Raw genomic sequence first — 461,373 nt, 5'->3', positions numbered from 1 at the left:
CAATCATATTATTTGCGCCTGTACGGGTAGTTTGGCCGAAATCACTTGCTGTTAATCCTGTTACCAACGCATTAAGCTGAATGGTTACCTTGGCCAAATATGTTCCTGAAGTAACCTCTACTCTGGTCGCTTCTAATTTGATCAATTGGGGCTGGTTCATTTCGAACCTCACCGGAATTTTGGTTCCAGAAGCTTCAATATAGGTTCCTGTTAACAATAATGGAGGGTTGGTGGTTGATGAATTCATGGTTAGGTTAAACTGATTATGCTCATAAACACCAGAAACTAATGAAACCGTACCAGATAAAGAATCGGGTTTTAATGCATTAACCATATATAGGTTCTTAGATTCTAAAGAGACGGGTGTGCCTGCTTTTGTAGCACTGAATTCTACTTTGGCAATATTAACACTAGCAGTAGTCCAGTTTATACTTCCATTGGTGCCGGGCGCTACAACGGTTCCACTTGCGGTTGCATTGCTGCTAAGCGATGCATTTAAATTGCTTGCACTAAAACTGTAACTCAATTTGGTATCTGCTGCCACCTCTTTTTTTGTGCAATTGGTCAATAGCAACATCAATAATGCAGCAGAAGCAATGGTGTAAAATTTTTTCATTGTATTTGGTTTAGGGATAAAAAGAAGTTAGTTAAGCCTCTGTACTCAAGATACATTCGAATTCTGTAGCAATTCTGAAGTTGTAGTATCCAAGCCCTTTTTATCCCATTAAACCCATACTTAAAACTTATAACTGTAACCTAATCTAAAAACCTGAGTTTCATAATAATCAGTACTGTTAAGCCTGAAACCGTTTCCATTGATTTCCTTTTTGATCTTCAACGTATTCAGGATATCATTCCCATTTAAGAAAATTTCACCCTTACCTTTCTGAATCTGTTTTTTAATGCCCAGATCCGTAGAAAACCTGGCGCCAATTTTCCCTTGTGGGATAATATCAGGAGCCAGGTAAACCATTGCCAGTTGGATATCTGTTTTGCCCGGTAATTTGAACTGTCCGTTAAATTTGCCATTGCCTGATACGATAGACTGCTCAGGTGTACTATATACCGTTGGAACAGGATATTGGTTGGCTACTGTAAAGGCATTGATCTTGTTTCGATATAGTGTAGTGCTTAGGTTAAATGAAAACCATGAGGCAAGTTCCTGTTGCAAAAGTAATTCACCACCCGAATTAAAGCTTTTTCCCGCATTTTGGAAGATATTATAGATAATGGCATTACCAGGAACAATAGTGGCAATGCGTGTGATGGTGCCATTTACGATCTTATGAAAAGCTGATGCATAAAAATAGCCTTTATTCCAATTGTTTTTGTAACCCAATTCTATGGCATGTGTAAACTGTGGGCGTAGGGCAGGATTGCCCACTTTTAACAGTTCAGGTTCATCGTATTTTGGGAATATCCTGATATCTACTTCATTCGGTCGGTCTACACGTTGGTTGTAGAAAGCACTTATTTTATTTTTCTCATTTATTTTGTAGGCAAACCGTAGGTTAGGGAAAGGTCTGGAATATTCGTAACCATCGCTCTTATAGGTATTATGGTTCGGGTTTACCTTATATTCTACTTTTACGTATTCCATTCTTAATCCGGCTTCCAGTTCGGTTTTGTTGTTCTCATAAACATAGTTGCCATATACTGCCGGGATATTTTCGCTATAATCGGCCCAACCGCCTGCATTTACATCAATAGGAGAGTTTAGCCCTGGATAAAATTGCATATCCGTTGGGATAAACCGATAACGGTATTTTATGCCACCTTCTATCCTTCCATGTTTCAGCGGACGCACGTAATCTAAATTAAAATCTGAAACATGTTCATCAGATAGCAGCTTAAACGAATCCATCCCTGTAAACGCAGGCGTAATGTTAGTGAAAAAATATTTTTCATCTTCCCGGTGCCAGGTGTAATTAAAACCTGCACTTAAGGTATGGCCCGGTTGTGCAAATTTATGCTGATACAGTGCTGAGCCCGTAGCGGTATATTTTACTTCATCTTCTACAAACTGCCACAAGCGGTTCCTAACTGTAAAATCGCTGTTGAAGTAGGGGATGTCGCCAAGATCTCCAATTTTTTCCCGGTTAAAAAAGCCAGATAAGGTAAAGCTGTTATGCTCATCCGGGTTAAAATCGAAGCCGCTTTTTATGGTAGAAAATGTAGTAGTCCTATTGCGTTTAACCTGTTGGTTGATTACCGTGCCATTATCATAAATCCTTTGCGAAAATTCGTTTTTATTTAAGGTTTGCGTATACAGATAATCGGCCTGTAAAAAGGTATTTAATTTGTTTTTACGGTAGTTTAAAGATAGGGAAGGATTAAATTTTGGTGTGGCCTGGTATTGCGCACTTATTCCCGGTAAGTTTTCTTTTCGGAGCCATATTGCCCCAAAACCGGTGCTCATACCCAATTTGCCATTAAAGCCTTCCTGTTTGCTTTTCTTGTAAATAATGTTGATGATACCAGCATTACCATTCGCATCGTATTTTGAGGAAGGATTATTGATAATCTCTATACGCTCAATAGCCGAAGCAGGTATATTATCGAGTCCGGTCTGGCTTCCAAAACCTGTAATCGCGTTTTGTTTGCCGTCAATCAATACCGCAATTTTATCGTTCCCTCTTAATTGTACTTTTCCGTCCTGTATGGTGATGCCGGGAAGGTTTTGCATGGCCTGCAGTACCGAACCACCGAGCTGACTGGTATTTTTGGCAAGATCGTAAGTCTTTTTGTCCATTTTATTGCCTAAACCTTCATGCTGTGTGCCTTGAATATTAACACTTTGTAGGGTTTGTGCATCTTCCATCAGCTCAAAAATGCCCAGGTCGAGAAATGGACTGAGTATACCAATACTGATCTCTTTTTTTAAAGTTTGATAACCCACTATGCTAATTACCAGATTATAGTTTCCCGATGGGAGATCTTTAATCGAAAATCGCCCCTGGTCGTCACTAATGGTGCCCAAAATAAATTTTTCATCATTTGGTTTTTTTAAAACAATGTTGGTATAAGGAAGCGTGTTTTTATTTTTAGCCTCTTTAATCTGTCCTGAAACAGTGATGGGTTTTTCCTGTGCACAAATATCATCTGCCAGCAGGAATATAGAAAAGCAAAATAGCTTTAATAGTCTCTTGTAGTTCTTCATAATCGATAAGTTTTCCGTTGGCAAATTAGAAAGCAATTCTGAAGAGAATCTGAACTATCTGAGGCAATACCAAAAGCTTAACGCTTCAACAAATCAATAATAGTAGATCGGTATTTACGCTACAGTTTTTCTTCAGAATTGATAAATATTATTGTACTATTTATTGAAGAGTGATAAATGGAAAAAGAGCAGGAGATATTGCTACAAAAAGTCGAAGCTTTCGTTAAAGAACTTTTAAAAAAAGAATTGCCGAAAAACATGTACTTCCATGATTTTGAACATACTTTGCTGGTGGTAGAAGGTGTAAGAACTATTGGCAAGCAAAGTAATGTGGGGGAGAAAGATTTGCTGTTACTTACTTTGGCTGCCTTTTTACATGATGTTGGCTATACTAAACAATACATGGGCCATGAGCTTGCCAGTGTCCAGATTGCCCGCGATTTTTTATTTGAAAATGGTCTGAATGATGCTGATATAGGAGTTGTGTCCGATTGTATTTTGGCTACGAAATATCCTCAACTGCCAAATAACAATCTAGAGAAAATTATATGTGATGCCGATTTTTATCATTTTTCCCTTCAGAATTATATTGGTTTTGCCGCCAGGCTGAAAAGAGAATGGGAAGAAAACCTTCATTTAATGTACGCTGATAGAGAATGGGATGCCATCAATATCAAAATGCTGGCGGGACACGAGTACTTTACCACCTTTGGCAAACAGACATTACAGAAGAAAAAAAATCTGAACATTGAAAAACTAATACAGCGATTTTACCTAACAGGTTTGCGATGGTTTTTTTAATTTTCCGGTTTTAATGATTACTTTATGTCCAACTAAATAACAAATGATTAAGCAATGAAAATTTTAGTCATTGAAGATGAACAGGCTTTATTAGAGAGTATCCTGGCCTATTTTACCGGAGAAGGTAATATTTGTGAGCATGCTTCAGATTTTGCTGCTGCCAACGAAAAAATATCGCTCTATAGTTACGATTGTATTCTTTTAGACTTGGGCTTGCCGGGTGGGGAAGGGCTAGAGCTGTTAACCAAACTGAAGCAACTGAAAAAAAGAGATGGTGTACTCATTATTTCGGCCCGCCATTCGTTAGATGATAAACTTGCCGGACTCGATCTTGGTGCTGACGATTATTTGGTTAAACCCTTTCACTTATCAGAGCTTAAAGCAAGGGTAAGTGCCATTGTGCGCAGAAAGAATTTTGATGGCAATAATGTTATTGTTTTCAATGAGATAACAGTTGATGTATCGGCAATGAAAATTACGGTTAAAGGCAATCAGGTAATATTAACCAAAAAAGAGTTCGATCTGATGGTTTATTTCCTCTCTAACCGCAATAAAGTGGTGACTAAGAATGCCATGGCCGAACATCTGTGGGGAGATGAAATGGATCTGTCTGACGATTTCGACTTTATTTATACCCACGTTAAAAATCTCCGCAAAAAACTACTCGAAGCCGGATCAGCTGATTATCTTCGTTCTGTTTATGGGATTGGCTATAAATTTGGCGATATATGAAACTCTCCAACCGTTACAACCGGGCGAATATTTTAACCTCCATTGTGGTGCTCATCATCACTGGAGTGATCTACTATGTTGTAATCCATTTTATTTTAACCCAAAAATTGGATAGGGATTTAGCTGTCGAAGAGAATGAAATTAACCAATATGTAAAAACTTATCATAAACTGCCCTTACCCGCAAGCTATCTCGATCAACAGATTTCTTATAAAACGCTTAATGGACCTGTTCCTGAACGCGAATTTCTATATACCATCTATTATAATCCAAAAGAGCAGGAAAACGAACCCGGAAGGAGTTTAATTACGGTTGTTCGTTTGGATGATAAAGCCATTGAAGTAACAATAACCAAATCGAGGGTAGAATCAGAAGATCTGGTGAGAATTATTTTATTAATTACCGTAGGTATTACCGTGGTTTTGCTCTTGTCCTTATTACTAATCAACAGATTTGTACTGAACAGGCTTTGGCGCCCTTTTTATTCTATTTTAAACCGGATGAAATCTTTCGAGGTAACTCGGATGGATACAATTGAACACGAACCAACAAAAATTGATGAGTTTAATGAGTTAAATAAATCGGTAAATGCGATGGCCGAAAGGGTGCGGCAAGATTATAAAGAGCTTAAAAGTTTTACCGATAATGCTTCGCACGAAATGATGACTCCTTTGGCCGTTATTAATTCTAAATTAGATTCTTTACTGCAAACGGAATCATTTACAGCACAACAAGGGGCGTTGCTGGAAGATATTTACCATGCCACAGGCAAATTATCGAGATTGCATCAATCTTTATTGCTGCTGGCCAAAATTGAAAATAACCTGATCCCCGATTTTCAGGATATCGAACTCAAAGAAATGGTGGAGGCAAAGAGCCGTCAGTTTCAAGAGTTATTGGAAAAGGATGGGTTAATGCTTACTGAAAATCTTGTGCCTGTAACGGTTAAAATGAGCCGGTATCTGTGCGATATTCTGCTAAATAATCTTTTTAGTAACGCTGTACGACATAATGTAACTGGTGGACACATAGATGTTGAACTTAATCAGGAAGCCTTAACCATTTCCAACTCAGGAAACCCCAGTCATTTACAAACCAAAATATTCGATCGTTTTTCCAAATCTGTCGATTCTGAAGGGATGGGGCTGGGTTTGGCCATAACCAAACAGATCTGTAATCTTTATGGCTTTCGCATTGATTATCATGAAGAAAGTGGTGAACATGTTTTTGTAGTCTATTTTAGTGATTAATTATTTTATGTGGTGATAGGTGTTACCACCTGTCACTATAAATAATAAACACTTTCTGCGTAGATCAGCGATATCTGCGAGAGACCTAAGCCTAAGCATTTGTCACATTATTTATTGCCCGCAGATTTAAGAAGATTTCCGCAGATTTTTTAATGGTGCCGGGTGTTACCAGTCATGACCATCAATTACTCATTTCCAAACATCACTTTGAATAATAATAACAATACCAACAGATAACTTCAGAATTTCTCCATAATTCGATTATAGTTTTGATTAAAATTTAAAGCTATGAAAAGAACTTTTGGAATTTTATTACTTGCTGGTGGTATGGTTATTACGGCTCAAGCACAAAAAATGAACACCGCTAAAGTGCCTGCTCAGGTTAAAGCTGCGTTTACAAAACTTCATGCCGGAACCAAAGTTTCATGGGAAATGGAGAAACAAGACTATGAAGCCGGATTTATCTTAAATGGTAAAGAAACTTCTGAAGTTTATTCGGCAAAGGGAGTGCTTTTAGAAACCGAAGTAGCAATTAAACCGACTGAATTGCCAACTGCTGTTCTTGCTAAATTAAAAGGCCAAAAAATTGCCGAAACTGCAAAAATTACCAAAGCAGATGGAACCATACACTACGAAGCCGAAGTAAAAGGTAAAGATCTTTTATTCGATTCAAACGGAAATCAAATAAAACCATAGCCATGCCTAACTTCGTTTCATGCACCTTGCTTTTCGTCGCTGTTACTTTATCGTGTAGGGCCCAAAGTATAGATTCAGTTAAAAACATCCCTGCAGATTCTTCAGGAAGATGGTATACTGGCCATCCGATCACCAAAAAAAGGTTTCAGGCAACGGCATTTATTGCACCCGTTTTACTTGCTGGTTATGGTTTTGCCGCCGTTTACGATCATGGCGCATTAAAACAACTGGATGTAAGTACCAAAGCAGAATTACAGGAAGATCATCCTTTATTTGCGGCTCATGTTGATGATTATCTTCAATTTGCACCTGCTGCTGCGGTGTATGCATTGAATTTATCAGGTATAAAAGGTAAACATAATCTGTTTGATGCTTCCATGTTATATGTTACATCAGCTGCAATTATGGGTGTTTCTACCCATTTTGTGAAACAGGGTGTTGGTAGAGAACGGCCCAATGAAAATGGCCAAAATTCTTTTCCTTCGGGGCATACGGCATCTGCATTTATGGCTGCTGAATTTCTCCACCAGGAGTATAAAGATGTTAATCCATGGATTGGTTATGCCGGCTATTTTGTTGCCACTGCCACCGGAACACTGCGAATGTATAACAACAAACACTGGTTTAGTGATGTTGTGGCCGGTGCTGGATTCGGGATTGCATCTACAAAGATATCTTATCTGGTATATCCATATATCAAAAGCCTTTTTACTACCAAAAAAGATGGGAATTTTACATTTATGCCCTTCCACCAACAAGGTAGCACGGGTTTAATGCTTTCGGGCAGATTTTAATTATTCAATATTTTTTGAGTTGTAATCATCCAAAAATGAATATAAAGTTGAAATACCTGATTTTATGCCTGGTTACTTTTTGGGTGGCAAGAGCAACAGCTCAAGTCCCGTCAAAAAGTCTCGATTATTATTTAAAGCAAGCTGAATCTACCAGTCCGGTACTTAAAGATTTTCAGAATCAACAACGTTCTGCAGGAATAGATAGTTTGATTGTCCGGGCTACCGGAGGGCCACAGGTTACAGCCAGTTCGGCAGGGATGTATGCGCCGATTGTGCGTGGTTATGGTTACGATGAAGTGCTTACCAACGGGCAGGCGTTAGAAGCACTACTTAATGTGAATTATGATCTGCTGAACAAGAAACGTATCAATAACCAGCTCGAAGGCATTAAAATCCAAAGCGATTCCATTAAATATGCCGGGCAACTCTCGCTGTATGATTTGCAAAGATCTATTGCCGATCAATATATTTTAGCCTATGCCAGTCAGGAACAGGTGGATTTTAATCGGGAAGTGGTTATGCTGCTCGAACAAGAAGAAACATTGCTTAAAAAATTAACCAGAAGCAATATTTACAAACAATCGGAGTATTTAACTTTTTTGGTTACGCTACAACAACAGCAATTGGTGGTGAAACAGGCCGAACTGCAGTTTAAAAATGATTATGCCACATTAAACTATCTGGCTGGCATTGCCGATACCACACAGGTTAAGTTAGCCGATCCCCAATTGCAGACCGCTAGCACCTCAATCGATCAGGGCTTTTTTAACAAACGTTTCGATATCGACAGCTTAAAAAACAGCAATCAAAAAAACGCAATCGACTTTAACTATAAGCCCAAACTTGGGGTGTATGCAAATGGGGGTTATAATTCTTCATTTATTTTGCAGCCCTATAAAAATTTTGGTGCAAGTATTGGTTTTACTTTTTCGGTACCGATTTACGATGGTCATCAGAAAAAAATGCAGTACAATAAACTCAGCCTTTCTGCTAAAACCATATCCGGTTACCGTGATTTTTTTATCCGCCAGCAGCAGCAACAGCTAAACCTGATCCGCCAGCAGATTAACCAGACTGATGCACTTTTTCCGAAAATTAAAGAGCAGATCCGCTTTAGTAAGGGCTTGATCGAGGTTGACAGCAAATTGATGCATACCGGCGATTTAAAAGTAGCCGATTTTGTTATTGCGATCAACAACTATATGGCAGCTCAAAATTTATTGCGCCAAACCAATATTAACCGTTTAAAACTGATCAACCAATTTAATTACTGGAACCGATAACCATGAATAGCTATCTGAAATTAATGTGTAGTGGTATTGCCACCCTGTTTGTTTTTTCGGGATGTAATCATTCTGCCCCGGCAGAAACTGTAGATGAGCCCTCGCCAATTACACCGGTTCAGGTGACTACCGTTCGGGATAGTGCGCTTTCTGAATATGTAGAACTTTCGGCAGTTTCGGCCTATCTGGAAAAAAGTTTTGTAAAGGCAAATATCAACGGTTATGTAGAAAGTGCCCAGGCCGTATTGGGCAAGCAGGTGGGGAGCCATCAATTGTTGTTTAGTTTAATTACCAAAGAAGCGAAATCGATTGGCAATAGTGTAAATAAGCTTGATGCCGGGTTTAAATTTTCTGGCATTTCCAATATCAGAGCCGATCAGGCCGGAACAATTATTCAGGTAAATCATCAAAAAGGAGATTATGTGCAGGATGGAGAAGCTTTGGCCACCATCAGCAACCGCAATAGTTTGGTTTTTCTGCTCGATCTGCCTTACGAATACAATCGGCTGATCAATCAGAATAGAAGCCTGGCTATCCTGTTGCCCGATGGAACCAAAATGACCGGAACGGTTTCAGGAACGATGCCTTCTGTTGACTCATCAGCGCAGACCCAACGCTATATCCTTAAAGTAGGGGCAGGCAAAGATATTCCCGAAGGTTTGATTGCAAAAGTGAGGTTAATAAAAGTAAACCATACGCAGGCTCAGGTATTGCCAAAATCGGCGGTGTTGGCCAACGAAACCGAAGATGAGTTTTGGGTAATGAAACTGATTAACGATTCAACGGCGGTAAAGATAAACGTGAAAAAAGGCATCGAAAGCCAAAATACAATTGAAGTGCTCGACCCTAAATTTTCGAAAACAGACCGGATCATTACCACTGGGAATTATGGAATAGCCGATACCGCCAAAGTTAAAATCCAGAAGTAGCCATGAACAAGTTTTTCATTTCTCATAAAAATCCAATTCTGGCAGTATTACTCATTATACTAATGGGCGGAGTATATGCTTTCAGCCAGCTAAAAACAGGGCTTTTTCCAGAAATTACTTTTCCAAAGATCAAAATTATTGCCGATGCAGAACTCCAGCCGGTTGATAAGATGGTGGTTACCGTAACCCGGCCCTTAGAAAATGCAGTAAAACAAGTACCCGATCTTCAGTTGGTTCGGAGTACCACCAGTAGGGGCAGTTGCGAGCTTTCTGCGTTTATGAACCCAGGTGCCGATATCGATCTTAGTCAGCAGCGCATAGAATCGCAGATTGCCAAAATTAGTGCTTCATTGCCCGCTGGGGTTAATATTTCGGTAGAGAAGATGAATCCGTCTATCCTTCCGGTAAGTGGATACAGCTTAGAAAGTCACAATTATTCGTCTGCTGAACTGAAAAAAATTGCCACCTATACCGTAAAACCCTTTCTTTCACAGGTTGATGGCGTTTCTGAGATCCGCGTAATTGGTGGTAAAAGCAAAGAATACTGGCTGGAGCTTGATGCACAGAAAATGCAGGCGCTGGGCATTGGCCCCGATCAGATTAGTAATGCACTCAGCCAAACCAATTTTATAAAATCTAACGGCTACCTCGCCGATCACAATTATTTGTACCTATCCGTAACCGATGCCACGGTAAAAAACAAAAGCGATCTGGAAAATCTGGTGTTGAGCAGAAAGGGCAACCGGATTATTAAGGTAATGGATGTTGCCAAGGTAAATATTCAGCAAAGTGTAGAATATACCCGCATTAATGCCAATGGTAAGGATGGAATCCTGATTGCAGTAATCAAACAACCCAATGCCAATCTGGTTGATCTTTCTAACCAGATGTTTACCAAAGTAGAACAACTCAAACATATTCTGCCGGCAGGCGTAAGCATTAAACCTTATTATGTGCAAGCCGATTTTGTAAACGAATCGGTAAAAAGTGTACGCGATAGTTTATTAATTGGTTTGGCATTGGCCATTTTGGTGGCCATTATTTTTCTCAGATCGATAAAGTCAAGCGCCACCATTTTAATTACCATTCCGGTTACACTTTGTTTAACGGTAATCGTGCTTTATTTTATTGGCTATTCGCTCAATATCATGACACTTGGTGCCATTGCAGCTGCCATAGGTTTAATTATAGATGATGCTATAGTGGTCGTAGAGCAGATTCATCGCACACATGAAGAACATCCCGAAGAGCTTACCATGAGGTTAGTAAGTAAGGCGGTGAGTTATCTTTTCCCAGCCATGCTAGGTTCTTCTATCAGTACCATTGTGATATTTATTCCCTTTGTACTGATGACGGGTGTTGCAGGCTCTTATTTTCAGGTGATGACCAATACCATGATCATTACCCTGATCTGTTCCTTCTTTGTTACCTGGATTGGTTTACCTGTGATTTATCTTTTGCTTACCCGAAAAGGGGGCAGTCATGCATCATCGGGCAAAAAAGTAGTGGTACACGAAGTTAAATCGCAAAACTGGGTGCGTTATTTTATACAAAGACCTTATATCTCGATCATATTTATGCTGGGGCTCATCCTATCGATTGTGCTTGTTTTCCCACGTTTAGAAACCGGGTTTCTCCCCGAAATGGACGAAGGAAGTATTGTACTGGATTATGCTTCGCCTCCAGGCACTTCGCTCGAAGAAACCGACAGGATGCTTAAACAAGTAGAAAAGGAAATTGTTAAAATTCCAGATGTTCAGGCGTATTCGCGAAGAACCGGAACGCAGATGGGCTTTTTTATTACCGAACCCAATACTGGCGATTACCTCATCCAGCTGAAACACAACAGGACAAAAAGCACAGATGAGGTGATCTCGGAGATCCGCACGTATATCGAAAATACACAACCTGCTTTAGTAATTGATTTCGGACAGGTAATCGGCGACATGTTAGGCGATTTAATGAGTTCTACACAACCCATCGAGGTGAAAATTTTTGGTAACGACCAGGAAAAATTGCAGGGTTTATCTAAAAAGGTAGCCGATCTGGTTTCGCATGTAAATGGTACAGCCGATGTGTTTGACGGCATTGTAATCTCCGGTCCAACGGTAAATATCCAACCCAATTTTAATATGCTGGCGCAATATGGTGTTAGTCCGGTATCTTTTCAATCGCAGCTTCAAACCGCAATGCAGGGAACTTTAATTGGCGATTTATACGATAAACAACAGCTTTCTCCTATTCGGATGGTTTATCCCGGAAGCAGAACTTTTAGCGTGGCCGACATCAACAAGCTTAAAATTTTCTTACCCAATGGAACAACTGTACCCATTCAGCAAATGGCCAGGGTTGATCTTAAAGCCGGAATTGCCGAAGTAGCAAGAGAAAACCTGCAAACCATTGGGGTAGTTACCGCAAGGCTCGATAACCGCGATCTTGGTAGTGTAATGAAAGATCTTCAGAAAGCCATAAATACCAATGTAAACCTGCCTCCGGGTTATCATATCGAATATGGCGGTGCATATAAAGAGCAGCAACAATCGTTCTCCGAACTGCTCACTATCCTTATCGCATCGAGTTTGTTGGTGTTTAGTGTAATCTTATTTCTATTTAAAGATTTTAAAATTGCTTTTCTCATTTTATTGATCTCGGTGTTGGGTATTTCCGGAAGTTATTTAGCCTTGTTTTTAACCCATACACTACTCAATGTAGGTAGTTATACCGGGTTAATTATGATTGTGGGCATTATCGGCGAGAATGCAATATTTACCTTTTTACAGTTTAAAGAATCTCTTGCTAAACAAAGTGTTGATGATGCCATAACCTTTGCCATTTCTACCCGGTTGCGGCCAAAATTAATGACTGCACTTGGGGCAATTATCGCCTTAATGCCTCTGGCTTTAGGGATCGGTGCCGGTGCACAGCTGCATCAACCATTGGCCATCGCTGTAATTGGTGGTTTTATAGCCGCCCTACCACTATTGCTCATTGCTTTACCAAGCCTGATCAGGCGATTCTACCAATCAGCCAAACCTGCAGGAGATCCAGTTCAAGCGTAACAGATTTTAAATCCATACCCTAAGAATATTAAAACTAAAAAAATGAAAAGGAAATTATTAAGCATTGTGGTTCTTTTTGCAATGTCAATTGCTGCGAATGCCCAACAGAAAAGTGGCCTGCATGTATTGGCTATCCATAAAATACAAAGCGATGGGGGTTGGGATTATGTAAGTATCGATCAGCTGCACAACAATCTTTTTGTTTCTCATGGCAATCAGGTAAATATATTAAATAAGAACAGTGGCGATTCGGTAGGCGTGATTCACAATACACTTGGTGTACATGGAATTGCAATTGCAGGTCTGTTTGGGAAAGGTTACACCACCAATGGCAAAGCAGGTACTTGTGCCGTTTTCGACTTGAACAACTTCATTGTGTCGGCACAAATTAAGGTTGGACAAAATCCTGATGCTACTTTCTTTGATGATTATAGCAAAAAAGTAATCGTATTCAACGGCAAAAGTAGCGATGCCAGTATTATCGATCCACAAACTGATCAGGTTATCGCAACGATTGCATTAGGAGGCAAACCCGAAGCAGGCGTGCCAGACGGGAAAGGGAAGGTATATGTAAATATCGAAGATACCGGAGAAATTGTTTGTTTTGATATGAGTACCTATAAAGTTTTATCAAGGTATAAGTTAAAAGGCGGAGAAGAGCCGTCTGGCTTAGCTATCGATCGTGTAACATCAAGACTGTTTACGGTTTGTGCAAACAAAGTGATGCTTATTCTGGATGCCAAAACAGGCAAACAGATTACCTCGTTACCGATTGGCGATAATTGTGACGGTGTAGTTTTCGATCCTGCAACTAAATTAGCTTACAGCGCCAATGGAGAAGGCAGCATTACAGTAGTGAAAGAAGTTTCGGCCAATAAATTTGTTGTACAGGAAACCGTAAAAACAGAAACTGGAGCAAGAACCATTGCTATTGATTTAGCTAGTCATCATCTTTTTCTGCCAACGGCAGCTTTCGAAAAAAGTAAAGATGCCAGCCAACGCCCACATCGTATTCCCGGAAGCTTTAAAATTCTGGAAGTAGGTAAATAGATAAGCATAGCTATTTTAGTTTCTATTGGATTGTCGGGATGCATATCGTGCCTTCGACATTTTTTTTTAGAAATATTTTTAATGAAATTTTATGCGTTAAATCCTTATCAGAACAGAGTAGGATAAATAAAACCTATTAATCTATAAATTCTATAGGATTTATAGAATTAAATATTATATTTGCCTGCCACCTGCAAATAACGATATGAATAAATTTTACTTTCTTTCATTTTCTACCTACGCTATCCACTGTCCGAAACATCACCAAACAATGCGAATGTGTTGTTGTTGCGCATAAACTTATCATATAACCGTGGCTTTCTAAATGCCCAGGCGCTCAACAATAATGCTTTGACCTAACTAGTCAGATATCAAAATACATCCTTATTATGAACCTTGCCTTATTTTACAGGAGATCCCTTGTAATCATTGCTTTGTCAGGCTTTTTAGTGCCAGATCCAACTTCGACTGCAAAAGATACCCACCCAAAAAAAACAATTTACCCAAGTGTTGCAGTTTGTTGTGCAGCTAAATTACCTAACCGTTTTGGTATCATCGGTACTTTGCCCAAATTGGTAGATGCTACAGGCAAAACTTCATCAATTAAAGAGCGTAAAGGTATGGTATGGATAAATGGAGGAACTTACCGCATGGGTGGCGACAATGCACAGGCATCGGCCGACGAATTTCCGAAACATAAAGTAAGTGTTAAAGGCTTTTATATTGATGTTACAGAAGTAACCAATACACAATTTAAGCAGTTTGTTAAGGCTACAGGTTATGTTACCACAGCAGAGCAAAAGCCAGATTGGAACATACTTAAAAAGCAATTACCTCCCGGAACACCTAAGCCAGCTGCCAATGTACTGGTTGCCGCTTCATTGGTTTTTGTACCTGCAAAAGGTCCTGTAGATATTAATAATTATGCACAATGGTGGGCCTGGAGCAAGGGCGCCGATTGGAAACATCCTCGCGGACCAAAAAGTAACATTCTAGGAAAAGACAATTTTCCGGTAGTACATGTTTCTTATTTCGATGCCCTTGCTTATTGCAAATGGGCTGGAAAAAGATTGCCAACTGAAGCCGAATGGGAGTGGGCAGCCCGAGGTGGATTGAAAGATAATATTTACCCGTGGGGAAACGAATCTGTAAATATTAGCAAGGCAAAAGCGAATATTTGGGAAGGCGATTTTCCTTATAAAAACGTACTGAAAGATAAATTCTATTACTCAGCACCTGTTAAATCTTTCGCTCCGAATGCCTATGGTCTTTATGATATGGCCGGAAATGTTTGGGAGTGGTGCTCAGATTTTTATGATAACCGATATTATGCAAGCGTAAATAAACCACAGGGAATCACCAATCCGCAGGGACCGGCTAAATCTCACGATCCTGATGAACCTTATGCCATTAAACATACCGTTAGAGGAGGATCTTTTCTCTGCAACGATAGTTATTGTTCTGGTTATCGCGTAGCAAGAAGAATGAAAACATCAGAAGACAGTGGCATGGAACACCTGGGTTTTAGGTGCGTAAGCGACAAATAACAAAGCAATTAAACAAGAGGAGGGCAGCAAATAAAAATTTTACAAACTATATAAGAATCGGGGAAACACAAATGTATCTCCCCTAGATTAAATTATCGAAACAGGTCTTCAATTGGCGTTGGCACCTGAATCAATTTACCACTTAACCCTAAACAAAAGTATGCAAAAATTTGAAGAAGTCAGGTGGCCCTATGGGTCGGCTTCGCAAGTCTCGTTACCAGTTTTCGGGCAGGAAAAGCCTGTTCGATTCAGATTATCAGTCCGTTCCTTGCGCACCTCGTGCTATTTAGGAATGTTGATTATCGTTCAATTTATTTTTTCAATTGCGGTTAAAGCGCAAACAGTACCGATCATTAACTCTACCCTTACTGGTTTAGTTACCGATTCGAAAACCAAAGAGCCCATCCCAGGTGTGGTGGTCCGCATTAATGGAACAACCCACTCTGCAGCAACAGATAACGAGGGTAAATTTAGGTTTGTAACCGGGCAGAAGTTTCCTTACACCTTGACCGTAAGTTACATCGGTTATAAAACCGTCGAAATCATTGCAACTGGAAGTCCGATTGAAATTAAACTGGAAGAAGCGGCCAACCAGCTCGATAATGTGGTGGTAGTGGGGTATGGAACGCAGAAGAGAAGCGACATTACAGGTTCCGTGTCTTCCATTTCTAAATCGGCATTAAAACAACCCTTAAGTTCGGTCGATCAATTGTTAAAAGGTGCCGCTGCCGGTGTGCAGGTTACCCAAACATCTGGTCAGCCGGGTGGTGGCGTCAGCATCCGTGTAAGGGGAGGAAGTTCGGTACAAGGTGGAAATGAGCCTTTGTATGTGGTAGATGGATTTCCTTTGTACAACAGTTCGGCTTCTGCAGGTACGCTGAGCGGTACGCCGCTCAACCCATTGGCCAGTATTAATCCTTCAGATATTGAAACCATTGATATCCTGAAAGATGCTTCTGCAACCGCGATTTATGGTTCGAGAGGAGCCAACGGTGTGGTCATCATCACCACCAAAAAAGGAAAAGCAGATCGTAGTGCAGTTACCTACGAAGGAAGTTACGGCACGCAATCGTTAAGAAAGAAGTTAGACCTCTTAAATGCACACGATTTTGCTTTGCTCAGGAACGATGCTTTGTATGATACCGATCCGACCAAAGGCCGCTTTCAGTATGTAAGTCAGGCACAGATCGATCAGTTAGGCGTTGGGACCGATTGGCAAAGCGAGGCAGTCGAACGTGCACCAACACAGAACCATCAACTCACCATCAGCGGCGGTAATCCAAAAACGAGGTATCTTATCTCGGGGAATTACTTTGATCAGGATGGTATTTTAAAGAACACCGATTATTCAAGGATCAGTATCAGGGCCAATGTAGATGCCCAGCCTTTTGAAAAGTTTAAAGTAAGTGCAAGTATTACCGGAAGCAAGGCCGATGCCAATGTATCTCCTTCAGGGATCATCAATGGTTTGTTAATCATGCCTGCTACTGCTTCCATTTACGATGCTTCGGGCGCTTACACCCTTCGTAATCCTTTCGAAAATATATTTGCCAATCCAATTGCTTCATTAAAAGAACAGATCAACAAATCAACCACCAATAAATTTTTGGGAACAGCCTTTGGAGAATACACCATTATTGAAGGACTGAACTTAAAAGTGTTGCTTGGCGCTGATGTAAACAGTGTAAATGAAAAGAATTATATCCCATCAACCATTTATGAAGGAAGTGCCATTGGTGGTTCGGCCGGAAAAGGCACTTACAATTCTTACTCATGGTTAAATGAAAACACCCTTTCGTACAATAAAGCTTTCGGTAAACATGCTTTAGATGCCGTAATCGGTTTTACGCAACAGGAATTTTCGAGTGAAACCACAAGGGCAAGTGCACAGAAGTTTGTAACGGACGATTTAACCTTTAACAACCTGCAAAGCGGCGCAACTTTGGTAGCGCCTTATTCTGATGCCACGAGATGGGTATTACATTCTTACCTGGCGAGGGTAAATTACAGTTTTGATAACCGTTATTTCCTAACCTCCAGTATCCGTGCCGATGGTTCATCACGGTTTGGAAAAGGAAACAAATGGGGCTATTTCCCTTCAGCAGCGGCTTCATGGAAAATCAGTAATGAGAAATTTTTCGAATCGTTACAAAAAACAATCAGCGAACTTAAAGTGCGTGCGAGTTTCGGTACTACAGGAAACCTGGAGATTGGCCAATACCAGTCTTTGGCAACCTTATACAGTCTCAATTATGTTTTTGGTGGCACTACCGCCACAGGTTTTGCACCTAACCGCATTGCGAATGATAGACTGGGATGGGAAACCACCCATCAGTACGATGCAGGCTTAGATATAGGATTTTTTAACAACAGGATTCAGTTAACCTTAGACGGATACTACAAGAAAACCAAAGATTTATTGTTAAATGTAGAGATTCCGTGGACAACAGGTTACGGTACATCGCTCCAGAATTATGGATCTGTATTAAATAAAGGTTTCGAAATTGGCCTGAATACCCGCAACCTTACCGGAGCATTGATCTGGAATACCAATTTAAACTTTTCTGTTAACCGGAATGAAGTGTTGAGTATTGGTAATGGCGCACAATCTTACATCAGCGGAAACTATATAGTAAAAGTTGGTGAACCATTGGGTAGCTTTTATGGCAATGTAACCGATGGAATCCTGCAAACTGGAGAAGAAGCAACTAAAGGTAAATATACCGGTAGCGCTGTGCCAAAACCTGGCGATAGATTATATAAAGACATTAATGGCGATGGCCAGTTTACCACAGCTGCAGATAAGGCCATTATTGGCAATGCACAGCCCGATTTTATTTTTGGTCTAACCAATAATTTCGAGTATAAAGGTTTCGATCTGTTAATATTTGTACAAGGTTCTTATGGTAACAGCATTTTGAACTCGAATATGCAAACCCTGGAGCTGTTTACCGGGCAACAAAACGCCTCGGCTACCGCTTTAAACCGATGGACACCAAACAATCCAAGTCAGACCATTCCAAGAGCCAAGTTAGATCCAGCACCTGTATTTTCCGATCGCTTTATCGAAAGTGGTTCCTTCTTAAGGTTAAAAGATGTTTCGCTGGGCTATACCTTGCCGAAAAAGATTTCTGCTAAGGCAAAGTTATCCAATGTATATTTTTATGTAGCCGGGCAAAACCTCCTTACCTGGACAAATTACTCAGGCTTCGATCCTGAAATTACCTCAGGAAGTAATGTGTCGCCAGGAACTGATGTCGGGATTTATCCCATCGCCAGATCGGTTAGGGCTGGTTTAAGGTTAACATTTTAATCAATCGATATTTCAATGAAAAAGATAAACTTATTATACCTGTCTATTTTAGCTATAGCATTTTCGGCCTGCTCTAAGTTAGAAGAAGATCCAGATGCTGTGCTCGTTACTGCACAGTTCTATCAAAATGAAGGTCAGGCGGTTTCTGCCGTTACGGCCAATTACCGCAAACTTTACGAAAGTGGTCAGTCGCTTTACAACAGTTTGATGCAGATCGGCGTAGAAATGGCTACCGACGATTATGAGGCAGGGCCAAGAGCCAGAAATGCACATGTTAGGGCCATATCGGGCCTAACCCACGATTCATCAAACGATAGGATGGAGCAGTTATGGAAACAAAGTTATGATGCCATTAATGCCTCGAACATTGCCATCGATAAAATCGCTTTAATAGATGATGCCAATATCGGTTCGGCCATTAGAAAACGGTTAATTAACGAATCGAAGTTTTTAAGGGCACTACATTATTTCAATCTGGTACGCTGGTTTGGCGATGTACCCATTGTATTGCACGAAAATACTTCATTAGCGCCCGAAGATTTATATGTATCCAACGCGCCCGAGGCGGCAGTTTATGCACAGATTATTCAGGATTTAAAAGATGCAGAATCCTTACCAGCACCGGCTGAATATAGCAGTAAAGATTTAGGAAGAGCAACCTCAGGCGCAGCCAAAAGCCTGCTGGCAAAAGTTTACCTTACCCATAAAGAGTGGGCAAATGCTGCACAAAAAAGTAAAGAAGTAATCGATAGTAAATACTATTCGCTGTTTGCAAATTTTGCCGATGTGTTTAACGTAGCCACTAAAAACGGCAAAGAACATATCTTCTCTGCACAGTTTGTGGGCAATGCTGGTTATCAGGGCAACAGTTTAGCTAGTCGTTCGGCACCTGCAGATGTACCTGGTATTAATGGCGATTATGCGGATGCTTTGCATACTGCGGGCGGTTTGTATGCCAGTTTTGCCGATAACGATACTAGAAAGGCAATCACTTTTGTTACCCAGATGGTAAGCCCTACCAATGGTCAATTGTATACCTTTTCGCCGCAGTTTAATAAATATTACGATCCGGCTGTAGTGGGCAATCAATCTCAGTCTTCTAAAAATTTGCCCATTATCCGCTATGCAGAAGTGCTTTTAATTTATGCTGAAGCGCTAAATGAAGTAAACAATGGTCCAAATGCAGCAGCCTATGCCGCTATAGACGAAGTTCGCCAGCGTGCAGGCATTGTCAAACTAGCTGATGTTTCCCCGGCATTAAATGTAGATCAGTTTAGGGATGCTGTTTTTCAGGAGCGTAGAAAGGAACTTGTTTTCGAATATCAACGTTGGTTCGATCTGGCAAGGAGAGGAGCCGATTATTATGTGGCCACGCTTAAAGCCGCCGGAAAAACTTTAGCGGCCAAGCGCCACATCCATTTTCCGATTCCACAACGCGAGCTTAACCTCAACCCTAAATTAAAACAAAACCCGGATTGGGTAAACTATTAACCGTTTATACTAAAATTTAATCATATGAATTTTAAACAAAAATATTCCCGTTTGCCGATCTTAAAAGCATGCCTGTTGGCTGCCTGTTTATTGGCTGTGCAGGTCGCATCGGCACAGAAAAAGCAGAAACCAAATATCGTACTGGTATTGGTTGATGATCTTGGCTTTTCAGACATTGGCCCTTTTGGGGCGACAGAAATAGAAACGCCCAATTTGGATAAGCTGGCCGCTGGCGGTTTAAAGTTGAAAGAATTTTACAACAATTCGATCTGTGCACCCACCAGGGCATCATTGCTTACCGGACAGTATCAGCACAAGGCTGGTGTTGGTTTTTTTAACAATAATCTTGGCCTGGCTGCTTATCAGGGTTTTCTAAACCGTGAATCGCTTACGCTGGCCGAAGTACTTAAATCTGGTGGTTACACCACACTCATGGCGGGTAAATGGCATGTGGGCGACGATCGGAACCAATGGCCAAACCAACGCGGTTTCGATCATTTCTTTGGCTTTATTGGTGGTGCCAGTAACTATTATGAAATCGGAGAAAAAGGTACTGAAACAGTCCCTCTGGTTAAAGATAATGAACCCTATTTTCTGGAGCCTGGTAAATATTTAACCGAAGAGATCACCAATAATGCATTGGGTTTCTTAGATGGTCAGCAAAAAGCTAAAAAGCCTTTCTTTTTATACCTGGCCTACAATGCGCCACATTGGCCACTTCAGGCGCTTCCTGCTGATATTGCCAAATATAAAGGCAAATATAAATTGGGTTGGGATTCGCTGCGCGTACAACGCTACCGCAATGCGATTAAAAAAGGCCTTATCGGTGCCGATCAGAAAATTGCTGCGCACGATGATCAGGTAAAACCCTGGAACAAGTTAACTTACGATGAGCAGGAATATTGGCAAACCCGCCAGGAAGTTTATGCCGCTATGATCGATCATGTAGACCAGGGTGTTGGCCGTTTGCTTGCTAAACTAAAAGAACTGAAACAGGACGAAAATACCCTCATCATTTTTATTTCAGATAATGGTGCTCAGGGTGGCAATGGTACCAGGCCTTACACACAACGTACCACTGGCCCTGTTGGTACCGCCGGATCTTACGAAACGCAGAACAGCAATTGGTCGCAAACCGGCAATTCGCCGCTCCGCAATTATAAAGGCGCTCCATACGAAGGCGGCATTAGTGCACCCTTTATCGCCTGGTTTCCGAATAAAATTAAAGCCGGAACAATTGCCAAAGGCACCGGTCATTTAATCGATCTTGCGCCAACTTTTTACGAACTGGCGGGTATTATCTATCCAAAACAGTTAAACGGCATAACCAGCAATACCCTGCCTGGTAAAAGTTTGTTGCCATTGCTTAGCGGATCAACTGATACCGTTCAGCGTTCGGTGCCTTTATTTTGGGAACGTGGTGGTAACAAAGCCGTCCGGTTGGGCAAATGGAAACTCGTTTCTCCGGCAGGTTTGACTGAAAAATATGAGCTTTTCGATATCGAAAAGGATAGGGCCGAAAATGCAGATGTGTCGGCACAACATCCTGAAGTTGTAGCACAGTTAAAAGCCGCTTACGTAAAGTGGGCTGCAGAAAATGGGGTGGTAGATTACGAAACGCTTAAAACCGCACCTGCCCAACCTGCTCAAAGAAACAATAGAGGCAACCAGAATTTTTAGCAATTAAATAAAGAAAAAGATGAACAAAATAATATTAACATGCCTGGGTGCATTAATGGCTTTCCAGGGTTTTGCACAAAATGCCAAACCGGCAAAGCCTAATATTATCCTGATCCTGGCCGATGATCTGGGTTATTCAGATCTTGGTGCCTATGGTTCAGAGATTAAAACGCCCAATTTAGATCGCCTGGCCAACGAGGGGCTTCGGCTAAAAGAATTTTATAACAATTCCATTTGTGCGCCTACACGTGCTTCCTTATTAACCGGCCAATACCAGCATAAAGCTGGGGTGGGCTATTTCGCTAACGATCTGGGCCTTCCTGCTTACCAGGGTTACCTCAATAAAGAATCGCTTACCCTAGCTGAGGTTTTAAAAACCCAGGGATATAATACTTTAATGTCGGGCAAATGGCACGTGGCAGGTAAAGAGGTGAGTTTCCCGTGGCAACGAGGTTTCGATCATGTTATGATGTCGGAAAATGGAAGTTATTTCGATCAGGGTGATTATGAAGGGGGTAAAAAACGTGCCTATACCATTGACGGGAAACCTTATCCTTTAGAAGCTGGTAAATTTTATCAAACCGATGTAATTACCGAAAATGCCGTTAAGTTTTTGGATCAAAGCCCTAAAGACAAACCTTTCTTTCTGTATTTAGCCTACACCGCACCACACTGGCCCCTGCATGCATTGCCTGAGGATATCGCCAAATACAAAGGCCGCTACGATAAAGGTTGGGATGCGCTTCGTGCCGAAAGAATTAAAAAGCAAAAAGAACTGGGTATTATCGATGGCAAATCGAGCATTTCGGAAAAAGATGCCGATATCTACAACTGGAATAAACTATCATTCGATCAGCGCAGCCAGTGGGCTAAAAAGATGGAGATTTTCGCCGCCATGGTCGATCGCTTAGATCAGGGCATTGGCCAGGTGCTAAATAAGTTAAAAGCATCTGGAGCCGATAAAAATACCATCATCCTGTTTATTTCTGATAATGGCGCCCCTGCAGAAGACCTGGTAAAGTGGTACAAAGGTGCGGTGCGCAATTCGGGCCCCGTGGGTACCATTGGTTCGTACGAGTCGCAGAGCAAAAACTGGTCTTATGCGTCGAATTCGCCATTAAAAGCTTTTAAAGATTACATGTATGAAGGTGGCATCAGCTCGCCGTTTATTGCCTGGTATCCGGCTAAAATTAAACCCGGTAGTATTAAAAAAGGCACGGGACATATCATCGATATTGCCCCAACTTTTTACGAGCTGGCCGGAGCTACTTACCCGAAAAGCCATCAGGGCATTACACCGAATGCATTGGCCGGTAAAAGTTTGCTGCCCGTGTTGTTTGGTAATGATAACGAACTGAAACGTGACGAACCGCTATTTTGGGAACGTGCAGGCAATCGCGCAGTACGTGCTGGTAAATGGAAACTGGTATCTACCTGGCCAGGTTACAATTGGGAGCTGTACGATGTAGAAACCGACCGCGGTGAAACCACCAATGTAGCCAGGCAAAACCATGATGTGGTGAGCAGGTTATCGGTAGCTTATTTCGACTGGGCAAAAAGAACAGGTGTAGTCGATTTTGCAACCCTAGAGGCCAAAGAGCCACAATCGATGAAAGAATTCCGGAAAAGTAAGGTACAGGAAACCGTATCTGAAGGCTTCGGTTTTTAATATTTTATCGTATCATCCAACTCCCCTCCTAATCTAGGAGGGGCTGGGGGTGGTCTACAATTGGTTTGTGTCTTTTTATTTGAAAACGAACATTCATACCTTCGTAGGTACTGCAGTCCCGTTATGCACTTCAATCTTTTATTGCAAACTTTACGCGAACAGGGGCAATTACGTTTAAGCAATAAAAGGGATTTTCGTTCCTACCGGGTTTAGGCTTGAGGGGCTTGTGGTTCTTAGGTACATAGCTCAACCTCTACATCTTAGATAAGGAAGAGAGCTATTATAGCCTTTTCGTCATTCCCATGTATACCTATCGTAGACACATCTTTTATAAGTCCCGTTATGCACTTCAATCTTTTTATTGAAAACTTTACGCGAACAGGGGCAATTACGTTTAAGCAATAAAAAGGATTTTCGTTACTACCGGGTTTAGGCTTGAGGGGCTTGTGGTTCTTAGGTACATAGCTCAACCTCTACATCTTAGATAAGGAAGAGAGCTATTATAGCCTTTTCGTCATTCCCATGTATACCTATCGTGTGGACACATCTTTTTGAGGTTAATTTTTAGGCGTTTTGCTAGCTTCCTTAAATAACACATTGTTTTAACCGAAGAACGCCGTCAATCCCCAGGGCCCGAGGAATCAAAAAAACAGTTGCAGGAAAGAACAGATAGTACTACCAAACCTAAAACGCAGTGGTTTTGTGTTCATAAACGCTAATTTAAAGCTTTAAGAAATATTGAACACAAAACGAAGTGCCGCTGTTTTTTTGATGCGTGTAGGATTGTGTAAAAGGCCCATTGCTGGATTGACAAAGCGCTTTGGGTACTTTGGCGCTCCAAAGTACCATGCCACCGCGGCATAGAGCGGAAAAAAAAACAATATTTATCACCAAACTATAGTTTTTAAGATATCAAGCTTGTTATTAGCAGGAAAGATGCTGATCCCGAAGATTCGGGACAGCATGACGATCGACCTAGGCAACGACGCTAAAAACAAATGTAAATTGACAGTGATGTGTCCACACGATAGGTGCATACGGGAATCTTAATGCACAAGCAATAAATTAAAAGCACAATAGGTAAAATAAAAAAAATCTTTGATGCAACTAAGAGAATGTTGGTAAAATGAATTTTTAATTACTAATATTTTTAGTAATATTGTTGTGGATTGAATTGTGAAATTAAAATACTCATGAACGCATAACAACAACTTAATTTTATGAAAGAGTTAATCGAACTTATAAAACGTTATTTATTGAAAGAGGCTGCAACTTTAAATCAAATTACCGACAAACCGAATAAACCTAAGAAGAAGTAAAAAACTATATTTTACAACTAGCAAAATGAAGTCTAAAGATTTTCTAAGAAAAAGCGAATATTCGTTATATACCTGCGGAAAAAAGGCTGTATCATAAATATAGAATTGTCATCCTGAGTTTGTCGAAGGACCTGTTTATTGCCCTCTAAAGCGTTTCGACTACTTGTCCCGATTCTTTGGGAAGCTCAACGTGACAACTTCGAATGGAACCACAACTTATGATAAAGATTCAATCATTTTGGTCGGAGGCTAGTTCTATGCATTTTACAGCCCCAAATAGTACCACAAAACTATTTTTCTAAACCAGATTGCAGAGGAGATCCTTTTTTGCGGCCTGAGCTTTGGTATTGGCAAAAAAGATCGCATCGGAAAGCCGGAAGAAACTATAACAAAGCTACCGGGATCATGCTTTCCAAATAAAACAGATTTCGAATAAGCGCCTATACCATTATTTATGTCCGGTATGGGAAAGGACTGGATTAACCAACGTTAACATGCTGTTTTTTTGCATTAATAAGATTCGATTATTTTGGTCGGAGGCTAGTTCTATGCATTTTACAGCCCCAAATAGTACCACAACACTATTTTTCTAAACCGGATTGCAGAGGAGATCCTTTTTTGCGGCCTGAGTTTCGGTGTTGAGCAAAAAAGATCGCATCGGAAAGCCGGAAGAAACCAAAACAGCCTGCCGGAACCTGCTTTCCAAATCCAAATAAAACGATTTCAGAATAAGCACTTATACCATTATTTATGTTCGGTATGGGAAAGGACTGAAATAACCACGTTAACACGCTGTTTTAGTAAGATTCAATCGTTTTGGTCGGAGGCTAGTTCTATGCATTTTACAGCCCCAAATAGAACCACAACACTATTTTTCTAAACCGAATTGCAGAGGAGATCCTTTTTTGCGGCCTGAGTTTCGGTGTTGAGCAAAAAAGATCGCATCGGAAAGCCGGAAGAAACCATAACAAACCTGCCGGATCCTGCTTTCCAAATCCAATAAAACGATTTCGAATAAGCGCTTATACCATTATTTATGTTCGGTACGGGATAAGAGCTGAGTTACCAACGCTAACACTCCATTTTTTCTGCATTAACCGGCTCTTCCGCTATTCTTCTATCGGCCCAATCCCTGATGTTTTTGATAAACGGGATCAGTTCTTCAGTGGCAGGAGTAAGGGTATATTCCACCTTTGGCGGCACTTCGAGATATACCTTACGGTTAACCATTTTATCCTGCTCTAACTCCCTTAAAGTTTGGGTAAGCATTTTGGTGGTAATCCCTTTTAATAACCTTTTAAGTTCCCCGTAGCGGAGTACATTGTTCTCATGCAAATACCATAAAATCCGACCTCTATATTTCCCGCCAATGCGTTGGAAAGCAAAGTCGACTGCACAATAGGCCTTTGTTTCTTTGGGTTTCATTCTTTTTTAATTTTTATCTGCCTGATAATCAGTAATAGATTACAAAAGGTATGTAGGATACTTAAAAGTACATACTTGATGTAAAGATAACAATGATTTAGCTTTGAAGAAAAAAGATATGGATAGAAGAACCGCTATAAGAACCGCCTCGGTGCTCACCCTGCTCGGCCTCACAGGTATCGATAAAGTATTTTCAGCCACCAGGAACAATTTACCCACGGCCAATAGTTTCCACAGCTTTAAATTGGGTACGCTCGATTTAATGGTCGTAACCGACGGACACATCCTCATGAAACCTGTACAGCCCAACTTCGCGCCTGGCATACCTGCTGCTGAAGTAGAAACCCTATTAAAGGATAATTTTGCCTCTACAAAAGAAGTAGATCTGGGTATTAATATCCTCATCGTAAAAAAGGATGATAAAACGATCTTAATCGATACTGGCTGCGGGGCTAATTTCGGTAAAGATTCGGGTTGGTTAACCGATAACCTAAAGAGGGCAGGGATAACTACAGCCGCAATAACCGATGTAGTGATTTCGCACGCACACCCCGATCATATTGGTGGCTTAACCAATGCTGCAGGCAACTGGTATTTCCTAATGCAAAGATTTATCTGTCTAAAATAGAGCACGATTTCTGGATGAATGGTGAACCCGATTTTTCTAAAAGCAAAATAAAAGATGAAGCCCTTAAAAAACTGGTGGTAAATGTGGCCCGGAAAAATATAATGGCTGTTAAAAAAACACTCCATCTGTTTAATGATGGTGAAATACTATTAGGTTGCATTAAATTAAAACTCGCACCTGGCCATACCCCAGGCCATACCGTTACCGAAATCTTTTCGGCAGGCGAATCGCTTTTCCATGTGGCCGATCTGGTCCATTCGCCCATATTGGTTTTTGAACACCCTGAGTGGGGCTTTGAAGGCGATACCAATTTCGAACTGGCCGTACAGAGTCGCGAAAAGGTGCTGCAACAATTGACCGATACACGGGCCATGGTATTCTCGTATCATCTCCCCTGGCCGGGTGTGGGCCACGTAAGGCAAAAAGGGAAAGGTTTTGAATGGGTACAGGTGCCATCAGCACTGCCAGGTTAGTTCTTTTGAGGCTGTATCATAAATATAGATTGTCATCCTGAGCCTGTCGAAGGGCCTGTTTAAATGCCTCGCAAAGTGTTTCGACTACTTGTCCCGATTCTTCGGGAAGCTCAACGTGGCAAGTTTGAATGGAATCACAACTTATGATACAGCCTCTTTTTATTATAATCTATTTTTTGGTGATGGTGCTTGTTGCAGGAGCATTAAAGCGTAGGCTAAATAAGCTGTGGAAATAGATGATTTGATTTGGGATTAAAATAATTGATCATCTTAAAATTAGTCAATCGTTTGCGCTGATATTTATGTTGTAATGCTCATTTGCTTGTTCTACTTTTAAAAAATACAAATCAATAAAACCGAAAAAGACCAGCACAAATGCGTACCCGTTTGCTTAAAAAAACACTTGTTCTAGGACTATTAATAACCCTATCCTTTAATAGCTGGCCCCAAAGAGAAAGCACCTTTGCAATAGGTACCGGGTCTTTTGAGCTTAATGACAAGCCGTATGTTATACACTGTGGCGAAATGCATTTTGCCAGTATACCAAAAGCCGGGTGGAAACAACGTTCGCAAATGGCCAAAACAAGGGGTTTAAATACGGTTTATGCTTACTTATTCAGAAATATACACGAAAAACAACCTGATCAGTTTGCCTGGACCAAAACCTTTAGCCCCATTAATGAGCTGTAACTGAATGGCTTTTGGTACGAAAAAGTGCGAAATAATAGCAAGTAAAACGTTTGTTCAGTATTAACCGGACCAATTAAAAAACTAAACAATAAATATTAAAAAACACAAATGGAACGTAGAGATTTTATCAAAAATGGTGCATTTACGGCTGCGGGTTTAACCATCCTGCCAACCGGAAGTTTATTTGCATCATCAGACAGTGGAAAAGTAAGAGTAGGTTATATCGGTGTGGGTGCACGAGGTATGAGCCATATCTCTGAAGGTGCCTTAAGAGACGATGTAGAAATTGTTGCAATTTGCGATACCCAGGAAAGCTCACTTAAAATCTGCCGTAATTTTATAGCGAAAAAAGGCAGACCAGCAGCAACAGAATATACTGGTGGTTTAGATGCTTATAAAAAACTGTTAGATCGTAAAGATATCGATGCCGTAATTATCGCCACACCATGGCAGTTTCACAGAGATCAGGCAGTTGATGCGATGAAAGCTGGTAAATATGTAGGCTGCGAGGTAATTGCAGGTTTAAGTGTTCAGGATCATTGGGATATTGTAAATACTTCTGAAAAAACAGGAATGCCTTACATGACCTTAGAAAACGTTTGTTACCGTAGAGATGTAATGGCGGCTTTAAATATGGTTAGACAGGGCCTTTTCGGCGAATTGGTGCACCTTGAAGGTGGTTACCAGCACAACTTAAGAAACGTACTTTTTAACAATGGTAAAGATTATTACGGAGGTGGGGTAGAGTTTGGGCCAAAAGCACTAAGCGAGGCGCAATGGCGTACGCAATTTAACATCGATCAGGATGGCGATTTATATCCAACCCACGGTGTTGGCCCATTAATGCAATATGCTAACATTAACAGGGGAAATAGCTTTACCAGTTTGGTATCGTTCAGTTCTAAAGCAAGGGGTTTGGCCGCTTACGTAGAAGAAGTTTCTCCAGGTCATCCTAACGCTAAGATTAACTATAAAAATGGTGATGTTACCACTACAATGATCAACTGTGCAAACGGCGAAACCGTATTGTTGAGTCACGATACCCACTTACCCAGGCCATATTCTATCGGTTTTAGGGTACAGGGAACAAAAGGTCTTTGGATGGATGTAAACAAATCAGTTTACATCGATCATAAATCGAAGAAAGATGATGTATGGGATCCAGCTCAGGAATGGTTTGCTAAATACGATCACCCACTTTGGAAAAAATATGAAGCAGAAGCAGTAGGCGCCGGTCACGGTGGTATGGACTGGTTTGTATTTAATGGATTTATCCAGGCGGTAAAGCAGAAAAAACAAACACCAATTGACGTATATGATTCAGTTACCATGAGTGTAATTATGCCACTTTCTACCAAATCTTTAAAAGAAGGAAATATGCCACAAAAATTCCCTGATTTTACAAAAGGAAAATGGAAAGATCGTAAAAATACTTTCGCTTTAGACGATAGCGGTTTTTAGTCTCGTTTGCGGGTAATGTCATATGGCTTACCCGCTTAATTTACAAGCAGTTTTATTCAGGGCTATCATTTTATTTATTGATTTTTCTGAAACAATTTTCATTCAAATATATTACCATCTTATGTTTCAAGCAGTATTAGGTGCTTATGGACTTAACGCAGAAAAATTTAAAATTGAACCTTTCGGCTCGGGCTTAATTAACCATACCTGGAAGGTTTACGGTGAAGGACTAGCCTATATCTTGCAAGAGGTAAATACAGAGGTTTTTCGCCAGCCTCAAAATATTGCTCAAAATATTGAGACAATAAAAAAATATCTCGATCAAACAGCCCCTAAATATCTATTTGTTGCCCCAATTACGGCTTCGAATGGAGATGATTTTGTGGTTATTGACAATCACTTTTACCGGATTTTTCCATTTGTAGAAAATTCTTGCTCTATTGATTTTGTACATGAGCCTGAGCAAGCTTATCACGCTGCCAAACAGTTTGGTAAATTTACCAGGATGCTTTGTGCCTTCAACGTACAAAAATTAAAGCCCACTATCGAAGATTTTCATAACCTGCCCTTGCGTGTAGAGCAGTTTAAAAAAGCTTTAGAACAAGCTGGCGACGAAAGGATTAATGAAGCAAAGTTTGCTATAGAAGAGATTATCAGACATTATAATATAGAAGAGCAGTATGTGCACATGGTTGATAGTGGTGCGCTTAATTTACGTGTTGTACACCACGATACCAAAATTAGCAATGTATTGCTACAGGCCGAAACTGGCCTGGGTTTATGCGTAATCGATTTAGATACTGTAATGCCCGGATACTTTATTAGCGATGTAGGGGATATGATGCGTACTTATCTCTCAGAAGCCAATGAAGAAGAAAAAGATTTTAGCAAAATAGCCATTAGAGAAGATGTTTTTGCTGCCATACACAAAGGCTACATGGAAGAAATGGACCAGGTTTTGGCCTTTACCGAAAAACAATTCTTTATTTATTCGGGTAAATTTATGATTTACATGCAGGCGGTAAGGTTTATAGCCGATTTTTTAAACGGCGATATTTACTATAAAACAAATTATCCTGAGCATAATTTAGTAAGGGGCTTAAATCAGATCGATTTACTGAATAAGTATATTGCTAAAGAAGCAGAATTTGAAGGAATTATTAAGAAAATTAATGAAAATAGAGTGAACGACGCTAAAACAATATTAAACTAATAAGGTAAAGGCAGGGTGTTCAGTTTTTATGCTTCATCGTTTGGGCTGGACATTCTTTTTACCTTTAACAATGACAGATCACTATAGAAGGGTCGTCATTGCGAGAAGGCACGACGAAGCAATCTTTCATAATTAATATTCTTGCTATAAAGATTGCTTCATCCAATGAAGGATTGGCTTCGCAATGACGACATTTCGAAAGCCATCATCTCCTTAAAATTTCCTGGGATTTATATTGATTTTAGAAAATAAACTATCCCTCGGATTAGCCTTGCATTAACAAATAACGCGCAAACGTTTGATAGGGTAAATTCATCTGTTGCAAATGGGTATAAGCAGGCATTTAAGCCCGTTGTTTTTCGCCAAGCCTTTCAAAGTAATCTTCATCATCTGCTTCAGAAGCACTTAGTTTATTGATTTTGAACACCCAATATTTCATTAGGGGATAGTTAAATCCGTAGGAAACCACACTGTCGATTAAAAGCCTGCCAATTTTATAATCTACATTTAAGCTTTGGTGTAGGAGATAGGTACCACCAGATTTTAAAGAGATACTCCCCAAAACTACGGTGAAAAAACGAATGAGTTGTCCACTGGTAGAGCTGCAATAGCCATCATCAGTTTTAAATGCCCAGTAACGGTTGATGCAAAAATTAACAATCCCGCCAAGCGTTCCAGAAATTAAGATCGAAAAGGCAAAATAGATATGCAACCATTCTGTTAGCAATATCATTAAGCCGTAATCGGTAACGCCTCCCGAAAAAGCAGATACCTGTGCTTTGAGGAAAAGTTTAACAGATGCCCAGGTCATTATATTTTCTCCTCCTTGTCTTTAGCATCGCCTGCTTTTAAAAGTTTAAACGTATCAATAATGTTGAAGATCAATAACAGCGTAACCATTGCAATTGCGAAATAAGTAATACTGCCTGTTAATAAAGTTTCGGCTATCAGGACAAGTGAAATAATTACCCGTAACTCGGTTGGACCTAAAGAACCCGAATCGATTTGATAAAAGCCTGTAATTTTATAACGGAGCTGAGAAATAATCATAGACCAGCCATATAATACCACGAATAGAAAAGCGAAAATTTGTGTGTTTTCACCAGCATAATAGTAGTAGCCCAAACCAATCAGGATAATACTGAGCCAATCCATTGTAATGTCGAGTGCAAAACCATACCATTTTCTTGGTATTTTACGGAAATAGGCCAATCTGCCATCAAGCGAATCGCCAAGCCAGTTGATCATAAATCCCAAAATTCCGATTAGCAAATAACTCTTGGCATAAAAACTACCCAAAATAAAGCCTGAAAAAACAATCAGTGATCCAAACATGCCAATACCCGTCATGATATTGGGCGTAATCCATTTTGGAACCCTTTTAAGTAAAAAAAGGATCAGGCTTTGTTCGCCCTTACGTAAAATATTAGTCCGTTCCCGATCTGAAAATACCCTTTTGCCATCTGAATGGTCTTCTTCCTTTTTAATATTACCCTCCAATTTAAGCCCCTACCAGTATAAAGCCAAAAAGTATGGCTGTTTCCGGTCGATAAAATTTTAAACTGATTTTCTTCGGAATTCCCTTAGAAAACTCAGTTATTCGCTTTAACTTCCCTGATCTGACCAGGTAAGTAAATAATAGGGCAAATAACATAATTTATTTTACAATTCCGGCAAAACGCTGGTAAAATACGGTTGGACTATTCTCATTTTTTGGGGTATATTTTCCTGCGATAATTGGAATATAGATTACACGTCGTCTACTTTCCTCGCCCCGAATGGCCGATTCTGCCACCCTGTGCCACAGTCTTCCATCGTGGATGGTTAAATCTCCTGCTTCTGGTAATATTGATACTTCTTCAGCATCAGGTTTGTTATCCAGGAAGTATTTTTTGCGGAAAAGCATTTGGTAAATACTTTGTTTGTGCGTACCCGGGATAATTTTCAACCCGCCATTTTCTGGTTTTAAAGTGCTCAAGTGGATGCCTACATTGAGCATCGGGTTCAGTTTAATACCATAGAAAATATCCCTTAAACCATCCGTATGCCAGCCCATTTTACTGAACTTACTTTCCGGTCCATTAATATAGTGGTTAAATACCATGCCGTCTTTTTCTTCAGTACCCAGGCGTGCACCATCTCCTGCCAACTGAAGAAGGGCGTTAAAGCGTGGATCTAATAGCAGACCGCTTAAAGTTTGATGTTGCTGGTTAATAAAGGCAAAACGTTGTACAATTGCGGAGCCGTCAAGATCTTTTCCGTATTTAATTGGCACCCCATTTATTTTTTTAACATCTTCTTGTATCCATTTTTGTTCTACTTGTTTAGAAGCATCGATAATGGAAGAAACCGTTTCGGGTTTGATGAAATTCTTGAAATGGATAAACCCATGTGTGTTAAAAAAATCAAGCTGTTCTTGTGTTAATTGTTCAGATAAGGTAAAGGTTGGATACGATGTGGCCATGTTTAATAATTTAAAAGATTTAAGGAAAAGGGTAAATTAGAGATAGAGTTATGCGCAGCAACAGCACATTCGCATTGGCGAGTGGTTCGGTACTGAAGGAAAATAAAACGTATTTGTTTTATTCGACATATCCTATAGAATTAGTAGTATTTAATACAAATGTAACATTCGTTTAATATACGAAAGAATTTTATTTAAAATATTTTTTTTGGAGAAGTATTCTGTAGTGTTAGCTATTACCATCTGACACTACATTCCGTTTCTAAATTATCCGTGGTGTTGGATGTTACCATCCGACACTCATACATCGACAAAGATAATTCATGGAAATGAGGTATATGATCAGTCAGATGGTAACATCTAACTGCACAACCTCGTGGTGCTAGCTATTACCATCCGACACTAAGGGTTTTATTAAAAACGATTTTATTTGGAGCGCAATATCTGTGCAAATCAATGAGTTTCTTCCCGTTTTCCACTTTTACGCTTCGCTTCCTCGTACCTCGTTGCTGCAGGGTAACGCTTCAACCGGGGCTAAATGGCTAAAATAGCATTTCATTTTCGTGTTGCAGGTTACAGAAACTTTGTTCCTAAACCCGAATGTAATGAAAAGCCCATAAACGAGGAATCCCGATTCATCGGGACGGACTTGTAATGGAGCGGGACTACAGCTGCCAAGCACGCAGAACTGCTCATTTCCAAACCATTTTACAAACTACTTCTATTTATCCGTGGTGTTGGATGTTACCATCCTACACTCATGCATCAACCATGATAATTCATGGAAACATCTGACTGCACATAGACTAAAATCATAGAAGGTGAGTATGCGATAGTAATCGTCCGACCTCTAACTTTCAGACTTTATCAAGTCTTATAAATCCCTGCGGCCATTTTTTCGATGAACCCTTTCGACAGGATCCTATTGGCATACACACTGATAATATTGGTAAAACCTGGAATAATTTCAGATTTTCCGGCGAACATTCCTTTAATGGCAATTTCGGCCACTTCATCGGGTTTCATATTAAATTTCTCCGCCATTTTGCTAAAAGCATCCAGTCCGGCGCGGTGTGCAAAACCAGTATCAACAGGGCCAGGGCTTAGGCAACTTACTGAAACCGGGCCATCTTTAAGTTCGAACCTTAATGCCCTCGTAAAAGATAAAACAAAGGCTTTAGTTGCCGAATAAATGGCCAGGGTTGGTACCGCCTGGTAGGCTGCAGTACTGCATACGTTAAGTATATATGCTTTTTTTTCTGCTGAAAGGACTGGAAGCAATAAATGGCACAATGAAGTTACTGTAGTCATGTTTAATTGACACATTTCTAACTGGGCACCTAAATCCAGTTCTCCAAATTTCCCCCACAATCCGTAACCTGCATTGTTAATCAGTATATGAATGGCGTAATTCTTTTCTGTTATCCAGTTATATACTGCTTTTGGGGCTTGCGCCTGGCTAAGATCGATTGCCAGGATATGCACTTCAACCCCATATTGGTTTTTAATAGCGGTTTGTAAAACACCTAATTCATCAGTGGAGCGGGAAATAAGCAACAGATTGATTTTTCTCCTGGCCAGCGCAATGGCCATCGATTTGCCAATACCTTTACTGGCTCCGGTTATCATGGCGTACGTAATCTTTGTTTCCAACATCTTTTTACTCAAAACGATTTAACGCAAATATCAAATAAATTAAATCTTATGCCTTATTTATTTTAAAATGTTGCATGATTAAATGCCGGTTAGCTATCTTTTTTCATTTATTATTTTTAACGAGTCTAAATAATGTTAGCTTTGCCGAAATTTAAAATTGCATGAAACACCCATACATAAAATTTTTTGCCACGACTCTTATTATGCTATCCACAATCACCCTCTTTGCACAAACAGGGAAGGGAACAATTAGCGGAAAAGTTGTCGATTCGTTGGGGAATAGCATACCTTTCGCCAACATACAGGTTAAAAAACAGAATCTTAAAACCACTTCTGATAAAACAGGTGCATTTAAATTAACAGCTGTCCCTGTAGGAAACCAACAGATTAAGATTTCGATTACAGGTTACGATCAGTTTGAACAGGGTGTATCAGTTACTGCAAATGATACCACTCAGGTAACATTTGTTTTAAAAGAGCAGCACTCAGAACTTAACGACGTCATTGTTTCGGCAAGCAGAAGGCCAGAATCATTATCGCAAACGCCATCATCGGTGACGGTGCTTACCGCTAAGGAATTGAATACACAATCAACCATCAGCCCGAATTTGGCTAACATACTTTCCTACAGTGTCCCTGGATTAGGTTTTTCTACCAATCAAACAGGGAACTCTGGTCAGACTTTGCGAGGTAGAAATGTTTTGGTATTAATTGATGGTATTCCACAATCTACGCCACTAAGAGCAGGAGGAAGAGACATTCGCAGTATAGATCCTTCAGTTATTGAGCGTGTTGAAGTGATTAAAGGTGCCACCGCTATTTATGGTAATGGTGCAGAAGGCGGCTTGATTAATTATATTACTAAAAAGGCCGACAAAGGAAAATCATTCGGAGGTTACTCTCAAGCCGGAATTACAGGAAACTTAAAAGGCGATAGCACCATTGGCTACCGTTTTTCGCAACAGCTTTATGGTAAAACAGGTAAATTTGATTACCTGGTAAGCGGCATGTTTGAAAAAACGGGTGTTTTCCGCGATGCTGAAGGCCTGGTCATCTCGCCGGAATATGGCCTTGGTGAAACTAAATCTTACAATGGTTTTGTAAAAGTAGGTTATAACTTTACCCCAAAGCAACGTTTACAGGTAATGTATAATTATTTCAGCTCCAGACAGCATTCTAAATACCTAACCAAAGATGGCGTTTACGGTCAATCGCCGGCTATTGGTATTTATGGAACAAGATTGGGTGAAGATGAAGGAACAAGATTTAACCATAATGTTAATTTACAATACACCAATCAGCAGATTTTCGGTAAAACGGATTTAACAGCCAATGTATATTATCAGGACTTTTATACCATTTATTCTAACTCAGCATCATTTTTCGGAAGCGGCCAATCGGCCATTACCTCTACTAAAAAGGGCGCAAGGGTAAACTTGAACACCCCTTTTAACGTTACAGATGAGGTGCCCATGCAATTGAACTATGGTTTAGATTTAATGAATGATAAAACTGCTCAAAGTTTAACTGATGGCCGTTTATGGGTGCCTAATATGAATATGGTGAACTTTGCACCCTACTTACAGGCTTCTGCAACTTTAATTAATGATTTAACAATAAAAGGCGGTTTAAGAGTCGAAAATATTAACATTGATGTAGACGATTTTAATACCCTGGCTACGGGTGCAAATGGTGCAGGGAGTATAGCGGTGCAGGGCGGTAAATTAAATTACAATGCTTTGGTGTTTAATGCTGGTGCACGTTATTCAAAATTCAAGTTTTTTAACCCCTTTATCAGTTATGCACAGTCATTCTCGGTATTTGAGCTAGGCAGGGTGTTAAGGGCAGCAAAAAGCAATACTTTATCGCAGTTGGATACTAAACCAATCATTGTAAACAATTATGAAGCTGGTTTTAGCAGCAGCCTAGGCAAACTGAATTTCAGCGCAGCTTATTACTACAGCACTTCCAAACTGGGCGCCAATCTTTTAGAAGTAAATGGCACTTATATCTCTCAACGTATTCCTGAGCGTGTTTATGGATTCGAAATCCAGGCTGATTATCAGGTTTTACAAGAGCTGAGCATTGGTGGTAATTATGCCCAAGTAGAAGGAAAAGGCGATGTAGATGATGATGGTAATTTTAACGGAGAGAAAGATGTGTATTTAAACACAACGCGTATCCCTCCATCAAAAACTACTGTTTATCTAAAATATTCAGGCATTAAAAATTTAAGTCTGGATGTAAACTGGATGCGTGTTGGAAATCGCGACCGTTTTAAAACCAATGCTGCAGGTAAATATTTAATCGGCGAGGGTCCGGTAAAAGCCTTTAACTTATTTAATGTTGCAGCAGTATATCAGGTTACACAACCTTTAAAACTATCGGTAGGTGTAGAAAATTTATTGAATAAAGTTTATTATCCTGCTATTTCTCAGTTTTATGGCAGCAATGTAAATTATGTGAGGGGGAATGGACGCAGATTTAACCTTTCGCTAGGTTACGCTTTTTAGGCAATGAAGAAAAAGAATTTTAAAAATACCATCAGGAACATTCATCTCTGGCTCGGCCTGGCAACTGGCCTGGTGGTATTTATTATTAGTGTAACAGGTGCGCTGTATATCTTTGAAGAAGAGATCAGGGATTTTACACAAAAAGATTTTCGCTACGTACGGCTTCAACAAAAGCCTTTTATAGGTTTAGATAAAGTGATTTCGGGATTCGAAAAACTTTCGCCTAAAGATGAACTAAGGCTGATCAGAATTGAAGATGCGCTGCCCAATGCAACGGTCGAAATTATCAGTAAAAAGGGAATGGTTTACTACTTTAACCCTTACGATGCCACTTTAGTTAAAAAGGGTGGTGAAGATTGGCTCCAGGTTGTAGAACATATCCATACCTCGCTATTGTTAGGTAAACCCGGGAAGTTTATTATGCAGTGGTCGGTGGTTATTTTTGTACTGATGCTGATCACGGGGCTGGTACTCTGGTTTCCTGGCCAAATGCGGTTATTAAAACAATCGTTAACTATTAAAAGGAAAGCTTCATTTAAACGACTAAATTACGATTTACACAACGTATTGGGCTTTTATGCATCAGTTGTGCTATTGCTTACTGCTTTAAGCGGTTTGTACTTTGCATTTAAAGAGGTGAAAAATGCAGCCAGCTTTTTTACCGGAAGTAAATTAGGGCAGGGCAAAGCTATCGTTTTAGCCAAACCTACGCATATTGACTCCGTACCCATACGTTACAATAAAATTTACACTGAAGCCAAAATTAAATACCCTGGTGTTATTTCTACTAGTTTTTCGCTGCGTGGCAAAGGCGAACTGCGGTTAAGGATGATCTATCCGTACCGTTGGGCACGCAACCAGAATACCTTTTTTTATGAGGAAGCTACTGGCACAATGACCAGAGCTAAACTGTATAAAGATTTTAATGGAGCCGATTTAATAGAAGCCACCAATTACGATCTGCACACAGGCAGGCTTTTGGGGCTTCCAAATAAAATTCTTTCTTTTTTAGCGGCTTTGGTTGCAGCGAGTTTGCCGATTACCGGTTTTATCATCTGGTGGAAGAAAAGGAAAAAGCCCAGAAAGAAAGCATAAAATCTATTCTATAATGCTGATTCCGCGTATGTTTTAAGCTGGTTCAGTCCCGATTGACAGAATTTCTGTTGCATGGTCAAATCAAGGCCTTCAACAGGTTCAAAGATTTCGGTAAGGGTAACAGGGTTACTTCCAGTAAAAGTGATCAGGCTTTTCCGCTCATCGTCTAATGTATAAACAATTCGTTCATGCTCAATTATTTCTGTGTAAGTTCCGCTAAAATCAAAACTTTCAGTTCCGTCTTTTTTGGCCATAACGTATAAAAAACCACCCCCTTCTATCAGGTTATTTTCAATTTTCTTGTTGATCCATTCGTCTGACGGAGCATTCCACCTGGCAATATGTTCTGGTTCATTCCAGATTTTCCAAACCAGGTTAATCGGCTGGTTTATCTCAACACTGGCTATTAAGGCATTCTTTTTCATATAGACTAAATTAATAGTTCCAGCTCTGCTTTTAGGTGGCCATTAAAGACAAATTATAGGGTGATTTGAGCGAAATTAAAAATATGGTTTAAAGAAACAGCAGTTTTACTATCTTTTTTTCAGACTTAAGGTGTATGATTATATAGATAAAGCAAACAAAAATTGCTTCACCAGTGTAATTATAGTTCCTCTAACACGGGAGTAATTGGAAAGGGGTAAACATGGATGTGGTTACCCTTTTCTTTTTTGATAACATTTTAAAGGGCAAACTTGTTTAGTTCATTTTATTCAGTTTTGATTAGTATTCGAAATTAAAAGGAAGTGTTTTTGCAACAAAGAACAAAAGAGCAGGTACATCCCCAGGTGCTTAATTAGTTCCATTACTATTTAACATCTTCTATTTTTCATCACTCTATATTTTTTGTACCCTTGTAAAAAAATAAAATGGAGAAAGCACTTGTTAATATAACCTATTGTCCCAAATGTGGCTGGATGTTGCGTTCGGCTTACATGGCGCAAGAAATTTTAACCACTTTTGTAGACGATGTGAAGGGCGTAACTTTAATTCCAAGTAAAACATCGGGCGTTTTTACTGTTCATGTTGGCGAGAAACTAATTTTCGACAGAAAGCAGATGCAACGTTTTCCTGAAATTAAGGAACTAAAACAGCTTATTCGTGATGAAGTGAATCCGAACATGAACCTTGGGCACTCTGATGTTAAATAATCTTTTATTAAAAATATGATGATGAGTTAATGAGCAGGTTTAATGCTGCTTACAAAAATGTCCGCCAAGGCTTCCCATTAACTGCCTGTCCAGCTGCAGAATTAATTAAGCGTACAGATTGAGCAGCATTTGTGGTGTTGTTCCCTTTGATGAGGTGGTTAAATGCGAGCGAAAAAGAAAAATTGGCCAAATATTACCTCAATAGTACTGTGTCTCAGTACAGAAAAAAATCTTATTGGTTACCCGTACAGGAGCGCTAACTTATTTTTTAGGAAAATATGTATATTCGTTTCATACCAAGTAATACCACCGTACTGTTTTCTCTATGTTCCTTATTCAAAAAAAAACTGCCTGCTTCATACTTTTTTTATGGATGGGCGCAGGTATTTGTTTTGCCCAATCTTCAACTATTCCCCCCCTTAAATATTTGGGGGTAGAAAGTGGGCTGTCTAACAATGTGGTAAATTCTTTGTATCTGGATCATTTCGGGTTTATGTGGATGGGTACCTATGACGGATTAAACCGTTACGATGGCTATCACTTTAAGGTCTTCAGAAACGGATGGGGAGATCAACATTCATTGGTAAATAACCATATTACTGTACTGAATGGAGATGCCAATAACAGGGTTTGGGTAGGTACGCAAAAGGGAGTTTCATATTACGATTATGCCGATTCCAGGTTTCATCAATTGATTTATCTGGATAAAGGCAAAAAAAATGAGGTAAATTTTGCTATTAATTCCATTGCAATAAGTCAGGCTTTAACGGTGTATGTGGCTACTGAAGAAAAAGGCCTGTTCAGGCTCAAAAAAAATAGCAGTGCAGCAGAACGGATACCATTTGGTAAAAATTTCGATTATACTGTAAAAGCTTTATATATCGATGAAGATCAAACCCTCTGGCTTTTTATAAAAGATGTAGGGCTTTGCAGGTATGATAATGATAAAAATACGCTCCGTTTAGTAACCACTGCCGTACGCTCAGTAACTTGCATTACAAAAGGTACTAACCAAACGCTTTGGGTTGGAACAGAACGCGGACTTTTTCAGTTTGATAAAGCCAAAGGCAGCCTCGCAAGGTTTAACCAGCATTTAAGTAATGAGAATATTATGAGTTTGTTGTTTGATCGGAAACAAAAACTCTGGATTTCGACTGATGGAGGAGGAATTGCCGTTTACGATGCAAAAAATCAAAAAACAAATTACCTGTCTGCAGGAAAAGAAAAAGGCTTACTGAGCAGTAATTCTGTCGCCCAGGTTTACGAAGACCGCGAATCTAGAAAGTGGATTGCAACCTTACGTGGTGGGGTTAATATCATTGATCCGGAAAACGAGCAGTTTACTACTATTAAACATGATCCATTAAAAAGCAATTCCTTAATTAATAATTTTGTGCTCTCCTTTAGTGAAGATGAAAACAAAAACATTTGGATCGGGACTGATGGAGGCGGTTTAAGTGTTTGGAACCGAAAGCAAAATACTTTTACCAATTATGCTAAAACCAGCGATCAAAACTCCTTAACCAGTAATTTTGTTACCAGTATTTTAAACGATGCAGACCATAACGTTTGGGTGGCCAGTTTTAGCGGAGGGATAGATCGTTTTAATAAAACAACCGGAAAATTTATCCACTATAACTGTTATAATACCTTTAAAGGCGTTGATGATATTAATATCTGGAAGCTTTATCAAGACAAACAACAAAATATTTGGGTAGGTACCACAAAAGGTGGTGCATTATACCGTTACAATAAAAGCGCTGATAAATTTGAACTTTTCGATTATAAACTAAAGGATATTCATAGCCTGTTCCAGGATTCGAAAGGCAGGCTTTGGGCAGGGAATTATACCGAACTGATCGAAATAGATCCAATAAACAAGAAACATCGTTATACGAAGATCAACTTTGCCATTAGGGCCATACAGGAAGATTTTAATCATCAATTATGGATCGGCACGGAAGGTGGTGGTTTGTTGCTTTTTGATCCGGAAACTAAAAAAATAAAGCGGTATATCCAGAGTGATGGATTGCCAAGTAATTCGGTGCTCAATATCCTTCAGGATACACAAGGTAATTTATGGTGCAGTACATACAATGGCTTATCGAAATTTGATGTTAAGCACCATAGCTTTAAAAACTATTATGCTACCGATGGTTTACAAAGCAATCAGTTTAATTATAATGCAGCATTAAAGCTTGCAAACGGTAACTTTTTATTTGGTGGGATTGGCGGTTTCAACTTGTTTTCGCCCGATAGCATTAAAAAAAATAAACGGATACCTAAAATGGTACTGACCGATTTTAGGATCAATAATATTCCGCTTGATCAGGATTCGAGTTATAACGATATCTCTGTTGTTAATTTAGAGCGTATAGAAATTCCATTTAGTGCTGCAGTGATTTCTATCGATTATGCGGCTATAGAATTCTCTTTTCAGGGACAGATTTCTTACGCCTATTACCTCGAGGGGTGGGACAGAGACTGGAATTATGTAAACAAATTAAGTACAGCCTATTATTCCAGGTTAAATGAAGGTGAATATAAGCTGCACATTAAAAGTACCGATACTGAAGGCGCCTGGAGCAACAATGAAAAGATCGTAATAATTAAGATTTTACCACCCTGGTACCGTACCTGGTGGGCTTATACAATTTACCTTATTATAGGGTCTTCTCTGTTTTATCTTTTTCAAACCTATCGCAACCGCCAGAGAAGATTGAAACACGAAGTAGAGATTACCAACCTTAAAATGGAGCGCGAAAAGGATCTGAATGAGAAAAAACTGAATTTCTTTACCAATATTTCGCACGAGCTGAGAACGCCGTTAACCTTAATTGTTAATCCGATTAAAGATATTATCCATAAGAAAGACCCGGGACAAGAGAAGAACGATTTAAATGTAGTTTACCGCAATTCGAGGCGTTTATTAAGCCTGGTAGATCAGTTATTGCTCTTTAGAAAAACGGAAAGCGAGAATGATGCCTTAAAAATTGTAAGGATTAACCTGTACAAGTTTACCAACGAGATTTTCCTCTGCTTTAATTATTTAGCAAAACAGAACCATATCGAATATACTTTTGAGTGCGAGGAAGAAGAGCTGGATATTTATGCAGATAAAGATAAACTCGAAATTGTTTTTTTTAACCTGCTCTCTAATGCACTTAAGTTTACCCCAAAAGGCGGTTTTGTGAAATTTAGTGTGAAAACACTTGGTATGCGTGTGCAGGTTGAGGTAAGTGATAGTGGTCCGGGCATACCGTCGCATGTGGGTGAAAAATTGTTCGATAAATTTTATAAGGTAATGTCGAACGAATCGCTAAAGATGGGTTTCGGTATTGGGCTTTACCTGGCTAAAAACTTTGTAGAATTGCATAAAGGAAAAATTTCTTTTCGCTCCAATCAGGGGATGGGTACCATATTTTTGATCGATATTCCGGTTGGAGAGCCAAACTTGCAACACAGCGGTGTTTTTCAAAACGAATTAACCTATGTAAATGAGCTCATTGCGCAAGAGGAAGAAGCAGAAAATAATGATGCCGAGAATCTGGGAAACCTCGAATTGCTCATCTCAGATTTACACTCGATTTTAGTTATTGATGATAACCCCGAAATTATCGATTACATCAGGCACATTTTTCAGGATAACTTCAAAATTTACAAGGCCGATAACGGTACCGATGGACTAAAACTCTGTAAAGAATATTTGCCTGATATCGTCATATCTGATGTAAACATGGATGGCCTTAACGGTATCGAACTCTGTAAAGCGATTAAAGACGATTCTGCCCTGAGTCATATTCCGGTAATTCTGCTAACCGGCGACCCTAGTCCGGAAATCAAACTTAAAGGAATCGAAGTGGGTGCCTACGATTTTATCAGTAAACCCTTCGATAAAGAGCTTTTTACGGCCAAAATTAATAGCATTATTAAAAACAGGACCAATCTTCAGTCTTATTTCTACAATGAAATCACCTTGAAGAGTGATGCCCACAAGGTATCACAAGAGGATAAGGGCTTTCTTCAAAAATGTATCATGATTATCGAAGAAAATTTGATGGAAGACAGCTTTAATGTAAAAACACTGGCATCTGATCTTGGAATGAGCCATTCTAATCTCTATAAAAGAATCAAAGCTACTTCTGGCCAATCGATAAATGGTTTTATTCGTTTTATCAGGTTAAGAAAGGCTGCCGAATTGTTAATCAATACCAATTTAAATATTAACGAAGCCGCCTTCAGGGTAGGAATAAATGATAGTAAATATTTTAGAGAGCAGTTTCAAAAGTTGTTTAAGTTGACGCCATCTGAGTTTATTAAGAAACATCGGAAAAGCTTTCATAAATATTATAATATTAATGGTACTACATAAAAGTTACGCTATTTTAGATGTTTAAAGGCATTTATCTTAAAACGCCCCCTGCAAAGTATGATTTAGCCCCCTGTGTAAAACTTAAAAAATTCGGTACTTCGGCTTCACCAAATGTAAGAAACCGAGCAGCTAACCTTATCATGTATCAATCCCTAAATAAAAGTATATTTCTCATCTGCGCATTCGTCGGCATCAGCCTGATGAGCGTTGCGCAAGAAATACAACTGAGTACCATTGCCAGTAATGGCTGGGCCAATAACTCGGTAAATACTGTTATTTTTCGTAAAAATTCTTTAATCAGTTTTAAGGATAGCCAGTATGCCGCTTATTATGATCATGAACAAAATGTGGTATTGGCCAAACGCAAAATGGGGTCAAGCCGCTGGATATTAGTTACCACGCCCTATAAAGGTGATGCTACCGACGCCCATAAATCAATAAGTATTATGATAGATGGCGATGGTTTCCTTCATATTGCCTGGGGCCAGCATAACAACAATTTAAATTATGCCAAATCGGTTTCAGCAGGTTCGTTAATCTTAGGAAATAAGGCCGTTATGCTTGCTGCAAAGGAAAATAAGGTCAGTTATCCCGAATTTTATAAGCTGGCCAATGGCGATCTATTGTTTTTTTACCGTGATGGAGGCTCTGGAAATGGAAACCTGATGATCAACCGTTATAGCCTGAAGACCAAAAAGTGGACACGTGTGCAGGATGGGATGATTGATGGCGAAGGTGAACGAAATGCATATTGGCAGGTTGCTGTAGATCAGGCTGGAACCATTCATTTATCGTGGGTATGGCGCGAAAGCCCTGATGTAGCCAGTAACCATGATTTATGTTATGCCAAATCTACTGATGGGGGGCTAACCTGGTTAAAATCTAGCAATGAAAAATATAATCTTCCTATAACGGCGGCCAATGCTGAATATGCAATTAGAATTCCGCAGAAAAGTGAGCTGATCAACCAAACATCGATGTTTGCTGATGCCAAAGGCAATGTATTTATTGCTGGTTATTGGCGCGATATAAACGAGACTATACCCCAATATCATTTGGTTTTTAAAACAGATAACCATTGGAAAGTAAGCAACCTTAATTTTAGAAAAACAGCTTTTAGTTTAAGTGGAGGCGGCACCAAACAGATTCCGATTTCGCGGCCACAGATTATCGTTTGGCCAAATGGAAAACATTATGCTGCGGGATTGTTGTTTAGAGATGCTGAACGAGGTAACAAAGTTTCAATTGCTTTGAACGATCAGCTTGGACAAGGAAAGTGGAAGATTAAAGATCTTACTCAAAAAAGCGTTGGCGATTGGGAACCCAGTTACGATACCGAGCTTTGGAAAAGCAAAGGGATTTTGAGCCTGTTTCTGCAGCATGTTACCCAGATAGATGGAGAAGGAAAGGCCAGCCAGGCACCAACAATAGTGCAGGCCTTAGATTGGAAACCGAAAAATAATTAACGAATTAACCTTAAAATGAAATATCCCATTATAAAATATAACTTTTCACTGCTTGCTGTTTTGTTCCTGGTATCCGTAAATCTGGTGCAGGCACAAAGCAAAAAAACGGCTCAAGTATTCAAAGCAAACACCGCTTATTTATTTACCTATTTTACTGGAAACACTAAAGCAGAGGAAGCCATTCGCTTTGCGGTGAGTACGGATGGTTACCACTACAAAGCTTTAAACAATAATAACCCGGTCATTTCTTCCGAAAAGATCAGCAGTACTGGAGGCGTACGCGATCCGCATATTTTACGCGGCGAAGATGGCAAAACCTTTTATATGGTGGCTACTGATATGGTTTCGGCAAATGGGTGGAATTCAAACAGGGCCATGGTATTACTTAAATCGAAAGATCTGATCCATTGGACATCGGCCGTTGTTAATATTCAAAAACGTTTTCCAAATAACGAAAACTTACTACGCGTTTGGGCGCCACAGACCATTTACGATAAAACTGCTAAAAAATACATGATTTATTGGTCGATGAAGCATGGTGATGATCCTGATAAAATTTATTATGCTTACGCCAACGCTGATTTTACTGACCTGGAAATCGTTCCGAAGCAACTTTTTTTTAGTCCAACCAATGGCTCTTGTATTGATGGTGACATTATTTACGATAATGGAAAATACAATTTGTTCTTTAAAACAGAAGGTAATGGCAATGGCATTAAAAAAGCAGTTTCTAATCAACTAACCAAAGGTTATGTGCAACAGGATAAATATCTACAACAGACCAAAGAGGCTGTAGAAGGAGCTGGTGTTTTTAAACTGAACCATAGCGACGAATATATCCTGATGTACGATGTATATATGAAAGGCCGCTATCAGTTTACCAAAAGCAAAGATCTGGCAAATTTTAGTGTAGTGGATCAGGATATCACAATGGATTTTCACCCCAGGCACGGAACTATTTTACCTATTAATCAACAAGAGCTAAGCCGGTTGCTCAATCAATGGTATACTGTTGAATCTGTTTTGCTAAGCGGACAAAATAAGGCAATTAACCAAAATAATGTTGTTTTAGACAGTGTGAACAAAAAACTTTATTTGCCTGTAAACGATGGAACAGATTTAAAGGCTTTTGACCCGCAGTTTAATACCTTTAATCAAATCAGTATCGCGCCAAAAGGAAAACTGGATTTTACTAAAGGTTCCATGAAAATTAAGGTGTGCATTGCCAATCAACAACCTGAAACTTATGAAGTAAGCGTTGCAGTAGCCAATAACCCTGTATTAAAAGGTTATTATGCCGATCCCGAGATTTTATACTCCAATAAAACAGGTAAATATTACATCTATCCAACTAGCGATGGTTTTAACAACTGGAGTGGTACCTATTTTAAAAGTTTTTCATCAACAGATCTTGTTAACTGGACAGATGAAGGTAAAATATTAGACCTCGAAAAAGACGTTTCATGGGCGAAAAAGAATGCCTGGGCACCTACCATTATCGAAAAGAAAGTGAATGGCGGGTATAAGTATTACTACTATTTCACAGCTGCGCAGAAAATTGGGGTAGCTGTTGCTGATCATCCCGCCGGTCCGTTTAAAGATAGCGGTAAGGCTTTAATTTCGGGCAAGCCAAAAGGAGTTAAAGGGGGGCAGGAAATTGATCCTGATGTATTTAACGACCCTAAAACCGGTAAAAGTTATCTGTATTGGGGCAATGGGTATATGGCTGTTGCACCATTAAATGACGATATGGTTTCGATTGATACCAATGCGATTAAAATCATTACGCCAAACAATGGTTTTAGAGAAGGTACCGAAGTTTTCTATCGTAACGGAAAGTATTACTTCTTATGGTCGGAAGATGATACACGGAGCGAAAATTATAGGGTACGTTATGGCTTTTCTGATTCGCCTACAGAAAAAATAACCATTCCGGAAAATAATCTGATTCTGGCAAAAGACGTAACACAAGGCATTTACGGAACAGGGCACAATAGTGTAATCAAAGTTAACGGAAAAGATGAATGGTACATGGTTTACCATCGCTTTACCAGACCAAAAGGCATTTCGATGGGAAGAGCTGCCGGTTATAACCGCGAGGTTTGCATTGATAAGATGGAATTTAACGCTGATGGAACGATTAAACCTGTCGTACCAACAGTAAATGGCATTAAACCAATACAGTAATGAATTTAAGATTATATCAACCCCTTTTCTTATTGTTGTTTTTGAGCAACATTGTCGTAAATGCCCAAACTTCAACTTCAAAAGAGGAAGTGCTCGAAATGATCAATCGCGCAAATACCTATTGGCAAAACAACAATAAACCTGAAGTGCGTGCTTTTTGGGATCATGCTGCCTACCATACGGGCAATATGGAAGTTTATAGAATTACCAAAAACGAAGCTTACCGTAAATATTCAGAAGATTGGGCCGTTCACAACCAATGGATGGGTGCAAAATCAACTGATAAATCCAACTGGAAATATAAATATGGCGAAACCGATGAATATGTGCTGTTTGGCGATTGGCAAATCTGCTTTCAAACCTATATCGATCTATATCAGTTAAAACCCGAAGAAAATAAAATCGCAAGGGCAAAAGAGGTAATGCAATACGAAATGAGCACACCTAATAACGATTATTGGTGGTGGGCCGATGGTTTATACATGGTAATGCCGGTGATGACTAAACTTTATAAAGTAACGGGCGATCAAAAATACCTGGATAAACTTTACGAATATTTTATGTATGCCAACAGCATTATGTACGATAAAAAAGAAAAGCTTTATTACCGTGATGCCAAATACGTTTATCCAAAACATAAAAGTGTAAACGGAAAGAAAGATTTTTGGGCAAGAGGCGATGGTTGGGTATTTGCAGGTTTGGCAAAGGTTTTAAAAGATTTGCCCCTTAACGATCCACATCGCAACGAATATGTAACCAGGTATAAAAATATGGCCAAAGCAATCGTTAAAAGCCAGCAAACAGAAGGCTATTGGACCAGAAGCATTCTTGATCCGCAACATGCTCCGGGACCAGAAACCAGTGGAACAGCCTTTTTTACTTATGGTTTGTTATGGGGAATAAACAATGGCTACTTAAAAGAAAAAACCTATCTGCCTGCGGCACAAAAAGCATGGGCATATCTATCCAAAACAGCATTACAGCCTAACGGTAAACTGGGTTATGTACAACCGATAGGAGAGAAAGCCATTCCAGGTCAGGTGGTTGATGTAAATTCTACCGCGAATTTCGGCGTAGGTGCCTTTTTATTGGCGGGCTGCGAAATGTATCGCCACTTATCAAACCAGAATTAAATTTAAACACAAAATGAAATTAAGAAATATCTACGTTATAGTTTTACTCATCACATTGATTGGCGGAACTGCTTTTGCCCAAAAGAAAAGTAAAAACACCAAGAATTTGATGTTAAGCGATCGGCAGTTTTGGTTGCAGCAGATGGACAGAATGGTAAAACCAGTTTTGTATAACCTGGCTAAAGACAGCCTGCGTATTGCAATGCCAAAAGTCACCTCCATCCATATTGATAATAAAGAACACCGTATTAAAGTACAGTATGTTGAGGTTATGGGCAGGGTTTTAAGTGGTATTGCGCCATGGTTACAGTTAGAAGGAGGTTCGGCAGAAGAAGTGGCTTTAAGGAAACAATACCGCGGGTGGGCCATTCAAGGACTAAAAAATGCTTTAGATTCTAATGCTAAAGATTTTATGAATTTCGATATCGGTGGGCAACAACTGGTAGATGCTTCTTATGTTGCATTGGCTTTGGTCCGTGCACCTTGGTTATGGGAAAATCTGGACAAGAAGAACCAGGAACTGATGATGAAATCTATTGTAACTACCAGGAGATTCAAACCTGTGTTTTCTAATTGGTTACTGTTCTCAGCAATGAACGAAGCATTTTTAGCCAGATTCGGTTACAGCTGGGATCCTATGCGGGTTGATTATGCGCTGCAACAAATGGAGCAATGGTACACAGGTGATGGAATGTACACCGATGGAACATCTTTCGCCTTCGATTATTACAATAGTTATGTTATCCACCCTTATCTGGCTACTTTGGCCAATATCATTGGTGCTAAAACGAATAGTTATAAAGAGATGTTCGAGAAGATTAAAAAGCGTAATGAACGGTATGCCATCATTCAGGAAAGATTAATCAATGCCGATGGTACTTATCCTGCAACTGGTCGCTCTATCATTTATCGTGGCGCTGCATTTCATCATTTGGCCGATATGGCCTGGAGAAAAGCATTGCCAAAACAGTTAAGTCCAGCTCAGGTACGTTGCGCATTAACCGCGGTAATCAAAAAAACTTTAGAGAGTCCAACTACTTATAAAAATGGCTGGTTAACAATAGGCTTATATGGCGATCAGCCCAATCTTGGCGATTTCTATAACAACCAGGGCAGCCCGTACATTGCTTCAAACATCTTTTTGCCGTTGGGTTTGCCAGAATCAGATCCTTTTTGGGCCAACCCGGCTGAGAAATGGAGCGCACAAAAGATCTGGAGTGGTGAAAATTTTGAGAACGACCACAGTGCCAGTTTAAAATAAATAGCAGTTCACTATACAATTGAAAATGAAGTAAGTAAATACAGTCTTTGTAACGTTAAAAATTATTTAATTAAAAATGATGAATAAGAGAATCAGTTTTGTTTTAGGATTTATCGCCTTTAGTTTGAGCCTAAGCAGTTATGTTGCTGCGCAGCAAACCTATACTTCTTTTACCCCAGGTAAAATTTGGAAGGATGATAAAGGCGTTCACATTAATGCCCATGGTGGGGGTATTGTAGAATATAAAGGAACCTACTATTGGTTTGGAGAACATAAAATTGAAGGAGAAAAAGGTAATAGTGCACAGGTAGGCGTGCATTGCTATTCATCAAAAGATTTATACAATTGGAAAGATGAAGGTATTGCACTTCCGGTTTCTGAAGACCTGAAAAGTGATATCGCTAAAGGTTCTATTCTGGAACGACCAAAAGTGGTATATAACAAGAAAACGAAAAAGTTTGTAATGTGGTTTCACCTGGAGCTTTTAGGTAAAGGTTATGCGGCAGCAAGATCGGGTGTTGCAGTAGCCGATCGTCCAACCGGACCATATACGTTTATTAAGAGTTATCGTCCAAATCCAGAGAAAATGCCTTTCTATCCGGCAGGTACAGCAGAAAAAGATATGATAAACTGCCAGCAACCAGCCAATAAAAGTGACGGCTTTTTCTGTAGGGATTTACCAGGTGGGCAAATGGCGAGGGATATGACAGTTTTTGTAGACGATGATGGAAAAGCCTATCATGTATTTTCTTCAGAAGAGAATTTTACGCTGCATTTAGCTGAGTTAACCCCCGATTATTTAGGGCATACCGGAAAATTTATTAGAATTTATGTGGGGCAGCAAACTGAAGCACCAGCTTTGTTTAAGAAAAACGGAATTTACTACATGATTGGTTCGGGCTGTACAGGTTGGGCACCAAATCCGGCAAGATGGTTCAAAGCAAACTCCATTTGGGGTCCCTGGACTTATATGGGAAATCCATGTCAGGGCGAGGGGGCTAAGTTAACCTATGGTGGGCAGAGCACGCATGTATTACCTGCACCTGGCAAAAAAGGAGAATTTATTTTTATGGCCGATAAATGGGAACCGAAAAATGCCATTGATGGGCGTTATTTATGGTTGCCGATTAAATTTGAGAACGATAAAATTTCGATAACCTGGGCAGACGAATGGGATCTGAGCGTGTTTAAAAAGTAGAGAAAAAACAAAATTTTTATATAAACCTAGATGATGAATTGCGTAAAAATGCGCAAATGGGAGTCTTTTTGTCCAAATTCAGGTCGTCTTAAAAACAACAGTTAAAAATGAAAGCAAAATTATTATGGTTGGTGGCGATATGTTTCTCCTTATCAGCTTTTGGCCAGCAAGCTAAACACACGTTTAAGCTAGGAGAAACAGACTTTTTATTAGACGAAAAGCCCTTTCAGATTATCTCTGGCGAGTTACATTATCCACGTGTACCAAAAGAGGCCTGGCGAGCCCGTATGAAAATGGCCAAAGCAATGGGGCTAAATACCATTGGTACCTATGTGTTCTGGAATTTGCATGAACCGCATAAAGGGAAATTCGATTTTTCCGGCAATAATAACATTGCTGAATTCGTTAAAATCGCTCAGCAAGAGGGCCTTTGGGTTATCTTAAGACCAAGTCCATATGTTTGTGCCGAATGGGAGTTTGGTGGTTATCCATATTGGCTTCAGAATGAAAAAGGGCTTGTGGTACGAAGTACCGAAAAACAATATTTAGAAGAGTATAAGAAATATATTATTGAAGTAGGGAAACAGTTGGCACCATTGCAGATTAACCATGGTGGCAATATCATTATGGTGCAGGTAGAGAACGAATATGGTTCTTACGCTGCCGATAAAAATTATTTAGATATCAACAGAAAAATGTTTATCGAAGCAGGCTTTGATGGATTGCTTTATACCTGTGATCCTGCTGCTGATGTAAAAGACGGTCACTTAGCAGGGTTGTTACCAGCAGTAAACGGGATCGATAATCCGGCAAAAATTAGACAATTGGTAAATGAGAATCATAATGGAAAAGGCCCGTATTTTATAGCAGAATGGTACCCTGCATGGTTCGATTGGTGGGGAACACCTCATCACACCGTTCCGGCGGCACAATATACCAAAAAGTTAGATTCTGTTTTAGCGGCAGGTATTTCAATTAACATGTACATGTTCCATGGCGGCACAACCCGCGATTTTATGAATGGAGCCAACTACAAGGATATTTCGCCTTACGAGCCACAAACCAGTAGTTACGACTATGATGCGCCTTTAAATGAGGCTGGAAACGTAACGGATAAATTCAAAGCGTTTAGAACTGTGATCGAAAAACATCTTCCGGCAGGACAAAGTTTGCCACCTATTCCTGCTTCGAAACCAAGTATCGCAATTGCTCCTTTTAAACTGGGCAATAAAGTAGCCTTGTTTAATGCATTACCAAAAGCCGTAAAAAATATTACACCCTTAACTTTCGAAGATCTTAAACAAGATTATGGTTACGTATTGTACCGCACTACCATTAAGGGAGGGAAAAAAGGCGAACTTCAGATTAAACAATTGCGCGATTATGCCCTCATTTTTATCAATCAGAAAAGAGTAGGCATTTTAGACCGCAGGCTTAACCAAAATACTTTGGCATTAGATCTCCCGGCAGGAGAGGTACAGCTCGATATTTTTGTCGAGAATATGGGTCGGGTAAACTTTGGAAAGTATTTGTTAGAAAACAAAAAAGGAATTACTGAACAGGTAACTTTTGCAGGTACCGAAGTAAAAAACTGGTCGATGTATGGTTTTCCTTTTAGCAACGATCGCATTACGATTACGAGTCCATCAAAAGCAAATGGAAATGGGCCAACGTTGCAAAAAGGATCTTTTCAGATACCAACCGTTGCAGATACTTATTTGGATATGACCGATTGGGGAAAAGGAGTAGTGTGGGTTAACGGACACAACTTAGGAAAGTATTGGGCAATTGGTCCGCAACAAACACTTTATATCCCTCAAGAATGGTTAAAAAACGGCAGGAATGATATCGCCGTTTTAGAACTGATTAAACCTGATCAAAATATTTTAAAAGCAATTGATCAGCCAATTTTAAATACGCTCAAAAAATTAAACGTAGATTAAACGTTTAAAAAACTTAAAAATAGGGGTTAAAGGCCAAATTTTAACAAAAAGTAACGATTTAACCCCTACTTATTACCGTATTACCCCTCACTCCATCAAGGTTATAAGTGGTTACTTTGTTAGAACCAAATCCTTATCCCTATTCATGCACAATTTCTACATCAGGTCAGAATAATGTTTAACATTTTTTTTGCTAAGCTACCCTTGAATCACGTTAATGGTTCAATTATATAACTAACCAAATAATCATCAAAAATGAAAAGAAAACTACTAGACACATCTAAGTGTGCGGTAATATTTTTGTTTGCTTTGATCCTATCTTTAGGTAAATCAAACAATTCCATTGCACAAACCACTGCTCAAATCTCAATTTCAGGAAAAGTAAAAGATAGCCAGGGTAACCCCATTCCAGGTGCCTCCATCAGCGTTAAAGGAACTACGCAGGTAGTGGCCAGCGATGCCAATGGAAATTTTAAAATATCAGCCCAAAAGGGAGAAAGTTTAGTGATCACTTTTGTTGGGTATGTAAGCAGTACAATACTGGTTGCTAATGAAACGCAACTGAGCATCACCCTTGCGGAAGATAAAAACAAAAATCTGGAAGATGTAGTGGTGGTAGGTTATGGTACACAAAAACGTTCTGATGTTACAGGTGCTGTGGCATCTGTTCCAAAAGAACGTTTATCACAACTTCCGGTTACCAATGTTTTGCAAGCCATCCAGGGCGCTGTTGCCGGTGTAAATATTACCAGTGGTTCATCTGTACCAGGCAGCCAGCCAGCAGCATCTATCCGTGGTCAAAATTCCATTACAGCAGGCACAGGCCCATTTGTGGTTGTAGATGGGGTGCCATTGAGTAAAACAGGAGGCTCCTTAAACGATATCAACCCTAATGATATAGCCTCAGTGGAAATATTAAAAGATGCCTCATCTACAGCAATTTATGGTACCAATGGTTCTAATGGGGTTATCCTCGTTACCACCAAGAGAGGAAATACTGGCAAACCCACTATTAGGTACAATGCTTACGCAGGTGTAGAAAATATTGCCCATATATTAGAGCCTAGAACTGGTGCAGAATATCTTCAAAAATACGCTGATTACTTAAAGCAAATAAACCAGCCACAAACCAGCCCAGTTCCGAATTTTGGAGAGCTTGCCTATTATAATTCAGGTACAACTACCGATTGGGTAAAAGAAGTGACACAAACCGGAGTAATGCAAGATCATAATCTAAGTATTTCTGGTGGTAGCCAGGATGTGAAGTATTTTATTTCTGGCGGTTATCTGGATCAAAAAGGTCCGATAAAAGGTTATCAATATAACAGAACCAGTTTAAGATCTAATTTAGATGTTAATGTCACCGATTATTTAACTGTTGGTACATCCCTGTTTTTCACCGGAAATAATTATGATGGGGGGAGAGCAAATTTACTCTTTGCTACAGCAATGAGCCCGTACTCACCAGTTTACAATGATAAAGGAGAATATAAAATCTTTCCGATGGAGCCTGAACAGCTTTATACCAATCCTATGCTTGGTTTAGTAACTGATCGGATCAGCAGGAGCACTAACTTAAATGGAAATGGTTATGCTGAGGTTAAATTCTCTGGTATCTTAAAAGGCTTAAAATACCGTTTAAATGGTGGTTATACTTTCTTTCCAGAAAATACAGCTAGTTATACTGGTAGAAAAGCAAATGATATGCTCGGTACTGCCAGAACTTTTTATGCCCAAACCAACAGCTACACATTAGAAAATATACTTACCTATACAAAAGATATTCAAAAGCATCATTTAGATTTTACAGGTCTATATAGTGCCCAGCAAAGAAAATATACCAATACAACAGCTGGGGCAGTAGGATTTGTAAATGATGAGCTTTCATATAATAGATTAAGTGCAGGAGCAACGCAAACCAGCGATTCTTATGCCGATCGGTATCGTTTAAATTCTCAGATGGTTAGGGTTAATTATTCGTATGATAGTCGTTACTTATTTACAGCAACAGCACGGAGAGATGGCTCATCAGTATTTGGGGCCAATACAACCAAATATGGGGTATTTCCTTCAGTAGCTGCAGGATGGAACGTTAGCAAAGAAAACTTCATGAAAAATGTTTCATTCGTGAATAACCTTAAGTTAAGAGGTTCTTATGGTAAAACGGGTAATGAGGCTGTTGGTGTTTATCAAACCATTACCACAGAAGGTGCATTGCGTTCGCCGTTTAACGGTTTAAGTACTATTGGTGTTGCCCCTAATAATTTAGGGAATGCCAACCTGCATTGGGAAAGCACAACAACGGCTAATTTGGGGGTAGATTTTTCGTTATTTAAAGATCGTGTGAGTGGAACATTGGATGTTTATAGGGGTAAAACGAAAGATTTATTGCTAAACAGAAGTCTGCCGATTATAACGGGTTATTCGAGAATTCTGGATAACCTGGGTAAAGTAGAAAATAAAGGTATTGAGCTTACCATAAACACTAAAAATATTACAAACGGAGACTTTAAATGGGAAACTTCTGCAAATTTTACTGCTAACAAAAATAAAATCATTGATCTCTATGGAGATGGGAAAGATGATTTAGGTAATAGATGGTTTATCGGCAAACCAATTAGTGTTGTTTATGATTATAGAATGACTGGTGTTTGGCAAACTGGCGAAGATGCATCAAAACAAGATCCAGGCGCAAAAGCTGGTGATTTAAAATTTGCAGATCTTAATGGCGATGGTGTAATTACTGCAGATAAAGACCGCGAAATTATTGGCCAACGCGCTCCAAAATGGACAGGTGGTTTAACCAATACTTTCCACTATAAAAACTGGAACTTAAGTGTCTTTATCCAAACGGCACAAGGCATTACCAGAAATAATACCGATTTAAATTATGGTGATGAAACAGGCAGAAGAAATACACCTGCCGAAATTGGTTATTGGACAGCAAGTAATCCAAGTACAACACGTCCGGCCCTATCTTATAACAATACCAGAGGCTACGGCTATGCATCAGATGCAAGTTATACCCGTATAAAAGATGTAACGGTGAGTTATGTTTTCTCGCCAAAAATTATGGAAAAACTCCATCTTGGCAGCTTAACACTTTATGCAAGCGGTAGAAACCTTTACACCTTTACCGATTGGATAGGATGGGATCCAGAAAACGATTATGCCCCACGCGGATCGGGAGATTGGACCAATAATTATCCTTTAACACGCTCTTTTGTGTTTGGAGCAAATATTTCTTTAAAATAATTTATCTCTAAAAAAAAGATCATGAAAAAATTAAAATATACACTATTTTCTTTTCTTGCCGTTGCATTAATGTTTTGTTCTTCCTGCAAAAAGGCATTCTTAGATGAAAAGCCATATTCAAATTATACACCGATTACGTTAAATGATTCGTTGGGTTTTGAAGCCTCTTTAATTGGTTTGTACAACCATGTAAGTACAATTTATTCGTACTCAGATCAGCAGGGTTGGCCAAGCGTTTGGCAGGTTGGTACCGATGTGGCAAATGCAACCACAAATCAGCAAGGTGTTGAAGTGCCTTATTACGATTATACACAGCTAACACCTACTGATGGGGCCGCCGCGTACATGTGGAACAGGAATTACATCCTTATTAATCTTTCTAATGTAATTATAGATGGTATAGAAAACCCATCAGTAAGTGCCATTAGTGCAAAGGGTAAAGCCGCAATAAATGCCGAAGCTAAATTTTTTAGAGCTTATGCTTACAATACACTGGCTACACTTTATGGCAGAGTCCCTTTAATTAAAAATGCCCTTACCGCACCCAAAACCGATTTTGTTAGGGCTCCTTTAAATGAGGTTAACGATTTTATTATAAACGATCTGCAGTTTGCAGTTGCAAATTTACCAGATATTGAAGCCGTTAAATCGAATACGAAAGGCAAAATGTATGGCCGGGCAAATAAATTTATGGCAATGCAGTTACTTGCTGAAGTATACCTTAGGGCTGGTAAAAATGATTTGGCTGAGCAGCAGGCATTAGGTATTATAAACAGTGGTAAATTTAGCCTAAACAAAGCCAGGTTCGGTGTTAAAGCAAGTCTGCCGGGAGATTATTACTCAGATTTATTCGTTTATGGTAATCAGCGCCGTTCTCAGAGTAATAGGGAGGTTATCTGGACATTGGAACAAGAAAACCCATCAAGTGTTGTAGGAGGGATTACCAATAGCCCTCAGCAAAGAAGAGTATGGGGAACCGGATATTATGCCATTCAGGGAATGATACTTGCTGATTCTTTAGGCGGCAGGGGTTTATCGAGGTTAAGATTAAGCAATTGGTTTTTATATAGCTTATACAAGCCTGGCGACATCCGCAACTCACAATACAATGTAAAGAGAAGATTTTATTATAATGATCCTGCAAATGCAAAATTTGGCCAGATTATTCCTTACACCGGACCTGATACTTTATTTAAAATTAACCCTTCTATTACGAAATGGAATCAATTCGATCCTAATGATACCTTTGGCTTTGCAATGATTAAGGATTTTATCCTGATGCGCCTTGGAGAGACCTATTTACTGCTTGCAGAAGCGCAATTCAAACAAGGAAAACTGAGTGATGCAGCAGCTTCGATAAATGAGTTAAGGAAGCGGGCATTTGCCGACTATCCTACCAGAGGACAGGTACAATCTTCTGATATTAACTTAAACTTTATACTGGATGAACGTGCCCGAGAACTTATTGGTGAAGAAAACAGAAGAATGACCTTAATGCGTACAGGTACTTTGGTTGATCGGGCTATTAATTTAAACAGTAATGATGCTGCGAAACCTTTAAAAGGTTTAACTGCAAAAAACTTATTATTACCTATTCCATTAACAGAAATTCAATTAAATAAAGATGCGCTCTTAGAGCAAAACCCAGGCTATTAACGTATTGCGGTTAGTTTGATTAATTGCGCTCTTCGGATCTTTCTGCAAAGAAAGGTTCGGAGAGTTTTTTGTTTAAGGCCTTTTTAATCAAAGCCAAATAGCCTAAGCTTTATATTCATTTCAGTTTCAAAAACGGATTATTCTATATCAAAGCCTCCCCTAAAATAGTATTAATACAACGTTCATTCAACCTGTTTTTTAACCTTCCTTTTTCTAATTAAACGTTATGTTGACGTTTAATTATTGTCTAAAAAACCATAAAACCTTCAAAAAGGCAAAAAAATAAGAATTTAACCCCTACAAATTACCGTATTACCCCTCACTGCGAGCACATTTTTTATGGTTAATTTGTTTCAACCAAGTATAAGAATATTAGACCGATCCAGATTATTCGAGATTAACTACCTAGGATAATCAATGGTTGTAGCAAATTAAAAAAGTTACATCCAATTTTTTCGAAGTAATGCCAAACATTTAAAAGATCATGAAATGACAAAAAGCAGAATCAAATGTACCATTCTTATAAAGCTAGTTAGTAGTTGCTCGCAAAAGTAAAATGGCATGATCATCATTAACAAACCATTCATCCTTAAACCAAATTTTATGAAGAAAACTAAACCTAATCCATTCTCCGCTTTTAACCGTAAGGCAAAAATAAATTGGCCTTCGTTTTTGTAAAAGCAAAGTAAACACCACACCATACTAAAGGGTAATTACCTCGTGTAGAATTCCCGCACGTTGCCGACGAAATATTTCGATTGGACGAATGCCTAGTGTCTCAACCTGTTTTGAGCAATTGGTAATCTATGATCTGACTTATTGATAATGCTAACCAATTTAAACTATTCTTATGAAGAAAAAATTACCGAAGAAAATCCCGCTCCATCAGCAGGGTATTGCTTTTAGATCAATCTTGCAGCTTTTGATCTATTTCGTGATTACAGGTTCCTGCTTAACCGCATCTGCACAAACAGATGTAACGGTAAGAGGGCTAGTAAAAGATACTGTTGGCGGTTTGCCAGGTGTAAATGTTAAAGTTTCGGGTACCAATAGAGGGATATCAACCGATGAGTTTGGACGATATACCATTAAATTACCAAGAACAGGTAAATTATTATTCTCGTTAGTGGGCTACAAACCCAAAAATGTTGCCATTGCCAATTATGATAAAAATGCCGAAGGCGTTTACGTAATTAATATAACACTTCAGTCTGATGCCAACTCCTTAGATGAAGTAGCAGTTGTAGGCTTTGGTACACAGAAAAAAACCAGTGTAATCAGTTCAATTACGGCCATTAATCCGAAAGAGCTTAAAGGGCCAACCAGTAACTTAACCACCATGATGGCAGGTAGGGTGGCCGGTATGATTGCTTACCAAAGGAGTGGTGAGCCAGGCGCAGATAACGCACAGTTTTTTATTCGTGGTTTAGGCACTTTCGGCGCTGGTAAACAAGATCCATTAATCCTGATCGATGGTATAGAATCAAGCCAGAATGATATGGCACGCTTGCAGCCAGATGATATTTCTTCATTTAACGTACTTAAAGATGCTACAGCATCGGCAGTATATGGTGCCAGAGGTGCCAATGGAGTAGTGCTTATTTTAACAAAATCGGGTGTTGCAGGTCAAACTAAATTTGGGTTCAGGGCCGAGTCTTCCTTATCCTCTAATACCCAAAATTTTAAATTTGCCGATAACGTAACTTATATGAAACTGGCCAATGAAGCTGCTCTTACGCGGAATCGTTTAGCCATATTGCCATATCTGCAAACCAAAATTGATGCTACTGCAGCAGGCGAAAACGAGTTGCTTTATCCAAACAACAATTGGATTGAACAATTGATAAAAGATTATACAGTGAACCAGCGTTATAACCTTAACATTTCCGGTGGAGGTACCAAAGCAAGCTATTACATCGCTGGTACCTATAACATTGATAACGGGGTATTGAAAGTTGCCGATTTAAACAACTTTAACAGTAACATCAAGTTAAAGAATTATTCCGTTCGTTCTAACGTGAACATTAACCTGACCAATACTACCGAAGCCATTATCCGTGTTTATGGCCAGTTTGATGATTATACTGGGCCGGTAGGTGGTGGTGGCGCTACCTTTAACCGGGCAATTTGGTCTAACCCGGTAATGTTTCCTGCGGTTTATCCGGCAAGTTTGTCGCCTTTTAGCAGCCACCCTTTATTTGGCAATGCCATTTCACCAAGGGGCGGACTGTATATGAATCCTTATGCCGAAATGGTAAAAGGTTATCAGGATAAAAATGCCTCAACATTACAAACCCAGATAGAAATTAAGCAGGATTTAAAATTTATTACACCAGGTTTAACTGCAAGGATGATGAGTTATGCCCGCAGATATTCCTATTTTGATATTTCACGTGCTTACAATCCTTTCTATTATTCTGCTACCGAGCAGCCAGACAAATCAATTGGACTCAGCCTCATTAACGGTGGCGGTGCTTTATCTATTGGTCCGGTGGGTACAGAGTATTTAGGTTATTCGGAAGGCAAAAAAGAATTAAATTCGACTTTTTATGCCGAGTTTTCTGCAAACTACAACCGTACTTTTAAAGAGAAACATGCGGTGGGCGCGATGTTAATCACTACCATGAGAAATTATCTCGCTGCAAATCCCGGTAGTCTTCAGTTATCTTTACCATCGCGTAATCAGGGAGTATCAGGAAGAGCTACATATGGATACGATAACCGCTATTTAGCCGAATTCAACTTTGGGTATAATGGATCTGAACGTTTTGCGGAAAATACCCGTTTTGGTTTCTTTCCTTCATTTGGTTTAGGATATATTATTTCCAATGAAAACTATTTTAAGCCGCTAACTAACGTAATTAACAGCTTAAAGTTGAGGGCAACTTATGGTCTGGTGGGTAACGATCAGATTGGAAATGCAGATGATCGTTTCTTTTACCTATCGGAGGTAGATATGAACAATGGAACATTTGGTTCGAGCTTTGGTGAGGATGGTTTATACTACAGAAATGGTATTTCTATATCCCGCTATTCCAATCCGTTAATTACCTGGGAAAGATCTAAGCAGACTAACATTGGTTTGGATATGACCTTGTTTAATAGTTTGAATTTAACATTCGATGTGTATAAAAATGAACGTTCGAATATTTTAACCGACAGAACTTTTATCCCAAGTACAATGGGCTTACAGGCTTCTGTTAGGGCTAATACCAATAAAGCAGAAAGCAAAGGTGTCGATTTTTCTGCAAGCTATAATAAATCATTTAGCAATAGTATGTTTTTACAGTTACGCGGTAACTTCACTTATGCTACTAATAAAATATTAATTTACGATGAGCCTTCATTTAATACCAATGAGGCGTACCGTTACCATATAGGTTTACCCACAACACAATCATTCGGTTACATTGCCGAGCGTTTATTTATTGATGATGCTGAAGCCAAAAACTCACCAGTACAGTTTGCAGGCGTACCTGGTTTAGATTATGGCGGCGGTGATATTAAATACAGAGATGTAAATGGCGATGGTATTATCAGTGATGTAGATCAGGTGCCAATTGGTTTGCCTACGAGCCCCGAAATTATTTATGGTTTCGGTGGAACATTTGGTTTCAAAGGATTTGATATCTCTGCATTTTTACAAGGTTCGGCCAGATCTTCCTTTTTCATCAATCCTGGCAATATTTCTCCTTTCGTACTCAATAACGAAATTGGTAATCCTAACGTTACACAAAATGGATTATTAGAAGTAATAGCCAACAGCCACTGGTCGGAGCAGAACAGAGACAGTTATGCATTCTGGCCGCGCTTAAGCTCCAATTTTGTAAACAACAATACCCGTACCTCAACATGGTGGATGCGTAATGGCGCTTTCTTAAGATTAAAGAGCGTAGAACTTGGTTATAATCTGCAAACCAAACTGCAAAAAAGGCTTGGCTTAAGCAGTGCCCGGATTTATGCCAATGCCACTAACCTTTGGGCCTTAAGTGCTTTTAAACTTTGGGATCCTGAAATGGGCGGGAATGGTCTTGGATACCCTGTTCAAACGGTATATAATTTAGGTTTAAATGTTTCATTCTAACGATTGAGCTTAAAAAGAAAAATATGAAAATCAACAATATTTTATTTCGAAAAGATACGGCGAAGCCAGGTTTAGCTAAACTGATGCTGGCCTTACTCGTTATCGTAATATCCATTAGTTCTTGCAAAAAATACCTGGATATTGTGCCTGATAACGTAGCTACAATAGATAATGCCTTTACACTTAGAAATGAGGCCGAAAAATACCTGTTTACCTGTTATTCCTTTCTCCCAAAAGATGGGGAACCCTTGTTGAATGCCGGTTTTATGGCCGGTGATGAAATCTGGACTTCATTAGATGAAAGAGAGTTTATTTCTTATGGCTGGAGAATGGCCAGAGGTAGCCAGGGTGCTGAAAATCCTTATTTAGATGCCTGGAATGGTCGCTATCAGGGTGGTGGTAATAGCGATAACTTTGGGATGTTCAAAGCTATCAGAAACTGTAATATTTTTCTGGAAAACGTGCAAGACCTAAGCAAAATACCAGATTTAAGCTTAAATGAAAGACAACGCTGGATTGCAGAGGTAAAGTTTTTAAAAGCCTATTATAATTTTTATCTCTTAAGGATGTATGGGCCAATTCCAATTATCGATGCCAATTTAGGGATTAGTGCTACTGAAGAAGAAGTAAGGGTTAAAAGAATGCCTTTTGATGAATGCGTAACCTATGTAGTTGGCTTATTGGATCAGGCCATTCCTGACCTACCTCAAATTATCACAGATAAAAGCACCGAATTGGGACGCATCACAAAACCTATTGCCCTTGCCATAAAAGCGAAACTTCTATTAACCGCTGCAAGTCCGCTATTTAATGGAAATACCGACTATAGTAATTTTAGGGATAAGGACGGTGTAGTGTTATTTAATACCACTTACGATGCTGGTAAATGGAAAAAGGCTGCTGACGCCGCAAAAGCAGCGATTGATGGGGCGGAAGCTGCCGGATTTAAACTGTATCAGTTTCCGGGTACCACTTTTAAACTATCGGATACAACCTTGAGGCAATTAACCATTAAAGGTGCAGTAACAGAACGCTTCAACGTAAATTTAGAACATGTTTGGGCAAATCCGAATAGTAGAACATTTAATATGCAAAGAGCAGCCATGCCGCGATTGACAGCAACTGTAGTGGTTGGTAGCGCGAGACAACAGTTGGCTCCGCCTTTAAAAATTGCCGAAATGTTTTACAGCCGAAACGGTGTGCCGATTAACGAAGATAAAACCCTCGATTTTACCAATAAATATACCCTTAGAACAGCTGTTAAAAGTGAAAGGTTTTATGTTAAAGAAGGGTATACTACAGCAAGAATAAATTTTGACAGAGAACCTAGATTTTATGCCGATTTAGGCTTTGATGGGGGTATTTGGTACAAATACGATAGCCCTACCAATTCTGATGAAGGAACTTTTGTATTAGAAGGTAAATCTAACCAGGTGGCAGGTGCAAACAACTTTGGCTGGTATAACGAAACAGGTTATTTTATTAAGAAACTGGTAGATTGGAACATGATTAACGGTACAAACGGTGCCAGTTACAGAGACTATCCATGGCCGCAGGTAAGAATGGCAGATCTTTATTTAATGTATGCCGAAGCTTTAAACGAAACTCTTGCCAGTCCTTCTGCCGATGTTTACGAATACATCAACCGCATTAGAGCAAGAGCTGGTCTTCAAACGGTACAAACCTCTTGGGCCACCTACTCCAATAATCCTGGCAAGTACACCACAAAAGATGGTATGCGTGAAATTATCCAGCAAGAGAGACTGATCGAGATGGCATTTGAAGGTAGCCGTTACTGGGATATTAAACGTTGGAAACGTGCTGCAGAAATGTTTAATCAATCTATCACCGGATGGAGTGTTTATCAACCAACAGCATCTGAGTACTACCGCGTTAGAACCATATTTAACCAGAATTTTGTGGCACCACGCGATTATTTATGGCCACTCCGGGCATACGATTTAACAGTTAATCCTAAACTGGTTCAAAACCCAGGTTGGTAATATTAATTTTTATAAAATATTCAATATGAAAAGAATGAATAGAAACCTGCTTGTATTGCTGGTTGGCTTAACAGCAGCCTTTTCAAGCTGTAAGGAAGATGTAATTGAGCCATTAGAAAATAATACCAATCCGCCCGGAAAAGTATCTAATATATCCATCACCAATGGTCCGGGCAATGCTACCATCACCTTTAGTTTGCCCAGTGATAAAGATTTGTTATACGTAAAAGCAGTATATAATCTAGCTAACGGACAGGAAATGGAAGTGAAAACTTCCTATTATGGCAATAGTTTACTGGTAGAAGGCTTCGGCGACACCAATGAACATGAGGTAAAAGTATATGCAGTAAACAGAAGTGAAACAGCATCAGAACCGGTTGTTGTTAAAGTTAAGCCGCTCGAAAACCCAATTTGGGGCGTTTACAGGAGTCTTAAAGCCGTTGCCGATTTTGGTGGATTAAACTTTAAAGGTACTAATCCATCAAAGGCAGATTTGGCGATAGAGGTATTGGTTTTATCGAAAGGTAAATATATACCAACTTCGAAAAATATTTACACCGCTGCTATTGATATCGATCAGTCAGTCAGGGGTTTGGATACCTTAACTCAGAAATTTGCCATTACCATTAGAGATAGATGGTTAAACTATAGCGATACGCTTTTCACTACCTTAAAGCCACTTTATGAAACGGTATTATCTAAGTCGACCTATAAAGAAGTGATCTTACCTACAGATACTCCACAAGAATATTCTAACACCGGTGTATCTAAAATGTGGGATGGAAATATTATCGATTGGCCTAGTGTATGCCTAACCAAAACCACAGTATTAACACCACAATGGGTAACGTTCGATCTGGGTAAATTGGCTACGCTTAGCCGTATTGTGGTTTGGAATTATCCTGAATACCTGAATGCTGGCCGTACCTATTACTATGGCGGTAATTTAAAAGATTTTGAAATTTGGGGAACTGATAATCCACCAGCAGATGGAAGTTATAACAATTGGGTAATGTTAGGCAAATACAGCTCTCAAAAGCCTTCTAAAAGTGCTTATGGCGTTCAAACAAGCGAAGATTATGCTTTTGCAAATGCAGGTATCAGTTACAACTTTGCTGTAGGCCTTAAAAAAGTAAGGTACATCCGTATAAAATCTATTACCAATTGGCAAGGTAACTCATTTATGAGTGTATCAGAAGTTCAACTTTATGGAGATCCAAGGTAGAGGCAATAACTAAATAGAATTTTAGAGATGAATAATCAAAAAATAAATATACGAACCGTAAAACTCGCTTTTATGATTCTATTGTCGGGCACTTATTTAGCCTGCACAAAAGCTGATGATTACAAAAAGTTTACCGAGAAAGGGGAGATTTCTTACACAGGAAAATTAGATTCGGTGAAAGTAATGTCGGGAAATAACAGGGTGTATATCCGAGGGCTGTTTTCTCGCTGATCCAAAAGTAACACAGTGTAAAATCTTTTGGAATAATAAGGCTGATTCTGTCGTTATTCCCGTAAAGAAAAAATACGCCGTTGATACCCTAAAATACTTTGTAGAAAATGTGAAAGAAGGTGTGCAGAATTTCGAAATCTATACCTATGACGCCGTTGGAAATAAATCTATCCCGGTATATAAAACAGGAAGATCTTATGGCACAAGGTACCAATCATCCTTATTTAACAGGCCAATCGAATCTGCTTTTACAGATGCTAGTGGTGCAACTAAAATTACCTGGCAGGGAATGGATAGGTTAACAGGGGTATTTGCTACCGAGATAGAATACACCAACCTGAGTAATGTCATAAAAAAGATCAGAACTAAAATAGACGAAACCACAACTTCTATTTCTGATATTAAACCAGGTACAAATTTAAGATACCGTACCTTGTTTTTACCTGATACAATTTCGATTGATACTTTTTCTACCGCCTTTCAAACGCAACGGGTAGGGGCGGATATTACCGCAACCTATTTTAAGAATAAAGGAAACCCTTTCCTAGCTGCAGCAAGTGGTGGCCGTTGGCGTAATATTGCCGACTGGACGGTTACCGATAACATCCGTAACCATGGTGGTTTAGGTGGCTGGTGTTCCGATCAGGGAGGATGCCTCGCCATGGAAATGGGTTGGGATGGTACTGCGCAAATTACCAATGGTAAAATCTACCAAACTTTTACGCTTCCGGCAGGCAGTTATAGTTTCGAAATTACCATGGCTAAAAATGAAGCAAAAGATCCGGTTTACATCGTAGCAGCAGCTGGCAATACCCTGCCTGATGTTGCCAATGTGGCCACATCTTTAGGATATACCAATTTTGCCAACAACAAGTTTCAATTTACCTTAACACAATCGACAACAGTATCAATGGGCTTTCTCGCGACTATGACGACGGCATCAGGCAATCAGTTTTGGATTGTAAAAGAAGTAATGCTTAAATCACTTTAAGGTTAATTCCCGCTAATTGCTTATTCTCTGGGTTTCTTTATAGATTTATAGAAAACCCAGAGAATTTTCTATTTAAGAATAGTGTTAAATTTATTGATCAAAAAGCCCCTATGCGCAATAGAATCAAATTTTTCTTTACTGTTTTGCTAGCCATTTTAATCCAATCCTGCGCAATAAAAAAAGAACAAAATTTTTCAGATGCTTATGTTAAAGAAGGTTATAAACTGGTTTGGTGCGATGAATTTAATCAAAATGGCACTCCTGATCCAGCCAATTGGGATTATGAAAAAGGTTTTGTACGTAACGAAGAGCTGCAATGGTATCAGCCTGAAAATGCTTTTTGTGAAAATGGCAAACTAATTATCGAAGCAAGGAAAGAAGTAAAACCTAATCCGCTATATGTAGAAGGAAGCAAAGAATGGCGTAAAAAACCAAAAAAATATTGAATATACTTCAGCCTGTATCATTACTAAAGGTTTACAAAACTGGCAGTATGGTCGATTCGAAATGAGAGGAAAGATCGACATTTCAGATGGACTCTGGCCGGCATTTTGGACATTGGGTGTAAAAGGGCGCTGGCCCGCAAATGGTGAAATCGATATTATGGAATACTACCGGGGAAAATTATTGGCCAATATCGCAAGTTTAGGGCCCGATAAAAAGGCGAAATGGTTTAGTAACACAAAACCCGTAGCCGAATTGGGCGGTAAAAAATGGGCAGCTGAATTTCATATATGGCGCATGGATTGGGATAGCGAAGCCATCAGTTTATCTGTAGATGGAATGCTCCTGAATAAAACCAATTTAAGCGATCTTAAAAATGATGATGGCTCAGATTTTCATCCTTTTAAACAACAACATTATATCTTGTTCGATTTGGCAATAGGTGGTATGAACGGTGGGTCCTTAAATGATACTAAATTTCCAAACAGGATGGAAGTCGATTACGTTAGAGTATATCAGAAATTAATACCTTAACGGATGTCACCCTGAGCGTAGTCGAATGGTTTTACCGGTTGTTATTGTAAACCTATCAGGTTTTAAAAACCTGATAGGTTTTTCGTTATTTTTTATCGGTTAATTCTGAACTTTTATTTCAGTTCTTCTGTTCACCATTCTACCTTCTTCACTATCATTCGAACTGATTGGCTCTTTCTCACCGTGGCCAACAACAGTGAAATTATTTCCGTTTAAACCTGCGTTTATAAAGTACGATTTTACGGCATTTGCACGATCTACAGAAAGTTGCATATTGTGCTCTGGTGTACCCTCGGCAGATGAATGTCCGTTAAGTACAAATTTGGTGGTAGGCGATTTTTTCATTTCCGCCACTGCTTTATCCAGGATAGCGAATGATGATGTTTTAAGTACAAATGAATTAAACTCAAACTGGATATTGTCTAAGTTAAAGTTGGGTTTTTCAGCGGGAGCAGCAGCCTCTTCTTTCTCTGGTGCAGGCGCTGGTTTTTTTTCTTCTACAGGTGGTGCTGGCTTTTCAACAGGTGCTGGAGCTGGTTTTGCTGCCAGTTTTTTTGTTTTACAAGAGTACATTGTAAGGGTAAACAAAGCGAGGAGCGTAGTAAATAAAAGGTTTTTGGTAATGTTCATGTTTTAAGATTAATTTAAGTCTATTGTGTGTTTGTTGCCCAAACATACTAATAAATGATTACAGCTATAACGGTGTTTTTTTGAAGAAGTTATATTTAATGTGTTAATCCATCTAATTTAACTTCGGTTTTATTCAAACATATTTACATTAATTTCCTTTATGTATTATAACATTTTGATATGAACCGTTTTGAAAACAAAGTTGCTTTAATTACCGGAAGCAGTCAGGGAATTGGCGCTGCATGTGCCTTAAGGTTGGCCAAAGATGGCTGTGATATTATTTTAAATGGCCATAAATTTGATGAAAGGGGCGAAAAACTTATCGCTGAAATACAGAACATGGGTAGAAAAGCAACTTTTTTAGTAGCCGATTTAAGTAAAGCCAAAGAAGCCACTAAATTGATAACCGATGCCGTAGCAGTATTTGGTCATTTAGATATTTTGGTAAATAATGCGGGTGTAGAAAAAAAAGCCAGCTTTTGGGAAGTTACCGAAGAAGATTACGACCTGATCATGAATACAAATTTAAAAGGTGCTTTTTTTAGCATCCAGTCGTTTGTAAATTACTGTAGAAAAAGCAAGGTAGCTGGCACAGTAATCAACATGAGTTCTGTACACGAAGAGATTGCATTTCCGCATTTCACAGCCTACTGTGCAAGTAAAGGAGGCTTAAAGATGTTAACCAGAAATCTAGCTTCAGAATTAGCCCAGTTTAATATCAGGATTAACAACGTAGCGCCCGGAGCTGTTTCAACGCCGATTAATCAAGATTTATTGAACAATAAAGAACAGTTAGAAAAAGTACTTCAAAATATTCCATTAAAAAGAATGGGTAAGGTAGAAGATGTGGCTGCAGTGGTGGCTTTCCTCGCTTCTGATGATGCCGCTTATGTAACCGGATCAACTTATTTTGTAGATGGAGGATTAACCTATCATTATGAAGAACAATAGGTTAATCGTGCAATAAAATTTAATTTAAACCTTTAAATTTGGCATTAAGTTTAAGAATGCCTGAGAATTAGCATGGTATTTCTTCTTATCCAATTTAAAATAGAATGCTCCCTTTTTAGAACCTGTCCTGTCTTTTTCGGCCAGCTTAATCAATAACCCTGTCGAGGTAATTTTGCGACTGAAATTTCTGGTATCAATTTTCGTATCGTTTACTTCCTCAAAAAGAATATGCAACTGTGGGATCGTAAATTTTTTTGGCAGCATTTCGAACAAGATAGGATGGAGGGCCGCCTTGTACCTTAGTTTTTTTCGGGCATCAGCAACCATTTGGTTATGATCGAAAATAAGTTTTGGCCGATCGTTGATCAAAAACCATTCAGCTTCATAATCAGCATTTAACTGCGCCTCATATTTGTGGATATCAATGAGCGCAAAATATCCAACAGAAAGTGTTCTTTCGATTGGGTCGCGGCCAGGCTCTCCATAAATCTGCATCTGCTCCAGATAAACGCCCTCTAAACCCGTCATTTTTTTGAGCACCCTATTTGCTGCATCATCCGGACTTTCATCAGCGCCCACAAAACCGCCCATTAAACTCCATTTGTTTATTTCGGGTTCTAAACCACGCTTAACTAATAGAATTTTAAGGTGTTCTCCATCAAATCCAAATACTATGCAATCAACAGCAACAAGATAATGCGGCTGTCTGGAATATTCAATCATTTTTTATTCGAGGTTTTAAAGGCTTAATATGTTCAAAATTTTACGAATATAAAAATTATTATTAATTGTCGTTTTGACAATTAATAATAATTTTATAATTTGGCGGCTTAGATAGGTTAAGCTCTATGCTTTCTTTCCTCTAACCAATTGAAAATATAAAATGAACCAAACATTCGAACTCGATAGTAATCCACACACCAGGTTAAATATATTAACTGGCGAATGGGTTTTAGTTTCTCCACACCGTACTAAAAGGCCCTGGCAGGGTAAGGTTGAAGATGTAACGCCTGATAACCGCCCGGAATACGACCCTAAATGTTATTTATGTCCTGGTAATGGCAGGGCAGATGGCGATAGCAACCCACAATACACCGAAAGCTTTGTTTTTAACAATGATTTTGCAGCATTGCTTGAAGACACACCTGCCGGGAATATGAACGAAGATGACTTATTGGTAGCTAATAATCAGAGAGGACTTTGCAGAGTGATCAGTTTTAGCCCTAAACATAATCTTACACTTCCTGAAATGAGTGTGGAAGCGATAACTGCCGTAGTAAATGTTTGGCAGAAAGAATTTAATAGTCTGGCAGAAAACGATTGGATTAAATACATTCAGATTTTCGAAAACAAGGGCGAAATAATGGGCTGTAGCAACCCACACCCTCATGGACAGATCTGGTCGCAGGGGGATATCCCTCTAGAAATTGCCAAAGAAACCGAACGCCAGAAAACCTACTATGCTATTCATAGAAGGAGTTTATTGGCCGATTACCTTAAACTGGAACAGAAGAAAAATGAGCGTATTATATTTGAAAATGATCATTTTGTAGTGCTTGTCCCTTTCTGGGCAGTTTGGCCTTACGAAACCATGATTATTAGCAAACGCTATGTAAATAGCATTAAATTGTTTACAGAAGCGGAGAAGAAATCGTTAGCTGAAGCCATTAAGGTACTAACAACCAAATATGATAATTTGTTCGAAACCTCCTTCCCATATTCTGCAGGTATGCATCAGGCGCCAGTAAATAACGGCTATTACCCTGAATGGCATTGGCATATGCATTTTTATCCACCATTATTGCGCTCGGCATCTGTAAAGAAATTTATGGTTGGTTATGAGATGTTGGCTAATCCCCAACGCGATATTACTCCAGAGTTTGCCGCCAGCCGTTTAAAAGAAATGTCTACAACACACTATAAAATCAGCAAGACTGAAGATTAAAAATATTAAAATGAATGCACAACATTTAAAAAATACATTTAAAAAACTTTTCAACGCTGAGCCTATTTTAGTGCGTTCGCCAGGAAGGATCAATATTATTGGTGAGCATACCGATTACAATGGTGGTTTTGTAATGCCAGCAGCTATTGATAAGGCCATTTATGTTGCCATATCAAAAAGAGAAGACGATGAAATACATTTATTTTCAGAGAGCTATCAGCAGTTTGATATTTCATCGATTAAAAGCTTAAAGAAATCAGACAATAGCTGGGCAAACTACATTTTAGGTGTTGCCGATCAATTAAAAGAAAGAGGCTACCAGTTGGGTGGCTTTAACTTCTATATTGATGGCGACGTGCCTTTAGGTGCAGGTTTATCATCATCGGCCGCTGTGGAGTGTGCAACTGGGTTTGCACTCACTCAGCTTTTTTCACTTTCTGTTCCGAAAATGGATATTGCATTAATTGCACAAAAGGCCGAACAAACTTTTGCCGGAGTTAACTGTGGCATTATGGATCAGTTTGCCTCGGTATTTGGCAAGAAAGATCATGCTATTATGCTCGATTGCCGATCGATGAAACATATTTATATTCCTTTAAAGTTGGATGGATATAAACTTTTGCTTTTAAATACAAATGTAAAACATGCACTTGCCGATTCGGCTTACAACAAAAGAAGATCACAGTGCGAACAAGGCGTTGCGTGGGTAAAAGAACATTATCCTAATGTAAGCACCCTTCGTGATGTAGACTTAACCATGTTAGAAGCCTATGTTAAACCTATGGACTTAGAAGTGTATAATAAGTGCCGTTTTGTAGTGGAAGAAATAGGTCGTTTATTAACTGCAGCTGAACAGTTGGAGAATGGTAATTTACAAGCTTTAGGTAAACTGATGTTCGAAACGCACGACGGTTTAAGCAAAGATTATGAAGTAAGCTGTAAAGAGTTGGATTTCCTGGTTGAAGCGGTTAAACCATTAGATTATGTATTGGGTGCCAGAATGATGGGCGGTGGTTTTGGTGGCTGTACCATCAATATTGTTAAAGAAGAAAAAATTGCGGATTTAGTCGAAGAGCTGTCTTCCAAGTATTTATTGCAATTCGGCCTCAAGCTTGATTCCTATACTGTTCAAACCGATAATGGAACCAGTTTATTCAATTAAAATTTAAGCAACCTAAGGTATACTAACCAAAATAAATCAATGAAAAACAACTTATTAGACACGAAGGATTACATTGTATTTGCAATTTACTTCGTTATTGTGGCCGCTTATGGCCTCTACATTTACAACAAGAAAAAGTCGGAATCTACGGGTTCTAAAGATTATTTTCTTGCTGAAGGCTCTTTAACCTGGTGGGCAATTGGCGCATCGTTAATTGCATCGAATATTTCTGCAGAACAGTTTATCGGTATGAGCGGATCAGGTTTTAAAATGGGATTGGCCATTGCAACCTACGAATGGATGGGCGCATTAACCTTAGTGGTTGTTGCGGTATTTTTCATCCCGGTTTACCTGAAAAACAAAATTGCCACTATGCCGCAGTTTTTGCATCAGCGTTATAACGGAACGGTAGCCATGATTATGGCTGTTTTCTGGTTATTACTTTATGTTGTGGTTAACTTAACCTCAATCCTTTACTTAGGTGCTTTAGCGGTAAGCAGTATTTCTGGTTTCGATTTAAGTTTCTGTATGTACGCCATAGCAGGTTTTGCCATTATTATTACGCTTGGCGGAATGAAAGTTATTGGATATACCGACGTTATCCAGGTATTTTTCTTAATTCTGGGCGGTTTGGCTACTACTTATCTAGCTTTAAACTTAGTTTCTACCCACTATGGAACCTCAGGTATTTTTGAAGGATATAGCTTAATGACTTCAAAAGCTTCTGAACATTTCCATATGATTTTAAAGCCAGATAACGAAAATTATATCGACTTACCTGGCTTGAGTGTGCTTGTAGGTGGTATGTGGATTGTGAACTTAAACTATTGGGGATGTAATCAATACATTACGCAACGTGCTTTAGGCGCTAACCTGGAAACTGCCCGCGGAGGTATACTTTTCGCGGCATTCTTAAAATTATTAATGCCAATTATTGTCGTGTTACCAGGTATTGCAGCTTATGTTTTGTATAAAGATGGCGCCTTCCAGGCAGAAATGCTACAGAATGGATCTGTAAATCCAGATCGTGCATATCCGGTATTGCTAAACTTACTTCCTGCCGGATTAAAAGGGCTTTCGTTTGCAGCATTAACTGCCGCAGTTGTAGCTTCTCTGGCTGGTAAAGCAAATAGTATTGCAACTATTTTTACTTTAGATATTTACAAGAAAGTATTAAAAACCGATGCTACGGAGAAAAATTTAGTAACAACTGGTAAGATTTCTATTATTGTAGCCATGATTCTTGGCGTATTGATAGCGCCTCATTTAGGAATCGATAAAAAAGGTGGTTTCCAGTATATCCAGGAGTATACCGGTTTTGTTTCTCCAGGTATTTTCGCCATGTTTATTCTAGGCTTCTTTTGGAAAAGAACCACTTCAAGTGCGGCACTATTTGCTACCATTGCTGGTTTCGGTTTATCGATTTTACTTAAATTTTTACCCAACCTTACCGATCTTTCATGGTTATCGGGAATGGGCTTCTCGGTTAAAAACGCAGCTGGAGTTTATGAAATTCCATTTTTAGATCGTATGGGCTTTGTATTTATATTCTGTATCCTTGGTATGGTGATCATCAGTTTAGCGAGTAACAAAGCTAAAGCAGAAGCTAAAGGATTGGCAATCGATGCTAAAATGTTCAAAACCTCTACCGGCTTTGCAGTAGGCGCTTTAATCATCATCGGATTATTGGTTGCACTTTACAGTGTATATTGGTAAACGATAATTTATAAAAATAAAAGGGGATAAAGTTGTTAGATTTTATCCCTTTTTTCATTTAAAACATCCAATCACTTTTAAATTTAAACCTTAATGTCCTTAATTCCTTAATGATAAACTAACCATCCTAAAAGATCCTGAAACAAGTTCAGAAAGACGCTCTCATTTAAATTTAAATCTTAATGTTCTTAATTCCTTAATGATAAAACTAACCATTCTAAAAGATCCTGAAACAAGTTCAGGAAGACGCTCGCATTTAAATTTAAATCTTAATGTTCTTAATTCCTTAATGATAAAACTGACCATTCTAAAAGATCCTGAAACAAGTTCAGGAAGACGATCTCTTTCAAAATCTACTTTGCGGTTAAACTTAACTACCTTAATTTCTTAATGGTAAATGTAATTAGTCCAAAGGTGGAAGTCCGAAGCGCAAAATAGCCCTCCAACGCTATACCCTCTGTGAACTCGGTGGTTAAATGATGGAGAATTACTCTTCATTTTCAGTAGCCAATTTCTTCACCAACCACGGCAAGGTAAGTCCTTGCCCGATTAAGGTAAACAGTACCACCACAACAGAAATAAATATAATGGCATTTCGTTGCGGGAACGCACTTCCATCCGATAAGGTTGCTGGTAACCCAATGGCGATGGCCAGCGAAACAATGCCTCTCATGCCCGACCAACTGATAATCAAACTGTTCTTGAAATCAAGCAATGCGTCGGCTGTAATGCGGTGTTTCCCTTTTTGAAAAGCTTTTTGAAGATTAAATTTTTGCAGGAAAACACGTGCCATTCGCAATAACAAAGCTACAATGGTAATCGTCAGTGAATAACCAATGTAGGGTAGAATGTCGCCACTGTTAATATTTTTGTATACATAAGGGAGCTGTAAGCCAATTAATATGAAAATTAGCCCATTCAATAAAAAGATAATAATGTCCCAAATGTTTTTCGATTGATTTTTAAGCTGCTCAGGAAATATCTTGCTGCTAAACCTGGATATCCCCAATCCTAAAATAACAACTGCAATAACACCCGAAACATGTACTTCTTCAGCAATTAAATAGGTAACAAAAGGCATTAATAACATAAAACTAATGGTTGCCAGGCGATTGTTATGGATCCTCTTAATAATAAACGCTAAAATTTTCGACATTACCATGCCGATTAAGAATCCACCAGCCATTAAAAAGACAAATTCAAGAGATGCTTTCCAAAATACAAAGGCTGTTCCGGTTACTGCGGCAACTGCAAAACGATAGGCTACCAGTGCAGAAGCATCGTTAACTAAACTTTCGCCCTCCAAAATGGTATTGGTTTTGTGAGATAAACCCAGCCCCTTGGTAATACTCATGGCAGCAACCGCATCAGTAGCGGAAAGAATTGCCCCCAATACAAAAGATACCGGCCAACTCATCCCGGGAATCATATAGTGGGCAACTACAGCAATGCCAATAGCGGTAATAAAAACCAGCGTAATGGCAAGGGTAAATATGGTGTTGATATTGGTTTTAAATTCCTTAAATGAGATATTAAAAGCGGCATCATAAAGCAATGGCGGTAAGAATATCAAAAATATAATTTCAGGATTAATATCAATTGATGGCAAAGAAGGTACAAAACCCACTGCAATTCCAGCAATAATCAATAAAATAGGATAGGGAATTTTAATTCGATCGGCGATAGCAGAAAGGCCAATCATCACCGCTAAAATAAATATTACAATGGCATAATTTTCCATATCTGCGAAACGCGTTTTTAATAAAGGTAGAAACACTTATTTGCAAAATATAGGTTTAGAACTGAATTAAAAAGTTTCTGATCAAAATAAATTAATCTATGAACGAGGGGGATGTCTAGAATTCTACAGCAACAAATACATTTAAATTTAATGGAGAAATCCTCAATCTTCTTCAATTCTTAATGGTCGACAAAAGGGAAACGCTAATTAATTGCTGAAACAAGACAATACCTTTTAATATACTGGGAAATTATAGCAGCACAAGCGAGGGAAAGCCTTAATAAGAAACTAACGCTGTAACCTGGGTCTTTTGCTTTTAAAAGCTTGGTTGGCTTTTGGCTTCGCTGCCTGAACGCCACTTTCCTCTTCAGATATTTTAACAGTAATTACATTACCTTTAAATGTTTCGCCATTTAAGGTTGATACGATGTTTTTGGCATCGGGAAGACTATAAATTTCCAGAAAAGCATAGCCTTTACATTTGCCCGTAGCCCTGTCGCGAACAATTTTAATTGTTTCTACCCTACCATGAAGGCTAACCAATATTGCCAAATCCATCTCTTGGATATTGTCAGGAAGGCCACCTATGAAAATCTTAACCATTAATTCTTTAATTTGAGAGAACATTTGGGTCAATAAATCTTAAATCCAGAGCTGTTCTTTTAGACCTGCAAAATAAGTAAAATGATGTTCTTACCCAAACTAATTGTATGAATTTTGCCTTATTTTTATCATAAATTTGTGTAGAGCGGGCATATGTATTGATGTTGACCAGTAGAAAATGTACATTCGCTTTCTAATCATTAAAAAATAGGTTAAAATATGAGCATCCCCAGGTTAAAATCTATACTTCTCATCGTATTATTACTTTTCACATCTCAGTTTATACAGGCTAAAATTTTATTGCCCTCGGTTTTTGGCAATAACATGGTTTTACAGCAAAAAACTAATGCAGCAATCTGGGGTAAATCTGATGCCGGTAAAGCGGTTAAAATAACGGTTTCATGGAATAAAATTAATTATGGAGCGATTGCCGATGCCCATGGTAATTGGAAAATTAAAGTGGCAACGCCAGGTTATGGAGGGCCATATACCATCACTATATCAGATGGAGAATTGTTGGTGCTCAATAATGTATTAATTGGTGATATATGGATCTGCTCAGGACAATCGAACATGGAAATGCCACTGGCAGGCTGGGGTAAAATCCTCAATAATGAAAAAGAAATTGCAGAAGCTAAATATCCAAATATCCGTTTATTACAGGCAGAACATGTTACCAGTAACTTTCCGCTTAACGATGCTAAGGTGGCTAATGGTGGCTGGCAGGAATGTAGCCCCAAATATATAGCTGAGTTTTCCTCAACGGCCTATTTTTATTGCACGTGAAGTGTATGAAAAAACGAAAATTCCAATTGGTCTGATCCATACCTCCTGGGGAGGAACAATTGCCGAAGCCTGGACGAGTGCCGAGTCGTTAAAAAAGATGGCAGATTTCTCTGCTGCAGTTGATCAGATTCAGAAATCAGCTAAAAATCCATCGGCAATTTCTTACGAAGAAAGAGTAAACAAATGGGTTAAAATTACTACTGATAAAGATTCAGGTAATCAAGACGGGCAGATGAAATGGGCATTAACAGAAAGTTCGAATTGGAAAAACATGACTTTACCAACCTTGTGGGAAGATGCAGCACTTCAAAACTTCGATGGGGTAGTTTGGTTTACAAAAAAGGTTACAATCCCAGAAAACTGGAAAACAAATGGAGCAAAGCTTAATTTGGGTACTATTGATGATAACGACATTACTTTTATAAATGGTGTAAAAGTTGGCGAAACGGCAGGCTATAATATTGGAAGAACATATACAATACCTGCTAACTTGCTTAAGGTGGGTGAAAATATCATCACTGTGAGGGTTTTTGATAGTGGGGGCGGTGGCGGATTATATGGTGACGCTAAAGATTTAAATTTGACAAACGGCTCTGCCGAGAAAATTTCGTTAGCTGGCGTGTGGAAATATAAAATAGGGTTAGATTTTAAAAATATAGAACCAAAGCCTTTTGAAGAAAATGGCCCTAATCGCCCAACAGTTTTATACAATGCCATGATCCACCCTTACCAACAATTTTCCATTAAAGGAGCTATTTGGTACCAGGGGGAAAGTAATGCCGATAGAGCTTACCAATACCGCGAGTTATTTCCAACAATGATCAAAGATTGGCGCCAGAAATGGGCGCAAGGCGATTTTCCATTTTATTTTGTTCAATTGGCCAATTTTATGCAGGTTGATCATGCGCCGGTAGAATCTGCCTGGGCAGAGCTTAGAGAGGCACAGCAAAAAACACTTGCTTTGCCAAATACGGGCATGGCAACAATTATTGATATTGGCGATGCAAAAGATATCCACCCCAAAAATAAACAAGAGGTAGGCAGAAGATTGGCATTAATTGCCCTGGCTAAAACATATGGTCAAAAAATAAACTATTCTGGTCCTGTTTATCAATCAAATAAAATTGAGGGAAAACAGATCCGTTTAACCTTCGGTAATAGCGAAAATGGATTAAAAGCCGCAGATGGTGCAGCACTAACAGGTTTTGCCATTGCCGGTGCAGATAAGAAATTTTATTGGGCCAAGGCAAGTATCCAGGGGAATCAGATTATAGTCAGTAGCGATCAGGTGGTAAACCCTGTTGCCGTTCGTTATGCATGGGGAAATAATCCTGTGTGTAACCTTGTTAGTAACGATGGCTTGCCAGCATCGCCATTTAGAACAGATAACTGGCAAGGCCTTACCTTTAGAAAGAAATAATTGATAAAAATTTGTGCAATGTGTGTGGTTAAATCCGTGCAATGCAGGCAATATTTAAAGTAACATTATTCTTTGTGGCTTACTTTATATTTTTACTGGCTAACCGGAAATTATGCCAAATACTTTATCAGACCAGGAAACCATTCTCCTGATTGCCGACCCTTGAAGAAAAACTATTAGATGGGTTTAAAAAAACAGACTTGAGCACGCTCGATTTGTTGTTTGCCGATGGGATGCTTTTTCATGATCAGTATGGGAATGTGTTAGATAAAGAAATGGACCTGGATGCCTACGGACCGGCAAGATAAAAATCACAAAAATCAACGTATCCAAACGGGAAATACGTGTTTTTGAATCTATTGTTATTGTTTCTGCAAGTCTTTTTATTAAAGGAAATTATGCCAATATATTAATAAATGGCAAATATCAATGGTTAAGGGTTTGGGGAAAAGTGAGAGAAGATTGGAAAGTAATTTCTGCCAGTTGTACAAGTATTTCTGTTTAAAATATTTGCTTAAAATAAGAACGGGGAATAACCAATGGCTATCCCCCGATTCTAAATTAACGCTCTCTAGGTCTAATATAGCGCTAATCTTAGTTTCCACCAAAAGCTTGATGGGCGAACAAAACCGATGCTTAGCGTGGCGCATTAAAAACAAGCATATATCATAATCTTGGTGTAAACCTCCGGCTTTGTAAACTGTATAATTTTTTATCTTTCAATTTGTTATACTTACCGTTTAGGCTTGCTTTAGCCAAACTTAACAGTGTTTTTTAATTATTTAAATCAAGGTTACTAAATCGTTTTAATATTCGTACATATTCATTAGATTTATAAAATATTATCTAACCAATAATCCCTTTATGAAAAGAATATTTACCTCCATCTATTTTCTGTTTTCCTGTCTGTCTATCCATACTTTATATGCGCAGAATTTAACTGAATTTAATAAAGCGCCGTTAAAACAGCACGTTTATGTGCAATTACCAATAGGCAGTATTAAAGCTAAAGGATGGCTGCTAAAGCAGCTAGAACAGCAAAGAGATGGTGCAACAGGAATGGCTGAAGAGCTGTACCCGGAAAAAGATAATCTGGGCAAAAATTCCGATTGGCTGGGAGGCGATGGAAATGGATGGGAGCGGGTACCATATTATGTTAAAGGTTTAGTCGCATTAGCTTATACCTTAGATGATCCTATACTTAAAGCGAAAGCGCAAAAGTATATCGATTGGACTTTAAACAGTCAACAAGCTAACGGATTATTTGGCCCACCGAAAATGAAAGACTGGTGGCCACGTATGCCAATGATGTATGCTTTGCAAAGCTATTTCGAGGCCACAAATGATAAGAGGGTTATTCCATTTCTCTCCAAATATTTCAAGTACGAACTCGATCACCTCGATGCTGACCCATTAAAAGAATGGGCTAAATCAAGAGCAGGCGATAATATGGAAATCGCCATTTGGCTTTACAATAAAACCGGTGAACAGGATTTGTTAAAACTGGTAGAAAAATTAAAACAACAGGCATACCCCTGGATCGATATTTATAGCAACAACGGGTTTTACTTTTTTGGCGATGATTTTCAGCCAAAGCACATGGTTAATGTGGCTCAGGCCTTAAAATTTCCAGCGGTTTATGCACAACTTGAAGATCTTCCATCTAATTTGGAAGCACTTTCTAAAGGCATAGCGCATATTATGCACGACCACGGTCAGCCCGAAGGTTTAGGTTCTGGAACTGAATTCCTGGCAGGAACTAGCAGCATAGAAGGCGTAGAAACCTGTACTGTAGTAGAATGGATGCAAAGTTTAGAAACTGCGGCAAAGGTTATTCATGACGCAAAAATTGGCGACCAGTTGGAAAAAGTGGCTTTTAATGCTTTGCCTGCACAGTTTAGCCGGGATTTTAAAAACCATTCCTATTATACATTACCGAACCAGGTTCAAAGTATTCATGGCGAGCATGGCTTTAACCAGGATTATAGCTCAGGTATCGTTTCTAGTCCCTATTCAGGTTATGGCTGCTGCCGGTATAATATGCACATGGGCTGGCCTTATTTTGTGAAAAGTAGTGTAGTGGCTACTCCAGAGAAAGGCCTGGCGGTAATTACCTACGGCCCGATGGAAATAGAAACTATAGTAGCCGGGAACAAAAAAATAAAAATTACCGAGGAAACCAATTACCCCTTCGAAGAAAAGATCAGATTAAAAGTGGGGCTTACCACGGCTGCATCCTTTCCGTTGATTTTAAGAATACCAGCATGGAGTGTAAAACCGGCCATAAAATTAAATGGAGCGATATTAAAAGGCGTAAAAGCAGGAGAAATGTTTACGATTACGCGCGAATGGAAAGATCAGGACCAATTAGAGCTGGATTTTCCGATGCAGATTACTACCCATGCACAAGTAAACAATTCGGTAAGTGTAGAACGTGGGCCTATTGTTTATGCACTCGAAATTAAAGCAGCCGATAAAGTAACCAAAACGCATCCGGTTGCTGGCTTTACAGATTACGAAATCCGCCCGGAATCGGCATGGAATTATGGTTTAGTGATAGATAAAGGTAATTTAAGCAACGTTAGCGTGCTGAGATCGAAAATGCCGGAAAATCCTTTTATTACAGCAAATGCACCGGTTAAAGTAAAGGTTCAGGCAAAAAAGATTCCGTCATGGGGATTAAGTTACAATAAAGTGGCTGCTTTTGATGTGCCCTTTAGTCCGGTTGCGTCAGCTGAAAAGCAGGAAGAAGTGATCTTGGTACCATATGGATCTGAAAATATCCGCCTAAGTTGTTTCCCTGTTATCGGTCAGCCAAAAAAAATAAATAAAACTTTGGTCGAAAACTTTGATCAGGGAATGGCCAGCAATTGGGTTTTTTATGGGGGTGGCTGGTTTTGGAAAGATGGACAGGTTAACGCGGCATCGAACGCAGGATCTGGCGGTTATGGCATAAACGGATCTAAATATGTAGCTAATGGGACAGATTTTAAAGATTTTATTTATCAGGCAGATGTTAAAATCAATACCGCAGGCGATGCTGGTTTAATGTTCAGGGTTTCTAATCCTGCTATTGGCCCTGATGCTTACCAGGGCTATTACGTGGGATTGGATCAACTAAATGGTACCGTATTATTAGGAAAAGCTAGCGGGCAAAAATGGACCGTCATAAGTTCAGGAAAATATCCTGTTGAAATGAACAAAATGTATACCTTAAAAATAGTGGCGAAGGGGGATAAATTTGATGTTTTTATTAACGGATCGGCTCAGCCTGTTCTTTCGGCAACAGATAATCAATATTCCTCTGGTAGTATAGGATTAAGAACATATAAAGCATTAGCAAGCTTCGATTCAGTAAAAATTAACGCCTTTTAACATCAGTTCCACGCGATATTAAACTTTGCGGCAAGGAATTTGTTACTGTACTAGCAATAAATAAAGTAAAATTATGAAATTATACAAATCAATCCCTATAATGCTCTTTACCCTTGCACTTGCTGCGGGTTGTGTAAGTAATAAGAAGTATACCGAACTTCAGGATACTTACGCTAAGTTAAGAGAAAGAAATCAGGAGCTTAGTAATAAATACCAGGATAGTCAACGTGAGCTTAGTGGAAGCACCAGTAGGGTTAAAAGTTTAGAAGAGCAAATCGCATCAGAAAAAAACAATGTAACGGCATTGCAAGATGCTTTAAACAAATGTTTAAATTCTAGTAGCCAGGGAAATGTTAATATTTCAAAACTGGTTGATGAGATTAATAGTTCAAATAAATACATCAAACAACTGGTTAATGCCAAAAATAAAAGCGATTCACTTAATATGGTGTTAACCAATAATTTAACGAGATCATTAAGTAAAGAAGAACTTGGTGATGTTGATGTGCAGGTGCTTAAAGGCGTAGTATACATCTCTTTGGCTGATAACATGTTATATAAATCAGGTAGTTACGAAGTTTCTGATAAAGCTGGAGAAACATTAAACAAAATTGCCAAAATCATTAAAGATTACGACACCTATGATGTATTGATAGAAGGTAACACCGATAATGTGCCGATTGCTCAAACCAACATCCGCAACAACTGGGATTTAAGTGCTTTACGTGCTTCGTCAGTAGTTCAGGTATTGCAGACTAAGTATGCTGTTGATCCTAAACGTTTAACTGCTGGTGGACGTGGAGAGTTTAATCCAATTGCTGATAATAGTACCCCAGGCGGAAAAGCGAAAAACAGACGTACACAAATTATTATTACGCCTAAATTAGATCAGTTTATGGATCTGATCGGAAAAGCGCCTGAGCAATCTCAAAAGTAAAAGCATAAAATAATTAAGCATATAAAGGGTTGGAATTAATTTTCCGACCCTTTTTTGTATGGAAAGCATTCACGTTTATGCCTAATATTGCTAATTTTGCGCGCGCTCCACTATTAGGTTATGAGAAAACGGATAAGAAGACACCTTCGAACAGCAAAATATATTGTTTACAAAGAAACTTTAGTCGATTTTAAAGAACACGTTTGGACATTTCTTGGAGCATTTTTAGGTATTGGTATTATTGGTTTACTCCATTCCAAATACTTCACCGCCAACGATAATCTATTTCTTATCGGTTCTTTTGGAGCCTCATCAGTACTTATTTATGGAATTATAAATAGCCCACTGGCACAGCCCAGGAATTTAATCGGCGGGCATGTGGTTTGTGCATTGGTAGGCGTTACCGTTCACAAACTTATTCCTGGCGAAGTGTGGTTATCTTCTGCCTTGTCGGTTTCTTTATCTATCGTACTCATGCAGATTACGAAAACACTACATCCTCCAGGTGGAGCTACCGCACTTATAGCCAATATCGGGTCGGTTAAAATCCAATCGTTAGGCTACCTGTATGTACTTTGCCCGGTCTTATCCGGTGCCTGTATTTTACTTCTGGTAGCGATTATGATCAACAACAGAACATCACATCGCAGTTATCCTAATAATAAAAAATGGTATAGGGTTTGGCACCGTTACCGCAGATAAAACAGCCGGTTATATTCAATTTCAGCCCTTAATGGTTAAGAAATATTTTTCTTTTGTTGGTTTAAATAAGCTGTGATTTAACTTAATACTTTTGTTGCTCTCACAGCAGACTTCATAACTTATACCTAAACGTTTAGCCAATAATTTCGGTCTGTTTCTTCAGATCATAAGATGACTCTTCTTTGATGTCCGGGATTTAGGTGATTTATTCGTAATAACCATTTGTAAAACAGTTATTTAAAAAAAAAAATATTTATTTAAAACGAAATAAATAAATCATTCTATTTGTGCTATTAATTCGTTTTAGTAGTAATAAAAACTGCATGATAAAGCTTATAGTTGTTCGATAAAATAATTCATGTATTTTTAATGATACATAAATTAACTATAATTGTTCATCATTTATAAAATATATTCTGTAATGAGCGATATGAGAAAGGGAAATGTTACTCACATTGATTTTGAACACATACATGGAATCATTATTGACAAAAATGGCCAGGATATTCACTTTCAGTTAGATAACGTATCTGATCAAATTAATATAAATTCGAAGGTAATTTTTGAAATAGAATTAGGCGAGCGTGGCTTGATAGCGGTTAACGTTAAATTAGAAATGGAGGAAATAAAGGTTTAATTTCATACACCTTAAGTAAGTGGTGTTATTTGATCATTTGAAGTGGGTAAGCTGAAATAAAATGTAGAACCTTTCCCCAATTTGCTTTCTGCCCAAATTTTTCCCTGATGCCTTTCCATTATTTCGGCACAAATGTACAGGCCAACTCCAAATCCTGCAATTGTTTTAGTGTCAGGACTCTCTACACGGTAAAAACGGTCAAAAAGTCTGGGGATATCATTTTCTCTAATGCCTATGCCCTCATCTTCCACACTTACAACTGCATAACCTTTTTGCATTTCGCACTTTATTGCAATTAATGATTCTTTTTTTGAGTATTTCGCTGCATTGCCAATCAGGTTATTGATCACATTACCAATTTTCTCGATATCTGCATTTACAATCATTTCTTCCAAACCGATCACCTGGATAAAATGGCTAGGTAAAACCATTCTATTTTCCTCAGCTATAGTTTTGATCAAATCAACAAGATTAAAATTTGTTTTGTTCAATAAAATTTTGCCAGATTCTAATAAGGATACATTTAAAAAGCCATCAATCATTAACGACATTCTTTTTAACTGAACATTTACCTTATCGAGTATCTGAATGGTAAAATCGTTATCAGTTTCTTTAAATTTATACTGTAAAAGTTGTACATAAGCACTTAAGGACGTTAATGGAGTTTTAAGCTCGTGACTTACCATACCGATAAAATCATTTTTTCTAATTTCATCCTGTTTATGTTCTGTAATATCCAAAACAGCTCCGGCAATATAAACAGCTTTCCCTTGTTTGTTATAGTAGGCTTTTCCTGCGGTTCTTAACCATTTGCTTTTACCGCCTATGCCATTTAAATTAATTTGGTATTCGATGTTAAATGCATTTCGGTGGTGTAATGCGCTTCTGATACTGCTGGTAAGATGCCCGATGTCCTCCGGGCTAATCAATGATTTGGCTTCTTCTATGCCCAGCCTGTTATTTTCCAGTTCGTAAATTTGTTGCGCCCTTTCTGATAAAAGCACCTGTTTGCTTTCCAGATCAATATTCCATGAACCCATTTCTGATGCATCCATAGCTATTTTTAAAATGTCTTTAGCTTTAAGTAGCTCTTTTTTGAAGTTTACCTGCTCCGTAATATCTTTAATAATCACTAAAATCCTGGTTACTTCATTTTTATCATTTTTTAAGGGCTCGTAAAAGGCGATGAAATAACCGTCTGAAACCGGTGTCGAAAGTTTTAATTCATTGATTGTTAAAGACTGGCCGTATTTAAAAATATCTTTTACACGTTTTACAAGTGCTTGCTGTTTTTCGAGTTCTGGCCGCGCCTCTTCCTGAGAAATTCCAATAACTTCTTTCCTGCTTTTGCCCCAAAGTTTTAATATGTTATCGTTTGCATACTCCGTAATAAGTTCCGGACCTTTTAATACACACATGCCTAAAGGCGCCTGCTCAAAAAATCCCCTAAAACGTGCTTCACTTTCTGAAAGTTCAAATAAAATATGCTCAAGGTCATTTTCATCTAACGGAATTTCCCTTAATGAGCAAATAATATATTCAACCGGACGATCGTTTTGTAATACCGGCGAAAATTCCAATTCCCATTTCACGTTTGGCGAGTTAGAATAGATGGGATGAATAACCAGCATACCCTTTGCTTTAAGTTGGCTTACTTGCTGAACTGTTTTTATCAAATCTGTTTTTTCAGCATCAGATAGAAGGTTCGGGATAATATTAATATCATAGAATTTTAATCCACCTACCCGTTCTATTAAAGCCTGGTAAGCATCGTTATGTTCTACTACTGCCAATACCGGTTTTACTTTAAAAATGATTATAGGGCTCTTAGAATGTTTTAACAGTGCTTTTAAGAATGGAGAAGCTAAATCTATCATAAATTTAAGTTGACACTTCCTCAAATATAATCGTTAAGCAGTTAATTGGCAACCGATTTGTAAGGATGGTATAATATTTATCATACAAAATAGTATTAATTATAAGGGTATTGATTTTCTGTTGTTTGTAAATTGCTGTATTTCAGTATTAATGATTGATTTGAAGCCCTTACTTAACGGCTAATGTTAAAACATTGTTTTGCAGTTACACAATAGATAAGATCATGAATCCTGAATATAACTATAACATTCGAGATAAGTGGTTGCCATTTAATGGCTTTTCGCCAGTAATTACTGATTGGTCAAAAAGTAACACAACTTCACTATTACAAGCATGCGAAAGGGCATTCATTTCGAAATTAAAATCAGCAGAAAAAAGATATTATTAATAGATCAAGTATATCCCAGCATTCTTACATGCTGTGGAAACATTAAGCCGGGTAAAATTGATATTAGCTTTGGTGAAAAGAAAATTAAGGATTATGTTGTAAAATCTCCTCAATATTTTTATGCAATTGATTTTTATTATATTAAATCAATATCAAAAAATTGTAAACTTTAAAGTGTAAAACAAAGAGCAAAATTGTAAAGTAAAGCCTTACTGGGCGATTATGACTAATTTGTAAGACAATTTTAATCGTTATTTTGTTAAAAAAGGCGTCTTTTTAAGCAGGAAAAAAGTTTTTATGAATATTTGTTGAAAATTATTTTATTGATAATCAGTGTGTTGTGATCTGTTTTTAAATTAAACATTCGATTTAAGCGATTTAACATTTCTCACTTACATTTTTTTAAAAATTTATATATATTTGTTCTTACCCTTTCGAGGGTATGTTTTTCATAGGTAGATGTAGGGTCAGAACATTGTTCTGGCCCTTTTTTGTTTTAATGGATTTAGAAAAACTATTTTTGTGTTATGATGAAAAAGAAAGTGATTGTTGCGATTACCGGCGCCAGTGGTTCTATTTATGCAAAGGTTTTATTTGACCAGTTATTAAAATTAAAAGATCAGATTGAGGCTGTTGGTGTAGTGATGAGCGATAATGCAAAAGTGGTGTGGCAATTCGAGCTGGGTAACCAGGATTATAACCAATTTAAAGATTTTACCTTTTATAATAAAAATGATTTTAACGCTCCCTTTGCCTCTGGATCTGCAAAATACGATACCATGATCATTGTGCCATGCTCTATGGGAACTTTGGGACGTATAGCACACGGAATATCTAACGATTTAATTTCGAGAGCTGCAGATGTTGTACTAAAAGAACGCAGAAAATTTATTGCAGTTGTAAGAGACACACCATTTAGTTTAATCCACATCAACAACATGAAAACCGTTACCGAAGCAGGCGGAATCATCTGTCCGGCAAATCCATCTTTTTACAGTCTGCCTAAAACCATTGAAGAAGTTGCCGGAACAGTAATCAGCAGAGTATTGGATTTAGCAGGTTTCGAGCAGGAAAGCTACCGGTGGCAGGAGAAATAGTTTTCAGTTAACAGTTTTAAGTTAGCAGTTTGTAATCAATTGAAAACTGAAAATTGCAAACTGCTTTGTTAATAAACTGTAATTTGTACGCTATAACGGCTCCAAGTTCCCAACTCTAAACAAATTTCCTATCTTTGCAGGCTCAATGAAAAAGGTCGCATTTTATACATTAGGTTGTAAACTCAATTTCTCCGAAACATCAACCATTGGTCGTTTATTTACCGATGCAGGTTATGCCGTAGTAGAATTTCAGGATCAGGCAGATGTTTATGTGATCAATACCTGCTCTGTTACCGAGCATGCCGATAAAAAATGCCGTAAAGTTGTTAAAGAAGCTTTAAAGTATTCACCAAATGCCTTTGTAACCATTGTGGGATGCTATGCGCAGTTAAAACCACAGGAAATTGCCGAAATAGAAGGGGTTGATATGGTTTTGGGCGCTGCAGAAAAATTCAGGATTGTAGAGTACATTACCGATTTAACTAAACAGCCAAAAACCCTTATCCATCAGCAAAATATAGAGAAAGTAAATCATAATTTTATTGCCTCTTATTCCATTGGCGATAGAACACGTACTTTTTTGAAAGTACAGGATGGTTGCGATTATCCTTGTACTTACTGTACCATTCCTTTAGCACGCGGTGCAAGCCGTAGCGATACGATCGAAAATGTGGTGAATCGTGCAAAGATGATTGCAGATAGCGGTGTTAAAGAAATTGTTTTAACCGGTGTAAATCTTGGCGATTTCGGAATTAGAAATGGCCAGCGTGAAGATAAATTTTTTGACCTGGTTAAAGCTTTGGATGAAGTAGAAGGAATTGAAAGAATCCGCATTTCATCTATTGAGCCAAATCTTTTGAGTAATGAGATCATCGAATTTGTATCCACTTCGAAAAGATTTGTTCCTCATTTTCATATCCCCTTACAATCAGGTTCTGATAAAATTTTAGGTTTAATGCGCCGTCGTTACCGTAGCGATTTGTATGTAGAGCGTGTTGCCAAAATTAAAGAGGTAATGCCGCATTGTTGTATCGGTGTAGATGTAATTGTTGGTTTTCCTGGCGAAACAAAAGAAGATTTCTTGAATACCTATCAGTTTTTAAATCAGCTTGATATTTCTTATCTACACGTATTTACTTACTCTGAGCGGGAATTAACTGCTGCAGCCGAAATGAAAGGTGTTGTGGCAGGAAGCGAGCGCAATGAGCGTAGCAAAATGCTTCATATTTTATCTGATAAAAAACGCAGGGCTTTCTACGAATCTCAAATCGGTACTGAAGGCGAAGTGCTTTTCGAAGCCGATCAAAAATCAGGATACATGCATGGTTTTACCAAAAATTATGTAAAAGTACGTGCCAAATACGATCCGGTTATGGTAAATGAATTGAAAGCAGTTAAGCTTTTAGAAATTACTGCCGATGGTGAGGTAGAGGTAGCAGAACTGGAAACTGTTCACGCCCATCATTAGTAGTCTTTAGTCGGAAGTCCTCAGTCCGAAGTCTTGAGTCAAAGTTTCATTCTTTCATCCCTTAGATTTGTCATCCTGAGCGTATTCGAAGGATCTTTTAAGATGGAATTAACATTTCTCTGATTGATGATTTTTTTACTTCCCGAAGAACTGCTACAATATGTTAACTAAACCTGATCGCAGCGGGCACGAACCCGATTTAAGCACTGTTTTTTGCTTTTTATGGTGTGCTTGCTTGTTTCACAGGTTTTCAATCGGGTGAGTAAAGCGGAGTGCAGGACTATCGCAGCCAATGAATACAGAACCGCTCTTTTCCAAAATAAAAAATATAGATTTTTACCTGTTTCTCTCAGCTTTAAACACCGGTCTTTAATCTTTCCGCTGTAGTCTTCAAGCTTTGGTCTTTAGCCTTTCAGCTTTGGTCTTTCTTTCCTATCTTCGCAACAAATTATTTGTATGTTTCCTACCGTTTCACATTTTTTAGAATACTTATTCGGCATTAATTTACCGCTTCCATTTAATACTTTCGGTGTTTTTGTAGCACTGGCTTTTGTTGCCGGTTACTGGGCTTTTACCAAAGAACTTAAGCGTAAGGAAGCATTAGGTATACTCTATCCAATTAAAAAGACAATTGTGATTGGGAAACCTGCTACTCCATCAGAGTTGATTATGAATGGCCTTTTTGGCTTTGTTATTGGTTATAAATTGGTTTATGCGTTGTTAAACTATAAACTTTTTGTAAATGATGCACAGTCGATTTTAATGTCGACAAAAGGAAATATAATTGGAGGTTTGTTTTTCGCAGGTTTGTTTGCCTACTGGGATTATACCGAAAAGAATAAACACAAGCTGGATAAACCAAAAGAAACACAGGTAACCATCCACCCATACCAAACGATGAGCAATCTAATTGTTTGGGCGGCTATCTGGGGATTTTTAGGAGCAAAGTTCTTCGATAACTTAGAGTACTGGGATGATTTTGTTCAACATCCCATCGAGCGGTTATTATCTTTTAGTGGTTTAACTTTTTATGGTGGTTTAATTTGCGGTGGTGCAGCGGTATTGATCATAGCAAAAAGATACGGTATTAAACCGCTCCATATGCTTGATGTAGGTGGGCCTGGCATGATGCTGGCTTATGCTGTTGGCCGTATTGGTTGCCACTTAGCTGGCGATGGCGACTGGGGTATTGTAAACAATAATCCAAAGCCATTTTCCTGGTTGCCAGATTGGCTATGGTCTTACAAATACCCGAACAACGTAGTAGGAGAAGGCATTCCAATTCCTGGTTGTACCGGAAAGTTTTGTAATGAACTGGCACAAGGGGTATACCCAACACCGATTTACGAAGTCATTATCTGTTTAATCCTTTTTGCCTTTTTATGGCGCATCAGAGATAAAATAAAAGCACCTGGTTTAATGTTTGGTATTTACATGATCCTAAATGGTATTGAGCGTTTCTGCATCGAATTGATTCGTGTAAACTCAAAATACCATGTTTTTGGGTTGTCCTTTACCCAGGCAGAAATGATTTCTACTTTTCTTGTTGTAGGCGGTATTGTGCTAAGCGCCTATGCTTTAAGAAACAAAAATAAATTGGCCTAAAATCCACTAATAAGTTTATTTAAAAATCCAACAACAATAACATTCTGTTGTTAAATAACTATGAATTACGAATTATTATGCAATAAGGTAATCTCTATTGTAAAGCTCACCGGAAACTTTATCCGCAAAGAGGCGATGCAATTCGATGCCCAAAAAATCGAATATAAAGGCTTGAACGATATGGTTTCGTATGTTGATAAAACAGCAGAGCAGAAACTGGTTCAAAACCTCGAAAAATTAATTCCAGATGCCGGTTTTATTACCGAAGAGAAAACCATCAATAGAACAGGTAAAACTTATACCTGGATTATCGATCCTTTAGATGGTACAACTAATTTTATCCATGGCATTCCTACTTACGGTATAAGTGTAGCCCTGTATGAAGATGGTTTACCTGTAATAGGTGTAGTTTACGAATTAAATAGGGGAGAGATGTTTTATTCGTATAAAGGCGGACTTGCTTTTATGAATAAGAAAGAAATTAAAGTTTCTATTAACCCTGATCTGGGTTCAAGTTTGTTGGCAACAGGTTTTCCGTATTACCAGTTTGATAAACAACCTCAGTATATTCAATTACTGACCGAGATGATGCAGAAAAGTCATGGTGTACGTAGAATTGGTGCCGCGGCAATAGACCTGGTATATACAGCCTGTGGACGTTTCGATGCTTTTTTTGAATACAACCTGCAACAATGGGATTTTGCAGCCGGATGTTTTATTGTTCAGCAGGCAGGCGGAGAGGTGTATGATTTTTCGGGCGGAAATGATTACTTTGAAAAAAGGGAGATCTTGGCTACTAATGGCAAACTTACTGCAGAAATGTTGGCAGCGATTAAGCAGTATTTTTAATAATCGTGACGTCACCCTGAATTTATTTCAGGGTCTAAATATACAAGACCCTGAAATAAATTCAGGGTGACGATTTGGTTGAAATTAAAAAAGGTCCCGATTCTCATCCGGACCTTTTACTATATACTATGAAAAATGCACAATTTTAAAGCGCTTCAGAAACTACTTCTGTAACTTCTGGTACCATTCTCTGCAATAAGTTTTGGATACCTGATTTAAGCGTAATGGTAGAAGACGGACAACCGCTGCAAGAGCCACGTAGCTCTACGGTAACCACACCTTCATCAAAAGATTTGTATGTAATTGCACCACCATCCTGTTCAACCGCCGGGCGTACATAATCGTGCAAAATCTGTTGAATTTTAATTTCAGTTTCTGTACCTTCAAAAGCAGGTGCTTCTTCGGTAGTTTCTTCTTTAATTTTTAATTCAGATTCTACAGCGCCCTTAACAAATTCTTTTAGAATAGCTTCAATATCTGCCCATTCTGCATCATCTGTTTTGGTAATGGTAACAAAGTTGCTGGCGAAAAAAACGCCAGAAACAAAGTTGAACTTAAATAACTCTTTAGCAAAAGGCGAATGCTCTGCACTTTCTTTAGTTGCAAAATCTTCACTGCCATTTATTAACAGCTTGTTTACCATAAATTTCATGGTAGCTGGATTTGGAGTCTGTTCTGTATATACGTTAATCGTCATGTCTTAATCAATTTGAATAAACAAAATTAACAATTACTCACTAATAAAACCCTTGTTAGCTGTCTGCTTAACGTCAATTTAATTTGACTAGAAAACACCAGTATAATTAAAAGGTGTAATGGTTCTCAATTGCACCTTAACCGCTTCCGAAACGGCTAAACCTTCAATAAATTCGGCAATGCTTGCTGCATTGATCTTTGAATTTGTTCTGGTTAACTCTTTTAAGGCTTCGTAAGGGTTAGGAAAGTTCTCTCTTCTTAAAACTGTTTGAATAGCCTCGGCAACAACTGCCCAGTTTTCATCCAAATCGGCATGTAAAGCAGCTTCATTAAGTAAAATTTTATTTAATCCGCGTAAAGTAGAATTAATCGCAATTAAAGTATGTCCAAAAGGAACACCAACGTTTCTTAATACAGTAGAGTCGGTTAAGTCTCTCTGTAAACGGGAAATTGGTAATTTAGCAGCGAAAAACTCAAATAAAGCGTTCGCAATTCCAGCATTCCCTTCAGCGTTTTCGAAATCGATTGGGTTAACCTTGTGTGGCATAGCCGATGAACCAATTTCTCCAGCTTTTATTTTCTGTTTGAAATAGTTTTTAGAAATATACGTCCATATATCTCTGTCTAAATCTATAATAATGTTATTTATACGTTTTAAAGCATCGCATTGCGCTGCAAATTGATCGTAATGTTCAATTTGTGTAGTGTGTTGTGCACGTGTTAAGCCTAAAGTCTCATTAACAAACTGATTAGAAAAATTAACCCAGTTTACTTCCGGATAGGCAATATGGTGTGCATTGAAGTTTCCGGTGGCACCACCAAATTTTGCACTGTTAGGGATGTTTTTTAAACTTTCCAGCTGGATAGCCAAACGCTCAGCAAAAACCAAAAATTCTTTGCCCAATTTGGTAGGAGAGGCTGGCTGCCCATGTGTATGTGCCAACATTGGAATATCCTTCCACTCGATTGCCAAGGTATTTATTTTTTCGATTAAAGTGTTAATTGCCGGATAATAGCTGTCATTCAGGGCCAGTTTTATTGAATATGGAATAGCCGTGTTATTAATATCCTGAGAGGTTAAGCCAAAGTGGATAAACTCTTTATAGTTTTGAAGCGATAAGGCATCGAATTTACTTTTGATAAAATATTCAACCGCTTTAACATCATGATTGGTTACTTTTTCAGTTTCTTTAATCTCTAGAGCATCAGTTTCTGAAAAATTCTCGTGGATTTTGCGTAATTCAGCATAAAGATTCCGGTCAAAATTTTCTAAGCCAGGCAAGTTGATTTCGCAAAGTGCGATAAAATATTCGATTTCTACAAAAACACGGTATTTGATTAAGGCTTCTTCAGAAAAGTAAGCAGCTAAACTTTCGGTTGTTTTTCTGTAACGACCATCAACAGGTGAAATAGCTTGTAGTGATGTTAAATTCATTATGCGGATTATATTTTTGCCGCAAATTTACTACAATTGATGGATTTTAAGGTCTTGATTCCTAGAAATTAATATAAAATAAAAAAGGCCTTAGAATTTCCAAGGCCTTTATCCAGTAATAGCTAAAACTATTTTTTAGTTGTGTCTTTTACTGTAGTGTCTTTAACGGTGGTATCTTTAACTGTAGTATCTTTTATAGTTGTATCTACAACTGTAGAATCAACTTTAGATGAATCAGTTGCGCCATCTTTTTTTTCTGATTTACAAGCAACAACAGATAGGGATAAAGCCAGAGCTAAAAAGCCCATTTTGAATGCGTTTTTCATTGTTTTATAATTTGTTTGGTTTTAAAAATTAATTAATTACCAATTTATACAAAAAAGACAAGAATTAACCCGATTTTCTTAAATAAAAAAGGTCGCGATGTAAAAACGCGACCTTTTTGGTGTTATTTAGCAAAAATAACTAGTGTTTTACTTCTTCTTTTGTAGTAGTAGCTTTAACTGTAGTGTCTTTTACAGTAGAATCTTTTACTGTAGTATCAACAGCAGTTGTATCAGTAACGATAGTTGAAGAATCTGTAACTGTTGTGTCAGCGCCATCAGCTTTTTTTTCTGAGTTACAAGCAACAACTGATAAAGATAAAGCTAGGGCTAAAAAGCCTAATTTGAATGCATTTTTCATTTTGATATATGTTTTAGGGTTAATATATATCCTTAATACCCAAAATGTGAAAAGGTAACCTCTTGTTTTTTTAGAAAATAAAAATGCCTTTGAAAAATGAATTCCAAAGGCATTTCTTATAAGTAAGTTAGACTAGTGTTTAACTTCAGTTTTTTCAGTAGTAGTTTTTACAGTAGTATCTTTTACTGTAGAATCTTTAACTGTAGTGTCTTTTGCAGTAGTATCAGTAACGATAGTTGAAGAATCTGTAGCTGTTGTATCAGTACCTTCAGCTTTTTTTTCTGAGTTACAAGCAACAACTGATAAAGATAAAGCTAAAGCTAAAAAGCCTAATTTGAATGCATTTTTCATTTTTGAGTATTTTTTAAGTAATTAATTAATTAATTTACCCTTAATACCGGTAACCCGAAAAGGTAACCCAAATAAATTAAAAAAAATAAAAAAGGCTCCTAATGCTAAATCAGGAGCCTTTTATATGAGTAAAATTAAACTAGTGTTTAACTTCTTCTTTAGTTGTAGTAGTTTTTACAGTTGTATCTTTTACTGTAGAATCTTTAACTGAAGTATCTTTTGCAGTAGTATCAGTAACGATAGTAGAAGAATCAGTTAAAGTTGTATCAGCACCTTCAGCTTTTTTTTCTGAGTTACAAGCAACAACTGATAAAGATAAAGCTAAAGCTAAAAAGCCTAATTTGAATGCATTTTTCATTTTTGAATTTTTTAAGTAATTAATTTCTTGTTAATGCCGCAAAGGTAAAAAGGTAACCCAACAATTTACAAAAAAGGTAAAATATTTTTTTTTGAGCTTTGGGTTACCGTTTACTTTAAGTTTGTATTAAGCAATTATAGCAGCTATAAATATTTTTTTGTCTAATATTGGGTTACTATTTATAGAAAAATGTATTAACTAGTGAATAACAGTTTAAAGAGTTCAGTTCCAACAGATAGAGAGGTTATTTTAGGTATTCTAAATAACTCAGAAGATACACTTAACAAGTTATACAAGGCTTATTATGCAATGGTTTTGCAGTTTATCCTAAATAATAATGGTGATGAAGATGATGCAAAAGATGTTTACCAGGAAGGCATAATAATTTTATATAACAAAATTAAGGCAGGTAATTTTGAGCTCAGCAGCAAACTGAAAACCTATATTTATTCGGTTTGCAGGCGTATTTGGCTAAAGAAACTTAGCCTAAACAGTAAAAAGACCGGTAGTATTACCGATTATGAAGATGTATTTGCTGTTGAGGAAGATGTAGAACACCACGAAGAGAAAGATGCTGCTTTTGTGAAAATGCAATCGGCACTCGATCATCTGGGTGAACCTTGTAAAACCATTATTCAGGATTTTTATATCCACAATTTATCCATGCAGGATATCTGCGAAAAGTTCGGCTATACCAATACCGACAATGCAAAAACGCAGAAATATAAATGCCTGCAAAGGTTAAAGAAAATATTTTTTCAACCATAATTTGAAATGAGAAACGATTTGGAGTTAGATGCAATTATTGAAGATTATCTTTTAGGTAAACTTAATGCACAGGAAACTGAAGCTTTTGAACAGCTACGTCTTAATGATGCCACAGTAGATCATAAAGTAGTTTCGCATAAGTTCTTTTTAGCATCTATGGAGACATTTGCTGAACAGTTGCGCTTAAAAGAACAGTTGAATCATATTCATTCAGAAATTGATGTGGAAAGTTTGGCTTCTACACTTAGGCCTCATCCTTCACGTGTGGTTCAATTGTGGCGTAAACATAAATCTGCAATTGCAGTTGCAGCATCTTTCGTTGTACTCTCTCTGGTTTCTATTTACTCTATTCAGCATAATACTCAACAGGCAGAGCGTTACAGACAGTTAAGTAATCAGGTGAATAATGCTATTAAAACACAAAATAGCTTAATCAGAAATATTAAACATAATAATACAATTGCTGGTAAGCCAAATACTCAGAATAGTTTTGGTGGTACTGGTTTTGCCATTTCTACAAATGGCTACATTTTAACTAACCTGCATATTATTAATGGCGCTGATTCTTTATATGTACAAAACAGTAAAGGAGAATCGTTTAAGGTAAAATCGGTTTATACCGATCCTCAAAATGATATTGCAATTCTTAAAATAAACGATAAACACTTCAGTAACTTATCTTCTATTCCTTATACCATTAAAAGAAATACAAGTAACATTGGTGAAATTGTATACACTTTGGGTTATCCAAAAGATGATGCTGTACTTGGAGAGGGGTACGTGAGTTCTAAAAATGGTTTTATTGGAGATACCACTCAGTATCAGGTGGCTATTTCAGTTAATCCAGGTAATAGCGGTGGCCCGGTTTTAGATAATAACGGAAATTTGGTAGGTATTATTAGTGGCAAGCCAGATCAGACAGAAGGCGCAGCCTTTGCCATTAAATCAAAATATATTTTAGAGGCAATGAGGGCTATTCCCCAGGATTCACTAGGCGTAAATAAACTTTCTGCCAACAAAAAGAGCTTACTGTCTGGTTTAAAACGCACCAAACAGATCGAAAAAATACAAGATTATGTATTTATGATAAAAGCATACTAAATGTAACACCCCCAAACAAATTAATATTCTTAAACCCTGAAGATTGTTTCTTCAGGGTTTTTTATTGGAATTGTAATTTTGAGGTCTTAAATTAATATTAAATCTATGTATTTACTATACTATTGTTTAGATTTGTTTTAGTCAAATTAAATTAATAATATCATGAGTATAAGATTAGGCGATACCGCACCGAATTTCAAGGCCAACACATCCATTGGCGAAATAGATTTTTACGATTATTTAGGCGATAGCTGGGGCGTATTATTTTCTCACCCTGCTGATTATACACCTGTTTGTACAACAGAACTGGGTAGAACTGCAGCTCTAAAAGATGAATTTGAAAAACGAAACGTTAAAGTTCTGGCGCTAAGTGTTGATTCTGCCGAGTCGCATAAAGGTTGGATTAATGATATTAACGAAACTCAAAATACTTCTGTTGAATTTCCAATTATTGCAGATCCGGACAAAACAGTGGCAAATCTTTATGATATGATCCACCCAAATGCTTCAGAAACTTTAACCGTTCGCTCGTTGTTCGTAATCAGTCCTGACAAGAAGGTGAAATTAACCATTACTTATCCGGCATCAACCGGAAGAAATTTTAATGAAGTATTGCGTGTGATCGATTCTTTACAGCTTACCGCAAATTATAGCGTAGCTACACCAGCCGATTGGAAAGATGGAGAAGATGTAATTGTGGTAAATAGTATTAAAACGGAAGATATTCCAGCTAAATTTCCTAAAGGACACCAGGTAATTAAACCATATTTACGTACTACACCTCAGCCGAATAAATAATTCGAAGATAATAACGCAACATTCTTGTTGAATGGCCATAAACGGCTTGCTTTATATTCGTAAATTATTATATTTGGTAGTTTTGTTTCAATATTAACGCTTAAACTGGTTGTTTTAATCATATTAATATGCAATTGGTTAAATGAAATACTGATCAAGACGTAAAAGGTCTATTTATTTTATACAATTTTTTATTTTTTTATGGCAACCGGAAAAGTTAAATGGTTTAACACTCAAAAAGGCTTTGGATTTATTGTACAAGAAGACAATAAAGACTTATTTGTGCATTTTAAAGATGTTTTAGGTGGAATCGAAAGCTTGAAAGAAAACGACACAGTAGAATTTGAAGTAGCTGAAGGCAGAAAAGGTTTACAAGCAGTAAACGTTAGAAGGTTTAGGTGATAATATATTAGATAATTTTTTCATCCCGTGCAAAAAGCCTTTCAAATTGAGAGGCTTTTTGTGTTATATAGCTTTGTCATCCTGAACGAAATCGTCATCTCGACTGAAGCATAGTGAAACGGAGAGATATATAAAGTCGTTACTCTATTGTAGATTTCTCCACTGCGGTCGAAATGATGATCTCACGATGATGGGTATATCGTGTAAGTGAAGTAGTAATTCATAGGTTGTGGATTCTTCACTGCGTTCAGAATGACAATGCGAGAATGTTAAATTAGTTTATGATTTTTGGAAAGCAACTGTTGTGGTAATCGATTCCGATAGCCCCGCCCTTTGCTTAACCCCGATGAAGAATCGGGATAACGCTGTCGGTCGGGTTTATTTTACCCCAAATAGCTGTACGATTTAAGCCAGCTAAACCCGATCTTAGCGAGATGCCGATTGTTTTAAGCAGTTATCTTTGTTTTTTATGGTGTGCTGCTTATTTCACAGGTTTCATCGGCAGAAGCGGGACTACAATATCCTAAGAACTTCTGAACCTGCTTTCAAAAAAAAATAGATTATGCTACAGCACATAACCCCGTAGCTCCATTAATCAGATCGATGTTAATAGTATTGAATGATTGATGCTTTAACAACGATGTTTTCATCATTGCCCACTTTGGTGAAAATTAAAAACTGATCTCGATCTGGTTTAATTTTATATTTCTTAACCAGATCTTCAGGCTTCGCCGGATAGTTCCGAACAATTACATTTCCTTTTAAATTTTCTTGTTTCTTTAGCTCCCCAGTGGTTAATATGGCTTCAATTTTAAATATCCTGCCTGGAAAATCTTTATTTATAGTAGTCGCACTGAATAACTGTGTTTGCGGATGTAATTTTAAGAGACTGTAAGTTGTACCAATTAAATTAAAAGCACCCGATTTTAATAAAGCAGCATCTGGTTCGTACAAATAATCACCAATGTTTAAATTATCTGTAAACTGCACTGAAGCATTTGATGAGGATCTGTAAAAGGAAAAATCTTTTTCAATCCAGTTATTTAAAGTTACAGCTATAATTTTCGTGTCACCGTTGTAACCTTTATCTATTATCCACAAAAGTTCTTTGCACTCATTTTTTATACTTACAATATGGATCTCGCTTACCTGTTTCAATTCTGATAATCCCGCTGAAATGTCGAGTAAAGGAGCCGTTTTGACGATTATTCTTGACGATTTTTCTAATAAGTTCTCCAGATTGCTTGAAATGTCGGGTGTACAGTCTTTCAGCATAAAAACTTTGCCTTTTTCGGCTCTTCGGGCAGGATCTACATAAATGGTATCAAAAGTTTTATCACTAGTCTGGATATAGGCAACGCCATCTTCGGCTTTAAATTCGATATTTGTTGCGTGTAAAGCCTGCGCATTATGTTGGGCTATTGCGGAGAGTTCTGGATTGATTTCGCAATGCGTAACTGCTTTTACCTTTTGCGAAAAGTAATAACTGTCAATTCCGAAGCCTCCGGTAATATCAATTAATGTATCACCTTTAGCCAGCTTAGATTTGTATTTTGCAGTAATTTCAGAAGAAGTTTGTTCGATGGATAATACAGCGGGATAATAAATATCATCAGTATTAAACCAGGTAGGTAATTTCTTTTCTGATTTCTTTTTGGAAATAATTTGTGTGGCTAGCTCGGCTGCAGTGATACCCTCAAACGGACTTTTTGCTAAAGCAATCTGATTTACATCTGCATTTAAATTTGCACTGATATAATCCTGTATGGCTTTGGCTAAAAGTTTATTGTTCATTTTTTTAGTTATGTCATTTCAAAAGAGTCCGTCATTTCGACTGGAGTGCAACGAAATGGAGAAATCTGTTTAGATAGGTTTCTCCACTGCGGTCGAAATGACGAACGCAGTTAATCTTCGCAAAGACCAAATTTATGCAGTTCGATTTTTCATTACCATTTGGCAGGTATGGCGGCTCTTCACTTCCAATAAAATATCTTTATCAACTGTTACACGGTCTATTGTTTGTTGATTATAATAACGGATGGTTACCAGTTCCAGGCCTTTATTATATTTTACAGTAAATTCTTGCGACAGATCTTTGATCAGTTTTTCAATCTGAGTAGGATGATCATCAACACTTACCGAAAAGCTGATAGCAGAGTTGAGCATGGTATTGATTTTGATCTTGTGCGTATGGAAAAGCTCAAAAATATTGCTCAGATTTTCTTCGATAATAAAAGAATAATCTTTAGGGAAAATAGAAATCAATGCCTGGTTAACCTTAAAAATAAAAGAGGGGATAGGCAATGGATTACTTTCTTTGGTAATTGCCGTTCCTGAGCCTTCTGGCTGGATAAATGACCTTACAAAAAGCGGAATACCCTTGTTTTGAAGCGGTTTTATTGTTTTTGGGTGTATTACAGTTGCGCCATAATAAGTAAGCTCTATTGCATCATGATAAGAAAGCTGGGCAATTTTCTCGGTTTCATCAAACCATTTCGGATCTGCATTTAATACACCAGGAACATCCTTCCATATCGTTAGTGCGGCAGCATTTAAACAGGAAGCAAATATAGCTGCCGAATAATCAGAACCTTCACGACCCAAAGTTGTTGTGTAGTTTTCGCTTGTACCGCCAATAAAACCCTGTGTTACTATAATATTATCGGTTAAAAGCGGCAATAAATCTTTTTGTATCATCTGATTGGTTTTGGCCCAATCTACTTTTCCTTCACGATATGTATTATCTGTTTGGATATAATTTCTAGCATCTACCCAAAGGGTTTTATTTCCGGTTTCGTTTAACCAGGCCGCAACAATTTTTGTAGAAACCACTTCTCCTATGGATACAATCTGGTCGTAAATATAATCAGGGTTGTTATCGGGTTCGTCTTCAATTAACCAGTCAATTTCAACAAAAGTGTTAGCCACATCATCATAAACCGAATTGGATTTTCCTTGAAACAGCTCGTCTATAATGTTGAAATGGAAGTGTTTAATCTCATCAAAAATTGCATGTGCTTCATCACTTTGTGATAAGAATGCCTGCGTTAACTTTTCCAGTTGATCAGTAATCTTACCCATTGCAGAAATTACAATCAGTAAGTTGCCTTTTTTGTAATCGCGAACAATATTAGCCAGATTTTTTACTCCATTTGCATCTTTTACCGAGGCACCACCAAACTTAAAAATATCCATATTAAAATGCCTTGATTTGTTCTTTAGAGAAAGCGGCGTTTAACCAGCCACTTTCTAAAGTTGCTTTATATTTATTGTAGAAATTGATTGCAGGCTCGTTCCAGTCCAATACTTGCCAAACCATGCCGCTATAATTACCATTTTTAGCCTCCTCTATTACTTTTTCGAATAATACTTTGCCCAGGCCTTTTCCTCTAAATTCTTCTGTTACAATAAAATCTTCGAGGTATAACCTGCAGCCTTTCCATGTAGAGTAGCGTGTATAGTATAATGCAAAACCTACAACAGTATCGTTTACTTCAGCTACGTAAGCTTTCCATACCGGATTTTTGCCAAAACCAGCATCAATAAAGTGATCTAAAGTAACCGTTACTTCTTCTGGAGCATGCTCATAAATGGCGAGCTCATTAATTAACTCCAATATTCTTGGGCAATCTTCTGCCGTTGCAAACCTGATATTAAAATCCATATTAATTGGCTGTAAGGTCGTTTTTAAAATGTTTAATTACCCTTTTGCCAAAAATACTGCTACCGATACGTACCATTGTACTTCCTTCTTCAATCGCGATTTTATAGTCTGCGCTCATTCCGGTCGATATTTCCTTAAAGGCATCATCTTTACGAAAAAAGCTCACTTTAATGCCATCGAAGAATACTTTTAGTTCGTGAAACTCGGTTGTAATCTGCTTTTCGTTCTTGGTATTGGTGGCAATGCCCATTAAACCTACAATACGGATATTTTTCAATTCGGCTAACGCTTCGGCACGAAGCAATTCGATCACTTCATCAAAACCAAGCCCAAATTTAGTGTCTTCGTCAGCAATATAAACCTGTAATAAACAATCAATTACGCGTTTGTTTTTAGCGGCCTGTTTGTTGATTTCCTGGAGCAATTTCAGGCTGTCTACCCCGTGAATAAGTTTAACAAAAGGTGCAATGTACTTTACCTTATTGCTTTGTAAATGGCCTATAAGATGCCATTCGATATCATTTGGAAGTTGCGCCTGTTTATCTACCATTTCTTGTACATGGTTTTCTCCAAAAATGCGCTGTCCGGCGTTGTAGGCTTCTAAAATTGATTCTACTTGTTGAGTTTTTGAAACTGCAATTAGTTTAACCCCGCCTGATTCAACTTCGCTTTTATATTGTTTAAGATTATCAGCTATGCTCATTTATAACTATTTTTGGTAAAATTAATAACCTTGCCGCAATTTGGGCAAAAAATAATATTTAAATTAAGCATGAAGAGATTGATATGGGTTTTAATGACAGCTATATTATGGTTTGGCTGTAAGCCTGGCATACCTGATGGAATTATTAAACCCGATAAAATGGAGAAGATTTTATACGATATGCACATTGTTGATGGTTACATTTCAAGCATCTACATGGTCGATTCGGCTAAGAAGGTTGCAGCAGCTTACTACAAGGGGATTTATAAAAAGTTTGATACTGATTCTGCGGAATATAACAGGAGCTTAATTTGGTATAATACCAACCCTAAGGAGTTAGAAGCGATGTATAAAAACATACAAAAATCTTTAGCAAGGCAAAAAAAAGGAACGGAGTTGGCCGATTTAATGATCAAGAAAAAGAAATTTAAAGCCGACTCGTTGGTGATTGCAAAGAAATTTAAGGCCGATTCTCTAGCGATCAGAAAAAAAATGAAACCAGATTCTTTATCGAAAGTTAAAGCAGTTGCTGAAATTGCAAAGAAGAAAAAACAGGCCGATTCATTAAGTAATATAAAAAAAGCTGGCGTATCGGAAGTAGTTCCGAGTCCAGCTATGGTACACTAATATGTTATATCCCGAAAACTGTTTAGAACGTTTAGGTTTTGTTGAAATCAGGCAGCTGATTAGCAAACATTGTTTAAGTCCGATGGGGCAAGCAATGGTAGAAAAGATGCAGGTGATGAACCGTTTTGATCAGATTGATAAGTTTTTACGCCAAACAAACGAATTTAAAAGCATCCTGCAAAATCAGGAACCGCTACAGATTAATACCTTTTTTGACATTAAATCGCTGGTTGAGAAAATCAGGGTTGAAGGCACTTATTTGTTAGAGGATGAGTGGTTTCAGGTATATACTTCATTGCAGACTGTTTTCTCGGTACTTCGCTTTTTCGAAGAACGTGCAGAAGTATATCCCACCTTAGAAGCTTTATTTGAGCATCTGCCGATTGAAAAAACGATCCTTCGTAAGATAGAAACCGTTATAGATGCCAAAGGAAAGATCAAACCCAATGCATCAAAAGAATTGCAGGAGATTACCTCTGCTATTTCGAAGGCGGAGCAAGATGTGCGTAAGCGCATGGATTCGATTTACAAGCAGGCTATTGCCAATAATTGGGTTGCCGATGGTAGTTTAACCATTCGTGATGGCAGGATGTGTATCCCGGTTTTGGCAGAGAATAAACGTAAACTAAAAGGCTTTGTGCACGATGAATCGGCAACAGGGCAAACGGTTTATATTGAGCCTGAAGAAGTTTTTACTTTAAATAATAAACTACGCGATTTAGAATTTGACAAACGCCGTGAAATTATTAAGATTTTAATTGCCTTAACGGATGATCTGCGGCCGTACTCGCCATTATTGCTTTCTTACCATGGTTTCTTGACCAAACTGGATTTCGTTCGTGCTAAGGCATTATTTGCGATGGACATTGAAGCTGAAATGCCAGGTTTGTTAAAAGAACCTAAAACCAAATTGATTAATGCAAGGCATCCGTTGTTATCGATCTCATTTGCCTCCGAAAAGAAAACAGTTACACCTTTAAATATTCATATAGATGCCGAAACCCGGGTGGTGCTGGTATCCGGACCAAATGCGGGCGGTAAATCGGTTTGTATGAAAACGGTAGGCCTTTTGCAGATTATGTTGCAAACAGGTCTGTTAATTCCGGTTGACGCGAATAGTGAAGTGGGTATTTTTGAAAACATTTTTGCCGATATCGGCGATGATCAATCAATAGAAAGTGATTTGAGTACCTATAGTGCACACCTGAAAAAGATGCGCTATTTTGTAGAGCATGCCTCGCCAAAAACGATGGTGCTGATTGATGAATTTGGTACCGGTACCGATCCGCAATTTGGCGGACCAATGGCTGAAGCTGTTCTGGAGGTGTTGAACAATAAAAAGGTGAGGGGAGTAATTACCACCCACTATTCTAATTTAAAGCTTTTTGCAGGTAATACACCAGGTTTGGAAAATGCATCAATGCTTTTTGATAATGCCAAAATGAAACCGCTTTATATTTTAGAAATGGGTAAGCCAGGTAGTTCTTATGCATTTGAAATTGCGCAGAATATTGGTTTGCCTAAAGAAGTGATCCAATTGGCCAGAGAAAAAACAGGTTCGAACCAGAACAGGGTAGATACCATGCTTGTTGATCTGGAGCGTGAAAAGAAAAATGTTTACGATGCCAAAGTAAGCTTGGCCAATCAACAGAACAAAGCAAAAAACCTGGTTGCCGAAAATGAAAAGTTAAAAAGCTTTTTAGAAGAGAATAGAAAGGTGCTGATTAAAGAGGCGAAACTAGAGGCGCAGAACATTATTAAAAATGCCAATAAACTAGTTGAGAATACCATTGCCGAGATTAAGGAAAAGCAGGCCGATAAAGAGATAACTAAAGAACTCCGCCAGAATTTACAAAAAGAACTAATTAAAAATACGATCCCGAAAGAGCGCCCCAAACCGGTACAAGTAGTTGTTGGCGGTGAAATTGAAATTGGTGATTTAGTGAAATTTACCGATAGTGAAACCATTGGTCAGGTTTTAGAAATTAACCGCAACGAATTGATTTTGGCTATAGGCGATTTACGATCGACTGTTAAAAAGAACCGTGTTCAAAAGGTGAGTAACCGGGAAGCTAAAAAAGTAGTTCAAAGCAGTGCAAATTCTTTTGCTGGGCGAATGAATGATGCCGTATCGGGCTTTAGGGCGGAACTTGATCTTCGTGGAAAACGTACGGAAGATGCCCTGTTTGAGGTAGAGAAATATTTAGATAAGGCCATTATGCTTGGTTTTCCATCTATTAAACTGATTCATGGCAAAGGCGATGGGATTTTGAGAAAAATGATCAGGGAATACCTACGCAAGTATAGCCAGGTAAACCGGATGGAAGATGAACATGCTGATAGAGGCGGAGATGGGATTACTTATGTATATTTGAATTAATCGTGGTGCCAGATGTTAGTTGTGGTGCAGGATGTTACCATCCGGCACTAAATAACATTTTTTTTGAAATCCGTCAGATGGTAACATCTGACTGCACTCTAAACTTGATTGGGAATCTAATGCCTTATTAATACTTGAGTCTAAGATCCTCCGCATGCGCGAGTATGACGATAAAGAGTAAAATACTCGTGTAATCGTCATTTCGACCGCAGTGGAGAAATCTTTAAATATGATGTTAAGCACCTTTAAAAGATTTCTCGGCTGCGCTATGCTTCGCTCGAAATGACGTCCGCCCAGTAAAACAATAAAACTTTATCAGTCGTAACGTTGTTATTTTTAAAACGTTACGACTATGAAAACAATATTACTCTGCTTGTTTGTAATGCTATTCGTTACAAATTGCAAAAAGAACGGTAGTGATGATAATGACGATCCAGGTACCTTACCAGATGTAGAATTAAAATCAAAAGTAGTTGTATCAGGACTGAGCTTTCCCTGGGAAATGGTGTATGGTCCAGATAATTTCATCTGGTTTACTGAAAAAGCGGGTAAAATTAGCCGTTTAAACCCTTCCAACGGACAAGTAATACCCTTACTTACCATAACTGATGTACGCACAAACGGAGAAGGCGGTTTGCTTGGAATGACATTACATCCCGATTTCACCAGTAATCCTTACGTTTATGTAATTTATGGCTATGGCAGTACCTATAAAGCTAAAGTGGTACGTTATACTTACGGCGGTGGAAATTTAACGAGTCCGCAGGTTTTATTGGATCAGATTCCTGCTGCTTCTATACATAATGGTTCACGTTTATTGATCAGTGGTGGTAAACTTTTTATCAGTACGGGTGATGCTTCCGATACTGCTACTCCACAAAATGTTAATTCTTTAGCTGGTAAGATTTTAAGAATAAATTTAGATGGTTCTATTCCGGCAGACAATCCTTATCCAAATAACCCGGTTTGGTCTTTGGGGCATCGTAATGCACAAGGATTGGTTCAGGTAGGGAATAAAGTTTTCTCTTCAGAGCATGGACCTGATTCTGATGATGAGATTAATATCATCGAAAAGGGAAGAAACTACGGATGGCCAAATATTAAAGGTTTTTGTAATGAAAGTGGAGAGCAGTCGTTTTGCAGTTCGAGCAATGTGGCAGAGCCATTAATTACTTGGACACCAACCATTGCACCTAGCGGTTTGGCTTATTACAATTCAGATTATATCCCACAATTTAAAAATTCTTTGTTATTGGCCGTATTAAAAGGGACTAAATTAATGCAGCTTAAATTAGATGATGCACAAACCAAAATTACCGGAACGAAAGATTTTTATGTAAATACTTATGGCAGGATAAGGGCCGTTTGCCAATCGCCCGAAGGGAAAATTTATATCTGTACCAGTAATGGGAGCGATGATAAAATTGTGGAAATTGCTAAATAAGCTTATTTCTTTTTATTGCCAGGGCACTTTTTACAACGTTTACCCTTCTTAAATTTTTCACAACATTTTTTATGCTCAGCCGTGCAGCTGAAAATAAAACCCATGCCCTTTTGAAATTCAGGATCGGTGGGTAATATGAATAGACTTTCTTCTCTCTCGTAAATCATTGCAACACAAAGGTAATAGTTATTTAGATTAATTCCAATTACTTAATATTCCTGGTAGATTTAAAAATTTTAAATGCTGCGATTTTGAAGGCAATTTGTAATTTAGCGAACTAACCAAAAAATTCATAAAATGATAAATAAAGTGGTATCTGGAGCTGAAGAAGCGATCAAAGATATATCAGATGGTGCTACCCTCATGCTCGGTGGTTTCGGGCTTTGTGGTATTCCGGAAAATTGCATAAATGCTTTGGTGAATAAACAGGTGAAAAATTTAACCTGTATTTCTAACAATGCAGGTGTTGATGATTTTGGTATTGGTTTAATGCTGAAACAACGTCAGGTTAAAAAAATGATTTCTTCGTATGTAGGTGAAAATGCTGAGTTTGAAAGGCAATTGCTGAGTGGTGAACTCGAGGTAGACCTTATCCCACAGGGCACCTTAGCCACCCGTTGTCTTGCCGCCGGATACGGTATGCCTGCAATTTTTACGCCTGCAGGTGTAGGTACTGAAGTGGCAGAAGGTAAAGAAGTCCGCAATTTTGATGGCAAGGATTATTTAATGGAATATGCATTTGATGCCGATTTTGCTATTGTTAAAGCCTGGAAAGGAGATACCGCAGGGAATTTAATCTTTAGATCTACCAGCCGGAATTTTAATCCGGTGATGGCCATGGCGGGTAAAGTAACTATTGCCGAGGTAGAAGAGTTAGTGGAAGCTGGCGAATTAGATCCGGATTATATTCATACTCCTGGTATTTATGTTCATCGGATATTTCAGGGTAAAGATTATGAGAAAAGAATTGAACAGAGAACAGTAAGAACAAAATCGTAATGAAGAAAATAATTTCAATCGAAGAAATGGCCATGTTTTTATTGGCAATATTTGCCTTTTCTAAATTGTCATTTCATTGGTGGGTATTCCCGGCACTGTTGCTTGTGCCAGATTTAAGCATGCTGGGCTATCTGGCAGGCCCAAAAGTTGGTGCATGGTTTTATAACATCGTTCACCATAAAGCGATAGCCATATTAATTTTCTTGATCGGGTTTTATTATCAGTTACCCGTATTGCAGTTATCTGGCATCATCTTGTTTGCCCATTCTTGTATGGATAGGGCATTAGGTTATGGTTTGAAATATGGCGATGCATTTAATCACACACATTTAGGCTTAATAGGAAAAAATAAATAAATGGCATTTTCAAAAGAAGAGATAGCACAGCGGATTGCTAAAGAAATAAAAGACGGATACTATGTTAACCTTGGTATAGGCATACCCACTTTGGTTGCCAACTACATTCCAAAGGGGATTAACGTAGTGTTACAGTCAGAAAACGGTTTATTGGGCATGGGACCATTTCCTTTTGAAGGAGAGGAAGATGCCGATTTAATTAATGCAGGGAAACAAACCATTACCACTTTGCCAGGATCGTCTATTTTTGATTCGGCCATGAGTTTTGGGATGATCCGTGCACAAAAAGTAGATTTAACCATTCTGGGGGCTATGGAGGTATCAGAAAATGGAGATATTGCCAACTGGAAAATTCCAGGTAAAATGGTAAAGGGAATGGGCGGAGCGATGGATTTAGTGGCATCAGCCAAAAATATTATTGTTGCCATGCAGCACATTAATAAAGCTGGAGAAAGCAAATTGTTGACAAAATGTACTTTGCCTTTAACCGGCGTAAAATGCATCAAAAAGATTGTAACTGAACTGGCAGTTTTGGATATTCTACTTGAAGGTGGTTTTAAACTTTTAGAACGTGCGCCAGGTGTAAGTGTTGAATTTATACAGCAATCTACAGCGGGGAGATTGGTAATAGAAGGAGAGATTCCTGAAATGAGATTGGATTAGATTAGTGGTTTGTGGGGACACAAACCACGGCGGTTGAGCGAGCCGTCATTCCCGCGCAGGCGGGAATCTTAATGCACACTGTAAACGCTATCAAGGCATTACGATTATTCATAAGTTTTCATGTTTTCAACGGCATTCATGAGCACTTTCGTGGTTCCCAATCATTTACCAATAACAGATTCTAAAATTGGCGTCATATCGACCGAAGCAAATGCGGAGTGGAGAGACGATTTATCTTACCTGTCACCTAGCTCCTTTGTTTTTCGCTAAAACTGACCTTTGAGAACAACGATTCCTCGCAAAAAAAGAAGTCAAGTTTTTTAAAAACTTGACTTCTTTGATGTTACTGTATATCTACCAGAATACTATTTCTTAAATCGTTCGAAATATCCTCCGTAATGGCAATAATTTCATCGGGCTCATTGGTGTTATTCATTACCACCTTATTACATTGTTCGCGGTAAGGTAATAAATATTCTTTATAAGCCGGAACCACATGGTTATGCCATTTATATAACACATCGTCTTCAGGGTAACCCCGTTCTAAACCATCACGTTTTATACGGCGATCTAAAGCTACCTGTTCATCTGCATCAACAAAAATGGTATGATCTAACAACGCGGCAATTTCTTTGAAGTGGAGGATAAAAAGGCCCTCTACAATAATGATTGGTGCCGATTTAATTTCTAAAATTTTAACTACGGCTAATGGGTTATTGAAGTTATATTCTTTTTTGTAAACTACTTCTCCGCTGGTTAATTGTTTAATGTCTCTCAAAAACTGTTCACTATCAATGGTAGATGGAAGGTCGAAATTGTATAACTTGTTCTCTTCCTGTGTCATCTCGCCCGCAGGGATATAATAATCATCCTGCGAAACAAGTGTTACTTCATCTTGTTTAAAATGATGAAGAAAGCAGTTTAAGAAAAATGTTTTACCCGATCCGCTACCACCGGCAATACCAATTATAAATGGCTTTTTGTTCAAACTCATTGAGCACTATATGTTAAATTGCAGAAAAAACGTTTGTCTAAAGCGCCCAGTGAATCGGCTACAGCTTTAGTCATTACAATTATAACATCTTTTGTGGATTCGTTCTCTGTAAATTTACCAACAACTTTGGCAAAGGTAGTACGGTTGGTCATCGGGTTGGTAATCTTAATTACCCTGCCCACAGGTGCCGTACGGTGTAAAACCAGCATTTTTGTGCCATCCAGGTCCTGGTCTGCAATCCAAACGGCAGTTCCTTTTTCTTCGATCTGACTTAAACCATATACACTCGGATCGCGGCGAAGTTTAGGGTCTTTAACCATCGTACTGTCTGGTTCATTTTCCTGTTCTTCTTTCGATAAATCATTTACTGATTTAGGTTGTGGCGGTCTGGGAATAATCAGTTTCTGATCAACTTTAATCGCATTATCCTCCAGTTTGTTTGCTGTTCTGATCTGATAAGCGGTTAAATTATATTTTTTAGCAATGGTAAAAATGTTTTCTCCCGTAGCTACGGTATGGATAAAACTCTCTTCTTTCGCTGCTGGTGCTTCTTTAACTTTGGCCTCTACCTCTTTTTCTTTGGCTTCGGCCTGCTTTTCTTTCGGAACCTGAACATCTGTAACTATACCTCCAGGCACTTTTAAAACCTGACCTATGGTAATGGCATTATCAGGTAAGTCGTTCAGTTTTCTAATCTGGTAAGCGGTAATGCCATATTGTTTGGCGATGGTGAAGATGGTTTCGTTTCTTAAAACGGTATGGGTGCCTGCAGCATCCGGAGATTTGTTTTCCTGTACAGGTTTTTCTTCGGCAGCAGCTACAACTTTGTTCTCATCGATATTTTTGGTTGCCGGGATTTTAAGTTTCTGACCGATACGCAGATTGTTTCCAGAAAGGTTGTTGGCTTTTTTTACTTCTTCAACAGTAGTGCCGTACTTCTCTGCAATTTTTCCTAAAAACTCTTTAGGCTGCACCGTATGTTCGATCATGGTCTGATCTGACGGTTGGGTGTTCGCTACTACAGTCTCGGTATTGTTTTTTGCCGGTGGTGTTACCGGTGCTGCCGCACTGGTTTGTTCTGAGTTTTTTGCAGGGATTTTTAAAACCTGGCCAATACTTAAATTATTTCCGCTTAGGTTGTTTAAAGCTTTAATCTCATTTATAGTAGTACCATATTTTTCGGCCAACATGTTTAAATTTTCTTTTGGCTTTATGGTGTGTTCTATCACATTTGAGGCTGATGCACTTTGTGCGGTATTTGACGAACCATTAGCCGTAAAAGGGATATTTGTAGGTACCTTGATAATTATCCCAACCTGAAGGTATTTGTTATCATTAAAGGTCATAATATCTTTAGGCGAAACATTATACCTTCTTCCTATAGAATAATAAGTGTCTTTTGCTACAGTTTGGTGAACGATCAGTTTTTTGCCTTTATTGTTTTCTACACCGATAGAGTCTCTTGCTGTGTTGGCTTTGGCATTTGCAATGTTTAAGGCAAATAACATTACAGCAGATAAATATATTTTATGCATTTATTTATATGTAAATTTCTAAGTCAAAGGGAGCAATTATACGAATAATATTGTTAACCATCTTAAGTTCTGTTGTTCGTTTTTAAGTAAAAATAAGATGAATTAACTTCGTAATATCATTATGCTATTCATTAACAAATGTTTATAAAATGGTTATTTCGTACAACATTGAATATTAAACGATCTAATAAATAAGGTATTGTTTAAAAGACAAAATTGATCAAAACTTTTATAAATTTGGGTTGTTACGTAGACATTAAAATACATCATAAATAATAAAAAAAATGGACGCTAAAGAAATAAGCTTAAACGAAAAAGAAGTTAAACCAGTTGTAGATCTTTTAAACGATTATTTGGCTAATTATCATATTCATTATCAAAAATTAAGAGGTTGCCACTGGAATATTAAAGGGCAGAACTTTTTTACATTACATGTTAAGTTTGAAGAATTATATACTAATGCACAATTAACCATTGATGAAATAGCCGAGCGTGTATTAACCTTGGGTAAAGCACCGCATAGCCGTTTTGCTGATTATATTAAAGAATCTAAAATTAAAGAGATTGATACCATTGGGCTTAAAGACCTTGATATGGTTGATGCCATTTTAGATGATATGGCTGCATTGATCGAATTAGAAAGAGAACTTTTAGAAGCCACTGATGCTGCCGGAGACGATGGTTCTAACGACATGGTTAACCGTTTTATGCAATTTAAAGAGAAAAACACCTGGATGTTACGTTCTTTCGCAGGGAAAAAATAATACCAAAAATTAGGTAAAAGCCTCGTGTAAGTAGCTTTATTGTAAAATCTGCTTATATGAGGCTTTTTTGTTTCTAAGAAAATCTAATTATTTATCTTTGGGCATGGCATACAAAAGTTTAGCAGAATGTGTATCCGATCTTGAAAAGCACGGTCATTTAATCAGAATAAAAGAAGAAGTAGATCCCTATTTAGAAATGGCAGCCATCCATTTAAGGGTTTACGAAAATAAAGGACCCGCTATTCTATTTGAAAAAGTTAAGGGAAGTCCTTTTCCTGCTGTTTCAAACTTGTTTGGAACTTTAGAACGATCAAAGTTCATTTTCAGAGATACTTTACCAAAAGTACAGCAGTTGGTAGCCTTACGGAACGACCCCATAAAAGCGTTGAAAAACCCTTTCAAATATGCGGGGTCTGCCATGTCTGCCTTATCGGCCTTGCCACTTAAAACACCTTCGGCAAAAAGCAAATTTTTAAAAACAAGTATCAGCCAGTTACCTCAAATCGTAAACTGGCCTATGGATGGTGGCCCTTTTGTTACCATGCCGCAGGTTTACACCGAAGATATAGATAAACCTGGTGTTTTAAATGCAAATCTGGGTATGTATCGCATCCAATTAGGTGGAAATGATTATATCCAAGATAAAGAGATTGGGTTGCACTATCAGATCCATAGGGGGATTGGCGTGCATCAATCTAAAGCCAATGCACTGGGCCAACCCTTAAAAGTGAGCATTTTTGTTGGCGGACCGCCATCGCATCCTTTAGCAGCGGTGATGCCTTTACCAGAAGGATTATCGGAAATGACTTTTGCTGGTGCATTGGGCGACAGGCGTTTTCGTTATTTTTACGATGACGAAGGTTTTTGTATTTCAGCTGATGCCGATTTTATTATTACAGGTACGGTTTATCCAAACGAAAATAAACCGGAAGGACCTTTTGGCGACCACTTAGGTTATTATAGCCTAACACACCCATTTCCTTTAATGAAGGTACACCATGTATATCATAAAAAGGATGCGATATGGTCGTTTACCGTGGTTGGTCGCCCACCACAGGAAGATACTAGTTTTGGTGCCTTAATTCATGAGATTACAGGTTCGGCCATTCCGCAGGAAATACATGGTTTAAAAGAAGTTCATGCAGTTGATGCTGCTGGTGTTCACCCCTTACTTTTTGCCATTGGTAGCGAACGTTATACCCCATATTTAAAAGCTCGCAGGCCTCAGGAAATTTTAACCATAGCCAATCACATTTTAGGGAAAAACCAATTGAGTTTGGCTAAATATCTGTTTATTGCTGCCAAAGAAGATGACCAGCATTTAAGTACGCATCATATTGAAGCATTTCTTACCCATATTTTAGAACGGATCGATTTAACAAGGGATGTTCATTTTTATACCAATACCACAATTGATACGCTTGATTATAGTGGCGATGGATTAAACAGCGGATCAAAAGTTGTAATTGCAGCGGCAGGGGATAAGCGACGTGAACTGTGGGATAGGATTCCGGAGGGGGTGACATTTAGCGATAGTTTTTACCAACCAAAAATTGCCATGCCTGGCGTGTTAGTTTTAGAGAGTAACAAATATTTGAATCCAGAGAAAACGGCTGCTGAAATTGCATTGTTAAATATGGCTTTAATCGATCAGGATATATCTGGTCTGCCATTGATTATTTTGGCTGATGATGCTGAGTTTACCGCTGCAAATATTGATAATCTGGTATGGGTGGCTTTTACCAGAAGCAACCCTGCAGCAGATATTTATGGCATTAACGACTTTACCATCAATAAACATTGGGGCTGTAAAGGCTCGCTGATTATTGATGCCAGGAAAAAGCCCCATCACGCACCTGAATTGATTAAAGATGAAGTGGTGGAAAAAAGATTGGATATTTTGGCTCAAAAGGGTGGAAGCCTGCATGGAATAATTTAGTTGAATAATTAAAATAACAAAAGATTTTTAAGCATACATACGCTATGCTTTCAACATCGCGGTCAAATAATTTTATTGGTGCTACTTTGTGTATTTGCAAAGGCACAAGACCATAAACTCGATAGTGTGGCTACAAACCTGAACAATTATGGTTTAAGTAAGCTCATTCGAACCTCTTTGTACATTTTAATAAGAACATATACCCCCAATAACCATCAGGTTTAGTTGGTGAAAGCACCAGCCAGTAAGTGGATACCTAAACATCCAACAAATTACTTCTGCATGGGCTCCGCCATTCAAAATTCTGTCTGATCGGTTAAACAAATCAAAGTTTATTAACGTATTTACGATGATTGTAACATTTGTGTTAATTTCTGGTTAATACGTGTTAAAATCATCGTTCTATCTGGCTTTTTATAAGCCTAATTTTGGTCATACTACTAACTAAACAGAATACAATGACCAAATTAAAGATTACTTTGTTCACTTTGACCATGCTCTGTTTCATGCAGATTTATGGTCAAACGTCGCTGGTTAGCGGCAAAATTGCCGATGCATCGGGGCAGCCAATTCCAGGTATATCGGTAAAAGTTAAAGGAACCGCTGTTGGCGCCTCTTCCGATGCGAAGGGGATTTTTTCAATTAAAAGTGCAAATCCGGCTACACTGGTTTTTAGTGGCATTGGTTATACAACCAAAGAATTTGCTTATAATGGGCAAAGCAACATCACCATCACATTAAATGAAGACCAGCAAAGCCTGAATGAGATTGTAGTGACTGCACTAGGTGTAAAGCGGGAAAAACGTAACCTTACTTATAGTTCTCAAGAGGTAAAAGGCGATCAGATTACCCAGTCGAAAGAACCCAACCTGGTAAATGCATTGGCAGGTAAAGTTTCTGGTGTGCAAATTACCAGTTCGTCGGGTACGCCAGGTAGTTCATCGCGTATCGTAATCAGGGGTGCTAATTCTTTTTATGGCAACAACGAAGCTTTGATGGTAATTGATGGTATTCCGGTTAACAATGATGAGACCGGCAACCTCAACTCCGGTCCCGGTACCAACCGTATTGCCGATCTTGACCCTAATATTATTGAAAGTATTAATGTGTTAAAAGGTGGTGCAGCAACAGCGTTATATGGATCTGATGGTGCAAAAGGGGTGATTATTATCACCACTAAAGCCGGTAGCCTGAATAAAAAGCCTGGTATTAGCTTTTCTTCCTCTTTTTCAATGGAGAAACCGCTGTTACCAGAAATCCAGAATAAATATTCTCTTGGCTCAAATGGTGTATATTTTGATGGTGTGAACCAAAAAACTAGTACTTCTTGGGGGGCAAGGATGGATACCTTAAAAATTAACGGCCAGCCTGCGCAGGTATATGATCAGTCTGATTTATTCTTTAAAACCGGAAAAACATATACCAACACAGTAGCCGTAAATGGGGGTGGGGCTTACAACTCTTATTTTATATCGTATACCAATTTTGCGCAGGATGGAACGGTACCTACCACTTCTTTCGACCGGAATACCGTTTTTGGGAAATTCACCACGCAAATTATTAAAGATCTGAATGTTACTTTCTCTTTAAATTATGCCAATACCAAAAACCGCCGGCTACCTGAAGGTTATGCTTTAGAAAGTCCGGTGTGGACCATTTTTTCTGCGCCTGTTTCTTATAACCTGCAACCTTCGGTAAACCCTGATGGAAGTCAGCGTTTATACCGTTTCTCGCGCAATAATCCTTACTGGGTGTTAGATAATATTAGCAATACATCAGTTGTTAACCGTTTTCTGCCCACATTTACAGCCGATTATAAACCCTTAAGCTGGTTAACCATTACTGAACGTTTTGGTGCCGATGTTTATGTTGAACAGGGCAAATATCATGAATCGTTACTCTCGGTTTCGAACCCTAATGGCCGGATTGTAAACAGAAATAGCAATTTCAGGCAATATAATAATGACCTGATCATCGGTGCCAACAAAAGTTTTGGCGATTTTACCATCGATGCACTATTGGGTAACAACATATTATCAACCTATAGTGAAACTGCCAATGCCAACGGCCTGGGAATAACCGTTCCGGGATTTGATAATATCGGATCTACATCAAATATACAATTTACGGAAACAAGTTATCTGACCAGAAAAATAGGATTCTATTTACAGTCCAATATCGATTATAAAAAATTCTTAATCCTCTCCCTTACCGGAAGGTACGACGGCACTTCGGTACTGGCCAAAAACAACAGTTTTTATCCTTATGGTTCTGCTGCTACAAGTTTTATCTTTTCCAATTTCTTTTCGAAAGGACTTTCTGATATCATGAGCTTTGGGAAATTAAGATTATCCTACAGTACAGTGGGGAATGCCAGCATTGGGCCATATAGCCTGCTTACGCCGTACGAATCACAGACGGTAAGAAACATTGCCTTTCCCTATCAGGGGCAGTCGGGCTTTTTGATCAGTCAAAACCTAGGCAATCCGAACCTAAAAAATGAACGGATCAACGAATTTGAGATCGGTTTAGAAACAGGTTTCTTTAAAAACCGTTTAAGCCTGGAGGTTACCTATTTCGATAAGAAGACAAAAAACGGGATCATTCCCACTGTAGCGCTGGCACCGTCAACTGGGTTTAACTCCACGAGTGCAAATACAGCCTTAATGCGCAACAGCGGTATCGAGCTGCTTTTAAATGCAAAACCCATAAAAACGGAGAATTTTAGCTGGGATTTGACCTTGAATTATAGCAGGATCAGAAATAAGGTTCTTTCGATCAACAATAATCAGGAATACATTAGCAATGGGTTTACCGTTATTTTTATAAACCAGCCATATGGGGTCATCTATGGTACCCGTTACGCCAGAAACAGTGAAGGAAAACTGTTAATCGGTAATGATGGACTGCCATTTGCTGCAGATGAACAAGGCATAATCGGTGATATTAATCCAGATTGGATGGGCGGTATTGTTAATAATTTCAAGTATAAACAGTTTACCCTTAGTTTCTCTTTTGATATGAAAAAGGGAGGCGACATCCAGAACAATGTTGATGGCTATGGCTATTTCTACGGCACACCAAAGGTTACCGAAGACCGTGGTCCACGTGTTGTTGAGGGGGTAAATGCGACTACAGGTTTGCCGAATACAGTGTCTGTTTCAGGACAGGCCTATTATCAGCGGGCCAATGGCGTACTGGAATCAGTTATCCAGGATGGTACTTATGTAAAATTGAGAAATGTTAGCATAGGCTATAACCTAAAACCAACATGGCTGCAAAAAACACCTTTCAAAACTATTGGCTTGCAGGTTACGGGTAGAAATTTGTGGATATATGCACCACACTTTACAGGTGGGGATCCAGAAGTAAGTTCTTTTGGTTCTTCAAACGGATCTCAGGGGATCTATTCATTCTCAACCCCAACATCCCGTTCGGTAGATTTCAGTTTAAGATTAACATTATAGGCCCCAATACATAAAAAGAATCAACATGAAAAAGACATATTTCATTTTAAGTTTTGCATTTATGATGGCTTTTGCCGGGTGCAAAAAATACATAGATGTTAACTATGACCCCAACAGACCGATAGATGTTAAAGAATCGCTCATGTTACCCCCTATACAAATGCTGATTTCGCAAAATATCAATGCATCCGGTGATGGGAATTTAAGTGTAGTGTTGCAGCAATACCTGCAGGTAATGGCACTCAACCAGGTAGCCCCAAATTTTGGTACTTATCAGATGTACAATATTGATATGGACGGTGACTGGAACAACGTATACGTGCGCACGCTGAACAACTTAAGTCTCCTAAATTTAAAAGCAGCTGCAAACGGCAATTTTAATTATACTGCGATTTCTAAAATACTCACTGCGTATACTTTGGGCTTCGCAACCGATGCATGGGGAGATATTCCCTACAGTCAGGCTTTCAAGGGAATTGATGTAGCCAATCCTACATACGATACCCAGCAACAAATATATACCCAGCTACAGCGCTTGTTAGATGATGGGATTGCAGATATCGGTCGTAATGCTGGTTTAGCGCCTGGCAGTGACGATCTGATGTACGCGGGCGATATGGCAAAATGGAAAAAACTTGCCTACACCTTAAAGGCACGTTATTACATGCACCTGAGTAAAGCACCTGGAAATACAGCTGCTGCGCAGGCTCAGCTGGCTTTGACTGCACTAACTAATGGTATGCAAAGCAACGATGATGATGCTAAAACTGCTTTCAGTGGTGCAGCAGGGGCGGAAAATCCGTGGCAACAGAATTTTCTACCGGGTACTACATTTGTGCTTGCCAACACCTTTGTTGATGCTTTTACCACCAGAAACGATCCAAGATTAAGCAAAATGGTTAAACCCGCCAAACAAACCGGTTTATATACGGGCCGGCAGATTGGTTTAGACGAAATTGGAAGTCTGGAAGCTTACTCCATTCCTGCCGATTTTTACGCAGGTGCCAATGCCAACAATTATCTGGTAAATTATACCGAGGCATTATTCATAAAAGCCGAAGCTACGCTGGTGGTATCGGGTTTTGCAGCTGCAGAACCTATTTATCAGGATGGAATCAAACAGCACATGACTAAGGTAGGGGTGAGCACAACTGATATGAATACTTACATTGCTTCTCGTGGGACACTTAATAATACAAATGCGCTCCGTTTAATTATGGAAGAAAAGTCGATTGCAAACTTTCTTAATGCTGAAAATTACACAGATTGGCGACGTACCGGATTCCCTGCTTTAACCAAAGTTAAAAATGCACTCTCAGAAATTCCGAGAAGGGTACTTTACCCAAATACCGAAATTACAGCAAACCCACAACCGCAACAAAAGGCTAAACTTACCGACAGGTTATGGTGGGATGTTAATTAAATAGACGCCAGTTAGTTAATAATACTGGAGGTTGTATCATAAGTTGTGATTCCATTCGAACTTGTCACATTGAGCTTGTCGAAATGCTTTGCGAGGCGTTTAAAACAGGTCCTTCGACAGGCTCAGGATGACAATTCTATATTTATGATACAGCCTCTTTTTTGTTGTAAAAAAAAGCGCCGGTTTTCTGGGAGAAAACTGACGCTTCTTAATGATGTAAAAGTAAGTTATGATTAGAATCTTACACCAAAAGTTAAGAATACATTATTTCTATTACTTTTAACATCTGCAACAGGTTCTGTATAATCATCTAATAAATAAGGACTCGAGCTGAAATTTGTTTTATAGTTCTGATACGCTAAATCGAAATAATAGTTGTCTATACGGTATCCAAGGCCACCAGTGTAATATTGACCCTGGTAAAATTTATTGTCGCCGCCTTTAACACCGTTTCCATTTACACCATAACCAGCTCTTAAGCTAAACTCGTTAGTCACTTTTACTTCTGCACCAACTCTGTAGTTAATCGCTTCTTTATAAGACTCTTTGATGAAAGCATTATTATCGTTTATCGTATTGCGGTCATATCCATCAACATCTGAAAAACGCATAGAAGCATAATCTACATAATCAACATCTGCTGATATTAATGCTGTACCAGCGATTACGTAACTAATACCCGCAGAAGCTTTTAATGGTGTACGTAAGTTATAACTGAACGTGTAATATTTAGTTGGGTTATTTGAGTTAGAAGGTGCATTTGTTGCATTTCCAGCTAAATTTGCTTGTAAAGTCTCACTTGTATTATCTTCAATATTCATCCAGGTTGGGGTCTGGAAATTTATACCAATTCTTAATTCATTCACCGGTCTGAAAATCATACCCAGTTTCAAGTTAAATCCACCACCTTTGGTTTCCTGGTTTCTGAAATGGTTTAAGTTATAGTTTTCGTTTCCGGTATACGCAGGGATTGGTAGACCATCATCAAAAGTGTTCACAATACCTGATTCGGTAAAAGTTGCATCACTGATGTATTTTACATTAACAAAACTAGCTGTTGCACCAATATAAACCTTGTTGCCAAAGTTCAGGGCACCTGCTACGTTAAATTCTGATGTGGAACCTAATCTGGATTCGTCCCAGTTTTGTTTGAAACTCGCATTGTTATAAGGCTCTGCAGAATATCTGTTTGGGTAATTAGGCGCATTTTTATTAATTAAATAACTATTGTACGCATCGCCAGCTATCGAATTTTCAATCCCGCTACTATTGGCCTGGTCTACATAAGAATCTCTTATAGAGCTATTGTTATTCGTGCCATTATAACTGATGTTATTTAAGAAATCGTTGTTACGTGTATAACTTAAACCAAATACCGTACTTACCAATCCTTTATTTACATCAGCGCCTTTCATTTTAGCTGCAGGACTATAAAATACTACGCCAATATTATTCAGGTTAATCTGACTTTTACTTGCTTTCGTATTATTGCCTAAATAAGCACTGTTATTAGAAACTGAATTAAATTCTGGTGTAAGACTAAATTCTGATTTCGTGAACAGGCCTAATCCGGCAGGGTTTGCATTAATTGAGCCAATATCACCACCAACACCAATCTGCGCGCCACCCATTCCTTTAAATCGGGCTGTGCTACCATAATTGGTTTGAGAGAATCGGAACGCATCTGGTGCATAACTTTGGGCGTATGACGTTCCCATAGCAGCTACTGTAGCCACTAGTGAAGCTAAAATATATTTTTTCATGTTGTGTGTAAATTTAATTAACCTCTTCCTGCTCTAGATGGTCTTGATCCACCACCGCCTCCGCCGCCAGTAGAACCACCGCCGCCGCCATTTGATGGTGGAGGTGAATAAGTAGGTCTGCTTTCAGTTCTTGCAGGTTGTTGTGGTGTATAGTTCTCGTTTCTGGTAGGTCTGCTGCTTTGTGTACCTTGAGGTGCATAGCCGTCGTTTCTGGTAGGTCTGCCGCTTTGGTTGTTTTGACCCTGCGCATAGCCCCCGGCTTGGGTTCTCTGAGGTCGGCCAGCATTATTGTTTGGCGCATAACCCACACCATTTGGATTGGTTACGCCAGATCTGCTCGGTCTGCCAGAGTTTCCGGCACTTGTATTGCCACCATATCTTGGTACGCCTCTATCATTACTTCCTGGTCTTGGTCTGTAAGAACCCCCTCTGTTGGTGTAAACACCACCACCATAATATCCGCCGCCGATACCCCAGCCACCGCCATAGTATCCACCGCCCCAACCATAACGGTCATAGTAGGAGTTAGGTCCCCATGAATTCCAACCGTAAGGATTATTCCATCCATAACCAAAGTTTCCATAATAGAATGGATTGCTCCAGATACTGCCATAACCAAAGCTACCACCCCAGCCACCTAAGCCGTATCCGCTGTTCCAACCTAGTCCGTAACCCAGGTAGTTCGAAGGACCATAACTGTTTCCATAATAATAATTGTCAAAATAAGGGTCGTAATAGCCCTGAAAGCTGTAACCATTATAAAAACGGTTTATTCTAGACGAGTAATCCATATCGTAATAAGGATTACTGGTTCCGTAATATTCATCATATTCTTCTTGTCCCTGAGTTTGGTCTTGTGTTTGCTGACGTTGTGAAGGAAGAACGACTTCGACCTCTCTAGCTTTTGCTACAGAGTTATAAACATCATCAGCTGGCTTAGTTTGAGCCAATTTTGATGTAGAGCATGATGCCACCAACCCTGCAGCGGCAATCATAACAATGGGTAAAAATTTAATTGGTTTCATTGTGTTTATATTTAGTTGTGTGTGTTCACGAATTTAATAAAACAGTTCCAAAAGTAAAAATTATTAACTATTTGTTTAGTCAAAAACGGATATAAAATAATTGACATTAATTGTTAATCTTTTGTAGGCATAAATTTATAAATTTGCCGTCGGATTTTACACTTTTTAACATACAAATTACGTTCCAAATACATAACATGAGCAAAGAAATTACAAGTAGAGAAGCAGATTATTCCCAGTGGTATAATGATATTGTATTAAAAGCAGATTTAGCAGAGCACTCTGCTGTGCGTGGTTGTATGGTTATAAAGCCAAATGGCTATGCCATATGGGAAAAAATGCAGGCTGTTTTAGATAAGATGTTTAAGGATACAGGACACCAGAACGCCTATTTTCCATTATTCATCCCAAAGTCATTTTTCTCTAAGGAAGCTTCTCACGTTGAGGGTTTTGCGACAGAATGTGCCGTTGTTACACATTACCGGTTAAAAAATGACGGCAACGGAAATATTGTGGTTGATGAAACGGCGAAATTAGAGGAGGAATTAATTGTTCGCCCAACTTCCGAAACCATTATCTGGAACACCTATAAAGGATGGATCCAATCGTACCGTGATTTACCATTACTGATCAATCAATGGGCGAATGTGGTAAGATGGGAAATGCGTACCAGGTTGTTTCTACGTACAGCCGAATTTTTGTGGCAAGAAGGGCATACCGCTCATGCTACAGCAGAAGAGGCGATCGAGGAAACGGAACGTATGTTGCATATCTACGCCGATTTTGCAGAAAATTGGTTAGCTGTTCCGGTCATTAGAGGTCGTAAATCGCCAAATGAAAGATTTGCGGGTGCTTTAGATACTTATTGTATTGAGGCCTTAATGCAGGATGGCAAAGCTTTACAGGCAGGTACATCTCACTTTTTAGGTCAGAATTTTGCCAAAGCTTTTGATGTTAAGTTTACGGGTAAAGATGGGAAATTAGATTATGTTTGGGCTACTTCATGGGGCGTTTCTACACGTTTAATGGGTGCATTAATTATGGCGCACAGTGATGATTCAGGATTGATTATTCCTCCAAAATTAGCACCAATTCAAGTGGTTATCGTTCCGATTTATAAAGGAGATGAAGATTTAGCCAAGATATCAACTTATGTAAATGAATTAACCATGCGTTTAAAAGGCATGGGGGTTTCTGTTAAATATGATGATAGAGATACACAGCGCCCTGGATTTAAGTTCGCTGATTATGAGTTGAAAGGTGTGCCAATCCGTATTGCCATTGGTGGTCGAGATTTGGAAAATAAAACAGTCGAAATTGCCCGTAGAGATACCAAGGTGAAACAAACTGTACCTCAGGAAGGATTGGATATTTACATCATTAAACTACTGGAAGATATTCAGCAAAGTATGTTTAACAAGGCATTAGCTTATCGTGATGAGCATATTACTGAAGCTAACAGTTATGAAGAGTTTCAGGAATTGTTAGATACCAAAGCCGGTTTTATTTCAGCACATTGGGATGGAACATCAGAAACGGAGCAAAAAATAAAAGACGAAACAAAAGCGACTATACGTTGTATTCCATTAGACAACAAATTGGAAGATGGTGTTTGTATTTATTCAGGAAAACCATCTATACAAAGGGTATTATTTGCAAGAGCGTATTAGTAAGTCCTGAGTCGTGAGTTCGGAGCCGTAAGTCTCCTTGCAGACGTTTTAAAGATAAGTTTAGAGTCGCTAGTTAAACGTTTTGAAACTTCTGACTAACGATTTTAATGTATTAATTAGATATGAGATTTGAGACATTAGATTTGAGATTTAGATTTCATCTCATGACTCAAATCTCACATCTCAAATCTAAAAAAAAATGAAATTCGCAACTAAAGCTATACATGCGGGTCAAGAGCCTGATCCAACAACGGGTGCTGTAATGACGCCGATTTATCAAACCTCTACCTATTGGCAAAAATCTCCTGGAGATAACAAAGGGTACGAATATTCGAGAGGAACAAACCCAACACGTAAAGCTTTGGAAGATTGTTTAGCTGCTTTAGAAAATGCTAAATATGGTTTGGCTTTTTCAAGCGGAATGGGTGCAACAGATGCCGTATTAAAATTATTGCAACCAGGCGACGAAGTGATTACCGGGAACGATTTGTACGGAGGTTCGTACCGGATCTTTACCAAAATCTTTACTAAATACGGAATCAAATTCCACTTTCTGGATCTTTCTAAGCCGGAAAATATATTACCGTACATCAATGATAAAACGAAATTGGTTTGGATAGAAACACCTACCAATCCTACCATGCAGATTATCGATATTGAAGGGGTAGCAAAAATTACAAAGGAGAAAAAATTAATCCTCACGGTTGATAATACATTTGCATCGCCTTATTTACAAAACCCGATCGATTTGGGTGCTGATATTGTGATGCACTCGGTAACCAAGTATATTGGTGGACACTCTGATGTAGTTATGGGTGCTTTGGTAACAAACGATGAGCAATTGTATAAAGATCTTTGGTTTATTTACAATGCCTGTGGTGCAACACCAGGTCCGCAAGATGCTTTTTTAGTTTTGAGAGGAATTAAAACACTTCATCTTCGAATGAAAGCGCATTGCGAAAATGGAGAGCGTATTGCACATTATTTAAAAACACATCCAAAGGTTGACAAAATCTATTGGCCGGGTTTTGAAGATCACCCCAATCATGATGTAGCTAAAAAGCAAATGCGTGGTTTTGGTGGTATGATTTCGATTACACTAAAAGGTGCTGACTTGCAGAAAACATTTAGGATTTCGTCTAATTTCAAGGTGTTTACGCTGGCAGAATCTTTAGGTGGCGTAGAATCTTTAATTAATCACCCTGCTACCATGACTCATGGCTCTATCCCGAAAGAAGAAAGAGAGAAAGTAGGGGTTACCGACAACTTGCTGCGTTTAAGCGTAGGGGTGGAGGATATCGATGATCTTTTAGAAGATCTGGCAAATGCATTAGCATAATATTTAGAGCGGGCAGATAAAATATTTGCCCGCTTTTTTGTAAAGCAAGCCCTATTCTAAATTAATAGTAGTCCGGCTTTACACTAAATCTTTTTTGTGAAGTTGCTGCTTTATTAAAGTATTGAAAACAAAAAAGGATACCGTTTCAATCCGGTTTAAATGGCAACAATTGTGCTGCTATTTACGTCTTAAAAGAAGCTAACGATGCAATTTCTGGAGTTAAAGAATTTTCTTGATAGTAAAGTTGAACAATATAATCAGCCTAATTTTATAGCAAACGATCCGGTTTGTATTCCTCATCTTTTCGAAAAAAAACAGGATATAGAAATTGCAGGTTTTTTTGCTGCGGTTTTAGCGTGGGGGCAGCGGAAAACAATTATTAATAAATGTAAGGAACTGCTTGGCCGGATGAATAATGCACCTTATGATTTTGTTTTAAACCATACGGATAGTGATTTGAAGCGTCTGCTGAATTTTAAACACCGTACCTTTAACGATACCGATTTACTTTATTTTATTTCATTTTTTAAGCAACATTATCAAAATTTCGACAGTTTGGAGCAGGCATTTGTACCAAAGCAAGATGTTTTTAGGTCTGAATATTTAGCAGTTTCATCAATAAAACCTGAAATAACATATGCCTCGGAAGTATGTTACGCTGATGAGCTTAACTTTTCCATAGAGCAGGCATTGAACCATTTCAGGCAGTATTTTTTCTCTTTAGAAGATTTTCCTCACCGGACGAAGAAACACATTTCCTCGCCAAAGCAAAAATCTACCTGTAAACGTTTAAATATGTTTTTGCGGTGGATGGTTAGAGTAGATCAAAAAGGTGTCGATTTTGGTATCTGGAATACACTTCAGCCAAAAGATTTAATTTGCCCCTGCGATGTGCATGTAGATCGGGTGGGGCGGTTACTTGGACTAATTAACAGAAAGCAGACCGATTGGTTAACTGCAATTGAATTAACCGAAAATCTGAAACAGTTCGATCCTTCCGATCCGGTGAAGTATGATTTTGCTTTATTTGGCTTAGGTGTAGAAAAGTTACTTTAATTTTTCAAAATTAAGAAAAGTCAAAAAAAAATTCTTTTTTTGATTCAATCTTCTTATACTTACATATAGTCCTGCTTCATTAGTAGGATTGCGTCTATCCAAATGTCTTGCTATGATCGCAGTTAACTTATCTGATGAAGATAGATGGAAGAAATACAATAATTTTTCTCCACTGGTATCAATTTTTAAAAAATTTCACCCGCTTAATGATGAAATAGAAAAGCGGATCAATCAGCACACATTCCCAATCAGCTATAAAAAGAATAAATATCTTGTTTCGCCGGTAGATCGTAACAAGTTCCTTTTTTTAATTGTTAAAGGTGTAGTTAGGGGTTTTATTAAAGATGGGGATAACGAGATTACCACATGGATTGCCAAAGAGAATGAAGTGGTAGGTACCATACGCAATTTATGGATAGATAGCGATTCGGAAGAGTATTTACAGGCATTAGAAGATGTTGATTTAGTTGCGATCCCGCAAGTGTTATCAGAATACCTTTACGAAAATTTTCCTGAGGCCAATATTGTTGGAAGAAAGATGATGGAGTTATATTACCGTTCGGCAGAGGAGCGTGCTTACCTGTGCCGGATTTCATCAGCCGAGAAAAGATACAAACGTTTTTTAATCTCATTCCCTGATTTAATTAACCGTGTTTCTTTAAAACATATTGCTTCTTTCTTAGCCATCAGGCTCGAAACATTGAGTAGGATTAGGGCTAAGATTTAATTCTTTTAAATTCGATTTTATTTTCTTGTTTTTTTAAGTAAAGGGTTTAGGATTTTAACAGATCCTAAGCCCTTTTTGTTTATGTTTGAAAACAACATTTACGTGTATAATCAGTAGTATAAATACTACATATTATTATATAGTTGTTGATTAATATCAAAAAAACATTTCGTCAATTGGCAATTGTCTGCCAGCATAGTAAAAGTTAATTTCTTTTTTTATTCGCTTTGTAGTATTGTTGATACAGTTTTTGACAATTTAAGTACAAAATATGTTGGCAATATCATGGTTTTTTGGCTCTTGCAGACTTGTGAAAAATAACATACTTTTGCGGCCCTTAAAAACGGCATTTTAAAATAGTCTCTATCTCTTCAAAAGTGTTTTATAATCAGCGTATAAACGCTGTTTTTTACTGCATCCTGTAAAGAGAATTTTTTATTGGAAAAAACCTTTTTAGGAAGATTTTGTGCTCATCGGATGAGGTTATTTATATGCAGTGATTACCCTATTATTTCCAAGTGGAAAATGAATAAAATTATACAACGCTTTCTCTTCTGTTTTCAAAAAGAAACATGTTTTAAACTAATGACATTGTCGTTATTTTTACTGGTTTTTAATTCTTCGGCTACTGCACAAACCTACAAGAAACACTATATAGCCCCTGCACCGTGGCAATACTTTACTGTTGCTAATGAACTTGTTGTTTCTACACTGAGTACAACACCGATTTCTGTTACCGTAAAAAAAAGTGATGGAACTTTAATAACCACTTTAACGAATGTTGTTGCCGGATCTCCTGGCCGTTACCGTTTTACGGGCAGTGTTACCAGTTTTCCTTATTTTTCGTTAAATACAAACGTTAATGCAGCGGGGTTGATTGTAGAATCGACGGCTGCGATAAATGTAAATATCCGAAATGTGGCTTCTGATGCTACAGACGATGGTTATATAAAAGGCAATGCATCTTTATTCAGTTTCGGTGATGCGGCCATAGGAAATAAATTTAGGGCAGGTTATTACCGAAACGGAGAGATTTATACCAGCAACAACCCAAATTACAGTACAAGGCAGCATAAGCCTGTTTACAGTGTAATGGCAATTGAAAATAATACAGTTGTAAATATAAACGGTGTAGCTACTACTACATTGAATGCTGGTCAGAGTTACTTGTTTAGCGCCAATATGGGGTCGTTAGTAGAAACTTCTGGTCCTTCGGTAATGAATACAAGCGCACAGTTTGATGCACCTACAGTAAGCACAGCTTGTTATGATGGAGCATCAAATCCAGTGCCTCCTATTACTGCTTTAGGTAATGAATATATCGTTGTAAGGGGTGGCGGAAATAACATTTCTGAGCAGACTACAATCATTGCCTCTGAGCCAAATACGTCTGTAACCGTTTATAATTTTAATACTGCAGGTGTTTTACAGAGTACCAACACTTACAACCTCATTGCCGCCGGAAGCTTTGTGAGTTTTCCAAATGGAGTTGCAGGTACTACAGCGGGTAATGGACAAGAGGGATTGCAATATTCTTCTACCAAAATAGTAGCGAACAAAAATGTTGTGGCTTATTCGGGTACAGCTTCTGGCTGCGAAGTTGATATTGCCACTTTGGCACCAATTTCTGCCTGTGGTGGATCCAAAAAAGTTGAAACGATGAAGTTTAGGGCACTTAATGAAGCTACTGATCTGCCTTATTTCGCTTATATCATTACACAGGATCCGATTGCTAAAGTATTGCTTTCAACTGATAACCTTTATGCCAACAAAGATATTGAAACTATTACTGGGGTGGGGATAAGAAGGCAAATGGGGTCAACAGGGCAATATTTGATCGATTTTACTAACGATAATATTGGTAAACCGAATGTGATTAGCTTGAGCAGTACAGCGAGGTTAACTGTTAATATGGTTCAACAAGGGGCTGGCTTTTCAATGTCAAACTTTCTTTCTCCTTTTCCGGAAAAAGCGCTAAAACCTACTTATACACAGGCAGATTGTGCTTCGGCATTGCTTAGTGCAGACCCAAGCAGTGTTGCCCCGTTCCAATGGTATCTTAATGGCACAGCGATTACAGGCGCTACAAGTAATACTTATCAGGCACCTGTTTCTGGTACATATACGGTCACGTCGCAATTAGACTGCGGCATTAGTGCCCAATCGTTACCAATAACCATTGCCTTATGTAATGTTGATTTGATTTTAACCAAAGCAGTTGACAATACATCACCGTCAAAGGGAGGGACAGTTAATTTTACCATTACAGTAAAAAATTCGAACCTTGCCTCAGGTACGGTTACTGGTACTGGTAATGCGATAGGCGTTTCGGCAACCGATTTACTTCCTTCCGGATATACTTACGTTTCAAATGTAGCTGCTACCGGAACATCTTATGATCCGGCTACAGGTTTGTGGTCGATAGGTAGTATGAATGCGGGGCAAAGTCTTACGCTAACTATAACGGCTAAGGTTAATAATTCTGGAAATTATAACAATATAGCAACCGTAACCGGATCTCAGGCAGAACCTGTATTGTCGAATAATACCGCTTCTGCTAGTGTTACACCGGTTGACATTTCATTAACATCGGCTTCGGGAACAGATGCGCAATCCATTTGTTCGGGAGCTTCTACTACGGCTATTCAATATCAGATTACAGGAACCCCTACCATTTTAGTAAAAGGTCTGGGTGCTTCGGGTTTAAGTTATGGAACTACTACCGCTGGAGGAAATACCATTTTAACCATTGATGCAGGGACGGTATCCAATGCTGGTGATTATAATTATACAGTAAGAGCAACTTATGGGTCTCCATCTGCTACGGTTATTACTACAACAGGGTCTATCATGGTTAGTCCTCAGGTAACTACCCCTGTTTTTGCTTTGGGTGCTACTTCATCCCGCTGTCAAGGCTTCGGCACACAGACCTATTCGGCAACAGCCAGCAATGCCACTGGAATTACTTATAGCATTAGTCCTGCAAATTCTGGTGTAATTAATGCCAATAGCGGTGCGGTAACCTGGTCGTCTGTTTATAGTGGTACTGTTACGATTACAGCGACTGCTGTAGGTATATGCGGAACTAAAACGGCAAATCATACTGTAACTATTAATTCGACCGGAACGATCAGTGGGGCAGGTACCGTATGCTCTGGTTCAAATGGTACATTGACATTATCTGGTGCACCCTCAACTGTTGTACGTTGGGAATCATCAACTGATAATGGTATAAACTGGACAACAATTGCAAATACGACAACAACTTTAAATTATACCAATATTACTGTTACTACGCTTTATAGAGCCATTGTTTCTGGCGGAGGTTGTACCAATGCCGCTTCGGGAACTGCAAATGTAACAGTAACACCTCGTCCGGTAATTGCCAATCAAACTTATTACATCTGTAAAACAGGTAGTTTTGCTTTTGCCCCAATTGATGTGCCTAATGGAACAACCTACACATGGTCCAGTCCAACGCTTTCTTCTGCAAATATTACCGGTGGAACCGCTGGTGCTGATCAGCTTTCGATAGATCAAACCTTAACCAATTCAGGTACAACGCTACAAACGGCAACCTACACGGTTACGCCTACTTATTCATCGTGTGCGGGTAATGCTTTCACGATAACGGTATATGTGGTGCCTACACCTAATGCTTCAGCAACCGGAACGGCCATTTGTTCAGCATCCGCATTTAGTATTATGCCAAATAGCAATGTAAATGGAACAACTTATACCTGGACGGCTGCTTTATCAAACGGAACAGCCTCTGGGTTTTCGAATCAATCTACTGCGGTTACGGCGCCAATTTCGCAAACCTTAACAAACACCTCTGGAGCTGATGCTACTGTAAGATATACTGTAACGCCAATTTACAATGGTTGTAGTGGAGCAAGTTTTACTTTCGATGTTATTGTAAGGACGGCTACGCCAGCACCGACTGCAAGCAATCAGACTTTCTGCGAAATCTCAAATGCTACTATTGCCAGTTTAGCTGCAACAGGAACATCTGTTAAATGGTATACGCAGGCAACAGGTGGAACGGCTTTGGCTTCGACTACAGCTTTAGCCAATGGAACTTATTATGCGAGTCAGACTTTAAATAGTTGTGAGAGTGTAACCCGTGCACAGATCACGGTAACCATTACGGCTACACCAGCGCCGACTGCAAGCAATCAGACTTTCTGTGAAATCTCAAACGCTACTGTTGCCAATTTAGCCGCAACAGGAACATCTGTTAAATGGTATACGCAGGCAACAGGTGGAACGGCTTTGGCTTCGACTACAGCTTTAGCCAATGGAACTTATTATGCGAGTCAGACTTTAAACAGTTGTGAGAGTGCAACTCGTGCACAGATTACTGTAACGATCTATCCAACACCAAAAGGATTTAATGATGCCTGGACTTTAGATTGTGCAGGAATTTTTAGTTATAATATTCAAACATTAAATATCAATAATACTGCTAAGGGTGGGAATTCAGTTCCAGCATCATTCACCTGGACGGTAAATGCAAATGCTAATGTAACGGGGGCAGCTAATGGATCGGGCAATACAATCACTCAAACTTTATTCAATACGAGTAACAGTATCCAAACAATCGTGTATACTGTAACGCCAAAAGCGACTGTAACAGGTGCGTGCATTGGTAATGCATTTACTATAACCGTATCTGTTCCAGTGTGCTCGTCGATATCGATTACCAAGTCTGCAGATGTTTCCTTGGTTAATAAAGCTGGAAATATTATCAATTACACCGTTACGGTAGCCAATACCGGGAATGCAAATCAAAATAACATAATAGTTAGCGATCCCTTGCTTGGAGGTAATTTAAACAATCCTACGAAAATCGGAAATACAGATAATATTTTAGAAAAAGGCGAAACTTGGACCTATAATGGATCTTATACTGTACTTCAATCAGATTTAAATAACAATGGTAATCCAACCAATAACACTGGAAAGATTACCAATACCGCAAGTGTTAATACCACCGAGCTACCGACTGTTAAGACAGCAACAGCTGATGTTAACATTGTTTTAAGTCCGGCGGTTACTTTGGTGAAAACAGGAACATTAAACGTTAATGGAAATTCGATTAGTTACCTGTTTACCGTAAAAAATACGGGTAATGTAACTTTGAATAACTTGGTGGTAACAGATAGTAAAGTTACAAGTGCAATAATATTGGCTGCCACAACACTGGCGCCTGGAATGAGCACAACGGCTACAGCTTCGTACACGATTTCCACTGCGGAAAGGGCCACTGGATCAGTTAGTAATACGGCTACGGTTAATGGAAAAGATCCGTTAAATGGCAATGTTTCTGATGTTTCGGGTACAACTGAGGGCAGCGATACGCCTACTGTAACCAATACTGGCGTTTACGCTGTTGATGATGAAGGAACTTTGAGTGCAGTAACCGGTGGTGTTGCGGTTAACAATGTTTTGGTTAACGACAAAGTGAATGGTAACCAGGCTACTTTAGTTAATGTGACCATCTCTCAGGTTTCGAGTTCAAATCCTAACATATCTATTGATCCTGCTACGGGAAAAGTGAATGTGCTTCCGGGTACACCTGTTGGAAATTATACATTGGTTTATCAGATAGAAGATAAAGCAAATCCTGGAAATGTAAAAGAAGCAACTGTTACGATCCATTTGGTTACAGGCGTGATATTAGCTGTTAATGATAGTGGAAGCGCCAATAGCTTTACCGGTGGAACGGCGATAACGAATGTTCTGGGTAATGATACTTACAATGGTGGTGCACAAGCAAACTTATCTAATGTGACCATTACCAACGGTACAAACGACAGCAATGGTAAAGTAACCCTTGATCCAGCAACAGGAGCGGTAAATGTCGCAGCAAATACTCCTGCTGGCATTTATACTTTAACTTATACGATCACCGATAAACTGGATGCTTCGAAAACTTCTACTGCAACGGTAAAAGTAACGGTGGTTTCTGGTGCTTTATTGGCTAAAGATGACGCGGGTACTTCAAATTCGGTAAGTGGTGGAACGGCGGTTGCGAATGTTTTGGCAAACGATACTTACAACGGAACTTCAACCGCTCCGACCTTAAGTGATGTCACCATCACCAACGGTACGAACGACAGCAACGGCAAGGTAACACTTGACCCTGCAACGGGAGCGGTAAGTGTTGCCGCAAATACACCTGCAGGCGTTTACACTTTAACTTATACGATCACCGATAAACTTGATGCTTCGAAAACTTCTACCGCAACGGTAAAAGTGACGGTAGCTTCCGGAACTTTATTGGCAAAAGACGATGCAGGTACTTCAAACTCGGTAACAGGAGGGACAGCAATAACAAACGTGCTTTCGAACGATACTTACAATGGAATGGCAACAGCTCCAACTCTTTCTGATGTGACCATCACCAACGGTACTGATGACAGCAATAGCAAAGTAAGCCTTGACCCAACAACGGGAGCGGTAAGTGTTGCTGCCAATACACCTGCTGGTGTTTATACTTTAACTTATACGATCACTGACAAACTGGATGCTTCAAAAACGTCTACTGCAACGGTAAAAGTAACGGTGGCTTCGGGTGCATTATTGGCTAAGGATGATGCAGGTACTTCAAACTCGGTAACAGGAGGGACAGCAATAACAAACGTGCTTTCGAACGATACTTACAATGGAATGGCAACAGCTCCAACTTTGGCTGATGTCACCATCACCAACGGTACTAATGACAGCAATGGCAAAGTAAGCCTTGACCCAACCACGGGAGCGGTAAGTGTTGCAACAAATACACCTGCTGGCGTTTATACTTTAACTTATACGATCACCGATAAACTGGATGCTTCGAAAACTTCTATTGCAACGGTAAAAGTAACGGTTGCTTCAGGTGCATTGCTTGCAAAAGACGATGCCGGTACTTCAAATTCTGTAAGTGGTGGAACGGCGGTTGCGAATGTTTTGGCAAACGATAATTATAACGGAACTTCAACCGCTCCGACCTTAAATGATGTGACCATCACCAACGGTACAAACGACAGCAATGGTAAAGTAACCCTTGATCCAACAACAGGAGCAGTAAGTGTTGCTGCTAATACACCTGCCGGCGTTTACACTTTAACTTACACGATCACCGATAAACTGGATGCTTCGAAAACATCGACCGCAACGGTAAAAGTTACGGTTGCTTCAGGAGTTTTATTGGCGAAAGATGATGCAGGAACAGCTAACTCGGTAACAGGTGGAAACGCAGTTGCGAATGTTTTAGCCAACGATACTTATAACGGAACTACAACAGCTCCAACCTTAAATGATGTGATCATCACCAACGGTACAAATGATAGCAATGGCAAAGTAACACTTGATCCAACAACAGGAGCGGTGAGTGTGGCTGCCAATACCCCAGCCGGTGTTTACACGCTAACTTACATCATTACCGATAAACTTGATGCTTCGAAAACTTCGACTGCAACGGTTAAGGTTACGGTTTCTTCAGGAGCTTTATTGGCTAAAGACGATGCCGGTACTTCAAACTCGGTAACAGGTGGAACCGCAGTTGCGAATGTTTTAACAAATGATACTTACAACGGAACTTCAACCGCCCCAACTCTTTCTGATGTTACCATTACTAAAGGAACAAATGACAGCAATGGTAAAGTAACACTTGATCCTTTAACAAGGGCGGTAAGTGTCGCAGCAAATACACCTGCTGGCGTTTACACTTTAACTTATACCATCACCGATAAACTGGATGCTTCAAAAACTTCGACTGCAATGGTAAAAGTTACGGTTGCTTCAGGAGTTTTATTGGCTAAGGATGATGCTGGAACAGCCAACTCGATAACAGGTGGTACCACAGTTGAGAATGTTTTAGCAAATGATACTTACAACGGAACTTCAACCGCTCCGACCTTAAATGATGTAACCATCACCAATGGTACTAATGATAGTAACGGTAAAGTAGCACTTGATCCTACAACAGGGGTGGTAAGTGTTGCGGCGAATACCCCATCTGGTGTTTATACTTTAACTTACACGATCACCGATAAACTGGATGCTTCGAAAACTTCTACCGCAACGGTTAAGGTAACGGTTTCTTCAGGAACTTTATTGGCGAAAGATGATGCAGGAGCAACCAACTCGTTAACAGGTGGTACCGCAGTTGCGAATGTATTGGCAAATGATACTTACAACGGAACTTCAACCGCTCCGACCTTAAATGATGTAACCATCACCAATGGTACTAATGATAGTAACGGCAAGGTAATCCTTGATCCTACAACAGGAGCGGTAAGTGTTGCAGCCAATACCTTGGCTGGTGTTTATACGCTAACCTACACCATCACCGATAAACTGGATGCTTCAAAAACCTCTACTGCTACAATCAAAGTAACTGTGGCTTCTGGAGTTTTATTGGCGAAAGATGATGCAGGAACAGCTAACTCGGTCACAGGTGGAACCGCAGTTGCGAATGTTTTGGCAAATGATACTTACAACGGAACTTCAACTGCTCCGACCTTAAATGATGTGACCATTATCAATGGAACAAACAACAGTAATGGCAAGGTAATCCTTGATCCTTCAACGGGAGTGGTAAGTGTTGCGGCGAATACCCCATCTGGTGTTTATACTTTAACTTATACTATTACCGATAAACTGGATGCTTCGAAAACATCGACCGCAATGGTAAAAGTTACGGTTGCTTCAGGAGTTTTATTGGCTAAGGATGATGCCGGTACTTCAAACTCGGTAACAGGCGGAACAGCAGTTGCGAGTGTTTTAGTAAACGATACCTACAATGGAACTAATGTTGCCCCAACTTTGGCTGATGTCACCATCACCAACGGTACTAATGACAGCAATGGCAAAGTAAGCCTTGACCCAACAACGGGAGCGGTAAGTGTTGCAACAAATACACCTGCTGGTGTTTATACTTTAACTTATACGATCACCGATAAACTGGATGCTACTAAAACTTCTACTGCAACGGTTAAGGTTACGGTGACTTCAGGAGCTTTATTGGCAAAAGATGATGCAGGAACAGCTAACTCGGTAACAGGTGGAACCGCAGTTGCTAATGTATTGGCAAATGACACTTACAATGGAACTTCAACGTCTCCAACTTTAAATGATGTAAGCCTTTCACAAGTTTCCACAACAAATTCTAATGTAACGCTTAATGTTGCAACCGGACAGGTAGATGTAAAACCAAATACAGCAGCAGGCGTTTACACATTAGTTTACCAAATCGTAGATAAATTAGATGCAAGTCAATCCAAACAAGCTACTGTAACCATCACGGTCGCTGCACCTATATTCGCTGCCACAAACGATTCAGGAAATGCAAACGGCTTTGCCGGAGGAACAGCAGTTGAAAATGTATTGGCTAACGATACCTACAATGGCAATCCAGCAACATTAAATGATGTGAAATTAAGTCAGGTTTCAACTACCAATCCGAATGTTGCTTTAGATGTAACCACTGGGAAAGTGAATGTTGCACCGAACACTCCGGCAGGAACCTATACTTTGGTTTACCAGATTGAAGATAAACTGAATCCAGGTCAGACTAAAACGGCTACTGTAACCATAACGGTTGGTGCACCAGTATTGGCTGCCACAAACGATTCAGGAAATGCCAACGGCTTCACCGGCGGAACAGCAGTTGAAAATGTATTGGCTAACGATACCTACAACGGTAATCCAGTCACATTAAATGATGTGAAATTAAGCCAGGTTTCAACTGCCAATCCGAATGTTACTTTAGATGTAACCACTGGAAAAGTGAATGTTGCACCGAACACTCCGGCAGGAAACTACATTTTGGTTTACCAGATTGAAGATAAACTGAATCCAGGTCAGACTAAAACAGCTACGGTAACCATCACGGTTGGTGCACCTGCATTGACTGCCACAAATGATTCAGGAAATGCTAATGGCTTCACCGGCGGAACAGCTGTTGAAAATGTATTGGCTAACGATACTTATAACGGCAATCCAACAACATTAAATGATGTAAAATTAAGTCAGGTTTCAACCAGCAATCCAAATGTTACTTTAGATGTAACGACAGGAAAGGTTAACGTTGCACCGAACACTCCCGCAGGTACTTATACTTTGGTTTACCAGATCGAAGATAAACTGAACACAGGTCAGGCAAAAACAGCTACTATAACCATTACGGTTGCTGCACCTGCATTGGCTGCGGTAAACGATTCAGGAAATGCAAACGGCTTCACGGGTGGAACGGCTGTTGAAAATGTATTGGCTAACGATACCTACAACGGCAATCCAGCAACATTAAATGATGTAAAATTAAGTCAGGTTTCAACCAGCAATCCAAATGTTACTTTAGATGTAACCACTGGAAAAGTGAATGTTGCACCGAACACTCCGGCAGGAAACTACATTTTGGTTTACCAGATTGAAGATAAACTGAATCCAGGTCAGACTAAAACAGCTACGGTAACCATCACGGTTGGTGCACCTGCATTGACTGCCACAAATGATTCAGGAAATGCTAATGGCTTCACCGGCGGAACAGCTGTTGAAAATGTATTGGCTAACGATACTTATAACGGCAATCCAACAACATTAAATGATGTAAAATTAAGTCAGGTTTCAACCAGCAATCCAAATGTTACTTTAGATGTAACGACAGGAAAGGTTAACGTTGCACCGAACACTCCCGCAGGTACTTATACTTTGGTTTACCAGATCGAAGATAAACTGAACACAGGTCAGGCAAAAACAGCTACTATAACCATTACGGTTGCTGCACCTGCATTGGCTGCGGTAAACGATTCAGGAAATGCAAACGGCTTCACGGGTGGAACGGCTGTTGAAAATGTATTGGCTAACGATACCTACAACGGCAATCCAGCAACATTAAATGATGTAAAATTAAGTCAGGTTTCAACTACCAATCCGAATGTTGCTTTAGATGTAACCACTGGAAAAGTGAATGTTGCACCGAACACTCCGGCAGGAAACTACATTTTGGTTTACCAGATTGAAGATAAACTGAACCCAGGTCAGACGAAAACAGCTACTGTAACCATTACGGTTGGTGCACCAACATTGGCTGCGACAAATGATTCAGGTGATGCAAACGGCTACACAGGTGGAACGGCAGTTGAAAATGTATTGACTAACGATACCTACAATGGTAATCCAGTAACATTAAATGTTGTAAAATTAAGTCAGGTTTCAACTGCCAATCCGAATGTTACTTTAGATGTAACCACTGGAAAAGTTAACGTTGCACCGAACACTACCGCAGGAACCTATACTTTGGTTTACCAGATCGAAGATAAACTGAACACAGGTCAGACAAAAACAGCTACTATAACCATTACGGTTGGTGCACCAACATTGGCTGCGACAAATGATTCAGGTGATGCAAACGGCTACACAGGTGGAACGGCAGTTGAAAATGTATTGGCTAACGATACCTACAACGGCAATCCAGCCACATTAAATGATGTAAAATTAAGTCAGGTTTCAACTACCAATCCGAATGTTGCTTTAGATGTAACCACTGGAAAAGTGAATGTTGCACCGAACACTCCGGCAGGAAACTACATTTTGGTTTACCAGATTGAAGATAAACTGAACCCAGGTCAGACGAAAACAGCTACTGTAACCTTTACGGTTGGTGCACCAACATTGGCTGCGACAAATGATTCAGGTGATGCAAACGGCTACACAGGTGGAACGGCAGTTGAAAATGTATTGGCTAACGATACCTACAACGGCAATCCAGCAACATTAAATGATGTAAAATTAAGTCAGGTTTCAACTACCAATCCGAATGTTACTTTAGATGTAACCACTGGGAAAGTGAATGTTGCACCGAACACTCCGGCAGGAACCTATACTTTGGTTTACCAGATTGAAGATAAACTGAATCCAGGTCAGACGAAAACAGCTACGGTAACCATCACGGTTGGTGCACCAGTATTGACTGCCACAAATGATTCAGGTGATGCAAACGGCTACGCAGGTGGAACGGCAGTTGAAAATGTATTGGCTAACGATACCTACAACGGCAATCCAGCAACATTAAATGATGTAAAATTAAGCCAGGTTTCAACCACTAATCCAAATGTTAGTTTAGATGTAACAACTGGAAAAGTTAACGTTGCGCCAAACACTCCGGCCGGAACCTATACTTTGGTTTACCAGATTGAAGATAAACTGAATCCAGGTCAGGCAAAAACGGCTACTGTAACCATAACGGTTGGTACAAGTACAATTTTGGCCAAAGACGATGCTGGATCAGCAAATGGTTTTACGGGTGGTATAGCTGTTGAAAATATCCTGGTTAACGATAAATATAATGATGTTTCAGCTGCGACTACAGCTACCGTTGTAATCAATCAAATTTCAACTTCGAATCCAAAAATTAACATTGATCCGGCAACCGGAAAAGTAAATGTTACGGCAGGAACGCTTCCTGGAGTTTATACGCTTATTTATCAGATTAGCGATAAACTGGATGCCGGAAAAACTTCGACAGCTGTTATAACCGTAAGTATCCCGAACTGGATTACCGATCTTCAGATCAACAAGACAGCTAATGTAACTGCTGTTGAAACAAATGGTGATATCAGCTATACCATCACGATTAAAAACAACGGACCTGCTACGGTATTAAGCGGCGAATCCATCGGATTGATAGAAAATCTTCCGGCAGGATTGGAAAATGTAAGCTACAATGCAATCGGCGGAACTTATAGCTCAACCGGAAAAACCTTTACTCTTACAGCAGACCTGTTGGCTGGCCAACAGGTAAGTTTAACCGTTAATGGCCGTGTTGCAGCAGCATTTTCCGGAACAGATTTAGTAAACAGTGTGTCGTTGAGTTCAACCGCCAAATCAACAGATCCTGAAAATATAAATAATCAATCAACCGTTACCACGCCTATCATGAAAGGCAAGGTAGCATTGGTTAAAACAGGTACACTAAGTGCAGATGGCAACAGCATTACTTATACTTTTAATATTACCAATATTGGCGATGTAATCTTAAATAATGTAGTGCTGATTGATCAGAAATTAGCATTGAATAAAACATTCTCTACGGCATTGGCGGTAGGAGCAAGCTTTACCTACAATCAGGTTTATACGCTTTCACAAAGTGATAAAGATGCCGGATCAGTAAGTAATACTGCTTCGGTAAGTGCTAAAACACCTGCCGGAAATACCATTACCGATATTTCTGGAACGGCAAGCGGAAACGATAATCCTACGGAAACACCAATTTCAAATACTTCTTCACTTACTTTTACAAAAGTAGCCAGTGCTGTAGGAATGAAAATTGGCGAATCGATCGATTATAACTTCACCATTACCAATACAGGAAGTGTTACGCTAAGCAATTTAATCCTGAGTGATGCTGCAGTTGATGTCGGGTCAATCAAACCGGCAAGCATTGCAACTTTGGCTCCGGGTGCAAGCGTTAATGTTACGGCAAAACATACTTTAACACAAATTGATATCAACCAGGGATCGTTTACCAACCAGGCATCAATAAAATTAACTGATAATAAAGGCAATGTGATTAACCAATTGTCTGATGACCCGTCTACACCAGCACCAAATGATGCTACGGTAACCAAATTAACGCCATCGCCAGGTTTCACCTTAACCAAATCGGCAACAAACAGTGCAACCAAGGCCGGCGATGTGATCAATTATAACATTATATTCAAAAACACGGGGAATGTAACTTTGACCGATATTACATTAGTTGACGCAAATGCAGATGCCGGCAGTTTAACACCTTCGAATATTACTTCAGTATTGCCTGGTGCTACCATAAATATCACGGCTAAACATACCGTAAAACAAAGTGATGTAAATGCTGGTGGTTTCAGTAATCAGGTAAGTGCAAACGTAAAAGATCCGAAAGGAAATGCGATCGTGAAAGTATCCGACGATCCATCAACTCCTGCAGCAGATGACGCAACCTTTACTACAATTGTAGCCAATCCATCAGTTAGGTTTACCAAAACATTTGCCAACAGTGCAGGTGTGGTTAAAGTAATTGAGTACAGTATCCAGGTAACCAATACGGGTAATGTTACGCTAACTGATATTGTGGTAACCGATGAGGGAGCCGATCTGGGTAGTATTACACCTGCTGCCATCAGTAAATTAGAACCTGCTGAAACCGCTTTGATTTTAGCCAGACACACCTTAACGCAGCCAGAAATTGATAATGGAAAGTTTATAAACCAGGCAAGTTTGGTTGCCAAATATTCGGGTGCTAATAAACTGAGTAAACTTTCAGATGATCCGAGAACCTTGGCGCCTGATGATCCTACGGTATTTCCTATTAAAGAAACGCCAGGCCTTACCTTGGTTAAAACTGGTGTTTTAAGTGCTGATGGAAATTCGGTTACCTATACTTTTACCGCGAAAAATACCGGGAATGTTACTTTAAGCAATTTCAGTTTGCTTGATCCAAAACTTTCATCAACAATTACTTTTACGCCTGCAAGTATCGCACCTGATCAAACCGCGGTGGCTACGGCCGTTTATACCATTACGCAGGCCGAGAAAAATGCAAGTTCGGTAAGAAACTCGGCTACACTTGCGGCTACCACGCCAGCTGGAACTTCAGTTTCTGATGTTTCGGGAACGGAGGAAGACAACGATTATCCTACTATTTTGGAATTGCCTAAAATTGTAAGTTCAAAAACTGTTACCGATGCCAATAACAACGGAAAGGCCGAAGCAAATGAGGTTTTAACTTATCATATTATTGTTAAAAACAACGGAAATGCTGCCAGAATGGGTGTCAAGATTACCGACGCAATTCCGGTTAATACTACTTATATAAGTGCGAGTGCAGATAATGGCGGATCATTAGTCGGCAATGTATTAAACTGGAACAATTTGACCATTCCTGCCAACGGACAGGTGCAGGTAAGCTTTAAAGTAACGGTTAATGCCATTATTCCTTCAGGTGTTTTAAGTGTGAATAACACCGCTACGGTAACCGATCCCGGAAATACCTCAACACCATTGAGCCCGGCTGTATCGATCCCTACAGATGGGATGCTGGAAGGCAGTAAATCTGTTGTTGATAGCAAAGGCAATAAAGATGGCAAAGCACAGGCCAATGAAATTTTGACCTATTCGCTTCAAATTAAAAATACAGGAGGCTCTGCATTAAATGGAGTGACTATAACTGATGAACTTCCTGCTGGCTTAACTTATATTCCTAATTCTGTTTCAGGCTACGGTACTGTTATGGGTAATACTTTGAAATGGACGATTAATATGCAGGCCAATTCGAGTACGGTATTAACTTTTGATGCGAAAGTTGCTCCAGATGTAAATAGCTACAATACGATAAAAAATGTGGCTATAATGACTGCTCCGACAGGAATAACCATTAAGCCAGAAGCGCTTATGGCCGTAGATAAATCAGCTGATTTAATGGTTACAAAAGAATTGGTAACCAAAGGCGATATTAAAACAGGTTCTGATGTAACCTATAAAATTACCGTAACCAATAAAGGCCCAAACAGGGCGACAGGAGTTACCGTTACGGATAAGCTTTCGACTATTATCGACGCGCCTAAAGAAATTACGGTTACCATCGGTGCAACAACTTATACCACCACAAGCAGAGATTTAGTATGGTTAGTTGGAAGTTTAGATTTAAATCAGAGCGCAACACTAACCTTTAAAGCAAGAACCTTAGCTGCTGGTGTATTAAACAACTCAGCAACAGTAAAAGCAGATCAGCCAGATCCAATATTAAATAATAACATGGTTCAGGCAGATGCAGCAACCATAACAGGCGATGATTTATTGATTCCGAACTTGTTTACGCCAAATGGCGACGGTATAAATGACACTTTCGAGATTAATGGCCTGGCCGAATTTGCGGAGAACGAAATCACCATTGTTAATCGCTGGGGTAACGAAGTGTTTCGTGCCAAAGGCTACCAGAATAACTGGACAGGTGAAGGTTTGAATGAAGGAACTTATTATTATTTGCTGCGCGCCAGAAAAGGTGGAAATAATGAATGGAAAGTGTTTAAAGGTTATATCACCCTGATTAGGGCATTTAAAAACTAATAGGGAAGAAAGTAATGAAGAAATTAATAATATTAATAGCAGGTTCGTTTTTGTTGCTTTCGCGACCAGTATCTGCACAGCAGGATGCCCAGTATAGCCAATATATGTTCAACGGGATTTATATCAATCCTGCTTATGCGGGGTATAAAGAAGTACTGAATGTGCATAGCTTTTACCGGAGCCAGTGGACAGGTATTACCGGAGCCCCAAAAAGCATGTCGCTGGCGGTAGATGCCATCGCTAACAGTGGTAATGTAGGTTTAGCTCTCCAGGTGGCGAGCGATAAACTAGGCGCACAGACCAACCTGAGCATTTACGGTAACTATTCTTACCGGATCAGGATGAATGATGATGGTAGCTCGCGATTAGCACTGGGCCTTGGCGTTGGAATGGTGCAGTTGGGTATAGATGGTGCACAGCTGAACCCGAACAACCCGGAGCCTAACCAGCCAGTTGGCATGCAGAGTACCATTGTGCCCGATGCAAGGGCAGGGGTTTACTTTGCTAACGATAAGTTTTATGCGGGTTTCTCGGCCGATAACCTGATTGCCACTTACATCGATATCGACCGTTATGCCTTTATCCCACAGCCAAAACCGCATTATTACCTCACCGCTGGAGCATTGTTTCCACTTTCGGAAGATTTTCAGGTTAAACCTTCTTTCCTTTTGAAAGACGACCGCGGAGGTCCAACGAGTTTGGATTTGAATGCATTTCTGATGATCAAAGATTTTATCTGGGTTGGCGGTTCGTACCGGACGGGAGTAAAGCTGTATGATAAAAGCTATTTACAGCGCGATCTTACGCCTAGGAATTCTGCCGTAGCAGCGATACAGATTTTTCCGTCAGAGAAACTCAGGATCGGTTATGGTTACGATTTCTCAATTGGTCCATTACAAGGCTATAGCGGCGGAACACATGAGATTTCATTGTCCTATTCGTTCATTAAGCAAAATGTGAGATTGGCAACCCCAAGGGTGTTTTAAACAAAACTGTAAACTTGTGTATTATAATATTTACACATTTAAAAGAAAAATTAAATACAATTGCGTACAAAAAAATAACTTTTTAGTAACTTGCAGAATATTCTTAAAATAATGAAAACAAAAAATGCCGTAAATACCTTTACTGTGCTCATTGCTGATGATCATGAGATCATTCGTCGTGGATTAAAAGGTTTAATATCAGACTTTTGGCCTGGTGTTGAAATCATTCATGCATCTACCTTAGCGCAGGCGCTTGTTGAAACAGAAAAATCGCCGAGTTTAATCATTATTGATGTAAACTTACCCGGAGGTAACAACCTTAAGGTAATCGATCAAATTAAATTGGTTCAGCCAAACGCAAAAATTTTGGTGTTTTCATCTTTGAATGAGAATATTTATGCTGTTCCTTATTTAAAGTCTGGCGCATCTGGTTACTTAACCAAAAATGCAGAAGAATCAGAAATTGTAACCGCTATTACTACGATTTTAGCTGGCAGTCGCTATTCGAGCAGAAATGTTAAGGAAAACATGTTCAACAGCATATTAGGTAACGATGCCGATAATCCTTTTACCAAACTTTCGGGTAGAGAACTAGAAGTAGCAGAACTACTGACAAAGGGGATTGGAGTGTTAGAAATTTCTAATCAGCTAAATCTTCAAATGGGTACAGTAAGTACTTATAAATTGAGACTTTTTCAAAAGCTGAAAATAAAAAGCATTATAGAACTAGCTGAAAAGATGAGTATCTATGAAAGATAAAAAGAGTATTTTACTCTTTTTATCTTTTTTAAGCCTTTTTATTTCTATCTATAGTACCAGGCCCACCTTCTCCTGACTCGTTAGGTGTGGAACCAGCTTGACCAAATTTATCAGAAGCACCCTTTCCGTTTTGATCGAAAGTGGCCTTTTCCTTTGAACTTCCTTTACTTTTACGCTCTTTCTCAGCTGTGTTTTTACTGTCTTTAGTCTTCATAAGATAAATATTTATTACTAACTCAACATTTAAAAACAGTCAAAGTTTTAATTAATTCTTTAGCTAGAGCTGAAATTTTAGATGAAATGATTACGTTTTTTAAGATGAATAAGTCATATAAAACCTAAAATTAGCAAACCAAGGGTATTTTAAACTAACTATATTCAGTATTTTGACCAACTATCCCAACAACATAATGAAGAAAATTTTATTAGGTACTTGCCTTTCTGCATATTGTTTATTTGCATTCAGTTTTTCGGCAAGTGCCCAGTATGCATTAAAAGATGCCGATAAGCAATACGAACTGTTCAATTACAGGAAAGCAATAGATTTATATGAACAAGCCTATAAAAAGAAAGAAACTTTACATGCTGCAGAACGTTTAGCAAGTACTTATACGCTGGTTTATAACTATAAGCAGGCCGAAAGTTGGTATGCTATTGCCGCTAAAATGCCAGGCAGTAACCCTGATAATATTTTAGGTTATGCCAAAGCCTTACAGGGCAATTCGAAATACAGCGAAGCGAAAGTCCAATACGTCAATTACATTGATAAAAAGAAAAATGTATCAGAAAAGCAGCAGACCGTTTGGATTACTTCTTGCGATTCGGCTTTGAAGTGGATCAGAAATCCAAAGAAAATTGAACTGATCAATCAAAAGGCCTTAAACAGTACGCAATCTGATTGGGGTGCGGTTAACTATCAAGGAGGAGTTGTATTCACTTCCGACAGATCAAATAGTAGATTAAATGTTCAGGAAAGCAAACCGTTTTTAAGATTCGACGGATCAAAAGAACCCGATAAAAAAGTATACGGTTGGACAGGTAACGGATACCTGAAACTATACATCAAACCGTCGCCAAACGATAGCCTTCAGTTGTTTCCTGTAAAAGCAGGTACCAGGTATCACGTAGGTTCGGCAAGTTTTACAGCCGACGGAAAAACCATGTATTTTACGCTAACCCGTATCACCGATGAACTGGAGCGCTTAAAAAAACAACCAACAACTGTTAATGTAGAAATTTTTAGCAGTACAAAAGGTGTTAACGGTATTTGGGGCGAACCGGTTTCATTTGCTTATAATAATGTAAACGGTTACTCTGTAGGCGATCCTTTTATTACTACCGATGGAAATAGCCTTTATTTCGCTTCGAATATGCCGGGTGGCCTGGGCGGAACTGATATTTATGTTTGTCTGAAAACAGATGCTGGTGAATGGGGCAAGCCCATTAACCTGAAAGAAGTAAATACCGATGGCAGCGAACGCAGTCCGGTTTTTGATGAAAAAGATAACTTTTACTTTTCTAGCGATGGTAGAGTTGGAATGGGAGGATTGGATGTTTATCAGGCTTTAAGAGAAAAAGGTAAGATTGGTCAGATCGAAAATATGGGTTACCCTTTCAATTCTCCACAGGATGATTTTGGTTTTAGCTTAAACGAAAAAGGTGGTATTGTTTATCTTTCTTCCAATCGTGAGGGTGGTTTAGGTAGCGATGATATTTATACCATTGATCAGAAAATGATCCTGGCTTTCAGATTAGAAGGCAGGGTATTTGATAAAGATAGCAATCAACCCATTGCAGGTGCATTGGTAACCTTAGCAAAAGTAAACGGTGCTGTTCTAAAAACCGAAACCGATGAGAACGGCGCTTATAGATTTAATTTAGCCAAAGAATCTGAATACAATGTTTCGGCAGAGAAAACAAATTACAGGTCTGATGTAGAAAATCTGGCAACCATTGGTTTAACAACTTCGAGCGTACTTACGCAAAACCTGCATTTAGAAGCGGTTGTAATGAATAAAGCAATTAAGCTGGAAAATATCTATTACGATTTCGATAAATGGAACATCCGACCAGATGCTGCAGTAGAGCTGGATAAATTGGTTAAGATCATGACCGATAATCCGACCATCTGGATTGAATTAGGCTCGCATACCGATAGCAGAGGCAAGGATAGTTATAACCTAAACCTATCGCAAAAAAGGGCCGAATCTGCTGTAGCGTATATCATTTCCAGGGGTATCGATAAAAACCGCATTACCGCACAAGGATACGGCGAAACACAGTTGTTAAACCAATGCAGCAACGGGGTAGCATGTAGCGAAGAAGCACACCAGTTAAACAGAAGAACAGCATTCAAAATTGTAAAGCAATAAGCACAATTAAGATTACAATATTTTAATTGTTTAGTACATGCTCCTGATGAAAATTGGGAGCATTTTTTGTTAATGGCTGGATACATACCGATTTGTCAGTCTGAGTTTTCTTAACCATATAAGAAATATTAGGGCATATGAGCTTATATTTTCTTAGATATCTTATCTGGTTCAAATTGGCCTAAAACCTTATCCATCAAGTGATACATATCGATTTGTCAGTCTGAGCGTAGTCGAAGACCCTTTAAAACATATCTTATATGGTAAACATCACTGGGTTCCGCAGAGCAACTTAATTGGAATTTAACTCCGTGCTTTCTGTGTCTCCGTGGCAAACTCTTCAACCATAACTGGCGATGATAAAGTGATAGTTAAAGCTAAAATTGTTAGTGTTTTGTTTAAAAATAAACTCCTTTAATTTTTATTAAAACTAAAAATATTAGTATTTTTGATCTCAATCATCCTTATAATACGAGAATGGATAAAGAAAGGCAGATTATTCATATGGATCAGGATGCATTTTTTGTATCTGTAGAAATCAGAAAAAATCCCAGGTTATTGGGTAAACCTGTAATTATCGGTGGTGGCGGCGATAGGGGTGTGGTAGCCTCTTGCAGTTACGAGGCACGCCAGTACGGCATACATTCTGCAATGCCCGGGAGGACGGCAAAATTGCTGTGTCCCCAGGCTATATTTTTAAAAGGCGATATGGAAGAATATTCCAAAGCTTCGCATGAGATTACCGAGATTATTGCCGATAAAGTTCCTCTTTTCGAAAAAGCTAGCATTGATGAACATTATATCGATATGACAGGCATGGACCGCTTTTTTGGCTGTATGAAATTTGCATCTGAACTCAGACAAACCATTATCAAAGAGATGAAACTGCCAATTTCCTTTGGTTTGTCGATCAATAAAACCGTAGCCAAAATAGCTACGAACGAATCTAAGCCTGATGGAGAGCGGCAGGTTACTTTTTCTGAATTGCGACCCTTTCTCGATCCTTTGGCTATTCATAAAATTCCAGGTATTGGTCATGCTACCTATAAAAAATTAAGCGAAATGGGTGTTCGCGAAATCCTTACGCTTACGCAGATCCCGCAACAGCTCATGTTTAAAATTTTGGGGCAGCATGGTTTAAGTTTATGGCAAAAAGCAAACGGCATCGATCTTTCGCCCGTGGTACCTTACCGCGAAAGAAAATCAATCGGCACACAAGCCACTTTCGAAAGCGATACCATGGATATGGCCAAACTAAAAGCCATTATTACAGGAATGGTTAGCGGACTAACCTTCCAGCTGCGTAATCAGAAAAAACTAACCGCCTGTATTACCATAACTGTACGTTATACCAATTTCGAAACGGTTACCCAGCAAGAGCGTATTCCTTATACCTCGCTCGATTCATTTCTGATTAGCAAGGCACATAGCCTGTTCGAGAAGGTATATTCAAAACGGATGCTGCTTCGGCTGGTAGGCGTAAAACTTTCACATTTGGTGAGCGGTTATGAGCAAATTGGTTTATATAATATCGCCGAAGAAGAATACAGTCTTTACCAGGCCATGGATAAAGTACGCAACCATTATGGTGCCGAAGCGGTGGTAAAAGCCTGTATTGTTACACAACCGCCCCGCGATGAAACAGGGAAAATAATCAAATACAATCCCCGCAAAAAGAAAATTTTAATCGAAAACCAAACAGAAGAAGAGCAGCAGGAAGCAAGGAAACGCTCAAAAATCAGAAGCTTTATGAGTGAAAAAGGAACAATAGGTACTAAATCTTATGATTAGCGATGTTTTTAAATGTTCATTCTTCTTATAGTCTAAAGTATGGTACGCAGAGCATTGGCCAGTTAATTGCTACTGCCCGGAGTTTGGGTATTCATCAAATGGTACTTACTGATATCAATAACTCAACTGGTGCAATAGAGTTTATTCGCGAGTGTTATAAACAAGGCATTGCTAAAGAAGCTGATGAAATACATAAAGGCAATATTCCATATCAGATTAAACCTGTAGCAGGGATCGAGTTTCAGATCGATAATAAGTTGTTGTATGTGGGCATTGCTAAAAACAGGGAAGGAATGCGTGAATTGAATGAATTTTTAAGTCATCATAACATCTACAACATTTCGCTGCCAAAGGTTCCGCCCAAAATGGAAAATGTATATATCATTTACCCCTTTCAAAAATCCTTTAATCAGGCCCTCAAAGAAAATGAATTTATCGGTGTCCGTGCCAAACAGCTCAATCTGTTATATAAACATCCGCTTTTAAAACAAAAGGAAAAATTGTTAGTTTGGCATCCTGTTACCGTTAGTAATAAGATCACCTACCGTCTGCACGAATATTTTAGGGCCATCGAACTTAATACCCTTTTAAGTAAAGTGCCCGATAAGCAGAAATGTGATCCGGATGAGTTCCTGATTCCAGAAGTAGAACTAACCCAGCAATTTGAACAGTATCCTTTCATTGTTCAGAATACCCAGCGCTTATTAAACAGTTGCGATTTAAGTGTTTATTTTGAGGATGGTCCTACACCTACTTCTAAAAACAAGTTTTTTTATACCGGAGATTTTGAAGGAGATAAAAAAATGCTTAAAGAGCTGGCCGAAGAAGGGCTTAAATACCGTTATGGTAAAAATAATACAGAAGCCATTGAACGTTTAGAGAAAGAACTGCGCATTATCGAACTTAAAAATTTCTGTGCTTATTTCCTCATTACCTATGATATTGTAAGCTATGCTATGAATAAATGCGGTTTCTATCACGTTGGGCGTGGCTCGGGTGCAAATAGCATCGTGGCTTATTGTTTGCGCATTACCGATGTAGATCCGATCGATCTCGATCTATACTTTGAACGCTTTTTACACGAAAAGAGGACTAGCCCGCCAGATTTTGATATCGATTTCTCCTGGGACGAAAGGGAGGTGATCCAACGTTATATCTTTGAACGCTATCCAAAATGGCATGTTGCTTTTCTGGGCACCATGAGCACTTTTAAAGATCGTGCAATTATCAGAGAAATTGGTAAGGTGTTGGGTTTACCTAAAGGCGAAATAGATAGTTTTACCGACCCGACCAAAGAACGTGAAAATTTACTGAATGCCACTTACCAGAAGTTATTGGCTGTACACCGTTACATGAAAAGTATGCCCAACCAGCGTTCGATCCATGCCGGGGGGATTCTGATTTCTGAAGAGCCGATTACCTACTATACGGCCTTGGATATGCCGCCAAAGGGTTTCCCGACCGTGCAATGGGATATGTATGAAGCCGAAGCCATTGGTTATGAGAAATTCGATATTTTAAGCCAGCGGGGTATCGGGCACATCCGCGAAGCCGTACAGCTCATTAAAAAGAACAAGGGAAAGGATATCGACATTCACGATTTTAAAACCTTTAAGGAAGATCAAAAGTTAAATAATATCCTCAAAGAAGGACAGCCCATCGGGTGTTTTTATATCGAATCGCCGGCCATGAGGCAATTGCTCAAAAAATTGAAATGTGATAATTACCTTACCCTGGTGGCAGCCAGCTCCATTATCCGTCCGGGGGTAGCCAGCTCAGGCATGATGAAATCCTATATCGAACGCTACCATGCACCCGAAAAAGTGGTATACCTGTGCGACGTAATGAAACAGCGACTTAGTGAAACCTATGGGGTAATGGTTTACCAGGAAGATGTGATCAAAGTATGTCATTATTTCGCAGGCTTAGATCTGGCCGATGCCGATATCCTCCGTAAAGCCATGAGCGGAAAATACCGTTCTAAACTGGCTTTCGATGAACTGGTGAATAAATTTTTCGTCTCAGCCAGAAATGAAGGTCATTCAGAAGAACTCATTACCGAAGTTTGGCGACAGATATCCTCTTTTGCAGGTTACAGTTTTTCGAAAGCCCATTCAGCCTCTTTTGCGGTAGAAAGCTATCAGAGTCTGTATCTCAAAACCTATTATCCCATGGAATTCATGGTAGCCGTACTGAATAACTATGGTGGTTTTTACAGTCGATGGGTTTATGTGTATGAGCTACAAAAAACAGGAGCGCGGGTGCATCTGCCTTGTGTTAACCATAGCGATGATGTAGTAAATATAAAAGGTGCAGATGCTTATCTGGGCTTTATTGCTGTTCAGGGTTTAGAAGAAAAAATCATTAAAATTATTCCGGCAGAACGTAATGCAAATGGTTTATATATCGATCTAGAAGATTTTGTAAAACGAACCTGTATCTCATTAGAACAGGCCATTATTTTAATCCGGTTAGGTGCATTACGTTTTACGGGCAAAGATCGGAAAACCCTGCTTTGGGATGTGCACAATTATCTTGGTTTTAAACAGAAAAAAGTAAACCATGCGGAGCTTTTTAAGCTGAGTTATAAAACCTATCAGCTCCCTGCATTGGCCGATTCCGAACTCGAAAATGCTTATACAGAGTTGGAATTATTGGGTTATCCGCTCAATTATAAAATGTTCGATTTTTTAAAAACGCCTTATCGTGGCGATACCATGGCAGCCGATATGCATAAACATTTGGGTGAAACGGTAAGGATGGTAGGGAACTATGTTTGCGAAAAAACGGTACACACCATTAAAAATACCAAAATGTGGTTCGGTACTTTTTTAGATGCCAACGGCGATTTCTTCGATACCACCCATTTTCCCAATACCACACCCCTGTATCCTTTTAAAGGAAAGGGCTGTTACCTTATTTTGGGTAAGGTGGTTGAAGATTTTGGCTTTCAGAGCATCGAGGTTTTAAAGTTCGCCAAATTGGATATCCAGATGAATCCGGTGGCAATTGATTAAATAAATTGATATGGATTTAAAATTAAAAAAAGACAGGTATTCAATAGTTGTTTACCCTCAAAGAAAAAGTATTAATGAAGTAAGTGTTTTAAAAAATACACTCGCGGAAAAAATTGGCTGGTATAGCAGTAGAAACTCAGAGGCACATGTTACCATTGTTGAATTTTTAGCAGATCAATACGAGTTGGGTTTTTACAAAAAATGTATTGAGAAAATTTGTGGTTCACAAAGGCCACAAGAAGTAACTTTTGATTATTTAAGTTTATCCAAATTCGGTCAGGCTATTGTTTTACTTCCTGATGCTCTATCCAAATTATACCTGAATGCTCTTTTAAAAGCATTTCGGAAAAGGCTTAAATCTAAAAATACCATAAACGGTAGTAATGCCCATATTTCAATAGGGCGTGAACTGAGTCCAGCTCAAATTGATCAGGCAGAAAATTTGTATGGTAATATCAATATTGCATTCAATTGTGATACGATTGCCATTCGCAAACTTGATGAAATTAAAAAACAATTCGTGGTAGTCAATGAGTTTAAATTGACAGGGCGTCCTTTAAATCATCGTCAATATTCTTTGTTATACTAGTTTGCTTTAGGTTATGAGCCGATTAATCTGGCTAATCGGCTCATGATTTGGCTTGTTTTTGAGCCGATTAATCTTTTAGGGAATTATTTTATGATTTTATTGTTCTGAAGAATTGCTTTTTAGATATACTGCTAGGGCAATGGAACTAGGTCGTGAATCACCATTTCGAGTGTAGTCGTTATGACGACCTTTTTATTTAAATCTGTCATTCTGAGCACAGCGAAGAGTCTTTTCAACATCAATATTTAAACTCATTTACCATCTGAGGAATAGACGTTTATTTAAGTTTATATGTTCCTTAAATGCCTTATATGGTAAAAAAACTAAGACTCATTTCTAGCGTGTTCACAAATAGCCTAACGATTTAATCATTTACTTGTTAAAACATAATTTTTATATTTAAACCATGATCCACTTCAAAGCAGAAATAGAGCGTTTCGAAACCATGGGCGAAAAAACCGGCTGGAGTTATGTGTTTATTCCGGCAACTTTGGCTAATGAAATTAAGCCTGATTGTAAAAAGAGTTTTAGGGTAAAGGGGAAAATAGATCAGTTGGAGATTAGCGGTATGGCAACTATCCCAATGGGAGAGGGCGATTTTATTATTGCCTTAAAAGGAGAAGTTCGTAAAAAACTAAGAAAAGAAGCCGGAGCAAGTGTCGAACTTTATTTGGAAGAAGATAAAGACTTTAAGATTGAAATGCCCGAGGATTTAGAAATCTGCCTGTCAGAAGAAGCGCATTTAATGCATAACTTTTTAAAACAGCCTAAATCGCATCAAAACTATTACATCAATTGGATTAATCAGGCTAAAACCGAACCCACACGCACCAAAAGAATCGTAATGACGGTTAAAGCGATGGATAAAGGTCAGGATTTTGGCGCAATGATCAGGGAATCGCAAGGTAAGTCTTAAGTCTGTAGTCTTTAGTCGTGAGTCAATTAAGACTTCGGACTTCGGACTCCGGACTGTCCGACTCCCGACTATAATTCCTAAACCAACTCGAAACTTTCATCTGGATTACACCTAAAAAAGCTTCCCTGAAAATACGGGTGCTCATTTTTGATGTTCCTTCGGTACGATCGGTGAAGATGATTGGAACTTCGACTACTTTAAACCCAAATTTAATGGCGGTGAACTTCATTTCGATCTGAAACGCATAACCAACAAATTTGATTTTATTTAGTGGAATGGTTTCCAATACAATTTTGCGGTAACATTTAAAGCCAGCGGTAGCATCCTGAATGTTGATCCGGGTAATCATACGCACGTACATTGAAGCAAAATACGACATTAAAACCCTACCCATTGGCCAGTTTACAACATTTACGCCCTTAACATACCTGGAACCAATGGCTACATCTGCGCCATTTACACAGGCTTCGCGTAAGCGCGCCAGATCATCCGGGTTATGAGAGAAATCTGCATCCATTTCAAAAATGTAGGCATAATCGTGTTGTAATGCCCAGTTAAAACCGTAAATGTATGCTGTACCCAGGCCTTGTTTACCAGCACGCTCTTCAATAAATAAATGCCCTTCGTATTCTTCTTGAAGCGACTTTACAATTTCAGCAGTTCCATCAGGAGAGCCATCATCTATAATTAAAACATGAAAAGGCTGGGTTAAAGAAAAAACCTTTCTAATGATTTTTTCGATGTTTTCCTTCTCGTTGTAGGTGGGTATGATGACTAAACTATCTGACACGTTTGTTGTGGTTTTTTAAATAATATAAGCTTTTGGCCTTTGTATTTGATATGCTGTGTTTATTTGTGTTAAACACTTTGCTTTTAATGTGCGAAAGTAAATATTTAATGTGAAACCTTTATGAATTTTCATTAATATGCAATTCCTATCCCTGAACTTGTTTTATTAGTAGTTTTTATTGTTTTTAAAGCATTGTCAGTCTGAGCGTAGTCGAAGACCTTAGCCAAATATTTCCCGCTGATTTCACAGGTCACCGCAGAATCAATTTTAAGGTACAAACCATTGTGTCTAAACCCGACAGCAGCGGCAGCTCCCGATTGAAAAGAGGGACTATAGCGAATGGCGGGACTGAAGATGCCAAGAACTACTTCCTTTCATTTCCAACTCTTATTGAATATGCTCTTCTTAAAACAATGTCGGCGTACTCGAAGCCTATCCGCTTTACGCTGGGAAAAAAAGATTCTTCACTGCGTTCAGAATGACAGTGAAATCATTACTGTTGGTCCGGATTTGTAATCCGGATCGCCGTTCTCCAGATTTGTAATCTGGTTTAGCAATGTTGCAAATCCCGACTAGCTTTTGTATCTATTTTTACCTTTTACGGCACAAACCGTTGTGTCTAAACCCGATCGGCGTGTAAAGCCCGCAGACCGAAGCATGAGGGCAAGGACTTGGAACAAAGAGCGGGACAGCAAGCCTCCAAGAACTACTGTCCTTTCATTTTCAAATCTTACAGTACATCAATAAATACTCGTTTTATAGATTTTTCCACTACGGTCGAAATGACGATGCCTTTCCTACCTCACCTCCTGCATTAACTTTTTAACGAGTTGCGAAAAGATAATCAGTGCCAAACCTGCAATTAAAGAATATAAAGCCAAGGCCTTGTAACCTTCGGTGTATGCCATCAATTTAGTCGGTAGTGATGCATTATCGATACTCGACATTTCTGCTCCCAATTTTCCGGCAGCCAATTGCCCGAAAGCACTTGATAAAAACCAAAGCCCCATCATCATCCCGAACATTTTCTTTGGCGATAGTTTAGTAATGATCGACATACCTATCGGACCCAAACAAAGTTCGCCTAGCGTTAATAATAAATAGGCTAACGTAAATACATTTAACGAGCTAATGCCCTGTACATTGGCGAAGAACCTGGTGGCGTAAAAAACATAAAAACTTAAAGCCAACAGAAGGAAGCCAATTCCAAATTTTACCACGGTATTCGGTTCAATTTTGCGCTTGTACAGACCTAGCCATAAAATACCCACAATCGGACTAAAAACAATCACAAAAAACGAGTTAACGCTATTGTTTACCACATTGGGATCGATATTGAAAAAGAGAATTTTATGATCAAGATTGTCCTTTGCAAATAACGATAACGAACCGCCGCTTTGCTCAGATATGGCCATGAAAATGAAATAACAGAAGATAAAAACGAAAGCTGCCAGTAATTTATACTGTGCTTTTTTATCTTTTATTTTAAACGTTTCGTACAAGAAATAAACCAAAGCAACAATGCCTATGGTGTACATAAAATAATCGGTAAAGGCTGTGTTCTTCACCATGATATAAATCAGTGGGATACACAAAATAGAACCTACATAAACGGCTATTTCGAATAGCTGCTGTTTTGATTTTTTAAGGTGCAGTAAAGGTGAATTTCCGATTGGACCTAAATGTTTTTTAGTGAAAATGAATGTGCCCAAACCGAACATCATTACCAATGCGGCTGATAAGAAACATAAATGCCAGTTGTAATATTTACCAAGATAAATACACATGGCACCGCCCAATAAACCGCCAACATTAATACCAGCATAAAAAAGCCCATAACCAGCATCTCTCCGGTTGTCTTTCTCGTGGTATAATTCGCCAACCATTGATGAAACATTGGGTTTGAAGAAACCTGTTCCAATAATAGATAAGGTAATTCCTACATAAAATAAATCATGCGGTGAGAAGGCCAAGATTAAGTTTCCAATAATCATTAAAGCTCCGCCCCAAAAAAGAGATTTTCTGAACCCCAAGATCTTATCGGCAAAAATACCACCTATAAAAGTAAAAGCATAAACAAAGGCTTGTATGGCACCGTATTGTAGGTTCGATTTTTGGTCGCTTAAACCGAGTTGTTCAACCATAAAGAAAGCCAATACCCCGCGCATTCCGTAAAAACAGAAACGCTCCCACATTTCTACCAACGATAAATGCCAGAGCTGTTTTGGGTATTTTCCCTCAAAATTTTGAATATCTTCTATTGAAACTGTTTTTTCCATTAAATATGATTAAAAAATTAAAAGCCCGATGGAGATCGGGCTTTTGGATAGATTTATTTTTTTAATTAATGCACACCGTGCATCCATTTGCGTAAGATTGGGCTTATGGCAAACATAATTAAGCCCGCAACAATAGGTATTATGGTGAATATTAAAAAGAACGTAGAAATTGAATAAGCAGTACTGATTTTGTCGATTAGTGATCCTGTAGCACCGGCAAGATAATTTCCGATGGCGGTACAGGTGAAAAATACACCGAACATTAAACCTACTAAATTTGATGGAGCAAGTTTACTTACATACGATAAACCAACCGGAGAGATGCATAACTCACCAACGGTGTGGAAGAAATAGGCGAAAATTAACCAGAACAAACTCACTTGAGCCGAGGTTGCACCCTGTGGAATAGAAGAGCCTCCGTAAGCTAAACCGGCAAAACCGATGCCTACGAAAATTAATCCAAAGCCAAATTTTACCGGACCACTTGGATTAAATTTGGTTTCCCATATCTTCGATACAATAGGCGCCAATGATACAATGAAGAAAGAGTTTAACACACTGAACCAGGATGCAGGAACTTCCGTACTTACCGATCCCATTTCGCGACTTACCTTCCAAATGGCTAATACCCAAATAATAACAAAACTTAATAATGTAAATAAGATAGTTGCCGGGTATTTTTTAAAAATTTTGCGAGCCAATGTTAGCAATACAAAAGTTACGGCTACTAAAGGGAATATGGTCAGGATCGCATCTACCCATTTAAAAGTTGTAGCCGCTCCACCGGTCAAATTTCTTAAGGTATAATCTTTTGCGAAAATAGTCATCGAACCACCTGCCTGTTCGAATACCATCCAGAAGAAAATGGTAAAGATAGATAGGATAGCTATTACCCATAAACGCTGACTTCTAACCTTTTTAGGGATTTCTTCTATAGTTGGATCTGCCTTTTCTACAGCTTTGGTTTTATCAACTGCTGCACCAATTACACCAAATATTTTCTGTCCGAAATAGAACTGTAACATGCCAAAAAGCATAAAAATACCAGCCAAACCGAAACCATAATGCCAGCCTACTTTTTCGCCGATATAACCACACATTAACATGCCGATAAAAGCCCCTGAGTTAATACCCATGTAGAATATGGCGTAGGCACTGTCTTTTTTATCGCTGATAGGAGGGTAAAGTTTTCCTACAATTGAAGAGATATTTGGTTTAAAAAAGCCGTTGCCAACAATAAGGAGTAATAAACCAACATAGAAAAAGTTGGTGCTGAAACCTTCCATGGCCATTGCAGCATGACCAAGGGTCATAATAAAAGCGCCGATGATAACAGCTTTTCTATATCCTGTAAATCTATCGGCAATTAAACCACCAAGTATTGGTGTAAAGTATACTAAACCTGTATAAATAGCGTAAAGCTGTAATGCTTCTGGCCGTGGCCAGCCCCAACCATTTTTACTTAAATCACTAATCAGGAATAAAACCAGGATGGCCCGCATTCCATAGTAGCTAAATCTTTCCCACATTTCGGTAAAAAAGAGTACAAAAAGGCCAACCGGATGGCTAAATAATTTTTCAGGGGAAACGCCTTGACTATTTAAATGGAGGTCTAGTTCCTTATCATGGTCAATACTAATGGTTTCATTAGATGTTTGCATAAAACATTTGTTGGTTTTAGTTTATGAATTCAGAATTTGTGTGTTGTTTAAGCTAGTTAAGCAGGGCGCAATATAGTCAGCGAATGCCAAACTCACAAATTTTTCACTGATGTGTTAGGTAAATGATTTGTTAAGCTTTGTTAAAGGTTAAAACTTTCTGATGGGTTTAACATTTTTCTTTGGGTCGGCATAAAGCTCATCGCTTGAGTTTGGATCGTTGTTAAGCGTGATATCTTCTTGCAGTTTCAGCCTTCCGCCAATGATTTTAAAGCCATCAAAAGTACCGTCTGATCCGTAATACTCGAATTTATCTTTTATCTCAGAATCAAATGAAGCCAGATGGTCAAATACAATCATTCCTGCTTTCAGATTGGTTTTTAAAGTCATTGCATTTGATTTGGCATATTCGAATATGATCCTGTTTTTTCCCTTTAACGCTTTTCCCTCAAAAACAGGAGCGCCAAAAGTGAGATTATCTTTGTCGAATGAAAGGATGTCGATTACCTTTTTAGTGGTGGCCTGTGTATTTCCTTTCCAGCCTAAAAGTATATAATAAGGCAAGCGATTCCCACTCGTTACCGGAACAATTTCGTAATACCTGGCTCCAAACCATTTTTGGTTATTGGTAATGCTATTAGGGTCGGCTAAACTTTCAGTCTGATCGATTAAGGGGTAAAGTTTCAATGGACCGCTTTTGGTGTTCATCTGAATGGCTCCATAATAACGGTATGTACCGTTTTCGAGCAGTACATACCAGCTCAAAATCCTAAATGCCAAATCGGATGATTTAATTACCGATACGTTTTTAAGCGAATCGAATGGATAAGAAAAAGAATTGGGGGTTTTTAAAGCCTCAACCAATGTTTTTACAAAACTGCCGTTTACTTCTAATTTTTGCGCATCGCTTTGCGCCGCAACAACCCTTGCCGATATTTTGATCAGGCTATCCTGAAAAACGTTTAATTGGTTTGGAACTTGTTGCGCTTTTATACTAAAGCTCAGCGTTCCAAAGATTAACAGGATGTAAAATCTGATAAGTTTCATACGATCGAATGCGCAAATATTCTGCAAAATTAAAAACTATAATTTCTCAATAACAAGTGCGCTTGCACCACCTCCTCCGTTACAAATTCCGGCAACACCAATTTTTCCGTTGTTTTGCGATAATACAGAAAGTAAGGTAACCACAATCCGGGCGCCTGATGCACCAAGCGGGTGACCTAATGAAACTGCACCACCATTAATGTTAACCTGGCTGTCGTTTAGTTCTAAAAGTTGATTATTCGCAATAGAAACGACAGAAAAAGCTTCGTTGATCTCGAAAAAATCTACATCTTTTATATTTATATTGGCTTTGTGCAGTGCAAGGGGAATTGCTTTCGAAGGCGCAGTGGTAAACCATTCTGGTGCTTGTTGCGCATCAGCATAACCTAATATTTTGGCCAAAGGGGCTAAACCCAGTTCTTTTGCCTTATCGGCGCTCATTAAAACCAATGCCGCTGCGCCATCATTTAAGGTAGAGGCATTTGCAGCAGTTACCGTTCCATCTTTTTTGAAAACTGGTTTTAAGGAAGGTATTTTATCAAATTTAACGGCAGTTGGTTCGTCATCTGTATCAATCAAAGTAATATCACCTTTGCGGTCTTTCACTTCTACAGCTACAATTTCGCTAGCAAATTTGCCCGAAGTTTGTGCAGCTTGTGCTCTTTTATATGATTCTATGGCAAAATTATCTTGTGCTTCTCTGCTGATATTACATTCTGCAGCACAAAGTTCGGCGGCAGAGCCCATATGGTAATCGTTATAAACATCCCATAAGCCATCTTTTACCAAACCATCTGTTAGCTGTCCATGGCCCAGGCGGTAACCGTTTCTTGCTTTATCTAAATAGTAAGGAACATTGCTCATGCTTTCCATTCCACCGGCAACAATAATATCGTTATCGCCATTGGCAATACTTTGTGCAGCAAGCATAATTGCTTTTGTGCCCGAAGCGCATACTTTATTTATTGTAGTAGCAGGTAAATCTGGTAAACCAGCCAATTTTGCAGCTTGTGTGGCTGGCGCTTGCCCCAGGTTTGCAGATAAAACATTACCCATGTAAACTTCCTGGATCTGTTCTGGTTTTAATCCAGCTTTTTCAATGGCGGCTTTAATGGCAAAACCACCAAGCTGAGTAGCAGAAAATTGAGCTAGTGAACCTCCAAAACTGCCGATAGGCGTTCGCACAGCTGATACAATTACAACTTCTTTCATGTATACTAATTTTATGAATTTTTGGTTAGGCCGCTAAGTTAGTCAAACCTCACAGGTTTCCAAAACCGCTGAGGTTTAAAAATAACGTATAAAAAATGATTTTAGCGCATTCGAAAATAATAAGCTTTTCACTGATTTTTGGAAAGGTGCTGCAGTGATACTTAGGGCGAGTTCAGTCCTGCTGTTCGCTGTAGCCCTCATACTTCGGGTCTGCCGCTGCCATCAGGTTTAAATTACTTGGGCCGGTGCTGCTTAGGGAGCATTAGAAGAGGTTGTATCATAAATATAGATTTGTCATCCTGAGCCTCCCGAAGAATCCTATCGTGTGGACACATTTCTGAATAATTTGTTTCTTTGTTGGATGCAAACAAGAGGTTTTACGAGTTTATCTGATTCAAGGTTAGTTAGTAGGGGTAATAAGAATCTGGATATACTTTTCAGGAACAGTGTCCAGAGCATACGTCAGTTAAGCAAAGATGAGGCTGAGGCGAAGGGCTTCTATCGGTTTCTTGCCAATGATCGGGTAAGTGAGGGGGCTATTATCGCTAATTTATCGTCCAATTGCCGGGCGGCCAGCGATGGGAAGTATGTTGTCTGTATCCAGGATACTACCGAAATAAACCTTGGTAGCCATCGTAACAGGATAAAGAAGGATACTTTTATCGGTACTACAAATGCAAAGGGTGACCATGGACTTGGCTTTATGCTCCATCCAAGCCTTGTACTTGATGCCCATGACGGTACCCCATATGGCTATGCCGATATCAAGGTATGGAACAGGCCGCTGGAGTTCCGTTCAAAATTTGAGCGTGAATACAGCAAATTGCCCATTACTGAGAAAGAATCCTATAAATGGATTGAGGTATCCAATAACACCAAAAAAGTACTGTCTCCCACCGTTGAGGGGATGGTTATCATACAGGACCGTGAAGGGGATATATACGAGCAGTTTGCAGTTGTACCTGATGCAAAGACAGACCTTTTGATAAGGGCCAGGACCAATAGAACCCTAAAAGATAAGAGTAAACTGTTTAACTGCCTCTCAGATCAGCAGTCACAGGGTGATTATGAAATATTGGTGGATGCCAAAGGGAAAAGGCCAAAAAGAAAGGCGAAGATAGAGATCCGGTACAAGGAAGTAGAAATATGCAAAACTGATGCTACCAGCAAAGGAGTATATTCCAGTACCAAGCTTTATTTAATAGAAGCAAAAGAAGTAGGCTATAGCGGTACAGATAAGATATGTTGGAGACTCTTGACTACCATAGTAGTAACCGAGCCGTCCATTGCCAAAATGTGCATAGAGTGGTACAGCTGGAGGTGGACAGTAGAGGAAGTGTTCAAGATACTCAAAAAAGAAGGGTACAATATTGAGGCCAGTGAACTGGAATATGCCTCATCAGTTAGAAAACAAAGCCTTATGATCATGGAGGTAGTGATAAAGCTGTTTCTGATGCGTCTGGCATATGCCCAGCCAGAACTGGCAATTGGTGCTGACACCTGTTTTAACAGTGAGGAACAGGAATTCATGGAACAACAGATTGTCAGGCTTGAAGGTAAAACCGAAAAGCAGAAGAACCCATACAAGCCAAGAGATTTGAAAAGATACGTATGGGTACTGGCAAGATTGGGAGGCTGGAAAGGTTATGAAAGTAAGCGAACACCAGGAATAACAACACTGTGGATAGGACTAAGGTATTTTAGAGCAGCAAAAGAAGGATGGGACACATATAAAGATGTGTCCACACGATAGGAAGAATCGGGACAAGTAGTGGAAGGACCTATTTAAATATTCTTTAAGGTGTTTCGACAAGCTTAACATGACAGCATCTGGGCCGAAATTGCTTTTATGATACAACCTCTTAATTTAAAACGGGTGATTAGCGTTAGGGATTGTAAGGGTTCAGTACCGATACTTCATCGGTACCGGAGCGCAGCGCAGCCCTGAAAAGCCCGACCCTTTCCCGGATTCCCGGGATTGGGGAACGCCCGTATTATTTTTAGTTTGCAATTCGCAATTTGCAGTTGGCTGGTGCTCCGGGCTTTTGCAACCTCGGAAGTCTTGCTGCTACTCCTCTTTTGCTTTTCCCTTTTTTCTCGATTTTATGGCCTGGGTGAGCAGAAACTCAATCTGCCCGTTCGTACTTCTAAACTCATCAGCAGCCCAGGTTTCTACTTCTTTTAATACAGCAGGACTAATTCTTAATACAAAAGCTTTTTTATCTTTCTCCGCCATTCTTATTGTATTGCTTGTATATTATACTTCGTTTTTAAATTAATCAGGAACATTTCCAGCTCATCTATTTTATTGCTGCTAAACAATAATTTTTTACCATCTTTAAATTCAATCTGTAAACCTTTATCCTTATCATTTAATAAATAGGCCTTATCGTTAAACTTAAACCAAAGCCTGCTGCGAACACCAAATCCGCCATAATCACCTAAAGCATTATACTTGTTGATGTAAACTTTCTCTATATTGGTCCAGCTCAATAGCTTCAGCTTGCTTTGAAATGGAAAGTATTTGTAGGAGATTCCTTCAGCGCCGATATGCAAAGTCATCATGTTTTTTTGAAGCAAATAAATGATGGCAAAGGGAAGGAGAACAGCCCAAAATGGCGCAAAATAATTAGCCTTTAAGGTTTCAAAACTCATTCCGCCTTTATCAAAAAGTACAATGCAAAGTACCATAACCGCATCAATAGCCAATAAAATATAAAGCCACCAAAGTTTTAAGCTTTGTTTTTCCTTAAATTCCATTTTACCTAGTTATATAAGGTGCCGGTGTTTACCACGGGTTGAACATGACGGTCGCCACAAAGTACAACCAGTAAATTACTTACCATAGCTGCTTTACGCTCTTCATCCAGTTCAACAATTCCTTTTTGCGATAATTTCTCTAATGCCATTTCTACCATACCTACGGCGCCTTCAACAATTAATTTACGGGCTGCAATAACCGCTGTAGCTTGTTGACGCTGTAACATGGCACTGGCAATTTCTGGTGCATAAGCCAAATGCGAAATTCTGGCTTCTAAAACTTCGATGCCTGCGCGTGATAAACGTTCGTTCAGCTCGTTTTCTAAAAGTTCACTTACTTTATCGGCACCATCTTTTAAAGTGATGCTGGTTTCTTCTCCTTCAGCATGGTCGTATGGAAAAATGTTGGCCAAATGCCTTACAGCGGCTTCACTCTGGATGTTTACGTATTGCATGTAATTTTCTACGGAGAAAACAGCTTTGGCAGTTTCTTTTACTTTCCAAACCACCACAGCGGCAATTTCGATCGGGTTACCCAGTTTGTCGTTAACCTTTAACTGTTGTCCGTTTAAATTGTTCGCTTTTAATGATAGGCGCCTTTTAGCGGTTAAGGGGTTTACCCAGAAAAACCCATCGGCTTTAACCGTACCGATATATTTCCCGAACAGGGTGAGTACCATAGATTGGTTGGGGTTGATGATTAAAAAGCCCGGAAATATTAAAAATATATCTATTGCCAGTAAAATTCCTCCCCAGATAAAAATTTCTGAAACAAAACAGAAAATGGAAGCGCCTAGCAATGCGATGCATAGTGCGAATGTTAGATAACCCGATGGCGGATTGATAATTTTTTCTTGATACATAATTGATATTAATTTGATATCATAAAGTAAAATATAAAATCTGGTAATTACAAACAAAACCCGTAAAATATATATTAGATAAAAATGTTATTTTTGACAATACAATAATTAGATCGTTTTGGCCAAAATCAAGAGAAATTCCCACAAGATCCTTTACCGGAAATATTCATCAAACCTGAAATATGTGATGATGATATTTACCGTTTTCATTATTACGCTATTCCTGCCCAAACAACCCCGGTTTAGATATGAGTTTGAAAAAAATGCAGTATGGAAAAACAAGGATCTGATTTCGCCTTTTAGTTTTGCTATTTTAAAAACCAACCCGCAGGTTAGTGCTGATAAAAAGAATGCACTAAAAGATATTTTGCCCGTTTATCAATTGGACAGGGGTATTACGGCAAATGCACTGGAAGAGTTTGCCAACGAATTTGATGTGAAATGGAAATCGAAGCAACTTAACGAGAAAGACAGGGATGTATATAAAAGTGCTTCCTATAAATTACTGCAGAACATTTACGAGAAAGGGATTATTGGCTTAAATGTGAAACATCAGGCAGGAGGGAAGAACTACGACTTTTCTTTGCTTGAAAACAATGTGGCTCAGATAAAAAATACACAGGATGTTTTTACTGCGGAATCGGCACTGAAGTTTTTTAAAGATAATTTTAAATCGCCCAATCAGGTGATGGGCGATTTGGTTGCAAACCTTGCAATTGATCATATTACCCCCAACATTATATTTGATGAGCGACTTACCCAAACCATACAGGATAATGCGGTTAACAATATCTCTACTACCAAGGGTATGGTACAAAAGGGAGAACTTATTGTAGCGAAGAATGATGTTATTGATGAAGAAATTTATCAGAAGTTAGAGTCTTATAAAGCTACCTACGATGCACAAACCAAAACAATTGGCAGCAGGGCATTGGTTTATCTGGGACAGGTGATATTGGTTGGGTTTATACTCGCTATTTTAATGTCGTTCCTTTTTCTTTTCCGGAAGGATATTTTTGCTGATAACCGTCAGCTTTCCTTAATTCTCATTGTAACCACAGGGATGCTGCTGGCTTTGACCTGGGCCATTAAGATGGAAATCCCAAGTTTGTATTACATTCCTTTTTGTGTGGTACCCATTATTATCAGGATTCTGTTTGATACGCGGTTGGCACTTTACCTCCATATGCTGGTGATTTTAATTGCCGGTTTCTTTGTGGCCAATAGCTTCGAATTTGTGTTTTATCAGGTTACTGCGGGCATGGTTGCCATATTCAGTATTAAAAACTTTGTTAAGCGCGAAAGATTCCTGGTTTCGGCCCTATTTATTCTTTTGGCTTATTTTGTTTCTTTTGTAGGCATTGCCCTGCTCCGCGAAGGATCTTTCCGCGAAATAGAATGGATGAATTTTATTCCTTTTATTTTTAGTGTACTCTTATCTCTTTTAGCTTACCCGTTAATTTACCTGTTCGAACGTATTTTTGGTATCACTTCAGATGTGGCCTTGATTGAGTTAACCAATACCAATAATAAACTGTTAAGAGAACTTGCTTTTAAAGCGCCTGGAACATTTCAGCACTCTTTACAGGTGGCAAATCTTGCCGAAGCTGCGATATTTAAAATAGGCGGTAATTCTGTGCTGGTAAGGGCAGGTGCTTTATATCATGATATTGGTAAGGTTGATAATCCGCAATATTTTATCGAGAACCAAAATACCGCTGTTAGCCCACATGATAAATTGCCTTATGAGCAAAGCGCGCAGATTATTATTCAGCATGTGCACAAAGGAATTGAAATTTTGAGAAAGAACCAGATTCCGGAAGCGATTATCGATTTTATCAGAACACACCATGGAAATACCCGGGTCGACTATTTTTATCAATCGTTTTTGAAAAACACCCCTGAAAAATTCGTTGATGAAAACATTTTTCGCTACCCCGGACCAATACCTTTTAGCAAAGAAACTGGTGTGTTAATGCTCGCCGATTCGGTCGAAGCTGCCTCAAGAAGTCTGAAAAATCCCGATGCGCAGAACATAAATGATATCGTTGAACGCATAATTAACTACAAATTGGAGCAAAATCAATTAGATGACTGCGATTTAACGTTAAAAGATATTGAGACTATCAAATTGATATTCAAGACGATGCTGATGAGCATCTATCATGTGCGTATAGATTATCAACAAATTTTGTAATTTTTTTTTGTTGGATAACTTGTTTTACTATATTTGCAGACCTCAAAACAACGCCGGTAGGGCAGAAAAGAGAGGATGAGGAGAGGTGCCTGAGTGGCCGAAAGGAACAGTTTGCTAAACTGTCGTACTGGTAACGGTACCGCGGGTTCGAATCCCGCCCTCTCCGCAAAAGAATAAAAATTTGCAAATAAAAATGGAATTATCAATTTAAAACCGTTTCTTTGCAATCCCTTTGAAAAAGGGAAATAAAAAAGAAGATACCAAGTTCGGGATGTAGCGTAGCCCGGTATCGCGCCTGCTTTGGGAGCAGGAGGTCGTAGGTTCGAATCCTGCCATCCCGACAAAAAGTTTATCCACTTTTAAAACAGGATTAAAAAAAGATCGATACCAAGTTCGGGATGTAGCGTAGCCCGGTATCGCGCCTGCTTTGGGAGCAGGAGGTCGTAGGTTCGAATCCTGCCATCCCGACAAAGACAGATACTAATTGTATCAAAAACCCTCTAAATGATTCATTTAGGGGGTTTTGTTTTTTTATCGGGTATAAAAGGAGTAATTTTGGATCAAAATTCGTTTAATTTATGAAACGATAAGGCCTGGTGACAGAAATGGATGCCTTCTGCCGCGAACCAAAATATAAACCCAAGGATTAATATGAAATATTCGAAGTTATTATTTGCTTTATTCATACTGATATTTAATTATTCGGGCTTTTCCCAAAGCAAGAAGCCAAACATCATTATTATTCTGGTTGATGATATGGGTTTTAGTGATGTTAGCACATTTGGCGGAAATTTCGTTCCTACACCTAACATAGATCGTTTGGCTAAAAGTGGCTTAGTACTTAACCAATATTATAGTGGTGCACCAATTTGTTCTCCCTCTAGGGTAAGTTTGCTTACAGGAATGTATCCGGGCCGGTGGAACTTTAGTACGTATCTTGACAATAAAAAGCACAACAAAAATGCTGAACAGGCAGATTATCTTGACCCTAAGGCACCATCAATAGCTCGGGTTTTCCAATCTGCAGGCTACACTACCGGACATTTTGGAAAGTGGCACATGGGAGGTGGAAGAGATGTAAATGATGCACCGGGTTTTGAAGAATATGGCTACGATGCTTATGCCAGTACTTACGAAAGCCCTCAACCAGATCCTCTGCTTACCGCCTCCAATTGGATCTGGTCCGATAAAGACAGTATTAAACGTTGGGATAGAACCCAATATTTCGTAGATAAAACCCTCAGTTTTTTCAAAGAAAATAAAAATAAACCACGCTTTGTCAACCTTTGGCCAGATGACGTACACACACCTTGGGTACCATTTGTTGGTGAAGAATATACAGGCAAGTTTCCTATGGGACAAGAGTCTGAGCACGCTTTTAAGCTGGTGCTAAAGGAACTTGATAAACAAGTTGGAAGGTTGATTGACGGATTGAAAGAAATGGGTGAAGACAAGAATACTATCATCATTTTTACCAGTGATAATGGCCCTTTGCCAAGCTTCAAAGGCAGCAGGACTGGCGGTTTGAGGGGTTCTAAATTATCTTTGTATGAAGGTGGAACAAGAATGCCGTTCTTAATCAGTTGGCCTGGGCACATCCCACTGGGGAAAACAGATGCTGTATCTGAAGTAAATGCTATAGATTTATTGCCATCTTTAGCTAAAATGGCAGCCATAAAGTTACCTGCAGATTATAGCGGGGATGGTATTGATCGAAGCAAGGTTTTCGCAGGTTCACCATCGTTGAGAAAGAAGAATATGTTTTGGGAGTATGGTAGAAATGAGATTGCCTTTAAGTATCCGGCGCAGCCCAATAGAAGTCCAAGTCTCGCTGTTCGCTCTGGCGAATGGAAATTGCTTATGAATAGTGATGGCTCTGATGTGCAGTTGTATAATATCGTAAAAGATAGAAGTGAAACTACCGAGCTAAGTGGGAGACACGTTAAAATAACCAATCAATTAAGATCTGAACTGAGTGCCTGGTGGAAATCTCTGCCTAAGCTCAAAAACTAACCTAAGCAAAGAGAAATTCGCTTCTGATCCGGCCCCCAGAACAAAAGAGCACAGGTCCGGCAAGAAGTGTCAAAGGATGCTTTCTACAGCGGTAGGAATTTTAAGTAAGCACTAATGGGTAGAGGATAGTTACGCGTCTCAATAATATTGATAATCCTTAATTCTTTATTTGTCCATCAGTTCAACCCAGGTATTCACCATTTTCTCAATGAGCTCTTTGTTTTCAATTACCTGATCCATTGAATAAAACTTTGCGTAAACCTTTCCTTTTGTGGCAACTTCAAGAAAATCGGATTGAATATTTAGCAGGTCTCCTTTGTGAAAGATAAGTGCAACGTAGTTTTTGATCCTTGGGTTGAAAGTTGCCAGGTCCTCCTTATAGAAAAAGCTAGGGCCTCCCCATTTTACATCCTCTTCTATTTTGGGATTAGCATTAACGATAATGGTCCTTACTGCTTCCAGTTCGGCTTTAAGGGGGTGTTCAAGGTTGGATAAAAATTCTTCTACTTTTTTTGTATTGCTCATAACGATTAAGTGTTAATGGTTGTAACGAAGATCTAAATCTTTTTTACAACCAGGGAGGTGTCAAAGCGACAAATTAACAGGTAGATTGTGCCCTGTGTTAGAAACTATGGCGTGGGAAGACGCTGTACCAAACCTGCTAAGTTATAGCAACCTATTCTGATAGATACAGTCCGCCTTCCATTACGATCACCGATGATCCGCTGACCCAGATTCCCTCATCTACCACTCTAACCTGGATAGTAGATGGTTGATTGACAAATTTTCCTTGTAATATGCTGTAGTCTTTGTGCCTTTCAATGAAGCCAAGCGTTTCAAGGTAACCTGTTAATGGACCAGCTGCCGTTCCGGTAGCCGGATCTTCATCAATACCTATACTTGGATTAAAGAAACGTGCTTCGGCCAGATAACGCTGATCAGGGTGATCGGTCGTAAAAAGATAACAACCCTCAAACCCAAATCTAGTTGAGGCTTGTTTCAAAAGTTTTTTATTTAATACTGCCTTTTCCAGCGCTTCCAGATTTTTGACAGGCACCATCAGGTGACCTACTTCCGTTTTTACGGTCTGAATTGCCCAGCCATTCAAGCTAAGGTCTGCAATATCCAGGCCCACCGCTTCTGCGATCACTTCAGTTGGCGTTGTTCCACCAATTTGAGCAGGTCGCTGCCTCATGCCAACATAAGGAAATCCATCCTTTTCTGCAATTTGCACGGGTATTTGTTCTCCAGCCATCAATACCCAAGTGTTTCCTTTTTGTTCACTAAAGATGTCCCATTTTTTCAGTAGCGCCAGGCATACTGCACCTAACAGGTTATGGCCAGCCCCGGTTATTTCAAATCTTGCCGGCGTGAATGAACGTACATTTAGGGCTTTAGTTCCGGCTGAAAAGTTTATAAATGACGTCTCTGAATAACCAAATTCACGGGCGATATCATAATATTGCTCCAATTTCAGTTCTCCATCCGTACAAACCACCGACAATTGGTTGCCTTTAAATTTTTGGTCTGTAAATACGTCGAGTACATAATAATCTATTTTTTTCATCCCGGATTTTTTAAATAATAAACAAAATTAAAATGCAATTTATTATTTTTATCATCGGTTACAATTGATTAACAGTTACTTTTTGTTAACTATCTCACATCAGCATGGAAAACTCAAGTAAGCAACAGGCCACCTGCGAACAGGAATTGGCCGCTATCAGCGGATAACCTGGAGGTCTTCCCTAAATTTGGGCTTAAATCTTCTCTCGATAATAATCGCAAATGAGTTAAAAGTTTGATGGGATATTATTTCATATCCCGTTTATTCGATTACAACTTTCCGGTCGCTGTTAAACAAATTTAGCTATCAAAGGTGATTTAATCAATTTAATCTTCCTCAAATTACCTGTTCAGATCGCGGTGGGTAACCTTTCATTTTCTGCTGGTTTAATAGGCGACATCAACTGTACTTTTAAATGTCCCCCTGTCTATGATATGTGTAAATATAAAAGCTGCTAAATCAGCGCGCGAGATCTTCGGAATACCACCTAGCGGCAGACCAGTTATATTTCTATATTGTCCTGTTGCTTTGCCGTTTGTTAGTTTTGGTGCGCGAACGATTGTCCAATCTAACCCAGACATCTTTATTATTCCTTCCATCATACGCATATCACTATATATTGGCTTATAGAGCTTTTGTAAAACATTCCGCAATAGAAAAGTCATGATAAACGAGCTGTTAGGCGGGATGTCTAATGCGCCTGAGGAAATACAGATTAGGCGTTTAGAGTTCGACTTCTCCATCATGTTCACAATATTGCGGATACCTGACGAGTACAAGGTGGTTTGCTGGATTTTAGGAATTCCCAGGCAAGAAACTACTGCTTCATGCTCATCAAACTCTTTCTCATAGGTTTTTGGTATTAAAACATCTCCTTTAATAACCTTTAAATTTTGATGTACCATTGTAAAATCATAGGGATTTCTAATGATAGCTGTTACCGTACATCCAGCGTTTAGCGCCTGTTCAATAAAATGTTTTCCAGTTCCACCAGACCCACCAAATACAAGAATTTTTTTCATTTTGTGATATTTTAGTTGAAACAAAGGTATATTTGAACAAACATTTCTGCAAGTACGCACCTAAAAGTAAGTGTAAAATGAACGAAGTTAAAGAGACATCCACCATACAATTAAATAAGCAAACGGTCTTTAAATTATGCCCCGTAACCTATGTTATGGAAAAAATTGGTAGTTATTGGAAGCCCATCATCATCTTCCACCTTATGTCCGGATCGAAACGGTATGGAGAGTTGAAAAAGGCAATGCCCCATATTACGGAGAAGATGCTTGCACAACATTTGAGGCAACTTGAAGCAGACAGACTCATCTCAAGAGTAGCGTTGCCTGTAGTACCGCCACATGTTACTTATAGCCTGACGGATGCAGGGCAGGCTTTGCGGCCAGTGTTATACGCGATGGCAAACTGGGCAATTGAAGACGGGCAAAAAAGGGATGAACCACTTTTTAAAACGATGGAACAATTTCCGGCATAAATTTATGTGGCCTGCCTCCCTGGATATCATAAATCGGACGCTGTTGAACAACTCCACAGCTTGACCATTACCTGGCGGATGGTTACTTGAAATCGTAGGCACACCACCCTTAAATTTATTGACAAATGAATCGATGTTGTGATGATCTTACAGATTCCATACCTTTGTTAAACCCTAATGCTTAAGTATTATATGTCTCCACAGGATATCTTAAAACAACACCTCGCTAAAACCATTACCCTTACAGATGCGGAGTTCGATTATTTTTACTCGCATTTTAAACCGCTTTCATTTAAAAAAGGCCAGGCCATAATCAGTGTAGGCGATCGCGTAGAATGTGAGTATTTTGTGCTGGAAGGATGCCTGAAGACTTTTTATATCAACGACGATCAGAAAATGTTCATCCTTCAGTTTGCAATGCCCACCTGGTGGGCATCAGATTTTAATTCGTTATATAATGGAGATGTGGCAACCATCAATCTTGATTGTGTTACCGATGCAGAAGTGCTGTGCCTGTCAAGTGAGGATAGGGAAAGGCTGTGCAGGGAAATTTATCCATTGGAATACTTTTTCCGCTGGCGTTCTAATAGGGGATATGTAGCTTCTCAGAAAAGGTTACTATCATTTATGAACAACGATGCTAAAACCCGCTATGAAGAATTGCTGGCCATGTATCCTCATCTATATAATATAGTCCCCAAACAGCTCATTGCGGCCTATCTGGGCGTTTCTCGCGAAACATTGAGCCGTTTGTACTAAGGTTTAGCTGTGATGTGTGTCATCCTTATTCCCTAATATCTTAATTTCAGCATTTGTAATCTTCTGGCAGAGAAATGCAATTTTATTTGCCATAAATAAAACGAAACGGTGGCAAACAACAGGGACAAAGCACTGCTTTGTCCCTGAAATTTGGATAATTTATTTCGCGTTTGCTGCTTCTTCAATTACTTTTAATACTTCTTTGGCATTCGAAATCATGATCACGTGGCCTGATGCAATCTCAATGGTTTTGGCTTTCATTCTTTTTGCCATAAAACGTTCCAGATCTGGCGATATCGTTTTATCGTTTGTGGCTACCACATACCAGCTTGGTTTATTTTTCCATGCAGGTGCAGCGCTTTTATCTTCAAATACGGTATGGAAGGCTGGGGTTTGTGTAGCATAAACCAATGCCTGTTGTTTCTGGTTCAGGTCGTTAGCGAATACCGATTTCACGCCCTCCTCAGAGATATAAACAAAACCGTTTGTTGGCGTTAGGTATTTGGTAAGTTCAGTTTTTGGGCCATTTGCAGATACGGCTAAAAGCGATTCGCCTAAATCTGGTCCATAAGCAGCCAGGTAAACCATGCCTACAACTTTAGGATCGTTACCGGCCTGGGTAATCACAAAACCTCCCCAGGAGTGGCCAACCAATATCACTTTACCTTTAACCTGGTTAATTGCTCTTTGGGTAGCGGCAACGTCGTCAGCTAAAGAGGTTATTGGGTTTTGTACAGAAATTACCTGATATCCTTTTGCCTGTAAGGCACTAATTTGATAAGAGAAGCTGGAACCATCGGCCCATATACCGTGTACAAAAATTATGGTTGGTTTTTCGGTATCCGGATTTTGTGCATAGATGCCTGTGTTAAGCACTAAGGCTAATAGTGACAGCGCATAAAATTTTATTGTTTTCATGATTTGTGATTTGGTTTTAAATGGTGATTGTATTAATTAAAAATTAAAAATCCTGAACGGTTTGATCGGATGACAATTTTATAAGGCTGCAGCACCTGCTGCTGCAACTTCCTCATCTTGTTTAAGGGAGCCGCCAGATACACCAATTGCCCCAACAGTTTCGCCCTGGTGGTTTTTTAAAAGTATGCCTCCTACGAAAGTGATCAAACCATCGTTTGAATGTTCAATGCTGTACAGGTCACCTCCGGGTTGCGACTGTTTTCCAATTTCGCCAGAGTTGATGTTAAAAAGGCGTGAGGTTTTTGCCTTCTTTATGGCAATATCAGTAGAACCCAGCATGGCATCATCCATCCGGTAAAAGGCCTTTAGGTTAGCGCCTTCATCTACAATGGCAATGCTCATTGGAATTGCAATTTCTATTGCTTTTGCCTTTGCTGCTGCAATAATGCGGTCTGACTGCGCTGATGTAATGTTCATGATGGAAGATTTTTTGGGAATTAAAGGCTGTATCAGTTCAACTTGTGATACAGCCTTTTTTTTGATATTTATGGATATTATGCTTCCAATAATGCGATTACTTTTTGGGCGGTACCACGTGCAGATGCAGGATTTTGACCGGTTACCAGGTTTCCATCAGCAATGCTATGGTCTGACCATGGCGCTGCTGCATGAAATTTGCCTCCTTGCTCAGTAAGTGCGCTTTCAAGCAAGAACGGAACATCATCCTTTGCATAGTTATTTTCTTCTTCGTTGGTAAAAGAGGTGATATTTTTGTCCTTTAGCAAGAAAGTTCCATCGCTAAGTTTTACATTCAGTAGCGATACCGGGCCATGGCATACGGCACCAACCACTGCTTTTCTTTCGTAGGTCTCGGCAATTACCTTTTTTAACAGTTCATTTTCAGGCATATCAACCATAGGCGCTAAACCTCCTGGAACAAAAATGGCATCATAAATCGTTGCATCTACCTCCGAAAGCTTGCTGTTATGCTGCATTTTTTCCCATCCGCCTTCCTCAAGGAACCGGGCATTGGATGTTTCGTTTTTTGCCTCCATATTATCAAGGTTTGGCACCTCTCCGGTAATACTTGCAAAGTCGATCAGATAACCTGCATCATCAAATGCTACATAAGGGTGGGCTACTTCATCAAGAAATACACCTGTTTTTCTGTTTTTTGGTCCAATTACTTTAGCATTGGAAACGATAATTAATATTTTTTTTGACATGATATGCTGATTAAAAAAGTTTTTTTAAGATGTTAACTTCGCGGATTTCTAAATGTGGAATGATCTGTTCAAGTACCGTTTGTTGATAATGATCAGAAGCTTTGTGTATCTCCACGGCATCAGCATCTACATAGCGCTCATGTAAAATAAGCTCGTTGGCATTCTCTACCGATTGATAGATGTGATAGGAGATATTGCCTGTTTCATTTCTGGTCTTTTCAACCAGTTCTGCCAGCAGCGTCAAAATTCTTGGCGTTTCGCTCTCCTTAATTTTCCATTTTACAATAAGTTCTTTTTCCATGATCATTTCTTTTATGGTTCTAATATTGAATGCTTATGTCATTTTGATTTACCTAACACTCGATCTACAATAATTTCGATGGTGTATCGGTTAGTTGACAGTTCAAAGGTGGGCCTAATAAAAAAGAAATGCGGGTGATGTAAATCACAATCAAAACCGGAGCTGATTATTGTGATTTACATCACTTTAAATGGAGATCAGCATTGTGGATTACTGATAAGGTGGGGCGAGGCTGTTTGAAGGATGTTAATCGGGCCAATAGCTGGCTCTGGTAATTCATTGTGATACCATAGTGAACGAACTTCTGATTTTGTGGACATGATAACCAAGCAAGTTCAATATTAATAATCGATATTTCCGTTCTCCAGATGGGCAATGCGGAATATTTCCCTGGAAATAATGGCGATATTTTCTTTTAGCTCATCCAGACAGCAGTTTATTGTGCCGATAGGAATAGGCAGTCCCATAATTTCTTCTATAAATTCTATTTTTAATGAACGTCCGGAAGTATTTTCAGCACTACCTTTTAAATGTGAAAAAATTTCGCTTGCTTCCTTTTTGTCCCGACCAAGAGAAAATTTGCCATAGGTAATTTTTCCACCTGGACCCTGAAGGCTGATATTAATGGTAAAACGGGTTTCCATAGCTAAACTGTTGTATTTTTACTAAAGGGAATTCAATGCACTATTAATAAAAAGTGCCGCATTTAGCGGCACTTGGGAGATTACTGTATTTCGATCTGTCTGGAGATCGCTTTTGCTTCTTCCTTTTTTGGAATGTTGAGTTTGAGTATACCATCTGTATAAGCGGCCTGGATGCGCTCAGGGTCGGCACTCTCTGGAAGGGTGAATGATCTGGTAAATGCAGCGTAGCTATACTCTCTTCTGTTATAGATTTTGCCTTCACTATTGTTTTCTATACGCTGCTCGGTAGAAATTGTCAGCATATCCCTTTCTACGGATACCTTGAAATCTTCTTTCTTTAATCCAGGTGCCGCAAGTTCGATGTGGTACTCTTCATTTGACTCAGAAATGTTGACAGCAGGTACGCTGCTTAAACGACGGTCGGTAAAAAAGGTATCACCTAATACTGATTCGAAGATGTCATTAAAGCCTGGCAATAATGAACTGTTCTTTTTTTCTGGATTGAATTTAACCAATGTCATAGTTTTTTCTCCTTTTAATGTTTTAATAATAATTGGACTATAAAATCAATTAATTTAACGCTTTAACCTTCTTTTAAAGGTTACATTTCAAGAATATCAAGCGCTGTGCCAAGGCATTTATAGCGCGCTGAAGAACGGTTCTCACTGAAAAAATTTCATAAAAAATGAAATTTTTTCAGTGCCAGCGCTGAAATTTTTTCAGTTTCATGATTGTATTGTAGTTATTTGAGCGTAGATAAGATGCGTCAGAAGCGCCCCTAAACCGTTACAATGCATTAATGGCCCAAGGAGATACCCTTTCAAAGATTTAAGGAGAATGTTTTTATTATATCAATCCGATCGTTTAGTTTGTAGGTCGTTACGATGTGAAAAACAAAAATAATGGCTGGAGCAACAGCTTGAGTTTTTTAAAGACCAGAGCTTAAGTGAAGGTGTATGGATGATTTTAAAAGAAAATCTTGGTCAATAGATCAGTGTCATGGCACTAAAAGGTTATTTTTGATGTTTTTTTTAAAGAAAGCCGGCCTGTAAATTGGTTCAGGCCAGCTCTGTTCTGTTATTCAGAAACCGCTTGTGCGTTTACTGCCCCGACTGCAATTTCGGTCAGCGCGACATCCGTTGCTTTTTCATTTTCCAGTGTCTGGGTTAAAAGTTCAACAACATCATCACGGCCAATATTTTGGGCAAATACCCGTAAGGTTCCATAAGTGGCAATTTCATAGTGTTCCACCTTCTGTGCGGCCAAAATGAGCCCGGCATCGCGGATCATAGTTCCCTTATCTGTGTCCGAAATAATCCCGTTCGCTTCTTCCAGAAGCCCCGCCATCGCATCACATTTTTTTGCTACAGGTTTTTCTTCCAATAATTCAAATACTTCCTCCAGAGTAGCAATGTGTCCCTCTGTCTCTACAGCATGTTTTTCAAAGGCTGCTGCCAGTTCAGGGCTTGTTGATGCCTTTTGAAGTTTCGGTAATGCCTTAGCCAGGTGTTTTTCTGCCCAATAGATATCCTTTAACTCATCGACAAAGAATTCATGAAATTCAGTGTCCTCAATTTTTCCGGTTTTTGCTGCGCCTTTGGCAGCTGCTTTTGTATTTGCCATAATTAATGTTTTTTAAAGGTTGATATCCAATAAACAAGGTGAGCAAGCCAATAGTTTTGATCAATTAAAATTTTAAATGGTAAACTTTTAAAATGGCCGAGGTCGGAGGTTGAGCCAATCGGGGGCATGATGACCATGGATGTTGCCTGTTTCCTCTCCCAATCTGTATTAGGTAAAGGAACAACCGCAATTGTATGACAAAAATGTTCTTAACGGATAGTATAATTCTGAAAATACTTCTAACTTAAGTTTGATTAATACTTGAGCGAAACAGTTGTTTTTTAGCACCTTAGACTAACTCGATCGTCATGCTGAATTTATTTCAGCATCTTTCTGCACATTAAGACCCTGAAATAAATTCAGGGTGACGATAAAGTGCAAATGTCTAAAGATTATTCCTTAAAGGGCAGATTATAATCGAACTGAGGTTTCTAGTAAAAAACATAAATTGTTTGCATGTATTAAACTGCTGAAAAAGATAGTTTTGGAAGAGTCAAAAGGGAGTTATATTTGTTGGAAAAAATCAAATAATATAATTAAATGGGTGATTTATTTCCTTAATTATGCAGTTAGAAAGTCTAAATTTAGCACATGAGCGTACCGATTACGGTTAAAAACAAGATTCAGGAAAATAAGATGCTTAAGGTGTCGCCTTTTAGAAAAGGGGTACGCACCACCGCACCGCATAAGCACAATAGCTATTTCGAAATTATCTATCTATCCAGTGGAACCGGTTATCATTATATAGATTCACAGGCTTTTGAAATCTTTCCCAATAGCGTTTTTTTCGTAAGGAAGGAACAAATGCATTACTGGGAGCTTACATCCGAACCGGAGGGCTTTGTTGCCATCATTAAAAAGGGTTTTATTGATCAGAGTATCGACAGGGAGATTAGCAGGCTATTGCTGCAATTAAGCCGGAATGCCGTATTACAATTGAAAAATGCAGCATCCGTTAATAAGATCTTTCAATTGCTTGTAGATGAGATTGATGTAGCAGGTGATTTATCTAATACAGTGGTAGAAGGATTATTAAAGGCTTTGTTAGCCAAGATCCAGTCGGGAGGGGAACTATTGCCGGCAGGCAGAAAACAAGGTGGCAATGGCCTGTGTTATCAGTTTCGGGAAATTTTGAGTCAGGAAAAACAGTTAAAAAACAGTGTTGCCCATTATGCTGGTAAATTGAATACCTCTCCACAGAACCTCAATCTGGCATGTAAGAAAGAAATGAATATCTCTGCTTCGGTGGTACTTTCAGAATTCATCATCAATGAAGCTAAACGCTTGCTCATCTATACGGATAATACGGTAGCAGAAATAAGCTTCGACCTCAGTTTCAATGACACATCGCATTTCGTGAAGTATTTTAAGCGTTTTACCGGTTTCACGCCCCAAAATTATCGTGCAAGTCTTATTTAATACCATAGTATTTTCAAATGTACCGTGAGAAAAGGAATTTTACCTGCTTCTTTGCGAAACTTAATATCCATTTTATAATAGCAGATCATTAATCATTTTTAGTATACCTTCATGCAACTCTCCAGATTCATCATACTTCTTTTGCTTGTTTTTTTAAGCCTGGGCGTTAAGGCTCAAAATGTTACCCTTAAAGGTGTTCTTGTCGATGAACAGACCAAACAGCCGCTCGAATATGCCAGTATGGCGCTCTTAAAAAAAGCGGATTCGACAGTGGTTGGAGGTGTATTAACCCGGCCAAACGGATCATTCGAGATCAGCAAGCTTCAAGTTGGCCAATATGTATTGAAAATAGCCTACATCGGCTACAAGAACAGGTTTATTCCCGTAAATATTAATGATACAAGAATGGTTAACCTGGGTTCGGTTACGCTCATGCCAACCAGCGAGTTGTTAAACCAGGTGAACATTAATAGTGGGAAGGTTAATGCTTCCAATAAGATCGATAAACAATCTTACCGCGCAGACCAGTTTGAAAGTGCAAAAGGTGGAACCGCAGTTGATGTATTGAAGAACCTGCCTTCTGTTTCTGTTAACGGAGAAGGGCAGATCAGCGTTAGGGGATCAACCGGATTTCTGGTACTTGTGAATGGCAAGCCGGTGCTTACCGATGCACAGACAGTTTTAAGTCAGTTGCCTGCCAACAGCCTGGAAAATATAGAACTGATTACCTCGCCCTCTGCAAAATATGATCCTGATGGAAAGGCAGGTATTATCAATATCGTTACCAAAAAAGGTGCTAACGACGGATTTACATTGACGGCCAATGCACAGGCCGGACTTCCAAGTACAACCGATTATAATAATAAGGAAAAGCCTAAGCGCTTTGGGGGCGATGTTACGCTGAACTTCAGAAAGGACAAATGGGATATCTCTGTAGGTGGGAATTACCTTAGAAATGATAATGCAGGCTATCGTGAAGGGGATGTGTACACCAAGAATTTTACCAATAACACCATTACACGTTTTCCTTCGAACGGAGAACGTAGTTTTGATAAATATAATTACGCAGGCAGATTATCTGCAGTTTATGCCCCAGATAAAAACAACTCCTTTTCTGTTGGTTTTTTTAGTGGAAAGCGTTATCAGGCACGATTGGCAGATCTGGTTTACACCAATAGCACATCAGATCTTTCAACAGGATTGCCAATCAGGTCAACCACTTATTACAATTCTAATCTGCAAACAAAGGAAGGTACATTTACGCTGGGTAATCTGGATTATGTGCACACTTTTGCAGATAAATCTTCACTGAGTGCATCAGTGCTGTATGAAAATGCCAATCTTTATGGCAATACCAGAAACCGGAATCTTGGATATCCCAATACAACTGACACCATTCAGTATGTTTTTAATCCTTATAAGAATCCAATTAATGGCTATAGGTTTAAGTTAGATTACGCCATTAATATTGGCAAGGGGAAACTGGAAAGTGGTTATCAGTTTAGGTATGATACCCAGGACGGGCAGTTTGATTATTTTGTCACCCCTGCAACTTCGCAATTAGACGCCAACCGGTTTAGGGGCAGTGCGAAGGCAAAGAACCAGATCCATTCACTTTACTCACAGTATTCGGGCAAGCAGGATAAACTGGAATACACTGGTGGACTGCGTTATGAATATGCCACCAGAACGTTAAATCTTTCTTATGATCCTGCACCCCATGAGCTAGACCTTTCCAATCTTTTCCCTTCGCTGAACCTGCTTTATAATGTTAACGATGGGCTAAAGTTAAAGGCTGGCTATTCCAGAAGGATTCAGCGTACCAATAATTATGAGCTTAACCCTATACCCGAAAGAGAACACTCAGAAACATTAGAACAGGGCGACCCGGACTTAAAACCATCATTTATCGATTTGGTAGAACTCGGACTGACCAGAAGCTTTAAAAAAGGCTCTTTTTTTACAACCCTCTATTATCAGAACATCAAAAATCCTATACAGCGCGTAAACAGTGTGTATGCTGATACAATCCTGAACAGGGTATTTACGAATGCAGAAAAAGCACAGTCTTTTGGTCTGGAGCTAGGGACCAATCTTCAGCCGATTAAATGGTGGAGCCTATACCTGGGTGGTAACGTTTATAATTATAAGGTGTCTGGAAATTTAAATGTGCTGGGTAGCAGTTCCGTAGTAAATAACGCGAACTGGGTATACTCTATAAATGCTAATACCAGTTTCAAACTGAACAAAACCTGGACTGTGCAGGGAAATGTAAATTATTTATCAAAGCGGCCCACTGCACAGGGCGAAGATTCAAAATTTCTGGTTCCCAATACCGCTGTTAAGAAAACATTTATGGATGGACGTTTTTCTGCAACCCTGCAATGGCAGAACATGGATCTTGGCATGAACCAATCAAACAGGCAACGGATAACAACATTTGGAAAAGACTTTTATACCACTACCAATTATATTTATGAAACCGATGTTTTCTTGCTGAATTTTAGCTTTAACCTGAACAAGCTTACCGGTAAATCTAAACTTCCTACCAGCGAATTCGGCGATAAGGAATTTTAAACCCTCAATAGGAGGGCTCGTTATCAATAATTTAATACAATCTATTTTAAAAACCAGGTTAAATTAGCTGAAAGGTGTGCTTTGTTTTTAGCCGCTATCAGCAAAAGGGATGAAAAGGAGACTATTAATTTAATTATAAATACCTGCTTTTTGGTGACTACTTACCCCTAAAGAAATTATATAATGAGAAAAAGTAGTAAATTGCTACAAGCAAACAGAGGGACATACCTGGCATAATATTGGTGTTTTATTAAACTAAATCAAAAAATATGAATAGAATACATCCATTTTTAACAGTTTTAATTCTTATCGTTTTGGCAATTTTTAATGTAAAAACCGCAAATGCGCAGGACAATAGAAAATATCGCATTGCAAAAATAGAGGTCTTTCCAGCCTATCTTGATGAATATAAATCAGCACTTGCTGAACATGCGGCGGCAGCTGTGAAAGTAGAGCCGGGAGTGCTATGCCTGCAGGCTGTGTATGATAAGACTAACCCGACGAATGTTACCGTTTTCGAAGTTTATTCCAGTGAAGAGGATTATCAATCGCATTTAAAAACTGCACATTTTCTTAAATATAAAAACGGAACGCTGAAAATGGTGAAATCGCTTGAACTGGTTGAAGTGGCACCAATTGGAATCGAAATTAAACCCGAACTCTTAACTAAGGAGAAGATCAAGGATCAATAAGATGGTGATGTGGTTTTCCGGCACCAGGCCTAAATGTCTGAGCTTTTAAGAAAAGCAAATTGAGCCGTAGAATAAAGTCTGGCCACCATGTTTTGATTAGATTTGCCTATCTTGATATATTTTTAGACCTTATCTATGGAACATCCTGAAAAACTAAGAACCATCCATTATTCGGGCATATTCCTTTCCTGCTTTTCTGATTACAGTGAAAAATGTGTTCATGCTACCCCGGAGCATGTGCTTTTGTATTTGTATTCAGGTGAACAGGTTATAGAAGATAGAAATAAGAAAATTACGATACGAGCGGGTGAATGTGCATTCATCAGACGGAACCACAGACTATTAATGTATAAGAACAGTAAGGGCGATGAACTGTATAAGGGTATTTCCTTAACATTCAATCGCAGTATGCTGCGAGAATTCTACGGCAGGGTAAACAAAGCGGATATACCTAAAAAAGCATTCATTCCCGAAGAAAATGTTTTTAAGATCGAACCACGGGCCGATATCACCAGTCTGTTCCAATCATTAACACCTTATTTTAATGACGGCGTAAAGCCGACCGAAGGTGTAGCCAAGTTAAAATTACAGGAAGGAATTTATGCCCTGCTGGACAGCTCTGATATTTACTTTGCAATACTGTTCGACTTTACTGAACCCTGGAAAATGGATATCCTGGAATTCCTTAATGAAAGTTACATGGACGAACTTTCAATGGAGCAGATTGCTGCTTACACCGGACGGAGCCTGGCCACATTCAAAAGAGACTTCAAGAAAATCAGTCCGCTTAGTCCACAAAAATGGCTCATAAAAAAGCGCCTGGAAGCGGCTTACGTTAAACTAAAGGAAGAAGGCAGAAAGGTGCAGGAGGTATATGTTGAGGTTGGTTTTAAAAACCCGTCACACTTCTCCACTGCATTTAAAAAGCAGTATGGATTTCCACCAACGGAGATCTAGATTATCAATCAAAGTTGAGCTTCTCAGAAAAGTAAATTGAGCCCCACAGTAACGTTGCTGCGGGGTTTTCTGGTTAATTTTGCTTCATGAAAGACACAAAGAGAGAAGTTTTATCAGAACATAGTGCAGGCGATATCTTTGAACGGTTAAGAACCGGCGCACCCATCCGGTTGAACGATTCGGAGTATTTCAGAATTAATGAGGTTGTAGGCAAAACCATGAAGATCTCGCAGCAATTGAACAACGCATCCGATATTGATCAGGTACGACATTACTTAGGTGAAATCATCGGCACTGCCATAGAGGAGAGCACCACTGTTTTCACCCCGTTTTACACAAACTTTGGCAGGTTTATCAAGATTGGAAAAAACGTTTTTATCAATCACGCCTGCTCATTCCTTGATATGGGCGGTATCACGATTGAGGATGAAGTACTGATCGGTCCAAGGGTGAACCTGGTCACAGAGAATCATCCATTAGATAAAAATGATAGAAGGGCATTGATGACAAAACCAATCATCATCAAACAACGGGCCTGGATTGGCGCAGGAGCTACCATATTGCCTGGGGTTACCATCGGCGAAAATGCGGTGGTAGCAGCGGGTGCGGTGGTTTCGAAAGATGTGCCCGGAAATACAGTTGTAGGTGGAGTGCCTGCCAGAATGATTAAATCAATTTAATCCGATAATTTATGAAAAAGCAAATCATATTATTGGCAGCGACCGTTTTTACATTTGGTGCCTGTCAGCAATCACCAGAAAAAAAGAAGCAAGAATCCACTAATAAAGTATCAGAAATGGAACTAATATCATCAAAAGATTTCACCACATTTAAAGTGAGTGGCGATATAGACATGTATCGCGTGACTTTTAAAAATCAGTATAAAATGGAAGTCGTTGGGCACTTGTTTGTCCCAAAACATTTTGACAGGCACCAAAAACATCCTGCTTTAGTCGTTGGCCATCCCATGGGGGCGGTAAAAGAGCAGAGCGCCGATCTATATGCTTCAACTATGGCAGACCGGGGTTTTATAACGCTGTCCATCGATCTATCATTCTGGGGAGAGAGTGCAGGCGATACACGAAATGCCGTTTTACCGGATGTATATGCCGAGGATTTTAGTGCCGCTGTAGATTTTCTTGGAACACGTCCGTTTATCGATAAGGAAAGAATAGGTGTGCTTGGGGTTTGTGGAAGCGGAAGTTTTGTCATCAGCGCTGCAAAAATCGACCCTAGAATGAAAGCGGTTGCAACGGTAAGCATGTACGATATGGGGGCCGCCAACCGCGATGCTTTAAACCATTCGCAAACACTGGAACAAAGAAAGCAGATCATAGCCGATGCGGCGCAGCAGCGTTATGTAGAATTTTCAGGAGGCGAAACCAGGTATACAGGGGGAACTGTACACCAGCTGGACGAAAATACACCTCCCATCCAGCGTGAATTTTTCGATTTCTATCGTACTTCAAGAGGGGCGTATACACCAAAAGGAGGATCGCCTGAAACCACCACGCATCCCACGTTAAGCAGCAATACAAAGTTCATGAACTTTTATCCTTTCAACGACATCGAAACCATTTCGCCCCGTCCAATGTTGTTCATTACCGGAGACCAGGCCCATTCCAAAGAGTTCAGTGAAGATGCTTACAAACGTGCAGCACAGCCTAAAGAGTTGTATTATGTAAAGGATGCCGGTCACGTTGACCTATATGATAAAACAGACTTAATTCCTTTTGATAAACTGGAAACCTTCTTTAAACAGTACCTGAAATAACACTTGCCGGTACTTCGATATAAATATAACAAAATGAAAAAAAGGGATCTATCTGTAGCAATAATAGCCATTAGCATCAGTATTTTGGGATTTACTGCCTGCAGCAATCATAAAAAAGAAAATAGTATGAATACAGAAAACAACACAGCTCTTTTTCCAAAAGGAGAAAAGCTATCAAACGACTGGTTTAGCGGTGATGCTTTTTTATCACCATTGGTTGCAAAAGACAGCAACAACAATTTTTCTGCCGGGGCAGTAACCTTTGAGCCGGGCGCTAGAACCAATTGGCATACGCATCCAAAAGGCCAGGTATTGATTGTAGTGGAGGGCAATGGTTTTTACCAGGAAAAAGATAAGCCTGCGCGTGCCATCAAAAAAGGTGACGTGGTAAATATTCCAGCTGACACCGAACATTGGCATGGTGCTTCGGCAAAGGTAAAAATGGTGCATATTGCCATAACCAATTATAAAGATGATGTGCAGGTTACCTGGTTGCAGCCCGTTTCGGATGAGCAGTATAATGAAGTAAATGATTAATTCATGTTCTAATTCTAATCATGAAATACTTAACGACCCTATTTTTTGTCCTGTTATCAGTTTCGCTTTGCCTTGCAAGCTGCGGTAGCGATCCGGCAACCACACGGTCCGGCGGAAATACTAACAGAGGCCAAAACATCAAATCAGGAAATAAAATGAAAATAACCATAGGCACTAAAGTATTTACAGCTACACTGAACGACAATGCGACAGCAAAAGCATTTAAGGCTATGCTTCCCCTTACCCTCGATATGAAGGAGTTAAATGGCAATGAGAAATGTTTTAATCTTTCAAAAAGCCTGACTGTAAATTCTTCAAATCCAGGAACGATACAGAATGGCGACCTGATGATTTATGGTTCAAGTACATTAGTACTCTTTTATAAATCTTTCCCTACTTCATATAGCTATACAAAGATTGGACGTGTAGATAACATTTCGGGCCTGGCAGAGGCTTTAGGTTCTAAGCATGTGACGGTGAAGTATGAGTTGGAATGATCCTATAAGCTTTTTATACGTTAGAATGGAATCCGTCGGATCTCACAGAAATCTCTAATTAAGTTGCTCTGATTCTTAGCAGATGAGTGGAGGCACTTAAACGGCCTGATTCCGATAGTCACACAAGGGTAAATTAAGTAAAAATAAATGGATTTGAATAAATATCCTCTTTGATAAAATAAACCTTTTAGTATATTTGTTGACGAAGATTATCGCCATGTTATCAAAAGCAGAGAAAACAAAACAATTTATTTTAGAAACAGCCATGCCTTTATATAATGAAAAGGGTGTTGCCGGAGTGACTATTGATGATATTCTGGCTGCAACCAAATTAACAAAAGGTGCGCTTTATGGACATTTTGATGGAAAAGACGATCTCTCCTTACAAGTCATAGATTATTCTTTGGATAAAGTCTCTCAACGTATCAGATCAGCGGTTTCAACAAAAAAAACTGTCAAAGCCAAGATTTGGGCATTTATTGATTTTTACAAGGATCCAATCGATACCCTGATTCCGGGCGGTTGTCCCATTTTTAATACTGCTGTTGAAACTGATGATAATTATCCCTGGCTGAAGAAAAAAGTGGCAAAGGTTCTTAGACAAGGTCAGGAGGAGCTTACTGCCCTTCTTCAAAGTGGTATCAACAATGGAGAGTTTACTCCAGAACTTGATCCCGCGAATTTTGCTTTTAAGCTTGTTGCGTCTATTGAAGGTGCGACAGTGATGTGCAGGGCCATGGAAGTCACCAAGCCGATGCTTGCACTGGTAAAAAGCCTGAAAGCAGAATTGGCTCGTTATGAGAAATGAAGCCTTTTTATTTGTTTTAAAATATACTAAAAAGTATAAAATATAAGGTTATTGCAAATTATTTAATCCGTTTTCCAACGGATAAACCCAACTTAAAATCAAAAGAATATGAACTTAAAAGGAAAAACAATACTGATAACCGGTGGTGCATCGGGTATAGGACTTGAAGCTGTAAAACAGTTTTTAGCAATCGGTGCGGAGGTGATTATTACCGGTAGAAACCAGGCAAAACTAGATGCAGCCAAAAAAACTTATCCGGCCATCACTGCCATTAAAAGTGATGCCGGAAACGAAGGTGATGCAAAAGACCTTTTTAATAAAGTAAAAGAACTGGGTGGTATCGATATTTTGTACAATAATGCAGCGGTGCTCGTTCCGCCATCTAATTTAGGTATGGCAAATACTAAACACATGGAAGGTGCTGCATACGAAATGGAGGTTAATTACCTGGGTGTGATCAGGCTAAACAATCTTTTTATGGATATGCTTAAATCCGGGGGAGAGGCTGCGATAATTAATACTACCTCCATACTCAGTCAGGCTCCATCTCTGATTGAGGCTACTTATTCCTCCTCTAAAACTGCACTGGCATTCTATACCATCTCGCTTCGTGAGCATTTAAAAATCATTGGCAGTAAACTAAAGATATTTGAACTTATTCCCCCGCTTGTTGCTACAGAAATGACCGCTGAAAGAAATGATAAAAAAATATCAACTCAAGAGATGGTAAAAGGACTAATTAATGGTTTATCCAAAAACCATTACACGATCCGTGTGGGCGATGCGAAAATATTTAGTCTGATTAACAGGCTTTTTCCGGGAACTGCATTTAATATAATCAATCCAAAGAAAAACCATCAACTTTTACAAAACTAACATGAAAGCATACATCATAAACAAGTATACCAAAGATAGCCTTCAGCTAGTGGATGTTCCAACGCCTAAAGCCGGTGATCATGAAGTTTTGGTCGAGGTTCATGCAGCAGGCGTAAATCTGCTTGACTCAAAAATTAAAACGGGAGAGTTTAAATTATTGCTGCCTTATAAGTTTCCCTTGATTTTGGGGCATGATGTTGCAGGCATTATTACGCAGGTTGGAAAGAATGTAAAGAAATTTAAAGTAGGTGACGAGATTTATTCACGCCCGGCAGATTTTCATATCGGAACATTTGCAGAATATATTGCCATCAACGAAAACGATGTAGCCTTTAAACCCAAAAATTTGACCATGGAGGAAGCTGCCTCCATTCCACTGGTTGCACTTACGGCGTGGCAAGCCTTGGTTGAGCGGGCCAGGTTGAAAGAAGGGCAAAAAGTATTTATCCAGGCAGGTTCTGGTGGCGTTGGAACTATCGCCATTCAGCTGGCAAAACATTTAGGTGCAACAGTTGCCACCACTGCCAGTACCAAAGGTTTTGCTATGGTGAAAGCGCTGGGCGCAGATGTTTTGATTGATTACAAAACACAGGATTTTGAAAAACTCCTTAAAGATTATGATGTGGTACTTAATAGCCAGGACAATAAAACCCTCGAAAAATCACTTAATATTTTAAAGCCAGGGGGCCAGGTAATTTCGATTTCAGGTCCGCCAACCCCTGATTTTGCTAAAGAAATAGGTCTCCCATGGTACTTAAAGGTAATATTATCACTGCTTAGTTTTAGCATGAGGAGCAAAGCAAAAAAATATCATGTCAATTTTAATTTTCTCTTTATGAAAGCCAACGGAAACCAGCTTGCTAAAATTACGGGGTTGATTGAAGCTGAGATCATAAAACCTGTGGTAGATAAGGTATATGCTTTCGGGCAGACAAATGATGCGTTAGCATATATTGTGAGTGGACGTACAAAAGGTAAAGTAGTTATTAAGTTAAAATAGTTTAGGATTGTTCACACTATTTTTAGAATACCGCATATATGATCATGAGGCATCATCTATAACCTGAATTGTTAAAAAGTGTTAAAATATTTTGAAAAAAATGCAACTTTTTTTTGTTTTGAGGCCTAATCAGATAATAAGATCAGAAAACATTTTTTAGAGCAATCATTAATACTTTTGGTTTAGATTATGTCAATACAATTACTACCCGAACCCTTGCGAAAAGGCTTATTTCGCGCACTTTTATTATTAACTTTTTTTGTTGCGACCAAACCGCTTCATGCGCAAAATCAGGATACCCCAAAAGGGACATCGGGATTTTCTGCCAAGCTGATCAACATCGAATCGGCTGTTAACGAACCGTTCCGCTTTTCAGCCTCGCTGCACAATGCATCCGCAAGCCAGCAAGTTTATGAACTCAAGTCGGAATTACCCATAGGATGGCAGATCAGCTACCGTGTGGAGGGCAGTCTGGTTACTTCTGTAAATTTAGCTGGTGGCCAAACCCGGGAGATAGCCATCGAAATTACTGCACCCTACAACGCTGCTGCCAGGAAATACATTATTCCTGTCAAAGCCGTATCATCTTCATCAACGTTGCCGCTACAACTGGAAGCTGTGGTTAAGGGATCTTATGGTGCCAGCCTGGGTACGCCGAGTGGAAGGCTGAGCGAAGAGCTTACAGCCGGTTCTCATCAAGATATTGAGCTTGAGGTGCATAATACAGGCACTTTGCCGCTATCCTCACTAAGTTTTTCTTCACAACTGCCTACTGGATGGGAAGCAAGTTTTTCGCCAAACCAGATTGAAAGGCTGGATGGCGGTAAGAAGGCAACCATTAAAGTAACCCTAAAAGTGCCGGATAAAACAATTGCCGGAGACTATAGTGCCACCTTTACCCTGGGAGGTAACAATGCCAATGCTCAGGCCGCCTTTAGAATCTTTGTTAAAACCTCTGTACTTTCTGGCTGGATTGGTATACTCATTATTGCCCTGGCAGTTTTAGCAGTATACGTGCTTATCCGTAAGTACGGCCGTCGGTAGCCATTTTTTTAAGGAATCTTAAATCTTCAACCAGAAAGATGGAACCTATCATAGATTTAAAGAACCTATGCAAAAGCTATGGTTCGCATGTAGCTGTTTATAAGCTCAACTTAAAGATCCCCCATGGCGAAATATTCGGGTTGCTGGGTCCAAACGGCGCGGGTAAGACCACCAGTATACTCATGATGCTCGGCCTGACTGAACCCGATAGCGGTTCGGCCATTGTTTGTGGTCATGATGCCACACGAGATCCGATTGAAGTAAAAAGAAAGGTAGGCTATATGCCCGATAATCTGGGCTTTTACCCACAGTTGACTGGTCTTGAAAACCTGGTATATATAGCAAGGCTCAACGGGTTGGCTGAAAAGGGTATAACCGAAAATGCCCGTCGAGTTATGGAATTGGTAGGGCTGAAGGCAGCTTCAGATAAGCGTGCTTCAACTTATTCCCGGGGTATGAAACAAAGGCTGGGACTGGCTGAGGTGCTCATTAAAAAACCGAAACTGATTATCCTGGACGAGCCTACTTTAGGGCTAGACCCGAGCGGGGTAAAGGAGTTTCTCGAACTGATTAAATCTCTGCAGCAGGAACAAGGCTTAACTGTATTGCTTTCGTCACACCACCTTCACCACGTTCAGCAGGTGTGTGACAGGGTAGGTATATTCGTGGATGGAAAGTTGCTTGCTACCGGAGATTTGCCTACACTCTCCCGCGAGCTCTTCGGAAACACAGGTGTAGAAACCAGCATTCATCTGACTAAAGTACCAACAGATCCTGATGCACTGAAGGATAAATTCAGTAGTTGGCCGGAATTTAATAATCTGACTATAAGAGGTGCGAACCTGCAATTTAATACCACTCAGGATATCACCCCAAAACTCATTCGCCGGCTTATCGAACTGGGTGCTGACATCCAGGCTGTGAGCCAAAAACAATATGGACTAGATGAGATCTATGAGAAATATTTCGAAAAAAACACAAATTTAACCCCAGAGCATGAAAGCGCTTAGCGAAAGCCATTATTGGGCAACAAATAAAAATAATTCAAAGGAAACTTACCAGCTCAGTCCTTTTAAGGTGATGGTGAGAAAAGAGGTATCGGATCACGTGCGTAGCTGGCGTTTTATCCTGCTGCTTGCTCTGGTGGTGCTCACCTTTTTTGCCTCATTGTACATTTCCATGTCCAACATCCGGGCATCTTTTACCAATACCAACGATCCTGATCATGCGTTTTTTTACCTTAAACTGCTCAGTGCCACAGATGGCTCTATGCCGCCTTTTCATATCCTGATGAGTTTTTTAGCGCCATTGCTGGGTATTACTATGGGCTTCGATGCCATTAATTCGGAACAGAACAGTGGTTCGTTGACAAGATTGTTAGCACAGCCTATATACCGCGACAACATCCTGCTAGCTAAATTCTACAGTGCAATGCTAATTATCGCGACGTTATTTATTTCCCTCACCTTGCTGATGATCGGTGGGGGACTGCTCCTTACCGGGGTAAGGATTGAGCCGCAGGAGCTCTTGAGAATTTTTGGCTTTGCCGCACTCACCATGGTCTATGTCGGTTTTTATTTAAGCTTGTCTATCATGCTTTCGGTTGCTTTTCGCCATGCGGCTACCTCAGCTTTAACTGCGCTGGGCATCTGGTTGTTTTTTACGGTATTTTATCCGATTTTGGTTAATCTGGCGATCAGGGCCTTTTTACCAGATGCAGCTTATCTGACTCAAAGTGAAACTATGGCTTATAATGAGCTGATTATGAATATTATGCGTATTGCCCCCGGGCAGTTATACAGCGATGGTGCAACTACCATGCTGATGCCATCTATCAGAAGTCTCGGGCCATTGAGTATGGAGCAGCTTTCCGGCGCCATTCCTTCACCGCTTCCGTTACGGGAGAGCCTGATGATTGTGTGGCCACAACTTAGCGGACTTCTGGCAGGCACCATTGCTTGTTTTGCGCTCTCTTATTATCTTTTTATGCGCAGAGAAATCAGAAGCTAAGGAGGATTAAATCAAATATCTGTTTAATTCCCTGTCACAAGTCATATATAGTTGCCAATATAAATTTTAAAGCTGTAATTACCTTTGCAGGTTTGGTTTTTAGCCTATAATAACCAAAAGGCAATTTCCGGTAAAAAGATTGGAAGATCAATCCATGCAAGGTTACTTAATTTTACAGACAAGGACCAGATCTGTAATGATTAAACCATCCTTATCAGGAGAACTATAGCGTTTTAAAATGAGGGTTTCAAAGTTGTTTTCCTCCAGGGCTGTAAACAAGTAATCTTCCTTATGGTAATTTACATACACCTGGTCGCCTGTGCTGGATATTTGATACCTCGATTTGTTATTTTCGTCCTCCTCCATAGTACTCAAATAAAAGACACCACCTGGTTTTAACAATTTCGAAACATTTGCAATTAGTTTAATAGCTTCTTGCTGTGTTAAATAGGGCAGGCAAAAGCCGCAGGTTATCCCGTTAAATTTCTCGCTGATGGTGTCAATCTCACGGCAGTCCATAAGTTGAAACTGAGCCTTAGGATTGTTGACCCTGGCAAGCCTGAGCATTTTTGATGACAGATCGATTCCCAAAATTTGGTAATCAGGTTTCTTATCCAACAGGTATTTAGTGATGTTTCCAGGACCGCAGGCAATATCCAAAACAGTGGCATTTTTTGCCGTTATATTATCGAAAAACACCTTAAATGGTTCAGCATATAAACTAACATCCATAAATTTTTCCTGGTATATTTTTGCCGATTTGTCAAATGCTTCAGCAGCCTTTAATATTTTCATGCCTTCATCAGATTGTAAACAATAAAATTAAATAACTTGCACCCTGATCTCAAATTCTTTTGTTTTCGCTTGATCGGATTCTGCTCATGGTTTCCAGCCGTAGTCCAAGGAATGAAGCAATATATCGGAGTGGCACCCGGTTAATCATCCAGGGAAAGGCCTGGAGCAGATGTTTATAACGGCCAGTAGCAGAAGGAATCTGGCAGATAAAGCTCCTGTCATATGCCGCTCTGTAATGAAGCTCCATGATCTTTCTCCCAATGATGTTTGCCTCTGCAAAATTTTCATAAAGCATAGTCGTGAGTTCATGAGGTATGGCGATAAGGTCTACGTCCTCTATCGCCTGAAGGTATTCGTCTGATTCTTCTGCAGTCCATAGATTGCGGATGGTTCCTACAATTTCATATTCCTGGCAGATCCATGAAGTGATCTCGGTTCCCGAGTCCTTGTAAAATCCCCTTACTATTCCTTTTAAAATCAGATAAAGATATCTATTGCGGTCTATTGGGGAGATAATGTACCTGTTCTTGCGGAAACTCACCGGAAAGGTAAGGGCATCGATCAGTACTTCCATTTCTGCAGTCAGGGGGTAAAAGCTATTGTATAAGGCAATAAGTGGAGAAGCGCCGTTATAAGAGTCCCATTTGCTGTTTTCCTGTGCACCGGCCATGTTTGGTTGTTTAGCTTTTCAGATAGATGATAAATTTTCAGATAGATGATAAATGTAGTTAAAAGACTAAACTTATCAAATTTTCGTTTTTTTGGATTAACTACCTCCTTCTTATACTAATAATCTGGTGCTTTAATTTATTTAGTTTTTTTTATGATCACCCAATACCACATCCTGAAGAAATGAGGTATCAAATACCTTAATTCTTTTCCCAATGGCTCCAATCTTTCCGGCATTAATGAATTCTGTGAAAATTTTGAAAAGTGTTTCATAGGTGGTTCCTGAGTAGGAGGCAATATCCTGACGGGATATATCAAGGTTTATTGCGCCATTGCTATCAATGCCAAATTGTGATTGTAAGGAAAGAATCGCATTAGAAATTCTGCCTTTTACCGACATATGGGCCAGATTGCGCATTCGCTCGTGTGACTCCTGAAGCTCGGAAGCAAAAAAGTCCATTAGTTGATAGGTAAGATTGGGATTTACCCTTAAGCTTGATCTAAAGAACTCCAGGTCGATAAAGCATACGGTTGCCTGCTCAAGTGCGGTGGCTGAAACCGGATAAATAGGGTTTTTTCCCAGTCCAAGATGGCCGATAACATCTCCTGGTGTCGCAAACCTGATAATGAGCTCCTTTTCATTGTCCCACTTTTTATGAACTTTGATCGTTCCCGAAAAGACGAAAAAAATGCCGCCTACAGGTTCCGTTTCTATGAATAATTGCTCACCTTTTTTTAATTGAAAATTCTTTTTCTTTTGGGAAACCGCAGGTAGCCAATCTGCTATTACACGGCTGCACAGATAGCAGCTTTTTATATCACACACATTATTGCACTCTTTCATCGGATAGGTCTTACTTCACGCAAAAATACAACTAATATTTAATTACAATCTTTAGTTGTTTAATATTGTTAATAATATATTTTTAAGTATCAATTTTATAATTATTTATAATATAGTATTGTTTAAAATATATTTATAATTTTATTTATTCTTTTTTATTTCTACTTTTGTCGCATTCTAAAAGGAAAAATGAATAATACAAAAAATATAATACCAATATCTCCTGCACTAGGCATTTTCGGTAAGTTTAAAATCGGGAAGAACAAAGAGAAAAGTTCAAAGAAGCGTCTTTTATTTATTTCTGTTTTGTCTGTAGGAGTTGCTATGGGAATTTCCCTGATCGCAAAGTTTCTTGTGTCGCTGATCAATTTGGTCACCAACATATCTTTCTACCAGCGGTTTGAATTTGGTTTTCATAGCCCTGCCGATAATCATTTAGGTTTAATGGTAATCATTATTCCTGTTATCGGTGGTGTTATCGTTGGGTTGATGGCACTTTATGGCTCTAAGGCGATCAGGGGGCATGGGATTCCGGAGGCAATGGAACAGGTGCTGACTAATCAGAGCAAGATAAAGCCCTCAATAGCCATATTAAAGCCTGTTTCTTCTGCTATTGCAATCGGTACCGGAGGGCCTTTTGGTGCTGAAGGGCCAATCATTGCTACAGGAGGCGCATTGGGGTCTACCCTTGGGCAGCTGTTTACAGTGAGTTCTAACGAGCGTAAGATCATCCTTGCAGCAGGGGCAACAGCTGGTATGTCTGCTATATTTGGTACGCCATTAGCAGCAGTTTTTCTGGCAATTGAGCTATTATTGTTTGAGTTTTCGCCCAGATCCATCATTCCTGTGGCGCTGGCTTGTATTACTGGTGCTGCCGGACATCATCTTCTTTTTGAAGCGGGACCGGTTTTTCCTATGCCAACACTTTTAGCCCCTTCGAATGCCGCGCTGGGTATGTATAGCCTCATTGGGATTGTTGTAGGTTTTGCATCACTCGCCTTAACCAAGATTGTATACTTTATTGAAGATGCTTTTGAGAAAATTCCAATCCACTGGATGTGGTGGCCGGCTATTGGAGGATTGGCAGTTGGTATAGTTGGATATTTTGCACCCCACACCCTTGGCGTAGGATATGATAATATCATTTCGCTTTTAAGCGGACAACTTTCTATTTCGGTTATCCTTTCGCTGTGCATATTTAAGTTTATTTCATGGGCTATCGCGCTGGGGAGTGGTACCTCTGGAGGAACGCTGGCACCACTGATGACCATTGGTGGAGCAAGTGGTGCAATCATCGGATATTTATTGCATTCCCTTTTTCCGGGGCTGGATATCAGTATCTCCATGTCGGCATTGGTAGGTATGTCTGCAATGTTTGCCGGTGCCTCCAGGGCTTATCTTACCAGTATACTTTTTGCGCTCGAATCAACGCATCAGTTTAATGGATTGCTTCCGCTTCTTGGTGCTTGTTCCGGAGCCTACCTGATTTCGGTGTTTTTTATGAAAAACACCATCATGACTGAAAAAATTGCCCGCAGGGGCGTTCATACCCCCGACAGTTATGAGCCTGATTTATTGCTGAAGTTGCGCGTTTCAGAAGTGATGGATCGAAATCCAGTTTTTATTAGTCCTTCCAACACTATAGCCCAAGTAAGAAGGTATTTTGAAAAAAATCCTCCTCAAGAAAATCAATATGCAGTAAAAGGGCCTAATGGAGACTGTTTGGGGACAGTTTCAATGCTGGATCTTTTGCAGCCCTCGGCAAATACAGAAAAGGAAATAATGGCAATAACGAAACCTGCTCATACTCATATTAAAAATAACGACTACTTAAAAAAAGCACTGGAGATAATGGCACAGGGTGAGAAAGACTTTTTGATGGTGTTTAGCAGTAGAGATGAAAATGCTTTTGAAGGATTGTTAAGTTATAAAGACGTTGTTAAGGCTTATCATATAAATCACGAAAAGGAAAGTAAAATCGGAAGAAATCTCTCACTTGATAGACAGGCCAAGAAAATTATTGTCAGGGGTAAAAAGATGATGGCCGATAAGAGAATTTAACAGCTTTTATGTTTTACAATCAATCTCACATCCAGTTAATAAAGGAATAAATCTCGCATTTTAATGGAAGATAACGATATAGAGGAGGTGATAACGGGTTTAAAAGCTAAAGGATATACGCTTACGTTTAACCCGGAAGATTCAAATGCAGCTTCATGGGGTGTATCTGATCCCTGGCCCTCGGATATTGAGTTTAATGTAGATGAGGTAGTTAACTGTAGAGATGCAGATGGTATGCTGGTTAAGGTATTTGCCGTAACGACCAGGCCCTTCGGTTTAAAAGGGATATGGATATTGTCTGGTGAAGAACAAAAATACTGGACGGTGGAGGAAATCATTAAAGGATTTGGTAAAGTGCTAAAGTCTATCAAATTATTTTTGATCAGAAAACCCTGGTGATTAAAGCAGGAGAGGAGCATTGTCCAATTCATCATTTATCACCATATTTTTTATGAATGTTAAGGATTCATCTAGCCATTCATATAATAATTTAGTATCCAGTAGCACTGAAATATAATAAATGCTGATACGGTAATCAGATGTACCCATTTATTGTTCGTTTCTTGCAGCGTTTAAGCAAGCAATAATATGAATGAGTTCTCTAATGGGATATACCTTTAACATTTCGGTATGATAACCAGGGCCTTTTAAATAAGTGTCTACAGCATCAAACATAAAAAGCACGGCCAAAATAGAATAAAACCATTTTTTCCGCGACAAAAAATAGGTTTTGTAATCTTTGTAGTCCCTCATATCTTCTGGAAATAGCAAGGCAGCTAAGGTATAGTAAGTGATCACATAAATCACCAGAAACAGGTACTTTAAAAAGTCCCAATGTCTTATTTCGGTGAGGTGAACCTCAAACCACCAAAAGTACACCGTACTTAAAAACATATAAAAAGCCCATAACAAATGCGTGATGTATGGTTTTAGCCGATCGGGGTGCTCAATGATTTTAACTACGCCTTTTAATGAATGAGTTATGCTCAGCCCCAGGATAATACCTAAAACAGTTTTGATATGGGTGAAGGTTTCCATGGATACAGATTAATAAATTAATTATATGATCAGTTTTGAATTCCCAAAGCTATTATACCAACAGCCTCTGTGGCTTAGTAGCATGGTTAATTTATTAAGCGGCTAAAGAAGTATGGATTTAAAGCATTAAATAAATCAGATTGATGCTTCAACACAACAGCATTCTTTAGTCTTCTTCATTAAAGATAATAATTTTTGTCATCTTCCATCTTCAAATGCAGTTCCGCAAGCAACCGCCTGATGGTAGACAATCTAGACAGTGGAGGAATCCTAATTATATCTACCGTTTATAACCCAAGGTACTAATGGGCGTAGCTTCTTCCCTAAGTTCTAAAATACGTTTGGTGATATGGTATTTCAAAAATTTTTATTTTCCAGATAAAATAAAGCTCATTTCCATTTTTTATACCCCAGGTTACCTTCCTTTTTTCTGGATGGTCTGATAACCTGAGTTCGATTAATAATGTGGGCTTGGTTCATGATATTGGCATTTTGTATTCGGCGGCCGTCACCCTGAATTTTTCATTGTCTGTTTATGTTTTCAATTGTATTCAAGAGTGCTGCGCAGTTTATTTCAGGGTCTTACTTGCCTAAAAAGGAGGCTGTATCATAAATATAGATTGTCATCCTGAGCCTGTCGAAGGACCTGTTTAAATGCCTCGCAAAGCGTTTCGACAAGCTCAACGTGACAAGTTTGAATGGAATCACAACTTATGTGATACAGCCTCAACGTAACGCCTAGCCTTGCGTAAGAAAATAATCGAACTCAGGTTGATAGTATAGCCAGGTTCTTTTTAAAACTGATCTGGAGAAAGAGCAGTGGTGCTTCCCATTTGCCATGGAAGTGTGAAGTGCTTATAACAGCAATGGTATCGCAGGCAATGTTATTATTTTCATTTACCCAAATCATTTTTTCATGAGAAAGCTGCTGCTGAGCCTTTAAATGGATCAGGCTGAGCAGGGAAACGCTGCTGAGAAGGTATTTTGATATAGATGTTCTGAGCGATATAACCAATGAATAAAGATAAAATTTTCCGCTTTTAATCTTTTTGGCTTAAGCAGAGTCAAATCCTATTTATACAGTGCTAACAATGGAACTTGAAAAGAAAACTTTAGAGACAACCGATAAAACCGGGAATGAGGTGGATGAAAGCATCTTCCCCAAAAGCATGATACTTTTTATCCTTGTCCTAAGTGCTTTACTCATGATCTTAATTCTATTTAGAGATTAACCTGAGTTGAAATGTTTTTCTGGTATTAGATGCCTGGCTTGTTCTGAGCAAGGCTATTAATTAAGCTTGCTTATGTTTAGCTTACTATTTCATGATTCGAAGCCTGGCTGGTTGATCTTGCAGATAAAAAATCAATTTCCCTCCCTGAACCAGCGATTGATGTGTAATTTGGTTTTTGGTAAAAGGTTTTCCATTTAAAATGATTTTTGAACTATAAATAGATTTTGTACTTTTTTTGATGGCTATTATGGTTAATTTTTTGCCATTGTTAAAAGATAGTACAGCCTGTTTAAATAAAGGGCTGCTTAGTTGGTAGTTTCCTGAAACAGGATCTACCGGATAAAAACCCATTGCTGCAAATACATACCATGCCGACATCTGCCCGGCATCATCATTACCACTTAAGCCACCAGCCCCATCACCGTACTCTTCTGCCAAAATGCGCGATACTTGCAACTGCGTCTTCCAGGGAGAGGAGGTGTAATTATACAAAAAGGGGATTTGGTGGCCAGGTTCGTTCCCATGCCAATATTCCTTTTTATCGAAAAGAGAATCCAGTTCGTTTTCGAGGTTTTTGCTTCCGCCCATTAATTTAATCAATCCAGGCATATCGTGAGGCACATAAAAAGTATACTGCCTTGGGGTTCCTTCCGTAATATATGGCTCACGGTGATCGGGGTAAAAAGGCTTGTACCAGCTTCCATTGGCAAAGCGACCCCTAACCATCCCAACACCTGGATCAAAGATGTTCTGGTAATTGAGCGATCGTTTTCGGAGTTGCTGGTAATCGGCTTCTTTGCCAAGATCTTTAGCTATGCTTGCAAGAGCATAATCATCATAAGCATATTCCAAGGTCCGGCTCACCTGCTCCCTTTTATGAAAAGCATTAGGAATACTGTCGTCCATTGGGATATAACCATATTTAAGGTAACTGTTAATGCCACGTCTGCCTTTTCCATTCAAATAATCGGCAGAATCTGGCATTTGAAAGGCATTCTGTCGCATCAGCCGATAGGCTTCATTAACATCATAATTACGGATGCCTTTATTATAGGCCGAAGCGATGAAGGCGGTAGTATGATCGCCAATCATGGCGGCAGTATAACTGTTCCAGCAAGGAAAAATGGGCATCCAGCCGCCTTGCTGACCTTTAAGTATCATCGAATTGACTAAACTATTGGCTAAATTGGGTTTCAATAATTCAATTAAAGGTAGCTGGGCACGATAGATATCCCACATAGAGAAATCATCGTAATAATTACCCTTATTTATTATTTTGTTTTGATATTTCCCATCAAACTGCGGATATTTTCCATCTACATCATTGTATAACCTCGGATGTTGCATGGCATGATAAAGGGCCGTGTAAAAGATTTTTTTCCCTTTTTCATTTGTATCTGTAATGCTTACCTGCGATAACGACTTTTCCCAAATTTGATTCGTTTTTGCCACAACAGCATCAAAGTCCTCATTTTTAATTTCACTTTCCAGATTGGCCTTGGCTGCATCGATGCTGGTAAAAGAAGTGCCTGAATACACGATGAGCTGTTCTCCTTTTTGTAGTTTAAAGCCTGCAAAAGCGCCAATATCTTTTTTATTGCTGATATTTTGCTTGTTGGAAATAAGATCTTCGCTATAAACACCCGCTGATGTAAAGGCTTTTTTAAAGCGGATGAAAAAATAACCTCTAAAGCCTGCAGGTTCTCCCCATCCCTGATAAATCCGGTGAACAGGATTATAACCAGAAATTTCACCTTTTTCTGCGTTAACTTGAATAAATCCCTTGTTTTGATCGCTGTTTGGTGTCACTAAAATATAAACGCTATCTGTTTTTAGTGCAGTTATGCGCATTACACCGCTTCTAAGACTGGCTGTAATTTCAGTTAGCAGTTGATGCTGAGGTAATTTTAACTTATAATAGGATGGCGTAGAAATTTCGTTTTGGTGTAGGTAATCCTCTGCATATTGAGTTGCTTTAGTTTTAAGTTGGCCTGAAATGGGCATAATGGTAAAGCTTCCGTAATCTTGTGTGCACGAACCGCTAATCCAGTGTGTTGCCCTAAAGCCATAAAACTTTTTATTGTTATAATAGTAGGGTGCAAGGCATTTTTTTTCGGTCAGTTGTGTTTGTGGTGTCCACTGCGTCATACTAAATGGTGGTGCTACCGCCGGAATGGTATTGGCCAAACGCTCGGTTTTATCTTCAATATGTTGGCTTGCCAATGTGGTGCTCGCCGAAGTACCCGAAAAAGGTTGAACATAAGGGATTAAATGCTGTTGCTGTGCATAAGTAACATCTGTATAAATGGCAGCTGTAGCCAGTAAGAACAGAAATTGTAGTCCTTTTTTATATTTTGAGGTGATATTTTTCAAATCAGTTAACAACATATTAAGGGATGGGATTTAATATTAAGGAAGTTCTTTTATGGCTTCTTTAATGTTTAATGGTAATTTGGTGTTTTTAATGGAAACTTTAGATGTTTTTTTTAAAACGACCTGATGGACATTTTCTCCTTTTTCGATAACTAAGCCATCAATATCTATCGAAGTTACGTCATCAAAGATAACCGCAGGCCTGAAATCAGTCTCTTTATAATTTAATTTGATATTTTTAAAGGATATGCCTGTTGCATGGCGGACATAAAATCCCCAGGCAGGCAGTTCGCCAAACATACTAAATTCAGGATATCCGGCTTCATTCTCTGTTACAGTATCCAGTTGATCTATAGGGATATGTGCAGTTTTTTCTGATGCGCCACCTCCATAGTTAATCTCGATATCTTCGAGCAGCACATTTTCGACCAAATGACCAGGAATACCGGTAATGGATGCCGGAAGTAAATTGTGTGGCGCTACTTTAGGTAATGGCCCCTCTAAGGGGTAGCCGGCATCGGGTTTAGCATTGGGTATATCGGCTTTTAGCTTTGCAATACGGATGTTTTTTGCTGTACTGTACAAATCCGTTTTGTTTCTATGGCCTAAACGGATGAAAATGGCATTGCCGGTGTATTTAGCGGTAACTCCTTCGATATCTACACCATCTATAAATCCACCATCAACGGCTTCGAGGGCAATGGCTGAGCGGTAAGTATTGTAAACTGTGATATTGCGCACTTTGATGTTTTTAAAGCCGCCGTAAGAACCAGTACCGAGTTTAAAACCGCTGGCGCTCGAGCGGATAATACAGTTGGCCACATATACATTTTCGCAGATGCCAGGACTCCCTTCTGATTTTAGGCAGATGCCATCATCGGCAGCATCGATATTACAATTGGTGATGCGTACATTTTTACTGTTTACAATATCGATACCATCGTTATTCCAATAAGCGGTACTTTCTACCGTAATGCTATCGATATTAAGTCTGTTGCAGTTTACAAAATCCTGAACCCAACCTGCACTGTTTTTAATGGTTACGTTCTTTAATATAATATCCTCGCAATTGGAAAAAGCAATTAAACGTGGCCTGTTGCTTTCTGATGGCCTTTTTACCTTCCAGGTTTCATCTTTCAATATTCCCTGGTGCAGGAACAATAACAGATTTTTAACCACTTCGGCGCCGCGGCCGTTAATGGTTCCTTTGCCCGAAATGGTGATGTTTTGCTGTTTTTTAGCGGAAATTAGCGGCTGAGCATCTTCTGTTCCGTAGTCTAAGCGGTTAATACTGCCCAGTAGTTCTGCACCCTCTGCAAGGTAAAGTTCTACATTCGATTTCATCTCAATTGGAGCGGTAACGAACTGTCCGGATGGAACAGTTACACGTCCACCTACTTTCGCAGCAGCATTAATGGCCTGCTGAATGTATTTGCTGTTTGTATGTTGTAAACCAGGTTTTGCCCCAAAATCGACGATGTTGAATGATTGCTGCCGGGCACTGGCATTTAAAACGAACAACGATAATATGAACAGGTAAGGAATAATTTTCATGAATTTCAGTTGTTTTTAGGCTTAATGATGCATTTTATCCATTAAACTGCGGTATTTTTTATGCATTTCTACCGCTGTACTTACGGGATTGCCCATTGTATTTACCGGATAGTCTTTTCGTTTGTTTACCCAGCTCCATTCCCACTCACTTACCTGTTGGTTAAATTGCTTCATATCCAGTTCTTTTCCCTGTTGGATGGCCTGTGATGCCTGTTCGAAAAAAAGCACCCATCTCGGTTTATAAAAATCACTTAACAACCCGCTCCATTGCCGGCAGGCATATTCGTTTAAAGGACTTTTCTCATCACCCCAAAGCGTAATCAGGTCTTTTGCATTCATTTCGTAAAGCGCTTTTTCTGCCGGGGGTATTGCCCCATGCCCTGGCTTGATTAACCCATGGACCAAGCATAAAGTCTTTTCGGGTAGCCAGTAATCTGTCCATATCATCAATCAACTCAAGAAATTTTTGACTTTCTGCTTTAAACGTAGCCATATCTTTTCTTTGGTATGCCGCTACAAAACTCCGTTGTAAGGGTAAAGCATAATTCGCCATGGCTTGTCGGGTAACATCTACTACATCATACTGAAAGCCATCGCTATTTTGACAAGCCGGTGCAGCTTTTATCAGTTCATCCCAGGCAGGGAGCAAATCGCGTTCATGATAATTTAAAGTTGTTTTAGCCCATCGGGTTAGTGAATCAAAGGTTGGCCGTGCCTGAATAATTGATTCGGCACCATCTCTGATATACTTGTCTGCGGGAACATGATAAACCGTTTTCCTTAAAATTTGCCAGGCCTTTTGAGCATTTGGATTGTTTTTTCCATACCGGTTTAAAACAAAATTAGGAAGCCATGTTTTTAAGTCTATTGGTTTCGATTGCCAAACATTGGCCATCATTAATTCGTATAATACCGGGTTTTGCTCTATACCTTCCATGGTGAGGCCAATACCTTTCATTTTGCCTCCTTGTGGATGGTTTAAGGCCTGGGCAGGTGCTTCTGCAATTACATCCATCCGCCCGAACAGATTAGTATTGCCTCCAAAATTGTGAAGCATGTTCCAGATCCATGGTTTACCATAAAATCCAGCGGTGCGTTTCCATACCGGTTCTATTTCAGTAGCCAGATCCAAAAGGATCATTTTATCGTTGGGTACAGCCTTTAATAAGGCCTCTGTTTGCGGCTCTTTCCAAAATTTTCTATCACTGTAAAACAGCCATCCCTGCATCACCCAAATGGCCTGCGGATCTGCCTGTGCCATGCCATCGTAAACCCTTGCGCTCAGTTTACTTAGAAATTCGGGCTCGGCCGATGGTGGCTCATTTTCGTTAAAGGTATCTGCAGAATAAAGATGATCGGTACCCAACAAGGCGGTTTGTTTCTGAAGGAATTTTTTCCCGATAGAGGCAAACATCGGATCTTCAGAATCGAGAATATACGTGTCGGCAAAACCGTTTGTCCAGTTGGTGGCTTTTAATTTAGCATTCGGAAATTTCTTTTTAAATGCGGCCGGAACGTGCCCCGTAAATGCAGGCAAAATAGGTTTCATTCCAAGTGACCGCTGTCTGGCCAGAATTTTCTTTTGCAACTCGAAATGACTTTTCATCCAATCTATTGGTAACGGTCCGCCCCAACCATCTATATTCCCCATCCAAAACCATGAAAAATAAGCCGGACCAGTAAAGAAATCCTTAAGATCGGTATCGCTAAAGCCCATTTCTTTATACACAAGGTACCAGGTATATTCTTCTCCGGTAATGGCCAATGGCATGTTAATACCATGAAGCGCCATCCAGTCTATCTCTTTCTCCCATCTGGCCCAGCCCCACCAGCTCATGCTATAGTTAAAAGTACAGTAGTTAAGGTAATAGCGGTATTCGTAAGGTGTAGATTTCCTTACTTTGTTTTTAACCATCGGTAGGTTTTGAGGCAATTTAAGGTTAACGCCATTCCAGGTAATCTGGCAGTGGGCATATTCTGTTAAATAGTAGTAAAAAGCCGAAGTAATAGCCACGCCACTGCTCCCCCTTAAAATGATGGTGTTTTTTTTGCTTTCGATTTCAAATACATCCAGGCCATTTTCAGCAGCAATACTTTCGGTTAAAAAAGCCTGATGTTGTTTGGGTAGGACCCTTTTAATCAGCGCATTTGAAGCAGACAGATCAGTTTGTGCCCTTGTTTTAGCAAATGCGAATACTAAAAATGCAGCCAGAAAGTATATTTTTAATTTCATCTATTCGTTTTGTTTGTTTCGATGTTTAGCGCAAACGATATCACTCGTTTCGTCATCCTGAACTTATTTCAGGATCTTTTTACCATAGGGAACCTATATTAGCTTCCTCTTAAACCTTTAAAAACCATTTTCTATCATAAAGGAATTTTAATATCCCAAGCTGTATCAGCAGTACGCCCAGCCATAAAGCAGCCTGTTGCCAGGCTAAGGGTATATTGGCGATAAGCCCACCAAAGAGGAAGGTTGAAGTAGATTCGAAATTGAAAAGCCCGTGTGCACAAACGTAAATTAAAATAGAGTTAGTACCGATCCAGATAAAAGGCATGCTCCATTTTACCAAGCCTTTAACATCTATAATGTAATAGAATAACAGGAGTAAAATGACGCTGAAGCCTCCGGTAACCAGCACAAAAGAACTGGTCCACATGTTTTTGTTGATGGGAAAAAACATATTCCAGATCAAGCCGATGGAAATCAGTAAGATGCCGGCAATCAGCAAACTAAAAGCTTTTTTTGTAGCCGTAAAACGACCGCTTTTAGAATTCAGAAATGACCCTGTAAATACGCCTAAAAGTGCGGTTGCGATAGCCGGAATGGTACTTAACAATCCTTCAGGATCGTAGACTGTTCGGTGTAATTTTCCTGGCAGCAAGAGGCGATCTACATAAGCAGCCAAATTGCCTTCTGGTGTTAAAATGCCATTTCCAAAACCAGGTACAGGCACCACTATCATTAAAATATAGTAACCTGCCAAGATGCCTACAAACCAGATTAATTGATTTTTTAATGAAAAATTAAGATAGATTAAAGCAGCGAAAAAAGTTGATAAGGCTATGCGGCCCAATACGCTGGCAAACCGTGTGCTTTCGTAGCCTTGCCATTTTAATATTCCGTTAACCACCATTCCAAGTATTATTAGAATCAATGTTCTTCTAATCAGGGCATAGTAAATACTTTTTGCCGATTTTTTTTTATCGTCGCCCGAGTTTAAATGTTTTTCGTAGGAAAAAGGCATAGAAACACCGGATATAAAGATAAAGAGCGGAAAAATAAGGTCATAAAAAGTAAAACCGTTCCATGGTGAGTGGTGTAGCTGATTGCTGATGCCAACCAGTAATCTTTCGAGAAACGATAAACTACCATTGGTAGCAATGGTCCAATCGCCGGGGTTTCTAATGAGGGCATGTTCTGCCATTACACCATTGGCCAGGCCATGAAAAATGCCTTCCCCGCTAATGATCCAGAACATATCAAAGCCACGCAGTGCATCTAAAGAAAGCAACCTTTTCTTTTTCGGTAAAAGCATATCCTTTTGCGTAGATTGGCTAACGGTCATATTGTATTTGTAAACTATTGATTGGCTATTCTTGATTTATTAGCTAAAATAGGCCTTAATTAAGGAAAAATTTACTTTTTAATCAACGTTGTATAAATAATTTGTCCGTCGTCATCAATGGTTTGTACCCTGATCAGATCTTTGCTGATTGAAAAGAGCATGAAACCATAAACGGAGGCCACCATCTGTGCATCGTCGATCAGTTTTACAGGCGTTTTTTCTGAAGCGGCTCCAGAAATGAAATGATGTGTTTTACCTGCCGGTTTAATGTATTGTAAGCTGTGTTCGTGCCCCGTAAGGTATACATCAACACCATAACGATCAAAAACCGGTTTAAGTGAACTGCGGATCGCTTTCGTGTCATATCCATCTGTTCTACTCCCCCCAGTATACATGGGATGATGGCCTACAACGATTTTCCATCTGATACTTGGATCTTCATCGCTTAACACTTTGACAAGCCAGCGTTTCTGTTGAGTAGTGTCCTGGCCTTTTACATTGGGGCCATACTCTGCGTTTTTATAAAACTCCGGAATTAATGGGTTGGTATCAATAAAAGCAATCAATACCTGATTATTGGCATCTCCATTGATAGGAAATTTCTTTGCATAATAACGGGAAGGCATTTTCCATCTTCTGCTGATTTTAGAGTAGGCAACCTGCGCATCCGGGTTAGATTTGTAATCGTGGTTGCCCAGTACCGGATACCAGTCCCATTGTAAAGAAAATGCCGTATAAATATCTTCAAAAGAATATTTAAAAAGCGGATCGTGCTCGCTGATTACACCACTAGGGTAGAAGTTATCGCCGGTAGAAATGATAAATTGTGCTTTCACATCAGCTGCGGTTATTCCCATTTGCTGCGAAACCTGTTTTTGATGGTCGGCACCGTTACGCCCCCAATCGCCCATAGCAATAAAATTAAGGGCTGAGGCCTCTTTGGTTAAGGTTTTGGTTGGGGGAGTGGCTTCAGATGGTGTTTTTAACAAAACCTGAGCTTGTAATGAACAATAGGTAAATAAGAAAATCAGTAAAAGTAAGTGTTTCCTCATGGAGAGATAGATTTATTGTTTTGGTAGGTCCATCGACTTTAAAAAGGATGGAGAAAGGAAATTTCTCTGGCTGTTATACCAGAGAAATTTTAGTTTGTTTACCGACGATTAATTATAACCGGGGTTTTGAACCAATGTATTGTTTGTTGCAATTGCTGTACTTGGAATTGGGAATATACGACGATAAGTGTCGGTATTGGTTTTAGATAAACCGTAAGTGTTCTCAAATTTTCCAAATCTGATCATATCATTACGGTGCCAGCATTCCCATGCAAATTCTTTTGAACGCTCATTGTAAAGGACATCCAAAGTTAAGGCTCCCAATGCTGCAGAAGTTGTCCGGTTGCTTCTTACACTATTTACCAAGCCTAATGCAGTTGCACCAAGCGTTGGAGTCCCACCTCTGAATATGGCCTCTGCCTTCATTAAAATAATATCCGAATAGCGGAATAGTGGCATATCGTTGTTTTGGTTCCGGCTAATCGGATTGGTGTAATCTGGTAAAAATTTAATGTTACGGTAGCCGGTATTCCAGGCAATTTCATCCTTGCCCAAATCGTAAGCATTTGCACCTAAACGCGAACTGCTTAACGGGGTTAAATTTAGTGCATAAGTATAGGTTGCCGTCGGCGTACCACCATTATAAAACTGATCGTAACCCGAATTAGTGGTGCTTACCATAATAGGACTTCCATCTTGCCAGTACTGCGGACCGGTAAGCCATTGTTTATTTCTGATATCGTTTGCATCGTTAAAATTTGCATAAAACTCAGTAGTGGTCATTCTTGGTCCGCTCGGTTTATTGTTTGCCAAGCCTCCGCCACTGCTTTGGTTCATAACCGGGTTGGTAAACGTACCAGGCGTAGAGCCAGAGTACTGATAACGTATACCGAGATTACGGTTCAGGTCGTAACGGGCCATAAACATATTTCCATTTGATGTAGAGGCGTCGAAGGGTATGGCAAAGATAAATTCTTTTTGCAAAGGGCCATTTGTTGGGTAAAACATCTGAAGATAGCTCGACATGGGTTCTATACTATATAAACCTGAACTAATCATCTGGTCGCAGGCGGCTATACAATCATCATAACGTGGAGTTCCAGTATATACGGCGGCATTTAAGTACATTTTCGCTAATATAGAATAAGCCAGGTATTTGGTTGGTAAACCATAAGTTACAATACCGGAAGTCGATTTTAAATAGGGGATAGCAGCCTTAAGCTCGCTTTCTACATAGTTGAATACCTCTACACGTTTCGAATTTGTTTTTAATGCTGTAGCGCCATAGAGCGTATCTAACGGAACGTTGCCATATAAATCCATCATCATAAAGTAGGAAAGGGCCCGCATGGTTTTTAATTCTGCAAGGTTGGTGTTTTTTGCAGCACCCTCCGGGGCTGATTGCCTGATAATTGAAATGGTTTGATTGGCTGTACCTATAATGTTAGTGAGGTAACTCCAACCTGCTGCAACCCATGCATTGTCTTTTGTCCAGGTGTGGCGATGTAATTCAAGGTACTTATTCCCGTCAATCCAGTCAGAAGCAAAAATTGGCAGTACCGATTCGTCTGTTGAGCTGCTTTGTAAAAAGAAATAAGTGGTAGCATAATCACTTCTTAAATTAATATATACCGCCCCAGATGCAGATGTTAATTGTGCTGCTGTTTGAGGATAGGTTTCTGGTGTAAGTTCTGATGTAACGGGTACCTCGAGTTTTTGGCAGGAGGTGAATATTAATGCTCCGGTCAGCGCAAATAATATTCCAAATAATATCTTTTTCATGTCTTTAAAATTTGTGTTTAAAATGATGCGTTAAGACCTAATAAAAAAGTACGGGTTTTAGGGTAGAAGTTATTATAATCTATACCCGGGGCAGCGCCTCCTTGATTAATCTCGGGATCAATTCCCTTATATCCGGTAATGGTAAATAAATTATTGGTTGATAAATAAACCCTAACATTACTCACATACTTTATCAGGTTTTTAAAATTGTAGCCCAAAGTTGCATTATCCAAACGCACGTAAGAACCATTTTCAATATACCGGTCTGAGTAGAATGAGTTTCTTGTATCCGTTACTTTATCGTCGGCAGCGCTGTTTAGTATGTTATTAACTGCTGCGCCAGCAGTATAAGATAAATCTGCTTTTGTAGCGTTAAATATTTTATTGCCAAAGGTTCCTCTTAAAAAGATGTTCAGTTCAAATTCTTTATATTTAAAGGTATTGCTCCAGCCCATTATTATTTTTGGCTGTGCATTGCCCAGGTAGAAATAGTCGGTTCCAATGCTCGGTGTAGTGGTTGTAGAACCGTCGCGTTTGTAAAACAGCGAGTTGCCACTAGCATCTTTACCTGCATATTTTAGCGTAAAAAACTGGCCAAGCGGATACCCAACTTTTAGAATTTGTAAAGTTGCATTGGTTTGTCCTGGTCCTTCAGGATCTGAGTAACGAACAGAATCTGCATTAGAGATAGGGCCTTGTAAGCTCGTAATTTTGTTTTTATTGTAAGCCATGTTAATGGTGCTCAACCATGAAAAGCTTTTGGTCGTAACCGGCGATACATTTAAACTTACTTCGATACCTTTATTGTTGATGCTACCACCGTTTGCCCATAATCTACCACCTGGAACAAGTGAAGAAGGCACATTATATTGGAAAAGCATGCCATTGGTATTTTTATCATATACATCTACTGTACCTGTAATTTTGTTGTTTAAAATCCCAAAATCAACACCTAGATTTTTGGTTGAGGTTCTTTCCCACTTTAAATCAGGGTTTGCGCCTTGTATTGGTGCATATGCTGCTGCCTGAACGCCATTATTGTAGTAAGTACCCGTAATGCCATAAACTAGTTGTCCATTATAGGCGCCTATACCTGCGGAGTTTCCGGTAACACCATAACTGGCACGGATTTTTAAATCGCTAACAAATGATTGCCCCTTCATAAAATCCTCTTCGATTACCCTCCATGCTAAACCAACAGATGGGAAATAACCCCATTGGTTATTCTTTCCAAATGCAGAGCTTCCATCTCGTCTGATTGAACCTTGTAAAAAGTATTTACCCTTGTAATTATAATTTAACCTGAAAAAGTCAGAGATCAGCAGAATTCTTTGATAGGTAAGGTCGTTTCCTAAATTAATGCGGTAAGAAGAAATGGCATATGGATTGCCTAACGTAAGGTTTTGAAAGCCAACGAAATCTGTTGGAAAATTTGTACTTGAAGTTTGAAAACCATCACCTGCAATATTATCCTGGTAACTGTAACCCAATACCGCATTTAAGGTATGATCGCCAATTTTCTTATCCCAGGTTAAGAATGTTTCTAATATTTTATTGGTGTTTTCAAAGTTGCTTCTTAAAGCCGAGCCATTGGTGCCAAACACATTTCCAATTAGGGTATGTGCGATGCCAATACCGGGATCGGGGTTATTGTAAAAGTTCGATGTTGGGTATTTTCCAAAATAACTGCTGTAAAATTCACCATGCGCAGCAGTAGTTTTCTGGTAAGATAAATTAATATTATACGTAAAGCCAAACGGCAATTTTACTTCCGTATTAAAACCGCCAATTAAAACGTTATATTTTGTTTCGTCCTGTGCATTATTGGCAATGGCTAACGGATTAAAATAACCTGTATTATTCAGGTTTTCGAAATAAGTTCCATCTGTATTGTAAATAGGAGAAACCGGTAGGCGTTTTGCAGCCTGTAACAATACAATATTCTGCAATGGCTCGTTAATAGATTTGCTACTCGAATTGGACAGGTTTAAGCTGAATTTTACTTTATCATCGAATGCGTACTGATCTATGTTTAACCGACCAATGATACGATTTAATGAACTTTGACTTAAAATACCTTCCTTGTTAAAGTAGTTTAAACTGGCGCTATAGTTGCTGTGATCGGTGCCTCCGCTAAATGAAAGGTTATGGTTTTGCGAATATGCAGTAGAACGCTCAATGGCTTTCATCCAATTTACATTTTCGCCTTTATCATCATTTGGCGAAAAACTCACCTTGTTAGCAGTAAGGTAAGCTCTTAATTGATCGGCATCCATTAAATCAAGCTGATTACTTACTTTTTCGGCAGCTACATAACCACTGTAGCTTAACTGTGGCTTGCCCGATTTACCACGTTTAGTTGTTACTATAATTACACCACTTGCTGCACGGTTACCATAAATAGCAGTTGCTGCGGCATCTTTTAATACATCAATTGATGCAATATCGGCTGGTGCTATCGCTGCAATATCGGCTCCAGGAATACCATCTATCACATAAAAAGGTGCTCCCGGACTATTAATGGTAGATGCACCACGTAAAATTACTGCCGCAGGTTTGTTTGGATCGCCACTGGCGCTAATATTCAGCCCCGGAACTTTACCCTGTAGCAACTGACCAACATCGGCAATAGCGCCTTTATTTAATTCTTCAGGTTTTACTGAAGTAATGGCACTTGATAAGCCCTTGCGCGAACCTTTACCATAGCCTACCACAACTACATCTGTAAGTGAGGTATTGGCTTCTTTTATGGTTACTTTATAACTCGAAGCCGTACCAATGGTAATTTCTTTCGCCTCATAGCCCATAAAAGTAAATACGAGTTTGTCGCCGTTTTTGGCAGAGATGCTAAAAGCACCCTTATCTCCGGTAACCGTTACTTTGTTGGTGCCCTTTACCAAAACTGAAGCGCCTATAACGGGCATGTTTTCGGTATCTGTTAAATTTCCGGTAATTTTTCGTTCATCCTGCGCAAAGGCGGTGTTGAACGACTGGCTGATGAGTAAAAGCAGCAAAAAGATGCTGCCATACTTTAAGCTTGTACATTTAAATCTCATGATTTTTGTAGATTTAGGTTCATAAATTGGTTGTTTTATTTGGTTATTGTTTGGAGATAGAATGTTAAAATTTAATGGTAGCTGGTAAATATTTGGCCACAAGCGCTTTGTAATAAGGCTCTAGTTCGGCCCAGCTTTTCTGATTGGGGTTTTTAGAATACAAGTCATAAGGATTAAACAGGTTTACCCATTTAAACATTTCATGGTCCTTTTCACTCATCAGGTGGTCGTATGCATTTTCCCTGTGCTGCGAATAAAAAGAATGGTAGCGGAGCATGTATAAGCCCGGCTCCGGAATATAGGGTTTCATCATGTGGTACACATATTCATCATGTCCCCACGACATGTCTACATGATCCAAACCGCAATTTTGGGTGTAAACGCCTAGTTTAGTTTGATAGATTTCGTTATTAAAATCGGGGTTTTGGCTGAAAAATTCCGGATAAACAATTTTATCTGAATAAGCACAACCCACAGGGAAGGTATCGCCCACTACGGCCCACTGTGGCTCTCCGAATAAACAAAGTACCTTACCCATATCGTGAATTAAACCTACCAACACCATCCAATCGGGGTGACCATCGTTACGGATGGCTTCTGATGTTTGCAATAAATGCTGCATTTGGTCTAAATCGGTATCAGGATCAGAATCATCCACGAGCTTATTCAAAAAATCAAACGCACTCCAGATCGGCATCTCTTGTTTGTCGAACTTTAAATAATCTGCTTTTTTCTGTTTTACGAAATCGTATGTTTGGTAAGTATGGTTTAATCGGTAAAATTCTTTTACGCTGTCCTTTTCGGTTTCATCGTAATTTCTGAACTGCTCTTCTTTTTTTTCAGCATTGATGTTTTTGGGATCAGGATAGCGGATTAAGATATCCTCTTCCCATTGATCAAGATTTTGCAACGGATTTTGATCGTCCTTCGAAGCTGCGCTTTGGTTTCTCATAAGGCTAGAAATTGACTTGGTTGAAAAATTTTCTTTGGTTTTATAGGTTAAAGTTGAGTTTTTGAAAACTTAAACTTTTATGTTTCGCCAATTTTATTTACTTAAACGATTACGTAAACCCTTGTTTCGGATTGCGAAATATGGATTAAAATGTTTAAATTTAAATGGTTTCAACTGGTTTTTGATCTAATAGATGCCCTTCTGCCTGAGTGTTTGTTAGAGAAATTAGCAAAAGAAAAAAAATAAACGTCGATATTACGATTATTTCATATTTTCGTTTGCGTCCGGATACTTTTTTATAGTCGAAAAAAAGATATCAGGTTGCTTAACCAAATAAATGTTTTGAACATCAACTTCACCTGGCCTTATCCATATAGCCAAAAAGCTGCTGTTTTTGATATAGATGCTGGTGAAGAAGAGGAAAAGTCTGGCCTGTCGCAATTCCCGGCGGTAAGCCAGGTAAACCTCAAAAAAACTAACAAACAAATTTTTAAAGACATGGCGGAAGCAGTTAATATTAAGCGGTTGGCTCAAGAGTTGAATATTTCAATAGCAACCGTTTCTAAGGCGCTCAACGACAGCTATGAAATCAGTTTAAAAACAAAGAACAGGGTATGGGCCTTAGCTAAGGAACTGAATTATACACCAAATCCGGCTGCCAGTAACCTCCGGAGCCACAAAACCAAAACTATTGCCGTAGTTATACCCTGTGTAGCCAATAATTTTTTCTCATTATCTATAAAGGGAATTGAAGAAATTGCCCGGCAGTATGGTTACCATGTGCTCATTTATCAAACACACGAAAATATAGAAACAGAAGTAGCTTTTACCAACAGTTTATTAAACGGGCGGGTAGATGGTATTCTTACTTCTGTATCGAGCAGCGAATATAATAGTGAATATTATGCCAATCTGGTTAAGAAAATCCCATTGGTGTTTTTCGATCGTGTGTATGAAAACCTGGATGCGGTTAAGGTAACTACTGATGATTATGAAATTGCTTTTCAGGCAACCGAACATTTAATTGAATGTGGCTGTACCAAAATTGCTTATTTATACGGACTCGAAAATCTTCCGGCAGGTAAAGCCAGGTTTGCGGGTTATCTCGATGCACTGAAAGCGCATGGGATAGCTGCTAAGGAGCAGCTTGGTGTAAAATATCAGGATGATGAAGAACTCAACTTGCAAAACATAAAGGCATTGCTTGGAAAGTATAAACCGGATGCACTTTTTTCTTCTATCGAAGAATTTATTATTCCTGCTTATTGTGCCTGCAAGGAATTGAATTTAAAAATTCCGGATGATGTTAAAATACTCAGTTTTTCTAACCTGAGTACAGCAAAACTTTTGAACCCTTCACTTACTACAATCTCACAGCCGGCCTTCGAAATTGGGCGTGAAGCAGCGAAATGCCTCTTCAAAATCCTTAACAACAAACAACTTGATGATGAGCAGAATATTGTACTGAAATCAGTATTGATTAAGCGAGAATCAACAAGTTGCTAGCGGATGCAAATTTTGGAATGCTGTTGCAACCCGAAAACGTTTACGTAATTAAATAATCGAATTAAACCTTCAACATTGGGATTTTTTCTGACTTTTAAAAAAACCAAATATTAAAAATCTCTATGAACCATCTGTCAGCATTCGATTATGCCGTTTTTTTGATGTATTTTATTATTGTTTCGGCATATGGCTATTGGGTTTATCGGAGCAAGAAAAAGAAACGTACCGATACCAAGGATTATTTTCTGGCAGAAGGCTCGCTCACCTGGTGGGCAATTGGTGCATCTATCATTGCTTCTAATATTTCTGCCGAACATTTTATTGGTATGTCGGGTTCGGGTTTTGCCATGGGTCTTGCCATTGCCAGTTACGAATGGATGGCTGCCGCAACGCTAATTATTGTGGCCATATTCTTTCTGCCCATTTACATTAAGAACAAAATTTACACCATGCCACAGTTTCTATCTAACCGTTATAATAATACGGTAAGTACACTAATGGCTGTTTTTTGGTTACTTGTTTATGTATTTGTAAACTTAACTTCTATTTTCTTTCTTGGTGCCATTGCTATTGAAACGATTACGGGCATTCCTTTTAATATATGTATCATTTTTCTGGCCATTTTTTCTGCCATTATCACCCTGGGCGGAATGAAGGTAATAGGTTATACCGATGTAATACAGGTTTTTGTTTTAGTGGCAGGGGGCCTGATTACCTGTTATATGGCACTTAAACTTGTGTCCGAAAAATTAGATGCACCCAGTGTTTTGGCCTCGCTTCCTTTACTGCGCAGCGAAGCATCTGATCATTTTCATATGATATTTTCGAAAGGAGATAAATTTTATCATGAACTGCCCGGTATTGCAGTACTGGTAGGTGGTTTGTGGATCAATAATTTAAATTATTGGGGCTGTAATCAGTATATTGTTCAAAGGGCTTTGGGGGCCGATTTAAAAACCGGGCGTAACGGATTAATATTTGCCGCGTTTTTGAAATTACTCATTCCGGTAATTGTTGTTATTCCGGGTATTGCGGCCTATGTACTTTATCAACGCGGTTATTTCCATTCCGAAATGCTCGATGCAGCCGGAACAGTTAAACCCGATCATGCTTATCCGGTACTAATGAATTTATTGCCCGCAGGAATAAAAGGACTGGCTTTTGCTGCGCTCACTGCTGCTATTGTAGCCTCCCTCGCCGGGAAATGTAATAGCATAGCCACCATTTTTACGCTTGATATTTACAAAAAGTTTATCAAACCCGAAGCTTCAGAAACAAGACTGGTTTCGGTTGGTCGCTGGTCTGTAGTTATTGCATCTTTAATTGCTATCGTTATTGCTCCTGCATTGCGGAGTTTCGATCAGGTTTATCAGTTTATTCAGGAATATGTTGGCTTTATTTCGCCGGGTGTTTTTGCTATCTTTTTACTGGGCTTTTTCTGGAAGAAAACCACTTCGCGTGCAGCACTTACCGCTTCTTTATTAACCATTCCGTTATCTACTTTTTTTAAATTCCTGCCTGCTATAACCAGCGGAGCTATCGAACCGATTCCTTTCTTAAACAGAATGTCGTGGGTATTTCTGATTATAATTGGTTTAATGGTTCTGGTAACGTTAACCGATCCGAAAAGTAAAGATAACCCGCAGGGACTTGAAATTGACAGCAGCATGTTTAAGGTTACTCCGGCATTTACCATTGCCTCGGTTATTATCTGTGGTATTCTTGCAGCACTTTATATCGTTTTTTGGTAAACGAATCTTTGCCTAAAATGACCTGATGTATTTATTCCTAACGAATTGAAAATGAAGACCAAAATCTTACTCTTTTTTGCACTGCTGATTTCTTTCGGCGCGCTGGCTCAAAATAAGTTATATAATATTAAAAACTATGGTGCGGTTGGCGATGGCAAAACCAATGATGCCATTCCGATCCAAAAAGCAATTGATGCCTGCTCAAAGGCTGGTGGCGGACAGGTCATTATACCCGCCGGACACATATTTTTAGCCGGTCCTTTTAACTTAAAATCGTTCGTTAATTTAAGGGTGGAAGGTGGCGCTAAACTCCTGGCCAGTCCTGATGAAAAACTGTATACTCAAAGTGCCTTTAGAGAAAATAAAGGCGAAGGTACCATCTGGATTGGCGGAGAAAAGCTTGAACAGGTAAGCATTAGCGGAACAGGTGTGATTGATGGGAATGGGATTTCATTTATGGGGGAGGAGCTTAGCGATTCATATGTATTAAAACCTTTTAATATTGTAGATCCGCGACCGCATTTGCTTACTTTGATTGGTTGTAATAAACTGAATATAGATGGGGTAACTTTTCAGAACTCAGCTTACTGGACGGTTCATTTAGTGGGCTGTAATGATGTATCGATATCGAATATAACCTTACTGAACAGTATAAAGATCCGTAATAGTGATGGCATTGATCTGGACCATAGTAAAAATGTGAGAATTACCAATTGTTTTATCGAATCGGGTGATGACTGTATTTGCTTAAAAAACAGGCGGGAGTTTGAAGAATATGGTGCCTGCGAAAACATTGTGATCAGTAACTGTACCATGACTTCCAGCTCTTGCGCCATCAAAATAGGCTCTGAAAATATGGACCGGATTAGTAATGTACTCATCAATAATTGTAATATCAGGAAAAGCAACCGAGGCATTGGTATTCAAAACCGTGATGAGGGTACGGTAAACAATGTAATTTTCTCCAACCTGTTTATTGAATCGAAACTTTTTTCAGATGTATGGTGGGGCAAGGCAGAGCCGATTTATATTACTGCTTACCCAAGAGCAACCAGCAACAATAAAGACGCAGGCTGGCGTTTACCGAAAGGACAAACCAAGGGCAAGGTTGGGGCAGTTAAAAATATTTATTTCAGTAATATCCGATGTACCGGAGAAAGTGGCGTGTACATCAGCGGCGAGAGTCCCGATAAAATTTCAGAGATCTATTTTGATCAGGTTAGTGTTTATCTCGATAAAACAACAAAAGAAGAAGGTGGCGTATACGACCGTAGACCAAGCAATGTAGAAGGGCTTGTTAAAAGTGCAATTGCAGGGTTCTATTTTGAAAATACGGGATACATCAGCCTGCTTAACAGCAATGTGGTGTGGGGTGCAAATAAACCTGGGTATGCAGGAAAAGCACTGGAGCAAAAGAATGTTGGTAACCTTAAATCGGTTAACTTTAGCGAAACTACAATAGAGAAGTAAAGAATTTAAACGGTCAGGCTGTACGTTCATGAGCCAGGCCTTGCTACGCGCTAACGTGTTGTTAATTGACTTTCCTACTTAAACGTTTACGCAAATAAATACACCTGAATCCAGTTAAAGGCCTGCTTTTTTTAACAACTTCGCTATACCATAACTGATATAAAGGGCAATAACCCAGATCATAATAGCAGTGGTGAGAGGAAAGAAATATATGTTAAAAACGATAAACGTATTGGTTGATCTACCCGATTTTGGTATTATAGAATTACCCTTGGTTTATAAAATGGAAGAGGAAAAGCCAGGCGTTTATTTGGTAAGCTGTAAGATAACGTTGAGTGCTGAAAAACTTCCTGAATGGCTCTTAACAACCGCTTTTAATATTGTTTATACCCAGGTCAGGGATGAAAACGCAAACATTGTTTCGGTAAGCACCGATAATGGAACTACAAATCGTTATCACGAAATAATGCTGAGCATTGTGTCATCATATATTAAACTCAAAGAAGATGGTATTGGTTTAAACCTGCCTCAAATGAAGACGACAAATGTAATTACTTAATTTATTGAAATTCAGCTTGCTGTCTGGTGTTCTTGGCCGCAATTTCAGTCAATGCAACAACGATTTCGTTAATGGTTTTAATACTGAAAACATGCCTGCCTGTTAACCATCTTTTGATTTCATCAGGATTAATATCCAATATAGAAGCAAGATCGTTTTCTGTCGAACCCTTTTCTGCAAGTACTGCTGTAGTTTTATTGGCAACTTCGAGGTTTAACTGCGCTAGTCTCTCAATTGCAGGATTCCCGGTTTCTTCCAGCCAAATAGAAACAAAATCGTTTTCTTCCATTTTATTCTTTTTTACCTTTTAGAACAACATGTGCTTTAACCATTCATTGTTCGTTGGGCGGCAAATTTAGTGATTATGCCCATTATTGCAAACCAGAATTAAAAGAAAGATAATAACCCTATTATTAAGGGTGGCTGTATACTTAATATAATTGGATGATTGTACTTATCTTAGCTTGATGCGGGCGAAATTTAATCTTAAAATAGCCAAAGACCTTCTTTTCAATTATTCATTTAACCTTATTCATATTCTAAAGTTCATATTAAATCAATTTATAAATGGCATCAGACCAGAAATTCGTAGACTTTATCATCGATCAGATTGATTATTCAGGGCAGGTTACCTATAAAAAGATGTTTGGTGAATACGGCTTGTATTTTGAGGATAAGTTGTTTGCCCTTGTGTGCGATAATAAACTTTTTATTAAGCCTACTTTATCTGGAAGAGCGTACATAAAAGATGTTGTGGAGGCATCTCCTTATCCAGGCGCAAAAAATCAGTTTCTAATTGAAGAACAATTGGAAGATCGCGAGTGGCTAAAAAAACTCGTAAGCATAACTGTAGCCGAACTGCCTGAACCCAAACCCAAGAAAAAGAAATAAGGACAGGGTTTAGCTTATTCTTGATAGATGAATGACCAAATTTTGCTAAGAAATATTTATATGCTATGGTTAGCTGTTCTGGTGGTGCTTAATTTTGTAACAAGCTTGTTTTATTACCCTGAATTAAGGGATGCTGTGTTAGTGTAACATGGCTATGGTACATATTTTAGCTATATTGGAGCTATGAAAAAATTAGCCTTGTTTCTAATATTATCACTTTTACTTCGGCCTTTATTTGCGCAGCAAACGCAAAAGCCGATGCTCTATGGCAACAGTTGGATGGCCATTACCGGAAAGCCGATGGCAGCAACAGCTGGGTCGATGATCTTTCAGCAGGGTGGAAATGCGGTTGATGCGGCATGTGCCATGTTGGCTGCCACCTGCACCATGTGGGATACCCTGAGCTGGGGAGGCGAAACGCAGGCGCTGATCTATAACCCGAATACAAAAAAGGTGATTGCCATTAATGCGATGGGTGTTGCCCCAACAGGAGCAACCGTAGCTTTTTTTAAAGCTAAAGGTTATAACTTTCCACCAGAATATGGCCCTTTGGCCGCAACTACACCAGGTACACCCGGCGGACTGATCTACATGCTAAGTAAATACGGCAGCATGAGCCTGGGGCAGGTTCTGGCACCTGCCATGCATATGGCTGCAGGTTATGCCATAGAAGCACAGGCGGCGAACAGTATGGAGCGCGATAAAGAATTGATTAAAACCTGGCCTTACAGTAAAAAAGTGCTGTTGCCACATTTGGGCGAAAAACGTGAAGCACCGGAAGCAGGCGAGGTTTTTATTCAAAAAGATTTGTTGGCCACCCTAACCAAAATGGTTGAAGCAGAACAAGCGGCACTGAAGAAAGGCAGTTCCAGACAAGAGGCCTTAATGGCCGCTTATGATCGTTTTTATAAAGGAGATATCGGGCAAGAATTTGTTCGCGGAAGTAAAGAACAAGGAGGTTTAATTACCATGGATGACCTTGCTAAATGGAAACCAGTTGAAGAAGAAGCACTAAGCACCGATTATAAAGGCATTAAAGTGTATAAATTAAAACAGTGGACACAGGGACCGGTTTTACTGCAAGCTTTGAATATATTAGAGAATTTTGATCTCAAAGCAATGGGCTACAATAGCTCAAAATATATTCATACGGTTTACCAGGCAATGAACCTGTCTTTTGCTGACCGTGATTTTTATTATGGTGATCCAAACCAGAACCCTGCTGAACCGATGACCGGCCTTTTAAGTAAAGATTATGCAAAACAACGGGCCTCACTTATCCAGGCTGATAAAAATGATGCAAACATAGGCCCTGGCGATCCTTACCCATATGAGGGTAAGAAAAATCCTTATTTAAATCTGTTAAAAAGCAGAGGCCTTAATCCCGATACAGCCAAAAGGAACTTTGCGCCGAAACACGACTTGGGTAACCATACGCCAAAAGAAGTTTATGAAGACCGTTTATGGCGCGGAACAACGTCCATAGAAGCTGCAGACAAAGCAGGTTGGGTGGTATCAGTTACCCCAAGCGGAGGCTGGCTTCCGGCCTGTATTGCTGGTAATACCGGTATTGGAATGAGTCAGCGCATGCAAAGCTTTGTGCTCGATTCTGCCTTAAACCCCTTCAATGTTGTTGCACCTGGTAAACGACCAAGAGTAACCTTGTCGCCCTCAATGTTTATCAAAGATGGTAAACCTTTTGTATCGGCTGCAGTTCAGGGCGGAGATACCCAGGATCAGAACTTGCTGCAGTTCTTTTTAAACATGGCAGAGTTTGGTATGAATGTTCAAAAAGCTACCGAAGCAGCTAACTTTAACACTAACCAACTTTGGCTTTCTCTCGGAGGTGCTAAGACGAGCGACAGGGCACCAAAGCCAGGTCAGATCTTGTTAAATACCAATACCAAAGAGGAGGTGCGTACTGAACTGAAAAAAATGGGTTATACACTCAGTTTTTCAGAACGGACCAGTGGGCCTATCAATGCCATTTATTTTGATTGGAAGCACAATAGTTTGCAAGGCGGATCGAGTAACCATGGTGAAGATTATGGTATTGCATGGTAAGGTATTGATCTGATAAACGACCTGTGCCGCATCTTGTTATTAATATCTAAAAATAACACTTTGGTCTTCGGCTCTTTTTGGTTTCTATGTAATAGCCGACTGAAATTTCATGCGAGCCATAGTCATAATTGCTCAGTTTATTGAGGCTGTAATCATAGCCATAACCAATGCGCAGATTAGATCTTATAAATAATTCGCTGATGAAACCAACTGCAGCTCTGCTGGTTAATCCACGTTGCAGGTTCTCTTTAGGGTAGATTTTTACCGAAGTGCGATAAACAGCGCCAAGCCAGAAACGTTCTTTTACGAGTAAAAAGGCATTTAAATCTAATGAAGTTGGTCCATGTAAATCATCTTTAATTAAAAAGGTTGGTTTAAAAACAAAATCATCATTTACGGGTAAGGCTACTCCTGCGCTTAAGTAAAAATGCGGCTGAATCTTTACGTTAAGTGAATTGTAATCGCCAAATACCGATAAAGTTTTTGATAAGAGGTTATTTGCCGAAAAACCTATAAAAAACTTCTCATTTGAATAATGAATACCAGCTCTTATATCAGGCACGATCTGGCTTATTGATCCCGTTGGGATCCGGTTATCGCCCTGTTCAATGGGATCTAACATACTGCCGTTTAAGGAGGCTTGTATTACACCTACCCCTAAACCGAAAGCTAGGATATTGGTTTCTGTACGATCGAGTTTTATTCTGTAAGCAAAGTTTGCAGATGCATTTAAAGTGTTTTGTGCGCCTATTTTATCCTTGGTTACAATCATCCCAATGCCAAGACTTTCATCATTTACAGCTTCATCTGCAGATATAGAAAGCGTTTGTGGTGCGCCCCGAATACCAGTCCATTGTGCTCTGGCAAAAGCCTGAAGGTAAAGCTCTTCCTTATAACCCGCATATGCAGGATTAATGTACATACCATTAAAAACATATTGCCCAAACTGAGCATCTTGTTGCGCAAAAACCTTAACTGATGATATAATGATGATCAAAACAAAAAATATTCTTTTCAAAATTTTCATGTCTGTGTATTTTGTTTTATTTAGCGGATTACGGTTACATAACCTTTATAATCTTGCCCGGCCGAAGTTCCGTTTTTAACTTTAACTACATAAAAGTAGGTTCCATCAGCCAGTCCCGGGGCCGTCCAGTCGTTCTGATAGTGATCGGATTGATAAACCGTACTTCCCCAGCGATTTATGATCGTTACCTCGTTCGATTCAAAAGATTCCAGGTGTTCAATATAAAAAGTGTCGTTCTTGCCGTCCCCATTGGGCGTGAACACATTTGGTATCCTTAAACCTGAAATCTCTTTTTTATCTGTTGATGTATTGTTGGCCAGATTGGGATCAAACTCTGTGGCTGATACAGTTGCAGTATTGCTCACCATGCCAGGTTGTTTAGATTTTACTTTGATAACCAATTCTGCAAATTTACTATTGGCCAGTAAAGGAATGTTCCAGTTAATGGTTCGGTTTATCTGATCATAGGTAGCTACTCCATCTGTTGGTTCAGTCAGGCTTTCTAAAGACAGGTTATCTGGAAGTGCATCTTTAATCACAAGTTGAGTGGCATCATCTGTGCCATTATTTCTAACGTTTAGATAATACTCAAAAACCTGATCGCCGACCACAATCTTTGATTCTGAACGCTTGGTTATGGCTACATCTGCAATAAGCTGTGGCAGTACAATAACCTCTATTTCATCTGAGATATCGGATATACAACCAAATTCATTTGCAGTAGCCACTTTATAAATGCCGGCCGTTGCAGTGATAAGTGTTGACTTATTTTGCCCCATTACCAACGCATCATCCTTATACCATATATACGATGCTGCCCCGATCGAATTTGCACGCAAAACCACCGACGATCCTTCTCTGATCGTAATGGTTTGCCGTCCGACGGGCACAATATGACCTATTGCTGTTTGAATAAAAAACAACACCAAAGCCAATGGCAGGAAGGAGTATATCCTTAGCCTCATTTATACAACAATCTTCAGAAAAACGAAACTTTAGCCTAGAAAGTAACTGCTGTTGCCGTACCGGTGATGGTTCCTGGAGTAATGGTTGGTTTAACAGGTTTAGCCGTTACCGTAACATCATGATCTGCCCACTGCGGACAATATTTATTGCCATTAATTACATAACCTACTTTTAACCTATGCGTTTTTGTTCCAACAGTAGCTGGTGCCGATGGCGTATAATCTTTTGTTGTAGCTCCCGATATTGCCGTTTCTACTGCTCCAGTTACAGTATACCATTGATATGCCAATGATGTAATCGTTGGATCTTCGGGATTGGTAACTGAGCCAACCTGGGCCAAAGGACTTTCAAGACAGAAGTTAGCCGGTGTAAACTCAACCACCAAAGGTTTAAGCACATATACCGGAATTTCCTGTAATTCAGATTCGCAGGATCCTGGTGTTGTTGATTTAGAACTTAAATAATAATAGCCAGTGTTTAAATCGGCAGCCGGGATTTTTCCCGAAACCAGGGTAATGCCTGTACTTGGCGTAGCGGTTTGCGTTGCACTATACTTAACAATCCAATCTTCTCCGGATGGCGCCGGAGGTAAGGTAAGATCTGATCCTTTACAGAATAAACTTACTCCACTTGTGGTTGGGAGTACCTGGGCCGATACGTTTGAAAATGTACAGATTAATAGAACTGTAATTGTTAAAATTGCTTTTGTAATTGAATTGTTCATGGGGACGGATTTTTTAGTTTGTTTGTTTAATATTGAGATGTAGTTGGTATCAGCACATGCGGTGCTGATGGTTTTGGATTTATTTTAATGTTAAAATTAATTTGAGTAGTACAGCCAGCTGCATTTTTAATGGTTAATACGCCTGAATGTATACCCAATGCAGCATCGACAGGTACATTAAAAGGAATGTTTCCTGCAGGCAAAAGTTGGTTGGTAATCGGGTTAAAACCTGGTGTATTCAAGATAATGCTATAGGTTGCCGGGTTGTTTAAAGCGTTGGTGTAAGTGAGAGATGAAGTGGTAAAACCCTGGCATATTTCTGGATCATCCCCCAGGGTTAAATCGGGGAGGGCGCTTACCGTTACAGGGAAATCTGTTTTTTTCTCATCACAACCCTTTGCGGTAGCTGTTATGGTTGCGGTGCCTGTAAATGTATTATTCCAGGTTACTTTACCACTGGTTGCATCAATAATACCTGCCGCTAAGGGTAATATGGAATAGACTATGCTCGTGGCATTTGTTGCTGCTGCAACGTAGGTATCAGTTCCGGTACCAGTACAGCGTTTATCGGTTAATCCGCTATTAAAAACAGGCTTGCTTACATTTCCGTTTACGGTTATCGTACCTGTTATGGTTAATGCGTTACCTGCAGTTCCCGTTACAGTATATATTTTTGCTGGCCCTGGTGTAGTTGGTGTACCGCTAATCGTTAACTTCTTTGTTCCACTATCATATACGCCAATTATTCCATCAGGTAATCCTGTAACCGTAACATTAGTTGTACCTGGTGGAATATTGAAAATAATGCTGTTCATGGCGGTGCCTACGCACACATCTCTATCGCCAGAGCCAGTAGTGGTTGTAGCCGAACTCTGATCGTTATTGCTTACCTGATCGGGCTGCGAACCAGTAATGGTAGCGGTGTTTATGTTTACTCCTGTTTTTACCACTTTTGCGGTAATTTTTAAGCTAATACTGGCATTACTGGCTAAATCGCCAATAGTCCATATACCTGAAATAGGATCGTAACTTGTACCTGACGGCGCTACGCTCGATACGTACGTAAAGCCAGCAGGAAGCAGATCGGTAACCGATACCCCAACAGCATTGCCATTGCCTAAATTTTCGGCTTTAAGGGTAAATACCACATTGCTGTTTAACTCGGGGTAAGCTACATCAACCGTTTTAGTGATAGAACGGTCGATATTACAAAGCGAGACGTTTATGGGTAAAGAAGGAGCACTTAGACCGCAATCTAAACTATAACTAACCGAATAATTACCAGAAGCACTAGCTACATAAGTATTGGTGTTTGCACCGCTGATTGGATTTCCGTTAAGGTACCACTGGTAGTTGGAAGCATTTGGGTTTGCAGTAAGCGTTGCCGAAGCACAATTGTTTTGCGATACGAGTGGCTGATCTCCCTTTTCAGGGAAACGTGAAATAAAGTTCGACATCGAGAATCCACCACCTTGTTGCACCATTGAAACCGTAAGCCGATCGGTACTGGTAATGGTGATGGCTTTGGGTGAACCAATGTCGGCTTTTGTAAAACTGATTAAATATAGTCCAGAGGTTCCCATTGGTTTGCGGATACCAATACCTGCTATTGCTTCAATATCATTATTTGTATAAGGGGGGGAGCCAAATTGAGTTGTTAATAAAATTTTAGCACTACTTTTTGTAATGATATAACCAAAATAAGATAAATCAGTATTGTTATAAGCTGTGAATTTGCTGGTTTCCACTTTTCTGGATCCCGAACAACTGGATATGGGTACTAAAGTCGCAACATCAGCCTCGCAACCGCCCCCGCCTGAAATACCAGCTGTACCTGAAAACACCTCTACATTTTTACTCGCTTCAATTCTTGATGAAGAATACCTTCCGGTATTAATGCCAGGTGGATTTGCCGCGCTATAAGTTCCGGAAACAAAACCATGTTCGAAAGTTTTAAAATCGCCGGCTTGAGCCAGTGTAAAGGTAGTTGTGGTTTTTTGGGCACCGTTCAGGTCAAAGCTGGTAACGGTAACCACAGTGTTTGCTTCAGTTGCAATTACCGTTGTTTGCTCTGCAATCTTATTACCTTCACCTCTAACCACCACATACTCTTGGCCTAATGACGCTATTGGTGGAATCGGATTATAAGCACCGTCTCCACAGCCTCCTGGAGCATCCAGGTCTGCTGCGGTATTCATTACAGCCGATCCTGACGATTCTACTAGTGTTCCCATCGGTGCATTGAAAAGATAACTCTGTCCGGCATTTAATGTAGCCGTAGCCACCCCCGCAATTTTAATAATGGTGTTGTTCTCGGTGGCCATAATGCTATAGATCGGTGGATGTGCATTACTTGCAAGATTACCATCCCGATAGTAACCTACACGAAAAGATGTTCCAATTGCAGCATCACCAAAGCTAAAAAGAGAAGCATTACCCTTAATATTTGCATCAGTACCATCAGTTCCTAGATCATCAGAAGCAACATTTCTTAAATTCACTGAAATAGATCCGGTGGCTTCTATAATTAATCCGGCTCCAGTTAGTACTGTATTTAGAGGATGCGCAGGTACGTCCTTAGGTAATCCAGTAAAGCGTTGTACGTAAGGCGTACCTTGCACGCAGGTAAAATTAAATAATAGTGTACCATCACTTTTCTTTATCGTTCCGGTAACGGTTCCAATATCTGATGTAATAACAATTTCGTTGGCTTTACTCCAATATTGCCATGGGGCAGGGGCAATATAATGTTTAGAGTAACTTATTGCGTATAAGCGCTTTGCGGTATGTGTATTCGGTTTTAAAGAAAAAGGATAAGATAAATTGTTAAAGTTAGCGTTTGTTGTAGTTTTAATTTCATGGCGTGCAAATGCAATATTTGCTGAACAGAGCAATATTAATCCCAGTAACCCGTTAAATAAAAACAGCAGAGAAGCCTTAATCATAAATAACCTGTTGGAACCCGTATGTGGCTTAACATGGATCTAAACTTCATTAAAGGCGGGAGGCGTTTTAATAAATTTTAGCACAATAAATCACTTACCTATATAGATTAGGTTTAATTTATTCTGTAGTTCGAATGTGTCAGTTTATAGGGCTCTTTTGGTCGAAAGTAATTAAAAAAATGCACTAAAAAATACCCTTAATATTAATTTTTAATGCACTTTAAAGCTATTTAAAGGTGGTTTTTGCACAAATTAAATCACCTGTATTTCTACTGATACGTCTTTAATTAAAAATCGATTTTCTTTTTTTTTGGCTATTTGAGTTTTGTTAATGTGCAACTTGTTTTTAATCAATTAATTATGGTGTTGTTGCGGATTTAAAACTACAATGAAAAGCGTTTGAACGAGAAAAAATGTTTTTTTTATAAAAATAAGCAATTGATATGAAAATATTACCTTATCTGTAACTTAAAAGGTATTAGCGTATCGATCCTCATTCAAAAATGACCATAAGAGCACCTATGTTTACGCTGCAAAATCATATCAGAACTGTATATGCCTCTGCATTGGCCTTCCATGGTCAGATGAGCTTAAATTTAAGCTGAAACACTTGGGCAATCTGGAAAAATAATCTAATATCTTCACCCTAACTTTATTGAAGGTTTATTTTAGTTGGAATTTTCTGGCTCAGGAGTATTCGGCGTTTCGTTTAAGGGTTGTATTCCACAAGCCGCCCAGATAAATTTAAAAATGTTTAGGAACTCACATTGGATATCCCTGTCAGATTGTATTTCGTTTTCCATGTTGTGCCGCTTTAATCTGCTATAAAAACAAAGAAAGGCTGGTTTTGTGTTAGCGAAGATAATCCTTTAATGTAAGTATACTATTGCGTAAATGTTAAGAATTATGTTTTAACCATTAACCTAAAGCGGGACATAATAGAAATACGCTTTCCAAGGTATTTATTTGAGATACAGTTGTAAGTATACCCAATAATCAATATTGGAATCTCTATGACGTTATGTTATATTTACATATTTGATAATAGTTATCCTGTTAACTTCCAATAGAATGCATTACTTTCTGATTGATTTACTATTATACGAGTATATCTAATTGCTAAACATATTTTTAATAAAACAGAAATGATATGAACAACGATCTTGAAACCATGGATCCTGCAATAAAGAAAGATCTTATCGATAAACTGCTTAATAACAGAATTACGGTTAGCGAACTTATTGAACTCCGGCCTGAGATTAATGAGTTTGATCTCTCAGAAATTATTCAACACATCTACGATCTTAATCTGGAGCAAGTACGTAAAATAGCGGCATTAGCGCCTGTTATGGCTAAGGTAGATGCATTGAAAAACAGCCAGCGTAATACGCGTTTTATAAAAAAAGTAAAAAATAATTTCCGTAAGCATACGGCTAAGCACAATGGTCTTAAAAATAGGGTAGTCGTGGTAGAGGGCGATTCGTGGTTCAATTATCCTATTCTTTTAAGCGATGTAATCGACTGGGTTGCCATGGAAGAGAATATGGCTGTTTATAGCCTGGCCTCTGGCGGCGATTGGCTGATGAATATGCTTAGTGCCAAAAAATATGTCGAACAGCTTTCCACACTTCAACCCGATGTATTTATCATTAGTGGGGGAGGAAACGATCTGGTTGGAAACCGGAGAATAGCAGCCATGGTTACCCATAAGGGAGATTCTAATGAATTTGAAAATAGTGCATTTGCGAAATACCTCTATCAAAACGCGGCTAATGCACCCGATAAACCTGAAGATTTTAAGCGGGGTACCCAGTTCATATCCAAAGATTTTTATGCTTTGCTGGCCTTTTTTCAGCTCCAATATTACTTTATTATCAATGGGATTCTTACCGGAGGTAAAGGCCAGGGTGAAAACGGTAAATTTCCGGGGATACAGATTATTACCCAAGGTTACGATTACGCCATTCCCAGCGATAAAAAGATAGCAGGATATAATCCACTCAAATGGTATCGACTGTTTGCACGAACCTTTCTCGGACATGGAGGATGGCTAAAAACACCGTTACAGCTCAGGGGGATTTACGATCCCGAAGACCAGCGCAAAATTGTTTATGCCATGATTTACCTCTTTAACGAAATGATGATTGATATTGGGCGTATTTTTAGTGAAATGTTAGGTGAGAATCGGGTATTTCACATCGATTCTAGAGGATCGGTTGGTAAAAACGGTTGGACAGATGAATTGCATCCATTACCCAAACATTTCAAAAAAACAGCAGCAGCCTTTATCCACTGTATTAACAACCCAAATAAAAATGGAAGCGCAGTTGTAGAAGTTCTAAAACAACAGGAAGGAGGCCAGAAATGAAAAAGGTATTAATTTTAGTATTTATCATCGTTTGTGGTGTAATGTCTTTTCAAGGAAATATCCTTCAGCAATTCAGTGGAAAAGGAATTGTTAACCTGGAGCTTGCCAATAAAGATACAGGAGTGGAAATTATTTCGCTTTGGAGTGATACGCTTTATGGCGACCAAACACTTTTAAACCTGGCCCAAAAGAATACACACCTCGATTTTCTTTTTATTTTAGTGTACGTAGTGCTCATCATGACGTTATCCAATGCGCAAATGCAAAGAGAAAAAACGAGTTGGCTAAATGAATTGCTGCGACTCAATTTATTTTTGGCATTCTTAATTGGCGCACTCGATGTAATGGAAAATATCAGGCTATTACACAGTTTCCATCACCCAGGAAATCTGGCTGAATTTTGGCGAACTGATTTTATTGCCTGGCCTAAATTTATGATAGCAGGCTGGGTAATTTTGATTTATGTTTTCTCGGTAATTAAGGGCTATTTTAATAAGTGATTTTCGTTAGCATCTTGCAGATCATTAAGAAATTAAGGTCATTAAGATATCAAGGCATAGACTATTATTAAATAGCCTAGGAGTTTACAGGTGCCGTGTTCCAAAAAATCCATCGACTCTGATACAATTGATAGATTCCAATAGAATAATCGTCATTCTCGTGCAGGCGGGAATCTTAATTGTGGTGTCAGTTGTTCCCAACTGACACTAAAAACATATATTCTAGATATATTCCTTTTTTAATAGCCGATAGTCAGATGGTAACATCTGACTGCACATGGACTGGCCGAAAAAAGCAAAAAGATTACAAGATTCAGATCCATACAAGCCCCAGTAGTTAACTATATGTTACTTTACCGTCAACAAATCCAATTTATCCATCGTTCTGAAAATGGCAGACAAATGGCATAAAACAGCGCTTGATGTTAAAAATCGTCATTTCTTTATCTAAATTTAGCTTTTAACTGAGAATCAGTCCAAAAAGCAAGGTTAAATGTCCTATTTTCTGGGATAAATCACCTCTTACTCACTAAAACATAATTCTTCTTATCTGAATCTGAAGTTTAACTTCATTATAACTTCATAAATCTGTATTTATTTCGCTTCCGAATTAAATCATTGCGTAACCATAATTTATTGAAATCAATTAAGTATCTGCAAACCGGTTGTAGACTACTTTTTATCATAAATTGGTTGCCAAGGGAAACTAATTATAAAAAAAATAAATCAGATTAAAACCATTCAACAAAAAAAAATGAAAAGAGTTGTCATGTGCTTAGGCCTATGTACTTTGCTTTACGTAACGGGTTGTACTGCGAAAAAAGAAGAAAAAGAAGAAGTTGCTACTTATGCGGTAACCACGCCGTTAAGAATGGATACTTCGTTTACCAAGGAATATGTTTCACAGATTAAATCTGTGCGGAATATTGAAGTCAGGGCTCAGGAAAAAGGCTATCTTCAAAATATTTATGTAGATGAAGGTCAGCATGTAAAAGCAGGCCAGCTGTTATTTAAGATTATGCCTAAAGCAGCACAATCGGAGTTGTTAAAAGCACAGGCCGAAACTAAATCGGCAGAAATTGAACTGGAAAACACCAGATTACTGTCTGATAAAAATATCGTTTCTAAGAATGAGCTGGCTATGGCTAAAGCTAAACTACAATCGGCAAATGCCGAAACCTCATTGGCCAAATTCCATTTATCGAATACCGAAATCAGGGCTCCTTTTGATGGCACCATCGATCGTATTCCTTTAAAATTGGGTAGCTTGGTTGATGAAGGTGCTTTATTGACCAGTCTTTCAGATAATAGTCAGGTTTTTGCTTATTTCAATGTATCTGAGCCAGAATACCTGAACTACCAGAGTGCTGCAAAAGCAAAGGGTCAGCAAGAGGTTAGCCTGTTATTGGCAAATAACGAGTTGCTGAAATCGAAAGGTAAGGTTGAAGTAATCGAAAGCGAATTTGATAACGAAACAGGAAACATTGCTTTCAGGGCCAGGTTTAACAATTCAGATAACCTATTAAGAAACGGAGAAACGGGCAAGATCCAGATGGTGGTGCCCTTAAAAAATGCCTTAGTCATTCCACAAAAGGCTACTTACGATATTCAGGATAAAACCTATGTTTTTGTGATTGATAAAAAGAATAAAGTACATTCTAAAGCGATCACCATTGCAGGCGATCTTCCTGATTTATATATCGTAGGCGATGGCATCACAGCTGATGATAAGATATTGCTTGAAGGTGTGCAGAAGGTAAAAGATGATGATAAAATTGCCTTCAAATTCCAGCAACCTCAGGAAGTAATGAAACAATTAAGATTGAAAACTGAATAACCTACCCTCCATACTTATTTTATGTTTAGTAAATTCATACAAAGGCCTGTCCTTTCTATAGTAATATCACTTATCATTGTGTTTCTTGGGGTGTTGGCCATCAGCTACCTCCCCGTTACGCAATTCCCTTCCATTTCGCCACCTAAAGTTAACATTACGGCAGAGTACCCGGGGGCAAATAACGAGTTATTGATTAAATCGGTAGTTATTCCGCTCGAACGCGCACTTAACGGTGTACCGGGCATGAAATATATTGCCTCTGATGCCGGTAATGATGGCGAAGCATCCATCCAGGTGGTATTTAACCTGGGTACCGATCCCAATCAGGCCTCACTTAACGTACAGAACCGTGTAGCGGCAGTTACCAATAAACTTCCCCCATTAGTGGTTCGGGAGGGCGTAAAAATCACCCGCGAGGAGTCTAACATGTTAATGTACATTAATTTGTACAGTAAAGACCCTAAAATGAACCAGAACTTTCTGTACAATTATGCCGATATCAACTTGCTTTCTGAGTTGAAAAGGGTTGATGGAGTAGGTTTTGCCGATATTTTGGGCGATAGGGATTATGCCATGCGGATTTGGCTTAAGCCCGATCGGATGCAGGCTTATAAAATCTCTGTAGATGAAGTGATGAAAGCGCTTGATGAGCAAAGTTTAGAAGCCTCTCCAGGTAAAACCGGTGAGAGTTCTGGTAAACGCTCTCAGGCTTTTGAGTATGTGTTAAAATATTCCGGACGCTTTAATACGAAAGAAGGATACGAAAATGTGGTGCTAAGGGCTACTGCTAAAGGAGAATTACTACGTTTAAAAGATGTGGCCGATGTAGATTTTAGTGCTTCTGCTTACAATTTATACTCTACATTAAACGGAAAGGCTTCAGCAGCTATTGTGTTGAAACAATCGTACGGTAGTAATGCCAGTCAGGTAATTAAAGATGTGAAGGCGAAAATGGCCGAGATCAAATCGAGCTCTTTTCCTAAAGGGTTGGATTATGAAGTAAGTTACGATGTTTCTAAATTTCTGGATGCCTCAATTGAAAAAGTGATCCATACCCTTGTCGAAGCCTTTATCCTGGTAGGTTTAGTGGTATTCCTGTTTCTCGGCGACTGGCGTTCAACCCTCATTCCAGCTATCGCTGTTCCGGTATCCTTAATCGGAACCTTTGTATTTATGCAGTTCTTCGGCATTACGCTCAACTTAATTACCTTGTTCGCCCTGGTACTGGCGATAGGTGTAGTGGTAGATGATGCCATTGTGGTAATTGAAGCCGTGCATGCCAAGATGGAACACGATCGGAAACTTTCGGTACTGAAAGCTACACAAGAGGCCATGAAAGAAATTGGTGGCGCAATTATCGCCATTACCTTTTTAATGGCATCGGTATTTATCCCGGTGGCTTTTATGTCGGGGCCGGTAGGTATTTTCTATCGTCAGTTCTCGATCACTATGGCAACAGCAATTATTCTTTCAGGTATTGTAGCGTTAACACTTACGCCTGCATTGTGTGCCATTATGTTGAAGAATAACCATGGATCGAAGAAAAAGAAGACCATTATTGATCGCTTTTTAGACGGTTTTAACAATGGCTTTGCTAAACTTTCGGGTAAATATGAACTGGTGCTAACCAAGGTGGTAAGCCGCAGGATCTTAACCTTTGGTATATTGTTAGTCTTTTGTTTGGGTATTTGGGGATTAAGTGGCAGCGTGCCATCAGGTTTCATTCCGAACGAAGATCAGGGCATGGTTTATGCCATTATCCAAACGCCTCCGGGGTCTACATTGGAGCGTACCGACCAGATTGCAGAGAAACTGCAGAAAATGTGCGAAGATATTGATGGCGTAAAGTCGGTTTCATCTTTGGCAGGGTACGAAATTCTTACCGAAGGTACCGGATCCAACTCGGGTACCTGTTTAATCAACCTGAAAGATTGGAGCGAACGTAAACACTCTGCAGTAGAAATTATTGAAGAACTTGAAGAGAAATCGAAATCTATTCCTGGTGCAACTATCGAATTTTTCCAGCCACCAGCCGTTCCAGGTTATGGTGCTGCAGGAGGTTTCGAACTTCGTTTATTGGATAAAGCAGGTAGCGGCGATTACAAAAAAATGGAAACCGTTGCTAACGATTTTGTAAAAGAGCTGAACAGACGTAAAGAGCTATCATCAGTATTTACTTTTTACAGTGCGAGTTTTCCTCAATACATGTTAGATGTTGATAATGATATTGCGCAACAAAAAGGAGTGAGTATTGATAATGCGATGAATACATTATCCACTTTTGTGGGGAGTAATTATGAAACCAGTTTTATTAAATACGACCACCAGTATAAAGTAATTGTACAGGCATTGCCGCAATACAGGGCTTTACCAGGAGATATTTTGAAACTGTCAGTTAAAAACGATCGCGATGAAATGGTGCCTTTCTCTGCGTTTATTAAAATGAGGAAAGTGTATGGTTTATCTGAGATTACCCGACACAACATGTATAATGCTTCGGAGATCAGCGGACAATCGGCTCCAGGTTATAGTTCTGGTGAAGCCATTAAAGCCATTACTGAAGTAGCCAAGAAATCACTTCCAAGAGGATTCGGCATCGATTGGGCCGGTATTTCTAAAGATGAGGTATCAAGAGGTAATGAAGCCATTTATATCTTCCTGATCTGTCTGGGATTCGTTTATCTGGTGCTGGCAGCACAATACGAAAGCTTTATTTTGCCGCTTTCGGTTATCCTTTCTTTACCAGCTGGTATTTTTGGGGCTTTTTTGTTCTTGAAATTATTAGGATTGGAAAATAACATTTATGCACAGGTTGCAATGGTGATGCTCATTGGTTTACTGGGTAAAAACGCCGTGTTGATTGTGGAATTTGCTGCACAACGGCATGCCCAGGGTGCAACAATACTAAAAGCGGCAATGGAAGGTGCAAGTGTGCGTTTCCGCCCAATTTTAATGACCTCTTTTGCCTTTATTGCAGGTTTAATTCCTTTAATGATTGCTAGTGGACCTGGTAAAATTGGTAACAGAACCATTGGCTCGGCAGCTGCCGGAGGTATGCTTTTCGGTACCATTTTCGGGGTGGTCATTATACCAGGATTGTATTATGTATTTGGAACAATAGCAGCCAGACACAAGCTGATTAAAATTGAAGAAGAACATCCGTTAACTGAAGAAGTAGAAGATAATGTTTAAGAATAATATTTATAAAGGTCTTGGTTTAGTGTTGATTTGCGCTGCATATACAGCATGTAAATTGCCAGAAGTGGCCCAACGCACCGAAAATAAAAATGTTCCTGCGGCCTTTAGTAGCGCACAGGATACCGTAAGTACAGCCAGTATACAATGGCGGAAGTTTTTTACCGATCCAAATCTGGTAAACCTGATCGATACCGCATTAAAAAATAATCAGGAGCTGAATATCACCCTGCAGGATATTGAAATTGCGAAAAACGAGATCAGGGCTAAAAAAGGGGAGCTTTTACCAAGTGTAACCTATGGCGTTGGTGCCGGACTAGATAAAGTTGGCCGTTACACCAGTTCGGGGGCTGGAGATGCTTCTACAGAAATTACACCGGGTAAAGAAGTGCCTGAGGTATTGCCCGATTATCGTTTTGGTTTACAGGCCAATTGGGAAGCCGATATCTGGCACAAATTGCGCAACGCGAAAAAAGGCGCTATAAGTCATTATTTAGCCACAGTAGAAGGCAAAAATTTTGTGGTAACTAATTTAATTGCCGAGGTTGCAAATTCATATTACGAATTGCTAGCTGCCGATAACCAGTTAGAAACCGTAAAAAAGAACATTGAGCTGCAGAAAAATGCCTTAGAACTGATGAAAATTCAGAAACAAGCCAGTAGGGTTAACGAACTTGCTGTGCGTAAATTTGAGGCTGAGGTTTTAAGCTCTAAGAGTCTGGAATTTGATATTCAGCAGAATATTACCGAAACCGAGAATAAGATCAATTTCCTGTTGGGCCGTTTTCCTCAGCCAATTATGAGGGATAAATCGAATTTTACCGATTTGGTGCCGCCAACCGTACAGACAGGTTTACCTTCGCAATTATTGGCCAACCGACCCGATATTAAACAGGCTGAGTTAGAACTAGCTGCAGCTAAGTTGGATGTTAAAGTGGCTAAGGCACAGTTTTATCCGTCACTAGGTATTTCTGCAACTATTGGCTATCAGGCTTTTAATCCGTCGTATTTATTGAGAACACCAGAATCTTTAATCTACTCCTTAGCAGGAGATCTGGCCGGTCCGCTCATTAATCGCAATGCCATTAAAGCGGAGTATTTAACCGCAAATGCAAAACAATTGCAGGCGGTATACGAATACGAAAAAAGCATTCTGAACGGTTATATAGAAGTGGCCAATCAGATGTCGAAGATTAGTAATCTGCAAAAAAGCTACGATTTGAAATCGAAACAAGTACTTGCTTTAACGCAATCAATTGATATTTCTAACGATTTATTTAAATCTGCAAGAGCAGACTATTTTGAGGTATTAATGACCCAACGTGATGCTTTACAATCAAAATTAGAATTGATTGAAACCAAAAAACAGCAGTTAAATGCTGTGGTAGATATCTATCACGCTTTAGGTGGGGGATGGAACTAGGTCAAGTATAATTGCATATTCATATTATCCTTATAGATCTACTAAGAGGTTGTATCATAAATATAGATTTGTCATCCTGAGCCTGTCGAAGGACCTATTTAAATATTCTTTATGGTGTTTCGACAAGCTCAACATGACAGCATCTGGGCCGAAATTGCTTTTATGATACAACCTCTTTTTGATGATTATTCATTTATTTATCATAAAAACCATTTTAAAACAATGCCGCCTATTTAGGGTTTATCTTTATCATATAGAATTTTTTCATCATATCTAAAACATGGGAAATACAACATTTAAAATAGGCGAATTAGAAATTAACCGTTTAGGTTATGGCGCGATGCAATTAACAGGCAAGGGTGTTTTTGGCGAAGTGGACGATCGGGAGAATGCCATTAAGGTTTTGCAAGAAGCTGTAGCAAATGGCGTTAATTTTATTGATACAGCCGAAGCATATGGACCAAAATTTAACGAGTCTTTAATCGCTAATGCATTATATCCTTATAAAAAGGATCTCCTTATTGCCACCAAAGGCGGTTTTGATAGACCAGGTCCTAATAACTGGGTACCCAACGGCTCTCCGGAAAATATCAAAGAAAATATTGAAGGTAGTTTACAGCGTTTAAAGGTAGATACCATAGATTTATGGCAGTTACACCGGATCGATCCTAATGTTGATGTTGCCAAAACTCTTGCTCCTGTGGTAGAAGCGGTAAAAGAAGGTAAAATAAAATATGTGGGTCTATCTGAAGTAACCATCGATCAGATTAAGCAGGTTCAGGATATTCTGCCGATTGTTTCAGTTCAAAATTTATACAATCTGGCCAATAGGCAATGGGAGCGTGTATTAGATTTTACCGCTGAACAAGGTTTGGCTTTTATTCCCTGGTTTCCATTGGCTTCTGGTCCTGATAAATTGGAAGATAAGATTAAAGCAATTGCAGAAAAACATCAGGCCACTACAGCACAGATTGCACTGGCCTGGTTATTAAAAAGATCTTCAAACATCCTGTTAATACCTGGAACAAAATCTATTGTGCATTTAGAAGAAAATTTAAAAGCTACAGAGATCGAATTAACTGATGCAGAATTTGAAAGTTTAGCGAAATAAGAACGGAAAATTCCCCGCGATCGTCATTTCGAGCGGAGTGCAACGCAGCCGAGAACCCGAAGGCTCTGCGAAGCAAAATCTGTCTAGATAGATCTCTCTCCCGAAAGTTCGGGACTGCGCTCCAGTCGAAATGACGATTTTTTTGTTGAAGTCTTTCAATGGTAGCGCAACAAAGAACCCAAAGGCACTGCAAAGCAAGTTTTTTAGCATAAATAAATTACATCGTTTCGTCATCCTGAACTTGTTTCAGGATCTTTACTGGATAGATGATCAAAACTCAAAGATTTCTCCGTTTCGCTGCGCTTCAGTCGAAATGACGATCGCGCTTTTGGGCTTTTACGCGCTTTGTCATGCTGAGCGGAGTCGAAGCATCTATAAGTAAAAAATGTTAACTAAGTTATATTATCTGTGTTTATCCTTTTTATCTGTGGTTAATAAATCTGCTCAATAAATAACCCGCTGTGTTTTGCTACCCTAAGCGGAGTCGAAGACTGTATTAAAAAATTTATTAAAATTATTCCTTTATAAGTTTGATATTTAAACATGAAAAAAATCTTCCTATTTATTATTATCTTGTTTTCTATCATTTTTCAGAAAGCCATGGCGCAAAATAAACCCGAAAACTTACCTGCTGTTTTAAATCATATTGCTGTTTATGTAACTGATCTGAGCAAAGCAACTACTTTTTACGAAAGTGTGTTCAACCTTAAAATCATTCCCGAACCTTTTAAAGATAACCGCCATACCTGGTTTACTTTAGGGCCAGCCGGACAGTTGCATTTAATCCAGGGCGCGAAAGGAAATGAGGTTTTCGATAAAAATGCACATTTATGTTTCAGCGTTCCTTCTGTTGATGATTTTGTAAAGAAGCTGAATGCCAAAAATATCAGCTTTGAGGATTGGGCCGGGAAAGAAAAAGGAATTACCCTGCGGGTAGATGGCGTAAAGCAGATTTATTTTAAGGATCCGGATGGACATTGGCTGGAAGTAAACGACGCCAGGTAAATTTTTTGGTACGTCAGAACTTTGTTTTACCACATCGTTTATATTTATTCCTTATTCTACAAGCCCATGAAACTTAAATATTTTTATGCATTTTTTTTGATCGTTGGTTTAATCACTCAATCAAAAGCACAAAACGAAAAAGCTGAAACAGATTTTAAGCAAATAATGGAGAAGTTTAGTGCGGTGGGTGCTGCTGTGGCTGTAGTTAAGGATGGCAAGATCATTTATACCCATGCTTTTGGCTTAAAGGATTTAGAAAATAAAACGCCTTTAACCAATCAGGATATTTTCAGGATTGCTTCGATCTCTAAATCTTTCTCGGCAACATCCATTATGCAACTGGTAGAAGCAGGTAAGATTTCTTTAAATGATGATTTTGGGGATCTGGTGGGATTTAAAATCAGGAATCCAAAATTCCCCGATCAGAAAATTACTTTAAAAATGGCTTTGTCGCATACCTCCGGTTTAAACGATTCGCAAGGTTATTTAAATCTCGATGTGATCAATCCCGATAAAAATCCAGACTGGGCCAAGTGTTATAACGATTATGCCCCGGGAAGCAAGTTTGATTATTGCAATCTTAATTTTAACCTGATCGGTACAATCATCGAGAAAAAATCGGGCGAACGTTTCGATAATTATGTGAAAAACCATGTATTAAAACCCTTAGGTCTTTATGCAGGTTATTGCGTCGATTCGTTAGATAGCACCCGTTTTGTTAATCTATATGAATATCATGCTGATACGAAAACCTATACCTCCTCGCCAACCGCATATGCGCCACGAAGAGCAGAAATTGCAAATTATATAATGGGTTATAGTACACCTGTTTTTTCGCCTACAGGTGGAATGAAGATTTCTGCTATTGATTTAGCTAAATACATGATCATGCACATGAATTATGGCACATCAAATGGTATTAAAATAATGACTAAAAAGAGTGCGAAAACGATGCAAACTGCCTTAACTGATGATGAGGGATATGGCCTGGCCATCAGGACTGCAGACCATCTCATCCCTGGTGTAAAACTGAAAGGGCATACAGGTTCAGCTTACGGCTTGTTCAGCACCATGTTTTTTAATCCGAAAGAAAAATTTGGTTTCGTTATTATTACAAACGGTATAAATGCTACCTATACCGATGGCTTTCCTGATTTTAGCAGGACAGCTATCAACAGTTTATATCAGGCATTTATTAATTAAACCTAAATTAACCTATACTAGTTACGACGGATTAAGGAAACGTGAGTAGGTATTTCCTGATTTAATTTTTTCCATTGTCAAATATTCTTTTACAATAGAAAATTCCATACTCTGAATAGCTTTAACCACTGATTTTAATTTTTCAGCTGTAACGCCTAGTCTGGCTGCCCAGTAATTGCGATCCTGCTCATCTGCAATCTCAATAAACTCCTTCCGGGCATTCATCGAATTAATTTGATATTCCATCTTTTACCGATTTTTGGTTAGTTAATATGTAATATAAACACCGCTAATTCTGATTTGGTTTTGGATTTTTGCTGATAGATAAATCAAATGTAACTATGCGAAAGCTTTAGTTGTTAATGATTGACAAGCAACAATATATAATTGAACTAAACCAATGGTAAAACTGGTCTTAAAAATCGATTTAGGGCTGTCTTTTTGAGCAATATTTTGAACTCAAAAAAAGAGTAACATTTTCTTTACAAAACATTAGGAATTGTCAACTAGCATTTTTATTATTGTATTGTAATGTAATTTTTACAAATGCTAAATCATTTTCTAACCAGCGCTCCTGATACATCTCAACGTACCAAATTTTATCAGGACAATCGTTTTGTATTATTTCTTTGGGTATTGATTACACTCATTTTTGTAATCGATTCCTGGGCAACGCATAGGTATAATAACTACCTCATTTTCGAGAATACGTTCAGAAATCTTCTTCAAGAAAAATCTCTTTATGCATGGTACCCGGCTTATCACGAAGATGCCAATCATTATGGTCCTATTTTTAGTGTTTTAATTGCTCCGTTTGCCTTATTGCCTAACTGGATTGGCTTACTCTTTTGGAACCTGTTTAACTGTTTCCTGCTTTTTAAAGCTGTTCAAACTTTGCCTTTAAGTGAGGATAAAAAGGTAATGATCGGTTATATCGCCATTCCCTGTTTAATAGAATCGATGCTTAACCAGCAGTTTAATGCTGGTGCAGCAGCATTAATGATATTAAGTTATACGCAAATAAATAAAGATAAAGGAATATGGTCTGCATTTTGCATTGTACTGGGCACATTTATTAAGCTTTATGGTATTGTGGGTTTAGCATTCTTCTTTTTTGCCCGGAGAAAGCCAGTTTTTGTATTATGGTTAATCATGTGGTCGATAGTGATATTCTTACTGCCAATGTTGTTTGCCTCTCCAGATTTTGTTGCACAAAGTTATATCGATTGGAAAAACTCACTGATTGGGAAAAATATGCTTAATGTTTCAGGTGGTGGAGATATTTCGATTATGGGTTTCTTTAGGCAACTTTTAAATCAGCCAGGGATTTCCAATTTTCTCTTTCTAACAATCGGTTCTTTGGTATTTATGTTACCTTTTAGTCGTACGGTAAGTTTTTCGAAAGCTAGGTTTCAATTAATGATCCTTTCTTCGGTGATGCTGTTTCCTGTATTATTTAGTACCGGGGCCGAAGATTGTACTTTTATTATTTCGATAATGGGGGTAGGCATTTGGTATGTTAAAGAAAATAATAAGGTCATGAAAAAAATATTGCTACCAGTTTTACTGATCATTACCTGCAATTTCCCATTACTGTTATTTCCTTCATTTGCAAAAGCCCATCCTTTATGGCTAGCTATTATTAGCTTTCCATATTTTTTAGTGTGGTTGAGGGTTATCAATATTGCTACCAGGGATAGGTTAGCGCATGAAGAAGAAACAGAGAAACTTACTGCGCTTGTAGATTAATATGTAAATTTTACTTTTTTAAGGTTTTAATATCCGTATGTAAAAACGGCTGTTAAAACCTTTTTTGTTATTGGGCTGTTTTATAACTGTCTAATCAAAAATAATTATGGATGATAAACAAAAAAGCGGTAATGCTGATCGGACTAGGATCAACATTAACGAAGGTTATGAGGTGGATTATTGGTCTAACAAATTAGGGGTGAGCAAAGATAAGCTGAAAGCTGTAGTGCAAACAGTTGGTACCTCTGCCCGCGCAGTTGAAAATTATTTGAAAAAGTAAAACATTGATTATGAGTCTGAAAAAGTATGTTGCCAAACGCGATTTCTCAAAAACTACTGAACCAAAATCGGGCAAAAGCAGCGATCAGGATAAATTACATTTTGTGGTCCAAAAACACGATGCTTCGCGGTTGCACTACGATTTCAGACTCGAAATGGAAGGCGTTCTAAAAAGCTGGGCCATACCTAAAGGACCATCAACCGATCCGAAAACCAAACGCCTGGCCATGATGGTAGAAGATCATCCATACGATTACAAAGATTTTGAAGGCATTATCCCACAGGGTGAATATGGTGGAGGGACAGTTATTGTATGGGATGAAGGAACTTATGAGCCGATAGAAGCAATTAAAGGCAAAAAAGCACAGGAAAAACATTTATTAGGCCAGTTAAAAGATGGTTCTTTAAAAATCAAGCTAAACGGAGAAAAGCTTCATGGCGAGTTTGCGCTTGTTAAAACACATGGTATGGGGGAAAATGGCTGGCTGTTAATTAAACATAAAGACGATTACGCCTCTACAAAAGACATTACCAAAGAAGATAAATCTGTACTTTCTGGAAAAACAATCGAAAAGATGGAAGAAACATCCGAGAAGGTTTGGAAAGCAGGAAAAGAGCAGGATATAAAAATTGAAAAAAAAAGCCCGAAGCAAAAAGCAAAGAAAGAAATTAAGCCAGTGGGCGATGAGATAACCGTCGACGTAAAAAATATACTAAAAAAAGCACCCAAAACAGCTATTCCAAAGGGGATAAAACCCATGCTGGCCACCTTGGTTGACGAACCTTTCGATGATCCAAATTGGCAGTATGAGGTAAAATGGGATGGTTATCGGGCCCTGGCATTTATCAATAAAGGAAAGGTTGATTTGTTATCAAGAAATAATAAATCCTTTAACGAAAAATTTTATCCCATTTACGATTTGCTTTCGGGTTGGGAGATAAATGCGGTATTTGATGGTGAGATTTTAGTGTTAAATAACAAAGGTATATCTAATTTTGGCTCCCTGCAGAATTGGAGAAGCGAAGCAGATGGAGAACTTGTTTTTTATGTGTTCGATCTCCTCTGGTACGAAGGTAAGAACCTGATGGAGTTACCGCTTTATCAACGCCAGGCCATATTAAATGAAGTTCTGCCTACGAGCGATGATCGGGTACGTTTAGGGAAAGTTTTCAAAGCCAGTGGTGTCGATTTTTTTAATGCAGCCGAAAGGATGGGCTTGGAGGGAATTATTGCAAAAAAAATAGATAGCACTTATACTACAAGCTATAGATCGAAAGAGTGGCTTAAAATTAAGGTGCAGAAGCGGCAAGAAGTGATAATTGCCGGTTTTACTAAAAATGCCGATACTACGAAACCTTTCAGCTCTTTACTATTAGGCGTGTACGAAAAGGGAAAATTACAATATGTGGGCAAAGTAGGTACAGGATTTTCAGATAAACTTCAAAAAACAATGATGGAGCAGTTTAAACCGATTATTATCGATAAAAGCCCCTTCGAAAGTATACCCGATGTAAATAAACCCTCGCGCTTCAGGCCAAATCCACCACATGCAAAAGCGACCTGGCTAAAGCCCGAATTGGTATGCGAAGTTGCTTTTGCTGAAGTCACTAGCGATGGCGTTTTTCGTCACCCATCTTTTCAGGGTATGCGCGAAGATAAAAACGCCAAAGAAGTGGTGAGAGAAGTGGAAATGCTGACAGAAAAAATTGTTGACGACGCTAAGGAGCAAAACCCACATGCGCAGGCAATAAAAGCACCAGAAGGTAAAGAACCCAAAACTTTGTTGAACCCTAAAGATGAAACACAGGTAAGGAAAATTAAAGGCCATCAACTTAAATTTACCAACCTGAGTAAAGTATACTGGCCCGAAGATAAAGTAACCAAAAGAGATATGTTTAACTACTATTACCAGGTTGCTGAATATATTTTACCTTACCTGAAAGACCGTCCGCAATCGCTTAACCGCTTTCCGGGCGGAATACATGGGCCTAGTTTTTACCAGAAAGATGTAAAAGGAAAAGCACCAGATTGGGCCGAAACTTTTCCTTACGAAAATGGCGAAGGCGAAAAAAAAGAATACCTGGTTGGAACAGATGAAGCTTCCTTACTCTGGATGGCCAGTTTAGGCTGTATAGAAATGAATCCTTGGTTTAGCCGGGTGCAAAGTCCCGATAATCCCGATTACTGTGTAATTGATTTAGACCCCGATAAACATACTTTTGATCAGGTGGTTGAGGCTGCGTTAGAAACTAAAAAAGTATTAGATGCCATAAATGTTCCCAGTTATTGTAAAACATCAGGTTCAACCGGAATGCATATTTACATTCCGTTAAATGCCAAATATACTTATGATCAAAGTCAGATGTTTGCTAAAATAATAGTTAACCTCGTGCACAATCAAATACCCGAATATACTTCACTAGAGCGTATGATAGCCGCCAGAAAAGGAAAAATGTACCTCGATTTTTTACAGAATAGGCCAGGGGCAACTATTGCCGGGCCTTATTCATTACGGCCGAAAATTGGTGCAACCGTATCAATGCCCTTGCATTGGGATGAAGTAAAGCCCGGCTTAAAAATGAAAGATTTTAATATTTTTAATGCCATCGATCGCTTAAAAGTAGAAGGAGATCTGTTTAAAGGTGTACTAGGCAAGGGAATCGATTTAACAAAGGCTATTGATAAAGCCAAAAGTGTTTTTGGATAAAGCTTATGATCTTTTCTGGCTTTCATTATATTTGGAAAAAATTAAAAAATGATCGCACACCACGTTTTATTCTGGCTAAAAGCCGATACCACCGATGAGCAGAAAATTGCTTTTCGCAATAGCTTACAAACATTAGAAAACATTGAAGTTGTTAAAACTTTTCACATTGGCATACCAGCACCAATTGAGCGTGCTGTTGTAGATACTACTTATACATTTAGCCTCCTCCTGTTATTTGAAGATTTAGCTGCACATGATGTTTATCAGGTTCACCCATTGCATAAAGCTTTCCTGGACGAATTCAGGGTTTACTTCGAAAAGGTTGTAATTTACGACGCAGAATAATAGAAAATACCTCCAATGAAAATCGGAGGTATTTTTTTTGCCTGTTAATAAATCGAATTTATTATTTGGATTCTAATAATATGATATTTGTTAAATCAATCATTAAATGTAAAGGCATGTATAGATAACTTTCCTTTGATCAGTTTTAATGCCTTTTAGATGGCTACCAAAAAACCTCGATTTCGATAATTATTTCGAGAATAGGCCAAATGGGAGGCAGGTTGCTATTTATCAACCCCTTTTCCTTATATTAGTTTAGTTTTTACGAGCGAAGAATGGTGTAAATTCTCACCAAAATAAATGAGGCCTTATCATTGAGTAGATTTATAAGATTGTATATTGCTAATTAAGACTACGATTTTGTATGTTTGCTATTAATTAATAAGTAATTTAAGATACTACAAAATCAAAGCGTTTTCAATTACGTAAATACTTCAAACTGCAATTATATGGAAAAAACAGCTACATTAATTAAAAGAGCATCGCTTAATGTAAATCAGTTAGATAGCATTAAAATTGGTGATTTATTATCTGATGAATATGGTAAATCGGGTAAAGTGTGTGAAATCGAAAAAGTAAATCGTCACGGTGAGTTTCACTATTACTTTAAATTATTTAAATCGGGCACTATCCTAATTATTGTTTAATTTCTTTATTGGCTTAACCAATTGGTTGTGTTGTGATGAGAATTTATCTTGTACCATTGGCTTTGCCTTGCTAATCACTCACTTAGTTTTAGCTTAAATTCTGCTATCACGCTGATCAAAAAGAATAAAAAACAATGCCAGCAATGGACCATACTTAAGCAATTGCCTAAATGAAAATAAAAAGCTCCGGATCTGTTGATCCGGAGCTTTTTACCTAACTAATTCTTTGAATTAGAATTTATAAGATAATGTAGTTACAAACTGGCGTGGAGCAATAGGGTTTACGCTATAGTTTTCGTGAACGAAATAATTCAACTCATTGGTAAGGTTCGAAACTTTAGCTAATAATGAAAGTTTTTTCCAATTATAACCAGCAGAGAGGTCGAATGTGGTGAATGCGCTTAATGGAATTAATCTACTATAGGTTTGAACTTTAGTGTCGTTATAACCACCGTTACGGGCTCCAGTATAGTAAGCAGAGGCACCAAGCTTTAAGCCTTTAACGCTTCCATCCTGGAAGGTATAAAATAAGGTGCCATTGGCTGTATTTTTTGTAGAACCAACCAATCGTTGCCCTTCTATTATACCACCTACGATAACATCTCTAGTTGCATTAGGATTGGCTTGAGTTGGTGCAGCCACTTTTAAAACTGTTCTGTCACGGGTTTCTGTATAACGGATAAAGTTGTAGCTATAACCAGCAATAAAGTTTAAGCCCTTTACAATTGTACCAGTAATATCAAGTTCTAAACCATCACTTAATGATTTTCCATTAAGCTCTTTAATATTCGTATCACCGTTTGGTGCTCCTTGTGCATTGATAAGAGCTTGTTGTGCAAATTTATCATTCGCAATCCTGTACCAGGTTAAGTTAACCGATAATCTGCCTTTAAATAAATCGTTTTTAACGCCAGCTTCATACTGTTGCAATGTTGATGGATCTAATGGCGCTAAATTTATATCGGTTCCGGTATTCTGAACAAAATTGCTCGAATAACTAGCATAAACCGATGTTGTTTTTAACGGTTGGTAGATCAATCCAAATTTCGGTGTAAATGCACTTTCTACTTTTGATTTATCTAAGCTATTAACACTTAAGGTTTGTACACCTGTGGCTAAGTTTGTAGTAACTGTTCTAGGTGTTTTCTGGAAAGTATAACGAATCCCGGCAAGTACTTTAAATTTATCAGTAATCGAAACTAAATCCTGAACAAAAGTGCCCATGCGGTACAATGGTGCAAAAACTTCAGAAACTACGTTCACATTCGGTTCAATACCCGATCCAAAATAAGTTGATGGATCAAGGAGGTTTACGGTGCCATAGTTAAAAGTAGCAGCGTTATTATTGCCATAAGTAAATCCACCACTAGTGGTACGCGATTGATCAGCATCAGCACCAACCAATAAAGTGTGGCTTATGCTTCCGGTTTTAAAATAACCGTTTAAGTTAATCTGTTCGTTATATGTAAATTCTCTTGTTTTGGAGCGGGTAATGTTACGTAAAGCAAAACCATAAGGAAGCGGATTTGCTATTTTGGTATCTGCAAACGGACGCTCTGCACTGAAATAATTACGGTTGTAAGATTGCAGATTAGCTAATACGTTCAATTTCCAGTTATCATTAAATTTATGGTTAACACTTAATTGCGAAGTAGCGGTATTTGTTTTGTTGTATGCCCAAGGTGCATTTACAAAAGCTTTACGGCCGATGTCGGCAATTTGGTTTTCCACGGTACCTATACCAAAATCTGGTGTCATGTTGCTTTTCAAATAATCTCCTTGTAATAAGATATCCGTTTTCTGGCCAATTTTATAAAGCAAAGATGGATTTACATAAATTCTATTTGAAGTTACACTGTTTCTAAAACTTGCAGCATCTTCGTAGGTTCCGATTAAACGGAAAGCGAGGTTATTTGTAATCGGACCATAAATGTCGGCCGTTGGTTTGTACATACTATAACTGCCTGTACGCATTGATACTTCGCCACCATTTTCGAATTTAGGTTTCTTTGTAACCAAATTTACTACAGCTCCACCGCTTACACCGCCATAAAGTAATGCAGCACTTCCTTTTAAAACCTCTACCGATTCTAAAGTACTAGTTTCGGGCATACCACCACTGGTAGCACGTGATCCATTTTTGAAAACATTATTAGCACCTAAATTATAACCGCGAGCAAAAAAAGTTTCGCCACTTACTGAGCCACGATTTTCTGCGAAAGCTACACCGTTTACATTTTTAAGCACATCACTTAAGCGGTTGGCTTGTTGATCTGTAATAACTTGATTGCCGATAATCTGCACAGCCTGTGGAAGATCCATAGGAGCAATGGCAATTTTACCCAGACTAGCCGGTTTTCTGTTTGGCGTTTTGTAACCATTAATGGCTACTTCATCTAATTGTGAAGAAGATTCAGCAATGGAGAAATCTGTGTTTACAGTCTGACCTGCAATAACAGTAACCGATTTTTCCTGAGCAGAAACACCAATAGCAGATGTTTTAATGGAATAGGTGCCAGGCGTTATATTTTTGATGGTAAAGTTACCTTTCTCATCTGTTTGTGTAGTTTTACCTGTGTTTTTTAAACCAACATTTACATAAGCAGCCGGATTGCCATCGCTGGTTTTAATAGAACCAGAAACAGATCCATTTTTGCTTTGTGCCATTGTGTTTCCTGCTAAAAACAGGAAAAAAGCTATAAAATTTAAAAGAAGGGTAATTTTTTTATTCATCTTATTTAGATTAATTCTTAGTTGGCGCAAAGGAAGCGTTTTTGTACGGAATAACAAAATTATTTTTAATTATTCTAAATAAGATTAGGTTTCGGTGAGCTTTTTGAAATACAGGCGTTTTCGAATGCGTATATTAGAGTTTACTAATTCGAATTATGCAACATAGCGAAGACCATTTCTATTCCAATTTGCCCATTCATAAAATGCCACTGCATAAATTATTGATTCAAAATCGGTTATTTGAAAAAGTGCTTGCCAGCTGGTGTGTAATCATTACCGATATCAAGCGTTCAACAGCTGCCGTAAATTCAGGTTTACACGAAAATGTTAACCTTATTGCTACGGGAAGTATTGTTGCCGTGCTCAACATTGCATTTAAAGCAAATATTTCAGTACCATTCTTCTTTGGTGGCGATGGAGCCACATTTATTGTTCCGCCCAGTATTGTAGATGATGTAATGAAATCGCTGTTAAAATACAAGGATAACACCTTACGGAATTTTAACCTCGATTTAAGGACTGGGATTATGCCAGTTAAAGAAATTTACAAACAAGGCCATAGCCTTAAGATTTGTAGATTTAACAGCGCAGAAACATTTTCTATACCCATTGTTTTGGGAGATGGCCTGGCTTATGCCGAACAAATTATAAAAGGAGAGCATTACCGGTTAACTGGTCATAATACTGCAGGCGATGAAATCGATTTAAGTGGGATGCAATGTCGTTGGGACAAGATTGAACCACCTGAAAACGGTGATGAGATAGTTACACTGATTGTTATCGCTTCAGAAATAGAACAACAGGCAACAGTGTTCAGCAAAGTGATCCATCACCTCGATCAAGTTTATGGAAGTCCAGAAAAACGTCAGCCAATTTCAGTTTCTAAATTGATTTTTAAAACCAGCTTCAACAGTTTAGGGAAGGAGATGAAACACCGAATTGGCAAGATTAAACTTTTTGAACTGATTAAATCTTGGCTCATCAATATTTATGGATATATCTATTTCCGAACGGAGCGTGGTAAAAAATACCTTAAACAGCTTGTAGAAATGTCGGATACGTTAGTGATAGACGGAAGGATAAATACTGTTATTACCGGGACTGCACAGCAACGATTAACCTTACAGAACGAGCTCGATCAGCTCGAAAAGGATGATGAAATTTTATATGCCCTATATGTAAGTGGCGAATCTATCATGTCTTGTTACGTTAGGGATCTGGAAGATGATCACATTCATTTTGTTGATGGAGCCGATGGAGGATATACCCAGGCCGCAGGAATACTTAAACAAAAAATCCGTAATAAATTAACTAAAGCAGTATAGCGCATTTATTAGGGGCTGCGATTTTTAACCGATTGAAATATTTTTGAGAAAGCCTCATTATTCTAAATGGATATCTTTACTAAAATCACTTTCGGTAACATCTACAGATTGTGGCTGGATAATCACAAATTTAATCACATTATATTCTGATTTTATTTTATCCCTCAGCCGGTCAATGGCATTGGTGAGGTCTGTCGTGTTTAATTCCGCATTAAAGGTGAGTATAAGTACCAATAATACCTCTTTTGGCGATTGATATTGAGAAAGGATACTCGTTACTGTAATCACATCCCGGTCACTTTCGGCCAATTCTTTAATCTTTTGTTGTGTTTCGGGCGTTAAACCTTCGCCCATCAATAAACTACGGCTTTCTCTGGCCAGTATAAATGAAACAAAAATAAGCAAAGTACCTACCAGAACGGAGGCCAATCCGTCAAGAAATGGCATATTTAAGTTATGGCTCAGCACCATAAAAATAAAAACGATTAACAACCCTAAAACGGCTGCACCATCTTCAAACAGCACTAAAAAACCAGATGGATCTTTACTTTTAATAATGGCTTTCCACCAGGGTAAACCTTTCCTTGTTTTGTTAAACTCTTTCATGGCGATGAGGAGCGAGGCACCTTCGAACAAGAAGGATAAGATCAATACCACATAATTCCATGTAGGGTTGCCCAAAACCTCAGGGTGACGGATATGTGCAATACCCTGCGAAATAGAAACCACGCCACCTAAACCAAAAATCATGATGGATACGATAAACGACCAGAAATACAACTCCTTACCATAACCAAAAGGACGGGATTTATCAGGTGGTTTAACACTTCTTTTTAATCCGTAAAGCAAGAGTAATTGGTTGCTTGTATCAACGGTAGAGTGAATACCTTCGGCAATCATGGATGAACTGTTGGTAAAAGCTCCGGCAATAAATTTGGTTACTGCAATTAATAGGTTTGCCGCTAAAGCGCTATAAATGGAATTGTTGGCTCTTGCCATAGGTTAAGAAATGTAAAGGATTTATTTCTTAAACGGTTTTTATCCGATTTGGTTTTAAAAGTTGAAACGAAAAAGAACCGTCATTTTGAGAAATAATTATTGCAAAAATTAATAGGAATAGCAGATAATTCTTAGCGTAGTGATAAGCCTCGAGGAGTCGTCATTGCGATGAGGCTCTTTCAGCCGAGGAAACCTGCCTGCTGCAGGCAGGCAATCTTTATAGCCGGGATCACTAGCAGGAAAGATTGCTTCCCCGAAAATATCGGGGCAGGCTGTCGTTCCTCCTCGCAATGACGACCTTTCTATAGGAATCTGTCAATGGTAGAGGTTAGAATTTTTCAAATACAATGGAGGGTTGATGACAGATTCGTAACTTTATTAAGCCTTATGCAGTTTGGCTGTTTGTCGGTATAGTGCTTTTTGCCTGCATGGTAGTATGGTTCCTTCGGAGATGGTATTGGAGTTTGGAGCACCATTATTGGTTGCCCGCATGATAGCCTGCCTTGTATTTTCATCCCGTTGGGCATAAGGTTTTATATACTTATCGTCATTGATATGGAAATTATCCACAACAACTCCGCGGGGATCGATATCGGTTCAAGGAACATCTACATCAGCCCCGGCTATTCTGAGGTAAAGGTTTTTGGCACCTTTACCGGTGATTTTAGAGCAGCAGCGTCCTACCTGATAGAAAAGGGTACCCAGACCATTGCCATGGAAGCCACCGGTTCCTATTGGGTCATCTTATATGATATCCTTGTAGAACATGGATTTGATGTATGGCTGGTTGATGGGCGCCAGACCCGCCAAGTTCCCGGCCGCAAGACCGATGTTAAGGACTGCCAGTGGATCCAGCAGCTGCATAGCTATGGTCTGCTGAACCGATGCTTTGTTGCCCAGGGCGAGCTGAAGGAAGTAAGAGGTTATCAGCGTCTACGCGAGGACCATCTGCGCAGTGCGTCCATGCATATCAACCATATGCAGAAAGCAATGATCGAAATGAACATCCGTTTGCCTGAAGTGCTCGATCAGATACAGGGTGCTAGCGGCATTTCCATTATCCATGCTATATTAGAAGGTGAACGTGATCCACACAGACTGCTTTCACTGTGCCATGGGAGTATCTTGAAAAAGAAGTCAGCCGAGATTCTGGCCGCTCTTGAAGGCTTCTATACTGAGCGCGGACTTTTTGCCCTTAGGCAGGCCTACCAGGCTTATCAGTTTTACCAGATGCAGATTAGAGAATGTGACGCTGCCCTTAACGATATACTGTGTAAGATCAATCAGGATAAAGACCATCGTGAAGCTGGGCCACGCAAACCGGTACGGCACCATAAGCCACAGATTGATGAACTCGGCAGACACATGCTGGATCTGTTCGGAGGCAGGGATGCAACGGTACTGCCAGGTATTACCGATTATTCATGGCTGCAGATCTACAGCGAAACAGGAACAGACCTTGAGCGTTGGCCTTCTGAAAAACATTTCACGAGCTGGCTCGGGCTTTCTCCTGGCCAGAACCATTCGGGAAAAGCCAATAAAAGGCCTAAGAAAAAAGGACGTCCCAACGCAGGCCAGATATTCAGGCTATTGGCCCAGAGCCTACTAAAGAGCAAGAAGATTTCATTTGGGGCCTTTGGACGAAGACTTAAGGGACGCAAGGGCCCAATGATTGCGATAAAGGCCGTAGCCCGAAAAATCGCTGTACAGTACTGGAGGTTGATGGTTAAAGGGCAGGAGTTTGTTGATCAGGGCGTAGCTAATTACGAAGCGGTAATGATCAAACAAAAAGAAAAATACCTAAAAAAGCTAGCGCTGGAACTGAATTTACAAGTAATAGATCCTAAATGATAAACACATAAAACACTTATTATCAGATATATATAATATCTGTCATTGATAGAGATCAGTTTTTAGCCAAAACAAAGGAGTTGGGTGACAGGTAAGATAAATCGTCATCTCGACCGCAGTGGAGAGATCTTTTAAACATAGTCCAAAGATCTCTCCACTCCGCATTTGCTTCAGTCGAGATGACGCAATTTTAGAATCTGTCATTGGTAACTCGATTGGGAACCACGAAGTGCTCATCGCAGATAATCTTAATGCAAGCGCTTTAAGATTCCCGCCTGCGCGAGAATGACGACCACACTAACGCATTCTGCCAATCGTAGCCAGCCTTCACTGAGTGAAGCCGAAGTGAAGGACATATTTTATATGTTTTTCGATGATTAAAAGTCTTCGACAAGCTCAGACTGTCAAACAAGCTATAATTAACGACATTACGTGAGAATAACGATGATCTTTAACTTAAAATTTCGTCAATCAGTTTTACTTCTGTATCACTAAAATCAATATTATCCAAAGCTTTAATTGAATCTGTAATCTGTTCTGGTTTACTGGCACCAATTAAAACGGTGGTAATTCTTTTATCTTTTAAGATCCACGATAAAGCCATGTGTACTAATTTTTGTCCGCGAGATTTGGCAACATCATTTAATTTGGCAATTACAGCTAATTTCTCGGGTGTAATATTACTTTCTTTCAGAAAAATACCACTTGTAGCTACTCTCGAATCGGAAGGAATTCCGTGTAAATATTTATCGGTAAGTAAACCTTGTGCCAACGGCGAAAATGGAATACAGCCTACACCATTTTTTGCCAAAACATCAAGTAAACCATCTTCCACCCAACGTTCAAACATCGAGTATTTAGGCTGGTGAATTAAACACGGTGTGCCATTATCTTTTAAAATTTTGATTGCTTTTGCGGCTTCTTCTGCCTTATAATTCGAAATACCAACATATAAAGCTTTTCCCTGTTGAACCAGGAGACTTAAAGCTCCCATGGTTTCTTCAAGTGGAGTTTCAGGATCTGGACGGTGGTGGTAAAAAATATCAACATAATCGAGCTTCATACGTTTTAAGCTCTGTTCTAAACTAGAAACCAGGTATTTTTTCGAACCCCAGTCGCCGTAGGGACCATCCCACATGGTATATCCGGCTTTACTGGAAATAATCATTTCATCACGATAGCCCTTAAAATCTTCGTGCAGGATTTTTCCGAAAACCTCTTCAGCCGAACCGGGAGGCGGGCCATAATTGTTTGCTAAATCGAAATGGGTAATTCCATTGTTAAAAGCAGTATAGATTAGGTTTTTGCTGTTTTCAAAAATGTTTACATGTCCGAAATTATGCCATAAACCCAACGATATTGCGGGCAATTTTAAGCCACTGTTTCCACAACGGCGATATAGCATTTTGTCGTAACGATCTGTTGAAATGGTTTGATTCATATTTGGGATTTGATTACCGCAATAATAATCAGTTTTAGCGGATTTTAATTGATATAGCTTAAAATATTCTCATCAGCTCAGTGGGGGGTTACGGAATCAGTATGCTCATTGCCGCAAATAGCTGGAGGAAAATCCATTAAAGGTTCTGTTATCGTTAGGCGTGGAGAAGTAATTATCAATACTAACTTCCTTTTTATGAAAATTACTATTTGTAATTTTTAATACTTCCACATTTTGTTATTACAAATTCTACAAAGCGTATCATTGCTGTTGTTAAAGTAAATTATTCTTTAATATTTGCGTTTCAATTCTTCTAAATCGTTTTATTTGTAAAATTAAGTGATATGCTTATATTTAAAAAACTTAATTAAAAATCTAAACCAAGTATTCCATTTTATGAAACTAAAATCATTAACGAGCCTGGGTGTGCTGGCTGTAATTGGCTTTGCATCCTGTCAATCCGGAACCAAAAAATCTTCATCAGCAGATAGTTTAAAAGGCGATTCAGTAGCAGTTATAAAACTTGTTGCCGATTCTTTTAAAAAGGAAATTGATGGTAAACAAACGGCATTGTACACCTTAAAGAATAAGAATAATGCAGAAGCCATTTTTACCAACTACGGTGGGCGCCTGGTTAGTTTATTGGTACCCAATAAAGATGGTAAGCTGGTTGATGTGGTAGTGGGTTTTAAGAGTGTTAGTGATTATGAAAAATCAACCGAACCCTATTTTGGCGCAACCATTGGCCGATATGGTAACCGCATAGCAAAAGGTAAGTTTACACTTGAAGGCAAAACCTATTCGCTATTTACCAATAACGGTCAGAATACACTGCATGGCGGTAAAAAAGGCTATCAATATGTAGTTTGGGATGCCAGTCAGCCCAACGCCAATACCTTAGTACTTCATTATTTATCAAAAGATGGCGACGAAAATTTTCCTGGTAATTTAGATGTTAAGGTGACTTATACGTTAACAGATGATAATGAACTGAAAATGGATTATGAGGCTAAAACAGATAAAACTACAGTTGTAAATTTAACAAATCATGCATTTTTTAATTTAAATGGCGATGGAAGCGGTGAGATTTTGAACCACGAGGTGCAGATTTATGCAGATGAATACACACCTGTTGATTCTACTTTGATCCCGACGGGAAAAATTGAAAAGGTTAAGGGAACTCCGTTCGATTTCACTACTGCAACTCCTATTGGTGCACGTATAAACGATAAAAACGAACAGTTAACTTTCGGGAAAGGTTATGACCATAATTACGTGCTGAATAAAACCAAAGCGATGGGCATGTTCCATGCGGCTACCGTTAAAGGAGATAAGTCGGGTATAGTTATGGATATTTATACGCAAGAGCCAGGCTTACAATTTTACAGCGGAAACTTTATGCAAAGTAAAAATACCTTTAAAACTGGTGCTAAAGATGATTTCAGAACAGCAATTGCATTGGAAACACAGCATTTTCCAGATTCACCAAATCAGCCTGCTTTTCCATCTACGGTTTTAAAACCTGGGGAGGTATATAAAACCAGTTCAGTTTATAAATTTACCAAATAAGTGTTTTGGTGATTCCTACGTCTTAGCGATGATAAATACATAAGGCCTTTAGAAATACGGGCCTTATGTATTTTAGAAAAGATCCTGTATCAGGGGATCTGTATAATCTTCTATAAAAGCAATAATGTTATGGTAAGCTGAAAATTCTTCCCTGGTGTGCATAGTTGTAAGTACAGCACATTTCATTCCGGCATTTTGCGCAGCTTCAACACCCTTTGGCGCATCTTCAAAAACAATACATTCGCTAGCTGCAACACCTAAAATTTCAGCCCCTTTGGTAAAGGTTTCCGGATCTGGTTTACTATTCACCACATCTTCGGCACTTACTATGGCTTTAAAATAAGAACGGATATTTAAGTTATCGAGTACAAAATTAATGTTGAAAGGAATGGCTGCCGAACCAATTGCCATTTGAATGCCTGATTGTTTTGCTTTTTCTAAAAAATCGCCTAACCCAGCTATTAATGTTAAATGTTTTTTATAAGCGGCTTGATACCGATGTTCTTTTTCGATAGAAATCTGATCAATTTGTTCCTGTGAGAAATGACCAACACCAAAAACACGTTCCAACAGATCCTGGTTTTTACCATACATCTGTTTTTTAACGGCATCGAAGCTTATGCTTGCACCTAAATCTTGCGTAAGTATATTATGCCAGGCATGATTGTGGAAAGCCATATCATTAATCATGGTTCCATTAAGATCGAAAAGAAAAGCTTTGGGTTTATTATTCGTCATGGCGGCAAAATTATCAGATTTTTTTATGATTAAGTTAAAATACAGTCATCAATACGAAAATTTGACGAAAAATTTATTCCTTAGGGTGGTGCCAGAAACAATAAGGAAAAAATAAATTTTCAACAACCATAGTTTTTGGCTGTTTTGCTCTTTATAATAATTTTTAGTCAGCTATTTGGGGATGCGGATCTAAACTTTAAGCAGGATCAAAGAGAGGAAAGAAAAACTGGAAGAAAAGAGTTAATCTGTTTTCTTTTTAAAATAGAAGTAACAAAGTGGGAAAAGGCAAATTAAGCCCAACAAAAAACCACCAACGGTATCAGTAAACCAATGTGCACCCAGGTAAATTCGGGATGGGGCAATGGTAATCATCAAAAATGCTGATAAATAAGTCACTAGATTTTTAGTCAGCTTTGGCACATCTTTTAACGTATTCATCAAAATAATTAAGAACCCAAAAAAGAGCGTATAAGAAAGTACATGCCCGCTGGGATAGCTTTGAAACCGGTTTACTTCCACCATCCGTACGTAAAATGCAGTAGGGCGTGGGCGGTTAATCACATTTTTTATACCCAGGATGATTAATCCAGACAATAGAACCGTTGAAATGAATAGGCCTTCGCGTTTATACTTTTGCTGATAAAATATAGCAGCAACCACCACTACCGAAAGTAATGAAAAAGGAAGTTCTCCAAAAAAACTGATTGCCAATATCAATTTATCTAACCAATCTGCCTGGTATTGCTGAATAAATAAAGAAGCTTTAATGTCTAAATCAAGTATGGGATGTTGTGCAATAAAAAAACTTAAATAAGTAAAAGCAGCTATCAGTACAATGAGTATAAAAATTAGTGTATTTCGTTTTAAAAGTATAGCCATAGGTCGATCAAAAAATCAAAACTATGTATTTTATGCGAATAGATACAAAAAGTTTTAGTTTTTTAAAAATAGATGCGCTAAAAGTATAAGGAAAACTACAAGACCAAAAATATTCATCAAGGAAATAAAACGATTCATCAAGGAAATACGCCTATCTGTATAATCCATTATGATATGTTGAAATGATTTTTAATCTTCGAATCAGATAATAAGGATATCTATGCTTACGAGGTTGGCAGGATTAATTTCCTGCCGACTGAAGAGGCACACCATTCGAAATTTACACATAAATCATATTGTTGTATTAACGCTCCAGCCGAAGCCTACCTCCTTTAAATTAGGAGGAGCTTAGGTTGATAGATATCGATCGTTTCTACCATTTAGTTTGATAATTTCACCTGTAATAAGGGTTTCTTAAGCCAATAAATAGGAGAATTTAAAGTCCATCGTTTTGAAGAAAGTGCTGATTTACGATGGCGGCTAAGGCCGCAACAATGCCACAGTTTGATGATTAATTGATTATTTTACAATAATCTGCTTCGGATCAGTAACTAAAATCTGTTTTTTACCTTTAAAATCTGATACGACTCCAGTAACACAAATTTTATTTCCTATAAACATGCTCGAAGGTTCAGAAGGGAATTTACGCTCATCTTCTTTATTGATGATTACGGTAATCAGCTCTTTTGGATAGGCGCCGCCTAAATTAATTAGCGTTAATTTATCTAAAGCCTTTGCACTATATACCGAGTCGCAAATGGTTACATTTTTACCGACATATTGAGCGGCATCTTTGGCTAATACCAACGTTTGGCTCTTTGCATAAAATGCTGTGGCAATCAGCAAAAGAAGGAGAGATAACTTTTTCATAGGTGGGATGATTTAAATGAAAATTTAATACCGCCAAAACCATTAGTTTAGCTTTTCAAAGTTAAGGTGAATTTGATAGAAATTAATAACTAAAACCAAACAAGCATAAATATTACATGAATTAGATTTTAGGTTGACCTGAAAATTTTCTAAATTGTAAGGTAAATATTGCTAGCCAAATATTTTTTGTGTTGATATGAAAGTAGACTACATTGCTTTATCTGTACCTGTTTTTTTTATTCTCATCGGAATAGAATTGGCCTATAATTTTTATAAGAAACTAAATTTTTATCGGCTTAACGACAGTATTGCCAATTTAAGTCAGGGAATAGGGCAGCAGCTCACCGGTATTTTTGTGAAAACCGCATTGTTTTTTGGTTACAAATATATTTTTGAGCACTGGCGTTTATTTGAATTGCCTAAAACAATATGGGTTTGGATATTGCTATTTATTGGTGTCGATTTTTTCTATTATTGGTTTCATCGGATGAGTCATGAAGTAAATGCTTTATGGGCATCACATATTGTACATCATCAATCAGAAGAATACAATTTAACCGTGGCCTTAAGGCAAAGCTGGTTTCAGGGCTGGTTTAGCTGGGTGTTTTACCTCCCATTGGCATTTGTTGGTTTTGATCCTATTATGTTCTTAACATTAAGTTCTTTCAATACTTTATACCAGTTTTGGATTCATACCAGAGCCATTAAAAGCATGGGCTTTTTAGAGTATATTTTAAATACACCATCACATCATCGGGTACATCATGGTTCTAACCCAAAATATATCGATAAAAACCACGCCGGTACATTAATTATCTGGGATCGCCTTTTTGGAACTTTTCAGAAAGAAGAAGAAGAGGTTTATTATGGTATCACCAAACCTTTAGCCAGTTGGAATCCCGTTTGGGCAAATCTTCATTATTGGGATGATCTGGTTAAAACAGCAAAGCAATCACCTAAATTCAGCGATAAAATTAAAGTTTTTCTTAAACCTCCTGGCTGGTTTCCATCACACCTGGGTGGATTTCAAGCTGCGCCAGAAATAAATGTAGAAACTTATAAAAAATATAATCCGGTATATCAATCAAAATTAACAGGTTATGTTTTAATCCAGTTTTTGGTTGCTTTAACGGCGGGCTCTGCGATATTGTTTTCTTATCACAAAATGGAAACCATTCCCTTAGTTTGTGGGGCTATTTTTACTATATTCACGTTAATTACCTGCGGTGCATTGTTAGAACAGAAAGTATGGCAAATTAAGTTTGAATATTTTAGGTTGTTATTTGGTATTTTACTGGTTTTGTTTTTGAAATTTCCGGTCGGATATCAGGTAATTTTTGTGGCTCTCCAGTTAATATCCGTAATTTGGTTTTTTAATTTGCAAAAGGCAAATCCTGATCTTGATGAAGACTAAGCTATTTTCATTTATATTTTTCCTTGTATTTGTAGTTCAGCTATATGCAGAATATGCCAATATGATCGAATTGCGTAATTTCTCTAAGCCACTAATTGTAATGGTACTTTTAGTATGGCTTTATCTCAGTACCAATTTGAAAGGGCGTTTCCACAAAAGAATTTTTGCTGGATTAATTTTTGCATGGCTTGGTGATATTTTGCTGATGCTTCAAAGCGGTAAACCGAGTTTTTTTATTTACGGGTTAATCGCCTTTTTAGCCTGTCATATTTTTTACATCAGGGCATTTACACTCGATCATAAATCAAATCCAAATCATAAAACACCTTACTTTTTGTGGGCGGTAGGGGCATTTGCTATTTTTTGCTCAGGTCTGTTTTTTTACCTCCAGCCAAATTTGGGTGCACTGCAGTTTCCTGTGCTGATATATGCGATTATTATTTGTGTAATGGCGCTAATGGCCGTTAACCGGTATGGGAAAGTGAATATTTTCAGTTTTAAACTCATCCTGTACGGCGCACTGTTTTTCTTATTGTCTGACAGTGTGTTGGCCGTGAATAAATTTGCTCAACCCATTCCACAGGGCGGTGCTTTAATTATGGCGACTTATATGATTGCACAGTACTTGATTGTTTATGGTACGGTAACACGGGAGTTAGTGGTAAAACGTACCGCGATTTAATCAAAATAGATTCTATGTTTGTTTTGTTTTCGATTGTTTACAGCAGCGTGTACTTGAGTGCAACTGAAATAATATTATTTTCTGTAATAAGCCTGGTGATATTTTCTCGATTAATCCGATTAAAAAACTTAAAATCACAAATACGTATCAGTAGGAATACGCATTTAATGGTGCTTTGTGAGCTTTTTTGACATTTTTAGTTAGTCTCAGCGTTTATTTTTATAAAAATAAAAACTTTTTCACTCAAAAAAAAGATTTATTCCTATGAGTTGTTTTTAACAACTTGATTTTTAGTCTGTTAATAACTAACTCTTTCGGGGATTAATTTTTGCTAAAAGTCCTATCCTTACATTTTAATGACAGTTTTTTGACCCCTGTGGAGTGTTAATAACTTTTTTTATAATTGTTAATAACTTCGGTGCATTCTTATCTAAGTTTATGCTAATCGTTTGAATATCAAACGGATTCCTGCTCCAAATATTTATCTATGATTAACACTGCGCTTGATTTTATTTCGAAAGAAATTAATGGATATCTAAACAATATTGCCAATACAAGTAACGATGATTTTATCGTAGTAAGCAGTGTTGTTTCTGAAGGCAAATTGGCTATACCCGAAAAAACGATGGGCATTACGCTGATGAACATTGAAGAGGATAGGGCAATAAAAGATCAAAGGGTTACCGTAAGGAATATGCTTGGCGAAATAGAGACACGCAACCCTGATATTTACCTTAATTTGTACGTACTTATTTCTGCAAATTTTAATCATGCCGGTACGGAATCGCCAACATTGGATTATTTGGAAGGCCTAAAAAAACTATCACAGGTAATCTCATTTTTTCAGGGCAAAAACGTATTTACACAAGCCAATTCTCCTTTGCTAAGCGCTATTGATAGTCATATTGAACGTTTAAGTGCGGAGCTTTTTAGCTTCAATTTTGAACAGATGAACCATTTCTGGAGTATTATTGGTCACAGCTATCTGCCATCGGTTTTATATAAAATCAGGATGATTACCGTACAGGAAAATGTTCAATTGGTGCCAGATGGATTGGTGGAAAATATTGTATTAAACACAGGAACTAAGTTATGACAGCCTACCGTAAATTATTTTCAGTTAATGTGCATCATAATTACTACGAAGATAATTTGAGTAATGATTTGAGTTTTGTAGCTACAACTGCCTCCACAAAAACAATCATTAACCAACGCTGGCTATTCAAAATATTTGATACCGGGTTTAATATTATAACTGAAATAGGAGCAGATTTAAAACCCAAAATAGAGTTTTTAGATACCACATTGCAATTTGGTATTAACCTCAATAATGCAGCAAAATTTTTGGCCATCACACAGCTAAATGAAACGGCTCCGGACAAGGATTTTTTAAGCAATAAAAAGATTTATTTCTCAAACAACGGTTTAAGCAGCAATCTCGAATACCAGATTATGGATGGCATTGTGGGCGATTTGATGAATTTAGATTTTATCCTTCCTCCTGCAAATACCGAAGTTACCTTAAGGGTAAATTCTTCAACAGAAAATAACCTGGTTATTGCTTTTGATACCGATGGCTTGCCCATTAATGGTCCTTATAAAATTAAAATCAATAGCAGTAAAGTTTTTGAAAAACTGCTCGATATGAGCAGATTACCCGATGGGTTATATAACATATCGATCAAAAATGCAGCCGATACAGGAAATGACTTACTAAGTTATAAGATTTTTAAAAGCAACGGATTAAGTTCCCGGTCAATTTTTGGTGTACTGGAGTTAAAGCTGCCAGCAAGCAATGCAGTAGTTACAGAAACAAAGTTTTTGATCAATTTTTTGAGGAAATCTACCATCTGGAAATATTATGTAATTAACCAGAGTGGGATTGATTTAGATGATTTTGATTTATTGGTGAAAGATAAAAGTTTGGATGGTACGCCCAGCGGCATTCCGGCTTATGCTAAATATACTTTTGCCGGGAACCCTGTGCCTCCCAATGATCCTGATCCGATTAATAAAATAGCCGATGCGGATATACTGCTTTTTAAAAGCAATGTTAAGATTCCTTTTTATCAAAAGGTAAAAGTGGGCTTAGAACTAAGTAAAAAAGATGGAGGGACGGAAGTGGTTTTAACCAGGAATTTGCCAAACCCAATGCCCGAGAAACAAGCGGGAGAGGAGAGTAAAATATATGTATATGTTTAAAAATAATTCATGATGATATGGCGCTAACCTATAAACATCCGGGAGTATATATTGAAGAGATTTCGACAATACCCCCATCAATTGCACAGGTAGAAACCGCAATACCAGGCTTTATCGGATATACCGCAAAGCGGGAAAAAAACGGTGTTGCTTTTGCTATTAATAACCCGGTGCGTATTACCTCTCTGCTGGAATTTGAGGTTTTTTTCGGCGGTGCCTTTCCAGAAGTACTGGAAGTAACCATTAATGAACCCGAACCAGGTAAATTAACGCCAAAGATTGATGTTACTCCTGCAACTACCGTTTCTGGCTATATCTTATACTACCATGTAAAAATGTTTTACGAAAATGGAGGTGGTCCTTGCTGGGTTGTTTCTGTTGGTACTTTTGAAGATACGCCAGATATAACAAAGTCTGAATTAAAACTTGGTTTACAGGCTTGCGAACGGGAAGATGAAATCACCCTCCTGCTTATTCCTGAAATTACAGCTTTAAATTCTGGTGCGGATATAAAAGAATTAAACGATGCCATGCTGGCACAATGTGCCAAATTGCAGGATCGCTTTACCATAATGGATACCCCACAAGCAGGCTTAACAACGGCTTATTTAGTGGCCGATAAATTTAGAAATGATTTTGTAAGCGCAGATAACCTTAAATATGGTGCCACTTACTATCCACAGATACAAAGTGGAGCCAGTTACAACCGTGTAACTGATGAAAATATCAAAATTGCCGACGACAACCGTACAGGTACCAATTCCGGCATTTATAAAAAAGCAGGAAATACCAAAAAATCAATTACTAAAATTACTGAAAAAAATGCGGTCACTGGTGTGAAAGCCAAAGCTACAATAACCATAGATGGTATTACCTTAACCGGGCATTCTATTGCCATAGCAGGGTTTAGCTTTACTTTTGGCGGTACAGATGGTATTGTAATCGGTGCCGACGAAACCGCTACAGCAGCAGCTTTAAGAGCCGCAATTGCAGGTAATACAGATTTAATGGCTTTGGTAGATGCTACAGCAAACGTGGCGGTGGTAACCATTACCGCTAAAACAGCAGGTAATGCCGGAAATGCTATTCCCCTTGTTTATGATCCAAAGGGAAATATTCCACGCATAACCTTAAGTGCTCCGTTTTTAAAGGGTGGATTTGATAGCAATGATTTTGCCTTGTTTAATCAGATAAAAGCAGCACTTGATGCGTATACGGTTCCACTTTATCCTTCGGGTATAGTTGCAGGTATTATGGCCCGGGTAGATAACGAACGCGGTGTGTGGAAAGCACCAGCCAATGTAAGTGTGCTTACCGTTGATAAACCATTGATCACAATAAGCGATGAAGAACAAGATTACCTCAATGTAGATGCAACATCAGGTAAAAGTATCAATGTAATCAGAAAATTTGCAGGGAGGGGAACCTTAGTTTGGGGAGCCCGAACATTGGCGGGAAATGATAACGAGTGGCGTTACGTTCCCGTTAGGCGACTTTTTATTATGGTTGAAGAATCGATAAAGAAAGCTACGGAGTTTGTGGTGTTTGAACCTAATGATGCCAAAACCTGGATGCGTGTAAAAACCATGTGCCAGAATTTCTTAAATCAACTGTGGCGACAAGGGGCTTTGGCTGGTGCAAAACCTGAGGATGCATTTTTTGTAAATGTAGGACTGGGGATAACGATGACAGCCCTTGATATTTTAGAAGGACGGTTGATTATCGAGGTTGGCATGGCAGCTGTTAGACCAGCAGAATTTATAGTTCTTAAATTTTCTCACTTATTAGCAAAATCTTAAAATTATGGCAACCAATTATAAAACCCCTGGCGTTTATATAGAGGAAATAAGTAAACTGCCTGCGTCAATAGCACCTGTAGAAACGGCTATTCCGGCTTTTATGGGCAGAACCGAATTTGCTAAAGATGAAAATGGAAACGATATTTTAGCAACTGGAAGTAAATTGCCAACACCCATCCGGATTACCTCATTTCTCGATTATCAAAAATATTTTGGTGGTGCCAATTCGGAAACAGCGGTTTTCGAAACCAGTGGAATCCCAACCATAACCGATACCGAAGTTGCTGGAAAGGTAGTAAAACGCGTAATCACCTGTAATGCTAAAAAGAGCGCTGCAAGCGGTAAATATATGTGCTATGCCATACAAATGTTTTATGCAAATGGCGGTGGTCCTTGTTATATCGTTTCGTGCGGCAATTACGATGTAGCTTCAACCATTACAACCGTAAAAGCTAAGGCCTGTTTAGATGCAATTGCAAAAGTGGATGAACCAACCATGCTCATTTTTACAGATAAACACACTTCATTTGGTGCTACCTCGGGCTATAAAGATGCCTATGATTACGCTTTGGCGCAATGTGCTAAACTACAGGATCGCATTGCAATTTTTGATGCCTGGGTGCTATCTGATTCGCCCTTTACCGATGCCGGAGTGATTAGAGATGATATCAGTGCCGATTATTTAAAATATGGTGCAGTCTATTATCCCTGGTTACAAAGTACTTTAAGCTACGGCTACAACGATTCTATTGTAATAAAACATCTGGTAAATGGCGTTAATGGCCCATACAACGATTCAACTTTATCGGCTATAAAAGCAATGGATTTAAATACTTATCGTGCTTTAACAAACGAGATGGATAAAAATGTAATTGATTTACCACCATCGAGTGCTGTTGCAGGTATAATGGCCAGGGTTGATAACAATCGCGGCGTATGGAAGGCACCAGCTAATGAAAGTGTAAAAATGGTTACCGGACCATCATTAAAAGTGACCGCACAGCAACAGGAGACACTAAATATAGATCCAACTACCGGTAAATCAATCAATGTAATCCGCTTTTTTACAGGCAAAGGCACATTAGTTTGGGGTGCCCGAACCCTGGCCGGAAACGATAACGAATGGAGATACATTTCGGTAAGGCGTTTTTACAATTTTGTAGAAGAAAGCGTTAAAAAAGCCACCGAATTTGTGGTTTTTGAACCAAATGATGCCAATACCTGGTTGCGTGTAAAAGCCATGTGCGAGAATTTTTTAAATCAGTTATGGCGCCAGGGTGCATTGCATGGTGCAAAACCCGATGATGCCTATTTCGTTAGAATTGGCTTAGGAATCACCATGACTTCCCTCGATATTTTAGAGGGCAGAATGAATGTGGAGATCGGTATGGCAGCGGTGAGGCCTGCAGAATTTATCATCCTGAAATTCTCACACAAACTACAAGAATAATTCATCATAAATTATAAAATTATGGCTAATACTTATCCATTACCGGTATTTCACTTTCAGGTGGAATGGGGCGGCTCGCGAATTGGTTTTACAGAAGTTAGTGGTTTAACGGTAGAAACCCAATCGATAGATTATCGCGAAGGAAACTCACCAGAATACCACGTTACCAAAATGCCCGGAATGCAGCAATACACTGCAATTTCGATGAAAAGAGGTATAACAAAAGGTGATAATGAACTTTTTCAATGGTTTAATACCGTGAGTTTAAATAAAATAGAACGGAGAGATCTTACCATCAGTTTACTGAACGAAAGTCACGAACCGGTGGTGGTTTGGAAAGTTAGACAAGCCTGGCCATCAAAAGTAGATGGACCAACACTAAATTCTACCGGTAACGAGGTGGCTATAGAAACTGTTGAGTTGGCGCATGAAGGTTTAAGCATCGAATTTACCTAGACTATATGTTCTCTATATCCAATTCACCATCGCCAAATCCTCCTGTCGGATTTCATTTTCTATTGCAGATAGAGGGTTTGTCTTATGATGGGGTAGATGATATAGGTTTTACCGATGCCACTGGTTTAGAATCGAGCATTGCTACCGAAGAATATAAGGAAGGTGGAGAAAACCGCTTTGCGCATAAACTCCCAACGGCAATCACCTATAGTAACCTTACGCTAAAACGTGGTTTGCTATTTAATTCTAAGGCCATGCAATGGTTTAAAGAATGTGTAGAAAGTTTTACGTTCAGTCCGAAAGATATTACATTGATTTTGCTTAACGATGAACATCAACCCTTACAGGCCTGGAATTTTGTAAATGCATATCCAATACGATGGTCGATAGAGGGTTTTAACGCCCAACAAAATGGATTGGTGATCGAAAGTATCGAGTTTGCTCATCAATACTTCAGGCGGGTAGAAATTTAAAGGGATTTATATGCCAGTAGAAATTAGAGAATTAAACATTACCGCAACGGTAACCAATAACGTAGCCGGATCTACACTGCCAGGCAGAACCGGCCAAACAGCTACAGATAAGAAAATGAAAAAGGCATTGGAGGAGTTGAGATTACAGATCAAAAATAAGAATGAGAGGTAACTATGGCTTTAAGTCAGCTTCATGATGAATTGGGTAATTTAGAAAAACTCGTAATAGATGTTTATTCTGACAATAACTTTTCGGGTTCACCAATCGAAACCTTTAAGGTATTGTACAATCCCAATACTTATTATATCGATTACAAAAATGAACTCGATCAGGATGCGCCTGTAAATGCGGCAGATGGAGTTGGCGAATTTAAATCAACAAGGGGTAAAGAGTTAAATCTCGATCTTTTGTGGGATGCTACATCGGCTTCCTATTCGGGCAATTCTACTTTTCAAACCGATGTACAGAATGATAAAACAGTACATAAAGTAATCGAAAAATTTATCGATACCTGTTTTAAAATTAAAGAAGATACCCATCAACCAAATTTTTTAAAAATACACTGGGGCGAGCTCACTTTTCAGGGAATGTTAACCGCTGTTAAAGTTACCTACACCTTGTTCGATAATACCGGAAAACCATTAAGGGCTAAAACAGACTGCACTTTTACCAGTTATACCTCCCTTACCGAACAATCTAACGAACAACGGAGAAGTTCGCCTGATTTAACGCACTACAGGAATGTTGAAGGCGATAATTCGCTTCCTTTAATGACTTACAATATTTATAAAACCGATAGATATTATTTAGAAGTAGCCAAAGCCAATAAACTGAACAATTTTAGGAAATTAAAACAAGGACAAAACATTTCGTTTCCACCGATTGAAAAATAATATACCATGCCAGCCAACTCAGGAGTACAAAGCTTTAGCATTACCGTAAACGGACAAGTTTTACCCGATGCTGTTGGTATTTTAGAAATTGTGGTAACCAATCTGGTTAACGCCATACCTAAAGCTAAAGTGGTAGTGATGGATGGTAGCGCGGCTGCACAAAATTTCGATTTAAGCAATGGAACGAATTTTATTCCCGGCGCCGAAATAAGCATTGCTGCTGGTTACAATGGAGAAAATGAAGTGATATTCTCGGGTTTGATTATCAGCCAAACCATTAGGGCTAACGAAGATGGGAGCCAAATGGAAATAGAATGCAGAGATAAAGCCATTAAACTTACCGCAGGGCGGAAAAATAAGATATGGGAAGACGTAAGTGATAACGATGCAATAACCGATTTGGTAGGCCAGAATGGAATTACTGCCGATATTGACGGATTGAATTTACAGCATAAACAACTGGTACAATTTAATTGCAGCAACTGGGATTTTATTGTTACCCGGGCCGAACTGAACAGTGCCTTGGTTATCACTGAGGCTGGAAAATTAACGATTGGAATGCCAAATGCCAGTCAGGAAAGTACAGCAACTTATACCTACGGATCGGAAATTTATGATTTTGAGGCCCAGATGGATGCCCGCACACAGTATCCGCAGGTGCTTACCAAAAATTGGAATTATACCAATCAGGAAGTAAAAGAAGGTACATCGACAGCAAAAACGTTGCCTCAGCAAGGTAATATTTCTGGCGATGATTTGGCAGAAGTGTTGGGCTGGGAAGATAACAGCTTATATCATTCGGGCAATGTGGCTGAACAAGAATCGACAGAATGGGCAACAGCACAATTGTTTAGAAGCAGGTTAAATAGGGTTATCGGGAATTTTAGGGTACAGGGCGATAACAAATTAAAACCCGGAATTATAGTCGAATTATTGGGCATAGGCGAAAGGTTTAGTGGAAAATGCTGGGTTACGGGTGTAATCCACAGTTACTCTGGCGAAGCCGCCTGGTACAGCCATGTGCAGTTTGGCCTTGATAAAAAATTGCATAGTTACAATTTCGATGATATTGTAGAAAAGCCTGCAACAGGAATCATTCCTCCGGTAAATGGTTTGCAAATCGGCATTGTTACCCAACTGGAAAGCGATCCTGAAGGTGAAAATAGAATAAGGGTACGTTTGCCCACTGTCGAAAATGAAGGCGATGGCATTTGGGCAAGATTGGCCAGTGTAGATGCCGGGAAAGACCATGGATGGGTTTGGAATCCTGAAATAAACGATGAGGTGATTATTGGTTTTATAAATGATGATCCTCGTGATGCCGTGATTCTGGGTAGATTGTATAGCAGTTCATTTCCGCCTCATTTAGAAGCAAAAGATGGTAATTATTTGAAGGGATTATCTACCAAATCAAAACTTCAGGTATTGTTTGATGATGAAAAGAAGATCATTAAAATAGAAACACCCGGAGGCAATTTTATTACGCTGGATGAAGATCAGAAGCAGATTGCCATTCAGGATATTAACGGGAATAAAATAGAGATGAGTGAGGATGGGATTAAGATAGAAAGTATTAAAGATATCATACTAAAAGCATCAGGCGACTTTAAAATAGATGGAACCAACATTACCACCAATGCAAACGCACAGTTAAAATTAAGCGGAAGTGCAGGTACCGAAATAAGTTCATCCGCCATTACAAAAGTTAAAGGAAGTATGGTGCAGATAAATTAAAAATATGGCAAACGCGGCAAGAGTTACCGATACCACAAATCACGGTGGAACCATTATAGGCCCTGGAGTACCCACGGTGTTAATTGGCGGTATGCCTGCCTCTGTAGTTGGCGATAATCATGTTTGTGTATTGCCGCCCAACACTCATCAGCCTACTGTAAGCCCTTTTCCGGCAGGAAGCGCAACAGTATTAATAGGAGGTTTGCCGGCAGTTAGAACAGGCGATACCTGTATTTGCGGTGCAAGCGCTGTAGTTGGATGCCCCACAGTTTCAATAGGTTAAAAAATGGATACAAAAAGCAATTTTTTAGGCAAGGGATGGGCCTTTCCGCCAGAGATAGTTAAATACGAAGGTATGAAACGCTTTGCCACCAATATGGTAAGCGATGTGACTGATATTAATCAAAGTCTGGAAATCCTGTTCGGAACAGCGGTTGGCGAAAGGGTAATGCAGGCAGAATATGGTTGCAATGTAGAAGATATGATTTTTGAACCCATTAATGTTACACTGGTAACGCGGATAACAGAAAGGATTAGAAGAGCAATAATTTATTACGAGCCGCGCATTAAGCTCGATAAACTCGATGTTTTTAAAAATGTAGAGTTTGGGATAATCAACCTGGTGGTAGAATATACCATTAGGAGCACCAATACCCGGAACAATATTGTATACCCTTATTATTTAACCGAAGGAACAAATATTTGAAAAAATGAGCACCAATTGCAATAAAAATACTGCACCAAGAAACGGAACAAACCGTTTAAACCGCTTGCCAAAAGCCTTGGATGCATCTTTTGTTGCCATTGATGAAAGAAGTAAAGCAAGCCTTTATCAATTTTGCGATAGTTTGGCTGCTTACATTAACCATTACTATTTTGATGGAATAGAGAAAAAGACAGATTGGCAAAGTGTTTTTAATATCAATGAAATTAAAGAAGATGGAACATCGGAACCGCATTTAGCACTTTTCGATTCTTTTTTGGATTTATATGCCATTGCCCAAAAAGACCTCAACCAGTTTACAGGCAAACATTTAGATTATTTTTTTGAAACCGTTTTAGGTTTCGAAAAGAAGGCAGCCGAGCCCGATAAAGTATACTTGATTGTAGAATTGGCGAAACACATATCGCAATACATATTAAACGATAAAACGGAGTTTAAAGCAGGTAAAAACAGTAAAAAACAAGAACAGTTTTACAAGTTGTTGTCTTCTTTTAGCTTTAGTCATGCGCAGGTAGCCAGCATAAAATCTATATTAGTTGATCAAGACGAAAAAACTAAAATTTACGCCTCACCAATCGCTAATTCTGGTGATGGCAACGGAGGAGAGTTAGTCAACCAGGATGGCAGTTGGGATACTTTTGGTAATGAAAACCGATCTCCTGCCAATATCGGTTTTGCCATCAGCTCGCCTTTGTTTAGGATGGCTGAAGGAAAGCGAAAAATAACGCTTACATGTTCCTATCATGCGCCTTACCTGGCAGCGCCGGTAATTAAGCCCGAAAATTTTAAGGCCAGTATTACCGCAGAAAAAGGATGGACAGCAGTAGAAATTACGACTGTATCCTTCACGAGTACCAGTGTACTCAAAATTGTGCTCCTGGCCGATGAAAGCAAACCTAAATTCGTCGATTATAATCAAAAACTTCATGTAGAAGATTTCAGAACGGCTTTTCCGGTATTGAAGATAGAAATACTTTCTAGCCCAGATATTTATACCAGCCTAAACTTTGCCGCAATAGATAGCGTGGCCATTAAAACGGATGTACAGGGTGTAAAAAATCTTTTTGTACAGAATAGTTTAGGTAAACTCGATGCTGCTAAACCCATGGAAATTTTTGGACCGATTCCCAGTATTGGCGCTAATTTTTATATAGGCAGCAATGAGATTTTTCAGCATCAGTTGCAAACACTTACCTTAAACTTCGAGTTTTTAAATTTACCTGCGCTTTCTTTCGCTACGTATTACGATGCCTATACCATTTTGGCTAATGCCAGTAATGGCAGAGATCCGGATATTTATGTGAACAATTCGAGTTTTAAAGCCGAAGTGGCTTACCTTGCCCACCGCAACTGGATTAGTGCTTCTGTTAAGGAAGTAAATCTTTTTGGCGATTCGACTTCTGATGCAAATCCGCCTGAAGCACAATTTTCTGAAACCTTAAATATTCCTGGCAATTTCGACGCAGATTATAATACCAATGCCAGTGATGCTTACACATTAGATACTGAAAGAGGTTACCTGAAGCTCACATTTACTGAAGGAACTTTCGGTCAGTCAGATTATCAGCTGGCCTTTGGTAAAGCCGTTTTGGATAATGTGGCCACGCCTGCAAGCACTGTATTACCTAATCCGCCTTGTTTACCTGTAATCCAGAATTTAACGATCGATTATAGCTGCGCAGCCATCATAAATCTTTCGGTAGCTGGTGATGTTAAGTCAACTTACGATAACCGCATACACAGGTTCTATTTTATTGAGCCTTTCGGCCTTGCCGAAGCCCATCCGTTTACCCATGGTTCCGTAACATTGCTTCCTGTTAAACCAAATGAGGGTGAATTATACATCGGTTTAAGCGATGCAGTTGTACCGCAAAATTTAAGTTTATTGTTACAGGTTAGCGAGGGCAGTGCCGATCCTGATTTTGATAAAGCTACCGTAACATGGGCTTATCTTCAACATAATATTTGGAAAGAGTTTAAAAACATAGAGATTTTAAGGGAACAGACCAATGGATTGTTAACCACAGGCATCGTTACCTTAAACATTCCTAAAACTGTAAATGCCGATAATACATTATTGCCAACAGGCCTGCTCTGGCTAAGGGCTTCAGTAATAAGCAATGCAGCTGCGGTATGCGATATTATCTCCATTACAGCACAAGCCAGTGAGGCTCAGTTTGCTGTTTATGATGATGTTGTGCCCGAAAAAATAGCCATCGAAGCAGGAGTGATTGCCAAACTAAAAGATCCTGATAGTGCTGTTAAAAAGGTAGTTCAACCTTATGGTTCATTTGATGGAAAGGCAATAGAGAGCGGTAACGAATACTATTTAAGGGTTAGTGAAATTTTACGGCACAAAAGAAGATCCATCACTTTGTGGGATTACGAACGCCTTATTTTAGCCCAGTTTCCTAATGTTTATACTGCAAAATGCATTAATCATACTTTTTACAATGGAAATGTAAGCAGCTATAATTCTTTATCACCGGGCCAGGTAACCATTATTGCCATACCCGATATTTCGATCAGCAATGCACCAAATCCATTACAGCCAAAAGTCTCTAAAAATACATTAGAACAGATTAAAGCTTATGTGGCCAAAACCAATTCGGTATTTGCAAAGCTTAATGTTCAAAATCCAATATTTGAAGAAATCAAACTCCATTTTCACATCAAACTCCGTGATGGATACGAAGAAAATATTTATCTGCCCAAACTAAAAACCCAGATTAAATCGCTTTTAGCGCCTTGGACAAGCAATACGGCTACGCAGATGGAATTTGGGGGTAAAATAGAAAAATCGACCATTATCTATCAGCTCGAAAAGTTAGCATATGTAGATTATATCACCTGCTTTAAAATGTATCTGTTTAGGCCAGCGGGTTTAGAAGATATATCGACAAAAGATTTAGAAACAGCAGAAACGGCTACAGCGGCAAGTATTTTAACGGCCTATCCCGATCATAGCATCATCAATATTAATGATATACCAGGAATTAATAATCCGGATTGCGAATGTGCCGATTGCAATGACAATGCGATAACAGACAATAAATTTATTCCAATTAACGAATGCGGTTGTAATTAAATGAGCGATTTAAAAACCATATCGAAAAATAATCCGCAACAGGATAGCATGCAGTTTGATAAACTACGTGAAATTGGCATAAACCGCATTCAGGCCTTAAGTAAAAGCAATTGGAGCGATTATAACCTTCACGATCCGGGGGTAACAACGCTCGAAACGCTTTGTTATGCCATAACAGATTTAGGTTACCGTTTAACCTTTGATATGCAGGATTTACTGGCTAGTGATCCAAATTCTGCCGATGCCGATATCGATTTCCATAATTTTTTCACCGCAAGGCAGATATTGCATAACGCTCCCGTTACCATTAAAGATTTTAGAAAGCTCTTAATGGATGTAGCAGTACAAGTTGGAGCGGAAACTTTGGGTATAAAAAACGCCTGGGTAATTCCAGCTGATGATGCTGAAATGAAACTTTATGTAAATCAGTTACAACAGAAATTAGACTATTTCCCAACCGTTACTGATGGGACAGGTTTTTTTGTAAAAGGGCTTTATAACTTTCTAATTGAATTTGACCAGTCGATAACTTTCGGAGATTTAAATTCGAATTCTATTTCTGCAATATACATCATCAATAATTTTGCCCTTGATCCGTTGTTGGAAGGGGTAGAAATAAAGGTAGAAATTCATTTCCCTCGCTGGGACGATTTAAGTGTCGATTTTAACGATGATGATGCGATAATTGCTAAAATTAAAAGCCTGAAAATAGAAGTCGATGAACTGCCCGATGGTTATAAATTAATTGATAGCAACGACATAGACCATACCGTTACCCTTGCAGGTACCAAGACAATTGCCGAAGTACCTGTTGCCCTTGCAGGCCTCAATACCATTGATGTAGACTTAAATTATTTTATTTTTAATGCTCCCAATGGCTTATTACAAACCTATAAACGCAAAATAGCTGTAATAAAAAGTATTATAAAAAAAGCTGATGACAGGTTAAATGACAACCGGCCGCTTTGCGAAGACTACCTGAATACCAAAGCACTCAAAGTAGAAGAAATTGCCATTTGTGGCGATATCGAAATAGATCCGTTTGCCGATGCTGCAACCGTTGCCGCCGAAATTTATTTTCAAATTGCACAGTTTCTCTCGCCTGATGTATATTTCTACAGCTTGCCCGATATGAAAAACAAGGGAAAAGCAACAGAAGATATTTTTGATGGCCCGGCGCTGGAACATGGTTTTATAGACGACGATGAACTTAATGCATCTGAGCAAAAATGTACCATCCATGTTAGCGATCTGATCAGGATTATCATGGATGTTAAAATTGATGGCAAACAGGTTGTGCAATCGGTTAGCGGGTTGCAATTGGCAAATTTTCCAGAGGATAATGTGCTGAATATATCAAAGAAAAGCGTTAAATGGTGTCTTTCACTAGCAATTGATCAATTTTATGTACCCCGGTTATCCACTAATCTCTCTAATTTATCGTTTTACAAACACAACCTTCCGTTTTCATTTGATAAGGATGAAATGGAAGCAAAATATAAAGTACTTTTTGCCCAATCGAGGAAACGTTACCCTGAAAATCCAATTTTAGATAAGGCGTTACCCGTGGGCGATTGGAGAGAAATTACAGATTATACCTCGATACAGCAAGATTTTCCACTGGTTTATGGTGTAGGCTTCGAAGGGATCCCGAATTTACCAACTACAGATGACGAAAGAAATCTTCGGATAACCCAGGCCAAACAGTTTAAGGGTTTTCTATCCTTTTTCGATCAGCTGTTGTACGGTTATTTGCAACAGGTAAATGGCTTAAAAGCACTGTTTAGCTTAAATCAGGAACTGGATGAATTTGGTCAGCCTTTGTTGAACAAAACCTACTTCAGTGAACCCTTAAAAGCAACGGCAGGTAATGTAGACATTGTGCCCAATGCCACTGAACAAAAAATATTTATTGATGGTTATACAGAACATTTGCAGGGAATTACCGAAAGTAAAACCGATTTTGAAAAACGTAAAAACCGCTTTCTAGATCACTTATTGGCCCGCTTTTGCGAGCAGTTTAGCGATTATGCCTTAATTGCCTACACCATTGATGGGCAAAGGGCCGGGGCTGAGCTGATAAAAGATAAACTATCGTTTTTAAATGCTTACCCAGAAATTAGCAGTAACAGGGGCAAGGCATTTAATTACCGAAATGAACTTAGCTGGTTTTATAAAAATGTTTCGGGCTACGAAAAACGGGTAAGTTTACTGTTAGGGATAGATGCCAAAAGGGTTGAAGATTTACATTTCTCTAAAGCGTTTCGCATCTTACCCGTATCCACAAGCTGGAATATCGAAACCAAGGTACTAACAAAAGTTCTTTTTGAGGGGGCTGGCAGTTCTATAAATGTATTAGCTGCTAAATCTGCGATGGAAGAATTGATCAGTGCTGCGGTACATATCAATAACTACAAAGTTGTGGCAGGTAGTGTGGCTGGTAAATTTCAGGTTTTGCTTTTGGCCGATTTAATCAACGAAAGGGTCATTGCTAAAAGCAAAAATACGACCCTAACCTTATCTACCGCCAATACATTAATTAATAGTCATATTGATTTATGTATCAAAGAGTTATGTGATCAGGTTTTGTCGAGTCGTAAAAATTTAACACCACCAATTTTAAATTACTTCGAAGTGCTTTCTCATACCGTTAACAACACAACAACACCGTATCTCCATAAAATAACATACCAATTATTTGATAAACCTGTTGAAGATACAAATAGAAAAGTAATACTAACAGGCGAAATTGAAGGACCAGAAGTTAAGGGAATTGATGCGGCTGAAACGCTGACGGATACCGAGATCAGCTTGATCTGGAAATTAATCAGATTTGCTGCCGATGAAGATTATTACCGTTGCGAACCGCAAAATGTAACCGTTTACAGTCCCCATTACCATTTCGAAATATTCGATATTTATGATAATATAATTGGAAAGGACAAAGGGAAAAATTATAATTATTCACTGGCTGAAATCATTGAAGACAGTTCGGCTTCGCCAGCAATCAAGATAGTTGATTCGCTATCTAACAATGGCACCTATACCGTAAACAATACCGTAGCATTGGGGCCAAATATCAAGATAGAAATTAATGAAACACTCCCTAATAACTATCCCGATGGGAAATTAAGTTTTACAGAAACGTTTAATGCTTACCTATACGAAAATGGCCGTAAACTTACCATAACAGGAATCGATTTAACCGATAGATTGCGTATTGGCGATACCATGAGCTTAATTAAGCTTTCAGCAGTTTTGATCGATTTCCAGATACTGAACATCAGTTTTGCGGATAATAAAACAACCATTATTTCGGATACCCTACTCGATTTTATGGTTGCGCCCAAAGTTACCTATACCAAGTTATTTGCAATTAAAAACGTTACACCAAAAACAATCGTAATCAGGGCTGGGATGGAAAAATTGGCCATTTCGGATATGGTTGCTTTTTTTAACAAGACATTTATTGATAGAGAAGGCATCCACCTGATTGAACATATCCTGTTAAGGCCAAAAAAACGCGATTTTGATAAACTATTAAACATTCATACCGATGTAGATTGTGTACAGTGCAAAATTGCCGATACCTACAGTTTTGTAATGACAGCTGTTTTGCCTTATTGGCCAGACCGTTTCAGGGATCGAAATTTCAGAACTTTTATAGAGAAAACATTGCGGGAAGAATGTCCTGCGCATGTTGTACTCAATGTGTGTTGGATAAATCCTTTGCAAATGGGTCAGTTCGAAAAAGCGTATAAAAATTGGCTCATTCAAATCAATACCGCAAGTGCTGGCGATGCCGAAAGAGTTAAGGCACTTAAAAATTTTATAGAAATAATACAGGATTTAAGGAGTGTTTATCCATCAGGAAAGCTGCATAGCTGCAACGAGAACGAGGTGCAGAAAAATCCACTCATTCTAAATCAAACTAACATTGGCATTTTTTAATTAATCTAGCTATGGAACTCATTAATAAAACAACGGTTTTTGAAGAAAACCAGGTACTTACGGCAGCTCAGCTTAATACCATGCAACAGTTCTTGTTTCAGGAAAGCAGATTAACCAGAACTAGATTAATTGGAAGAGGGATTGTTTGTGGCCTGCATGCAACTTTTGGTGTGAATACCGTTCATGTCTCAAAAGGGGTAGGCGTTACCTCCTGGGGCTTTTTAATTTCGCTTGGCGAATGCGATTTAACACATTTTAAATCATATACCCCGCCAGATGGATTAGATTATAAATATTTTAATAATGCTCCGCTTTTAGAATTGGTTACTACCGAAAATGCCGCTGCGGTGGCGGCCACACCAATTAATGCCTCGTTAATTTTAAGCGAATATATAGTTGTACTGTTTCTGGAATCGGCAGCAAGGGATCTTAAAAGTTGTCTGGGAAAAAGCTGCGATGATTTGGGTAAAGAAAATACCTTTACCGTTCGTAAATTATTAATTAAGCTAACAGACCTCATTAACATTAATGCCTTTAATAAAAATAAAGGTGGGGCGATGTACCCGGCACTCTATAATTTAGAAACAATCGAATATCCAAGGGCATTAATCACGTCTATTGCAGCAGCCAATTACCCTGCTTTAATCAATACCTATTTAAGCCCTGTTGCGGCCATATTAGAAAAATTGACCAAACAGTTAGGCATAATTTATAATGAATTGCCTGCATTGGTACGTCATTTTCCAGGCGTAGATTTCGATAATATCCGGTCGATGTGGGAGGGGAAATTAATAGATCTCTCCGCTCAGTATTTAAGCGGGAAAGCTTACGGATTTCAATATGTTTACGATGCCTTTGAGGATATTATAAAGTCGTATGAAGAATTACGTTGCATAGCCATGCATTTGCACAGCGTTTGTTTACCCGATGAAGATGCCTTTCCGATGCATTTGATGTTGGGTACTCAGGCTTGTCCTCCGTCCGTTTACCGTCAGGAATTTGAATATTCACCATTATTTAATGAGTATAAAGACTGGAGCAAAAAACTGATTTCAGTTTTTGGAAGAACCTTAACCATGTTAAATGGTTATTACGATACTTTAACTGAAAAGGGCGAAAGAGGACTTTTGGCTACGCCAAGTAAAGAAAAATGGCAAAACATTGGTAAGCGGGCATTTCCAATCTATTTCGATCCCAATATCGATGAATTTGAAAAGTACTGGAATGAATCTTTATGTCGTGGCTGCGATAATGGCAAACCCTTAAGTTATCACTATCAAATGCCGGCAAACCTGCAGCAGTACGGAATGAGCAAATTAGAAGCACCATTGCTGTATAATTTAAGTGATACCAGCTTTTTTAGAATGGAGGGCCATTTGGCTATGCCAGAAAATGCAGCCGTTTCGCAGTATAAAAAATTGCAGCGCCGGTTTAATCTGCCATTTAAGGTCCGGTCTATTTTTATGGGCGAGGGTGGAACCGTGAAAACGGTATGTCGTTATCCCGATCTCGATTCTCAATATCTGGTATGGCGGAACGTAATGTTGTATTATCTCAATAACCTGATCAAATACAGCACCCTGGCCGAAAAAATGATCGCCCGCTTTGATGATGTAAAAAATGCAGCAAAAGATGCCGTAAGCGGTGTAAATGTTAAAAAGGAAGCTACAGCCCGTCCAAATGCAGCAGGAAAGGAAACTTTTGATGATTCAGGAGTTAACACGGAGAAAAAATCTACGTTCAGTAATATCAATACTGCATTTATTAGGGCTGGGATGGTTAACGAACGCATCAACCAGACCAATTATGCCAAAATAAACAATAGTAAAGGCAGACTGGAAGAAACACCCGACGACCTGCAGCGTGACGCATTGCACCTGGTAGCCCGCTTTAATGATAACATTGAGGAGTTAATTGCTACGCTTACTTTAGAATTTTCTGATTTTGATGAAAACCGCTTTAAGTCGGTATATACAGATTTAATTGTAACCTATGTAAGTGGGATGAAGCTGATGGTCAAAATCATCAATAAAGATGGCAATATAGAGCTAATGGCTTACCTCATGGCAGCCACTTTGTTACACAGGGCTTTAAATGTATTAATGATCAGGCCTTATATCAATATTGGTACACTAACCGATATTAGGTCGCAAAGGAATAAAAGTTTGGCTACCAATATTTCGTTTTATGATTATATCCGAAGAGCTGGCGCTGCAGAGCATTTAGCTGGCGTAAATAAAGGTAATACCCTTTTGCTATTATACCATACAGGTAAAGAGATTGAATACCAAACCATTGGAAAAGCACCTGAAGCAGTACCAGTTACTCATAAAGAAACAGAATTGGCAGAGCTTGTAACAGCTGAAAAGGCAATTAAAGCCAATTACGAAACAAAGTCTTCTGAAATAAGGACACGTATAAATGAGCATGAAGATGAACTGGCTCAAACTGAACTCCAGTTAAAAAAGACTTTAGAAAGTAGAACCGCAGAAATAAATAAACGTAAGGCATTAACAGCCGACGAAATCAAGAAAGAAGAATCTGTAATTAAAACTGAGCTTGAAACAAAAAGAAGAGCGCTCAAATCAACAGAAGGAGATGCGGTTAAAACAGAGGAGCTTGAGAAAGAATATAAGGAAAGAATAGTTTTCTTGAGAAAAAATACAGAGCCTCATAAAACAAAAGAAATAAACGAACTGAGCAAGAAAATAAAATCAGAATTGGCAGAAAAACAGAAAGCCGGCGCTGAAGAAATAGAAAAAGCCAGAAAAGAAGAAACTGAGGCGCAAAAAGAGTACGAAATGCATTTGGCTGCGCTTAACGAAAGGCGTAAAGCGATAGAAAAAGGAACAAAAAAGAAGGAGTTAGAAGAAATCGTAGTAATAGGTACAAAGAAAAACAGAGGGAAATACCTAAGCGGATTTGAAGCAAAGTTTAATGAACATTATAATAAACTGGTTGAAGAAATTGGTAATCAAGGTTTAGAGAATATCGCTTCGAACGTAATTGCCGATTTTACCCTTTACGAAGACGACAGCTGCTGCGAATGCGATGCGAAGGATTACCGCAATAAAGAACTTACCCCATTAGCGGAGCCTATTTCGCGTTTTGTGGTGTATAATCAAAGTAGGATAAACACTGCCAAAATACAAGTGCTCAATAATTTATATCACCCGGGTGATTACAAGGTTATTGTTAAAAGTGATCCGGGTTTAGGCACGGTAACTTTCGAAGAAGAAATTTATGAGCCTAAACCAAATCTGAAAAAACAGATTTTGGTGTATAGCCTTGATCCGAAAAAGGTAGCCGAAAATAGCAGGGCAAGGAGATCGATTATTGCCGTTGATGAACTTGAATATGCAATCGTTGAAAGTGAAACCGGCCAGGAAGTTGGTGCAGCAAAAATAACTTTCTTTATTGGTGTGGGCCGGATTGGTCAGGATACATTCGAACTAAGCGGAAATGTAGCTTATGCCAAGCAATTTAAGATTATAATAACAGATGCTGCTGGTGCATCGATACAGGAAGATGAGTTTACTGGGAACAAATACAGCTTTACCCTAAATCCAGGCAAATACCATGTTGTAATGGAAGGAATTGTCCCTCACGGAAGACAAGAAAGAGATACCGAAATTGTTAACGAAGATGTTGTTGAAAATTTTGATTTAGGAAAAAAATAGCGTCATGAACAAACACCTCATCCAATCGCAAAAAATGTTGCTCACTGTTGATTGTCAACAGGACTGGGAAAAGGTGCAGGCAGAAATCAGCCATTTTTGTAAAACCAGGTTGCCAGAAATCTTCAATACCATTTTCGATGAATTTGCCTTAAATAATACCATTCGCATCGATAAATTGGATATCGACTTGGGTAGTTTATCTTTAGATAAGTTGATTCAAAATATTGAAGAACAAATTGTTGTTCAGATATATGGCTATTTTAGAAATCATAATTTCAATAAACTACATGCTGGTACTGTTTTGGATAAAGCGCTGGATGTGTTTCTCGAAAATCTGAAATTTCATCAAGAAACACTTTTAAAACACAAATCAGGTTTATCAGGCAATAGTAGAGCTGTTGTTAATGATTATGAATCGCTGGCCTTTTATTGCCAAACTGGTTTAAAGCCTTGGTGGATGCCTGCTGAAATTGTTTTTAAACCTGCTAAAATTTTATTAAAGCTTTTTAACACCGAGCGAAATCTTTTTTACCAATTTATTGTAGCATTAAAGCACAATTTCAGTAGTTATAACAGATTAATGCAGCTCATTAGCAAGCAGTTGTTTTTTTATCATTACCTTCAATTTAAAACTGATATTATTCTTTTAAAATATTTTGAACCAAATATTAAGCCTGATTTATTTAATGTTATACTTGAACATTGGCTTGAAGGTTTAAAACAGGATGAGCACATACAAAATACAGATGATTTTGGACTTTGGCTTTTCTCGCTCGTGCAGCATAATCCATCGTTAAAAGTGGCTTTAGTTGATTGCATTGAGTTAAGTATTGTTACCGTTCAGCTCAAAAAAGAAAAATTGGTGCTTCAACGTTTTAACAAATTACTAGCAGCAATTATAAGTAGTAAAGCAGTGCCCCGGCCCAAATTAATTGCAGCGTACGAGACAAAGAAAATGGTCCAGTTAAAACAAAGTAAAGTGCAGGATGATACATCTATTCTGATTGAAAATGCAGGCCTGATTATTTTGTATCCATATTTTAAAAACTTATTTAATGTTTTGCATTTACTAAACGGTAATCAGTTTATTGATGAAATGTGCAGGCATAAGGCAATAGTGTATTTGCATTATTTAGTTTATAACGAAATGCCTGAAGATGAAAGCAGGTTAATTTTTAATAAGATATTATGCGGCGCAGACCCTGAAGCTGTAATCGAGCTCAATGAGATCACCTTTACCGAAGAAGAATTAAAGCAGAGTGCAGAATTAAAAGCAACAGTGATCCAGCATTGGACAAAATTAGGCTCCACTTCGATAGAAGGTTTGACACAAACATTTTTAATACGGAATGGAAGTTTAATTTTTCGCGATAACAATTATAATTTACATGTAGAAAGAAAAGGATTTGACGTTTTGTTAGACACTTTACCCTGGTCATTATCCATAATACGCTTGCCATGGAACAATTATTTGATAAATCTGAACTGGTAAACACCACGCTATTGCAGGGAAATGCTGATGCACTTTTGGCCGAGTTAAACTGGTTCGAAAAAGTGTTGCAATTGCGCAGTGCAATAAATGCGGGTAGTGTAGCTGCAGGTAGCAGTATTTTTAATGTACAGGCACCAGATTTAAGTGGCTTTGATTCTACTTATGCCAGGTTTTTAACCCAGCACCAACTTAAGTTTGCTGATCGGTTTTTACTCTTTTTGGCAATGGTGAGTCAGATAAAACCCCAATGTTTAGATATATTTTTGGTTACTAACCCGCAAACAGGACAGATATTTACCGAATTTGGAGGTAAAAAAGGAAATGTATTCAGTGGCTTTTTACCTACGGCAGAAACATTCTTATTTTTGCTGGCATCTGATAATTTAATGTTGCGCTTTGATTTACTAAAGCTTTTTGATGCCAAAAATCCATTATTCGCCTTAAATGTTTTAGAGTACGAACCACTTCCGCCAGGCGAACCCATTTCGAGTATCCCTTTACATATTAATAAAAATTGGTTCGAAGAGTTTACCACTGGCGAAAGGAGTAAACCCCGCTTTTCAGCCGATTTTCCAGCTCATTTGATCGAAACCAATATGGAATATAGTGATTTGGTTTTGCCTGAGCATACAATTGAACATTTAGAATTATTAAACTCCTGGTTAACGCATAACGGTACCATGATGAATGATCTGGGTTTGAAACATAAATTAAAGCCAGGTTTTAGAACACTTTTTTACGGACAGGCTGGAACAGGAAAATCCTTAGCCGCCGCCGTTTTGGGTAAAAAACATCATTTACCCGTATACCGTATCGATTTAAGTAGAGTAGTTAGTAAATACATTGGTGAAACGGGCAAAAATTTGGCAAAGGTTTTTGATGCTGCCGAAAATCAGGGATGGATACTGTTTTTTGATGAAGCAGATGCCCTTTTTGGAAAACGTACAAATGTAAGTGATGCCAGAGATAAGTATGCCAATCAGGAAACAAGCTATTTGTTGCAACGGATTGAAGATCATAATGGTTTGGTAATATTGGCCAGTAATTTCAAGCAGAATATTGATCAGGCATTTTTACGCCGCTTTCAATCTGTTATCGAATTTCCCATGCCTCAGCTGAGTCAGCGTGTTATGCTTTGGGAGCAGGGTTTTTCTCCATTTACCAAGCTGGAGGAAAAGGTAAATTTAAATGAGATTGCCCAAAAATTCGAGCTTACAGGCGGCGTAATCATTAATGTGGTGCAATATGCAACCATGCAGATGCTTAAAGATGGAGGCAAAGAAATCAGGCAAAAAGATATTATTGAAGGTATTAAACGTGAATTAAAAAAATCAGGACGAACATTGTAGCAATGAGCACCGCATTGGCATATGGTAATTCAAAAGCTAAGTCTGTTACGCATAGCAGGCCTGGAACGGGTTGTGTTCAGGCTAAACTAAAAGTAGGCGCCGTAAACGATCCGCAAGAGAAAGAGGCCGACCAAGTAGCCGAACGGGTGATGCGAATGCCATCTAATACAGGTTTTGCGATGTCGGGTGTTGGTAAGGCCACCTCTGGAATGAGTGTGCAGCGTAAATGTTCAAGCTGCGAACAGGAGAAAAAAGTATCGCGTAAAGAAAGAGCAGTAATGAGAACTCTTGCCAGGCCTTCAATACAACGCAAGTGTGCCAGTTGCGAAAATGAAAAGAAAATATCGAGAAAGGAAAAGCCTAAAGCAATAGCGCCACCTAAGTTGCAACGTAAATGTGCCAGTTGTGAACATGAAGAGAAAGCATTGCGTAAAGAACAAGAGATTGATGAACCTAAATTGCAGCGTAAATGCGCCAGTTGTGAAAATGAAGAAAAACTATCCCGAAAAGCTGAAGAACTAAAAGAAATAGATCAGCCGACGGTATTGCAGGCCAAATCAGAATCAGCATCCGCTGCTGGAGGTAATGCGCCATCGAGTGTACAATCTGGTGTTGCTGCTACAAGGGGCGGTGGAACTACTTTACCTGGGCATGTCAGTCGCGATTTGGGCGGTAAGATGGGCGGCGATTTTTCGGGAGTAAGGATTCATGATACTTCGCACGCAGCTAAAATGAACGATAGCATTAATGCCAGGGCATTTACGGTTGGCAATAATATTTATTTCAATAAAGGAGAGTATAACCCAAACTCGCAGAACGGAAAGTTTTTGCTGGCACATGAGTTAACCCACACCATGCAGCAAGGAGCATCACCAGAAATACAGAGATATAGCTGGGATGAATTTACAGGAGATGTGGCGGGTGGTGTTGATGCCGTTGGTGAAGGATTGAGCGATGCAGCTGGTGCCGTTGGAGATGCTGCAAGTGCTGTGGGTGGAGCTGTATCTGATGCGGCTGGTGCAGTTTACGATGCGGGTGTAGATGCAGTAGATTGGCTCGCAACCCAAGCGGGACAAGCCGCTCAGGCATTAGCCGATGCTTTTGGTGTAGATGTAAGAATAACCACCAGCGGTTTGGAAATTGATATTCCTGGTGGTTGTCCATTGGATGCCCATAGTCAGCAGTTTACGCTGGATGCTATGGAAAAGGAGTTAATGATCCCGATTTTTGCTGTGCCAATAGCCCCCGATGTATTAATTTCAGGCGAAATCGGTATTACGGGGAGTATTACACCGGAAGTTCAGGTACAGATAGGGCCAATTTGTTTTGATCCGACACATATTTTAATCAATCCTTTAACCAGTAACTACAGCATCAGCGGTGGTATTAGCATTACCAGTGCTTTATCATTAGGTGCAGAGTTACGTGGAGGAATAAAAGGTGAACTTAGTTTAAGTGGCATTATACCTGTTGGACCAGTACCTGTGCCGGTAAGTATTCCGCTCTTAAGTGCCGAAGGTGGCCCAGCTGTATTTGCCAGGGCTATTGGCATGCAAACCACACATATTGGTGGCTCATTATCGTATGGCGGTGGTACCATTACTGCCAGTCCTGACGTTGACTTGGACATGGGAATTGCTGCCGATCTATTTGCTGGAGCTTATGCTCAGCTAAGCGTGCTTGGTTTTAATCTCTGCCGGATTTATTGGCAACCGTACGAATGGCATGGTGATGCAGCAGCGTCACTTGGTTTATCGGGCAGCATTAGTGGTGTACCTGGTGTTGGTGTTACGGGTGTAAGTGTAGCAACACCTACTGTAACAGGTATTCCTTTCGATAATATAGGATTGGCTATTGATCGAAGTCAAGGTTTTACAGATGACTGTCCATTAATTTCTGGACTATGCGGTATTTTAAGAGCCCTCAATTACCTGCCATCACAAAATGGAGGTAGCTGGGATTGGAGCGCGACAGGTGCTCCTGGAAGTGGCTCATATGGTCCAGGTCCTCCGTTAGACGGACCTTTAGAAGCTTATGAAAGAGAACCACTTCTGGCCAGCGGATCAGAATGTAGAGGCGCTTGCGGACCTAATTGCAATACATGCCAACATGAGGCCATACATTATGAAATTGATCCTGCTACTGGTATATTGTGGGAATATACTAAGTTCGAAAATTGCCACACCCATGATGGCTGTAGAGAACATGATGCAGGATTTGATTGGGCAGCTGATGTTAAGGGCGAAACTGGTGCCTGGGCGATGATTTTACCTTGGCATATGGCAGCAAATATAGAATGTGCGTGCAATAACCTGGCGGGAAATTGCCCAGCTTGGGCTTTTGGCTTACCGCCTTACGATCCTCGCTCAATGTATTTTGCAAAAACAGCCGTAGCTATTGGTTCTGCAACACCAATAACACCGCATGTTCCACCAGGTGGTGGCGGGCCAAATAATGAAGTTGGACCAGATTTTTATCATTATAGCATTGCGCCACCATCGGGAGATTTTGCTGCAGGTGGAGAAAGATGGACAGACTATAAGACAGATTGTAGGGCAGAAGCCCAAGCTGCAACAGGTGTTCCTGATGATTTACAATATATTTCTACCCTACCAGATGCCGTGGCAAACACCTATATCGATAAAAGCAATTCTGCATTAAGACCAAGAATGTCGGTAGTTCATGGCATCATATATCCTTATTATCACTATCGAAACCATACAGTAATTCCGGCAGGCATGTACACAACGGTCGCTTTAACCGTATTTTCTCCAAACTGCGAATCACCATTAGGATTTAACGATGATACCTGGTACGATAGAACTGAGCCTTTTGATGATGTAAATAACCAGCACCATTTAATTTTTATAAGAGGTACCGAAGGGAATCGGATAGAAATGATGGCCAGTGAGCCAATTACTATCGAGAAATTTTTACAGGATATTATTAATACAACTTCTGATACAGATCCAAAACATGTTCAGGCTGTTGCCGCGCAAAATTTATATCGCACAGGCGTAGCACCAAATCTGCAAAAATTAAATACCATTAAAGTTGATGACAATACCGGTAGAGCAATAGATCCAAGTAAACAAGCAGATTTAGAAAAATATGCCAGTGATTTTTGGACAAATTCTATCGCTTTAACTACTATTTTAAGGTCGTTAATAGGAAGAGAAAATTTATCAGATGCCAGAGATCGTTATGCCTTAGAAGGTTTGGCTGGTACCTATGGAAGTGTACCAATACCAAAAGGAGATCAAATGACGGGCGATCACCAACCTCAGGCGGCCGCACTCATTTATTCGGCGGCTCAACCTTATTTCCCGCCAAGCAATCCGATAAAAGATATTTTGGATGGCAGCCATGCGCCTTCGGCTTATGTAATTAATCTGCACAAATACAGGCACGAAGCAGGTAGAACTTTTGGACATAAAAGTAATCCGATTTTAAAGGCCTTCACGGCTGCGGTTGATGCCATCAGGCATGATAAAACTAAAACGCCTAAAGAAAAAAGGTCGGATAATGTAGATCTATTGAAAAAAGAATTGGGTGCAGATGTTCAGGCGATGAGGGGAGTTATTAGTCAGGCAGAAACACACGACAACTGGAAAGATTTAGGAGAAGTGGGCTTTACGGGTACCGATAAAACCGATTTATACAATGAATTAAAAACGCGTATTTCACAAGGAGAACAAGCCATGTTAGCGCAAAATTTAGATCGATATAAAAAATAAATATGGAAAGTCTCGTAAGTAAATTTCAAGCTTTTTTGGATAATCAACCTGGCTTTGTTGTTGATTTAGAGCGTGCTGATAATAGTGTATTAACTAAATTAATTGCTAATTATAATGCGAGTGATTTGGAGGTTTTCGCAGAATCAAATAATGGTTCTGTCTGGGCAATCTGGAAGCATGAAAATGCCTTTCCCGTTGTACTAATAAGTTCTGAAGGTATTCCTTTTGATATTGCAGCCGAAAATTTTGAAACTTTTTTAGCTTTGTTATACTATGGTACAGGTTTAATGTACCAATGCTTAACTTTTCTGGATTTTGCAAAACGAATGGGCCAAACAGAAAAGCAGGCATTAAAACGTTTTGATAAAAATTATCTCGAAAAGGAGTTACAAAGATTTCATGCAGACTATCCGGATTATAGTGCGTTGTATAATTTTATTGATGAACAAGGTGTTGATAAAATGGAAAATCCGATACAAAGTTTTTTAGCTACTTCTAAATTAAGAAAAGCTTTTAGCGAGTGGAAAGAAACCTTTCAGTAGCTAAATAATTAATTTAAAAATTCCTTCTTTACCCATTTATTATCACTACTTATTTTACACCAGCCATTACTTTCTTCAACAATAAAAACCTCCTGATTTTTTGTAAGTGCCGAAACTTTTGGAAAGTTTGTACCAGGTCCGCTTCTTACATTTAGGGTAGTGGCATTTACAGTTGCCCTGGTTACATCTTTGGTGAAACTTCCATTTACCCAGTTTTGTTGCGATGCTGATATTTTATACCAGCCGTTTTTCTCTTCATATACCCGGAGAATAGCTCCTAAGGTTGCTGGCTCAGCTCCGGTAACTTTTTTACTTTGGGCATTTGCATCTTCTCTAATGTTTAAGCTATCTGCCGTAACAGCTGCATATTTTATAATATTCTGTGCGGGTTGTGGAGCGGCTCCATTTAAAGCCGCACTTACCAGTGGCAAGAAATTTTGATTGCAGTTTTCAACTTTGTTACCGCCAAAAAAATTAGTACCCGGACAGCTTTTATTATTGCCCGTTCCATTGTTTCTTACCCCGGTGGTTAAATTAAACCAATGGTGATATACCACCTTATTGCTGTTAACAGCGATACCGAATTTTTTACACAAAGCTGCCGTTATCCTTACGATCGTATTTTTGTGTTCAGCAGTCATTGAATCTTTTCCTGTATCGAAATCACCAAGATTTTCAATACAAATGGCATTCGTATTAAAGCCCAAAATACAGGCGGGCGTACTTTCAAGGCTTCTACCCGTTAAAATTGTACCATCAGGAAAAGTAGTAAAATGTTGACCGATATCCATCCAGCCATTATGACTAACATGGTAACTTTTCATTCCTTGTTGTAAATCAAAATGGTTATTACCCTTAAAATTGATGTAACTGGGACTCCAGGTATGATGTTCCTGAATGTGTAAGATGGTTCGGGCCACTCTTAAATTTGAAATCCACGTTTCAAATTCACTAATATCCATTTTGGTAAAACCGAATTTACTAGTCATAACAAGATTGGTTTAAGGTAAAACTTAACTGTTATAAGGATGAAATTTTTTGAAATTAAATGTTCTACTAAATATACTTAAAGTTGTTTAGCTTTTATAAGTTTTTTATTATCAGTTCTTTATATTTTTGTTTACTCTTTGGTTTACCTTTATTTATTGTTTTTTTCTTTGTCCAAAATTGTAAAAACCTGTACCAACCTTTCTCCATTTTCATCAACTAAGGTTAAGGTATGTTTACCCGGCGGCGGACTAATGGCCAATTGATGAAAGTTCGTTGTTGTTGCTAAATATTCGTTATCAATATGCCAGTATATTTTTGAACTCGGATTTCTATGTGCTGCGTTAATTACAATTTTACCTCTTGATCCATCCAGTTCTAAGGGAATGTAAACTATCGCATTATTTTTCGGATAAATTACCTCCATTACGCTATTTCCACCCGAGAGGTCACAGCCATCTTTAAAAGGAGGGAGGGATTTATAGTCGCTATTTTTTATCTTGTAATAATATTCCATTGCTGGTGGTAAAATAAACCAGTTTTTGTGCTGCATATGGGTTATACTTTCACATTGGTCGGTGACCCTAAAAGTACCTGTTCCGTCTAAATGAACCAATTTGTGGAAAGGGCAAACGGCCGTTTTCTCTCCTGATACAGGTACTAATTCTTCTGCAACATTAGTACAGTACTCTCCAACTTTATAACCACTTTGTTTACATATCCTGATTTTTTTTAGCTTGGTTGTGGGTGTTTCGAACCATTTTCCATTGGGCAATAGCCTAAAAATATCAAATAGCACTGGAGCAGCAGCTTCAATCCCTACTAATCCAGGTCTTCCTTCGCCATCGGCATTGCCTACCCAAACACAAACCACATAATTTGGTGTTAGGCCAACGGCCCAGGCATCGCGAAAACCAAAACTTGTCCCCGTTTTCCATGCTACTCTTTGCGATGAAGAAAATTGTTCCCATAAACCTTCATCACCCGGCCGCATTACCTCTTCCATTGCATTAAATGTAGCCCAAATTGAGCCGTGGTCTAAAAAGGAGGTGCGCTGATAATTTTTTTCATCTTTAATGTCGTTATTGAAATAGCTTGCAGGTTTATAATCTTCAGGGTTATACAAACCTTTATAAGTATTGAAATGGTTCAATGTGCGCACCATGCCCATGTAAGTGTTAGCCAGGTCCCACATAGTAACTTCACTACCGCCTAAAATTAACGATAAACCATAATGATCTGCTGGTTGGTTCAATGTTCCTATTCCAAGTTTTTTTAGTTTATCATAAAAACGTTCGTATTTATATTGCTGCAACATTTTCACCGCAGGGATGTTTAACGACCGGCTAAGCGCTTTATCAGCAGCAATGGCACCGTCATAGCCCAGATCGTAATTTTGTGGCGAATAGCCTGCTATTTGGGTCGGGATATCGGGAATTAAGGTGTGAGGCAATATGAAACCATCATTCATCATACTCGCATAAAGCAACGGTTTTAAGGTGCTGCCAGGACTGCGGGGTGCTTTAATCATATCGACATGGCTTTGCAGTTCGGCATTTTCGGGTTGATAAATATTGCCTACGTAACTTACCACCCGGCCTGTTTTGGCATCGAGTACCAATGCTGATATATTGTTGATGTCGTTTGACCGGTAGCGGTTATTGTAGCGCTTTAATATAGCATTTACTTTTAGCTGGATGTTTTCATCCAAAGTAGAAGTAATTCTGGTTGAGCTGATCTCAAGGCTAGCTCTTTCTGCCTTAAAGCGGTTCAATAGATGTGGCGCATTTTGAGGCAAGGGCATAGGCTTGCCTGGAACAGGTTCTAGCTTGGATAAATTAGCAGTTGTCTGATCGATGTATTTTAATTTAGCAAGTTTATCTAATAAATCATTTCTCTTTTTGATCAGTCGGGTGGAGTTTTTGCCGGGATGAACCAAAGAAGGACTATTAGGCAATACAGCCAGTGTGGCCATTTCACCCCATGAAAGAGTTTTGGCGTTGCGACCATAATAGCGCCAGCTCGCTGCTTCTAAACCCACAACATTACTTCCGAATGGTGCATTAGCAGCATATAGACCAATAATTTCCTCTTTTGAATATTTTATTTCTAAGCGTAAAGCTAAAATCACTTCCAATAATTTTTGCCAAACCGTTCGGTCTTGTTTTCGCGATAAACGGATTACCTGCATGGTTAATGTGCTCCCACCGCTTACCACACTTTTGGTTTTCCAATTCTGGCGCATGGCCCTGCTCATGGCCAAAAAATCGATACCGAAATGAGTATAGAACCGCTTATCCTCGAAAGCAATAATGCAATACTTAAATTTTACGGGTACACTATCTGCAACAGGGAACCGCCATTGTCCATCGCTGGCAATTGCTGCGCTTAATAAATTACCATTGCTGGCTTCAATTACAAAGGAAGTAGGCGTTTTAAACAATTTTGAGGGCAGCGAAAAGAGAAAAGCCAAAAGCAGGGCAAAACACACGAGATCGGAAATGAGGAAAGCTTTTGGGATTTTGTTCATTTGGTTTTTGAGATAAGAACCTTTGGATTTTTAATATTATTTAAATTTCGGTTCGTGTAGACACGAACCGAGGCGATGCTTGTTAAACATTGGTACTATGGTTCATACTTCAGCATTAAAAATCCATCTTACTTTGTCGCCTTGTCTCGTGTCTCCACGAATCAATTCACTGGCACAAATTATGTTATTCAAAATTCCAATCTTAAATCCTTTAAAAAGGAATAATTAGTTTCGTTCTTTTCATAAAAGGAAGCTGATGAATATAAATAATCTTCAGGTTCTGTTGCTAATTGCCAATGTTCTGTACAGAGGTTGTTGTGCAAATAATGATATACAACTTGTAAATTCCAGTTAATGGAGACACGAACCGAGGCGATGCTTGTTAAACATTGGTACTATGGTTCATACTTCAGCATTAAAAATCCATCTTACTTTGTCGCCTTGTCTCGTGTCTCCACGAATCAATTCACTGGCACAAATTATGTTATTCAAAATTCCAATCTTAAATCCTTTAAAAAGGAATAATTAGTTTCGTTCTTTTCATAAAAGGAAGCTGATGAATATAAATAATCTTCAGGTTCTGTTGCTAATTGCCAATGTTCTGAACAGGGGTTGTTGTGCAAATAATCTAGTTTTTGATAAGCAACTTCTGGAGAGTATAAATATATTGCTAATGGATCTCTCTGCCAAAATTCATGATTTTTATTAACCACATTTGTATGATAATTCATTAGTTCATTTCGACTTAATAATTTTTTGAACTCATGTGCTGTATATTTTAAAAATGAGCCTTGTGCTGTTTCTTTTCCATTTAATTCATTGGTTCTCCATATGGTATGAATATGATTTGGCATGACAACAAAGGCAAAAATATCAAGTTTTTTTAATTCACTCAAATGCTGGAATGAACTTAAAATGATATGTTTAAATTCATCTTTTTCCAGTAATTTTTGCCATTTGTTAATGGTAGCTGTCCAAAAATAAATTTTTCCGATTTCAATGTAATTCTTTCTCCTGGCTTCAAATAATTATCCATCGTTATTAAATTTCGGTTTATGGAGATAAGCAGGGACTAGCTGTAGTTTTTCAAGTTTCGGTTCGTGGAGACACGAACCGAGGCCTTAGTAATGAAAATTTACACTCATGATTTGAACAAGATTAAAATTTACACTCGTAATTCAAACGAGGGTAAAATATATTTAATTTTACCCTCGTTTTTTTTAGTACTCTAATGATCTGGCTGATACTATAACATTAGATGTAATCCTACTTCACCACTTGTACCCACTTACCAGCTTCAGTTGCCGAAATATCATTGTTGTACATCGCTTCACATTGAACGGCTGATAAATAGTATTTACCGAGGTAAGATGCATTTAGCAATACTTTATAAACCAGAGTTTCGCCTTCCCTTACATTAAAATAGGTGAAAACACGATCATCTCTGATATCCTGATAGGTAAACGGAGAAGACGCTAAAATACTTTGGTTATCGTTCACGCGGGTATTAATGATTTCCCATCCTGAAGGGAAAATCTGCGTTAATGCCATTTGTTCGTAGTAACCCATTCTGCCAGGATTTTTTACTGTTACCTCAGCATAAAAATCTGTTCCCTGTTTTAAAGTTGTCGGATCTAGAACTTTACCGTTTAAACGTTTGTAGCTCACGCTCATATCCAAAACCTCAGGTCGGTTGGGTAAGAAATTGTTCTGACCAGCAATTGGCTGCCCTTCTAAAACCAACCGAACAAACAATACATTATTGCCATTATTGGTAACCGAAGCCGCATTTCCTTTAAAGTTTACAGGCGTACTGTTGATGTATTGGCTTGAGCTTACAGGTGCTGATTTTCCATCCAGTACATACTGATATTGCAGTTTGTTTGCCGATTGATTTGAACCACAGAATTTAGCGATAGCCAGCAAACTGTAAGCGGTTGTTTGGGTGCTGTACCAGGTGTTTTCGCCTAGCTTGGCAGCTAAAGGCTGTAATAAACTTGCGGCTTTCGCTTTCTGACCGAGTAGGGTCAGGGTTTCTAAAATCATGGCTTCATCACGAACATCAGAACCATAAGTTCCACCTAATTGTTTGTAAGCCTGAATGGATGTATCTAAACCTCTGATCATATTTTGTGCAACATCATTTTGCCCTGCCAGTTTATAGGCAGCTGCCAAGCGCCATTTTGCAGCGATTGATAAGTATTCAAAAGCTTTTAAACGGTTCATGGCTGCCATTTCTGGTTTTTTAGCCAGTGCCAGCATATATAAGCGGTATGCTTGAGATAAATCGCCACCGTAAAAATTGTTGCTGTTTGGCGCCCAGTTTGCCGCTTTTGATTTTTGATAGCGCAACAACTCATCCAAAAGCCCAACGGGAAGGGTATAACCAGCATTTTGAGCTTCAACCAGGAAATGACCGGCATAGTTGCTTCCCCATTCGTCAGAAGTACCTTCTCCAGGCCAGTAAGATAAACCACCATCTGTAGTCTGGAAGCCTTTAATTCGGTTTATTCCAGCTTTAATGTTTTTCTCTGTTTTTGCTTTTTGTTGTTCATTCAACGGACTTAATCTATCTAAAAATAGTTGAGGGAATATACCTGAAGTAGTCTGCTCGATACAGCCATGTGGATATTGAATGAGGTACCCTAATCTTTTACCAAGATTGATTGCAGGGATAGAAGAGACCTCTAATGAACCAGAATTTGTTCCCGTCATACCGATGGGCAAATAGTTTACCGCCCATTTGGTATGCGGCTGAACAGTTGCTGATACCACATTGGTGATATATGGGTTTGGATTTCTGATATCCATTTCCACATCGTAAACAGTTTTTTCAGCTCCACTTTGTGCAATCACTTTTACTTTGGCAATACCCACTGTGTTTGGCGCTTTAACTTCAAAATAGGTCATTTGTTCGCCTGTTTGTTTGTAGTAAAGTTGTTGTTTGTTACTGCCCTGAACAATTAAATTACTTGCCTGGAGTTGTACAGATACATTTTTAAGGTTATTTTCTGTTGCAAAAACAGTTACTGGTAAGGTAAAACTTTCTCCCGGACCGATAACCCTTGGTAAAGTAGCCAAAACCATTAATGGTTTTTTAACCTGAACTGATTTTTCTGCAAATCCGTAGGCCGCATCTTGTCCGGCAACTACCATAGCTCTTACTGCACCAATGTACTGTGGTAATTTAAATTTATGTGTTTTACTTTCGCCTTTGCCAATAGTAAATGGTCCCATAAATTTAACCACCGCTTTAAAACGGTTTGCTTTTGCAGGATTTAAATTCTTGTTGATGCTACCATCACCACCAATGCTTAAAATACGTTCTAAATTTCCTCCCCACGCACCTAACACATAATCAAACAAATCCCATGTTTTTACGCCTAAACCTTCGCGGGCATAAAATGCGCCATGTGGATCTGGTGTTTTAAATCGGGTTAAGTCCAGCAAACCTTCATCTACAAGGGCAATGGTATAGGTCATTGCTTTGCCATTCTGTTCGCCCACAGTGATGGTGTTTTCGGTTTCTGGTTTAATTTTATCGGCCATTTTAATGGTCGGTTTTAAAATGGTTTGCGGATCTTCTACCGAGAGTGGAATAGCACCATACATCCTGATCGGTAAATCATTAACCGTTTGTGCATGAGGTTGTAATAAAGTAATGTTGGCAAAAACATTAGGTGCCATTTCTTTCTCCGCCTTAAACTTAAATTGCGTTTGTCCGGCTTTGGTATCTACCCAGAAGGTTTTTAATACGCGACTTCCATTTTCAATAGAAATTAATGCTCTTCCGTTTTTTCCTGTTGGGATGGTTAACGTGATGTCTTCTCCAACGGTGAATTTCTCTTTGTTGGCTGTGAAAGATAACATAGAGGCCTCTGTTGGATTGCTGCCTTGTTCGCGCTGTGCCCAGCCTGGCCAATCTACGTAAACCGATTTTCCTGTAACATGCCCACCATTTACATCGCGCACCAAAATTAAATAACGGCCCCACTCTGGTTCATCAACACGTAAATTCCAGCTTCCTTTTCCGTTGAATAAGTTTACCTGATGACTTTCAACTAGTTTGTTGTATTGGTTTTGGGTAAAGTTGGCATAGGTATACTGGTCATCCTGTTCCCACCACCAGCGCCATTGTGTTTTATATAATTCTACCTGCACGGTTTTGGTACCGCTTAAAAGTTTTCCGTCGGTATTTACATTTACAATTTCGATTTTATGCTCTTTCCCAGTAACTAGCATACCGCTTAAACGATCACCCTTTTCCGGACGGATACCTAAATAACTGCTGTATACGTGGTAAGGAATGCTGAAATTATCGATACTGAAATTACCTCCCGGTTCGAAAACTTTAGTCGTAAAATTTGCTCTTAATACGCCTGGAGCGGTATTGTTCTCATTTAAATTGGTATTGATCTGAGCCGTACCATTCTGGTTTAATGTACCTTCGAAAATGGTTTTAACCTGCGATTCGAAGTTAACCGTAGGATTATCGAAACTAAAACCTTCAAAGCCCTTAAATTTAGTTTCGGTGGTGTTTAAGTTTACATCAACCTTTGCTTTTAAATTCTGTGCAACTGCACCGAATAGCCATTTAGCCGATAGGGTAGCGGCAGATGTTCCTGCGCTTAAATATGTTTTATTGCCCACGTTGAAATCAATTTTCAAACGGTTTGGCATAACGGTTTCGATTTTTAAGGTTTTGGTGAATGTGGCACCACCCGCTTTAACTTTCGCCATCCAGTTACCCGTAGGAGCAGTACTTTCAGTAGCGGTTTTAAAGGTATAGAATCCATTTAAAGGCTTGCCATTAATCAATCTTTTGTAAAGCTGACCTTTTGGATTATAGAATTCCATCGTTACCGGATAATTGGCCGGAAGTTTTTTGAGTTTGTCTTCCAGAACGAAAGAAACAAATAAACTGTCGCCTGGTCGCCAAACGCCACGTTCTCCATAAATAAAGCCTTTTAAACCACTTTGAACAACATCGCCGCCCACATCAAACCTGCTTAATGGAAGTGAGCTTCCATCGTCCAATTTAAGGTATCCACGTTCTGAACCATTTTTGGCAATCAATAGAAAAGGTTGTCTTTTCAGATCAAACCTTGCAAAACCATCACCATCGGTTTTAGTGGTGAAAATGATCTGTTTCTGGTAATCCATTAATTCCAGGTTTACCCCACTTAATGGTTTTGCGGTTAATAAATCAGTAGCAACAATGAGCATGCTGTTGTCGTTGCCGCGTTTGGCCACCAAACCAATGTTCGAAGCAATTAGGTTTCTACTGGCCCAGCGTTGGTTGGTGTAAAATGAAGGCGTGCATGGATTGTCTTTATCACTCCATTTATAATTTTGTGGGTAATAATTGTTGTACCGCTGCCAAAAGTCATCATCTTCATCTATTTTTTCGCCATAACCTTCATATTCTCCATATTCATTTTCTTCTTCACCATCACCAACTTTTTCTTCTCCGGTTTTGCAATTGTAAGCATTGTATTCTTGTCTGAAAGCAATGGTAACCCTGTACATTGCACCTGGTTCGGTATGGATCATCTTATCAAGATCGAGCGTAAAGCGGTTCTTTTTATGGAGATTGAGCGCTTTATCCTCATCTAAACGCACTGTTTTTTGCAAAATGGGCTTTGCCACCCTGCGCAGTTCGTTTCCATCTTTGTAGCTGTTGGTTTGAAAAAACTGAGGAATGTTGTTTTCGTAAATTTTGATTACGGTTACATCAACTGCTTTTAAATTAATAGCTTCGAAAGGTAAAACAAGTTTTCCCGAATTGGGTAAAATGGTACCATTACCTGCAATGGTAACTGCTGGTAATTTATCTTCAAAAACAAGATTGGCCATTTTGCCGTTAGCCAGTTTTTTTGCATTAATATTCTCGACCCCAGCATTTACATTTAGCGCATAATTACCCTTAAGCTCTTCTGCGGCATAAACTTTAACCTGACTGGCATCAATGGTGTATCTCAAATCGCTCAGGTTACCAAGCGTGATCATGCCTGTTAAGTCCTGACCCACGCCAATTGGTTCAGAAAATTGTACCAACGCATAATCCTCTTCGCCTTGAATGGCTTTCATGTCCAGAATTTCAAATTTATTTATGGATGGAACACGGATTTCTACTTCACCTTTTTGTTCTGCATCAATAGCATCGCCATCCCAATCTATTTTTAAATTTTGGTCGTTTCCGGTCTTTTTTATACTGTCGATCGTGAATTTTGAGGTGTTTTTTGCCGGATCGTGCTCCCATTTGATTTTTAGCTTTTGATCAAAATCCAATGAAACTGTTTTCTCTATTTTGCTCGTTTCTTCTACATCAGCAGTAGCCACTTCACCAGTTAATTTCATGTAATCTAAAGCGGTATTATTTTGCGAAACCAATCCGTTTTGAGAAAGTATGATCCCTGGCGTAATCACTTTAAATTCAAAATCGAAATCTTCCAGACCTTTTTCTGTGGCAGAAACTTCTGCAAGTTTGAATGTAGCTTCGTAGTTTTTGCCGGGTTTAAGGTTCTCATCAGGTCTAAATTCTACAGTTTGTGGATCAATCCAATAGGTTTTGCCCGAGATAGAAGGAGAGAAGTCGAAAAGTTCGCGCGAATCTGCTTTGCCTAGATCCTGCATACCTGTTGCCGCATTGGCCAGGTGAACTCTAATAAAACTCTTTTTAGAAATGGTTCCAGAGGTATAAGCTTCGATATATTTTGCATAAGCCTGATTTTCTTCATGATTTTTTTTCTTTCTATTAAAATAGATAAATACAATTGCTGCTATGGAAACAGCAAGTAATCCGATGAAGAAAAATTTCTTTTTGGAGGATGACTGGTAGGTAGATGGTTGTTCCATGTTTGAAATTCGTTAAGATAAATGGGAATATAATGTTGCGGTAAAAATCAATAGATGTGCTGCAATTATCCTTTGTCACTACCAATGGTATATTCCATCCGAAAATAAACTAAAATTCACGTTAAAATAAATTATGTTGAAAATTAACGTTTATGGTTTGTTCCTTTGCATGGTTTTGGATAAGTTTACAGCATCAACCTCAATACAACCAGATATGATAAAGAAACTCTTGATTTTTTCGAGCCTGTTAATTACAGCCAATTTTTGTTTTGCACAAAAGACAAATGCAGAAAAAGAAGTTAATGATGCTGTAAACAAACTTATTAGCCTAATGATTAATCCTGATAGCTTAGGCTTAGACAAGTTGTTACTTAACAATTTGAGTTATGGGCATTCGAGTGGAAAAGTACAAACCAAACAAGAGTTTATGCACTCATTACTTTCGGGCGAATCGGATTTTGTAGATATTAATTTAACTGATCAGACTGTTGTTATTCAGAACAAAACAGCTTTGGTGCGTCATACGCTAAATGCCAAAACCAATGATAAAAATGTTCCTGGAAATGTGAAGTTGTATATTCTTTTAATCTGGAGCAAAGAAAAGTCAGGCTGGAAATTGCTTGGCAGACAAGCGGTTAAGGTGCCTTAGGTTAGTCCTTAGTCTGGAGTCCTAAGTCGTTAGTTAAGACTCCTGACTCCAGACTAACGACTCCGGACTATTTTATCATCACCCCCCAGGTCTGTTTACTAATGGAATTTTAATCAGATTAGAATCGATGATGCTTTCAGGCAGAAAAATAAATTTCTTATCATAAATGGTACTACCAATGTAATAGCTTAGCCAGTATTCGTTAGTTAAGCCAAAAACTTCAGGATCGATAGCTTCTACTCCTGCAAAAGAATTGGCCTCCATGTCGCCAACCATGTGTCGCAAAATTGAAGTTTTGACTTGTTTACCATCCTTTTCACCATAACCTTTAGAGCTGATTAAAACATTGGTTATTGGCTCATTTTTTAAGTTGACAAGATAAACCGTCCAGCTTGTTACTTCTGGTGTTTCGCCCATCAATACCACGGCCATTGCAATATCTTCGACTATATTTTCTGGTAAATCTGCTTTCAATTTTTTAAAATTATTGAATGAGTGAATGATAGAATTATTGAATATCCGTCTAATCCTAAACTATTTTATCTCTAATCAATGTTATCACCTGATCTCGTCGAAATAAAATAATAAATCTCCTTCGACAGGCTCAGGATGACAATACTTACAATTTAATTTTATCCAATTTATCTTGGCAATCCAAAAATCCTTTAATCCTGGCTAATCCTGGCCTATTTTTTCTTCGCTACAGCCTTTTTAGCTGGTGCTTTTTTCTTTGCCGGAGCTTTTTTCTTCGTTTCGAAAGCGTTAGGCACCTGCTCAACAATCATTTTTTTAACCACTTCTAAATCAATATCAACCAATTCTTCTGGTGTATATTTTTGCTTGGTAGCCTCGTTATTCCTTAGTTTGAGCATCAGTTTACCAAAACGGATAAATGGTCCCCAGCGGCCATTTTCGATAGATATTTTTTCAGCATCCCAGGTTTTAATAAAACGGTTGGCTTCTTTTTCTACTTTTTTGCCAATTAAGGTATTAATATCTTCTTGTGATAAGTTATCGAAATCGTATCCTTTAGCAGGAATATTGATAAATAGATCGTTCCATTTAATAAACGGACCAAAACGGCCTTTGCCTTTTGTTACGCCTAAACCTTCGTAGTGTGCAATTGGTGCATCATCATCCATTTTCTGTTTGATGATTTCAACTGCTCTATCATAAGTAACCGATAAAGGGTCTTCGTTTTTAGGAAGCGAAATAAAACTATCGCCCCATTTTACGTAAGGTCCAAAACGGCCAACCCCAATCATTACTTCTTTGCCTTCAAAATCAGGAAGTTGGAAAGGTAATTTAAACAGCTCTAACGCATCATCTAAAGTAATGGTTGCAACAGATTGTGTGCGCATTAAGCTAGCATAGCGAGGTTTTTCTTCTTCATCAAGTTCTCCGATTTGAACCAATGGTCCAAATTTACCAACCTTGGTGTATACATTTTTACCAGTTGCCGGATCTAAACCCAATAAACGCTCGCCTGTAGCACGTTCAGCGGTTTCTAAAGTAGTTTCTACTTCACTATGAAAAGGACTATAGAACGAGTGCAGCATTTTAGTCCACTCTTGTAAACCCTGGGCAATTTCATCAAATTCTTTTTCTACTTTAGCGGTGAAGTTAAAATCGACGATACCTTTGAAATGTTCTACCAGGAAATCGTTTACTACTTCACCTATATCAGTAGGAAAGAGTTTCTGTTTCTCCGCACCTGTAATTTCTGATTTTATTTCTTTTTTTACTTGTCCATCAGCTAAAATGATAGAAGTAAACTTACGTTGTTTACCATCTCTATCTTCTTTAACCACATAACCACGGTTTTGTACGGTAGAAATGGTTGGTGCATAAGTAGACGGGCGGCCAATGCCCAGTTCTTCTAATTTCTTAACTAAACTGGCCTCAGTATATCTTGCCGGCGGACGTGAATAACGTTCTGTCGCCTGCATTTCTTTCAAAAATAATTCTTGTCCTTTGGCTAAAGGAGGTAAAATGGCACCCCCTTCTTTTTCTTCGTTTTCTTCATCATCAGTAGATTCCAGATAAACTTTTAAGAAACCATCGAATTTTAATACTTCACCTTCGGCAACTAAATGCTCTTTGCGGGTAGAAGCAGTAATCTGTGCAGTAGTTTTTTCGAACAAAGCTTCACTCATTTGTGATGCAATAGAACGTTTCCAGATTAAATCATATAAACGTTTTTCTGAAATATCTCCATCTACAGTATGCCTGTCGAAATATGTCGGGCGGATGGCTTCGTGAGCTTCTTGCGCACCAGCCGATTTTGTTTTATAAACGCGATGTTGGTGATATTTATCGCCGTAAGCAGATTTAATTTCAGCAGCAGCTGCATTTAATGCAGTTTCTGATAAGTTTACAGAGTCTGTTCTCATGTAGGTAATCTTACCTGCTTCGTACAGTCTTTGTGCAACCTGCATAGTCCTGGCTACCGAAAAACCTAATTTTCTGGAAGCTTCTTGTTGTAAGGTTGAGGTGGTGAACGGGGCAGCAGGATTACGTTTTGCCGGCCTTGTTTCTAAACTGGTAATGTCGAACCTGGCATTTACACAGTCTTGTAGAAATTTTTCAGCATCAGCCTCATTTTCGAAACGTTGTGGTAATTCTGCTTTTACGATTTCTTTTCCTTTGCCGGTAGAAAACTGAGCTGTGATTTTATAGGCAGCAGCTGAATTAAAATTTAAAACTTCCCTTTCTCTATCAACAATTAAACGTACGGCTACTGATTGTACGCGGCCAGCAGACAATGATGGTTTTACCTTTTTCCATAATACCGGAGAAAGTTCGAAACCTACCAAACGATCTAATACACGGCGTGCCTGTTGGGCATTTACCAGATTATAATCAATTCCACGCGGACTCTCAATTGCTTTTAAAATGGCTGGCTTGGTAATTTCATGAAAAACAATTCGTTTTGTTTTCTCCACTTTTAGGCCTAAAGTTTCGAATAAGTGCCACGAAATAGCTTCCCCCTCACGGTCCTCATCGGATGCTAGCCATACCATTTCGGCTTCCTTAGCTAGTTTTTTCAATTCGGCGACAATGTTTTTCTTGTCGGCAGGCACTTCGTAAGTTTGGGCAAAATTATTCTTGATATCAATCGCCATATCGCCCTTAACTAAATCCCTGATATGGCCATAGCTAGATTTCACCAGGAAATCTTTGCCTAAATAGCCTTCTATAGTTTTAGCTTTTGCGGGTGACTCGACGATTAATAAATTTTTGGCCATGAAATACGTTTTTGTGCAAATAAAGCTATAATTAAAGTATAAATCCAAACCCGAGGAGAATTTAATACATTTTTTTTATTAAATGCAGAGGAAATATATTGGTTTTAATGTGGTTTTAATCTTTTTTTGGAAAGCAATATTAGTAATTTATAGGTAAGGTTTTGTCCCGCTCTTTGCTACAAATCCTCAACCTCGTTCCTCGGTCTGCGGGTTTTCCGCTTCGGTCGGGTTTAGGTGGCTTGCTTAGTGCTGCTATGCGTGTTTTAATAGCGTTGTGCCAAGCTGAATGTACAAAAGAGCAACAGACTTTGTTAATTAAACCCGATAGAGCTGAATAGCCCGGAGCGCAGCGAGGACTATAAGTGATAGCGGGGCCGTAAACCGCCAAGAACCACTGCCTTCAATTTCTTAATCAAAAAAAGACTCTTCATTTGAGCGATGAAATACATATTTTCATTTCCAAATCATGATAAGTTAGTTTGTATGCCTAATTTGATACATTTAATTTACAACAACATTACGGCATCGAAAACTATTTGTGCCTATATTCGTATATAAAAATAAAAAAAAAGATGATCAGCACAATTTTAATCCTATTAAACTTATTGGTGTCGCCACCAAAAAATGTTTACGATTTCAGCTTTAAAACCATTGATGGTAAAGAAATTAAGCTATCGAAATTTAAAGGCAAAAAAATCTTAATTGTTAACACAGCTTCTAAATGTGGTTTTACCCCACAGTACGAGGATTTAGAAAAACTGCAGAAACAATATGGTAAAAAAGTGGTATTAATTGGTTTTCCGGCGGGTAACTTTGGTGGACAGGAGTTTTCTACCAATGCAGAGATTAAAGAATTTTGTACCGGGAAGTATAATGTTTCGTTTTTGCTTGCCGAGAAAAGTAGTGTTAAAGGTGATGATATCAGTCCTTTGTTTAAGTATTTAACTTCTCAGACCAATACTGAAGAGCAAGGCGATATTAAATGGAATTTTGAGAAATTCTTAATCAACGAAAAAGGAGAATTGGTACACCGTTTCCGCTCTAAAACAAAACCTACAGACGAAGCGATTGTTAAAAACTTATAGAAGTTTAGCGTTTAGGGGTTAGCGTTTAAATACTAACCTCTAAACCCTAAACTATTACTCTTTTCATAAGTCTAGTTTTTCTCCAGAACAGTTTTCCAAACTAAGGCACTTAGTGCTGCACCAATAATCGGTGCTACAATAAAGAGCCAAACCTGGCTTAATGCTTCTCCGCCAACCAATAGGGCAGGGCCAATACTTCTGGCGGGATTTACTGATACGCCAGTTACCGGGATGCCTACAATATGAATGAGTGTTAAACTTAAACCAATTGCTAGTCCGGCAAAGCCCCCATTGATGTTTTTCGTAGAGGTTGAGCCGAAAATAACCAATAAGAAAATAAAGGTGAGTACAATTTCTGCAATAAAACCAGCCTGTAAGCTGTAATGCTGTGGAGATAATGCTGCAAAACCATTTTGCCCTAACCCGTTTGCCGTTAAAGAATATTCTGCCTTTCCTGAGGCAATTTGTAATAAAATAAATGCACCTGCTAGGCCACCTAATACCTGCGCAACAATATAATAGGCAGCTTCGCCAATTTTCATGCGACCTGCTATTACCATTCCGATAGAAATGGCCGGATTAATGTGACAGCCTGAAATGTGCCCTATTGCATAAGCCATTGCGGTAACTGATAAACCAAAGGCAAATGATATACCTAATAAGCCTACTCCGGTTGTGCCATTTGCGCCAGCTATAACCGCGCTACCACAGCCCATTAAAACCAACACGAGCGTGCCTAGAAACTCGGCACTGAATTTAGAAAGTTTACTTGTCTCCATATAATTATTATTTTAAAAGGTTTAAATATTATATCCGGATGATTGCCTATCGAATATAACTAAAAATTTAGAATATAAAATGGAATAGATGCTGGCGATTTTAGCCTGAATGAATTGAAAAGTTTTAGACAAGAGAAAGGGGCTTAAATCCATAAGCCCCCAATAAACCAAACAAACTATTTATGAAGTCTATATAAAACGCCTGTCGGAATAAAAAGTTTCGTAAAAATTAAATTATTTGCTGTTATTATAGCTTTGCCAGGCCAATTGCAGTTTATGGCTTAAAATAAGCCATACTGTAACCCAATTGATAGAACAGGGTTGGTTGTTTTTGACTTTAGTATGTTAAAACAGGTTAAGTTGCGCTGGCTGGTGTAGACTAGGATCGAAATGATAAACTTCAGGTGTGTTTTGCGTATTGCTAACGTAATAGAGCGCGGTCTCCTCGTATCTTGAAGCTACTTTAACAAAGGTATCACCAGCAACATTTTTAAATAGTTTTTCAACCAGTTCAGGATCGTTATTATCTTTTGATAGATGACTCAATAAAAGATGACTCATGTACGAGGGTTTGTGATTGGTGAAAAGCTCCAGTGCCTGTGCATTGCTCAAGTGGCCATGTCCGCTCGTGATCCTTCTTTTTAGAAAATAAGGGTATCTTCCATTTTCTAACATTTCAGTGTCGTAGTTGGCTTCTAAGAACGCTGCATGGCAGTTTTTAAAATGACTGATTAAACGATCGCAAACGGCACCGATATCCGTAAAAACGCCAACTCTTACATCATTGCATTCTACAGTAAAACTATACGGATCTGCAGCATCATGGAATTTAGAGAAAGCAGAGATTTTTAAATCGCCAATTTGGATGTTTTGTAGATGGTTTAATGAAAAGGTATTGTTTTCATCTAAAAAAAGACGACTGCTTTTTAGGGTGGCCGTACTGATGTACACAGGAAGTTTGTGTTTTTTTGCAAAAACCGCTAAACCTTTAATGTGATCGCTATGTTCGTGCGAGATAAAAATTGCCTTTACCTTACTTATAGGTAAACCCAAACGGTTCATTCGTGTTTCAACCTCTTTACAGGTTAGACCAATATCAACCAAAACAGCTTCATTGTCATTACCTACATAGTAACAATTGCCATTACTGCCCGAATTGATTGATGTAAAATATAGTGCCATTTTCAGCCTGCAAGATAAGGCTTATTTGGCTAAGGAAAAAGGAAAACTATACTCTTACACCGTTGTGTTCTACTAAACGCGAAAGCAGGGGCAGGAAAGCCTGAATCAGGTTGATTTCTTCTGAAGAAAAGATTTTTTCCATGGTTTGTACTAACCATTCTTCTTTTATTTTTCTACTGGCAATAATGTGTTTTTCGCCAAGTTTAGTTAAGCCGATAAAAACCTTTCGTTTATCTTCTTCACTTGGAAAGCGCTCCACGCATTTAGCATCGAACAGGCGGTTAATGATCTGCGAAATAGCTTGTTTAGATACTCTTTCCAGGTCTGCCAGCTCTGTAGATAGCATTTTGCCGTGTTGTTCGAGTAGCGACATTGTTAATAGTTCAGCGTTACTAAAGTCTGAACTTACATTCTGCTTGCGTAACTGTCTGGTTAAGCGGGTAACGGTGCTTCTTAACTTTGCGGCAATCTCTTGTGTTTGAGTAGACATCTTTATGGTAAATAAACTTTACAAATATAAGCTTTTAATTTTATAGATAAACTAGATTATTTTTCCATTTTGTTTAAATTATGATTGTAATGTGATAAAAATGGATGGTTTTTGTTTTATTGTTTGAGTGAAAATTTTTACTTTTGTAAAGTTACTTTACTATTTTAAATATGAGTATTTTTCGTTCGTTAAGGCATTACAATTACAGGTTATTTTTTACAGGTCAGGCTATTTCATTAATTGGTACATGGATGCAGCGTGTAGCCATTAGCTGGTTGGTTTACCGTTTAACGGGATCAGCTTTTCTATTGGGATTGATTACTTTTTTAAGTTTAATTCCTTCGCTGGTGCTGGCACCATATGCAGGGAGTTATGTAGACAGGCATAATAAATATAAAATATTGGTCATTACCCAGGTGATCCTGATGCTGCAGGCTGGTGCCCTGGCTTTGATGATCTGGTTTAAAGTATACGATATGTTCTGGATTGCAGCGCTTTCGCTGGTTCAGGGTTTGGTAAATGCTTTTGATGTTACCGCCCGCCAATCGTTAATGGTAAATTTAATTGATGATAAAGAAGATTTACCAAATGCCATTGCGCTCAACTCTTCCATGTTTAACGCAGCCAGACTCATCGGGCCGGCGTTGGCAGGTGTAATTTTAAGTACCTTAGGTGAAGATATTTGTTTTCTGATCAATTTTGTAAGCTTTATTGCGGTATTAGGTTGTATGGTAATGATGAAACTTAAACTCGCTGCACATCAAAAATCGAAAGAAAATATCTGGATTGACCTGAAAAAAGGGTTACGATTATCTTAAATCATCGCCAGATCTGGCCTCTATGGTATTGATGATGGCTGCATCGAGTTTATTGGTCATCCCTTTTACTACTTTGCTACCTGTTTTTGCCAAAGATATTTTTAATGGAAATGCCACTACATTTGGCTGGTTTGAAAGCGCCGCAGGATTTGGAGCCTTCTTTGGGGCCATTTATATGGCTACCTTAAAGGTGGCTCAGAATCTGCAGAAAATTGTAATGATGTCGGGTATTTTGTTGGCTATTTCGGTTGTTGCGCTGGCTATATCGCCATCACTTATTCTGGCGTTAATTTGTACGGGTTTAGCCGCTTTAGGTTTAATGGCGCAAACCTCATCTATCAATACTTATCTGCAAACCCATGCCGATGATGTAATGAGGGGCAGGACTTTAAGTTACTATATCATGGCTTACCAGGGGGTGTTGCCAATCGGCAGTTTGTTAATGGGTTACCTGGCGCATCTTTTTGGTACGCAATTGGTGGTTGCCTTTGAAGGTGTTGCAGGATTGTTAATTGTTGCCGCATTCGTTTATAATGAAAACCGACGCAATCAACTGAAAAATAAATTTTCACTATTCGGAAATTAGAAACAATATATTAAGGTTTTAGGGTTAATTTTCTTAATGCTCTTAATTCCTTAATGGTTAAAAACCGTTCGCAATATCTTATCATTAAGAAGTTAAGGGCATTAAGGCTTGGTGTAAATATTTTTCCAGTAAATTTTTAACCGATTATGCTGCGCTAACGCTAAACGCCATGCGCGGAATGCCTATCGCTCACCTATGTACAATCAACTTACAATCGACCATTACTTTTTGGTAATTCTGAATGTCAATTTCTTTATTGATCAATTGTATCAATAACTTAATCGCATTTTCACCTACCGATTCGGGGTTTTCTTCAATAGAGGCAATAGGGGGTGAGTCGAGATAACTGATGAAAGAAGTGTTCCCAAACCCTATACACTCAATTTCGTGAAAGTTGGGGTGGTTTATCGATCTTAGGTATTTAATCGCATCAAACAGGATAGGTTCTTTAAAAGCCACAAGCGCTGTAGGCATATTTTCTGGATTAGCAAATAAATTCTTAATTGCCGAAATTGTATTTTCTTTATCAAAATCGGTATAAGCAACCAATTCTGATGAAAATGGTACTTGATTATCTTTTAACGCATTGATATAGCCATTAAAGCGATCGTGTGTAAAATTAATCATTTTCGGACCACCCAAATAAGCAATCTTTTTATGTCCTCTGTCTATTAAAAATTTTGTGGCCTGGTAACAGCCCTGAAAAGTGTTGCCCAGTACTTTATGGCAGCTTAAGTTAAAACTTGGGTTCCGGGTATAATATACCACTGGTATACCCATGTTTTCGAACTGGTCTAAATGTGCAAAATCTTGTGTGTGTTTAGAAATAGCTACAATTAAGCCATCCACCCGGCTCCGCAACAACATATTTGCAGATTGGATCTCTTTTTCCAGATCATCGTGAGATTGACTGATGATCACATTGTATCCATTTTGTGTAGCAAACTGTTCCACACCATAAATACTCCTGGTAAAAAAGTGATCTAAAAGATTGGGTAAAATAATACCAATAATTCGTGATCTTTTTTCCTTTAAATTAATAGCTGATTTATTGGGCGTAAAATGCAAATCGCGAGCCATTTCCTGAACACGTTGTTTCGTGTATTCGTTTATGGTTGGGTAGTTGTTAAGGGCTTTTGATACTGTTGATACTGACATCTTTAACTTCTCAGCCAAGAATTTTAGTGTAACAGGGGTATTGTTCATCATCTTTTCCAATCTCAATGCATAGTTAAGAAAAAAAACGCAATTATTTCAAACGTTTGAAATGTAGTTTCAGTGGATTTTATTGCGTTTTGACCTATTTTAAAACGTTTTATTCTTTTAAGCTTTTCTAAATTCGTTATCACAAACACAAACTAACCAAATAAACATGATGAAATCATTACTTACTAACTTCAGTTTAAAAAGGGCATTTACTGAAGTACCAGGTTTAGTAGCAAAAACTAACCTTGTTTTGTCGCAAAAATATTACGCTTCAAAAACAAAATCATACCATTCTCAAGACGCTTAACTGCAAAGCTCAAACATTTTCCGAATCGCTTATCATGCATTTGGCAGGCAATATTTTCCACTAAATTAACTGGATTTGTACGGTTACAAATCTATTTAATAGGGGCTAACTACGCATTAAATTTTAACAAAATAGATTTAATATTTATTACAATTATGGATAGACTTTACAATTTGAGAAGTACTTCACCATCTGTTGGATTTGAGAAAATTCAATGGCTAAAAGTGCTTTATACCTTCACTTTTCTTTTTCTGATCAGTTCCTCTTTTACAGCCTTCGCGCAAACAACGGTAACTGGCACCGTAAAAGATAACAAAGGGGTTACCTTACCGGGCGTAAGTGTACGGGTGAAAGGAACCACAGTGGGCGCAGTAACAGATAATGATGGTAAATTTTCGGTTAAAGCAGCAGAAAATGCAACCTTAACTTTTACGTACGTTGGTTATGTAAACAAGGAAGTTGGCGTAAATAGCAAAAGCAGTTTAACTATCGTTCTTGAAGATGATTCTCAGGGACTGGATGAGGTGGTAGTGGTTGGTTATGGTGCACAGAAAAAATCTACGCTAACAGGTGCTATTGCGCAGATCAATTCTGAAGAGATCATGAAGTCTCCAACGCCAAACCCCACCAATAGTTTAATTGGCCGTTTACCAGGTTTACTGGCCGTACAAACGAGTGGGCAGCCGGGTGCTGATGGTGCCCAGTTAAAAGTTAGGGGGGTGGCTACTTATGGCGCGAACAATGCGGCTATTGTAGTGGTAGATGGGATAGAACGTCCAAGCTTTTCAGATGTGGATGCAAATGAAATAGAATCTATTAACGTATTGAAAGATGCAGCCGCAACAGCTATTTACGGTATTCGCGGTGCAAACGGTATTATAGTGGTTACTACCAAACAAGGTAAAATAGGTGCTCCGAAAGTTACTTATACAGGTAATTATGCCTTACAAACTTATACAGGATTAGCTGTTGGGCTTCCGGCTTTGGAAAGTGCAATGTTATTAAACCAATCGTACATAAACGATAGTAAATCGGTGTTTTTTACCGATGCCGAAATACAGAAGTTCAGGGATAAATCTGATCCGATCGGTTACCCCGATGTGCAATGGTTTGATTACCTGACCAAAAAATATTATTCTCAAACACAACACAACATCAATATTAGCGGTGGTACCAAAATTGCAAAATATTTTGTATCGGCAGGCTATGCTTTTCAGGATGGTATTTTCAAAAAATTCGATTCTCCTTACGGAATTAATACCGTACCAAATTATAACCGTTACAATTTCCGTTCGAACGTAGATTTAACCCTGAACAAAGATTTTACTGTTGGAATTAAGTTAGGAGGACGTTTTGCAGACCGTTATCAGCCTGCTGGTTTAAGATCATCTTCGGCATTCTCATACGATACGATAGAAGGCATGATCTCGCGTATTTTACAGGTTCCGGCTTACGCCTATCCGGTTACGTTACCCGATGGAAGAATAACCGCCAACCCAAATGTAGGTACAAATATCTGGAATCCTTATGCCGTTTTAACACGTTTTGGAACACGTAATGATGACAACAATACCATCGAAAGTACCTTCAATCTGAACTATAAATTTGACTTTATCACCAAAGGATTAAATTTTAAAACAATTTTTGGTTACGATTCATACTACAACAATACCGAAAGAAGAAATGCCAACTGGGCGGCCTACGTGTATAATCCAGCTACAGGCGAAGCTACTTTATCGACCGATACCCGTAACCGCGACGAACCTTTGGGTGCTGTACAGGATGGCGGTGTTACCGAAGGTAGTACAAATATGAATTTACAGGCGGGTTTCGATTATAACCGCAATTTTGGAAAACATAATATTGGTGGTTTATTGCTGGGAACCAGGCAGTTGATCAAATCAACAGGTAGTACGGCATTTACAGCACCACCTAAAGCATCGCAAGGTATTGCCAGTCGTGTTACCTATAATTACGATGAGCGTTATTTTGCTGAGTTTAATGCCTCGTATAACGGATCGGAAAATTTCGCACAAGGCTTACGTTACGGTTTCTTCCCGGCGGTATCGGCAGGGTGGACATTAACCAACGAGGATTTCTGGAAAAAGAACGATATCTTATCTTATTTAAAAATAAGGGGTAGTTATGGTTTAGTTGGTAATGATAGGATTTCGGATAGCCGTTTCTTATTCTTAACAAGTTATTCTACTTACACCACTACCACAGCCGGCGGCCAGGTAGCTCCATTTGGTAATCCAAATTCTATTACCAATTATCCAACTATCCTGATCAGGGATCCCCAGTTTTTTGGTGCTACCGGAAATGATCTTGGAAACCCGATCGTAACCTGGGAAACTGGTACCAAACGTAATATTGGTTTTGAAGCCCGCTTGTTTAGAGACAACCTAAAAGTAACAGTTGATTTATTCGACGAAACCAGAAGAGATATCTTAACGCCATCATTAAGTGGTTCTGCTCTTTATGGCCATACCTATCCAAATTTCAATAAAGGTATTGTTTACAATAAAGGTTATGAGGTTGAGCTCGATTACCAAAAACAGGTTGGAAGTATAACACTTGGTTTGAATGCCCAGTTGAGTTATGCGAAAAATAGAATCGTAGAAAATGATGAACCAGATGGTCTGCCTCCTTCGTTGGTGAGAAAAGGAACCAGCGTTGGCCAGTTTTTCGGTTACAGAACCGATGGTTTTTTCCAATCGGCAGCTGATATTGCAGCCTCTCCAAAATTACAGGGTTATGCGCCAATTCCGGGAGATTTAAAATTTAAAGATTTAGATGGCGATGGCATTATTACCAGTTTAGATCAGGAAGCTATAGGGCATACCAATACACCTGAGTATGTTTATAGTTTTAGCCCCCGTATTTTGTACAAAGGATTCTCGCTTTCTGTATTATTTCAGGGCGTTGGAAAGGTAAGTTCAAATGTTATTCTTAACGAACAGAACAATGGCCAACAGATGTATCCTTTTATGCTCGATTCGTGGACACCTGCAACTGCAGCAACAGCAACCTGGCCGGCAATACATGCCAGGGGAACGGCATCGTTAAATTATGCATTAAACGATTTTACTTTACAGAATTCTTCTTATCTGAAAATAAGAAACGTAGAGTTTGCCTGGAATTTACCTAAAGAGTGGGCTACAGCATTGAAGTTAAGTAATGTGAGGGTTTTTGTACAGGGACAGAACCTTTATACCTGGACGAAGTATAAATTTTATACCGATCCGGAAAATGTGAACACCATCAATACGGCTTTCCCATTACAATCCATTTATCCTACTTCAAAGGTTTACAATTTTGGTTTAAACGTTCAATTCTAAGAAAAATGAAACATTATAAAATATTTACAGCAATTCTTTTATTAACGCTCTTCTCTGTTTCTTGTAAAAAGGATTATTTAGAACGTACTCCTGGGGTTGCCATCAGTGAGGATGAAATTTTTGCCGACCCGGCATTGGCTGCAAGATTTGCCGATAATGCCTATAATTATGTAATTACCAAATACGTACGTTTTAACGATCACCGTGGTTGTACGGCTCAGGCTTCTGATGAGGCTGTTTCAGGCAACTCAGAAGGATCTGTAACTTCTTTAAACAGGGGTTTATATCATGATCATTCTAACGGTCCATCGTTAAACGATATTTATGGTGTTTGGAAATTGATGTACGCCGGTATTGCCGTACAAAATAAAATGTTGGCCAGGATAGGAGAGGTACCTCCATCTCCGAATGCTTCCGTTCCGATTTTTGATGCAAAACGTGTTGAAGGTGAAATGCGTTTCTTACGTGCACTTTCTTATTTCGAACTAAGCAAAAGATTTGGCGGTGTGCCCATTATAGATAAGGTTTATGCGGTTACCGATGATATGAACAGTATCCCAAGAAGTTCTTTTGCCCAGGTAACAGAATTTATCCTGAAAGATATCGAGGTTGCCCTTACTAAATTAGGTACTGATGCTGATTATGGCGCTTCTAATTATGGCCGTCCAACGCTTGGTGCTGCGCTGGCTTTAAAAGCACGCGTGTTATTGTATGCTGCAAGCCCGTTAAATAATCCGAATAACGATAAAACCAAATGGCAGGCTGCTGCCACTGCTGCTGCTGAAGTAATGAAAGGTACTGATGGTTTAGCTAAACAAACTTATTCGCTGCAGGCTACTTACGCCGATTTATTAAATCTTCCCAACTCAACAGAATATATCATGATGAGGATTAAAGGGCCAACCCCTTTAGCTGGCGAGATGATGCAGGATTTTTCGATGTCGCCTGGTTCTGGTGGTGCACAAGGACAAATGAACCCTACGCAAAATCACGTAGATATGTACGAAATGGCCAATGGTAAAGCCATTACCGATCCTACCTCTGGTTACGATCCGCAAAAACCTTATCTAAACCGCGAACCACGTTTTTATAATAACATTATCTATAACGATTTAGCCTGGCAGGGTAGGAAAATTGAAATGTGGACCACCACAGATGCTACCGGTAAAACAGTATATAGTAAAGATTACAGTACAACCATTACTTACACTGCAACACGCTATTATTGCAAAAAATACTGGCCAGAAGTATACAGGACCGTTGGTGGAAGTACAACTTTATTGAACTACCTCTATTTCCGTTATGGCGAAATATTGCTAAACTATGCCGAAGCACAGAATGAAGCTGTTGGTCCTGATGCAAGTGTTTATGCACAGCTTGTGGCCCTTCGTAAACGCGCAGGGATTGCCCAGGGTGCCGGTACTAATGGTTACGGACTTAAAGATAACATGACTCAGGACGAAATGAGAGCCGTTATCAGACACGAACGCGCTATAGAACTGGCTTTCGAAGATCATCGCTGGTATGATATTATGCGTTGGAAAATTGGTGCACAAACCATTGCCGTTCCGATGAAAGGGATGGATGTAGTAAAAAACACCAATGGAAGTTTTACCTATACCCCGATTGTACTCAGCTCAACTTTCCAAAAAAGCTGGACAGAGGCACAAAATCTTTATCCAATCCCCAGAGCTGAAATTTACAAAAGTAAAGGGGCTTTAACTCAAAATCCGGGTTGGGAATAGTTGATTTAATCACATAACGCTAAAAGATTTTCAAAATGAAATTTATAAAATCAAAATATATTATATGTCTCTTATTCATGATGGCTGGAATGCTGAGTGTTTATGGGCAAAAACCTGATGAAAAGTTAACCGTAACAGGGAAAGTGGTAGATCAGGATAAAAAACCGCTTCCTGGCGTAGCCATTTCCCTTCAGGAAGATAAAACCAACAAAGCGGTTTCTACCGGAACAGATGGTACCTTTTCAATAGAGGCAACAAGCAGCGATGTATTGGTATTTAAGTTTGTTGGTTATGGAACAATATTAAAGCCAGCAGCAGAAATAAGTAAAGCTGATGTGATTTTAACCAAATCTTTGGTTGATGCCGGCGATGATGATTTGGTATATATCCCTTTTGGGGTAAGAAAAAGAAGAGAAGTTACCGCAACCATCAGTACCATCAGGGCAGAAAATCTGCCTCAGATTCCATCATCTTCATTAACCAATGTTTTTACCGGCAGGTTAGCTGGCCTGGCCGTATATCCCAGTGGTTCACAGCAACCAGGATATGATGCATCCAGCTTTTTGGTTAGGGGACGCTCATCTTACAACAGCAATCAGGAACCTTTAGTATTGGTTGATGGTATCGAAAGAGACTTTACCTCCATGGATTTAAATGAAATTGAAAGCGTAAGTGTTTTAAAAGATGCCGCAACATTGGCCTGGTATGGAATGTATGGCGGCAACGGTGTAATTTATGTAAAAACACGCCGTGGCAGTGCAACTTCTACCAAAGTAAGTTTCGATGCACAGGCCGGTTTACAGGCTCCATTACAGATTACAGCTCCCCTGGATGCTTACTCTTACGCAACACTTTATAATGAAGCTTCTATCAACAGTGGTGGTACAACAGTTTACAGCCAGGAGGCTTTACAGGCTTATCAAACTGGTTCCGACCCGATAAAATATCCGAACAACAACTTTGTAAGAGATTTTACCAAAAGGGTAGCACCTACACAACGTTATGTTGCTTCGGTAACCGGTGGTAATGCATTTATTAAGTATTACACCGTATTAAGTGCTTACCAACAAGGTGGTTTTTACAAAGGTGGAAATAGTGAAACTTATGATGCCAATACCGATTTTAGCCGTTATAACCTGCGTACCAATTTAGATCTTCACGTAAACAAAAATTTAGATGTAGCCCTGGATATTGGTGGCAGGATCACTAACCTTACCTTCCCTAATGCAGGTACAGGTACCTTTTTAACCGCAGTATACGCTACACCTGCAAATGCTTTCCCTATTTTAAATCCCAATGGATCGTATGGCGGAACGTCAGTTTATCAGCAAAGTAACCCATTGGCCATGATGCAATCGAGAGGTGCAAGTACCGATTTAATGCGGAACATGATTGCAACCATCAGTGCCCGCCAAAAAATGGATGGCATTTTAAAAGGCTTATCAGGCGAGGTTTTTTATGCTTACGATATTGCAGGTTTATACCGTTCAGGTTTTGCTGAAACTTATGCAACCGCAGTGCTCAATGCTGATGGAACTTATTCGCCATTTGGTACAGCAAGTAAGGTAAATTATCAAGGCAATGTATTTTCTGGTAACGTTAAAAAAAGTGAATTTTGGGCTGGTTTAGATTACAACCGTACTTTTGGTAAACACGATATTAAATTCTCAACAAGGGTTTCGAGGGCAAATTTATCTTCTTTCGGAAGTTTGGATGTTCGCAGAGAAGGTTGGTCTAACCGTTTGTCATATAATTTTATCCAACGTTATTTTGTTGATGTAACGGCTAATTATTCAGGTTCAGAGAATTTTGCGCCTGGCAAAAGATATGGTTTTTTTCCTGCTGCATCAGCCGGGTGGATCATTTCTGATGAAAGTTTTATGAAAGGATCAGGCAGTTTCTTAGACCTGTTAAAAATCAGGGGTTCTTATGGCTTAGTGGGTAACGATGCCATTGGTTCGGCCAGAAGATTTGCCTTTAACGATTTCTACAGTAGAAGTACAACCGGTTATAATTTCGGTACTGCTTTTACCGGAGCGACTGGTACCGGCCAACTGGCTTTGGCTAATCCCGATTTAACCTGGGAGAAAGCCTATAAAACCAGTGTCGGTTTCGATGCCAGGTTATTTAAACAATCATTATCCATCAGTGCCGATTATTTTTACGAAGACAGGAAAGATTTAACCACAGCTTCATTATTACCAAGTTTGCTTGGCCAGAGTTTAATTTATGTTAATGAAGGAGAAGCGGAGTATAAGGGCTTTGAAACGGGTATAAACTACAATAAAAAAATAGGCGAAGTAAACCTGAATGTTTTTGGAAACTTTACCTATAACGTAAGTAAAATCATTGCCATAAACGAAGGAGCCGGTTTACCGGCTTACCAAAAACAATTAGGACACCCAATTTCGAGTGTAATTTCGCCTGCGGCAACCGCAACTACTGCAGCGGGTTATATTTCTACCATGTTAATATCCAATGGCATTTTCCAATCACAGGCCGAGATTGATGCTTCACCTAAACAGATGTTGTCAGGAGCAGTAAAACCTGGTGATATCAAATATGTTGATCAGAATGGTGATGGCTTGATTAACGATCTTGACAGGGTAAGAACCGATTTCAACTTTGTACCAAAAGCATTCTTTGGTTTCGGTGCTTCAGTATCCGTTAAAAATTTCGATCTGAATTTCTTGTTCCAGGGTACCAGCGGCCGTTCTATAACCATTCAAAATTTGGTTAACTCTGGTAACGCCAATAATGGTTACTTAAGCCAGTTCAGTGTAGACAGGTGGACACCAGGCAATACAAATGCCCCTTATCCAAGGTTATTATTAACTGATCGGGGTAACAACACAGCCAATTCTGACTTCTGGATCCGCTCTGGCGATTACATCAGGTTAAAAAATGTTGAATTGGGTTATTCATTATCGCCGGCGTTTATCAAAAGGTTAAAAATCTCACAGCTTCGTTTTTATGTGGGTGGATTAAACCTGTTAACCTTTGATAAGCTTGGCGATCTGCCAATCGATCCTGAATTGCCCGAATCGGGATACAATGCTTCATATCCTTATATGAAAATTTATTCGCTGGGGTTGAACCTGAAATTTTAAAAGATAAGACAATGAAACCATCATGATTTTACAACTTTATAATAAGATATGCTTAAAATCATGATAGCTTCATCACCGTTGAAATAAATAAAAAAGATGAAAAAAAATATATTTTATCCAATCCTGGTCTTTGTGATTTTACAGGCAGCAGGATGTAAAAAATCAGACTTTCTTCAAGATGGATCTTTTAGTGGGACTAATGATATTACCGAAGCACAATTATGGGCAAATCCCGACTATGCCAGGAATTTTTTAAACAATGTATATGCTGTTGTTTCTGACCGATATAACCTCGGCGATGGCGCATTGCTGGCATCAGGAACTGATGAAGCCGTAAATTCCAACCTAAATGCATCAATTTCGACTATAAATAATGGTACCTGGAGTCCGGTTAGAACCTTTGATGATGTTTACGTAGATATGTATGTAGGCATTAGAAAAGCCAATATGTTCCTCGAAAAGGTAGATGGTAGCGCAATTGTTCCAATTGACGAGGTATTGCCTGCTAACGTGGCTGAAAACCAGACTTACGCTTCGCAGATCGAACGTTTAAAAGGTCAGGCTTATTTTTTAAGGGCACTTTTCGAATTCGAACTGCTTAAACGTTACGGCAGCTTCGCGATTGTAACTAAAACCCTAACCATTAACGATAAACTGGATTTACCAAGAAATACTTTCGATCAATGTGTCGCACAGATTTCGGCAGATTGTGAAGCCGCGATATCCAGATTACCGCTTTCACCATTGGAGTGGAATACAACCAACCGCGGTAGAGCTACACAGACTTCGGCCATGGCACTTAAATCAAGGATGTTATTATATGCAGCTAGTCAGCAATATAACCCAACAAACGATGTCACCAAATGGCAGGCAGCCGTTGATGCGGCCAAAAGGCTGATGGATACCGGCAAACACGGTATTTACACCTCTTATCCAAACCTTTGGTTGTGGAATGTATCTGGAGCAGCATATAACACTGAAGTTATTTTTGCCACACAAACACTCAATACCAATTCTATCGAAAGCACCAATGCACCTGTAAGTTATGATGGTGCAACCGGCCGTACCAATCCAACGCAGGAAATGGTTGATGCCTTTGAAATGAAAACAACAGGAAGGGCTATTACCGATGCCAGTTCGGGCTATGTGGCAACAAACCCTTATGCTAACCGCGATCCAAGGTTAGGTTTTACCGTGATATTCAATACCGCTTCAGTACAGCCTGTTGTAGCGGCCAACAATTTTAAAGGTAAACCTGTAGAAACTTTTGTGGGTGGTAAAGATGGTTTAGGACTTAATGTTAATGCCACTAAAACGGGTTATTACATGCGTAAATATTTAAGTGAAAGTGCTGTTTGGACAGGTACAGCGACAAATATTCGTCGTCCCTGGATCCTGTTCAGGTATGCAGAAATACTCTTAAATTATGCTGAAGCATTAAATGAGGCACAAGGAGCAGCTGCACAAACTGAAATATTAAGGGTATTAAATTTAATCAGAGATAGAACTGGTGTTAAAATGCCTCTTTTGCAAACTACAAATGCGGCCGGTAACGGTTATGTAGCACCAACAAAAGATGAGCTTCGTAAAAGAATCCATAGCGAACGTAGGGTAGAACTGTGTTTCGAAGAGCACCGTTTTTACGATGTGCGTAGGTGGAAAGAAGGGGAGACTACATTTAACAAACCGGTTACAGGTATGCGAATTGTTCAGTTAACGCCAACCACTTTTAGCTATACACCATTTACGGTAGAAAACAGGGTGTTTGCTGCGAGAAATTATCTTTATCCGATTTCACAATCAGAATTAAACAAAGCTCCGGGCCTGGGACAAAATCCCGGATATCAATAAAAACCAGATTTTGCTCAAATTTAGGCGGGCGGTAGAAACACCGTCCGTTAATTAATTGTTAGTTTTGAAACGATCAATTAATAAATATTAAAACTTAAGTTATGCTGAAAACAACCTATAGCGTATTTTTAATCTGCTTTTCGCTCCTTTCATCAATCAGTTACGGTCAGGTTACCGCTATACAGAACATTCAGGGCCGGAAAATCCAGAGCCTTAATGGAAAATGGAATTATATTGTCGATCCTTATGAAAACGGTTATTATGATTATCGTCACGATCCATTCGATCAGTCGAAAACCGGAACCGGAGGTTACTATGATGATAAAGTTCAGAAAGATAAGTCAGAACTGATTGAGTACGATTTCGATCATTCGCCGCAAATGAATGTTCCGGGCGATTGGAACTCGCAATCAGAAAAATTAGAACTTTACGAAGGCAATGTTTGGCTGCGCAAAAAGTTTGATGCAAAACCTGAAAAAGGAAAAAAATATTTCGTGTACTTCGGGGCAGTAAATTACGAAGCCCATGTTTACCTTAACGGTAAAAAACTGGGTGTACACAAAGGCGGTTTTACGCCCTTCCAGTTCGATGTAACCAATAATTTAAAAGTTGGCGAAAACTCCATTGTGCTTAAAGTTGATAATATCCGTAAGCAGGATGAAATTCCAACCGTAAATACCGATTGGTGGAATTACGGCGGTATTACGCGTGATGTTTTTTTAGCCGAATTTCCTGAGCATTTTATCAGTGATTATAAACTTCAGCTCGTTAAGGGAAACAATAACCTGTTGAATTTTTCGGTAAAACTTGCTGATGCAACCGCTGGACAGGAGATTACTTTATCTATCCCAGAGTTAAAGCTGGAAAAGAAATACAAAACAGACTCGGAAGGCAAAATTGCGGATGAATTTACCTGGAATAATTTAAGCCTGTGGTCGCCAGAAACGCCAAAATTATATGCGGTAAATATTAAAACCGATAAAGAAAATATTGATGATAAAATTGGTTTCAGAACCATTCAGGTTGATGGCGATAGCATCCTGTTAAATGGTAAATCTGTTTTTTTAAGGGGAATATCACTACATGACGAAAACCCTCTTTTGGCTGGTCGTTTACGCTCAGAAGGCGATATGCGCATGATGTTGCAATGGGCAAAAGATATGAACTGCAACTACGTTCGCCTGGCACATTACCCGCATAACGAAGAAATGATCCGCCTGGCTGACGAAATGGGCCTGTTGGTTTGGGCTGAAGTGCCTGTTTACTGGACCATTAGCTGGACCAACCCGGCAACCTATGCCAATGCAAAAAAACAATTGACTGATTTAATCGTACGCGATAAAAACAGGGCAAGTGTGATCGTTTGGTCGATCGGGAATGAAACCCCGCTTAGCGATGCCCGTTTGAGCTTTATGAGTAATTTGGCAGAGACTGCCCGTTCTTTGGATGATACCCGTTTGGTAGCTGCCGCTTTAGAGGTGCACCGCGAAGGAAACAATATCATTTTAAATGATCCTTTAGGAGAAAAAATCGACCTGGTTAGTTTTAACGAATATGCTGGCTGGTACTGGGGTGGCAATCCATCTGAAATTACGAAATACAATTTCGATATCAAATATAAAAAACCTGTTGTAATTACTGAATTTGGCGGCGATGCTTTGGGCGGTTTCCACGCCGATGAAAATACACGCTGGAGCGAAGAATACCAGGAGGCATTGTACAAAAATCAGATTGCCATGTTAAGTAAAATTGGTGCTTTACGCGGAATGACGCCATGGATTTTAACCGATTTCAGATCACCAAGGAGACAACATCCAATTTATCAGAATTTCTGGAACCGTAAAGGATTGATCAGCGAAACAGGCAAGAAAAAGAAAGCCTTCTTTGTGCTGAAAGACTTTTACGACCAGATGCAGGCCAAATACAAATAAAATATGAACAGATTACAGAAAATTAGTTTCGCTTCGAAAATAATGCTTTCGATGTCGCTGTTAACCCTCTCTTGTGCCAAATACAAGAGCACCAGTATTGATCCCGGGATCTTAATACAGCCCCAAAAGACAGAAGAAATCACCTTACAAAAGAATATGCCATTCCCCATGGGGGCCGCTGTTAATGTAACTCTTTTAAAAAGCAACGCTAACTACCGTAATCTGGTTATTAAAGAATTTAATAGTGTTACGGCAGAAAATGCCATGAAGTTTACCGCCCTACATCCCTCAAAAGATACGTACACCTGGAGCGATGCAGATTATCTGGTCGATTTTGCCGTAGCTAATGGAAAAAGAGTGCACGGACATACCTTAAACTGGTATAAATCACTTCCCGATTGGGTAAATAACTTTCAGGGAACTACAGCCGAGTGGGAAAACCTCTTAAAAACACATATCCAAACGGTTGTGGGTCACTTTAAAGGTAAAGTCGTTTCCTGGGACGTGGTAAACGAAGCGGTTAACGAAGACGGTACCATGCGAAACAGCATCTGGGTACAGAAATTAGGGGTAGATTATATAGGTAGGGCATTTCAGTATGCACACGAAGCAGATCCTAATGCTTTACTTTTTTACAATGATTATGGTCATGAATTTGGTCCTACAAAACGTACAGCTATTCTAAATCTGGTTACTGGTTTAAAAAATAAAGGGATTCCAATTGATGGGATTGGCATACAGATGCATACCCGCGTAACCCAAACTGATGCCAATTTAACAGCTGCTATTTCTACTGCAGCAGCAACAGGACTAAAAATCCATATTTCTGAAATAGATATTGCGCTTAATCCCGATAATGTACAGTCGATGACTTACACCACTACTTTAGGTGAGCAACAGGCTGCAAAATATAAAACTATTGTTCAGGCTTATAATGCCATTCCGAAAAGTCAGCAATTTGGGATTACACAGTGGAATGTAACCGATGCCGACAGTTGGATACCATCTAATTATAACCGCCCCGACTGGCCTTTGCCTTTCGATGCACAATATCAAAGAAAAGCAGCTTATCAAGGAATTTTAGATGGAGTTAAATAGCCATACATTAATGAAAAGATATTTACCATTAGCCCTGATTTTAGGAATATCCCTTTCGGCTACAGCGCAGGATAAAAAGATCGAAAAGAAGATCGATTCGGTTTTAAAACTGATGACTTTAGATGAAAAAATCGGCCAGTTGAACCAATATACCGGCGACCGCGATGCAACAGGACCCATTACGAATAATCCAGACAAACTAAAAGATATTCGCGATGGTAAGTTAGGCTCGATGCTGAATGTTCGTGGCGCAAAAGAAACCCGCGAAGTACAGGAAGTAGCCATGCAATCGAGAATGAAAATCCCCTTGTTGTTTGGTTTAGATGTTATTCATGGTTATCGTGTCACCTTTCCTATTCCATTGGCTGAGGCCGCTAGCTGGGATTTGGCAGAAATGGAGAATGCTGCGAGGGTTGCTGCCAGAGAAACCGCTGCCTCTGGTGTCCACTGGACATTTGCACCCATGGTTGATATTGCCCGCGATCCGCGTTGGGGAAGGGTAATGGAAGGGGCAGGAGAAGATACTTATCTGGGTTCTAAAATCGCTTTTGCACGGGTAAAAGGTTTCCAGGGTAAAGGTTTAGGTAACCTCGATGCGGTTATGGCCTGTGCAAAACACTTTGCCGCTTATGGTGCGGCTATTGCCGGGAGAGATTATAATGCGGTTGATATGAGCGAACATACCCTATGGGAAACTTATTTGCCGCCATTTAAAGCTGCGGTTGATGCCGGTGCAGCTACTTTTATGAATTCTTTTAATACCTTGAACGGCATTCCAGCCACTGGAAATACTTATTTGCAACGCGATATCTTAAAAGGACAATGGAAATACCAGGGTTTTGTAGTAAGCGATTGGGGATCGATAGGGGAAATGATTGCCCACGGTTATGCAAAAGATAAAACTGAGGCCGCAGAGCTGGCTATAAAAGCAGGTAGCGATATGGATATGGAAAGCAGAAGTTATTTGCCTAGCCTGGCCAAACTGGTTGCTGATAAAAAAGTATCTGTTGCTTTAATTGATGATGCAGTAAGAAGGGTTTTGCGCAAGAAATTCGAATTGGGTTTGTTTGATGATCCATACCGTTTCAGCAACGAAAGCCGCCAGGAAAAGGAATTGAATTCTCCTGAGAACAGAAAAGCTTCGTTAAAAATGGCCGAAAAAAGTATCGTGTTGTTGAAAAATGATAACCAGGTTTTACCCTTATCTAAAAATTTAAAAAAGATTGCAGTGATTGGTCCATTGGGCAAATCGGAAAAAGATATGCAGGGTTTTTGGTCGATTGCCTGGGAGAAAGATAACCTCGTTTCTTTATACCAGGGATTAAAAAATAAAGTCGGCAACCAAACCGAGCTACTTTATGCAAAAGGTTGTGAAGTGGCTGATTCTTCAAAAACAGGCTTTGCCGAAGCTGTAGAGGTGGCTAAACAAGCCGATGTGGTGATAATGGCCGTTGGCGAAACTTTAGATATGAGCGGTGAGGCAAAAAGTAAAGCCAATATCCATATGCCTGGTGTGCAGGAAGATTTAATCAAAGCAATACAAGCTACTGGTAAACCTGTTGTGGTATTGGTAATGGCTGGTCGTCCGCTAATTTTCAACTGGACAGCAGATCATGTTCCTGCCATTATGTATACGTGGTGGTTAGGTAGCGAGGCTGGTAACGCTATGGCCAATGTACTTTATGGCGATTACAATCCTGCAGGTAAATTACCGATGACATTCCCAAGGGATGAAGGACAGATTCCTTTGTATTATAACTATTTAAGCACTGGCCGTCCGGCTAAAAACGATAAAGATACCCGTTACCGTTCTGCTTATTTAGACATGCCGAACAGTCCGAAATTTGCATTTGGTTACGGTTTAAGCTATAGCACTTTCGATTATACAGATTTAATGGTAAGCAAAACGCAGATGGGTATCAATGATAAAATAACAGTAAGTTTTACTTTAAATAATACTGGTAAATATGCGGGAGAAGAGGTAGTTCAGTTGTATCTGCAAGATAAGTTTGCTTCGGTTGTACGTCCCGTTAAAGAGCTGAAAGATTTTCAAAAAGTAATGTTGAAAGCAGGAGAAAGCAAAACCATCACTTTTTATATCGATAAAGAAAAACTCTCCTTTTATAGTCAACAACTTAAATGGGGTGCCGAACCTGGCGACTTTAAATTAATGATCGGAACTGCTTCGAACAACATAAAATTGGAAAAGGATTTTACGCTAGTTAACTAAGGAATTTTTCCAGGTCGTCATGCTGTCCCGAATATTCGGGATCAGCATCTATCGATGAAGACCCTGAAATAAATTCAGGGTGACGACGCGATTGATAGAATTTTAATGAATTAAATTATTTAGCGAAGAAAAAACTAAACGAATGTTAAAAGCGAAATCACTTTTATTACTATTTATTACCGCAGTTACCGGTCTAAACACCTATGCCCAGGATGCCGGACGGAAAACCATCAGTTTAAACGATCAATGGGAATTTAACAAAGAAAACGGACCTGTTGAAAAAGTGAATATTCCGCATACCTGGAACGATAAGGATGTTTTGGATGATGTAGCTGGTTATTACCGTGGATTGGGGATTTATAAACGTAAGCTCAAACTCGATGAAAGTGCAAAAGGAAAAGCTATCTTTCTGGTGTTTAACGGCGTAGCACAAGAAGCTGAAGTATTAGTTAATGGCAAATCAGCAGCCAAACATATCGGCAGTTACACCCGTTTTATTGTGCCGATTTCTTCATATTTAAACTATAAAGATGATATAATCGAAGTAAGGGCAAATAACCGTTTTAATGAAGATATTCCACCACTCACCGCCGATTTTACATTTTTTGGTGGTTTATATCGAAACGTAACCTTATTGATTACCGAACCGGTTCATTTTTCACAAAAGGAAAATGGAAGTGGAGGTGTCTTCATTACGACTCCGCAAGTTTCAGCTTCAACAGCGAGTGTACAGATTAAAAGTTTTATCGATAATTCTTCAAATACTGCAAAAAAAGTACAGGTTTTAACTACGGTATTCGATGCCAAAGGGAATTCGGTGGCAAATCAAACAGTGGCTGTCAATTTAGGGAAGGGCAATATGCTTGTTATTCAGGATATTAAATCGATTCAAAAGCCTGAATTATGGTCGCCTGAAAATCCATATTTGTATCGCATAGTGACTAAAATTATCGATGCTAAAACTAAAGCAGTAATCGATCAGGTTTCCAATCCATTAGGTTTCCGCTGGTTTAAGTTTGATGCCGAGAAAGGATTTTTCTTAAATGATAAACCTGTAAAAATTATCGGTGCCAGCCGTCATCAGGATTATGAGAATAGGGGAAATGCCACACCCGATGCCCTGCAGATTAAAGATATCGAACTGCTTAAGGCTATGGGCGGAAACTTTTTAAGAGTAGCTCATTATCCTCAGGATCCACAGATTTTAGAAGCTTGCGACCGTTTGGGCATTTTAGCTTCGGTTGAAATTCCAGTGGTAAACACCATTACTGAAACGGAAGCTTTTACAACGAACTGTTTGAACATGCAGACCGAAATGATCAAACAGAATTTCAATCACCCAAGTATTATCATTTGGGCCTACATGAACGAGATTTTACTACGCTTAAAGTTTTCTAACGATAAACCCCGTCAACAGATCTATTTTGATCATGTGCGCGAACTTGCCCAAAAATTGGATAGTTTAACCCGTAAACAAGATCCTTCCCGTTATACCCTTTTGGTTAATCATGGTGCATGGGATATTTATAACAAAGTGGGTTTGACAAAAATCCCAATGATTGTGGGTTGGAATTTATATTCTGGCTGGTATTCAGGCGTTCCTGAAGATTTTGCTAAATTTTTAGACCGTCACCATAAAGAATTACCCAATACTCCTTTCATGGTGACCGAATATGGGGCTGATGCCGATCCAAGGATCCATTCTTTTTCGCCTATCCGTTTTGATAAAAGTGTAGAATACGGCATTAAATTTAATCTGGTTTACCTCAATGCCATGCTCAGCAGACCTTTTGTCGCCGGTGGCCAGGCCTGGAATTTAGCCGATTTCAATTCCGAAACCCGCGAAGAAACCATGCCGCACATTAACAATAAGGGTTTATTAACGATTGGCCGCGAGCCAAAAGATACCTATTTCCTTTATCAGGCTTATTTGTTGGGCAAACCCTTTATCAAAATTACCTCTGCACAATGGAAAGATAGAACTGGAACTGCCGATTCTGTGGCGCTAAGCAGTACACAGCCCATTCAGGTGGCAACCAACCTAAAATCGGCAGAACTTTTTTTGAATGGTAAAAGTTTAGGCGTTAAAGAAGCAGTCGACCATATTATCGATTGGCAGGTACCTTTCGTTAATGGTAAAAACCAGTTGCGTGTAGTTTCCAGAGATCAAAATGATCAGGCCGACATTAACTTCCAGTTGCAACCTTTCAAATTTAACGACAGCAATATCCCTTTTAAAAATATCAATGTCCTTTTAGGTTCGAAACGTTTTTATATCGACGAAAAAGAACATCAGCTTTGGATGCCAGATCAACCGTATAAAGCTGGTGCCTGGGGCTGGATAGGTGGCGACCCCTACAAGGGAACTAATAACCGCATTACCTATGGCAGCGATAAGAATATTTTAGGTACCGATAACGATCCGGTTTACCAGACCCAACAGGTAGGTATTAAACAGTTTAAATTCGATGTGCCCGATGGAGAATATGAATTGGCGCTTCATTTTGCCGAACTCGTTGGCGGCGAAACCAAAGAAGCTTTAGCCTATAACTTAGATAATAACCATAAAAAAGAAGTAGAGGAGCAGCGCATTTTTGATGTTTCTATAAACGGAACATCATTTATGTCTAAAGTTAATCTAGCTGCCAATTTCGGTTATACTACCGCAGTAAAGAAAACAACCAGAATTACGGTGCAAAATGGAAAGGGCATTTTAATCGATTTTGATGCCATCCAGGGGAAACCGGTTTTAAATGCTATTCAACTTAGAAAAATCTATTAATCATAACGAGAGAAATGAACCAACTACCGCTGCGTATTTTATCAATCGACGTTTTAAGGGCCATCACCATGTTGCTGATGATCTTTGTAAACGATGTTGCCGGCGTTTCGAATATTCCACAATGGATTGAGCATACGCCAGCCAATGTAGATGGAATGGGTTTTTCAGACCTCATTTTTCCGGCATTTTTGTTTATTGTAGGCCTTTCATTGCCATTTGCCATTCAGAGTAGAAAAGATAAAGGTGCGGGGCTGTTTTCTATTTCAGCTTACATCATCTTAAGGGCATTAGCCTTGATTGTGATGGGCTTTTTTCATGTTAACTTAGAAAATTACGATCACCACTCGGCTTTATTGCCGTATCCGGTTTATACCATTCTCATCACCATTGCTTTCTTTTTAGTGTGGCTAGATTATCCTCAAAACCTCTCGAAGGTTAAAAAGAACGGATTTATTGGCTTAGGTATTTCGCTCATTGTTGTGTTGGTATTGCTGTATAAAGGTGGTTCAGTAGCGCATCCTGAAGGCTTAAAGCCACATTGGTGGGGGATTTTGGGAATCATTGGTTGGGCTTATCTGGTTTCGGCGTTAGTATACCTTTTTGCTAAAGGAAACCTGTTTATACTCATGCTCGCTTTTGTTGTATTTGCAGCCATTAACATTACTACACATACTGGCGTTTTTACCCATCGCTTATGGATTATCGGCGATGCTTCTTCTATTGTCCTCCTGTTAGGCGGCGCATTGATCACTTCGATGTACAAAAAACTGATCGGGACTAAAAAATACCTCGATTTTTGGATATTGATCAGTTTCTATGGTTTATTATCTTTTGCTTTTGGCATGTTTATCAGGCCCTATGCCGGTGGAATTTCTAAAATTTATGCCACCCCAGCCTGGGTATTTGTATGCATGGGCATTACCATCCTGGTTTTCGAATTATTGATCTACCTGATAGATATCAAACAGAAAAAAGATTGGTTTAAACTCATTAAACCTGCCGGTACCAGTACCTTGACGTGCTACCTCATTCCTTATTTGTTGTATGCGCTTTTTAGTTTAGTTCATTTTCATTTTCCGCATTTCCTGAGTTCAGGCATTGGAGGAATCCTCAGGTCTTTTTTGATGGCATTTTTGGTGATCGGGATTGTCTACTTTTTAGAGAAGAAAAAATTGCGTTTAAAAGTTTAATTTTCAAAAATTTATGTTGAAGTTATTTAGATATATAGTCTTATTTATTACGTTGTTTAACAGTCAGTTATTGTTTGCTCAGCAATCAATCCGCTTAAATAATAACTGGGAATTTTTAAAGCAAGGTTTAGGGGGAATATGGGAGGCCGTTCGCCCGGTTGGTGTTGGTAATCCGGAAGCTGTACCACTATGGCAGAAAGTGAGTCTGCCTCATTGTGTTAATGCCGAAGATGCGGTAGATCCTGACGTAAATTATTATCAGGGACCTGCCTGGTACCGTACACAGCTTAAAATTGAAAATCCTTACCAAAACGGCAGAACGATCTTGCATTTCGAAGGTGCCGGACAAAAAACAGAAGTTTATGTCTATACCACCAAGGTAGCAGCTCATGTAGGGGGCTATGACGAGTGGACAGTTGATATTACCGATGCTGTTGCCGCTTTCCAGAAAACGGATGTTTATCAAAAACAGTTTAAGGGTAAAGTTCCGGTTTCAGTACGAACGGATAATTCAAGAGATCTTGAAATGATCCCTTCTGATTTATCAGATTTTAACGTTTACGGAGGTATTTACCGTTACCTCAATCTCGTTTATGTGCCACCACTTTCGGTTGATAAGCTATTTGCCAAAGCTGAAGTTGATGCGCAGGGTAAATTGGGTAAATTGTCTGTTAAAGCCCGCTTGTACAATCCCATTGGGCTTAAAGAGGCTACCATTCAGTTGAAATTGATTGATGCCGTTGGAAAAATTGTAAGTAAAACAGAGAAAAAACTCAACGATTTATCTGCTGATATTGATTTATGGTCGCTCGAAATTAAAAAACCTCAGTTATGGTCTACCGAAAAACCTGTGCAGTATCGTTTGCAATATGAAGTAATTTCTTCAGCAGGCAATTATAAAGGAGAAGAAAAAATTGGTTTCAGGCACATTGATTTTGTAGAAAAAGGGCCCTTTAACCTGAACGGAAAACGTTTATTGTTGCGCGGAACACACCGTCATGAAGACCACGCAGGCGTAGCAGCGGCAATGACTGAAGGGATGATCCGCGAGGAAATGCAGATGATGAAAGATATGGGGGTTAACTTTATCCGCCTGGGGCATTATCAGCAATCGCGCATTGTTTTAAACCTTTGCGATAGTTTAGGGATTCTGGTTTGGGAAGAAATTCCATGGTGCCGCGGTGGCCTTGGTGGCGAGGTATACAAACAACAGGCCCGCAGAATGCTTACCAATATGGTTGAGCAGCATTATAACCATCCAGCCATTATCATTTGGGGTATGGGCAATGAAAACGATTGGCCGGGCGATTTCCCTGAATTTGATAAGGAAAAGATCAGGACTTTCATGAAAGAACTGAACGATCTCTCGCATAAACTGGATAAATCACGGTATACTGCCATTCGCCGCTGCGATTTTTGCAGCGATATTGTAGATGTGTATTCTCCTTCCATTTGGGCAGGTTGGTACCGTGGCGCTTATACCGATTACAAAAAAGTATCAGAAGATGAATTTGCGAAGGTAAAACGCTTTTTACATGTAGAATGGGGCGGAGATAGCCATGCGCTACGCCACTCAGAAAATCCGGATAAAGCCTTGAGTAGGATTAAAACCGGAGGCAGTGCCGATGAAAGGGCAGGTGATGCCTCATTATATGGCGGTGCAGCAAGGATTTCCAAAGATGGCGACTGGAGCGAATCATACATCACCAATTTAATCGATTGGCATTTAAAAGAGCAGGAAACCATGCCCTGGTTAAGTGGTACGGCTTACTGGCCATTCAAAGATTTTTCAACTCCTGTTCGTCCCGATAATCCGGTTCCTTACATGAACCAGAAAGGCGTGGTAGAAAGGGATTTTACCAAAAAAGAAGCTTATTATGTTTTCCAGTCGTATTGGACGGATAAACCAATGGTTCACATTTACGGCCATACCTGGCCAATCCGTTGGGGCGATGAAGGTGAAGAGAAAATGGTAAAAATTTATTCTAACTGTGCGGAAGCCGAAATTTTCTTAAATGGTAAAAGCTTTGGTAGTAAAAAACGCAATAGTCAGGATTACCCGGCAGCGGGTTTGCGCTGGAATCTTCCATTCGTGAAAGGCGAAAACACGGTTAAGGTTATTGCAAAAAAGGGAAAAGAGACGGTAACTGATGAAATAAAATTTACCTATCAAACCGAAAAGTGGACAAAGCCTGCTAAAATGGAATTGAAAAAGATCGGTCAGCAAGGCGATGTGGCAACCATAGAAGTAAAGCTTTTAGATGCCAATGGAGTTCAATGTCTGGACGCAATTAACCTGGTCACTTTTGGTTTAACTGGCGATGGTAAATTAATTGATAATCAGGGTACTTCTTCAGGTTCTCGTAAAGTACAAGCTTATAATGGGAGGGCAACAATTAAAGTAAATTTAAATAAAGGACAAAGTACAGTATCCGTTATTTCTGAAGGTTTAAAAACAGTTTTTACGACTTTATAATAGCTAACCAAATATATAACCAATGAAAAAAATCATCTCTTATGTCTTATTAGTGTTGTTCTGTTTTAGCGGAACGGCCTTTGCATCACCCGTACCCAAGGATAAGCTCAGGGTGTCGGATTTAAAAAAGGATGCTACAGCTTTGTTAAAAAAGCAGATTTTAGCCGAAGCTGCCTGGGCCATGCAACAAAAACCCATCACGGTTACCGCTTCATCTTCGCCAAGAAGTGCAGGTGGTAAGCACGATTTCTTTTCCGAAGCCGATTATTTCTGGCCCGATCCTCAAAACCCTGATGGCCCGTACATCAATAGGGATGGATTAACCAATCCTGATAACTTTTTAGCACACCGTAAGGCAATGGTCCGTTTTAGTAAAATTATAGGTGCGCTAGCCTCTGCCTACAAAATTACAGGTAATGAGAAATATGTTAAAGAAGCTGTTAAACATTTTCAAGCCTGGTTTATCAATTCAGAGACATTGATGAATCCTAATCTATTGTTTGCACAAGCGGTAAAAGGTAAATTTACAGGTCGTAATTATGGTATTATCGATACTATTCATTTAATGGAGGTGGCTCAAGGTGCATTAATAATGGAAAAAGCAAAAGCATTTGATAAAAATACCGCGAAAGGCGTAAAAAAATGGTTTGCCGATTATACTTTATGGCTAAACACCAGCAAACCAGGTATTCAGGAGAAAACAGTAAAGAATAACCACGCCACTTGTTGGGCCATGCAGGTGGCTTCATTCGCCCGGCTTTGCGGAGATGAAAACATGCTTGATTCGTTACGAACCAGTTTTAAAACCATCCTTTTGCCAAACCAAATGGGTATTGATGGTAGTTTTCCATTAGAAATGGCCAGAACGAAACCTTATGGTTATTCGATTTTTAATCTTGATGCCATGACCATGCTTTGCCAGATCTTATCGACACCAAAAGATAACCTCTGGAATTTTGAAACAGCTGATGGTAAATCCATAAAAAAAGGATTAATCTATTTATATCCGTTTGTTGCCGATAAAAGCAAGTGGACCTTAAAACCTGATGTGATGTATTGGGAGAACTGGCCGGTAGCACAGCCCTTTTTATTGTTTGGTGCAGTACAATACAATCAAAGCAATTGGTATCAAACCTGGGTAAAATTAGACCATCATCCTCAGGTAGAAGAAGTAATTAGAAATTTACCTATCCGTAACCCACTAATCTGGTTATAATATGAACTTAAAAATAACAATAACGGCGCTAAGTGTATTGTCTTTCAGTATAGTAAAGGCACAAAAAACAGATGTTAAAAAAGCATTTGCATCAGCAGCGAAACAAACAGAAGTATTGATCAGGAATGTAGATTCGGCCAGAAAAGTAAAGCCTAATCTGGTTTCACCACGAACTGTAGAAAACGGACAGTTTAAAATGGTGGGATCAAAAGACTGGACCAGCGGCTTCTTTCCTGCAGAATTATGGTATTTCTATCAGTACACCAAAGATAAAAAATGGCTCAATCTGGCCAAAAAATATACCGAAGACATTAAAAAAGAACAATTTAATCGCGGAACGCACGATTTAGGCTTCATGATCTATTGTCCGTTTGGTAATGGATACCGTTTAACCCGTGATCCTGCTTATAAATCGGTCATTATTCAAGCGGCCAAATCATTATCAACCAGGTTTAATGCTACTGCAGGCGTAATCAAATCATGGGATCATAATGGCGATAAGTGGAAATATCCGGTAATTATCGATAACATGATGAACCTGGAGCTGTTATTCGAAACGACCAAACTAACAGGCGATTCATCTTTCTATAAAATTGCGGTAACCCATGCCAATACCACAATGAAGAATCATTTCAGGCCTGATTTCAGTTCCTATCACGTAATCGATTACGATACTTTAACAGGCAATGTGCGCCAGAAATTAACCGCACAAGGTTACGCTAATGAATCGGCCTGGGCACGTGGACAAGCCTGGGCGTTATATGGTTATACCATGTGTTATCGTGAAACTAAAAACAAGGCATATCTAGCTCAGGCTGATGGTGTTGCTGGTTTTATCTTAAACAATAAAATTACGCCAGCCGACGGGATTCCGTATTGGGATTATAACGATCCGAAGATCCCCGAAGCATCCAGAGATGCCTCTGCTGCATCAATTACAGCTTCTGCACTTTACGAATTGGCAAAGTACAGCACCAATGGGAAAAAATATAAAGCCGCTGCCAATAAAATCTTAAATTCACTTAGCACAAAGTACACCAGTAAAATTGGCGCAAACTATGGCTTTATTTTAGAGCACAGCACAGGGCATCGTCCGGCGAAATCTGAAATTGATGTGCCGATTAATTATGCAGATTATTATTATTTAGAGGCTTTGCTAAGAAGTAAAAATTAATGAATCGTATATTAAAGCTATTTATAGGTGCAACTCTTGTTGCCGGCATACTATTGGGCATGCGGCCAGATCGTTTACCGAAAAGGAAAGTGGTTATTGGTTATGTTGGCGGTTATAAGGGTTTGATTGATGTGCGTAAAATTTCTGCAGAGAAACTCACTCATATTAATTATGCTTTTGTAGACGTAAAAAACAACCGTGCTTTTTTACATCGCGAAGCGACTGATACCGTTAATTTTCAGCAACTCAATCAACTTAAACTTAAAAACCCTGAACTGAAAATTCTGATTTCTATTGGTGGATGGGCCTGGAGTGAAAATTTTTCAGATGCTGCACTGAGCGATACCTCGCGTAAAGCTTTTGCCGAAAGCGCTGTTAAAATTATAGAAAAATTTAAGCTGGATGGGGTAGATATTGATTGGGAATATCCTGGCATTGCAGGTGAAGAAGGTAACGTTTTCAGACCGGAGGACAAACAGAACTTTACCTTGATACTGAAAGAACTCCGTTTGGAGCTGGATAGTTTGGAAAAGAAATCTCAAACTAAAAAGCTGTTAACTATAGCGGTTGGTGGTTTTACCAATTTTATCCGACATACTGAAATGGATAAAGTACAGCAATACCTGGATTTTGTAAACCTGATGACCTACGATTTCTATAATGGCGATTTTGCAGGGCATCATACCAATCTTTATAACTCAAAAAGCCACCCGGCAGAGAATTTTGCAGATAAAACCTTTCGCTGAGTTTGCAGCTGCAGGCGTTCCTGCTGATAAATTGGTAATGGGAATTGCTTTTTACAGTCGCGCTTTCACCCTTAAAGAAAGTGCTAAAAATGGCTTAGGCGATTCTGTTTTAAACAGCAGGTACGGAAAAGGGTATACTTTTTTGAAAGATAGCCTGATCAATCAGAAAGGCTTTAAGAAATATTACGATAAAGACGCTAAAGCTTCTTATCTCTATAATGAAGCAAGTCGTGAATATATGACTTACGATGATGAAAGATCGGTAAAGGCAAAATGCGAATATGTATTGAAAAACAACATGGCTGGAGTGATGTTTTGGGAATACGATTCTGATTTAAATGGCTATTTACTCCATCAGATCAATAAAAGTTTAAAATGATAACAATGAAACAAAATCTAAGCATCCTATTGGTTTTGGCAACGGCATTTCATGTGGCTGCCCAGAACAAAAAAGCAGTTAAGCCGGTGCAAACTTATACTGTTGCCAACAAAAAAGTAACAGTTTATACCACAGCAGAGAAATCTGAATACCGCATCAGTAAAACCGAAACCTTAAGTTTTGCTGAGCATAAGCAACCTTTTGAAACAGAGCCTTGTATTTTTGTAGATCCAACTGTAAAATATCAAACCCTGGTGGGCATTGGGGGCGCTTTAACTGATGCTTCGGCAGAAACATTTGCAAAGCTATCCAGGAAAAGTCAACAGGAACTTTTAACGGCTTATTACAGTCAGGATAAAGGTATTGGCTATACTTTGGCACGTACCAATATTGCCAGTTGCGATTTTTCGAGTGGTAGTTACACTTATGTGCAGGACAATGATAAAGCACTTAAAACTTTTAGCGTAGCGCACGACCAGGAATTTAAAATTCCTTTGATTAAACAAGCAATCTCTGCATCGGGCGGTAAGCTGCCTTTGTTTGTAAGCCCGTGGTCGCCACCCGCATGGATGAAAGATAACAACAGTTTAATTCAGGGCGGACATTTATTGCCTGCTTACCGCCAAAGCTGGGCCAATCATTATGTGAAATTCATCAAAACTTACGAGGCTATGGGTATTCCCGTTTGGGGTTTAAGTGTTCAGAACGAACCGATGGCTAAACAGAAATGGGAATCCTGTGTATTCACTGCCGAAGAAGAACGCGATTTTATTAAAAATTTCTTAGGTCCAACCTTACAGAAATCAGGTCTTGCATCAAAAAAACTCATAGCGTGGGACCATAACCGCGATCAGATTTTCCAGAGGGCCAGCACCATTTTAAATGATAAAGATGCCGCTAAATATGTTTGGGGCATTGGCTTTCACTGGTACGAAACATGGACGGGCAGCGGAATGCAGTTTGGTAATGTGAAACAAACACACGAAGCTTATCCGGATAAAGCTCTGATCTTTACCGAAGGATGTAAAGAAAAATACGATGTAAATAAACTGGATGACTGGACTTTGGGCGAGCGTTACGGTTACTCCATGATTAACGATTTTAATGCCGGAACTGCTGCCTGGACGGATTGGAATATTCTTTTAGATGAGAAGGGTGGACCGAACCATGTAGGTAATTTCTGTTTTGCTCCCGTACATGCCGATACAAAGAATGGTAAATTAATTTATACGAATGCTTATTATTATATGGGGCATTTTTCTAAATTTATCCGCCCGGGAGCTAAAAGAATAGGATCAGCTTCCAGTCGTGATAAACTGCAGTCAACAGCTTTTTTAAATACCGATGGCAAGTTGGTTGTAGTGGTAATGAATCAATCGGATGATAAATTAAAATACAGTTTATGGATTAAAGGTGAGGCCGCAACAACAACCAGTTTGCCACACTCCATCACAACATTAGTAGTAGAATAAACTTAAAAAGAACTAAACAAATGGTAAAAGAAGTAGAAAGCCTGTTTTCGCTAAAAAACAAGGTTGTAGTAGTTACAGGAGCTACAGGTGTTTTAGGCGAGGCTTTTGTTAACGGTTTGTGCACTGCAGGTGCTACAATCGTGGTAATAGGAAGAAACGAAGAAATAGCCAAACAAAGAGCAACAGAGGTAATTGAGGCCGGTGGTAAAGCAATTTACATTATTGCTGATGTACTGAATGAACAGCACCTGATTGATGCAAATGCAATCATTATTAAAACTTTTGGCCGGATTGATGCATTGGTAAATGCGGCAGGTGGCAATGTGGCCGAGGCGGTAGTTCAACCCGGTGGTGATATTTTCGACCTTAATGTTCCGGCTTTAAAACAGGCTTTCGATTTAAACCTGTTCGGAACGATTATGCCAACGCAGATTTTTGGTAAAGAAATAGCCAAAAATGGCGGTAGCATCGTGAATATATCATCTGTTTCAGCAACCCAGGCGCTCACCCGTGTATTGGGCTATTCGCTGGCTAAAGCAGCTATTGATAGTTATACCAAATGGATGGCTGTTGAACTAGCCAACCGTTATCAGGATAAAATCAGGATGAATGCCATTGTGCCCGGCTTTTTTATTACCAACCAGAACAGGGCATTACTAACCAATGAAGATGGTTCTTTAACTGCAAGAGGGCAGGCCATTATTTCTAAAACACCATTTAAAAGGTTTGGAGCCCCAGAGGAATTAATCGGCGCTTTAGTATATTTGCTAAGTGATGCCTCTAAATTTGTAAATGGAGAGAATGTTAAAGTGGATGGAGGATTTACAGCATTTTCTGGCGTTTAGTTATCAATGTAATCACATAATCAGTGTAATCAGGCATATATGAAAAAATTAGAACAAACCTGGCGTTGGTATGGTCCGAACGATCCGGTTAGCTTACAAGACGTTAAACAGGCAGGTGCCACAGGCATTGTAACCGCACTGCATCATATTCCGCATGGCGAAGTTTGGCCATTGCACGATATTCAGGAAAGAAAAGCCATTATCGAGGCTTCAGGTTTAACCTGGTCGGTAGTAGAAAGTGTTCCCGTGCACGAAGCGATTAAAACGCGCAGGGCAGATGCCGGGCAATATATCGAAAATTATAAAACCTCATTGCGTAACCTCTCGGCCTGTGGAATTAAGATTGTGTGCTACAATTTTATGCCGGTATTAGACTGGACGCGTACGCAACTGGATTTGGAAATGACCGATGGATCGAAAGCACTTTATTTTAACTGGATCGATCTGGCCATTTTTGATCTTTATATTTTGAAGAGAGAAGACGCAGCAGCAGATTATTCGCAATCTATTTTAGATCGGGCAGCAGCTAAATATGCAACTTTAACAGAACAGGATTTAGTTGACCTTCGCATCAATGTATTAATGGGGATCCCGAACGAAAAAGAAATCGAGCTGGAGACTTTGCGCAATAGTATTAACGAATATAAAGCCATTGGAACACAAGGCTTAAAAGAAAACTTGAAATTTTTCTTATCATCTATTGCTGAAGTTTGTACAGAAGAAGGTATTAAAATGACCATCCATCCTGACGATCCACCTTATGCTATTTTAGGCTTGCCAAGGATTGCGAGTACACTCGATGATTTTAATTATATCATTAAAGAAGTAGATCAGGCTTTTAACGGTGTTTGTTTCTGTACAGGCTCGCTAGGAGCTGGAATGGGGAATAATGCCTTAGAGATCTTTAATGCCGTTAAAGAGCGCGTTTATTTTGCGCATTTGCGTAACGTCAAAAAAGATGAAGATGGCAGTTTTTACGAAGCAGACCATTTAGGTGGTGATGTGAACATGTACGAAATCATGAAAGCATTATCAGAAGAAAATGCACTGCGCGATAAATCAATTCCTTTCCGCCCGGATCATGGTCACCAAATGTTGGATGATTTAGCCAAGGTAACTAATCCGGGTTATTCTGCAATTGGCAGATTAAGAGGTTTAGCGGAGCTTAGAGGATTAGAAATAGGTGTAACAGGGAATTACTAAACAAATTTCCAGGAGAAACACATTTGCGTTCCGTCACCACTCGTTTTGTCATCCTGAGCGTAGTCGAATGATCTTTTTAGCGTTTAATTTACCACAAATGCGCACCGATAAACACTGATTTATTTGTGCGCATTTTTTGTGATGGCTGTGTTTGTGTTTGTATCCTTCTGGCGCCAATCTCCAACCGCTAGACCATTAATCCTGAACTCCCGCAGTTAAATAAGCGGCCGTCACCACTCGTTTTGTCATCCTGAGCGTAGTCGAAGGATCTTTTTAGCGTTTAATTTACCACAAATGCGGACAGATAAACACTGATTTATTTGTACGCATTTTTTGTGATGGCTGTGTTTGTGTCCACCTTTCTCCAACCGCTAAACCATTAATCCTGAACTCCCGCAATTAAATAAGCGGCCGTCACCACTCGTTTTGTCATCCTGAGCGTAGTCGAAGGATCTTTTTAGCGTTTAATTTACCACAAATGCGCACAGATGAACATTGATTTACTTGTGCGCATTTTTTGTGATGGTTGTGTTTGTATCCACCTTTCGCCAACCGCTAAACCATTAATCCTGAACTCCCGCAATTAAATAAGCGGCCGTCACCACTCGTTTTGTCATCCTGAGCGTAGTCGAAGGATCTTTTTAGCGTTTAATTTACCACAAATGCGCACAGATGAACATTGATTTACTTGTGCGCATTTTTTGTGATGGCTGTGTTTGTATCCATCTTTCGCCAACCGCTAAACCATTAATCCTGAACTTCCGCAAGTAAATAAGCGGCGTCACCACTCGTTTTGTCATCCTGAGCGTAGTCGAAGGATCTTTTTAGCATTAATTTACCACAGCATGCGCATAGATAAACACTGATTTATTTGTGCGCATTTTTTTGTTATCCACCTTTCAACAACCGCCAACCGCTTATCGCCAACCGTTATTCTTCACAAATACACACCAATTGCCAAAATTTTAACTCACCTTTGCTTGTGGCTTGAAATTTGAGTCTCTTAAAATTATGGAAAACAGCAATAATCCCATGAAGAAGATCTTAACGCCTTCTGTGGTACACGATGATTTACCTGAGGTTAAAAAGCCTGAACATTTGAGGAAAGTGGCCCCTGATCAGGACAGTACCCTGCCCGAAAACCCTGAAAGAAATTACCACCACGAAGAATTAAAGAGTGTAACTTCCAGTCATGTTAAAATTCGGCATGCCGATGACGACATCTGGAACGGAGAAGACGCTTAATTTAGCATTCGATTAGGCTTTTAGTCTGTTAGTTCTGTGCTTTTGATACGGAGTGGGGGAAAAAATACCGTTTTTTGTCGCCTAAATTAAATTTATTTAGCGCAAATTAAATTTTAATCGCTTCGTTCTTAAATACTTATTTGAAATAGAAAAAGTAGGTTCTAAATAGTTTAAAATATATTTTTACATATTAAATAGAACTTCTATATTTGCAGCTCATTAAAAAATGAGCCTCGGTAGCTCAGCTGGATAGAGCGTCGGTTTTCTAAACCGAGGGTCAGGGGTTCGAGTCCCTTCCGGGGTACATTTAAAGGCTTCTAGTTAATAACTGGAAGCTTTTTTTGTTTCCCATCTATACTGTTCTGTTTCGCATTGGGCGCGCTTGTTTAAAATTATTAATTGATTGATTAGATATCTTGTCGATAATTGATGTTGTAATCTGGTTTGTAGCTTACCTTAACCCCGCCTACTTTGTAAATCTCTGTTTCTTGTACCATTTTGTATCTATTTAAATATGGCACATGTACCAAGCTTTCAACTCAACTAAATCAAGACAGCAACGGAGTAAATGGCCTGTGTGATGACTACGTGAGCGTTTATGCCGGAATTTATCGAGATGTGTTGAGGGGAGAAGCTTAAATTGGTGCGGTAGTTAGATAGAAAGGAATTAATATTTAATTCCTTTCTTCGTTAACATTCAATCTAAGCGCAATTGTAACGTACTCCGAGATAGAATAAATCATATTAACTGACAAACAGTACTTTACCCATTTTTATACTGGATTACAATAAAGTTGTTTATTTTTGTTTATCTAAAAAAACTTTATGCCAAATGAACGCTATCACCAGAGATGGTACTTTCAAGCATTAATATTTCCTTTGTTTGTAACTGTTTTGGGCTCTACGATCTATGATGCTGTAAAAGAGAAACCTTTACTCTTTACACTATCATCTTGTTTGAACTGGATATGGAAAGGTTTGGTATTTATCTTGACAGTAAAAATCGCTCTATATTGGTTTTTAGCTCTGATACTTTTGCTGATTGTTATAATTGCAATTGTTAGCAAATCTAAGCAAGTGTTAGACCCAAAACAGCAATATACTACAGATATTTTTATCAGTTGGCAATGGGAATGGTCTTATAACGGTAGATTCATTAGTAACCTCACTCCACTTTGTCCCTCATGCCACACTATAATGAACTACAGGAACCAAGACTATGATAAGTTTGCTGAGTGTCCCCGATGCAATAAAGCATATGTTCTGCAGAAAAGATATCACACCGATATTGTTCAGTTTGAAGATGACAAGCGAATTGAGATGTTGATTATAGATAATATACGTAAGGGTAACTACAAACATTTCTAACTTTCCGTTGTTAGCTACGATCCCTTTAATCTAATCGATGCAATTATCAAACATTTAATTTGAAGTCTGATAGCTCAAATACTGTTGATTTATCGTAATTGGACTTCCCTAAGTTTAAGTTTAGCACGTTAAGTATAAAGTCCGCTAGTTGATCTTTGGGTTTATTGTCTCCTGGCTGATTTAGCTTTCTATTTACAGATGCGACGAAAAGGTCAACAGCTTGAATAAAAAGATTTTTGCCAGATGCTGCAGCATGGAAATCACCGATGAATAGTCCATCTCGCCCCAACCCTCTAAACCTCTCTTTTATATTTGCCAACTTAACAGCATCACTACCTAAGTCTTCATCATCTATCGTAACATCAAGCTTTCTAGGAAGAGGAGCTCGTCCAGACGTATGCTCATGCTCAACGCCATCGCTTAGTAAATGAAAAGTTAAATCAGTAATAGCGGTTGCTACGTCAGTAAAACCTTTATTCTTAACAACTATCAACTTAAATCCAACCTCAGGGTAAAGTGATAAAAATTTAAGAAAGAAAGATTTATACTGCTCCAAGCTAGACGGACGCATATCCGTGAAATGAAACTCATAGGTGATGCCTGAATGTTTCTTCCAGTCCTTAAGCTCCAAGTCTTTTCTTATATAATCGGGTCCATATCGGAGTAGCCACAGTGAGCCAACCATTAGATACTTATCATTCTTACCACTCTCATCAATGAATACAGAATACAAACCTAAATTATGTGGCTTGTCTTCAATTGCACCTTCTTTCATCTTGTCTTCAAGTGTTCCACGGCGCTTTTTTACTGACGCATCAGCTTGAAACAACTTATACTCATTCTGTATTTTTGCCCTGACTCTACACAACGAGCTTATCTTTGATAGTTTCAGCATTGATTTTTCTGTTAAACCTCCATCCCCGATGATCTCAGATTCAAAGGTTGTCCAGTAACGCCAAGCAAGTTTGATATCAGAGTTTCTAGCATCAGCACTGCTACTTAATATATAAGCAACACGATCCCGTATATCGTAAATTTCGGTGCCTAGGACACGTTTTAATAGTTCTTGTGCCTCTAACGCAGATTTCATTTGTTTGTCGGTTAAAACCTCAGCAGATTCCTCTTGTTGCGTTTCATTTAATTGTTGTTCGTCGAGCATTGCTAATTTAGTTGATTGATTATAACTAAGATAGCATTTTTACAATAGCAACTTACTTAATTTTACTAAATGTCATCATCTGTATTCAAAGGTCGCAACAGATCTGAATCGTTGTTTGGTTTCTTTAAGGTATTACACGTTTGCAGACCTTAACTCGTTTCATCAGCTCTTCAGTTTAAGGCATCAATAATAGTTAGCTTGGAAACACAACGACAGAATTTCAATTAGCTGTTGCACAATTTGTTTATAACTTGGGCTTAAATATGGAGGATAAGAAATAGATTGTGCGTATGAACGTAAGGGCTTTACCAAGAGTAGAAATCATCGTATTAGTCCAGCTATGGTGCTATCTTCTATTGTAGCCATTGGGTTGAAAGTGGCAATTAGCGCCTCTATAATTTCCCTGTCTCCTGGTGATAACTTCGGGCTAAGGCGAATTCTCATGGTTTCGAAAGCTTCTCTTCTTATCTTTAGGAGATATCCATCAAAAGGTGGTGGTGTTTGCATCGATATTAGTCGACCATAACTGCTTGAGACTTCCGTTGGTTTTATATTTCTTTCAATCGGCAATATGATTAGTTGGTATCTATATTCTTGCTCAACTCTCCAAATTGAGCGCTTATATTGAGATAACGCCCTTAGATATAAACCTTGTGACTGTTTAATTGGAGGAGTTAGTAAGGTTTCATCATCAGTATATTTGATCTCCAAAGGGATATTTTCTGCGCTTGAAATGAAATAACCAAGATCGTAATTAATGAACTCTTCAGAATTGACAAGTGAGTTGGTAATATCATGCCTTATAGAATGGGTTGGAAAAAGTGGTAACTCAAGTTCAATTCTTACTCCTCTCATCAACGGAGTATACATATTCCATAAGGCTAGGTTTTCTATTTCATTTGATGTCCAGCTAGAGATAAAAAAATACTGTGCCATTGAATAGAAGTCACTTGATGTCCCCTCTGTAGGATCATTCACTCTATCGAGTCGTCCAAATCTAATTGACATGGATTTTAATATTAAGGCGAGACTATTAATACTGGTGTAGTGATAAAGTTTTTGACCTGAGTTCATTTTAATGTAGTTTAATATTTCTGCACCTAGCAATCACTTTCTTGTCATATCCACGACAGGCATCATTAAACCGTTAGTTGGTTCTGTCTTTACATTATTCACTAGAGTGTATTGCATACTATTCTTTCAATCTAAGTGCTTACTTTCCGAATTTCGCTTTAGCTGTTCAAGCATATCATTATTAACTGGAGATCGTACTGTCACAGCTTCAGCAACTGGCACGGTGGCTACCTGTCATTTCGCTTTCCCGAGAGAGAGCAACTTTGTTTTAATATTCTCAATATTAGTCCAGCCGGCATCCTCATTCATCTTTAAGTACTTAGCCACTTCTCTCGCAATTATGTGCTTAGACGCTGTGCCCAATAAATCTTTCTGTAATAACTCTACATCGGTATAGTCATCGAATACTTTTTTCATTGTAGTCTCAAAGTCAACTCCAAAGACACAATAACTATCACTTATAGCCCAATCCTTGGTGCCTATAATAGTTGCCAACTCTTCATCTGCTATCCCTATTGCTTTCAAAGAGTCAGCTCTCTGGATGCCTTGTTTGTCGTGTTTATCATCATTATCAAAACAAACAAATGTTGGTATATCATAAAGCGTGAAGAGTCTCCACCATTTGGCTAAGTTGCCTTTTCCTTGAACTCCTATTATTTCAATTCCCTCTCGTGTGACATCTAATCCTCTTCGTTCTAAATATATAGGTAAAGCCAGTTCTTCAGTTAAACCCTCGACTAACACAACTTTCTTTGCGAAGAAGCCATTAAGTATATGAGTCGTTGAATGATTGGCGTAGAATGGTACAACAGTTTCTATTTTAGTTTTATCAGCGTTAGCACCCGTTGCAATGCAATGCCTGTGAAGTGATTCGGCTGAGTGATTTATGACTGTGGTCGACTGTCCGTCTTTTCTTAACAAGAACAGGCCATCAATATTTAAAAGATCAATGAAGTTTGCGCTATGAGTTGTTATTACTATTTGTAAACCATCGGCAGCCATTTTTGTAATCATTTTAGAAAGCCATTTCTGAGCCAGTGGATGAAGATGTGATTCAGGTTCATCAAGTATTAAAACGATATCTCCATTTATAAATGATTTGCAATAAGCATGGGCGAATGCTAATGCTAATAATTGTTGCTGGCCAGTTCCCAGCTCTTCAAAACTCCTTGCATCTGTTCCCTCTACGGGGTTAACACGCAGTGATTTGAAATAGTTACTTGGGTCATATGCTGAAAAATCCATCTGTAAGATATACGACATATTTGCGAGAATTTCGCCTGAGATCGTTGACATACTGCTTTTGAACTGTTTGAACTCAGGAACTTCATCAAATGTGTTTTGTATCTCGACATAAAGTTTTTTCAGTGCGGCAACACGCTGTTCATCGCTTATTAAGCTTTTATGCAATACTTTCATTACTTTAGATAGCAATGTGTACTTTGATGTATAACTCAGCTGGTATGAAAGGTTATGTTCAGAATTAACTATGATAGAGGTTAACTCTCCACGTACTTCATTGGAGACGTATCCGTTTGGTGTTCCATCTTCCAAAAGGGCTACGTACTCTATTTCTGAACCTTTGACAGCCTTAAATTTAAATGTATTTATCCTTTGAGCAGGACGACCCAATACTCCAACAAAATCTGACACCGCTCCGCTGATAACAATTGGTATCTTTGGATTTCGATCATGATGGTCAAAGTGCTCAATATCTTTATACTTTGGATGATATTCTCCAAATAGAATATCTAGGGCTCGAATCACATTGCTCTTGCCACAATTGTTTTCCCCGATCAATACAACTGGTTTCTTACTAGGAAACCCAATTGTCACCTCATCTCGTATAGATCTAAAACCTTCTATTGAAATAGAATTTAATTTTGCCATATATGCTAGATTGCAGGTTGGCATGTGAGAGCTAACCTTGATTTAATCAAATATAGTATTATATCATATCTGTTGCTACAAATAATTACAAGCTAACATAACTATGCAAACCGCCTGCGAACTGAGAAAATGTGTGAGGATCAGTAGTTGCAAAGCAACGGGATTCGATCTATGTTTTAACACAAGCGTAGCGCAGCATTTTCGAAAAACGCAGGTTCGCCAAATAGTGGAGCCTGACTAGATTTATCCAGGATGAAGCGAAGCAAAATCCTAGATAAAGATAGAGAGAAGGCTTACGAAGCCATCCACATTGCCAAAATTAAAACTATGACAGAACGAATGTGATGGCGTGTGTTTAAGGGGCATTAGACATGGTGAAATACCGATCTACCTACCTTTACTCACTGTCCGTTGATATGTGTTACAAGCTAAAATTGCACGCCCTAAGCTTATAAGAATGCAGTACAGAAGTCAAACCACAGAATAAATGACTAGACCGAGCCTTTCCTCGCTTAAGCTGTGTATTCAGTGGAAGTAGCCCCTCCGTTTCGGGCCAAACTGGCCACCAATTTGATTACCGGATGATGCGTATTAATCCCTTTTAGTCAAACTGGTCACGAACTGGCTAGCGAAAGTTGAAAATTACCTTTTCATAGTTATAAGAGGCTGTATCATAAATATAGGATTGTCATCCTGAGCCTGTCGAAGGACCTGTTTAAATGCCGCGCAAAGCGTTTTGGTAAACTCAATGTGACAAGTTCGAATGGAATCACAACTTACGATACAGCCTCTTTTCTCTTTAATAGTTGAACCTTACCGCTTAATTTATTTTAATGCGTAACCAATAAAGCCGCCATCAACAAGTAATTGTGCGCCTGTAATAAAACTCGCATCTTCAGAAGCTAGAAATAGTACAGCTTTTGCAATTTCCGACGGCTTACCCATTCTTTGCATAGCCGTTGTTAAGGCCAACTGCTTTTTTAAGGTATCGTCTGTGACGGCCTTGTCAAAACCTTCTGTTTGAGTGGGGCCAGGGCTAATCATGTTTACCCTGATATTTCTCCCTGCAAGCTCGTTGGCTGCAATCTGGGCAATTTTATTGAGTGCGCCTTTTGTTGCTGAATAAACGCTACCATACATTTGGGCAGCGGTTGCCACTGTTGATGAATTAAAAACTATAGACGCACCATCCTTTAAATAAGGCAACAGCTTTTGTAGCGTAAAGTATGGTCCTTTTACATTTGTGTTAAATTGTGCGTCAAAGTCTGCTTCTGTAGCTTCTGCAATGGGTGCAAAAGTTGCTATCCCCGCATTTAAAAAAAGTACATCCAATTTTTGACCGCTGTCTGCAATTGCTTTTGTCAAAGCTTCAATACCATTAAGATTTGAGGTGTCTGAAATGACCGTTTTAATTCGCTCATTTCCTAATGATGTGGCAGCCTTTTCAAGATTTTCTATATTTCTGCCCGTAATCCATACATTGGCTCCGGCCTCAATAAAAGCGTTGGCAGTTGCGAAACCGATTCCTGTTGTTCCGCCTGTAATAACGATATTTTTTCCTGTGAAATTCATTTGTTATCTTTTTATTTATGGATACAAATGTATTATAGTCTTATATATTATTGTAACTTTGTAACTAAAAGTAACAGTAGCATTTGGGTAACCAGGTAACTAATTATGGAAAATCATTGTTGTGCAACAGATGCTGAAAGTAATAAAAAACAAATCATGGCGGTTCATGATGCAATGGACGTATTAAATGGTAAATGGAAGATATCTATAATATCCTCTGTCTGCTATTTTAACAAGCGCAGGTTTTCAGACATTCTAAATGATGTAAAGGGCATCTCGAATAAGATGCTTAGCAAAGAACTCAAAGACCTTGAAATAAATAAACTAATTAAACGTACTGTTTTAGACACCCAGCCGGTCACAGTTCTCTATCAGCTTACTGATTATGGAATGACTTTAAAAACCATTATAGATAACCTGGCAGAGTGGGGAAGGCAGCATAGAAAAGAAATTACTGGTAAATAAATATCTTGATCCGAAGGCAGTCGACAAAAACTTGGATGACGGCTAAATAGTTTATTAAAAGATGCATAATAAATTTTCTGACAGTAAACAGATTGTGGTGGTTTCTAATTTTTCTCAGCTTTTAGCTACAGATTTTAAGGGAGATATAAATGCAGTCTGCTTGCAGAGGGATTTGATAGGGGATTTTAAGGAAATTATGTCCAAACTTGAATTGAAAGAGGACTTAACAGAAGTTTCTATGAATGACCTCCGTGCGCTCAAGTTATCGGATGGCGGTAGTCTGGCAAGAGAAGTAATCTTAAGTGATTTTCAGTTATTGGCAGATTCAGGGGCATCGCCTTCGCTGAATTTAATCAAAAGTTACGAGCGGGATGAGGAGCTCGGGTTCATTTCAACAGATGTATATTCTTTTCATGTAGATCGCTCGCCCATTGGTACCGATACTTTTTTATGTACCTATTATGGTGCTGCCAGTGAAATTTTAGCTAATGATCAGGCTGAACAAAAAATCCTGGTTCCGGAGATCCGGAAAAAGCTTAAAGAACTGCATGATGGTCCGGAAGCTGAATTTGAAAACTTTTTGATAGAGCATTATTTTGACCTGCATTACCAGGCCAAGCCAGGTGCGCGGCCCGTGAATCTGGGATTGGGCCATCTGTGGAGACTGGCAGTAGATCATCCTGATCAACAATGTGTACCTTGCATCCATCGGGCACCTGTTGAAAGAGACGGTGAGTATAGACTGCTTCTGATATGCTAAAAAGGCCAGTTACAATTCTCGCGGAAAATGTAATGTTATAACTTGTCTGTTTTCTCAAACGGTTTCTACTAGCTAACACTTCATAAATTTTCCATGTGCTTTTTCGTATACCTAATTCAAATATATTTGTGATATGTTCAATAGCGACATCTTTTTACCTATCATCATCATTTCTGGTATTGCTTATAGTATCCTGGCAAAAAAACTAACCGTTCTGGCTGCTTTTACAGGTGGAATACTGGCCTGCATTATTTTCATCGCCGCTGGTTACACAGGCGTTGCAATGATGAGCACATTTTTTATCCTGGCTTCTGCGTCCACTTCCTGGCAGCGGCGTAAAAAGCAAGATTTTGCCGGTAAAGAGGAAACCCAAAAAGGTCGAAATGCCTTGCAAGTTCTGGCCAATGCAGGGGTTCCGGCTATCGCTGGTATAATAATGGTATGTTATCCACAACTGGCTCATTTAATGCTGACGGCAATGGCAGCCGCTTTTGCCTCGGCTACTGCCGATACCCTGTCGTCTGAGCTGGGAATGGTTTACGGAAGGCGGTTTGTCAATATGATAACCTTCAAACCCGACCGTTGTGGAATGGATGGAGTGATCAGTCTGGAAGGCACCTTGATCGGTATCGCCGGAAGTTGCCTGATTGCGATTGTTTATGCGCTAGGATTTGGCTGGAACATCAACTTTTTCTTTATCGTTTTTGCAGGTACGCTGGGGAATCTTGCTGATTCTGTATTGGGGGCTTTGTTTGAGCGGAAGGGGATGATCGGGAATAACATGGTTAACTTTTTAAATACATTGACAGCAGTGCTGGTGATATTGCTCTTGGATGCACTTTTTTAAACGAAGTGGATAACTGAGAAATAAGATAAGTCATTGGTATTGCCACCTAGGGTTTTTAGCCCATTTCATTAAAACTCACGTACTGAACGAACCTGGGTAAATCAGCATAATTGGGGCTTGCAGCATGTGGAAGCGATTGCAACCAAACAATTAAATCGCCTTTTTTGCCTTCAATAGGAATTTCTAAACCTTTATTGCGTAAAGCGGCAATGGCTGTTTCAGGATCATCAAAATTAGCGAGGTATTCATCAATCTGGTGATGGAAGCCTGGAATCACAGTAAAGGCACCGAGGTGAGCAGGAACATCGTTTAAATACAATAAGCCCTGAATGTAATACCTGGGACCAATTTGAAAGTCTATATCCCAATGTAACGGACTGCCTTTAAAAGAAAAATGCTGATTCACAGGTGGATTATAACTCAATTTCTCCGCATTGGCGAAAATGTTATCATGGTTATACAAGCTGCTGAAAACTTGCTTAATCTGTACATTGTTGCGAATGTTGGCAATAGCATCATCCTGATATTTTTGCAGCATTAATCCCTGTAATAGCTCGTGTTGCGGGTACCAGGTTTGAGAATCAGTTAAATCAATATTTAAGGTTTTGCAGATGAGCCCGCATACCGCATCGCAATCCAACTCATTAACTAACTTCTCTATTTTAAGGTAACCATGAGCATTCCAAAAAGTGTGTTGCCCGGTAGTTAGAATGTCCGGGAAATCGATTTTATGAGGATTATTATTGATGTGCTGTTCATTAAACTGGATCGATGCAGTATTAAAAAAGTCTTGTCCTTTTAGGTCGATAATCCAATGTTTAAAATGATCAGTGTCAACGCATTTGGTATATAAGAAATCGTATATTTCAAATAAACCGAGTTGAAATATATTTAAAAATAGCTGCTCTGCTTTATTAAACGATTCATCTTTTTGTTTTTCTGGATGTTTAGGATGGTGATGCAGCCTGTAAATTTCAAGAAAAGAAGAAATAGAAATTAAAGAGTCGCGCATAGCAGATTGAAGTAAATTAAATCAGGTAATACTAAGATTAAAATTACAATTTCGGAAATGGCTTCATCATTAATCAAATGGAAGATCATGAGTACTGGCTAATAAAAAGCAGGTTAAATATTTGCGCAATAAAAAACACTTAACTAATATTACAGAAAACATTTCAGCTTTGCTAAAATACATTCAGTTTAACCAGGAGTATAACATTCCGCTGCTCAAAACCGAGCTCGCCATTGCCTTACAACAAGAGTGGGTTGATCATTTTAACAGGAAAGATTACGAAGGGAACTGGCAAAGTATTGCATTGCGCTCTGCGAGCGGGAAAGAAAATGATATTTTAGCCAACTACGGGGTAAATCAGTATCAGGATACGCCGCTGTTCAATCAACTTCCTTATATTAAATCAATCATCGAGGAGTGGAAGTGCCCGAAAGAAACCATTCGTTTACTCGCATTACACCCTGGCGCAGAAATTAAACCTCACAGAGACCGTGGTTGTAATTACGAAGCAGGCGTTTTAAGGATCCATATCCCCATTCAAACCAACAACCAGTTAAAGTTTATAGTAGGCGGAGAGCAGTTGAAATTGGCAGAAGGTTCCTGTTGGTACATTGATTTTAATCAAAGCCACAGCATTATTAATGAAGGCGAAAACGTTCGGGTGCATTTGGTAATAGATGCCTTAAGAAATGAATGGACGGATCGTTTGTTTGAAGCCAATGGTTATAAATTAGCAGAAGAAAATCAAACTCAGCGCTTAGATGCGGCTACTGCCTTAAAAATGATTGCAGAACTGGAGCAAATGGATACACAAGTGGCCAGGGATCTGATCGTACAATTGAAAAAAGATCTGGAATGAGTGCACTAATTAACTGGATTCCTTACCAACTAATCTATAGCGGAAGTGATTGGCAACTTTTGTGGCTTGATTTGCAGGAAAAGCATATTGAAGAACCATTTTTTGATGAAACTATTCAGCTTTGCCGGTTTCGGATGAAAGAACGATCGGCTTATTTGCCAACCAGCAACTTAGCGTTTTTAGCAGAAGCAGCGAAGCAGATTGATTCGATAGCACCAGATGCATTTATTTTTCATGTTTCGCGATGTGGCTCTACTTTATTATCTCAGGCTTTGGCTACAGCCGAAACCAATATCGTTTTCGCGGAAGCCCCCCTTGTAGATGAGATCTTAAGAATGAAAGAACAAGATCCCTCAATAAAAGAAGAACAGCAGGAACTTTGGTTTAAATCGGCAATAGCCCTTATGGGACAAAAGCGGAAAGCACAGTACGACAAATTATTTATAAAATTAGACAGCTGGCATATTCATTTTTACCCCATTTTAAGAAAATGGTATCCAGATACACCATTCTTCTTTCTTTCTAGAGAGCCTAATGCCGTTATTGCCTCGCACCACCAAAGAAGGGGCATACACGCTGTTCCGGACATGGTTAGCGCCAGCATTTTAAAGATCGAAGTACAAGAAAGGCACTACCAGGACTTTAATTTATTTACGGCAGAAGTACTTACGAATTATTATAAAGCCCTCCAGGATCTCATTTCAATCCGTCACCCCAAGAATACTTTTTATGATTATGGCTGGGGAGTAAACTTGTTGTTGTCGCACTTTTTAAAGGAAATGCAACTGGATGATTCTGCCCATGAAAAAATGATTACCAGATTAAATTACCATAGTAAAAGCCCTGGAGAAAAGTTTAATGGAGATCGTAAGCTAAAGTTTGCCAGTTATGCAGATGCCAATATTGCTTATGAAAATTTTTCTAAGCAATTAATAAAGCCTTAAGGGTAAAATATTGACGAATCTGATCTGAATAAAGTTTGTAAGCAAACTTGTCTACTTTATTTATAAGAATGTGCTACTAATATTTTGTAGTATTTTTTATACTCATTAATGTGGGGAAAACGATTGATTTTCTGATTTCTAGAATTATTGACAGATATCAATAATTAAATAACGATCTTTTTAATCTACTAAAATAAGGTATTGGTATACTATTTTTGGTATTTTGTCTACTTAAAGGGGAAGTCGGGTATGAATCTAAGCTTGTAGTATTTGTACTATAAGTAAATTTGTTCCATCTTTATACTAACAAACATCCCAAATTTAAACTTTTTATGAGTACTAATAGACGCTCTTTTCTAAAGAGGAACGTCTTGTTAAGCAGTAGTCTCTTATTGGCTGGTCCAATTGATGCACTAGCTAAAGCAAGTCGTACTATCTATACCAAATCTATAAACCAAAAACAGGTCGATATCATGTATAGCAATGATATTTGTGGAGCTGTTAATTCAACGGCTCAGGGATTTGGCGGCTTAAAGTGTTTACAAACTACAGTTAATAACGAACTTATTTCTACTTTATTATTAGATGCAGGAGGATTTTTAAATTTTAATCGAAATAACCATACCGAAACAATTCAATGGATGAACAAGGTAGGTTACCATGCGGTGAATCTTAGTGCTGCGGATTTAAAACAAGGGGTTGATGTTTTTGCCAATTTACTTCCGTATATGGCTTTCGATCTGTTAAGCTGCAACTATCGTTTTGAGCATCCAAAATTGCAAAAAGCGGTAAAAAGCTATCAGGTAATTACCTATGGTAAATACAGGGTAGGGGTTACAGGTGTTGGAGAATCAGCTAAAATAGCCGGTTTAAAAGTGTCTGACCCGACGGCTGCTTTAAATAAGATGGCCAGGTTTTTAAAAGAAGAAGAAGCCTGCGATTTGATAGTTTGCTTAGCTCATTTGGGTTTTGATGTAAAGGCAGAACAGGGTAACAAACAACTTGCCGCTGATACCAGTTGGGTAGATCTCATTATTGGAGGAAATACTTCATTAGGTAAAAATCAACTCTATGTACTTCGAAATAAAGAAAAGAATGAAGTGCTGTTGGGTACAAGTCATAAAGGATTAGGTTCAGTAGCTCAAATATCCTTTGATTTTGCAAGGGAAGGAACAAGTAGTTGTTTCGCATTTAAAAGACATATCCCAGGTATCTCAAACAGAGAAGAAATGCACGTGGTTTTTTCTGATCTGAAAAAAATAGAGAAATCTGTATAAAATTATTAAATCTTAATTAATTAAATCTTCACCAAAAAACAAATACTATGGATTCGCCATTTTTAGGATTGATTGCACTATTCGGTTTTAATTTTGCCCCAAGAGGATGGGCATTTTGTGCCGGGCAGATTATGGCTATTGCTCAAAACCAAGCGATTTTTTCGTTACTCGGTACTACCTATGGTGGGAACGGACAGACCACTTTTGCATTACCTGATTTAAGAGGAAGAGTACCTATTGGTAACGGACAAGGACCTGGTCTTACTCCCCGTACGCTAGGTGAAATGGCAGGAACAGAAACTGTAACGCTAATCAGCACTCAAATTCCGCAGCATTTTCATGCAGTTGCAGAACCAGCAGTTACTTCTTTAGGAACAATAGATGTACCTTCAACAAGCGTTATTCTTTCTGCTTCTCCTAAAACCGGATCAGGTCCGAACGCTGTTGCCCTTAAAACTTATTCAGATGTAGCGGCTAATACTACACTTAAACCATTTAATACTGGGCCAGCAGGGGGAAATCAGCCACATGAAAATATACAACCTTATCTGGTCTTAAATTATTCAATAGCACTTCAAGGTATTTTTCCATCCAGAAACTAAATGAACAAACCACTTAAAATTGGTTTTTTGATGCCCTATTCAGGAGTCTATCCGTTTTATGCACAGCATATTACGGCTGGATTTCTGTGTGCGGCAACTAAAATGTCTTATGGTCCTGCTGATTTTGCTTTTATGCCAACCTATGTTGGACAGGGGGGAAACAAAGCCATTTTAGAAGCAGCACAAAAACTTATCTTTTTTGATGGGGTAGACGTGCTGATGGGGATGATCAGTCCTAAAATATATCCAGAGTTGAAACCGATATTAGAAAATCATAATAAGCTTGGCTTATTCTTTGATTTTGGAGAATCTGTACCGCCAGCTGAAGGATATGGAAGCAATATCTCAAGCCTTTCTATGGGGCTCTGGCAGAGTGAATATGTACTGGGGCAATGGGCAACTAAAGAATTTGGACTAAGAGGATTGATGATCTCACCACTTTACGAAAGTGGTTTTAATTTAGGACCATCTTTTTTAAGCGGAGTGGGTTCTGCCGGCGCAAATCAACTCAGAAGCACCGTACTTCCCGAAAATCAAGCCAATAAAAATAACCTCGATTTGAGCCATTTCTTTAATGAAATGGATATCAATACGCCAGATTATGTACATGCCATTTTTGTTGGACATATCGGGAACGAGTTCCTTAAACAATGGAAATCCAGTAAGTTTAATAATGTAATTCCTTTAGTTACTGTTGAGAATATGGCTTATCCTGATATGCTGGAAGATATAGGTCACCTCGGATTAAACTTTTACAGTACTTCTTCCTGGAGTAAAGAACATACAACAGGTACTAACCCTGCTTTTGTACGAGACTTCGAAAACTTTGGCAAACAACAAGCTAACTTATTTGGGATGCTGGGCTACGAAGCAGGATTAATCCTTAGCCGGATGAAAGCACAGCTTAGCATCGGCAATGCTTCAACAGCTGTAATCGAGTTTAATAAAAGCGGAATAATAGGGCCAAGGGGGCAACTTCATTTTGGCAACCAGGAGCAACAAATTTTTCCATTGATTGACATTGTGAAAATTAACACCAGCAATAAAAAGAATAACGCAACTATAATTGCTCAGGGCACTGCTTTGGGATACGATATATCGACTGTTTACAGTGAAACTGAAAGCGGTTGGGAAAATCCATATTTATCAGTCTAATTAACGCTTATGAAGAGATTTTTTACTAAAGTAGCTTTTACTGTTACAGTAATCGTACTTTTTCTGGCTCTTGCTCCCGCATCTGCCCAGTACACTAAAACTCAGTTGCATACCGGAGGGTTGTATACGGCGCTGGCTAAAGATGCCAGCGGTAATGTTTATGTTACCAAGGCCTCCGGGCCTGGAGTTTACCATGTAGCCAAGTATACTGGCGGTACGGGTAGCCCCACTATTATTTATAGCGGTTTAACCTCTCAACCACAGGAGCTGCCCTGGGGCCTTGCTGTTGCGCCAAATGGCGACGTGTATATCAGTACCGATTTTACGTCGAATAGTGGTGCAATTATCAGGTTAAATGCAGCATCGGCTTATGCAGCCACTACTGTACAAACCGGAAGATATTTTACCGGATTAACTTTTGATGCGGTAGGTAATTTATATGCTTTAGAGTACAATGTTACCAATACGGATTATGCGGTATGTAAGTATGCTGCGCCGGCAACCTTAAATTCTCCAAAAACGATGCTTTACCATGGGTTAGTTTCTGCAGCAGGTGTTAGCTATCCAACGGGAATTACCATAGCGACCAATGGAGATATTTATGTAACCAAGCCTTTTAGTAATAATGGTTCCAATACTTATACCGGGGGGATAGCCAAACTTACGGCACCAGGCTATACTGCCACAGATGTTGTTACAGGTACTTATACTACTGCATTGGTATTAGATGAATTTGGTAATCTTTACGCATCAGAAAATGCTGGTACAGGCGTTAAACTGTACAAATATACTGGTGCTACAGGTGCAGGAACTGTTTTTTATTCGCCCTTAAATGCATCCGATCCTTTTTATCCATATGGCGTTACTTTTATAGGAACAACTGGCTACATTGCAGATGGGGACAATGGCTCGGGAGGTGAGTTAATTAAATTAACACCAACAGATGTTACACTCCCAACTGCGCCAACGGGCCTTGCAGCAAGCGCAGGAAGCTCGCAAAATATACTAACCTGGAATACGAATGCTGATGTCGATTTATTAGGTTACAAAGTTTATGGCGGCACTACAGCAGCACCAACCACTTTATTGGCTGCGATTCCAAAAGGAACCACAACTTATACACATACTGGCATTATCAACGGGACGCCATATTTCTATCGCATTTCAGCAACAGATAATTACTTTAACGAAAGTGCAAAAACGGCTGATGTAACGGCTACGCCAACACCACCAGCCATTACTTCGGCTACTTACAATGCTTCAACTGGTGCTTTAGTGGTTACCGGAACTGCTTTTCCTGCGCTGGCTGGTGCAACCAATGATATTGTAACCAATAAATTTGCCATCACTGGTGAGAGTGGAGCAATATATACACTTACTTCAGCTAATGTAGAAATTACCTCATCAACAGCTTTTACTATAAACCTAAATGCTACAGATAAGAATGCTGTTGGGATGATGCTAAATAAAAATGGAGCTTCTTCTACCAGTGGAACTACTTATAACCTGGCAGCAGCAGAAGATTGGGCCGCGGGGGAAAATGTAGCATCAGTTATTGTAGATGCAACTAACCCTGTGACCGTATCTAACGTGGTGGCACCTGCCATTACCAGTGCTACCTACAATGCATCAACCGGAGCTTTGGTTGTAACCGGAACAAACTTCCTTTCGCTATCAGGTGCTACAAACGATATTGTTGCCAACAAATTCACCCTTACAGGTGAAGGAGGCGCTACCTACACTTTAACCAATACAGGGAATGTAGAAATCACTTCCGGAACAGCATTTACCTTAACCCTAAGTGTAGCGGATCAAATAGCCGTTAACCAGATTATCAATAAAAACGGTACCTCTTCAACAAGTGCTACCACCTATAACCTTGCAGCAGCTGAAGATTGGGCAGCCGGAGCAGATGCAGTGGTGGTTGTAGCAGATTTAACAGGTAATGGAATCACCGCAAGTAATGTTGCAGTTCCTGCTATTACTTCAGCTACCTATGATGCTGCTACAGGGCTTGTTACTGTAACGGGTTCAGGCTTTTTGTCTAAAACAGGAGCAGCCAATGATATTGTAGCCAATAAATTTACCATTACTGGCGAAGGAGGAGTAACCTATACCTTAACCGATACGCCAAATCCAGAGATCAGTTCTGCAACGGCATTTACACTAACCTTAAGTGTTACAGATCAGGCCGCAATTAACCAGATTATCAATAAAAACGGTACATCGTCTACCGGAGGCACGACTTATAACCTTGCAGCAGCCGAAGATTGGGCTGCCGGAGCAGATGCAGCGGTTGTTGTGGCAGATTTAACAGGCAATGGAATTACGACAAGTAATGTTGCAATACCAACTCTTGCATCGGCAACCTATAACGTTACTACGGGTGTTCTCACGGTAACCGGAACGGGGTTTTTGAGGTTAAACGGCGCAACCAACGATATTGTAGCCAATAAATTTACCCTTACAGGCGATGGTGGTGCAACTTATACTTTAACCACTACACCTAATATAGAAATAACTTCTGCAACAACATTTAGTTTAATTTTAAGTACAGCAGATAAAGCAGCAGTAAATCTTATTGCCAATAAAAACGGCACGTCATCAACCGGGGGAACCACCTACAATTTGGCAGGAGCTGAAGATTGGGCCGCTGGTGCTGATGCAGCAGTTGTAGTTGCAGATTTAACCGGAAATGGGATTACAGTTTCTAATGTGGCTGTTCCTACCATTGCCAGTGCTACCTACAATGCATCAACCGGAGCTTTGGTCGTAACAGGAACAAATTTCCTATCGCTATCAGGCGCTACAAACGATATTGTTGCCAACAAATTTACCCTGACAGGTGAAGGAGGCGCTACCTACACTTTAACCAATACAGGCAATGTAGAAATCACATCTGCAACAGCATTTACTTTAACCTTAAGTGCAGCTGATCAGGCAGCCGTTAACCAGATTATCAATAAAAACGGTACCTCTTCAACAGGTGCTACCACCTATAACCTTGCAGCAGCCGAAGATTGGGCTGCCGGAGCAGATGCAGCAGTTGTAGTAGCAGATTTAACGGGTAATGGAATCACGGCTAGCAATGTTGCAATTCCTGCCATCGCTTCAGCTACATACGATGCTTCTACAGGAACCTTAGTGGTAACAGGAACGAATTTCTTATCATTATCAGGAGCAGCAAACGATATTGTCGCTAATAAATTAACTTTTAAAGGACAAGGTGCAGGAACATATACACTTACTGACTCGCCTAATGCAGAGATCACCAGTGGAACATCATTCAGTATTACTGTTAGTGCAACAGATAAAGCTGGCTTGGCCACATTAATGAATAAAGATGGCCTGGCAGCACTCGACGCAACAGTATATAACCTTGCAGCAGCAGAAGACTGGAATGCCGGAGCAGCAGCAGCGGTTACAATTGCAGATGCAACTAACCCTGTAACCGTTTCCGGAGTGAAATCCACAAATGCTGATCTGGCTTCTCTAACCACCAGCGCAGGAACGTTTATACCAAGTTTTGCTGCAGGTACAACAAGTTATAGTATCAATGTACCATATACCACCACCACAGCAACAGTTACGGCTACAAGAGCTGAAAGCCATGCTACATTAACATCAAGTTTAGGTGCGGGAGCATTTACTGCACTTACAGATGGAATTGCTTCTTCAGCTTATACACTTAATGACGGAGCAAATTTAATCAATGTAAGGGTTACAGCAGAAGAAACGACTGTAAACAAAACTTATATCCTAACCGTAAACAAACAGGAAGCGGCTTCGATTGGTGATTTTGTTTGGTTAGATTATAACCAAAATGGTTTACAAGATGCCGGTGAGCCGGGCGTAGCCGGAGCAACGGTGACATTAACAGGAACCGATATCTTTGCTAACACGATAAATTTAACAACCACAACAAATGCATCGGGCAATTATACATTCAGTAACCTAAATCCTTCAAGTGCATATAAAGTAGTGGTGTCAGGTTACCCGGCACGTTATACCACCACATATGACCTGGATGGAACAGGAACAATTGGGGCAACTTTCGCACTTGCTTCAGGGCAAAATAGAACTGATGTTGATTTTGGTTTGTATGATCCGTATTATGCCAATGCCGATTTAACTGCATTAAGTACAACAGCAGGCTTAACACCTGTTTTTGCGGCAGCAACTACTACATATACTGCCAGTGCTTTAACCGCAACCAATTCAGTAAAGTTAACAGCTACTGCACTTGCAGCAGGATCAACGCTTCAAATCAATGCAAATGGAGCGGGTTATGTAACCTTAACCAGTGGTGTAGAAACAGCAGATTTAGCCTTGAACTTTGGTAACAATACCTTTGATATTAAAGTTACAGCTCAAAATGGAACCACTACTAAAACTTATACCATAACGGTTAACAGGTCAAATGCAAGTCAATCAATTACTTTCGCAAGTACTGCATCAACTACTTATGGCAGTGCCGATTTTGATCCTGGCGCAACCAGTGCAACTTCTGCAATTAACGCCATCACTTATAGCAGCGATAACTTAGCGGTGGCTACAATCGTAGCGGGTAAAATTCATGTAGTTGCAGCAGGATCGGCAGTAATTACCGCAAAACAAGCTGCAAGTACCGGATATAATGCCGCGACAGATGTAACACAAACTTTAACTGTAAATGCAAAAAGCCTTACGGGGAACTTCACTGCCGGTAATAAAGTTTATAATGGGAACAATACAGCAAATGTATTAACCAGAACACTTAACGGCGTGGTTACAGGTGATGAACTAGCTGTAACCCTAACTGGAGGTACTGCAACTTTCGATGATGCCAATGTAGCCAATGGTAAAACCGTAACTTCAACAGGTATGACGCTTGGAGGAGCAAAGGCAGCTAACTATACCTTATCATCGGTAAATACCACAACAGCTAACATTACCGCTAAAGATATCAGTGGTAACTTTACAGCCGGTAACAAGGTTTATGATGGTAATAATACGGCCAATATTTTAACCAGAACCTTATCTGGTGTGGTAACTGGAGAAGAAACAGATGTAACCTTAACAGGCGGTACTGCCACTTTTAATAACGAAAATGCTGGTACAGGTAAAACTGTTACCGCAACAGGTTTAAGCTTAACCGGAACCAAAGCTGCTAACTATAACTTAACAGGAGTAGGTACTGCCACAGCCGATATTACAGGTTTAGCTTTAACCGGCGCATTTACTGCCAGTAATAAAGTTTACGATGGTAATACCACCGCAAGCGTATTAACCAGAACCCTGACGGGCGTATTAGCTGCCGATGCTGCTGACGTAATTTTAACAGGTGGAACAGCTGCATTCGCTAATGCCAGTGTAGGTACTGGCAAAACGGTTACTGCAGCAGGCATGACATTAGGTGGGGCTAAAGCAAGTAACTATAGCTTAAGTAGTGTGGCTACTACCACAGCCAATATTACTGGTTTAGCCTTAACAGGTAACTTTACAGTCGATAATAAAGTGTACGATGGCAACAATAGTGCAACCATATTAACCAGAACATTAACAGGTGTACTGGCTGCCGATATTGCTGATGTAACCTTAACAGGCGGAACCGCTACTTTTGGTGGAATTAACACCGGACCGGGTAAAACCATTACTTCAACGGGTATGGTATTAAGTGGCACCAAAGCAGGTAACTATACATTATTTGCTGTAAATACCACCACAGCCGATATTACGCCAAAAGATATCAGCGGAAACTTTACCGCTAGTAACAAAGCTTACGATGGTAATGCTGCAGCAACGGTATTAACCAGAACCTTAACTGGTGTAGTAGCTGCCGATTTAGCTGATGTAAGTTTAACTGGTGGGACCGCAACTTTCGCCAATGCCAATATTGGTACAGGTAAAACGGTTACTGCAACAGGTATGACCATTAGTGGAACCAAAGCAGACAACTATACCTTAACCGGAGTAGCCACCACCACAGCCAATATTACAGGCTTGGCTTTAACAGGAAATTTTACGGCAGGTAATAAAGTGTACGATGGTAATGCAACTGCAACTGTATTAACCAGGACTTTAACAGGCGTATTAGCAGCCGATGCAGCTGACGTTACTTTAACAGGTGGTTTGGCCAGCTTTGCTGATGCCAATAAAGGTACAGGCAAAACCGTTACGGCAACAGGCATGACCATAACTGGTACAAAAGCCGCTAACTATACGCTGGCTTCTGTAACGACCACAACAGCTGATATTACTGCCAAAGACCTTACTGCAGGCTTTACCGCCGATAATAAGATTTACGATGGTAATGCTACTGCAAATATCCTCACCAGAACTTTAACAGGTGTACTGGCAGGAGATGTTGCCGATGTAACGGTTAGCGGAGGCACAGCAACATTCAACAATGAAAATGTAGGCATAGGTAAGTCTGTAAATGCTTCTGGTTTAGTTTTAGCAGGAGCCAAAGCGGCTAACTATAATATTATATCTGTTAATGCAACCACGGCTAATATTACAGGTAAAAACATTAGTGGAAACTTTACTGCCGATAATAAAGTGTACGATGGTAATACTACAGCTGGCATTTTAAGCAGGACTCTAACAGGTGTATTAGCTGCAGATGCAGCCGATGTAAACCTAACAGGTGGTACTGCAAGTTTTGCAACAGAAAGTGCAGGTACAGGTAAAACGGTTACCGCTACAGGTATGACCATCACAGGAACAAAAGCCGCCAACTACAGCTTAACCGGAGTAGCCACTACCACTGCAAATATTACCGGTTTGGCAATTACCGGCAGCATCACGGCTAGCAATAAGGTATACAATGGTAATAACATTGCAACCATTTCGGGCAGAACCTTAACTGGGGTATTAACTGCAGACGTTGCCGATGTAACTTTAACAGGCGGCACAGCAACATTTGCCAATGCCAATAAAGGCACAGGTAAAACCGTTACTGCCACAGGTTTAACCCTGGCTGGCGCTAAGGCAGCTAACTATACGCTGGCTTCTGTAACAACTACAACGGCTGATATTACTGCAAAAGATATCTCAGGTAGCTTTACTGCCGATAACAAGGTATACGATGGCAATGCCAATGCAAGCATCTTAACCAGAACCTTAGCAGGTGTGCTGGTCGGAGATGTAGCCGATGTGAATTTGACAGGCGGAACGGCAAGTTTCGATAATGCCAATATGGGTACCGGTAAAACCGTTACTGCAAATGGCATGAGCCTCGCGGGTACAAAAGCAGGCAACTACAACTTAACAGGCGTAGCTACTACTACAGCTAACATTACGGGCTTAACACTTACTGGTAACTTTACTGCCGGTAATAAAGTTTATGATGGTAATGCAACGGCAACCGTATTAACCAGAACCTTAACCGGAGTATTAGCAGCCGATGCCGCTGACGTTACTTTAACAGGTGGAACAGCAAGCTTTGCCAACGCTAACGTAGGTACAGGCAAAACCGTTACAGCAACAGGCATGACTATAACTGGTACAAAAGCAGCCAATTATACTTTAGCTTCAGTAGCCACCACAACGGCTGATATTAGCACTAAAGATATTAACGGAAACTTTACCGCTGATAATAAGATTTACGATGGTAGTGTTACTGCAAATATCCTCACCAGAACTTTAACCGGAGTACTGGCAGGCGATGTTGCCGATGTGAATTTAACAGGCGGTACAGCAAGCTTTGCCAATGCCAACGTAGGTACAGCAAAAACGGTATCGGCGGCTGGCTTAAGCTTAACAGGAAGCAAATCGGCCAATTACAATTTAACGGGTGTAGCTACAACAACAGCCAATATTACCACAAAAAATATCACCGGTACATTCACCGCTGATAATAAAGCTTATGATGGCAATACCACAGCAACGATTTTAACCAGAACGCTCACGGGTGTAATTACTGCAGATGTTGCCGATGTAACCTTAACGGGTGGTACAGCAAATTTCGCCGATGCCAATATCGGTACAGGTAAAACGGTAACTTCAGCAGGTATGACTTTGGCCGGTTCAAAATCTGCGAATTATAACTTAACAGGAGTGGCTACCACCACGGCTAATATTGGTGTTAGAAATATCACCGGATCATTTACTGCCAGCAACAAGGTTTATGATGGCAATACTACTGCTACGGTATTAACGAGGACCTTAACAGGCGTTTTAACTGCAGATGCAGATGTAAACTTAAGCGGTGGAACTGCAAGTTTTGCTGATGCCAGCGCAGCAACCGGTAAAACCGTAACCGCTGCAGGTATGGTACTTGCCGGTACAAATGCAGCTAACTATAATTTAACCAGTGTAACTACCACCACAGCTGCTATTACAGCAAAAGCTGTTAACGGAAACATTACCGCAAGTAATAAGGTTTACGACGGAAACACTACAGCTACCATTTCAGGAAGAAGCCTAACAGGTGTATTAGCGGCTGATGTTGCCGATGTAACCTTAACAGGTGGCACAGCAACCTTTGCTGATAAAAATGTGGGTACTGCGAAAGTGGTAACAGGCGCAGGCTTGTTGTTATCAGGTACTAAGGCAGCCAACTATACCTTGACGAGCGTAGCAACTACAACTGCAAACATCAGCGTAAAACCAATCGTAGTTACTGCCGACGCTAAAACAAAGGTGTACGGCAGTGCCGATGCTGCATTAACTTATACACTTTCTACAGGTGCTTTAGTTACAGGCGATGTGATAACAGGTAGTTTAAGCCGCGCAGCTGGAGAGAATATTGGTAACTATGCCATTGGGCAGAACACCATATCAGCTGGCACAAACTATATAATTACTTACACGCCGGCCGATCTGGTCATTACCAGAAAGGCATTGGTAATTATTGCCGATAATAAAAACAAAAACTTTGGTGATGCCAATCCGGCACTTACTGCAAGTTATAATGGTTTTGCGGGTACAGAAACAGCAGCTGTATTAACAAGTGCGGTAGCGTTAAGTACTACGGCCACTACAACATCGCCAGCTGGCAATTATCCAATTACAGCAAGTGGTGCTGCGGCAGCAAACTACAGTATTACTTATATCGCGGGTAATCTTACCGTTAACCCCTCCACACAAACCATTACATTTGCAGCTTTAGCTAATAAATTAGATACCGATGGTATCTTTACCTTAACAGCAACTGCAAGCTCTGGTTTAACTGTAACGTACACCAGCAGCAATCCGGCGGTAGCAAGGATTATTAACGGTAATCAGGTAGAAATCCTCAAAGCCGGCGTAATTAACATTACCGCCAGTCAGGCCGGAAATTCCGATTACCAGGCAGCAGTTAATGTCGTACAGTCGTTTACAGTAATCGAAAACCCACCACCGGTAATTACCATTACCAGCAACAAAGGCAATAGCATTAGTAAGGGCGAAACCGCAACGCTTACTGCAAGTGGTGGATTAACTTACCAATGGACAAACGCAAACGGTATTATTAGCGGACAAAACACTGCAATATTAACCGTTAGACCATCCCAAAATACTACTTACACCGTTACCGGGTTTAACCAATATGGAAGAAGCAGTACCAAAACCTTTAATCTTGAGGTAAGGGCCGATTACCAGGTACTGAATATTATGAACGTACTTACGCCAAATGGTGATGGTAAAAATGATACATGGTTTGTTGAAAATATCGATATGTATCCAAACAATACAGTACGCGTTTTCGATCGCGCCGGTAAGTCGATATTTGAAATGAAAGGTTATGACAACAGTTGGGGCGGTACCTTAAAAGGATCGTTAGTTCCTGAAGGCGCTTACTACTACATCATCGACTTTGGTCCAGGTATAGGGGTAAGAAAAGGGTACATCACAGTTGTAGGTAATAATTAAGATTTAACCTGCCATAACCAGTGTTTTAACTGGTTATGGCATAAAAAAGTATAAAGATGAAAACAAGGAAAATGCTTATCACATTGGTGATGTTTAGTATCTGCATCCCGGCCTTTGCTCAGCTCAACCCAATGGGCAGTATGTATTACCAAAACCTTTATCTCAGCAATCCGGCCATGGCAGGTATTGAAAAGGGCTGGGAGGCTGCAGCAGCTTATAAGGCACAGTGGACAGCGATAGAAGGGGCTCCGGCCATGCAGTCGGTAACTGCAGCTTACGGCGCCAGTAATAATAAAGTTGGCATAGGCGCCTCTTTTTACAACGAAAATATAGGTGTAATTCAGCGGACCAGTTTTAAAGGTACCTATGCTTACCACCTGCCACTTAACAATGGTTCCGATTATCTTGATTTTGGTCTTTCAGCAGGGATTATGAACGAATGGATCGATCTGACAAAGATTAAAGGAAGCCAGAACGATATTTCTTTAACCAACTTTAACCAGCGTAAACTGTATTTTGATGGCGATTTCGGTATGGCTTACCGCAGTCAGCATTTTAACATTCAGGGATCAGTATTAAACCTCAAGCGTTTCTTGAAACGCGATGACGAAAGGACGGTTGTAGACCGGGCTTCTTATTTTGCATCAGTAAGCTACAAATTTATTAATCCTGATAAAGTGCTGAACATTATTGAACCAAAAGTAAGCTATAGAGGTATTGATAACTATCGCGATATTATTGATCTTGGATTAAATGCACAGTTTTGGGGCAATAAACTTTTGTTTACTGGTATTTATCACACCAGCAACAGTTTTACTGCCGGCGTGGGTACAACTTACCAGAACCGCTTGTCGATACTGGCCATGTACACCACAAACACTTCTGATATACAGAATTATGCAAACGGAGAATTTGAAGTAGGGTTGAAATACAATTTTAGATAATAACAGGGGTCTCAGTCTTCCTGTTACTGAGATTAAGGACATAATAGCCTCATTAACTTAGCAGCTAAAATATTTCGATATGAAACCAATTTTAGCACGAACTACACCGATTCTTTCTTTTTTAGATGGGATCGGTTTTTAGTTTATAAGCTTTCCGAAACAATAATGCGACCATTCTTCCGGTAGGAGAAAACAGGGCTGTTAACTGAAAACTGCAAACAGAGAACAACTTTTCAAAAGACAGGTGATAAAATTTGTTCATAGCCAAATTGTGGTCGCCTAAGAATTTATTAACCGGGGGATGGCTGGAGTAATTCCTTCGCTGGTCATAATCACCCGCTTAATGGTGCCATCTGGATTGTAGTGTAAATAATCTACGCAGACCGAACGCCTATGACTGCCTCCATCTTTTAATGAACCATTATGATAAAAGAAATAGTCCTTTCCTTTAAATCCGATAATGGCAGGGCGGTTGGTTTCGCAGTTTCCGGCCAATTCGTTTAATATACCTTTAAATACCCATGGCCCATGTATGCTGCCACTCATGGCATAGGCGACCTTTTCCGGACTGCCATAACCGTAGGTTAGATAATACCACTCATTATGTTTGAAAACATGTGCCCCTTCTGAAAAACCAGGTAATTCAATGGTACTTATTTTGCCTTGCAGGCTGAGCATATCATTGCTTAGTTTAGCGAAATAACACTGTTGGTTGCCCCAGAAAATATAAGCCTGACCATCTGTATCAATAATTACCGAAGGGTCGAGGTTTGCCATCGGGTTTTTGTTGAAAGGGATATCATTTCCTGTAACCAATGCAGATCCGATTGCATCACGGAACGGACCTGTCGGTGTTTCTGATATTCCAAGTGCAATCGCTTTCCCTGGTATATGGCGATGGGAGACTGCTGCAAACCAATAAAAATGCTGTTTATTGAAAATTACACATGAGGCAAATGCATCACCGCTTGCCCAGCTAAAATCACTTGCCTGTAAGGGCATTGGGTGTTCTTCCCAGGTAATAAGGTCTGCAGAAGAAAAACAGAGCCAGCTCCGCATGATGTAGTCTTGCGTACCGGGAGGTGCTTCATCGCGGCCGGTGTATAAATATATTTTCTGATCGTATAACAAAACAGTTGGATCAGCGGTGAATTTGTGACTGAATAGGGGATTGCCTGTATTGATCATGTCATGATATTTAATTAATAAATAACATTCCAGTGCTCATTATTGTTCTATTTGACTATAATTGAGTCGATTTCATTTAAAGTGATCTGGAGAACATAACTTTACGATCAGCAGAACACAATTATGCTATTAATCGGAGATGATAAAACATTAATTGGCGAAGGTTTTACCAGAGGAACTTTTACGAAAGATAGAAGTTTATCATTTTAGAATCTCTTTTTAAAAGGATGTAAGATTGTCCTTCGACAGGCTCAGGATGACAATATTTTTTATTTTAACTTGAGGTTGTATCATAAGTTGTGATTTCATTCGAACTTGTCACGTTGAGCTTGTCGAAACGCTTTATGGGGTATTTAAACAGGTCCTTCGACAAGCTCAGGATGACAATCTATATTTATGATACAGCCTCAAGTATTTGTGCACAGACTCTTATTTTTAAACCTGATTGAGCGGATAGCCCGGAGCGTAGTGAGGACTATAAGCGATAGCAGGACTGCTGTTTCAGGAGCATTACTGAACGCTCATCTTCAAACTATTAGACATATTAATCAGAGATGATAAAACGTTAATTGGCGAAGGTTTTACCAGGCTTCCAGAGTCAATGCTTGCACTTGTTGCAAAAGGGCTTTAATAGATGCTCTAATACTTAAATTAGAATCGGATTGCCTGAAAGATTGTTTATGTCGGACGCCAATTTCAGAAAACAGATGATAAATATTTAACACTGAATTAATAATCGGTGTTTAGTTTTGCAGTATAAATATTTGGTTAGTATTTATAAGTTTAGGTTAGTTGATTATAAAAGCCCAGATGGATATCGGGGCTTTTTATATTTTAACCCATGCGATAGAAAAATTCGTCGGCTACGATTTTTCCGTCTTTAACCTCATAAACACAGATTTCACTCATGGCCATTCTTCCATGGGCTTTATAAGTGGCATCAATGTTCATTACAATAGCAAAATGATTGTCTGCAACAATTGGTTCTGAGCATGAAGAGCTATGTATCTCTTCAACACTTTCTTCCCATCGTATGGTTTTCTTTTTAACGGCATCTTTGCCTTCCGTTAATTCCATTGGCGAGCCTTTTGGCTCTTTGCTTACAACATTGTCGGCGTAAAGTTCATCAATGGCCTGTTCGTGTTTGCCTTCACGGCAAAGTTGCACCAATTTGTTAGCTACTTCCTGAGTATTCATATACTTATATTTAGTTATGATCTAAGTTATTAAAAATAAACGGTTTACCTATTTAAAGGTTTTAAGTTTAGGTTAACTTGCTGCGACAGACTCAATAGAGTGGACCTGATTTTATGTTTAATTGCAATCGTTTGTCCCCATCGATTTGTGTTGCCGTTAGAGAACCCGGAAGCTATGCGATTAGTAGTTATTTAGTTCTGTTTGGTTATCATGGCTAGGATATCCATTAATTATGATATTAGATAAAATGATACAAGAATACCACATCGCCAACATATGCTGGTTTGGGTTGGTCTTTAATCACAAGTGTGGCTTGAATGGTAACTTTAGTTATTCCCCTTAAATTGCTAATGCTATTTAATTTTGCTTTTAACTGCACTTCGCTATCTACTAAAACGGCCTGACCAAATTTAAAACGTTCAATACCGTAATTGATTTCCATTTTAATATTACGTACATCTGCAATCTGCTTCCATAAATAAGGAATTAACGACAAGGTTAAATATCCATGTGCAATTGTTGCCTTAAATGGTCCTTCATTTTTAGCTTTTTCCGGATCGGTGTGTATCCATTGATGATCCAGGGTTGCATCGGCAAATTTATTGATCTGTTCCTGGTCTATAGTATGCCATTGCGAAACGCCTAGTTCCTTACCCAGGTGCGATTCATACTCTTCGAAATTATTGATCACTAACATTATATTCTGTTTATAGGATTAGTACTGTTTTAATAACTCCTTTAGGTGTAACAATCCTTCAGGCATCATAGTTTTATTCACGCTTTTGTGTCCAATAATAATCATAATAATTGTGTGTTTAAAGGTATGCAGATAAATATTTTGAAAAAAAACTTCATTCAATATCGCTTTAATTTTTAGGTTATTTATAATCAGCTAGATAAGCATCTTCATTGCTCATTAAATTTTTCAAAAAAGAACTTTTCGGCTAAAAATAAATAGTTAGGAGCTAAATATTAAAACGCTGTAAAGAATGCCTGATATACTCGGCTTTCGCTCACTGCTAAGCGCTTTTTTGTCTGTTTAAATCGATTGATTTTAAGCGTGTTAAATATTATCTAAATATTTAATTTGATATATTTAAATTAAAATTTAGATTTGTCTAAAATTATATTTAGATAAATCATTTTACGTTCATGAAATCCCTATTACTATATTGCTTTTGTTTTTTTATATCACTAAATGCCATCGCTCAAAAGGTTATCATTAAGGGCTTAGTAACTTCTCAAAATGAACCTGTAGAAAATATTACCATTAAAATTTTAGGAACTAACGGATCAACAAAATCGGGTAGTTCAGGTGCTTATCAATTAAGTGGAATCCCTTCCGGGAATTTCGATCTCGTTTTTTCAGGTATTGGTTATCAATCAAAAAGAATTAAAGTAACCTTAAAAGAAGATACGGTTCTGGTTAATACCGACTTATTAAGTTTAGCTTCAGATTTAAATGATGTGGTAATTACAGGTGTGAACCGGGCCACTCAACTGCGTAAAAGCCCTGTACCTATTGCCGTACTTTCCAAAAAATCAATGGATCAAAATGTAAATACGAACCTGATCGAAGCTATTGTTAAAGGAGTACCAGGCATTACTGCAGTTACCACCGGCCCAAATGTTTCTAAACCTTTTATAAGAGGCTTAGGTTATAACCGTGTGTTAACCTTGTATGATGGTTTAAGGCAGGAGGGGCAGCAGTGGGGCGATGAACATGGAATTGAAGTAGATGAATATGGCATAACAAGAGCTGAAGTAGTAAAAGGTCCGGCCAGCTTAACTTATGGCTCTGATGCATTGGCTGGGGTAATTAATATGATTCCTTACACGCCGAATTTTGAAGATGGCAAGTTTAAAGGCGATTTTACAGCAAATTACCAAAGTAATAATGGAATGATCGGTTCGTCGCTCGGACTGGCCTACATTAAAAACGATTGGAAATACACATTTAGGGCAACCGGAAAAACGGCGCATAATTACCAAAATAAAATTGACGGACTGGTTTACGGAACAGCTTTTAGAGAATACAATTTATCGGCCAGCGCCAGGGTAGATAAAGCCTGGGGTTTTTCTAAAACGGCCATTACCTATTACGATAATTTAATGGAAATTCCTGACGGTAGCAGAGATTCTCTATCTAGAAGATTTACCCGGCAGGTTTTGGATGATGGAGATGACATTAAAAACAGACCTATTGTACCTGAAAGTGATCTGAATAGTTACTCCATTAATCCCCTGCATCAGCACATTCAACATTATCGGTTTTATAACATCAGCCAGTTTAAATTTGGAACGAGTGATTTAAATTTATTAATCGGTGGACAGCAGAGCGTAAGGAGAGAATATAATCACCCCACTTTGCCAGGTCAGGCCGGACTTTATGTGGTGCTGAATACTTTTAATTACGATCTTAAATACAACCTGCCCGATTTTGCAGGTATCGAAAGTACCGTCGGGGTTAATGGTATGTATCAGGGAAACAGGAGCAAAGCTGCCACCGATTTTCCAATTCCCGATTATGATCTCTTCGATGTTGGTGCCTTTTACTTTGCAAAGAAATCGATGGGTAAAGTAGATGTTTCAGGAGGAATCAGGATCGATAGAAGGAATATACACTGGAATGATTTTTATGTAGGTACCGATGCACAAACAGGTTTTGGTAAACAGGTGAGCCCAACCGATGCCACTGGTAAATTGCAATTCCCTTCTTTTGATAAAAACTATTATGGCTTATCAGGAAGTTTGGGCTTAACTTATAACATTTCAGAAAAGCTATTAATTAAAGCCAACATTGCGAGAGGTTATAGAGCTCCGAACATTACCGAAATTGGTTCTAACGGACTAGATCCCGGCGCGCACATTGTGTACCTGGGTAACCGAACCTTTAAGCCTGAGTTTAACCTTCAGGAAGATATTGGCATTATTGCCTATTTGAAAGATGCCGATATAAGCTTGGAGCTGTTTAACAACAATATTCAGAACTATATATATCAATCGCGCTTAACTGATGCCAACGGAAATCCGGTTGTTATTGTCCCTGGTAATTTAACCTATCAGTATCAGCAATCAAAAGCCAGATTGTATGGCGCAGAAATTTCGATAAATCTACATCCTGCAGATTTAAAATGGCTAAGTTTCAACAATAGCCTGGCTTATGTCGTGGGCTTGAACCAGAACCAGGAACTCTTAGATAAACACGGTAGGGAAGCCAAATATTTGCCTTTTATTCCACCATTGCACGTGAGAACGGAGGTTAAGGCAACCGCGCAAAAACCTATAGGTATTTTTGATAAGCCTTATATTAAAATTGATGCTGCTTTTTTCGCTGATCAGAATAGGTTTTATGCTTTAGATGATACCGAAACCTTTACCGCTGGTTATACATTAATTAACGTAGGTATAGGATCTGCATTAAAAACTAAAAAAGGAAAAACGTTATGTGATATTTTTCTCCAGGCCGATAATATTTTCAATATCGCCTATCAATCAAACTTAAACAGGTTGAAATATTTCGAATATTATAACCGTTCGCCAAATGGCCCCTCAGGGATTTACAATATGGGCAGGAATTTAAGTTTTAAGATCATTGTGCCGATTTAGTTGGGATGTAAGATGGTTGATAGTTAATAGCCTAAGGTTAATAAAATATCTGTTGATGGAATGGAGATGATGGCTATGAACTATTGACCAAAAGACCATCGACTACAAGATTTTCCAATTTAGGAATTGAAGAACTATAATAAGGTTTGTGATAATCATGTTTTAGGGTTTAATGTTTCGTTTAGAAAATGGGAGGTATTTATATCTTCCATTTTCTTTTTAATCCCTGTTAAACCTTTTTTCAGCCAGCCGTTCCATCCTATGGACTATGGACTATGGACTATGGACTATGGACTATGGACTAATAAACTATTTTACCTATTTTTACCCTATATGGAACCCTCTTTAAGCGAACAACGTTTAACTTTTTTAAGGCAATCAATTGGCAAGGTAATTACCGATTCGCCCTCAAACTTTATGAATTGGCTGGCCCCGGTTTTAATCAAAGCAGAACATGGCATATTGGTTTGTCAGTATACCATCCGTAAAGAAATGACCAATCCTTATCAAATTTTACATGGTGGGGTAACAGCAGGTATTATTGATGATTTAATTGGTGCGACGGTTTTTACAATGGGATTAAACGAACGTTATACCACTGTAAATAACTATATTGATTATTTTGCCACTGCAAGCGAAGGAGACAAAGTGATCGCAGAAACATCAATAGTGAAAAAAGGACGCACGATATTAAATCTGCAATGCGAGATATTTTTACCTTCGAAAAAGCGTTTAATAGCTAAAGGCTATTCGAACATGTTAAACATAGGTTAAGTCTTTTCCGATAGTTTAAGAATTAATTATTAATTCCTTTAAATTAACGAAACATTCTCGGTTATAATTTGTTGTAAATTAACCAAAAATATAATGAGCCATGTTAGAAAATTATTCCACCCTGCAATTCATTGTGAGAGGCAAAATTTTTAAGGGATTTTGCATGCGTATCCAAGATGATTTTCACGAAACTTATGCCGTTGTTTTAGACGGATACCATTCTTTTTGTATCTGGTTAGATGACAAGACAGAAAAGTGGTGCGCTTCTAAAAACGTAGCGATTGATCCTGATGCTATTGATGAAATCATTCATAGAATCTCTGTTCCACAACCATCTTGCTAAGATCACGTAATAAAAATATTGTAACATAAATTCTGTCATTAACTGCAGGATTGGTCTTGTTACCTAAAAATCCCTGCCAGATATTTTCTGGCAGGGATTTTAATATTGTATTTCAACTTTTCTTCCAGTTCCGCGAACTTTGTGTTCTTCTTTGTGACTGCTGTAGTTAAAAGCTATTCAAAAAACATATAACTCAGTGCTATGGCAGTACAAACGCCAACTAAATCAGCCAATAACATCGAACCAATAGCATAACGGGTATTCTTTATTCCAACAGAGCCAAAGTAAACCGCTACGACATAAAAAGTGGTATCAGAAGCACCCTGAAAAACACCCGATAATTTACTGGCAAATGAATCCGGTCCGCTAGAAATCATGGTGCTTACCATCATTCCGCGGGCAGCACCACCACTTAAAGGCCTGATTAAAGCTGTTGGCAAAGCATCAACAAATTTGGTGTCGGCTCCAAAAAAGACAAAAACGTTTCTAATGCCATTCATCACTACATCAAAAGTTCCACTGGTTCGGAGCATGCTTACCGCGACTAAAATTCCAACCAAATAAGGAATAATTTTCAGTGCAGTTTCAAATCCACCTTTGGCTCCATCAATGAACGAATCAAAAACATCTATTTTTTTATATAATGCGCCGAGTACGATCAATAAAAAGATCAGCAAAATTATTCCACCGCTTAATAAGCCTGAAAATGATTTTATACTCTCTGCATTTAACTTGCTTACATACCAAACCAGTAAACCCACTACAGCCGAAATACTTAATACCCAGGTAATGATAACGGGTTGAAGTAAGTTTATCTTTTGTTTAAAGGATACAATAAGCATGGCGGCCATGGTACCCACAAAAGTTACAATTAAACAAGGAATGAAAATATCGGTGGGGTCTTGTGCATTTTGGGTTGACCTAATAGCGATTACACTAACGGGAATTAAACATAAACCTGCAGCGTGTAAGCATAAAAACATAATCTGCGAATTGCTGGCAACATCCTTATTTGGATTGAGCTCCTGAAGGCTTTCCATCGCTTTTATGCCAAATGGTGTGGCTGCATTATCTAAACCTAATAAATTGGCTGAAAAATTCATAATCATGTGTCCCATAGATGGGTGCCCTTTCGGAATTTCAGGAAAGAGTTTTGAAAAGAAAGGACCAATAATTCTGGATAATAAACGGATGCCACCTGCTCTTTCGGCAATGCTCATTAGCCCCATAAACAAAGCCAGTGTCCCGATTAATTTAATGCAAAGGTCAACTGCAATCCAGCAGGTTTCAATAATGCCATCTAATTTTAAAGGGTTTAATGGATCGGATGATTTCCCAATTACCATCCAGTTAAAAATATCGCTATGTCCGAAAAAGAAACATTTAATACTTGCTACAACAATAGCCACAATAATAAATGCTGACCAGATTCTGCTTAATGCCATTAGGGTTATTTAGTTTTTATTTTATACGTGAAAATACTTTTTTAAACCCAAATTTCATAGGAATCATCGTTCGATTAGTATTTATCAACTTTTTAACCTCTTTTTTTCTAATGCGATCGTCATGCTGAACTTGTTTCAGCATCTTTCCTGCTAAATAGACCCTGAAATAAATTCAGGGTGACGATTACAGGTCATCAGATAATAAAGGAAATCTTTAATATTATAATACTGGAATATTACCCATCAAAAAAAGGTCCATGGCTGCTAGTGTATATGCTGTTAACCATGGACTTCCGACTTCGGACTAACTACGGTTTATCATCTGTTAATTCAAAACCCCAGGTTTTTCCTTTTTCAGTAGCAGGAATCCCACTTGTCATCCAGGCTGGAGCCTTTGCACCTTTTAAATAATAATCGAAAAATTGTTGTTCGCGGATTTGAATATCCTTACGGTTCTGGCGTTGAACTAAGTTGTGTGCTTCGCCATTATAGTTAAGCATCCAAACTGGTTTACCTAAGCGACGCAAACCGGTAAACATTTCAATTCCCTGGTACCAGGGCACAGCACCGTCTGCATCGTTGGCCATTACCACCACTGGTGTATTTACTTTAGGGAACATAAATAATGGTGAATTCTCGATATATAATTCTGGTTTTTCCCAAAGTGTTGCACCGATGCGGCTTTGTGTTTTCTCATATTGGAACTGACGGTTCATACCCGTTTCCCAGCGGATTCCGCCATAAGCAGAAGTCATATTGGCTACCGGTGCACCAGCCCAGGCTGCTGCATACATGTTATTTTGTGTAATGAGATATGCCACTTGATAACCACCCCAGCTTTGACCCTGGATGCCGATTTTACTACCATCTACCCAGCTGTTTTTCTTCAGACTTTCTACACCAGAATTGACAAATTCAACTGCAGATTTACCTGGGTGACCAGTTTCGTAGCTAATATCAGGAGCAAAAACCATGTACCCGTTACTCACGAAATAAGAAATATTTAAGCGTGATGGAGTAGGTGCCGGCGCTTGATAAGTGTACAAACCATCCGTTAGTTTTTCGTAGAAATAAGCAATCATTGGATATTTCTTATTTGGATCGAAATTTTCCGGTTTGTACAGAATACCTTCAGCCTTGTAGCCTTTCGGCGTGGTCCATTTAACCAGCTCAGCCGTACCCCAATTGTAGTTTTTCTGTTGAGGATTGGTATTGCTTAATTTGGTTTCAGTTTTGAAATCTGTGGTGATATAAACATTTGGCGATTCTACATAATTGGCTTTATCGTAAATGTAAACATCTGCATCTTTAGCTTTTACCAGGTTAGAATATTTAAATTTAGCCATTACGACCAATTCTGGCGCTTTAGCTGCGCCTACATTGGTGCGGTAAAAACCATTTTCTTTAGTTATGTTGTTAAAACCATCTAACCAAACCGTTTCGTTCGGTTTTACAAATTTGCTATCTGCATTGCGCTCAAATCTGTTGTCTTGTTGCACTCTTTCATAACGGAAAGTAATGTTATTTGCTCTACCAAAACCGGCGGTAATATTTTTTGGTGCCGATTTTCCATCAGGTGAGAACGACCAGATATCATATTTATCGTTAATGAGAACAGCTTTATCACCTTCGGTCCAGGTAGCTAGACCATAAGCAGAAGGTAAGTCTGGTACATCATTCTCTTCATCAACAAATTTTTCGCTTAAACTTGCTGTTAACACAGTAACTTTTGCAGTAGCTATATTATACGTATTCCAACTGCCTGATTTTCGATCGAAATATAAAACATAATTCCCTGCCGGAGAAGCCATTGCATAACCATTAAGGTTCTCTATAATTTTCTTTTTCTGGCCATTCTTAGTATCAACCAAATAGTAATCTTTTGAAGTTGAACCACTCCACTGCGATTCTATCCTACGGCCATAATCAGTAGAAGCCAAAACCTGCTCGGCATCACCTTCAGCGATGATATTTGCATCAGGCAATTTTAAATCTGTTAATGGAATTACTTTTGGATCACTGCTATAAACGTCAATCACCGATAAATAACTTTTCTTACTGTCCCTATCTGCATTTTTAAGCTGCATAGGCTGCAAATAATCGTCTTTGTAATTCCAAACATCAACTTTAGCCACTTCGAAATCTACAATAGTGGTGTCTTTTGGCTTTTTAATAGGAGAGATGCCAAAAAATAATTTCTTACCATTTTTACTAAAAGTTATTTTACCATCGCCATTAACCGACCATTTTGCAGGTAGTCCAGGCATATCAAAATCAACCAAAATCTGCGCCGTATCAAGCGTTAATGAGTTGTAATAAATATTGTAATCTTTTATTTCCTGTTTCTCCGGGCTTTGCTCGCCTACAAAAGCCACATGTTCACTTTCCTCATCAAAAGTAAAGTTTTTGAAACTTCCTTTGCCCTTAATCAGGGTTTTTAATGTGCCTTTTTCTGTATTTAACAAGAACACCCCTTGTGGAGCCGTTTTATCCTTTTTAGATCCGCTACAGGCAAAAACCAACTGTTTACCATCTTTACTAAAGTAATAATCGGTAACAAATTTATAGGTTTTATCTGTGCCTGTTAAAAGGTTTTTTACCACTAAATCAGTTCCCTCTTCGGTTTTGGCTTTTGCCGCAGGGTCATCATCAGCCAAATCTGTTTCGCCATCTTTTTTCTCAGCTGGTTTTACCGTTTTCTTTGCTGTATCTGGCTTTTCAGTTAAATAGGCCATTACACCTGCACCTTCTTCAGGGAATTTGAAAGATTTCACCCTTGCCACTTTTGTAATGGCATTGGTAGTGAGGTTAGCAATGCCCAATGAATCTTTTGGCAATTCATCAGGTTTTCTCTTTTTAATTTTAGCCTGACGCAAATCTTTATTTAAGGGACGAATGTTAAATGCCGCAAATTTAGAATCGTTACTAAACTGTGAATTCATTCCTCTTGGAATATTAATCTTCGCATTTGTTTTAATGTTAGTGAGATACAATTGTGCGTCTCCTTCTTGCTGTAAGATGCTGTACATCGCCCATTGACCATTATTTGATAATTGCTTTGATCCTACTGATTCCCAGGTATCATATACCGAATGATCTAAAGGTTTCTTTTGAGCGTAGGCAAAGCTGACAACGAAAAGCAGAATAATAGTTAGTCTCTTTTGCATTTTTAAATTTATTAATTTGTTGGTTGAGATTTAATCTTCTAAAATTGGAATTTTTTAGCTTATTAAGAAACTTGTATGTCAAATATTACAATTAAAAGCATTTAGTTGGAAAGTCAGAGGTCGGAGAACCGAAGTTTAAGCAGTATAGTTTAACACCTAACGCCATGCGCTGATCGCCCTGCTTAAAACAAAAATCCCCGGTAACTTTAAGCAACCGGGGATTTCGAATAATTTAAAAGTAAGATTACTTTTTAGCTTGTTGTTGCTGACGCATATAATCATCTAAACGTTGTTGGAATTTAGATTTTTTCTTTTTCTCATCAGCCGGTCTAGCTTTATTCTGTTGAATTAAAGCATGAATTTTATCATCATCAACCATTTTACGAATTAAGAACTGCTGTCCGAAAGTCATTAAGTTGGCTAAGAAATAGTAATAGTTTAGTCCAGCTGGGTAGCTGTTTAATACACCCAAGAAAATAACTGGCATAATGTAACCAATGTATTTCATTTGGCCTGTAGCGCCCGAAACCTGGTTGTTGAAATAAGTCATAATCAATGTAGAGATCGTCATCAATACACACATTAAACTCAAGTGATCGCCAATGAAAGGAATTTTTACGCCGAATTTGATAAACTCATCGTAAGTTGATAAATCTTTCATCCATAAGAAACTCTCTCCACGTAATTCAAATAAGTTAGGGAAGAAGAAGAAGAAGGCCATTACCAAAGGCAACTGTAATACCATCGGCAAACATCCTCCCAGAGGATTTACACCGGCTTTCTTATATAATTTTAAATATTCCTGTTGAACCAATGTCGGGTTATCTTCACCTACTTTAGCTTTAATTTCGTCCATTTCTGGCTTCAATACCCTCATCTTAGCCATTGAAAGATAAGACTTATAAGTAAGTGGCGATAAAGCAACTTTCAATAAGATGGTTAAAACCAGGATAATTAGACCGAAGTTCCAATTGAAGTTATTTAAGAAATTAAATACCGGTAATACGATAAAGCGGTTAATGTATTTCAACGGCCAGTAGCCCATATCAACCTGTTGCTCTAAATCATAACCCTGTGCTTTTAAAGTAGAGAATTTGTTGGTTCCGAAATAGAATTCCATTTCATAAACCTGGTTAGCGGTATGCGCATATGGCAATTGCATATTAGCATCATAAAACTTCACCAAGCCAGGTGCTGTTGGGATTTTAACCTCTAAACTTCCTTTATCGAAAGCCTGTTTTGAGATTAAAGAAGCTGAGAAAAAGTGTTGCTTGAAAGAGAACCATTGGATTTTACCTTTCGATAAATCTTCTTTTTCATCTTTAGAAACACTTAAGTGGTTTACATCGCCATCTAAATACTTGTAGTAAGGAGCAGAGTAACGGTGCTCACTTTCGAGCGATTTTTCTTGCTGTTTTAAAGTAGTTTGCCAGTTTAATCCAATAGCGTTGCCAGCAATCATCTGCTGTAAACCAACTAAGTTAATGTTGAAACCAACTTTGTTGCTCAACGCCTTTAAATCATATACATATTCTACGTATGCATTTGCACCATAATTGGCGCGCATGGTAACCGTATTTCCTGCTTTTGTTGAGGTAAAGTATAAATCGTTGGTATTGATTACTTTGCCAGCAGCATTAAGGCTTAAGCCAAACTTATTCTGATCTCCATCAAATAAAATAAGCGGTTTTCCGGTAAAGGTTTTCTGACCTTTAACTTCAACTGATGTAATTTTACCACCTTTATTGCTTAAAGTGATTAATAAATTCTCGTTTTCCAGAACGGTATTGGTTTCAGTTCCGGTTATTGTGGTACCAAAAGGGCCTTTTAAGGCTAAAGAATCTACAACCGGGTTTGCAATCGCAGTTGTTTTAGTCGTGTCTTTTTGTACTGGAGTAACACCAGCTTTTTTCAAAGAATCCTGATGCTCCGTTTCTTGGGCTTTTTTTAGTTCAGCCGCGTTCGGCTTCAAAAAGTAGAATGATCCTGCCAAAATGATCATAATCAGGAACAGTCCTGTAAAGGTATTTCTATCCATTATTTATGTATGTACTGCTTTTAATTCGTTTTCTTTTTCGCAAACTCCATCGCAGCGGCGACAAATTTAACAAAAAGTGGGTGAGGATTAGCAACTGTTGATTTTAATTCCGGGTGAAACTGTCCGCCAACAAAAAACGGATGATTTTTAAGCTCTACAATTTCAACTAAATTGCTTTGCGGATTCATACCCGATGCTATCATACCTGCATCTTCGTATTGCTTTAAATAATCATTGTTAAATTCGTAACGGTGACGGTGGCGCTCATTGATGTGCGATTTGCCGTAAATAGAAAAAGCTTTTGTTCCTTTTTTAATATCACAAGGATAAGAGCCTAAACGCATCGTTCCACCTTTGTTTGTTATTTTTTTCTGCTCTTCCATCATGTTAATTACCGGATTTGCAGCATTTTCTTCAATTTCTGTAGTATGTGCATCTTTTAAACCTAAAACGTTACGTCCAAATTCGATAACTGCACATTGCATACCCAAACAAATCCCGAAGAAAGGAATATTGTTTTCGCGAACATATTTTATGGCATCAATTTTACCCTCAATACCGCGGCTACCAAAACCTGGTGCGACTAAAACACCTTGTAAGTGGCTCAATTTCTCTTTTACGTTATCTGGGAAAATACCTTCAGAGTGGATATATTCTACCTTAACTTTACATTCGTTTTTCGAACCTGCGTGTACAAAAGATTCGATAATTGATTTATAAGCATCAGGTAATTCTACATATTTACCAATTAAGCCAATTTTTACTTCAGCAGTTGGATTTTTTAAACGGCCCAGGAAATCTTTCCAGCTTTCCATATCCGGATCGTTCTTGGTAGGCAGTTTTAATTTCGATAAAACAGTTTTATCCAATTGTTCTTTTAACATCAACAATGGCACATCATAAATAGTAGATGCATCCATAGATTCGACTACGGCATTGATGTTAACGTTACAAAATAATGCAATTTTTTTTCTGATCTCAGGACTAATGTGGTGCTCGGTTCTGCAAACCAATATATCTGGCTGTATGCCGTATTCCAATAAAGCTTTAACTGAGTGTTGTGTTGGCTTGGTTTTTAACTCACCGGCTGCAGCTAAATAAGGAACCAGGGTTAAGTGGATAACAATAGCATTGGTACTGCCTTCTTCCCATTTAAACTGACGAACAGCCTCAATAAATGGTAACGATTCGATATCACCAACTGTTCCACCAAGTTCGGTAATGATGATATCATAATCACCACTATCTCCCAAAATGCGCATGTTGCGTTTAATCTCGTCGGTAATGTGTGGTACAACCTGAACGGTTTTGCCCAAATACTCACCTTTACGCTCTTTATTAATTACGTTCTGGTAAATACGGCCGGTGGTAATGTTGTTTGCCTGTGATGTTGGAACGTTAAGGAAGCGCTCATAATGACCAAGATCCAGGTCAGTTTCAGCACCATCTTCTGTAACAAAGCATTCGCCATGTTCGTATGGATTTAAAGTTCCCGGATCGATATTAATGTACGGATCGAATTTTTGAATGGTTACACGGTAGCCACGTGCCTGTAAAAGTTTAGCTAAAGATGCGGAAATGATGCCCTTACCCAAAGAGGAAGTTACACCGCCCGTAACAAAAATATACTTTGTCATGATTGATAATTTGTGGAATTAACCAGGTGTTTTGAGCCTGTTTAATTGTTTTTGTACGGGATACAAAGGTACAAAAAATTATCGCTCGATTTGATACTTGCCAGAATATTTTTTCGTCATATTATACTGCTGATATTGACTGTTTTAAGTAGGAGGGTCGCTTAAAGTATCAGCGTGTAAAGTTCTTTTTTAATATCTTCTATCTTTCTGGGATTCTTTTTATCCTCATAACGGGTATAGAGGTCGATCATTTTTTTGAAATCTTTTTCGGTCTCTGTTCTTTTTCCTTTCGCAGGGGGAGCAATGTTTAAAATAGGAACATTTTTAGCCTCAACCTTGATGGCAAACCATGTCGTATTATACCGTGGTATGGCCATGCCCAATATCATCCCAGGTAAACCCGTAAATCCTTCTGGGCCGCCTTTTAATAAAATTTCTTCGCTATAGAAAGCTACTACAGTGACAGAATCGTTTATTACTGCTATCGCTTTACGGCATTCATAACCTGCAATCTGGCGTACATCGTGCATAATTTTCCAGTTGAGATGGGGGATAGTATCTTTTAAAATAAAATCTTCTCCCGCTATAGGTTTTCTTATTATCCTTGCTTTTTTACTAAAGTCGGTATACAGTTCATTCGTATTCTCACCAGCAATAAAGAAGAAATTATTGTCGTTTAAGGTTTCTTTTGGTTTAATCTTATAAATGGAGCTACTGTCGTTAAAGCTATAATCCCAATTGGAAATCCTGTATTTGTTCATTTTATCCCTGGCATCGTCTGATATCCAGGTGTTAGATGCCAGTTGCTGCTTTTGATTGATCTTTTTCTCGAAAGTTATTTTAGCACTTTTGATGAAAACAGTTTGTGCTTTAATTATTGTAACTGCAAAAAGTAGCATTATAGTTAATCCTAAATGTTTCATCTTCGTTATTTTTTGTCTTGTTTAATGAAGTTTCCGGTTAAATTATAGGTGATGCCAATCAGAACATACCTCGGAATAAAACTGTTGGTGTATTCACTGATGCTATTGCCGCCAACGTAACGGTTATAGCCAATTTTTTGAGCTAAAATATCAGAAATAGATACTTTTAATTCCAGTTCTTGTGATTTAAGCATTTTCTTTGATAAATAGGCGTTCCATAGTGCGATATTTACCGGTGTGCTAAATGAAGAGTTTGCAGGTTGGTATGATAACGATATAGATGTGTTAAATTCTGTATTATATGGAAGTTCTATGTTTCCAGAAATATCATGGTTGTGGCTAAAATTTTTACCATTGTTTATAGAACCGATTGATGATTTGCTGTTTGAAAATGTAACCGATGGATTATATTGAATTTGAACTTTATCGCCATAATAGCTAAAACGAGGGCGTATATTAATACTATTATTCACATTCTCATTCAGCTTATTGTTTAAAATCGAGACCGAGTTTGAATGGTTGAAACTGGCATTTAACCCTGTGTTAAAACCGATTTTACTAAAACTTTTATTAAAACTTGCGCCTGCGTAAAAACTGTTATTGCCATTTAGATTGATATAACTACTAATGGTTTTGTTCACCTCATCTACCGTTCTTACACTTACTACAGCATTTTTGGTAAAGCTATAGCCTCCGTAAACATAGGCGTACATCTGCGATTTTTGCTGATAAGTATTAAAATTAAAGCCAAAATTATTGTTGAACGATGGTTTTAAATTTGGATTACCTTTTATTTCATAAAGTGGATTGTTTACCTGCCTGATCGGTTGTAACTGATCCAAACTAGGCTGACGGGTATTTCCACTATAATTTAAAGATACACTGGTGTTTTTGCCCAATTTATAGTTTAAGTTACTTTGTGGCGCCCAGTTTAAATAGTTGCGGTTAAATTTATTGTCGCGATCTAAGTCATTGAGTTCGAAAGTGGTTTGAGTGGCTTCTGCACCACCAGATAACGTGAATTTCTTTGCTCTGTATTGCAATACAACCTTGCCAATATTCGAAAAGTTGTTGAAATCGAAATTATTACTCAGCGAATCGATCCGTTTGTTATTTAATGATTGATCGAATACTAATTTATGGCTATTTGAGCTTACCGTTTTAAAGCTATAGGCTGTTTGTAGTGAAAATTGTTTGCCTAAAGGTTCAGTATACGATATTCTGGTACCGAGAGAACTTTCACTGCCCGAATTGTCGTTCAGGAAATTCTGGTTAACCGTCCGGTTAACCGCACCACTAGCATCGTAATAGTGGGTAACACTTAAGCTATTACCTAAATTAGTACTGTTTTTGGTTTCAGGCTGTAAATCAATTGAGAGTGTTCTCCCTTTTTTTACAAACTTTTTGGAGTAATTTATATTGCCGTTAAAAAGGTCGTTGTTGCCATTGCTATCATTAAACTGATCACTATTGTTTACAAATATTCCCGCATCATTTTTAGTTTCGTTCTTGCTGATATATTGGCTGCTGTTTTTGCGTTTGCTACCTGCAAAGGATATTTTTAAGGTAGAAAGCGAATCTAATTTAATATCAACGCTCCCTTTTAAACTTTGTCCGGTGTTTCTGGTTTCGCTGTTGGAGCTACCTTCGCTAAAGAAGTTTGTTCCGTTGGGCAGTAACGATTGGTTTTTCGATGTCGTATTGTCTAATACATTTCTGTCGCTGCCCTTATAATTCAGTTTAAGACCAATTTTGTTCTCATTCCATTTGTTAGAGAAGTGTGCGCCATAGCCTGTAATGTCTGGCAGGCCGTTGGAAGGCGAAAAATCATCTTCATCGCGGCCGCTGCCATAGCTGATCATCACCGTACTACCGTCATCGCCAACCTCAATAACATCATAATCATTGCCTTTTAACTTGCTCATGGCAGCACTTGCCTTCGAATCCTGATTGGTATTGGAGTTGGAACCAAAAACCGCGGCTTTTAATTTGTTTTTATAAATGCCTGCCATGCCACCTATGTTTTTATAATGCTTAAGGTCGCTATTCGCATCCAGGGTGCTGAGATACCCATTTTTGGCGTTTTCCTTGAGTTTGATGTTCATGACTTTCTCCTTGGCGTCGCCTTCTTTTATGCCAGATAATTCTTCCTCTTTGGTTTTTTTATCGTAAACCTGCACTTCACTAACCGCATTGGCTTTCAGGTATTTCTGAGCCAGAAGCGGATCATCGCCAAAAAATTCTTCTCCATCAACCAAGAGCGTATTTACATCTTTTCCACCTGCTTTTATTGCCCCATCTTTATCAACTTCAATTCCTGGTAAGCGCCTTAACAAATCCTGCAAGTTAGCATGGGGCTTTACGGCAAAGCTATCTGCCTGGTAGGTTATGGTATCGCCTTTCATGCTAATGGCCTGCTTTTGAGCCTTTATCACAACTTCATTTAAAAGTGTAGCTTTGCTATCCATAGCGATATTACCCAGGTTGAATTTGGATGAATCAGACAGTTGGATGTCTCTTATATAATCAGCCATTTTAGGGAAGGTAACCACCAGGGTATAATTTCCTTTTTTTAAATTCGAAAACTCGAATGCGCCGTTGGCCCTGGTGCGCGCATCTTTAACCAAAATAGAATCTTTGCTATTTATTAGCAGGATAGAGCTGTTCTGTAATTTTGTTTTTTCAACTGTATCAACCACAACGCCTTTTATACTAGCGTTTTGTGCAAAAGCAGGGAGAAATAACAGCGAAAAAATGAGAACGCAGAGAAATTGTTTGAGCATGAATTTAGTGAAAGAAGCGTTTTTAAATGGTTCGTTTGGTTATGGTCCTGAAAAATACAACTATTTATTTAGTTTAATCAAGAAAATAAAATAAATATTTTCTATAAGGAATAGACGGGAGGTCAATGTCATTAAGTTAAGTACAGTAGTCGTCAGTCCGAGCGTAGTCGAAGACTTCTTGAAGATTGATAAAACGCAAATAAATGCCCTTGGACTACGCTATCAATGACAGACTTCGATAGGAGATCTTTGAACTATGTTACCGAAAAGTTTAAAGATTTCTCCTCCAAAGGAGTTCCTTTGGAACATTACGCTGCCGATGAAACCTGTGAAACAAGCAAGCATACCATAAGTTGATAAAAACTAATGCTTAAATCGGTAAGCTTCATCCGATAGCTATCGGATCGAAATGACGATATATTTCTCTTAAATCAACTGTCATTAATCGGTTTGCAATAAATTCAGATCTTTCATTTCTGAATTTTTTAGCCTCTATTTACCGCTAACAACAGTTGTAGTAAATCTTCACTTTCTGTTCTTTTTCGCTCCAGGCAATATAAATGTTGTTCTCTTTCCCCAAACGATACTTAAAGCCATTTAAACCCGATTTCTTTAATTCTTCGTAAAGGGCTTTATCAGGAGTGTAATTATCAGCTTTATCTTCAGGCATTACTGCAGGCTCTAGAAAATTATCATCACTGAAAAAATCATCAGCAATGGTTTTCAGGAAAATAATCTGGTCTTTTTCTTTTGAAAGATCAACATTTGGATCGGTGCTGCCCAGTAATTCGGTTCCTTTAATTTTGGTATTATAAATTTCTTTTCCGTCGGCATTTTTAATCGTGAAGTTTAAAACCATTTCTTCGGGTTTCCTGCCAGTAAGTTCAATCTTAAAAGTATCCAAACGTTTTAAATCGGAGAATGACTTGGCTAGGCTTTGATTAACATTTTTAAACTCAATGGCATTGGTTTCTTTTTTGCTGTTAGAATTACAGGCAACAAGCATTAATAAACAGATAGCAGCGAAGAGCGATACATTTCTCATATTCAAAACTACAAATTTTATGCTTTAGTTCATGTTCATATTTTATGATATCCCTTAAATTTAAAAGGAATATCCGATAGATAACCACAATTGAAAGTCGAAATAACCACCTGGGAGCCTATTCTTTAAATTATTTTGAACATGGTAATAATCTCCATAGCCTAAGCCTGTTAAGCCCTCTAAAAGAAAATGTTTCCCTGGAATAAAGGATACGCCAAATGTTCCGCCGTAACGTAAAGAACCCGCTCTAAAATCCCTGTCGTGGCCCCAGCTAAAAATGCCGGTTTCATCAACTGAGCGATGCGAGACAACAGTTTTGTCGAAGTTTCCGAAATAAACTCCATAAAAAGCATTGGCTTCTCTTTTCTTAATCGGATGGATGTATTTCTTTGCACGAAGCAAGAAGCCTTCGTAATGGAGATAATCGCGATAGCCCAGATTTTTAATTTCGCCGGAGGTGTACGCGAGCTCTAAACCATAAAGGTTTGAAAAAGTCTTTTCTATTGCTATTGTAGGTCTTTTGGCCACCAAATTCAAAATGTTTGTCTTTATCATTAAACCGGGCTCATCTTGTGCGAAGCTGGCATGTGCAGATAAAATGAATATAAATAGCAGCGTTTTCTTTTTCATATAATAGCTAAAATACTAAAATATTAACTCCAGGCAATTAAAACTATTGCAAACTAGAATTTAGTTCTTATATTTGCGTAACTGATTACGTAATTAATTTTGTATGGATTTTTTTGAACAGGTAGGCAAGGTAGCTATTGGAAGTAGGTTAAGGATGTTAACCGATAAAGTGACAGAAGACGGTGCACAGATATATAAGTTGTATAATATCGATATGCAGCCCAAATGGTTTCCAGTGTTTTATGCTTTAACGAAAGATAAGGAAAAAACCATAACTGAACTCGCCAAAGAAATTGGTCATTCGCACCCATCAGTAAGTAAGATTATTAGCGAAATGTTGAAAAAGGGCTATGTTAAAGAAAGTAAAGACAAAACCGACGGGCGTAGAAACGTGGTTAGTCTTTCCAAATTAGGGATGGAGATTTCTGCAAAAATAGAAAATCAATTGATTGATGTAAATGCAGCTGTAGAAGAAATTTCCGCTCAATCGCAAAATAATCTTTGGGAGGCGATAGGTGAGTGGGAGTTTTTATTGGAGCAAAAAACACTGTTGAGAAGGGTGATGGAAAAGAAAAAGGAGAGAGATAGTTTAAAAGTAGAAATTGTGGATTACCTGCCCAAATACCAGGAAACATTCAGGTCGCTCAACGTTGAATGGATTTCAAAGTATTTTACCATGGAAGATTCTGATTACAAGGCACTAGACAATCCACAGGGTTATATTTTAGATAAAGGAGGTTTTATTCTCGTTGCGCTTTACGAAGGTGAACCATTAGGCGTTTGCGCATTAATTAAAATGAATGATGGCGAATATGATTTTGAGCTGGCCAAGATGGCAGTATCGCCAAAAGCACAAGGAAAAAATGTAGGGTTTTTATTGGCAAACGCTATAGTTGAAAAGACCAGGTCATTAGGGGCATCTAAAATTTATTTAGAAAGCAATACCATTTTAAAACCAGCAATAAATCTTTATCACAAGTTAGGCTTCCAAAAAGTGGCAGGTAAACCAACACCTTATACGCGTTGTAATATTCAGATGGAACTGGTGATTAGGTAATTACTATTAGATACGTCATGCTGAATTTATTTTATTAGTAGTTTTTATTGTCTTAAAGGTCTAATAGCTACTTCGTGGTCAGCATCTTAATTGTAAGACCCTGAAATAAATTCAGGGTGACGTAATTTTTTAATTTCTATAATAGTTAAGGTAGCTTCAACGCTTTAAGCAATTTGTTAAGCTTCAATAAGTCTTCTGGTGTATCTATTGCAACTGTTTCTAAATCGGTTACTTTTGTCTGGATGTAGAATCCGTTTTCAATCCAGCGCAGTTGCTCTAAACTTTCTGCAATTTCTAAAGAGGATGGAGGTAATTTGGTAATTGCTTTTAAGGATTCTGTCCTGTAACCATAAATTCCGATGTGTTTGTAAAACTGGTGCTTCTCAGCCCATACTCCTGGTTCTCCATTTCTGATAAAGGGAATCGGGCTACGGCTAAAATACATGGCGCGGCCGTTTACATCAATTACCACTTTAGGGCTATTGGGATTGTACACACTTTCCTGACTTTGGATCGATTTGATCAGCGTGGCTAACTGTACTTTTTCTTCAGTAAAGCAGCTTGCCAATAAATCAATCTGTGCAGGTTCGATAAATGGTTCATCGCCCTGGATATTGATCACAATATCGTATCCAGGTAAAGCTTCAATTACTTCAGCGCATCTGTCTGTTCCACTTTGGTGATGAGATGAGGTAAAGATAAATTCTCCACCAAACCTTTTCACTTCGTCAGCAATCCGTTCATCATCAGTAGCAATTACTACTTTCGATAAGCTTTCGGCTTTCGACGCCTGTTCGTAAACCCTTTGGATCATGCTTTTTCCAGCAATATCTACCAAAGGCTTTCCCGGAAAGCGGGTAGAGGCATATCGTGCAGGAATAATTCCGATAATTTTGGACATACTATTTATTTAAGGTTCTACCATTGACGTTATTTTGTAATCATTTAATATGAGCGGTTTATATTGAATTCGTATTTCCGCCCAACTAGGCCGTAGCACGTATCCCCGTTCTACTTAAATCCGGCCTAACAAATTTTTCGGGCTGCACTAACTAAGCTAACCTGCTAGCTTTGAAAGAAAAATTTTCAGCCGGTGTTTTTTGTTTCTTTTTGACACCAAAAAGAAAGAGCCCATCGGCGGCGGTGAGCCGAGGAAAGCATGAGCTGTAGGGTAAAAAATATTCAATTATATACGTCATTTATATTGATTTTATACAATAAATTACCCCCTTAATAAGACAACCACACCAACAAGAAGTGCCATAAGAAATTGGGTGAGCAAAGTAAAAGTACAGCCCCAAATTTTATTCCGTTTCGGAACCGCAACACTGGAATCTGTTATTGAAATAAATAAATCCCCATTTCCAGTTTAAAGGGTTTTCGTGCTGAAAATCTTCGCTACCTTATTCGTTCAGATTAAAATAAACCGTTAATCTCAGCCTCTATAGATTGAATTACCGTACCTAGATCTTCTGGGTTGTTGGTGAAATCTAATTTATCTTTATCTAAAATCAATAATTTACCCAGGTTATAACCTTTAATCCAGGCTTCGTATTTTTCGTTCAGTTTAGATAAGTAATCGATACGGATTCCTGCTTCGTATTCACGGCCACGACGCTGGATATTATTAACCAACGTAGGCACTGAAGCACGCAGGTAAACCAATAAATCGGGTGGTTTAATAAAAGAAGTAATGTTATCAAAAATAGCGCGGTAATTATCATGATCGCGGGTGGTCATTAAGGCCATATCATGGAGGTTTTCAGCAAAAATATGTGCATCCTCGTAAATGGTTCTGTCCTGGATGACGTTGCGTTTATTTACCTCAATATCAGTAATTTGCTGAAAACGGCTGTTCAGGAAATAAATCTGAAGATTAAAACTCCATCGTTTCATGTCGCTGTAAAAATCTTCCAGATAAGGGTTATTGTCCACAGCCTCGTATAAAGCTTCCCATCCATAATTCTTGGCCAATAAGCCTGTTAAGGTAGTTTTACCGGCACCTATATTTCCTACAATTGCTATGTGCATATTTTCTTGCGTTTTGCGGTGAGCGTTTTGCGTAAGGCGATTATAGCGCCAACCGCCATCCGCTTACCACAATATTAATTAAAAACTTTTAAACCCGATTAAACTGCGAACCTCTCTGATGGTTTTTTGTGCACTTTCGCGAGCTTTTAATGCGCCATGTTTAGCCACTTGCCTTAAGTAGGAATCATCTTTTGCTATATCCTGAATACGCTCACGCATAGGTGCAGTAGTAATAATCATATCTTCTGCCAGTTGTTTTTTGAAATCGCCATAACGGATTTGCATTTTGCCATACAAATCTTCAAAATGTGCAAGTGTATCGGCACTCGAAACCACTTTCATTAAGTCGAAAAGATTCTGAATAGGCTCAGGTTTTGGTTGGTTTTCTTCTGTTGGGCCACCGTCACTAACCGCTCTCATTACTTTTTTGCGAATGGTTTCAGGATCATCAGATAGATAAACGGCATTGGCTTCGCCTTCTGATTTACCCATTTTGCCTTTACCATCTAAACCAGGTACTTTAACCAATTTGTCAGAGTAACTAAAAGCATAAGGTTCAGGGAAATATTCTGTATTGTATAACCTGTTGAAACGGTTTCCGAAAGTACGGGCCATTTCCAGATGTTGTTCCTGATCTTTTCCAACAGGTACTTTTGTAGCCTTATGGATTAAAATATCGGCAGCCATTAATACCGGGTAGGTTAATAAACCTGCATTTACGTTATCAGGATTGGCACGTACTTTATCTTTAAAAGAAGTACTACGTTCCAATTCACCCATATAAGCGTTCATATTTAGGTATAAATATAGCTCCGCAATTTCGGGAACATCGCTTTGTATATAAATGGTGCTGTTTTCCGGATCAATTCCACTTGCCAGATATTCAACCAAAACATGTTTAATATTTCCGTGTAAATCAGCTGGAGTAGGATGTGTAGTTAAAGAGTGTAGATCGGCGATAAAAAAGTAGCAGTTATAGTCGTTCTGCATTTGAACGAAGTTTTTAACTGCGCCATAATAATTACCCAAATGTAATTTTCCTGTTGAGCGAATGCCGCTCACCACTGTTTCTTTCATAATGGCACGAAATTAAAAATAAAATACAAGCAAATCATAAATCGCTTCAATTTTAATGGTAAGAATTTTTGAATGCTGGTAGAACCTACGGTTTATACGCATGGTCGTCATCTCGACCGTAGCGGAGAAACCTATCCACGATTTTTTTTCTAGTGATCGATGCCACACCAACCACATAGGAATACTTTTTTATGATTTGAAAATGAAAGCCAGTATTTCATCGGAGAATTAGTCCTTCTTTCCGTTACAAGTCCGCGCTACGCTGTGGGCTTTACACTTCAATAAGGTTTATAAATTACGGCTTTCGCAAGGATGGAACATCAAAAATCCCTATCGTGCGATCGTCATTTCGACCGTAGCGGAGAGATCTAGTGGTCGGTGTCTCACCAATCACAAACTTTGCTCAAAACAATCAGTAGTTTAAAATACCAAACTATTTTATATTTTTGATCATCTATGATTCACTTTCTAAGGCAAGTACACCGGGTATGGTTTTTATTCTGGATATTGTTTTTCTTCGCTCTCTTTTATCCTTTATATTACACTACTTCACGTAATGAGAAATATTACAGCATTCTTAATTTTTTCAGAAAAGCCAATAGTTTTTTATGTAGTCTGTTTTCAGGTGTGTTTTTTCGTTATCAATATGAAGAAAAGCTTAATCCAACACAAACCTACATTTATTGCGCCAATCACACCTCTAACCTGGATATCATGATTTTCTGCATCATGGGACATGGTAAATTCCACTTTATGGGAAAAGATGAATTGTTGAATAATCCGGTATTAGGCATTTTTTTTAAAACCATCGATATTTCGGTAAACCGCAATAGTAAGATTTCGGCTTTTAAAGCATTTAAAAAGGCTGGCGAGAACCTTGAAAAAGGGATGAGCCTGATTATTTTTCCGGAGGGTAAAATTGATGACCATTACCCACCGAAGTTAGGCGAATTTAAAAACGGTCCGTTCCGTTTGGCCATTGATAAAAATATTCCGCTGGTGCCCGTTAGTATTACCGATGTTTGGAAAATTAACTGGGATGACGGCGCAAAGTATGGAAGTAAGCCAGGAATTTGCGATATTTACGTCCACAAACCCATAAATACCTCAACTTTAGCTGATGTTGATGCTGATGTATTGAAAGAAAAGGTTTACAGATTGATTGATAGTAAGTTAGTATAGATATGAATTTAGACGCAAAAACCATCCATAAAATAGCCGATTTGGCCCGAATTCATATTGATGAAAAGCAGGTGGATACACTGATTCCTGAAATGAACAAAATTTTGTCATTCATGGAAAAGTTAAATGAACTGGATACTTCAAATGTAAAACCGTTGGTTTATATGAACGAATCGGTAAATGTTTGGAGGGAGGATGTAGTTAAACAGGAAATCTCTACTGCAGATGGTTTAAAAAATGCAGCAAAGCACACCGACCAATTTTTCATGGTGCCAAAAATTATTGAAAAATAGTATATCTATCGTTATGCAGAATTGAATCAGTGTGGCGAGTTTCAGTAATTTTCAATCCACTTGTAACATCTTACCCGCTACGCTTGTCTAAAAAAGAAAAAACATGGAGAAACCACTCATCACTATAAAAGAAATTGGCCGTAAATATGTTATTGGATCTGAAGTGATTCACGCTTTAAAATCAGTTTCTTTAGATATTAATAAAGGCGAATTCGTAGCATTGATGGGCCCATCTGGTTCTGGTAAATCAACCCTGATGAATATTTTAGGTTGTTTAGATACACCTTCAAGCGGAACCTATGTTTTAAACGGAACCAATGTGAGTCACATGAGTGATGATGCTTTGGCAGAAGTGCGCAACCAGGAAATCGGTTTCGTTTTTCAAACCTTTAACTTATTGCCACGTTCAACATCTTTAGATAATGTTGCCTTACCTTTAATTTATGCCGGAACAAGCAAAAAAGATAGGGATGCAAGAGCAGCCAAAGCATTAGAAAATGTAGGCCTAGGTAATCGTATGGATCATAAGCCAAATGAACTGTCAGGTGGTCAACGTCAACGCGTGGCTGTAGCCAGGGCTTTGATCAATAATCCCTCTATTATTTTAGCCGATGAGCCAACCGGTAACTTAGATACCAAAACATCAATTGAAATAATGGGTTTACTGGAAGAAATTCACAGTAAAGGGAATACCATTATTCTGGTTACGCATGAGGAAGATATTGCGCAGCACGCCCACCGTATTGTACGGATGCGTGATGGTTTGATCGAAAACGATTATTTAAATACGGATATAAAAAATGTATCTCCACGCTTGCAGGCTTTGAACGATAAAGACAGCGATTGGGAGAAAATACACTAAGGCTTATGGTATAAGGTTTAAGGCGTAAGGTTTTACCCTAAACCTTCTACCTTCCACCTTCAACCTTTCTATATGAAAATCTACACTAAAACAGGCGATAAGGGCCAGACATCACTCATTGGTGGTACCCGTGTGCCTAAATATCATTTACGGATCGAAACTTATGGGACTGTTGACGAGTTAAATTCGTACATCGGATTAATTATGTGTCAGGATATTGATGCACACGACCAGAAACTACTAAAAGAAATTCAGGATAGGTTATTTACAGTTGGTTCATCGCTTGCAGCCGATCCTGAGACATCTAAAATGAAGATCCCTGATTTGCACTATACTGATATTACCTTGTTGGAAAATGAGATGGATCTGATGAACGAAAAGCTACCTGCTTTAAAACATTTTGTTTTACCTGGCGGAAATACTGTAGTTTCCTACTGCCATATTGCACGATGTGTTTGCAGAAGAGCAGAACGCCTGACAGTAGCACTTGCAGAAAATAGCTTTGTAGATGAGCGTGTAACAGTTTATTTGAATCGTTTAAGCGATTATTTATTTGTTTTGGCACGAAAACTGACCGTATATTTTAAGGCGGAAGAAAACATTTGGATTCCGAGGGTTTAATAGTGGAAAAATAAGTTTGTTTTGCTCAAAAATTTTAATATACTTTGCGCAATAATAAGAACAAGAATTTAATTGAATTGACGATATGTATTGGACATTAGAATTAGCATCGCACTTGGAAGACGCACCATGGCCTGCAACTAAAGACGAATTAATTGATTATGGTATCCGTTCTGGTGCCCCAGTAGAAGTAATTGAAAACTTACAGGCATTAGAAGATGATGGCGAGCCTTATGAAACGATCGAGGAAATTTGGCCTGATTATCCAACTAAAGAAGATTTCTTCTTTAACGAGGACGAATACTAAACATTAGAAACAAAAAAAACCTTTCAGCTAAACTGGGAGGTTTTTTTTATGTCTTCATTTTTTCCATTTCATCTCTTAACCAGTCCTATGAATAAAATAATTACATTTTTTAAACAAAATCGAAAAGTCGAGTGTTAATACAGCAATAATATAACATTACTAAAAAAATTAACACTATGGGAAATTTATTGTATTTAGTCGCAGTAGTATTGGTAATACTATGGGTGATCGGATTTATATTTCACGGCTTCGGCGACGTTGGTAATATAATTCACGTTTTATTGGTAATCGCAGTTATTGCAATTCTGCTTAAAGTAATTGGACGGGCAGCGTAAAAATATATCGCACCGAGTTTCATTAGTTTAAAAGTGTGTAACACTTTAAAATAAATGGATTAAAAAAGGAGTTTCATTTTTGAAACTCCTTTTTATGCGATCGTCCAGAAGCTTCTGGATCAGCATCTTTTCTATAAAATAGACCCGAAATAAATGCAAGCGACGAAGCGGTATTTAAATTACCACAGAATTTTCTCTATAGGGATGTAATATTAATCGAGCTTAAAGCGCTTAATTCTTTAATAATAGTTCTGCCAGTTCGAGATCAATAGGATAGGTAATTTTAATATTTCCTCTTTCGCCTTCGATGATATTAATTTCATAACCTACAGATTCTACCACGCCCGCATCATCGGTAAAATGAACATTGAACTCCTGATTATAAGCTTCTTTAAGAATGTTAAGACTAAAAGTTTGCGGAGTTTGTACTAAATAAATTTCATCACGTTGTAATGCCGTTGTTTTATCGTTTCTAAGCATGCGTACACTGTCGCTTGATTGCACTGCTGCAATAACGTTTCCCTGTAGCTCAGCTGCTTTAAAACAATTGTCGATAAGAGATTTTGAAACGAGTGGTCGAACAGCGTCGTGAATGGCCACATAACTTTCTTCTTCGATGGCATGGATTGCATTTTTTACCGAGTGAAAACGTTCTGTGCCTCCATCAATTAGCTGATGTGGTACATGGAAATTAAATTCTTCACATAACCTGGCCCAGTAAGCCTGTTGATCTTTGTTCAGAACCAATAAAATTTTTGGTTGAGTATCGCTTTGTGCAAAAGCTTTTATGGTGTGCATTAAAACCGGAAGGTTTTTGAGCAGTAGAAATTGTTTTGGGGTTTCCGTTTGCATCCGATTTCCAGAACCGCCTGCTACAATTATAGCGTAGTATTTCATAGTTGAGCGTTTAGGGTGTGGCGTTTAGCGCTAAACCGCCAAACGCCAACCGCAAAACTTATATAATTAGCATGGCATCGCCATAGCTGTAAAATTTATATTTTTCTTTTACTGCAACTTCGTACGCATTCATAACGTTCTCATACCCGCCAAATGCACTTACCATCATCAATAAAGTAGATTCTGGTGTGTGGAAATTGGTAATCATGGAGTTTGCAATATTAAAATCGTAAGGAGGGAAGATAAACTTACTGGTCCAGTCGTTAGCTGCTTTTAATGTTCTGTTTGCAGAAACAGCCGATTCAATAGCACGCATAGAAGTAGTACCCACCGCACAGATTTTTCTTTTTTCCTCTAAAGCCTTGTTTACGATGTTTGCATCTTTTTGCTCGATAATAAACTGCTCAGAATCCATTTTGTGTTTGGTTAAATCTTCAACCTCAACAGTTCTGAAAGTTCCTAAACCTACGTGTAGCGTTACTTCTGCAAATTCTACACCTTTAAGTTCAAGGCGTTTCATTAACTCACGACTGAAGTGTAAACCTGCAGTTGGAGCAGCTACTGCACCTTCGTGTTTAGCGAAAATAGTTTGATAACGTTCTTTATCCTCGGCGGTAGCTTTACGCTTAATATACTTAGGAAGAGGGGTTTCACCTAAAATTTCAACGTTTTTTCTGAATTCTTCGTCAGTACCTTCAAATAAGAAACGGATAGTACGGCCACGTGATGTAGTATTATCTACAACCTCGGCAACCAATAAATCGTCGTCGCCAAAGTATAATTTATTACCTACACGGATTTTACGCGCCGGGTCTACCAAAACATCCCATAAACGTAATTCCTTGTTTAATTCACGTAGCAAGAAAACCTCGATGGTTGCACCTGTTTTTTCTTTATTGCCATATAAACGGGCAGGAAAAACCTTAGTGTTGTTTAATATCATTACGTCTTTGTCATCGAAATAACCTAAAACGTCTTTAAAAATTTTATGTTCAATTTTACCGCTGTCTTTGTGTAAAACCATTAGGCGCGCTTCGTCGCGTTGTTCTGCCGGATTATTGGCTACTAATGATTCAGGTAAGTTGAATTTGAATTGTGATAATTTCATTCTTTGATGAATTTTTTGAGGTGCAAAAATACGAATTTAATTTTTCTTTTCCGTATTTTATCAAACGCATTTCAAGTATATTATGTTTTAATCATTTTAAATCAAATAATACAGAGCGATTAATGCATTGTAGACATAAAATTAATTAGTTTTGAATATAAGCTGTAACCTTTTGAAAGGCTTTGCATCTAACCTTTAATTATGATAATCTTTAGGCTAATAGGCGAGAGTTTCCGTTTTGCATTTGATGCGTTGCGCCAAAATAAATTACGCACCATGTTATCGCTTTTGGCTATAACAATCGGTATTTTTACCATTATTGCTGTATTCTCTGCAGTTGATACCTTTCGTGGTAAATTGCAGGCGAGTGTAGATAAGCTTGGCTCAAACACAATTTATATTCAAAAATGGCCCTGGAGCTTTGGCGATAATTACCCTTGGTGGAAATATATGAACCGCCCTCAGCCTTCGTTGCGTGATTTCGAAGCCCTCCGTGAGCGAATTGAAAATGCACAAGGTGTTACCTTCGAAATATCAACTAACGATAGAACGATTAAATACAGAAGTAACTCGGTAGAAGGGATTTCGGTATGGGCAGCATCACACGATTTTAATAAAACCTGGAATTTTGAGCTTCAGGATGGCCGGTATTTTACTGAAAATGAAAGTAAAAATGGCTCGCCTGTTTGTATTTTAGGTTCTGATATTGCTGATGGACTTTTTGATGGCGATGCGCCAGTGGGTAAACAGGTGCAGATTTTAGGAAGAAGATTAACTGTTGTTGGTGTTTTCAAGAAAGAAGGAGAAGATATGTTAGGTACTTCTCTTGATAAAAACGTAAATATTCCAATTGCCTTTGCAAAAGGTGTTTTAGATATTCAAAGTGAGCGTTATGGTCCGCAAATTACCGTTCGCGGTAAAGATAATGTGAGCTTAGAAGAGGTAGAAAGCGAATTGCAAGGTTTAATGCGCTCCATCCATAGAATTAAGCCGGGCCAGGAAGAAGATTTTGCACTAAATAAAACCACCATTATTTCAAATCAATTAGATTCGATGTTTAAAATGGTAAATATTGCTGGTTGGGTAATTGGCGGGTTTTCGATTTTAGTTGGCGGTTTTAGCATTGCCAATATCATGTTTGTTTCGGTAAAAGAACGTACCAATATTATCGGTATCCAAAAATCGTTGGGTGCGAAAAACTACTTTATTTTGCTTCAATTCATATTTGAATCGATTTCGCTTTGTATTTTAGGTGGCTTGCTGGGGCTATTACTGGTCTTTCTGCTCGCTTTGGGCATTGGTGCGGCCACAGATTTCCATATTATACTGGGCTTAAATAATATTGCCTTAGGTATTGGAATATCGATTATTATCGGCACCATCTCTGGTTTTTGGCCAGCCTATTCAGCATCAAGGTTAGATCCGGTTGAAGCGATTAGAAGTTAATTTCAGTTTGCAGTTTTTAGTTTGCAATTAGCAGTTTTCTGCACTTTCTGAGGTAAATAAACCTTATTGCAGTGGAAGCCCGCAGCGCAGCGAGGACTTATAACGGAAAGAAGGACTGGATTCTCCGATGAAATGCTTGCTTTCGTTTCAAAAAAAATAGAAGACAATATAACTCACTATATCATCATTTCGAGCGGAGTGAAACGGAGTCTAGAACCCGAAGGCTCAGCGAAGCTAAATCTATAGAAAAAGATCTCTCCATTTCGCTTTCGATAAAACCTGTGAAACAAGCAAGCATACCATTAGTAAATAAAAATAGATGCTTAATCGATAAGCTACAGTCGAGATGACGATTACTCAAATAAAAACCCCTCGCTAAATTTTAATTAACGAGGGGTTTTGTTTAATGACTATTAACTGAAAATAGCCAATTGCAAACTGGTTAGGCTAATTTACCTAAAGCTTCTTTTATTCTTCTTAACGCTTCAACTAAACTTTCGTCAGATGCTGCGTAAGATAAACGGATGTAGTTGTTGTTACCAAACGAATCGCCACCAACTGTTGCTACGTGGCCAACATTTAATAAATATAAAGCCAGATCAGATGAATCTTTAATTACGTTTCCATCAGCATCTTTTTTACCGAAGAAAGCGCTGATTTCCGGGAAAAAGTAAAATGCCCCTTCAGGAAGATTTGTTTTTACACCAGGAATTTCATTTAACAAATTGTAAACCAATTCTCTACGGCGTAAAAATGCTTCTTTCATTTCTAAAACACTGGCTAAACCTTGCTCGTAAGCAACAATTCCGGCTCTTTGTGCAATAGAACAGGTTCCGGAAGTAGTTTGCCCTTGTAATTTATCGTTAGCGGCTGCGATTTCTTTATTAGCGGCGATATAACCTAATCTCCAGCCCGTCATGGCGAAAGCTTTAGAGAAACCGTTAACAATGATTACACGGTCTTTAATGCTGTCGAATTGAGCAATAGATTCATGTTTATCAACAAAGTTAATGTGCTCATAAATCTCATCAGATAAGATATAGATATCAGGGTATTTTTCGAAAACGGCAACCAGCGCTGCTAATTCTTCTCTGTTATAAACCGAACCTGTTGGATTACAAGGGGAAGAAAACATAAATAATTTCGATTTTGGGGTAATGGCTGCTTCTAATTGCGCAGGTGTGATTTTGAAATCACTTTCGATATCCGTATCGATAAAAACAGATTTTCCTTCTGCCAGGATTACCATTTCTGAATAGGAAACCCAATAAGGTGTTGGGATAATTACTTCATCACCTGGATCAATTAAAGTTAAAATAACATTCGATAACGATTGTTTTGCACCGGTTGAAACAACAATCTGAGAAATATCATAATCCAGGTTGTTTTCTGTTTTTAATTTGTTTACGATCGCCTGGCGCAGGTCTGGGTAGCCCGGTACCGGCGAATAACGTGTATAATTTTCATCTAATGCCTTTTTAGCGGCATTTTTTACGTGATCGGGTGTATTAAAATCGGGTTCGCCAACACTTAAACTAATGATGTTAATGCCTTTAGACGCTAATTCGCGGCCAAGTTTGGTCATTTTAAGGGTTGCAGATTCTGATAAACTGTTGATTCTTTTGGATAAGGTGCTCATGGTTAATTACTTTGACCGCAAATATATAAACCAAATATTATTCTGCACTAAAAAAGACATAGTTTTTCTCATTTAATTTATTCGATAAGCGTATTTTTGAAAAAAATATTCTTGTGTCGGTAAAAAAGAAAGCAATAATAATTTCTCTGGTGGTGAGTGTGGTGCTGATGTTGGCCAAGTTTGTTGCGTATTTTATTACGGGTTCAAATGCGATCTTAACAGATGCGGCAGAGAGTATTGTAAACGTAATTGCAGGCAGTTTTGCCTTTTATAGTATCTACCTTAGTACGCAACCCCGAGACGAAAATCATCCTTATGGACATGGAAAAGTTGAGTTTTTCTCCGCCTTTGTTGAAGGGATATTGATTCTGATTGCGGGAGTGGTTATTATTTTCAAATCATCGTACAACCTTATCTATCCTCATGTGGTGGGTGAGCTATTAACCGGAACGTTAATTATTGGTATTACGGGCCTGATTAATCTGATTGTTGGCCTATACCTTATAAACGTAGGTAAAGATGAACATTCGGTTACTTTGCAGGCTGATGGCAAACATTTGTTAACTGATACCTATACCAGTGGCGCGATTGTTATTGGCTTAATATTAATTCAATTAACAAATATTATTTGGCTAGATAGCCTACTTTCTTTTTTAGTAGGCTTTTATATCATTTATTCTGGTTATAAACTTACCCGTGGTTCGGTGGGTGGCTTAATGGATGAAAGTGATTTTACCCTTGTTGAAGAAGTAGTTGATGTGTTGCAAAAGAACAGACACAACCCCTGGATCGATGTGCACAATCTGCGTACGCAGCAGTATGGCCCTGAATTTCATATTGATTGCCACGTAACCTTGCCGTATTATTTTGATTTAAATAAAGTTCACCGCGAAATTTCACAGATTGATGAACTGATCAACAAAAATGGCTTTCGTAAAGCAGAGCTTTTTATTCACGCAGATCCTTGCTTGCCCGCATGCTGTCATTATTGCCACATGAGCGAATGCCCTGTTAGGGCTGAGGCTTTTAGAAAAGAAATTGTGTGGACACCTGAAATCGTAATCAAAAATAAAAAGCATTTCGAAAATGAGCTACTTTAATGTTAGGGTTTATGGATTGTTAATTAACCAGAATAATGAGGTTTTGGTGAGTGATGAAGAGGAATATGGCTTTCGTTTCAGTAAGTTTCCTGGTGGCGGATTAGAGTTTGGTGAAGGTTTAATTGATGGATTAAAACGTGAGTTTATGGAAGAGTGTGGTGCTGAAATTGAAGTATTATCTCATTTTTATACCACAGATTTTTTTGAAAAATCATCATTTAACGATAGCCAGGTTATTAGCGTGTATTATATTGTTAGCGAAAAAGCCCCTTTGCAATTGGCTTTTAAAGATACCATTTACGATTTCGACGGAGAAGGTGAAATTCTTCAGGCTTTTAGGTGGGTGAAAATTGAAGATTTAAATATTGAAGATATCACCTTTAAGACAGACAAAACCGTCACTCAGCTTTTAAAAAATCAATATTCAGTTAAATTATAATCATGATTCCCGATTCGTCCAAACTCTATACTCCAAGCTCCCAACTCAATTTAACTGAACGCGATCAAAAGGTCATCTGGCATCCTTATACCCAAATGAAGAATGCGCTACTCCACATTCCGATTGTTAGGGGCGAGGGCGTTTATGTGTTTGATGAAAATGGAAAAAGATATATCGATGCGGTTTCATCCTGGTGGGTTAATATTCATGGTCATTCACACCCTTATATTGCACAAAAAGTAGCAGAACAGCTCCATGTGCTGGAGCACGTAATTTTTGCAGGTTTTACGCATGAGCCCGCTGTATTGCTTGCAGAAAGGCTTTTGCCCATATTGCCAGGCAAACAAGATAAAGTTTTTTATACTGATAACGGATCAACGGCGGTAGAAGTAGCCTTAAAAATGTGCCTGCAGTACTGGGACAATAAAGGCACACCAAAAACGAAAATCTTGGCCTTTAAAAATGCCTATCATGGTGATACTTTCGGTGCCATGTCTGTTAGTGGCCGCAGTATTTTTACTGATGCTTTTAATAGTTTATTATTTGATGTCGAGTTTATCGATCTGCCTAACGAAGATAATATTTTGGCTCTCCAAACTAGAATCTCCCAACTCCAAACTGAGGTGGCTTGTTTTATCTTCGAGCCACTTATTCTAGGATCTGGTGGAATGCTCATGTACGAGGCTAAATATTTGGATCAACTTTTATCAGCTTGCAAAGAAGCAGAAATCTTAACTATTGCCGATGAGGTAATGACGGGTTTTGGTAGAACGGGAACTTACTTCGCCTGCGAGAAATTAATGAATAAGCCTGACATTATTTGTTTAAGCAAAGGTTTAACAGGCGGAACAATGCCTTTAGGCGTAACCACTTGTACAAAGGAGATCTTTGAAGCATTTTTAAGTGATGATAAATTAAAAACGCTTTACCATGGGCACTCTTTTACCGCAAACCCGATTGCTTGTGTTGCTTCTTTAGCGAGTTTAGATATTTTACTAAAAAGCGAAACGCTTCAGAATATCAAACGGGTAGAAGCCAAACATGCTGTTTTTCTGAAAGAAATTAAAGCGCATCCTAAAGTTAAAGCCATTAGGCAAACGGGAACCATTATTGCAATTGAGTGGGAAACAGGAAATGAAACTTCTTATTTAAGTAATCTACGTAATGTATTGTATGCTTACTTTTTAGATAAGGGAATTATATTGCGGCCATTGGGAAATATTATCTATATTCTTCCTCCATATATAATCAGCGATGAAGATCTGGAATATATTTATGCAGCGATAAAATCGGCTTTAGAAGAAGTATAAGTAGTTTTAGGGTCGTAGCGAGACGCTATATCCAATAATTAGAACTTAGTTTGAGGCACTTGTCAGTCTGAGCGGAGTCAAAGACCTTTACGTTAAAAAAAATCAAGAAAGATTTTCTTTTAACTACGCTACTATTGATAAATACCTTTAGAGAGGTCGTCATTCTCGCGCAGGCGGGAATCTTAAAGTAATTTACAAATCAAGCTAGAACATTAAGATTCCTATCAAGTTGGGAATACCTGTGGTGTAAGATGTTACCATCTTACACTTCATTAAATCTTTTAGATAGATGCTAAGTCAGGTGGTAACACCTGACTTCACTATAAATTCAGAATGACGAACGAGTGAGACTAAGCTTCAGGTTCTAAATAGTTTTTAAGCGCATCGTTAACAAAATAAGTCCAGCCACCATTGAAACTTGTTTTAGCAAAGTCAGGGCCGTTCTCAGCAAAGCTTTCTACGCCGCTATGTGTTAATTTTAATCTGGTTTGCTCGCCTTGTTCAAATAACTCCCAGCTAACAACAGAATTGCCCGGATAGCCATCGTATCGCCAGGTGTAAGCGAGCTTCCTGCCCTCAACAATTTCTGTTATTTCGCAGAGATGTAAATATTGCGGTCCATCATCAGGGCCTCCGGAAAACTCGAATTTAAAACCCACTTCTGGTTTAAAGTTTTCCAATTGAAAATACCACTGTTTAATTTCATTATTATCGGTTAAAGCTTTCCAAACTTTTTCGATAGGGGCGTTATATACCCGTTCTACAATAATTGCTTCGTTTTTCATCTTTATTTTGATTTAGTTTCTTTTGATAAGTGTATTTCTAAAGCGTCTAATTTGCTTGTCCAAAAAGTACGGTATTGTTCTACCCATTTAGATACTTCTGCGAGTTTTTGAAATTGTATATTACAGTACCGTTCACGGCCTTGTTGTGTAATTTCTACCAAACCGCATTCCGTTAAAACTTTAATGTGCTGTGAAATGGCAGGACGGCTCATATTGAAATTTTCGGCTATGGCGTTTAGGTTTAAAGTATGATGAGCAATCAGGTTGATGATTTCTCTTCGGGTAGGATCGGCAATGGCCTGAAATACATCTCTTCTCATAAAAATAATTGCGTAAGTAATTGCTTACAAATATAAGTGTAAGTAATTGCTTACGCAAATTTTAGTTTATTTTTTAGTTAAAACTAACCTAAGGGCATTTTGCTCATATCCATATAAAGAATACTCCACCTTTGTCCATCCAGGTCAATAAAACCGCAACCATACATCCAGCCATCTTTGTAACCAGGCTCGCCATAAAGTGTACCACCGGCAGCTACCACTTTTTCCGCCAGATCATCTACTTCTTCCGGACTTTCTGCATCAAAAGAAAATAATACTTCGCCACCATGGCGTTTATCGGCAATGCTGGTTCCTGCAAAACCTTCGTACAAAGCTTCTTCAAAAAGCATAATGGCTAAATTACTTTCTCCTACTAAAAAGCAGGCCGAATCTTCGCGGGCGCCATATTGCAGGTTAAGGGTGAAACCAAGTTGTGTGAAGAATGCTTTAGACTTATTAATGTCCTTTACCGGAAGATTTATCCAAAGTGATTTTGTCATAATGTTTTATATTTTGGTGTAAGTAAAGATAGGTAAGCAGCAATGGAATTGTCCTTGCTAAAAAAGAAAATTTACAGGGCTATTTGAGACAATTTAGGCTATCGTGATCGGCTTATATTTTCTTCTATTCCTTATATGGTTTAAGCATTGAGGCATGTTGCGCCTAATAAAGCACAGTGCTTAGCCTCTGTTTTTTTATAGGCTTATTGGTAAGTGAAGTTATTGCTAATTTTACCATGTAAGGCATTTAAGGGCATTATAGCTCACTAAGTTTAGGCATGTTACTTAGGGATGATTCACTTAACGTTTGTATTTTTCGGAAAGCTTTTTAGGTGCTACGTTACTATAAGAAAGTGTAAGCGCATCGATGATCATTTCATCTGTTAATTCTGCCAGGTCAAAAATAGTCCAGCCTTGTTTACCCCAGGCTCCGGTAGCCGGCCATATATTGTTTGGATCATAATCACAAAAAACAGATTGATCAATTGCTGATAATTTGAATGTCGCCTGCTTTTTTTGAAGATCTAGTGTAGCAAAGATCTTTTTCTTTACCCGGAAAGAAGTTTTTTCGAAATGTGGCTGTTCAAGAGCTTCATCAAAAGACAGACAATGTGCTATAAAAATTGATGAATCCATGGCGTGTAATTAATAATTACAATTTATACAATTTCTGTGGATGTTGTTCTGCGTAATTCAGAATTAAATTTAAAATATAACTATTGGATTGATAGATAGATAAGTTGTTTTTGATGGGAGCCAATCCATCTGATAAGTAATTTTTGTCTGTAAAATAACCCATCCCATAAAACTTTCCGTTTTCAACAACCAAACAGCTAAATTCTTCTTCTTTTCTGCCATCATCTACCAGTGCAAAACTTGGTTGCTGGTTTTGAACGTCACTTAATGCTGCATTTAGCTTTTTGTTGTAAACGGCCACGGTTTCTATTCCACTGCATGCACCAAAACATTGGCCATTTTCATGCGCATAACATTTGGTTGCTGTTTTTTGCAAATAACAGAGCTTTGCACAAAGTTGGTACTTATTAACCAGTTGATTTAAAAAATTATAACCTTCCAATAAACTGTTAAAACTCTGCAGGGCGTTATTGTTCTTTTTATGTTTATCGATCGCTAAACGCAAATAACCGTTTTGATCTTCGAAAACATATAAATCATATTTGTGTTCATAACGTTTCATTGCCCGGTTGTTTTCAGGCCAAAGGCGTTTAATTTCGTTGGCTTCTAATATTAAGGCCATCAGTTCGGTGCCGCAAATTACATGGTCTACATGATGAATAGTACGTAAAAAATCCTGGCGCTGCCGGTTGGGGGTATTACCGGTAAAGTGACTGGTCACACGTTTCTTAAGGTCTTTTGCTTTTCCAACGTAAATAATTTTGCCCTTACTATCTTTAAAATAATATACGCCAGGCCTGTTGGGTAACCTCAAAATAGAAGCTTTATCTAAGTGAGGTGGTAAAACTTGTTCTTTTGATGTTTTTTTCAGCATTTCTGCTATTATGCCTTCCTGGTCGTGTTGCAGTAATAAATTGAAAAGGATACTTGTTGCATCTGCATCTCCGGCTGCCCGGTGTCGATTTTGAATTGGAATCTCTAAGGCTGTACAAAGTTTTCCTAAACTATAAGAAGATTTTCCCGGAATTAGTTTTCTGCTCAAGCGTACAGTACACAGCTTTTTGCATTGTAAATCATATCCTGCAGCTGCCAAATGATGCTTCAAAAAAGAATAATCGAAGTTTACATTGTGTGCCACAAAAATTTTATCGTTTAATAGTTGATAAATCTGTAAAGCAACGTCACCAAAAGTTGGGGCATCCATTAACATGTTATCATCAATACCTGTAAGCGCCGTAATGTAAACGGGTATAGGCTGCTTCGGATTAATTAAAGTAGTGTAAGATTCAACTATTTCATTGCCATCATGGATGTTAATGGCAACCTCGGTAATACCATTTGCTGAGGCATGACCACCAGTGGTTTCGATATCTACAACTGCGTATAACATTAAATTAATTTGAAATACAAATCTATGCTAAAATAATTAGTATGAAAATAATTTTGATTATTTCTTTAGCACAAAAAAAGCGGCTACGTATTTAACGTAACCGCTCCTGTATTTTGTATGTGACTGTTATTTAAGTTTATTGAGCAGTTTGCTTAAATTAGGTTTAATACCAACAGAGATTGGTACCGTGTTAAAAGCCCTGTTCTGGATTTTACTAAAGCCATACATGTAACTGGCCTCCACAAATAAATTAGCACCGCCAATATTGTATTCGATACCGGCCCCACCTTCAGCAATGCCTAAACCATTTGATTTATTATCCTGGGTAACCTGCAAAGTTGATATATTAACCGCTACCTGGGGCGTAAGGATAAATCCGCCACCGGCACCTGCAAAACCATAAAATGCCCATTTATTTACAATCTTACGGTAACCTAATGCCACATTTAATAAATAGGTGGTTGCTCTTCCTTTTTGCAGGGTATAAGTATATCCTGCATCAGGAGTAATCTGGTTAAAAGTGAAAGCATGCAAACTTACCTTTGGATAGAGGAATAAACCGCCATCGCCTAAACCTAAATTTAAACCTAATGATGTTGAAAATTTTGGCTTAAAATAATCTGAAGTTTCACCCATAGGGAATGCAAATCCAATTCCACTCATGGAATAGAGTTTATCCGGTCTGTTTTGTGCTTTTACTTTGATTGATACTGTTGTACATAACAACAGAAGAGATAATAGTAATTTTAATTTCATATCTGATTTTTTAATTTTCGGTTAAAGCATTTACCTTTTGGAGTAAATCTGCCATGTTAAAGGGTTTTTCTAAATAATCATCGGGATGATATTTTTGTGATGCAATATAATTTTCATCATACCTTGCCGATGCCATAATAATGGGTATGTGCGCTGTCTCAGGATTTAACCTTAGCTCTTTAAACACAGCACGACCATCCATTCCATTCAACATAATGTCTAGAATAATCAGATCGGGACTAAAATCTTTTATCGTTTTAAAAATATACCGTGGCGATAGTAGTGGATAAACTTCATAATGTTCAGTTTCTAATACATCCTGGAAAACTTCTAATACATCTGGATCATCATCCACAATCAACACTCTTTTCAAAACAGATAAATCAATTAATTTAATAATAAATAGACCTATCCTAATACAAATTTTTAGACGTAATGTTTTGAATATGCATTAAAATTGATTGGAGTACTGACGGTAGGCTATTAAAGACTGTATTATGGTGTTGGGCGGGGTTTTTCTTGCAGCAAATTGTTCTTAATAAAATTTGCGAAAAGTTCTATATATGTGCCTGAAACTGTAAAAGATGTTTCGCCAGAAAGTAGTATTTTGTTGCCAAGTACACTCTTGATATGCTGTTTTGCAATATAAACAGTAGGGTTAACCTGAATAAAAGCGGAATGTTCTTTTAGCATTTTCAAAGTCTTGATAAAGTTAGATTTTGAACTTAAAAAAGCATTTTTTGTAGTTTTAAACTGAATATCTTCTCCCATTTCTTCTACTGCAATCAACTCATTCAGATCTATCCTTACCAGGTCGCCATTTTCTCCTTGTAATGGGATATAAAAGAAATGATCATCGAAAATGGAAAAAGGATTTTGTGCTTTTTTTCCAGTTGGGTAAAGGCTGTTTATAGTTTTGGCAAAATGTAAAATAGAGTAGGGCTTGAGCAAATAAGCATCCGCATCAACCTTAAAAGCATCGATGGCATAACTTGGGTGGGCTGTAGTAAAAACCAGGTGTTTTGTTTTTTGCCTTAACAGGCTTGCCAGTTCGATTCCGGAAAGTGAAGGCATTTCAACATCCATAAAGATAATGTCAACAGGATCAGATACCGATATTTCTGCCAGGGCTTGGAGCGGTTCAGTAAAAGTTTGAGTAAGCTTTAAATCAGGTAGCTTATCTATATATGCTATCAGGCTCTCCAGAGAATGAGGATCATCATCAATAGCAATACAACTTATTGACATTTTTTATAGGTTTAGTGGATGCAAATTACAATTTCAACTAGTAAAATGGAAAAAAAAATACATTTGAAACAGATTTTTACGTATTCGGCAAGGAAAATCAGCTTTTCTTTTGAGATTATTGTGTAATTTGAAATTTTTGGCTAAAATTATTAAGCAGGCTTCCTATTTAACAATAATAACCAAAATTACTTTGAAATACTGGTTGGAATCAGCAAAGTAGTTGAATTTGGCATTTTTGCCGTAGGTGTAAGCTAAACGCTTCTTTATGTTTTCCATTCCAGAACTTAATCCTGAGTTATCTTTAACTGCCTTTATTAAGTTTGAAGTTTCTATAATAAGTTGACCATTTTCAATTCTCAAACTCACTTCAGCAGGATGTGATGGTGTAAGCAGCTCGCCATGCTTAAACATATTTTCTACCAAAGTGATTAATACTAAAGGAATGATTTTAGTGTGACGTATTTCATCATCGTACCAGAAACGGAGCTGTACATGGTGATCTTTACGAAGCTGATGCAGGTTGATGAGGTTTTCTACCTGGTTAATTTCCTCATCAAGCAAAATAAATTCTTTATCCTTATTGCTGTCAACCGAATAGCGCATCATCTCTGCAAGAGAATGAATGGCTTCTGCAGCAACCGGAGCAGAATCCTTAGCGTTTTGATAAATAAAATCTAAAGTATTAAATAACAGATGAGGCTGTATTTGTGCTTTTAAAAAGGCATTTTCTGATTTAGCTATTTGGATAATGTTATTTAACCGTTGTTTTTCCAGGTCTTCAATCTTTTTTCGTTCTTCGAGAAAATTAAGGAGAAAATAGTAACTGGTAGCAAAACACATAAAGTATATGGCACGATAAATCGGCGCAGCAAAAAAAGCCGCGTTAAATATCAGTTTAATAGGACCATTATAATCCGTGTAGTGAATTACGATATAATCTAAACAAACCGTTAGTATTAAATAAGCGCCCAGTTCGAGTAAAATAAACAGGGGTAATTTCCACCATCTTTCCTTAATTTTTTTTAGGGCAAAAGCCAAAATTACGTGCGCATGGAAATAAAACGTAGCGATGTTTAAACTATAAAAAATAATATAAGTGCTCAGTGTAGAGAATCTGCCAACAAAGATGCCAACGATTATGGCCTCGTAAAATATGAATATGGTCCAACTTAAAATGTGAAGTCTTTTGTCGGGAAACCAGCTTAAAATTTTGTATAATTTGGTTTTTTTAGCGATAAGCGTCATTGGCTAATTAATTGAGGAACGGCTATGTATGTATGCTGAACAATAAAACCGTAAGCGTTTAATTGTTAGATAACGAAAATACTAAAAAATTAGTTTAAGAGCGATTAGTTTTAATCGTTTTCTCTTTGATGTAATCCTGTATGCTCTCCCGGTAACTATTTCCAATGTTGATGGTTAAATCATTGATCATTTTTAAGGTATTACCCTCTACTTTTTCAATGTAGTTTTTAGCGATAATAAACGAGCGGTGTGCCTGGGCAAAATTCTGATAGTCTTTTAAAATAATTTTTATCTCTGATAAGGCAATGTATGATACAATCGTTTCGTTTAAGGTAAAAATCCGGACATAGTTCTGCAGACTTTCTACCGCAACGATATCGGTATACCTTACTTTAATCAAATTGTTCTTCTCATTTTTATTCCTCACAAAGAAATAGTCATCCTCTTGCCTAATACTAACATTTGGTAAGCCGGGGCTATGGGGAAATAACCTGTTGATGGTCTCCGCGAAACGGGCAAAGGTATATGGTTTTAATAAATAAGCATTTGCATTCATTTCAAAAGCTTCATAGGCATATTTAGAATGGGATGTGGTAAAAATTAATTTGTTCGTTTTATGTCTGATTGCCTTTGATAGTTCTAATCCTGAAATCATAGGCATATCAACATCTATAAAAACAATGTCAACGTGATCTCCTGCTGTAATTTCGTTTAATGCCTGTAACGGATCGGTATATGATTTTATTAAATGAATGTTTGTGAGATTATTGATGTATGATTTTATACCGTTGACGGCGTGAATGTCGTCATCAATTACGATACATGTTAATTTCATTAGGTGTGTTTTAAGGTTAAGCGAAATTATAGGTTGCTTTTTAAATAAAGAAATTATTTTAGGCCTGTAATGATGTTTAGTCGGTTTTTGTAGTAAATATGATACGTATATGTTTTTTTCCTGCAAGAAACATGATTAGCAAAAATCGACAATGATTTTTTTTGCGAAATAAATAAAACAAAATAATTTAATTGCTTGTATAACAATATATTGCATTTTGAATCGTAGTTAGTAATAGATGTATTTAATAACCAAAATAATTATCCCTATTACCTAAAACAATATCCCATGAAAAATAGAATCCGCACCACCAACAGATTAAACGTATCTATTACCAAAAAGGTTATTGAACTGCAGGAGCAAGGTTACGACTGTGATTTTCTTCTGCTGGCCAACGGCAGTTTGCAGTGCATGCAAACTAACTTAAATTATCCGGTAAGCACAGTGGCTATTAAACAAAGGGAGCATGGCTACGATTTCTTAAGCCATTCGTACAAACACGTACATACCATAGAAACAGGTAATGGTGAAAAAGGTGTATTACTTACCGAAAAAGCATTTTAATATATCGCTTCACTCTTTTCTAATTTAACCGTAACCTACGGTTCAGTTTACTATGTTTTAATAGGACCATTTAATGTATATGGCCTAAATTAAACCATCAACACCGAAATATCCGACAATACATCGGTTGCACGTTTAGTAAAAAACTTTTTCTTATTTTTTTTTGTTTAGATTTTATTTAATATATTTAAACAAAATAATGATTTACTCCATTTCAGATCTTGAACAGCTTTCGGGCATTCATTCCCATACCATCAGGATCTGGGAACAACGGTACAATGCGCTGAGTCCGATGCGATCTGAAGGCAATACGCGTTTATATGATGATAAGCAGCTCAGAAAACTATTAAACATTGTAAGTTTAAATAAAAGCGGCTTAAAAATTTCTAAAATCTGCAGCCTCTCAGATGAGGCGATTGATAAACTCCTCGATCAGCAATTTTCTTATCCTTCTGATGATAAGCAAGATGACTATTATGTTTCACAACTTATCCGGTATGGTTTAGCTTTCGATGAGCACGCTTTTAATCATTTAATTGATCAAGGTATTGATCAGTTGGGACTTTCTGATTGCTACCGGAAAATTATGTATCCATTGTTGGTTCGTTTGGGGTTAATGTGGCAAAAAGACGATATTTGTCCCGCTCACGAGCATTTTCTATCAAACATTATCCGTCAAAAATTATTTACCCATATCGATAGTCTTCCGTTAACAAGGCATGCTGGCAAAAGTTGGCTGCTTTTTTTGCCAGAAGACGAGGATCACGAAATTGGGCTGCTTTTTGCCAGTTATATGCTGAGGATGCATCATCACCAAGTTATTTTTTTAGGAAGCAAAGTTCCGCTGGATTCTATTAAGCGTGTATTTTCGACATTGAATGTAGACCATGTTTTGCTTTTTATGATAAAATCCAGATTGGCGCCTGCAGCACAAAAATACATAGATGAATTATCTGAAATATGCTCATCCGCTAAAATCCATCTTGCCGGAAATGGTCAGGTTATCGGTAAACTAAACAATATCGATCACATCAACTGGTTTAAAACACTCGACGAATTTGAAAAAACAATACAATACCCTGTTTTACATGAAAGAAATTTTTGATCAACTATCTGCCGATTGTAGCCGGCTTACCACTAAGTTGTATAGTACCAGCTTTTCTTATGGTATTTATTTTCTTGGTAAAGAACTGCGCCAACCCATACATGCTATTTATGGCTTTGTACGTTTAGCAGATGAAATTGTAGATAGCTTCCATCATTATGACAAGAATTTTTTATTGGATAAATTTAAGGAGGATACTTTCGAAGCCATTAACCTGGGCATTAGTTTAAACCCCATCTTAAATTCATTTCAAAGGGTTGTAAATCAATACCAGATAGATCAGGAGCTGATTGTTCTTTTTCTCAGAAGTATGGAGATGGATCTTTCTACCCAAAAATATACGCCCGAACTTTACAACGAATACATTTTAGGTTCTGCAGAAGTAGTAGGGTTGATGTGCTTAAAAGTTTTTACCCATGGCAGCGGTGCAGATTACGAACAATTGAAACCTTATGCCATGAAATTGGGTTCTGCATTTCAGAAGGTTAATTTTTTGAGGGATGTTAAAGCCGATCATCAAACCCTTAGCCGTAATTATTTTCCCAATGTTAATCTAGCACTTTTCTGCGATCATCAGAAAAAAGAAATTGAAGAAGAAATTGAAACAGAATTTGCTATCGCATTAACCGGTATTAAGCTGTTGCCTACAGCTTCCAGAAATGGGGTATATTTGTCTTATATCTATTATAAAAAATTATTCGCCAAGATAAAGCGTTTAAGTGCTGAAAAAATTATGACTGAAAGGATAAGAATTTCAAACACCCATAAAGTTGGTTTAATGTTTGATTCGCTTATCCGTAATAAGTTAAATGTAATTTGAATGGAAGAGCAAGTTATTCTGGTTGACCAGGAGGATGTGCCGAAAGGGCAGATGGATAAAATGGAAGCACACGAAAAAGGTGTATTACACCGTGCCTTTTCTGTTTTTATTTTTAATTCTAAACGCGAATTGTTGCTGCAACAAAGAGCACTAAGTAAATATCATTCAGGGGGCTTATGGACGAATACCTGTTGCAGTCATCCCCGGATTGGAGAAAGTAATATCCACGCAGCAAAAAGGAGATTGATGGAAGAAATGGGGATGGATTGCGAATTGAACTATCTGTTTAAATTTACCTATAAAGCAATATTTGAAGATGGCTTAACGGAACATGAGATAGATCACGTTTTTTTTGGTATGAGTGATAAATTACCAGTTATAAACCATGATGAAGTAGAAACCTTTAAGTATATGGATTTGGAAACGTTGACACAAGATATTGCTGTTAATCCAGGCGCCTATACACCCTGGTTAAGAATTTGTTTAGATCAGGTTGTAGCGCATGCATCAACTGCTAAAACAAAAAACGGGCATACAGCCTAAGCCATATACCCGTATCTAAATTAACGCTCTCGAGGACAAATATAAGACTAGTTTACAAAAATCCTAAAAGTTTATCATTTCTTTTACTTTAAGATTATAGTTCAGTGTTCGGAAAAAAGTGATGCAATAAAGTAAACTATTAATTTTTAGTAGTTTATGTTTTTTGAATGGAATTTTTGAGTAGGAAAATATTTTTCACCTATTAATATAGTTTTTGGCATTGGTTGCAATAATAGGTTTGCCGGTGGGTTTTGCCCAATTCCTTTTTCTCAATTATATGATGAAGCGGGCATTCCTTTTGGTTATAAATTTCCCAATGTTTGCTTAAAGTATATTCTTTTTTCCATTTTAAAAAGTCGAAGCTATAGTTTCTGGCTTCTTTAACCAGCGATTGCAGTTTTGCCGGAGATAAATTCCCTATTTTAGTTAAGGGATGTATTCGGATGCGATATAAAACTTCATTTTTAATAATATTGCCTACACCACTAAAAATCTGCTGATCGAGCAATACATCGCAAACCATAGCATCTGGCATTTCTTTTAATTTTTTTAGAGCTGCTTGGCCATTCCATTCGTCGGCCATGACGTCGTTTTCCCAGTTGTAAAGTTCATTAACATTTCCCTCTAGCAAATCTACTTTACAGGTATAAAAGTTTAGTTCATCTTTTTTAAATATAAGCCCTAGTTGTAATGGTGCTTTTTTGCGCTCGTTAATTGAATAGCTGCCAAACAGCATAAAATGGATCCGTATTGTGAAATCACTAAAACAAATCAGGAAATGTTTTCCCCAACTTTTGAAATCCTGAATTTTTTTGTGGAGCAATCTATCTTTATCGAGGTTTTTTACATAGCCTGTTACCTCCAATACCTCAGGTTTCCCCAAATGTAACTCCTTAATTAACTCTTTTAATATTACGATAGACGGGCCTTCGGGCATATTATTCCTCCTCCAGTTTCTGGAATTTAAATTTATCTTTTATGTGGCGGTTAAAATATCTTCCTTTCGATCCCGAAGCCTTTAACATTTTATACATGCGTTCAGGAACATTTTTATAGAGGTAAACCATATCGGTTACAAAGGTGATTTTCAATGCTTCGGTAGCAGCATCATAACTAAAATATTTGATCACTGACGATGGCATAAATATCAGATTATACCTTAAAAACAGCTGCCATTACAAATGGTTTCAATCGTTTTTAAGTGTTGATTCTTCTTTCTGAACTTTGATCTTTTCCTTTTTCAAATCGATACGGATAATGTTGTATAGGCTCATATAAACATTTGCAATCCATACTATCGAAAAAAAAGAAATAATGTAGCCACGCCAATCCGGGTAAATTAAAGTGAATTTTGTAATAAAAAGCAGAATCAGGGTTACATAATGGCTAAAGCAGTATTCGCATGTAAATACATAAAAGAATTTTCTTTTCGCCAGCTGATTGCAGTTTTTAGAACGGTCTATACAGAATTCACGCGCCTCTTTGAAAATTTCTTCTTTGGTAACTGTCCAGGCTATGCAAGCTACAGGCAAAGCTATAATAAAGAGGTAATAGAGGTGTGTTTCCATAGTAATCAAATTGGGGTATCAATACAACCTTAAACCATTGAAAATGTTTATTAAGCGATAAACATTTTGATTATATTTATGTTAATTAAAACATATCTAATTATTTATTATGGAAAGATCAGAAATCATATCTCTACTTGAGGTAATCAATCAACAGGTTAGTTCTTCGGTTTTAGGTGGGATGGAAGAAGAGTATGAAGAATTAGAAAGCATGGGCCTGATTAAAATTAACCGGGATTCGGTACAATGGTCATCATCCATGACTCCTGCTGGAAATGCTTATTTAGGGCATGAATAGCTGGGTTACCGTATGCACAGGAAATGGTTAACTATAAATGATCATCTCTATGATTTGGAAAGCAATTTCAGTGGTTCTTAGCTTAAGGTAGTTCCGCCCCCGTTTCTGCCCCGATGAAAAATCGAGGGCATTTCACTATGGTCGGGTTTAGCTTACTCAGGTTTTTGCTATTATGTCAGTTTTCCTTGCAGTAGGCAGTCTACTCTCAACAATTGACTCAATACTACCGACTTTGGACTTCAGACTTTGGACTTCAGACTAAAATACGGGTCCAAGCCATCAAGACTGAACCTTGCTAATGGTTGCAGGCTTTGCGCTTCAAAAAAAAGCTATTACTTTTTAACGGTTGATCGCTAGATTTCATCAGGATCTTTACGACTAAACTTTGACCAATTTATTGTTGGAATTCTGCTAAATTTGCAGCAAGTTTAGAATTGTGCCTAAATAAAATAAATGGCCATTCTATCTGCAGATATGAACGATTTACAACTTAGAACGGTAAATGTAACCAGGTATGTTACGCCTTTACGCGAGGGTGGCTCTATGCCCGCTATTGCTGAGGCTGATGATAACTTTTTATATGTACTGAAATTTAGAGGAGCAGGACAAGGTACCAGGGCTTTAATTGCTGAATTAATTGGCGGTGAAATAGCCCGCTATTTAGGTTTACGTGTACCTGAATTGGTTTTTGCCAATTTAGATGAAGCTTTTGGGAGAACAGAGCCAGACGAAGAAATCCAGGATCTGCTAAAGGCCAGCGTTGGCTTAAATTTGGCGTTGCACTATCTATCTGGAGCAATAACATTCGATCCAACGGTAACTACGGTGGATGCCAAACTTGCTTCGCAGATTGTATGGCTTGATTGTTTTTTAACCAACATGGACCGTACCTGCAGAAACACCAATATGTTACTGTGGCATAAAGAACTTTGGTTAATAGACCATGGTGCTGCATTATATTTTCATCATTCCTGGCAAAATTGGGAAGAGCAGGCTATTAAACCTTTCTTTTTGGTAAAAGACCATGTATTGTTACCCTGGGCTACTGAATTGGATACTGTAAATGAAGAGTTTAGTAAACTACTTAGTCGCGAAAAAATAGAAGCGGTTATTAATTTAATTCCTGATGACTGGCTGGAAGGCGAAACGAATTTTGAAAGCAAAGTGGAACATCGCAATGCTTATACACATTTCCTTACTACCAGATTAGCTCATTCAACTATATTTTTAAAAGAAGCACAGCATGCAAGGGAAATTCTTATTTGAGTATGCTGTGATTCGCGTAATGCCCAGGGTAGAACGTGAAGAATTTATTAATGTGGGCATTATTTTGTTTTGTGCGAAGCAAAAGTTTTTAAAAAGTATTTTTGCCTTAGATGAGAAAAGAATAATGGCTTTTTCTGCTGAGGTAGATCTAGAAGCGCTAAAAGAGAACTTAAGCGCATTTGAAAGAATAAGTGCGGCTGCAAAAGGATCAGGCCCCATTGGGCAGTACGATCAGGCTTCCCGGTTTAGGTGGCTTACCGCAACCAGAAGTACTGTAGTGCAATGCTCAAAAGTACATCCAGGCTTCTGCGATGATGCCGAAGAGACTTTGTTAAGACTGCATCAGGAGCTTGTTTTGTAGTGCTATGCGTATGGCGCTAAGCGTTTGATACCTTTAGAATCAGACAGTTTTGAGTTAAAACAATCACTCAGGTTACAATTGGCAGTTTTCAGTTATTAATAAAGAAATCTAACAATTAACCGATTAACCAATTTAAACAATTAACCCCTTTCGTCTTGCCAAAAGAATATTTCAAAAAACTTCAGGATTTGCTTGATACCGAACGCAACGAAGATTTACAATCGTACTTAAAACTTACAGAAAATACTTCGGCGGCCGATAGGAGGGCCTTGGGTTTAACCTGGTATCCTATTGCAATCAGGAATACCGAAATAGGCCGGGGTGACTATTTAACTGTAGAGTTGGAAAGAACTACCCATCAGGATTTTTCTCATCAGTTCCGTTTTGGATCTGCTGTGGTATTGTTTTCTAATCACGATGCCAAAGAAGATAGGATAGAGGGGACTATCAATCATCAAAGTGGTAGCAGGATGAAAATCAGCTTCCGTGTTGATGAATTGCCAGACTGGACAAGAGATGGCAAACTCGGTGTAGACTTACTTTTTGATAATAACAGTTACGACGAAATGCAGAATGCCCTTAAGCAGGCTACACAGCTGGCAGAAAATGAATCAGAAAATAAACTGATCCGCATTTTAACGAAAGGAGAAAAACCTTCATTTCAGGGAGAAGAGAAATTTATTATTCCAAATACACTAAATGACTCACAGCAATTAGCGGTGAATAAAATTATTGCAGCCGATCATTTAGCTGTGGTACATGGTCCGCCAGGAACCGGAAAAACAACAACACTGGTGCATGCTATAAAATCGTTGGTTAAACACAATGATCAAAAAATTCTGGTGGTAGCGCCAAGTAATACCGCTGTTGACCTACTTACGGAGAAGTTAGCTGCTGAAGGGCTGAAAGTAATCCGTGTGGGTAACCCGGCAAGGGTTTCTGAGAGGTTACTTGCGGCGACTCTTGATCATCAAATGGCCGATCATCCGGAGATGAAAACGATTAAGGCTTTAAAAAAACAGGCCAGTGAGTATAAAAACATGGCCCACAAATATAAACGGAGTTTTGGTAAAGCAGAACGCGACCAAAGGAAGGCGCTGTTCGACGAAGCACATAAAATTGGAAAAGAAGTAGAAAAAACGGAACAATACATTATGGATAATCTGTTTGCCAAATCACAGATTATTACTGCCACATTGGTAGGGGCTAACCATTATACCGTTCGGAATTTAAAGTATAATACCATTGTAATTGATGAGGCAGGACAGGCTTTAGAACCGGCTTGCTGGATACCAATTTTAAAAGCACAGAAAGTAATATTGGCTGGCGATCATTTTCAACTTTCACCAACTATAAAATCAAATGAAGCAGCCAGAAATGGCTTAAGTAATACTTTATTAGAAAAAACGGTGAACCTTCATCCAGAGTCGGTTGTGTTGTTAAAAGAGCAATACAGGATGAACAAAGATATTATGGGTTATTCATCGCAGGTATTTTACAAAAATGAATTAAAAGCCCATCACTCTGTTGCCGATCATTTATTATTTACTGGCGATCAGCCGATTCAATTTATCGATACGGCAGGTTGTAGTTTCGACGAAAAGTTAGATGGAACAAGTACCACCAATCCAGATGAAGCCGCATTTTTGGTTAAACATTTAACAAACCTGGTTGGCAATTTAACCGCAAATTCTACAACAGATGCTTTTCCATCCATTGCAATTGTTTCACCTTATAAACAGCAGGTTCAGATTTTAAATGCGTTGGTTCAGGAAAATGAAATTTTAAGTCCATATCGTAGTAAGATTGCTGTAAATACCATTGATAGCTTTCAGGGGCAGGAACGCGATGTGGTTTATATCAGCTTAACCAGGAGTAATAGCGATGGAAGCATAGGGTTTTTATCAGATACGAGAAGAATGAATGTTGCCATGACGAGGGCCAGGAAAAAGCTGGTTATTATTGGCGACAGCTCCACATTATCGAAATCTAATTTTTATGCTGAGTTTATCCATTATGCAGAACAATTGGACGCCTACCACAGCGCCTGGGAATTTATGGAGTTATAGCCATAAATGGTTACTTTTTATACCTGCTTGACATTCTATGAAGTAGTTGATGCTAAACCTTTTCCAGTTTCTTTTCTTCTGCGAGTTTGCCTGATATACTTGCCCCTGCAAGTAACAGCTCGTGCGTAATGGTTTTGGTATATTCTGTAATTTCAGATTTAAAATCTTTTACCGATGAGCCAGAACGTATTTCTTCTAACCTTTTTTCCCACTGTCCGGTAAGCTCAGCCTGTGCAATCTGTTTATCTTTAACCACTTCGTAAACAGCTAGTCCTTTATTGGTAGGGACAAGATTTCTCTTTTCCCTTGTAATGTATTCTCTGGTGATTAAGGTTTCGATAATGGATGCACGCGTTGCAGGTGTACCTAAACCACTATCTTTCATGGCATAACGTAATTCTTCATCTTCAATCTCCTTGCCGCACGTTTCGAGCGCTTTTAATAACGAAGCTTCGTTATACATGGGCTTAGGTTTAGTTTGTTTTTCTAAAAGAGATTTTTCGGTTATAGGCAATTGTTCTCCAACGGCAACCTTTGGTAGGGCCGCATTGTCTTCATCCTTTTTATCATCTTCAGGGTCGTTAAAAACAGCCCGCCAGCCTGCAGAACGGATTACCGTTCCATTGGCCACAAAAGTAACTCCTGATTGAATGGTTATTTTGGTTAATTCCTTAATACATTCCTGGTGAAAAGCCTCAATCATACGCCCAACAACCATATCGTATACGGCTTGTTTATCTGCACTTAGCCCATAAGCCTGTTCGCCGGTAGGTAAAACAGCATGGTGATCGGTTACTTTTTTAGCGTTAACACTTCGTTTGTTTAAAGTGATCGTTTGCAGAAACTGTGCTTGTTTTCCAAAATCAGCATGATCGGTAAATTTTGCAATCAAATCCGGAACGCCGGCAAAAACATCATCGCCAATATAACGCGATCCGGTACGGGGATAAGAAACCAATTTACTCTCGTACAGGTTCTGTAAGATATTAAGTGTTTGATCGGCAGTATATCCCTTTTTCTTATTGGCTTCTTGCTGCAAACTGCTTAAATCATGAAGTAGCGGTGGTGGTTCTTTTCTCGGCTTAGCTTCTACAGCCGTAATGTTTCCGCCTGTTGGAAAGCCAGAAGCCACATCCTCAACAAGCGCAAATAGTTTTTCTACTTCTTCCTTTTCTTTATAATTCGAAGTTGATATAGCCTTAAAAACCTGCTCATCTTTAGAAAGTAAAATGCTGATCTGATAATAGGTTTGAGGTACGAAGTTTTTAATTTCCAGAAAACGAGCGCAGATCATGGCCAGGGTAGGTGTTTGTACCCGTCCTAACGAAAGAACTGTTCTGTTGCCAGCAGAAATACTGAGTGCCTGCGTAGCATTCATCCCCACCAGCCAATCCGATTCTGAGCGGCAATGGGCCGAATTAAATAAAGTATCGTAATCTGTTCCAGGTTTTAAATTTCTGAATCCATCTTTTATAGCTTCATCTGTTTGCGAAGAGATCCAAAGGCGTTTGAAAGGTTTTTTGCATTTCAGGTAATAATAAATGTACCTGAAAATCAATTCACCCTCACGCCCGGCATCCGTTGCCACAATAATTTCGCTAGCCTCATCGAAAAGTTTTTTAATGGTGTTTAATTGTTTCCGAACTGCCGGATCTTCTACAAAACCATCTTTTGTTTTAATCTTCCTGACAGCAAGTTTAAACTTTTGCGGAAGCATGGGTAAATGTTGCTTCCTCCAGCCAATAAAACCATAGTCCTGAGGGGGAGCCAATTGTAACAAATGCCCAAATGCCCAGGTAAAAGAATATCCTTTGCCTTCAATGTATCCATCTTTTCTGGTGGTTGCTCCGAAAACTTTAGCAAGTTCACGACCAACAGAGGGCTTTTCTGCAATTACAATCTTCATGAATGGCTTATCTTTTCAAGCCCAAAGATGATTAAAATATCGGCAACAGATTAAAAAAATTACTCACAATGCTATTTAACACTCGTTTTGGTAAACAATTATCAAATAACTTTGTCCATCATTTGTATCAGCAATTTTTATATCGAATTGATTAACAATTCGGTAATTTCTCCATCTAACCGCTACAATTGATTTTTAATGAATGGATAAAATTTATGAACTGGCAGGAAATAAAATTAAAGTTAGGCTCGAGCCTCAATTAATCCGCGTGTATAGTAATGCTCAACTTTGGGCTTATCTTGATGGAAAAGTAGAGGCAAGGTTTGAGCTGATGGTAAATACAATTAAAGCCGACTATGAACAGCATTTCGGCAAAGCACTGGCTATTTCTAACGCTTCGCTTATCGTAGAAATCCTGGTACATGTTTACTGCGATTACCTGGGTTTATCCTTCAACCGTATAATACAAATAAAATGGATTCAGGCTTTGGTTAAAAAACTGCTCAAGCGTGCCGAGGTTGTAGATTGCGGCGAAACAGGGGTAGACAGTAACCGTTGGGTTTGGGATTTGCTCGCCAGTTGTAAAACGATCTTTACCTGGATCTTCCCTAAAAACCTAAACGCCAAAAATATTAAGCGTCATTAATCCATTTGAGCCGTTAATATTTGCTCTTGATTTAAAATGACGCTTGCGGCCAATGTTTCATTCAAAAAAGAAGAATTATATTGCTGATCAGAATTGTTGATAAAAAGCACTGTCCGGTCTGATATGGTGTTGATCACCTGATCGGCCAGCTTAGCAGGAACGGCAGGACAACCCTGGCTTCTGCCCAGTCTGCCCAATTGATCGATGCTTTTTTGGCTTACATAACTTGCTCCATGCACAACGATAGCTCTTTCCCTTGCATTGCTGTTAAAACCCTGGTCCATGCCATCCAGTTTAAGCGAACGGCCATGTTTTCCATAATAAATTTCGCCAGTTAAATAAAAGCCTAAACTGCTCTGATTTGAATTGATGTTATTGGAAAAATTGGATGGTTTATCGCCGCCGCTGTTCTGTCCGTGAGCCACCCAGGTATTCAACAGGAGTTTTTTGCTTGCCAGATCGATAATATATAAACGTTTTTTACTGCTTTCCTGATCGAAATCGGCAATGGTTAAGATAGATTTGGCATGTAACAGACCAGAATATTTCAAGTTATAAAAACCGGTTAAGGCTTTTTCAAAAACCTGTTCGCTTAATCCGGCAGAATCTAAATGAACCTGGTGGTAAATATTCGAGATATATTGATTGTATAGGCTATCTGCAGCTATTTGCTTAACTACTTCTTTTTGTGTTTTTGGAAGCTCCACCGCTTTCCAACTTGTTCCGACAATGCTCATACCCACTAAAAAAATCGTAGCAATGTCCAGGATGTATTTCTTCATTCAGTATGGTTTAGTTTGATATTGAGTTATTTATACGGTTTTTGCGTTCAAATGTTGCCCAAAACAATTTTGTAGTGTTGCAAATACAAATGGTTTTACATTGCTGTGACTTAAGGCAGGGTATATAGCTTTTAAGAATATAAATTTAATTTTCTGAAAATTAATTATACTAACAATCTTTTTTATTTGGTGTTATGTATAAAACCTGTACACATGAAGATTTTATTAACCGGAGCAAACGGTTACATTGGCACCAGACTACTGCCGCTATTGTTAGAAGAAAAGCACGAAATCGTTTGTATGGTAAGGGATAAGCGCAGGTTTATTTCAGCGTCTGATTTAAGTGATCAGGTTAAGATTATTACAGGCGATTTACTGGATGCAGCAAGCTTAAAAGAAATTCCAAAAGATATTGATGCTGCATATTACCTGGTTCATTCCATGTCTTCAAGCCAAACTGGTTTTAGTGATATGGAAAAAGCTTCTTCCGAAAACTTTTCAGCAGCAATAAGCGAGACTAATTGTAAACAGATTATTTATTTAACAGGGATTGCGAATGATGAACATCTCTCAGAACATCTTGGTTCGAGGTTAGCGGTAGAAGCAGAACTTAAATCATCAGGAAAAGCCTGTACCATTTTAAGAGCGGCTATTATTATTGGCTCGGGTAGTGCCTCATTCGAAATTATTAGGGATTTAACTGAAAAAATTCCTTTCATGATTACACCCAAATGGGTTGAAACCCGTTGCCAGCCAATTGGTATACGTGATGTTTTAGCTTATTTAATTGGTGTACTGCATAATGATAAGGCCTATAATAACACTTTTGATATCGGTGGGCCAGATATTCTGACCTATCGGGAAATGCTTTTAGGCTATGCTAAAGAACGTGGATTAAAACGCTGGATCATTACCGTTCCTGTTTTAACACCAAGATTATCTTCGTTATGGCTAAATATGATTACTCCGGTACCTTATGCGCTTGCCCGAAGCCTGGTAGACAGCATGAAAAATGAAGTGGTTTGTAAAGATAACCGGATCCAGCATGTGGTGCCCAGGGATTGTTTAACTTATGCTGAAGCTTTACACCTCGCCTTTGAAAAGATTGATCAAAACTCTATAGTTTCGAGTTGGAAAGACGCATTAAACCGTGGTTACCTGAATTCGAATTTTATGGATCAGATTAAGGTTCCACAGAATGGAACTTTACAGTATAAAGTTAAAATGCCCTTTGAACGCAAGGCTGAAGAAGTTTTTGAAAACATTTGGAGCATTGGTGGCAATAGAGGCTGGTATTTTATGGATTGGCTCTGGCATTTACGCGGCTTTTTGGATAAAATGTTTGGTGGGGTAGGCACCAGAAGAGGAAGAACCAGCAATACCGATTTACAGGCCGGAGATGTACTCGATTTCTGGCGTGTTTTATTGGCTGATAAAAAGAGTAAACGATTATTGCTTTATGCCGAAATGAAAGTACCTGGTGAGGCATGGCTTGAACTGAAACTGGTAGAATTTCATGGAAAAGCATTTTTATCACAAATAGCTACCTTTAGACCTAAAGGTTTGTGGGGCAGGGCATATTGGTATGCCATGTGGCCCTTTCATGTAATACTCTTTAAGGGGATGGCCAAAGAGATTACTACTTACAAACCCCGATAATTAAATCTATTTGCCTACTTTTGCCTTATAACAATGTAAAATGCCAAACGAAGAAAATGATTACTCTTTCTGGACCAAGTACAAGAGATTTGCCTCAACAGAAATTTTGATGTATTTAATTATGATTATTGGTATCGGTCTTGGAATTGTTTTTTTAAGCTAAAGCCTGTTTTTGTTTCCCGCAGATATGATTTCAGCCTATTTTTTTAAGCTAAGTGCTAATTTTAAATAATCTGCAGAATTTACATTATTAATGAAATTCGAAAACTCATTATACTGCGCAGCAGGAAATGTACCATCGTTTAGTATAAATTTCCGGTAATAGGTTAGTTTGTTACCCGCTAAACTTGCCTTACATACATACTCACCAAAAGGACTTTTAAAAACCTTGTCTTGTGCAATAATCAACGCTGTATTTACATTATCTGGTAAAGTATAAACTATGGTATCTTCATCAGTATAACCACGGTTAATGTAAACAGGCAAGGTTCTATTCTTTATTTCGGGAATCGACCTCCTAAGATTAAATGCATTGAGCTGCAAAAACATTTTATTTCCATTAACAGGCGCATAATTTCTGATATTGATGCTTACTTCTTCCGTTAATTTAGGTGATATGTCTTTTTTCTGTGCAAAGGAAACTGCCTCGAAATCGATATTATCGATGTTGTAAGCTTCTTTTAATAGTTTATGCTGTTCGGTTATTGATTTACCAATCAACGATTCCTGGTTTTCATATTGTGAACCAGCGTAAATGGTATTCATTTTACCAGATACACTTCCGTCTGATTGAACATTTAAGTCGGCCTTACGTATCTGTAAGTTCTCAGCGGTGGTTAGTTTTGGCGTGTGTAATAGTTTTCCGCCATCGGCAGTACAGGCAAGCACTAATCTATCATCCGTAAAATCGCTTAAAAAACCAAATGGGATTTTTTGGCTGGTGCATTCTAACCAGGTGGTATCACCCTTTAATGGCATACACAGGATAATATGATTGCCCTGAACCATACTGGCGTAATTTGTGTCCATACTTTTCTTTTCTGAACCAGCTGATACTACACAATAATAAGAATCTATATTTGCGGCACTGAGCAGGCTTTGCATGTAATTTACCAAAGCTTTACAGTCGCCATAGCCCAACCGGTCTACTTCGCTGGCTGCAATGGGTTGAAAACCGCCAATACCAATTTGTACGCTGATATACCTTGTTTTATCTTGTAAATACTGATAGATTTTGCGCGCTTTATCTTTCTCTGTTTTTTCGTTTTTTACCAGATCTTTTATCATTTCAATGGTGGCAGGTGGCAAGGCTTTGCGTGCTACTAACAAATCGTCATAAATCCATTTACCCAGCTCTTTCCAGTTGGTATAACTGCCTTTATGATTGTAATAATAAAACTCCTGGGGAGCGATCTGGATGCTGGTGGCGTAAGTTTCGTGTGCCGGGCTATAGGGCTCAGTTCTAACGGCAATGATATTGTCTGCTTTCCAAATTGTTTTTTTCTGCTTCTCATCCGTTACTACTTCTGGTGTTCCGCTATAGTTCTGGGTTTTTATTCTTACCTGGCCTGTTGGTTTACAAATAAAGGTATAAGTACTTTTCTCTACTGAAACATCATCTGCTGGTTTCGGGTTCCAACCGGGTATAATCAGATTTTGTTTATTTCTGATTTCATAATTATAAACCAGTGTGTAAGGATACTGGTTTACCGCTGGCAGATAATGTTTTACGCGACTATCAACAAATAGCGAAAATCCATCAGCCGCGCTCATGTCAGCAAAATCGCTCTGAGAAAACTTGTTGGTGAGTTTGCCAACGCTATTATAAACTTCTCCTTTAATCCCTTTAATTGAAATATTTTTATCGTAATAGATTACCAAACGTGCTTCATCCTCTCCATTTTGGTTAAATACCGTAATGGCTTTTTTTACATTAAGCACGACGTTATCAGGCGAGCGCATATCAATGGTTGTTTCTTCATTTCTGATGCAGGCATTGGCCCTGTTGCGCAGATTAGCTGGAATTAGATCAACATCATAGTTATCTTGTGCAAAGCCAATAATAGAAAGTAAAAGCAAGAAAAACGTAGAGAATAAAAATTTCATTTAATTTGCTTTTTTTAATAAAAATTCTGTTTTTTGGTTCTGAATGATCTTGCTATAAAATTCCTTTAGGAAAAGATATTCTTCCGGCTGATAAATAGCATTATTAAACTGTAAAATCTGACTCATCGAAATGGTGTTTTCATCTAAACCAGTCTGCAATATATACCTTCCACCGGCATTGGGTAAAGCAATAGCCATATCTTTCGGTTTTTCTATCAATTGGTATTTTTCTGGTAAAAGCACACTGACAATAATCCGCTCGTCGGATGCAGCACCCAAATCAACAGGATAGGTACGCTCGTTTAAATTAAACGGATTTTTCGAAATGGTATTAATAAAAAATGGGCTGAAGTAAAACTGATCTTTATTGGTGCCATCGTTTATAGTAAACTCTACTTCGTATTTTTCTATTAAAGAATTTTCTACACTATCCAGGTTTGAAATTTTATGATCCAGTATCTTAATTCTGGTTAACCGCTCATCAAGTTTCTCTACATACTCTTCTGGAGAACTGTATTTAAGGATATCTTTACGTTTGCTATATGCCGCGTAACCCATTGTATGAGTAGTTAAAGTGCCAATAATTTTTCCATCAGTAGTCATTTTTCCGGTAAGGATATAATTAGTAGTTGTTTTCTGGCTGGCCTTTAAATCGATCCAGTAAGATGGCTTTTTTAAATTGATTACCCTGCCTTGATCGTTAATGCACCGTAACGGTAACAAACCGAAGGGTAACAGCGGCTCTGTAGCATCCAATAGATAACTTTTATCGGCAATATTTACTTTGGCAACCAGGTAATTAAAATCGCTCATTACCGGGTAAAGCTTATTTACAGTTCCATTATCACGGGTAGAAAGTATAACGGCTTCTGCATCTAAACCAGCTGCAGAAAGTGCCGCAATTAAACTCAGATTAACATCTGCCACATTTCCTGATCTATTTTCCAGTGCCTTTTTAATGTTATCTTCTGAGTATTTTCCATAATAATTATTCCATTTGATCTGTTTTTTGATATAATTATAAACGGCTTTTGCTTTATCCAGATCATTTGTACTCTCTTTTGTGATTTCTGGAATAAGGTCTTTAAAAACATCTTTCCTTTTCATCTGGTCGCCCAGGGTTTTGTAGGATGATAGTTCATAATCAACATCTTTCCAGGTTTTGGTATAAGACGTTTTACCTCCATTTAAGTTCTGAACATCCGAAAGTTCAAAATAAATGGCCGATTTGAAGTTACTGGGAGCGGTCATGTTATCTTCCTCAATAAATGCCGGAATATTTTTCATCATGTAGTTGATTTTTGAGCAATCGATAGCTACACCTGAAAGCCTTAAACATTCTTTGCTCAGTTCAACTTTTTGGTCAGTTAGTTTTTGAAATCCACGTAATGAAACATTGTAATTGTAAATGCCCGGGATATAAACCAAATATTCGCTAATCACCTTTGGAATGTTGCTTTGAAATTCCCAGGTTTTGAAATTAAATAAGTTGGGCGATTTTAACCTATAACTATACTCAATTACCGATCCTTCCTTGAGGTTTGGAAGCGTAAACTTGGTCAATATGGTATATTTTGACCGGTTTTCAACGAAAATAGCCTTTTTATCCATCACTGTTTCTACAAAATTATTGTCGACATAATTAAAAGTAGAAGCTTTTAAATCACTAATTGTTTCTTCGCGAGATTCGTCTTTATAGGTTGGGATAACAATGTTAGCTTCCTTAAAGCCCTCTTTATTATATATTTTGATTTTTACGTGGTGTTCAAAAATCAGTTCTAAACTGCCTGTATTATCGTCTCGTTGAATTGATGCCGTTCCAAATTCTTTTAAAACAATAGCATTGGCATTACTGTCTAATTTTTTTCTATCGAATTCGTAATCGTCATAGGTAATTGCTCCAAAGTTAAAGTTTTGAGCATGAGTGCTTAGTGATAAAAACAGGAGGAATAGTATGGCTAATGTCTTATTCATTTGAGCGTATATAATTGCCGCAATTTAATCCTACAAACTAACATTCTAAAATAATTTGACAATTAAATTTATAAATTAATAAAGCTGTTTTACAGAACTAATGAAACCTTTTTAGCACTTTTGAAAAAAAGAATTTGACATTCCGATTCAAATCTAATGTCGCTAATCTCACATCATAAGAAATGAAATTAAATTTAAAGCGCCCCTTAGCATTTTTTGATTTAGAAGCTACTGGAGTTAATGTTGGAGCTGACAGGATCGTTGAAATAGCGATTTTAAAAGCCATGCCAGATGGTTCTGAACTTGTTAAAACCTGGCGCGTAAATCCAGAAATGCCGATTCCTTTGCAAACTTCGTTAATACATGGTATTTATGACGAAGACATTGCTAATGAGCCTACCTTTAAAACTTTAGCACAAGAAATTGCTGAATTTATTGGGGAAAGTGATCTGGCAGGATACAATTCGAACAAATTTGATATTCCTATGCTTTTAGAAGAATTTTTAAGGGCAGAAGTTGATTTCGACATGACCAATCGCAAATTTGTTGATGTACAGAATATATTCCACCAAATGGAACAACGTACCTTAAAAGCAGCGTATAAATTCTATTGTCAGGAAGATTTAATTAATGCACATGCTGCAGAAGCGGATGTTATTGCCACTTACAAGGTTTTACTTGGTCAGTTAGAAATGTACAAAGAAACTGAATTTGAGAGTAAACAAGGTGTAAAAAGCATTCCGGTTGTAAATGATGTTGATGCACTGCATATCTTCACCAATATTAATAAACCTGTAGATTTTGCTGGCCGGTTGGTTTACAATGATAACGATGAGGTATGTTTTAACTTTGGTAAACACAAGGGTAAAACCACTGCTCAGGTATTTTCGGTAGAGCCTAGCTATTATGCCTGGATGAAAAATGGCGATTTCCCATTGTACACGAAGAAGAAATTAGACGAGGAGTGGGCAAAGTTCAATGCTAAGAAAAATGAGAACAGAGCAGCACGACCTCAAAACAATGCTCCAGCAAATAAACCTCAATATCAACAAAAGCCTCAACCTAAACCAGAAAAACCTGCACAACCGATCAATACGGATATGTTGGAGCAATTGAAAATGAAGTTTGGTAAATAGAATTTTTGGTTAATCGTTTGAACTGGTTAATCGGTTAATTGTTATATTGCTTTTGTTAAAATAAATCAAACGCTAAACGCCATGCGCATTGCGCCAAGCCCTATGCTCAGAAAATGAAATCTATAAAAATATTTAGCCTTTTGTTGTGTACTGCAATTTATGTAAGTGCGCAAACTACTTTACCGATAGAACCCGTATTTCAGAAAACCTATCAAAAGGAAACCAGAAATGCAAATGGGAAACCCGGCAAAAATTATTGGCAAAATACTTCTAAATACAATTTGAATGTAGATTTTAATCCTGCCAGCAGATTGTTAAAGGGTAAGGTTCAGATAACTTACACCAATAACAGTCCTGATACTTTGAAGGAAATCTGGTTTAAACTTTATCCAAATCTGTATAAAAAGGGGACACCAAGAAAATCAAAATTTGCAGAATCTGATCTTAGTGATGGGGTGGCTATAGAAAAAATGGTCGCCAACGGAAAATCAGTCACCGATTTTAAAATTGATGGAACAAACATGACCGTTAATGTTCCTGCGCTTGTACCGGGCAAAACCATTAGCTTTTCTATTGATTATAGCTACACTTTAAATAAAGGATCGCATATGCGTACGGGGCAGGTAGATGAAGGTTCGCATTTTGTGGCTTACTTTTTTCCGCGTATTGCAGTTTATGATGATGTAGATGGATGGAACAAATTTCCATACACTGGTGCTGAAGAATTTTATAATGACTTTGACCAGTTTAATGCTTCTATTACGGTGCCAGGAGGTTATGGCGTTTGGGCAACCGGTGATCTGAAAAATGCTTCAGAAGTTTTCCAGAAAGATATTGTTTCCAGAATGTTATCTGCAGAAAAGAACGATGCTGTAATTGATGTGATTACCGATAAAGATTTAGCCGATAAAAAAGTAACTCAGCCTAACGCCTTTAATACGTTTAAATTTGAAGCTAAAAACGTGACCGATTTTGTATTTGCTTTGAGCGATCATTACTTATGGAAATCGAGCAGTTTGGTGGTTGATCCTAAAACGAAAAGAAGAACCCGTGTGGATGCTGTTTTTAATCCGAAACATAAAGATTATTACGAAGTAATCGGTTTTGCCCGTAAAACAGTTGAAGCCATGAGTTATACTTTTCCCAAATGGCCATTTCCATATAGCCATGAAACGATATTTGATGGTTTAGATCAAATGGAATACCCAATGATGGTGAACGATAACCCTGTTGACAATCGCGTAGATGCCATCACCTTAACAGATCATGAAATTTTTCATACCATGTTTCCATTTTATATGGGCATAAACGAAACTAAATACGGTTGGATGGATGAAGGTTGGGCAACAATAGGCGAGTGGCTGATTTCACCGATGATTGACTCTACCATTGTAGATGAGTATGGCGTACAGCCTACCGCTTCGACTTCTGGTGGTAAAGACGATACGCCGATTATGACCTTAACTCCTGATTTAAAAGGATCAGGCTCTTTTACCAACTCTTACCCTAAACCTGGTTTAGCTTATTTGTATGTTAAAGATTATCTGGGAGATGAATTGTTTACCAAAGCTTTACACACTTACATCCAAAACTGGAACGGCAAACACCCAATGCCCTACGATTTCTTTAATAGCATGAATGAGGGTAGTGGTAAAAATTTAAACTGGTTTTGGAAAGCATGGTTCTTTGAGGGCGGCGTTACCGATATGGCTATAAAAGCTGTGGACAAAATTTCAGCTGGCTATGCCGTTACTATTGAGAATAAAAGCATAAAACCCCTGCCAATCGATTTAACCCTGACTTATAAAGATGGATCAATCGAAAAGAACCATAGCACCATTGGTGTTTGGGAAAAGGGAAATCAACAAGTAAAGATTGATATAAAAACGGCTAAGAAATTATCGAAAGTGATAATGGGAAATCCACATACGCCGGATAAGGTTAAAAGTGATAATAGCTTTTCGGTGAATTAATCGTACCAAAAGGAAGTCAGGTTTCCTGTGCGATTTGCTTAGTAGTTATTGCTATGAATCGTCATCTCGACTGGAGCGAAGCGAAATGGAGAGATCTTTAAACTGTATTACGGTCTTCTACTCCTCCACCATTGACAAATTCCAATAAAGAGGATCGTCATTGCGAGGAGGAACGACGAAGCAATCTTTCCTGCTAGTGATCCAGTTATAAAGATTGCTTCGTCCGCTGAAAAAGCCTTCTCGCAATGACGATATCCGGAGGTTATTCATTCTCTTAAAACCATGTCAATTATATTTAATTTTATAAAATAAATTATCCCTCAGACTGACATATTGATGTAGATTTAGCTTCGCTGAGCCTTCGGGTTCTCGACTCCGTTGCACTTCGCTCGAAATGACGATAAACATTATTCAGGTCTCAGAAAATCGATATTTCTTTTCAATCCCGTAAATTTGGTGCGCTTAACTGCCGATCCTTTAAAAACCTTTTTAAAAACATCATCCGTAATTTCGGTTAAGTCTTTTGCATTCAAATCCAGCAATCCATTCCCCGGCTTAAAGGCTTCCTCGTTGTGTGCTTTAGAGAAACGGTTCCAGGGGCAAACATCCTGGCAGATATCGCAGCCAAACATCCAGTTGCTCATTTTATCTTTAAACTCATTTGGGATTTCATTTTTGAGCTCAATAGTGAGATAGGAGATACATTTCGTTCCATCTACAACCTGTGGCGCAATAATGGCATCGGTAGGGCAGGCATCCAAACAGCGGGTGCAACTTCCACAATAATCGGCCTGATATGGATGATCGTAATCCAGCTCAAGATCAACAATCAGCTCTGCAAGGAAGAAAAAAGAGCCATCGGTTTTACTGATCAGGTTAGAATTTTTACCAATCCAGCCAATGCCCGATTTTTTGGCCCATGCACGGTCTAAAACCGGAGCTGAGTCTACAAATGCCCTTCCAGAAACTTCTCCAATATTTTCTTCTATAAAATGAGTAAGTTCCTTTAACTTTTCTTTTATAACAGTATGGTAATCCTGTCCGTAAGCATACTTAGAAATTTTCGGCGCATCGGGATCTGATTGTTTTTCTTCAGTATAATAGTTTAGCGACAAGGAGATTACCGATTTGGCACCATCAACCAGTAATCTGGGATCGAGGCGTTTATCAAAATAATTTTCCATATATTTCATTTCGCCATGACGGTTCTGGTTGAGCCAGTTTTCCAGTCTGGGCGCTTCCTCTTCAAGAAATTCAGCTTTAGAAATACCACAGGCCATGAAACCCAAACGCAGGGCTTCATCTTTGATCAGCTGGCTATATTTTGCATAATTGTTGTACACCGATCTGCAAAGATAAGGCTTAGGATTTAAAACATTTTCATTAATCACTTGTTCTAACTACAGAAACTAAATTAATTAATTATGGTCATCCTGATCTGGATTTCAGCTGAAAGGAAGGGCTTTTTAAAGATAAGACATGGAAAACATCGATCCACAACATACGGAATCAGGAGAAGCTCCTAAGCCGATTGAAAAAGATTACGAAAGTCATAAAGAAGATCCGGGACCAGCAAAACCAGCGGTTACAGAAAAAGACGAAAACGGAGGAGGGCAAGCCCTGAAATGGGTACTACCTCTGGCAGTAATTATTGGTCTGATTATATGGTTTGTGATGAGAAAATAATTAGCTTTAGATTATGATGAAATGCCGGTACATTAATTTGACCGGCATTTTTTATAAGTACTTATTTTAAAAGTTTAACCTGGTAAAGATCTTTCCGTCTGTCTTTTAGCACTTTTACCGTTCCATAATGGTGCAATTCGTCTAATAAATGCAGGTCAACATCTACTACCAATACCATCTCGGTATTTGGCGTTGCCTCTGCTTTGATGGCATTGGTTGGAAAAGCAAAATCGGATGGGGTAAAAACTGCTGATTGAGCAAACTGGATATCCATGTTATTTACCTTAGGTAAATTGCCCACACAGCCTGCAATGGCCACGTAACATTCGTTTTCTATCGCCCTTGCCTGCGCGCAATGCCGAACACGTGTATAACCGTTTTGCGTATCGGTTAGAAATGGTACAAATAAAATCTGCATACCCTGCTCAGCATAAATGCGGCTCAATTCTGGGAATTCGACATCATAACAAATCAAAATGCCTACTTTACCACAATCCGTATCGAAAACCTGCACTTTATCGCCACCAATCATGCCGTAATATTTTTGCTCATTTGGTGTAATGTGGATTTTCCTATACTCATCTATTTTACCAGTACGGTGACAAAGGTAAGTGGCGTTGTAAAGTTTACCATCCTCAATGAGTGGCATACTACCGGTAATGATGTTTGTATTGTAACTCAACGAGTATTCATGCATTTTTTGCACAATCTCTTCCGTTTTTTCAGCAAGCTTGCGCATGGCCTCAATTTCTGGTAAGTGATTGTATGGTTGCAGTAGAGGCGTATTAAATAGCTCAGGGAACATCACGAAATCTGATTTGTAACCGCTCAAAGCATCTACAAAAAACTCTACCTGCTCGTAAAACGCCTCCATGTTTGGGAATAAACGCATTTCCCATTGTACTAAACCTAAACGGATGGTCATTGCCGAACGCGCCGAAGCATCAATACCCTGGTAATAAATATTATTCCACTCAATTAAGGTGGCATATTCTTTCGATTCTTTATCGCCTGGTAAATAATTCTTTAATACTTTTCTGACGTGGAAATCATTCGAAATTTGAAAAGTAAGTGTAGGATCGTAAATTTCTTTAGCTTTTACCTTGTCTATATATTGCCTCGGACTCAGCTGCTCTGCATATTGATGATAACCAGGAATTCTTCCGCCGGCAATAATGCTTTTGAGGTTTAGGCTTTCGCAGAGTTCTTTACGCGCCTCATATAACCTTCTTCCCAAGCGCAAACCGCGGAAGTCAGGGTGTACGAAAATTTCAATACCATAAAGGGTATCGCCATTAGGGTCGTGTGTTGTAAAAGAATAATCGCCAGTGATCAATTTATAGGTATGCCGATCGCCGTATTCATCATATTCTACAATAATGGCGAGTGAGCAGGCTACAACTTTATCATCAACTGCGATACAGAGTTGTCCCTCAGGAAAAATATTTAAAAGTTTTGCGATACTTGCTTTCGGCCAGATGGAACCACCCATGCTGTCGTAGGCTTGTAGCATTGATTCTTTAAGATCTTCGTAATCTTCGAGCGTTAGTTTACGTAATTCAATATTCATAATGTTTGATTTGTATGTTATGAACACCAAAAAGGCTTAAATGTTCAGATGGATTGTATATTTTATGAAGATCCTGAAACAAGTTCAGGAAGACGAGCCACGAGATTTGTCATGATCCCTTACGAGACGTCACCTTGAATTTATTTCAGGGTCTTTTAAGTTTTTTATTGTTCGACCGAGTGGAGAAATCTTTAAACCAGGTTTAGTGCAAGTTCAAAGATTTCTCCATTCCGTTGCACTTCAGTCGAAATGACGATTTGTCAAGAAACAATTTTGTATTAAAACAACTTCCCAGTCTGACCTGGATAATTCTTTTTTAAATGTTTGTAAGCCGCTTCGGTAACTTCTCTACCACGTGAAGTACGCATAATATACCCTTCCTGAATCAAGAACGGTTCATAAACCTCTTCAATGGTGCCTTCATCTTCTCCAACAGCTGTTGCAATGGTTTTTAAACCTACAGGGCCACCCTTAAATTTATCGATAATGGTAACCAGAATCCTATTGTCCATCTCATCTAAACCATGCTCATCCACATTCAGTGCATTTAAGGCATAGCGGGCTATTTCCGTATCGATATTTCCATTTCCTTTAATCTGCGCAAAATCTCTTGTTCTGCGTAAAAGTGCGTTAGCTATACGGGGCGTACCACGACTACGTCTGGCTATTTCGTAAGCACCTTCATCACTTATAGGTGTTTTTAATATCTCAGAAGAGCGGAGCACAATTGTAGTGAGCAATTTAGCATCGTAGTAAGCTAAACGGGCATTAATTCCGAAACGGGCTCTTAAAGGGGCTGTTAACAAACCGGAGCGCGTAGTGGCACCAACGAGCGTAAAAGGATTAAGCGATATCTGTACCGAACGAGCATTCGGGCCGGTTTCGAGCATAATATCGATCTTAAAATCTTCCATTGCAGAATATAAGTATTCTTCAACCAGTGGAGATAAACGATGGATCTCATCGATAAAAAGGATATCGCCTTCATCCAGGCCAGTTAATAAACCAGCTAAATCGCCCGGTTTATCCAATACCGGACCAGAGGTTACTTTGATGCCAGTAGCCATTTCATTGGCAATGATATGAGAAAGTGTGGTTTTGCCTAATCCCGGAGGGCCATGCAAAAGAACATGATCTAAAGCCTCACCGCGGAGTTTCGCCGCCTGAACAAAAATCTTCAGGTTTTCCATCACTTTTTCCTGCCCCGTAAAATCTTCAAAAGCCTGCGGCCTTAAAACCCTTTCAATATCCCGATCGGTAGGGGTTAGGTTGCTTGCTTCAGGATCCAGATTCTCATTCATACAGCAAATATAAAATTAAATGCTAAAAAAATTAGGATTTTTTAAATTTATCGGAAACAACAAGATCTTTTGATCCCGCCGTATATTGATAAAAACCTTCGCCAGTTTTAGCGCCTGTTTTACCCGCTGCCACCATGTTTACCAATAATGGACATGGTGCGTATTTAGGATTACCAAAACCGTCGTTCAATACTTTTAATATAGCTAAACAAACATCCAGGCCAATAAAATCGGCTAACTGCAAGGGCCCCATCGGGTGTGCCATGCCTAGTTTCATTACCGTATCGATTTCGTAAACACCTGCAACGCCTTCGTACAGGGTATAAATGGCCTCGTTAATCATTGGCATTAAAATGCGGTTAGCCACAAAACCTGGATAGTCATTTACCTCAACAGGAACTTTCTCCAAACTTTGAGATAGCGACATAATGGTACCGGTTGTTTCATCACTCGTGGCATAACCTCTTATTACTTCTACTAACTTCATTACCGGAACAGGGTTCATAAAGTGCATCCCGATTACCTTATCGCCTCTGTCAGTTACGGCAGCAATCTGCGTAATGGAAATAGAGGAGGTGTTGGAAGCCAGAATAGCATGTGCAGGAGCATATTCATCTAAGTCCTTAAAAATCTTCAATTTTAAGTCTACATTTTCGGTAGCGGCCTCTACAATTAAATCGGAGCTTTGAACGCCATCCTTTGTTGAGGTATAGGTTGTGATGTTATTAAGCGTGGCCGCTTTATGCTCTTCTGTTAATGTTCCTTTGGCAACCTGTCTGTCTAAATTTTTGGTAATGGTTTGTATGGCCCTATCCAATGCAGGCTGATTAATGTCAATGAGGTTGACTTGATAATTGAATTGTGCAAAGGTGTGGGCAATGCCATTTCCCATCGTGCCAGATCCTATAACTGCGATTTGTTTCATCTTTTAAGGGATTAAAAAAGAGAATTTATTAGTAAACGATTAGTTAAAATAGAGATCTTGCTGAATAGCGATCTCTATTTATTTTTATAAACAACCTTATGGTGCCAATCTGGTTTTGGTCCAAATTCCCTTAACTTTTTCGAAATTTATCCTGTCGTGCAGTCGGCTACTTCTTCCTTGCCAAAATTCTATCCGCGTAGGTTTTACAATATAGCCACCCCAGTGTGCAGGTTTAGCTACACCTTTATTGGCACTTTTAGCTTTTAATTCTTCAACTTTCTCTTCCAGAAATGCCCTGTTGGGAATAACCTGGCTTTGCGGGGAAGCTACTGCTCCAATCTGACTGTCGACAGGTCTCGTATTGAAATATTCCTCCGAAGTTTCTTTGTCCAATTTTTCTACCGTTCCTTCAATTCTCACCTGTCTTTCCAGTTCAGGCCAGAAAAATACCAACGCTGCATAAGGGTTTCGTTTCAGCTCTTTTCCTTTTGCACTAAGGTAATTCGTAAAGAACCTAAATCCATCTGTATCAACGCCTTTAAGTAAAACAATACGGGCATCTGGTCGGCCAGCTTTATCAGCCGTAGCCAAAGTCATTACATTGGGTTCGTATATTTGAGCATCAATAGCATGCTGAAACCATTTTTTAAACTGGATAATTGGATCTTGATCAACGTCAGATTCGTCTAGCGAAGCGCTTTTGTAATCTTGGCGCAGGTTTTGTAGAAATTCATTTGTAACTTGCATTTAACAAAAATAGGCATCTTTTACGGTGTAACAAATGATTATCATCATGCTGAACAATATAAAACCAAAAACCGGCCGCTTGCTCATCTCAGAACCATTTATGGCCGATCCTAATTTTAAAAGATCTGTGGTGCTGTTAACCGAACATGGTGATGATGGAACTGTAGGTTATATTCTTAACCAGGTAGGGAATCTCATGCTGAACGATGTGATCAAGGATTTGTGGGATGCGAAAAATTACATTTATTTTGGTGGACCTGTTGCTGCAGATACCTTACATTTTATCCATAGGTGTTATGATAAATTGCAGAGCGGCGAACCTATCGGGAATGAATTGTATTGGGGTGGAAATTTTGAAACACTTAAAATACTCTTAAATACGAATGCCATAAGCGCTGATGAAGTGAAATTTTTTATGGGCTATTCTGGCTGGGATAATGGACAATTGGATCGAGAAATAGAGCAGAATGCCTGGATGGTGAGTGATATCTCTAACCCTGATCTCATTTTTAGTAACGACGATGAAAAGCTTTGGCGTGATGTTATTGTAAACCTAGGGCCTAAGTATGCACATATCAGTAATTTTCCGGCCGATCCGAGTTTAAACTGATCAGTTTACTTTTTTACATAAAGTAGTCGTCATCTCGACTGAAACGCAGTGAAATGGAGAGATATATCTAAATAGATCTCTCGACTACGTTGCACTCCGCTCGAAATGACGATCCTTTAAGGCAAATCATTGCCAATTAGGACTCCAGACTATCTGCGCTTTCTTCCACTTTTCTTCTCAACTCATCTTTGTAAGCCTGCATTTTAACCGTTAAAGATTCATCAGCTGTTGCTAAAATCTGAGCGGCTAATAAACCAGCGTTTTTAGCTGCGTTTAAAGCTACTGTGGCAACCGGAATACCATTCGGCATTTGTAAGATTGATAAAATACTGTCCCAGCCATCAATAGAGTTTGATGATTTCACTGGAACACCAATCACAGGTAATGTGGTAATAGAAGCCACCATTCCCGGTAAGTGAGCCGCACCGCCGGCACCGGCAATAATTACCTTTAGGCCACGGCCGTGTGCTTCTTTGGCATAATTGAACATACGCTCTGGTGTTCTGTGGGCAGAAACAACCGTAATTTCATAGTTTATTCCAAATTCTTTTAACACATCAGCAGCATCTTGCATAACAGGCAGGTCCGATTTGCTTCCCATTATAATTCCAACCAATGCCGAATCTGAATTTCCTTGACTCATATCTATTTTATTTCTTTTTTAACTTCTTTTAAACTTTTTGCATTTCCACCGTGCCTGTATCCCTCTATGGGCGGCTTAGGCAATTACCTGTAATGTTTTTTGTACAAATCGTGCTTTTTCAATGGCTTTTTCCCTGTCGATATCAACAATGGTTACATGACCCATCTTGCGGAAAGGTTTAGTGTATTTTTTGCCATATAGGTGAACATAAACACCATCAATGCTTAATATTTTCTCCAGATTTTCATACCTGGCTACACCTTCAAAACCTTTTTCGCCAAGTAGATTAATCATAATGGCATTGGTAATGCTGCTGGTATCGCCAAGTGGCAAATTATAAATAGAACGTAAATGTTGTTCGAACTGAGAAACATAATTGCCCTCAATGGTTTGGTGGCCGCTATTGTGCGGGCGGGGAGCAACCTCGTTAACCAGCAATTCACCATCTTTACATACAAACATTTCTACAGCTAAAATTCCGGTAATGTTCATTGCAGAAGCTATATTTTTAGCAATGTTTTCAGCTCTTTGCTGTAAGCTTTCAGCATAAGTTGATGGGGAAATTAAAAACTCCACCAAATTGGCCTCTGGATTGAATTCCATTTCTACCATCGGGAAAGTTTTTATATCGCCATTGGCGTTACGGGCAACAATTACGGCAACTTCTTTTTCAAAATCGACCAGTTTCTCAATAATACAAGGTGCATCAAATGCTTTATCCAAATCGGCAGCACTATTGATTTTCATTACTCCTTTACCATCGTAACCATCTTTTCGCAGTTTTAAAATGTAGGGAAAATGGAAAGGACTGTTCTCCATATCTTCCTTCGTATTTACAATCTGGAAAGGAGATGTTGGGATATCGTTTTCTTTAAAAAACTGTTTCTGTATACCTTTATCCTGGATTAAACGGATCACCCTCGATTGTGGAAATACTTTTTTGCCTTCTTTTTCGAGTTGCTCAAGCGCATCGATATTTACTTTTTCAATTTCAATAGTAATGATATCGGCTTTCTTCCCAAAGTTGTAAACGGTGTCAAAATCGGTAATCGAGCCATTTTCGAAGTAATTGGAAATGTGTTTGCAGGGAGCATCAGGATCTGGGTCTAAAACTAATGTAGTTACATTATAGTTGATTGCTTGTTGAATGAGCATTCTGCCCAATTGTCCGCCACCTAAAATACCTAATTTTAATTCGCTAATCTGTTTTGCCATGCGCTTGAAAATAATGCTACTTTTGTGCAAAAGTAACCATAATAAATTTTATTGATGAATGCTGATGCAATAATTATTGGCGCAGGTGCTTGCGGATTGATGTGTGCGGTGCAGGCAGGCTATCTGGGCAAAAAAGTAATTGTGCTCGAAAAAAACGAAAAACCTGGCGCCAAAATTTTAATTTCCGGAGGTGGCCGCTGCAATTATACGAACCAATTTGCATCAGCTGAACAGTTTATATCGGTCAACCCACATTTTATCAAATCTGCTTTTACCCAGTGGACGGTTGACGATACCATTGGCTTTTTTGAAACCTATGGCATAGCAGGCAAAGAAAAAACTTTAGGTCAATTATTTCCTGACGATAAAAATGCGAAGGATGTTGTTCAGGTTTTTACTTCCATTTGTGAAGATTTAGGGCAGGAAATTAGGTGTAATGCCGATGTAAAGGATATTGAGATCTTGCCTGAAGCTTTTAAAGTAAGTTATGAGAAAAACGGAAAAACGATTGTTATAACCGCCGAAAAGTTGGTGATTGCCACAGGAGGCTTGCCCATTCCAAAAATGGGCGCTACCGATTTTGCCTTACGCTTTGCCAGGAAACACAACTTAAAAATCATTGAAACCGCACCCGCTCTGGTTCCATTAACCATTACCGGAAAAGACGAAGAGTGGTTTGCACAGCTTTCAGGCAATTCTGTTTTTTGTGAAGTAAGTAATGATGAAATTTCGTTCGAAGAAAATATCCTCTTTACCCATTGGGGACTAAGTGGCCCCGCTATTTTGCAGATTTCTTCTTTTTGGAGGAGAGGGGAGACGATTAATTTAAATCTGCTACCACACCAAAATATGGTTGCATTATTGGATGAAGAAAGAAAAAATAATGGTAAAACGCTATTATCGACATTGTTAAACCGGGTGTATACCAAAAAGTTTACCGATGCTTTAGGGAAATTTTTGCCTTTAAGTAAACCTGTTGCAGCATTAACAAAAACAGAAATCGATTTAATTGAACAAACCATTCACCATTTTAAAGTTAAACCTGCAGGTGATAAAGGTTATGATAAAGCGGAAGTAATGCGTGGCGGAATTGATACCAATGAGATATCCTCTAAAACTTTGGAATGTAAAAAAATTCCGAACCTGTTTTTTGGTGGCGAATGTTTAGACGTTACTGGTTGGCTGGGTGGCTATAATTTTCAGTGGGCCTGGGCAAGCGGTTTTGTGATTGCGCAGAATATTTAAAGTTTAGTAAACCTATCAGGTCTCGAAAATCTGATAGGTTTGTACAACATCTTAAAAATTTGCAGTTAAAATTGATTAAATTTGATTACTATGGAATCATTAAAAGATATTATCTCGACAAATGCAGACATTTTAGGCGGTTTACCTGTTTTTGCAGGTACAAGGGTACCGGTTGAAACCTTATTTTTTCATGTTGAAAAGGGAATCACCATAGATGAATTTTTAGAGGATTTTCCCAGCGTTTCGAAGAAACAGGTGATTAGTGTGTTAGAAGTCGCGAATAAATTAATAACCTCAGATCATATAGATAAATTATATGAAATTGCTTCTTGATGAAAATCTTCCAAAAAAATTAAAGAACATTTTACTGAACATGAGATTTATACCGTTAGAGATATGGGGTGGAATGGCGTTAAGAATGGCGAATTGCTGAAATTAATGATCACTGATGGTTTTCATGTACTGATCACATTTGATAAAAATCTCCAGTTTCAGCAGAATTTTGCAAAATATACGCTACCCATCATTGTTTTAAATGCATTTGATAATACTTATTTAGCACTAAAGGAATTGATACCCAAACTTTATTGTTGCTAAAATCCAATCTCAAAGTTGGAGCTAACATCATAACCTACAAGTAAACATTAGGCATTACTTCCCATGCCCATGGCTTTTTAAAGGTTTTAAAAGTTCTCAACTGCGAAAAATAAAGAACCTCACTTGTTCTCCGGTTAGCAATATCTCTTCTGTGCAGATTACCTACCGTAGTAAATAGCTCACGCGTTTTGAAATCGTAAACCCTTTCTGTCATATCGCCACTGTTCTGGTTAAAGTACAGATTGATCGCACTGGTTAAAAACCAGTCTTTATTTTCGAATTTAAAGGTATAACCCAGTTCCCAGCGCCATTCAGAACCACCCTGGAAACGAAGATAAAGTTGCTGATCTTTAATGGCAATCTGTTGTAGCGGATCTCCCAATTTTCCACCTTCTTCTGAACGTAAAATGAAATCGTTGTTTTGTGTAGATAAGTGAAAAGCCCCTGTAGATTTATCTTTAAAAAAGATAGCCAATATCCTTGGTTTTTGGGTTTCTTTTATAATATCTGTATTATTATCGCCGTAAACGCGGGTTTCGTCGACCGATTTGTTAAACTCGAAAACTACCGCTAAATCGTCAGAAGCATCATTGTTTAAGTCGCCATAAACCTTGTCGATAACAGTCCAGTTTGTTGGAGTAAACTGTTCAACAGAAGCTCCTTGTGTTTTAATTTTAGGAAATACAAATGTTTTTTGCGCAAAGCTGATTTGCGCACAGAGCATCAGGAAGTAAAAACAAAAAACTTTCATTCAAGTAGAAAACGTGTTGATGTAGGATTAAAACGTTGAGATTGATGTTTTAGTTTAAGATAATTACATATCTCTATAGATTAGTGACGCTCATCTGATAGCTATCTGATTCATTTTACAAGTAGAAATAGTGTTTTCAATTGCCTTGTAGCTACTACGTGGCCAGCATCTTTCCCACAAAATAGACCCTGAAATGAATTCAGGGTGACGACTCTATTAAAAATTCCCTTACTTTTGCAGAAAAAACAATTCCTGTTGAAAACCGAAATATTTGCCATTACGCCGCCATTTACCCAACTGAATACTCCATATCCAGCAACGGCGTATATAAAAGGTTTTCTGAATACTAAAAATATCAGTGCCACACAGGCCGATTTAGGTATTGAAGTCATTTTAGAGCTATTCTCTAAAAAAGGATTACAAAATCTGTTTTGTCACGCTGAGCGTAGTCGAAGTGTCGACAATCAAAAAACTAAAAGCGACAATGCTAAACGTATTTTCGCTTTACAGGATGAATATCTAAAAACAATTGATGCGGTAATTGCATTTTTACAGGGCAAAAATCCAACTTTGGCTTTACAGATCTGTAGCGACGATTTTCTTCCACAAGCTTCACGTTTTTTGCAGTTGGAAGAGTTGGACTGGGCTTTTGGTGCAATGGGTACGCAAGATAAAGCCAAACATCTGGCTACATTATATCTGGAAGATATATCTGATTATATTGTAGAATGCATTGATGAAAATTTTGGTTTCAGCCGTTATGCCGAACGTTTGGGCAGGAGCGCAAACTCTTTTGATGAATTGTACGATGCTTTGCTGAAAGAACCCACCTACATCGATCAGATCCTGATTTCGGTTTTAAAAGACAAAATTGAAACCGTTCAACCAAAACTATTTCTGATTTCTGTTCCATTTCCAGGCAATTTGTATAGTGCTTTTCGTTGTGCACAATGGATCAAGGCCAATTATCCGGAAATCAAAATTTCTATGGGTGGTGGCTTTCCGAACACCGAATTAAGGTCACTGTCAGATGCAAGGGTTTTTGAGTTCTTCGATTACATTACCTTAGATGATGGCGAACTACCAATTGAATTATTATACCAAAATATTACACACCCTGTTCTAGTTGAAGCAGATTTTTATAAAAGAACTTTTTTACTTGAAAATGGTAAGGTAGTTTACCGTAATGATGCCTTTAGAAATGATTATAAGCAGGCTGATGTGGGAACTCCTGATTACACTGGCTTATTATTGGATAAATACATTTCGGTAATTGAAATCGTTAACCCAATGCACCGCATGTGGAGCGATGGGCGTTGGAACAAACTCACCATGGCCCATGGTTGTTATTGGGGCAAATGCACGTTTTGCGATATTTCTTTAGATTATATCAAAGTGTACGAACCCGTTGCGGCAAAGTTGATTGTAGACCGGATTGAAGATTTGTATGAAAAAACCGGGCAAAATGGTTTCCACTTTGTTGATGAAGCCGCACCACCTGCTTTAATGCGTGAGGTTGCTTTGGAAATCATCAGAAGGAAGTTAGCCGTTACCTGGTGGACCAATATCCGCTTCGAAAAGAGCTTTACACAAGATCTATGCCTTTTGTTAAAAGCATCAGGTTGTATTGCGGTTTCAGGCGGACTGGAAGTGGCATCAGATCGTTTGTTAAAACTGATCGATAAAGGTGTAACGGTAGAACAAGTGGCTAAGGTTACACGCAATTTTACCGAAGCAGGAATTATGGTGCATGCTTATTTAATGTATGGCTATCCAACGCAGACCATACAAGAAACAGTTGACAGTTTAGAGATGGTGCGCCAGTTGTTTGAGGTTGGGGTGTTGCAATCTGGCTTTTGGCACCAGTTTGCCATGACTGCACATAGCCCTGTAGGGATGTATCCAGAAAAATTCGGGGTGGTAAAAGACACTGAAGTGATTGGGACTTTTGCCAATAATGATATCAATTATACAGATAAAACAGGTATTGACCACAATAAATTCAGCTTCGGATTGAAAAAATCGCTGTTCAATTTTATGCATGGCATCTGTTTTGATTACGAACTGCAGGATTGGTTCGATTTTAAAATTCCCAGAACGAAAATCCCTGCCGACTTTATTGAGAAAGCTTTGAATGATACGGATCAGTTTAATACGAAACCTACTGCAAAAGTAGTGTGGATAGGAGGAAAGCCCTCAGCTGAATATTTTACCAAATCGAAAAAAGGTAATACCTGGGAAATGGCATCATTAACTTTTCATGATAAAAAAGAAACTTTTACGGTACTAACGAATAAAAAAGAAGGCGAGTGGTTAACCCATATTTTAAATAAGATCTCAATCTCCAATGAAAATGTGTTTACTTTTCAGGAGGTTAAAGCCGATTTTGAAAATGAAATGGAAAATTTCGAACTTTTCTGGTACGCTAAACCAATCAATACGCTCAGAAAATACGGTTTGTTGGTTTTATAGTCTCAATTCACTTTGCTTACGTTCATTAGAAAGGTGTGCAAGCTTATGTTCTATTAATAGCTGAATCATAATGCTTGTTTTTTAGCTGATTTCGTTACTCCATCGTCATGCTGAATTTATTTCAGCATCTTTCTAGCTATTAAGACCCTGAAATGAATTCAGGATGACGACCGCTTATAAAAAAGTTTAGAAAGAAATTGTTAAGGACAAGCTGTAGATACTACATTTTCATTTCAAAATGCGTCAGGAAATAAATGATGCAAATTAATATAATCGAATTAAAGATTAGTAATAGCCATGAAACAATAGATTTCCGATCTTTTACTACTACTATAAAAGAGGTGATGAAAGCCATTGCAACCAGCGCTAAAAACAGATTTACTGTTTGGATACCCAAAATGTAATATCCATTATATGAAAAAACAATTCCACTGAGTACTAAGAATACAACAGATGCGGTAGTATAGAGCTTACTTGGTTTCATGTATTTTGCGTAAAATAGCTTAATCGTAATAAGACCGTAGGACTCAGGGTTAATTTCACCAAGCCAACGTTTTTAAGCCCGTAATCTGAAGAAAATGTTTATCTCTTGTGCTTAGCTTAAGTTTATGTTGTACTGCAGATGAGGCAATCCAAATATCGTTTTCAGGAATAGGTGTGCCCTTTTTTCTTAAACCAGCTTTAATTTTACCATAAACTATAGCTGTATCATTATCAATATTCAAGATATTGTAGGATGCTATTAGCTGTTTAATATTTGCGATGTTTTGTTCAATTTAACTGAATATTCTGCACCATAAAATAATTCTCCAATTACAATTGATGATATGTATACCTCAGATGCGTTATCAATGTGGTCTGCAACGGAAGCATCACCTTTTAATAAGGCCGAAATAATATTGGTATCTAGCAGAACTTTATTTCCAGCCATCTAAATCTATGTTTTCACAATCTTCTTCAATGGCCTTATCTATTAAATCCATATCTGTTTTTGAGATTAGTCCCAAGAAATCGTGTGCAGATTTTTTTTTATCAATTGATACTGATTTTTTTAAAACCTTTACAATATTCAAGTCTTCCAAATCTTTAAGTAGTTGGTATGCCTTGTTATTATTAATTTGAAGTAGTACGGTTTCCATATCTCAAATTTACTTAATATTAATTATTGTGCGAAAACTTTTAATCACAATGCGGAACGGTAAACGTCCAGGTTTCTGATTCTCCGTTTGGAATGATATAGCCGTTTCCTTTAATGTTTTCGAACCATAATTTACCCCTCAATTTTTCTCTGGTTCCTACTTCATTCAAGGTGGCACTATCATAAAGCCTACCGTTAATCATTACATATTTGATTTTCTCCGAATTGCGGATATCATCCAAAGGATTGGCATCCATAATCACCATATCAGCCAGTTTACCAACTTCCAGCGAGCCAATTTCTTTGTTCATTCCTAAATAACTGGCGCCATTTAAAGTGGCTGCTCTAATGGCTTGCATGGGTGTAAAACCGCCCTGAACAAACATCCATAACTCCCAGTGAGCACCTAAACCTTGTATTTGTCCGTGTGCACCTAGATTAACCTTCGTCCCGCCATCAGCAATCTGTTTGGTTGCTTTGGCAATGTCGATGTGGTTATAATCGCTGTACTCAGAAGTTGTTCTCCGTCTGGCTCTTGCATCAATAATCGAACGAGGAGTAAAGCTCATTAATTTTTCGTTTTCCCATACGTTGGTTCTGTCATACCAGTAATTTTCTCCCCATTGGCCGCCATAAGCTACAATTAAAGTAGGTGTATAGGCAACTTCAGTATTGTTCCAAAGTGTAGTAACATCTTTATAAACCGGTAAAACAGGAATACTGTGCTCAATTCCGGTATGCCCATCTGCAACCATGTTCATGTTGGTGAAAAAGGTTGAGCCACCTTCGGGCACAACTTCCATATTTAACTGGCGGGCTGCTTCTAAAATCTGTTGACGTTGCTCTCTGCGTGGCTGGTTATACGATTTAACTGAAAATGCGCCAACGGCTTTTAACCTGCGTAGGTTAGCCAAAGCATCATCCAAACTATTGATCACCACTTTAAAATCGCCATCAGCACCATATAGAATCGATCCTGTAGAATAAACCCTTGGACCAACCATTCTGCCGGCTTTAAGCATTTCACTCTGGCTAAAAACCATCTCGGTATTGCTTGATGGATCATGTGAAGTGGTTACACCAAAAGCCAGATTAGCCATATAACTCCAATCGTTTTGTGGTGTTATTCCATCCGGACTGGTGCGTAAGTGGGCGTGAACATCAACAATGCCAGGCATAATGGTTTTACCATTAACATCTATTACTTTGGCATTGGCCGGAATGGTTACTGCATCTGCTTTTCCTATTGCCGTAATTTTATTTCCATCGGTAATGATGGTTCCGTTTTCAATTACTTCGTCGCCTTTCATTGAGATAATCCTTGCGCCTTTAAGCGCCACTATTCCGCTAGGGATATCGGATTTTAATACCAGATTAATGTCGATAGAAGAAGCTTCGGTTTTAGGTGTAGTTCCATCAAAGTTGAAGGCACTGTTTACATCAACGGTAAAATATTTCGGGCCTAGGGTCCAATGCAGGCTTTTGCTATCGGCGCTCCATTGGATGTAAGTTCCACCATCGGTAGTCACTTTGGTAACCGGAATGGCTTTATTACCTGCCGATGCATCCTGTGCAGTACCAATATTGATCATTGGTGTGATGTAAACGTTAAACAATTCGTTAAATGCCACCCATTTATTATCAGGACTAATGACGAACTGATTGGCATACTGTGAAGTAAAATGTGTTCTTTCGTTCGCTCCGTTTAAGTCGATACTTTTTAATGCTTTCTTGCCATCAGCATAACTCTGAAAATAAATGCGTGTATCCGTATTATTAAACTGCGGACGGATTCCATTATCTGAAATTAAAGTTTTAGCACCACCATTGGCTGGCATGATAAAAATACCCGTTCCGCGACCATAGTTATATCCTAAAACATCGTTGCCACTTCCTTTTCTGAAAACAATTTTATCTCCTTTTGTTGAATATTGAGGAGAATAGTAAAAACCTTTTTCATCACTTAACATAATGGTCTTTCCCGATTTCACGTCCGTCCGTTTTATTGCTCCACGTAATTCATCACTCCAGGTGGTGTAAACAACGTATTTTCCATCAGGGCTAAAGGCCGGTTCAAATTCGAAATCCAGTCCATTGGTTAACCTTTCTGGTGTTCCCGCTGGCAACTCTTGCTTGTATAAGTATCCTGCCGCATTAAAAACGATTATTTTTCCATCAGGAGAGGTTGTTAATTGTCTTAACATTTTAGCCGAAAATTCATTACTGAAAACCTGTTGTTCAAAATGTAATGCTTTTTGTACTGTTTGAATCGTATTGGCCTGAAAAGGAATGTTGCTGTTGATTAAGGTTCCAATTTCAACTTTTCTGATTTTTCCTTTTGCATAGAATACTACGCTTTTGCTATCCGGAGTCCAGGCAAAATTTGGATAAACACCGAAGATAGCCCAGGTTTCCTGCTGGTCATGAGATAGATCTTCATTTACAGGCCATTCTTCACCTGTCTTCAGGTTCTGTACATATAAAGTAGATTTTAACCTGACACGCTTTACAAAAGCGATTAAATTTCCATCTGGAGAAACCTGCGGACGGCAGGCACCACCTTGCTCGTTAATTAAGGTGTTTAGTTTTCCTGTAGTCAGGTCAAGCTGGCGGATGGCATAAATGGTTCCGTTTGGATCTTTACTATATTCAAAATTAGGGCCGGGACTCACATCCTCACTAAAGTAAACATATCTGCCATCTGGCGAAACGTTAGGCTCACCCGCATCTTGCTGATCGTTTTTGCGTTGAGTTAACTGCACACCATCACCACCGTTTATGCTATACATCCACATTTCGCCTGCGCCTAAGGAGCGACCCGCGGTAAAGTGTTTTCTTGCAACAACATATTCGCTATTGGGCATCCAGGTGGCATTATTCAATAACCTGAAACTCTCTTTGGTGACTTGTTTTTTACCAGAACCATCGCGGTTCATAATCCAGATGTTATCTCCACCGCTTTTATCACTGGTGTAAGAAATGTATTTTCCGTTCGGGCTAAACCGGGGTTGAACATCCCAGGCAATACCACCACTAATTAGTTTTGCTACTCCACCAGAGATTGGCATCACGTAGATGTCACCCAATAAATCAAAAGCAATTTCCTGTCCATCAGCACTTACATCAAGATTCATCCAGGTGCCTTCATCAGTGTTTAAAGTGAAGTTTTTTGTTGTGCCTTGGTATTTTTCAATGTCCCATTTCTTCTCCTGGGCTTTTGAACTGAAAAATAATAAGGAAAGAGCGGATAGAAAATAGAGGTGTTTCATTATATATAGGATGGTTATTTAAACAATTCGTGTATTTTTCTTTGGAGTAATTTTTTGTGGAAATGTATTTATCTCAACGCTGTTGAGGTTTTATGACTCTTTCAATAAATAGTTAAAAAGCTATGTAAGTTTTATCTTTTATTTCTCTCGGCACTGCTGAGAGTTTTAATAATTTATTTCGTTTAATGCTTTAATCAAAATAAATGCAGTTTAGTCATATCCTTATGCTGTCCCGAAGCTTCGGTATCAGCATCTTTCCTGCTATTCAGACCCTGATCCCGATGTAAAAATCGGGACAGGGTGACGACACTAAGAAGAGAATTTAATCTCCAAACTGCGTTTCTAACATGTAATTTTTTTAATGAGCAAAGTTAATAATCTTTTCTAAAGATGATTTTTTCAGTTTCTAACAATAATAACTGGCGATTTTGGATTAAATGTATAGTTTTGATACCGCCGATTTATGACAGCAATAGAGATTTTACAAAAATATTGGGGACATCAAGCTTTTAGGCCTTTACAGGAAGATATTATTTCCTCGGTTTTGGAAGGAAAAGACAGTTTAGCATTGTTACCAACGGGTGGTGGTAAATCGATCTGCTTTCAGGTTCCTGCTTTGGTTAAAGAGGGAATTTGTATCGTAGTTTCGCCGTTAATTGCCCTGATGAAGGATCAGGTGGAGAACCTGAAATCGAAGGGGATTCAAGCCATTGCCATTTATGCCGGCATGGGTAAACGTGAAATCGATATCTTGCTGGATAACTGTATTTACGGAAAAATTAAGTTCCTCTATTTATCTCCTGAACGGTTATTGTCTGATTTAGTGCGTGTTCGTATTTCTTATATGAATGTGAACCTGATTGCGGTTGATGAAGCACATTGTATTTCGCAATGGGGTTACGATTTTCGCCCGCCTTACCAACAGATTTCCAAACTCCGCGAGATCTTGCCTGATGTTCCTGTTTTAGCGCTTACTGCAACGGCTACAGAGTTTGTGCGGAAAGATATTGTAGAGAAGCTTGAGATGAAAAACCCACAGGTTTTTGTTAAAAGTTTTGCCAGGAGTAATTTAAGTTATGTGGTTTTTGGGAATGAAGATAAATATAAAAAGCTGATTGATATTTGTAAGAATGTTAAGGGTACTGGTTTGGTCTATGTTCGTAACCGAAGAGAAACTGCAGAAGTAGCAAATTTTATTAATAGAAACCAGATTAAAGCTGATTTTTACCATGCCGGATTGGAACGTGATGTCCGTTTCCTGAAGCAAGAAGAATGGAAGAGCAACAAAACCCGGATCATGGTAGCCACTAATGCGTTTGGGATGGGCATAGATAAGGCCGACGTTCGTTTTGTGGTGCATTTAGATTTACCCGAGAGTTTAGAAGCTTATTATCAGGAAGCCGGCAGGGCAGGGCGTGACGAAAAGCGAAGTTACGCCGTTCTTTTAGCCAATCACGCTGATGTTTTGGGGCTAGAGTCAAGGTATTTGAATAGCTTTCCTTCACCAGACGAAATCAGAAAAACCTATCATTACCTCGGTAATTATTTACAATTGGCATTTGGTGCAGGAGAGGGTTTAACTTTTACTTTTGATATCGCTGATTTCTGTAAGCGATTTAATGTTAGCGTTTTAAAAACAATATCCGCGCTGAAATTTTTAGAACATGACGGTTATCTTACCTTATCTGAAAGTGTTTTTCTCCCCTCAAGAATGATGTTTATTGCCAGTCACGAAGATATTTACCGTTTTCAGATTGAAAATAAGGCATATGATGGGATTATAAAAACTATTTTGCGTTCGCATGGTGGGGCTTTTGACGGTTTTGTTAAGATTAATGAAGCCGATTTAGCCAAAAAAACAGGCTTGTCTTATAAAGAGATTATCGCTTTATTGAATAAGTTGCAGGCAATAGAATTGCTTACCTATATTCAACAGACCGATCAGCCGCAATTGCAATATATTAGGCCGAGGGTAGATATGGATCATTTTGATCTGGATGTAAAATACCTGGAACTGAGAAAGGAAATTTTACATAAACAGATTAACGCTGTGGTGGGCTACGCTTCATCTAATTTGTGCAGAAGTGTTCAGTTGCTCCATTATTTCGACGAACATCATGCTACAAAATGTGGTGTTTGCGATGTTTGTCTGGCCGAAAAAAGAGCCGAAAACCAGAACCAGATGAGCGAAGAAATGGAGTTTGAGATCGTTTCTTTGCTTCAACAACAACCTTTAAGCCTTGATGATCTGGTTACAAATATTAAAAATGGCACTGAAGCAGAAAGAATTGATGCGATAAGAGAATTATTAGATGCAGGTAAGATTAAAACAGATGGGAAGAAATATTATCTTTAGATGTGAGATGTGAGATGTGAGAAAATGCAAGTCAAGTTACCAATAATATATTAGTTTTGTAATGAACTATTCAATCTGTGTAATCCAATAATCAGTGTAATCATCCGCGAAGCGAAAAAAACTAAATGATAACAAAAAACAACAAGAAAACCATCCGTTCGTGGGCATTTTTTGATTGGGCAAACTCCGCCTATAACTTAGTCATCACCTCTACCATTTTTCCGGCTTATTATACCATTATTACCACCACTAAAGAACATGGCGATAAAGTGGAATTCTTTGGTCGCACCTTTGTAAACACTTCACTGTCCAACTATGCCTTATCATTTGCATACCTGATTATGGCTTTTGCTTTACCAATGCTTTCATCCATTGCGGATAGAAGAGGGAATAAGAAGTCGTTTATGAAATTCTTTACTTATGTAGGTGGAGCAGCCTGTATCGGTTTATATTTCTTTAAGTTAGATACCCTCGAAATGAGTATTATCTTATTTGCCATCGCTGCAATGGGTTATATCGGTGGCGTATTGTTCAGTAATTCGTACCTGCCAGAAATAGCGACAGAAGAGCACCAGGACCGTGTAAGTGCACAAGGTTTTTCATATGGTTATATTGGTTCGGTTTTACTTCAACTGATCTGTTTTCTGTTTGTGCTAAAGCCAGAATGGTTTGGTATTACTGATGCCTCATTCCCGCCCAGGTTATCTTTTTTATTGGTTGGCGTATGGTGGATCGGTTTCTCTCAGATTCCTTTTTCTGCACTTCCGAATGGAACGCCACAACACGATAAAGTAAAAACAAATGTTCTGAAAGATGGCTTTAGCGAATTATCAAAAGTTTGGGCGCAGCTGAAACAAATGAAAGTTTTAAAAGGATTTTTGGTTTCTTTCTTCTTCTACTCCATGGGTGTACAAACCATTATGCTTGCTGCTGCTGGTTTTGCCGAAAAAACGTTAAAACTAGGGACCGCAAAATTGATTGCCGTAATATTGATTATTCAGCTTGTTGCTATTCCAGGTGCTATGCTCATGTCGTATTTAGCTAAAAAAATAGGAAATATAAACGTGTTGATCATGGTAGTTGTAGTATGGATTGGCTGTTGTGTTTTTGGTTATTACATCACCAACGAGTATCAATTTTATTCATTAGCCGCAATTGTAGGCTTAATTATGGGCGGAATTCAATCCTTATCACGTTCTACCTATTCTAAATATTTACCGGTTGATACAAAAGATAGTACTTCATTTTTCAGTTTTTATGATGTAACGGAGAAATTGGCGATTGTAATTGGCCTATTCAGTTTTGCTTACATCGAAGATTTAACCGGGAATATTCGCTACTCGATTATCGCTTTGGCATCATTTTTTATTGTTGGGTTAGTTCTTTTAGTGCTTTTAAGAAAAAACGAACATAAAGAATCGCTAAAATTGTAAGTTTGCAGTCGTTAAGAATATTATGAAAGTAGAATTATTTGTGCCTTGTTTTGTAGATCAGCTCTATCCGGAAACCGCTTTTAATACTTTAAGGTTATTAGAAAAATCGGGATGTAATGTAACCTACAATTCAAAACAAACCTGTTGTGGACAGCCTGCATACAATGCTGGTTATTGGGATGAGGCTAAAGAAGTGGGTACAAAATTTTTAAACGATTTTACCGAAAATACTTATGTGGTAGCGCCATCGGCTTCTTGTGTAGGAATGATAAAAGGCGGCTATAACGATCTGTTTACCAATACCATTGTGCACAACAAATGCCGGAGTTTACAGTCGAACATCTGGGAACTTTCTGATTTTCTGGTAAATGTGGCTAAAAGGGATTATTTCGGTGCAGAGTTAGAAGGCAAAGCCGTTTACCACGATTCGTGCAGTGCTTTGCGCGAATGCAAAATCAAAGATGAACCTCGGCAGCTGCTTTCGAAAGTACATGGCCTGGAAATGATCGAAATGGAAGATACGGATATGTGCTGTGGTTTTGGCGGAACTTTCGCAGTTAAGTTCGATGCTATTTCATCTGCAATGGCCGAACAGAAAGTTAATCATGCCTTAGCACAACAGGCAGATTATATCATTTCGACCGATTTATCCTGCCTTCTACACCTTCAAGGATATATCGATAAAAATAATCTGGCGATTAAAACCATGCACATTGCCGATGTGCTTTGTAATGGTTGGCTGGAGAGTACAGAATATTAGACCTTAGAGTAGAGTATGTATAAATTTGACAAATAATCACGTCATGCTGAACTTGTTTCACTGTTGTCCGGTAAAAATAGATTTTAACGATAAAACAAGTTTTATCCGCATTCTAGAGGTGTTTTATGTCTTAAAATCTATTTCCAAGGCCCCCAATTTTAGCTGGTTGTTATTACCTTTTCCCATACTTAGCTTTTCAGGATTGTTGAGGAATTTGTACAAGCTAATGTAGCTCATCATGTGTAGCCTGATAATTGACCTTAAATTGGAAAATGCCCATTTTCTTTTGAGCTGTACCTGTACAACTTTTATCAGCAGATCGGATATAAAAGCACACCATATCTGGATTTTGATTGCGTTTTCATTGTCCCCAAGGAAATATTTAAGGGGAAAGTTCTGCTTTACCCTTTTGAAGAGCACCTCGATGAGCCAGCGCTTTTTGTATATTTCTGCGATCTCTTCGGGCAACAGGGAGAAATTGTTGGTTAGGAATTCGAATGTCCGTCCCGATTCCGCATCAAAAAAGGTAACCATACGTACGTTCAGCCTGATCTTTTCCCGTTGCGTACGTGTCCCCTGTATCAATATCTGATCATTCTGCACACCTGCCATCATGCTCTGCAGGGTCAGTTCCCTACTTTCAACGATCTCATATCTTGCATCTTTTTTCTGTCTGGTGACAAAAAAAGCGCCCTGTTTTCCGATTCTCTCATACTCCGAATAATCCACATAACCTTTGTCAAAAACAATAAATGACCCTTCTTCAAGGTCTATCTCTTTCAGGAAGGGCATGTCATTCGCACTAGCGGCAGTAAAACTGATTTAAGGGCACATGCTCAGCTGCACCGATCAGGGTGTGAACCTTGATCCCGCCCTTTCTTTTTCCGTTCATCTTCCCAGGGCTGGGCGCATCGAGTATCCGTTGGAAAAGCGTGATGGTGGATGAATCCGCAATGAAGAGCTTATCATACTGTTTTAATCGGCTGTCCGGTAAAAGATGCCGGTGCCGTTTGTATAAAAGCTCGTAAATCTGTTGAAAAACATCGAAAGGCCTTTTACTGTTGGCATCGCACAGGGTACTTCTTGCCGGGGGGCTGCTTATACCCAAATGAAGAAGCTTGGAGTGGCATGCGTGCATCCCGCTGACCACTTCGCGGGTGCTGGTGCAATTGTTCAAGCTACAATAGAGCATTGTAACCAAGTGGCAAAAAGTATCAAAATACTTATAATAATGGTCGTAACCGCCACGGCGTGACAATGACCTCACAGAATTTCGGTCGATCAAACACTTAATAGCTGGTTTAAGATCGGCTGTCCGGTAAAAAATGTATTTTTGCTCATGCTGTTGGTTTAAGTGTCGTAACTCAAATATAACAGCATAAAGGGTAGCTTTAATCGCTACCCTTTTTTATTAATAAAAAATAATTTCTCCGGACAACAGTGAACTTGTTTCAGCATCTTTATGGCAAGTAAGACCCTGAAATAAATTCAGGGTGACGACTTTTTCCATGGTCTGTGTCCTCACAGACCATATTATCATAATCAAAAATTTCGGTCTGTGAGGGAGGGAAGAGAATAATAAAGCCAGTTAATACCTAATGCGTTCAGTTGACTTAAATGATCAATATTGTTTTGAAAATCAGGGCTTGATGCGTTTCGGTTATAACAGTCCTGCTATCACTTCAAGTCCTTCCCGATGAATCGAGATACCTCGCTCCGGGCTTTCCGTTCTATCAGGTTTATTTAACACAGGCCTGTGGCTATTGGAATCAAACTTCACAGATTTTTACGTTGGGTTTTGCGTTAGGGATTGTAAGGGTTCAGTACCGATCCTTCATCGGTACCGGAGCGCAGCGCAGCCCTGAAAAGCCCGACCCAATCCCGTATTTCACGGGATTGGTAACGCCCAAATCAATTTATAACTATATTTTTATTAACTCACATTTAAGACCCTTGCCTTGCTTTCCAAAACCTACATTAATTGTAAAGAACAAATTACATTTGGCATTAATACCCCTTAAAAGCTTTACTCAGTTAATTCAATCTTTGATTTTAACACAATTTAACACGCTTACGTTACAATCTACAATATCTTTGTTAAACCTTTTTAAGGCTATCGTATCTAACCAACAAAACAAAATCGTAATGAAAAAAATAATCTTCGCTTTACTGGGAGTTTTATCAATCGCATCTGTTGCAAACGCGCAGCAGAAAAAAACTTCGGGAGCCATACAATTTGAAAATATTATCGATCCGGCGGCCATGGCTTCGGCAAGTGGTATACAGTTAACCGACCAAATGAAAGCCAGGATGCCTTCTACCAGTAAAAGTAATTTCGAGTTATTATTTACGGCTACTAATGCCAGTTATATGCCAGTTGAAGAAACTGAAGATAGTAACGGTGCAGGTGGCGGTGGTGGTGGAATGGGCCGTATGATGATGCGTTTTGGTGGCGCTGGTGGTAACCGCGAGTACTATTATGTTTTTGCCGACAAAAGCTTAACAGAAGTTTTTGACCTAAACGACACCACTTATTACATGCCAAGTAAATTAACTTTATCTACTTCCGGACCGATAGGTTCTATGAGAATGGGCGGTGGAAATCCTAATGATACCACTAAAGCAAAACCTGCTCCGGCACCAAAAATAGAAGTGGTTAAAACAGATTCTACTAAGCAGATATTAGGTTTTACCTGTCACCAGGCAATTGTAAGATCAACAAGAGCAATCAAAATTTTAGACATGGATAAAAACTTGGTAGAGGAAACTAAAATCTGGTACACGAAAGATTTAGGCTTCGATTTTTCTCCAAACCCGAATATGTGGACCGAAGGCGCGGTTTTGGCTATCGAAGGTAGAGGGAGCAGTTCAATTGCCAAAAGTATTGAGTATCGAAATGTAAGTACAAAAGATGTAACTGCGCCTAAAAAAGCAAAATTGATTACTCCCGAAGCCTATAAAACTAAAATGGAGAACATGATGAAACGTTTTAGACAAAATAGACCAGGTGGTGGTGGCCAGGTAAGATCATTCGGAATGAATTAATTCCAGTTCGTTGCCAGACATCCGAAGTCTGGACTTAGGCCTGTGCCTCATGCTAACTTCGAATGTCTTTACATAAATTACCACCATAATTATTTTATCATGCCCCGAAGGTTTAAGCCTTCAGGGCTTTTTTGTGTATCATTTTTGAAAAGGTGGGCTTTAGTTTTTGCAACTAATATTAGAATAACTATTATTGGGATTAATTAAAACCTAACCGGAGTGATTACAACACAGAACGAGAGTAATTTATTAGCAACTAAACAGCATTTCGAAATTTTAGATGGATTAAGAGGCCTAGCCGCAATAGTGGTAGTAATATACCATTTCATGGAAATTGCAATAACCGATTATAATAAAAATTTTCTCTCCCATGGGTTTCTGGCGGTCGATTTCTTTTTCTGTTTATCGGGGTTTGTAATTGCCTACGCTTACGATACTCGTGCAGAAAATATCGGACTGACACAGTTTTTTAAACTAAGATTGATCCGTTTGCATCCCCTGGTCATTATCGGTTCAATTTTAGGGCTGTTAACCTTTCTGTTCGATCCTTACAGCGATTTTTATGCTGTTTATGGCTTCGGAAAAACACTGTTGCTGTTTTTAGCATCTGCATTTTTAATTCCATATCCGGTTATGCCAGAGCGTTATACGAATCTATTCTGCTTAAATGCACCTGCATGGTCTTTATTTTGGGAATACATTGCTAATATTTTCTATATCCTGGTGCTTTACAGATTGAATAAAAAAATATTACCGCTATTGGTTTTGCTTGGCGCCATAGGAATTTGTTATGTGGCTTTGAAAGTTCCCAATGGTAATTTAAGCGGCGGCTGGGGCGGACAAAACTTTTGGGATGGGGGTGTGAGGGTGCTTTATTCTTTCTCGGCCGGGATGTTGGTTTATCGTTTCAACTGGATTATTAAAAATAAACTTGGTTTCCTTGGTGTGAGTTTACTTTTGCTTATGGCCTTCCTTTTTCCTTATGCAGATGCTTATAACTGGATTACCGAACCAATAATTGTATTGTTTTATTTTCCTCTTTTAGTGGCTTTAGGTGCCGGAGTGGTAATCAGCGAACCTTTAAAGAAGCTGTGTAAGCTATCTGGAGAAATTTCCTATCCGCTTTATATGACACATTATCCTTTTGTTTGGGTATTTTTAACTTATGTCGCTGTGGTTAAACCTGCAATGTCTACCTTATGGATTGTTATCCCGGTTTCGGTAACCTTACTGGTGTTATTGGCTTATCTAATTATGAAATTTGTAGATATTCCATTGCGTAAATACTTGAAGAATAAATTCTTATAGAAAATACTTACAAATATTTAAGCTTATGATCGTCACCCTGAATTCATTTCAGGGTCTATTTTGTAGTTAAGATGCTGAAATAAATTCAGCATGACGATCGCGTTATAAAGAGTACAAACTAATATGCCAATAAATATTAATAGAAGTCAGGTTAATCTATAGTTGCCGTGTTAATCTCTGTCTCTGTGGAATCCTTGCCTTGCTTTTTAGCCAAAAAACACCTACCTTTGCACAAAATAAAATCACATTGTAAGTGATCTTTAAAACTTTTTTATTTAAAATTTAAATCATAGTTGTAGATGATTAACATTACTTTACCTGACGGTTCTGTCCGTCAGTATGAAAAGGGCACTTCTGCCCATCAAATTGCATTGTCAATTTCTGAAGGTTTAGCCCGTAACGTATTAGCCGCAGAGGTTAATGGCGAAGTTTGGGATTCAACAAGACCAATCGAATCTGATTCATCAGTGAAATTATTGACCTGGAATGATACTGCCGGAAAATCGACTTTTTGGCACTCATCTGCTCACTTAATGGCTGAGGCTTTGGAAGCGCTTTATCCGGGTACCAAATTTGGTATCGGTCCGGCTATCGAAACTGGTTTTTATTATGATGTAGACTTTGGCGACCGCGAATTTTCGTCGGATGATTTTAAAGCCATCGAAACCAAAATGATCGAACTGGCTAAACAAAAGGAAACTTTTGTGCGCGAAAGTGTAAGCAAAGCTGATGCAGTAAAATATTTTACTGAAAAAGGCGATGAGTACAAACTGGATTTAATTGATGGCCTGGAAGATGGTAAAATTACTTTCTATACTCAGGGCTCATTTACTGATTTATGTCGCGGGCCACATATACCGAATACTGGTTTTGTAAAAGCAGTAAAACTGATGAATGTGGCTGGCGCTTACTGGCGAGGTGATGAAACCAAAAAACAGTTAACCCGTATTTATGGTGTAACTTTCCCTAAGGCGAGCGAGCTTACTGAGTATCTTTTAATGATCGAGGAAGCAAAAAAACGCGATCACCGTAAATTAGGAAAAGAGTTAGAGTTATTTGCTTTCTCAGAAAAAGTAGGCATGGGCTTGCCTTTATGGTTGCCTAAAGGAACTGCTTTGCGCGAGCGTTTGGTAAACTTTTTAACTAAAGCACAGGCTAAAGCAGGTTACGAGCAAGTAGTAACCCCACATATCGGCCATAAAAATTTATATGTAACCTCAGGTCACTGGGAGAAATATGGTAAAGATTCGTTCCAGCCGATTAAAACTCCGCAAGAAGGAGAGGAGTTTTTCTTAAAACCGATGAACTGCCCACACCACTGTGAGATTTACAAAACAAAACCTCGTTCTTACAAAGATCTTCCGGTTCGTTTTGCAGAGTTTGGTACTGTTTACCGTTACGAGCAAAGTGGCGAATTACACGGTTTAACCCGCGTACGTGGCTTTACTCAAGATGATGCACACTTATTCTGCATGCCAGAACAGGTGAAAGAAGAGTTTAAAAAAGTAATCGATTTAGTGCTTTATGTATTTAAATCCTTAGGTTTTGATAGTTATACTGCTCAAATTTCATTAAGAGATCCGGATAATAAATCGAAATACATTGGTTCTGATGAGAACTGGAGATTATCCGAGAATGCAATTATCGAGGCAGCTGCAGAAAAAGGCTTAAATACTGTTGTAGAATATGGCGAAGCCGCTTTCTATGGCCCTAAGCTCGATTTTATGGTGAAAGATGCTTTAGGTAGAAAATGGCAGTTAGGTACTATTCAGGTTGATTATAATCTACCGGAGCGTTTCGAACTGGAGTATACCGGTAGCGATAACCAAAAGCATAGACCGGTAATGATTCACCGTGCGCCATTTGGTTCATTAGAAAGATTTATTGCCGTTTTAATCGAACATTGTGCCGGAAACTTCCCGTTATGGTTAAGTCCGGAGCAATTTATTGTTCTTCCTATTTCAGAAAAATATGAAGAATATGCAAAAAAAGTTTTAGATGAACTAAATAATTCCGATATTCGCGGGCTGATTGACTTTCGTGATGAGAAAATCGGTCGCAAAATACGCGATTCGGAAGTTAAAAAGATCCCATACATGCTCATTATCGGTGATAAAGAAATGGCAGAAGGAAAAGTTTCTGTTCGTAAACATGGTGAGGGAGATTTAGGCGAAATGACGTTGGAAGAGTTCAACAATTTATTAAGAAAAGAAATAACAGTTTAAATTAAAATAGTACAAATTTGGCATTAGGAAGACCAGGATTTAACAGGGGACCACGTCCACCTTTTAAGAAAAAAGAAGCAGAGCATAACATTAATCAGTATATAAAATCGCCCGAAGTGCGTTTGGCTGGCGATAATGTTGAACCGGGGATTTATCCTTTGGCAAAAGCTTTGGCGCTTGCTGATGAACTGGAATTGGATTTGGTAGAAATATCTCCAAATGCCGTACCACCAGTTTGTAGAATTATCGATTACAGTAAATTTGTTTACGAACAAAAGAAAAAGCAGAAAGAAATTAAATCTAATGCGAAACAAACTGTAATCAAGGAGATCCGTTTTGGTCCTAATACCAACGATCACGATTTCCAGTTTAAATTGAAGCATGCAGTAAGCTTTTTAGAGAACGGTGAGAAAGTTAGGGCTTATGTGCATTTTAAAGGTAGAGCAATTGTTTACAAAGAGCAGGGAGAAATTTTATTGTTAAAATTTGCCCAGGCTTTGGAAGATGTAGGAAAAGTAGAGTTGTTACCTAAGTTAGAGGGTAAACGGATGTTCCTGACAGTTGCGCCTAAAGTAGCAAAAAAATAAAAATAGGTTTATAAATTAAAAAACAGGTTATGCCAAAAATGAAAACCAATTCCAGTGCTAAAAAGCGTTTTTCGCTTACTGGAACAGGTAAAATCAAAAGAAACAACGCATACAAAAGTCACATCTTAACCAAGATGAGTACTAAACGTAAACGTGCGCTTGGAAATGCTAGTATCGTAAGTGATGCAGATTCAGGTAACGTTAAACGTATGCTTTGCATCGGAAAGTAATTTATTAATTTCACCAGGTATCAGGCTTTAAGTTTCCGGTTAAACGGAACGCCGCTTGCCAAAAAACAACAACAACATGCCACGTTCGGTAAACGCAGTAGCTTCGAGAAGAAGAAGAAAAAAAATCCTTAATCTAGCCAAAGGCTATTGGGGAGCAAGAAGTAAGGTTTATACTGTTGCTAAAAACACAGTAGAAAAAGGTTTGCAATATGCATACCGTGACCGTAAAGTTAAGAAAAGAGAATTCCGCGGATTATGGATCCAACGTATTAATGCAGGTGCTCGTCAGCACGGTATTTCTTACTCTCAATTAATTGGTAAACTAGCTTCTAAAGAAATCGGTTTAAACCGTAAAGTATTGGCTGATTTAGCAATGAATCACCCAGAAGCTTTCAAAGCTGTAATTGATGCAGTAAAATAGAAATTTTCGCTTAAGCGATAATCATATTTAAAAAGGTCTCGATGTAAATCGAGACCTTTTTTGTTGTTTGGTTTTGAAGATCTAGTACAATCCCAATTCTGCTAAGCTGGCAAACTGTAAGCCATCCTGTGCCGAATTTAAAATGACTTTGAAATACTGAAATGTTTTGGCGCTGCCAAAATCGAAGTATTGCGCTCCATTTATATTTTGAGCTACATAATTGTTAACAGAAGTAAAGTTTACGCCATCTGTACTCGTTAGCAGTTCAAAGTTTTTAACCGCCCTGCTTAAACCACTTCTTTGTGTTAAACTCAAACCTGTTGCTGTTTTCGAAGCGCCTAAATTGATCACGATATTGTGTGGATAGCTTGCTGCCGAACTGCTCCAGCGCGAGTGCCAGTAGGTACTTGCATTGCCATCAATTAACCTCGCGGCCCTGCCGTTGGTGGCACCTTCGCCACTGGTTTCTTCCGAACTAAATGAAGCCACACTCCATCCGGTTTTACTCAGCTCGTTTTTGGTTGAGAAGGTTAATACTGGTAAACCACCAGAAAAGGTGTAGGAATAAATCTGTTCGGTTACGGTTCCGTTATCGTGAACCAGTTTAACTTTCAGTTCGTAGAGAATTCCATCGGCTTTTTCCTGCAGATCAGCAATTGGCATTACTACTCTGAAACTATCAGTACCAATCTTTTTAGATTCCCAGGTGATGGCATTGTAATCGTGGTTTACACCAGTACCTTCATTATTTACATTGGGATCATTATAGTATAAAATACTGGTTACATTACCGGTTGAAGTAAATTTACCAGACACCACTATAGCGGCTAACGTGCTCGAGTAGCTGGCATATATTTTATTAATGCTACTGGTTACCGAGCCGTAATAGGAAGCGGAGTTGTTATTAAAAACCTGATTAGCATTTAAAATAGCCGCATCTGCAGCTGTTAAAAATGTAGGGCTTTTACCTAAAGTTCCGTTACCAGCCCACATCAGTGCCATACCTAAGGTTGAATTTTCAGAAACTTTTTGTCTGTTGTGTGGTAGATTTAATCCATGGCCAAGCTCATGTACCATACCCCCAAACCAAACACTAAATCGATTGCCTACGGTAGTGCTTAAGCCAAGATTAGCGATGTCCATTTCTTCATAATCCAAAGCATAACACCATCTGCCGGTCCCATAAAACGGACCTCCGCTTGGCGTACCGTTTGAGCCAATGGAGTAACGAGGGATAATGATTAAAGTGTGATCGCTGGTTTTATCTGCTGGATGCGCAGCAAAATAAGCATTTACTTCACTGGCAACTGCACCATTGCCTCCTGAGTAAGGATAGCTGGCTTTAGGCAATGTTCCTCTAATGGTTAGGATTTTTACATTTCCGGCACCATCATCGGCAAGACCAAATGTTTTGTTGCCATAGCCATTACGATTCATTTCCTGTTTGTACCAGTCTTGGGTCCATAATAAAAGATCGCTCAATCTTTTTCTGTAACCTGCAAGGGTATCGAGGTCGTTAGGTACAAAATACACAATATTTACATTGCGACTTTGAGTAATAATGTTGGTGGTGGCCAGTCTGTGGTTAAGAGTTGGCGTTTTTTCCTCTGTTTTTAAGGTTTCGGCCTTTTTACAGGATAATGTAAACAGACAGGCGGAGACAAGGCCTGTTAAAAGTAGACTGTTTTTTTTCATAAGATAATTTTACGGTTAAGGTTGATAATATTGCATTTGATTATTGCCGTGTTATATTGCTGATCTCAGCCGCTTGCCTTCAATCTTGATATTTTAAAATATGAAGATCATCATCGTAATTTGCCAGTCTTGGCCGCTTTTCAAAACCTGAATAGAAAAATTAGCGTATCAGAGAAATTGGTTTTCTCCTCATTCTAAACCTTAAGTTACAAACATGCAGATGATAAAATCCAACTAAAAACCGCGCAAACGTTTGTTTGAAATTACTTTGAACACCGTTGAAATGTCTATTTATGAGATGATGACGATAGAATAGGTAGACTTTAAAGGTTTCTCTCGAAAGAAACTAATATTATAACACGCAAACGTTTGCTTGCTTTGTATTATCGGGTTGATTTGCGGGTAGGTGTATGTTTACACTGCATTTGTAACACGCTAAAGAAGAGTTTGTTGCTATCCTGTATCAGGATTAGTGTCTTAGGATCTTAACCTAAGCTATTGGTAAACTTCATACGGATGCCGCTTTGAAAATTCTGGATAATCTTAAAGATTTCGATTAGTGTTACCTTTTCGATTTTGGTTAAGGCATCAATTTCGATAAAGTTGTTTGGCGCAGCCTGATCGTTGATAATCAAATTGGCCTGGTGTTTTAACCGTAAACCCATCAGGTAATAATAAGATTGCGAGAGTTCGTTAAATTGCGCTTCACTAAAAACCCCTAGCTCCCTGAGTGCTTTTAAACGTTCTCCTGTATTCTCTTTTTGAAAAATCCTGTTCTGTAAAGCATAAACCCTTGCCAGGTCTACAATAGGGGTCATGGCTGTTTTAATGTCGAATACTTCTTTTTTATGGATTTTCTGCGTTCTGATATTCCTGAAATAAGTGAGTGGTGGCTCATAGAGTAAGGTATTTTTGGCCAGGTATACATAGAATTTTTCGATCGGTTTTTGTAGCTCTTCATCAACAAAAGACCTAAGACTTTCCATTATAGTTAAATCGCCATAAATAGCCCTGCAATCGAAAAATGCAGCAAATTTTACGGCGGCTTCGGGTAAGGCCTCTTCTATCCAGTTTTTATAATTGTATTTCCAGTGCGATAGGGAATGCGTCCAGTTTGGGTTGGTGGCCATATAATCGCCATCACAGTATACAAAGCCAACAAAATTTAGTTTATCAGAAACCTGGGTAGCCAGGTCGAGAAAATATGAACGTACAGCTGCTCTTTTATCTTCTCCGGTATCTTCGTAAATAATGGCATTGTCCTGATCGGTTTTTAGGCTAAGCTCTTTTCTCCCTTCGCTACCCAAAACCATAAATACAAATTTTGCAGGTGGCGGACCTAATTTTGCAATTACATCTTCAATAATTTTAAAAGAAATGGTATCGGCAATAGTCGTAACGACCTCGTTTACAATTTTTGAATGCACACCTCTAGCCAGTAGCTGAGACACGATGCCTGGTACTTTCTGCCACTTTAGTTTTAAATCGCTGGTATTTACAGCCGATTTTACAGATTGGATAAAAACTAATGGAGATTCTGCCTGCTCGCTTAAAAGACGGTTCCTGCTTAGAAAACCAACATAATTACCATTGTCGTTTACCAATAAATAGCGCGATTTTTTGCTGAACATCATCAATATCGCCTCATACACATAAGCATCGGGAGTTATGGTCACAATATGGGTATCCATAACTTCGTCAATCGGCAAATTT

Annotated in this window: 353 protein-coding genes and 4 tRNA genes (2 of these 357 running past the window's edge); 219 read left to right on the top strand and 138 right to left on the bottom strand. The window is 38.8% G+C overall.

Translation table 11 applies throughout. The features are described from left to right. Nucleotides 1–616: the 5' portion of a hypothetical protein gene (locus tag QF042_RS16590; protein ID WP_307530368.1), read on the bottom strand. Its footprint begins 89 nt before the window's first position; 616 of the gene's 705 nt are visible here — the first part of the coding sequence; the start codon lies at nucleotides 614–616; its stop codon lies beyond the left edge, outside the window. 120 nt (nucleotides 617–736) lie between these two features. Beyond that, nucleotides 737–3,160, bottom strand: a complete 2,424-nt coding sequence (locus tag QF042_RS16585) for a TonB-dependent receptor domain-containing protein (RefSeq protein ID WP_307530366.1) — start codon at nucleotides 3,158–3,160, stop codon at nucleotides 737–739. A 177-nt stretch (nucleotides 3,161–3,337) separates the two neighbouring features. On the opposite strand from QF042_RS16585, the gene QF042_RS16580 reads away from it, so the two are divergent. The 14 genes from QF042_RS16580 to QF042_RS16515 all read left to right on the top strand — a co-directional run bounded on the left by QF042_RS16580 (nucleotide 3,338) and on the right by QF042_RS16515 (nucleotide 23,454). Continuing rightward, a complete protein-coding gene (locus QF042_RS16580; RefSeq protein WP_307530363.1) occupies nucleotides 3,338–3,961 on the top strand; it encodes an HD domain-containing protein in 624 nt (207 codons plus the stop codon). A 54-nt stretch (nucleotides 3,962–4,015) separates the two neighbouring features. After that, nucleotides 4,016–4,693 carry a response regulator transcription factor gene (locus QF042_RS16575; RefSeq protein ID WP_307530360.1) on the top strand — a complete coding sequence of 226 codons (678 nt, stop codon included), beginning with the start codon at nucleotides 4,016–4,018 and terminating at the stop codon, nucleotides 4,691–4,693. Beyond that, entirely contained in the window at nucleotides 4,690–5,943 is a 1,254-nt protein-coding gene (locus QF042_RS16570; protein ID WP_307530358.1) for a HAMP domain-containing sensor histidine kinase, read from the top strand. Before QF042_RS16575 ends, QF042_RS16570 begins: the two co-directional genes overlap by 4 nt. A gap of 288 nt (nucleotides 5,944–6,231) precedes the next feature. Next, nucleotides 6,232–6,639 (top strand): hypothetical protein, encoded by a 408-nt coding sequence (locus tag QF042_RS16565; RefSeq protein ID WP_307530356.1) that lies wholly within the window; start codon nucleotides 6,232–6,234, stop codon nucleotides 6,637–6,639. A 2-nt stretch (nucleotides 6,640–6,641) separates the two neighbouring features. Next, complete coding sequence (locus QF042_RS16560) at nucleotides 6,642–7,433, top strand: phosphatase PAP2 family protein (protein WP_307530354.1); 792 nt, start codon at nucleotides 6,642–6,644, stop codon at nucleotides 7,431–7,433. Nucleotides 7,434–7,468: 35 nt separating this feature from the next. Next, nucleotides 7,469–8,716 (top strand): TolC family protein, encoded by a 1,248-nt coding sequence (locus QF042_RS16555; RefSeq protein ID WP_307530352.1) that lies wholly within the window; start codon nucleotides 7,469–7,471, stop codon nucleotides 8,714–8,716. A gap of 2 nt (nucleotides 8,717–8,718) precedes the next feature. Beyond that, entirely contained in the window at nucleotides 8,719–9,645 is a 927-nt protein-coding gene (locus QF042_RS16550; RefSeq protein ID WP_307530350.1) for an efflux RND transporter periplasmic adaptor subunit, read from the top strand. A 2-nt stretch (nucleotides 9,646–9,647) separates the two neighbouring features. Beyond that, a complete protein-coding gene (locus QF042_RS16545; protein ID WP_307530348.1) occupies nucleotides 9,648–12,704 on the top strand; it encodes an efflux RND transporter permease subunit in 3,057 nt (1,018 codons plus the stop codon). Nucleotides 12,705–12,746: 42 nt separating this feature from the next. After that, a complete protein-coding gene (locus QF042_RS16540) occupies nucleotides 12,747–13,754 on the top strand; it encodes a YncE family protein (RefSeq protein WP_307530346.1) in 1,008 nt (335 codons plus the stop codon). Nucleotides 13,755–14,143: 389 nt separating this feature from the next. Next, nucleotides 14,144–15,301 carry a formylglycine-generating enzyme family protein gene (locus QF042_RS16535; protein ID WP_307530344.1) on the top strand — a complete coding sequence of 386 codons (1,158 nt, stop codon included), beginning with the start codon at nucleotides 14,144–14,146 and terminating at the stop codon, nucleotides 15,299–15,301. Between the two features lie 160 nt (nucleotides 15,302–15,461). Beyond that, entirely contained in the window at nucleotides 15,462–18,614 is a 3,153-nt protein-coding gene (locus QF042_RS16530; RefSeq protein ID WP_307530341.1) for a TonB-dependent receptor, read from the top strand. A gap of 15 nt (nucleotides 18,615–18,629) precedes the next feature. Next, the gene (locus QF042_RS16525; RefSeq protein WP_307530339.1) at nucleotides 18,630–20,105 is read left to right on the top strand and encodes a RagB/SusD family nutrient uptake outer membrane protein; all 1,476 of its coding nucleotides are present in this window, start codon (nucleotides 18,630–18,632) and stop codon (nucleotides 20,103–20,105) included. Between the two features lie 24 nt (nucleotides 20,106–20,129). Continuing rightward, the gene (locus tag QF042_RS16520) at nucleotides 20,130–21,785 is read left to right on the top strand and encodes an arylsulfatase (RefSeq protein WP_307530337.1); all 1,656 of its coding nucleotides are present in this window, start codon (nucleotides 20,130–20,132) and stop codon (nucleotides 21,783–21,785) included. Nucleotides 21,786–21,804: 19 nt separating this feature from the next. Beyond that, nucleotides 21,805–23,454, top strand: a complete 1,650-nt coding sequence (locus tag QF042_RS16515) for an arylsulfatase (protein WP_307530336.1) — start codon at nucleotides 21,805–21,807, stop codon at nucleotides 23,452–23,454. A 2,390-nt stretch (nucleotides 23,455–25,844) separates the two neighbouring features. On the opposite strand, the gene QF042_RS16510 is transcribed toward QF042_RS16515, so the two are convergent. After that, complete coding sequence (locus QF042_RS16510) at nucleotides 25,845–26,198, bottom strand: helix-turn-helix domain-containing protein (RefSeq protein WP_307530334.1); 354 nt, start codon at nucleotides 26,196–26,198, stop codon at nucleotides 25,845–25,847. Nucleotides 26,199–26,316: 118 nt separating this feature from the next. On the opposite strand from QF042_RS16510, the gene QF042_RS16505 reads away from it, so the two are divergent. The 5 genes from QF042_RS16505 to QF042_RS16485 all read left to right on the top strand — a co-directional run bounded on the left by QF042_RS16505 (nucleotide 26,317) and on the right by QF042_RS16485 (nucleotide 30,663). Continuing rightward, the gene (locus QF042_RS16505; RefSeq protein ID WP_307530332.1) at nucleotides 26,317–26,826 is read left to right on the top strand and encodes an MBL fold metallo-hydrolase; all 510 of its coding nucleotides are present in this window, start codon (nucleotides 26,317–26,319) and stop codon (nucleotides 26,824–26,826) included. 14 nt (nucleotides 26,827–26,840) lie between these two features. Next, nucleotides 26,841–27,299 carry a hypothetical protein gene (locus tag QF042_RS16500; protein ID WP_307530329.1) on the top strand — a complete coding sequence of 153 codons (459 nt, stop codon included), beginning with the start codon at nucleotides 26,841–26,843 and terminating at the stop codon, nucleotides 27,297–27,299. 375 nt (nucleotides 27,300–27,674) lie between these two features. Further along, nucleotides 27,675–27,989 carry a beta-galactosidase gene (locus QF042_RS16495; RefSeq protein ID WP_307530327.1) on the top strand — a complete coding sequence of 105 codons (315 nt, stop codon included), beginning with the start codon at nucleotides 27,675–27,677 and terminating at the stop codon, nucleotides 27,987–27,989. Nucleotides 27,990–28,097: 108 nt separating this feature from the next. Beyond that, on the top strand, nucleotides 28,098–29,450 hold the full coding sequence (locus tag QF042_RS16490; protein ID WP_307530325.1) for a Gfo/Idh/MocA family protein: 1,353 nt from the start codon (nucleotides 28,098–28,100) through the stop codon (nucleotides 29,448–29,450). A gap of 121 nt (nucleotides 29,451–29,571) precedes the next feature. Then, nucleotides 29,572–30,663: a phosphotransferase enzyme family protein gene (locus tag QF042_RS16485; protein WP_307530323.1), complete on the top strand. Its 1,092-nt coding sequence runs from the start codon at nucleotides 29,572–29,574 to the stop codon at nucleotides 30,661–30,663. A 343-nt stretch (nucleotides 30,664–31,006) separates the two neighbouring features. On the opposite strand, the gene QF042_RS16480 is transcribed toward QF042_RS16485, so the two are convergent. The 4 genes from QF042_RS16480 to QF042_RS16465 all read right to left on the bottom strand — a co-directional run bounded on the left by QF042_RS16480 (nucleotide 31,007) and on the right by QF042_RS16465 (nucleotide 34,783). Beyond that, nucleotides 31,007–31,474 carry a GtrA family protein gene (locus QF042_RS16480; RefSeq protein ID WP_307530320.1) on the bottom strand — a complete coding sequence of 156 codons (468 nt, stop codon included), beginning with the start codon at nucleotides 31,472–31,474 and terminating at the stop codon, nucleotides 31,007–31,009. Then, the gene (locus QF042_RS16475; protein ID WP_307530318.1) at nucleotides 31,474–32,163 is read right to left on the bottom strand and encodes a CDP-alcohol phosphatidyltransferase; all 690 of its coding nucleotides are present in this window, start codon (nucleotides 32,161–32,163) and stop codon (nucleotides 31,474–31,476) included. Before QF042_RS16475 ends, QF042_RS16480 begins: the two co-directional genes overlap by 1 nt. 157 nt (nucleotides 32,164–32,320) lie before the next feature. After that, nucleotides 32,321–33,127: a phytanoyl-CoA dioxygenase family protein gene (locus QF042_RS16470; RefSeq protein ID WP_307530316.1), complete on the bottom strand. Its 807-nt coding sequence runs from the start codon at nucleotides 33,125–33,127 to the stop codon at nucleotides 32,321–32,323. A gap of 867 nt (nucleotides 33,128–33,994) precedes the next feature. Then, the gene (locus QF042_RS16465) at nucleotides 33,995–34,783 is read right to left on the bottom strand and encodes an SDR family oxidoreductase (RefSeq protein ID WP_307530314.1); all 789 of its coding nucleotides are present in this window, start codon (nucleotides 34,781–34,783) and stop codon (nucleotides 33,995–33,997) included. Nucleotides 34,784–34,986: 203 nt separating this feature from the next. Here QF042_RS16465 and QF042_RS16460 point away from each other — a divergent pair, with 203 nt between their 5' ends. Continuing rightward, nucleotides 34,987–37,296, top strand: coding sequence for a TonB-dependent receptor (locus QF042_RS16460; protein ID WP_307530312.1), 2,310 nt, complete (start codon nucleotides 34,987–34,989; stop codon nucleotides 37,294–37,296). A 3-nt stretch (nucleotides 37,297–37,299) separates the two neighbouring features. Then, a complete protein-coding gene (locus QF042_RS16455; protein ID WP_307530309.1) occupies nucleotides 37,300–38,391 on the top strand; it encodes a PepSY domain-containing protein in 1,092 nt (363 codons plus the stop codon). A gap of 8 nt (nucleotides 38,392–38,399) precedes the next feature. On the opposite strand, the gene QF042_RS16450 is transcribed toward QF042_RS16455, so the two are convergent. Next, nucleotides 38,400–38,816 (bottom strand): SRPBCC domain-containing protein, encoded by a 417-nt coding sequence (locus QF042_RS16450; protein WP_307530307.1) that lies wholly within the window; start codon nucleotides 38,814–38,816, stop codon nucleotides 38,400–38,402. A gap of 444 nt (nucleotides 38,817–39,260) precedes the next feature. On the opposite strand from QF042_RS16450, the gene QF042_RS16445 reads away from it, so the two are divergent. From QF042_RS16445 to QF042_RS16370, 17 genes are all read left to right on the top strand, one after another. Next, nucleotides 39,261–39,542, top strand: a complete 282-nt coding sequence (locus tag QF042_RS16445; RefSeq protein WP_307530304.1) for a SelT/SelW/SelH family protein — start codon at nucleotides 39,261–39,263, stop codon at nucleotides 39,540–39,542. Nucleotides 39,543–39,915: 373 nt separating this feature from the next. Beyond that, nucleotides 39,916–43,914, top strand: coding sequence for a two-component regulator propeller domain-containing protein (locus QF042_RS16440; protein WP_307530302.1), 3,999 nt, complete (start codon nucleotides 39,916–39,918; stop codon nucleotides 43,912–43,914). 140 nt (nucleotides 43,915–44,054) lie between these two features. Then, nucleotides 44,055–45,380: a BNR repeat-containing protein gene (locus QF042_RS16435; RefSeq protein WP_307530299.1), complete on the top strand. Its 1,326-nt coding sequence runs from the start codon at nucleotides 44,055–44,057 to the stop codon at nucleotides 45,378–45,380. Between the two features lie 15 nt (nucleotides 45,381–45,395). Continuing rightward, nucleotides 45,396–47,567: a family 43 glycosylhydrolase gene (locus tag QF042_RS16430; protein ID WP_307530297.1), complete on the top strand. Its 2,172-nt coding sequence runs from the start codon at nucleotides 45,396–45,398 to the stop codon at nucleotides 47,565–47,567. Further along, nucleotides 47,567–48,700: a glycoside hydrolase family 88 protein gene (locus QF042_RS16425; protein WP_307530295.1), complete on the top strand. Its 1,134-nt coding sequence runs from the start codon at nucleotides 47,567–47,569 to the stop codon at nucleotides 48,698–48,700. Before QF042_RS16430 ends, QF042_RS16425 begins: the two co-directional genes overlap by 1 nt. 13 nt (nucleotides 48,701–48,713) lie before the next feature. Then, nucleotides 48,714–49,961 carry a DUF2264 domain-containing protein gene (locus tag QF042_RS16420; protein ID WP_307530293.1) on the top strand — a complete coding sequence of 416 codons (1,248 nt, stop codon included), beginning with the start codon at nucleotides 48,714–48,716 and terminating at the stop codon, nucleotides 49,959–49,961. Nucleotides 49,962–50,037: 76 nt separating this feature from the next. Then, entirely contained in the window at nucleotides 50,038–51,159 is a 1,122-nt protein-coding gene (locus tag QF042_RS16415) for a glycoside hydrolase family 43 protein (protein WP_307530291.1), read from the top strand. Between the two features lie 107 nt (nucleotides 51,160–51,266). Continuing rightward, nucleotides 51,267–53,102 (top strand): glycoside hydrolase family 35 protein, encoded by a 1,836-nt coding sequence (locus tag QF042_RS16410; RefSeq protein ID WP_307530289.1) that lies wholly within the window; start codon nucleotides 51,267–51,269, stop codon nucleotides 53,100–53,102. 255 nt (nucleotides 53,103–53,357) lie between these two features. After that, complete coding sequence (locus QF042_RS16405) at nucleotides 53,358–56,357, top strand: TonB-dependent receptor (protein WP_307530286.1); 3,000 nt, start codon at nucleotides 53,358–53,360, stop codon at nucleotides 56,355–56,357. A 21-nt stretch (nucleotides 56,358–56,378) separates the two neighbouring features. Continuing rightward, on the top strand, nucleotides 56,379–58,013 hold the full coding sequence (locus tag QF042_RS16400; RefSeq protein ID WP_307530284.1) for a RagB/SusD family nutrient uptake outer membrane protein: 1,635 nt from the start codon (nucleotides 56,379–56,381) through the stop codon (nucleotides 58,011–58,013). Between the two features lie 850 nt (nucleotides 58,014–58,863). Further along, complete coding sequence (locus tag QF042_RS16395; protein WP_307530282.1) at nucleotides 58,864–62,097, top strand: TonB-dependent receptor; 3,234 nt, start codon at nucleotides 58,864–58,866, stop codon at nucleotides 62,095–62,097. 23 nt (nucleotides 62,098–62,120) lie between these two features. After that, a complete protein-coding gene (locus QF042_RS16390; RefSeq protein ID WP_307530279.1) occupies nucleotides 62,121–64,100 on the top strand; it encodes a RagB/SusD family nutrient uptake outer membrane protein in 1,980 nt (659 codons plus the stop codon). A gap of 25 nt (nucleotides 64,101–64,125) precedes the next feature. Further along, nucleotides 64,126–65,325: a DUF5000 domain-containing lipoprotein gene (locus QF042_RS16385; protein WP_307530277.1), complete on the top strand. Its 1,200-nt coding sequence runs from the start codon at nucleotides 64,126–64,128 to the stop codon at nucleotides 65,323–65,325. Between the two features lie 27 nt (nucleotides 65,326–65,352). Continuing rightward, a complete protein-coding gene (locus tag QF042_RS26345) occupies nucleotides 65,353–65,556 on the top strand; it encodes a DUF4998 domain-containing protein (RefSeq protein WP_373459075.1) in 204 nt (67 codons plus the stop codon). Then, nucleotides 65,519–66,547, top strand: a complete 1,029-nt coding sequence (locus tag QF042_RS16380; RefSeq protein ID WP_307533312.1) for a DUF4998 domain-containing protein — start codon at nucleotides 65,519–65,521, stop codon at nucleotides 66,545–66,547. Before QF042_RS26345 ends, QF042_RS16380 begins: the two co-directional genes overlap by 38 nt. Before the next feature lie 110 nt (nucleotides 66,548–66,657). Next, nucleotides 66,658–66,993: a hypothetical protein gene (locus QF042_RS16375; protein ID WP_307530275.1), complete on the top strand. Its 336-nt coding sequence runs from the start codon at nucleotides 66,658–66,660 to the stop codon at nucleotides 66,991–66,993. A gap of 61 nt (nucleotides 66,994–67,054) precedes the next feature. After that, the gene (locus QF042_RS16370) at nucleotides 67,055–67,525 is read left to right on the top strand and encodes a family 16 glycosylhydrolase (RefSeq protein WP_373459074.1); all 471 of its coding nucleotides are present in this window, start codon (nucleotides 67,055–67,057) and stop codon (nucleotides 67,523–67,525) included. Between the two features lie 99 nt (nucleotides 67,526–67,624). Here QF042_RS16370 and QF042_RS16365 read toward each other — a convergent pair whose 3' ends face one another. Further along, the gene (locus tag QF042_RS16365; RefSeq protein WP_307530273.1) at nucleotides 67,625–68,155 is read right to left on the bottom strand and encodes an OmpA family protein; all 531 of its coding nucleotides are present in this window, start codon (nucleotides 68,153–68,155) and stop codon (nucleotides 67,625–67,627) included. Between the two features lie 180 nt (nucleotides 68,156–68,335). On the opposite strand from QF042_RS16365, the gene QF042_RS16360 reads away from it, so the two are divergent. Beyond that, nucleotides 68,336–69,106 carry an SDR family NAD(P)-dependent oxidoreductase gene (locus tag QF042_RS16360; RefSeq protein ID WP_307530271.1) on the top strand — a complete coding sequence of 257 codons (771 nt, stop codon included), beginning with the start codon at nucleotides 68,336–68,338 and terminating at the stop codon, nucleotides 69,104–69,106. A 24-nt stretch (nucleotides 69,107–69,130) separates the two neighbouring features. Here the strand turns inward: QF042_RS16360 and QF042_RS16355 are convergent, their stop codons facing one another. After that, nucleotides 69,131–69,829 (bottom strand): NUDIX domain-containing protein, encoded by a 699-nt coding sequence (locus QF042_RS16355; protein WP_307530269.1) that lies wholly within the window; start codon nucleotides 69,827–69,829, stop codon nucleotides 69,131–69,133. Between the two features lie 160 nt (nucleotides 69,830–69,989). On the opposite strand from QF042_RS16355, the gene QF042_RS16350 reads away from it, so the two are divergent. Genes QF042_RS16350 through QF042_RS16340 form a run of 3 tightly spaced genes read left to right on the top strand, consistent with a single transcriptional unit; the run spans nucleotide 69,990 to nucleotide 73,929 of the window. Then, nucleotides 69,990–71,051 carry a UDP-glucose--hexose-1-phosphate uridylyltransferase gene (locus QF042_RS16350; protein ID WP_307530267.1) on the top strand — a complete coding sequence of 354 codons (1,062 nt, stop codon included), beginning with the start codon at nucleotides 69,990–69,992 and terminating at the stop codon, nucleotides 71,049–71,051. 10 nt (nucleotides 71,052–71,061) lie between these two features. Then, on the top strand, nucleotides 71,062–72,213 hold the full coding sequence (locus QF042_RS16345) for a galactokinase (protein ID WP_307530265.1): 1,152 nt from the start codon (nucleotides 71,062–71,064) through the stop codon (nucleotides 72,211–72,213). Nucleotides 72,214–72,252: 39 nt separating this feature from the next. Further along, the gene (locus QF042_RS16340; RefSeq protein WP_307530262.1) at nucleotides 72,253–73,929 is read left to right on the top strand and encodes a sodium/sugar symporter; all 1,677 of its coding nucleotides are present in this window, start codon (nucleotides 72,253–72,255) and stop codon (nucleotides 73,927–73,929) included. Between the two features lie 487 nt (nucleotides 73,930–74,416). Here the strand turns inward: QF042_RS16340 and QF042_RS16335 are convergent, their stop codons facing one another. Continuing rightward, a complete protein-coding gene (locus QF042_RS16335; protein WP_307530260.1) occupies nucleotides 74,417–75,670 on the bottom strand; it encodes a Na+/H+ antiporter in 1,254 nt (417 codons plus the stop codon). A 288-nt stretch (nucleotides 75,671–75,958) separates the two neighbouring features. After that, on the bottom strand, nucleotides 75,959–76,273 hold the full coding sequence (locus tag QF042_RS16330; protein WP_307530258.1) for an RNA-binding protein: 315 nt from the start codon (nucleotides 76,271–76,273) through the stop codon (nucleotides 75,959–75,961). A 219-nt stretch (nucleotides 76,274–76,492) separates the two neighbouring features. Between QF042_RS16330 and QF042_RS16325 the strand changes: the two genes are divergently transcribed. The 6 genes from QF042_RS16325 to QF042_RS16300 all read left to right on the top strand — a co-directional run bounded on the left by QF042_RS16325 (nucleotide 76,493) and on the right by QF042_RS16300 (nucleotide 84,130). After that, nucleotides 76,493–77,059 (top strand): hypothetical protein, encoded by a 567-nt coding sequence (locus tag QF042_RS16325; RefSeq protein ID WP_307530257.1) that lies wholly within the window; start codon nucleotides 76,493–76,495, stop codon nucleotides 77,057–77,059. 1 nt (nucleotide 77,060) lies between these two features. Then, nucleotides 77,061–78,479 (top strand): sialate O-acetylesterase, encoded by a 1,419-nt coding sequence (locus QF042_RS16320; protein WP_307530255.1) that lies wholly within the window; start codon nucleotides 77,061–77,063, stop codon nucleotides 78,477–78,479. A gap of 864 nt (nucleotides 78,480–79,343) precedes the next feature. Further along, nucleotides 79,344–81,854, top strand: a complete 2,511-nt coding sequence (locus QF042_RS16315) for a beta-L-arabinofuranosidase domain-containing protein (RefSeq protein WP_307530253.1) — start codon at nucleotides 79,344–79,346, stop codon at nucleotides 81,852–81,854. Nucleotides 81,855–81,927: 73 nt separating this feature from the next. Beyond that, nucleotides 81,928–82,791: a flagellar motor protein MotB gene (locus QF042_RS16310; RefSeq protein WP_307530252.1), complete on the top strand. Its 864-nt coding sequence runs from the start codon at nucleotides 81,928–81,930 to the stop codon at nucleotides 82,789–82,791. A gap of 120 nt (nucleotides 82,792–82,911) precedes the next feature. Next, nucleotides 82,912–83,493 (top strand): HPP family protein, encoded by a 582-nt coding sequence (locus tag QF042_RS16305; RefSeq protein ID WP_307530250.1) that lies wholly within the window; start codon nucleotides 82,912–82,914, stop codon nucleotides 83,491–83,493. Between the two features lie 421 nt (nucleotides 83,494–83,914). Next, nucleotides 83,915–84,130 (top strand): hypothetical protein, encoded by a 216-nt coding sequence (locus tag QF042_RS16300; RefSeq protein ID WP_307530248.1) that lies wholly within the window; start codon nucleotides 83,915–83,917, stop codon nucleotides 84,128–84,130. 11 nt (nucleotides 84,131–84,141) lie between these two features. On the opposite strand, the gene QF042_RS16295 is transcribed toward QF042_RS16300, so the two are convergent. Next, nucleotides 84,142–86,007, bottom strand: coding sequence for an ATP-binding protein (locus tag QF042_RS16295; protein ID WP_307530246.1), 1,866 nt, complete (start codon nucleotides 86,005–86,007; stop codon nucleotides 84,142–84,144). A gap of 916 nt (nucleotides 86,008–86,923) precedes the next feature. On the opposite strand from QF042_RS16295, the gene QF042_RS16290 reads away from it, so the two are divergent. From QF042_RS16290 to QF042_RS16275, 4 genes are all read left to right on the top strand, one after another. Continuing rightward, nucleotides 86,924–87,493 carry a UbiX family flavin prenyltransferase gene (locus QF042_RS16290; RefSeq protein ID WP_307530243.1) on the top strand — a complete coding sequence of 190 codons (570 nt, stop codon included), beginning with the start codon at nucleotides 86,924–86,926 and terminating at the stop codon, nucleotides 87,491–87,493. Nucleotides 87,494–87,638: 145 nt separating this feature from the next. Continuing rightward, on the top strand, nucleotides 87,639–88,961 hold the full coding sequence (mtaB, locus tag QF042_RS16285; protein WP_307530241.1) for a tRNA (N(6)-L-threonylcarbamoyladenosine(37)-C(2))-methylthiotransferase MtaB: 1,323 nt from the start codon (nucleotides 87,639–87,641) through the stop codon (nucleotides 88,959–88,961). 456 nt (nucleotides 88,962–89,417) lie between these two features. Continuing rightward, on the top strand, nucleotides 89,418–90,566 hold the full coding sequence (locus tag QF042_RS16280) for a prolipoprotein diacylglyceryl transferase (RefSeq protein ID WP_307530239.1): 1,149 nt from the start codon (nucleotides 89,418–89,420) through the stop codon (nucleotides 90,564–90,566). A gap of 60 nt (nucleotides 90,567–90,626) precedes the next feature. After that, nucleotides 90,627–91,415: an inositol monophosphatase family protein gene (locus QF042_RS16275; protein WP_307530237.1), complete on the top strand. Its 789-nt coding sequence runs from the start codon at nucleotides 90,627–90,629 to the stop codon at nucleotides 91,413–91,415. Between the two features lie 145 nt (nucleotides 91,416–91,560). Here QF042_RS16275 and QF042_RS16270 read toward each other — a convergent pair whose 3' ends face one another. The 6 genes from QF042_RS16270 to QF042_RS16245 all read right to left on the bottom strand — a co-directional run bounded on the left by QF042_RS16270 (nucleotide 91,561) and on the right by QF042_RS16245 (nucleotide 94,939). After that, the gene (locus QF042_RS16270; RefSeq protein ID WP_307530235.1) at nucleotides 91,561–92,112 is read right to left on the bottom strand and encodes a NifU family protein; all 552 of its coding nucleotides are present in this window, start codon (nucleotides 92,110–92,112) and stop codon (nucleotides 91,561–91,563) included. A gap of 87 nt (nucleotides 92,113–92,199) precedes the next feature. Continuing rightward, nucleotides 92,200–93,546 carry an adenylosuccinate lyase gene (gene purB, locus QF042_RS16265; protein WP_307530232.1) on the bottom strand — a complete coding sequence of 449 codons (1,347 nt, stop codon included), beginning with the start codon at nucleotides 93,544–93,546 and terminating at the stop codon, nucleotides 92,200–92,202. 128 nt (nucleotides 93,547–93,674) lie between these two features. Then, on the bottom strand, nucleotides 93,675–93,872 hold the full coding sequence (locus QF042_RS16260) for a hypothetical protein (protein ID WP_307530230.1): 198 nt from the start codon (nucleotides 93,870–93,872) through the stop codon (nucleotides 93,675–93,677). A gap of 139 nt (nucleotides 93,873–94,011) precedes the next feature. Continuing rightward, nucleotides 94,012–94,230 (bottom strand): hypothetical protein, encoded by a 219-nt coding sequence (locus QF042_RS16255; RefSeq protein ID WP_307530228.1) that lies wholly within the window; start codon nucleotides 94,228–94,230, stop codon nucleotides 94,012–94,014. Nucleotides 94,231–94,362: 132 nt separating this feature from the next. Further along, complete coding sequence (locus tag QF042_RS16250; RefSeq protein ID WP_057934271.1) at nucleotides 94,363–94,581, bottom strand: hypothetical protein; 219 nt, start codon at nucleotides 94,579–94,581, stop codon at nucleotides 94,363–94,365. Between the two features lie 139 nt (nucleotides 94,582–94,720). Beyond that, nucleotides 94,721–94,939 carry a hypothetical protein gene (locus tag QF042_RS16245; protein WP_307530223.1) on the bottom strand — a complete coding sequence of 73 codons (219 nt, stop codon included), beginning with the start codon at nucleotides 94,937–94,939 and terminating at the stop codon, nucleotides 94,721–94,723. Nucleotides 94,940–95,140: 201 nt separating this feature from the next. On the opposite strand from QF042_RS16245, the gene QF042_RS16240 reads away from it, so the two are divergent. The 4 genes from QF042_RS16240 to QF042_RS16225 all read left to right on the top strand — a co-directional run bounded on the left by QF042_RS16240 (nucleotide 95,141) and on the right by QF042_RS16225 (nucleotide 98,008). Next, nucleotides 95,141–95,707, top strand: coding sequence for an RNA polymerase sigma factor (locus QF042_RS16240; protein ID WP_086545742.1), 567 nt, complete (start codon nucleotides 95,141–95,143; stop codon nucleotides 95,705–95,707). A gap of 6 nt (nucleotides 95,708–95,713) precedes the next feature. Further along, a complete protein-coding gene (locus tag QF042_RS16235; RefSeq protein ID WP_307530218.1) occupies nucleotides 95,714–96,808 on the top strand; it encodes a S1C family serine protease in 1,095 nt (364 codons plus the stop codon). A 162-nt stretch (nucleotides 96,809–96,970) separates the two neighbouring features. Beyond that, nucleotides 96,971–97,606 carry a peroxiredoxin gene (locus QF042_RS16230; protein ID WP_307530216.1) on the top strand — a complete coding sequence of 212 codons (636 nt, stop codon included), beginning with the start codon at nucleotides 96,971–96,973 and terminating at the stop codon, nucleotides 97,604–97,606. 201 nt (nucleotides 97,607–97,807) lie between these two features. After that, nucleotides 97,808–98,008 carry a cold-shock protein gene (locus QF042_RS16225; RefSeq protein WP_307530213.1) on the top strand — a complete coding sequence of 67 codons (201 nt, stop codon included), beginning with the start codon at nucleotides 97,808–97,810 and terminating at the stop codon, nucleotides 98,006–98,008. A gap of 606 nt (nucleotides 98,009–98,614) precedes the next feature. On the opposite strand, the gene QF042_RS16220 is transcribed toward QF042_RS16225, so the two are convergent. The 4 genes from QF042_RS16220 to QF042_RS16205 all read right to left on the bottom strand — a co-directional run bounded on the left by QF042_RS16220 (nucleotide 98,615) and on the right by QF042_RS16205 (nucleotide 102,375). Next, the gene (locus QF042_RS16220; protein WP_307530211.1) at nucleotides 98,615–99,802 is read right to left on the bottom strand and encodes a class I SAM-dependent methyltransferase; all 1,188 of its coding nucleotides are present in this window, start codon (nucleotides 99,800–99,802) and stop codon (nucleotides 98,615–98,617) included. Nucleotides 99,803–99,934: 132 nt separating this feature from the next. Then, on the bottom strand, nucleotides 99,935–101,203 hold the full coding sequence (locus QF042_RS16215; RefSeq protein ID WP_307530209.1) for an aspartate kinase: 1,269 nt from the start codon (nucleotides 101,201–101,203) through the stop codon (nucleotides 99,935–99,937). 1 nt (nucleotide 101,204) lies between these two features. Further along, complete coding sequence (locus QF042_RS16210; protein ID WP_307530207.1) at nucleotides 101,205–101,672, bottom strand: GNAT family N-acetyltransferase; 468 nt, start codon at nucleotides 101,670–101,672, stop codon at nucleotides 101,205–101,207. Between the two features lies 1 nt (nucleotide 101,673). After that, complete coding sequence (locus QF042_RS16205) at nucleotides 101,674–102,375, bottom strand: YggS family pyridoxal phosphate-dependent enzyme (protein ID WP_307530205.1); 702 nt, start codon at nucleotides 102,373–102,375, stop codon at nucleotides 101,674–101,676. Between the two features lie 69 nt (nucleotides 102,376–102,444). Between QF042_RS16205 and QF042_RS16200 the strand changes: the two genes are divergently transcribed. From QF042_RS16200 to QF042_RS16175, 6 genes are all read left to right on the top strand, one after another. Beyond that, complete coding sequence (locus QF042_RS16200; RefSeq protein WP_307530203.1) at nucleotides 102,445–103,002, top strand: DUF4296 domain-containing protein; 558 nt, start codon at nucleotides 102,445–102,447, stop codon at nucleotides 103,000–103,002. Nucleotide 103,003: 1 nt separating this feature from the next. Continuing rightward, nucleotides 103,004–105,382 carry an endonuclease MutS2 gene (locus tag QF042_RS16195; RefSeq protein ID WP_307530201.1) on the top strand — a complete coding sequence of 793 codons (2,379 nt, stop codon included), beginning with the start codon at nucleotides 103,004–103,006 and terminating at the stop codon, nucleotides 105,380–105,382. Between the two features lie 352 nt (nucleotides 105,383–105,734). Further along, entirely contained in the window at nucleotides 105,735–106,826 is a 1,092-nt protein-coding gene (locus tag QF042_RS16190; RefSeq protein ID WP_307530199.1) for a sorbosone dehydrogenase family protein, read from the top strand. A 297-nt stretch (nucleotides 106,827–107,123) separates the two neighbouring features. Beyond that, complete coding sequence (locus tag QF042_RS16185) at nucleotides 107,124–107,825, top strand: CoA transferase subunit A (RefSeq protein ID WP_307530197.1); 702 nt, start codon at nucleotides 107,124–107,126, stop codon at nucleotides 107,823–107,825. After that, nucleotides 107,825–108,181 carry a DUF4260 domain-containing protein gene (locus tag QF042_RS16180; RefSeq protein ID WP_307530195.1) on the top strand — a complete coding sequence of 119 codons (357 nt, stop codon included), beginning with the start codon at nucleotides 107,825–107,827 and terminating at the stop codon, nucleotides 108,179–108,181. Before QF042_RS16185 ends, QF042_RS16180 begins: the two co-directional genes overlap by 1 nt. After that, nucleotides 108,182–108,844, top strand: a complete 663-nt coding sequence (locus tag QF042_RS16175; RefSeq protein WP_307530193.1) for a CoA transferase subunit B — start codon at nucleotides 108,182–108,184, stop codon at nucleotides 108,842–108,844. Between the two features lie 343 nt (nucleotides 108,845–109,187). On the opposite strand, the gene QF042_RS16170 is transcribed toward QF042_RS16175, so the two are convergent. Beyond that, complete coding sequence (locus QF042_RS16170) at nucleotides 109,188–109,832, bottom strand: uridine kinase (RefSeq protein WP_373459102.1); 645 nt, start codon at nucleotides 109,830–109,832, stop codon at nucleotides 109,188–109,190. 2 nt (nucleotides 109,833–109,834) lie between these two features. Further along, on the bottom strand, nucleotides 109,835–111,373 hold the full coding sequence (locus QF042_RS16165) for a LysM peptidoglycan-binding domain-containing protein (RefSeq protein WP_307530190.1): 1,539 nt from the start codon (nucleotides 111,371–111,373) through the stop codon (nucleotides 109,835–109,837). A gap of 284 nt (nucleotides 111,374–111,657) precedes the next feature. Here QF042_RS16165 and QF042_RS16160 point away from each other — a divergent pair, with 284 nt between their 5' ends. The 4 genes from QF042_RS16160 to QF042_RS16145 all read left to right on the top strand — a co-directional run bounded on the left by QF042_RS16160 (nucleotide 111,658) and on the right by QF042_RS16145 (nucleotide 118,966). Further along, nucleotides 111,658–112,137 (top strand): Dps family protein, encoded by a 480-nt coding sequence (locus QF042_RS16160; RefSeq protein ID WP_057934298.1) that lies wholly within the window; start codon nucleotides 111,658–111,660, stop codon nucleotides 112,135–112,137. A 103-nt stretch (nucleotides 112,138–112,240) separates the two neighbouring features. Beyond that, complete coding sequence (locus tag QF042_RS16155; protein ID WP_307530187.1) at nucleotides 112,241–114,076, top strand: UbiD family decarboxylase; 1,836 nt, start codon at nucleotides 112,241–112,243, stop codon at nucleotides 114,074–114,076. Nucleotides 114,077–114,534: 458 nt separating this feature from the next. Further along, nucleotides 114,535–117,543 (top strand): SusC/RagA family TonB-linked outer membrane protein, encoded by a 3,009-nt coding sequence (locus tag QF042_RS16150; RefSeq protein WP_307530185.1) that lies wholly within the window; start codon nucleotides 114,535–114,537, stop codon nucleotides 117,541–117,543. Nucleotides 117,544–117,568: 25 nt separating this feature from the next. Beyond that, the gene (locus QF042_RS16145; protein ID WP_307530183.1) at nucleotides 117,569–118,966 is read left to right on the top strand and encodes a SusD/RagB family nutrient-binding outer membrane lipoprotein; all 1,398 of its coding nucleotides are present in this window, start codon (nucleotides 117,569–117,571) and stop codon (nucleotides 118,964–118,966) included. 233 nt (nucleotides 118,967–119,199) lie between these two features. On the opposite strand, the gene QF042_RS16140 is transcribed toward QF042_RS16145, so the two are convergent. Continuing rightward, the gene (locus QF042_RS16140; RefSeq protein ID WP_307530180.1) at nucleotides 119,200–120,729 is read right to left on the bottom strand and encodes an OmpP1/FadL family transporter; all 1,530 of its coding nucleotides are present in this window, start codon (nucleotides 120,727–120,729) and stop codon (nucleotides 119,200–119,202) included. 17 nt (nucleotides 120,730–120,746) lie between these two features. Continuing rightward, complete coding sequence (locus QF042_RS16135; protein ID WP_307530178.1) at nucleotides 120,747–121,754, bottom strand: hypothetical protein; 1,008 nt, start codon at nucleotides 121,752–121,754, stop codon at nucleotides 120,747–120,749. Between the two features lie 197 nt (nucleotides 121,755–121,951). On the opposite strand from QF042_RS16135, the gene proS reads away from it, so the two are divergent. The 7 genes from proS to QF042_RS16100 all read left to right on the top strand — a co-directional run bounded on the left by proS (nucleotide 121,952) and on the right by QF042_RS16100 (nucleotide 144,383). After that, a complete protein-coding gene (gene proS / locus QF042_RS16130; RefSeq protein WP_307530176.1) occupies nucleotides 121,952–123,424 on the top strand; it encodes a proline--tRNA ligase in 1,473 nt (490 codons plus the stop codon). Between the two features lie 199 nt (nucleotides 123,425–123,623). Further along, nucleotides 123,624–124,763 (top strand): cystathionine gamma-synthase, encoded by a 1,140-nt coding sequence (locus QF042_RS16125; RefSeq protein WP_307530174.1) that lies wholly within the window; start codon nucleotides 123,624–123,626, stop codon nucleotides 124,761–124,763. A gap of 204 nt (nucleotides 124,764–124,967) precedes the next feature. Further along, complete coding sequence (locus QF042_RS16120) at nucleotides 124,968–125,819, top strand: TIGR02757 family protein (protein ID WP_307530172.1); 852 nt, start codon at nucleotides 124,968–124,970, stop codon at nucleotides 125,817–125,819. A gap of 112 nt (nucleotides 125,820–125,931) precedes the next feature. Further along, a complete protein-coding gene (locus tag QF042_RS16115; protein WP_307530170.1) occupies nucleotides 125,932–126,546 on the top strand; it encodes a Crp/Fnr family transcriptional regulator in 615 nt (204 codons plus the stop codon). A 591-nt stretch (nucleotides 126,547–127,137) separates the two neighbouring features. Next, entirely contained in the window at nucleotides 127,138–142,638 is a 15,501-nt protein-coding gene (locus QF042_RS16110; protein WP_307530168.1) for a PKD-like domain-containing protein, read from the top strand. Between the two features lie 14 nt (nucleotides 142,639–142,652). After that, nucleotides 142,653–143,624 (top strand): type IX secretion system membrane protein PorP/SprF, encoded by a 972-nt coding sequence (locus QF042_RS16105; RefSeq protein ID WP_307530166.1) that lies wholly within the window; start codon nucleotides 142,653–142,655, stop codon nucleotides 143,622–143,624. 111 nt (nucleotides 143,625–143,735) lie between these two features. Then, complete coding sequence (locus QF042_RS16100) at nucleotides 143,736–144,383, top strand: response regulator transcription factor (protein WP_307530164.1); 648 nt, start codon at nucleotides 143,736–143,738, stop codon at nucleotides 144,381–144,383. A 28-nt stretch (nucleotides 144,384–144,411) separates the two neighbouring features. On the opposite strand, the gene QF042_RS16095 is transcribed toward QF042_RS16100, so the two are convergent. Further along, nucleotides 144,412–144,597, bottom strand: a complete 186-nt coding sequence (locus tag QF042_RS16095) for a hypothetical protein (protein WP_307530162.1) — start codon at nucleotides 144,595–144,597, stop codon at nucleotides 144,412–144,414. Nucleotides 144,598–144,793: 196 nt separating this feature from the next. Here QF042_RS16095 and QF042_RS16090 point away from each other — a divergent pair, with 196 nt between their 5' ends. The 5 genes from QF042_RS16090 (at nucleotide 144,794) to QF042_RS16070 (ending at nucleotide 153,068) form a co-directional block, all read left to right on the top strand. Continuing rightward, nucleotides 144,794–146,755, top strand: coding sequence for an OmpA family protein (locus QF042_RS16090; protein ID WP_307530160.1), 1,962 nt, complete (start codon nucleotides 144,794–144,796; stop codon nucleotides 146,753–146,755). 477 nt (nucleotides 146,756–147,232) lie between these two features. Continuing rightward, nucleotides 147,233–148,546 carry a DNA polymerase IV gene (gene dinB / locus QF042_RS16085; protein ID WP_307530157.1) on the top strand — a complete coding sequence of 438 codons (1,314 nt, stop codon included), beginning with the start codon at nucleotides 147,233–147,235 and terminating at the stop codon, nucleotides 148,544–148,546. Between the two features lie 2 nt (nucleotides 148,547–148,548). Then, nucleotides 148,549–151,563, top strand: coding sequence for a DNA polymerase III subunit alpha (dnaE, locus tag QF042_RS16080; protein ID WP_307530155.1), 3,015 nt, complete (start codon nucleotides 148,549–148,551; stop codon nucleotides 151,561–151,563). Nucleotides 151,564–151,573: 10 nt separating this feature from the next. Continuing rightward, on the top strand, nucleotides 151,574–152,152 hold the full coding sequence (locus QF042_RS16075) for a hypothetical protein (RefSeq protein WP_307530153.1): 579 nt from the start codon (nucleotides 151,574–151,576) through the stop codon (nucleotides 152,150–152,152). 406 nt (nucleotides 152,153–152,558) lie between these two features. After that, the gene (locus tag QF042_RS16070) at nucleotides 152,559–153,068 is read left to right on the top strand and encodes a YdeI/OmpD-associated family protein (protein ID WP_307530152.1); all 510 of its coding nucleotides are present in this window, start codon (nucleotides 152,559–152,561) and stop codon (nucleotides 153,066–153,068) included. Between the two features lie 22 nt (nucleotides 153,069–153,090). Here the strand turns inward: QF042_RS16070 and QF042_RS16065 are convergent, their stop codons facing one another. The 5 genes from QF042_RS16065 to QF042_RS16045 form a co-directional block, all read right to left on the bottom strand. Continuing rightward, nucleotides 153,091–153,858, bottom strand: coding sequence for a polyprenol monophosphomannose synthase (locus tag QF042_RS16065; RefSeq protein ID WP_307530150.1), 768 nt, complete (start codon nucleotides 153,856–153,858; stop codon nucleotides 153,091–153,093). Nucleotides 153,859–154,655: 797 nt separating this feature from the next. After that, nucleotides 154,656–156,137 carry a peptide MFS transporter gene (locus QF042_RS16060; RefSeq protein ID WP_307530147.1) on the bottom strand — a complete coding sequence of 494 codons (1,482 nt, stop codon included), beginning with the start codon at nucleotides 156,135–156,137 and terminating at the stop codon, nucleotides 154,656–154,658. A 65-nt stretch (nucleotides 156,138–156,202) separates the two neighbouring features. Continuing rightward, entirely contained in the window at nucleotides 156,203–157,798 is a 1,596-nt protein-coding gene (locus tag QF042_RS16055) for a peptide MFS transporter (RefSeq protein WP_307530145.1), read from the bottom strand. 147 nt (nucleotides 157,799–157,945) lie between these two features. Further along, nucleotides 157,946–158,842, bottom strand: coding sequence for a hypothetical protein (locus QF042_RS16050; RefSeq protein ID WP_307530143.1), 897 nt, complete (start codon nucleotides 158,840–158,842; stop codon nucleotides 157,946–157,948). 36 nt (nucleotides 158,843–158,878) lie between these two features. Beyond that, nucleotides 158,879–160,054, bottom strand: a complete 1,176-nt coding sequence (locus QF042_RS16045; RefSeq protein ID WP_307530141.1) for an acetyl-CoA C-acyltransferase — start codon at nucleotides 160,052–160,054, stop codon at nucleotides 158,879–158,881. A gap of 361 nt (nucleotides 160,055–160,415) precedes the next feature. Between QF042_RS16045 and QF042_RS16040 the strand changes: the two genes are divergently transcribed. Beyond that, a complete protein-coding gene (locus QF042_RS16040) occupies nucleotides 160,416–161,807 on the top strand; it encodes an IS4 family transposase (RefSeq protein WP_307524263.1) in 1,392 nt (463 codons plus the stop codon). 315 nt (nucleotides 161,808–162,122) lie between these two features. Here the strand turns inward: QF042_RS16040 and QF042_RS16035 are convergent, their stop codons facing one another. Genes QF042_RS16035 through QF042_RS16025 form a run of 3 tightly spaced genes read right to left on the bottom strand, consistent with a single transcriptional unit; the run spans nucleotide 162,123 to nucleotide 163,677 of the window. Beyond that, nucleotides 162,123–162,290 carry an Arc family DNA binding domain-containing protein gene (locus QF042_RS16035; protein ID WP_307530139.1) on the bottom strand — a complete coding sequence of 56 codons (168 nt, stop codon included), beginning with the start codon at nucleotides 162,288–162,290 and terminating at the stop codon, nucleotides 162,123–162,125. 2 nt (nucleotides 162,291–162,292) lie between these two features. Further along, nucleotides 162,293–162,814 carry a hypothetical protein gene (locus QF042_RS16030; protein WP_307530137.1) on the bottom strand — a complete coding sequence of 174 codons (522 nt, stop codon included), beginning with the start codon at nucleotides 162,812–162,814 and terminating at the stop codon, nucleotides 162,293–162,295. A gap of 5 nt (nucleotides 162,815–162,819) precedes the next feature. Then, nucleotides 162,820–163,677, bottom strand: coding sequence for an SPFH domain-containing protein (locus tag QF042_RS16025; RefSeq protein ID WP_307530135.1), 858 nt, complete (start codon nucleotides 163,675–163,677; stop codon nucleotides 162,820–162,822). Nucleotides 163,678–163,867: 190 nt separating this feature from the next. On the opposite strand from QF042_RS16025, the gene QF042_RS16020 reads away from it, so the two are divergent. From QF042_RS16020 to QF042_RS16000, 5 genes are all read left to right on the top strand, one after another. Continuing rightward, nucleotides 163,868–165,874 carry an HD family phosphohydrolase gene (locus QF042_RS16020; protein ID WP_307533308.1) on the top strand — a complete coding sequence of 669 codons (2,007 nt, stop codon included), beginning with the start codon at nucleotides 163,868–163,870 and terminating at the stop codon, nucleotides 165,872–165,874. Between the two features lie 79 nt (nucleotides 165,875–165,953). Next, a tRNA-Ser gene (locus QF042_RS16015) sits at nucleotides 165,954–166,040 on the top strand. A 101-nt stretch (nucleotides 166,041–166,141) separates the two neighbouring features. Further along, nucleotides 166,142–166,215: transfer RNA gene (locus QF042_RS16010), tRNA-Pro, on the top strand. A gap of 53 nt (nucleotides 166,216–166,268) precedes the next feature. Beyond that, nucleotides 166,269–166,342 (top strand) — tRNA-Pro (locus QF042_RS16005). 183 nt (nucleotides 166,343–166,525) lie between these two features. Continuing rightward, nucleotides 166,526–167,887, top strand: a complete 1,362-nt coding sequence (locus tag QF042_RS16000) for a sulfatase-like hydrolase/transferase (RefSeq protein WP_307530133.1) — start codon at nucleotides 166,526–166,528, stop codon at nucleotides 167,885–167,887. A 165-nt stretch (nucleotides 167,888–168,052) separates the two neighbouring features. On the opposite strand, the gene QF042_RS15995 is transcribed toward QF042_RS16000, so the two are convergent. The 3 genes from QF042_RS15995 to QF042_RS15985 form a co-directional block, all read right to left on the bottom strand. Continuing rightward, nucleotides 168,053–168,412 (bottom strand): DUF1801 domain-containing protein, encoded by a 360-nt coding sequence (locus QF042_RS15995; RefSeq protein WP_307530130.1) that lies wholly within the window; start codon nucleotides 168,410–168,412, stop codon nucleotides 168,053–168,055. Between the two features lie 151 nt (nucleotides 168,413–168,563). Then, a complete protein-coding gene (locus QF042_RS15990; protein ID WP_307530128.1) occupies nucleotides 168,564–169,454 on the bottom strand; it encodes a PhzF family phenazine biosynthesis protein in 891 nt (296 codons plus the stop codon). A gap of 386 nt (nucleotides 169,455–169,840) precedes the next feature. Further along, on the bottom strand, nucleotides 169,841–170,476 hold the full coding sequence (locus tag QF042_RS15985) for an NAD(P)-dependent oxidoreductase (RefSeq protein WP_307530126.1): 636 nt from the start codon (nucleotides 170,474–170,476) through the stop codon (nucleotides 169,841–169,843). Nucleotides 170,477–170,553: 77 nt separating this feature from the next. Here QF042_RS15985 and QF042_RS15980 point away from each other — a divergent pair, with 77 nt between their 5' ends. Both QF042_RS15980 and QF042_RS15975 read left to right on the top strand, forming a co-directional pair. Continuing rightward, nucleotides 170,554–170,949, top strand: a complete 396-nt coding sequence (locus QF042_RS15980) for a helix-turn-helix domain-containing protein (protein ID WP_307530124.1) — start codon at nucleotides 170,554–170,556, stop codon at nucleotides 170,947–170,949. A gap of 177 nt (nucleotides 170,950–171,126) precedes the next feature. Then, the gene (locus QF042_RS15975) at nucleotides 171,127–171,708 is read left to right on the top strand and encodes a Crp/Fnr family transcriptional regulator (protein WP_307530122.1); all 582 of its coding nucleotides are present in this window, start codon (nucleotides 171,127–171,129) and stop codon (nucleotides 171,706–171,708) included. A 159-nt stretch (nucleotides 171,709–171,867) separates the two neighbouring features. Here the strand turns inward: QF042_RS15975 and QF042_RS15970 are convergent, their stop codons facing one another. From QF042_RS15970 to QF042_RS15940, 7 genes are all read right to left on the bottom strand, one after another. Then, the gene (locus tag QF042_RS15970; protein WP_307530120.1) at nucleotides 171,868–172,626 is read right to left on the bottom strand and encodes an alpha/beta hydrolase; all 759 of its coding nucleotides are present in this window, start codon (nucleotides 172,624–172,626) and stop codon (nucleotides 171,868–171,870) included. 78 nt (nucleotides 172,627–172,704) lie between these two features. Next, a complete protein-coding gene (locus tag QF042_RS15965; protein WP_307530118.1) occupies nucleotides 172,705–173,103 on the bottom strand; it encodes a heme-binding protein in 399 nt (132 codons plus the stop codon). 77 nt (nucleotides 173,104–173,180) lie between these two features. Further along, the gene (locus QF042_RS15960; protein WP_307530116.1) at nucleotides 173,181–173,852 is read right to left on the bottom strand and encodes a type 1 glutamine amidotransferase domain-containing protein; all 672 of its coding nucleotides are present in this window, start codon (nucleotides 173,850–173,852) and stop codon (nucleotides 173,181–173,183) included. A gap of 10 nt (nucleotides 173,853–173,862) precedes the next feature. Further along, on the bottom strand, nucleotides 173,863–174,153 hold the full coding sequence (locus QF042_RS15955; RefSeq protein WP_307530113.1) for a putative quinol monooxygenase: 291 nt from the start codon (nucleotides 174,151–174,153) through the stop codon (nucleotides 173,863–173,865). Between the two features lie 341 nt (nucleotides 174,154–174,494). Then, nucleotides 174,495–174,797, bottom strand: a complete 303-nt coding sequence (locus QF042_RS15950; RefSeq protein ID WP_307530111.1) for a hypothetical protein — start codon at nucleotides 174,795–174,797, stop codon at nucleotides 174,495–174,497. Between the two features lie 80 nt (nucleotides 174,798–174,877). Then, nucleotides 174,878–175,318 (bottom strand): Hsp20/alpha crystallin family protein, encoded by a 441-nt coding sequence (locus QF042_RS15945; RefSeq protein ID WP_307530109.1) that lies wholly within the window; start codon nucleotides 175,316–175,318, stop codon nucleotides 174,878–174,880. A gap of 556 nt (nucleotides 175,319–175,874) precedes the next feature. Beyond that, nucleotides 175,875–176,420, bottom strand: coding sequence for a ferritin-like domain-containing protein (locus QF042_RS15940; RefSeq protein WP_307530108.1), 546 nt, complete (start codon nucleotides 176,418–176,420; stop codon nucleotides 175,875–175,877). A gap of 591 nt (nucleotides 176,421–177,011) precedes the next feature. Between QF042_RS15940 and QF042_RS15935 the strand changes: the two genes are divergently transcribed. The 14 genes from QF042_RS15935 (at nucleotide 177,012) to QF042_RS15870 (ending at nucleotide 190,611) form a co-directional block, all read left to right on the top strand. Then, nucleotides 177,012–177,839 (top strand): helix-turn-helix domain-containing protein, encoded by an 828-nt coding sequence (locus QF042_RS15935; RefSeq protein WP_307530106.1) that lies wholly within the window; start codon nucleotides 177,012–177,014, stop codon nucleotides 177,837–177,839. Between the two features lie 111 nt (nucleotides 177,840–177,950). Beyond that, the gene (locus QF042_RS15930; RefSeq protein WP_307530104.1) at nucleotides 177,951–180,416 is read left to right on the top strand and encodes a TonB-dependent receptor domain-containing protein; all 2,466 of its coding nucleotides are present in this window, start codon (nucleotides 177,951–177,953) and stop codon (nucleotides 180,414–180,416) included. Nucleotides 180,417–180,685: 269 nt separating this feature from the next. Continuing rightward, nucleotides 180,686–181,108, top strand: coding sequence for a putative quinol monooxygenase (locus QF042_RS15925; protein ID WP_307530102.1), 423 nt, complete (start codon nucleotides 180,686–180,688; stop codon nucleotides 181,106–181,108). A gap of 135 nt (nucleotides 181,109–181,243) precedes the next feature. Then, nucleotides 181,244–182,065 carry an AraC family transcriptional regulator gene (locus QF042_RS15920; protein WP_307530100.1) on the top strand — a complete coding sequence of 274 codons (822 nt, stop codon included), beginning with the start codon at nucleotides 181,244–181,246 and terminating at the stop codon, nucleotides 182,063–182,065. 86 nt (nucleotides 182,066–182,151) lie between these two features. After that, nucleotides 182,152–182,745 (top strand): DapH/DapD/GlmU-related protein, encoded by a 594-nt coding sequence (locus QF042_RS15915; RefSeq protein ID WP_307530099.1) that lies wholly within the window; start codon nucleotides 182,152–182,154, stop codon nucleotides 182,743–182,745. 11 nt (nucleotides 182,746–182,756) lie between these two features. Continuing rightward, nucleotides 182,757–183,839 (top strand): alpha/beta hydrolase, encoded by a 1,083-nt coding sequence (locus QF042_RS15910; protein ID WP_307530097.1) that lies wholly within the window; start codon nucleotides 182,757–182,759, stop codon nucleotides 183,837–183,839. A 33-nt stretch (nucleotides 183,840–183,872) separates the two neighbouring features. After that, nucleotides 183,873–184,376, top strand: coding sequence for a cupin domain-containing protein (locus tag QF042_RS15905; protein ID WP_307530095.1), 504 nt, complete (start codon nucleotides 183,873–183,875; stop codon nucleotides 184,374–184,376). A 20-nt stretch (nucleotides 184,377–184,396) separates the two neighbouring features. After that, nucleotides 184,397–184,873, top strand: coding sequence for a cyclophilin-like fold protein (locus QF042_RS15900; RefSeq protein WP_307530093.1), 477 nt, complete (start codon nucleotides 184,397–184,399; stop codon nucleotides 184,871–184,873). A 199-nt stretch (nucleotides 184,874–185,072) separates the two neighbouring features. Next, on the top strand, nucleotides 185,073–185,681 hold the full coding sequence (locus QF042_RS15895) for a TetR/AcrR family transcriptional regulator (RefSeq protein ID WP_307530091.1): 609 nt from the start codon (nucleotides 185,073–185,075) through the stop codon (nucleotides 185,679–185,681). 108 nt (nucleotides 185,682–185,789) lie between these two features. Further along, complete coding sequence (locus QF042_RS15890; RefSeq protein ID WP_307530090.1) at nucleotides 185,790–186,557, top strand: SDR family oxidoreductase; 768 nt, start codon at nucleotides 185,790–185,792, stop codon at nucleotides 186,555–186,557. A gap of 1 nt (nucleotide 186,558) precedes the next feature. Beyond that, nucleotides 186,559–187,557, top strand: a complete 999-nt coding sequence (locus QF042_RS15885) for an NADP-dependent oxidoreductase (protein ID WP_307530088.1) — start codon at nucleotides 186,559–186,561, stop codon at nucleotides 187,555–187,557. Nucleotides 187,558–187,746: 189 nt separating this feature from the next. Then, the gene (locus tag QF042_RS15880) at nucleotides 187,747–188,601 is read left to right on the top strand and encodes an NEW3 domain-containing protein (RefSeq protein ID WP_307530086.1); all 855 of its coding nucleotides are present in this window, start codon (nucleotides 187,747–187,749) and stop codon (nucleotides 188,599–188,601) included. Nucleotides 188,602–188,639: 38 nt separating this feature from the next. Then, nucleotides 188,640–189,611, top strand: coding sequence for an ABC transporter ATP-binding protein (locus QF042_RS15875; protein WP_307530084.1), 972 nt, complete (start codon nucleotides 188,640–188,642; stop codon nucleotides 189,609–189,611). After that, the gene (locus tag QF042_RS15870; protein WP_307530082.1) at nucleotides 189,598–190,611 is read left to right on the top strand and encodes an ABC transporter permease; all 1,014 of its coding nucleotides are present in this window, start codon (nucleotides 189,598–189,600) and stop codon (nucleotides 190,609–190,611) included. Before QF042_RS15875 ends, QF042_RS15870 begins: the two co-directional genes overlap by 14 nt. Nucleotides 190,612–190,773: 162 nt before the next feature. On the opposite strand, the gene QF042_RS15865 is transcribed toward QF042_RS15870, so the two are convergent. The 3 genes from QF042_RS15865 to QF042_RS15855 form a co-directional block, all read right to left on the bottom strand. Then, nucleotides 190,774–191,406 (bottom strand): class I SAM-dependent methyltransferase, encoded by a 633-nt coding sequence (locus tag QF042_RS15865; RefSeq protein WP_307530080.1) that lies wholly within the window; start codon nucleotides 191,404–191,406, stop codon nucleotides 190,774–190,776. A gap of 49 nt (nucleotides 191,407–191,455) precedes the next feature. Next, nucleotides 191,456–192,076: a Crp/Fnr family transcriptional regulator gene (locus tag QF042_RS15860; protein WP_307530078.1), complete on the bottom strand. Its 621-nt coding sequence runs from the start codon at nucleotides 192,074–192,076 to the stop codon at nucleotides 191,456–191,458. A 141-nt stretch (nucleotides 192,077–192,217) separates the two neighbouring features. Then, on the bottom strand, nucleotides 192,218–192,919 hold the full coding sequence (locus QF042_RS15855) for a Crp/Fnr family transcriptional regulator (protein ID WP_307530076.1): 702 nt from the start codon (nucleotides 192,917–192,919) through the stop codon (nucleotides 192,218–192,220). A 189-nt stretch (nucleotides 192,920–193,108) separates the two neighbouring features. Between QF042_RS15855 and QF042_RS15850 the strand changes: the two genes are divergently transcribed. Both QF042_RS15850 and QF042_RS15845 read left to right on the top strand, forming a co-directional pair. After that, complete coding sequence (locus QF042_RS15850) at nucleotides 193,109–194,980, top strand: chloride channel protein (RefSeq protein ID WP_307530074.1); 1,872 nt, start codon at nucleotides 193,109–193,111, stop codon at nucleotides 194,978–194,980. 63 nt (nucleotides 194,981–195,043) lie between these two features. Further along, nucleotides 195,044–195,379, top strand: a complete 336-nt coding sequence (locus tag QF042_RS15845) for a hypothetical protein (RefSeq protein ID WP_307530072.1) — start codon at nucleotides 195,044–195,046, stop codon at nucleotides 195,377–195,379. Between the two features lie 150 nt (nucleotides 195,380–195,529). Here QF042_RS15845 and QF042_RS15840 read toward each other — a convergent pair whose 3' ends face one another. The 11 genes from QF042_RS15840 to QF042_RS15790 all read right to left on the bottom strand — a co-directional run bounded on the left by QF042_RS15840 (nucleotide 195,530) and on the right by QF042_RS15790 (nucleotide 211,588). Continuing rightward, on the bottom strand, nucleotides 195,530–196,018 hold the full coding sequence (locus QF042_RS15840; protein WP_307530071.1) for a hypothetical protein: 489 nt from the start codon (nucleotides 196,016–196,018) through the stop codon (nucleotides 195,530–195,532). A gap of 766 nt (nucleotides 196,019–196,784) precedes the next feature. Next, complete coding sequence (locus tag QF042_RS15835) at nucleotides 196,785–196,928, bottom strand: hypothetical protein (RefSeq protein ID WP_307530069.1); 144 nt, start codon at nucleotides 196,926–196,928, stop codon at nucleotides 196,785–196,787. A gap of 406 nt (nucleotides 196,929–197,334) precedes the next feature. Then, nucleotides 197,335–199,623, bottom strand: coding sequence for a GH92 family glycosyl hydrolase (locus tag QF042_RS15830; RefSeq protein ID WP_307530067.1), 2,289 nt, complete (start codon nucleotides 199,621–199,623; stop codon nucleotides 197,335–197,337). Between the two features lie 36 nt (nucleotides 199,624–199,659). After that, entirely contained in the window at nucleotides 199,660–201,177 is a 1,518-nt protein-coding gene (locus QF042_RS15825; RefSeq protein WP_307530065.1) for a glycoside hydrolase family 28 protein, read from the bottom strand. A 21-nt stretch (nucleotides 201,178–201,198) separates the two neighbouring features. Continuing rightward, entirely contained in the window at nucleotides 201,199–201,516 is a 318-nt protein-coding gene (locus QF042_RS15820; protein WP_307530064.1) for an alpha-N-acetylglucosaminidase C-terminal domain-containing protein, read from the bottom strand. Beyond that, nucleotides 201,482–203,410 (bottom strand): alpha-N-acetylglucosaminidase, encoded by a 1,929-nt coding sequence (locus QF042_RS15815; RefSeq protein WP_307530062.1) that lies wholly within the window; start codon nucleotides 203,408–203,410, stop codon nucleotides 201,482–201,484. Before QF042_RS15815 ends, QF042_RS15820 begins: the two co-directional genes overlap by 35 nt. A 109-nt stretch (nucleotides 203,411–203,519) precedes the next feature. Continuing rightward, nucleotides 203,520–204,746, bottom strand: coding sequence for an acyltransferase family protein (locus QF042_RS15810; protein ID WP_307530060.1), 1,227 nt, complete (start codon nucleotides 204,744–204,746; stop codon nucleotides 203,520–203,522). A gap of 71 nt (nucleotides 204,747–204,817) precedes the next feature. Next, entirely contained in the window at nucleotides 204,818–205,798 is a 981-nt protein-coding gene (locus tag QF042_RS15805) for a tartrate-resistant acid phosphatase type 5 family protein (RefSeq protein ID WP_307530058.1), read from the bottom strand. Nucleotides 205,799–205,906: 108 nt separating this feature from the next. Beyond that, nucleotides 205,907–207,580 carry a RagB/SusD family nutrient uptake outer membrane protein gene (locus QF042_RS15800; RefSeq protein ID WP_307530056.1) on the bottom strand — a complete coding sequence of 558 codons (1,674 nt, stop codon included), beginning with the start codon at nucleotides 207,578–207,580 and terminating at the stop codon, nucleotides 205,907–205,909. A 17-nt stretch (nucleotides 207,581–207,597) separates the two neighbouring features. Then, nucleotides 207,598–210,636, bottom strand: a complete 3,039-nt coding sequence (locus tag QF042_RS15795; protein ID WP_307530054.1) for a SusC/RagA family TonB-linked outer membrane protein — start codon at nucleotides 210,634–210,636, stop codon at nucleotides 207,598–207,600. Between the two features lie 64 nt (nucleotides 210,637–210,700). Next, nucleotides 210,701–211,588: an inositol oxygenase family protein gene (locus tag QF042_RS15790; protein WP_307530052.1), complete on the bottom strand. Its 888-nt coding sequence runs from the start codon at nucleotides 211,586–211,588 to the stop codon at nucleotides 210,701–210,703. 342 nt (nucleotides 211,589–211,930) lie between these two features. On the opposite strand from QF042_RS15790, the gene QF042_RS15785 reads away from it, so the two are divergent. From QF042_RS15785 to QF042_RS15770, 4 genes are all read left to right on the top strand, one after another. Then, nucleotides 211,931–213,094 (top strand): LacI family DNA-binding transcriptional regulator, encoded by a 1,164-nt coding sequence (locus tag QF042_RS15785; protein WP_307530050.1) that lies wholly within the window; start codon nucleotides 211,931–211,933, stop codon nucleotides 213,092–213,094. Nucleotides 213,095–213,216: 122 nt separating this feature from the next. Next, nucleotides 213,217–214,845 (top strand): sodium/sugar symporter, encoded by a 1,629-nt coding sequence (locus QF042_RS15780; RefSeq protein ID WP_307530048.1) that lies wholly within the window; start codon nucleotides 213,217–213,219, stop codon nucleotides 214,843–214,845. A 51-nt stretch (nucleotides 214,846–214,896) separates the two neighbouring features. After that, complete coding sequence (locus QF042_RS15775) at nucleotides 214,897–216,315, top strand: glycoside hydrolase family 28 protein (RefSeq protein WP_307530046.1); 1,419 nt, start codon at nucleotides 214,897–214,899, stop codon at nucleotides 216,313–216,315. 211 nt (nucleotides 216,316–216,526) lie between these two features. Next, nucleotides 216,527–216,874 carry a hypothetical protein gene (locus QF042_RS15770; RefSeq protein ID WP_307530044.1) on the top strand — a complete coding sequence of 116 codons (348 nt, stop codon included), beginning with the start codon at nucleotides 216,527–216,529 and terminating at the stop codon, nucleotides 216,872–216,874. Between the two features lies 1 nt (nucleotide 216,875). Here QF042_RS15770 and QF042_RS15765 read toward each other — a convergent pair whose 3' ends face one another. Next, on the bottom strand, nucleotides 216,876–217,163 hold the full coding sequence (locus QF042_RS15765; protein WP_307530041.1) for a hypothetical protein: 288 nt from the start codon (nucleotides 217,161–217,163) through the stop codon (nucleotides 216,876–216,878). A 278-nt stretch (nucleotides 217,164–217,441) separates the two neighbouring features. Between QF042_RS15765 and QF042_RS15760 the strand changes: the two genes are divergently transcribed. Together QF042_RS15760 and QF042_RS15755 are read left to right on the top strand one after the other, a co-directional pair. After that, nucleotides 217,442–217,765, top strand: coding sequence for a TfoX/Sxy family protein (locus QF042_RS15760; protein ID WP_307530039.1), 324 nt, complete (start codon nucleotides 217,442–217,444; stop codon nucleotides 217,763–217,765). 183 nt (nucleotides 217,766–217,948) lie between these two features. After that, on the top strand, nucleotides 217,949–219,829 hold the full coding sequence (locus QF042_RS15755) for a gamma-glutamyltransferase family protein (protein WP_307530037.1): 1,881 nt from the start codon (nucleotides 217,949–217,951) through the stop codon (nucleotides 219,827–219,829). A gap of 46 nt (nucleotides 219,830–219,875) precedes the next feature. On the opposite strand, the gene QF042_RS15750 is transcribed toward QF042_RS15755, so the two are convergent. From QF042_RS15750 to QF042_RS15735, 4 genes are read right to left on the bottom strand one after another with little or no spacing between them, the layout of a single operon-like run. Continuing rightward, the gene (locus QF042_RS15750; RefSeq protein ID WP_307530035.1) at nucleotides 219,876–220,856 is read right to left on the bottom strand and encodes a type IX secretion system membrane protein PorP/SprF; all 981 of its coding nucleotides are present in this window, start codon (nucleotides 220,854–220,856) and stop codon (nucleotides 219,876–219,878) included. A 20-nt stretch (nucleotides 220,857–220,876) separates the two neighbouring features. Beyond that, nucleotides 220,877–221,821 carry a gliding motility-associated C-terminal domain-containing protein gene (locus QF042_RS15745; protein WP_307530033.1) on the bottom strand — a complete coding sequence of 315 codons (945 nt, stop codon included), beginning with the start codon at nucleotides 221,819–221,821 and terminating at the stop codon, nucleotides 220,877–220,879. Nucleotides 221,822–221,856: 35 nt separating this feature from the next. Next, on the bottom strand, nucleotides 221,857–222,546 hold the full coding sequence (locus tag QF042_RS15740) for a hypothetical protein (RefSeq protein ID WP_307530031.1): 690 nt from the start codon (nucleotides 222,544–222,546) through the stop codon (nucleotides 221,857–221,859). A gap of 26 nt (nucleotides 222,547–222,572) precedes the next feature. After that, nucleotides 222,573–225,491 (bottom strand): hypothetical protein, encoded by a 2,919-nt coding sequence (locus tag QF042_RS15735; RefSeq protein WP_307530029.1) that lies wholly within the window; start codon nucleotides 225,489–225,491, stop codon nucleotides 222,573–222,575. A 1,150-nt stretch (nucleotides 225,492–226,641) separates the two neighbouring features. Between QF042_RS15735 and QF042_RS15730 the strand changes: the two genes are divergently transcribed. The 8 genes from QF042_RS15730 (at nucleotide 226,642) to QF042_RS15695 (ending at nucleotide 238,133) form a co-directional block, all read left to right on the top strand. Further along, nucleotides 226,642–227,859: a hypothetical protein gene (locus QF042_RS15730; RefSeq protein ID WP_307530028.1), complete on the top strand. Its 1,218-nt coding sequence runs from the start codon at nucleotides 226,642–226,644 to the stop codon at nucleotides 227,857–227,859. Further along, nucleotides 227,856–228,359, top strand: a complete 504-nt coding sequence (locus tag QF042_RS15725) for a hypothetical protein (protein ID WP_307530026.1) — start codon at nucleotides 227,856–227,858, stop codon at nucleotides 228,357–228,359. Before QF042_RS15730 ends, QF042_RS15725 begins: the two co-directional genes overlap by 4 nt. Before the next feature lie 754 nt (nucleotides 228,360–229,113). After that, a complete protein-coding gene (locus QF042_RS15720) occupies nucleotides 229,114–230,196 on the top strand; it encodes an efflux RND transporter periplasmic adaptor subunit (protein WP_307530024.1) in 1,083 nt (360 codons plus the stop codon). 21 nt (nucleotides 230,197–230,217) lie between these two features. Next, nucleotides 230,218–233,388 (top strand): efflux RND transporter permease subunit, encoded by a 3,171-nt coding sequence (locus QF042_RS15715; protein WP_307530021.1) that lies wholly within the window; start codon nucleotides 230,218–230,220, stop codon nucleotides 233,386–233,388. Then, nucleotides 233,381–234,814, top strand: a complete 1,434-nt coding sequence (locus tag QF042_RS15710) for a TolC family protein (RefSeq protein ID WP_307530019.1) — start codon at nucleotides 233,381–233,383, stop codon at nucleotides 234,812–234,814. Before QF042_RS15715 ends, QF042_RS15710 begins: the two co-directional genes overlap by 8 nt. A 280-nt stretch (nucleotides 234,815–235,094) precedes the next feature. Next, nucleotides 235,095–235,925, top strand: coding sequence for an aldo/keto reductase (locus QF042_RS15705; RefSeq protein WP_307530017.1), 831 nt, complete (start codon nucleotides 235,095–235,097; stop codon nucleotides 235,923–235,925). Between the two features lie 543 nt (nucleotides 235,926–236,468). Beyond that, nucleotides 236,469–236,930: a VOC family protein gene (locus QF042_RS15700; RefSeq protein WP_307530015.1), complete on the top strand. Its 462-nt coding sequence runs from the start codon at nucleotides 236,469–236,471 to the stop codon at nucleotides 236,928–236,930. Between the two features lie 66 nt (nucleotides 236,931–236,996). Further along, the gene (locus tag QF042_RS15695) at nucleotides 236,997–238,133 is read left to right on the top strand and encodes a serine hydrolase (RefSeq protein WP_307530012.1); all 1,137 of its coding nucleotides are present in this window, start codon (nucleotides 236,997–236,999) and stop codon (nucleotides 238,131–238,133) included. 21 nt (nucleotides 238,134–238,154) lie between these two features. On the opposite strand, the gene QF042_RS15690 is transcribed toward QF042_RS15695, so the two are convergent. Further along, nucleotides 238,155–238,379, bottom strand: a complete 225-nt coding sequence (locus QF042_RS15690) for a DUF3606 domain-containing protein (protein ID WP_307530009.1) — start codon at nucleotides 238,377–238,379, stop codon at nucleotides 238,155–238,157. Nucleotides 238,380–238,679: 300 nt separating this feature from the next. Here QF042_RS15690 and QF042_RS15685 point away from each other — a divergent pair, with 300 nt between their 5' ends. The 5 genes from QF042_RS15685 (at nucleotide 238,680) to QF042_RS15665 (ending at nucleotide 243,861) form a co-directional block, all read left to right on the top strand. After that, nucleotides 238,680–239,882, top strand: a complete 1,203-nt coding sequence (locus QF042_RS15685) for a glycosyltransferase family 87 protein (RefSeq protein WP_307530007.1) — start codon at nucleotides 238,680–238,682, stop codon at nucleotides 239,880–239,882. Between the two features lie 106 nt (nucleotides 239,883–239,988). Next, nucleotides 239,989–240,162 (top strand): DUF3606 domain-containing protein, encoded by a 174-nt coding sequence (locus QF042_RS15680; RefSeq protein WP_307530005.1) that lies wholly within the window; start codon nucleotides 239,989–239,991, stop codon nucleotides 240,160–240,162. 10 nt (nucleotides 240,163–240,172) lie between these two features. After that, on the top strand, nucleotides 240,173–242,869 hold the full coding sequence (ligD, locus tag QF042_RS15675; protein ID WP_307530003.1) for a DNA ligase D: 2,697 nt from the start codon (nucleotides 240,173–240,175) through the stop codon (nucleotides 242,867–242,869). Between the two features lie 48 nt (nucleotides 242,870–242,917). Beyond that, nucleotides 242,918–243,214 (top strand): Dabb family protein, encoded by a 297-nt coding sequence (locus QF042_RS15670; protein WP_307530001.1) that lies wholly within the window; start codon nucleotides 242,918–242,920, stop codon nucleotides 243,212–243,214. A gap of 449 nt (nucleotides 243,215–243,663) precedes the next feature. Next, nucleotides 243,664–243,861 carry a hypothetical protein gene (locus tag QF042_RS15665; protein ID WP_307529999.1) on the top strand — a complete coding sequence of 66 codons (198 nt, stop codon included), beginning with the start codon at nucleotides 243,664–243,666 and terminating at the stop codon, nucleotides 243,859–243,861. Nucleotides 243,862–244,092: 231 nt separating this feature from the next. Here the strand turns inward: QF042_RS15665 and QF042_RS15660 are convergent, their stop codons facing one another. Beyond that, nucleotides 244,093–246,594, bottom strand: a complete 2,502-nt coding sequence (locus tag QF042_RS15660; protein WP_307529997.1) for a TonB-dependent receptor — start codon at nucleotides 246,592–246,594, stop codon at nucleotides 244,093–244,095. Between the two features lie 155 nt (nucleotides 246,595–246,749). On the opposite strand from QF042_RS15660, the gene QF042_RS15655 reads away from it, so the two are divergent. Then, complete coding sequence (locus QF042_RS15655) at nucleotides 246,750–247,919, top strand: DUF3095 domain-containing protein (protein WP_307529995.1); 1,170 nt, start codon at nucleotides 246,750–246,752, stop codon at nucleotides 247,917–247,919. Nucleotides 247,920–247,976: 57 nt separating this feature from the next. On the opposite strand, the gene QF042_RS15650 is transcribed toward QF042_RS15655, so the two are convergent. After that, a complete protein-coding gene (locus tag QF042_RS15650) occupies nucleotides 247,977–248,918 on the bottom strand; it encodes a cation diffusion facilitator family transporter (protein WP_307529993.1) in 942 nt (313 codons plus the stop codon). A gap of 555 nt (nucleotides 248,919–249,473) precedes the next feature. Between QF042_RS15650 and QF042_RS15645 the strand changes: the two genes are divergently transcribed. After that, nucleotides 249,474–250,769, top strand: a complete 1,296-nt coding sequence (locus QF042_RS15645; RefSeq protein WP_307526004.1) for an IS110 family transposase — start codon at nucleotides 249,474–249,476, stop codon at nucleotides 250,767–250,769. Between the two features lie 451 nt (nucleotides 250,770–251,220). Here QF042_RS15645 and mgrA read toward each other — a convergent pair whose 3' ends face one another. Further along, nucleotides 251,221–252,210 (bottom strand): L-glyceraldehyde 3-phosphate reductase, encoded by a 990-nt coding sequence (gene mgrA / locus QF042_RS15640; protein ID WP_307529991.1) that lies wholly within the window; start codon nucleotides 252,208–252,210, stop codon nucleotides 251,221–251,223. Nucleotides 252,211–252,606: 396 nt separating this feature from the next. On the opposite strand from mgrA, the gene QF042_RS15635 reads away from it, so the two are divergent. Further along, nucleotides 252,607–253,779: an aldose epimerase family protein gene (locus QF042_RS15635; protein WP_307529989.1), complete on the top strand. Its 1,173-nt coding sequence runs from the start codon at nucleotides 252,607–252,609 to the stop codon at nucleotides 253,777–253,779. A gap of 72 nt (nucleotides 253,780–253,851) precedes the next feature. Here the strand turns inward: QF042_RS15635 and QF042_RS15630 are convergent, their stop codons facing one another. The 3 genes from QF042_RS15630 to QF042_RS15620 all read right to left on the bottom strand — a co-directional run bounded on the left by QF042_RS15630 (nucleotide 253,852) and on the right by QF042_RS15620 (nucleotide 256,266). Next, entirely contained in the window at nucleotides 253,852–254,517 is a 666-nt protein-coding gene (locus tag QF042_RS15630; protein ID WP_307529987.1) for an HAD family phosphatase, read from the bottom strand. A 240-nt stretch (nucleotides 254,518–254,757) separates the two neighbouring features. Then, nucleotides 254,758–255,396 (bottom strand): phosphatase PAP2 family protein, encoded by a 639-nt coding sequence (locus QF042_RS15625; protein ID WP_307529985.1) that lies wholly within the window; start codon nucleotides 255,394–255,396, stop codon nucleotides 254,758–254,760. 519 nt (nucleotides 255,397–255,915) lie between these two features. After that, nucleotides 255,916–256,266 (bottom strand): hypothetical protein, encoded by a 351-nt coding sequence (locus QF042_RS15620; RefSeq protein WP_307529983.1) that lies wholly within the window; start codon nucleotides 256,264–256,266, stop codon nucleotides 255,916–255,918. 196 nt (nucleotides 256,267–256,462) lie between these two features. On the opposite strand from QF042_RS15620, the gene QF042_RS15615 reads away from it, so the two are divergent. The 20 genes from QF042_RS15615 to QF042_RS15520 all read left to right on the top strand — a co-directional run bounded on the left by QF042_RS15615 (nucleotide 256,463) and on the right by QF042_RS15520 (nucleotide 285,933). Continuing rightward, on the top strand, nucleotides 256,463–257,680 hold the full coding sequence (locus QF042_RS15615) for a sterol desaturase family protein (RefSeq protein ID WP_307529981.1): 1,218 nt from the start codon (nucleotides 256,463–256,465) through the stop codon (nucleotides 257,678–257,680). After that, nucleotides 257,670–258,362, top strand: a complete 693-nt coding sequence (locus QF042_RS15610; protein WP_307529979.1) for a lysoplasmalogenase — start codon at nucleotides 257,670–257,672, stop codon at nucleotides 258,360–258,362. Before QF042_RS15615 ends, QF042_RS15610 begins: the two co-directional genes overlap by 11 nt. A gap of 487 nt (nucleotides 258,363–258,849) precedes the next feature. Continuing rightward, entirely contained in the window at nucleotides 258,850–259,458 is a 609-nt protein-coding gene (locus QF042_RS15605) for a DUF4255 domain-containing protein (protein WP_307529977.1), read from the top strand. Further along, nucleotides 259,455–260,564 (top strand): hypothetical protein, encoded by a 1,110-nt coding sequence (locus QF042_RS15600; protein WP_307529975.1) that lies wholly within the window; start codon nucleotides 259,455–259,457, stop codon nucleotides 260,562–260,564. The genes QF042_RS15605 and QF042_RS15600 overlap by 4 nt, the downstream gene beginning before the upstream one ends. A 17-nt stretch (nucleotides 260,565–260,581) precedes the next feature. Further along, a complete protein-coding gene (locus tag QF042_RS15595) occupies nucleotides 260,582–262,363 on the top strand; it encodes a phage tail sheath C-terminal domain-containing protein (RefSeq protein ID WP_307529974.1) in 1,782 nt (593 codons plus the stop codon). 4 nt (nucleotides 262,364–262,367) lie between these two features. Then, nucleotides 262,368–263,813 (top strand): phage tail sheath C-terminal domain-containing protein, encoded by a 1,446-nt coding sequence (locus QF042_RS15590; protein ID WP_307529972.1) that lies wholly within the window; start codon nucleotides 262,368–262,370, stop codon nucleotides 263,811–263,813. Between the two features lie 21 nt (nucleotides 263,814–263,834). Further along, nucleotides 263,835–264,269 (top strand): phage tail protein, encoded by a 435-nt coding sequence (locus tag QF042_RS15585; protein ID WP_131031004.1) that lies wholly within the window; start codon nucleotides 263,835–263,837, stop codon nucleotides 264,267–264,269. Nucleotides 264,270–264,274: 5 nt separating this feature from the next. Continuing rightward, complete coding sequence (locus tag QF042_RS15580) at nucleotides 264,275–264,742, top strand: phage tail protein (protein ID WP_215127716.1); 468 nt, start codon at nucleotides 264,275–264,277, stop codon at nucleotides 264,740–264,742. A gap of 10 nt (nucleotides 264,743–264,752) precedes the next feature. Next, the gene (locus QF042_RS15575) at nucleotides 264,753–264,914 is read left to right on the top strand and encodes a DUF5908 family protein (protein ID WP_215127714.1); all 162 of its coding nucleotides are present in this window, start codon (nucleotides 264,753–264,755) and stop codon (nucleotides 264,912–264,914) included. A 2-nt stretch (nucleotides 264,915–264,916) separates the two neighbouring features. Next, nucleotides 264,917–265,636 (top strand): hypothetical protein, encoded by a 720-nt coding sequence (locus QF042_RS15570; protein WP_307529966.1) that lies wholly within the window; start codon nucleotides 264,917–264,919, stop codon nucleotides 265,634–265,636. Nucleotides 265,637–265,642: 6 nt separating this feature from the next. Beyond that, nucleotides 265,643–267,370 (top strand): type VI secretion system tip protein VgrG, encoded by a 1,728-nt coding sequence (gene vgrG, locus QF042_RS15565; protein WP_307529964.1) that lies wholly within the window; start codon nucleotides 265,643–265,645, stop codon nucleotides 267,368–267,370. Nucleotides 267,371–267,374: 4 nt separating this feature from the next. Continuing rightward, complete coding sequence (locus tag QF042_RS15560) at nucleotides 267,375–267,653, top strand: PAAR domain-containing protein (RefSeq protein ID WP_307529963.1); 279 nt, start codon at nucleotides 267,375–267,377, stop codon at nucleotides 267,651–267,653. A 3-nt stretch (nucleotides 267,654–267,656) separates the two neighbouring features. After that, nucleotides 267,657–268,076 (top strand): GPW/gp25 family protein, encoded by a 420-nt coding sequence (locus QF042_RS15555; protein ID WP_307529960.1) that lies wholly within the window; start codon nucleotides 267,657–267,659, stop codon nucleotides 268,074–268,076. A gap of 4 nt (nucleotides 268,077–268,080) precedes the next feature. Continuing rightward, nucleotides 268,081–271,182, top strand: coding sequence for a baseplate J/gp47 family protein (locus QF042_RS15550; protein WP_307529958.1), 3,102 nt, complete (start codon nucleotides 268,081–268,083; stop codon nucleotides 271,180–271,182). After that, nucleotides 271,183–275,133: a hypothetical protein gene (locus QF042_RS15545; RefSeq protein WP_307529956.1), complete on the top strand. Its 3,951-nt coding sequence runs from the start codon at nucleotides 271,183–271,185 to the stop codon at nucleotides 275,131–275,133. It abuts the gene before it with no gap. An 11-nt stretch (nucleotides 275,134–275,144) separates the two neighbouring features. Then, complete coding sequence (locus tag QF042_RS15540) at nucleotides 275,145–278,813, top strand: hypothetical protein (protein ID WP_307529954.1); 3,669 nt, start codon at nucleotides 275,145–275,147, stop codon at nucleotides 278,811–278,813. 4 nt (nucleotides 278,814–278,817) lie between these two features. Then, nucleotides 278,818–280,305 carry a contractile injection system tape measure protein gene (locus QF042_RS15535; RefSeq protein WP_307529952.1) on the top strand — a complete coding sequence of 496 codons (1,488 nt, stop codon included), beginning with the start codon at nucleotides 278,818–278,820 and terminating at the stop codon, nucleotides 280,303–280,305. Then, complete coding sequence (locus tag QF042_RS15530) at nucleotides 280,272–281,654, top strand: ATP-binding protein (RefSeq protein WP_307529950.1); 1,383 nt, start codon at nucleotides 280,272–280,274, stop codon at nucleotides 281,652–281,654. Before QF042_RS15535 ends, QF042_RS15530 begins: the two co-directional genes overlap by 34 nt. Nucleotides 281,655–281,656: 2 nt before the next feature. Further along, nucleotides 281,657–285,391, top strand: coding sequence for a DUF4157 domain-containing protein (locus QF042_RS15525; RefSeq protein ID WP_307529948.1), 3,735 nt, complete (start codon nucleotides 281,657–281,659; stop codon nucleotides 285,389–285,391). Nucleotides 285,392–285,426: 35 nt separating this feature from the next. Further along, on the top strand, nucleotides 285,427–285,933 hold the full coding sequence (locus tag QF042_RS15520; RefSeq protein ID WP_307529947.1) for a hypothetical protein: 507 nt from the start codon (nucleotides 285,427–285,429) through the stop codon (nucleotides 285,931–285,933). A gap of 8 nt (nucleotides 285,934–285,941) precedes the next feature. Here the strand turns inward: QF042_RS15520 and QF042_RS15515 are convergent, their stop codons facing one another. The 4 genes from QF042_RS15515 to QF042_RS15500 form a co-directional block, all read right to left on the bottom strand. Next, nucleotides 285,942–286,922, bottom strand: a complete 981-nt coding sequence (locus QF042_RS15515; protein ID WP_307529944.1) for an SH3 domain-containing protein — start codon at nucleotides 286,920–286,922, stop codon at nucleotides 285,942–285,944. A gap of 149 nt (nucleotides 286,923–287,071) precedes the next feature. Beyond that, the gene (gene pbpC / locus QF042_RS15510) at nucleotides 287,072–289,450 is read right to left on the bottom strand and encodes a penicillin-binding protein 1C (RefSeq protein ID WP_307529942.1); all 2,379 of its coding nucleotides are present in this window, start codon (nucleotides 289,448–289,450) and stop codon (nucleotides 287,072–287,074) included. A gap of 488 nt (nucleotides 289,451–289,938) precedes the next feature. Continuing rightward, nucleotides 289,939–290,346 (bottom strand): transposase, encoded by a 408-nt coding sequence (locus QF042_RS15505; RefSeq protein WP_373459073.1) that lies wholly within the window; start codon nucleotides 290,344–290,346, stop codon nucleotides 289,939–289,941. A 370-nt stretch (nucleotides 290,347–290,716) separates the two neighbouring features. Continuing rightward, nucleotides 290,717–296,308 carry an alpha-2-macroglobulin gene (locus QF042_RS15500; RefSeq protein WP_307529940.1) on the bottom strand — a complete coding sequence of 1,864 codons (5,592 nt, stop codon included), beginning with the start codon at nucleotides 296,306–296,308 and terminating at the stop codon, nucleotides 290,717–290,719. Between the two features lie 133 nt (nucleotides 296,309–296,441). Between QF042_RS15500 and QF042_RS15495 the strand changes: the two genes are divergently transcribed. Continuing rightward, entirely contained in the window at nucleotides 296,442–296,957 is a 516-nt protein-coding gene (locus QF042_RS15495) for a nuclear transport factor 2 family protein (protein WP_307529938.1), read from the top strand. Between the two features lie 78 nt (nucleotides 296,958–297,035). Here the strand turns inward: QF042_RS15495 and QF042_RS15490 are convergent, their stop codons facing one another. Further along, nucleotides 297,036–297,431, bottom strand: coding sequence for a hypothetical protein (locus QF042_RS15490; RefSeq protein WP_307529936.1), 396 nt, complete (start codon nucleotides 297,429–297,431; stop codon nucleotides 297,036–297,038). Between the two features lie 212 nt (nucleotides 297,432–297,643). Continuing rightward, nucleotides 297,644–300,205, bottom strand: a complete 2,562-nt coding sequence (topA, locus tag QF042_RS15485; RefSeq protein WP_307529934.1) for a type I DNA topoisomerase — start codon at nucleotides 300,203–300,205, stop codon at nucleotides 297,644–297,646. A gap of 572 nt (nucleotides 300,206–300,777) precedes the next feature. On the opposite strand from topA, the gene QF042_RS15480 reads away from it, so the two are divergent. Beyond that, complete coding sequence (locus tag QF042_RS15480; RefSeq protein WP_057934336.1) at nucleotides 300,778–301,290, top strand: glutathione peroxidase; 513 nt, start codon at nucleotides 300,778–300,780, stop codon at nucleotides 301,288–301,290. A gap of 71 nt (nucleotides 301,291–301,361) precedes the next feature. On the opposite strand, the gene aqpZ is transcribed toward QF042_RS15480, so the two are convergent. The 3 genes from aqpZ to QF042_RS15465 all read right to left on the bottom strand — a co-directional run bounded on the left by aqpZ (nucleotide 301,362) and on the right by QF042_RS15465 (nucleotide 303,741). Continuing rightward, on the bottom strand, nucleotides 301,362–302,069 hold the full coding sequence (gene aqpZ, locus QF042_RS15475) for an aquaporin Z (RefSeq protein WP_307529931.1): 708 nt from the start codon (nucleotides 302,067–302,069) through the stop codon (nucleotides 301,362–301,364). Nucleotides 302,070–302,414: 345 nt separating this feature from the next. Beyond that, complete coding sequence (locus QF042_RS15470) at nucleotides 302,415–303,251, bottom strand: MBL fold metallo-hydrolase (RefSeq protein ID WP_307529929.1); 837 nt, start codon at nucleotides 303,249–303,251, stop codon at nucleotides 302,415–302,417. A 46-nt stretch (nucleotides 303,252–303,297) separates the two neighbouring features. Then, nucleotides 303,298–303,741 (bottom strand): MarR family winged helix-turn-helix transcriptional regulator, encoded by a 444-nt coding sequence (locus QF042_RS15465; RefSeq protein ID WP_307529927.1) that lies wholly within the window; start codon nucleotides 303,739–303,741, stop codon nucleotides 303,298–303,300. Between the two features lie 170 nt (nucleotides 303,742–303,911). Between QF042_RS15465 and QF042_RS15460 the strand changes: the two genes are divergently transcribed. Together QF042_RS15460 and QF042_RS15455 are read left to right on the top strand one after the other, a co-directional pair. After that, on the top strand, nucleotides 303,912–304,559 hold the full coding sequence (locus QF042_RS15460; RefSeq protein ID WP_307529925.1) for an MFS transporter: 648 nt from the start codon (nucleotides 303,912–303,914) through the stop codon (nucleotides 304,557–304,559). A 22-nt stretch (nucleotides 304,560–304,581) separates the two neighbouring features. After that, nucleotides 304,582–305,145: an MFS transporter gene (locus QF042_RS15455; RefSeq protein ID WP_307529923.1), complete on the top strand. Its 564-nt coding sequence runs from the start codon at nucleotides 304,582–304,584 to the stop codon at nucleotides 305,143–305,145. A gap of 189 nt (nucleotides 305,146–305,334) precedes the next feature. On the opposite strand, the gene QF042_RS15450 is transcribed toward QF042_RS15455, so the two are convergent. Then, entirely contained in the window at nucleotides 305,335–306,351 is a 1,017-nt protein-coding gene (locus QF042_RS15450) for a LacI family DNA-binding transcriptional regulator (protein WP_307533304.1), read from the bottom strand. Between the two features lie 462 nt (nucleotides 306,352–306,813). Between QF042_RS15450 and QF042_RS15445 the strand changes: the two genes are divergently transcribed. The 19 genes from QF042_RS15445 (at nucleotide 306,814) to QF042_RS15355 (ending at nucleotide 336,996) form a co-directional block, all read left to right on the top strand. Next, a complete protein-coding gene (locus QF042_RS15445) occupies nucleotides 306,814–309,999 on the top strand; it encodes a TonB-dependent receptor (RefSeq protein WP_307529921.1) in 3,186 nt (1,061 codons plus the stop codon). 5 nt (nucleotides 310,000–310,004) lie between these two features. Further along, nucleotides 310,005–311,744, top strand: coding sequence for a RagB/SusD family nutrient uptake outer membrane protein (locus QF042_RS15440; protein ID WP_307529919.1), 1,740 nt, complete (start codon nucleotides 310,005–310,007; stop codon nucleotides 311,742–311,744). Nucleotides 311,745–311,779: 35 nt separating this feature from the next. After that, nucleotides 311,780–314,854, top strand: a complete 3,075-nt coding sequence (locus tag QF042_RS15435) for a TonB-dependent receptor (protein WP_307529917.1) — start codon at nucleotides 311,780–311,782, stop codon at nucleotides 314,852–314,854. Between the two features lie 96 nt (nucleotides 314,855–314,950). Then, nucleotides 314,951–316,705 carry a RagB/SusD family nutrient uptake outer membrane protein gene (locus QF042_RS15430; protein ID WP_307529915.1) on the top strand — a complete coding sequence of 585 codons (1,755 nt, stop codon included), beginning with the start codon at nucleotides 314,951–314,953 and terminating at the stop codon, nucleotides 316,703–316,705. Between the two features lie 101 nt (nucleotides 316,706–316,806). Then, nucleotides 316,807–318,636: a glycoside hydrolase family 2 protein gene (locus tag QF042_RS15425; protein ID WP_307529913.1), complete on the top strand. Its 1,830-nt coding sequence runs from the start codon at nucleotides 316,807–316,809 to the stop codon at nucleotides 318,634–318,636. Between the two features lie 3 nt (nucleotides 318,637–318,639). Next, on the top strand, nucleotides 318,640–319,734 hold the full coding sequence (locus tag QF042_RS15420; protein WP_307529911.1) for an endo-1,4-beta-xylanase: 1,095 nt from the start codon (nucleotides 318,640–318,642) through the stop codon (nucleotides 319,732–319,734). A 10-nt stretch (nucleotides 319,735–319,744) separates the two neighbouring features. Then, nucleotides 319,745–321,964 carry a beta-glucosidase BglX gene (bglX, locus tag QF042_RS15415; RefSeq protein WP_307529909.1) on the top strand — a complete coding sequence of 740 codons (2,220 nt, stop codon included), beginning with the start codon at nucleotides 319,745–319,747 and terminating at the stop codon, nucleotides 321,962–321,964. 142 nt (nucleotides 321,965–322,106) lie between these two features. Next, the gene (locus tag QF042_RS15410; RefSeq protein WP_307529907.1) at nucleotides 322,107–324,746 is read left to right on the top strand and encodes a glycoside hydrolase family 2 TIM barrel-domain containing protein; all 2,640 of its coding nucleotides are present in this window, start codon (nucleotides 322,107–322,109) and stop codon (nucleotides 324,744–324,746) included. A 14-nt stretch (nucleotides 324,747–324,760) separates the two neighbouring features. Then, on the top strand, nucleotides 324,761–325,936 hold the full coding sequence (locus QF042_RS15405; RefSeq protein ID WP_307529904.1) for a DUF5009 domain-containing protein: 1,176 nt from the start codon (nucleotides 324,761–324,763) through the stop codon (nucleotides 325,934–325,936). Between the two features lie 13 nt (nucleotides 325,937–325,949). Continuing rightward, nucleotides 325,950–328,412 carry a glycoside hydrolase family 2 TIM barrel-domain containing protein gene (locus tag QF042_RS15400; protein ID WP_307529902.1) on the top strand — a complete coding sequence of 821 codons (2,463 nt, stop codon included), beginning with the start codon at nucleotides 325,950–325,952 and terminating at the stop codon, nucleotides 328,410–328,412. Nucleotides 328,413–328,434: 22 nt separating this feature from the next. Continuing rightward, nucleotides 328,435–329,628 (top strand): alginate lyase family protein, encoded by a 1,194-nt coding sequence (locus QF042_RS15395; protein WP_307529900.1) that lies wholly within the window; start codon nucleotides 328,435–328,437, stop codon nucleotides 329,626–329,628. A gap of 1 nt (nucleotide 329,629) precedes the next feature. Next, complete coding sequence (locus tag QF042_RS15390) at nucleotides 329,630–330,802, top strand: glycoside hydrolase family 88 protein (RefSeq protein ID WP_307529898.1); 1,173 nt, start codon at nucleotides 329,630–329,632, stop codon at nucleotides 330,800–330,802. Next, nucleotides 330,802–331,548, top strand: a complete 747-nt coding sequence (locus tag QF042_RS15385; RefSeq protein WP_307529896.1) for a glycoside hydrolase family 18 protein — start codon at nucleotides 330,802–330,804, stop codon at nucleotides 331,546–331,548. The genes QF042_RS15390 and QF042_RS15385 overlap by 1 nt, the downstream gene beginning before the upstream one ends. Next, complete coding sequence (locus QF042_RS15380) at nucleotides 331,526–331,927, top strand: glycosyl hydrolase family 18 protein (RefSeq protein WP_307529894.1); 402 nt, start codon at nucleotides 331,526–331,528, stop codon at nucleotides 331,925–331,927. The genes QF042_RS15385 and QF042_RS15380 overlap by 23 nt, the downstream gene beginning before the upstream one ends. Before the next feature lie 5 nt (nucleotides 331,928–331,932). After that, entirely contained in the window at nucleotides 331,933–333,399 is a 1,467-nt protein-coding gene (locus QF042_RS15375) for a glycoside hydrolase family 30 protein (protein WP_307529892.1), read from the top strand. Between the two features lie 20 nt (nucleotides 333,400–333,419). Further along, nucleotides 333,420–334,244, top strand: coding sequence for an SDR family oxidoreductase (locus QF042_RS15370; protein WP_307529890.1), 825 nt, complete (start codon nucleotides 333,420–333,422; stop codon nucleotides 334,242–334,244). Nucleotides 334,245–334,283: 39 nt separating this feature from the next. Further along, on the top strand, nucleotides 334,284–335,447 hold the full coding sequence (gene uxuA, locus QF042_RS15365; RefSeq protein WP_307529888.1) for a mannonate dehydratase: 1,164 nt from the start codon (nucleotides 334,284–334,286) through the stop codon (nucleotides 335,445–335,447). Between the two features lie 1,032 nt (nucleotides 335,448–336,479). Further along, a complete protein-coding gene (locus tag QF042_RS15360; protein ID WP_307529886.1) occupies nucleotides 336,480–336,692 on the top strand; it encodes a hypothetical protein in 213 nt (70 codons plus the stop codon). A gap of 230 nt (nucleotides 336,693–336,922) precedes the next feature. Beyond that, nucleotides 336,923–336,996, top strand: a tRNA-Arg gene (locus QF042_RS15355). A 1,110-nt stretch (nucleotides 336,997–338,106) separates the two neighbouring features. Here QF042_RS15355 and QF042_RS15350 read toward each other — a convergent pair. The 4 genes from QF042_RS15350 to QF042_RS15335 all read right to left on the bottom strand — a co-directional run bounded on the left by QF042_RS15350 (nucleotide 338,107) and on the right by QF042_RS15335 (nucleotide 343,755). Then, nucleotides 338,107–339,219, bottom strand: a complete 1,113-nt coding sequence (locus QF042_RS15350; RefSeq protein ID WP_307529884.1) for a hypothetical protein — start codon at nucleotides 339,217–339,219, stop codon at nucleotides 338,107–338,109. 321 nt (nucleotides 339,220–339,540) lie between these two features. Next, entirely contained in the window at nucleotides 339,541–340,293 is a 753-nt protein-coding gene (locus QF042_RS15345; RefSeq protein ID WP_307529883.1) for a hypothetical protein, read from the bottom strand. Between the two features lie 234 nt (nucleotides 340,294–340,527). Further along, nucleotides 340,528–342,183, bottom strand: coding sequence for an ATP-dependent endonuclease (locus QF042_RS15340; protein WP_307529882.1), 1,656 nt, complete (start codon nucleotides 342,181–342,183; stop codon nucleotides 340,528–340,530). Between the two features lie 825 nt (nucleotides 342,184–343,008). Beyond that, nucleotides 343,009–343,755, bottom strand: coding sequence for an SDR family oxidoreductase (locus tag QF042_RS15335; protein ID WP_307529880.1), 747 nt, complete (start codon nucleotides 343,753–343,755; stop codon nucleotides 343,009–343,011). A 105-nt stretch (nucleotides 343,756–343,860) separates the two neighbouring features. On the opposite strand from QF042_RS15335, the gene QF042_RS15330 reads away from it, so the two are divergent. The 3 genes from QF042_RS15330 (at nucleotide 343,861) to QF042_RS15320 (ending at nucleotide 345,827) form a co-directional block, all read left to right on the top strand. Beyond that, entirely contained in the window at nucleotides 343,861–344,220 is a 360-nt protein-coding gene (locus tag QF042_RS15330) for a helix-turn-helix domain-containing protein (protein WP_307529877.1), read from the top strand. Nucleotides 344,221–344,281: 61 nt separating this feature from the next. Next, nucleotides 344,282–344,980, top strand: a complete 699-nt coding sequence (locus tag QF042_RS15325) for a DUF1826 domain-containing protein (protein ID WP_307529875.1) — start codon at nucleotides 344,282–344,284, stop codon at nucleotides 344,978–344,980. A 133-nt stretch (nucleotides 344,981–345,113) separates the two neighbouring features. Beyond that, on the top strand, nucleotides 345,114–345,827 hold the full coding sequence (locus QF042_RS15320) for a DUF92 domain-containing protein (protein ID WP_307529873.1): 714 nt from the start codon (nucleotides 345,114–345,116) through the stop codon (nucleotides 345,825–345,827). Nucleotides 345,828–345,882: 55 nt separating this feature from the next. Here the strand turns inward: QF042_RS15320 and QF042_RS15315 are convergent, their stop codons facing one another. After that, nucleotides 345,883–346,839 carry a phytanoyl-CoA dioxygenase family protein gene (locus QF042_RS15315; RefSeq protein ID WP_307529871.1) on the bottom strand — a complete coding sequence of 319 codons (957 nt, stop codon included), beginning with the start codon at nucleotides 346,837–346,839 and terminating at the stop codon, nucleotides 345,883–345,885. Nucleotides 346,840–346,960: 121 nt separating this feature from the next. Here QF042_RS15315 and QF042_RS15310 point away from each other — a divergent pair, with 121 nt between their 5' ends. The 7 genes from QF042_RS15310 to QF042_RS15280 all read left to right on the top strand — a co-directional run bounded on the left by QF042_RS15310 (nucleotide 346,961) and on the right by QF042_RS15280 (nucleotide 362,457). Then, nucleotides 346,961–347,698, top strand: a complete 738-nt coding sequence (locus QF042_RS15310) for an aspartyl/asparaginyl beta-hydroxylase domain-containing protein (protein WP_307529869.1) — start codon at nucleotides 346,961–346,963, stop codon at nucleotides 347,696–347,698. Then, entirely contained in the window at nucleotides 347,695–348,642 is a 948-nt protein-coding gene (locus tag QF042_RS15305; protein WP_307529867.1) for a hypothetical protein, read from the top strand. The genes QF042_RS15310 and QF042_RS15305 overlap by 4 nt, the downstream gene beginning before the upstream one ends. A gap of 332 nt (nucleotides 348,643–348,974) precedes the next feature. Next, a complete protein-coding gene (locus QF042_RS15300; protein WP_307529865.1) occupies nucleotides 348,975–349,919 on the top strand; it encodes a hypothetical protein in 945 nt (314 codons plus the stop codon). 47 nt (nucleotides 349,920–349,966) lie between these two features. Continuing rightward, a complete protein-coding gene (locus QF042_RS15295; protein ID WP_307529863.1) occupies nucleotides 349,967–350,521 on the top strand; it encodes a phage tail protein in 555 nt (184 codons plus the stop codon). After that, entirely contained in the window at nucleotides 350,522–351,676 is a 1,155-nt protein-coding gene (locus QF042_RS15290; RefSeq protein WP_307529861.1) for an ABC transporter substrate-binding protein, read from the top strand. 9 nt (nucleotides 351,677–351,685) lie between these two features. After that, nucleotides 351,686–361,513, top strand: coding sequence for a YDG domain-containing protein (locus QF042_RS15285; protein WP_307529859.1), 9,828 nt, complete (start codon nucleotides 351,686–351,688; stop codon nucleotides 361,511–361,513). Nucleotides 361,514–361,569: 56 nt separating this feature from the next. Continuing rightward, complete coding sequence (locus QF042_RS15280; RefSeq protein WP_307529856.1) at nucleotides 361,570–362,457, top strand: PorP/SprF family type IX secretion system membrane protein; 888 nt, start codon at nucleotides 361,570–361,572, stop codon at nucleotides 362,455–362,457. 279 nt (nucleotides 362,458–362,736) lie between these two features. Here the strand turns inward: QF042_RS15280 and QF042_RS15275 are convergent, their stop codons facing one another. From QF042_RS15275 to QF042_RS15265, 3 genes are all read right to left on the bottom strand, one after another. Beyond that, nucleotides 362,737–363,645 carry a glycoside hydrolase family 43 protein gene (locus tag QF042_RS15275; RefSeq protein WP_307529854.1) on the bottom strand — a complete coding sequence of 303 codons (909 nt, stop codon included), beginning with the start codon at nucleotides 363,643–363,645 and terminating at the stop codon, nucleotides 362,737–362,739. Nucleotides 363,646–364,479: 834 nt separating this feature from the next. Continuing rightward, entirely contained in the window at nucleotides 364,480–364,842 is a 363-nt protein-coding gene (locus QF042_RS15270; RefSeq protein ID WP_307529853.1) for a nuclear transport factor 2 family protein, read from the bottom strand. Nucleotides 364,843–365,080: 238 nt separating this feature from the next. Beyond that, entirely contained in the window at nucleotides 365,081–365,539 is a 459-nt protein-coding gene (locus tag QF042_RS15265) for a MaoC family dehydratase (protein WP_307529852.1), read from the bottom strand. Between the two features lie 455 nt (nucleotides 365,540–365,994). Between QF042_RS15265 and QF042_RS15260 the strand changes: the two genes are divergently transcribed. The 3 genes from QF042_RS15260 to QF042_RS15250 all read left to right on the top strand — a co-directional run bounded on the left by QF042_RS15260 (nucleotide 365,995) and on the right by QF042_RS15250 (nucleotide 369,568). After that, nucleotides 365,995–368,451 carry a TonB-dependent receptor gene (locus QF042_RS15260; RefSeq protein WP_307529850.1) on the top strand — a complete coding sequence of 819 codons (2,457 nt, stop codon included), beginning with the start codon at nucleotides 365,995–365,997 and terminating at the stop codon, nucleotides 368,449–368,451. A 333-nt stretch (nucleotides 368,452–368,784) separates the two neighbouring features. Then, nucleotides 368,785–369,225, top strand: a complete 441-nt coding sequence (locus QF042_RS15255) for a PaaI family thioesterase (RefSeq protein WP_307529848.1) — start codon at nucleotides 368,785–368,787, stop codon at nucleotides 369,223–369,225. Between the two features lie 100 nt (nucleotides 369,226–369,325). Beyond that, nucleotides 369,326–369,568, top strand: coding sequence for a hypothetical protein (locus QF042_RS15250; protein ID WP_307529846.1), 243 nt, complete (start codon nucleotides 369,326–369,328; stop codon nucleotides 369,566–369,568). A 173-nt stretch (nucleotides 369,569–369,741) separates the two neighbouring features. On the opposite strand, the gene QF042_RS15245 is transcribed toward QF042_RS15250, so the two are convergent. The 8 genes from QF042_RS15245 to QF042_RS15210 all read right to left on the bottom strand — a co-directional run bounded on the left by QF042_RS15245 (nucleotide 369,742) and on the right by QF042_RS15210 (nucleotide 383,236). Beyond that, nucleotides 369,742–371,013, bottom strand: coding sequence for a nucleoside recognition domain-containing protein (locus tag QF042_RS15245; protein WP_307529844.1), 1,272 nt, complete (start codon nucleotides 371,011–371,013; stop codon nucleotides 369,742–369,744). 308 nt (nucleotides 371,014–371,321) lie between these two features. Then, nucleotides 371,322–374,180, bottom strand: a complete 2,859-nt coding sequence (locus QF042_RS15240; RefSeq protein ID WP_307529841.1) for a S9 family peptidase — start codon at nucleotides 374,178–374,180, stop codon at nucleotides 371,322–371,324. 244 nt (nucleotides 374,181–374,424) lie between these two features. Beyond that, nucleotides 374,425–376,218 carry a membrane protein insertase YidC gene (gene yidC / locus QF042_RS15235; protein WP_307529839.1) on the bottom strand — a complete coding sequence of 598 codons (1,794 nt, stop codon included), beginning with the start codon at nucleotides 376,216–376,218 and terminating at the stop codon, nucleotides 374,425–374,427. A gap of 20 nt (nucleotides 376,219–376,238) precedes the next feature. Next, a complete protein-coding gene (locus tag QF042_RS15230) occupies nucleotides 376,239–377,855 on the bottom strand; it encodes a CTP synthase (RefSeq protein ID WP_307529837.1) in 1,617 nt (538 codons plus the stop codon). Nucleotides 377,856–378,016: 161 nt separating this feature from the next. Then, a complete protein-coding gene (locus QF042_RS15225) occupies nucleotides 378,017–378,778 on the bottom strand; it encodes a GLPGLI family protein (protein ID WP_307529834.1) in 762 nt (253 codons plus the stop codon). A gap of 5 nt (nucleotides 378,779–378,783) precedes the next feature. Then, the gene (locus QF042_RS15220) at nucleotides 378,784–381,561 is read right to left on the bottom strand and encodes a TonB-dependent receptor domain-containing protein (RefSeq protein ID WP_307529832.1); all 2,778 of its coding nucleotides are present in this window, start codon (nucleotides 381,559–381,561) and stop codon (nucleotides 378,784–378,786) included. Nucleotides 381,562–382,063: 502 nt separating this feature from the next. Beyond that, nucleotides 382,064–382,606 carry a hypothetical protein gene (locus QF042_RS15215; RefSeq protein ID WP_307529829.1) on the bottom strand — a complete coding sequence of 181 codons (543 nt, stop codon included), beginning with the start codon at nucleotides 382,604–382,606 and terminating at the stop codon, nucleotides 382,064–382,066. 60 nt (nucleotides 382,607–382,666) lie between these two features. Next, a complete protein-coding gene (locus tag QF042_RS15210; RefSeq protein WP_307529828.1) occupies nucleotides 382,667–383,236 on the bottom strand; it encodes a hypothetical protein in 570 nt (189 codons plus the stop codon). 103 nt (nucleotides 383,237–383,339) lie between these two features. Between QF042_RS15210 and QF042_RS15205 the strand changes: the two genes are divergently transcribed. Then, a complete protein-coding gene (locus QF042_RS15205; protein ID WP_307529826.1) occupies nucleotides 383,340–384,293 on the top strand; it encodes a bifunctional helix-turn-helix transcriptional regulator/GNAT family N-acetyltransferase in 954 nt (317 codons plus the stop codon). Between the two features lie 145 nt (nucleotides 384,294–384,438). Here the strand turns inward: QF042_RS15205 and kdsB are convergent, their stop codons facing one another. The 3 genes from kdsB to trpS all read right to left on the bottom strand — a co-directional run bounded on the left by kdsB (nucleotide 384,439) and on the right by trpS (nucleotide 387,401). Further along, entirely contained in the window at nucleotides 384,439–385,194 is a 756-nt protein-coding gene (kdsB, locus tag QF042_RS15200) for a 3-deoxy-manno-octulosonate cytidylyltransferase (RefSeq protein WP_307529823.1), read from the bottom strand. Nucleotides 385,195–385,709: 515 nt separating this feature from the next. Continuing rightward, nucleotides 385,710–386,324 (bottom strand): deoxynucleoside kinase, encoded by a 615-nt coding sequence (locus tag QF042_RS15195; protein WP_025144984.1) that lies wholly within the window; start codon nucleotides 386,322–386,324, stop codon nucleotides 385,710–385,712. A 78-nt stretch (nucleotides 386,325–386,402) separates the two neighbouring features. Further along, entirely contained in the window at nucleotides 386,403–387,401 is a 999-nt protein-coding gene (gene trpS / locus QF042_RS15190; RefSeq protein WP_307529821.1) for a tryptophan--tRNA ligase, read from the bottom strand. Between the two features lie 456 nt (nucleotides 387,402–387,857). On the opposite strand from trpS, the gene QF042_RS15185 reads away from it, so the two are divergent. The 6 genes from QF042_RS15185 to QF042_RS15160 all read left to right on the top strand — a co-directional run bounded on the left by QF042_RS15185 (nucleotide 387,858) and on the right by QF042_RS15160 (nucleotide 391,001). Further along, complete coding sequence (locus QF042_RS15185) at nucleotides 387,858–388,583, top strand: 1-acyl-sn-glycerol-3-phosphate acyltransferase (protein WP_307529819.1); 726 nt, start codon at nucleotides 387,858–387,860, stop codon at nucleotides 388,581–388,583. 2 nt (nucleotides 388,584–388,585) lie between these two features. Next, nucleotides 388,586–388,876, top strand: a complete 291-nt coding sequence (gene gatC, locus QF042_RS15180) for an Asp-tRNA(Asn)/Glu-tRNA(Gln) amidotransferase subunit GatC (RefSeq protein WP_138823860.1) — start codon at nucleotides 388,586–388,588, stop codon at nucleotides 388,874–388,876. A gap of 103 nt (nucleotides 388,877–388,979) precedes the next feature. Beyond that, nucleotides 388,980–389,738, top strand: a complete 759-nt coding sequence (locus tag QF042_RS15175; RefSeq protein ID WP_307529815.1) for an ABC transporter ATP-binding protein — start codon at nucleotides 388,980–388,982, stop codon at nucleotides 389,736–389,738. A 72-nt stretch (nucleotides 389,739–389,810) separates the two neighbouring features. Continuing rightward, nucleotides 389,811–390,359 carry a cob(I)yrinic acid a,c-diamide adenosyltransferase gene (locus tag QF042_RS15170; protein WP_307529813.1) on the top strand — a complete coding sequence of 183 codons (549 nt, stop codon included), beginning with the start codon at nucleotides 389,811–389,813 and terminating at the stop codon, nucleotides 390,357–390,359. Nucleotides 390,360–390,444: 85 nt separating this feature from the next. Further along, complete coding sequence (locus QF042_RS15165; protein WP_010603503.1) at nucleotides 390,445–390,666, top strand: DUF2795 domain-containing protein; 222 nt, start codon at nucleotides 390,445–390,447, stop codon at nucleotides 390,664–390,666. 176 nt (nucleotides 390,667–390,842) lie between these two features. After that, nucleotides 390,843–391,001: a lmo0937 family membrane protein gene (locus QF042_RS15160; protein ID WP_113951092.1), complete on the top strand. Its 159-nt coding sequence runs from the start codon at nucleotides 390,843–390,845 to the stop codon at nucleotides 390,999–391,001. A gap of 231 nt (nucleotides 391,002–391,232) precedes the next feature. Here QF042_RS15160 and QF042_RS15155 read toward each other — a convergent pair whose 3' ends face one another. Both QF042_RS15155 and queA read right to left on the bottom strand, forming a co-directional pair. Beyond that, nucleotides 391,233–391,898 carry a 2-C-methyl-D-erythritol 4-phosphate cytidylyltransferase gene (locus QF042_RS15155; protein WP_307529810.1) on the bottom strand — a complete coding sequence of 222 codons (666 nt, stop codon included), beginning with the start codon at nucleotides 391,896–391,898 and terminating at the stop codon, nucleotides 391,233–391,235. 58 nt (nucleotides 391,899–391,956) lie between these two features. Then, entirely contained in the window at nucleotides 391,957–393,006 is a 1,050-nt protein-coding gene (gene queA, locus QF042_RS15150) for a tRNA preQ1(34) S-adenosylmethionine ribosyltransferase-isomerase QueA (protein WP_307529808.1), read from the bottom strand. 201 nt (nucleotides 393,007–393,207) lie between these two features. On the opposite strand from queA, the gene QF042_RS15145 reads away from it, so the two are divergent. Further along, on the top strand, nucleotides 393,208–394,452 hold the full coding sequence (locus tag QF042_RS15145; RefSeq protein WP_307529806.1) for an ABC transporter permease: 1,245 nt from the start codon (nucleotides 393,208–393,210) through the stop codon (nucleotides 394,450–394,452). Between the two features lie 442 nt (nucleotides 394,453–394,894). Here the strand turns inward: QF042_RS15145 and QF042_RS15140 are convergent, their stop codons facing one another. Then, complete coding sequence (locus tag QF042_RS15140) at nucleotides 394,895–396,091, bottom strand: pyridoxal phosphate-dependent aminotransferase (RefSeq protein WP_307529804.1); 1,197 nt, start codon at nucleotides 396,089–396,091, stop codon at nucleotides 394,895–394,897. Nucleotides 396,092–396,204: 113 nt separating this feature from the next. Here QF042_RS15140 and QF042_RS15135 point away from each other — a divergent pair, with 113 nt between their 5' ends. The 3 genes from QF042_RS15135 to bioA are packed head-to-tail and all read left to right on the top strand — an operon-like array spanning nucleotide 396,205 to nucleotide 398,940. Beyond that, nucleotides 396,205–397,191: a cation diffusion facilitator family transporter gene (locus QF042_RS15135; protein WP_307529802.1), complete on the top strand. Its 987-nt coding sequence runs from the start codon at nucleotides 396,205–396,207 to the stop codon at nucleotides 397,189–397,191. Next, nucleotides 397,178–397,630, top strand: a complete 453-nt coding sequence (locus QF042_RS15130; protein WP_307529800.1) for an NUDIX domain-containing protein — start codon at nucleotides 397,178–397,180, stop codon at nucleotides 397,628–397,630. The genes QF042_RS15135 and QF042_RS15130 overlap by 14 nt, the downstream gene beginning before the upstream one ends. 2 nt (nucleotides 397,631–397,632) lie before the next feature. Further along, nucleotides 397,633–398,940: an adenosylmethionine--8-amino-7-oxononanoate transaminase gene (bioA, locus tag QF042_RS15125; protein WP_307529798.1), complete on the top strand. Its 1,308-nt coding sequence runs from the start codon at nucleotides 397,633–397,635 to the stop codon at nucleotides 398,938–398,940. 350 nt (nucleotides 398,941–399,290) lie between these two features. On the opposite strand, the gene QF042_RS15120 is transcribed toward bioA, so the two are convergent. The 10 genes from QF042_RS15120 to QF042_RS15075 all read right to left on the bottom strand — a co-directional run bounded on the left by QF042_RS15120 (nucleotide 399,291) and on the right by QF042_RS15075 (nucleotide 406,655). Next, nucleotides 399,291–399,725 carry an SRPBCC domain-containing protein gene (locus QF042_RS15120; protein ID WP_307529796.1) on the bottom strand — a complete coding sequence of 145 codons (435 nt, stop codon included), beginning with the start codon at nucleotides 399,723–399,725 and terminating at the stop codon, nucleotides 399,291–399,293. Between the two features lie 2 nt (nucleotides 399,726–399,727). Continuing rightward, the gene (locus QF042_RS15115; protein ID WP_307529793.1) at nucleotides 399,728–400,045 is read right to left on the bottom strand and encodes a helix-turn-helix transcriptional regulator; all 318 of its coding nucleotides are present in this window, start codon (nucleotides 400,043–400,045) and stop codon (nucleotides 399,728–399,730) included. 83 nt (nucleotides 400,046–400,128) lie between these two features. Beyond that, entirely contained in the window at nucleotides 400,129–400,545 is a 417-nt protein-coding gene (locus QF042_RS15110) for a VOC family protein (RefSeq protein ID WP_307529791.1), read from the bottom strand. A gap of 300 nt (nucleotides 400,546–400,845) precedes the next feature. Next, a complete protein-coding gene (locus tag QF042_RS15105; RefSeq protein ID WP_307529789.1) occupies nucleotides 400,846–401,181 on the bottom strand; it encodes an MmcQ/YjbR family DNA-binding protein in 336 nt (111 codons plus the stop codon). Nucleotides 401,182–401,197: 16 nt separating this feature from the next. Beyond that, on the bottom strand, nucleotides 401,198–402,571 hold the full coding sequence (locus QF042_RS15100; protein WP_307529788.1) for an exonuclease domain-containing protein: 1,374 nt from the start codon (nucleotides 402,569–402,571) through the stop codon (nucleotides 401,198–401,200). Nucleotides 402,572–402,697: 126 nt separating this feature from the next. Further along, entirely contained in the window at nucleotides 402,698–403,327 is a 630-nt protein-coding gene (locus QF042_RS15095; protein ID WP_307529785.1) for an autotransporter outer membrane beta-barrel domain-containing protein, read from the bottom strand. A gap of 10 nt (nucleotides 403,328–403,337) precedes the next feature. Next, nucleotides 403,338–403,691 (bottom strand): two-component system response regulator, encoded by a 354-nt coding sequence (locus QF042_RS15090; RefSeq protein WP_307533302.1) that lies wholly within the window; start codon nucleotides 403,689–403,691, stop codon nucleotides 403,338–403,340. A gap of 131 nt (nucleotides 403,692–403,822) precedes the next feature. Continuing rightward, nucleotides 403,823–404,575, bottom strand: a complete 753-nt coding sequence (locus tag QF042_RS15085) for a LytTR family DNA-binding domain-containing protein (RefSeq protein ID WP_307529783.1) — start codon at nucleotides 404,573–404,575, stop codon at nucleotides 403,823–403,825. A gap of 162 nt (nucleotides 404,576–404,737) precedes the next feature. Continuing rightward, nucleotides 404,738–405,820, bottom strand: a complete 1,083-nt coding sequence (locus QF042_RS15080) for a sensor histidine kinase (RefSeq protein ID WP_307529781.1) — start codon at nucleotides 405,818–405,820, stop codon at nucleotides 404,738–404,740. 94 nt (nucleotides 405,821–405,914) lie between these two features. Further along, the gene (locus QF042_RS15075; RefSeq protein ID WP_307529779.1) at nucleotides 405,915–406,655 is read right to left on the bottom strand and encodes a LytTR family DNA-binding domain-containing protein; all 741 of its coding nucleotides are present in this window, start codon (nucleotides 406,653–406,655) and stop codon (nucleotides 405,915–405,917) included. A gap of 288 nt (nucleotides 406,656–406,943) precedes the next feature. Here QF042_RS15075 and QF042_RS15070 point away from each other — a divergent pair, with 288 nt between their 5' ends. The 4 genes from QF042_RS15070 to idi all read left to right on the top strand — a co-directional run bounded on the left by QF042_RS15070 (nucleotide 406,944) and on the right by idi (nucleotide 409,687). Next, a complete protein-coding gene (locus tag QF042_RS15070; RefSeq protein WP_307529777.1) occupies nucleotides 406,944–407,219 on the top strand; it encodes a hypothetical protein in 276 nt (91 codons plus the stop codon). A 199-nt stretch (nucleotides 407,220–407,418) separates the two neighbouring features. Then, nucleotides 407,419–408,324 (top strand): MerR family transcriptional regulator, encoded by a 906-nt coding sequence (locus QF042_RS15065; RefSeq protein ID WP_307529775.1) that lies wholly within the window; start codon nucleotides 407,419–407,421, stop codon nucleotides 408,322–408,324. Continuing rightward, nucleotides 408,308–409,144: a phytoene/squalene synthase family protein gene (locus QF042_RS15060; RefSeq protein ID WP_307529774.1), complete on the top strand. Its 837-nt coding sequence runs from the start codon at nucleotides 408,308–408,310 to the stop codon at nucleotides 409,142–409,144. Before QF042_RS15065 ends, QF042_RS15060 begins: the two co-directional genes overlap by 17 nt. Continuing rightward, nucleotides 409,145–409,687, top strand: coding sequence for an isopentenyl-diphosphate Delta-isomerase (gene idi, locus QF042_RS15055; protein ID WP_307529772.1), 543 nt, complete (start codon nucleotides 409,145–409,147; stop codon nucleotides 409,685–409,687). A gap of 202 nt (nucleotides 409,688–409,889) precedes the next feature. Here the strand turns inward: idi and QF042_RS15050 are convergent, their stop codons facing one another. Genes QF042_RS15050 through QF042_RS15040 form a run of 3 tightly spaced genes read right to left on the bottom strand, consistent with a single transcriptional unit; the run spans nucleotide 409,890 to nucleotide 411,255 of the window. Beyond that, on the bottom strand, nucleotides 409,890–410,624 hold the full coding sequence (locus tag QF042_RS15050) for an endonuclease (RefSeq protein WP_307529770.1): 735 nt from the start codon (nucleotides 410,622–410,624) through the stop codon (nucleotides 409,890–409,892). A 1-nt stretch (nucleotide 410,625) separates the two neighbouring features. Then, on the bottom strand, nucleotides 410,626–410,829 hold the full coding sequence (locus tag QF042_RS15045) for a KTSC domain-containing protein (RefSeq protein ID WP_307529768.1): 204 nt from the start codon (nucleotides 410,827–410,829) through the stop codon (nucleotides 410,626–410,628). Nucleotides 410,830–410,874: 45 nt separating this feature from the next. Next, nucleotides 410,875–411,255 (bottom strand): hypothetical protein, encoded by a 381-nt coding sequence (locus QF042_RS15040; RefSeq protein WP_307529767.1) that lies wholly within the window; start codon nucleotides 411,253–411,255, stop codon nucleotides 410,875–410,877. 109 nt (nucleotides 411,256–411,364) lie between these two features. On the opposite strand from QF042_RS15040, the gene QF042_RS15035 reads away from it, so the two are divergent. The 4 genes from QF042_RS15035 (at nucleotide 411,365) to QF042_RS15020 (ending at nucleotide 415,249) form a co-directional block, all read left to right on the top strand. Next, a complete protein-coding gene (locus tag QF042_RS15035) occupies nucleotides 411,365–411,553 on the top strand; it encodes a hypothetical protein (protein ID WP_307529765.1) in 189 nt (62 codons plus the stop codon). 453 nt (nucleotides 411,554–412,006) lie between these two features. Further along, nucleotides 412,007–412,819 carry a HipA family kinase gene (locus QF042_RS15030; RefSeq protein WP_373459072.1) on the top strand — a complete coding sequence of 271 codons (813 nt, stop codon included), beginning with the start codon at nucleotides 412,007–412,009 and terminating at the stop codon, nucleotides 412,817–412,819. Then, the gene (locus QF042_RS15025) at nucleotides 412,797–413,180 is read left to right on the top strand and encodes a DUF3037 domain-containing protein (protein ID WP_307529763.1); all 384 of its coding nucleotides are present in this window, start codon (nucleotides 412,797–412,799) and stop codon (nucleotides 413,178–413,180) included. Before QF042_RS15030 ends, QF042_RS15025 begins: the two co-directional genes overlap by 23 nt. A gap of 155 nt (nucleotides 413,181–413,335) precedes the next feature. Next, the gene (locus tag QF042_RS15020; RefSeq protein ID WP_307529761.1) at nucleotides 413,336–415,249 is read left to right on the top strand and encodes an AAA domain-containing protein; all 1,914 of its coding nucleotides are present in this window, start codon (nucleotides 413,336–413,338) and stop codon (nucleotides 415,247–415,249) included. A 52-nt stretch (nucleotides 415,250–415,301) separates the two neighbouring features. Here the strand turns inward: QF042_RS15020 and QF042_RS15015 are convergent, their stop codons facing one another. Next, nucleotides 415,302–417,155 carry a DNA topoisomerase 3 gene (locus tag QF042_RS15015; RefSeq protein WP_307529759.1) on the bottom strand — a complete coding sequence of 618 codons (1,854 nt, stop codon included), beginning with the start codon at nucleotides 417,153–417,155 and terminating at the stop codon, nucleotides 415,302–415,304. A 202-nt stretch (nucleotides 417,156–417,357) separates the two neighbouring features. On the opposite strand from QF042_RS15015, the gene QF042_RS15010 reads away from it, so the two are divergent. Continuing rightward, entirely contained in the window at nucleotides 417,358–417,801 is a 444-nt protein-coding gene (locus QF042_RS15010) for a hypothetical protein (RefSeq protein ID WP_307529757.1), read from the top strand. On the opposite strand, the gene QF042_RS15005 is transcribed toward QF042_RS15010, so the two are convergent. Next, nucleotides 417,798–418,583: a murein L,D-transpeptidase catalytic domain family protein gene (locus QF042_RS15005; RefSeq protein WP_307529755.1), complete on the bottom strand. Its 786-nt coding sequence runs from the start codon at nucleotides 418,581–418,583 to the stop codon at nucleotides 417,798–417,800. The genes QF042_RS15010 and QF042_RS15005 overlap by 4 nt on opposite strands. A gap of 213 nt (nucleotides 418,584–418,796) precedes the next feature. Between QF042_RS15005 and QF042_RS15000 the strand changes: the two genes are divergently transcribed. Both QF042_RS15000 and QF042_RS14995 read left to right on the top strand, forming a co-directional pair. After that, entirely contained in the window at nucleotides 418,797–420,242 is a 1,446-nt protein-coding gene (locus QF042_RS15000; RefSeq protein ID WP_307529753.1) for an SDR family oxidoreductase, read from the top strand. 40 nt (nucleotides 420,243–420,282) lie between these two features. Beyond that, complete coding sequence (locus QF042_RS14995) at nucleotides 420,283–420,405, top strand: hypothetical protein (protein WP_307529752.1); 123 nt, start codon at nucleotides 420,283–420,285, stop codon at nucleotides 420,403–420,405. A 35-nt stretch (nucleotides 420,406–420,440) separates the two neighbouring features. Here the strand turns inward: QF042_RS14995 and QF042_RS14990 are convergent, their stop codons facing one another. Next, complete coding sequence (locus QF042_RS14990) at nucleotides 420,441–422,348, bottom strand: DUF3857 domain-containing transglutaminase family protein (protein WP_307529750.1); 1,908 nt, start codon at nucleotides 422,346–422,348, stop codon at nucleotides 420,441–420,443. Continuing rightward, nucleotides 422,349–424,322, bottom strand: coding sequence for a DUF3857 domain-containing protein (locus tag QF042_RS14985; protein WP_307529748.1), 1,974 nt, complete (start codon nucleotides 424,320–424,322; stop codon nucleotides 422,349–422,351). Between the two features lie 182 nt (nucleotides 424,323–424,504). Between QF042_RS14985 and QF042_RS14980 the strand changes: the two genes are divergently transcribed. Further along, nucleotides 424,505–425,458: an exonuclease domain-containing protein gene (locus tag QF042_RS14980; protein ID WP_307529747.1), complete on the top strand. Its 954-nt coding sequence runs from the start codon at nucleotides 424,505–424,507 to the stop codon at nucleotides 425,456–425,458. Between the two features lie 113 nt (nucleotides 425,459–425,571). Continuing rightward, nucleotides 425,572–427,431 (top strand): M1 family metallopeptidase, encoded by a 1,860-nt coding sequence (locus QF042_RS14975; protein ID WP_307529745.1) that lies wholly within the window; start codon nucleotides 425,572–425,574, stop codon nucleotides 427,429–427,431. Nucleotides 427,432–427,838: 407 nt separating this feature from the next. On the opposite strand, the gene queG is transcribed toward QF042_RS14975, so the two are convergent. Beyond that, nucleotides 427,839–428,774, bottom strand: coding sequence for a tRNA epoxyqueuosine(34) reductase QueG (gene queG / locus QF042_RS14970; protein WP_307533298.1), 936 nt, complete (start codon nucleotides 428,772–428,774; stop codon nucleotides 427,839–427,841). Nucleotides 428,775–428,910: 136 nt separating this feature from the next. On the opposite strand from queG, the gene QF042_RS14965 reads away from it, so the two are divergent. Beyond that, the gene (locus tag QF042_RS14965; protein ID WP_307529742.1) at nucleotides 428,911–429,117 is read left to right on the top strand and encodes a hypothetical protein; all 207 of its coding nucleotides are present in this window, start codon (nucleotides 428,911–428,913) and stop codon (nucleotides 429,115–429,117) included. A 61-nt stretch (nucleotides 429,118–429,178) separates the two neighbouring features. Here QF042_RS14965 and QF042_RS14960 read toward each other — a convergent pair whose 3' ends face one another. From QF042_RS14960 to pdxH, 4 genes are all read right to left on the bottom strand, one after another. Then, complete coding sequence (locus QF042_RS14960; RefSeq protein WP_307529741.1) at nucleotides 429,179–430,687, bottom strand: bifunctional GNAT family N-acetyltransferase/carbon-nitrogen hydrolase family protein; 1,509 nt, start codon at nucleotides 430,685–430,687, stop codon at nucleotides 429,179–429,181. Nucleotides 430,688–430,965: 278 nt separating this feature from the next. Beyond that, on the bottom strand, nucleotides 430,966–431,988 hold the full coding sequence (gene ruvB, locus QF042_RS14955; RefSeq protein WP_307529738.1) for a Holliday junction branch migration DNA helicase RuvB: 1,023 nt from the start codon (nucleotides 431,986–431,988) through the stop codon (nucleotides 430,966–430,968). 31 nt (nucleotides 431,989–432,019) lie between these two features. Next, on the bottom strand, nucleotides 432,020–432,913 hold the full coding sequence (locus QF042_RS14950; RefSeq protein ID WP_307529736.1) for a 3-hydroxybutyryl-CoA dehydrogenase: 894 nt from the start codon (nucleotides 432,911–432,913) through the stop codon (nucleotides 432,020–432,022). Between the two features lie 96 nt (nucleotides 432,914–433,009). Further along, complete coding sequence (gene pdxH, locus QF042_RS14945) at nucleotides 433,010–433,660, bottom strand: pyridoxamine 5'-phosphate oxidase (RefSeq protein ID WP_307529735.1); 651 nt, start codon at nucleotides 433,658–433,660, stop codon at nucleotides 433,010–433,012. A 46-nt stretch (nucleotides 433,661–433,706) separates the two neighbouring features. On the opposite strand from pdxH, the gene QF042_RS14940 reads away from it, so the two are divergent. Next, nucleotides 433,707–434,270 (top strand): YqgE/AlgH family protein, encoded by a 564-nt coding sequence (locus QF042_RS14940; RefSeq protein ID WP_307529733.1) that lies wholly within the window; start codon nucleotides 433,707–433,709, stop codon nucleotides 434,268–434,270. Nucleotides 434,271–434,406: 136 nt separating this feature from the next. Here QF042_RS14940 and purE read toward each other — a convergent pair whose 3' ends face one another. Together purE and QF042_RS14930 are read right to left on the bottom strand one after the other, a co-directional pair. After that, nucleotides 434,407–434,913, bottom strand: coding sequence for a 5-(carboxyamino)imidazole ribonucleotide mutase (gene purE / locus QF042_RS14935; protein ID WP_307529731.1), 507 nt, complete (start codon nucleotides 434,911–434,913; stop codon nucleotides 434,407–434,409). 75 nt (nucleotides 434,914–434,988) lie between these two features. Next, complete coding sequence (locus tag QF042_RS14930; RefSeq protein WP_307529729.1) at nucleotides 434,989–436,128, bottom strand: 5-(carboxyamino)imidazole ribonucleotide synthase; 1,140 nt, start codon at nucleotides 436,126–436,128, stop codon at nucleotides 434,989–434,991. Nucleotides 436,129–436,182: 54 nt separating this feature from the next. Here QF042_RS14930 and QF042_RS14925 point away from each other — a divergent pair, with 54 nt between their 5' ends. From QF042_RS14925 to QF042_RS14915, 3 genes are all read left to right on the top strand, one after another. Continuing rightward, a complete protein-coding gene (locus QF042_RS14925; protein ID WP_307529727.1) occupies nucleotides 436,183–437,373 on the top strand; it encodes an NAD(P)/FAD-dependent oxidoreductase in 1,191 nt (396 codons plus the stop codon). 90 nt (nucleotides 437,374–437,463) lie between these two features. Further along, nucleotides 437,464–437,706, top strand: coding sequence for a DUF433 domain-containing protein (locus QF042_RS14920; RefSeq protein WP_307529725.1), 243 nt, complete (start codon nucleotides 437,464–437,466; stop codon nucleotides 437,704–437,706). 63 nt (nucleotides 437,707–437,769) lie between these two features. Further along, a complete protein-coding gene (locus QF042_RS14915; protein WP_307529723.1) occupies nucleotides 437,770–437,970 on the top strand; it encodes a hypothetical protein in 201 nt (66 codons plus the stop codon). A gap of 34 nt (nucleotides 437,971–438,004) precedes the next feature. On the opposite strand, the gene QF042_RS14910 is transcribed toward QF042_RS14915, so the two are convergent. Beyond that, complete coding sequence (locus QF042_RS14910) at nucleotides 438,005–438,721, bottom strand: hypothetical protein (RefSeq protein ID WP_307529721.1); 717 nt, start codon at nucleotides 438,719–438,721, stop codon at nucleotides 438,005–438,007. 255 nt (nucleotides 438,722–438,976) lie between these two features. Here QF042_RS14910 and QF042_RS14905 point away from each other — a divergent pair, with 255 nt between their 5' ends. Further along, nucleotides 438,977–441,193, top strand: coding sequence for a radical SAM protein (locus QF042_RS14905; protein WP_307529719.1), 2,217 nt, complete (start codon nucleotides 438,977–438,979; stop codon nucleotides 441,191–441,193). Nucleotides 441,194–441,413: 220 nt separating this feature from the next. On the opposite strand, the gene QF042_RS14900 is transcribed toward QF042_RS14905, so the two are convergent. The 5 genes from QF042_RS14900 to QF042_RS14880 are packed head-to-tail and all read right to left on the bottom strand — an operon-like array spanning nucleotide 441,414 to nucleotide 445,600. Further along, the gene (locus QF042_RS14900) at nucleotides 441,414–441,677 is read right to left on the bottom strand and encodes a hypothetical protein (protein WP_307529716.1); all 264 of its coding nucleotides are present in this window, start codon (nucleotides 441,675–441,677) and stop codon (nucleotides 441,414–441,416) included. A gap of 55 nt (nucleotides 441,678–441,732) precedes the next feature. Further along, complete coding sequence (locus QF042_RS14895; RefSeq protein WP_307529714.1) at nucleotides 441,733–441,918, bottom strand: PIN domain-containing protein; 186 nt, start codon at nucleotides 441,916–441,918, stop codon at nucleotides 441,733–441,735. Nucleotides 441,919–441,935: 17 nt separating this feature from the next. Continuing rightward, nucleotides 441,936–442,124 carry a PIN domain-containing protein gene (locus QF042_RS14890; RefSeq protein ID WP_307529712.1) on the bottom strand — a complete coding sequence of 63 codons (189 nt, stop codon included), beginning with the start codon at nucleotides 442,122–442,124 and terminating at the stop codon, nucleotides 441,936–441,938. Further along, on the bottom strand, nucleotides 442,111–442,332 hold the full coding sequence (locus QF042_RS14885; RefSeq protein ID WP_307529710.1) for a hypothetical protein: 222 nt from the start codon (nucleotides 442,330–442,332) through the stop codon (nucleotides 442,111–442,113). Before QF042_RS14885 ends, QF042_RS14890 begins: the two co-directional genes overlap by 14 nt. Before the next feature lie 40 nt (nucleotides 442,333–442,372). After that, the gene (locus QF042_RS14880) at nucleotides 442,373–445,600 is read right to left on the bottom strand and encodes an amidohydrolase family protein (protein ID WP_307529708.1); all 3,228 of its coding nucleotides are present in this window, start codon (nucleotides 445,598–445,600) and stop codon (nucleotides 442,373–442,375) included. Between the two features lie 463 nt (nucleotides 445,601–446,063). Here QF042_RS14880 and QF042_RS14875 point away from each other — a divergent pair, with 463 nt between their 5' ends. From QF042_RS14875 to QF042_RS14865, 3 genes are all read left to right on the top strand, one after another. After that, nucleotides 446,064–447,956, top strand: coding sequence for an ATP-dependent DNA helicase RecQ (locus tag QF042_RS14875; RefSeq protein ID WP_307529706.1), 1,893 nt, complete (start codon nucleotides 446,064–446,066; stop codon nucleotides 447,954–447,956). A gap of 125 nt (nucleotides 447,957–448,081) precedes the next feature. Further along, a complete protein-coding gene (locus tag QF042_RS14870) occupies nucleotides 448,082–449,389 on the top strand; it encodes an MFS transporter (protein WP_307529704.1) in 1,308 nt (435 codons plus the stop codon). A 22-nt stretch (nucleotides 449,390–449,411) separates the two neighbouring features. Continuing rightward, nucleotides 449,412–450,149, top strand: a complete 738-nt coding sequence (locus QF042_RS14865) for a (Fe-S)-binding protein (protein ID WP_307529702.1) — start codon at nucleotides 449,412–449,414, stop codon at nucleotides 450,147–450,149. 123 nt (nucleotides 450,150–450,272) lie between these two features. Here QF042_RS14865 and QF042_RS14860 read toward each other — a convergent pair whose 3' ends face one another. Together QF042_RS14860 and QF042_RS14855 are read right to left on the bottom strand one after the other, a co-directional pair. After that, nucleotides 450,273–450,941 (bottom strand): IS4 family transposase, encoded by a 669-nt coding sequence (locus QF042_RS14860; RefSeq protein ID WP_307529700.1) that lies wholly within the window; start codon nucleotides 450,939–450,941, stop codon nucleotides 450,273–450,275. 10 nt (nucleotides 450,942–450,951) lie between these two features. Then, on the bottom strand, nucleotides 450,952–451,434 hold the full coding sequence (locus QF042_RS14855) for a DUF4372 domain-containing protein (RefSeq protein ID WP_307529698.1): 483 nt from the start codon (nucleotides 451,432–451,434) through the stop codon (nucleotides 450,952–450,954). An 860-nt stretch (nucleotides 451,435–452,294) separates the two neighbouring features. Here QF042_RS14855 and QF042_RS14850 point away from each other — a divergent pair. The 6 genes from QF042_RS14850 (at nucleotide 452,295) to rplT (ending at nucleotide 457,965) form a co-directional block, all read left to right on the top strand. Continuing rightward, nucleotides 452,295–453,194, top strand: a complete 900-nt coding sequence (locus QF042_RS14850) for a hypothetical protein (RefSeq protein ID WP_307529696.1) — start codon at nucleotides 452,295–452,297, stop codon at nucleotides 453,192–453,194. A gap of 219 nt (nucleotides 453,195–453,413) precedes the next feature. Next, complete coding sequence (locus QF042_RS14845) at nucleotides 453,414–454,502, top strand: acyltransferase (RefSeq protein ID WP_307529694.1); 1,089 nt, start codon at nucleotides 453,414–453,416, stop codon at nucleotides 454,500–454,502. A gap of 299 nt (nucleotides 454,503–454,801) precedes the next feature. Further along, nucleotides 454,802–456,727: a threonine--tRNA ligase gene (gene thrS, locus QF042_RS14840; RefSeq protein ID WP_307529693.1), complete on the top strand. Its 1,926-nt coding sequence runs from the start codon at nucleotides 454,802–454,804 to the stop codon at nucleotides 456,725–456,727. Nucleotides 456,728–456,744: 17 nt separating this feature from the next. Beyond that, entirely contained in the window at nucleotides 456,745–457,314 is a 570-nt protein-coding gene (gene infC, locus QF042_RS14835) for a translation initiation factor IF-3 (RefSeq protein ID WP_056872808.1), read from the top strand. Between the two features lie 29 nt (nucleotides 457,315–457,343). Continuing rightward, entirely contained in the window at nucleotides 457,344–457,544 is a 201-nt protein-coding gene (gene rpmI, locus QF042_RS14830; protein ID WP_116251007.1) for a 50S ribosomal protein L35, read from the top strand. Between the two features lie 76 nt (nucleotides 457,545–457,620). Further along, a complete protein-coding gene (rplT, locus tag QF042_RS14825) occupies nucleotides 457,621–457,965 on the top strand; it encodes a 50S ribosomal protein L20 (protein ID WP_025144714.1) in 345 nt (114 codons plus the stop codon). 81 nt (nucleotides 457,966–458,046) lie between these two features. Here rplT and QF042_RS14820 read toward each other — a convergent pair whose 3' ends face one another. Together QF042_RS14820 and QF042_RS14815 are read right to left on the bottom strand one after the other, a co-directional pair. Further along, nucleotides 458,047–459,660, bottom strand: a complete 1,614-nt coding sequence (locus QF042_RS14820; protein WP_307529688.1) for a discoidin domain-containing protein — start codon at nucleotides 459,658–459,660, stop codon at nucleotides 458,047–458,049. Between the two features lie 485 nt (nucleotides 459,661–460,145). Further along, nucleotides 460,146–461,373 carry the 3' portion of a DUF294 nucleotidyltransferase-like domain-containing protein gene (locus QF042_RS14815; protein ID WP_307529686.1) on the bottom strand. Its footprint extends 224 nt past the window's final position, so the window shows 1,228 of its 1,452 coding nt (coding positions 225–1,452); its start codon lies off the right edge, out of view; the stop codon is at nucleotides 460,146–460,148.

This window comes from Pedobacter sp. W3I1, assembly GCF_030816015.1.
In the GTDB taxonomy this organism is placed as follows: domain Bacteria; phylum Bacteroidota; class Bacteroidia; order Sphingobacteriales; family Sphingobacteriaceae; genus Pedobacter.
This window is presented reverse-complemented; position numbering and strand designations above follow the sequence as displayed.

Coding starts and splice junctions, on each gene's coding strand:
- QF042_RS15590 (WP_307529972.1), top strand. CDS start 262,368: ATGGCAACCAATTATAAAACCCCTGGCGTTTATATAGAGGAAATAAGT.
- QF042_RS15995 (WP_307530130.1), bottom strand. CDS start 168,412: ATGAGCAATACAAAAAAAGTAGAAGAATTTTTATCCAACCTTGAACAC.
- QF042_RS15545 (WP_307529956.1), top strand. CDS start 271,183: ATGAGCGATTTAAAAACCATATCGAAAAATAATCCGCAACAGGATAGC.
- QF042_RS15010 (WP_307529757.1), top strand. CDS start 417,358: ATGGATAAAATTTATGAACTGGCAGGAAATAAAATTAAAGTTAGGCTC.
- dinB (WP_307530157.1), top strand. CDS start 147,233: ATGGATAAAGAAAGGCAGATTATTCATATGGATCAGGATGCATTTTTT.
- QF042_RS16450 (WP_307530307.1), bottom strand. CDS start 38,816: ATGAAAAAGAATGCCTTAATAGCCAGTGTTGAGATAAACCAGCCGATT.
- QF042_RS15825 (WP_307530065.1), bottom strand. CDS start 201,177: ATGAAAATTATTCCTTACCTGTTCATATTATCGTTGTTCGTTTTAAAT.
- QF042_RS16075 (WP_307530153.1), top strand. CDS start 151,574: ATGGATTTAAAATTAAAAAAAGACAGGTATTCAATAGTTGTTTACCCT.
- QF042_RS16520 (WP_307530337.1), top strand. CDS start 20,130: ATGAATTTTAAACAAAAATATTCCCGTTTGCCGATCTTAAAAGCATGC.
- QF042_RS16000 (WP_307530133.1), top strand. CDS start 166,526: ATGAAATATTCGAAGTTATTATTTGCTTTATTCATACTGATATTTAAT.
- QF042_RS15550 (WP_307529958.1), top strand. CDS start 268,081: ATGAGCACCAATTGCAATAAAAATACTGCACCAAGAAACGGAACAAAC.
- QF042_RS15065 (WP_307529775.1), top strand. CDS start 407,419: ATGATTTACTCCATTTCAGATCTTGAACAGCTTTCGGGCATTCATTCC.
- QF042_RS16345 (WP_307530265.1), top strand. CDS start 71,062: ATGAATGCACAACATTTAAAAAATACATTTAAAAAACTTTTCAACGCT.
- QF042_RS16125 (WP_307530174.1), top strand. CDS start 123,624: ATGAAATTCGCAACTAAAGCTATACATGCGGGTCAAGAGCCTGATCCA.
- QF042_RS15885 (WP_307530088.1), top strand. CDS start 186,559: ATGAAAGCATACATCATAAACAAGTATACCAAAGATAGCCTTCAGCTA.
- bglX (WP_307529909.1), top strand. CDS start 319,745: ATGAAAAGATATTTACCATTAGCCCTGATTTTAGGAATATCCCTTTCG.
- QF042_RS16415 (WP_307530291.1), top strand. CDS start 50,038: ATGATGAATAAGAGAATCAGTTTTGTTTTAGGATTTATCGCCTTTAGT.
- QF042_RS16270 (WP_307530235.1), bottom strand. CDS start 92,112: ATGACGATTAACGTATATACAGAACAGACTCCAAATCCAGCTACCATG.
- QF042_RS16330 (WP_307530258.1), bottom strand. CDS start 76,273: ATGGTTAAGATTTTCATAGGTGGCCTTCCTGACAATATCCAAGAGATG.
- QF042_RS16245 (WP_307530223.1), bottom strand. CDS start 94,939: ATGAAAAATGCATTCAAATTAGGCTTTTTAGCTTTAGCTTTATCTTTA.
- QF042_RS15730 (WP_307530028.1), top strand. CDS start 226,642: ATGAACAACGATCTTGAAACCATGGATCCTGCAATAAAGAAAGATCTT.
- QF042_RS15405 (WP_307529904.1), top strand. CDS start 324,761: ATGAACCAACTACCGCTGCGTATTTTATCAATCGACGTTTTAAGGGCC.
- QF042_RS16160 (WP_057934298.1), top strand. CDS start 111,658: ATGGACGCTAAAGAAATAAGCTTAAACGAAAAAGAAGTTAAACCAGTT.
- QF042_RS15740 (WP_307530031.1), bottom strand. CDS start 222,546: ATGAACAATTCAATTACAAAAGCAATTTTAACAATTACAGTTCTATTA.
- QF042_RS16410 (WP_307530289.1), top strand. CDS start 51,267: ATGAAAGCAAAATTATTATGGTTGGTGGCGATATGTTTCTCCTTATCA.
- QF042_RS16500 (WP_307530329.1), top strand. CDS start 26,841: ATGAATGGTGAACCCGATTTTTCTAAAAGCAAAATAAAAGATGAAGCC.
- QF042_RS15465 (WP_307529927.1), bottom strand. CDS start 303,741: ATGTCTACTCAAACACAAGAGATTGCCGCAAAGTTAAGAAGCACCGTT.
- QF042_RS15345 (WP_307529883.1), bottom strand. CDS start 340,293: ATGAACTCAGGTCAAAAACTTTATCACTACACCAGTATTAATAGTCTC.
- QF042_RS15820 (WP_307530064.1), bottom strand. CDS start 201,516: ATGAATGCAAAAGACCTGATTACGCTTTGGGGTGATGAGAAAAGTCCT.
- QF042_RS16430 (WP_307530297.1), top strand. CDS start 45,396: ATGAAATATCCCATTATAAAATATAACTTTTCACTGCTTGCTGTTTTG.
- QF042_RS15110 (WP_307529791.1), bottom strand. CDS start 400,545: ATGACAAAATCACTTTGGATAAATCTTCCGGTAAAGGACATTAATAAG.
- QF042_RS15450 (WP_307533304.1), bottom strand. CDS start 306,351: ATGAACAATACCCCTGTTACACTAAAATTCTTGGCTGAGAAGTTAAAG.
- QF042_RS15115 (WP_307529793.1), bottom strand. CDS start 400,045: ATGAGAAGAGATGTATTTCAGGCCATTGCCGATCCTACCCGAAGAGAA.
- QF042_RS15145 (WP_307529806.1), top strand. CDS start 393,208: ATGATAATCTTTAGGCTAATAGGCGAGAGTTTCCGTTTTGCATTTGAT.
- QF042_RS15775 (WP_307530046.1), top strand. CDS start 214,897: ATGAAGACCAAAATCTTACTCTTTTTTGCACTGCTGATTTCTTTCGGC.
- QF042_RS16360 (WP_307530271.1), top strand. CDS start 68,336: ATGAACCGTTTTGAAAACAAAGTTGCTTTAATTACCGGAAGCAGTCAG.
- QF042_RS16115 (WP_307530170.1), top strand. CDS start 125,932: ATGATCGCAGTTAACTTATCTGATGAAGATAGATGGAAGAAATACAAT.
- QF042_RS16050 (WP_307530143.1), bottom strand. CDS start 158,842: ATGAAACTTATCAGATTTTACATCCTGTTAATCTTTGGAACGCTGAGC.
- QF042_RS15870 (WP_307530082.1), top strand. CDS start 189,598: ATGAAAGCGCTTAGCGAAAGCCATTATTGGGCAACAAATAAAAATAAT.
- QF042_RS15700 (WP_307530015.1), top strand. CDS start 236,469: ATGAAAAAAATCTTCCTATTTATTATTATCTTGTTTTCTATCATTTTT.
- QF042_RS15605 (WP_307529977.1), top strand. CDS start 258,850: ATGATTAACACTGCGCTTGATTTTATTTCGAAAGAAATTAATGGATAT.
- QF042_RS15230 (WP_307529837.1), bottom strand. CDS start 377,855: ATGACAAAGTATATTTTTGTTACGGGCGGTGTAACTTCCTCTTTGGGT.
- QF042_RS16335 (WP_307530260.1), bottom strand. CDS start 75,670: ATGGAAAATTATGCCATTGTAATATTTATTTTAGCGGTGATGATTGGC.
- QF042_RS14875 (WP_307529706.1), top strand. CDS start 446,064: ATGACAGCAATAGAGATTTTACAAAAATATTGGGGACATCAAGCTTTT.
- QF042_RS15140 (WP_307529804.1), bottom strand. CDS start 396,091: ATGAGCACCTTATCCAAAAGAATCAACAGTTTATCAGAATCTGCAACC.
- QF042_RS15375 (WP_307529892.1), top strand. CDS start 331,933: ATGAAACAAAATCTAAGCATCCTATTGGTTTTGGCAACGGCATTTCAT.
- QF042_RS15620 (WP_307529983.1), bottom strand. CDS start 256,266: ATGAAAAAGTTATCTCTCCTTCTTTTGCTGATTGCCACAGCATTTTAT.
- QF042_RS15280 (WP_307529856.1), top strand. CDS start 361,570: ATGAAAACAAGGAAAATGCTTATCACATTGGTGATGTTTAGTATCTGC.
- QF042_RS15430 (WP_307529915.1), top strand. CDS start 314,951: ATGAAAAAAAATATATTTTATCCAATCCTGGTCTTTGTGATTTTACAG.
- QF042_RS15595 (WP_307529974.1), top strand. CDS start 260,582: ATGGCGCTAACCTATAAACATCCGGGAGTATATATTGAAGAGATTTCG.
- QF042_RS16515 (WP_307530336.1), top strand. CDS start 21,805: ATGAACAAAATAATATTAACATGCCTGGGTGCATTAATGGCTTTCCAG.
- QF042_RS15330 (WP_307529877.1), top strand. CDS start 343,861: ATGGAAAATCATTGTTGTGCAACAGATGCTGAAAGTAATAAAAAACAA.
- QF042_RS15205 (WP_307529826.1), top strand. CDS start 383,340: ATGGATTTTTTTGAACAGGTAGGCAAGGTAGCTATTGGAAGTAGGTTA.
- bioA (WP_307529798.1), top strand. CDS start 397,633: ATGATTCCCGATTCGTCCAAACTCTATACTCCAAGCTCCCAACTCAAT.
- QF042_RS15225 (WP_307529834.1), bottom strand. CDS start 378,778: ATGAAACATTTAGGATTAACTATAATGCTACTTTTTGCAGTTACAATA.
- ruvB (WP_307529738.1), bottom strand. CDS start 431,988: ATGAATGAGAATCTGGATCCTGAAGCAAGCAACCTAACCCCTACCGAT.
- QF042_RS16100 (WP_307530164.1), top strand. CDS start 143,736: ATGAAAACAAAAAATGCCGTAAATACCTTTACTGTGCTCATTGCTGAT.
- QF042_RS15255 (WP_307529848.1), top strand. CDS start 368,785: ATGGAACCCTCTTTAAGCGAACAACGTTTAACTTTTTTAAGGCAATCA.
- QF042_RS15705 (WP_307530017.1), top strand. CDS start 235,095: ATGGGAAATACAACATTTAAAATAGGCGAATTAGAAATTAACCGTTTA.
- QF042_RS15835 (WP_307530069.1), bottom strand. CDS start 196,928: ATGATTTGGGTAAATGAAAATAATAACATTGCCTGCGATACCATTGCT.
- QF042_RS16060 (WP_307530147.1), bottom strand. CDS start 156,137: ATGGAAAAAACAGTTTCAATAGAAGATATTCAAAATTTTGAGGGAAAA.
- QF042_RS14860 (WP_307529700.1), bottom strand. CDS start 450,941: ATGCCCTTCCTGAAAGAGATAGACCTTGAAGAAGGGTCATTTATTGTT.
- QF042_RS16165 (WP_307530190.1), bottom strand. CDS start 111,373: ATGCATAAAATATATTTATCTGCTGTAATGTTATTTGCCTTAAACATT.
- QF042_RS16540 (WP_307530346.1), top strand. CDS start 12,747: ATGAAAAGGAAATTATTAAGCATTGTGGTTCTTTTTGCAATGTCAATT.
- QF042_RS15990 (WP_307530128.1), bottom strand. CDS start 169,454: ATGAAAAAAATAGATTATTATGTACTCGACGTATTTACAGACCAAAAA.
- QF042_RS15780 (WP_307530048.1), top strand. CDS start 213,217: ATGAACCATCTGTCAGCATTCGATTATGCCGTTTTTTTGATGTATTTT.
- queA (WP_307529808.1), bottom strand. CDS start 393,006: ATGAAATTATCACAATTCAAATTCAACTTACCTGAATCATTAGTAGCC.
- QF042_RS15745 (WP_307530033.1), bottom strand. CDS start 221,821: ATGAGGCTAAGGATATACTCCTTCCTGCCATTGGCTTTGGTGTTGTTT.
- QF042_RS15420 (WP_307529911.1), top strand. CDS start 318,640: ATGAACAGATTACAGAAAATTAGTTTCGCTTCGAAAATAATGCTTTCG.
- QF042_RS15070 (WP_307529777.1), top strand. CDS start 406,944: ATGAAAAATAGAATCCGCACCACCAACAGATTAAACGTATCTATTACC.
- QF042_RS15865 (WP_307530080.1), bottom strand. CDS start 191,406: ATGAAAATATTAAAGGCTGCTGAAGCATTTGACAAATCGGCAAAAATA.
- idi (WP_307529772.1), top strand. CDS start 409,145: ATGGAAGAGCAAGTTATTCTGGTTGACCAGGAGGATGTGCCGAAAGGG.
- QF042_RS15690 (WP_307530009.1), bottom strand. CDS start 238,379: ATGGAATATCAAATTAATTCGATGAATGCCCGGAAGGAGTTTATTGAG.
- QF042_RS16175 (WP_307530193.1), top strand. CDS start 108,182: ATGGCATTTTCAAAAGAAGAGATAGCACAGCGGATTGCTAAAGAAATA.
- QF042_RS14960 (WP_307529741.1), bottom strand. CDS start 430,687: ATGAATATTGAATTACGTAAACTAACGCTCGAAGATTACGAAGATCTT.
- kdsB (WP_307529823.1), bottom strand. CDS start 385,194: ATGTCCAAAATTATCGGAATTATTCCTGCACGATATGCCTCTACCCGC.
- QF042_RS14950 (WP_307529736.1), bottom strand. CDS start 432,913: ATGAAACAAATCGCAGTTATAGGATCTGGCACGATGGGAAATGGCATT.
- QF042_RS15810 (WP_307530060.1), bottom strand. CDS start 204,746: ATGACCGTTAGCCAATCTACGCAAAAGGATATGCTTTTACCGAAAAAG.
- QF042_RS14915 (WP_307529723.1), top strand. CDS start 437,770: ATGGGGTGGAATGGCGTTAAGAATGGCGAATTGCTGAAATTAATGATC.
- QF042_RS16485 (WP_307530323.1), top strand. CDS start 29,572: ATGTTTCAAGCAGTATTAGGTGCTTATGGACTTAACGCAGAAAAATTT.
- QF042_RS16400 (WP_307530284.1), top strand. CDS start 56,379: ATGAAAAAATTAAAATATACACTATTTTCTTTTCTTGCCGTTGCATTA.
- QF042_RS16425 (WP_307530295.1), top strand. CDS start 47,567: ATGAATTTAAGATTATATCAACCCCTTTTCTTATTGTTGTTTTTGAGC.
- QF042_RS15630 (WP_307529987.1), bottom strand. CDS start 254,517: ATGACGAATAATAAACCCAAAGCTTTTCTTTTCGATCTTAATGGAACC.
- QF042_RS16545 (WP_307530348.1), top strand. CDS start 9,648: ATGAACAAGTTTTTCATTTCTCATAAAAATCCAATTCTGGCAGTATTA.
- QF042_RS26345 (WP_373459075.1), top strand. CDS start 65,353: ATGAATAATCAAAAAATAAATATACGAACCGTAAAACTCGCTTTTATG.
- QF042_RS15095 (WP_307529785.1), bottom strand. CDS start 403,327: ATGAAATTAAAATTACTATTATCTCTTCTGTTGTTATGTACAACAGTA.
- QF042_RS15425 (WP_307529913.1), top strand. CDS start 316,807: ATGCTGAAAACAACCTATAGCGTATTTTTAATCTGCTTTTCGCTCCTT.
- QF042_RS15670 (WP_307530001.1), top strand. CDS start 242,918: ATGATCGCACACCACGTTTTATTCTGGCTAAAAGCCGATACCACCGAT.
- purE (WP_307529731.1), bottom strand. CDS start 434,913: ATGAGTCAAGGAAATTCAGATTCGGCATTGGTTGGAATTATAATGGGA.
- QF042_RS14910 (WP_307529721.1), bottom strand. CDS start 438,721: ATGAAAGTTTTTTGTTTTTACTTCCTGATGCTCTGTGCGCAAATCAGC.
- QF042_RS15600 (WP_307529975.1), top strand. CDS start 259,455: ATGACAGCCTACCGTAAATTATTTTCAGTTAATGTGCATCATAATTAC.
- QF042_RS16235 (WP_307530218.1), top strand. CDS start 95,714: ATGAGAAACGATTTGGAGTTAGATGCAATTATTGAAGATTATCTTTTA.
- QF042_RS15760 (WP_307530039.1), top strand. CDS start 217,442: ATGGCATCAGACCAGAAATTCGTAGACTTTATCATCGATCAGATTGAT.
- QF042_RS15625 (WP_307529985.1), bottom strand. CDS start 255,396: ATGGCTATACTTTTAAAACGAAATACACTAATTTTTATACTCATTGTA.
- vgrG (WP_307529964.1), top strand. CDS start 265,643: ATGCCAGCCAACTCAGGAGTACAAAGCTTTAGCATTACCGTAAACGGA.
- QF042_RS15635 (WP_307529989.1), top strand. CDS start 252,607: ATGAAACTAAAATCATTAACGAGCCTGGGTGTGCTGGCTGTAATTGGC.
- QF042_RS15340 (WP_307529882.1), bottom strand. CDS start 342,183: ATGGCAAAATTAAATTCTATTTCAATAGAAGGTTTTAGATCTATACGA.
- QF042_RS16585 (WP_307530366.1), bottom strand. CDS start 3,160: ATGAAGAACTACAAGAGACTATTAAAGCTATTTTGCTTTTCTATATTC.
- QF042_RS14920 (WP_307529725.1), top strand. CDS start 437,464: ATGGAATCATTAAAAGATATTATCTCGACAAATGCAGACATTTTAGGC.
- QF042_RS16215 (WP_307530209.1), bottom strand. CDS start 101,203: ATGGATATTTTTAAGTTTGGTGGTGCCTCGGTAAAAGATGCAAATGGA.
- QF042_RS15120 (WP_307529796.1), bottom strand. CDS start 399,725: ATGAAAAACGAAGCAATTATTGTAGAACGGGTATATAACGCCCCTATC.
- QF042_RS15915 (WP_307530099.1), top strand. CDS start 182,152: ATGAAAGACACAAAGAGAGAAGTTTTATCAGAACATAGTGCAGGCGAT.
- QF042_RS14965 (WP_307529742.1), top strand. CDS start 428,911: ATGGAAAACATCGATCCACAACATACGGAATCAGGAGAAGCTCCTAAG.
- QF042_RS15080 (WP_307529781.1), bottom strand. CDS start 405,820: ATGACGCTTATCGCTAAAAAAACCAAATTATACAAAATTTTAAGCTGG.
- QF042_RS15725 (WP_307530026.1), top strand. CDS start 227,856: ATGAAAAAGGTATTAATTTTAGTATTTATCATCGTTTGTGGTGTAATG.
- QF042_RS16030 (WP_307530137.1), bottom strand. CDS start 162,814: ATGGAATTTAAGGAAAAACAAAGCTTAAAACTTTGGTGGCTTTATATT.
- QF042_RS16470 (WP_307530316.1), bottom strand. CDS start 33,127: ATGGCCACATCGTATCCAACCTTTACCTTATCTGAACAATTAACACAA.
- QF042_RS16040 (WP_307524263.1), top strand. CDS start 160,416: ATGCAAACAAGAGGTTTTACGAGTTTATCTGATTCAAGGTTAGTTAGT.
- QF042_RS15285 (WP_307529859.1), top strand. CDS start 351,686: ATGAAGAGATTTTTTACTAAAGTAGCTTTTACTGTTACAGTAATCGTA.
- QF042_RS15220 (WP_307529832.1), bottom strand. CDS start 381,561: ATGCTCAAACAATTTCTCTGCGTTCTCATTTTTTCGCTGTTATTTCTC.
- QF042_RS16020 (WP_307533308.1), top strand. CDS start 163,868: ATGATATTTACCGTTTTCATTATTACGCTATTCCTGCCCAAACAACCC.
- QF042_RS15290 (WP_307529861.1), top strand. CDS start 350,522: ATGAACAAACCACTTAAAATTGGTTTTTTGATGCCCTATTCAGGAGTC.
- QF042_RS16205 (WP_307530205.1), bottom strand. CDS start 102,375: ATGAGCATAGCTGATAATCTTAAACAATATAAAAGCGAAGTTGAATCA.
- QF042_RS15800 (WP_307530056.1), bottom strand. CDS start 207,580: ATGAAAAAGATATTATTTGGAATATTATTTGCGCTGACCGGAGCATTA.
- QF042_RS15985 (WP_307530126.1), bottom strand. CDS start 170,476: ATGAAAAAAATTCTTGTATTTGGTGGGTCTGGTGGAACTGGAAAACAT.
- QF042_RS15815 (WP_307530062.1), bottom strand. CDS start 203,410: ATGAAATTAAAAATATACTTTCTGGCTGCATTTTTAGTATTCGCATTT.
- QF042_RS16135 (WP_307530178.1), bottom strand. CDS start 121,754: ATGAAACCAATTAAATTTTTACCCATTGTTATGATTGCCGCTGCAGGG.
- QF042_RS15250 (WP_307529846.1), top strand. CDS start 369,326: ATGTTAGAAAATTATTCCACCCTGCAATTCATTGTGAGAGGCAAAATT.
- QF042_RS16525 (WP_307530339.1), top strand. CDS start 18,630: ATGAAAAAGATAAACTTATTATACCTGTCTATTTTAGCTATAGCATTT.
- QF042_RS15480 (WP_057934336.1), top strand. CDS start 300,778: ATGATCAGCACAATTTTAATCCTATTAAACTTATTGGTGTCGCCACCA.
- QF042_RS16310 (WP_307530252.1), top strand. CDS start 81,928: ATGAAATTATACAAATCAATCCCTATAATGCTCTTTACCCTTGCACTT.
- QF042_RS15575 (WP_215127714.1), top strand. CDS start 264,753: ATGCCAGTAGAAATTAGAGAATTAAACATTACCGCAACGGTAACCAAT.
- QF042_RS15105 (WP_307529789.1), bottom strand. CDS start 401,181: ATGGATTCATCAATTTTTATAGCACATTGTCTGTCTTTTGATGAAGCT.
- QF042_RS16535 (WP_307530344.1), top strand. CDS start 14,144: ATGAACCTTGCCTTATTTTACAGGAGATCCCTTGTAATCATTGCTTTG.
- QF042_RS16230 (WP_307530216.1), top strand. CDS start 96,971: ATGAGTATAAGATTAGGCGATACCGCACCGAATTTCAAGGCCAACACA.
- dnaE (WP_307530155.1), top strand. CDS start 148,549: ATGTTTTTAAATGTTCATTCTTCTTATAGTCTAAAGTATGGTACGCAG.
- QF042_RS16250 (WP_057934271.1), bottom strand. CDS start 94,581: ATGAAAAATGCATTCAAATTAGGCTTTTTAGCTTTAGCTTTATCTTTA.
- QF042_RS16505 (WP_307530332.1), top strand. CDS start 26,317: ATGGATAGAAGAACCGCTATAAGAACCGCCTCGGTGCTCACCCTGCTC.
- QF042_RS16140 (WP_307530180.1), bottom strand. CDS start 120,729: ATGAAAAAATATATTTTAGCTTCACTAGTGGCTACAGTAGCTGCTATG.
- QF042_RS16385 (WP_307530277.1), top strand. CDS start 64,126: ATGAAAAGAATGAATAGAAACCTGCTTGTATTGCTGGTTGGCTTAACA.
- QF042_RS15905 (WP_307530095.1), top strand. CDS start 183,873: ATGAAAAAAAGGGATCTATCTGTAGCAATAATAGCCATTAGCATCAGT.
- QF042_RS16495 (WP_307530327.1), top strand. CDS start 27,675: ATGCGTACCCGTTTGCTTAAAAAAACACTTGTTCTAGGACTATTAATA.
- QF042_RS15930 (WP_307530104.1), top strand. CDS start 177,951: ATGCAACTCTCCAGATTCATCATACTTCTTTTGCTTGTTTTTTTAAGC.
- QF042_RS15500 (WP_307529940.1), bottom strand. CDS start 296,308: ATGGAACAACCATCTACCTACCAGTCATCCTCCAAAAAGAAATTTTTC.
- QF042_RS16120 (WP_307530172.1), top strand. CDS start 124,968: ATGCAATTTCTGGAGTTAAAGAATTTTCTTGATAGTAAAGTTGAACAA.
- QF042_RS15440 (WP_307529919.1), top strand. CDS start 310,005: ATGAAACATTATAAAATATTTACAGCAATTCTTTTATTAACGCTCTTC.
- QF042_RS15685 (WP_307530007.1), top strand. CDS start 238,680: ATGCTAAATCATTTTCTAACCAGCGCTCCTGATACATCTCAACGTACC.
- QF042_RS15935 (WP_307530106.1), top strand. CDS start 177,012: ATGAGCGTACCGATTACGGTTAAAAACAAGATTCAGGAAAATAAGATG.
- aqpZ (WP_307529931.1), bottom strand. CDS start 302,069: ATGGAGACAAGTAAACTTTCTAAATTCAGTGCCGAGTTTCTAGGCACG.
- QF042_RS16150 (WP_307530185.1), top strand. CDS start 114,535: ATGACCAAATTAAAGATTACTTTGTTCACTTTGACCATGCTCTGTTTC.
- QF042_RS15890 (WP_307530090.1), top strand. CDS start 185,790: ATGAACTTAAAAGGAAAAACAATACTGATAACCGGTGGTGCATCGGGT.
- QF042_RS16340 (WP_307530262.1), top strand. CDS start 72,253: ATGAAAAACAACTTATTAGACACGAAGGATTACATTGTATTTGCAATT.
- QF042_RS15860 (WP_307530078.1), bottom strand. CDS start 192,076: ATGGCCGGTGCACAGGAAAACAGCAAATGGGACTCTTATAACGGCGCT.
- QF042_RS16490 (WP_307530325.1), top strand. CDS start 28,098: ATGGAACGTAGAGATTTTATCAAAAATGGTGCATTTACGGCTGCGGGT.
- QF042_RS15175 (WP_307529815.1), top strand. CDS start 388,980: ATGGAGAAACCACTCATCACTATAAAAGAAATTGGCCGTAAATATGTT.
- QF042_RS15045 (WP_307529768.1), bottom strand. CDS start 410,829: ATGCCATCGTCAGTGATCAAATATTTTAGTTATGATGCTGCTACCGAA.
- QF042_RS15185 (WP_307529819.1), top strand. CDS start 387,858: ATGATTCACTTTCTAAGGCAAGTACACCGGGTATGGTTTTTATTCTGG.
- QF042_RS16255 (WP_307530228.1), bottom strand. CDS start 94,230: ATGAAAAATGCATTCAAATTAGGCTTTTTAGCCCTAGCTTTATCTTTA.
- ligD (WP_307530003.1), top strand. CDS start 240,173: ATGAGTCTGAAAAAGTATGTTGCCAAACGCGATTTCTCAAAAACTACT.
- QF042_RS15240 (WP_307529841.1), bottom strand. CDS start 374,180: ATGCAAAAGAGACTAACTATTATTCTGCTTTTCGTTGTCAGCTTTGCC.
- QF042_RS15085 (WP_307529783.1), bottom strand. CDS start 404,575: ATGTCAATAAGTTGTATTGCTATTGATGATGATCCTCATTCTCTGGAG.
- QF042_RS14975 (WP_307529745.1), top strand. CDS start 425,572: ATGAAATCTATAAAAATATTTAGCCTTTTGTTGTGTACTGCAATTTAT.
- QF042_RS16530 (WP_307530341.1), top strand. CDS start 15,462: ATGCAAAAATTTGAAGAAGTCAGGTGGCCCTATGGGTCGGCTTCGCAA.
- QF042_RS15980 (WP_307530124.1), top strand. CDS start 170,554: ATGAACGAAGTTAAAGAGACATCCACCATACAATTAAATAAGCAAACG.
- QF042_RS15665 (WP_307529999.1), top strand. CDS start 243,664: ATGGAAAAAACAGCTACATTAATTAAAAGAGCATCGCTTAATGTAAAT.
- QF042_RS15975 (WP_307530122.1), top strand. CDS start 171,127: ATGCTTAAGTATTATATGTCTCCACAGGATATCTTAAAACAACACCTC.
- QF042_RS15530 (WP_307529950.1), top strand. CDS start 280,272: ATGGAACAATTATTTGATAAATCTGAACTGGTAAACACCACGCTATTG.
- QF042_RS15320 (WP_307529873.1), top strand. CDS start 345,114: ATGTTCAATAGCGACATCTTTTTACCTATCATCATCATTTCTGGTATT.
- QF042_RS15265 (WP_307529852.1), bottom strand. CDS start 365,539: ATGTTAGTGATCAATAATTTCGAAGAGTATGAATCGCACCTGGGTAAG.
- QF042_RS14980 (WP_307529747.1), top strand. CDS start 424,505: ATGAAATTAAATTTAAAGCGCCCCTTAGCATTTTTTGATTTAGAAGCT.
- QF042_RS15370 (WP_307529890.1), top strand. CDS start 333,420: ATGGTAAAAGAAGTAGAAAGCCTGTTTTCGCTAAAAAACAAGGTTGTA.
- QF042_RS15460 (WP_307529925.1), top strand. CDS start 303,912: ATGAGTATTTTTCGTTCGTTAAGGCATTACAATTACAGGTTATTTTTT.
- QF042_RS15295 (WP_307529863.1), top strand. CDS start 349,967: ATGGATTCGCCATTTTTAGGATTGATTGCACTATTCGGTTTTAATTTT.
- QF042_RS15455 (WP_307529923.1), top strand. CDS start 304,582: ATGGTATTGATGATGGCTGCATCGAGTTTATTGGTCATCCCTTTTACT.
- QF042_RS16105 (WP_307530166.1), top strand. CDS start 142,653: ATGAAGAAATTAATAATATTAATAGCAGGTTCGTTTTTGTTGCTTTCG.
- QF042_RS16395 (WP_307530282.1), top strand. CDS start 58,864: ATGAAGAAAAAATTACCGAAGAAAATCCCGCTCCATCAGCAGGGTATT.
- QF042_RS14850 (WP_307529696.1), top strand. CDS start 452,295: ATGAAAAAAATAATCTTCGCTTTACTGGGAGTTTTATCAATCGCATCT.
- QF042_RS15795 (WP_307530054.1), bottom strand. CDS start 210,636: ATGAGATTTAAATGTACAAGCTTAAAGTATGGCAGCATCTTTTTGCTG.
- QF042_RS15790 (WP_307530052.1), bottom strand. CDS start 211,588: ATGAGAAACCAAAGCGCAGCTTCGAAGGACGATCAAAATCCGTTGCAA.
- QF042_RS15050 (WP_307529770.1), bottom strand. CDS start 410,624: ATGCCCGAAGGCCCGTCTATCGTAATATTAAAAGAGTTAATTAAGGAG.
- QF042_RS16405 (WP_307530286.1), top strand. CDS start 53,358: ATGAAAAGAAAACTACTAGACACATCTAAGTGTGCGGTAATATTTTTG.
- QF042_RS16145 (WP_307530183.1), top strand. CDS start 117,569: ATGAAAAAGACATATTTCATTTTAAGTTTTGCATTTATGATGGCTTTT.
- QF042_RS15100 (WP_307529788.1), bottom strand. CDS start 402,571: ATGTTATACGCAGTTGTAGATATCGAAACCACTGGTGGTCATGCCTCA.
- QF042_RS16575 (WP_307530360.1), top strand. CDS start 4,016: ATGAAAATTTTAGTCATTGAAGATGAACAGGCTTTATTAGAGAGTATC.
- QF042_RS15400 (WP_307529902.1), top strand. CDS start 325,950: ATGTTGAAGTTATTTAGATATATAGTCTTATTTATTACGTTGTTTAAC.
- QF042_RS15025 (WP_307529763.1), top strand. CDS start 412,797: ATGCAAGGGAAATTCTTATTTGAGTATGCTGTGATTCGCGTAATGCCC.
- rplT (WP_025144714.1), top strand. CDS start 457,621: ATGCCACGTTCGGTAAACGCAGTAGCTTCGAGAAGAAGAAGAAAAAAA.
- QF042_RS14985 (WP_307529748.1), bottom strand. CDS start 424,322: ATGAATAAGACATTAGCCATACTATTCCTCCTGTTTTTATCACTAAGC.
- QF042_RS15710 (WP_307530019.1), top strand. CDS start 233,381: ATGTTTAAGAATAATATTTATAAAGGTCTTGGTTTAGTGTTGATTTGC.
- QF042_RS15210 (WP_307529828.1), bottom strand. CDS start 383,236: ATGAAAAAGAAAACGCTGCTATTTATATTCATTTTATCTGCACATGCC.
- QF042_RS15755 (WP_307530037.1), top strand. CDS start 217,949: ATGAAAAAATTAGCCTTGTTTCTAATATTATCACTTTTACTTCGGCCT.
- QF042_RS15695 (WP_307530012.1), top strand. CDS start 236,997: ATGAAACTTAAATATTTTTATGCATTTTTTTTGATCGTTGGTTTAATC.
- QF042_RS16025 (WP_307530135.1), bottom strand. CDS start 163,677: ATGTATCAAGAAAAAATTATCAATCCGCCATCGGGTTATCTAACATTC.
- QF042_RS16435 (WP_307530299.1), top strand. CDS start 44,055: ATGTATCAATCCCTAAATAAAAGTATATTTCTCATCTGCGCATTCGTC.
- QF042_RS14990 (WP_307529750.1), bottom strand. CDS start 422,348: ATGAAATTTTTATTCTCTACGTTTTTCTTGCTTTTACTTTCTATTATT.
- QF042_RS16180 (WP_307530195.1), top strand. CDS start 107,825: ATGAAGAAAATAATTTCAATCGAAGAAATGGCCATGTTTTTATTGGCA.
- QF042_RS14865 (WP_307529702.1), top strand. CDS start 449,412: ATGAAAGTAGAATTATTTGTGCCTTGTTTTGTAGATCAGCTCTATCCG.
- QF042_RS15875 (WP_307530084.1), top strand. CDS start 188,640: ATGGAACCTATCATAGATTTAAAGAACCTATGCAAAAGCTATGGTTCG.
- QF042_RS16260 (WP_307530230.1), bottom strand. CDS start 93,872: ATGAAAAACGCATTCAAAATGGGCTTTTTAGCTCTGGCTTTATCCCTA.
- QF042_RS16375 (WP_307530275.1), top strand. CDS start 66,658: ATGCGCAATAGAATCAAATTTTTCTTTACTGTTTTGCTAGCCATTTTA.
- QF042_RS15880 (WP_307530086.1), top strand. CDS start 187,747: ATGTCAATACAATTACTACCCGAACCCTTGCGAAAAGGCTTATTTCGC.
- QF042_RS16090 (WP_307530160.1), top strand. CDS start 144,794: ATGAAGAAAATTTTATTAGGTACTTGCCTTTCTGCATATTGTTTATTT.
- QF042_RS16095 (WP_307530162.1), bottom strand. CDS start 144,597: ATGAAGACTAAAGACAGTAAAAACACAGCTGAGAAAGAGCGTAAAAGT.
- yidC (WP_307529839.1), bottom strand. CDS start 376,218: ATGGATAGAAATACCTTTACAGGACTGTTCCTGATTATGATCATTTTG.
- QF042_RS15900 (WP_307530093.1), top strand. CDS start 184,397: ATGAAATACTTAACGACCCTATTTTTTGTCCTGTTATCAGTTTCGCTT.
- QF042_RS15650 (WP_307529993.1), bottom strand. CDS start 248,918: ATGGCAAGAGCCAACAATTCCATTTATAGCGCTTTAGCGGCAAACCTA.
- QF042_RS15060 (WP_307529774.1), top strand. CDS start 408,308: ATGAAAGAAATTTTTGATCAACTATCTGCCGATTGTAGCCGGCTTACC.
- QF042_RS15525 (WP_307529948.1), top strand. CDS start 281,657: ATGAGCACCGCATTGGCATATGGTAATTCAAAAGCTAAGTCTGTTACG.
- QF042_RS15000 (WP_307529753.1), top strand. CDS start 418,797: ATGAAGATTTTATTAACCGGAGCAAACGGTTACATTGGCACCAGACTA.
- QF042_RS16210 (WP_307530207.1), bottom strand. CDS start 101,672: ATGGATTTTAATATCAGGTTTGCAACGGCAGAAGATTGCCCAAGAATA.
- QF042_RS15470 (WP_307529929.1), bottom strand. CDS start 303,251: ATGGCACTATATTTTACATCAATCAATTCGGGCAGTAATGGCAATTGT.
- QF042_RS15170 (WP_307529813.1), top strand. CDS start 389,811: ATGAAAATCTACACTAAAACAGGCGATAAGGGCCAGACATCACTCATT.
- QF042_RS15360 (WP_307529886.1), top strand. CDS start 336,480: ATGAAGAAGATCTTAACGCCTTCTGTGGTACACGATGATTTACCTGAG.
- mgrA (WP_307529991.1), bottom strand. CDS start 252,210: ATGAATCAAACCATTTCAACAGATCGTTACGACAAAATGCTATATCGC.
- QF042_RS15945 (WP_307530109.1), bottom strand. CDS start 175,318: ATGACATTGGTTAAATTCAATCCAGAAAAAAAGAACAGTTCATTATTG.
- QF042_RS16510 (WP_307530334.1), bottom strand. CDS start 26,198: ATGAAACCCAAAGAAACAAAGGCCTATTGTGCAGTCGACTTTGCTTTC.
- QF042_RS15845 (WP_307530072.1), top strand. CDS start 195,044: ATGGAAGATAACGATATAGAGGAGGTGATAACGGGTTTAAAAGCTAAA.
- QF042_RS15965 (WP_307530118.1), bottom strand. CDS start 173,103: ATGAACATTACATCAGCGCAGTCAGACCGCATTATTGCAGCAGCAAAG.
- thrS (WP_307529693.1), top strand. CDS start 454,802: ATGATTAACATTACTTTACCTGACGGTTCTGTCCGTCAGTATGAAAAG.
- QF042_RS15655 (WP_307529995.1), top strand. CDS start 246,750: ATGCAACATAGCGAAGACCATTTCTATTCCAATTTGCCCATTCATAAA.
- QF042_RS15195 (WP_025144984.1), bottom strand. CDS start 386,324: ATGCACATAGCAATTGTAGGAAATATAGGTGCCGGTAAAACTACCTTA.
- QF042_RS14880 (WP_307529708.1), bottom strand. CDS start 445,600: ATGAAACACCTCTATTTTCTATCCGCTCTTTCCTTATTATTTTTCAGT.
- QF042_RS16305 (WP_307530250.1), top strand. CDS start 82,912: ATGAGAAAACGGATAAGAAGACACCTTCGAACAGCAAAATATATTGTT.
- QF042_RS15395 (WP_307529900.1), top strand. CDS start 328,435: ATGAAAAAAATCATCTCTTATGTCTTATTAGTGTTGTTCTGTTTTAGC.
- QF042_RS15335 (WP_307529880.1), bottom strand. CDS start 343,755: ATGAATTTCACAGGAAAAAATATCGTTATTACAGGCGGAACAACAGGA.
- QF042_RS15770 (WP_307530044.1), top strand. CDS start 216,527: ATGTTAAAAACGATAAACGTATTGGTTGATCTACCCGATTTTGGTATT.
- QF042_RS15645 (WP_307526004.1), top strand. CDS start 249,474: ATGGAAATTATCCACAACAACTCCGCGGGGATCGATATCGGTTCAAGG.
- QF042_RS16560 (WP_307530354.1), top strand. CDS start 6,642: ATGCCTAACTTCGTTTCATGCACCTTGCTTTTCGTCGCTGTTACTTTA.
- QF042_RS16315 (WP_307530253.1), top strand. CDS start 79,344: ATGAAAAGAATATTTACCTCCATCTATTTTCTGTTTTCCTGTCTGTCT.
- topA (WP_307529934.1), bottom strand. CDS start 300,205: ATGGCCAAAAATTTATTAATCGTCGAGTCACCCGCAAAAGCTAAAACT.
- QF042_RS15350 (WP_307529884.1), bottom strand. CDS start 339,219: ATGCTCGACGAACAACAATTAAATGAAACGCAACAAGAGGAATCTGCT.
- QF042_RS16155 (WP_307530187.1), top strand. CDS start 112,241: ATGGCATACAAAAGTTTAGCAGAATGTGTATCCGATCTTGAAAAGCAC.
- QF042_RS15035 (WP_307529765.1), top strand. CDS start 411,365: ATGGAAAGATCAGAAATCATATCTCTACTTGAGGTAATCAATCAACAG.
- QF042_RS15555 (WP_307529960.1), top strand. CDS start 267,657: ATGGATACAAAAAGCAATTTTTTAGGCAAGGGATGGGCCTTTCCGCCA.
- QF042_RS15445 (WP_307529921.1), top strand. CDS start 306,814: ATGGATAGACTTTACAATTTGAGAAGTACTTCACCATCTGTTGGATTT.
- QF042_RS16220 (WP_307530211.1), bottom strand. CDS start 99,802: ATGAACAATAAACTTTTAGCCAAAGCCATACAGGATTATATCAGTGCA.
- QF042_RS15750 (WP_307530035.1), bottom strand. CDS start 220,856: ATGAAAATTTTGAAAAGAATATTTTTTGTTTTGATCATCATTATATCA.
- QF042_RS15805 (WP_307530058.1), bottom strand. CDS start 205,798: ATGAGGAAACACTTACTTTTACTGATTTTCTTATTTACCTATTGTTCA.
- QF042_RS16370 (WP_373459074.1), top strand. CDS start 67,055: ATGAGAGGAAAGATCGACATTTCAGATGGACTCTGGCCGGCATTTTGG.
- QF042_RS16190 (WP_307530199.1), top strand. CDS start 105,735: ATGAAAACAATATTACTCTGCTTGTTTGTAATGCTATTCGTTACAAAT.
- QF042_RS15275 (WP_307529854.1), bottom strand. CDS start 363,645: ATGATCAATACAGGCAATCCCCTATTCAGTCACAAATTCACCGCTGAT.
- QF042_RS15040 (WP_307529767.1), bottom strand. CDS start 411,255: ATGGAAACACACCTCTATTACCTCTTTATTATAGCTTTGCCTGTAGCT.
- QF042_RS15560 (WP_307529963.1), top strand. CDS start 267,375: ATGGCAAACGCGGCAAGAGTTACCGATACCACAAATCACGGTGGAACC.
- uxuA (WP_307529888.1), top strand. CDS start 334,284: ATGAAAAAATTAGAACAAACCTGGCGTTGGTATGGTCCGAACGATCCG.
- rpmI (WP_116251007.1), top strand. CDS start 457,344: ATGCCAAAAATGAAAACCAATTCCAGTGCTAAAAAGCGTTTTTCGCTT.
- QF042_RS15540 (WP_307529954.1), top strand. CDS start 275,145: ATGGAACTCATTAATAAAACAACGGTTTTTGAAGAAAACCAGGTACTT.
- QF042_RS15855 (WP_307530076.1), bottom strand. CDS start 192,919: ATGAAAGAGTGCAATAATGTGTGTGATATAAAAAGCTGCTATCTGTGC.
- QF042_RS15410 (WP_307529907.1), top strand. CDS start 322,107: ATGTTAAAAGCGAAATCACTTTTATTACTATTTATTACCGCAGTTACC.
- QF042_RS15315 (WP_307529871.1), bottom strand. CDS start 346,839: ATGCGCGACTCTTTAATTTCTATTTCTTCTTTTCTTGAAATTTACAGG.
- QF042_RS16580 (WP_307530363.1), top strand. CDS start 3,338: ATGGAAAAAGAGCAGGAGATATTGCTACAAAAAGTCGAAGCTTTCGTT.
- QF042_RS15300 (WP_307529865.1), top strand. CDS start 348,975: ATGAGTACTAATAGACGCTCTTTTCTAAAGAGGAACGTCTTGTTAAGC.
- QF042_RS15075 (WP_307529779.1), bottom strand. CDS start 406,655: ATGAAATTAACATGTATCGTAATTGATGACGACATTCACGCCGTCAAC.
- QF042_RS14890 (WP_307529712.1), bottom strand. CDS start 442,124: ATGGCTGGAAATAAAGTTCTGCTAGATACCAATATTATTTCGGCCTTA.
- QF042_RS14885 (WP_307529710.1), bottom strand. CDS start 442,332: ATGGAAACCGTACTACTTCAAATTAATAATAACAAGGCATACCAACTA.
- QF042_RS16185 (WP_307530197.1), top strand. CDS start 107,124: ATGATAAATAAAGTGGTATCTGGAGCTGAAGAAGCGATCAAAGATATA.
- QF042_RS15940 (WP_307530108.1), bottom strand. CDS start 176,420: ATGGCAAATACAAAAGCAGCTGCCAAAGGCGCAGCAAAAACCGGAAAA.
- QF042_RS15030 (WP_373459072.1), top strand. CDS start 412,007: ATGGCCATTCTATCTGCAGATATGAACGATTTACAACTTAGAACGGTA.
- QF042_RS16445 (WP_307530304.1), top strand. CDS start 39,261: ATGGAGAAAGCACTTGTTAATATAACCTATTGTCCCAAATGTGGCTGG.
- pbpC (WP_307529942.1), bottom strand. CDS start 289,450: ATGAACAAAATCCCAAAAGCTTTCCTCATTTCCGATCTCGTGTGTTTT.
- QF042_RS15950 (WP_307530111.1), bottom strand. CDS start 174,797: ATGGAAACCCGTTTTACCATTAATATCAGCCTTCAGGGTCCAGGTGGA.
- QF042_RS15130 (WP_307529800.1), top strand. CDS start 397,178: ATGAGCTACTTTAATGTTAGGGTTTATGGATTGTTAATTAACCAGAAT.
- QF042_RS15735 (WP_307530029.1), bottom strand. CDS start 225,491: ATGATTAAGGCTTCTCTGCTGTTTTTATTTAACGGGTTACTGGGATTA.
- QF042_RS15260 (WP_307529850.1), top strand. CDS start 365,995: ATGAAATCCCTATTACTATATTGCTTTTGTTTTTTTATATCACTAAAT.
- QF042_RS15970 (WP_307530120.1), bottom strand. CDS start 172,626: ATGAAAACAATAAAATTTTATGCGCTGTCACTATTAGCCTTAGTGCTT.
- QF042_RS15435 (WP_307529917.1), top strand. CDS start 311,780: ATGAAATTTATAAAATCAAAATATATTATATGTCTCTTATTCATGATG.
- QF042_RS15270 (WP_307529853.1), bottom strand. CDS start 364,842: ATGAATACTCAGGAAGTAGCTAACAAATTGGTGCAACTTTGCCGTGAA.
- QF042_RS15610 (WP_307529979.1), top strand. CDS start 257,670: ATGAAGACTAAGCTATTTTCATTTATATTTTTCCTTGTATTTGTAGTT.
- QF042_RS15325 (WP_307529875.1), top strand. CDS start 344,282: ATGCATAATAAATTTTCTGACAGTAAACAGATTGTGGTGGTTTCTAAT.
- QF042_RS16365 (WP_307530273.1), bottom strand. CDS start 68,155: ATGAACATTACCAAAAACCTTTTATTTACTACGCTCCTCGCTTTGTTT.
- QF042_RS15660 (WP_307529997.1), bottom strand. CDS start 246,594: ATGAATAAAAAAATTACCCTTCTTTTAAATTTTATAGCTTTTTTCCTG.
- QF042_RS16195 (WP_307530201.1), top strand. CDS start 103,004: ATGTTATATCCCGAAAACTGTTTAGAACGTTTAGGTTTTGTTGAAATC.
- QF042_RS16295 (WP_307530246.1), bottom strand. CDS start 86,007: ATGATAGATTTAGCTTCTCCATTCTTAAAAGCACTGTTAAAACATTCT.
- QF042_RS15305 (WP_307529867.1), top strand. CDS start 347,695: ATGAGTGCACTAATTAACTGGATTCCTTACCAACTAATCTATAGCGGA.
- QF042_RS15720 (WP_307530024.1), top strand. CDS start 229,114: ATGAAAAGAGTTGTCATGTGCTTAGGCCTATGTACTTTGCTTTACGTA.
- QF042_RS14995 (WP_307529752.1), top strand. CDS start 420,283: ATGCCAAACGAAGAAAATGATTACTCTTTCTGGACCAAGTACAAGAGA.
- QF042_RS14930 (WP_307529729.1), bottom strand. CDS start 436,128: ATGGCAAAACAGATTAGCGAATTAAAATTAGGTATTTTAGGTGGCGGA.
- QF042_RS16480 (WP_307530320.1), bottom strand. CDS start 31,474: ATGACCTGGGCATCTGTTAAACTTTTCCTCAAAGCACAGGTATCTGCT.
- QF042_RS15215 (WP_307529829.1), bottom strand. CDS start 382,606: ATGAGAAATGTATCGCTCTTCGCTGCTATCTGTTTATTAATGCTTGTT.
- QF042_RS16455 (WP_307530309.1), top strand. CDS start 37,300: ATGAAGAAAAAGAATTTTAAAAATACCATCAGGAACATTCATCTCTGG.
- QF042_RS15015 (WP_307529759.1), bottom strand. CDS start 417,155: ATGAAGATTGTAATTGCAGAAAAGCCCTCTGTTGGTCGTGAACTTGCT.
- QF042_RS15165 (WP_010603503.1), top strand. CDS start 390,445: ATGTATTGGACATTAGAATTAGCATCGCACTTGGAAGACGCACCATGG.
- QF042_RS15580 (WP_215127716.1), top strand. CDS start 264,275: ATGTTCTCTATATCCAATTCACCATCGCCAAATCCTCCTGTCGGATTT.
- QF042_RS16290 (WP_307530243.1), top strand. CDS start 86,924: ATGATGAAAAAGAAAGTGATTGTTGCGATTACCGGCGCCAGTGGTTCT.
- QF042_RS15585 (WP_131031004.1), top strand. CDS start 263,835: ATGGCTAATACTTATCCATTACCGGTATTTCACTTTCAGGTGGAATGG.
- QF042_RS15005 (WP_307529755.1), bottom strand. CDS start 418,583: ATGAAGAAATACATCCTGGACATTGCTACGATTTTTTTAGTGGGTATG.
- QF042_RS15495 (WP_307529938.1), top strand. CDS start 296,442: ATGTTGAAAATTAACGTTTATGGTTTGTTCCTTTGCATGGTTTTGGAT.
- QF042_RS15840 (WP_307530071.1), bottom strand. CDS start 196,018: ATGGAAACCTTCACCCATATCAAAACTGTTTTAGGTATTATCCTGGGG.
- QF042_RS16390 (WP_307530279.1), top strand. CDS start 62,121: ATGAAAATCAACAATATTTTATTTCGAAAAGATACGGCGAAGCCAGGT.
- QF042_RS16565 (WP_307530356.1), top strand. CDS start 6,232: ATGAAAAGAACTTTTGGAATTTTATTACTTGCTGGTGGTATGGTTATT.
- QF042_RS15920 (WP_307530100.1), top strand. CDS start 181,244: ATGGAACATCCTGAAAAACTAAGAACCATCCATTATTCGGGCATATTC.
- QF042_RS16570 (WP_307530358.1), top strand. CDS start 4,690: ATGAAACTCTCCAACCGTTACAACCGGGCGAATATTTTAACCTCCATT.
- purB (WP_307530232.1), bottom strand. CDS start 93,546: ATGAATTTAACATCACTACAAGCTATTTCACCTGTTGATGGTCGTTAC.
- QF042_RS15385 (WP_307529896.1), top strand. CDS start 330,802: ATGAATCGTATATTAAAGCTATTTATAGGTGCAACTCTTGTTGCCGGC.
- QF042_RS15615 (WP_307529981.1), top strand. CDS start 256,463: ATGAAAGTAGACTACATTGCTTTATCTGTACCTGTTTTTTTTATTCTC.
- QF042_RS16280 (WP_307530239.1), top strand. CDS start 89,418: ATGTTTCCTACCGTTTCACATTTTTTAGAATACTTATTCGGCATTAAT.
- QF042_RS15160 (WP_113951092.1), top strand. CDS start 390,843: ATGGGAAATTTATTGTATTTAGTCGCAGTAGTATTGGTAATACTATGG.
- QF042_RS16420 (WP_307530293.1), top strand. CDS start 48,714: ATGAAATTAAGAAATATCTACGTTATAGTTTTACTCATCACATTGATT.
- QF042_RS15850 (WP_307530074.1), top strand. CDS start 193,109: ATGAATAATACAAAAAATATAATACCAATATCTCCTGCACTAGGCATT.
- trpS (WP_307529821.1), bottom strand. CDS start 387,401: ATGAAAGAAACAGTGGTGAGCGGCATTCGCTCAACAGGAAAATTACAT.
- QF042_RS16070 (WP_307530152.1), top strand. CDS start 152,559: ATGATCCACTTCAAAGCAGAAATAGAGCGTTTCGAAACCATGGGCGAA.
- QF042_RS16035 (WP_307530139.1), bottom strand. CDS start 162,290: ATGGCGGAGAAAGATAAAAAAGCTTTTGTATTAAGAATTAGTCCTGCT.
- QF042_RS16555 (WP_307530352.1), top strand. CDS start 7,469: ATGAATATAAAGTTGAAATACCTGATTTTATGCCTGGTTACTTTTTGG.
- QF042_RS15680 (WP_307530005.1), top strand. CDS start 239,989: ATGGATGATAAACAAAAAAGCGGTAATGCTGATCGGACTAGGATCAAC.
- QF042_RS16200 (WP_307530203.1), top strand. CDS start 102,445: ATGAAGAGATTGATATGGGTTTTAATGACAGCTATATTATGGTTTGGC.
- QF042_RS16550 (WP_307530350.1), top strand. CDS start 8,719: ATGAATAGCTATCTGAAATTAATGTGTAGTGGTATTGCCACCCTGTTT.
- QF042_RS16055 (WP_307530145.1), bottom strand. CDS start 157,798: ATGCAAACATCTAATGAAACCATTAGTATTGACCATGATAAGGAACTA.
- proS (WP_307530176.1), top strand. CDS start 121,952: ATGAGCAAAGAAATTACAAGTAGAGAAGCAGATTATTCCCAGTGGTAT.
- QF042_RS16325 (WP_307530257.1), top strand. CDS start 76,493: ATGAGCATCCCCAGGTTAAAATCTATACTTCTCATCGTATTATTACTT.
- QF042_RS14870 (WP_307529704.1), top strand. CDS start 448,082: ATGATAACAAAAAACAACAAGAAAACCATCCGTTCGTGGGCATTTTTT.
- QF042_RS15765 (WP_307530041.1), bottom strand. CDS start 217,163: ATGGAAGAAAACGATTTTGTTTCTATTTGGCTGGAAGAAACCGGGAAT.
- QF042_RS16460 (WP_307530312.1), top strand. CDS start 34,987: ATGCTATCCACAATCACCCTCTTTGCACAAACAGGGAAGGGAACAATT.
- pdxH (WP_307529735.1), bottom strand. CDS start 433,660: ATGCAAGTTACAAATGAATTTCTACAAAACCTGCGCCAAGATTACAAA.
- QF042_RS15925 (WP_307530102.1), top strand. CDS start 180,686: ATGAATAGAATACATCCATTTTTAACAGTTTTAATTCTTATCGTTTTG.
- QF042_RS15955 (WP_307530113.1), bottom strand. CDS start 174,153: ATGGAAAAAGAACTTATTGTAAAATGGAAAATTAAGGAGAGCGAAACG.
- QF042_RS15715 (WP_307530021.1), top strand. CDS start 230,218: ATGTTTAGTAAATTCATACAAAGGCCTGTCCTTTCTATAGTAATATCA.
- QF042_RS15390 (WP_307529898.1), top strand. CDS start 329,630: ATGAACTTAAAAATAACAATAACGGCGCTAAGTGTATTGTCTTTCAGT.
- QF042_RS16045 (WP_307530141.1), bottom strand. CDS start 160,054: ATGAAAGAAGTTGTAATTGTATCAGCTGTGCGAACGCCTATCGGCAGT.
- mtaB (WP_307530241.1), top strand. CDS start 87,639: ATGAAAAAGGTCGCATTTTATACATTAGGTTGTAAACTCAATTTCTCC.
- QF042_RS14900 (WP_307529716.1), bottom strand. CDS start 441,677: ATGAAACCAAGTAAGCTCTATACTACCGCATCTGTTGTATTCTTAGTA.
- QF042_RS14820 (WP_307529688.1), bottom strand. CDS start 459,660: ATGAAAAAAAACAGTCTACTTTTAACAGGCCTTGTCTCCGCCTGTCTG.
- QF042_RS16275 (WP_307530237.1), top strand. CDS start 90,627: ATGAATTACGAATTATTATGCAATAAGGTAATCTCTATTGTAAAGCTC.
- QF042_RS16350 (WP_307530267.1), top strand. CDS start 69,990: ATGAACCAAACATTCGAACTCGATAGTAATCCACACACCAGGTTAAAT.
- QF042_RS16300 (WP_307530248.1), top strand. CDS start 83,915: ATGAGCGATATGAGAAAGGGAAATGTTACTCACATTGATTTTGAACAC.
- QF042_RS15245 (WP_307529844.1), bottom strand. CDS start 371,013: ATGGCATTAAGCAGAATCTGGTCAGCATTTATTATTGTGGCTATTGTT.
- QF042_RS15515 (WP_307529944.1), bottom strand. CDS start 286,922: ATGACTAGTAAATTCGGTTTTACCAAAATGGATATTAGTGAATTTGAA.
- QF042_RS15155 (WP_307529810.1), bottom strand. CDS start 391,898: ATGAAATACTACGCTATAATTGTAGCAGGCGGTTCTGGAAATCGGATG.
- QF042_RS14940 (WP_307529733.1), top strand. CDS start 433,707: ATGCTGAACAATATAAAACCAAAAACCGGCCGCTTGCTCATCTCAGAA.
- QF042_RS15570 (WP_307529966.1), top strand. CDS start 264,917: ATGGCTTTAAGTCAGCTTCATGATGAATTGGGTAATTTAGAAAAACTC.
- QF042_RS15910 (WP_307530097.1), top strand. CDS start 182,757: ATGAAAAAGCAAATCATATTATTGGCAGCGACCGTTTTTACATTTGGT.
- QF042_RS16465 (WP_307530314.1), bottom strand. CDS start 34,783: ATGTTGGAAACAAAGATTACGTACGCCATGATAACCGGAGCCAGTAAA.
- QF042_RS15960 (WP_307530116.1), bottom strand. CDS start 173,852: ATGTCAAAAAAAATATTAATTATCGTTTCCAATGCTAAAGTAATTGGA.
- QF042_RS14925 (WP_307529727.1), top strand. CDS start 436,183: ATGAATGCTGATGCAATAATTATTGGCGCAGGTGCTTGCGGATTGATG.
- QF042_RS16225 (WP_307530213.1), top strand. CDS start 97,808: ATGGCAACCGGAAAAGTTAAATGGTTTAACACTCAAAAAGGCTTTGGA.
- QF042_RS16440 (WP_307530302.1), top strand. CDS start 39,916: ATGGGCGCAGGTATTTGTTTTGCCCAATCTTCAACTATTCCCCCCCTT.
- QF042_RS15535 (WP_307529952.1), top strand. CDS start 278,818: ATGAACAAACACCTCATCCAATCGCAAAAAATGTTGCTCACTGTTGAT.
- gatC (WP_138823860.1), top strand. CDS start 388,586: ATGAATTTAGACGCAAAAACCATCCATAAAATAGCCGATTTGGCCCGA.
- QF042_RS16355 (WP_307530269.1), bottom strand. CDS start 69,829: ATGATTGAATATTCCAGACAGCCGCATTATCTTGTTGCTGTTGATTGC.